379 protein-coding genes, 1 tRNA gene, 3 rRNA genes, 42 pseudogenes and 3 riboswitches (2 of these 428 cut by a window edge) are annotated in these 461,373 nt (G+C 71.8%); of the genes and pseudogenes, 169 read left to right on the top strand and 256 right to left on the bottom strand.

The features are described 5' to 3' along the window. Window positions 1–382 (top strand): annotated as a pseudogene (locus tag QIY60_RS22925) (PucR family transcriptional regulator); it begins 1,232 nt to the left of the window's first position. Between the two features lie 4 nt (window positions 383–386). Here the strand turns inward: QIY60_RS22925 and QIY60_RS22920 are convergent. From QIY60_RS22920 to QIY60_RS22900, 5 pseudogenes are all read right to left on the bottom strand, one after another. Continuing rightward, window positions 387–1,451: pseudogene (locus QIY60_RS22920) on the bottom strand (glycosyltransferase family 4 protein). Between the two features lie 176 nt (window positions 1,452–1,627). Then, window positions 1,628–3,333: pseudogene (gene recN, locus QIY60_RS22915) on the bottom strand (DNA repair protein RecN); the annotation flags it as partial. A 359-nt stretch (window positions 3,334–3,692) separates the two neighbouring features. Next, a pseudogene (locus tag QIY60_RS22910) lies at window positions 3,693–4,604 on the bottom strand (NAD kinase). 40 nt (window positions 4,605–4,644) lie between these two features. After that, window positions 4,645–5,454, bottom strand: a pseudogene (locus tag QIY60_RS22905) (TlyA family RNA methyltransferase). Between the two features lie 33 nt (window positions 5,455–5,487). Then, window positions 5,488–5,737: pseudogene (locus QIY60_RS22900) on the bottom strand (hypothetical protein); the annotation flags it as partial. Window positions 5,738–5,779: 42 nt separating this feature from the next. Between QIY60_RS22900 and QIY60_RS22895 the strand changes: the two are divergent. After that, window positions 5,780–6,124: pseudogene (locus QIY60_RS22895) on the top strand (SCP2 sterol-binding domain-containing protein); the annotation flags it as partial. A 65-nt stretch (window positions 6,125–6,189) separates the two neighbouring features. Here QIY60_RS22895 and QIY60_RS22890 read toward each other — a convergent pair. The 4 pseudogenes from QIY60_RS22890 to QIY60_RS22875 form a co-directional block, all read right to left on the bottom strand. Then, window positions 6,190–6,964: pseudogene (locus QIY60_RS22890) on the bottom strand (ABC transporter ATP-binding protein); the annotation flags it as partial. 53 nt (window positions 6,965–7,017) lie between these two features. Next, window positions 7,018–8,043: pseudogene (locus QIY60_RS22885) on the bottom strand (iron chelate uptake ABC transporter family permease subunit). Further along, window positions 8,040–8,986 (bottom strand): annotated as a pseudogene (locus QIY60_RS22880) (iron chelate uptake ABC transporter family permease subunit). The pseudogenes QIY60_RS22885 and QIY60_RS22880 overlap by 4 nt, the downstream one beginning before the upstream one ends. Window positions 8,987–9,117: 131 nt before the next feature. Then, window positions 9,118–10,217, bottom strand: a pseudogene (locus QIY60_RS22875) (HAD hydrolase-like protein). A 70-nt stretch (window positions 10,218–10,287) separates the two neighbouring features. Between QIY60_RS22875 and QIY60_RS22870 the strand changes: the two are divergent. Beyond that, window positions 10,288–11,597: pseudogene (locus QIY60_RS22870) on the top strand (DUF1015 domain-containing protein). A gap of 66 nt (window positions 11,598–11,663) precedes the next feature. On the opposite strand, the pseudogene QIY60_RS22865 reads toward QIY60_RS22870, so the two are convergent. The 7 genes and pseudogenes from QIY60_RS22865 to QIY60_RS22835 form a co-directional block, all read right to left on the bottom strand. Next, window positions 11,664–12,497 (bottom strand): annotated as a pseudogene (locus QIY60_RS22865) (hypothetical protein). Between the two features lie 572 nt (window positions 12,498–13,069). After that, window positions 13,070–13,543: a hypothetical protein gene (locus tag QIY60_RS22860; RefSeq protein ID WP_349253941.1), complete on the bottom strand. Its 474-nt coding sequence runs from the start codon at window positions 13,541–13,543 to the stop codon at window positions 13,070–13,072. 127 nt (window positions 13,544–13,670) lie between these two features. Continuing rightward, the gene (locus QIY60_RS22855; protein ID WP_283144107.1) at window positions 13,671–13,844 is read right to left on the bottom strand and encodes a hypothetical protein; all 174 of its coding nucleotides are present in this window, start codon (window positions 13,842–13,844) and stop codon (window positions 13,671–13,673) included. Window positions 13,845–14,030: 186 nt separating this feature from the next. Then, window positions 14,031–14,144, bottom strand: a 5S ribosomal RNA gene (rrf, locus tag QIY60_RS22850). Window positions 14,145–14,248: 104 nt separating this feature from the next. Beyond that, a 23S ribosomal RNA gene (locus tag QIY60_RS22845) occupies window positions 14,249–17,355 on the bottom strand. Window positions 17,356–17,632: 277 nt separating this feature from the next. Beyond that, window positions 17,633–19,155: ribosomal RNA gene (locus QIY60_RS22840) — 16S ribosomal RNA — on the bottom strand. The 16S, 23S and 5S rRNA genes sit together here, the layout of an rRNA operon. A 534-nt stretch (window positions 19,156–19,689) precedes the next feature. Next, a pseudogene (locus tag QIY60_RS22835) lies at window positions 19,690–20,326 on the bottom strand (DNA-3-methyladenine glycosylase). Between the two features lie 87 nt (window positions 20,327–20,413). Here QIY60_RS22835 and QIY60_RS22830 point away from each other — a divergent pair. The 3 pseudogenes from QIY60_RS22830 to QIY60_RS22820 all read left to right on the top strand — a co-directional run. After that, window positions 20,414–21,190 (top strand): annotated as a pseudogene (locus tag QIY60_RS22830) (sporulation protein); the annotation flags it as partial. Between the two features lie 43 nt (window positions 21,191–21,233). Next, window positions 21,234–21,760 (top strand): annotated as a pseudogene (locus QIY60_RS22825) (YbhB/YbcL family Raf kinase inhibitor-like protein). Window positions 21,761–21,915: 155 nt separating this feature from the next. Then, window positions 21,916–22,418 (top strand): annotated as a pseudogene (locus QIY60_RS22820) (HNH endonuclease). A gap of 114 nt (window positions 22,419–22,532) precedes the next feature. Here the strand turns inward: QIY60_RS22820 and QIY60_RS22815 are convergent. The 4 genes and pseudogenes from QIY60_RS22815 to QIY60_RS22800 all read right to left on the bottom strand — a co-directional run bounded on the left by QIY60_RS22815 (window position 22,533) and on the right by QIY60_RS22800 (window position 25,675). Next, window positions 22,533–23,302 (bottom strand): annotated as a pseudogene (locus QIY60_RS22815) (sulfite exporter TauE/SafE family protein). A 57-nt stretch (window positions 23,303–23,359) separates the two neighbouring features. Next, complete coding sequence (locus tag QIY60_RS22810; protein ID WP_283144106.1) at window positions 23,360–24,325, bottom strand: SPFH domain-containing protein; 966 nt, start codon at window positions 24,323–24,325, stop codon at window positions 23,360–23,362. 79 nt (window positions 24,326–24,404) lie between these two features. After that, a pseudogene (locus tag QIY60_RS22805) lies at window positions 24,405–24,825 on the bottom strand (NfeD family protein). 59 nt (window positions 24,826–24,884) lie between these two features. Then, window positions 24,885–25,675 (bottom strand): annotated as a pseudogene (locus QIY60_RS22800) (ABC transporter ATP-binding protein). A 136-nt stretch (window positions 25,676–25,811) separates the two neighbouring features. Between QIY60_RS22800 and QIY60_RS22795 the strand changes: the two are divergent. Continuing rightward, a pseudogene (locus tag QIY60_RS22795) lies at window positions 25,812–26,608 on the top strand (hypothetical protein). A 396-nt stretch (window positions 26,609–27,004) separates the two neighbouring features. On the opposite strand, the pseudogene QIY60_RS22790 reads toward QIY60_RS22795, so the two are convergent. From QIY60_RS22790 to QIY60_RS22780, 3 pseudogenes are all read right to left on the bottom strand, one after another. After that, window positions 27,005–27,249, bottom strand: a pseudogene (locus tag QIY60_RS22790) (chaplin). A gap of 154 nt (window positions 27,250–27,403) precedes the next feature. After that, a pseudogene (locus QIY60_RS22785) lies at window positions 27,404–28,044 on the bottom strand (response regulator transcription factor). Further along, window positions 28,037–29,179: pseudogene (locus QIY60_RS22780) on the bottom strand (GAF domain-containing sensor histidine kinase). Before QIY60_RS22780 ends, QIY60_RS22785 begins: the two co-directional pseudogenes overlap by 8 nt. A 229-nt stretch (window positions 29,180–29,408) precedes the next feature. Here QIY60_RS22780 and QIY60_RS22775 point away from each other — a divergent pair. From QIY60_RS22775 to QIY60_RS22765, 3 genes and pseudogenes are all read left to right on the top strand, one after another. Next, a pseudogene (locus QIY60_RS22775) lies at window positions 29,409–30,103 on the top strand (SDR family NAD(P)-dependent oxidoreductase). A gap of 28 nt (window positions 30,104–30,131) precedes the next feature. Then, window positions 30,132–31,192 (top strand): annotated as a pseudogene (locus QIY60_RS22770) (S-adenosylmethionine:tRNA ribosyltransferase-isomerase). Between the two features lie 274 nt (window positions 31,193–31,466). Continuing rightward, window positions 31,467–32,132 (top strand): transglycosylase SLT domain-containing protein, encoded by a 666-nt coding sequence (locus tag QIY60_RS22765; RefSeq protein WP_283144105.1) that lies wholly within the window; start codon window positions 31,467–31,469, stop codon window positions 32,130–32,132. A gap of 66 nt (window positions 32,133–32,198) precedes the next feature. On the opposite strand, the pseudogene QIY60_RS22760 reads toward QIY60_RS22765, so the two are convergent. Then, window positions 32,199–34,802: pseudogene (locus QIY60_RS22760) on the bottom strand (FHA domain-containing protein). Between the two features lie 398 nt (window positions 34,803–35,200). Here QIY60_RS22760 and QIY60_RS22755 point away from each other — a divergent pair. The 3 genes and pseudogenes from QIY60_RS22755 (at window position 35,201) to serB (ending at window position 38,290) form a co-directional block, all read left to right on the top strand. Further along, a pseudogene (locus tag QIY60_RS22755) lies at window positions 35,201–36,826 on the top strand (streptophobe family protein). 238 nt (window positions 36,827–37,064) lie between these two features. After that, window positions 37,065–37,529 (top strand): annotated as a pseudogene (locus tag QIY60_RS32795) (ACT domain-containing protein); the annotation flags it as partial. A 164-nt stretch (window positions 37,530–37,693) separates the two neighbouring features. Then, entirely contained in the window at window positions 37,694–38,290 is a 597-nt protein-coding gene (gene serB, locus QIY60_RS32790) for a phosphoserine phosphatase SerB (RefSeq protein WP_349253940.1), read from the top strand. Window positions 38,291–38,371: 81 nt separating this feature from the next. Here serB and QIY60_RS22735 read toward each other — a convergent pair. From QIY60_RS22735 to QIY60_RS22720, 4 genes and pseudogenes are all read right to left on the bottom strand, one after another. Further along, window positions 38,372–38,888, bottom strand: a pseudogene (locus QIY60_RS22735) (histidine phosphatase family protein). 77 nt (window positions 38,889–38,965) lie between these two features. After that, window positions 38,966–39,172 carry a hypothetical protein gene (locus QIY60_RS22730; RefSeq protein WP_283144104.1) on the bottom strand — a complete coding sequence of 69 codons (207 nt, stop codon included), beginning with the start codon at window positions 39,170–39,172 and terminating at the stop codon, window positions 38,966–38,968. Window positions 39,173–39,340: 168 nt separating this feature from the next. Then, a pseudogene (locus tag QIY60_RS22725) lies at window positions 39,341–39,454 on the bottom strand (SGM_5486 family transporter-associated protein); the annotation flags it as partial. 4 nt (window positions 39,455–39,458) lie between these two features. Then, a pseudogene (locus tag QIY60_RS22720) lies at window positions 39,459–40,754 on the bottom strand (MFS transporter). A 91-nt stretch (window positions 40,755–40,845) separates the two neighbouring features. Here QIY60_RS22720 and QIY60_RS22715 point away from each other — a divergent pair. Then, window positions 40,846–41,503: pseudogene (locus QIY60_RS22715) on the top strand (FadR/GntR family transcriptional regulator). 95 nt (window positions 41,504–41,598) lie between these two features. On the opposite strand, the pseudogene QIY60_RS22710 reads toward QIY60_RS22715, so the two are convergent. From QIY60_RS22710 to QIY60_RS22700, 3 genes and pseudogenes are all read right to left on the bottom strand, one after another. Next, window positions 41,599–41,984: pseudogene (locus QIY60_RS22710) on the bottom strand (hypothetical protein). A gap of 363 nt (window positions 41,985–42,347) precedes the next feature. Beyond that, a pseudogene (gene fabI, locus QIY60_RS22705) lies at window positions 42,348–43,114 on the bottom strand (enoyl-ACP reductase FabI). Window positions 43,115–43,118: 4 nt separating this feature from the next. Beyond that, complete coding sequence (locus QIY60_RS22700; protein ID WP_283144103.1) at window positions 43,119–43,832, bottom strand: beta-ketoacyl-ACP reductase; 714 nt, start codon at window positions 43,830–43,832, stop codon at window positions 43,119–43,121. 272 nt (window positions 43,833–44,104) lie between these two features. On the opposite strand from QIY60_RS22700, the gene QIY60_RS22695 reads away from it, so the two are divergent. Then, window positions 44,105–44,410: a hypothetical protein gene (locus QIY60_RS22695; protein WP_283144102.1), complete on the top strand. Its 306-nt coding sequence runs from the start codon at window positions 44,105–44,107 to the stop codon at window positions 44,408–44,410. Beyond that, complete coding sequence (locus QIY60_RS22690) at window positions 44,407–44,844, top strand: hypothetical protein (RefSeq protein ID WP_283144101.1); 438 nt, start codon at window positions 44,407–44,409, stop codon at window positions 44,842–44,844. Before QIY60_RS22695 ends, QIY60_RS22690 begins: the two co-directional genes overlap by 4 nt. A gap of 1,226 nt (window positions 44,845–46,070) precedes the next feature. Here QIY60_RS22690 and QIY60_RS22685 read toward each other — a convergent pair. From QIY60_RS22685 to QIY60_RS22675, 3 genes are all read right to left on the bottom strand, one after another. Further along, entirely contained in the window at window positions 46,071–46,247 is a 177-nt protein-coding gene (locus QIY60_RS22685) for a hypothetical protein (protein WP_283144100.1), read from the bottom strand. 206 nt (window positions 46,248–46,453) lie between these two features. Continuing rightward, window positions 46,454–47,710, bottom strand: a complete 1,257-nt coding sequence (locus QIY60_RS22680; protein WP_283144099.1) for a restriction endonuclease — start codon at window positions 47,708–47,710, stop codon at window positions 46,454–46,456. Beyond that, the gene (locus QIY60_RS22675; protein WP_283144098.1) at window positions 47,707–47,853 is read right to left on the bottom strand and encodes a hypothetical protein; all 147 of its coding nucleotides are present in this window, start codon (window positions 47,851–47,853) and stop codon (window positions 47,707–47,709) included. Before QIY60_RS22675 ends, QIY60_RS22680 begins: the two co-directional genes overlap by 4 nt. A 105-nt stretch (window positions 47,854–47,958) precedes the next feature. Between QIY60_RS22675 and QIY60_RS22670 the strand changes: the two genes are divergently transcribed. Next, window positions 47,959–48,168, top strand: a complete 210-nt coding sequence (locus QIY60_RS22670; RefSeq protein WP_283144097.1) for a hypothetical protein — start codon at window positions 47,959–47,961, stop codon at window positions 48,166–48,168. Between the two features lie 553 nt (window positions 48,169–48,721). Here QIY60_RS22670 and QIY60_RS22665 read toward each other — a convergent pair. The 3 genes and pseudogenes from QIY60_RS22665 to QIY60_RS22655 form a co-directional block, all read right to left on the bottom strand. Further along, window positions 48,722–49,255 (bottom strand): hypothetical protein, encoded by a 534-nt coding sequence (locus tag QIY60_RS22665; protein ID WP_283144096.1) that lies wholly within the window; start codon window positions 49,253–49,255, stop codon window positions 48,722–48,724. Window positions 49,256–49,640: 385 nt separating this feature from the next. Then, on the bottom strand, window positions 49,641–49,916 hold the full coding sequence (locus QIY60_RS22660; RefSeq protein ID WP_283144095.1) for a hypothetical protein: 276 nt from the start codon (window positions 49,914–49,916) through the stop codon (window positions 49,641–49,643). Window positions 49,917–50,105: 189 nt separating this feature from the next. Continuing rightward, window positions 50,106–50,604: pseudogene (locus QIY60_RS22655) on the bottom strand (ATP-binding protein). A gap of 174 nt (window positions 50,605–50,778) precedes the next feature. Between QIY60_RS22655 and QIY60_RS22650 the strand changes: the two are divergent. Together QIY60_RS22650 and QIY60_RS22645 are read left to right on the top strand one after the other, a co-directional pair. Continuing rightward, window positions 50,779–51,620: pseudogene (locus tag QIY60_RS22650) on the top strand (helix-turn-helix transcriptional regulator). After that, window positions 51,617–51,820, top strand: coding sequence for a DUF397 domain-containing protein (locus tag QIY60_RS22645; RefSeq protein ID WP_283144094.1), 204 nt, complete (start codon window positions 51,617–51,619; stop codon window positions 51,818–51,820). The pseudogene QIY60_RS22650 and the gene QIY60_RS22645 overlap by 4 nt, the downstream one beginning before the upstream one ends. A gap of 178 nt (window positions 51,821–51,998) precedes the next feature. Here the strand turns inward: QIY60_RS22645 and QIY60_RS22640 are convergent, their stop codons facing one another. The 5 genes from QIY60_RS22640 to QIY60_RS22620 form a co-directional block, all read right to left on the bottom strand. Continuing rightward, window positions 51,999–52,391, bottom strand: a complete 393-nt coding sequence (locus QIY60_RS22640) for a hypothetical protein (protein WP_283144093.1) — start codon at window positions 52,389–52,391, stop codon at window positions 51,999–52,001. Window positions 52,392–53,145: 754 nt separating this feature from the next. Beyond that, window positions 53,146–54,639 carry a hypothetical protein gene (locus QIY60_RS22635; RefSeq protein ID WP_283144092.1) on the bottom strand — a complete coding sequence of 498 codons (1,494 nt, stop codon included), beginning with the start codon at window positions 54,637–54,639 and terminating at the stop codon, window positions 53,146–53,148. A gap of 41 nt (window positions 54,640–54,680) precedes the next feature. Further along, window positions 54,681–54,830, bottom strand: coding sequence for a hypothetical protein (locus QIY60_RS22630; protein WP_283144091.1), 150 nt, complete (start codon window positions 54,828–54,830; stop codon window positions 54,681–54,683). After that, window positions 54,758–55,375 carry a hypothetical protein gene (locus QIY60_RS22625; protein WP_283144090.1) on the bottom strand — a complete coding sequence of 206 codons (618 nt, stop codon included), beginning with the start codon at window positions 55,373–55,375 and terminating at the stop codon, window positions 54,758–54,760. The genes QIY60_RS22630 and QIY60_RS22625 overlap by 73 nt, the downstream gene beginning before the upstream one ends. After that, window positions 55,312–56,310 carry a hypothetical protein gene (locus tag QIY60_RS22620; protein ID WP_283144089.1) on the bottom strand — a complete coding sequence of 333 codons (999 nt, stop codon included), beginning with the start codon at window positions 56,308–56,310 and terminating at the stop codon, window positions 55,312–55,314. The genes QIY60_RS22625 and QIY60_RS22620 overlap by 64 nt, the downstream gene beginning before the upstream one ends. A 29-nt stretch (window positions 56,311–56,339) precedes the next feature. Between QIY60_RS22620 and QIY60_RS22615 the strand changes: the two genes are divergently transcribed. Beyond that, window positions 56,340–56,744 (top strand): hypothetical protein, encoded by a 405-nt coding sequence (locus QIY60_RS22615; RefSeq protein ID WP_283144088.1) that lies wholly within the window; start codon window positions 56,340–56,342, stop codon window positions 56,742–56,744. A gap of 60 nt (window positions 56,745–56,804) precedes the next feature. On the opposite strand, the gene QIY60_RS22610 is transcribed toward QIY60_RS22615, so the two are convergent. Continuing rightward, a complete protein-coding gene (locus tag QIY60_RS22610) occupies window positions 56,805–57,074 on the bottom strand; it encodes a hypothetical protein (protein ID WP_283144087.1) in 270 nt (89 codons plus the stop codon). Between the two features lie 164 nt (window positions 57,075–57,238). Here QIY60_RS22610 and QIY60_RS22605 point away from each other — a divergent pair, with 164 nt between their 5' ends. Continuing rightward, entirely contained in the window at window positions 57,239–57,796 is a 558-nt protein-coding gene (locus QIY60_RS22605; protein ID WP_283144086.1) for a hypothetical protein, read from the top strand. 25 nt (window positions 57,797–57,821) lie between these two features. Here the strand turns inward: QIY60_RS22605 and QIY60_RS22600 are convergent, their stop codons facing one another. From QIY60_RS22600 to QIY60_RS22565, 8 genes and pseudogenes are all read right to left on the bottom strand, one after another. After that, the gene (locus QIY60_RS22600; protein WP_283144085.1) at window positions 57,822–58,997 is read right to left on the bottom strand and encodes a DEAD/DEAH box helicase; all 1,176 of its coding nucleotides are present in this window, start codon (window positions 58,995–58,997) and stop codon (window positions 57,822–57,824) included. A 14-nt stretch (window positions 58,998–59,011) separates the two neighbouring features. Then, complete coding sequence (locus QIY60_RS22595) at window positions 59,012–59,335, bottom strand: hypothetical protein (protein WP_283144084.1); 324 nt, start codon at window positions 59,333–59,335, stop codon at window positions 59,012–59,014. Further along, window positions 59,332–59,724 carry a hypothetical protein gene (locus QIY60_RS22590; RefSeq protein ID WP_283144083.1) on the bottom strand — a complete coding sequence of 131 codons (393 nt, stop codon included), beginning with the start codon at window positions 59,722–59,724 and terminating at the stop codon, window positions 59,332–59,334. Before QIY60_RS22590 ends, QIY60_RS22595 begins: the two co-directional genes overlap by 4 nt. A 152-nt stretch (window positions 59,725–59,876) precedes the next feature. Then, on the bottom strand, window positions 59,877–60,212 hold the full coding sequence (locus QIY60_RS22585) for a DUF1998 domain-containing protein (RefSeq protein WP_283144082.1): 336 nt from the start codon (window positions 60,210–60,212) through the stop codon (window positions 59,877–59,879). Window positions 60,213–60,691: 479 nt separating this feature from the next. Continuing rightward, window positions 60,692–62,095 (bottom strand): helicase C-terminal domain-containing protein, encoded by a 1,404-nt coding sequence (locus QIY60_RS22580; protein ID WP_283144081.1) that lies wholly within the window; start codon window positions 62,093–62,095, stop codon window positions 60,692–60,694. Window positions 62,096–62,182: 87 nt separating this feature from the next. Beyond that, window positions 62,183–63,475, bottom strand: a complete 1,293-nt coding sequence (locus QIY60_RS22575) for a hypothetical protein (RefSeq protein WP_283146153.1) — start codon at window positions 63,473–63,475, stop codon at window positions 62,183–62,185. Window positions 63,476–63,801: 326 nt separating this feature from the next. Beyond that, a pseudogene (locus QIY60_RS22570) lies at window positions 63,802–64,314 on the bottom strand (DEAD/DEAH box helicase); the annotation flags it as partial. After that, window positions 64,238–64,558, bottom strand: a complete 321-nt coding sequence (locus QIY60_RS22565; protein WP_283146152.1) for a hypothetical protein — start codon at window positions 64,556–64,558, stop codon at window positions 64,238–64,240. The pseudogene QIY60_RS22570 and the gene QIY60_RS22565, both read right to left, overlap by 77 nt. A 255-nt stretch (window positions 64,559–64,813) precedes the next feature. Between QIY60_RS22565 and QIY60_RS22560 the strand changes: the two are divergent. The 3 pseudogenes from QIY60_RS22560 to tyrS all read left to right on the top strand — a co-directional run bounded on the left by QIY60_RS22560 (window position 64,814) and on the right by tyrS (window position 69,150). Continuing rightward, window positions 64,814–66,333: pseudogene (locus tag QIY60_RS22560) on the top strand (TldD/PmbA family protein). Between the two features lie 87 nt (window positions 66,334–66,420). Next, window positions 66,421–67,811: pseudogene (locus tag QIY60_RS22555) on the top strand (metallopeptidase TldD-related protein); the annotation flags it as partial. A gap of 73 nt (window positions 67,812–67,884) precedes the next feature. Beyond that, a pseudogene (tyrS, locus tag QIY60_RS22550) lies at window positions 67,885–69,150 on the top strand (tyrosine--tRNA ligase). A gap of 62 nt (window positions 69,151–69,212) precedes the next feature. On the opposite strand, the gene QIY60_RS22545 reads toward tyrS, so the two are convergent. After that, window positions 69,213–69,488, bottom strand: coding sequence for a GlsB/YeaQ/YmgE family stress response membrane protein (locus tag QIY60_RS22545; RefSeq protein ID WP_283144080.1), 276 nt, complete (start codon window positions 69,486–69,488; stop codon window positions 69,213–69,215). 255 nt (window positions 69,489–69,743) lie between these two features. On the opposite strand from QIY60_RS22545, the gene QIY60_RS22540 reads away from it, so the two are divergent. Beyond that, complete coding sequence (locus tag QIY60_RS22540; RefSeq protein WP_283144079.1) at window positions 69,744–70,118, top strand: DUF3099 domain-containing protein; 375 nt, start codon at window positions 69,744–69,746, stop codon at window positions 70,116–70,118. A 177-nt stretch (window positions 70,119–70,295) separates the two neighbouring features. Beyond that, window positions 70,296–70,544 carry a hypothetical protein gene (locus QIY60_RS22535; RefSeq protein ID WP_101387680.1) on the top strand — a complete coding sequence of 83 codons (249 nt, stop codon included), beginning with the start codon at window positions 70,296–70,298 and terminating at the stop codon, window positions 70,542–70,544. Here QIY60_RS22535 and moaA read toward each other — a convergent pair. The 3 genes from moaA to QIY60_RS22520 form a co-directional block, all read right to left on the bottom strand. Then, window positions 70,527–71,516, bottom strand: a complete 990-nt coding sequence (gene moaA / locus QIY60_RS22530; RefSeq protein ID WP_283144078.1) for a GTP 3',8-cyclase MoaA — start codon at window positions 71,514–71,516, stop codon at window positions 70,527–70,529. The two genes, QIY60_RS22535 and moaA, sit on opposite strands and share 18 nt — an antisense overlap. Window positions 71,517–71,667: 151 nt before the next feature. Then, entirely contained in the window at window positions 71,668–73,302 is a 1,635-nt protein-coding gene (locus tag QIY60_RS22525; RefSeq protein ID WP_283144077.1) for a cation acetate symporter, read from the bottom strand. Then, a complete protein-coding gene (locus QIY60_RS22520; RefSeq protein WP_283144076.1) occupies window positions 73,299–73,664 on the bottom strand; it encodes a DUF485 domain-containing protein in 366 nt (121 codons plus the stop codon). Before QIY60_RS22520 ends, QIY60_RS22525 begins: the two co-directional genes overlap by 4 nt. Before the next feature lie 299 nt (window positions 73,665–73,963). Between QIY60_RS22520 and QIY60_RS22515 the strand changes: the two genes are divergently transcribed. Both QIY60_RS22515 and QIY60_RS22510 read left to right on the top strand, forming a co-directional pair. Next, window positions 73,964–75,484, top strand: a complete 1,521-nt coding sequence (locus QIY60_RS22515; protein WP_283144075.1) for a S8 family serine peptidase — start codon at window positions 73,964–73,966, stop codon at window positions 75,482–75,484. Between the two features lie 119 nt (window positions 75,485–75,603). Further along, a complete protein-coding gene (locus tag QIY60_RS22510; RefSeq protein WP_283144074.1) occupies window positions 75,604–77,142 on the top strand; it encodes a S8 family serine peptidase in 1,539 nt (512 codons plus the stop codon). Between the two features lie 106 nt (window positions 77,143–77,248). Here QIY60_RS22510 and QIY60_RS22505 read toward each other — a convergent pair whose 3' ends face one another. From QIY60_RS22505 to QIY60_RS22480, 6 genes are all read right to left on the bottom strand, one after another. Next, entirely contained in the window at window positions 77,249–78,292 is a 1,044-nt protein-coding gene (locus QIY60_RS22505; RefSeq protein WP_283144073.1) for a zinc-dependent alcohol dehydrogenase family protein, read from the bottom strand. 78 nt (window positions 78,293–78,370) lie between these two features. Continuing rightward, complete coding sequence (locus QIY60_RS22500) at window positions 78,371–79,093, bottom strand: VIT family protein (protein WP_283144072.1); 723 nt, start codon at window positions 79,091–79,093, stop codon at window positions 78,371–78,373. A gap of 25 nt (window positions 79,094–79,118) precedes the next feature. Further along, window positions 79,119–80,348, bottom strand: coding sequence for an amidohydrolase family protein (locus QIY60_RS22495; protein ID WP_283144071.1), 1,230 nt, complete (start codon window positions 80,346–80,348; stop codon window positions 79,119–79,121). Next, on the bottom strand, window positions 80,345–81,649 hold the full coding sequence (locus QIY60_RS22490) for an amidohydrolase family protein (RefSeq protein WP_283144070.1): 1,305 nt from the start codon (window positions 81,647–81,649) through the stop codon (window positions 80,345–80,347). Before QIY60_RS22490 ends, QIY60_RS22495 begins: the two co-directional genes overlap by 4 nt. 99 nt (window positions 81,650–81,748) lie before the next feature. After that, a complete protein-coding gene (locus tag QIY60_RS22485) occupies window positions 81,749–82,633 on the bottom strand; it encodes an SDR family NAD(P)-dependent oxidoreductase (protein WP_283144069.1) in 885 nt (294 codons plus the stop codon). Continuing rightward, complete coding sequence (locus tag QIY60_RS22480; protein ID WP_283144068.1) at window positions 82,633–83,430, bottom strand: acetoacetate decarboxylase family protein; 798 nt, start codon at window positions 83,428–83,430, stop codon at window positions 82,633–82,635. The genes QIY60_RS22485 and QIY60_RS22480 overlap by 1 nt, the downstream gene beginning before the upstream one ends. Window positions 83,431–83,553: 123 nt before the next feature. Here QIY60_RS22480 and QIY60_RS22475 point away from each other — a divergent pair, with 123 nt between their 5' ends. The 6 genes from QIY60_RS22475 (at window position 83,554) to QIY60_RS22450 (ending at window position 88,977) form a co-directional block, all read left to right on the top strand. Further along, the gene (locus QIY60_RS22475; protein ID WP_283144067.1) at window positions 83,554–84,177 is read left to right on the top strand and encodes a TetR/AcrR family transcriptional regulator; all 624 of its coding nucleotides are present in this window, start codon (window positions 83,554–83,556) and stop codon (window positions 84,175–84,177) included. A 40-nt stretch (window positions 84,178–84,217) separates the two neighbouring features. Then, window positions 84,218–85,204: a DEDDh family exonuclease gene (locus tag QIY60_RS22470; protein WP_190093624.1), complete on the top strand. Its 987-nt coding sequence runs from the start codon at window positions 84,218–84,220 to the stop codon at window positions 85,202–85,204. A 53-nt stretch (window positions 85,205–85,257) separates the two neighbouring features. Then, the gene (locus QIY60_RS22465) at window positions 85,258–85,491 is read left to right on the top strand and encodes a hypothetical protein (protein WP_283144066.1); all 234 of its coding nucleotides are present in this window, start codon (window positions 85,258–85,260) and stop codon (window positions 85,489–85,491) included. A gap of 57 nt (window positions 85,492–85,548) precedes the next feature. Beyond that, on the top strand, window positions 85,549–86,334 hold the full coding sequence (locus tag QIY60_RS22460) for an SURF1 family protein (RefSeq protein ID WP_283144065.1): 786 nt from the start codon (window positions 85,549–85,551) through the stop codon (window positions 86,332–86,334). Window positions 86,335–86,435: 101 nt separating this feature from the next. Continuing rightward, window positions 86,436–88,217 (top strand): glycoside hydrolase family 15 protein, encoded by a 1,782-nt coding sequence (locus QIY60_RS22455; protein WP_283144064.1) that lies wholly within the window; start codon window positions 86,436–86,438, stop codon window positions 88,215–88,217. Window positions 88,218–88,221: 4 nt separating this feature from the next. Further along, window positions 88,222–88,977, top strand: coding sequence for an SDR family oxidoreductase (locus QIY60_RS22450; RefSeq protein ID WP_283144063.1), 756 nt, complete (start codon window positions 88,222–88,224; stop codon window positions 88,975–88,977). Window positions 88,978–89,029: 52 nt separating this feature from the next. Here QIY60_RS22450 and amaP read toward each other — a convergent pair whose 3' ends face one another. From amaP to QIY60_RS22425, 5 genes are read right to left on the bottom strand one after another with little or no spacing between them, the layout of a single operon-like run. Beyond that, window positions 89,030–89,608, bottom strand: a complete 579-nt coding sequence (gene amaP / locus QIY60_RS22445) for an alkaline shock response membrane anchor protein AmaP (RefSeq protein ID WP_283144062.1) — start codon at window positions 89,606–89,608, stop codon at window positions 89,030–89,032. A gap of 3 nt (window positions 89,609–89,611) precedes the next feature. Next, the gene (locus tag QIY60_RS22440) at window positions 89,612–90,322 is read right to left on the bottom strand and encodes a DUF6286 domain-containing protein (protein WP_283144061.1); all 711 of its coding nucleotides are present in this window, start codon (window positions 90,320–90,322) and stop codon (window positions 89,612–89,614) included. Next, window positions 90,319–90,717, bottom strand: a complete 399-nt coding sequence (locus QIY60_RS22435) for a hypothetical protein (RefSeq protein WP_283144060.1) — start codon at window positions 90,715–90,717, stop codon at window positions 90,319–90,321. The genes QIY60_RS22440 and QIY60_RS22435 overlap by 4 nt, the downstream gene beginning before the upstream one ends. Before the next feature lie 9 nt (window positions 90,718–90,726). After that, window positions 90,727–90,924 (bottom strand): hypothetical protein, encoded by a 198-nt coding sequence (locus tag QIY60_RS22430; protein ID WP_283144059.1) that lies wholly within the window; start codon window positions 90,922–90,924, stop codon window positions 90,727–90,729. A gap of 51 nt (window positions 90,925–90,975) precedes the next feature. Further along, complete coding sequence (locus QIY60_RS22425; protein ID WP_283144058.1) at window positions 90,976–91,476, bottom strand: Asp23/Gls24 family envelope stress response protein; 501 nt, start codon at window positions 91,474–91,476, stop codon at window positions 90,976–90,978. A gap of 93 nt (window positions 91,477–91,569) precedes the next feature. On the opposite strand from QIY60_RS22425, the gene QIY60_RS22420 reads away from it, so the two are divergent. Beyond that, entirely contained in the window at window positions 91,570–92,175 is a 606-nt protein-coding gene (locus QIY60_RS22420) for a nucleopolyhedrovirus P10 family protein (RefSeq protein ID WP_283144057.1), read from the top strand. Between the two features lie 256 nt (window positions 92,176–92,431). On the opposite strand, the gene QIY60_RS22415 is transcribed toward QIY60_RS22420, so the two are convergent. The 4 genes from QIY60_RS22415 to QIY60_RS22400 all read right to left on the bottom strand — a co-directional run bounded on the left by QIY60_RS22415 (window position 92,432) and on the right by QIY60_RS22400 (window position 96,370). Further along, window positions 92,432–93,223 (bottom strand): enoyl-CoA hydratase/isomerase family protein, encoded by a 792-nt coding sequence (locus QIY60_RS22415; RefSeq protein ID WP_283144056.1) that lies wholly within the window; start codon window positions 93,221–93,223, stop codon window positions 92,432–92,434. Between the two features lie 119 nt (window positions 93,224–93,342). Next, the gene (locus tag QIY60_RS22410; protein ID WP_067157635.1) at window positions 93,343–93,564 is read right to left on the bottom strand and encodes a helix-turn-helix domain-containing protein; all 222 of its coding nucleotides are present in this window, start codon (window positions 93,562–93,564) and stop codon (window positions 93,343–93,345) included. Window positions 93,565–93,910: 346 nt separating this feature from the next. Further along, the gene (locus tag QIY60_RS22405; protein WP_283144055.1) at window positions 93,911–95,509 is read right to left on the bottom strand and encodes an ABC-F family ATP-binding cassette domain-containing protein; all 1,599 of its coding nucleotides are present in this window, start codon (window positions 95,507–95,509) and stop codon (window positions 93,911–93,913) included. 162 nt (window positions 95,510–95,671) lie between these two features. Beyond that, complete coding sequence (locus QIY60_RS22400) at window positions 95,672–96,370, bottom strand: hypothetical protein (RefSeq protein WP_283144054.1); 699 nt, start codon at window positions 96,368–96,370, stop codon at window positions 95,672–95,674. Window positions 96,371–96,468: 98 nt separating this feature from the next. Here QIY60_RS22400 and QIY60_RS22395 point away from each other — a divergent pair, with 98 nt between their 5' ends. Together QIY60_RS22395 and QIY60_RS22390 are read left to right on the top strand one after the other, a co-directional pair. Continuing rightward, window positions 96,469–97,362, top strand: a complete 894-nt coding sequence (locus QIY60_RS22395) for a neutral zinc metallopeptidase (protein WP_283144053.1) — start codon at window positions 96,469–96,471, stop codon at window positions 97,360–97,362. A 117-nt stretch (window positions 97,363–97,479) separates the two neighbouring features. Then, a complete protein-coding gene (locus QIY60_RS22390) occupies window positions 97,480–97,866 on the top strand; it encodes a VOC family protein (RefSeq protein WP_283144052.1) in 387 nt (128 codons plus the stop codon). Window positions 97,867–97,872: 6 nt separating this feature from the next. On the opposite strand, the gene QIY60_RS22385 is transcribed toward QIY60_RS22390, so the two are convergent. The 3 genes from QIY60_RS22385 to QIY60_RS22375 all read right to left on the bottom strand — a co-directional run bounded on the left by QIY60_RS22385 (window position 97,873) and on the right by QIY60_RS22375 (window position 101,379). Then, window positions 97,873–99,195, bottom strand: a complete 1,323-nt coding sequence (locus QIY60_RS22385; protein WP_283144051.1) for a hypothetical protein — start codon at window positions 99,193–99,195, stop codon at window positions 97,873–97,875. 323 nt (window positions 99,196–99,518) lie between these two features. Continuing rightward, window positions 99,519–100,643: a hypothetical protein gene (locus QIY60_RS22380; protein ID WP_283144050.1), complete on the bottom strand. Its 1,125-nt coding sequence runs from the start codon at window positions 100,641–100,643 to the stop codon at window positions 99,519–99,521. Between the two features lie 76 nt (window positions 100,644–100,719). Next, entirely contained in the window at window positions 100,720–101,379 is a 660-nt protein-coding gene (locus QIY60_RS22375; protein WP_283144049.1) for a class II aldolase/adducin family protein, read from the bottom strand. Between the two features lie 210 nt (window positions 101,380–101,589). On the opposite strand from QIY60_RS22375, the gene QIY60_RS22370 reads away from it, so the two are divergent. The 9 genes from QIY60_RS22370 (at window position 101,590) to cobI (ending at window position 114,558) form a co-directional block, all read left to right on the top strand. Then, window positions 101,590–102,864, top strand: a complete 1,275-nt coding sequence (locus QIY60_RS22370; RefSeq protein WP_283144048.1) for an inorganic phosphate transporter — start codon at window positions 101,590–101,592, stop codon at window positions 102,862–102,864. A 28-nt stretch (window positions 102,865–102,892) separates the two neighbouring features. Beyond that, entirely contained in the window at window positions 102,893–103,117 is a 225-nt protein-coding gene (locus tag QIY60_RS22365; RefSeq protein WP_283144047.1) for a hypothetical protein, read from the top strand. A gap of 110 nt (window positions 103,118–103,227) precedes the next feature. Beyond that, window positions 103,228–103,369: riboswitch (cobalamin riboswitch) on the top strand. 107 nt (window positions 103,370–103,476) lie between these two features. After that, complete coding sequence (locus QIY60_RS22360) at window positions 103,477–104,406, top strand: cobalamin biosynthesis protein (protein ID WP_283144046.1); 930 nt, start codon at window positions 103,477–103,479, stop codon at window positions 104,404–104,406. Then, the gene (locus tag QIY60_RS22355; protein WP_283144045.1) at window positions 104,403–105,911 is read left to right on the top strand and encodes a cobyric acid synthase; all 1,509 of its coding nucleotides are present in this window, start codon (window positions 104,403–104,405) and stop codon (window positions 105,909–105,911) included. Before QIY60_RS22360 ends, QIY60_RS22355 begins: the two co-directional genes overlap by 4 nt. After that, entirely contained in the window at window positions 105,908–109,561 is a 3,654-nt protein-coding gene (gene cobN, locus QIY60_RS22350) for a cobaltochelatase subunit CobN (RefSeq protein ID WP_283144044.1), read from the top strand. The genes QIY60_RS22355 and cobN overlap by 4 nt, the downstream gene beginning before the upstream one ends. Then, entirely contained in the window at window positions 109,558–111,564 is a 2,007-nt protein-coding gene (locus QIY60_RS22345) for a putative cobaltochelatase (protein WP_283144043.1), read from the top strand. Before cobN ends, QIY60_RS22345 begins: the two co-directional genes overlap by 4 nt. Next, complete coding sequence (gene cobO, locus QIY60_RS22340; RefSeq protein WP_283144042.1) at window positions 111,564–112,163, top strand: cob(I)yrinic acid a,c-diamide adenosyltransferase; 600 nt, start codon at window positions 111,564–111,566, stop codon at window positions 112,161–112,163. Before QIY60_RS22345 ends, cobO begins: the two co-directional genes overlap by 1 nt. After that, window positions 112,157–113,815 carry a cobyrinate a,c-diamide synthase gene (locus QIY60_RS22335; RefSeq protein WP_283144041.1) on the top strand — a complete coding sequence of 553 codons (1,659 nt, stop codon included), beginning with the start codon at window positions 112,157–112,159 and terminating at the stop codon, window positions 113,813–113,815. Before cobO ends, QIY60_RS22335 begins: the two co-directional genes overlap by 7 nt. Further along, a complete protein-coding gene (gene cobI / locus QIY60_RS22330) occupies window positions 113,812–114,558 on the top strand; it encodes a precorrin-2 C(20)-methyltransferase (RefSeq protein ID WP_283144040.1) in 747 nt (248 codons plus the stop codon). Before QIY60_RS22335 ends, cobI begins: the two co-directional genes overlap by 4 nt. A 29-nt stretch (window positions 114,559–114,587) precedes the next feature. On the opposite strand, the gene QIY60_RS22325 is transcribed toward cobI, so the two are convergent. Then, window positions 114,588–115,307, bottom strand: coding sequence for a ZIP family metal transporter (locus QIY60_RS22325; RefSeq protein ID WP_283144039.1), 720 nt, complete (start codon window positions 115,305–115,307; stop codon window positions 114,588–114,590). Between the two features lie 77 nt (window positions 115,308–115,384). Between QIY60_RS22325 and cobM the strand changes: the two genes are divergently transcribed. From cobM to cobC, 6 genes are read left to right on the top strand one after another with little or no spacing between them, the layout of a single operon-like run. Next, window positions 115,385–116,212, top strand: a complete 828-nt coding sequence (cobM, locus tag QIY60_RS22320) for a precorrin-4 C(11)-methyltransferase (RefSeq protein ID WP_283144038.1) — start codon at window positions 115,385–115,387, stop codon at window positions 116,210–116,212. Then, window positions 116,209–117,474: a precorrin-6y C5,15-methyltransferase (decarboxylating) subunit CbiE gene (gene cbiE / locus QIY60_RS22315; RefSeq protein ID WP_283144037.1), complete on the top strand. Its 1,266-nt coding sequence runs from the start codon at window positions 116,209–116,211 to the stop codon at window positions 117,472–117,474. The genes cobM and cbiE overlap by 4 nt, the downstream gene beginning before the upstream one ends. Then, complete coding sequence (gene cobJ, locus QIY60_RS22310) at window positions 117,471–119,183, top strand: precorrin-3B C(17)-methyltransferase (protein ID WP_283144036.1); 1,713 nt, start codon at window positions 117,471–117,473, stop codon at window positions 119,181–119,183. The genes cbiE and cobJ overlap by 4 nt, the downstream gene beginning before the upstream one ends. Then, window positions 119,180–119,776: a precorrin-8X methylmutase gene (locus QIY60_RS22305; RefSeq protein ID WP_283144035.1), complete on the top strand. Its 597-nt coding sequence runs from the start codon at window positions 119,180–119,182 to the stop codon at window positions 119,774–119,776. The genes cobJ and QIY60_RS22305 overlap by 4 nt, the downstream gene beginning before the upstream one ends. Continuing rightward, entirely contained in the window at window positions 119,773–120,684 is a 912-nt protein-coding gene (locus tag QIY60_RS22300; RefSeq protein WP_283144034.1) for a sirohydrochlorin chelatase, read from the top strand. The genes QIY60_RS22305 and QIY60_RS22300 overlap by 4 nt, the downstream gene beginning before the upstream one ends. Beyond that, window positions 120,656–121,726 (top strand): Rv2231c family pyridoxal phosphate-dependent protein CobC, encoded by a 1,071-nt coding sequence (cobC, locus tag QIY60_RS22295; RefSeq protein ID WP_283144033.1) that lies wholly within the window; start codon window positions 120,656–120,658, stop codon window positions 121,724–121,726. The genes QIY60_RS22300 and cobC overlap by 29 nt, the downstream gene beginning before the upstream one ends. A 264-nt stretch (window positions 121,727–121,990) precedes the next feature. Here the strand turns inward: cobC and QIY60_RS22290 are convergent, their stop codons facing one another. Next, complete coding sequence (locus QIY60_RS22290; protein WP_283144032.1) at window positions 121,991–122,875, bottom strand: SCO1860 family LAETG-anchored protein; 885 nt, start codon at window positions 122,873–122,875, stop codon at window positions 121,991–121,993. A gap of 339 nt (window positions 122,876–123,214) precedes the next feature. Continuing rightward, entirely contained in the window at window positions 123,215–124,306 is a 1,092-nt protein-coding gene (locus QIY60_RS22285; protein ID WP_283144031.1) for an amidohydrolase family protein, read from the bottom strand. A gap of 128 nt (window positions 124,307–124,434) precedes the next feature. Here QIY60_RS22285 and QIY60_RS22280 point away from each other — a divergent pair, with 128 nt between their 5' ends. The 6 genes and pseudogenes from QIY60_RS22280 to QIY60_RS22255 all read left to right on the top strand — a co-directional run. Beyond that, window positions 124,435–125,532: an aminotransferase class V-fold PLP-dependent enzyme gene (locus QIY60_RS22280; protein ID WP_283144030.1), complete on the top strand. Its 1,098-nt coding sequence runs from the start codon at window positions 124,435–124,437 to the stop codon at window positions 125,530–125,532. A gap of 291 nt (window positions 125,533–125,823) precedes the next feature. After that, window positions 125,824–126,333 carry a diaminobutyrate acetyltransferase gene (gene ectA, locus QIY60_RS22275; protein ID WP_283144029.1) on the top strand — a complete coding sequence of 170 codons (510 nt, stop codon included), beginning with the start codon at window positions 125,824–125,826 and terminating at the stop codon, window positions 126,331–126,333. Further along, window positions 126,330–127,604: a diaminobutyrate--2-oxoglutarate transaminase gene (gene ectB / locus QIY60_RS22270; RefSeq protein WP_283144028.1), complete on the top strand. Its 1,275-nt coding sequence runs from the start codon at window positions 126,330–126,332 to the stop codon at window positions 127,602–127,604. The genes ectA and ectB overlap by 4 nt, the downstream gene beginning before the upstream one ends. A 45-nt stretch (window positions 127,605–127,649) precedes the next feature. After that, on the top strand, window positions 127,650–128,054 hold the full coding sequence (locus QIY60_RS22265; protein WP_283144027.1) for an ectoine synthase: 405 nt from the start codon (window positions 127,650–127,652) through the stop codon (window positions 128,052–128,054). A 5-nt stretch (window positions 128,055–128,059) separates the two neighbouring features. Further along, complete coding sequence (gene thpD / locus QIY60_RS22260; RefSeq protein WP_283144026.1) at window positions 128,060–128,914, top strand: ectoine hydroxylase; 855 nt, start codon at window positions 128,060–128,062, stop codon at window positions 128,912–128,914. A gap of 116 nt (window positions 128,915–129,030) precedes the next feature. After that, a pseudogene (locus tag QIY60_RS22255) lies at window positions 129,031–129,675 on the top strand (VOC family protein); the annotation flags it as partial. On the opposite strand, the gene QIY60_RS22250 reads toward QIY60_RS22255, so the two are convergent. Further along, window positions 129,653–130,348, bottom strand: a complete 696-nt coding sequence (locus QIY60_RS22250; protein WP_283146035.1) for a hypothetical protein — start codon at window positions 130,346–130,348, stop codon at window positions 129,653–129,655. The pseudogene QIY60_RS22255 and the gene QIY60_RS22250 sit on opposite strands and share 23 nt — an antisense overlap. 58 nt (window positions 130,349–130,406) lie before the next feature. Next, window positions 130,407–131,495, bottom strand: a complete 1,089-nt coding sequence (locus QIY60_RS22245) for an alkene reductase (protein WP_283144025.1) — start codon at window positions 131,493–131,495, stop codon at window positions 130,407–130,409. A 92-nt stretch (window positions 131,496–131,587) separates the two neighbouring features. On the opposite strand from QIY60_RS22245, the gene QIY60_RS22240 reads away from it, so the two are divergent. After that, the gene (locus QIY60_RS22240) at window positions 131,588–132,100 is read left to right on the top strand and encodes a MarR family winged helix-turn-helix transcriptional regulator (protein ID WP_283144024.1); all 513 of its coding nucleotides are present in this window, start codon (window positions 131,588–131,590) and stop codon (window positions 132,098–132,100) included. A 165-nt stretch (window positions 132,101–132,265) separates the two neighbouring features. Here QIY60_RS22240 and QIY60_RS22235 read toward each other — a convergent pair whose 3' ends face one another. From QIY60_RS22235 to QIY60_RS22225, 3 genes are all read right to left on the bottom strand, one after another. Continuing rightward, complete coding sequence (locus tag QIY60_RS22235) at window positions 132,266–133,324, bottom strand: aminotransferase class V-fold PLP-dependent enzyme (protein ID WP_283144023.1); 1,059 nt, start codon at window positions 133,322–133,324, stop codon at window positions 132,266–132,268. A gap of 113 nt (window positions 133,325–133,437) precedes the next feature. Next, window positions 133,438–134,157: a DsbA family oxidoreductase gene (locus QIY60_RS22230; RefSeq protein ID WP_283144022.1), complete on the bottom strand. Its 720-nt coding sequence runs from the start codon at window positions 134,155–134,157 to the stop codon at window positions 133,438–133,440. Window positions 134,158–134,242: 85 nt separating this feature from the next. After that, on the bottom strand, window positions 134,243–135,169 hold the full coding sequence (locus QIY60_RS22225) for a helix-turn-helix domain-containing protein (protein ID WP_283146034.1): 927 nt from the start codon (window positions 135,167–135,169) through the stop codon (window positions 134,243–134,245). Between the two features lie 148 nt (window positions 135,170–135,317). Here QIY60_RS22225 and QIY60_RS22220 point away from each other — a divergent pair, with 148 nt between their 5' ends. Then, the gene (locus tag QIY60_RS22220; protein WP_283144021.1) at window positions 135,318–136,703 is read left to right on the top strand and encodes an MFS transporter; all 1,386 of its coding nucleotides are present in this window, start codon (window positions 135,318–135,320) and stop codon (window positions 136,701–136,703) included. A gap of 197 nt (window positions 136,704–136,900) precedes the next feature. On the opposite strand, the gene QIY60_RS22215 is transcribed toward QIY60_RS22220, so the two are convergent. The 4 genes from QIY60_RS22215 to QIY60_RS22200 all read right to left on the bottom strand — a co-directional run bounded on the left by QIY60_RS22215 (window position 136,901) and on the right by QIY60_RS22200 (window position 141,043). After that, window positions 136,901–138,118, bottom strand: a complete 1,218-nt coding sequence (locus tag QIY60_RS22215) for an MFS transporter (RefSeq protein ID WP_283144020.1) — start codon at window positions 138,116–138,118, stop codon at window positions 136,901–136,903. A gap of 72 nt (window positions 138,119–138,190) precedes the next feature. Next, on the bottom strand, window positions 138,191–139,645 hold the full coding sequence (locus tag QIY60_RS22210) for a penicillin-binding protein 2 (RefSeq protein WP_283144019.1): 1,455 nt from the start codon (window positions 139,643–139,645) through the stop codon (window positions 138,191–138,193). A gap of 123 nt (window positions 139,646–139,768) precedes the next feature. Beyond that, window positions 139,769–140,269, bottom strand: coding sequence for a GNAT family N-acetyltransferase (locus QIY60_RS22205; protein ID WP_283144018.1), 501 nt, complete (start codon window positions 140,267–140,269; stop codon window positions 139,769–139,771). Between the two features lie 3 nt (window positions 140,270–140,272). Then, window positions 140,273–141,043, bottom strand: a complete 771-nt coding sequence (locus tag QIY60_RS22200) for an IclR family transcriptional regulator (protein ID WP_101387738.1) — start codon at window positions 141,041–141,043, stop codon at window positions 140,273–140,275. Between the two features lie 194 nt (window positions 141,044–141,237). On the opposite strand from QIY60_RS22200, the gene QIY60_RS22195 reads away from it, so the two are divergent. Then, window positions 141,238–142,791 carry an aldehyde dehydrogenase (NADP(+)) gene (locus QIY60_RS22195; RefSeq protein WP_283144017.1) on the top strand — a complete coding sequence of 518 codons (1,554 nt, stop codon included), beginning with the start codon at window positions 141,238–141,240 and terminating at the stop codon, window positions 142,789–142,791. 214 nt (window positions 142,792–143,005) lie between these two features. Here the strand turns inward: QIY60_RS22195 and QIY60_RS22190 are convergent, their stop codons facing one another. Continuing rightward, window positions 143,006–144,148: a hypothetical protein gene (locus QIY60_RS22190; RefSeq protein ID WP_283144016.1), complete on the bottom strand. Its 1,143-nt coding sequence runs from the start codon at window positions 144,146–144,148 to the stop codon at window positions 143,006–143,008. After that, window positions 144,145–145,116 carry a 5-dehydro-4-deoxyglucarate dehydratase gene (locus QIY60_RS22185; protein WP_283144015.1) on the bottom strand — a complete coding sequence of 324 codons (972 nt, stop codon included), beginning with the start codon at window positions 145,114–145,116 and terminating at the stop codon, window positions 144,145–144,147. Before QIY60_RS22185 ends, QIY60_RS22190 begins: the two co-directional genes overlap by 4 nt. Window positions 145,117–145,417: 301 nt before the next feature. Here QIY60_RS22185 and QIY60_RS22180 point away from each other — a divergent pair, with 301 nt between their 5' ends. The 5 genes from QIY60_RS22180 (at window position 145,418) to QIY60_RS22160 (ending at window position 153,675) form a co-directional block, all read left to right on the top strand. After that, the gene (locus QIY60_RS22180) at window positions 145,418–146,242 is read left to right on the top strand and encodes an NAD(P)-dependent oxidoreductase (RefSeq protein WP_283144014.1); all 825 of its coding nucleotides are present in this window, start codon (window positions 145,418–145,420) and stop codon (window positions 146,240–146,242) included. Window positions 146,243–146,332: 90 nt separating this feature from the next. Next, window positions 146,333–147,529 carry a TerD family protein gene (locus QIY60_RS22175; protein ID WP_283144013.1) on the top strand — a complete coding sequence of 399 codons (1,197 nt, stop codon included), beginning with the start codon at window positions 146,333–146,335 and terminating at the stop codon, window positions 147,527–147,529. Between the two features lie 189 nt (window positions 147,530–147,718). Further along, window positions 147,719–148,936, top strand: a complete 1,218-nt coding sequence (locus tag QIY60_RS22170) for a beta-ketoacyl-[acyl-carrier-protein] synthase family protein (protein ID WP_283144012.1) — start codon at window positions 147,719–147,721, stop codon at window positions 148,934–148,936. Window positions 148,937–149,224: 288 nt separating this feature from the next. Next, window positions 149,225–151,441 (top strand): PQQ-binding-like beta-propeller repeat protein, encoded by a 2,217-nt coding sequence (locus QIY60_RS22165; RefSeq protein ID WP_283144011.1) that lies wholly within the window; start codon window positions 149,225–149,227, stop codon window positions 151,439–151,441. After that, on the top strand, window positions 151,438–153,675 hold the full coding sequence (locus tag QIY60_RS22160; RefSeq protein ID WP_283144010.1) for a serine/threonine-protein kinase: 2,238 nt from the start codon (window positions 151,438–151,440) through the stop codon (window positions 153,673–153,675). The genes QIY60_RS22165 and QIY60_RS22160 overlap by 4 nt, the downstream gene beginning before the upstream one ends. Here QIY60_RS22160 and QIY60_RS22155 read toward each other — a convergent pair. Both QIY60_RS22155 and QIY60_RS22150 read right to left on the bottom strand, forming a co-directional pair. Continuing rightward, on the bottom strand, window positions 153,672–155,114 hold the full coding sequence (locus QIY60_RS22155; RefSeq protein WP_283144009.1) for an alkaline phosphatase PhoX: 1,443 nt from the start codon (window positions 155,112–155,114) through the stop codon (window positions 153,672–153,674). The two genes, QIY60_RS22160 and QIY60_RS22155, sit on opposite strands and share 4 nt — an antisense overlap. A 294-nt stretch (window positions 155,115–155,408) precedes the next feature. Beyond that, the gene (locus tag QIY60_RS22150; protein ID WP_283144008.1) at window positions 155,409–156,848 is read right to left on the bottom strand and encodes a hypothetical protein; all 1,440 of its coding nucleotides are present in this window, start codon (window positions 156,846–156,848) and stop codon (window positions 155,409–155,411) included. A gap of 340 nt (window positions 156,849–157,188) precedes the next feature. Here QIY60_RS22150 and QIY60_RS22145 point away from each other — a divergent pair, with 340 nt between their 5' ends. Further along, window positions 157,189–159,027 carry an endonuclease/exonuclease/phosphatase family protein gene (locus QIY60_RS22145; RefSeq protein ID WP_283144007.1) on the top strand — a complete coding sequence of 613 codons (1,839 nt, stop codon included), beginning with the start codon at window positions 157,189–157,191 and terminating at the stop codon, window positions 159,025–159,027. A 1-nt stretch (window position 159,028) separates the two neighbouring features. Here QIY60_RS22145 and QIY60_RS22140 read toward each other — a convergent pair whose 3' ends face one another. From QIY60_RS22140 to QIY60_RS22130, 3 genes are all read right to left on the bottom strand, one after another. Beyond that, complete coding sequence (locus QIY60_RS22140; RefSeq protein WP_283144006.1) at window positions 159,029–159,751, bottom strand: antibiotic biosynthesis monooxygenase; 723 nt, start codon at window positions 159,749–159,751, stop codon at window positions 159,029–159,031. Window positions 159,752–159,888: 137 nt separating this feature from the next. Then, window positions 159,889–160,557, bottom strand: coding sequence for a hypothetical protein (locus QIY60_RS22135; RefSeq protein WP_283144005.1), 669 nt, complete (start codon window positions 160,555–160,557; stop codon window positions 159,889–159,891). Next, window positions 160,554–160,727, bottom strand: coding sequence for a hypothetical protein (locus QIY60_RS22130; protein ID WP_283144004.1), 174 nt, complete (start codon window positions 160,725–160,727; stop codon window positions 160,554–160,556). The genes QIY60_RS22135 and QIY60_RS22130 overlap by 4 nt, the downstream gene beginning before the upstream one ends. Window positions 160,728–160,861: 134 nt before the next feature. Between QIY60_RS22130 and dapA the strand changes: the two genes are divergently transcribed. After that, the gene (gene dapA / locus QIY60_RS22125; protein ID WP_283144003.1) at window positions 160,862–161,731 is read left to right on the top strand and encodes a 4-hydroxy-tetrahydrodipicolinate synthase; all 870 of its coding nucleotides are present in this window, start codon (window positions 160,862–160,864) and stop codon (window positions 161,729–161,731) included. 74 nt (window positions 161,732–161,805) lie between these two features. Here dapA and dapD read toward each other — a convergent pair whose 3' ends face one another. Further along, the gene (gene dapD / locus QIY60_RS22120; protein ID WP_283144002.1) at window positions 161,806–162,801 is read right to left on the bottom strand and encodes a 2,3,4,5-tetrahydropyridine-2,6-dicarboxylate N-succinyltransferase; all 996 of its coding nucleotides are present in this window, start codon (window positions 162,799–162,801) and stop codon (window positions 161,806–161,808) included. Between the two features lie 10 nt (window positions 162,802–162,811). Next, window positions 162,812–164,044 (bottom strand): MFS transporter, encoded by a 1,233-nt coding sequence (locus QIY60_RS22115; protein WP_283144001.1) that lies wholly within the window; start codon window positions 164,042–164,044, stop codon window positions 162,812–162,814. Window positions 164,045–164,144: 100 nt separating this feature from the next. Between QIY60_RS22115 and QIY60_RS22110 the strand changes: the two genes are divergently transcribed. Continuing rightward, window positions 164,145–165,020 carry a winged helix-turn-helix transcriptional regulator gene (locus QIY60_RS22110; RefSeq protein ID WP_283144000.1) on the top strand — a complete coding sequence of 292 codons (876 nt, stop codon included), beginning with the start codon at window positions 164,145–164,147 and terminating at the stop codon, window positions 165,018–165,020. Window positions 165,021–165,023: 3 nt separating this feature from the next. Here the strand turns inward: QIY60_RS22110 and QIY60_RS22105 are convergent, their stop codons facing one another. From QIY60_RS22105 to QIY60_RS22055, 11 genes are all read right to left on the bottom strand, one after another. Next, window positions 165,024–165,347 (bottom strand): multidrug efflux SMR transporter, encoded by a 324-nt coding sequence (locus QIY60_RS22105; RefSeq protein WP_283143999.1) that lies wholly within the window; start codon window positions 165,345–165,347, stop codon window positions 165,024–165,026. 135 nt (window positions 165,348–165,482) lie between these two features. Further along, a complete protein-coding gene (locus QIY60_RS22100) occupies window positions 165,483–166,019 on the bottom strand; it encodes a TetR family transcriptional regulator (RefSeq protein ID WP_283146033.1) in 537 nt (178 codons plus the stop codon). A gap of 59 nt (window positions 166,020–166,078) precedes the next feature. Continuing rightward, window positions 166,079–167,401 carry a hypothetical protein gene (locus QIY60_RS22095; protein WP_283143998.1) on the bottom strand — a complete coding sequence of 441 codons (1,323 nt, stop codon included), beginning with the start codon at window positions 167,399–167,401 and terminating at the stop codon, window positions 166,079–166,081. Window positions 167,402–167,670: 269 nt separating this feature from the next. Then, window positions 167,671–168,009 carry a metal-sulfur cluster assembly factor gene (locus QIY60_RS22090; RefSeq protein WP_190088935.1) on the bottom strand — a complete coding sequence of 113 codons (339 nt, stop codon included), beginning with the start codon at window positions 168,007–168,009 and terminating at the stop codon, window positions 167,671–167,673. Continuing rightward, window positions 168,006–168,470 (bottom strand): Fe-S cluster assembly sulfur transfer protein SufU, encoded by a 465-nt coding sequence (gene sufU, locus QIY60_RS22085; RefSeq protein ID WP_190088934.1) that lies wholly within the window; start codon window positions 168,468–168,470, stop codon window positions 168,006–168,008. The genes QIY60_RS22090 and sufU overlap by 4 nt, the downstream gene beginning before the upstream one ends. 11 nt (window positions 168,471–168,481) lie before the next feature. Further along, window positions 168,482–169,738 carry a cysteine desulfurase gene (locus QIY60_RS22080; RefSeq protein WP_190088933.1) on the bottom strand — a complete coding sequence of 419 codons (1,257 nt, stop codon included), beginning with the start codon at window positions 169,736–169,738 and terminating at the stop codon, window positions 168,482–168,484. Continuing rightward, window positions 169,735–170,502, bottom strand: a complete 768-nt coding sequence (sufC, locus tag QIY60_RS22075) for a Fe-S cluster assembly ATPase SufC (protein ID WP_283143997.1) — start codon at window positions 170,500–170,502, stop codon at window positions 169,735–169,737. Before sufC ends, QIY60_RS22080 begins: the two co-directional genes overlap by 4 nt. A gap of 6 nt (window positions 170,503–170,508) precedes the next feature. Further along, complete coding sequence (locus QIY60_RS22070) at window positions 170,509–170,829, bottom strand: non-heme iron oxygenase ferredoxin subunit (protein ID WP_101387766.1); 321 nt, start codon at window positions 170,827–170,829, stop codon at window positions 170,509–170,511. Further along, window positions 170,829–172,010: a Fe-S cluster assembly protein SufD gene (sufD, locus tag QIY60_RS22065; protein WP_283143996.1), complete on the bottom strand. Its 1,182-nt coding sequence runs from the start codon at window positions 172,008–172,010 to the stop codon at window positions 170,829–170,831. The genes QIY60_RS22070 and sufD overlap by 1 nt, the downstream gene beginning before the upstream one ends. A 68-nt stretch (window positions 172,011–172,078) precedes the next feature. Next, window positions 172,079–173,500 carry a Fe-S cluster assembly protein SufB gene (sufB, locus tag QIY60_RS22060; protein ID WP_283143995.1) on the bottom strand — a complete coding sequence of 474 codons (1,422 nt, stop codon included), beginning with the start codon at window positions 173,498–173,500 and terminating at the stop codon, window positions 172,079–172,081. Beyond that, window positions 173,497–174,246: an ArsR family transcriptional regulator gene (locus QIY60_RS22055; RefSeq protein WP_283143994.1), complete on the bottom strand. Its 750-nt coding sequence runs from the start codon at window positions 174,244–174,246 to the stop codon at window positions 173,497–173,499. The genes sufB and QIY60_RS22055 overlap by 4 nt, the downstream gene beginning before the upstream one ends. Before the next feature lie 349 nt (window positions 174,247–174,595). Here QIY60_RS22055 and QIY60_RS22050 point away from each other — a divergent pair, with 349 nt between their 5' ends. From QIY60_RS22050 to QIY60_RS22040, 3 genes are all read left to right on the top strand, one after another. Further along, window positions 174,596–175,522 carry an ABC transporter ATP-binding protein gene (locus QIY60_RS22050; RefSeq protein ID WP_283143993.1) on the top strand — a complete coding sequence of 309 codons (927 nt, stop codon included), beginning with the start codon at window positions 174,596–174,598 and terminating at the stop codon, window positions 175,520–175,522. Then, window positions 175,519–176,286, top strand: coding sequence for an ABC transporter permease (locus QIY60_RS22045; RefSeq protein ID WP_283143992.1), 768 nt, complete (start codon window positions 175,519–175,521; stop codon window positions 176,284–176,286). The genes QIY60_RS22050 and QIY60_RS22045 overlap by 4 nt, the downstream gene beginning before the upstream one ends. Window positions 176,287–176,374: 88 nt before the next feature. Beyond that, a complete protein-coding gene (locus QIY60_RS22040) occupies window positions 176,375–177,379 on the top strand; it encodes a COX15/CtaA family protein (RefSeq protein ID WP_283146032.1) in 1,005 nt (334 codons plus the stop codon). Here the strand turns inward: QIY60_RS22040 and QIY60_RS22035 are convergent. The 3 genes from QIY60_RS22035 to QIY60_RS22025 form a co-directional block, all read right to left on the bottom strand. Continuing rightward, window positions 177,353–178,456, bottom strand: coding sequence for an amidohydrolase (locus QIY60_RS22035; protein WP_283143991.1), 1,104 nt, complete (start codon window positions 178,454–178,456; stop codon window positions 177,353–177,355). The genes QIY60_RS22040 and QIY60_RS22035 overlap by 27 nt on opposite strands. Window positions 178,457–178,527: 71 nt before the next feature. Then, a complete protein-coding gene (locus tag QIY60_RS22030) occupies window positions 178,528–178,863 on the bottom strand; it encodes a hypothetical protein (RefSeq protein ID WP_283143990.1) in 336 nt (111 codons plus the stop codon). A 118-nt stretch (window positions 178,864–178,981) separates the two neighbouring features. Further along, a complete protein-coding gene (locus QIY60_RS22025; RefSeq protein ID WP_283143989.1) occupies window positions 178,982–179,935 on the bottom strand; it encodes a heme o synthase in 954 nt (317 codons plus the stop codon). Between the two features lie 331 nt (window positions 179,936–180,266). On the opposite strand from QIY60_RS22025, the gene tkt reads away from it, so the two are divergent. From tkt to pgl, 5 genes are read left to right on the top strand one after another with little or no spacing between them, the layout of a single operon-like run. Then, window positions 180,267–182,369 (top strand): transketolase, encoded by a 2,103-nt coding sequence (tkt, locus tag QIY60_RS22020; RefSeq protein ID WP_283143988.1) that lies wholly within the window; start codon window positions 180,267–180,269, stop codon window positions 182,367–182,369. 35 nt (window positions 182,370–182,404) lie between these two features. Continuing rightward, complete coding sequence (tal, locus tag QIY60_RS22015; RefSeq protein ID WP_283143987.1) at window positions 182,405–183,523, top strand: transaldolase; 1,119 nt, start codon at window positions 182,405–182,407, stop codon at window positions 183,521–183,523. Between the two features lie 3 nt (window positions 183,524–183,526). After that, a complete protein-coding gene (zwf, locus tag QIY60_RS22010; RefSeq protein WP_283143986.1) occupies window positions 183,527–185,050 on the top strand; it encodes a glucose-6-phosphate dehydrogenase in 1,524 nt (507 codons plus the stop codon). After that, window positions 185,047–186,084 (top strand): glucose-6-phosphate dehydrogenase assembly protein OpcA, encoded by a 1,038-nt coding sequence (opcA, locus tag QIY60_RS22005; protein WP_283143985.1) that lies wholly within the window; start codon window positions 185,047–185,049, stop codon window positions 186,082–186,084. Before zwf ends, opcA begins: the two co-directional genes overlap by 4 nt. Next, window positions 186,081–186,863 carry a 6-phosphogluconolactonase gene (gene pgl / locus QIY60_RS22000; protein WP_283143984.1) on the top strand — a complete coding sequence of 261 codons (783 nt, stop codon included), beginning with the start codon at window positions 186,081–186,083 and terminating at the stop codon, window positions 186,861–186,863. Before opcA ends, pgl begins: the two co-directional genes overlap by 4 nt. Before the next feature lie 69 nt (window positions 186,864–186,932). Here the strand turns inward: pgl and QIY60_RS21995 are convergent, their stop codons facing one another. The 14 genes from QIY60_RS21995 to QIY60_RS21930 form a co-directional block, all read right to left on the bottom strand. Continuing rightward, window positions 186,933–187,778, bottom strand: a complete 846-nt coding sequence (locus QIY60_RS21995; protein ID WP_283143983.1) for a poly-gamma-glutamate hydrolase family protein — start codon at window positions 187,776–187,778, stop codon at window positions 186,933–186,935. A 284-nt stretch (window positions 187,779–188,062) separates the two neighbouring features. Beyond that, window positions 188,063–189,682 carry a glucose-6-phosphate isomerase gene (pgi, locus tag QIY60_RS21990; RefSeq protein WP_283143982.1) on the bottom strand — a complete coding sequence of 540 codons (1,620 nt, stop codon included), beginning with the start codon at window positions 189,680–189,682 and terminating at the stop codon, window positions 188,063–188,065. Window positions 189,683–189,978: 296 nt separating this feature from the next. Continuing rightward, complete coding sequence (locus QIY60_RS21985; RefSeq protein WP_003976875.1) at window positions 189,979–190,314, bottom strand: RNA polymerase-binding protein RbpA; 336 nt, start codon at window positions 190,312–190,314, stop codon at window positions 189,979–189,981. A gap of 109 nt (window positions 190,315–190,423) precedes the next feature. Next, the gene (gene secG, locus QIY60_RS21980; RefSeq protein ID WP_190088918.1) at window positions 190,424–190,660 is read right to left on the bottom strand and encodes a preprotein translocase subunit SecG; all 237 of its coding nucleotides are present in this window, start codon (window positions 190,658–190,660) and stop codon (window positions 190,424–190,426) included. 110 nt (window positions 190,661–190,770) lie between these two features. Continuing rightward, window positions 190,771–191,547: a triose-phosphate isomerase gene (gene tpiA, locus QIY60_RS21975; protein ID WP_283143981.1), complete on the bottom strand. Its 777-nt coding sequence runs from the start codon at window positions 191,545–191,547 to the stop codon at window positions 190,771–190,773. Window positions 191,548–191,552: 5 nt separating this feature from the next. Then, window positions 191,553–192,764 carry a phosphoglycerate kinase gene (locus QIY60_RS21970; RefSeq protein WP_283143980.1) on the bottom strand — a complete coding sequence of 404 codons (1,212 nt, stop codon included), beginning with the start codon at window positions 192,762–192,764 and terminating at the stop codon, window positions 191,553–191,555. Between the two features lie 117 nt (window positions 192,765–192,881). Next, the gene (gene gap, locus QIY60_RS21965; protein WP_283143979.1) at window positions 192,882–193,889 is read right to left on the bottom strand and encodes a type I glyceraldehyde-3-phosphate dehydrogenase; all 1,008 of its coding nucleotides are present in this window, start codon (window positions 193,887–193,889) and stop codon (window positions 192,882–192,884) included. A gap of 257 nt (window positions 193,890–194,146) precedes the next feature. Then, window positions 194,147–197,095: a M14 family metallopeptidase gene (locus QIY60_RS21960; protein ID WP_283143978.1), complete on the bottom strand. Its 2,949-nt coding sequence runs from the start codon at window positions 197,093–197,095 to the stop codon at window positions 194,147–194,149. A gap of 202 nt (window positions 197,096–197,297) precedes the next feature. Then, the gene (whiA, locus tag QIY60_RS21955; protein ID WP_283143977.1) at window positions 197,298–198,287 is read right to left on the bottom strand and encodes a DNA-binding protein WhiA; all 990 of its coding nucleotides are present in this window, start codon (window positions 198,285–198,287) and stop codon (window positions 197,298–197,300) included. Beyond that, a complete protein-coding gene (gene yvcK / locus QIY60_RS21950; RefSeq protein WP_283143976.1) occupies window positions 198,278–199,300 on the bottom strand; it encodes a uridine diphosphate-N-acetylglucosamine-binding protein YvcK in 1,023 nt (340 codons plus the stop codon). Before yvcK ends, whiA begins: the two co-directional genes overlap by 10 nt. Then, window positions 199,297–200,238 (bottom strand): RNase adapter RapZ, encoded by a 942-nt coding sequence (rapZ, locus tag QIY60_RS21945; RefSeq protein WP_283143975.1) that lies wholly within the window; start codon window positions 200,236–200,238, stop codon window positions 199,297–199,299. The genes yvcK and rapZ overlap by 4 nt, the downstream gene beginning before the upstream one ends. Further along, window positions 200,235–202,283: an excinuclease ABC subunit UvrC gene (uvrC, locus tag QIY60_RS21940; RefSeq protein WP_283143974.1), complete on the bottom strand. Its 2,049-nt coding sequence runs from the start codon at window positions 202,281–202,283 to the stop codon at window positions 200,235–200,237. Before uvrC ends, rapZ begins: the two co-directional genes overlap by 4 nt. Window positions 202,284–202,463: 180 nt before the next feature. Beyond that, window positions 202,464–203,282: a hypothetical protein gene (locus QIY60_RS21935; RefSeq protein ID WP_283146031.1), complete on the bottom strand. Its 819-nt coding sequence runs from the start codon at window positions 203,280–203,282 to the stop codon at window positions 202,464–202,466. 5 nt (window positions 203,283–203,287) lie between these two features. After that, window positions 203,288–203,938: a papain-like cysteine protease family protein gene (locus QIY60_RS21930; protein WP_283143973.1), complete on the bottom strand. Its 651-nt coding sequence runs from the start codon at window positions 203,936–203,938 to the stop codon at window positions 203,288–203,290. A 316-nt stretch (window positions 203,939–204,254) separates the two neighbouring features. Here QIY60_RS21930 and QIY60_RS21925 point away from each other — a divergent pair, with 316 nt between their 5' ends. Next, window positions 204,255–205,178, top strand: a complete 924-nt coding sequence (locus tag QIY60_RS21925) for a hypothetical protein (RefSeq protein WP_283143972.1) — start codon at window positions 204,255–204,257, stop codon at window positions 205,176–205,178. Between the two features lie 38 nt (window positions 205,179–205,216). Here QIY60_RS21925 and QIY60_RS21920 read toward each other — a convergent pair whose 3' ends face one another. Next, a complete protein-coding gene (locus tag QIY60_RS21920; RefSeq protein WP_283143971.1) occupies window positions 205,217–205,645 on the bottom strand; it encodes a Rieske (2Fe-2S) protein in 429 nt (142 codons plus the stop codon). A 133-nt stretch (window positions 205,646–205,778) separates the two neighbouring features. Between QIY60_RS21920 and QIY60_RS21915 the strand changes: the two genes are divergently transcribed. Further along, window positions 205,779–206,687, top strand: a complete 909-nt coding sequence (locus QIY60_RS21915; protein WP_283143970.1) for a carbohydrate kinase — start codon at window positions 205,779–205,781, stop codon at window positions 206,685–206,687. 243 nt (window positions 206,688–206,930) lie between these two features. On the opposite strand, the gene uvrA is transcribed toward QIY60_RS21915, so the two are convergent. Then, window positions 206,931–209,888 carry an excinuclease ABC subunit UvrA gene (uvrA, locus tag QIY60_RS21910; protein WP_283143969.1) on the bottom strand — a complete coding sequence of 986 codons (2,958 nt, stop codon included), beginning with the start codon at window positions 209,886–209,888 and terminating at the stop codon, window positions 206,931–206,933. Between the two features lie 196 nt (window positions 209,889–210,084). Here uvrA and QIY60_RS21905 point away from each other — a divergent pair, with 196 nt between their 5' ends. The 3 genes from QIY60_RS21905 (at window position 210,085) to QIY60_RS21895 (ending at window position 212,863) form a co-directional block, all read left to right on the top strand. Continuing rightward, complete coding sequence (locus QIY60_RS21905) at window positions 210,085–210,771, top strand: maleylpyruvate isomerase family mycothiol-dependent enzyme (protein WP_283143968.1); 687 nt, start codon at window positions 210,085–210,087, stop codon at window positions 210,769–210,771. Between the two features lie 21 nt (window positions 210,772–210,792). Beyond that, window positions 210,793–211,449, top strand: a complete 657-nt coding sequence (locus QIY60_RS21900) for an MBL fold metallo-hydrolase (protein ID WP_283143967.1) — start codon at window positions 210,793–210,795, stop codon at window positions 211,447–211,449. Between the two features lie 136 nt (window positions 211,450–211,585). After that, entirely contained in the window at window positions 211,586–212,863 is a 1,278-nt protein-coding gene (locus QIY60_RS21895) for an MFS transporter (RefSeq protein WP_283143966.1), read from the top strand. 45 nt (window positions 212,864–212,908) lie between these two features. Here the strand turns inward: QIY60_RS21895 and QIY60_RS21890 are convergent, their stop codons facing one another. The 6 genes from QIY60_RS21890 to QIY60_RS21865 form a co-directional block, all read right to left on the bottom strand. Beyond that, window positions 212,909–213,214 carry a hypothetical protein gene (locus QIY60_RS21890; protein ID WP_283143965.1) on the bottom strand — a complete coding sequence of 102 codons (306 nt, stop codon included), beginning with the start codon at window positions 213,212–213,214 and terminating at the stop codon, window positions 212,909–212,911. Window positions 213,215–213,354: 140 nt separating this feature from the next. After that, the gene (locus QIY60_RS21885; protein ID WP_283143964.1) at window positions 213,355–214,335 is read right to left on the bottom strand and encodes a TerC family protein; all 981 of its coding nucleotides are present in this window, start codon (window positions 214,333–214,335) and stop codon (window positions 213,355–213,357) included. A gap of 301 nt (window positions 214,336–214,636) precedes the next feature. Then, window positions 214,637–216,559, bottom strand: a complete 1,923-nt coding sequence (locus QIY60_RS21880; protein ID WP_283143963.1) for a TerD family protein — start codon at window positions 216,557–216,559, stop codon at window positions 214,637–214,639. Between the two features lie 122 nt (window positions 216,560–216,681). After that, window positions 216,682–217,260 (bottom strand): TerD family protein, encoded by a 579-nt coding sequence (locus QIY60_RS21875; RefSeq protein ID WP_283143962.1) that lies wholly within the window; start codon window positions 217,258–217,260, stop codon window positions 216,682–216,684. Window positions 217,261–217,378: 118 nt separating this feature from the next. After that, window positions 217,379–219,511: an excinuclease ABC subunit UvrB gene (gene uvrB / locus QIY60_RS21870; RefSeq protein ID WP_283143961.1), complete on the bottom strand. Its 2,133-nt coding sequence runs from the start codon at window positions 219,509–219,511 to the stop codon at window positions 217,379–217,381. Window positions 219,512–219,583: 72 nt separating this feature from the next. Continuing rightward, entirely contained in the window at window positions 219,584–220,444 is an 861-nt protein-coding gene (locus QIY60_RS21865; RefSeq protein ID WP_283143960.1) for an MHYT domain-containing protein, read from the bottom strand. 279 nt (window positions 220,445–220,723) lie between these two features. Between QIY60_RS21865 and QIY60_RS21860 the strand changes: the two genes are divergently transcribed. Further along, the gene (locus tag QIY60_RS21860; RefSeq protein WP_283143959.1) at window positions 220,724–221,305 is read left to right on the top strand and encodes a methylated-DNA--[protein]-cysteine S-methyltransferase; all 582 of its coding nucleotides are present in this window, start codon (window positions 220,724–220,726) and stop codon (window positions 221,303–221,305) included. 99 nt (window positions 221,306–221,404) lie between these two features. On the opposite strand, the gene QIY60_RS21855 is transcribed toward QIY60_RS21860, so the two are convergent. Beyond that, window positions 221,405–221,794: a cupin domain-containing protein gene (locus tag QIY60_RS21855; RefSeq protein WP_283143958.1), complete on the bottom strand. Its 390-nt coding sequence runs from the start codon at window positions 221,792–221,794 to the stop codon at window positions 221,405–221,407. Window positions 221,795–221,990: 196 nt separating this feature from the next. Here QIY60_RS21855 and QIY60_RS21850 point away from each other — a divergent pair, with 196 nt between their 5' ends. Both QIY60_RS21850 and QIY60_RS21845 read left to right on the top strand, forming a co-directional pair. Then, the gene (locus QIY60_RS21850; protein WP_283143957.1) at window positions 221,991–222,896 is read left to right on the top strand and encodes a pseudouridine-5'-phosphate glycosidase; all 906 of its coding nucleotides are present in this window, start codon (window positions 221,991–221,993) and stop codon (window positions 222,894–222,896) included. Further along, window positions 222,893–223,831, top strand: coding sequence for a PfkB family carbohydrate kinase (locus tag QIY60_RS21845; protein ID WP_283143956.1), 939 nt, complete (start codon window positions 222,893–222,895; stop codon window positions 223,829–223,831). Before QIY60_RS21850 ends, QIY60_RS21845 begins: the two co-directional genes overlap by 4 nt. Before the next feature lie 8 nt (window positions 223,832–223,839). Here QIY60_RS21845 and QIY60_RS21840 read toward each other — a convergent pair whose 3' ends face one another. Continuing rightward, complete coding sequence (locus QIY60_RS21840; protein WP_283143955.1) at window positions 223,840–224,481, bottom strand: uridine kinase; 642 nt, start codon at window positions 224,479–224,481, stop codon at window positions 223,840–223,842. Between the two features lie 144 nt (window positions 224,482–224,625). Further along, window positions 224,626–225,285 carry a helix-turn-helix domain-containing protein gene (locus QIY60_RS21835; RefSeq protein WP_283143954.1) on the bottom strand — a complete coding sequence of 220 codons (660 nt, stop codon included), beginning with the start codon at window positions 225,283–225,285 and terminating at the stop codon, window positions 224,626–224,628. Between the two features lie 115 nt (window positions 225,286–225,400). On the opposite strand from QIY60_RS21835, the gene QIY60_RS21830 reads away from it, so the two are divergent. Together QIY60_RS21830 and QIY60_RS21825 are read left to right on the top strand one after the other, a co-directional pair. Beyond that, window positions 225,401–226,612: a pyridoxal phosphate-dependent aminotransferase gene (locus QIY60_RS21830; protein WP_283143953.1), complete on the top strand. Its 1,212-nt coding sequence runs from the start codon at window positions 225,401–225,403 to the stop codon at window positions 226,610–226,612. A 115-nt stretch (window positions 226,613–226,727) separates the two neighbouring features. After that, window positions 226,728–227,381, top strand: a complete 654-nt coding sequence (locus QIY60_RS21825; RefSeq protein ID WP_283146030.1) for a DUF2293 domain-containing protein — start codon at window positions 226,728–226,730, stop codon at window positions 227,379–227,381. Between the two features lie 19 nt (window positions 227,382–227,400). On the opposite strand, the gene QIY60_RS21820 is transcribed toward QIY60_RS21825, so the two are convergent. The 5 genes from QIY60_RS21820 to QIY60_RS21800 form a co-directional block, all read right to left on the bottom strand. Further along, on the bottom strand, window positions 227,401–228,624 hold the full coding sequence (locus QIY60_RS21820) for an SWIM zinc finger family protein (RefSeq protein ID WP_283143952.1): 1,224 nt from the start codon (window positions 228,622–228,624) through the stop codon (window positions 227,401–227,403). A gap of 160 nt (window positions 228,625–228,784) precedes the next feature. After that, window positions 228,785–231,613: a DEAD/DEAH box helicase gene (locus QIY60_RS21815; RefSeq protein ID WP_283143951.1), complete on the bottom strand. Its 2,829-nt coding sequence runs from the start codon at window positions 231,611–231,613 to the stop codon at window positions 228,785–228,787. Between the two features lie 101 nt (window positions 231,614–231,714). Continuing rightward, entirely contained in the window at window positions 231,715–233,226 is a 1,512-nt protein-coding gene (locus QIY60_RS21810; RefSeq protein WP_283143950.1) for a carboxylesterase family protein, read from the bottom strand. 7 nt (window positions 233,227–233,233) lie between these two features. Next, window positions 233,234–234,283 carry an alpha/beta hydrolase gene (locus QIY60_RS21805; protein ID WP_283143949.1) on the bottom strand — a complete coding sequence of 350 codons (1,050 nt, stop codon included), beginning with the start codon at window positions 234,281–234,283 and terminating at the stop codon, window positions 233,234–233,236. 51 nt (window positions 234,284–234,334) lie between these two features. Further along, entirely contained in the window at window positions 234,335–235,618 is a 1,284-nt protein-coding gene (locus QIY60_RS21800) for a lipase (RefSeq protein WP_283143948.1), read from the bottom strand. A 318-nt stretch (window positions 235,619–235,936) separates the two neighbouring features. On the opposite strand from QIY60_RS21800, the gene QIY60_RS21795 reads away from it, so the two are divergent. Next, entirely contained in the window at window positions 235,937–236,356 is a 420-nt protein-coding gene (locus QIY60_RS21795; protein WP_283143947.1) for a hypothetical protein, read from the top strand. Window positions 236,357–236,387: 31 nt separating this feature from the next. On the opposite strand, the gene QIY60_RS21790 is transcribed toward QIY60_RS21795, so the two are convergent. Beyond that, the gene (locus tag QIY60_RS21790; RefSeq protein ID WP_283146029.1) at window positions 236,388–237,296 is read right to left on the bottom strand and encodes an acyltransferase domain-containing protein; all 909 of its coding nucleotides are present in this window, start codon (window positions 237,294–237,296) and stop codon (window positions 236,388–236,390) included. Between the two features lie 137 nt (window positions 237,297–237,433). Between QIY60_RS21790 and QIY60_RS21785 the strand changes: the two genes are divergently transcribed. Further along, entirely contained in the window at window positions 237,434–237,694 is a 261-nt protein-coding gene (locus QIY60_RS21785; protein WP_283143946.1) for a DUF6343 family protein, read from the top strand. On the opposite strand, the gene QIY60_RS21780 is transcribed toward QIY60_RS21785, so the two are convergent. The 4 genes from QIY60_RS21780 to QIY60_RS21765 form a co-directional block, all read right to left on the bottom strand. Beyond that, the gene (locus QIY60_RS21780) at window positions 237,691–238,062 is read right to left on the bottom strand and encodes a tetratricopeptide repeat protein (RefSeq protein WP_283143945.1); all 372 of its coding nucleotides are present in this window, start codon (window positions 238,060–238,062) and stop codon (window positions 237,691–237,693) included. The two genes, QIY60_RS21785 and QIY60_RS21780, sit on opposite strands and share 4 nt — an antisense overlap. 93 nt (window positions 238,063–238,155) lie before the next feature. Beyond that, window positions 238,156–238,542, bottom strand: coding sequence for a DUF3592 domain-containing protein (locus QIY60_RS21775; RefSeq protein WP_283143944.1), 387 nt, complete (start codon window positions 238,540–238,542; stop codon window positions 238,156–238,158). A 67-nt stretch (window positions 238,543–238,609) separates the two neighbouring features. Beyond that, on the bottom strand, window positions 238,610–239,212 hold the full coding sequence (coaE, locus tag QIY60_RS21770) for a dephospho-CoA kinase (protein WP_283143943.1): 603 nt from the start codon (window positions 239,210–239,212) through the stop codon (window positions 238,610–238,612). Between the two features lie 114 nt (window positions 239,213–239,326). After that, on the bottom strand, window positions 239,327–240,265 hold the full coding sequence (locus QIY60_RS21765) for a PAC2 family protein (protein ID WP_283143942.1): 939 nt from the start codon (window positions 240,263–240,265) through the stop codon (window positions 239,327–239,329). A 276-nt stretch (window positions 240,266–240,541) separates the two neighbouring features. Between QIY60_RS21765 and QIY60_RS21760 the strand changes: the two genes are divergently transcribed. After that, window positions 240,542–241,507 (top strand): right-handed parallel beta-helix repeat-containing protein, encoded by a 966-nt coding sequence (locus tag QIY60_RS21760; RefSeq protein WP_283143941.1) that lies wholly within the window; start codon window positions 240,542–240,544, stop codon window positions 241,505–241,507. A 91-nt stretch (window positions 241,508–241,598) separates the two neighbouring features. On the opposite strand, the gene rpsA is transcribed toward QIY60_RS21760, so the two are convergent. After that, window positions 241,599–243,107, bottom strand: a complete 1,509-nt coding sequence (rpsA, locus tag QIY60_RS21755; RefSeq protein WP_101387822.1) for a 30S ribosomal protein S1 — start codon at window positions 243,105–243,107, stop codon at window positions 241,599–241,601. A 372-nt stretch (window positions 243,108–243,479) separates the two neighbouring features. On the opposite strand from rpsA, the gene QIY60_RS21750 reads away from it, so the two are divergent. Then, window positions 243,480–244,298: a class I SAM-dependent methyltransferase gene (locus QIY60_RS21750; RefSeq protein ID WP_283143940.1), complete on the top strand. Its 819-nt coding sequence runs from the start codon at window positions 243,480–243,482 to the stop codon at window positions 244,296–244,298. A gap of 177 nt (window positions 244,299–244,475) precedes the next feature. Further along, window positions 244,476–247,085 (top strand): ATP-dependent helicase HrpB, encoded by a 2,610-nt coding sequence (gene hrpB, locus QIY60_RS21745; RefSeq protein ID WP_283143939.1) that lies wholly within the window; start codon window positions 244,476–244,478, stop codon window positions 247,083–247,085. A 93-nt stretch (window positions 247,086–247,178) separates the two neighbouring features. Here hrpB and QIY60_RS21740 read toward each other — a convergent pair whose 3' ends face one another. The 4 genes from QIY60_RS21740 to polA all read right to left on the bottom strand — a co-directional run bounded on the left by QIY60_RS21740 (window position 247,179) and on the right by polA (window position 253,151). After that, window positions 247,179–248,168, bottom strand: a complete 990-nt coding sequence (locus QIY60_RS21740; protein ID WP_283143938.1) for a DUF3068 domain-containing protein — start codon at window positions 248,166–248,168, stop codon at window positions 247,179–247,181. Between the two features lie 15 nt (window positions 248,169–248,183). Then, on the bottom strand, window positions 248,184–248,339 hold the full coding sequence (locus QIY60_RS21735) for an SPW_0924 family protein (RefSeq protein WP_283143937.1): 156 nt from the start codon (window positions 248,337–248,339) through the stop codon (window positions 248,184–248,186). Window positions 248,340–248,492: 153 nt separating this feature from the next. Then, the gene (locus QIY60_RS21730; protein ID WP_283143936.1) at window positions 248,493–250,196 is read right to left on the bottom strand and encodes a lytic murein transglycosylase; all 1,704 of its coding nucleotides are present in this window, start codon (window positions 250,194–250,196) and stop codon (window positions 248,493–248,495) included. 246 nt (window positions 250,197–250,442) lie between these two features. After that, window positions 250,443–253,151: a DNA polymerase I gene (gene polA, locus QIY60_RS21725; RefSeq protein ID WP_283143935.1), complete on the bottom strand. Its 2,709-nt coding sequence runs from the start codon at window positions 253,149–253,151 to the stop codon at window positions 250,443–250,445. Between the two features lie 132 nt (window positions 253,152–253,283). Between polA and QIY60_RS21720 the strand changes: the two genes are divergently transcribed. From QIY60_RS21720 to QIY60_RS21685, 8 genes are all read left to right on the top strand, one after another. Continuing rightward, the gene (locus tag QIY60_RS21720) at window positions 253,284–255,584 is read left to right on the top strand and encodes an FdhF/YdeP family oxidoreductase (protein ID WP_283143934.1); all 2,301 of its coding nucleotides are present in this window, start codon (window positions 253,284–253,286) and stop codon (window positions 255,582–255,584) included. Window positions 255,585–255,648: 64 nt separating this feature from the next. Next, a complete protein-coding gene (locus QIY60_RS21715) occupies window positions 255,649–256,116 on the top strand; it encodes a hotdog fold thioesterase (protein WP_283143933.1) in 468 nt (155 codons plus the stop codon). A gap of 418 nt (window positions 256,117–256,534) precedes the next feature. Beyond that, window positions 256,535–256,948 carry a hypothetical protein gene (locus QIY60_RS21710; protein WP_283143932.1) on the top strand — a complete coding sequence of 138 codons (414 nt, stop codon included), beginning with the start codon at window positions 256,535–256,537 and terminating at the stop codon, window positions 256,946–256,948. A gap of 477 nt (window positions 256,949–257,425) precedes the next feature. After that, the gene (locus QIY60_RS21705; RefSeq protein ID WP_283143931.1) at window positions 257,426–258,652 is read left to right on the top strand and encodes a branched-chain amino acid ABC transporter substrate-binding protein; all 1,227 of its coding nucleotides are present in this window, start codon (window positions 257,426–257,428) and stop codon (window positions 258,650–258,652) included. 132 nt (window positions 258,653–258,784) lie between these two features. Further along, window positions 258,785–259,717, top strand: a complete 933-nt coding sequence (locus QIY60_RS21700) for a branched-chain amino acid ABC transporter permease (RefSeq protein WP_283143930.1) — start codon at window positions 258,785–258,787, stop codon at window positions 259,715–259,717. Between the two features lie 5 nt (window positions 259,718–259,722). After that, the gene (locus QIY60_RS21695; RefSeq protein ID WP_283143929.1) at window positions 259,723–261,507 is read left to right on the top strand and encodes a branched-chain amino acid ABC transporter permease; all 1,785 of its coding nucleotides are present in this window, start codon (window positions 259,723–259,725) and stop codon (window positions 261,505–261,507) included. A gap of 5 nt (window positions 261,508–261,512) precedes the next feature. Next, window positions 261,513–262,496: an ABC transporter ATP-binding protein gene (locus QIY60_RS21690; protein ID WP_283143928.1), complete on the top strand. Its 984-nt coding sequence runs from the start codon at window positions 261,513–261,515 to the stop codon at window positions 262,494–262,496. Next, window positions 262,493–263,209, top strand: coding sequence for an ABC transporter ATP-binding protein (locus tag QIY60_RS21685; protein WP_283143927.1), 717 nt, complete (start codon window positions 262,493–262,495; stop codon window positions 263,207–263,209). Before QIY60_RS21690 ends, QIY60_RS21685 begins: the two co-directional genes overlap by 4 nt. Before the next feature lie 117 nt (window positions 263,210–263,326). Here the strand turns inward: QIY60_RS21685 and QIY60_RS21680 are convergent, their stop codons facing one another. Further along, window positions 263,327–263,977: a response regulator gene (locus QIY60_RS21680; protein ID WP_283143926.1), complete on the bottom strand. Its 651-nt coding sequence runs from the start codon at window positions 263,975–263,977 to the stop codon at window positions 263,327–263,329. Window positions 263,978–264,077: 100 nt separating this feature from the next. On the opposite strand from QIY60_RS21680, the gene QIY60_RS21675 reads away from it, so the two are divergent. Beyond that, window positions 264,078–264,152: transfer RNA gene (locus QIY60_RS21675), tRNA-Leu, on the top strand. 176 nt (window positions 264,153–264,328) lie between these two features. Next, on the top strand, window positions 264,329–265,045 hold the full coding sequence (locus tag QIY60_RS21670; protein ID WP_349253939.1) for a helix-turn-helix domain-containing protein: 717 nt from the start codon (window positions 264,329–264,331) through the stop codon (window positions 265,043–265,045). Window positions 265,046–265,118: 73 nt separating this feature from the next. Here QIY60_RS21670 and pyk read toward each other — a convergent pair whose 3' ends face one another. Next, on the bottom strand, window positions 265,119–266,555 hold the full coding sequence (pyk, locus tag QIY60_RS21665; RefSeq protein WP_283143925.1) for a pyruvate kinase: 1,437 nt from the start codon (window positions 266,553–266,555) through the stop codon (window positions 265,119–265,121). 238 nt (window positions 266,556–266,793) lie between these two features. Here pyk and QIY60_RS21660 point away from each other — a divergent pair, with 238 nt between their 5' ends. Together QIY60_RS21660 and QIY60_RS21650 are read left to right on the top strand one after the other, a co-directional pair. Then, the gene (locus QIY60_RS21660) at window positions 266,794–268,950 is read left to right on the top strand and encodes an NPCBM/NEW2 domain-containing protein (protein ID WP_349253938.1); all 2,157 of its coding nucleotides are present in this window, start codon (window positions 266,794–266,796) and stop codon (window positions 268,948–268,950) included. Between the two features lie 222 nt (window positions 268,951–269,172). Then, on the top strand, window positions 269,173–270,972 hold the full coding sequence (locus QIY60_RS21650; RefSeq protein ID WP_283143924.1) for a 5'-nucleotidase C-terminal domain-containing protein: 1,800 nt from the start codon (window positions 269,173–269,175) through the stop codon (window positions 270,970–270,972). Between the two features lie 69 nt (window positions 270,973–271,041). Here QIY60_RS21650 and QIY60_RS21645 read toward each other — a convergent pair whose 3' ends face one another. The 5 genes from QIY60_RS21645 to QIY60_RS21625 form a co-directional block, all read right to left on the bottom strand. Next, window positions 271,042–272,454: a SidA/IucD/PvdA family monooxygenase gene (locus QIY60_RS21645; protein WP_283143923.1), complete on the bottom strand. Its 1,413-nt coding sequence runs from the start codon at window positions 272,452–272,454 to the stop codon at window positions 271,042–271,044. Then, complete coding sequence (locus QIY60_RS21640; protein WP_283143922.1) at window positions 272,451–273,815, bottom strand: aminotransferase class V-fold PLP-dependent enzyme; 1,365 nt, start codon at window positions 273,813–273,815, stop codon at window positions 272,451–272,453. The genes QIY60_RS21645 and QIY60_RS21640 overlap by 4 nt, the downstream gene beginning before the upstream one ends. Before the next feature lie 199 nt (window positions 273,816–274,014). Further along, window positions 274,015–276,504 carry an aminopeptidase N gene (gene pepN, locus QIY60_RS21635; protein ID WP_283143921.1) on the bottom strand — a complete coding sequence of 830 codons (2,490 nt, stop codon included), beginning with the start codon at window positions 276,502–276,504 and terminating at the stop codon, window positions 274,015–274,017. A 183-nt stretch (window positions 276,505–276,687) separates the two neighbouring features. Continuing rightward, entirely contained in the window at window positions 276,688–276,996 is a 309-nt protein-coding gene (locus tag QIY60_RS21630) for a chorismate mutase (RefSeq protein WP_283143920.1), read from the bottom strand. Between the two features lie 5 nt (window positions 276,997–277,001). Next, the gene (locus QIY60_RS21625; protein WP_283143919.1) at window positions 277,002–277,889 is read right to left on the bottom strand and encodes an AraC family transcriptional regulator; all 888 of its coding nucleotides are present in this window, start codon (window positions 277,887–277,889) and stop codon (window positions 277,002–277,004) included. A 119-nt stretch (window positions 277,890–278,008) separates the two neighbouring features. Here QIY60_RS21625 and QIY60_RS21620 point away from each other — a divergent pair, with 119 nt between their 5' ends. Next, window positions 278,009–279,784, top strand: a complete 1,776-nt coding sequence (locus tag QIY60_RS21620) for a beta-galactosidase family protein (protein ID WP_283143918.1) — start codon at window positions 278,009–278,011, stop codon at window positions 279,782–279,784. Window positions 279,785–279,841: 57 nt separating this feature from the next. Further along, complete coding sequence (locus QIY60_RS21615; RefSeq protein ID WP_283143917.1) at window positions 279,842–280,258, top strand: enediyne antibiotic chromoprotein; 417 nt, start codon at window positions 279,842–279,844, stop codon at window positions 280,256–280,258. A gap of 62 nt (window positions 280,259–280,320) precedes the next feature. Here the strand turns inward: QIY60_RS21615 and QIY60_RS21610 are convergent, their stop codons facing one another. From QIY60_RS21610 to QIY60_RS21595, 4 genes are all read right to left on the bottom strand, one after another. Beyond that, window positions 280,321–283,389, bottom strand: coding sequence for an endo-alpha-N-acetylgalactosaminidase family protein (locus QIY60_RS21610; protein WP_283143916.1), 3,069 nt, complete (start codon window positions 283,387–283,389; stop codon window positions 280,321–280,323). 316 nt (window positions 283,390–283,705) lie between these two features. Further along, window positions 283,706–284,845: a histidine kinase gene (locus tag QIY60_RS21605; RefSeq protein ID WP_283143915.1), complete on the bottom strand. Its 1,140-nt coding sequence runs from the start codon at window positions 284,843–284,845 to the stop codon at window positions 283,706–283,708. Beyond that, window positions 284,842–285,495, bottom strand: coding sequence for a response regulator transcription factor (locus QIY60_RS21600; RefSeq protein WP_283143914.1), 654 nt, complete (start codon window positions 285,493–285,495; stop codon window positions 284,842–284,844). Before QIY60_RS21600 ends, QIY60_RS21605 begins: the two co-directional genes overlap by 4 nt. Before the next feature lie 210 nt (window positions 285,496–285,705). Continuing rightward, window positions 285,706–286,488: a serine protease gene (locus QIY60_RS21595; RefSeq protein WP_283143913.1), complete on the bottom strand. Its 783-nt coding sequence runs from the start codon at window positions 286,486–286,488 to the stop codon at window positions 285,706–285,708. Between the two features lie 205 nt (window positions 286,489–286,693). Here QIY60_RS21595 and QIY60_RS21590 point away from each other — a divergent pair, with 205 nt between their 5' ends. The 7 genes from QIY60_RS21590 to QIY60_RS21560 all read left to right on the top strand — a co-directional run bounded on the left by QIY60_RS21590 (window position 286,694) and on the right by QIY60_RS21560 (window position 293,570). After that, complete coding sequence (locus QIY60_RS21590) at window positions 286,694–287,608, top strand: hypothetical protein (RefSeq protein WP_283143912.1); 915 nt, start codon at window positions 286,694–286,696, stop codon at window positions 287,606–287,608. 430 nt (window positions 287,609–288,038) lie between these two features. Then, window positions 288,039–289,214 (top strand): extracellular solute-binding protein, encoded by a 1,176-nt coding sequence (locus QIY60_RS21585; protein ID WP_283143911.1) that lies wholly within the window; start codon window positions 288,039–288,041, stop codon window positions 289,212–289,214. A gap of 8 nt (window positions 289,215–289,222) precedes the next feature. Beyond that, the gene (locus QIY60_RS21580; RefSeq protein ID WP_283143910.1) at window positions 289,223–290,122 is read left to right on the top strand and encodes an ABC transporter permease subunit; all 900 of its coding nucleotides are present in this window, start codon (window positions 289,223–289,225) and stop codon (window positions 290,120–290,122) included. Then, window positions 290,110–290,979: an ABC transporter permease subunit gene (locus tag QIY60_RS21575; protein WP_283143909.1), complete on the top strand. Its 870-nt coding sequence runs from the start codon at window positions 290,110–290,112 to the stop codon at window positions 290,977–290,979. Before QIY60_RS21580 ends, QIY60_RS21575 begins: the two co-directional genes overlap by 13 nt. Further along, the gene (locus QIY60_RS21570) at window positions 290,976–292,034 is read left to right on the top strand and encodes an ABC transporter ATP-binding protein (RefSeq protein ID WP_283143908.1); all 1,059 of its coding nucleotides are present in this window, start codon (window positions 290,976–290,978) and stop codon (window positions 292,032–292,034) included. Before QIY60_RS21575 ends, QIY60_RS21570 begins: the two co-directional genes overlap by 4 nt. Then, window positions 292,031–292,681, top strand: a complete 651-nt coding sequence (locus QIY60_RS21565) for an HAD family phosphatase (protein WP_283143907.1) — start codon at window positions 292,031–292,033, stop codon at window positions 292,679–292,681. Before QIY60_RS21570 ends, QIY60_RS21565 begins: the two co-directional genes overlap by 4 nt. 130 nt (window positions 292,682–292,811) lie before the next feature. Then, a complete protein-coding gene (locus QIY60_RS21560) occupies window positions 292,812–293,570 on the top strand; it encodes a GntR family transcriptional regulator (RefSeq protein ID WP_283143906.1) in 759 nt (252 codons plus the stop codon). 27 nt (window positions 293,571–293,597) lie between these two features. Here QIY60_RS21560 and QIY60_RS21555 read toward each other — a convergent pair whose 3' ends face one another. Continuing rightward, entirely contained in the window at window positions 293,598–293,996 is a 399-nt protein-coding gene (locus tag QIY60_RS21555) for a ribonuclease domain-containing protein (RefSeq protein WP_283143905.1), read from the bottom strand. Window positions 293,997–294,172: 176 nt separating this feature from the next. Between QIY60_RS21555 and QIY60_RS21550 the strand changes: the two genes are divergently transcribed. Next, window positions 294,173–294,643 (top strand): MarR family transcriptional regulator, encoded by a 471-nt coding sequence (locus QIY60_RS21550; protein ID WP_283143904.1) that lies wholly within the window; start codon window positions 294,173–294,175, stop codon window positions 294,641–294,643. A gap of 75 nt (window positions 294,644–294,718) precedes the next feature. Here QIY60_RS21550 and QIY60_RS21545 read toward each other — a convergent pair whose 3' ends face one another. Together QIY60_RS21545 and QIY60_RS21540 are read right to left on the bottom strand one after the other, a co-directional pair. Beyond that, window positions 294,719–295,600, bottom strand: a complete 882-nt coding sequence (locus tag QIY60_RS21545; RefSeq protein WP_283143903.1) for an SDR family oxidoreductase — start codon at window positions 295,598–295,600, stop codon at window positions 294,719–294,721. 1 nt (window position 295,601) lies between these two features. Continuing rightward, complete coding sequence (locus QIY60_RS21540; protein WP_283146027.1) at window positions 295,602–296,381, bottom strand: SDR family oxidoreductase; 780 nt, start codon at window positions 296,379–296,381, stop codon at window positions 295,602–295,604. Between the two features lie 55 nt (window positions 296,382–296,436). Here QIY60_RS21540 and QIY60_RS21535 point away from each other — a divergent pair, with 55 nt between their 5' ends. The 4 genes from QIY60_RS21535 to QIY60_RS21520 are packed head-to-tail and all read left to right on the top strand — an operon-like array spanning window position 296,437 to window position 299,847. Further along, entirely contained in the window at window positions 296,437–297,201 is a 765-nt protein-coding gene (locus tag QIY60_RS21535) for an enoyl-CoA hydratase family protein (RefSeq protein ID WP_283143902.1), read from the top strand. After that, complete coding sequence (locus QIY60_RS21530; protein ID WP_283143901.1) at window positions 297,198–298,046, top strand: CoA-transferase; 849 nt, start codon at window positions 297,198–297,200, stop codon at window positions 298,044–298,046. The genes QIY60_RS21535 and QIY60_RS21530 overlap by 4 nt, the downstream gene beginning before the upstream one ends. Continuing rightward, complete coding sequence (locus QIY60_RS21525) at window positions 298,043–298,780, top strand: CoA-transferase (protein ID WP_283143900.1); 738 nt, start codon at window positions 298,043–298,045, stop codon at window positions 298,778–298,780. The genes QIY60_RS21530 and QIY60_RS21525 overlap by 4 nt, the downstream gene beginning before the upstream one ends. Then, the gene (locus tag QIY60_RS21520; protein ID WP_283143899.1) at window positions 298,780–299,847 is read left to right on the top strand and encodes a nitronate monooxygenase; all 1,068 of its coding nucleotides are present in this window, start codon (window positions 298,780–298,782) and stop codon (window positions 299,845–299,847) included. Before QIY60_RS21525 ends, QIY60_RS21520 begins: the two co-directional genes overlap by 1 nt. A gap of 261 nt (window positions 299,848–300,108) precedes the next feature. Here QIY60_RS21520 and QIY60_RS21515 read toward each other — a convergent pair whose 3' ends face one another. The 5 genes from QIY60_RS21515 to QIY60_RS21495 form a co-directional block, all read right to left on the bottom strand. Further along, entirely contained in the window at window positions 300,109–301,653 is a 1,545-nt protein-coding gene (locus QIY60_RS21515) for a DEAD/DEAH box helicase (RefSeq protein WP_283143898.1), read from the bottom strand. 94 nt (window positions 301,654–301,747) lie between these two features. Next, window positions 301,748–301,951, bottom strand: coding sequence for a cold-shock protein (locus tag QIY60_RS21510; RefSeq protein ID WP_053727847.1), 204 nt, complete (start codon window positions 301,949–301,951; stop codon window positions 301,748–301,750). A gap of 211 nt (window positions 301,952–302,162) precedes the next feature. After that, on the bottom strand, window positions 302,163–303,320 hold the full coding sequence (locus QIY60_RS21505; protein WP_283143897.1) for an acetyl-CoA C-acetyltransferase: 1,158 nt from the start codon (window positions 303,318–303,320) through the stop codon (window positions 302,163–302,165). 39 nt (window positions 303,321–303,359) lie between these two features. Next, the gene (locus QIY60_RS21500; RefSeq protein WP_266978572.1) at window positions 303,360–303,971 is read right to left on the bottom strand and encodes a TetR/AcrR family transcriptional regulator; all 612 of its coding nucleotides are present in this window, start codon (window positions 303,969–303,971) and stop codon (window positions 303,360–303,362) included. A gap of 37 nt (window positions 303,972–304,008) precedes the next feature. Beyond that, window positions 304,009–304,797, bottom strand: a complete 789-nt coding sequence (locus QIY60_RS21495) for an SDR family oxidoreductase (protein ID WP_283143896.1) — start codon at window positions 304,795–304,797, stop codon at window positions 304,009–304,011. 61 nt (window positions 304,798–304,858) lie between these two features. Here QIY60_RS21495 and QIY60_RS21490 point away from each other — a divergent pair, with 61 nt between their 5' ends. Both QIY60_RS21490 and QIY60_RS21485 read left to right on the top strand, forming a co-directional pair. After that, window positions 304,859–306,004 (top strand): acyl-CoA dehydrogenase family protein, encoded by a 1,146-nt coding sequence (locus tag QIY60_RS21490; protein WP_283143895.1) that lies wholly within the window; start codon window positions 304,859–304,861, stop codon window positions 306,002–306,004. Then, window positions 306,001–307,002, top strand: coding sequence for an acyl-CoA dehydrogenase family protein (locus QIY60_RS21485; RefSeq protein WP_283143894.1), 1,002 nt, complete (start codon window positions 306,001–306,003; stop codon window positions 307,000–307,002). Before QIY60_RS21490 ends, QIY60_RS21485 begins: the two co-directional genes overlap by 4 nt. Window positions 307,003–307,240: 238 nt before the next feature. Here QIY60_RS21485 and QIY60_RS21480 read toward each other — a convergent pair whose 3' ends face one another. Next, window positions 307,241–307,771, bottom strand: coding sequence for a pyridoxamine 5'-phosphate oxidase family protein (locus QIY60_RS21480; RefSeq protein WP_283143893.1), 531 nt, complete (start codon window positions 307,769–307,771; stop codon window positions 307,241–307,243). A gap of 58 nt (window positions 307,772–307,829) precedes the next feature. Beyond that, a complete protein-coding gene (locus QIY60_RS21475; protein ID WP_283146026.1) occupies window positions 307,830–308,174 on the bottom strand; it encodes a MerR family transcriptional regulator in 345 nt (114 codons plus the stop codon). A gap of 70 nt (window positions 308,175–308,244) precedes the next feature. On the opposite strand from QIY60_RS21475, the gene QIY60_RS21470 reads away from it, so the two are divergent. Continuing rightward, on the top strand, window positions 308,245–309,165 hold the full coding sequence (locus QIY60_RS21470; RefSeq protein WP_283143892.1) for an aldo/keto reductase: 921 nt from the start codon (window positions 308,245–308,247) through the stop codon (window positions 309,163–309,165). Here the strand turns inward: QIY60_RS21470 and QIY60_RS21465 are convergent. From QIY60_RS21465 to QIY60_RS21450, 4 genes are all read right to left on the bottom strand, one after another. Then, a complete protein-coding gene (locus tag QIY60_RS21465) occupies window positions 309,128–310,228 on the bottom strand; it encodes a hypothetical protein (protein ID WP_283146025.1) in 1,101 nt (366 codons plus the stop codon). The genes QIY60_RS21470 and QIY60_RS21465 overlap by 38 nt on opposite strands. A gap of 13 nt (window positions 310,229–310,241) precedes the next feature. After that, window positions 310,242–310,460, bottom strand: a complete 219-nt coding sequence (locus QIY60_RS21460) for a hypothetical protein (RefSeq protein ID WP_283143891.1) — start codon at window positions 310,458–310,460, stop codon at window positions 310,242–310,244. A 62-nt stretch (window positions 310,461–310,522) separates the two neighbouring features. Then, the gene (locus tag QIY60_RS21455; protein WP_283143890.1) at window positions 310,523–311,593 is read right to left on the bottom strand and encodes a hypothetical protein; all 1,071 of its coding nucleotides are present in this window, start codon (window positions 311,591–311,593) and stop codon (window positions 310,523–310,525) included. Beyond that, the gene (locus tag QIY60_RS21450) at window positions 311,590–313,350 is read right to left on the bottom strand and encodes a polysaccharide deacetylase family protein (protein ID WP_283143889.1); all 1,761 of its coding nucleotides are present in this window, start codon (window positions 313,348–313,350) and stop codon (window positions 311,590–311,592) included. The genes QIY60_RS21455 and QIY60_RS21450 overlap by 4 nt, the downstream gene beginning before the upstream one ends. A gap of 344 nt (window positions 313,351–313,694) precedes the next feature. On the opposite strand from QIY60_RS21450, the gene QIY60_RS21445 reads away from it, so the two are divergent. The 4 genes from QIY60_RS21445 (at window position 313,695) to QIY60_RS21430 (ending at window position 317,144) form a co-directional block, all read left to right on the top strand. Further along, a complete protein-coding gene (locus QIY60_RS21445; protein ID WP_283143888.1) occupies window positions 313,695–313,913 on the top strand; it encodes a hypothetical protein in 219 nt (72 codons plus the stop codon). Next, a complete protein-coding gene (locus QIY60_RS21440; RefSeq protein WP_283143887.1) occupies window positions 313,910–315,154 on the top strand; it encodes a glycosyltransferase family 2 protein in 1,245 nt (414 codons plus the stop codon). Before QIY60_RS21445 ends, QIY60_RS21440 begins: the two co-directional genes overlap by 4 nt. A 122-nt stretch (window positions 315,155–315,276) precedes the next feature. Next, the gene (gene wecB, locus QIY60_RS21435) at window positions 315,277–316,431 is read left to right on the top strand and encodes a UDP-N-acetylglucosamine 2-epimerase (non-hydrolyzing) (protein WP_283146024.1); all 1,155 of its coding nucleotides are present in this window, start codon (window positions 315,277–315,279) and stop codon (window positions 316,429–316,431) included. Further along, complete coding sequence (locus QIY60_RS21430) at window positions 316,428–317,144, top strand: family 16 glycoside hydrolase (RefSeq protein WP_283143886.1); 717 nt, start codon at window positions 316,428–316,430, stop codon at window positions 317,142–317,144. Before wecB ends, QIY60_RS21430 begins: the two co-directional genes overlap by 4 nt. A gap of 131 nt (window positions 317,145–317,275) precedes the next feature. Here QIY60_RS21430 and QIY60_RS21425 read toward each other — a convergent pair whose 3' ends face one another. From QIY60_RS21425 to QIY60_RS21415, 3 genes are all read right to left on the bottom strand, one after another. Further along, window positions 317,276–318,736 (bottom strand): glutamate synthase subunit beta, encoded by a 1,461-nt coding sequence (locus QIY60_RS21425; RefSeq protein ID WP_283143885.1) that lies wholly within the window; start codon window positions 318,734–318,736, stop codon window positions 317,276–317,278. Next, window positions 318,729–323,288, bottom strand: coding sequence for a glutamate synthase large subunit (gltB, locus tag QIY60_RS21420; protein ID WP_283143884.1), 4,560 nt, complete (start codon window positions 323,286–323,288; stop codon window positions 318,729–318,731). Before gltB ends, QIY60_RS21425 begins: the two co-directional genes overlap by 8 nt. 415 nt (window positions 323,289–323,703) lie before the next feature. Then, window positions 323,704–324,435, bottom strand: coding sequence for a VIT1/CCC1 transporter family protein (locus tag QIY60_RS21415; protein ID WP_283143883.1), 732 nt, complete (start codon window positions 324,433–324,435; stop codon window positions 323,704–323,706). Between the two features lie 241 nt (window positions 324,436–324,676). Between QIY60_RS21415 and QIY60_RS21410 the strand changes: the two genes are divergently transcribed. The 7 genes from QIY60_RS21410 to QIY60_RS21380 all read left to right on the top strand — a co-directional run bounded on the left by QIY60_RS21410 (window position 324,677) and on the right by QIY60_RS21380 (window position 332,641). Next, the gene (locus tag QIY60_RS21410) at window positions 324,677–325,678 is read left to right on the top strand and encodes an ADP-ribosylglycohydrolase family protein (protein ID WP_283143882.1); all 1,002 of its coding nucleotides are present in this window, start codon (window positions 324,677–324,679) and stop codon (window positions 325,676–325,678) included. Next, complete coding sequence (locus QIY60_RS21405; protein ID WP_283143881.1) at window positions 325,678–326,862, top strand: ADP-ribosylglycohydrolase family protein; 1,185 nt, start codon at window positions 325,678–325,680, stop codon at window positions 326,860–326,862. Before QIY60_RS21410 ends, QIY60_RS21405 begins: the two co-directional genes overlap by 1 nt. Window positions 326,863–326,933: 71 nt before the next feature. Further along, complete coding sequence (locus QIY60_RS21400; RefSeq protein WP_283143880.1) at window positions 326,934–328,097, top strand: ADP-ribosylglycohydrolase family protein; 1,164 nt, start codon at window positions 326,934–326,936, stop codon at window positions 328,095–328,097. Continuing rightward, entirely contained in the window at window positions 328,094–329,740 is a 1,647-nt protein-coding gene (locus QIY60_RS21395; protein ID WP_283143879.1) for an ADP-ribosylglycohydrolase family protein, read from the top strand. The genes QIY60_RS21400 and QIY60_RS21395 overlap by 4 nt, the downstream gene beginning before the upstream one ends. Continuing rightward, window positions 329,737–330,642 carry a ribokinase gene (gene rbsK / locus QIY60_RS21390; RefSeq protein WP_283143878.1) on the top strand — a complete coding sequence of 302 codons (906 nt, stop codon included), beginning with the start codon at window positions 329,737–329,739 and terminating at the stop codon, window positions 330,640–330,642. Before QIY60_RS21395 ends, rbsK begins: the two co-directional genes overlap by 4 nt. Continuing rightward, on the top strand, window positions 330,639–331,826 hold the full coding sequence (locus tag QIY60_RS21385) for a CoA transferase (protein ID WP_283143877.1): 1,188 nt from the start codon (window positions 330,639–330,641) through the stop codon (window positions 331,824–331,826). Before rbsK ends, QIY60_RS21385 begins: the two co-directional genes overlap by 4 nt. Next, on the top strand, window positions 331,823–332,641 hold the full coding sequence (locus QIY60_RS21380; RefSeq protein WP_283143876.1) for a CoA ester lyase: 819 nt from the start codon (window positions 331,823–331,825) through the stop codon (window positions 332,639–332,641). The genes QIY60_RS21385 and QIY60_RS21380 overlap by 4 nt, the downstream gene beginning before the upstream one ends. A 245-nt stretch (window positions 332,642–332,886) precedes the next feature. Here the strand turns inward: QIY60_RS21380 and lgt are convergent, their stop codons facing one another. The 11 genes from lgt to hisI all read right to left on the bottom strand — a co-directional run bounded on the left by lgt (window position 332,887) and on the right by hisI (window position 341,957). Beyond that, window positions 332,887–333,828: a prolipoprotein diacylglyceryl transferase gene (gene lgt / locus QIY60_RS21375; protein ID WP_283143875.1), complete on the bottom strand. Its 942-nt coding sequence runs from the start codon at window positions 333,826–333,828 to the stop codon at window positions 332,887–332,889. A gap of 82 nt (window positions 333,829–333,910) precedes the next feature. Further along, entirely contained in the window at window positions 333,911–334,885 is a 975-nt protein-coding gene (locus QIY60_RS21370) for a thioredoxin domain-containing protein (RefSeq protein ID WP_283143874.1), read from the bottom strand. Window positions 334,886–335,016: 131 nt separating this feature from the next. Continuing rightward, complete coding sequence (gene trpA / locus QIY60_RS21365) at window positions 335,017–335,832, bottom strand: tryptophan synthase subunit alpha (protein ID WP_283143873.1); 816 nt, start codon at window positions 335,830–335,832, stop codon at window positions 335,017–335,019. Further along, entirely contained in the window at window positions 335,829–337,076 is a 1,248-nt protein-coding gene (gene trpB / locus QIY60_RS21360; protein ID WP_283143872.1) for a tryptophan synthase subunit beta, read from the bottom strand. The genes trpA and trpB overlap by 4 nt, the downstream gene beginning before the upstream one ends. Before the next feature lie 148 nt (window positions 337,077–337,224). Continuing rightward, window positions 337,225–337,368, bottom strand: coding sequence for a hypothetical protein (locus tag QIY60_RS21355; RefSeq protein WP_283143871.1), 144 nt, complete (start codon window positions 337,366–337,368; stop codon window positions 337,225–337,227). A gap of 7 nt (window positions 337,369–337,375) precedes the next feature. Next, window positions 337,376–338,185 (bottom strand): indole-3-glycerol phosphate synthase TrpC, encoded by an 810-nt coding sequence (gene trpC / locus QIY60_RS21350; RefSeq protein ID WP_266978631.1) that lies wholly within the window; start codon window positions 338,183–338,185, stop codon window positions 337,376–337,378. Window positions 338,186–338,333: 148 nt separating this feature from the next. Further along, window positions 338,334–338,771 carry a DUF2752 domain-containing protein gene (locus QIY60_RS21345; RefSeq protein WP_283143870.1) on the bottom strand — a complete coding sequence of 146 codons (438 nt, stop codon included), beginning with the start codon at window positions 338,769–338,771 and terminating at the stop codon, window positions 338,334–338,336. A 77-nt stretch (window positions 338,772–338,848) separates the two neighbouring features. After that, the gene (locus QIY60_RS21340) at window positions 338,849–339,121 is read right to left on the bottom strand and encodes an HGxxPAAW family protein (RefSeq protein WP_283143869.1); all 273 of its coding nucleotides are present in this window, start codon (window positions 339,119–339,121) and stop codon (window positions 338,849–338,851) included. Between the two features lie 131 nt (window positions 339,122–339,252). Beyond that, window positions 339,253–339,903, bottom strand: a complete 651-nt coding sequence (locus QIY60_RS21335; RefSeq protein ID WP_283143868.1) for a TIGR02234 family membrane protein — start codon at window positions 339,901–339,903, stop codon at window positions 339,253–339,255. A 203-nt stretch (window positions 339,904–340,106) separates the two neighbouring features. Next, window positions 340,107–341,591, bottom strand: coding sequence for an anthranilate synthase component I (locus QIY60_RS21330; RefSeq protein ID WP_283143867.1), 1,485 nt, complete (start codon window positions 341,589–341,591; stop codon window positions 340,107–340,109). Window positions 341,592–341,600: 9 nt separating this feature from the next. Further along, entirely contained in the window at window positions 341,601–341,957 is a 357-nt protein-coding gene (hisI, locus tag QIY60_RS21325) for a phosphoribosyl-AMP cyclohydrolase (protein WP_283143866.1), read from the bottom strand. An 82-nt stretch (window positions 341,958–342,039) separates the two neighbouring features. On the opposite strand from hisI, the gene QIY60_RS21320 reads away from it, so the two are divergent. Continuing rightward, window positions 342,040–342,672 carry a TIGR03085 family metal-binding protein gene (locus QIY60_RS21320; RefSeq protein ID WP_283143865.1) on the top strand — a complete coding sequence of 211 codons (633 nt, stop codon included), beginning with the start codon at window positions 342,040–342,042 and terminating at the stop codon, window positions 342,670–342,672. 196 nt (window positions 342,673–342,868) lie between these two features. On the opposite strand, the gene hisF is transcribed toward QIY60_RS21320, so the two are convergent. From hisF to hisD, 8 genes are read right to left on the bottom strand one after another with little or no spacing between them, the layout of a single operon-like run. After that, window positions 342,869–343,624 carry an imidazole glycerol phosphate synthase subunit HisF gene (gene hisF / locus QIY60_RS21315; protein ID WP_283143864.1) on the bottom strand — a complete coding sequence of 252 codons (756 nt, stop codon included), beginning with the start codon at window positions 343,622–343,624 and terminating at the stop codon, window positions 342,869–342,871. After that, window positions 343,621–344,034 carry a RidA family protein gene (locus QIY60_RS21310; protein WP_283143863.1) on the bottom strand — a complete coding sequence of 138 codons (414 nt, stop codon included), beginning with the start codon at window positions 344,032–344,034 and terminating at the stop codon, window positions 343,621–343,623. Before QIY60_RS21310 ends, hisF begins: the two co-directional genes overlap by 4 nt. After that, the gene (gene priA / locus QIY60_RS21305) at window positions 344,031–344,759 is read right to left on the bottom strand and encodes a bifunctional 1-(5-phosphoribosyl)-5-((5-phosphoribosylamino)methylideneamino)imidazole-4-carboxamide isomerase/phosphoribosylanthranilate isomerase PriA (RefSeq protein WP_283143862.1); all 729 of its coding nucleotides are present in this window, start codon (window positions 344,757–344,759) and stop codon (window positions 344,031–344,033) included. Before priA ends, QIY60_RS21310 begins: the two co-directional genes overlap by 4 nt. Continuing rightward, the gene (gene hisH, locus QIY60_RS21300) at window positions 344,759–345,409 is read right to left on the bottom strand and encodes an imidazole glycerol phosphate synthase subunit HisH (protein ID WP_283143861.1); all 651 of its coding nucleotides are present in this window, start codon (window positions 345,407–345,409) and stop codon (window positions 344,759–344,761) included. The genes priA and hisH overlap by 1 nt, the downstream gene beginning before the upstream one ends. After that, window positions 345,406–345,570 carry a hypothetical protein gene (locus QIY60_RS21295; protein WP_190088799.1) on the bottom strand — a complete coding sequence of 55 codons (165 nt, stop codon included), beginning with the start codon at window positions 345,568–345,570 and terminating at the stop codon, window positions 345,406–345,408. The genes hisH and QIY60_RS21295 overlap by 4 nt, the downstream gene beginning before the upstream one ends. Next, window positions 345,567–346,160: an imidazoleglycerol-phosphate dehydratase HisB gene (hisB, locus tag QIY60_RS21290; protein ID WP_067158063.1), complete on the bottom strand. Its 594-nt coding sequence runs from the start codon at window positions 346,158–346,160 to the stop codon at window positions 345,567–345,569. The genes QIY60_RS21295 and hisB overlap by 4 nt, the downstream gene beginning before the upstream one ends. After that, entirely contained in the window at window positions 346,157–347,278 is a 1,122-nt protein-coding gene (locus QIY60_RS21285; protein WP_283143860.1) for a histidinol-phosphate transaminase, read from the bottom strand. The genes hisB and QIY60_RS21285 overlap by 4 nt, the downstream gene beginning before the upstream one ends. Then, window positions 347,275–348,597 (bottom strand): histidinol dehydrogenase, encoded by a 1,323-nt coding sequence (hisD, locus tag QIY60_RS21280; protein ID WP_283143859.1) that lies wholly within the window; start codon window positions 348,595–348,597, stop codon window positions 347,275–347,277. The genes QIY60_RS21285 and hisD overlap by 4 nt, the downstream gene beginning before the upstream one ends. 235 nt (window positions 348,598–348,832) lie before the next feature. Here hisD and QIY60_RS21275 point away from each other — a divergent pair, with 235 nt between their 5' ends. From QIY60_RS21275 to ybaK, 4 genes are all read left to right on the top strand, one after another. After that, a complete protein-coding gene (locus QIY60_RS21275; RefSeq protein WP_283146023.1) occupies window positions 348,833–350,374 on the top strand; it encodes an oxidoreductase in 1,542 nt (513 codons plus the stop codon). 96 nt (window positions 350,375–350,470) lie between these two features. After that, entirely contained in the window at window positions 350,471–351,634 is a 1,164-nt protein-coding gene (locus QIY60_RS21270; RefSeq protein ID WP_283143858.1) for a hypothetical protein, read from the top strand. A gap of 5 nt (window positions 351,635–351,639) precedes the next feature. Beyond that, entirely contained in the window at window positions 351,640–352,404 is a 765-nt protein-coding gene (locus QIY60_RS21265) for an LON peptidase substrate-binding domain-containing protein (RefSeq protein WP_283143857.1), read from the top strand. A gap of 17 nt (window positions 352,405–352,421) precedes the next feature. Continuing rightward, window positions 352,422–352,913, top strand: coding sequence for a Cys-tRNA(Pro) deacylase (gene ybaK / locus QIY60_RS21260; protein WP_283143856.1), 492 nt, complete (start codon window positions 352,422–352,424; stop codon window positions 352,911–352,913). 312 nt (window positions 352,914–353,225) lie between these two features. On the opposite strand, the gene QIY60_RS21255 is transcribed toward ybaK, so the two are convergent. From QIY60_RS21255 to QIY60_RS21240, 4 genes are all read right to left on the bottom strand, one after another. Beyond that, complete coding sequence (locus tag QIY60_RS21255; RefSeq protein ID WP_283143855.1) at window positions 353,226–353,849, bottom strand: DUF2567 domain-containing protein; 624 nt, start codon at window positions 353,847–353,849, stop codon at window positions 353,226–353,228. Window positions 353,850–353,883: 34 nt separating this feature from the next. Next, window positions 353,884–354,693 (bottom strand): ABC transporter permease, encoded by an 810-nt coding sequence (locus QIY60_RS21250; RefSeq protein ID WP_283146022.1) that lies wholly within the window; start codon window positions 354,691–354,693, stop codon window positions 353,884–353,886. 23 nt (window positions 354,694–354,716) lie between these two features. After that, a complete protein-coding gene (locus tag QIY60_RS21245) occupies window positions 354,717–355,748 on the bottom strand; it encodes an ABC transporter ATP-binding protein (protein ID WP_283143854.1) in 1,032 nt (343 codons plus the stop codon). Window positions 355,749–355,883: 135 nt separating this feature from the next. Then, the gene (locus QIY60_RS21240) at window positions 355,884–357,146 is read right to left on the bottom strand and encodes an NYN domain-containing protein (protein WP_283143853.1); all 1,263 of its coding nucleotides are present in this window, start codon (window positions 357,144–357,146) and stop codon (window positions 355,884–355,886) included. A gap of 282 nt (window positions 357,147–357,428) precedes the next feature. On the opposite strand from QIY60_RS21240, the gene QIY60_RS21235 reads away from it, so the two are divergent. Beyond that, window positions 357,429–357,602 carry a hypothetical protein gene (locus tag QIY60_RS21235; protein ID WP_283143852.1) on the top strand — a complete coding sequence of 58 codons (174 nt, stop codon included), beginning with the start codon at window positions 357,429–357,431 and terminating at the stop codon, window positions 357,600–357,602. 91 nt (window positions 357,603–357,693) lie between these two features. On the opposite strand, the gene dnaE is transcribed toward QIY60_RS21235, so the two are convergent. Continuing rightward, window positions 357,694–361,233, bottom strand: a complete 3,540-nt coding sequence (gene dnaE / locus QIY60_RS21230; RefSeq protein WP_283143851.1) for a DNA polymerase III subunit alpha — start codon at window positions 361,231–361,233, stop codon at window positions 357,694–357,696. 227 nt (window positions 361,234–361,460) lie between these two features. On the opposite strand from dnaE, the gene QIY60_RS21225 reads away from it, so the two are divergent. The 4 genes from QIY60_RS21225 to QIY60_RS21210 all read left to right on the top strand — a co-directional run bounded on the left by QIY60_RS21225 (window position 361,461) and on the right by QIY60_RS21210 (window position 366,238). Further along, window positions 361,461–362,813: a DUF2252 domain-containing protein gene (locus QIY60_RS21225; RefSeq protein ID WP_283143850.1), complete on the top strand. Its 1,353-nt coding sequence runs from the start codon at window positions 361,461–361,463 to the stop codon at window positions 362,811–362,813. A 53-nt stretch (window positions 362,814–362,866) separates the two neighbouring features. After that, window positions 362,867–363,556 carry a hypothetical protein gene (locus QIY60_RS21220; RefSeq protein WP_283143849.1) on the top strand — a complete coding sequence of 230 codons (690 nt, stop codon included), beginning with the start codon at window positions 362,867–362,869 and terminating at the stop codon, window positions 363,554–363,556. Window positions 363,557–363,647: 91 nt separating this feature from the next. Further along, entirely contained in the window at window positions 363,648–364,460 is an 813-nt protein-coding gene (locus tag QIY60_RS21215; protein ID WP_283143848.1) for a thioredoxin domain-containing protein, read from the top strand. Between the two features lie 128 nt (window positions 364,461–364,588). After that, window positions 364,589–366,238: an alkaline phosphatase D family protein gene (locus QIY60_RS21210; RefSeq protein ID WP_283143847.1), complete on the top strand. Its 1,650-nt coding sequence runs from the start codon at window positions 364,589–364,591 to the stop codon at window positions 366,236–366,238. An 8-nt stretch (window positions 366,239–366,246) separates the two neighbouring features. On the opposite strand, the gene QIY60_RS21205 is transcribed toward QIY60_RS21210, so the two are convergent. Continuing rightward, complete coding sequence (locus tag QIY60_RS21205) at window positions 366,247–366,816, bottom strand: dienelactone hydrolase family protein (protein WP_283143846.1); 570 nt, start codon at window positions 366,814–366,816, stop codon at window positions 366,247–366,249. Between the two features lie 30 nt (window positions 366,817–366,846). Here QIY60_RS21205 and QIY60_RS21200 point away from each other — a divergent pair, with 30 nt between their 5' ends. Further along, window positions 366,847–367,914, top strand: coding sequence for a mechanosensitive ion channel domain-containing protein (locus QIY60_RS21200; protein ID WP_283143845.1), 1,068 nt, complete (start codon window positions 366,847–366,849; stop codon window positions 367,912–367,914). A 94-nt stretch (window positions 367,915–368,008) separates the two neighbouring features. Here QIY60_RS21200 and QIY60_RS21195 read toward each other — a convergent pair whose 3' ends face one another. From QIY60_RS21195 to QIY60_RS21180, 4 genes are all read right to left on the bottom strand, one after another. Beyond that, complete coding sequence (locus QIY60_RS21195; protein ID WP_283143844.1) at window positions 368,009–369,595, bottom strand: Na+/H+ antiporter; 1,587 nt, start codon at window positions 369,593–369,595, stop codon at window positions 368,009–368,011. Window positions 369,596–369,780: 185 nt separating this feature from the next. Next, window positions 369,781–370,722 (bottom strand): RluA family pseudouridine synthase, encoded by a 942-nt coding sequence (locus QIY60_RS21190; protein ID WP_283143843.1) that lies wholly within the window; start codon window positions 370,720–370,722, stop codon window positions 369,781–369,783. A gap of 51 nt (window positions 370,723–370,773) precedes the next feature. Beyond that, the gene (gene lspA, locus QIY60_RS21185; RefSeq protein WP_283143842.1) at window positions 370,774–371,340 is read right to left on the bottom strand and encodes a signal peptidase II; all 567 of its coding nucleotides are present in this window, start codon (window positions 371,338–371,340) and stop codon (window positions 370,774–370,776) included. A 60-nt stretch (window positions 371,341–371,400) separates the two neighbouring features. Further along, on the bottom strand, window positions 371,401–372,318 hold the full coding sequence (locus QIY60_RS21180; protein ID WP_283143841.1) for a TraR/DksA C4-type zinc finger protein: 918 nt from the start codon (window positions 372,316–372,318) through the stop codon (window positions 371,401–371,403). Window positions 372,319–372,870: 552 nt separating this feature from the next. Here QIY60_RS21180 and ileS point away from each other — a divergent pair. Then, complete coding sequence (gene ileS, locus QIY60_RS21175) at window positions 372,871–376,011, top strand: isoleucine--tRNA ligase (RefSeq protein ID WP_283143840.1); 3,141 nt, start codon at window positions 372,871–372,873, stop codon at window positions 376,009–376,011. Window positions 376,012–376,345: 334 nt separating this feature from the next. Here the strand turns inward: ileS and QIY60_RS21170 are convergent, their stop codons facing one another. From QIY60_RS21170 to rsmH, 16 genes are all read right to left on the bottom strand, one after another. Beyond that, the gene (locus QIY60_RS21170) at window positions 376,346–377,533 is read right to left on the bottom strand and encodes a DivIVA domain-containing protein (RefSeq protein ID WP_283143839.1); all 1,188 of its coding nucleotides are present in this window, start codon (window positions 377,531–377,533) and stop codon (window positions 376,346–376,348) included. A gap of 55 nt (window positions 377,534–377,588) precedes the next feature. Further along, window positions 377,589–377,879 (bottom strand): YggT family protein, encoded by a 291-nt coding sequence (locus QIY60_RS21165; RefSeq protein ID WP_067158122.1) that lies wholly within the window; start codon window positions 377,877–377,879, stop codon window positions 377,589–377,591. A 69-nt stretch (window positions 377,880–377,948) separates the two neighbouring features. Then, on the bottom strand, window positions 377,949–378,566 hold the full coding sequence (gene sepF / locus QIY60_RS21160; protein ID WP_283143838.1) for a cell division protein SepF: 618 nt from the start codon (window positions 378,564–378,566) through the stop codon (window positions 377,949–377,951). Between the two features lie 142 nt (window positions 378,567–378,708). Next, window positions 378,709–379,431: a YggS family pyridoxal phosphate-dependent enzyme gene (locus QIY60_RS21155; RefSeq protein ID WP_283143837.1), complete on the bottom strand. Its 723-nt coding sequence runs from the start codon at window positions 379,429–379,431 to the stop codon at window positions 378,709–378,711. Continuing rightward, entirely contained in the window at window positions 379,418–380,170 is a 753-nt protein-coding gene (gene pgeF / locus QIY60_RS21150; protein WP_283143836.1) for a peptidoglycan editing factor PgeF, read from the bottom strand. Before pgeF ends, QIY60_RS21155 begins: the two co-directional genes overlap by 14 nt. 17 nt (window positions 380,171–380,187) lie before the next feature. Next, on the bottom strand, window positions 380,188–381,381 hold the full coding sequence (gene ftsZ / locus QIY60_RS21145; RefSeq protein ID WP_283143835.1) for a cell division protein FtsZ: 1,194 nt from the start codon (window positions 381,379–381,381) through the stop codon (window positions 380,188–380,190). Window positions 381,382–381,657: 276 nt separating this feature from the next. After that, window positions 381,658–382,461, bottom strand: coding sequence for an FtsQ-type POTRA domain-containing protein (locus QIY60_RS21140; protein WP_283143834.1), 804 nt, complete (start codon window positions 382,459–382,461; stop codon window positions 381,658–381,660). 24 nt (window positions 382,462–382,485) lie between these two features. Next, a complete protein-coding gene (gene murG, locus QIY60_RS21135) occupies window positions 382,486–383,571 on the bottom strand; it encodes an undecaprenyldiphospho-muramoylpentapeptide beta-N-acetylglucosaminyltransferase (protein WP_101387923.1) in 1,086 nt (361 codons plus the stop codon). A gap of 6 nt (window positions 383,572–383,577) precedes the next feature. Then, the gene (gene ftsW, locus QIY60_RS21130) at window positions 383,578–384,927 is read right to left on the bottom strand and encodes a putative lipid II flippase FtsW (protein WP_283143833.1); all 1,350 of its coding nucleotides are present in this window, start codon (window positions 384,925–384,927) and stop codon (window positions 383,578–383,580) included. Between the two features lie 60 nt (window positions 384,928–384,987). Continuing rightward, window positions 384,988–386,418, bottom strand: coding sequence for a UDP-N-acetylmuramoyl-L-alanine--D-glutamate ligase (gene murD / locus QIY60_RS21125; RefSeq protein ID WP_283143832.1), 1,431 nt, complete (start codon window positions 386,416–386,418; stop codon window positions 384,988–384,990). Continuing rightward, window positions 386,400–387,470, bottom strand: coding sequence for a phospho-N-acetylmuramoyl-pentapeptide-transferase (gene mraY, locus QIY60_RS21120; protein ID WP_283143831.1), 1,071 nt, complete (start codon window positions 387,468–387,470; stop codon window positions 386,400–386,402). Before mraY ends, murD begins: the two co-directional genes overlap by 19 nt. Then, a complete protein-coding gene (murF, locus tag QIY60_RS21115) occupies window positions 387,467–388,873 on the bottom strand; it encodes a UDP-N-acetylmuramoyl-tripeptide--D-alanyl-D-alanine ligase (protein WP_283143830.1) in 1,407 nt (468 codons plus the stop codon). Before murF ends, mraY begins: the two co-directional genes overlap by 4 nt. Further along, window positions 388,870–390,558 carry a UDP-N-acetylmuramoyl-L-alanyl-D-glutamate--2,6-diaminopimelate ligase gene (locus QIY60_RS21110; RefSeq protein ID WP_283143829.1) on the bottom strand — a complete coding sequence of 563 codons (1,689 nt, stop codon included), beginning with the start codon at window positions 390,556–390,558 and terminating at the stop codon, window positions 388,870–388,872. Before QIY60_RS21110 ends, murF begins: the two co-directional genes overlap by 4 nt. A 14-nt stretch (window positions 390,559–390,572) precedes the next feature. Then, window positions 390,573–392,504: a penicillin-binding protein 2 gene (locus QIY60_RS21105; protein ID WP_283143828.1), complete on the bottom strand. Its 1,932-nt coding sequence runs from the start codon at window positions 392,502–392,504 to the stop codon at window positions 390,573–390,575. A 4-nt stretch (window positions 392,505–392,508) separates the two neighbouring features. Then, complete coding sequence (locus QIY60_RS21100; protein ID WP_283143827.1) at window positions 392,509–393,090, bottom strand: septum formation initiator; 582 nt, start codon at window positions 393,088–393,090, stop codon at window positions 392,509–392,511. Further along, window positions 393,087–394,091, bottom strand: a complete 1,005-nt coding sequence (gene rsmH / locus QIY60_RS21095) for a 16S rRNA (cytosine(1402)-N(4))-methyltransferase RsmH (RefSeq protein ID WP_283143826.1) — start codon at window positions 394,089–394,091, stop codon at window positions 393,087–393,089. Before rsmH ends, QIY60_RS21100 begins: the two co-directional genes overlap by 4 nt. A 409-nt stretch (window positions 394,092–394,500) precedes the next feature. On the opposite strand from rsmH, the gene QIY60_RS21090 reads away from it, so the two are divergent. The 4 genes from QIY60_RS21090 (at window position 394,501) to QIY60_RS21075 (ending at window position 400,182) form a co-directional block, all read left to right on the top strand. Next, window positions 394,501–395,064 carry a carbonic anhydrase gene (locus QIY60_RS21090; protein WP_283143825.1) on the top strand — a complete coding sequence of 188 codons (564 nt, stop codon included), beginning with the start codon at window positions 394,501–394,503 and terminating at the stop codon, window positions 395,062–395,064. 293 nt (window positions 395,065–395,357) lie between these two features. Next, entirely contained in the window at window positions 395,358–396,368 is a 1,011-nt protein-coding gene (locus QIY60_RS21085) for a MoxR family ATPase (protein WP_190088763.1), read from the top strand. Further along, window positions 396,368–397,774 carry a DUF58 domain-containing protein gene (locus QIY60_RS21080; protein WP_283143824.1) on the top strand — a complete coding sequence of 469 codons (1,407 nt, stop codon included), beginning with the start codon at window positions 396,368–396,370 and terminating at the stop codon, window positions 397,772–397,774. Before QIY60_RS21085 ends, QIY60_RS21080 begins: the two co-directional genes overlap by 1 nt. Beyond that, complete coding sequence (locus tag QIY60_RS21075; RefSeq protein ID WP_283143823.1) at window positions 397,771–400,182, top strand: DUF3488 and transglutaminase-like domain-containing protein; 2,412 nt, start codon at window positions 397,771–397,773, stop codon at window positions 400,180–400,182. The genes QIY60_RS21080 and QIY60_RS21075 overlap by 4 nt, the downstream gene beginning before the upstream one ends. Window positions 400,183–400,670: 488 nt before the next feature. Here the strand turns inward: QIY60_RS21075 and QIY60_RS21070 are convergent, their stop codons facing one another. The 3 genes from QIY60_RS21070 to QIY60_RS21060 all read right to left on the bottom strand — a co-directional run bounded on the left by QIY60_RS21070 (window position 400,671) and on the right by QIY60_RS21060 (window position 402,839). Beyond that, complete coding sequence (locus QIY60_RS21070; RefSeq protein ID WP_283143822.1) at window positions 400,671–401,069, bottom strand: DUF3040 domain-containing protein; 399 nt, start codon at window positions 401,067–401,069, stop codon at window positions 400,671–400,673. A gap of 341 nt (window positions 401,070–401,410) precedes the next feature. Then, window positions 401,411–402,169 carry a methyltransferase gene (locus tag QIY60_RS21065; protein WP_283143821.1) on the bottom strand — a complete coding sequence of 253 codons (759 nt, stop codon included), beginning with the start codon at window positions 402,167–402,169 and terminating at the stop codon, window positions 401,411–401,413. Between the two features lie 142 nt (window positions 402,170–402,311). Beyond that, window positions 402,312–402,839, bottom strand: coding sequence for an SAV_6107 family HEPN domain-containing protein (locus QIY60_RS21060; RefSeq protein WP_190088759.1), 528 nt, complete (start codon window positions 402,837–402,839; stop codon window positions 402,312–402,314). Window positions 402,840–403,015: 176 nt separating this feature from the next. Here QIY60_RS21060 and QIY60_RS21055 point away from each other — a divergent pair, with 176 nt between their 5' ends. From QIY60_RS21055 to QIY60_RS21035, 5 genes are all read left to right on the top strand, one after another. After that, window positions 403,016–403,774, top strand: coding sequence for an ATP-binding cassette domain-containing protein (locus QIY60_RS21055; protein ID WP_283143820.1), 759 nt, complete (start codon window positions 403,016–403,018; stop codon window positions 403,772–403,774). After that, on the top strand, window positions 403,746–405,830 hold the full coding sequence (locus QIY60_RS21050) for a YhgE/Pip domain-containing protein (RefSeq protein WP_283143819.1): 2,085 nt from the start codon (window positions 403,746–403,748) through the stop codon (window positions 405,828–405,830). Before QIY60_RS21055 ends, QIY60_RS21050 begins: the two co-directional genes overlap by 29 nt. A 28-nt stretch (window positions 405,831–405,858) precedes the next feature. Beyond that, the gene (locus tag QIY60_RS21045; protein ID WP_283143818.1) at window positions 405,859–406,464 is read left to right on the top strand and encodes a TetR/AcrR family transcriptional regulator; all 606 of its coding nucleotides are present in this window, start codon (window positions 405,859–405,861) and stop codon (window positions 406,462–406,464) included. A 351-nt stretch (window positions 406,465–406,815) separates the two neighbouring features. Then, window positions 406,816–407,475, top strand: a complete 660-nt coding sequence (locus QIY60_RS21040) for a DUF4126 domain-containing protein (RefSeq protein ID WP_283143817.1) — start codon at window positions 406,816–406,818, stop codon at window positions 407,473–407,475. 54 nt (window positions 407,476–407,529) lie between these two features. After that, entirely contained in the window at window positions 407,530–409,044 is a 1,515-nt protein-coding gene (locus QIY60_RS21035) for an NAD(P)/FAD-dependent oxidoreductase (protein ID WP_283143816.1), read from the top strand. Window positions 409,045–409,086: 42 nt separating this feature from the next. On the opposite strand, the gene QIY60_RS21030 is transcribed toward QIY60_RS21035, so the two are convergent. From QIY60_RS21030 to QIY60_RS21010, 5 genes are all read right to left on the bottom strand, one after another. Next, window positions 409,087–409,959: a hypothetical protein gene (locus QIY60_RS21030; protein WP_283143815.1), complete on the bottom strand. Its 873-nt coding sequence runs from the start codon at window positions 409,957–409,959 to the stop codon at window positions 409,087–409,089. A 69-nt stretch (window positions 409,960–410,028) separates the two neighbouring features. Then, window positions 410,029–410,946 carry a methylenetetrahydrofolate reductase [NAD(P)H] gene (metF, locus tag QIY60_RS21025; protein WP_283143814.1) on the bottom strand — a complete coding sequence of 306 codons (918 nt, stop codon included), beginning with the start codon at window positions 410,944–410,946 and terminating at the stop codon, window positions 410,029–410,031. Between the two features lie 96 nt (window positions 410,947–411,042). Beyond that, window positions 411,043–411,699, bottom strand: a complete 657-nt coding sequence (gene thiE, locus QIY60_RS21020; protein WP_283143813.1) for a thiamine phosphate synthase — start codon at window positions 411,697–411,699, stop codon at window positions 411,043–411,045. 72 nt (window positions 411,700–411,771) lie between these two features. Further along, entirely contained in the window at window positions 411,772–412,137 is a 366-nt protein-coding gene (locus QIY60_RS21015; RefSeq protein ID WP_283143812.1) for an Rv2175c family DNA-binding protein, read from the bottom strand. Window positions 412,138–412,180: 43 nt separating this feature from the next. Beyond that, window positions 412,181–413,344: an FAD-dependent oxidoreductase gene (locus tag QIY60_RS21010; RefSeq protein WP_283146021.1), complete on the bottom strand. Its 1,164-nt coding sequence runs from the start codon at window positions 413,342–413,344 to the stop codon at window positions 412,181–412,183. A 120-nt stretch (window positions 413,345–413,464) separates the two neighbouring features. Beyond that, a riboswitch (TPP riboswitch) is annotated at window positions 413,465–413,578 on the top strand. On the opposite strand from QIY60_RS21010, the gene thiO reads away from it, so the two are divergent. From thiO to QIY60_RS20980, 6 genes are all read left to right on the top strand, one after another. After that, a complete protein-coding gene (gene thiO / locus QIY60_RS21005) occupies window positions 413,576–414,772 on the top strand; it encodes a glycine oxidase ThiO (protein WP_283143811.1) in 1,197 nt (398 codons plus the stop codon). Its footprint overlaps the riboswitch before it by 3 nt. Next, a complete protein-coding gene (thiS, locus tag QIY60_RS21000) occupies window positions 414,769–414,984 on the top strand; it encodes a sulfur carrier protein ThiS (RefSeq protein WP_283143810.1) in 216 nt (71 codons plus the stop codon). Before thiO ends, thiS begins: the two co-directional genes overlap by 4 nt. 3 nt (window positions 414,985–414,987) lie before the next feature. Continuing rightward, on the top strand, window positions 414,988–415,782 hold the full coding sequence (locus QIY60_RS20995; RefSeq protein ID WP_283143809.1) for a thiazole synthase: 795 nt from the start codon (window positions 414,988–414,990) through the stop codon (window positions 415,780–415,782). A 312-nt stretch (window positions 415,783–416,094) separates the two neighbouring features. Continuing rightward, window positions 416,095–418,068 (top strand): Stk1 family PASTA domain-containing Ser/Thr kinase, encoded by a 1,974-nt coding sequence (gene pknB, locus QIY60_RS20990; protein WP_283143808.1) that lies wholly within the window; start codon window positions 416,095–416,097, stop codon window positions 418,066–418,068. A gap of 8 nt (window positions 418,069–418,076) precedes the next feature. Then, a complete protein-coding gene (locus QIY60_RS20985) occupies window positions 418,077–418,928 on the top strand; it encodes a deoxyribonuclease IV (RefSeq protein ID WP_283143807.1) in 852 nt (283 codons plus the stop codon). Between the two features lie 83 nt (window positions 418,929–419,011). After that, entirely contained in the window at window positions 419,012–419,590 is a 579-nt protein-coding gene (locus QIY60_RS20980; RefSeq protein ID WP_283143806.1) for a DUF4396 domain-containing protein, read from the top strand. Between the two features lie 22 nt (window positions 419,591–419,612). Here the strand turns inward: QIY60_RS20980 and QIY60_RS20975 are convergent, their stop codons facing one another. After that, window positions 419,613–420,245, bottom strand: coding sequence for a sulfite oxidase-like oxidoreductase (locus QIY60_RS20975; protein ID WP_283143805.1), 633 nt, complete (start codon window positions 420,243–420,245; stop codon window positions 419,613–419,615). Between the two features lie 154 nt (window positions 420,246–420,399). Here QIY60_RS20975 and bfr point away from each other — a divergent pair, with 154 nt between their 5' ends. Continuing rightward, window positions 420,400–420,879 (top strand): bacterioferritin, encoded by a 480-nt coding sequence (gene bfr / locus QIY60_RS20970; protein WP_283143804.1) that lies wholly within the window; start codon window positions 420,400–420,402, stop codon window positions 420,877–420,879. 30 nt (window positions 420,880–420,909) lie between these two features. On the opposite strand, the gene QIY60_RS20965 is transcribed toward bfr, so the two are convergent. Both QIY60_RS20965 and QIY60_RS20960 read right to left on the bottom strand, forming a co-directional pair. Beyond that, window positions 420,910–421,158 carry a (2Fe-2S)-binding protein gene (locus QIY60_RS20965; RefSeq protein WP_067158222.1) on the bottom strand — a complete coding sequence of 83 codons (249 nt, stop codon included), beginning with the start codon at window positions 421,156–421,158 and terminating at the stop codon, window positions 420,910–420,912. A gap of 146 nt (window positions 421,159–421,304) precedes the next feature. Next, entirely contained in the window at window positions 421,305–422,636 is a 1,332-nt protein-coding gene (locus QIY60_RS20960; protein ID WP_283143803.1) for a 3-deoxy-7-phosphoheptulonate synthase class II, read from the bottom strand. A gap of 162 nt (window positions 422,637–422,798) precedes the next feature. On the opposite strand from QIY60_RS20960, the gene QIY60_RS20955 reads away from it, so the two are divergent. After that, window positions 422,799–425,618: an N-acetylmuramoyl-L-alanine amidase gene (locus QIY60_RS20955; protein ID WP_283143802.1), complete on the top strand. Its 2,820-nt coding sequence runs from the start codon at window positions 422,799–422,801 to the stop codon at window positions 425,616–425,618. 259 nt (window positions 425,619–425,877) lie between these two features. Next, entirely contained in the window at window positions 425,878–427,764 is a 1,887-nt protein-coding gene (locus QIY60_RS20950) for an anthranilate synthase family protein (RefSeq protein WP_283143801.1), read from the top strand. A 426-nt stretch (window positions 427,765–428,190) separates the two neighbouring features. Here the strand turns inward: QIY60_RS20950 and QIY60_RS20945 are convergent, their stop codons facing one another. The 5 genes from QIY60_RS20945 to QIY60_RS20925 all read right to left on the bottom strand — a co-directional run bounded on the left by QIY60_RS20945 (window position 428,191) and on the right by QIY60_RS20925 (window position 433,198). Then, window positions 428,191–429,219, bottom strand: coding sequence for a 2-hydroxyacid dehydrogenase (locus tag QIY60_RS20945; protein ID WP_283146020.1), 1,029 nt, complete (start codon window positions 429,217–429,219; stop codon window positions 428,191–428,193). A 90-nt stretch (window positions 429,220–429,309) separates the two neighbouring features. Continuing rightward, window positions 429,310–430,338, bottom strand: a complete 1,029-nt coding sequence (locus tag QIY60_RS20940; protein ID WP_283143800.1) for a 6-phosphofructokinase — start codon at window positions 430,336–430,338, stop codon at window positions 429,310–429,312. Window positions 430,339–430,516: 178 nt separating this feature from the next. Further along, complete coding sequence (locus tag QIY60_RS20935; protein WP_266978776.1) at window positions 430,517–431,188, bottom strand: response regulator transcription factor; 672 nt, start codon at window positions 431,186–431,188, stop codon at window positions 430,517–430,519. Beyond that, window positions 431,185–432,393 (bottom strand): DUF5931 domain-containing protein, encoded by a 1,209-nt coding sequence (locus QIY60_RS20930; protein ID WP_283143799.1) that lies wholly within the window; start codon window positions 432,391–432,393, stop codon window positions 431,185–431,187. The genes QIY60_RS20935 and QIY60_RS20930 overlap by 4 nt, the downstream gene beginning before the upstream one ends. A gap of 25 nt (window positions 432,394–432,418) precedes the next feature. After that, window positions 432,419–433,198 carry a 1-acyl-sn-glycerol-3-phosphate acyltransferase gene (locus QIY60_RS20925; RefSeq protein ID WP_283143798.1) on the bottom strand — a complete coding sequence of 260 codons (780 nt, stop codon included), beginning with the start codon at window positions 433,196–433,198 and terminating at the stop codon, window positions 432,419–432,421. Window positions 433,199–433,352: 154 nt separating this feature from the next. On the opposite strand from QIY60_RS20925, the gene QIY60_RS20920 reads away from it, so the two are divergent. Continuing rightward, complete coding sequence (locus QIY60_RS20920) at window positions 433,353–434,132, top strand: alpha/beta fold hydrolase (RefSeq protein ID WP_283143797.1); 780 nt, start codon at window positions 433,353–433,355, stop codon at window positions 434,130–434,132. Further along, window positions 434,125–434,694, top strand: a complete 570-nt coding sequence (locus QIY60_RS20915) for a hypothetical protein (protein ID WP_283143796.1) — start codon at window positions 434,125–434,127, stop codon at window positions 434,692–434,694. The genes QIY60_RS20920 and QIY60_RS20915 overlap by 8 nt, the downstream gene beginning before the upstream one ends. A gap of 362 nt (window positions 434,695–435,056) precedes the next feature. Here QIY60_RS20915 and QIY60_RS20910 read toward each other — a convergent pair whose 3' ends face one another. From QIY60_RS20910 to QIY60_RS20885, 6 genes are all read right to left on the bottom strand, one after another. Next, window positions 435,057–435,803 (bottom strand): endonuclease/exonuclease/phosphatase family protein, encoded by a 747-nt coding sequence (locus tag QIY60_RS20910; protein ID WP_283143795.1) that lies wholly within the window; start codon window positions 435,801–435,803, stop codon window positions 435,057–435,059. 79 nt (window positions 435,804–435,882) lie between these two features. Continuing rightward, complete coding sequence (locus tag QIY60_RS20905; RefSeq protein WP_190088730.1) at window positions 435,883–436,824, bottom strand: ROK family glucokinase; 942 nt, start codon at window positions 436,822–436,824, stop codon at window positions 435,883–435,885. 66 nt (window positions 436,825–436,890) lie between these two features. Next, window positions 436,891–437,376 carry a DUF5304 family protein gene (locus QIY60_RS20900; protein WP_283143794.1) on the bottom strand — a complete coding sequence of 162 codons (486 nt, stop codon included), beginning with the start codon at window positions 437,374–437,376 and terminating at the stop codon, window positions 436,891–436,893. A gap of 82 nt (window positions 437,377–437,458) precedes the next feature. Then, window positions 437,459–438,640 carry an ArsA-related P-loop ATPase gene (locus QIY60_RS20895; protein ID WP_283143793.1) on the bottom strand — a complete coding sequence of 394 codons (1,182 nt, stop codon included), beginning with the start codon at window positions 438,638–438,640 and terminating at the stop codon, window positions 437,459–437,461. A gap of 1 nt (window position 438,641) precedes the next feature. Beyond that, window positions 438,642–439,115 (bottom strand): SRPBCC family protein, encoded by a 474-nt coding sequence (locus QIY60_RS20890; protein WP_283143792.1) that lies wholly within the window; start codon window positions 439,113–439,115, stop codon window positions 438,642–438,644. An 89-nt stretch (window positions 439,116–439,204) separates the two neighbouring features. Continuing rightward, on the bottom strand, window positions 439,205–439,966 hold the full coding sequence (locus tag QIY60_RS20885; RefSeq protein ID WP_283143791.1) for a metallophosphoesterase: 762 nt from the start codon (window positions 439,964–439,966) through the stop codon (window positions 439,205–439,207). A 272-nt stretch (window positions 439,967–440,238) separates the two neighbouring features. Here QIY60_RS20885 and QIY60_RS20880 point away from each other — a divergent pair, with 272 nt between their 5' ends. Next, complete coding sequence (locus QIY60_RS20880) at window positions 440,239–442,035, top strand: AMP-dependent synthetase/ligase (RefSeq protein ID WP_283143790.1); 1,797 nt, start codon at window positions 440,239–440,241, stop codon at window positions 442,033–442,035. Between the two features lie 15 nt (window positions 442,036–442,050). Here QIY60_RS20880 and QIY60_RS20875 read toward each other — a convergent pair whose 3' ends face one another. After that, entirely contained in the window at window positions 442,051–443,670 is a 1,620-nt protein-coding gene (locus QIY60_RS20875; RefSeq protein WP_283143789.1) for a GMC oxidoreductase, read from the bottom strand. Window positions 443,671–444,162: 492 nt separating this feature from the next. Continuing rightward, the gene (locus tag QIY60_RS20870; protein WP_283143788.1) at window positions 444,163–445,305 is read right to left on the bottom strand and encodes a glycosyltransferase family 4 protein; all 1,143 of its coding nucleotides are present in this window, start codon (window positions 445,303–445,305) and stop codon (window positions 444,163–444,165) included. 107 nt (window positions 445,306–445,412) lie between these two features. On the opposite strand from QIY60_RS20870, the gene QIY60_RS20865 reads away from it, so the two are divergent. Next, window positions 445,413–446,648 (top strand): glycosyltransferase 87 family protein, encoded by a 1,236-nt coding sequence (locus tag QIY60_RS20865; RefSeq protein ID WP_283143787.1) that lies wholly within the window; start codon window positions 445,413–445,415, stop codon window positions 446,646–446,648. A gap of 36 nt (window positions 446,649–446,684) precedes the next feature. Here the strand turns inward: QIY60_RS20865 and QIY60_RS20860 are convergent, their stop codons facing one another. The 5 genes from QIY60_RS20860 to QIY60_RS20840 form a co-directional block, all read right to left on the bottom strand. Continuing rightward, entirely contained in the window at window positions 446,685–447,914 is a 1,230-nt protein-coding gene (locus tag QIY60_RS20860) for a hypothetical protein (protein WP_283143786.1), read from the bottom strand. A 16-nt stretch (window positions 447,915–447,930) separates the two neighbouring features. Continuing rightward, entirely contained in the window at window positions 447,931–448,947 is a 1,017-nt protein-coding gene (locus QIY60_RS20855) for an NlpC/P60 family protein (protein WP_283143785.1), read from the bottom strand. A 253-nt stretch (window positions 448,948–449,200) separates the two neighbouring features. Next, window positions 449,201–450,223, bottom strand: coding sequence for a C40 family peptidase (locus QIY60_RS20850; RefSeq protein WP_283143784.1), 1,023 nt, complete (start codon window positions 450,221–450,223; stop codon window positions 449,201–449,203). A 257-nt stretch (window positions 450,224–450,480) separates the two neighbouring features. Continuing rightward, complete coding sequence (locus tag QIY60_RS20845) at window positions 450,481–451,845, bottom strand: NYN domain-containing protein (RefSeq protein ID WP_283146019.1); 1,365 nt, start codon at window positions 451,843–451,845, stop codon at window positions 450,481–450,483. A 42-nt stretch (window positions 451,846–451,887) separates the two neighbouring features. Next, window positions 451,888–452,133, bottom strand: coding sequence for a hypothetical protein (locus tag QIY60_RS20840; protein WP_283143783.1), 246 nt, complete (start codon window positions 452,131–452,133; stop codon window positions 451,888–451,890). A gap of 191 nt (window positions 452,134–452,324) precedes the next feature. Here QIY60_RS20840 and QIY60_RS20835 point away from each other — a divergent pair, with 191 nt between their 5' ends. Both QIY60_RS20835 and QIY60_RS20830 read left to right on the top strand, forming a co-directional pair. Next, window positions 452,325–453,068: a rhomboid family intramembrane serine protease gene (locus tag QIY60_RS20835; RefSeq protein ID WP_283143782.1), complete on the top strand. Its 744-nt coding sequence runs from the start codon at window positions 452,325–452,327 to the stop codon at window positions 453,066–453,068. Then, on the top strand, window positions 453,065–453,346 hold the full coding sequence (locus QIY60_RS20830) for an Lrp/AsnC ligand binding domain-containing protein (RefSeq protein ID WP_067158275.1): 282 nt from the start codon (window positions 453,065–453,067) through the stop codon (window positions 453,344–453,346). The genes QIY60_RS20835 and QIY60_RS20830 overlap by 4 nt, the downstream gene beginning before the upstream one ends. 318 nt (window positions 453,347–453,664) lie before the next feature. Here the strand turns inward: QIY60_RS20830 and QIY60_RS20825 are convergent, their stop codons facing one another. The 6 genes from QIY60_RS20825 to QIY60_RS20800 all read right to left on the bottom strand — a co-directional run bounded on the left by QIY60_RS20825 (window position 453,665) and on the right by QIY60_RS20800 (window position 460,872). Then, window positions 453,665–455,056, bottom strand: coding sequence for an aminotransferase class V-fold PLP-dependent enzyme (locus tag QIY60_RS20825; RefSeq protein ID WP_283143781.1), 1,392 nt, complete (start codon window positions 455,054–455,056; stop codon window positions 453,665–453,667). Window positions 455,057–455,293: 237 nt separating this feature from the next. Beyond that, window positions 455,294–455,411, bottom strand: a riboswitch (SAM riboswitch). Between the two features lie 94 nt (window positions 455,412–455,505). Beyond that, a complete protein-coding gene (gene trpD / locus QIY60_RS20820) occupies window positions 455,506–456,570 on the bottom strand; it encodes an anthranilate phosphoribosyltransferase (RefSeq protein WP_283143780.1) in 1,065 nt (354 codons plus the stop codon). A 137-nt stretch (window positions 456,571–456,707) separates the two neighbouring features. After that, the gene (locus tag QIY60_RS20815; protein WP_283143779.1) at window positions 456,708–458,336 is read right to left on the bottom strand and encodes a cytochrome bc complex cytochrome b subunit; all 1,629 of its coding nucleotides are present in this window, start codon (window positions 458,334–458,336) and stop codon (window positions 456,708–456,710) included. Next, window positions 458,333–459,382 carry a Rieske 2Fe-2S domain-containing protein gene (locus QIY60_RS20810; RefSeq protein ID WP_283143778.1) on the bottom strand — a complete coding sequence of 350 codons (1,050 nt, stop codon included), beginning with the start codon at window positions 459,380–459,382 and terminating at the stop codon, window positions 458,333–458,335. The genes QIY60_RS20815 and QIY60_RS20810 overlap by 4 nt, the downstream gene beginning before the upstream one ends. Next, window positions 459,379–460,188, bottom strand: a complete 810-nt coding sequence (locus QIY60_RS20805; RefSeq protein ID WP_101387985.1) for a c-type cytochrome — start codon at window positions 460,186–460,188, stop codon at window positions 459,379–459,381. The genes QIY60_RS20810 and QIY60_RS20805 overlap by 4 nt, the downstream gene beginning before the upstream one ends. A 63-nt stretch (window positions 460,189–460,251) precedes the next feature. Then, window positions 460,252–460,872 carry a heme-copper oxidase subunit III gene (locus QIY60_RS20800; protein WP_067158287.1) on the bottom strand — a complete coding sequence of 207 codons (621 nt, stop codon included), beginning with the start codon at window positions 460,870–460,872 and terminating at the stop codon, window positions 460,252–460,254. Window positions 460,873–461,050: 178 nt separating this feature from the next. Here QIY60_RS20800 and QIY60_RS20795 point away from each other — a divergent pair, with 178 nt between their 5' ends. Then, window positions 461,051–461,373: the 5' portion of a hypothetical protein gene (locus QIY60_RS20795; protein WP_283143777.1), read on the top strand. It continues 94 nt past the right edge of the window; 323 of the gene's 417 nt are visible here — the first part of the coding sequence; its start codon is at window positions 461,051–461,053; its stop codon lies beyond the right edge, outside the window.

Below are 461,373 nucleotides of genomic sequence, written 5' to 3'. Positions count from 1 at the left end.
GGCGCTGCGCCACGCGGGCGAGACCGCCGCGGCCGCACAGGGCCTGTCCGAGCGCCCCTGGTACGACGCCCGGCGCCTGGACATCGACCTGCTGCTGTGGCGGCTGCGCGAACACCCTGACCTGGCGGCGTTCGTGGAGCGCGCCATCGGCCCGCTGCGCACCCACGACGCGGCCTCGCGCCCGCCGCTGCTGCCCACCCTGGAGACCTATCTGGCGCACGCCGGCCGCAAGCCGGAGACGGCCCGCGAGCTGCACCTCAACCGCCAGACGCTCTACAACCGCCTTGCCCGGATCGCGGAGCTGCTCGGCACGGACCTGGACGACCCGCAGACGGTACTGGCGCTGTCCCTGGCACTGCGGGCCCGCCGCCACGTCCCGTAGCGCCTCACATTCCGTGACGCTGCGTCAACTCGTCGTAGACGCTGAGCGCTAGAGCGACCGTCTCGTCCTCGGTCGGCCAGTCCGCCGCCTGTACGAGTCCGGCCTCGGCGAGCTCGCGGCGCCGTCCGGGGTCGGCGAGCAGCCGCGCCACGGCGGCCCCGAGCGCCGCCGCGTCCCCGTACGGCACCAGCTCGGCCGCGTCCCCGACGAGCTCCGGGACCCCGCCCACGGCGGTGGCGACCAGCGGCACCCCGAGCCGCAGCGCCTCCTGGGCAAGGAGCGCGCCCCCCAGCGGCTCGCGAGTACGGCCGCGTCGGCGGCGGCCAGCAGCTCGGTGACGTCGTCGCGCCGCCAGGCAGCTTCACGGGCAGCGCCTCGGCCTCGATGCGCCGCTGGAGCGCGGCCCGCTCCGCCCTCCCCGCGATCGCCAGCAGCGGTACGGGTCGAGCGCCTCCAGCGGTGGGCGGCGTCCAGGAGCACGTCGTACCCCCGGTGCTCGACCAGGCTGCCGACGGCCATCAGCAACGGCCGGTCCACGGCGCCGAGTTCGGCGCGCCTTGCCGTCCGGGACGGGCGTACGGGGCGCGGGCACCGCGACCGCGGCGAGCCGGGCGTCCCGGGCGCCGTGCCGCCGGGCGCGGTCGACCAGGTCGGAGGAGGTGCCGAGCACCACGGCGGCCGCCCGGGCCGCCCGCCGCTCCAGCATCCGCAGCACCCGCCCCGGTGCCCTCGGCGTGGACTCGGGTGTGCCAGGTGACTACGAGCAGGATCGCGCGCCGCCGCCCAGGGCGAGGGCGGTCCGTACGGCCGCGTGCAGCCCGTGCGCGTGCACCACGTCCGCGCCCGCGCAGGCCGCCCGCAGGGCGCCGACCGCCACCGGGTCGCCGCGCCGGGGCACGGGGACGAAGTGGGCGCCCGCGCCCGGAAGTCGAACTCCCGCTCAGTCGGCGGGAGCGCAGACCGTGACCCGGACGCCGCGCGCGGCCAGGCCCGCCGCCAGCGAGCGCACGTGCGCGCTGCTGCCCGCGCTGCCGCCGCCCAGCGCTTGGACCGTACGCAGCTGTGACACGTGAACAGGCTCCCGGGTCGGCGGTGGGCCGGTGTGGACCCCGGCCAAGGATGCCAGCCCGCACGGACGTTCCGCCCCCGTCCGGACGTTTCCCCGTGCCGACAGGCGGCGGACCGGGCCGGGAGACCACCCACACGGGTGAACCCCCGACAGGTCCTACGCCTACCCCTCCGCCCGGCCGTCGCCAGCAGCTCCTCCGCGTGGGCCCGGGCCGTCTCGGAGTCCTCCTGGCCCGCCAGCATCCGGGAGAGCTCGCGGACCCGGTCCTCGCCCTCAAGGACGGTGACGCCGGACCGGGTGACCGTCCCGTCGTTGGTCTTCTCCACCAGGAGCTGGCGGTCCGCGAAGGCCGCCACCTGGGGCAGATGGGTCACCACGACGACCTGCGCCGACTTGGCGAGCTTCGCCAGGCGCCGGCCGATCTCGACCGCCGCCCGGCCGCCGACGCCCGCGTCGACCTCGTCGAAGAGGTACGTGGGCACCGGGTCCGTGCCCGCGAAGACCACCTCGACCGCGAGCATCACCCGGGAGAGTTCACCGCCCGAGGCGCCCTTGGCGATCGGCCGCGCCGGGGCGCCCGGGTGCAGGGCGAGCAGCAGCTCCACCTCGTCCGCGCCGGTCGGCCCGTACGCCACGGTCCGCCCGTCCACCTCGACGCCCTCGGGGTCCTCCACCTGCCGTACCGCGAACGACACCCGCGCGTGCGGCATCGCCAGCGACGCCAGCTCGGCCGTCACCGCGTCGGCGAAGCGCGCCGCTGCCTCGGTGCTGGCGTCCGTCAACTCCTGGGCGAGGAGGGACAGTTCGCCGCGCAGCCCGTCCTGCTCGGCCGTCAGCTCGCCGATCCGGTCGTCGTCGCCGTCCAGCTCGGTCAGCCGCGCAGCGCTCTGCTGCGCCCAGCCGAGGACGGCCTCGATGTCCTCGCCGTACTCGGTCAGCCCGGTCAGTGCCGCGCGCCGCTCCTCCACGGCCGTGAGCCGCAGGGGTCGGCGTCGAGGTCGTCCGCGTACCCGGCGAGCTCGCCCGCCACGTCGCCGAGCAGGATCCCGACCTCGCCGATGCGCTCGGCGAGCGCGGCCAGGGCGGGGTCGTGCGACCGTACGGCGTCCAGGGCCAGGTGCGCGCCCGCGACCAGGGTGGTCGCGTCGACGCTCTCCGGGTCCTCGGGGTTGCCCGCGAGGGCGGCGTGGGCGAGGGCGGCCGCGGACGCCAGCGCCTCGGCGTGCCCGAGCCGTCCGGCCTCGGCGGCGAGTTCGGTGTCCTCGCCCGCCAGCGGCTCGACCGCGGCGATCTCGTCGAGCCCGAACCGCAGCAGATCGGCCTCCTGCGCCCGCTCGCGCGCCCGCGTGGTCAGCTCCTCCAGCTCCCCGGCGACGGCCGCAGCCGCCGGTACGCCTCCGCGTACTTGGCCAGCGGCCCGGCGACGGCGTCCCCGGCGTACCGGTCGAGGGCCTCGCGCTGCCGGGCAGGGCGCAGCAACCCCTGCTGATCGGTCTGCCCGTGTACGGCGACGAGCTCATCGGCCAGCTCCGCGAGCACGCCGACCGGCACGGAGCGTCCGCCGAGGAACGCCCGTGAGCGGCCCTCCGCCGAGACGGTACGGCTACCAGCAGCGCGCCCTCGTCGAGCTCGGCCCCGGCCTCCGCGCGGATCGCCGCGGTGCCGCCGCGCGCAGCGCGATCCGCCCCTCGACGACCGCCGACTTGGCGCCGATCCGCACCAGGGCGGGGTCGGCGCGCCCGCCGAGCAGCAGCCCCAGGCTGGTGACGACCATGGTCTTGCCCGCGCCGGTCTCGCCGGTCACCGCGGTGAACCCGGGCGACAGCTCGACGACAGCGTCGTCGATGACCCCGAGCGACCGTATCCGTATCTCCTCCAACACGCCCCCGACCTTACGAGGTCCGAGCCCCGGTTTGCGACGCCCCCACACGCTCACCCTCCCGGTTGACCCGTGCCGCTTTTGCCCCCACCCCACGGCCTGGGAGGGCCGGTGCTTTGTCTGCGGCGTCCCGCGCCCCTAAATGCGCCGCTTCGGGGCGCCCACCAGGGGCGCGGGGAACTGCGCGAGCAGCCCAGCCGGTCCGCAGACGAGCGGTGGCCCGTAGCGGGGTGCGGGGCCGAAGGCCCCGCCAAAGGGGTCCGGGGCGATCCCCGAAACCCACTTCCCCCACCCACCCCCGGAGGCCACGCGGCGGAGCCGCACATGTCACAACGGGAAGGGGCGGGGTGGGGGCTCAAACCTCAGTGCGGCGCGCCCCTCCACCCGCTCACCGGCAGCGCGAGCTTCGCCACCAGCCGGTCCGGAACGACGCGTGGTGCAGGCGCGCCAGCCGCACGGGAACGGCCCCCCGCCGCACCTCCACCCGAGCCCCGGGGGCAACTCGACCGTGCGACGCCCGTCACACCACAGCACCCCGTGCGGCGTATGCGGCTGCACCTCCACCGCGAGCACCGAACTCGGCGACGTCACCAGCGGCTTGGCGAACAGCGCGTGCGCGCTGATCAGCACCATCAGCAGCGCCTCGACCTCCGGCCACACCACCGGCCCGCCCGCCGAGAAGGCGTACGCCGTCGACCCGGTCGGCGTCGCGTACACGATCCCGTCGCAGCCGAACCCCGTCACCGGCCGCCCGTCGATCTCCAGGACGACCTCCAGCATCCGCTCGGGCGACACCTTCTGCACGGCGGCCTCGTTCAGCGCCCAGTCCGTGTGCACCACGTCGCCGTTGCTGTGCACCACGACGTCGAGGGTCATCCGCTCCTCGACCTCGTAGGAGCGCGTGACCACCCGGTCCACGACCTTGTCCAGGTCGTCGCGCTCCGCCTCGGCGAGGAACCCGACCCGCCCGAGGTTGACGCCGAGCATCGGCACCCCGGACGCCCGCGCGAACTCGGCGCCGCGCAGCGGCGTCCCGTCCCCGCCGAGCACGATCAGCAGCTCACACCCGTCGAGGCACTGCGGGGTGGCCTCCTTGACCGTCGCACGGAGGCGGAGTCCGGCAGCGGAATGTCGGCCGCCTCCGCCTCCAGGACCCGCACCCCGATGCCGCACCGCAGCAGCCCCAGTACCACCAGCTCCGCGCTGCGGATGGCGGCGGGCCGCCCGGTGTGCGCGAGCAGGAACACCGTGCGCTCCGTACCTCGCTCGCACACACCGTCCCCCCGCGCGTCTCCTCCGCGTTCCCCAACGAGCTCAACAGGGTCCCTCCGCCACTGCACGCTCGACATCAGCCGGATCCAGCGCGGGCGCCCCGGCCCGCAGCCACAGAAAGTATTCGACATTGCCGGAGGTTCGGGCAGCGGGCTGGCCGTGACCCCAGCACACCGAGCCGAGCGCGGCGGCCTGCCCGGCCACCGTGCGCACCGTCTCGGCCCGCAGCCCAGGCTGCGCACCACACCGCCGCTGCCGAGCCGGTCCTTGCCGATCTCGAACTGCGGCTTGACCATGAGCACCAGGTCCGCGTCCGGCGCGCAGCACCGCACCAGCGCGGGCAGCACGAGGCCGAGCGCGATGAAGGACAGGTCCCCCACCACCAGGTCGACCGGCTCGCCGTCGATGTCGTCGAGCGTCAACTCTCGTACGTTCGTACGGTCCTTGACGGTGACCCGGTCGTCACTCTGGAGGGACCAGGCGAGCTGTCCGTACCCGACGTCCACCGCCACCACGTGCCCGGCGCCCGAGCGCAGCAGCACGTCCGTGAAGCGCCGGTGGAGGCGCCCGCGTCCAGCGCCCGGCGCCCCTCGACCTTCAGCCCCTCCGGGACGAAGGCGGCCAGCGCTCCGGCCAGCTTGTGGCCGCCGCGCGGACGTAGTCCGGGTCGCTGTCGTCCTCGGCGACGACGATCGCGGCGGCCGTCTCGACCTGGGTGGCGGACTTGGTGGCGACGGTCTTGCCGACCGTCACCCGCCCGGCGGCGATCAGCTGCGCGGCGTGCTCACGGGACCGGGCGAGCTTCCGGCGGACCAGCTCGGCGTCGAGGCGGCGGCGTGCCACTCCTGCCACGTTCGGTTCAGCTCCTGTTGTCGTACGTATGTGACGCGGGGGACGGGCCGGCGGCCCCGGCCGGGCGTCGAGCGCGCTCAGCGTCTCGCGCAGCCCCCCGTGTACATCCTCGTACACCTCGACGTGTCCGTCCGTATCGAGGTGGTCGACGTCCGCCAGCCGCTCGACCAGGGCGTCCACCCGGGGGTCGCCGGTGGGGGCGCAGGGCACGTCCAGGGGCGCCGGGCCGCCGGGGTCGTCGTGTGCGCCGCTCCGCCTCGGGCTCCGGCATCAAGTCGCTCATGCCAAGACGCTACCGCGTGGGCCTGCGGTACGGTCGATCACGATGGCGACGATGGAGGAGCGCCGCGCGGCACTCGACGAACTTTCCGACAACCTGGCGGGCGCGAACGGCGACGTGCGCGCCGCCGCCGCGCTCGACCGCTCGCTGAGCTGCCACATCACGGACCTGGACCGTACGTTCACCGGGCGCCTGCAGGAGGGCCGCATCGAGGTCGAGCGGACGCTGGACGGCCCGCCGGGCGAGCGCGCCCAGATCCGCCTCGCCATGAAGGGCGACGACCTGGTGGCGATGGTCGCGGGCGAGCTGAACTTCGCGCGGGCGTGGACCTCGGGGCGGGTCCGCCTGGAGGCGGGCTTCCGCGACCTGCTCAGGCTGCGGACGCTGCTGCAACCAAGCCCACCACCCCTCTGGCGCCCGCGCGTCCGTCGGACACCGCCGCAGCGGTTCCGCGGCCGTGCCGCCAGCACCACCAGCGGCGTGCCCGTCTCCGGGTCGTCGATGACCTGGCAGCGGACCCCGAACACCTCCCGCACCAGCTCCGCCGTGACGATCCGCGACGGCGGCCCTCGGCCACGATCTCGCCGCCGCGCATCGCGATCAGGTGCGAGGCGTACCGGGCGACCTGGTTGAGGTCGTGCAGCACCGCGACCAGCGTGCGCCCCTGGGACTCGTGCAGCTCGGCGCACAGGTCCAGGACCTCTATCTGGTGCTGGATGTCCAGGAACGTCGTCGGCTCGTCGAGCAGCAGCAGCGGCGTCGCTGCGCCAGTGCCATCGCGATCCACACCCGCTGGCGCTGCCCGCCGGACAGCTCGTCGACGTACCGCTCCCCCAGCTCGCCCACGCCGGTGGCGTCCATCGACTCCTGGACGATCCGCTCGTCCTCGGGCGACCACTGCCGCAGCAGCCCCTGGTGCGGGTAGCGGCCGCGCGCGACCAGGTCCGCGACCGTGATCCTGTCCGGCGCGATCGACGACTGGGGCAGCAGCCCCAGCGTCCTGGCGACCTTCTTCGCGGGCATCGAGTGGATGGTCTGCCCGTCGAGCAGCACCCGCCCCTCGCTCGGCTTCAGCATCCGCGACAGGGCGCGCAGCAGCGTGGACTTGCCGCAGGCGTTGGGGCCGACGATGACCGTGAACGAGTGGTCCGGTATCTCCACCGAGAGGTCCTTGGCGATCACCCGCTGGTCGTAGCCGAGGGTCACCGAATCGGCGCCGAGGCGCTGCATGCTCGTACTCCTGGAACTGGGATCCGTACAGGGACGGGGGTCGTGCGGGCCGCTCATATCCGGCCCGCCTTGCGCTCGGTGACAAGCAGCCACAGCAGATAGAGGCCGCCGACCACCCCGGTCACCACGCCCACCGGCAGCTTGCTCTCGCCGAACAGCCGCTGGGAGGCCCAGTCGGCGGTCACCAGCAGGGTCGCGCCCATGCAGCCGGAGGCCAGGACGTTGGGCCCGGTGGCCTTGGTGAGACGGCGGGCGAGCTGCGGCGCGGTCAGCGCGACGAAGGAGATAGGACCTGCCGCCGCGGTCCCGGCGGCGTTGAGGAGCACGGCGGCGAGCATCAGCACGGTCCGGGTGCGCTGGACAGGCACGCCGAGCGCGTACGCCGCGTCGTCGCCCATCTCCAGCATCCGCAGCGGCCGTCCGTACGCGAGGATCACCGGCAGCAGCACCGCGAACAGCGCGAGCAGCGGCCGCACCTGGGCCCAGTCCCGCCCGTCGAGCGAACCGGTCAGCCACACCATGGCCCGGGTCGCGTCGACCAACTGGGCCTTGGTGAGCAGGTACTGGATGCAGGCGGTGAGCATCGCGGCGACGCCGATGCCGACGAGCACGAGGCGGTAGCCGTGCACGCCCTTCTGCCAGGCGAGCAGATAGACCGCGACCCCGGTCGCGAGCCGCCGAGCAGGGCGCCGACCGCGACCTCGGGGCGCTGCCCCCGAACCAGACGATGACGACGAGGGCGCCGACGGACGAGCCCTGGCCGAAGCCGATGACGTCCGGACTGCCCAGCGGATTGCGGGAGATGGACTGGAAGACCGCGCCCGAGATGCCGGGCGCGGCGCCCACGAGGAGACCCACGAGGACCCGGGGCAGCCGCAGCTCGTTGACGATGAAGTCCTGCTGGGCGGTGCCGGAGCCGAAGAGCGTCGGACGACGTCGAGCGGCGCGATGTCGAAGTCGCCGCTGCCGACGAGGACCACGCCCGCCGTGAGCGCCGCGGCCAGCAGCGCCACGACGACGACCAGCGAGCGGGTGTCGGCCCGGAACGAGTAACCCCCGGGCGTGCGTACGGCCTTCACAGCTGAGCCATCCTCTTGCGGCGGACGAGAAAGATGAACACGGGCCCGCCGATGAGCGCCGTGACGATGCCCACCTGGAGCTCGGGGGCGGGTGATCACCCGTCCGACCACGTCGCCGAGCAGCAGCACGGGCGAGAGGACGGCCGCGTACGGCGGGATCCAGCGCATGTCGGGGCCGGTGATGGCCCGGACGATGTGCGGGACCATCAGGCCGATGAAGACGATCGGCCCGCAGGCGGCGGTCGCGGCCCCGCACAGCAGCGTGACGGTGACCATCGACAGGACGCGTGTACGGGTGAGATGGGCGCCCAGCGCGCGGGCGGTGTCGTCGCCCAGGGCCATCGCGTTGAGCGGCCGGGCGATGAGCGCGGCGAGCACCAGACCGGCCACCACGAAGGGCGCGATCTCGGTGACGGTGTCCGCGTTGGCGGAGGCCAGCGAGCCGACCGACCAGAACCGCAGCCGGTCGAGGGCGGCCGAGTCCATCACTGCACGGCGTTGATGTAGCCGTAGAGCGCGACCGTGGCGGCCGTCCCCGCGAGCGCGACCGGACCGGGGTGGCGGCCCGGCTGCCGCCCAGGACGTAGACGAGCGCCGAGACGACCGCGGCGCCGACGAAGGCGAACCAGACGTAGCCGGTCAGGCTGGTGACGCCGAAGAAGCTGATCGCCGAGACCACGGCGGCCGAGGCGCCCGCGCTCACCCCGAGGATGCCGGGCTCGGCCAGCGGGTTGCGGGTGAGCGCCTGCATCACCGCGCCGGAGACGCCGAGGGCCGCCCCGACGAGCAGCCCGAGCAGGGTGCGGGGCACCCGGGTGTCGTGGACGATGACGTCGTCGGCGGTGCAGGAGTAGTGGAACAGCCCGTGCCAGACGTCCGCGAGCGGAATCTGTTTGGCGCCGATCGCGATGCTCGCGAGGGCCACGAGGACCAGGACCCCCATGGCCGCGAGCAGTCCGGCGGCGCGCAGGGCGTGCCGCCGGGCGGTCTGGGGCGGGGCGCGGGAGCGGTCTGCGCGCTCGGCTTGGAAGGGCTGTCTACCAACTCGCAAGTTAGGTTAGCCTACCCTGCTAATCACCCGACAGGGCCCTTGATCCACAACCGGACCCACAACCGGACCCTCAAGCTGCTGACGCGCGGCCCGGATCCCGGGGGCCCGGGGTCACAACCCAGCCGCTCCAGCACCTTCCCCGCATCCAGCTCGCACACCCTCACCCGCGTGCGTCCACGCCGCCGCGCACAGCGCCCGCAGGCCGTCCAGCGGCTCGCCGTCGCCGTCCAAGGCGAACTCCTCGTCGCGTACGGCCGCGGTCCATCCACCACACACGAACTCACCGCCATTTTCGGCCACTTCCGGCTGGCCGGTCAGCATCCCCCGCAGATCCGCGTCCACGAACGTCGGCCGGTGCTCGGCCGAGCGGCGAGCAGTCGGGCGCCGTCGGTCACCCCGGTGAGGACGAGCAGCGAGTCGACCCCGCCGTTGAACGCCCCCTCGATGTCCGTGTCCAGCCGGTCCCCACCACCAGCGGCTTGCGCGCCCGTGCGCAGGATCGTCTCCCGGTGCATCGCGCGGCTTCCGCCACCTGCGGCTCGGCGCCGGTCGCGATCCGCACCACCTCCACCGCCGCCCCGTTGCCCGGCGCGATGCCGCGCCCGCTCGGGATCGTCAGATCGGTGTTGGACGCGAACCACCGCGCCCCGGCCGCGATCGCGTAGCACGCCTCGGCGAACCTGCCCCACGCAAGATCGGGCCCGCCGTACCCCTGCACCACCGCCGCCGGGCGTCCTCGGCCGACTCCACCGGCACCAGCCCCGCTCGCGCAGCGCCACCCACAGCCCCTCGCCGCCGACCACCAGCACCCGCGAACCCGCCGGCACCTGCTCGGAGATCAGCCGCGCCACCGCCTGCGCCGAGGTGATCACATCGCCCGGCTCGGCCGGCACGCCGAGCTCGGTCAGGTGCGCCGCCACCGCGTCCGGCGTCCGCAGCGCGTTGTTGGTGACGTACGCGAGGTGCATCCGCCCTCGCGCGCCGTGCCCAGCGAGCCGACGGCGTGCTCGATCGCCTCGCCGCCCGCGTACACCACCCCGTCCAGATCCAGCAGGGCCGTGTCGTACGCCTCGCTCAGCGCCCGCGCGCTGCCGCTCGGCCGGGTCCTGCTCGGCTGGCTCATCCTCATCCACTCCTCGCTCGATGCTCTCCCCGATCATCGCGCATGCCCGCACCCCACTTACGATGCACTAATGACCACAACAGGGCGTACGGACGACGACGGGCTGCGCCTGATCCCCTTCCGAGGCCTGCGCTATGTGCCCGAGCGCGTCGGCAGCCTCGCGGCCGTGACCTCCCCGCCGTACGACGTGGTGGTGCGGCCCGACGGGCTCCTCCACCTGGAGTCGGCGGACCCGTACAACATCGTCCGGCTGATCCTCCCGCAGACCGCCACGCCCACGGCACGGCACCGGCAGGCCGCGCTCACCCTCCACGACTGGCTCTCGGAGGGCGTCCTCGCCCCCGACCCGGAGCCCGCGCTGTACGTGTACGAGCAGCACGAACAGCGCGGCGCCGGCCTGCTCCAACGCGGGCTGATCGGCGCGCTGGCCCTCTCGGAGCCCTCCGAGGGCGTGGTGCTGCCGCACGAGGACGTGATGCCGCACGTCGTCGAGGACCGCGCCGATCTGATGCGGACGACGGCCGCGCACTTCGAGCCGCTGCTCCTGACGTACCACGGCGACGCGGGCGTCAACGGCAGCGCGCCGGCCGGCGCGGGCGCGGTCATCGAGCGGACCGTACGGCGCGAGCCGCTGCTCGCGACGACCACCGAGGACGGCTACAGCCACCGCCTGTGGGCGGTCACGGACCCCGCGGACCTCGCGGAGATCCAGGGGGACCTCGCCCACCACCAGGCGGTGATCGCCGACGGCCACCACCGCTGGGCGACCTATCTGCGGCTGCGCTCGGAGCAGTCGGCGCCCGGCCCCTGGGACTTCGGCCTGGTCCTGCTCGTGGACACGGCCCGCTATCCGCTGCGGGTGCGCGCCATCCACCGGCTGCTGCACCGCCTTCCGGTCAGCGACGCCCTGGCCGCGGTGGCCGAAACCGGTGCCTTCCGCGTCCGTACGTTCGCGGTGCCGCTGCCCGACGCGCTCGACGTCCTCGCGGAGGCGAGCAGCACGAGCAACGCGTTCCTGCTGGCGGGCGACGGACGCTTCCACCTCCTCGACCGCCCGGACACGGACCTGCTCGCCCGCACCGTCCGCACGGACCGCCCGCAGGCCTGGCGCGACCTGGACGCGACCGTGCTCCACTCCACGCTCCTGGACCACGTCTGGCGCATCCCGGACGCACCCGAGGACATCATGTACATCCACGACACGGCGGCCGCCGTCGAACAGGCGGAACGGCGCGGCGGAACGGCGGTGCTCATGCATCCCGTACGCGAAAGGTCGTCCGGGACCTGGCCCGCCAGGGCGTCACGATGCCCTGCAAGTCGACGTCCTTCGGCCCGAAGCCGGCGACGGGCTTGGTGCTGCGGAGCCTGACGGTGAACTGAGGCACACGCGGATACGAGGTCCGAAAGGGCGGCACCCCGGCCGGGGTGCCGCCCTTTCTCGACTGCCTAACTGCCTACAGGAGTCCAGGCCTTGTCGGCCGGGCCCTTGTCGTCCTCGACGTCGACGACGACGACATCGGCGCCTTCGACGTCCACGTCCACGTCAACGTCCGCGCGGTCGTCGTCCTCGTCCGGCGCGCTGTCCGGCTCGTCGGCGGCGTCCTCCGCGTCCAGCTCGTCGGCGATGTCGGCGTCGTCGTCACCGTCCTCGTCGAGGGCGTCCACGAAGTCCACGCCGTCCATCTCGGCCAGCCGGTCGGAGGCGTCGGTGGCGCCGTCCTTGTCGGACTCCAGCGCCTTGGCGAACCACTCGCGGGCCTCGTCCTCACGCCGGCGGCGAGCAGCGCGTCGGCGTACGCGTACCGCAGACGCGGGTCCACGGCTGCACCGAGTTCGACGCCAGCTCCGGGCTCTGCAGGGTCACGATGGCGGCGTCCAGCTGCCCCATGTCCCGCCGCGCCCCGGCCGCGACCAGGCGCATCTCGACCTGGCCCGCCTTGTCGAGCTTCTGCACCTCCGGCGCACCGGCCATCTCCAGCGCACGCTCGGGCCGGCCCATGCCGCGCTCGCAGTCGGCCATGACCGGCCACAGCTCGACGTGCCCGGTCATCCGCCGCGCGGCGCGGAACTCGGCCAGCGCCTCGGAGTACTTCTGCGTCGCGTACGCCGCGAACCCGGCCGCCTCGCGGACCGCCGCCACACGGAGGCGAGCCGCAGGGCGATCCGCGAGTACGCGTACGCCTGCTCAGGCTCCTCGTCGATCAGCCGGGCCACCATGACCAGGTTCTGGGCGACGTCCTCGGCGATGGTCTTCGGCAGGCTCAGCAGCTCCTGGTGCACGTCCTCGTCGATCTCGTTGCCGGTGACGTCCTCGTCGATCGGCAGCCGCTTGATCGGCTCACGGTCGCGCTCGCGCTCACGGCGGTCGTCGCCGCCACGGAACCCGCCGCGGTCGTCGCGGCCGCGGTAGCCACCACGGTCGTCGTCGCGGCGCGGGCCACGGTCGTCGCGCCCGTCGTCGCGGCGGAAGCCACCGCCGGAGGGCGGCCGCCTCGGTCGTCGCGGTCGTCACGGCGGAAGGAGGGACGGTCGTCGTCGCGACGGGGGCCGCGGTCGTCGCGGCGGTCGTCGCGGAAGCTGGGACGGTCGTTGTCACGACGGAAACCACCGCCGCCGCCACGGTTGTCGTCACGGCGACCGTAGCCGCCACCGCCAGCAGGACGACCACCACGGTCATCGTCACGGCGCGGACCACGGTCATCACGACGGTCGTCACGGAAGCTGGGACGGTCGTTGTCACGACGGAAACCACCGCCGCCGCCACGGTTGTCGTCACGGCGACCGTAGCCACCGCCACCGGCGGACGACCACCACGGTCATCGCGGTCGTCACGGCGGAAGCCGCCGCGGTCGTCATCGCGACGGGGGCCGGACGGTCGTTGTCACGACGGAAGCCGCCGCCGCGGTTGTCGTCACGGCGACCGAAGCCGCCACCACCGGTGGGACGACCACCACGGTCATCGTCACGGCGCGGACCACGGTCATCACGACGGTCATCGCGGAAGCTCGGACGGTCATCGCGGCGGAAGCCGCCGCCGGTGCCGCCACGGTTGTCGTCACGGCGGCCGTAGCCACCGCCACCGGTGGGACGGCCGCCACGGTCGTCATCGCGACGCGGGGCACGGTCATCACGGCGGAAACCGCCACCCGTACCGCCACCACGGTTGTCATCACGACGGCCGTAGCCACCGCCACCGGTGGGACGACCACCACGGTCGTCGCGGTCGTCACGACGGAAGGAGGGACGGTCGTCGTCGCGGCGCGGGCCACGGTCATCGCGGCGGTCGTCACGACGGAAGCCGCCGCCGGTACCACCACGGTTGTCATCGCGGCGGAAGCCGCCGCCGTACCACCACGGTTGTCATCGCGGCGGAAGCCGCCGCCGGTGCCGCCACGGTTGTCGTCGCGACGGCCGTAGCCGCCACCGCCGGTGGGACGACCACCACGGTCATCATCACGGCGCGGGCACGGTCATCACGGCGGAAACCGCCACCCGTACCGCCACCACGGTTGTCATCACGGCGGCCGTAGCCACCGCCACCGGTGGGACGACCACCACGGTCATCGTCACGGCGCGGGCCGCGGTCGTCGCGACCGCCCCGGTAGCCGCCCCTGTCACCGCCGTCACGGCTGCGCCACTCGCGCTGCGGACGGTCCTCGGGAGAGTTGGTGGACATCGGTGCGACTCCTGTCTTCGGGTACTGCAGTCATTCTCGCGCAGTCGGCTGCCCGACGCGCTTCGGAAAATTGAAGCGAAAATAAAAAGGATCCTTGGTCCCAGCGTGAACGCTGGGACCAAGGGTCCTTGAAGATTGTTCGGCGGTGTCCTGCTCTCCACAGGGTCCCCCTGCAGTACCATCGGCGCTGAAAGGCTTACTTCCGGGTTCGGAATGTAACCGGGCGTTTCCCTAACGCTATGACCACCGAAACCCTATCGGTTTCGAGCGAACAAGCACACTTTTAATTAAGTGGGTTCTACTCAACCAGCAACTGTTCGTTGCTTCAGAACTAACACAGTGGACGCGAGCAACTGAGGACAAGCCCTCGGTCTATTGGTACCAGTCAGCTCCACCCCTTACGAGGCTTCCACATCTGGCCTATCAACCCAGTCGTCTCTGGGAGCCTTACCCACTCGAAGGTGGTGGGAGCCCTCATCTCGAAGCAGGCTTCCCGCTTAGATGCTTTCAGCGGTTATCCTTTCCGAACGTAGCCAACCAGCCATGCCCTTGGCAGGACAACTGGCACACCAGAGGTTCGTCCGTCCCGGTCCTCTCGTACTAGGGACAGCCCTTCTCAAGACTCCTACGCGCACAGCGGATAGGGACCGAACTGTCTCACGACGTTCTAAACCCAGCTCGCGTACCGCTTTAATGGGCGAACAGCCCAACCCTTGGGACCGACTCCAGCCCCAGGATGCGACGAGCCGACATCGAGGTGCCAAACCATCCCGTCGATATGGACTCTTGGGGAAGATCAGCCTGTTATCCCCGGGGTACCTTTTATCCGTTGAGCGACGGCGCTTCCACAAGCCACCGCCGGATCACTAGTCCCGACTTTCGTCCCTGCTCGACCCGTCGGTCTCACAGTCAAGCTCCCTTGTGCACTTACACTCAACACCTGATTGCCAACCAGGCTGAGGGAACCTTTGGGCGCCTCCGTTACTCTTTAGGAGGCAACCGCCCCAGTTAAACTACCCATCAGACACTGTCCCTGATCCGGATCACGGACCCAGGTTAGACATCCAGCACGACCAGAGTGGTATTTCAACGACGACTCCCCTGAACTGGCGTCCAGAGTTCACAGTCTCCCACCTATCCTACACAAGCCGAACCGAACACCAATATCAAACTGTAGTAAAGGTCCCGGGGTCTTTCCGTCCTGCTGCGCGAAACGAGCATCTTTACTCGTAGTGCAATTTCACCGGGCCTATGGTTGAGACAGTCGAGAAGTCGTTACGCCATTCGTGCAGGTCGGAACTTACCCGACAAGGAATTTCGCTACCTTAGGATGGTTATAGTTACCACCGCCGTTTACTGGCGCTTAAGTTCTCAGCTTCGCCCCACCGAATGGAGCTAACCGGTCCCCTTAACGTTCCAGCACCGGCAGGCGTCAGTCCGTATACATCGCCTTACGGCTTCGCACGGACCTGTGTTTTTAGTAAACAGTCGCTTCTCGTTGGTCTCTGCGGCCACCCCCAGCTCACGGAGTAAATCCGATCACCGGTGATGGCCCCCTTCTCCCGAAGTTACGGGGGCATTTTGCCGAGTTCCTTAACCATAGTTCACCCGAACGCCTCGGTATTCTCTACCTGACCACCTGAGTCGGTTTAGGGTACGGGCCGCCATGAAACTCGCTAGAGGCTTTTCTCGACAGCATAGGATCATCCACTTCACCACAATCGGCTCGGCGTCAGGTCTCAGGCTTCATGCTGTCCGGATTTGCCTGGACAGCGCCCTACACCTTACCCCGGGACAACCACCGCCCGGGCTGGACTACCTTCCTGCGTCACCCCATCGCTTACCTACTACCACCTCGGGTCGACGGCTCCACCACTTTCCTTTCCCGAAGGGTCCGGAACCGCTTCACGGCCTTAGCATTAATGGATTCGATATTGGGCGTTTCAAAGCGGGTACCGGAATATCAACCGGTTGTCCATCGACTACGCCTGTCGGCCTCGCCTTAGGTCCCGACTTACCCTGGGCAGATCAGCTTGACCCAGGAACCCTTAGTCAATCGGCGCACACGTTTCTCACGTGTGTATCGCTACTCATGCCCGCATTCTCACTCGTGAACCGTCCACCACTAGCTTCCGCTGCGGCTTCACCCGGCACACGACGCTCCCCTACCCATCACAGCGGGCGTTGGCCCTCATGCTGCAATGACACGACTTCGGCGGTACGCTTGAGCCCCGCTACATTGTCGGCGCGGAATCACTTGACCAGTGAGCTATTACGCACTCTTCCAAGGGTGGCTGCTTCTAAGCCAACCTCCTGGTTGTCTCTGCGACTCCACATCCTTTCCCACTTAGCGTACGCTTAGGGACCTTAGTCGATGCTCTGGGCTGTTTCCCTCTCGACCATGGAGCTTATCCCCCACAGTCTCACTGCCGCGCTCTCACTTACCGGCATTCGGAGTTTGGCTAAGGTCAGTAACCCGGTAGGGCCCATCGCCTATCCAGTGCTCTACCTCCGGCAAGAAACACACGACGCTGCACCTAAATGCATTTCGGGGAGAACCAGCTATCACGGAGTTTGATTGGCCTTTCACCCCTAACCACAGGTCATCCCCCAGGTTTTCAACCCTGGTGGGTTCGGTCCTCCACGAAGTCTTACCTCCGCTTCAACCTGCCCATGGCTAGATCACTCCGCTTCGGGTCTAGAGCGTGCAACTCAAACGCCCTGTTCGGACTCGCTTTCGCTACGGCTTCCCCACACGGGTTAACCTCGCTACACACCGCTAACTCGCAGGCTCATTCTTCAAAAGGCACGAAGTCACGACGTTGAGTACAAGTACTCAACGCGACGCTCCCACGGCTTGTAGGCACACGGTTTCAGGTACTATTTCACTCCGCTCCCGCGGTGCTTTTCACCATTCCCTCACGGTACTATCCGCTATCGGTCACCAGGGAATATTTAGGCTTAACGGGTGGTCCCGCCAGATTCACACGGATTTCTCGGGCCCCTGGGTGTCTCTTAAACGAGCCGCATGAATTTCAGCTACGGGGGTCTTACCCTCTACGCCGGACCTTTCGCATGTCCTTCGCCTATTCATACGGTTTCTGACTCGTCTCACAGCCGGCAGACTATGAAAAGAGATCCCACAACCCCCACGACGCAACCCCTGCCGGGTATCACACGTCGTAGGTTTGGCCTCATCCGGTTTCGCTCGCCACTACTCCCGGAATCACGGTTGTTTTCTCTTCCTGAGGGTACTGAGATGTTTCACTTCCCCTCGTTCCCTCCACATGCCCTATGTGTTCAGGCATGGGTGACAGCCCATGACGACTGCCGGGTTTCCCCATTCGGAAAACCCCGGATCAAAGCCTGGCTGACGGCTCCCCGGGGACTATCGTGGCCTCCCACGTCCTTCATCGGTTCCTGGTGCCAAGGCATCCACCGTGCGCCCTTAAAAACTTGGCCACAGATGCTCGCGTCCACTGTGCAGTTCTCAAACAACGACCAGCCACCCATCACACACCGCCAGACGATGCTTCACTGGGGCCGGCATACCGAAGACAAGGCGTAAAGCCCGTGCCTTCAGACACCCAACAGTGTGCCCGGCCCTTCCAGATGAGTTTTCACGTTCCACGCCGAAGCAGTACTAGGGAAAACCTTCTGAAAGTGCCGAATAGTCAACGTTCCACCCATGAGCTGACCGTGCAGGACATCTGCCTGCAATCGGTACTGTGCTCCTTAGAAAGGAGGTGATCCAGCCGCACCTTCCGGTACGGCTACCTTGTTACGACTTCGTCCCAATCGCCAGTCCCACCTTCGACAGCTCCCTCCCCGCAAGGGGGTTGGGCCACCGGCTTCGGGTGTTACCGACTTTCGTGACGTGACGGGCGGTGTGTACAAGGCCCGGGAACGTATTCACCGCAGCAATGCTGATCTGCGATTACTAGCAACTCGACTTCATGGGGTCGAGTTGCAGACCCAACCGAACTGAGACCGGCTTTTTGAGATTCGCTCCGCCTCACGGCATCGCAGCTCATTGTACCGGCCATTGTAGCACGTGTGCAGCCCAAGACATAAGGGGCATGATGACTTGACGTCGTCCCCACCTTCCTCCGAGTTGACCCCGGCAGTCTCCTGTGAGTCCCCATCACCCCGAAGGGCATGCTGGCAACACAGAACAAGGGTTGCGCTCGTTGCGGGACTTAACCCAACATCTCACGACACGAGCTGACGACAGCCATGCACCACCTGTATACCGACCACAAGGGGGCGACCATCTCTGGCCGTTTCCGGTATATGTCAAGCCTTGGTAAGGTTCATCGCGTTGCGTCGAATTAAGCCACATGCTCCGCTGCTTGTGCGGGCCCCCGTCAATTCCTTTGAGTTTTAGCCTTGCGGCCGTACTCCCCAGGCGGGGAACTTAATGCGTTAGCTGCGGCACCGACGACGTGGAATGTCGCCAACACCTAGTTCCCAACGTTTACGGCGTGGACTACCAGGGTATCTAATCCTGTTCGCTCCCCACGCTTTCGCTCCTCAGCGTCAGTAATGGCCCAGAGATCCGCCTTCGCCACCGGTGTTCCTCCTGATATCTGCGCATTTCACCGCTACACCAGGAATTCCGATCTCCCCTACCACACTCTAGCTAGCCCGTATCGAATGCAGACCCGGGGTTAAGCCCCGGGCTTTCACATCCGACGTGACAAGCCGCCTACGAGCTCTTTACGCCCAATAATTCCGGACAACGCTTGCGCCCTACGTATTACCGCGGCTGCTGGACGTAGTTAGCCGGCGCTTCTTCTGCAGGTACCGTCACTTGCGCTTCTTCCCTGCTGAAAGAGGTTTACAACCCGAAGGCCGTCATCCCTCACGCGGCGTCGCTGCATCAGGCTTTCGCCCATTGTGCAATATTCCCCACTGCTGCCTCCCGTAGGAGTCTGGGCCGTGTCTCAGTCCCAGTGTGGCCGGTCGCCCTCTCAGGTCGGCTACCCGTCGTCGCCTTGGTAGGCCATCACCCCACCAACAAGCTGATAGGCCGCGGGCTCATCCTTCACCGCCGGAGCTTTCCACCCACCGAGATGCCTCGGCGGGTCGTATCCGGATTAGACCCCGTTTCCAGGGCTTGTCCCAGAGTGAAGGGCAGATTGCCCACGTGTTACTCACCCGTTCGCCACTAATCCACCCCGAAAGGCTTCATCGTTCGACTTGCATGTGTTAAGCACGCCGCCAGCGTTCGTCCTGAGCCAGGATCAAACTCTCCATGAATGTGTACCGGTCATCCGGTGCGCACACACGAAAGAGCGGAACAACCAGGCCGGAATATGGCCAGTCGTCCTCAGCGTCCTCGCTGTGTAATTGCCTGCCCGTCACAAGGACCGGCAGGAGTTTTCAAAGGAACCTCCAACCCATCACAAGGGATGGGCCGGGGTTGTCAATCTGGCGTTGACTTTTGGCACGCTGTTGAGTTCTCAAGGTACGGACGCTTCCTTTGTTCCCGTTTCCGAGCCCTCCGGGCGCTTCCTTCGTTTCCGACTCTATCAGATCCTTTCGGCGCCTGATTCCCGGTCGGCGGGATTTGCTTTCGGGGTTTTCGCTTTCGCGGTTCCCTTTCGGCGTGTTCACTACTTTAGCCGATTTCCCGGGCGGCTCATAATCGAGCCATTGAATCCGAATTCCGGCATGCCGAAACAAGGACCCGTTCGGGTCAGTTGCTAGGTAGTGGGTGGCCGCTTCGGGTTGCTGAACAGCAGGGCCCGTCTCAAGCGGCTCGGGCTACGTTAGGCGTCCGGCCGGGTCGAGTCAAGTTGCGCGGCGGCGTGGCTGATGCGCCCGGTACGGGCTGACTGTCGGGTCGTCAGAGATCCAGAACCGCCAGGGATGCGGGGCTACGTCACCGCCCACGCCGGTGCGCGGTCCGCTGCGTACCAGGTCGGCGGGTGGCAGGGTCCCCGTAAGTACGGAGAAAGGGCATCCGTACCGGTGCAGACGTCCGTGCCGTCGAGGGCCCGGTCGACGTCCAGGGCCGTGGCCAGCCGGGCCGGTCCTTTGGCCAGTTCCTTGTCATTTCGGGCCGAGATTCGACGTTTGCGCGCGAGCTCCGCGCCCACCTGGATCTCACCCGCTCGGAGCAGGACCCCGCTCGCCGCGCCCTCCGGCCCGCACACCACGTTCAGGCAGTGCCACGTCCCGTACGTGAAGTAGACGTACGCGTGGCCGGCAGGCCGAACATCACGCCGTTGCGCCGTGCGGCCGCGGAAGGCGTGCGATCCGGAGTCGTTCGCGCCGTCGTACGCCTCCACCTCCGTGAGCCGCAGCTCGACCGGGCCGTCGGCGGTGCGGCGCACGAGGGTGCGACCCAGGAGGTCGGGGCGACCTCCAGGACGGGGCGGTCGAAGAATCCGCGTGGGAGTGGCGTACGTTCGGGGCCCGCAATCATGGCGTCCGAGCGTACTCGGTGGAGGAGGACGGAACCGGAGGCCGCGATCGTGCGTTTAGAGGGGGCAGGATCTATGGAGGGAACAGCATGGGGTTCAAGCGGCTGCTTGCGAGTCTGGGTGCCGGTGGCGCTTCGGTGGAGACGGAGCTGACCGAGGCGAACGTGGTGCCGGGCGGTGTCGTCCAGGGCGAGATGCGGATCCAGGGCGGATCCGTGGACCAGCTGATCGAGGGGCTCTCGGTCGGTCTCCAGGCGCGGGTCGAGGTCGAGGGCGGTGACCACGAGGCCAAGCAGGACATCGAGTTCACCAAACTGCGCCTCGGCGGCGCCTTCGAGGTGAAGGCGGGCGCGGTGCACGTGGTGCCGTTCGGCCTGGAGATTCCGTGGGAGACGCCGGTCACGACGATCGACGGTCAGCCGCTGCGCGGATGCACATCGGTGTGACGACGGAGCTGGAGATCGCGCGCGCCGTGGACTCGGGCGACCTGGACCCGATCAACGTGCACCCGCTGCCGGCGCAGCGGGCGATTCTCAACGCCTTCATCCAGCTGGGCTTCCGCTTCAAGAGCGCGGACATGGAGCGCGGGCACATCCGCGGACGCGCCAGCGGCTGCCGTTCTACCAGGAGATCGAGTTCTACGCGCCGTCGGAGTACCGGGGCCTCAACCAGGTGGAGCTGACCTTCGTCGCGGACGACCGCGCGATGGACGTCGTCCTGGAGATGGACAGAAGCCGGGGCTGTTCAGCGAGGGCAGCGACTCGTACCGCTCGTTCCAGGTGGGTCTGCACGACTACCAGGGGACGGACTGGGCGGCATATCTGCACCAGTGGCTGGCGGAGGTCGGCGGCCGGCGCAACTGGTTCTGGGCTCGCCTTCGTCACTGGTTACCGATCAGGAGGTGCCCGCGTGAGCGAGCTCAAGAGGCCGCCGCTCCCCCACGACTTCCACCCCGAGGTGCCCTCGTTCACCGTGGTGAGCGAGGACGTCCAGGAGGTGCGCCGCTGCAGGACGCCCAGGTGTACGCGGCCGGGAACACGTCCCCACCTTCGGTGGGAGGGTCCCGGCGGAGACCGAGAGCTTCGCGGTGACGTGCTTCGACCCGGACGCCCCGACGGGCAGCGGGTTTGGCACTGGGTGGTGTTCGACATCCCGGCGTCGGCGACCGAGCTGCCGGTCGGCGCGGGCAGCGGGAAGTTCGTGGGTCTGCCGGCCGGGGTCCAGGTCCGCAACGACTACGGGTCGAAGGACTTCGGCGGGCAGCTCCGCCGGCCGGGGAATCGCACCGCTATGTGTTCACCGTTTACGCGGTGGATTCCGCGAAGCTGGGACCGGACGCGGACGTGTCGCCTGCCGTCGTCGGATTCAATCTGCGGTTCCACACCCTGGCACGCGCCCAGCTGATCAGTACGTACACGGGTCCCTCGAACAGCTGACTCCGGGTAGCTGATCGTTCCTTCATTGTTTGCCCTGCTCTGGTCTTGGAGAGATCAGAGCAGGGCATTCTTAATGCGTTGTCCGTCGTGGCGAGCCCGGCCGGGGTTGATCCAAGCCCGCCAGGGGGGGCCGGCACTACGCGGAGGTGGGCAGGATGCGGGACACGCTGGTACTGAACGCGAGCTTCGAGCCGCTGTCGACGGTCACTCTCAACCGTGCGGTCGTGCTGGTCCTCCAGGACAAGGCCGTCGTCGAGCAGGAGCATCCCGAGCTCAGGATGCGTGCGGCCGCGGTGGAGATACCGGTGCCGCGGGTGATCAGGCTCTGCAGGTACGTACAGGTGCCGTTCCGAAGACAGGCACCGTGGTCGAGAAGGGGTGCTGGTCCGGGACCAGCACCGGTGCGCGTACTGCGGGCGGCGCGCGACGACCGTGGACCACGTGGTGCCGCGGGCCCAGGGCGCGGGACAGCTGGCTCAATACGGTGGCGTCCTGCGCCGGGGACAACCACCGCAAGGCCGACCGGACGCCGGAGGAGGCGAGGATGCCGTTGCTGCGCGAGCCGTTCGTGCCGTCTCCTGCGGATGCGATGCTGCTCGGCATGGCTGCGGGGGATCGCTCCGCGCTGCCGGAGTGGTTGGCGCGCGGGGCGGCGTAAGCGTGCCGCTGAGTGTGCGGTCGTTCGGCTGCGGGCCGGTGGGGGCTTGTCGCGCAGTTCCCCGCGCCCTAAAAAGAAGGGGCCGCCTCTTCCAGAGGCGGCCCCTTTCTTCTCTCAGCGCAGCACCAGCTGCACGATCGCCACCACTCCCACCGTGATCACCCCCGCAGCACCGCCGGCTTCGGGCGGCGGCCTACCTTCGCGCCGATCTGGCCTCCTATCGTCGAGCCGACCGCGATGAGCAGGACCGCCGTCCAGTCGAAGTCGGCGACGAAGAGGAAGAAGACCGCGGCGACACCGTTGACCAGGGCCGCGAGGATGTTCTTGACCGCGTTGACGCGCTGCAGGCTCTCGGGGAGCAGCAGGCCCATCAGGGAGAGGTAGAGCACGCCCTGGGCCGCGCCGAAGTAGCCCCCGTACACGCTGGCGAGGAAGAGGCCGGTGAGCAGGACAGGGCCGCCGTCGGGGTGGGCCTGGGTGCCGTTGGCCTCGCGGCGGCGCTTGACGGCGGCGGCGATGCGCGGCTGGAAGAGGACGAGCAGCAGCGCGAGCCCGACCAGTACGGGGACGATCGCGTCGAACGCGTCGGACGGCAGGGCGAGCAGCAGGATCGCCCCGACGAGCCCGCCGATCAGGCCGGTGGACGCGAGGCGCAGGATGCGGCAGGTCTGGCCGCGCAGTTCGCGGCGGTAGCCGACGGCTCCGCTGATGGAGCCGGAGACCAGGCCGAGGGTGTTGGACACGTTCGCCGTGATCGGCGGGAGACCGGTGGCCAGCAGCACGGGAAAGGTGATCAGGGTGCCTGAGCCGACGATCGTGTTGATGGTGCCGGCGCCGATGCCGACCGCGAAGACCGCGAGTGCTTCCCAGATGGACAACGCCATCTCCTTGCACAATCAGTGAGACGCCTCCCCGCCATGGAGGTCGAGGGGCCGCACCGATCATGCACGGATGTTGTACTGCGCGGTCAACTGGTCTCGGTCTACGGGCGGTTCCTCGCGGCGCTCGGATCCCGTGTTGAAGCCGGGCATCCCGCTGCCGAGGTTGCCGAACGCGCCGGAGAGGCCCTTGAGCGCGTCGCCGATCTCGCTGGGCACGATCCAGAGCTTGTTGGCGTCGCCCTCGGCGATCTTGGGGAGCATCTGGAGGTACTGGTACGAGAGGAGCTTCTGGTCGGGGTCGCCCGCGTGGATGGACTCGAAGACCGTACGGATCGCCTGGGCCTCGCCCTCGGCGCGCAGCGCGGCGGCCTTGGCCTCGCCTTCGGCGCGCAGGATCGCGGACTGCTTCTCGCCCTCGGCGCGCAGGATCTCGGACTGCCGGACACCTTCGGCCTGGAGGATCGCGGCGCGCTTGTCCCGGTCGGCGCGCATCTGCTTCTCCATCGAGTCCTGGATGGAGGTCGGCGGCTCGATGGCCTTGAGCTCGACGCGGTTGACGCGGATGCCCCACTTGCCGGTGGCCTCGTCGAGGACGCCCCGCAGGGCCGCGTTGATCTCCTCGCGGGAGGTGAGGGTCCGCTCCAGGTCCATGCCGCCGATGATGTTGCGCAGCGTGGTGACGGTGAGCTGTTCGATCGCCTGGATGTAGCTGGCGACCTCGTACGTGGCGGCGCGGGCGTCGGTCACCTGGTAGTAGATGACGGTGTCGATGTTGACGACCAGGTTGTCCTGGGTGATCACCGGCTGCGGCGGGAACGGCACGACCTGCTCGCGGAGGTCGATGCGGTTGCGGATCGAGTCGATGAACAGGACGACGATGTTCAGGCCCGCGTTCAGCGTCCTCGTATAGCGGCCGAAGCGCTCCACGATGGCCGCGCTGGCCTGCGGGATCACCTGGATGGTCTTGATCAGGGCGATGAAGACCAGCACCACCAGAATGATCAGGACGATGATGATCGCTGACATCGCGTTCCCCGTGCCTTTCTTGCCTCTAGGAAGTGCTCGGCAACTGTGCGGCTCCCGGTCCGGATGATCCTGGCATGGTTCACATCACGATGGCAGTCGCTCCGTCGATCTCGACCACATCGACCTGCTGGCCGGGGTCGAAGGACCGGTCGGCGTCGAGGCTGCAGGCCGACCAGATCTCGCCCGCCAGTTTGATCCGCCCGCCGCTGCCGTCGACCCGTTCGAGGACGACGGCCTGACGGCCCTTCAGCGCGTCGATGCCGGAGGCGAAGCGGGGGCGCTCGGCGCTGTGCCGGGCCGCGATGGGCCGGACGACGGCGATCAGGGCGACCGAGACCACGACGAACACGAGCACTTGCGCGACGGTGCCGAGGCCCAGGCCCGCGGCCCGGCGCGGCGACCGCGCCGACGGCCAGCATGCCGAATTCCGGCACGGCGGTCAGCACCAGGGGAATCCCGAGACCCGCCGCCGCGATCAGCCACCCAGCCCATGCGTCCACGAGGTCATGGTAGGTCCGGGCACCCCGTCACGGACAGTGCGCCCGGGGAGCGCCCGGGGTCAGCCGAGGGGCAGACCGGTCGCGGAGTAGCGGTCGCCACGGTGTTCGACGACGAGCAGGAGTCCGAAGCAGAGGAGAGGTTGCGGGAGGTGAGCTCGGTCTCCATGGGGCCGGCGGCGAGCACCTTGCCCTGGCGGATCATGAGGACGTGGGTGAAGCCGGGGGCGATCTCCTCGACGTGGTGCGTGACCATGACCATCGAGGGCGCGTACGGGTCGCGGGCGAGGCGGCCGAGGCGGCGGACCAGGTCCTCGCGGCCGCCGAGGTCGAGACCGGCGGCAGGCTCGTCGAGGAGCAGCAGCTCGGGGTCGGTCATCATCGCGCGGGCGATCAGGGTGCGCTTGCGCTCGCCCTCGGAGAGGGTGCCGAACTTGCGGTCTACGTAGTCGGTCATGCCGAGCCGGTCGAGGAAGGCGCGGGCGCGCTCCTCGTCGACCGCGTCGTACTGCTCCTGCCAGGTGGCGGTCATGCCGTACGCGGCGGTGAGGACCGTCTGGAGCACGGTCTGGCGCTTGGGGAGCTTGTCGGCCATGGCGACGCCGGCCATGCCGATGCGCGGGCGCAGCTCGAACACGTCGACCTTGCCGAGGCGGTCGCCGAGGATCTTCGCCGTACCGGTGGTCGGGAAGAGGTAGCTGGAGGCGATGTTGAGGAGGGTGGTCTTGCCGGCGCCGTTGGGCCCGAGGATCACCCAGCGCTCGCCCTCCTTGACCGACCAGGAGACGTCGTCCACCAGAGCGCGTCCGTCGCGGACCACGGATACGTCCACCAGCTCCAGTACATCGCTCATGAGCGCGTTGTCTCCCCATGCAATCGTCTTGAGGTCCGGGCTGTGCCTGTGGGCAGGGTCCCGGGGAAATCTCCCAGGAAACCTACGCCACTGAGGGAGTGGACCTGCCGTGAGGGCCAGTACCTAGGCTGGGTCCATGTTCTCGGAACCACGTTCAGGTCGGCTGGCCGCATGGGGAAATACCCTGTTGGCCGGGAAAGTTTCACCGGATGACGCCGCGTCGGCGATCGTCGAGGACGACACGGTGCACCGGGTGGCGGGGCTGCCGGGTGAGGCGGGGCCGGTGGGGCTCACGCTGGCGCTCGGGCGGCTGCGGGGGCTCGGGGTGACCGGCTTCCGGGTCGCGCTGCCCGCGCCGGGGCATCCGCTGGGGCTCAGCGGGCCGTCGGAGTTCAACGCGCGGGCGCTGGACGCGGCGGAGGCGGTCGTCGGGTTCGGGCGCCGCACGGTCTGGTGCCGGAGGTGAGCGAGGTGGGGCCCGCGGGTGATGTGCGGGTGGAGGTCGTCTGGCGGTGCATGGCGGTACGGGAGGCGCCGCCGGCTGATGTGCCCTCGCTCGGGGAGGCGGAGCGCGAGCTGGCGGAGGCGCTGCGGGAGGCGACGGTCGTCCTGACCCGGCTCGACGTCGCCGGGTCAGGGCCGGCGGCAGAGGCGGCGATCGACGCGTACCGGGCGCGGGCGGAGGGGCCGGACTCGCCGGTCCTGGCTCCCGGGTATCCGCCGCGGGCGGTACGGGTCCTTGAGCTGGCCCGGCAGGTGGGGCTGCTGGTGGAGGTGGCCCAGGCGGCGGAGGGTGTGGGCGGGGCGGTGAGCGCGTCGGAGCTGGCGGCTCGGGCGGAGGCGCTGCGGCCGGTGGAGCGGGTGGCTCGGCGGGCTCGGGTGGCGGCGTACAACGCGTACGTGGAGGGTGCCCCACCCCGCCCCTTCCCCTAAACCCTCCGGGGGTGGGTTGGGGGTGAAGGAGGCTCTCCCGGCGGCTGCGCCCCCGGACCCCCCGCGGGCCTGCGGCCCCTGCACCCGGCCCGGGGCTTCGCCCCGGACCCCGTGCAGGGGTGGGTGGGTTACCGGGGGCTTCGCCCCGGACCCCGTTCGTCTGCGGGCTGTCTGTGGCTGGTCGCGCAGTTCCCGCCCCTAGTGGGCGCCCCGAAGGGCGCATTTAAGGGCGCGGGGGAACTGCGCTAGCACCAGCACGGTCTGCGGCAGCACGGGCCCGGGGCGCGGCCGCACAGAGGTCTGGGGGCGCGGCCCCCGGCCCCGACCCCCACCCGGCCGCCCGCCCCGGGCACGGGGAAAGGGCGGGGTGGGGACACACGCCTGGTCGCTCGGTGGTCAGGAGTTGGTGGACTCGTTGCCGAACGCCGGGTTGAGGATGCCGACGACGTTCAGCGTGTTGCCCGTGGCGTTGACCGGGACGTGGACCGGGACCTGGACCAGGTTGCCGGAGGCGACGCCCGGGGAGTGCTCGGCCTTGCCGTCCGCGCACGCTCCACCGTGCGCGGCGGCCCACCCGCGCCGGCTGCGACGATTCCTCCGGCGACCATGGCGACGGCGGCGGCCTTCTTCAGGTTCTTCACTTCAGGTTCCTCCTGGTCTCGCTGCGACGGTCCGCCGCAGCACGCCCTGGAGAACGCCCACCGGTCGCCGGGGATGCGCCGGACAGGTGACATCCACCGACGGTATGAAGTTTTCACTGGAGCATGACGATCCGTATTTACGGCTATACGGCCGTCAGGTCGTCATGCCGTGGCGGACCGCCCACAGGGCCGCCTGGGTGCGGTCCGCCAGGTCCAGCTTCATCAGGATGTTGGAGACGTGTGTCTTCACCGTCTTCTCGGAGAGGACCAGGGCCCGGGCGATCTCCCTGTTCGAGCGGCCGTCCGCGATCAGGCCCAGGACCTCGCGCTCGCGCTCGGTGAGCGAGGTGCCCCGGCCCTGGCCGCCGCCCGCGTCGTCCTGGGAGAGCAGCGCGCCCGCGACCTCCGGCTGGAGCAGCACGTGCCCCGCGTGCACCGAGCGGATCGCGCCGGCCAGCGCCTCCGGGTCCACGTCCTTGTACACATAGCCCGCCGCGCCCGCCCGCAGCGCGGGCACCACCGTGCGCTGCTCGGTGAAGCTGGTGACGATCAGCACCTTCGCCGGGTTGGCGAGGGTCCGCAGCTTGCGCAGCGCCTCGATGCCGTCCATGCCGGGCATCTTCACGTCCATCAGGACGACGTCCGGCTTGAGCTCCTCGGCGCGGGCGACCCCTCCGCCCCGTCGGCGGCCTCGCCGACGACCTCTATGTCGTCCTGGACCTCCAGGAACGTCCGCAGGCCGCGGCGGACCACCTGGTGGTCGTCGACCAGGAGGACTTTGATGCTGTCAGCCACCTGGCACCTCCATCTCGATCGTGGCGCCCTCTCCGGGCGCCGATTTCCTGATGAGCCGGCCGCCGACGCCGCCGGCCCGGTGTCGCATGGACACCAGGCCGAGGTGACGGCCGGCGCAGCGGACCCACGGGGTTCGAATCCACGGCCGTCGTCGACGACCCGCAGGGCGGCGCCCTGGCCGCGCCGGATGAGGACGACCGAGACGTGCTCGGCGTCCGAGTGGCGCAGGGCGTTGTGCAGGGCCTCCTGGGCGACGCGCAGCAGCGCCTCCTCCTGTGCGGGCGGCAGTGCCCGTACTCCGCAGTTCTCGAAGGTGACCTCGGCGCTGTGGGCGCGGTCGAGGACCTGGATCTGGGTACGGAGGGTGTTGACCAGGCCGTCTTCTTCCAGGGCGGCCGGGCGCAGCTCGACCACGGCCGCGCGCAGTTCGTCGGCGGCCTCGGCGGCGAGCGTGGCGACCTGCTGGAGCTCGCCCTTGGCGCGCGCGGGGTCGCGGTCCACCAGGGCGGTGGCGGCCGGGCGGTCAGCCGGAGCGAGAAGAGCTTCTGGCTGACCGCGTCGTGCAGCTCGTGGGCGAGGCGGGTGCGCTCCTCGGTGATGGTGAGCTCGCGGCTGCGCTCGTACAGCCAGGCGTTGGTCAGGGCGATCGCCGCGTGCTGGGCGAGGATGCCGAGCAGTTCGGCGTCGTCCTCGGTGAAGCCGCAGCCGCCCTCCGGCTTGGGGCAGCGCTTGTTGGCGAGGAAGAGCGTGCCCAGCGTCTCGTCGCCGTCGCGGATCGGCACGCCCAGGAAGTCGGACATGTCGGGGTGCGCGGCGGGCCAGCCGCCGAAGCGGGGTCCTTGCGGACGTCGGCGATCCGCTCCGGCTTCCGGTCGTTGAGCATCGCCGCGAGGATGCCGTGCTGGCGCGGCAGCGAGCCGATCGCCTTCCACTGCTCGTCGCTGACGCCGTCGACGACGAACTGGGCGAAGCCGCCGTGGTCGTCGGGGACGCCGAGCGCCGCGTACTCCGCGTCGAGCAGGTCGCGGGCCGACGCGACGATCGTCTTGAGGACGTCGCGGACCTCCAGATGCCTGCTCATCGCGAGGAGCGCGGTGCTCACGGCGGCGAGGCCGGAGCTCGGTCGATGGCTCATGGGATCACCGTACCCGTGGGGTGTGACGGTCCGTATCCGCCTGTGGACGGCGGCCGGATGGGTCCCGGGAACTGGGTCGAAGTGCCTTGGGCGGCTGGTGCGCGCGGCTGAGGCGGCGGGGGCGGGCGGGGAGTGACGCTGGGGCTGTCGGCGGACCGGGGCCCGTGCGGCCGACGCGCACCGCCGACGGAGGACAGCGACGCAGCGGACTGCGAGGGGACGGAAGACCATGCCGGTAGCGATCATCACGGGGGCTTCGAAGGGACTGGGGCGGGCGCTCGCGCGGGCGCTGGCGGCCCGCGGCTGGGACCTCGTCCTGGACGCGAGGACCGCATCCGTACTGAAGGAGACAGCCGACGCGCTCGACGGCCACGGAACGAAGGTCGTGGCGCTCGCCGGGGACGTGACGGACGCCGCGCACCGCCGGGCGCTGGTGGCGGCGGCCGGGGAGTGGGCGGGCTCGATCTCCTCGTGCACAACGCAGGCGCGCTCGGCGCCGAGCTGCTGGTGCCGCTGGAGCGGCAGAGTCTGGAGGGGTTCGGGCGGCCCTTGAGACCAATGTGGTGGCGGCGCTCGGGCTCGTACAGGAGTCGCTCGGCCTGCTGCGGGGCTCGGAGGCGGGGGCGGTGCTGGCGGTCAGCTCCGACGCGGCGGCCGGGGCTATGCGACCTGGGGCGGGTACGGGGCGTCCAGGCGGCGCTCGACCAGCTGGCGGCCGTGCTCGCGGTGGAGGAGCCGGGGCTTCGGGTGTGGGCGGTGGACCCGGGCGACATGCGGACCGATCTGTACCGGGCGGCCGTGCCGGGCGACGAGGACGAGCGGCCGGAGCCCGAGACGGTGGTGCCCGGCTTCCTGAGCCTGATCGAGCGCCGGCCCGCGAGCGGGCGGTACGCGGCTCCCGCGCTGGTGGAGGTGGCCCGGTGAGGCGGAGCCCGGGCGGAGCAGGGGCGCGATGACGGCGGACATCGCGATCCGGGTGCCCGAGGAGCTGATGGCCTCGGTGCCCGCCGAGGTGCGCGGCTCGGGGCGGGACGACGTGCGGCTGATGGTGTCGCGCGGCACCGAGGTCTCCCATCACGCGTTCCGGGAGCTGGCCGCACTGCGGGCCGGGGACGTCCTGGTCGTCAACACGTCCGCGACCATGCCGTCGGCCGTGGACGCCACGGTCGACGGCGAGCAGGTGGTCGTGCACTTCTCGACGCTGGGCCCGGACGGGCGCTGGGCGTCGAGCTGCGCACCCGGGGCCGTCGGGCAGCACCCGGCGGCGTACCGGTACGCGCGCGTGGACGGCGGTGGCGCTGCCGGGCGGGCGGCGCCTGTGCCTGGAGGAGCCGCTCAGCGCGGACGGGGACCGGCTGTGGTGGGCCCGTGCGGACCCCTCGGACGTGCCGGGGCTGCTCGCGCGCTACGGGCGGCCGATCCGGTACGCGTACACCTCGGGCGACCAGCCGCTCTCCGCGTACCAGACGGTCTTCGCGCTGCCCGCGCCCGACGGGGTGGGCTCGGCGGAGATGCCGAGCGCGGCCCGGCCCTTCACGGTGGACCTGGTGCGGCGCGGGGTGCAGTTCGCGCCGATCACCCTGCATGCGGGGTGGCCTCGGCCCAGGCGCACGAGCCGCCCTATCCGGAGCGGTTCGAGGTGCGGTGTCCACTGCGCTGTTGGTCAATGCAGCGCGAGCCGGTAGCGGGCGGATCGTGGCGGTGGGGACGACCGCGGTGCGGGCACTGGAGTCCGCTGCCGGAGTGGACGGGGTGGTGCGGCCCGCGTCGGGGTGGACGGATCTGGTGGTGACGCCCGGGCGCGGGGTACGCGTGGTGGACGGGCTGCTGACCGGGCTGCACGAGCCGGAGGCCTCGCACCTGCTGATGCTGGAGGCGATCGCGGGGCGGGCGGCGATAGGCGCCGCGTACGCCGAGGCGCTGAGCGCGCTCTACCTCTGGCACGAGTTCGGCGACGTCCACCTCATCCTTCCGGACGAGAACCGTCACACAATGAATTGCTCATGCAACTGATGGTGAGACTGTTGCGTGGTCGATGTGAGCCCGCGCATAGGACGCACATCACTTACGAAGCAGCGTAGTGGGTAAATAAAGGCCTTGTGAGCGGGGCGAGCGGGGGCGGGAGGTGCTTTTTCCCCGCCCCTGATCCACTATCCCGCTTCGTAGGTCACACCTTTGCCACAGGATTTTGCGGCCGCTAAGAATGGCTCCCGTCGCACAGCGCTGCGGCTCACCGCCGCGGCGCTTTCGTGTGCCGTCCCCGCCATTCGGAAGAGGTCCCACAACCATGCCCGAGTCCAGCAACCCTGGTCACAGTCGTCTGAACAAGACGCACAAGATCTCGATTGCCGGTGTCGCCGCTGCCGGCGCCGCCGCCCTCGCCTTCTCGGTCCTGCCGGGCAGCGGCGAGTCGGGTACCGCCGTGGCCGCCGAGCCCGTCGCCTTCTCCGTGACCGCCGCCGGCACCAGCGCGAAGGCCGTCAGGGCGAGCATCGCCAAGCAGCACGTCACCGCCGCCAAGCAGGCCAAGGCGAAGGCCGAGGCCGACGCGAAGGCCAAGGCCGAGGCCGAGGCGAAGAAGCGCGCGGCCGACGCCGCCGCGAGCCGCTCCGCCGCCCGCAAGCCGGTGTACGCCAACAACCTGGACGGCTGGATCAAGCAGTCCCTGGACATCATGAAGTCCAAGGGCATCCCGGGTTCGTACAACGGTCTGTACCGCAACATCATGCGCGAGTCGACCGGCAACCCGAACGCGATCAACGGCTGGGACATCAACGCCGTCAACGGCGTCCCGTCGAAGGGGCTGCTCCAGGTCATCCAGCCGACCTTCAACGCGTACCACGTGCCCGGCACGTCGTGGAACATCTACGACCCGGTCGCCAACATCACCGCGACCGCCAACTACGCGGCCGACAAGTACGGCTCGATGGACAACGTCAACGGCGCCTACTGACCGACGTCGACACAGAAAGGGCGGCACCCCGCACGGGATGCCGCCCTTCGTCGTGTTCCAGGGCCGCTACTTGCGCATGACCTCGGGCTCGTGGCGGCGCAGCAGGCGCGCGACCGCGAAGCCGCAGATGACGCCGAGGGCGATCAGCACGGTGATGTTGATGCCCCACTGAGCCGCCGAGTGCTTCCACAGCGGGTCCAGGTCGGTGGGGTTGTTCTGGTCCCACGGCGGCATCAGGTGCGCGAGGTCCAGGGTCGTACCGGCGCCCGCGATGGCCCAGCGCGACGGCATCAGCCAGGCGAACTGCTCAAGGCCGATCGAGCCGAAGACCTTGAAGAGGATGCCGGTGAAGACGACCTGCACGATGGCGAACATGACAAGGAGCGGCATGGTCTTCTCGGCGGTCTTCACCAGCGAGGAGATGACCAGGCCGAACATCATCGAGGTGAAGCCGAGGGCGATGACCACCAGGCAGATCTCGACGGCCGGCGGCATGATCAGGCCCTCCTCGGGGAGGTCCCAGGTGGAGAAGCCGATGCCGCAGATGATGACGCCCTGGATCGCGGTGATCACGCCGAGCACGATGACCTTGGACATCAGATAGGCCGAGCAGGAGAGGCCGGTGGCCCGTTCCCGTTCGTAGATGACCCGTTCCTTGATCAGCTCTCGTACGGAGTTGGCCGCGCCCGAGAAGCACATGCCGACCGCGAGGATCAGCATGATCGTGCCCGCGTCGCCGTTGAACTTGCTGGCGCCGGTCGGCAGGGCGAGGCCGAACTTCGCCGGGATGACCACGCTGACCGCGCCGAGGACGGCGGGCGGCATCACCATCAGGCCCAGGAAGCCCTTGTCGGAGGCGATGACCGACGAGTACCGCCGCATCAGCGTCCACAGCTGCGCGCCCCAGCTCTGCGGCTTGGGCGGGCGCATCTGGTTGGGGGACGGCATCTGGACCGACTGGGCGGCCACCGCGTCGATGTCCGCGGCGTACATCTGGTAGTGCTGCGAGCCCTTCCAGCGGCCCGCCCAGTCGTAGTCGCGGTAGTTCTCGAAGGCGGAGAAGACATCGGCCCGGGTGCCGTAGCCGAAGAAGTTCAGCGCCTCCTCGGGCGGACCGAAGTACGCCACCGAGCCGCCCGGCGCCATCACCAGGAGCTTGTCGCAGATCGCCAGCTCGGCCACCGAGTGGGTGACGACGAGGACCGTGCGGCCGTCGTCGGCGAGCCGCGCAGCGACTGCATGACGTCGCGGTCCATGCCCGGGTCGAGGCCGGAGGTCGGCTCGTCCAGGAAGATCAGGGACGGCTTGGTCAGCAGCTCCAGGGCGACGGAGACGCGCTTGCGCTGGCCACCGGAGAGGGAGGTGACCTTCTTCTCCTTGTGGATGTCCAGCTTGAGCTCGCCGAGGACCTCGTCGATCCGCTGCTGGCGCTCGGCCTCGCTGGTGTCGGCGGGGAAGCGCAGCTTGGCCGCGTACTTCAGCGCCTTCTTGACGGTCAGCTCCTTGTGCAGGATGTCGTCCTGCGGGACCAGACCGATGCGCTGGCGCAGCTCGGCGAACTGCTTGTACAGGTTCCGGTTGTCGTAGAGGACGTCGCCCTGGTTGGCGGGCCGGTAGCCGGTGAGCGCCTTGAGCAGGGTGGACTTGCCGGAACCCGAGGGGCCGATGACGGCGATCAGCGACTTCTCCGGAACGCCGAAGGAGACGTCCTTGAGGATCTGCTTGCCGCCGTCGACCGTCACCGTGAGGTGGCAGGCCGAGAAGGAGACGTCACCGGTGTCGACGAACTCTTCGAGCCGGTCGCCGACGATGCGGAAGGTGGAGTGGCCGACGCCGACGATGTCGTTCGGGCCGAGCAGCGCGGAGCCGCCCTTGGCGATCGGCATGCCGTTGACGTACGTGCCGTTGTGCGAGCCGAGGTCGCGGATCTCCATGCGGCCGTCGGGCGTCGAGTGGAACTCGGCGTGGTGGCGCGAGACCTGCAGGTCGGAGACGACCAGCTCGTTCTCAAGCGCACGGCCGATGCGCATCACCCGGCCGAGGGCCACCTGGTGGAACGTGGTGGGGCTGCGGTCGCCGTAGGCCGCCGACGCGCCCGCGCCCTGGCCGGGGCCCTGCTGCGGCGGGACCTGCTGCGGGACGTGCGCCTGCGGGGGCTGCTGCTGCGGCGCCTGCTGCCGGGGGCCTGCTGCGGTGCCTGCTGGGGAACGTGCTGCTGCAGGGCCGGCTGCTGGGGCTGCTGCGGCTGTTGCGGGGCCCAGCCCTGGCCGCCGTGCTGGGGCTGCTGCGCCGGGGCCTGCTGCGGTGTCTGCTGGGCGGCGGCCGGTGCGCTGTACGCGGCGGCTCCCGCCGGGGCGGCAGCGGCGGCGCCGGCGGTGAGATTCAGCCGCGGGCCGTCCGTCGCGTTGCCCAGGTGCACCGAGGAGCCGGGGCCGATTTCCATCTGGTGGATCCGCTGACCCTGCACATAGGTGCCGTTGGTGCTGCCGTGGTCCTCGATGACCCAACTCCGGCCGCCCCAGCTGATCGTGGCGTGCCGCCACGAGACCCTGGCGTCGTCGATCACCATGTCGCCCTGCGGATCACGTCGAGGGTGTACGACCGGGACGCGTCGAGCGTCCAGGTCCTGCCATTCAATTCCAGTACGAGTTCCGGCACTCCATGCCCCACTTGTTGTCCCCCGAGCAATCCCCCGATACAGGGAGTCTAGGGATGGCGAACATCGTGGGGAACTATTTCAGGCCCAGGCTCGTATCCGAAACCCGGCCCTTGTGAATAACGTGCACAGACCTGTTGCAGTCGAGCAGCAGCCGTGTACGTGCGCCGTTGACTCAGGAGAAACGCGCCCGGAAAGTAGTAAGCACCCATGACTGCGCACGGATCGTGAGCGAATGGGACAAGTGGGACCAATCCCGGGGGCCTGATGAGCATGGGCGACAGGGGCGGAAAGAGGGTTCCGGGGCGCTCGGGACCCCGGGTGCGACGAGGCCCGAGGGGCGCCCGGCCCCATTCCCTGGGCCGATGTCCTGCTGGCTTCCATCGCCTCGGTCAGCTGGGCGCTGGTCGCGATGGCGGGCACGGCGGCCCTCGGGCTGCATCTGCTCGGCGCCGACGCGGCCGGGGCGCTGGGGCCGATGACGGCGACCGTGGTGGTGCTCGGGGCGGGCGGCTCGGTCACCCCGTCGGGCGACGTCTCGGCGTTCGGTCTGACGGGTGCGCAGGCGAAGCGGCCGTCGAGATCACGCCACTGGGGGTGTCGCTCGCCGGGGCGGTGCTGCTCGCCTTCTTCTTCCTGCGCTCACTGCGGGCGGCGGGCGCGGTGCCGCCCGGCGCGGAGCTCGCGGCGCGGGCGGGCGGGGTCGTGGTGCTGTTCGTCGGGGTGGTGGCGGGGCTCGCCTGGGCCGGCCACGACCTGGTCACCATCGACGGGGGTCGCTCGGCCTCGACACGGGGAAGTCGCCGGGCAGCGGCGGGGTGTCGATCCCAGGCTCGGCGACCTGGGTGACCTCGGGGACATCGGCGGGCTGCTGCCGGACCGGCTCGGCAAGCTCGCCGACGCCAAGGCGCAGGTCGGCTTCACCGTGAACACGGCGGACTCGCTGGCAGGCGCGGTGTTCTGGGTGCTCGGGGTGCTGCTGATCGCGCTGCTCGCCTCGCGGCGCTCGCCGCTGCCGCGCGGCTGGGAGTGGGTGCACCGGGTCGTGCGGCCGGCCGCGTCGGCGCTGGTCGCGGTGGCCCTGGTGGCGGTCGTGGCGGGGCTCGCGGCGGCGGCGTACGCGATGGTGGGCGACGGGCATCCCGGGCGCATCGCGGGCGCCGCGCTGCTCGGCGCGCCGAGCAGGGTGTGGCTGGCGCTTCCGCTCGGCCTGTTCGTCCCGTGGAGCGGCCATGCCGCGGGGCGCTGGTGCAGGTGCTGCCGGATCCGCTGGACAAGCTGCTCGGCTTCAAGAACGACCAGAGCGTGAGCCTGGGGCGGCTGGCCGAACTGGACGGGCGCGTCTGGCTGTTGGCGGTCGCCACGGGCGTGATGATGCTGTACGCGGGGGTGCTCGCGGCGGCGCGCACGCCGGTGCGGGGTTGTCGGCGGGCGCGTTCTCGGGGCGGTGCGCGGTGGGGCTGGGGGTGGCGACCGCGGTCGCGCTGCCGCTTCTGGTGTGGCTGACGGGGTGTCCGCGGACGCGTCGCTGTCCGTGCTGGGGTTCAACGCGTTCGGGGCGGGGGTGGAGCTGCACGGGAACGCGGGGCTTGCGCTGGTGCTGGGGGCGGGGTGGGGGCGTTGGCGGGGGGCCTGGGGGGGCTGTTGGCGTACGGGGTCGGGGCCGCGGGGCGTCGGGCGGCCCCGCTGGCCCGCCCCGCCCGGGCCGGGGCCGGGTGGGCCTTCTGCGGAGGAGGTGTACGGGCGGGCGGGTCCCTACCCGCCGTCGCCGGTATATCGGCCTTCGCGGGATGAGACGAATCCGTATCTGCGGGGGAAGGGGGCCGGGGTGGGCCCCTCCACCCCCCAGCCCTCCGGGGGTGGGTGGGGGTGGAGGCGGCTTTCCCGGGGGCTGCGGCCCCGGACCCCGTCGCGGGCCTGCGGCCCCTGCACCCCGCCTTTCGGGGCTACGCCCCGGATCCCGTTCGTCTGCGGACCGTGTGTGGCTGGTCGCGCGGTTCCCGCGCCCCTTGAATGCCACTGCGCGGCAATCCCCTGAGCGCCCCGCAGGGGCGCTTTCAGGGGCGCGGGGAACCGCGCGACCAGCCCAGCACGGTCCGCAGACGAATCCCGGCCGACTTCCACTTCACCCCTGAGTGACCAGCAGGTTTCGCTCCGCTGTCATCTTCGGTTCCTGCGGGGGCGCAGCTGTCCGGTGGGCGGGACAGGGCGTCGGGCGCCGCCGGTGGGCCTATACGGTGGAAGCACCATGAGCGCTTCTCAGCCCCCTCGCCCCGCTGGTCACAGCGGCGACGCGCCCCCCCGGCGCGGACACGCCGACCCTGCTCGTCAAGATCTTCGGGAAGGACCGGCCGGGCATCACCGCCGGGCTCTTCGACACCCTCGCCGCCTACTCCGTCGACGTCGTCGACATCGAGCAGGTCGTCACCCGTGGCCGTATCGTCCTGTGCGCGCTCGTCACCGAGCCGACCGTGAGCACGGAGGGCGAGCTGCGCGCCACCGTGCACAGCTGGGCGGAGTCGCTGCGGCTCCAGGCCGAGATCATCTCCGGCACCGGCGACAACCGGCCGCGCGGCAGCGGGCGTTCGCACGTCACCGTGCTCAGGCACCCGCTCACCGCCGAGTCCACGGCGGCCATAGCGGCCCGGATCACCGCGACCGGCGGCAACATCGACCGTATCTTCCGGCTCGCCAAGTACCCCGTGACGGCCGTCGAGTTCGCCGTCTCCGGCACCGAGACCGAACCCCTGCGCACCGCGCTCGCCACCGAGGCCGCGGCCCTCGGCGTGGACGTCGCCGTCGTCTCGGCGGGGCTGCACCGCCGCGCCCAGCGGCTGGTCGTCATGGACGTGGACTCCACGCTCATCCAGGACGAGGTCATCGAGCTCTTCGCCGCGCACGCCGGGTGCGAGGACAAGGTCGCCGAGGTCACCGCCCAGGCGATGCAGGGCGAGCTCGACTTCGAGCAGTCGCTGCACGCGCGCGTGGCGCTGCTCGCGGGGCTCGACGCGTCCGTCGTGGACAAGGTCCGCGCCGAGGTGCGGCTCACCCCGGCGCCCGCACCCTGATCCGTACGCTCAAGCGGCTCGGTTACCAAGTGGGCGTCGTCTCCGGTGGGTTCACCCAGGTCACCGATGATCTGCGGGAGCGGCTCGGGCTGGACTTCGCCTCCGCCAACACCCTGGAGATCGTCGACGGCAAGCTCACCGGGCGCGTCACCAGGGCCGTCGTGGACCGGGCCGGGAAGGCTCGGCTGCTGCGCGAGTTCGCGGCGGAGGCGGGCGTCCCGCTCGACCAGACCGTGGCGATCGGCGACGGGGCCAACGACCTCGACATGCTCAACGCGGCCGGTCTGGGCGTCGCGTTCAACGCCAAGCCGGTGGTCCGCCGGGCCGCCGACACCGCCGTGAACGTGCCGTTCCTGGACACCGTCCTCTACCTCCTCGGCATCACCCGCGAAGAGGTCGAGGCCGCCGACGGCTTCGTGGACCTGCCCCACTAGTCACGTACGTAAGCGCATAGTCACGAACGCAAGCGAAGGCCCGGAGGCGTTGCCCCTCCGGGGCCCCTTTCGCTGTACGACTCACTCGTGCGGCGCCCAGAAGTCCGTCAGCCTGCCCACGCCGTGCTCCACCGTCTTCCACGAGCCGGTGAACGCCACCACCGCGAACGCGGCCGTCGGGAAGCCGCTGCGGTTCATCCTCGGCAGCACGTCGCCCTCGACCTCGCCCGCCAGCGCGTCGGCGAGCGCGTGCATCCCGGGTTGTGGCCGACCAGGAGGACGTTGTCGACGTCGTCCGGCGTCTCGTTCAGGAGGGCGAGCAGCTCGCCGAGCGAGGCCTCGTACAGCCGCTCCTCGTACACGGTCCTGGGGCGGTGCGGCAGTTCCTGCACGGCCAGTTTCCAGGTCTCGCGGGTACGGGCCGCGGTCGAGCAGAAGTCAGGTCGAGGGCGATTCCGGTCTCGGCGAGCCTGCGCCCGGCCACCAGGGCGTCCGTGCGGCCGCGGTCGGCGAGCGGCCGGTCGTGGTCGGACACCTGGGGCCAGTCGGCTTTCGCATGCCGGAGGAGGACGATCCTGCGGGGTGTGTCGACGCTCATGCCCAACAGCTTCGCACGAATCACGCCATCGGGCGCAGGCTCCCGGTGAGCTCTCGCGCCAGGGTTGACAAGGGTGTTCACCGGGACAGCGAGTGCTGAATGCGGTCCATGAGGTGGCTGATAGCGGGGTCCCCGGACGCGGCCTCGGCGTCGTGCGAGCCCGTGATGAGCACGAGCAGCACGACGAAGGCGACGGTGGGGAGCGCGACGCCCCACCAGGGGAGCCGGAAGTCGGCGCGGCCGGTGGCCGGCTGGGTGGACCGGGTGTGCGTACGGGCCGACATGGCCGCCTCCGTAAATCCGCAAAGGTGAAGTACGTGGTCTCGCTGACGTACTTCGAACCTACGGAAGGAGGAGCCCTGAGCCCATCGGGTGACCCACCCACTTACCCCGGGGCTTTTCCCTAGGGGTCAGGGGGCCAGCACCACCATGGGGCGCGTCGGCGCAGGTCGGGGTGAGGCGATCGTCGCGATCACGGCGATGACCACGGTGATCGCCAGCATCGCGCCGAGCACGATGAGGAGCTTCTTCTGACCGTTCTGGGGGTTCGGGTCGAGCACGGGCATGCGCTCAGTCTCGCATCCCCGCTTCGTCCTCCACCGTCCGGTCCCGGCCCGCCAGCGAACCGACGGCGATCTGCAGCACCATCAGGCCCGCCATCAGCGCGATCGGCAGGCCCCAGCCGCCGCTGCTGTCGTAGAGGGCGCCGACCAGGGTGGGGCCGGGGATGGAGATGAGGTACCCGGTGGACTGGGCGAAGGCGGAGAGCCGCACCACGCCGGTGCCGGTGCGGGTGCGCATCCCGATCATGGTGAGGGCGAGCGGGAAGGCGCAGTTGGAGATGCCGAGGAGCAGCGCCCAGGCCCAGGCTCCGGCGGCCGGGGCGAAGTAGAGGCCCGCGTAGCCGGCGAGGCCGCAGGCGCCGAGGACGGCGACGATCGGGCCCTGGTTGCGCATCCAGGTGGCGACGCGCGGGATGACGAACGCGAGCGGCACGCCCATCACCATGGTCACCGCGAGCAGGACGCCCGCGGTCCCGGCGGACACCCCGGCGTCCCGGAAGATCTGCGGCATCCAGCCCATCGTGATGTACGCGGCGGTGGCCTGGAGGCCGAAGAAGCAGGCGAGCGCCCAGGCGGTACGGCTGCGGGTGATCTTGAAGGCGGGGGCCTCCGCGTCCTCCCGTACGGCCGAGGGCTGTCCGGCCGGCCGGCCGGTGCGGTCGCGGACGAGCAGCAGCCACGGCAGTACGGCGACGGCGGCGAGCAGCGCCCACATGCTCAGGCCGGTGCGCCAGCTGCCGCCGAGGACATCGGTGACCGGGACGGTGGCGGCGGCGGCCAGGGCGGTGCCGCCGCGAGGGCCATCGAGTACAGGCCGGTCATGGAGCCGACGCGGTCCGGGAAGTACCGCTTGACGATCACCGGCATCAGCACGTTGCTGACGGCTATGCCCATCAGGGCGAGCGCGCTGGCCGCGAGGAAGCCCGGGTGCCGCCGGCGAACGGCCGCAGCAGCAGGCCCGCGGCGATCGCGGCCATGCCCGCGCAGACGACGGCGGCGGGGCCGAAGCGGCGGGCGAGGCGGGGGCGAAGACGCCGAAGACGGCGAAGCAGAGCGGCGGTACGGAGGTGAGGACACCGGCGACGCTGCCGCTCATGTGCAGTCCGTCGCGCACCTCTTCGAAGAGCGCGCCGAGGCTGGTGATGGCGGGGCGCAGGTTGAGCGCGGCGAGGACGAGGCCGACGAGCACCAGGCGGGTGGTCCACGCCCGGTCGTCCGTGCGCGGGCCCGCGGGGGCTTCAATGGAGGTGTTGGGCGTGGTGCCCGGCGCGGGGCTCAGGGTGCGGGTCTCGTCGTCGGCCATGGCACCATCATAGAATCATGGGATGATTGGTTGTCCAATCGCTTGGGCGGCCAAGGCCGTGACCAGCACGGCCACGAACACAAGGGGCGGCATGGCGCTGAGCTCTCCCCGGCGGTCCGCCCTCGCCGACCAGGTGATCGCGCAGTTGCGCAACCAGATCACCTCGGGCGAGTGGCCGGTGGGATCGCGCATCCCCACCGAACCCGAGCTGGTCGAGCAGCTGGGGGTGGCGCGCAACACGGTCCGCGAGGCGGTCCGGGCGCTCGCGCACAACGGGCTGCTCGACATCCGCCAGGGCTCGGGCACGTACGTGGTCGCGACGAGCGAGCTGGCGGGCGTGATGCACCGGCGCTTCGCCGACGCCGATCCCCGCCATGTGGCGGAACTGCGCTCCACCCTGGAGTCGTCGGCGGCCCGCCTCGCGGCCGAACGGCGTACGGCACGTGACCTGGCCCAGCTGGATGCGCTGCTCGCGCGGCGCGAGGAGGCCGGGAGTCGGGCGACGCGGAGGCGTTCGTGGCCGCCGACGCCACGCTGCACCTGGCGATCGTCGCGGCCTCGCACAACGACGTCCTGACCGAGCTCTACGCCGACCTCGGCGATCTGCTGCGCGACTGGCTCCGCGACGACGTGGGCCGCGAGCTGCGGCCGGAGAACCCTTGGACCACGCCCGCCTCGTCGAGGCGATCCGGGCGGGCGACGCGGAATCCGCTGCCGCGGAGGCTGCGGGCCAGCGTTCGTCTGCCTGAGCGAACGCATCTGAGTGCTTCGCTGCGCGGGGGCTTTCGGCTGCGGGTTGTCTGTGGCTGGTCGCGCAGTTCCCCGCGCCCCGGGGGCGCCCGCCCTAGCGCCGGACCGGCGCTACCGGCTTCTCATGGGTGACCCACACCGCCCGCACCTCTTTCCAGCAGCGGTCGGTGAGCCGTACGGTCGGCGCCGGCCCGACCTCCACCGGGGCCGCGTCGGCATCGATGTCCCACCAGCGGGCGCACTCGGTGTGCAGCCGCACCCGGTCGGTTTCGGGGTACGGGTTGTGGCAGTACGCGATGACGTGCGAGCCCCGCACCGAGGTGTGCAGTCGGCCCCGAAGGGCTCGGGCGGCGCGGCCGGGGCGGGGTCGTCGGCGGTGGCGGCCCGGACGACCGAGGGAAGGGCGAGTCCGGCGAGGGCCGTGAGCAGCAGCGCCGCCAGGGCGACGGCTCGGCGCTGGGCCGTACGCAAGGGCCGCACAGGCCCACCTCCTCCCCGGCCGACTGCCCGACTTGTCCGCTTCGATCAGTCTGCGGGGAGTTGGCGCGACACGCACGACGGCCGCCCTCCGTCCGCGCGAGCGGAGGGAGGGCGGCCGTGGAAAGCGAGAGGCTCAGGCCCCGTAAAGCAGAAGGCTCAGGCCCCCATCATGTGCACGCCACCATCGACGTGGACGATCTCGCCCGTCGACCCCTTTTCAACGCCCTGCTTGCACTGCTCGGCCCCGAGGGGCCTCACAGGCTTCGTGGGCTGCACCGGACTCCGTCCGGTGGACCGGGGCGGCTCCCCGGTGCCCCCTGGAGAACCGGGCGTCGCACACCGTTCATGACGCCGTCGGGCGTCCTACGCGCCCATCATGTGCACGCCACCATCGACGTGGACGATCTCGCCCGTCGTCTTCGGGAACCAGTCCGAGAGCAGGGCCACGATGGCGCGGCCGGTCGGCTCGGGGTCGGCCATGTTCCACTCCAGCGGGGAGCGGGTGTTCCACACGTCCGCCAGGTCCGTGAAGCCCGGGATGGACTTCGCGGCCATCGAGCCGATCAGGCCCGCCGAGACCAGGTTGCAGCGGATGCCCTCCTTGCCCAGGTCGCGGGCGAGGTAGCGGGAGGTCGCCTCCAGGGCGGCCTTCGCCGGGCCCATCCAGTCGTACTGCGGCCAGGCGAACTGCGCGTCGAAGGTCAGACCGACGACCGCGCCGCCGGAGCTCATCAGCAGGCGGCAGGCCATGGTCAGCGACTTCAGCGAGAACGCCGAGACGTGCATCGCCGTCGCGACCGACTCGAAGGGGTGTTGAGGAAGTTGCCGCCGAGGGCGTCCTGCGGGGCGAAGCCGATGGAGTGGACGACGCCGTCGAGGCTGCCGAGCTCGTCCTTGACCAGGCCCGCGAGCCGGTCCAGGTGCTCCTGGTTGGTCACGTCGAGCTCGATGACCTTGGCGGGCTTCGGGAGCTTCTTGGCGATGCGCTCGGTGAGCGTGGGCCGCGGGAAGGCCGTGAGGATGACCTCGGCGCCCTGCTCCTGGGCCAGCTTCGCGGCGTGGAAGGCGATGGAGGACTCCATCAGCACACCCGTGATCAGGACGCGCTTACCGTCGAGAATTCCGCTCATGTGATCAGTGACCCATGCCCAATCCGCCGTCAACCGGGATGACGGCACCAGTGATGTACGAGGCGTCGTCCGAGGCGAGGAAGCGGACCGCGGCCGCGATCTCCTCGGGCTGCGCGTAGCGGCCCAGCGGCACCCCGGAAAGGATCGAGGTGCGCTGCTCGTCGGTGAGCACCTTGGTCATGTCGGTGTCGACAAAACCGGGTGCGACGACGTTGAAAGTGATGTTGCGGGAGCCCAGCTCGCGCGCAGGAGCGGGCGAACCCGACGAGACCGGCCTGGAGGCCGCGTAGTTGGCCTGGCCGGGCGAGCCCATCAGACCGACCACGGACGAGATCAGGACGACCCGGCCCTTCTTGGCGCGCAGCATGCCGCGGTTGGCGCGCTTCACGACCCGGAAGGTGCCGGTGAGGTTGGTGTCCAGGACCGAGGTGAAGTCCTCCTCGGACATCCGCATCAGCAGCTGGTCCTTGGTGACCCCGGCGTTGGCGACGAGCACCTCGACGGGCCCGTGGGCCTCCTCGATCTGCTTGTAGGCCTGCTCCACCTGCTCGGCGTCGGTGATGTCGCACTTGACGGCGAGGAACCCCTCCTCCTGGAGGGCGTCCGGCTCTCCGGAGCGGTAGGTGATCGCGACCTTGTCGCCCATGGAGGCGAAAGCGCGGGCGATGGCGAGGCCGATGCCCCGGTTTCCTCCGGTGACGAGAACCGAGCGGCTCAACGGATCACCCTTTCGATAGCGGTTTCGTACTTCCGCAAACTATCGGTACCGGCCGTTGTACGAGGAATCGACCTGTGACAGTGGCGTACGGGATGCGCTGTGGGGTCCCTACAGAAGTCCCCACTCCCAGCCCCTCCTCCACCAGCCGCACGGAACCCGGAACCCCTGTCACACCTCTCTGCGAGACTGGTGCTCCTCGGCCTCCTGGAAGGGTTCTGGGCATGACTGTGCAATACACGGAACACGATGGACCTCTGATCCCACAACCAGCGATGACCAGGGACAGCGTGCGTGAAGCCGTCAGAAGAATCAGCCTTTCGCACCTGGCCGAGTTCGACCGCGAGTGCGCCGATGCCTTCGACCGAGCGGTTCAGACCCAGTCGGTCAACCCGCTGCGCTTCTTCCTTATCAAGTGGGCGACGTTCGTGGCTGTTGAACGCTGGCCCGCACGGGCGGCGGCGCTGCACGACGCCGAGCGCCGCGCCGGAGACCCCGGGGCCACGGAGGAACAGTTTCGCGCGGCAATGGACACCACCAGCCGGATCCTGGCCGAAGCACAGCAAGAGATCGGCCTGTGACCAAGCGCGGCGAAGGCATGGAGGACGAGAGCGGCTGGGCCTTCGAGTACGACCCGAGTGCGGAGTGGGTACTCGGTGACATGCCCGACGATCTCAGGGATGAGGTGGAGAGAATCGCCGCCGGTCTGACCGATCTGGCCGCACTGGGGCTCGATCCCAAGGACGGGAGCCTGGCAGACGACCTCAACCCCATGCGTCTGAGGACCTACGAGGATGAACACCTGATGCTGTGGTATCAGACGATCCCCCACAGAAAGCGTGTTTACCTCAAGAGGGTCAATCTCTGGTCAGTCCACACCCGCCTCCTGATCCAACTACTGACTCGAAGTACGGGCGCGACAGAGAGTCGGCCGAGCAACGCGTCGCCGAGGTTCTTGAGGATGTCGAGCGGGTCGTCGAGGTTGCCCACTCGACCTTGCCCGATGTGCGGCTGATGCCCGGGCTCTTGGCGCAGTCGGTGCACACCACGATGTCGCCGTCCTGCGTATGGGCGACGAGGATATGCACCTCCTTGGCCAGTTCCTCCCTGCAGCCGACCGACAATCACCGGCGCTCCTACCGTCCCCGCCGTGGTCCGGCCGCCTCGACGGTCAGTTGCGGTTCACCGCGTCGGATTGGACGGCGTTCCGGGCGGGCGTGTTCGCTGGCGAACTCTGAGTAGGCGAGTGGCAGCCGCCCAGAGGTTCGGATGGCGTCCGCTCTTGTCCAGCGTGCGCAGGCCCGAACAGGCCGCCACCCAACTGGTCAGCCTGCGATGCCCTCTTGGCCTCCTTGATCGGGTCGCTTTCTTCGGCTGTGCCGGTCGGCCGACCATCGGGGCCAGCGGTGCCGGCGGGCCACTCGGGCCAGGGGCTGGTGCCGGGGTCGTGGCGGGGCCGCAGTCCAGCCTCCTGACCCGCGTCGAGCATCCGGACAGCCGGTATGAATGGTGCCTGTGCCTGACAACGGAATCCACATCGCCAAGGATTTTCCGCCCCTTCACGCCAGCGCGGGGTTCCCGCAGCACTTCTTGTACTCCCGTCCCGAACCGCACACCCGAACCACACAAGCGAGGGGCGTTGCGGGGCAGGGCCAATCGTGGGCCTGCCCCTGCGGGCGAGCTCGACCGCGTACGCGGACCAGGTGTCTGCCGCGTCGGGGGATCCACCACTGTCCTCCGCATGCACCTCCAGGCCGCTCACCGTCGCCCGGCCAACCATCAGGTGTGTGACGCCCTGCGCCGACAGCTCCCGCAGAGTGCGTTCGACCCGCCTCATGTGGTCGGAGCGGTCGCTGCCGTAAGCGGCCGCGGCCTTCGACCGGCGCTCCGGCAGCCTGGGGAATTTCTCCGGCGGCCAGTACAGGACGGACGTCTTGTACGGGTCGGCGCGCCCGGCTCGGCCCTCGCTCAGCCGTTCGTCCGCCAGCCCCTAGATCTCGGCTTCCAGGGCCGCGGGCGGGACCGTCCTCCTTCAGCCGCTTGAACCGGAGCCGAGTCATGCAGCTCGTCCAGCGGCCGCACGCGGCCGAGAGGCCCAGACCCACGCGGCTCGTGCACGGCGTCGGCGGCTTCGTCCCAGTCGTCGTGCGGCTCTCCGAGCAGGCGTCGCACCCAATGGCGCCCGATGATGAGCGTCTCGACGCCGTAAGGCTGCCGGGCCGCCCTCGATCACGTCCGGCGTCACCGGCGTACCAGCGCCGAGCGCGTGATATCCGCCGTGAACCACTCGGCCGCCGCCGTCGCGTTCCGTTCCAGCCGCTCGTACAGGGTGAGCGCGTGGCCGTGCTCACCCGCCGCGCTCCACTCGGCTGCGGCTTCCAGCAGGAACTCCTCGCGGTCCTCGGGAGACTGCTCCACGAGCTTCTCGAACTCCTCAGCCGCCCGTGCGACTGTGAGCGGGGATCCGCTTGTTCCTCTCCGTTTTCCTCTTGCTGTTCTTACTGCCAGTACGGTGCTTGCTGGACATGGATTCACCGTAGTGCGACGGGAGTTGGAGCCGCCGGGCACTCTGCGGGATGACCGGTCCAAGTGGCCCTCGTCAGCCCGGGCACCCGCACCGCCCGTCATGCGGCGCCTGCAGACCGCGCGGCGTCGACCGCCGCCGCGAGTTCCGCGATGTCCGCTGCCAGAGCCCGCCAGGGGCGTGCAAGATCAACGACATGCCGCCAGATCCTCAGCCGCCTCTCCCCCACCGGTACCTCCACGACTCCCGGCCTGCCCGAGGCATAGACGAGATGGCCCTCGGCAAGGCCGAGGCGTACGCAGTACGCCGTCATCTGGTAAAGGTCGTCCCGCTGCGGCTTGGTCTTGAACTTGGCGTCGAGGACGACGGCCTGTCGCAGTACTCCGTCGCGCGTGGACGGCAGGTAGTGCACAAGGTCCGGCTTGAGTACGTGTCTGCCTGCGGCGTCGAGAAAGAAGCTGCGGTCCTGTGCCTCGGGCCTGCCTCCGACGCGCAGGCGCAGCGCCTCACCGACGGCGCGGGCGAGGTAGGCCTCGAAGAGGCGCCACATGGTCACGAGCATCCCGTCGACGGCGATCTCGCGGCCGTCAAGTTCGTACGAGGCGCCGCGCAGGACGAGTTCGGCGAGCACGAGGGCGTGCGCGTAGCGGGCGTTACGTCGGTCGGGGGTCCAGCAGGGCGCGCCGGCTCCGGCGGGCAGGAGCCGGACCCCGTCCAGGCAGGCGGTGAGTCGCTGGAGCTCGGAGCGCGGCCCAGGTTCAAGGCCGGGGACGCGCAGGAGGCGGCGGGCGGCGGCGAGGAGAAGGCGGTTCTCCGGTATGTCGGGCGTGTGGTCGTCGTAGACGACTTCCAGCGGCACGGGGACGCCTGGCCTGCGGCGAAGCTGGTCGGCGTGGCGGATGCGGCCGCGGACGACGGGCAGCGTGTCGTACGTCTCCCGGTAGTCGTGGAGGACGCCGTGCAGCAGGGCGCGGTCGGCGGCGGAGACGAAGGCGCGCGCGAGTGCCGGGAGGAGGTCGGGGCGCAGGTCGGCGGTGACGGGGCGCGGGTCGAAGGTGACGCGTTCGGGAGCGTACGAGACGAGGTGGAGGAGTCGGTCGACGGGGACCTTGGGGGTGATGGTGAGCTGGAGGGTGCCCGCTCCCACACCAAGACGCACGGAGCCGACGCGGTCCTTGGCCTTCAGTCGCCAGCGGGTGGCGGTCTCCGGGTGCATCTGGAGCAGGTCGTCGTGGGCGGCGAGCGTCGCCACCTGGGCTGGGGTGAGCTCCCATGTGGTCCAGCCGCCGCCTTCCGGGAGCCGGATGGGCGCCGCCGTGTCCCGGCAGTCGCGGGGCTGGGTGCGTCGGCCGTTCACGAGTCCTCGGAGCCGGAGCCGTCGCGCGAGGGCGGCAGGATGTCGAGCCGTTCACGCAGGCCGGCGAGGCCGTAGACCTCTTCCACGTCGGTGCCGTCGCCCCAGTGGTGTTCGGTGAGGAGCGGATGATCTGCGTCTTCCACAGACGTTCGAGGGCGCCGTCGCCTGCGTGCGCGAGGTCCTGCATGAAGTACGAGGGGCCGACGCGGAAGGAGCGGTCGCCGGGGCTGCCGTCGGCAAGGAGGCGGTTGATCTCGTCGAGGAGGCGGACGTACGAGTCGTCGTACGCGGCCGGATCCTCGCCTCGTTCCTCCGCCTGCTTCCGCAGCCACGAGCCCAGCACTCCGTTTACCGGCGGTGTGTCGGGGTGGAGTTCCATGAAGGAGAAGCGGCGGCGCATGGCCGCGTCCATGTACGCCACCGAGCGGTCGACGGTGTTCATGGTGCCGAGGATGTAGAGGTTGGGTGGCAAGCGGAAGCCACGGCCGTCGTCGGATCCGTAGAGGAGGTGGACACGCTCGGTGCGATACTCCAGGAGGAAGTACAACTCGCCGAAGATCTTGGCGAGATGGCCACGGTTTATCTCGTCGATGACGAGCACGAACGCCTCGGCCGGACGCCGTTCCGCTTCGTCGGCGAGCTTGCGCAGTGGGCCCCGCACGAGGTCGTAGCCGAGCCCGCCATCGGTTCCGCCGCCCTGCTTGTTGCCCAGGCGGGGGCGGATGCCCTCGAAGAAGTCCTCGTAGGCGTAGGCGGGGTGGAACTGGACGAGGCGCACGTTGGTGGCGCTGGAGGCGCCTGCCAGATGCCGGGCGAGGGCAAGGGCGGTGTACGTCTTGCCGGTGCCAGGTGGGCCATGGAAGATCAACTGCGGTGTGGCTCGGAGGAGTTCGACGCAGTCCTGGAGCCAGGACGTGTCGGGCATGTGGAGCTTCGCGGCCAGCTCAGGTGTGGCGTCGGGAAGTTCCGCAGGGCCATCGGGTACGGGGGCAGTGCGTGGCATGTCCCCGATCAGGGCGAGTACGGTCTCGGCGTACTCGGTGGCCTCGAAGAGTTGGGAGTCCGCGTCCTGGACCACTCCGGAGAGTCGGAGGGCAGGTCCTTGAGGAAGTCCAGGGGCTTGTTCAGGTTGCGCCACTCGACGGGCCGTTCCAACTGCTCCGTCCCGTGGGCGGCAGGGCCGCTCACGACACCGACGTACGTCTCGAAGCCGTCGGTGGACAGCACGATGTCGCCCTCGCGCATCCGGTTGAGGAAGGCGTCCAGCTCGCGGGCGACGCTCTCCCGGCGGGCGGGCGAGGTGGTGGGGAGCGCGGTGTCGACGGCCCTGCGCACGCTCTCCGGGTCGTGGGCTCCCACGGTCAGGGGCTGGAATCCCGTGGCAAGAGTGACCACTGAACGGTCGCGCCAGGGCCCCCGAATGAGGGGGACGGCGGTCTTGGCGTCCGTGCCCCGGATGATCCACAACTGGCGGGGCGGTTCCCGATCGGCCTCCGCCTCATCGGCTGGCTGCTTGGCCGCCAGCAGCGCGTCCCACACCGGCATCCGCCGCTCCGGCAGGGCGCGGACGGTGTCCAGGCTGCTGCGCCCGCGTCGAGAGCCCTCCTCGTCGAGGAGACCACGCCATGTCTCTCGCTCGTGGGGCAGCAGGGGAAGTCCGCGCCGACCTGACCGTCCTCGCCGAGGGCCAGGTACCAGCCCAGTGGGCGCATACCTCGCAGCATCCGCCCCAGGACGTCGGGCTCGACGCTGAACGCTTCGGCCAGATCCTTCAGCGAGACCCACGATCCCCGTCGGGAAGCTTTTCCAGCGCGGTCAGCGCCCGGAGTAGAGGTTCTGCTCCCGACTCCACTGCCTGTAGAGCCGACGCCCTCAAGGTAGAAGTCCACGGGGTCCGGCAAGCGACGCAGGGCGTCGTGGCCGATTCCGGTCAACTGCCAGCGGCGCGTCCTCGGTACAGCCAACCCGCCCGGCCAAGGTTGGTCGCGGACCGGTTCACGTAGTCCTTGAAGGGCGTGTTGTTCTCCTGCGGCGCCTGGTAAACCGCCTGCGCCCAGTCCGCCTCCAGACGCGGTTCCTCGACGAGGACCCGCTCCCACAGCTCCCTGAACACCAGGCCGTCCTGGAGTGCGTCCCGTTCCAGGACGGTGGCGGCGCTGTGCAGGGCACGGGCTACGACGGTGGTGATGCTGGGCACGGCGTCCATTCCTCGCAGGGTACGGGCATGACGGCGCCGTCCGTACGAACATGGGACCGGGCGACTCCGGAACGGATGGCCGATCGGACGAGGCCAACCGATATCCCCCGTGATGACCGGGCGTTCGCTCCCGTCAACACGACGTGATTTCGCAAGCCTACCCCGTACCCCTGACATATGCCGTAGCTTCCAACCCGCCTATCTCAGTGGGTCGTCGAGCGGCCTTTGCGGCATCAGCTCCGCCTCCGGCACACGCGGCGCTTCCCGTTGCACCGTGTACTCCGCCCACACGGTCTTGCCCGGCCCCTGCCGCTCGTCCACGCCCCAGCGTGACGCCAGGGCCTCGACGAGGAGCAGGCCCCGGCCGCCTTCGCGGACCCCGCTCCGGGCATGGGTGGATTCGGTCGCTCGGGATGCGTGTCAGACACCTCGACGCGTACGACACCGGTGGCGCCGTCGTACTGGAGGCGGAACTCGAGTCCCGCCCGGGGACCCGCCCGTGCAGGGCGGCGTTCGAGGCGAGCTCGGCGACGAGGAGGGGCACGGTGTCAGAGGCCGGACCACCGTACGGCACGCCCCACAGGTCGAGCCGGAGCGTGGCCAGTCGGCGTGCGAGCCGCGCCCCGCGCCGGGTCGCGGAGAACCGCTGAACGAACACACTTACGGTAGCGGCCTCTTGGGCCTGTGATGCTGGCATACGCCCAGCGTTCCGACCCTGCGCACCTCACGAACAGGCACGACACCCATACAGATACCGCTGTACCAGTGCACACTCTGGACTGGGTGGGTAACCCACCGTGACCCTGGGCGGGTTGGGCGGATCGGGCCGGGATCGGCGTCGGCGGGAACATGAGCACGGGAGGCGCGCGCGATGGCAGTGGATCACGACGGAGGCGGCACGAGCAGTGAACCCGAACTCTCCGACAGCCTCAAGACCTTCGGCGCGGTCCTCAAGGCCCCGCGGGAGGACTCCGGCCTCACACAGGAGGAGTTCGCTGTGCGGGTGCGGTACTCGGCCGCGTACATCGCCAAGATCGAGCAGGGCAAACGGTTCCCGCCGGCCGATCTGCTCTCGCGGGCCGAGGACGTGCTCGGTGCGGTCGGGGTGAAGGTCCTCACGGCGGCGGCGAGGAGCCTGACGCGGCGGGCAGGGCTGGCTTGGTTCCGGCAGTGGGCCGGGATCGAGGAAGAGGCGATCTCCTTGTATGCGTATGAGTGCCGGGCGGTTCCGGGGTTGTTGCAGCCGGAGGGGTATGCGCGGGCGGTGTTCGAACGTCAACTTCCGCCGTACACCAAGGAGCAGATCGCCCAGAAGGTGGCGGCGCGTCTGGAGCGCCAGGCGCTACTGACCGAGCGGCCGAGCACCGCCTTTACGTTCATCATCGAGCAGGCCATTCTGGAACGTGGGGTCGGCGGCCCAACGGTCACCAGGGCTGTTATTGACCATCTGCTGAGTGGGCGAACGGACCAACGTCGAGATCCAGATCATGCCCCTACATCAGGAAGGCCACTGTGGAGCCGACGGCCGCTGTACATGGCTGAGACGCCAGGACATCAGTGGTTCGGTTACACCGAGGACATCGGTCGAGCAGTCTGATCGCTGATCCCGGCGAAGTGAGCGTCCTCCATCAGCGCTATGGCAAGCTGCGTTCACAGGCCCTGGACTGCCGGGCCACGGTGAACCTCTTGGAACGGATGCGAGGAGCGCCATGAGCACCACCACCCCTGAGCTGTACTGGTTCAAGAGCACTTACAGCGGCGGAGACGGGGACAACTGCATCGAGGTCGCCGTGCGCCCCGAGGCGGTCCATGTCCGCGACTCCAAGGACATAGGGATCCGTCCCCTCGTCGTCTCGCCCGGCGCCTGGTCGGCGTTCACGGAGCTCGCGGTGAAGTCGTCGCTGGACAGCTGAGTCCGAGCCGTACGAGTTGCACGCGGGCGGTGCGGGAGCAACTCCCGCACCCGCCTGATTGCTGCACCCCGCTCCCTACTCCTTCTCTTCCTCGTCCTCGTCGAACATGCCGAGCAGGTCCAGCTGTATGTCGATGCCCTCGACCTCGTCCAGGCCGAACAGGGCCCCGCCCAGCTGATCAGGGGTGGTCTTGCGGCGCCCCTTCTTCTTGGCCGGAGCCGCCGGGCGCTTCGGCGGCCTCCGGCAGGGTGACGCTGGTCAGCGGGCTCGTGCCCGGGGGATGACGATGGCCCTTCGCGGGCGGCAGGGTGAGGGACTCGTGCGTGAAGGGACGACCCTCGGCCATCGCCTCATACACGCGGACGATCTCCTTCTTCGTGTCCTCGAAGAGTTCCGGCTTCTTGTTCTTGAACGCCCGGAAGCTGTCCAGGACGAGGTCTACGTCCGTGCGCTCGATCCCGTAGAGGTGGAAGTACGCGGCGTCGAGTTCGGCACGGATCAGGAAGCGGCGCTCCTCGTCCCATACGAAGGGCGGGCCGTCGTCACCGAGGTACTTCGCCCAGGGCGCCATCTCGTGGGAGGTGTAGGTGAGTTCGAGGACTCGGGGCGAATCCAGTCGGCGAGGGGGGTGTCGTGGGTCCACGGAGTGGAGAGGTCGTACACCTCCGGTCGCAGCACGGGCAGCTGTTCCAGGACGAAGTACGACAGCGACACCCCGGCATGCTTGTTGCGTGCCGCAAAGTCGAGCACCCTGCTGCTCAGGTTGGCCAAGAGAAGCCAGGACGACTCGGCATACGGCAGCATCAATGGCAGCTTGTCGCCAGCCGCAGTCCGCGGCACAGGCGCAATGATCAAAGTTCTCTCATCCGCCGATCGACAGACATTGCGGCGACCAAGCATCCAATCGTGCGGCCAGGCTCCCCGGTTCTGGCCGGGGTCAGCAGCGAGACGGTCCTCCACCTGACTCTCTGCAACCCAGTGGCGAGGCACGGGCAGCCTTTGAGGATCTTCGTGTGCTGCAGTGTCAAACCGTGGCAACGTACCTTTGTTGACTTGGGCTTGTGTCGCACCTTCGTATGTTGCGAACCGGCTGTCGAAGTGATGGACAAACTTCCCTTCGTACAGCGGAAGATACCGATCACCACCTAGTTCATAAATCGTTCCCGTGCGGCTCGCACCAGCGGCTGCCAGGCTCTCGCTACCCTGGAAGAGCTTCGATGCGTTAGCCATGTCGAACATGCGCAAAGGACTGATACGCCATGCGTTCGAAACCGTGTTGCCCTGTCCATCGCGACTCCACAGGATTGGCTTTCGCATCAACTCCTTCAGCACCCGCAGATGGTCCCGACTCGCGCAAATCGGAGCCGTCCTTGTATTCGGATTGATCCGCTCGAACCCCCCGCGTCCAGCGTGAACTCCCGCGCGTCCAACTGATCCGGCCGCCGTGCACGAAACGCGAGACGTACGACCTTGTAGTGCTCGGCGAGGTCACGTGCCATCGTGAACAGGCAGAACGCCACGCGGTTGGTGACCGCCGGAAACAGCTTCTCCTCGTTCTCCATGTCCAGCACCGCCACCATCTGACGCCGCTCGACCAAGTCCGAGAAGAACCCCGCCGTCGTCTTGTCCGTAGCGATCCCCGTAGGCAGAACCAGCCCCGCCATCCCCTCCGGCCTGATCAGCTGCCGCGCCTTCTCCGCGAAGACCGCGTACGTGTTGACGTCACCGAATCCGGTCTTCGGGAACAGGCCCGACTTCCGGCACATGGTGACCTGGCCCTTGGACTCCCTCTGATCGAACTGGTACTCCGCGTACAGCTGGCGGTCGCCCTCGTTGGGCTCGCCGTTCTCGTCCACGCTGTGCGCGAGATCCTCGATCATGCGGTCTCGGATGCTGGCCGTGGCCGCCGCGGCGATGTGCTCGTCCCGCGCCGCGAACCACTCCTTCTTCTGGATCTTGACGCGCTCCCACGGCGGGTTGCCGAGGACCGCGTCGAAACCGCCCTGCCAGCCGGTGTCCGGGTTCGCGTTGTCGGCGTCCGGGTCCTCGACACGGAAGACGCGCGGGAACTCCAGGTGCCAGTGGAAGAACTGGTTGCGGCGGACGATGTCGGCGAGCATCAGCTCGGCCGCCTCGTCCTGCAGCGGCTCGTTCTCCTTGTTCTTCTCAACGTCACGCAGCACGTTCGTCGTGATCGCCGTGGGTGCGCCCTTGTGCTTGGGCCACAGGAACGACGCGCACCACACATCCGCGACCCGCTTCATGTGCTTCAGCTCGGGCCGCTCCTCGAACTGGCGGTGCAGGCGGGCGTGTTGACGCACCTCCGACTGACTGTGGTCCCGGATCCCGGCGACCCTCTCGGCCTCCACGCGCACGGTCGCCGTACTGGTGCGGACGCCCGGCACGGCGAACGGCAGATGCGATTCACCCCGCTGCTCCTTCTCGTTCTGCTGGCGCAGCTTGGCGACGACCGACTGCTCGTCACCCTCCAGCTTCTCGAAAGCCCCGTCCGGGATGCCCGCTTCCAGCCGGACCGGCGTCGCCCCCAGCAATGCGTTGCCGGTCTTGATGCGGTCGTCGAGGTAGGCGAGCGGCTCGCCTGGAGTCAGCGACTCCAACCACAGTGACACCTTGGCGAGTTCGGCGGCGAGGGGGTTGAGGTCGACACCGTGGACGCAACGGCGTACGACTTTGGCCATCGCCTCGCGCACTCGCTCAGGGGCGGGCTGAGACTCGCCGTGCACCATCTGCGCGTACCGCAGCGCGATGCGCCGCGCCGCTGCGACGAGGACGTGACCCGAGCCACAGGACAGGTCCACGAAGTTGATATCGAGCAGGTGGTCAGGGACGCCTGAGGCCTCTATCGCTTGGCGACCGGGTCGAGGGCGTTGTCGAGGAGCTTCTCAATCAGGACGGCCGGGGTGTAGTACGAGCCGGTCAGCTTGCGCTTGTTGCCCGCGTCGAGGTCCTTGAGTTCGAAGATCTCGTTGTCGGCCTCACGGGCCGGCACGAGCTCCAGGAGGACTCGTAGACGCTGCCCAGTTCCTCGGCGCCGAGGTGGCGGTAGTCGACGCGGGTCGTGCGGCCCTTCTCCTTGATCCGGGAGAGCAGGCGTACCGCCTCCAGGAGCCGCTCGTTGAGCAGCTTCGCCGCGCGCAGCGGCTCGGCGCCGCCGGGGAGACGGGTGGGCCGGGCGTCCTCGTCGATCTCGCTCGGCTCGGGGAGGTAGTAGAGGCCGCCGAGGCCGGGGAGCGCCAGCGCGGGTTCGCCGCCATCGCGGCCGAGGGCGTTCAGGACATGCTTGAGGCCCTCCCACAGGTCGGTGTTGTGGTCGCCCTTGCGGCAGGAGGCGATACGGCGCAGACGGGCGGTGGAGAAGTAGAGCGCGTAACGCTCGCGGGCCGCCTGGTTGGCCTTCACTTCGGCCTTCTTGGCCTTGGGACCAGGGCGTTCGAGGAGGGCATCGCGGTCCTCGGCGACGAACAGAAAGATCAACTGGTAGGCGAGGCGCAGCAGTTCGTGGTGGAAGTCGTCGAGCGCGCGGCGGCCACCCACGGTGATCGCATCGGTGAGGTCCGGGTTGTTCTGGAGAAAGCCCGTACCGAGGATGGACAGGGCCTTGGCGACCTGGTCGCGCAGCAGGTTGCAGGAGCGGATGCCGGTCTCGACGGCGAAGTCGCGCCACCACTCCAGACGGCAGTCCGCCGGGGTGAGCAGGGCCTCGTCGGCCGCCGTGGCCCCGGTGTCTTCCTCGCCCGCCTCCTCCTCGCCTTCGTCCGCGTCCTCGGCGGTAGCCGCCCCCGGCGCCTCTTCTCCGGTTTGGGCACCAGCTCCAGGCGGGAGGCGTGCAGCAGCGCGTACATCAGCAGGAAGTCGGAGAAGTCGCCGCCGCCGAAGATCGCTTCGAGGTCGAACTCGACGTACGCGGAACAGACGAGCGCGGTCGAGTCGTGCAGCAGGCGCAGGACCCGGCCGTTGGAGAGGACGCCCCACAGATGGTCAGGGGAGGCGTTGAGCAGTTCCTGCATCATCGGCTGAGGAGCCCGGGAGCTGTTCGCCGACAGCCGGTCGAGCGGCGTCGTCCAGCCGAGGAGGTGGATGGGGACGTGATCCTGCCAGTCGTGGCTGACCTGGTAAGGGTCTCGGCCCGGAAGCTTGATGCCACCACGACGGGCGGCGAGGCGGCCGTAGCCCAGCTCCTCCAGGAGCGTCAGGAGCCAGACGCGGGTGGTCTGAAGGGGATCGACCTTGCCGTCGAGCTCCTTCAGCTCCTCCTGGAGGGAGGTGTACGCGGCGCGCAGCGCGTTCCATTTGCGGCTGGCGGCGTCCTCGGTGCGTACGCCGCGTCCGAGTCCGTAGTCGGCGGGGGCGCTGCCGGGCAGTTCGGGGTCGCCGGAGCGGATCTTGCCCAGGAGGTCGGCGGAGAGCAGGCCGCCCTCGACCCGTACGGCGGGTGAGGCGGGGAGGCGGTCAGGTGCGAGGGCGGTCACCGGTCTCCTCCGGGGGCGGTCTGCTGTGCGTGCGGGGCGTTCAGGTACACGTACACACCGAGCTGGTCGGGCTCGCCGGACAGCTCGACATCGATGCGGCGTGCGGCGGCGGCGCCGCGCTCGCGGCCACGCTGGCCGGCAGCCTCGCGAACCCGCTGGTGGGCGTCCTGCAGCCGGTCAGCGAGGAGTCGGCCGCAGGCGGTCAGGTGGTCGCGTACCTCGTCGTCTTCGAGTTCCGCCGTGGCGCGGCGGCCTGCTGGTCGCGCAGGGCGGGAATGGTGTTGCTGTCCGGCATGGCGGTGAGCAGGGCGGCGGTCTCCTCGTCGGACAGCCAGACGCGGCGGCCGTCGTCGCCGGTGCGCCAGGCGACGATCTGGGCGTCGTCGGCGACCAGGACCCGCGGCTCGTCGCTGGCTCGCGCGGGGGCAGAGTGAGGCGGAAGCGGTAGCGGGTAAGCAGCAGGACGGTACGGCGGTCCACAGCCGCGGTGCGGATCACGCCAAGGCGTCGGGCGGGCGCTCCTCGGCCGGCAGGCTGGTGTCGACGGCCGCGTCGAGGAGGTAGCGGGCGAGGGCGCGTACGGCCGGATCGGTGCGGAAGAGGGCGTGTTCGCCGCGGGCGACCGGCAGATCCTCCCGGAAGACGAGGTCGCGGGGAACGGCCCGGGAGCGCCCCTTGGCCTTCGCCTTGGGAGGGCCGCCCGGCGCGGCGGTCTGATCGATGTCCTCATAGAAGCCGAGGGCGTGCTTGAGGCCGGTCGGCAACAGGTCGACCGGGGCTTTGAAGCCGCGATCACGGGGTCGCCGATCGGCTGGGCGCCCAGCTGGGCCAGCGCCTCGCGGGTGAATACGGCGATGTCGCCGGGGTCGCCCAACGCCTGCCGCAGCGCGTCGAGTTCGGCCTCGACCTCTTCTGGGCGCAGCCCGGTGTGGGCGAATTTGGTGAGCACCTTCGACTCGCGCTCGGCGGCCGACTCCCATTCCTTGTGCAGGGCTTCGCGGGCTCGGCCGAAGTCGGGGTCCTCCTCGAAGTCCAGGGTCAGCTGGCCCTCGGGCTGCCCGCCGCGCAGCAGCAGCGCACTGGCGAGGGCTTCGAGGACGCCCCGGCCCTGGTCGGGGACGAGGACGGCCACGCCGGTCTGGTCGGCGATGTCCCTGTGCTTCTGGATGAGGACCTTCAGGACGAGACCGTCGATGCCGGTGTCGGTGTCGTAGACGGTGATCTCGCGGACGCGGCGGCGCGGCTGGCCGAAGCGGTCGACGCGGCCCGCGCGCTGGAGGTGGCGGGTCGGGTTCCACGACAGGTCGTAGTGGATGACGGCGCCGAAGTGGTCCTGGAGGTTGACGCCCTCGGAGAGGCGGTCGGTGGCGACCAGCACGTGTCGGCCGCGCCGGGTGGTGAGTTCGTCCACCCGGGCCTGGCGGGCGTCGGGGTGAAGGGTGCCGGTAACCGCCTCGACGCCGCGCTGCGGCCCAGTTCCTCCTAAAGGTGCTCGGCGACGTACTCGGCGGTCAGGATGTAGTGGCAGAAGACGATCGGGTCGTAGCCGTCGACCAGCTGCCGCTTGACGCGGTCGACGAGTATGCGCAGCTTGGCGTCGGTCTCGGGTCCGGCGAGGGCGTCGGCCCGCTCGGCGAAGGCGGCGAGGGCCTCGGCTTCGGCCTTGCGGCGCCCGACCTCGTCCGTACGGCCGTCCTGGGGCTCCCGCGCCTCCTCCGGCTCGTCCGGGAGGGAGCCGGGGACCACGTCCATGCCCTCGGCTGTCTCGTCGTCGGAGAGCTCGAAGGCGGCGGCCCGGCCCAGTTTCTCGGCCTCGGCCTTGCTGCGGGTGGCGGCGACGAGCGAACGGGTGCGCGGGTCGCGGCGACCGCGGCGGGCGAGGACAGGACGCAGCGCAGCAGAGTGAGCGCCGTCCACCAGGACATGCGCTGCTGGTGGTCGCCACCGGGGCGACGTGCCTGCTGGCGCGTGTAGGCGATGATGTCGGCGACGAAGCGGGCGTAGTCGGCGTCGAGCCGGTAGAGCGCGTCCTGGGTGTCCCTGTCCTCGGGGAAGGGCGTGTCCTGACCGACGTACCGCTTGATGTCGTGGCGGCGGCGCTGCACGAAGTGGCGGGCCAGCCGGTCGCGGTCCGCGGACCGAGTGGTGTCCAGAGTGCGCAGTGAGGGGTCGAGAAGGCCGGTGAGCTTGGAGAAGGCCTGCGGGTCCCCGCTGTGCGGGGTCGCGGTGACCAGGATCAGGTGACGGTCGCGCTCATTGCGGTCGGCGAGTGCCGACAGCAGCTCGTAGCGTTTCTGCGGCTCGTCGCTGCTGCCGGCGCCCACGCAGGTGTGGGCCTCGTCGACGATGAGCAGTTCGGGGCAGTGGCGGCGGAACGCGTCACGGCGCTCGTCCTGCTTGATGAAGTCGGTGGACACGACCGTGACCGGATAGTGGTCGAAGATCGACCGGTTGGGGTCGTCGATCGCCTTCTGTAGACGCGCGGCCGTGGACGGCAGCACCAGCTCCGCTTCCATGCCGAACTTGTCGCGCAGCTCGCGCTGCCACTGCTCGGCGAGCGAGGGCGAGCACAGCACAGTCATGTTCCGTGCGGACCCCTGCTCCATGAGCTCCCGAGCGATCAGCGCGGACTCGATGGTCTTGCCGATGCCGACGTCGTCACCGATGAGGAGACGTACGGGGTCCATGCGCAGAGCCATCATCAGCGGCACCAGCTGGTACTGGCGGGGCTGTACCGCGACCGAGGCCAGGAGCGGAAGGGGCCCGCGCCCGCAGTGGAGGCGATCCGCAGGGCAGTGCGCAGCAGCGAGGCGGAGGCGAAGTCACCGGCCTCGCCGGACCGGGGCTGTGGGCGGCCAAAGCCGGGCTCGCCGACCTCTCCGGGGAAGAGCGCCGCGACGAATTCGCGGTCTCCGTCGAGAGGTTGGGCGAGGACCAGCTCTTCGGTGGTACCGGGCAGCACGACCCAGTCCCGGTCCCGGGCGCGGATGAGCGTGCCGGGGGCGCGGCCGGTGACAGTGCTCATCGGTCGCCTCCCCTGTGGTCGCGGCCGATGCCGAAGACGTCCGGGTATGCGCGCACGGTGTCCTTCCAGTCGGGTTCGGCTCCGGCCCTGATCACCAGCCAGCCGTCGTCCATCATGCGGTACTCGTCCTGTTCGGTGAGGCGGCGGGCTCCCTCGTGCTCCAGGAACACGGCGACTTCGGCACCTGCGAGGTGGTAGACCACGTCCGCGACAGGGGTGGCCGTCTCGTCGGGGAGGCGGTGGCCGTTGTCGGCAAGAAGGCGCAGGAACGCCTCGACTGGCGTGTCCGGCGCGGACCGCTCCTGCGATTCCGCAAGCGGTACAGACGCTCCTGAAGCCCGGGGGCGGGAGCCGTCGCCTGTACGGGACCGGGCGAGCGCGACCAGCAACGGCGCGGCACGGTGGCGGTCGATCTGCTTGTGGGATCCCGGTTGGAGTAGGACAGCAAGCAGTCGTAGCAGCCGAGTTCGCAGCGCTCGGCCGCGCCCTCAGCCCGGTCGAGGTCCTTGCCGTCCTCGTCGTAGTGGATGATCCGCAGTGCTTACCTCGCCACCCGTGCGAGAGCGCCCTCGTCGTCGTACAGGCGGCGCAGCACGCCCGCGCCGCCCTCGGCGCTCTCGACGAAGAGCGTCCGGCCGCGCCTCTCGGCGTCCGGGAGGTTCTCGCTCTCCAGCTCGGAGTCCTCCAGCTGGAAATGTGCCTCGATGCCGCGCTCCAGGGCGTAGCGCAGCGAGACGGCGGTGATGTCGTCCACCGGCTCGGCCATCCGCAGCACAGCGATGTTCTTGGTGTCCTGGGCGTAGGGGATGACCTGGAGAGTGCGCTGGGCCTGGTCGAAAGAGGCCAGGGACTCCTCCTCCGTCGACTCCTCGTCCATGCGCGCCGCCTTGCCCTCCGAAAGCCATCTGCCGCTGACCGGATCGAGCCAAAGCCCTGGCCCGAACGGTCTTTGCCGTCGCGCTTGCGGTAGCCGAGGTTGAGGACGCGCACACTCGCCGAGTCGCCGTAGGCCACCTCGGCGAGCGCCGCTCCGTCCGCGCTGCGCACCGGCCGTAACGCGCCGCCCGGGGCGTGCCGGTAGACGGTCCGCAGACGGAAGCCGCGCTTGAGGCGTTCCTCCTCGTCGGAGGAGATCCGGCGGCGCGGTTCGGCGTGCACCTGGGTGAGCTGCATCAGTTTCGGCAGGGTGCGGTGGAGCGGGACGTCGCAGTTCTCGCAACGATCGGCGCCTTCCGCCCGGTCGTGCCAGTAGCCGCACGCCTCACAGAGTCGTGTCGCTGGTCGCGACCTGCCCTGGACGGTCGCCCATCGGAACGGTCACACGGTCGATGGTGTAGCGGTTGCCCTCGTGGTAGATCAGAGCGCCCGGCCCGAACTCGCCGATCGCGATGAAGCGTGGGCGCTGGATGTACGCGCCGTTGCGCTGCCCGTACTTGCCCGACGAGCGCTCCCCGGGCACGTACGCGGCAAGCGGCAGCCGAGGGAAGGAGTAGCCAGGCAGGAACCCTCGGAGGCGAAGTAGCGGTAGGTGTAGAAGTCGCTGTACGACTCGCTGTCGGCCTCGTTGCGCAGCAACTTCAGTTGGTTCTCCGCCTCAGCGCGTCGGCCGGCCGCACGGTCGCGGTCCCTGCGGCTGAGCGAGAGGTCGTTGGCGCGGCGGTGCTGCTGCTCCACCTCGGTGCGGGCAGTGCGGTAGAGGCGGCGCCAGCGCTCGCACGCCGCGTCGATGCTTCCCAGCGCCTGGCGTACCGTGCGCTCCACCCACCCCTCGTACCACCAGGAGGCGACCGAGAGTTCGTCGTGGAGAGGGGCGAGAACTTCGGTGGCCCGGCTGATGGCGCGCAACCGGACGGGTTCGCTGTCGAGGGCACCCGCACCTGCGGCAGGAGGTCGAGTGGCCATCGCCCGGCCTCGCCCGCGGTCTCGGCGTCCAGCACATCGGTGAGACGACTGCCCAGGTGGATGCCCGTCTCGGCAAGCCAGATGGAGTGGACGTGGGAGCGGATCAGCTCCTCGTTGGCGAGGTCGAGGCGCGGTGGGTGACGCTGCCGGAGACCATGAGTCCCGGGCGGCGGAAGTAGTACTGGTCATGCGGGGAGCCCGTGGAGCAGTACGTGGTGACGAGTGCGGGCTGCCCGCGCGACCCGCGCGCCCGGAGCGCTGCGCGTAGTTGGCGGGAGTCGGCGGGACGTTGCGCATGCCGACCGCGTTCAGCTCGGCGATGTCGACGCCCAGCTCCATCGTGGGAGAGCAGTACAGGATGTCCAGGTCACCCTTGCGGAACGCCTTCTCGCGGATGAGGCGTGTCTGGGCGTCGACCTGCGCGGTGTGCTCGTGCGCCTTGATGCCGGTGAGCCCGGCGGCTCCGTCGCGGTAGAGGTCACGGAAGTACCGGTTGACCCGGACGTCGGCGTCCGCGTCGGTCACCTTGCGCACCAGGTCGGGCTCGGGTCTGGTGCCGTCGCCCCGCAGCCAGCGCAACGCGGACGCGCGCAGCTGATGGGCGAGGGAGCCGTCGCGCTCCTCCTGGACTGCGGCGAGCAAACCGCACTCCCGCAGCACGCGCATCAGGTCACGAATGACCGCGTCGGCGTCGGCGACCGGGATGCGCTTGCCGGCCTGGCCGGGCAGGGCGGCGAACTGGCCGATGCGGCGCAGGTAGCGGCCGTAGCCGCCGAGACCGCTGAAGGCACCGCGTCGGCTGCCGTGCCGGTCTTCCCCGGCCCGCGTAGGCCAGACGCGAGCGGACACGCGGCTCACGCGTGGACAGTGCCCACAGGTTGACGAGATGGGCGTCGCTGATGCTGCCGAGGCGGTCGAAGCCCTCCTGGGTGAGGCACTCCACCTCTACAGCGAGAGAGCGGCGCACTTCGTCGAGGAGGTCGCGAGCCAGCTGCTCGCGATGGGCGGCCGTGTCGCCGGTGAGCAGGGGATGGCAGCCCTCCCAGCACTCGGGAGCGGCGGCGATCTCGGCCAGGTCGGTGTACTCGAAGCGCAGAAGACCTGTCCGGGACAGATTGGGCATGGTGACACGCCAGCCGCGCTCCAGGTCGGCGTAGACACGGTAAGCGAGCAGTTCACGCAGTGCAGGTGGGCGAGATCACGCTGGTGGAAGTTGGCTCCCGGAACCCTGGCGTAGGCCTCCATCGGGAGGCAGAGGGCGTCGAACACGGCCTGGGGCAGACGGTCGAAGGTCAGCCCGCGCTCCCCCGCCGTGTCCAGCGCGCGGTACAGGGCGCCGCGGACCTGCGTGACGAGGGCGAAGTCGTTGAAGTGCCCGGCCTGGAGACTGGCGTCCTGCCGGTTGTCAACGAAGGTGAGGAGCTTGCGCGCCTTCTTCTTCAGCTCCGGCTGGGCGCGCAAAGATCGCACGATACGAGAGCTGATGAGCGAGACCGCGGAGCTGCGGCCCTCTGCTGAGAAGGTGCCCAGCTTGGCGAGATCCTTGAGCCGCAATTGCTCGTACGAGGTACGACAGTGCAAGCAGAAGCGGAACGGCGCGCCGACCCACCAGGCGCGCAGGCCGGTGCCGGATTCGGTGATCCGGCCGTCGGGGCCGATCCACACCTCCTCGGGCAGGTCTCCGGCTCGGGCCTTGAGTACCGAGGACTGACCGTCGTCGTCCGTCTCGACCCAGCTCGCGGGGAGGCGCCGAAGCACGGCGTCTTGATCGTGCTCGTCGGGCCAGGGCCGGTCGTCGCTGACGTACAGGAAGCCGTCGCCTTCGGAGGCAGGCGCGTCCGGGTCCTCACGAGCCTCGAAACGTTCGCCTTCGAGTTCGTCGGGACGGGTGACCACCAAGTACTCCTTGCCGCAGTCACGGCAGAAGTGCAGGGGAACGAGCGGCTTGTCCAGGTGGTCGGGGACACGTGTCTGGTACTGGCTGGTGAGGTGACGGCCGCCCGGCGGTTCGAAGCTGACGTAGACGGTGTCGCCTTTTGACAGGAACTGATGCAGCCGGAAGGCGAACAGCGGCCTGCCGAGTTCGGGGTGCCTGGCGTCCGCTCCGGCACGCAGTACCGCCTCGATGGCCCGGCGACAGACCTCGGCAGGTTCCCTGCTCGCCTCGGCCAGCAGGTCCCCGGCCTGGGGAATGGTGAGAGGGGGCGACGGATGAGCCGCCCCCGGCCTTCTCCACATCGAGCCCGACCGTGTCCTCGACCCAGACAGCCAGAGGATCGCGGCGCAGGGTGTCGTAGTCGGCGGGGAGCTCGGCGGAGTGGCGGCGGCACGCCGCACGGCGCCGGCGAGGGGCTCGCGAGGGTGGACTCCGGGCACGGCGTCGGGCCGGGGTCGGTCGAGCGCTCCAAGGTCTCGCCGATGACGCGGTCAGGACGGATCTCGGTACCGAAAAGACGGGTGGCGACCTCAGCGATGTCCTGTTGGGCATCGGCGAACGTGTCGGCCGTGGCCATGGTGGCCGAGGTGCCGATGCACTGAAGGTCCGGCGCCTCGCAGGCGTCCCGCAGCCGACGGACGAGGAGAGCGACGTCAGCTCCCTGACGACCTCGGTAGGTATGCAATTCGTCAAGAGCAAGGAAGCGGAGGCCACGGGCCGCGCCGATCAGCTCCCGCCGCTCGTCGGGACGGGTGAGAAGGTACTCCAGCATCACATAGTTGGTAAGCAGAATATCCGGCTTGTTCCGCAAGACCTGGAGGTTGCGTTCGCTGTTCTCCTGGCCGGTATAGCGGGCGAAGGTCACCTTGCGGTGATCGTCCCGAATGCCCCACTGAAGGTAGCGCTCCAGCTCGTCGAGCTGGCTGTTGGCCAGCGCGTTCATGGGGTAGACGACGATCGCCGAGATCCCGTCGGGGTTGGGATGGCGGAGCACATGATCAACGATCGGCACGATGTAGGTCAGGCTCTTGCCGGAACCAGTACCCGTGGTCAGCACGTACGAGTCACCGCCGTCGGCGGCCACGATGGCCTCGCGCTGATGCTGATGAAGAGAGAGTGCGACTGCCCGGGTCGTCCTCATGCTCCTTGTGCCGGAAATACTCCCGGCACAGCGGGTGAAGCAGGCCGTCGTCACACAACTCGGCCACAGTACCGCCACTGCGGAAAGTGGGGTTCAGGGCGAGCTTGGGGTCGGGCCAGCGGGTCTTGCGCCTTCTCTCGTCGGCGAGGTGCTTCTCGATCTCCGGATCCCGTACGGCGACGAGGGAGCTGGTGAACGCCTCGTACTCGGCGATGAGGTCATGATGGACACCAAATACGTCCACAGTCGGCCGGGCCCCTTTGAATCCACTGCTCGTGCATCACGTCCCGTTTGCCGCACACCTGGCGCCAGCGGCCGACGCATCTGCCCCACTTTACTGTTCGTGCAGGGCACGGCGGCTGATACATCCGCACGCTGCTCTGCCCATGATCCCAGGCCCTTTCATATCCCGAGGGACTTCAGCCGGTGAGGCGTGGTTCACTGCCAGCGATGGTCATCACGGCAGAGACCAGGAGACCAAACGGAGGGAAAGCCGCCAGTGCCCCATGACATCGATCAGACATTCCTCTCGCTGCCGCTGCGGGCGCTCGCCGACGCCGCGCTCGCGCACGCCCGCGCACTCGGCGCCGACCATGCCGACTTCCGCCTGGAGCGGGTGCGCAGCGCGGCCTGGCGGCTGCGCGACGCCCGGCCCGCGGGCTCGTCCGACACCACGGACCTCGGTTACGCGGTCCGGGTGGTGCACGGCGGCGCCTGGGGCTTCGCCTCCGGCGTCGACCTCACCATGGACGCCGCCGCCAAGGTCGCCTCGCAGGCCGTGGCGATGGCGAAGCTGTCGGCGCAGGTGATCGCGTCGCGGGCTCGAAGGAGCGCGTGGAGCTGGCGGACGAGCCGGTGCACGCCGACAGGACCTGGATCTCCTCGTACGAGATCGACCCGTTCGCCGTACCGGACGAGGAGAAGAGCGCGCTGCTCGCCGACTGGAGCGAGCGGCTGCTGCGGGCGGACGGGTCGCCCATGTGGACGCCTCGCTGCTCACCGTCCACGAGAACAAGTTCTACGCGGACACGGCGGGCACCGTCACCACCCAGCAGCAGGTGCGGCTGCACCGCAGCTCACCGCGGTCGCCGTGGACGGCAAGACCGGCGAGTTCGACTCGATGCGCACGATCGCGCCGCCGGTGGGGCGCGGCTGGGAGTATCTGACGGGCACCGGCTGGGACTGGGACTCCGAGCTGGAGCAGATCCCGGCGCTGCTCGCCGAGAAGATGCGGGCGCCGAGCGTCGAGGCCAGGTCGTGCGACCTGGTGGTGGACCCGTCGAACCTGTGGCTGACCATCCACGAGTCGATCGGCCACGCCACCGAGCTGGACCAGGCGCTGGGGTACGAGGCGGCGTACGCGGGCACCTCGTTCGCCACCTTCGACCAGCTGGGCAAGCTGGCGTACGGCTCCTCGATCATGAACGTGACGGGTGACCGCACCGCCGAGCACGGGCTCGCGACGATCAAGTACGACGACGAGGGCGTCGAGGGGCAGTCCTGGGACCTGGTGAAGGACGGCACGCTGGTCGGCTACCAACTGGACCGCCGCATCGCCAAGTTGACGGGCCTGGGCCGCTCGAACGGCTGCGCCTTCGCGGACTCCCCGGGCACGTCCCGGTCCAGCGCCTGGCCAACGTCTCGCTCCAGCCGGACCCCGGCGGGCTCTCCACGGAGGACCTGATCGGGGGCGTGGAGCGCGGCATCTACGTGGTCGGCGACCGCTCGTGGTCGATCGACATGCAGCGATACAATTTTCAATTTACCGGCCAGCGGTTCTTCCGTATCGAAAACGGCAAGCTGGCGGGCCAGCTCCGCGACGTCGCCTAACAGGCGACCACCACGAACTTCTGGGGCTCGATGGAGAAGGTCGGCGGCCCGCAGACGTATGTGCTCGGCGGCGCCTTCAGCTGCGGCAAGGCCCAGCCGGGCCAGGTGGCGGCGGTCTCCCACGGCTGCCCCTCGGCCCTGTTCCGGGGCGTGAACATTCTCAACACCACGCAGGAGGCGGGCCGATGACTCCCGGAACCGCCGCACCGCCCCGGGCGGGGCCGGGGATCACTCCCCGGGTAAGCACAGTCTGAACACGACGCAGGAGGCCGGGCGATGAGCTCCCGTACGACCGTCAAGCCGCACGAGATCGTCGAGCGGGCGCTCGCGCTGTCCACCGCCGACGGGTGCGTCGTCATCGCGGACGAGCAGTCCTCCGCCAATCTGCGCTGGGCCGGCAACGCGCTCACCACCAACGGCGTGACCCGCGGCCGCACCCTCACCGTGATCGCGACCGTCGACGGGGCGCAGGGCACGGCCTCGGGCGTGGTGTCGCGGTCCGCCGTGACCGCCGACGACCTGGAGCCGCTGGTCCGGGCGGCGGAGGCGGCGGCGCGCGGCGCCAGGCCCGCCGAGGACGCCCAGCCGCTGATCGAGGGCGTGCCGGTGGCGGCCGACTTCACCGACGCGCCCGCCGAGACCTCCTCGGCGGTCTTCGCGGAGTTCGCCCCCGCCCTCGGCGAGGCCTTCGCCCGGGCCCGCTCGGGCGGACGCGAGCTGCACGGCTTCGCCAACCACGAGATGACCTCCTCGTACCTGGGTACGTCGACGGGCCTGCGGCTGCGCCCGACCAGCCGACCGGCACGCTGGAGCTCAACGCCAAGTCGCCGGACCGGGCACGTTCGGCCTGGGCCAGGCGCTCCACGCAGGACTTCAAGGACGTCGATCCGGGCGCCTGGACGAGGAGCTCGCGGTCCGGCTCGGCTGGGCCGAGCGCCGCATCGACCTGCCCGCGGGCCGGTACGAGACGCTGCTGCCGCCCACCGCCGTGGCGGACCTGCTGATCTACCAGCTGTGGTCGTCGAACGCGCGGGACGCCACCGAGGGCCGGACCGTGTTCTCCAAGCCGGGCGGCGGCACCCGGCTCGGCGAGAGCTGGCCCGGCTGCCGCCGACGCTGCGCAGCGACCCGAACGAGCCGGGTCTGGAGTCCGCGCCGTTCCAGCTCGCGCACTCCTCCGGCGACGACGCCTCCGTCTTCGACAACGGTCTGCCGCTGGCCCCCACCGACTGGATGCGGGACAGGAAGCTGGAGCGGCTGATCACCACCCGGCACAGCGCCGGGCTCACTCATTTGCCCGTCACCCCGTCGATCGGCAACCTGGTCCTGGAGGGCGGTGGCGAGCGCTCGCTGGACGAGATGGTCGCGGCCACCGAGCGGGGCCTGCTGCTGACCTGCCTCTGGTACATCCGCGAGGTGGACCCGGCGACGCTGCTGCTCACGGGGCTGACCCGGGACGGCGTCTACCTCGTCGAGAACGGCGAGGTGGTCGGGGAGGTCAACAACTTCCGGTTCAACGAGTCGCCGGTGGACCTGCTGTCGCGGGCCACCGAGGCCGGGCGGACCGAGAAGACCCTGCCGAGGGAGTGGAGCGACTGGTTCACCCGGCCGCGATGCCGGCCCTGCGGGTGCCGGACTTCAACATGAGCTCGGTCAGCCAGGGCGTCCGACCCCCATACACTGGCTGTCGCACATCAATACACCAGACCATCAATGCACCAGACCAGGAGACGTACGACCGTGACGGACATCGTCGATGAGCTGCAGTGGCGCGGGCTGATCGCCCTCTCCACTGACGAGGACGCACTGCGCAAGGCGTTCGCGGACGGTCCCGTCACGTTCTATTGCGGCTTCGACCCGACCGCGCCCAGCCTGCACCTCGGCAACCTGGTCAGATCCTGACCATGCGCCGGATCCAGCAGGCGGGCAACCGCCCGCTGGGCCTGGTCGGCGGGGCCACCGGTCTGATCGGCGACCCCATGCCGAACTCGGAGCGCACGCTGAACGCGCCCGAGGTCGTCGCGGGCTGGTCGAGCGGCTGCGCGGCCAGATCGAGCGGTTCCTCGACTTCGAGGGCCCGCACGCCGCGACCATGGTCAACAACCTGGACTGGACGTCTGGCCTGTCGGCCATCGACTTCCTGCGGGACGTCGGCAAGTACTTCCGGGTCAACAAGATGATCGCGAAGGAAGCGGTCGCGCGGCGGCTGAACTCCGACGCGGGCATCAGCTACACCGAGTTCAGCTACCAGATCCTGCAGGGCATGGACTTCCTGGAGCTGTACCGGCGGTACGGCTGTGTGCTCCAGACCGGCGGCAGCGACCAGTGGGGCAACCTCACTGCGGGCACCGACCTGATCCACCGGGTCGCCCCGGAGGCCGAGGTGCACGCGCTGGCCACCCTGCTGATCACCAAGGCCGACGGCACCAAGTTCGGCAAGACGGAGTCCGGCACGGTCTGGCTGGACCTCGAGCGCACCACGCCGTACGCGTTCTACCAGTTCTGGCTGAACGCGGACGACCGCGATGTCTCCAAGTTCCTGCGGATCTTCAGCTTCAAGTCCCGCGAGGAGATCGAGGAGCTGGAGCGGGTCACCGAGGAGCGCCCGCAGGCGCGTGCCGCGCAGCGCGCGCTCGCCGAGGAGCGACGACGCTGGTGCACGGCGCCGACCAGTGCACGGCGGTCGTCGCCGCGTCGAAGGCGCTGTTCGGGCAGGGCGAGCTGGCGGAGCTGGACGAGCCGACGCTGGCCGCCGCGCTCTCCGAGCTGCCGCACGCCGAGGTCGCCGAGCTCGGCCTGGTGGTGGACCTGTTCGCCGAGGTGGAGCTGGTGGCGAGCAAGTCGGCGGCCCGGCGCACGGTGAAGGAGGGCGGGGCCTACGTGAACAACGCGAAGGTGACGTCCGAGGACGCGGTGGTCACGGCCGACGATCTGCTGCACGGCCGCTGGCTGGTGCTGCGCCGGGGCAAGAAGAACCTGGCCGCGATCGAGGTCAAGAGCGTCTGACCTGCGCGTACGTCATTCGGCGAGGGGCGGTTCCGTTACGGGGCCGCCCCCTCACCGTACCGTCAGGCCTGCTGTTTGTTGCCCCGCAGCGCCATGTAGAGCATGTCGCCGAGGAAGACGATGACGACCGCCGCCGCGACCTGGAGGCCGTGCCGGCCCCAGTCGATGCCCTTGGTCTCGGCGATGCCGATCGCCCGGGCGATCGAGTTGCCGACCACACCGCCGATGATGCCGAAAATGGTGGTCAGCCAGAGCGGACTGTGCTGCTTCCCGGGAAGGATCGCCTTCGCGATGAGACCCAGCACGAATCCCACGATGATCGCCCACAACCAGCCCATGGCTGCCTCCTCGTTCCGCTCGGCGGGAGCACTCCGCCGGGCACTCAGCCGAGCACTCAGCTCGACATGAGCAGTCGCAGCCAGTGTTGACCCATCCGCCATACGGCGCATGTCGGACTCGTCCGTACGCGGTACGCATCGGGTCGATCGCACAGACCGGACCTGCCCCGGTCTCGAACCCGGCGGATACCGGGCGTACCGTGTGAACAGTCCGGGCCGGGGAGAGTCCGGTGTGGAGTCGGGTGGTGGAGCTTGATGCGGAAGCGGAGCGGAGCCGAGGTCTTCCGGATCACCGGGGCCCGGCAGGGTCTCGCCGAGGACGTTCGGGGGCGGCAGCGCCGCTATGTGATCTCGATGTCGATCCGTACGGTGTCGGTCGTCCTGACGGCCGTCCTGTGGAACATCGAACGCCCTGTCGCAATCGTGACCCTGGTGTTGGGAGCCCTGCTCCCTTATGTGGCTGTGGTGATCGCCAACGCGGGGCGGGAGAACGTGCCTTCGCTGCCGTCGACGTACATCCCCGCGCCGTCGCGGCCGATGCTCGGAGCGGCTCCGGTGGGGGGTCCGGCGGAACCTTCGGAGGCCTCCGGGGGCCCTGACCACGAACCGTGGTCACGCGAGCAGACCTGATCCGTCACAGTCTGCAAAGCTCAAGAAAAGCTCAGATCAATCATGAAGTTACGGTGCACCACACCGGGTCCCCCGTGACATACTGCGTAGGCGCTCCGCATCCCCCGTCGGAGCGACGGACCGACGCCGGGCAGCTCCCCCCGTGGCTGCTCGGCGTCGCCATGTCACCCCCTGCTCATGGCGCAGAATGTATCCGTGAGTGACGAGATCGCCGACGAGGCGCCCACCTGTTCCGCCAAGGGCTGCCGTACCGCGGCCATATGGGTCCTGGCCTGGAACAACCCGAAGATCCACACGCCGGAGCGGCGCAAGACCTGGCTCGCGTGCGACGAACACCGCGAACACCTCTCCCAGTTCCTGGGGGTACGCGGGTTCCTCAAGGACGTGGTGCCGCTCGCCGAGTGGGAGTCAGCCGCCGATCGCTGACATCGGGCGGTCGGGCTGAAGGAAGGCCGGGTCGTCCAGACCGGATCCGGCCTTCTTTCCCCACATCGCCAGCCGCCACAGCCGGGCGATCTCCTCGTCCGGGGCGCCCGAGCGCAGGGCCGCGCGCAGGTCGGACTCCTCGCGCGCGAAGAGGCAGGTGCGCACCTGGCCGTCGGCGGTGAGCCGGGTCCGGTCGCAGGCCGCGCAGAACGGGCGGGTCACCGAGGCGATGACGCCGACCCGGTGCGGTCCGCCGTCCACCACCCAGCGCTCGGCGGGTGCGGAGCCCCGCTCGTCGTCGCCCTCGGGGGTGAGCGTGAACCTCGTACGCAGCGAGGCGAGGATGTCACCGGCGGTGATCATGCCGTCGCGCTTCCAGCCGTGCTGGGCGTCGAGCGGCATCTGCTCGATGAACCGCAGCTCGTAGTCGTGCGCCACCGCCCAGGCCAGCAGGTCGGGGGCCTCGTCGTCGTTGAGCCCCGGCATCAGGACCGCGTTGACCTTGACCGGGGTGAGCCCGGCGGCGCGGGCGGCCTCCATGCCCTCGATGACGTCCTTGTGGCGGTCGCGGCGGGTGAGGGTCTTGAAGACCTCGGGGCGCAGGGTGTCGAGGGAGACGTTGACCCGGTCCAGACCGGCCGATTTCAGCGCGGCCGCGGTGCGCTTGAGGCCGATGCCGTTGGTGGTGATCGACATCCGGGGGCGGGGCTCCAGGGCCGCGCAGCGCTCCACGATGCCGACCAGGCCGGGGCGCAGCAGCGGTTCGCCGCCGGTGAAGCGGACCTCGGTGATGCCGAGCTCGGTCACCGCGATGCGGATGAGGCGGACGATCTCGTCGTCGGTGAGCAGGTCCGGCTTGGCCAGCCACTGCAGGCCCTCTTCCGGCATGCAGTACGTACACCGCAGATTGCAGCGGTCCGTGAGCGATACGCGCAGGTCAGTGGCCACACGGCCGTATGTGTCGATGAGCACTGTGGGCCCCCTCCCCCGATTACCGGTTGGTCTGTACAGCCGAGCCTACGCGAGAGGGCTGACAACAGCGGGGGCCGTTTGACACGAGGTACGACGCGGCCGCGTCGTAGGACCCTACGACGCGGCCGCGGCTCGTACCCGTACGGAGTCCCTAATGGGCGCCGACTCCGGTGAGGGACTTGACCTCCAGTTCCGCGTACTTCCCGGCGTCGGGCTCCTCCTTGGACAGGAGCGATCCGATCAGGCCGAGCAGGAAGCCGACGGGGATCGAGATCAGGCCGGGGTTCTCCAGCGGGAACCAGTGGAAGTCGACGCCCTTGAACATCGACGTCTTCGGGTTGCCGGAGACCACCGGCGAGAACAGCACGAGCACGACCGCCGTGGTCAGACCGCCGTAGATCGACCACAGCGCGCCCTGGGTGGTGAAGCGCTTCCAGAAGAGGCTGTAGAGGATGGTCGGCAGGTTGGCGGAGGCGGCGACCGCGAAGGCGAGCGCCACCAGACCGGCGACGTTCAGATCGCGGGCGAAGGCGCCGAGCACGATGGCGACGGCCCCGATGAGGACGGTCGCCCAGCGCGCGGCCCGGACCTCCTCCTGCTCGGTCGCCTTCCCCTTGCGGATGACGTTGGCGTAGATGTCGTGCGCGAAGGAGGACGACGAGGCGAGGGTGAGGCCCGCGACGACCGCGAGGATCGTGGCGAAGGCGACCGCCGAGATCACCGCCAGCAGGATCGCGCCCCCGTTGGAGCCGCTGCCGCCGCCGATCTCCAGGGCCGCCAGTGGCGCCGCCGTGTTGCCCGCCGGGTTGGAGGCGATGATGTCGCCCGGTTTGAGCAGCGCCGCCGCGCCGAAGCCGAGCACGATCGTCATCAGGTAGAAGGCGCCGATGATGCCGATCGCCCAGTTCACCGACTTACGGGCGGCCTTGGCGGTGGGGACGGTGTAGAAGCGGATCAGGATGTGCGGCAGCCCGGCCGTGCCGAGCACCAGGGCGATGCCGAGCGAGATGAAGTCCAGCTTGGAGGTGCCGGTCTTGCCGTACTTGAGGCCGGGCTCCAGGAAGGCGCTGCCCTTGCCGCTGTTCTCGGCGGCCGTGCCGAGCAGGTCCGAGAGGTTGAAGTTGAACTTCAGCAGGATCAGGAAGGTGATCAGGACGGTGCCCGCGATGAGCAGGACCGCCTTGACCATCTGCACCCAGGTGGTGCCCTTCATCCCGCCGATCGTCACGTACACGATCATGAGCACGCCGACCAGGGCGACGATCAGGATCTTGCCCGCGTCGCTGGTGATGCCCAGCAGCAGCGAGACCAGGACACCTGCCCCGGCCATCTGCGCCAGCAGGTAGAAGATCGAGACGACGATGGTGGAGGTGCCGGCCGCCGTCCGTACGGGCCGCTGGCGCATCCGGTACGCGAGCACGTCGCCCATCGTGTAGCGGCCCGAGTTGCGCAGCGGCTCGGCGACCAGGAGCAGCGCCACCAGCCAGGCCACCAGGAAGCCGATCGAGTACAGGAAGCCGTCGTAGCCGAAGAGCGCGATGGCGCCGGCGATGCCGAGGAAGGACGCGGCGGACATGTAGTCGCCGGAGACCGCCAGGCCGTTCTGGAAGGCGGTGAACTGGCGGCCGCCCGCGTAGAAGTCTGCCGCGCTCTTGGTCTGGCGGCCCGCCCAGACGGTGATGACCAGGGTCGCGACGACGAACACCGAGAAGAGCGCGATGATCAGCGGCCGGTGCTCGCTGGTGGCGGTCGCCGCGAGCTGGAGGTGGGCGTACGGGGCGCTCATGCGTCGGCCTCCATGCGGGACTTGATCGCCTCGGAGCGCGGATCGAGCTTGGTGGCCGCGTACCGCGAGTAGAACCAGGCGATGAGGAAGGTGGTGAGGAACTGGGCGAGACCGAAGACGAGCGCCACGTTGATGTTGCCGAACAGCTTGTGGCCCATAAAGCCGTCCGCGTAGTTCGACAGCAGGACGTACAGCAGGTACCAGGCGATGAAGGCGACCGTCAACGGGAACGCGAACCGGCGGTGCGTGCGGCGCAGTTCGGCGAATTCCTCGCTCGCCTGCACCTCGACGAACTGCTCGGTGGGGGGCTGGGCGGGGCGCGTGTCGATACCGCCTTCGGGCGGTGGCACGTCGGTGGCCACGGAGTCTCCTCGCGATGCGGGTGCGGTGGGGAAGGACGTCAAGGGGGACCTCACTGTCGGGGACGGGTGATGGCGGTCCCCCTGACAACGGCACGGAGGGCGTCGCGTCTCGGTTCAGACCGGCCGTTTTTCTCGGGCCCTCCTCCCGGCGCCGTGTTCACCGCGTTCACACAACTTCTCGGACCAAGACGTCCGAACTCGTTGATGGGCCCGCATGATCAGCGATAGTTTCGCTGGTCATGTACCCGTCCAGCCGTGACCCGCGACTGGACGGCTCTCACTGATGATGTGGAGAACCCATGGCTCATCTGGGATCCGGACGGCGACGGGCCCTCGTGCTCCCCGCCGGCCTGGCGCTCACGGCCTCGCTCGGCTTCCTCCCGGCGGGCACGGCCTCGGCCGCACCGGCCCCCGCCACCGACGGACCGGACCTCTCGTACGTCGTCAACACCACGGGTGGACACGGCACTTCGGCCCGGGTGCACAACGCGATAACGAAGGCGGGCGGCACGGTCGTCGTCTCGTACGACCGGATAGGCGTGGTCGTCGTGCACTCCACGAACCCCGCGTTCGCCAAGGAGATACGCCGGGCCAAGGGCGTGTCCTCCGCCGGTGCCACCCGTACGACGCCCCTGAAGGCACAGGCGACCACCGAGGAGGGCACCACCCAGGCCCTCACCCCGGCCGAGGCCGCCAAGGCGAAGGCGGCGGCCGCGCCCGGCCAGGAGCCCCTTGAGGCCAACCAGTGGGACCTGCGGGCGATCGGCGCCGACAAGGCCGCCAAGATCTACCCGGGCAGCCGCCGGGTCACCGTCGGCGTGATCGACACCGGGGTCGACGACACCCACCCGGACCTCGCCCCGAACTTCTCCGCCGCCCAGTCGGCCAACTGCGTGGGCGGCGTCGCCGACACCTCGCCGGGCGCCTGGCGGCCGTACGCGGGCGGCAGCGACCACGGCACGCACGTCGCGGGCGAGATCGCCGCGGCCCGCAACGGGGTCGGCGTCGCCGGGGTCGCGCCCGGCGTCAAGGTCGCCGGGATCAAGGTCGCCGAGCAGGGCAGCGGGCTGTTCTTCACCGAGGCGGTGGTCTGCGGGTTCGTCTTCGCCGCCGAGCACCACATCGACGTCACCAACAACAGCTACTACGTGGACCCCTGGTACTTCAACTGCAAGGACGACCCGGACCAGAAGGCGCTGCTCGACGCGGTGACCCGGGCGAGCAAGTACGCCGAGCGCAAGGGCGTCCTCAACGTGGCGGCTGCGGGCAACGAGAACTACGACCTGTCCAAGCACGCCCTCACCGACACCTCCAGCCCGGACGACCAGCCCGCGCCGCACCCCACGGTGACCGTGGACCCGGCCAAGTGCCCGGACATCCCGGCCCAGTTGCCGGGGGTCGTCACGGTCGCGGCGACCGGCGTGCAGAACGTCAAGTCGTACTACTCCAGCTACGGCCTGGGCCAGATCGACGTGGCCGCGCCGGGCGGCGACAAGTACCAGATCCCGGACACTCCGGACAAGAACGGCCGGATCCTGTCGACGATCCTGGACGGCAAGTACGGCTACAAGCAGGGCACGTCCATGGCCACGCCGCACGTCGTCGGCGTCGCCGCGCTCCTGAAGTCCAAGAACCCGTGGGCATCACCGGCCGAGCTGCGGGAGATGCTCAAGGAGCAGGCCGACAACCCCGGCTGCCCCACCGGCCTGTACGACCCGGACGGCAACGGCGTCCAGGACTCCACCTGTGAGGGCGGCAAGCGCGTCAACGGCTTCTACGGCCGGGGCGTCGTCAACGCGCTGAGCGCGGTGACCGAGTAGCACGACCGACCGGGGGGCGCGGCCGAGCGGCGTCGCGCCCCCGCCCAGCACCTCTCCGTACGTCCCGCACGGCTCCTTTCCGTACGTAACGAGACATCCGTCAACCACATGGAGACCCCATGACGTTGCACCTCTCCCGTACGCACCGCGCCCTCGCCGTCTCCGTCGGCATGGCGACCATCACCGCGCTCGCGGTCCTGCCGGGCACGGCGTCGGCCGTGCCGACGGGCGGTGCGGCCACGAAGGCCGCCCCGGCCGCCGCCTCGCCCTCGCTCAGCTACGTCGTCAACCTCCGCAAGGGGTACGGGCACACGGACCGGGTCAGAAGGGCCGTCGAGGCGGCCGGGGGCACGGTCGTCCAGTCCTACGACCGGATCGGCGTGATCGTCGTCCACTCCGCCGACCCCGGCTTCGCCACGGCCATGCGGGCGGTACGGGGAGTGGAGTCGGCCGGGGCGACCCGGACCGCGCCGCTGCCCGCGCAGACGACGACCGACGTCGGCACGCCCAAGGCGCTCACCGCCGAGGAGGTACGGGCCGCCACCGCCGGGGCCGCGGCCGGCGAGGACCCGCTGGAGCCGCTCCAGTGGGACCTGAAGGCCATCAAGGCCGACAAGGCGCACGAGAAGACCCTGGGCAGCTCCGAGGTGACCGTCGGCGTCATCGACACGGGCGTGGACGACACCCACCCGGACATCGCGCCCAACTTCGACCGCGCCAAGTCGGTGAGCTGCATCGGCGGCACGCCGGACACCAGCGACGGCGCCTGGCGGCCGTTCACCACCGGCGGCTCCCCGCACGGCACGCACGTGGCGGGCGAGATAGCCGCGGCCAAGAACGGCGTCGGGGTGACCGGGGTGGCGCCCGGGGTGAAGGTCGCCGCCATCAAGGTGTCCACCCAGGGCGGCAGCTTCTTCTACACGGAGGCCGTCGTCTGCGGCTTCATGTGGGCCGCCGACCACGGCATCGACGTGACCAACAACAGCTATTACACCGACCCCTGGTACTTCAACTGCAAGACCGACCCGGACCAGAAGGCGCTGGTCGAGGCGATCACCCGGGCCAGCCGGTACGCCGAGTCCCAGGGCACGGTGAACGTGGCGGCGGCGGGCAACGAGAGCTACGACCTCGCGGCCGACTCGATCACCGACCCGGCCAGCCCCAACGACTCCACGCCGGGCGACCGGGTCGTCGACCCGAGCGAGTGCTTCGACATCCCGACCCAGCTGCCGGGGGTGGTCACGGTCGCCGCGACCGGGGCCAAGGGGCTGAAGTCCTCGTTCTCCAACTACGGCCTGGGCGTCGTCGACGTGGCGGCGCCGGGCGGCGACTCGACCGCCTACCAGCCGCCGCAGGCCCCGGCCACCAGCGGTCTGATCCTCGGCCCGGTGCCCGGCGGCAAGTGGGCCTACATGGCGGGTACGTCGATGGCGACCCCGCACGTGGTGGGCGTGGCCGCGCTGCTCAAGTCCGCGCACCCGCACGCGCCGGCCTGGAAGATCAAGGAGCTCCTGAAGGAGGGCGCGGACGCGACGGTCTGCCCGGACCCGTACGACATCGACGGGGACGGGAAGGTCGACGCGGTGTGTGAGGGCGGGCGGCATCACAGCGGGTTCTATGGGGCGGGGGTTGTGAACGCGCTGCGGGCGGTTCGGTAGCGCTCTGTTGGGGCGCGGGTTCGTCTGCGGGCCGTCTGTGGTTGGTCGCGCAGTTCCCCGCGCCCCTTAAGGGGACGGGCCCACCGCACCCCGTAGGCGAAGCCTCTTACGGCTTGATCAGGACCTTCAAGGCCGTGCGGTCGTCCATCGACTTGTAGCCGCCGGGGACTCCGTCGATGCCGACCGTCAGGTCGAAGACCGGGGACGGGTCGACCGCGCCGGACAGGACGTCCGGCAGCAGCTCGGGGATGTAGGCGCGGACCGGGGCGACGCCGCCGCGCAGGGCGATGTTGCGGTCGAACATGACGCTCAGGTCGAGGCCGGTGCCGCTGCCGTGCGGGACGCCCACGTAACCGATGGCGCCGCCGTCGCGGGTGATCTCGACGGCCGTGCGCATCGACTGCTCGGTGCCGACCGCCTCGATGACCGCGTGCGCGCCCTGGCCCCGGGTCAGCTCGCGCACCGCGTCCACGGCGGCCTCGCCGCGCTCGGCGACGACGTCCGTGGCGCCGAAGGTCCGCGCGATGTCCGTACGGACCTGGTGGCGTCCAAGGGCGATGATCCGCTCGGCGCCGAGCCGCTTGGCCGCCAGGACGCCGCAGAGCCCGACGGCCCCGTCGCCGACGACGGCGACCGTGGAGCCGCGCTTCACGCCCGCGCCGACGGCCGCGTGGTGGCCCGTGCCGAGCACGTCGGAGAGGGCCAGCAGGGCGGTGAGCAGATGGTCGTCGGAGGCCGCGGCGGCGGGCAGCTTGACCAGCGTGCCGTCGGCGAACGGCACCCGGACCGCCTCGCCCTGGCCGCCGTCGGAGCCCACCGAGCCCCAGAACCCGCCCTGCGGGCAGGACGTCTGGAGCCCCTCCGCGCAGTACTCGCAGGTGCCGTCGGACCAGACGAAGGGCGCGACCACGAGGTCCCCGGCCCGGAACCCGTTCACCTCGGCGCCCGCCTCCTCGACCACGCCGAGGAACTCGTGCCCGATCCGCTGCCCGGGCCGGCGCTCGGACTCGCCCCGGTAGGCCCACAGGTCGCTGCCGCAGATACAGGCCCGCAGCACCCGCACGACCGCGTCGGTGGGGAACCGGACCACGGGGTCGGGCACGTCCTCCACCCGGATGTCGTGGGGGGCGTGGATGACGGTGGCGCGCATGGGGCAGGTCCTTGCTGGTCAGTCGGGGTGCGTACGGAAACCGGCCGTACGGGGAGTCCGTCTCTCACCGTACGCCCCTCACACCCCCACCGCCCCCAGCACCGCCCCCGCCGCGTACGTCACCCCCATGGCCACCGCGCCCCCGGTCATGTTGCGCAGCACCGCCGCCCCCACCGGGGCCGAGCCCAGGCGGGCGCTGCCCCAGCCGGTGAGGGCCAGGGCGGCCAGGACCGAGGTGACCGTCACGTACAGGCGGACCGAGGACGGGGGCAGGACGATGGCCAGGAGGGGGAGCAGGGCGCCGGCCGTGAAGGCCAGGAAGCTGGCGCCCGCCGCGTGCCAGGGGTTGGCCAGCTCGTCGGGGTCGATGCCGAGCTCCACGCGCGCGTGGGCGCGCAGCGCGTCGCGCTCGGTGAGCTGCTGCGCCGCCTCCCGCGCCAGCTCGGCGCTGAGGCCGCGGTCCTCCAGCAGACCGCTCAGCTCCTCCAGTTCGGCCTCCGGCTCCTCGCGCAGCTCGCGCCGCTCCTGCGCCAGGGCGGCCTTCTCGGAGTCGCGCTGGGTCGACACGGAGACGTACTCGCCCGCCGCCATCGACATCGAGCCGGCAAGCAGCCCGGCGAGGCCCGCCGTCAGCAGGGCGGAGCGGTCGTCCGTCGCGCCCGCCACGCCGACGACGAGGCCCGCCGTGGACACGATGCCGTCGTTGGCGCCGAGGACCGCCGCCCGCAGCCAGTTCAGGCGGGGGCCGAGGGCGCCCTGGTGGGCCTCGTCGTGGCCCCCGGCCGTCTCCGCTTCCGTCATGCGGCGAAGGGTCTCACCCGCCGCCTCACCACACCCGTACCGACCCACCAAGCGCGAACACCGGGCTCGTCGCGTCCGCGGGGATGTCGCGCAGCGGCTGGGCGATCTCCTCGACCGTCGGGCCCACCGTCGCCGCGATGGTGTCCAGGTACGGCAGGTCGAAGCCGTACACCCGGGCCGCGTTGCCCCCGGTCATCCGCGCCACCTCCTCCCTGGGCAGCCCCGCGTAGGCGATCCGCAGGCCCTCGCGGGAGTACGGGGTGGTGCCCTCGTCGTGCGGGTAGTCGCTGCCCCACATGATCTTGTCGAGGCCGATCCGGTCGCGCAGCGGCACCTCGTGGGGGCGCATGAAGCTGGCGCCCACATAGCAGTTGTCGCGCCAGACCCGGCTCGGGCCCTTGCCCATCGACTCCGCCAGGCCCGCGCCGAACTTGGACTCCGCCGTCGCCGCCCGGCTCGCCGCCGACACCAGGCGCTCGTGGTAGTAGTCGAGCATCTCGATCACGCCGGGGATCCAGCCCGAGCCCTGCTCGGTGAGGATCAGCTTCAGCGACGGATGGCGGCGGAACGCGCCGCCGAAGATCAGGTGCCACAGGGCCCGGTGCGAGAACCACGTCGTCTCCACCATGAAGACGGCCCGCGCGGCCGGTTCCTCGCCCAGCGGCGGCGAGGCGGAGCCGCCGTGGTGGTTGACGGGGACGTCGAGGTCGGCGCAGGCCGCCCAGATCGGGTCGTGGACGGCCGAGTACAGCTCGGGGACGCCCGAGCCGGGCGGGGCGCCGGGGAGCATGATGCCGCCGGTCAGGCCCGCCTCCTTCGTCCGGTGGATCTCCGCCACCGCCGCGTCCACGTCGCCCAGCAGGATCTGCGCCACGCCCGCCCTGCGGCCCGGCACCAGCGCGCAGAAGTCCGCCAGCCACCGGTTGTGGGCCCGCAGGCCCGCCCAGCGCTGGTCGAACTCCTCGCGCGTCGGCGCGGGCGCCATCAGGGAGGCCGACGGGAAGAACGGCGGGATGGTGTTGGGGAACACCACCTCCGCGACGATCCCGTCCGCCTCCAGCTCGGCCACCCGCCGCTCGGAGTTCCAGTTGCGGTCGGCGGTGTCGGCGAGCAGGTCCTCGTGCGGATTGACGTAGGTGGCGGCCCAGGCGTCGAAGTCGTCGTGGTGGCGCTTCTCCAGGTACGGCTTGTAGTCGAGGAGGTCGGCGCCCGCGTGGCAGTCGGCCGAGATCACCGTGTACCGGTCGGCCGTCATGACGCCCCCAGGACCGGGAAGTCGTGGTCGGTCAGCCAGTGCCGGCCCACTTCGCGCGAGCGCGCCCAGGACGCCTCGACCGCCGACTGGTCCTCGCTCTGGCCGAGTTCGGCCGGGGTCGGGCCGATGCGCCGGGCCAGCGGGGCCAGTTTCGCGGTGTCGAAGCCGAAGACCTCGGCCGCCGCGAGGCCCAGCATCCGGCGCGTCTCCGCGACCGGGATGTCGTGGAAGGTCTTGCGCAGCCACTCGCGGGTGTGCGGCCAGGTGCCCTCCGGGTGCGGGAAGTCGGAGCCCCACAGGATGTTGTCGACGCCGATCTCGTAGCGCTGGGCCAGCTCGCGCCGCTTGGTGTTGGTGGCGCAGACGAAGACCTGGCGGTCCAGGTACTCGCTCGGCGGACGCTTCAGCTCGGCGAACGGCGACAGCTTCTTGCCGCCGTGCGCGCCCAGGTACAGCCGGTCCATGAACCACAGCAGGTTCGGCAGCCACCAGCAGCCCGACTCCGCGACCCCGAAGCGGAGTCCGGGGTGGCGCTCGAAGACGCCGGACCAGAGCAGGAACCACAGCGGCCGGGCGGGCCACCAGGTGACCTCGCTGACGTAGATGCCGAGGTGGTCGCCGTACTCGTGGCGGGGCGCCGCTCCCGAGTGGGTGACGACGGGCATCCCGGTCTCGGCGGCCGCCGCCCAGACGGGGTCGTAACGGCGGTCGTGGTACGGGGCCTTGTCCACCCACATCGAGGGGATCATCAGCGCGCCGAGCCCGGACTCCTTGGCCCGGTGGATCTCCGCGACCACGCGCGCGACGTCGCCCGTGACCGGCAGCAGGGCGACCCCGCAGTGCCGTTCGGGATTCCGGCCCACGAACTCGGCGAGCCAGCGGTTGTGCGCCTGCGCGCCCGCCATGCCGAGGTCGGGGTCCTGGTCGCCGGAGAGGCCGAGGCCCACCCCGAAGGGCGCGGCGGTCCGGCTGTCGACGGCGTCCGCGTCGGGGAAGACGACCTCGGCGGCCACCCCGTCCCCGTCGAGCTCCTTGAGCCTGCGGGCGGCGTCCCAACCGCCCTTCAGGCCCTCTTCGTTGTCGGCGAACCACTTGTCCGCGAAGGCCTCGTTGCGCACGCCAAGCCGGGTCATCTCCTCGCGGCGGCGGTCGCGCCCGTCGAGGAAGCCGTCGAAGTCCCGGTGGAAGCGGGAGTCGAGATAGGGCCGGTACTGCTCGGTGGGGAGCCCGGCGTGGCAGTCGGAGGAGATGATCAGGTACGGGTCGTCGTGTGCGGCTTTCTGTACGTCGTTCTGCGGCATGGCGGATCCCTCAGTCCAATATGCTGCATTTCCCGGGGGATAACCCCCGGACCCCCAGCCGGAAGCCCGAGTCGGCGCGTCGGCGAGAGTTGCAGCGGGTCAGTCGAGAATGAAGTTCTCCAGGTACGACGGATTGGCCCGGTCCAGCATCGACTGCGACCTCGCCCTGATCTGGTGGTCGCTGCGCTCGCTCGGCGGGAGCATCCAGAAGCGGTCGGCCCGGATGCCGTCGACGACCGTTTCGGCGACCTCCTCGACCGGGGTGAACTCGACCTCCCGCCCGGCCGCCTTCATCGCCGCCTCCCACTGGCCCAGGCTGCGGTAGGGCGCCTTGCGCGGGCGCTCCTTGGCGTACCGGGCCGGGCGGTTGCGGTGCGACTCCCACAGCCCGGTGCGCAGCATGTGCGGCCCGGGGAAGAGCACGGACGCGCCCACGCGCGCGTGCTCCGCCTTCAGGTGCGCGTACAGCGACTCGGTCATGGTGACGACGGCCGCCTTGGTGACCGCGTACACGGAGGCGGTGGGCAGCGGCGCGATCCCGCCGTCGCCCGACGAGGTGTTGACGACGTGGCCCGGCTCACCGGACGCGATCATGCGGGGCACGAAGGCCTGGATGCCGTGGAAGACGCCCCACACGTTGACGGCGAAGGCCCACTTCCAGTCGTTGACCTCGTGCTCCCACATCCGGCCCTCGGCGCCCGAGCCGACGCCCGCGTTGTTGCACAGGACGTGGACGGCCCCGAACGTGTCGTACGCCGTGTCCGCCAGCTCCTGTACGGACGCGCGCTCCGAGACGTCGACCACGCGCGCGTGGACCTGCGCCCCGTCCTCGCGCAGTTCCTGCGCCGCCTTCTCCAGGGCCGCCTCCTCGACGTCCGCGAGGACCACCTGGAGCCCCTCGGCCGCGAACCGGCGGGCCATGGCGAGCCCGATCCCGCTCGCCGCGCCGGTGACGACGGCGACCTGTCCCTCGGTGAGCCGCATCACACGCTCCCCGCCGGCGGGCCGTCGAGGATCTGCTGCGGGTCGTCGTAGCGCTGGTGGATGTACGGCAACAGGGCCTCGGCGCTGACCCGTTCGGCCACCCGGCCCCGCTGGTCGGTGGTCTTCTCGCCGATCGTGATCTCCACGACGCGCCGGACCGGGAGGTCCGCGACCGGGTCGTACATCGACTCGCGCAGCACCACGTCCCCGGTGATCCGCTCCAGCTTGCGGACCTTCTCGTTGCGTACGCAGTGCACGAGCACCGGGTCCGCGTCGAAGCCCCCGCCGTCCACGGCGGGCAGGAACTTGAAGTAGAAGTCGACCTTCTCCGCCGGCTCCGGCAGCGGCAGCACGCTGTCGACCGCGCCGCGCACCTCGACGAAGGCGATGCCGTGCCGGGCGAGCGCGGCCCGGACCACCAGGCCGTCCCGCTCGACGGTGACCTCGCCGAGCTTCTTCGGCTCGCCGAACACCTCGCGCCCGCCGATCAGCGCCCGCTCATGGGTCATCGGCATCACCAGCGGGTACCAGCCGGGCTGCCCGTCGTGCACGGCGGAGACCGCCACCGAGCCCGCGCCGAGCGGATGGCCGGGCAGGTCGACCCGGCTGATGCTGGCCCGTACGAGTGAATCCCCGGCGGGCTTGAGCGGCGGCGGCAGCACGGCCGCCACCGCGTCGGGATCGCTCTCCCAGACGGCCACCACACCGGTGGACCAGATGTCGGGGAGGCGGGAGCTCGCGGTGCGCGCTGCCCGGATCTCGTCCTCGGTCCGCGCGCCGTACCGTACGCGTGCCATGGCGTACCACCCTTCCTGGGTTGTGCCTCGCAGTGCCGTCCCCCGGGTTCTGTAACACAGTTACACCGAGGCCGATGAAGGGTAAAGAGCCGTGCGGCAACCGGAGTGGGGAGGGGGCGGGCCATGACGCGTACGTCTCTGAGCCGCGAGGAGGTCCTGGAGGCCGCCGGGGCCCTGGTCAGAGAGCACGGCCCGGCCGCCCTCACCATGCGGGGGCTCGCCGCCGAGCTCGGCACGGCGGTCACCTCGATCTACTGGCACGTCGGCAACCGCGAGTCGCTGCTCGACGCGCTCGTCGAGCGGACCGTGCGGGAGCTGGGCGAGATCAGACCGCGCGGGCGCACCCCGGCCGCCCGGATCGTCTCGGTCGCCACCGCGCTGCGCCGGGAGCTGCGCGAGCGCCCGCACCTGATCGCGATGGTCCACGAACGCGGCTTGACCGAACGGATGTTCCTGCCCGCCCAGCAGGCCCTGGTCCACGAGGTCCACGAGGCCGGGCTGCGCGGGACCGCCGCCGCGCGGGTGGTACGGGCGGTCCAGTTCCAGGTCGTCGGCCACGTCCTGGTCGAGCGCTACCGCGAGCGGGCTCCGGCGCAGCACCCCGGCGAGGACGAGCTCTGGCACACCGCGCCCGCCGAGCACGACCCGGCGCTCGCCCGTGCGCTGGCCCGGCCGCCGGACCCGGAGCGGCTGTTCGCGGCGTCGGTGCGGGCCCTGGTCGACGGGCTGCTCGCACAGCCGCGTTGACGGCCGCCGCCCACGTTGTCAGTGCGGCCCCGTATTCTCTGTGACCATGCTCGACGACCGTACGACAGCAGCAGCGACGTGGCCGACCGCCTACCCGCAGGGGTACGCGGTCGTCGACGTGGAGACCACCGGCCTCGCCCGCGACGACCGGATAGTGTCGGCTGCCGTCTACCGCCTGGACGCCCAGGGCAACGTCGAGGACCACTGGTACACGCTGGTCAACCCGGAGCGCGACCCCGGCCCGGTGTGGATCCACGGGCTGACCACCGACGTCCTGGCGGACGCGCCGCTCTTCCCGGACATCGCCGGGGAGTTCGCCGAGCGCCTGGACGGCCGGGTCCTGGTCGCGCACAACGCGATCTTCGACTGGCAGATGATCGCCAGGGAGTACGCACGGGCGAAGCGCACCGCGCCGGTGCGCCAGCGGCTGTGCACCATCGCGCTCTCCAAGGAGCTCGACCTGCCGCTGCCCAACCACAAGCTGGAGTCGCTGGCCGCGCACTTCGGAGTGGTGCAGCAGCGCGCGCACCACGCGCTCGACGACGCGCGCGTGCTGGCCGAGGCGTTCCGCCCGAGCCTGCACGAGGCGGCACGGGTCGGGGCACGGCTGCCGCTCCTTGAATGCCGCCCGCTCACCGAGTGGTCGGACGGCCCGGCGACCCCGCGCATCGGCTACCAGGCCACCGGGTCGTACGGCAGGAGTTCGAGCTGGCGGCCCGCGCGCAAGCGCCCGGCGTGCCCGTACCCCAACCCCGGTCGTTACGAAGCGGACAAACCACTCAAGCAGGGCATGCGGGTGGCGTTCTCCGGCGACACCTCCATCGACCGGGAGCTCCTGGAGGACCGCGCGACCGAGGCCGGGCTGCACGTGGCGACCAGCGTCTCCCGGCTGACCAGCCTGCTGGTGACCAACGACCCGGACTCGGCGACCTCCAAGACCGTGAAGGCGAAGTCGTTCGGCACGCCGGTCGTCGACGAGGCGGCCTTCACCCAGCTGCTGCGGGACGTGGCTGCGGCAGACGGGTGACCGCGTGGCGTGCCGCCCGCCGTTGCGGCGCGGTGCACCCCACCCTGTGGCGCATGGCACGTTGTGAGGTCTGCGGAAACGACTACGGGATGTCCTTCGAGGTGCACGCGCAGGGCGCGGTGCACGTCTTCGACTGCTTCTCGTGCGCCATCCACCGCATGGCGCCCATCTGCGAACACTGCCGGGTCCAGATCATCGGCCAGGGCGTCGAGGTCGAGGGGCACTGGTACTGCGGCGGGCACTGCGCCCGAGCGGAGGGCCGGGTGGGCATCATCGACAAGGTCTGATCCCCCGTATCCCGACCCCCTTCCGAACACCCCATGACGGAGTTGTACCGTCGTGGGGTGTATCGCTTCCTGTTGTCCCGGCAGTGGGTGCTCGTCACCCTCCTCGCCCTCGTTCTCATCCCCACGATGATCGAGCTGGGCTTCTGGCAGCTGCACCGCCACCAGCACCGCGTCGCGCAGAACACCGTCATCGCGGACAACCTGAAGGCGAAGCCGGTCCCGGTGACCGCGCTCACCTCCCCCGGCCACACCGTCCCGCACGCCCAGTACTGGCGCCGGGTCACCGCCACCGGCACGTACGACACCGCCCACGAGGTCGTGGTGCGCCGCCGCACCGCCGCCGACGGGCGGGTCGGGTACCACGTGCTCACCCCGTTCGTCCTCGACGGCGGGCCGACCGTGCTGATCAACCGGGGCTGGGTGCCGGACAACGGCAGCCAGACCGAGTTCCCGCAGATCCCGGCCCCGCCCAAGGGCGAGGTCACGGTCACCGGGCGGCTGATGGCCGACCAGACGACCGCGGCCAGCGGCATCAAGGACGTCAAGGGCCTGCCGCCCCGCCAGGTGATGCTGATCAGCAGCGCCCAGCAGCAGAAGGCGCTCGGCCGCCCGGTGCTCGGCGGCTACATCGAGCAGACCGCGCCCGAGGTCGACTCCCCCGAGCTGATCCCGGCCCCGGACCACTCCTCGATCGGCCCGCACATGGCGTACGCCGTGCAGTGGTGGCTGTTCACCGCCGGGGTCCCGGTCGGCTGGGTGGTCCTGGTCCGCCGCGAGAAGCGGGACCGGGCCGAGGCGGCGGCGAAGGCCGAGGCGGCGGAGCCCGCACCGGCGACGGCCTGAGCCGGTCCGCACGGGGGCGGCCGCGCCCCGACCCGTACCGTCCGGTCCTATGGACGCACTTGTCTGATTGACAATTCCGCCGGGCGGGAACACGCCAGAGCGTGACGCGACGTATCCAACGCATCGAGGACTACGCCCTCATCGGCGACCTCCAGACCGCCGCCCTCGTCGGCCGGGACGGCTCCATCGACTGGCTCTGCCTGCCCCGCTTCGACTCGGCGGCCTGTTTCGCGGCGCTGCTCGGCGACGACGACAACGGCCACTGGCGGATCGCCCCGGCGGGCGCCGGGGACTGTACGCGCCGCGCCTACCTCGACGACTCGCTCGTCCTGGAGTCCGTCTGGGAGACCCGCACCGGCACGGTCCGCGTCCTCGACTTCATGCCCCAGCGCGACACCGCCCCCGACGTCGTACGGATCGTCGAGGGCGTCAGCGGCAGCGTCGAGATGAGCTCCGTACTGCGGCTGCGCTTCGACTACGGCCGGGTGGTGCCCTGGGTGCGCCGCGCCGACGGCCACCGGGTCATGGTCGCGGGACCCGACTCGGTCTGGCTGCGCACCGAGCCCGCCGTCAAGACCTGGGGCCAGCAGATGAGCACCCGCTCGTCGTTCACCGTGGGGCCCGGCGAGAAGGTCGCGATGGTGCTGACCTGGCACCCCTCGCACGAGCCCCGGCCGTCGATAATCGATCCGTTCGAGGCGCTGGAGCAGAGCCTGGCGGACTGGCGCGAATGGGCCGGCAGGTGCCGCTGCACCGGCCCCCACCGGGACGCCGTCGTCCGCTCCCTCATCACCCTCAAGGCCCTCACCTACGCGCCGACCGGCGGCATCGTCGCCGCCCCCACCACCTCGCTCCCGGAGGAGATCGGGGGCGTACGGAACTGGGACTACCGCTACTGCTGGCTGCGCGACTCGACGCTGACGCTGGGCGCGCTGGTCTCGGCCGGCTACCTCGACGAGGCGGCGGCCTGGCGCGACTGGCTGCTGCGCGCGGTCGCGGGCGACCCGGCCGACCTCCAGATCATGTACGGCCTCGGCGGCGAGCGGCGCCTGCCGGAGACCGAACTGCCGTGGCTGCGCGGCCACTTGGACTCCGCCCCGGTCCGGATCGGCAACGCCGCCGTCAAACAGCTCCAGCTCGATGTGTACGGGGAGGTCATCGACTCCCTCCATCTGGCCCGTACCGCGGGCATGGCCGCCAAGCCGCACACCTGGAACGTGGAACTCAGCCTGCTCGGCTTCCTGGAGGCCCGCTGGCGCGAGCCGGACGAGGGGCTGTGGGAGGTGCGCGGGGAGCGCCGCCACTTCGTGCACTCCAAGGTGATGGCGTGGGTCGCCGCCGACCGCGCGGTGCGGGCCCTGGAATCCGATCCGTCCCGGCGCGGCGACGCGGAGCGCTGGCGGCGGATGCGGGACGAGGTGCACCGGGAGGTGTGCGAGAAGGGGTTCGACGCCGAGCGGAACACCTTCACCCAGGCGTACGGGTCCGCGGAGCTGGACGCGGCGACGCTGCTCATCCCCCGGGTCGGGTTCCTGCCGGGCGACGACCCGCGGGTGATCGGGACGGTGGACGCGGTGCGCGCCGAGCTCGGCCACGACGGCTTCGTGCGCCGCTACAGCACCGAGGGCGCCACCGTGGACGGTCTGCCCGGCGACGAGGGCACCTTCCTGGTCTGCTCGTTCTGGCTGGCCGACGCGCTGCGGCTGACCGGCCGCGAGAAGGAGGCGCGGGAGCTGTTCGACCGGCTCCTCGCACTCCGCAACGACGTCGGACTGCTTGCCGAGGAGTACGACCCGGTGGCCGGTCGGCAGCTCGGCAACTTCCCGCAGGCCTTCAGCCACATCGGACTGGTGGCGACGGCGATGGGGCTGGAGGCAGGATAGGCGTATGGATCTTGGACTGAAGGACCGCGTCTACGTCGTCACCGGTGCCTCCCGGGGCCTCGGCCTCGCCTCGGCGCGGGCACTCACGGCCGACGGCGCGAAGGCGGTGCTGAGCGGCCGCGACGAGAAGGCGGTGGCCGACGCGGCCGAGGAGCTGGGCCCGAACGCGCTGGGCGTGGCCGTCGACAACGCCGACCCCGGCTCCGCCGCCCGGCTGATCGCCACGGCCCGCGAGCGGTTCGGCCGCTTCGACGGCGTGCTGATCAGCGTGGGCGGCCCGCCGCCCGGCTTCGTCGCCGACAACACGGACGAGCAGTGGCGCTCGGCCTTCGAGTCGGTGTTCCTGGGTGCGGTACGGATGGCGCGCACGGCGGCGGAGGAGCTGGACGAGGGCGGCGTGATCGGCTTCGTCCTGTCGGGATCGGTCCACGAACCGATCCCCGGCCTGACCGTCTCCAACGGCCTGCGCCCCGGCCTCGCGGGCTTCGCCAAGTCCCTCGCGGACGAACTGGGCCCGCGCGGCATCCGCGTGGTCGGCCTGCTCCCGTCCCGCATCGACACCGACCGCGTCCGCCAGCTGGACGCCCTCTCCGGCGACGCGGAGGCCGCCCGCACGGCCAACGAGTCCCAGATCCCCCTGCGCCGCTACGGCACCCCGGAGGAGTTCGGCCGCACGGCCGCGTTCCTGCTCTCACCGGCGGCGTCGTACCTGACGGGCCTGATGCTGCCGGTGGACGGCGGGGCACGACACGGCTTCTGAGCGGACGTCAGGCGCCCGGGCGCCTCGGAGGCGGGGCCCCTGTGGCCCGGTGTCAGTTCACCCGCTGGGCCCGGTGCTTGACCCCGCGCAGGCGGGCCTCGGCGGGGAGTGCGGCGAGGCCCGCCGAGTCGCGGGCGTGGGCCAGGGCCTCCGACGTGAGGCGGGAGAGGGCTTCGGCGGGGGACGCGTGGGGCTCCAGGAGGAGGGCGACGCGGGCCTCCGGGGTGGTGCGGCGGCCGTGCAGGGCCACCTGGGCGCGGGCCACGCCCGGCAGCGCCTCCGCCTCGCCCGCCAGGACCGCCTCCAGGGCGCGGCCGCGCAGCAGCGCGCCCTGGCCGTCGCCCGAGTCCACCAGGACCTCGGCCAGCCGCGCCCGGCGCAGCTGGGCGAGCAGCCACCACAGGGTCAGCAGGACGAGTACGGCGAGCGCCGCGATGACGGTGGGCCACCACCAGCCGTGGTGGTGCCAGCGCTCCCGGCGGGCCCGGTCGAGCAGGGCGTCGTCGGCGCCCTCCCAGGGCCACCACGACGGCACCGACAGGCCCGCTCCGGCCGCGAGGACCGCGCCGCCCGCCGCCACCAGGACCAGCCCGACGAGGCCGATCAGCACCCGGTTCACCGTCCTGAGCATGGGTCACCTCTTCCTGGCGGCACGGCCCACGTGCACGGAGAGCCCGGGCTGTCCGGCGAGCCCGAGCTCCTTGATGCCCGCGCCCAGCGCGGCGTCCAGATCGGCCCGTACGTCGTCGAGCTCGCGGAAGTGCGAGACGGCCCGTACGGCGACCTTGGCGCGGCCCATCCTGACCCGCACCGACTGCACGCCCGGGACCTCCATCGCCCGGTCCCGCAGCACCAGCGCGGCGGCCGAGCGGTCGAGCCCGGCGCGCACCCCGGCCGAGGCGCGCCGCATCGGCAGCACGTCCCGCAGCCCCGGCGTCACCGCGAGCACGATCAGCCAGATCCCGACGGCCACCGCGACGCCCGCGCCGGTGAGCACCACCACGTCGTCCACGGCGTGCCGGGCCGCCCAGTCCGCGAGCCTGCGGCGCCAGCGCATCGCGGGGCGGTCCGCGCGTACCGCCGCGATGTCGTACAGCAGGGGCCCGGACACGGCCAGCACGACGAGGGCGACCAGCACGGCGGGCGCCCGCCGCACCGACCAGAAGCGGTGGGCCCGGCCGCCCTCGTCCTCGGCGAGGACGGGCACGGGGTCATAGGCGGCGGACGACTGCGACTGGTCGAGCCCGCCCTCGGGGTCCGTGGCGGCGCCCTTCTCCATGACGACGGGAAGGCGTCGGGTGCCGTTCCCGCCGTTGGACGCTTCCGGCTCGCTGGGCCCGCTCATGTGATCCTCCCCCGGTCCGCCGTACCGGTGTGCGCCGAGTGCAGACGCTCGATCTGCACCGCCACCTCGGGCACCTCCATGCCCGCCAACGCCCTTACCCGCTCGGTGACTCGCCGACGCACGGCACCGCACTGGGCCCCGAGATCGGAGGGGTACCCGAGCTCCAGGCTGACCCGCACCCGGGCCACGTCCTGGTGCACCGTGACCGCCGCGTGGGGCGCGGTGCCGCCCTCGGGGGGCGCGCCCACCACCTCGCGCGCCGCCTGTGCGGCGATCTTCGCGACGACCCGGTCGGCGATACGGGTCGCTCCACGCTCGGCGGGCGGGATGCGGCGGGATGCGGCGGAGCCGTGTGCGCTCTCACCGGACCCGGACGCCGCCGCAGACACCGTCATGACTCCGCGTCACCGCCGCCGGTCGCCGCGGTCGCGGTCCCGGGGACGGAAGAAGTCACCGGGTTCGATATCGCCCTCCAGGAACCTGCCCGCCACGAATCCGATCGCGCCGAGCGCCGCGACCAGCAGGAACGCCCCGAAGCCGCCGAAGTATCCGGCGAAGCCGAGCGCCATGCCGGCCACCATGCCGATCACCGCCATGCTCATCCTGAGCTCCTCAGTCGCTCCTCAGTCGGGGGCCGGGGCCGCACCGGGGCCTCACTGGAGCCGGGGTTCCGGCTCGTCCTCTTCCTCATCGGGAAGTTTCACGTCGCTCACCGCGATGTTGACCTCGACGACTTCGAGTCCCGTCATGCGCTCCACGGCCGCGATCACGTTCTCCCGTACGGCACGGGCCACGTCCGCGATCGACACGCCGTAGTCGACGACGATCTCCAGGTCGAGGGCCGTCTGGACCTCGCCGACCTCGGCCTTCACCCCGCGCGCCACGGCGGATTTGCTTCCGCCGGGCACCCGGTCGCGAACCGCGCCGAACGTACGGGACAGGCCGCTGCCCATCGCGTGGACGCCGACGACCTCGCGGGCCGCGAGCCCCGCGATCTTCTCCACCACGCCGTCGGCGATGGTGGTGCGGCCGCGCGTGCCGGGGTCGCCGCCGCCGCGCCTGGCGGGGGAGGTCTTTCTGGTCGCGCCCTCGGGGGTGTCCTTGCCGCCCGGGCCGGACGGTTCGGGGCGATTGCGTTCCGCGGTGTCGCTCATGGCGTTCATCCCTTTCGGCTTCCCCTTCCCCTCAGCTGCCCACACTAAGTGCGGTTGCCCCGTCCCGCGCCGGGGATGCGGCAGGCTGGGGCAATGACGCCTGACGTGTGGAGCACGGAGGTACGGCGCCGGCTGGCCCTGGGCAGGCTGCTGCCGCTCGGGGAGGCGGCGGACGGCGCCTGGGTGACGGAGCGGGCGGCGGGGGCGGTGCTGCGGGCCGCGTGCGCGTCGGTTCCCGGTCTGGCGGTGACGTCCCTGCGGCTCGCGCTCGCGGATCCGGCGGCGGCCGGGGTTCCCGTGGTTCCGCCGCCGCCGAGCGGGCTGCCGCCGGGGGAGGTGGGGGCGGTGGTGGAGGTGGCGGTGTGGGGGTCCGGGCGCCCCCGGACGGAGGGGGTGCGGGAGGCGATGCTGTCGGCGTCGTCCGCGCGCCTGGGCCTGCGGCTGTCCCGGGTCGACATCCGGGTGACGTCCCTGCTGGACGCCCCCGCGCCGCCGACTCCCCCGCCTCCCCCACCCGGGGCACGCCCCGGGCCCCCGCTCGCCGTCCCCGGTGTGGCGTTCCTGACGGCGGAGCTGGGGGTTCTGCCGGAGTGTGTGGAGGTGGGGGTCGCGGCGGGGTATCGGGCGGTGGAGGTGGTGCGGGGGGTTCGGGGGGTGGTGGGGGGTGGGGTGGCGGTGCTGGTGACGTGGGTGGGGTGATTTCTCCCCACCCCGCCCCTTCCCTAAAGCCCTCTGGCGGGCGGCCGGGTTCGTCGGCTGCGAGCCGGTGGGGGCTGGTCGCGCAGTTCCCCGCGCCCCTGAAAGCGCCCCTTCGGGGCGCCCCCCGGGGATGCCGCGCAGCGGCATTCAAGGGGCGCGGGGAACTGCGCGAGCAACCCAGCACGGCCCGCAGACGAAACGGGGGCCCGGGGCGTAGCCCCCAAGCAGGGGGCCGGGGCGAAGCCCCGGCAACGACCTACTCGGCCAGGCCCGCCAGGTCACGCAGGCGCCGCGCCTGCGCGCCCCGCTCCGCGACCCGCTGCTCCTCGTACGACCGCGACGACGCACCCCGCAGCAGCGCCTTCGTCTCGATCACCGCGTCCCGCGGCGCAGCCAGCAGCGCCGCCGCCAAGTCACGTACAGAAGCGTCCAGTTCGGAACCCGGCACCGCCAGGTTCGCGAGCCCGATCCGCTCCGACTCCTCCGCCCCGACGAAGCGGCCGGTCGCGCAGATCTCCAGGGCGCGGGCGTAGCCCACCAGGCTCACCAGGGGGTGGGTGCCCGTCAGGTCCGGCACCAGGCCCAGGCTGGTCTCGCGCATGGCGAACTGCACGTCGTCCGCGACGACGCGCAGGTCACAGGCGAGCGCGAGCTGGAAGCCCGCACCGATCGCGTGCCCCTGGACCGCCGCGATCGACACGATGTCGTTGCGACGCCACCAGGTGAACGCCGACTGATACTCGGCGATGACCCCGTCCAGCTCCGCGTCGGAGCCGCGGGCGAGGTCGAGGAACGACGGCTCGCCGTCGAAGCCCTCGGGAGTGAAGGCCTGACGGTCGAGCCCGGCGGAGAAGGACTTGCCCTCTCCCCGCAGCACAACGACCCGGACGGTGCCGGGCAGTTCCTGACCGGCGGACGCCAACGCCCGCCACAGAGCGGGAGACTGGGCGTTGCGCTTGTCCGGATTGGTCAGGGTCACCGTGGCGACTGCGTCGTCGACGGTGAGCCGGACGCCGTCCTTGTCGAGTACGGGGTCAGGCGAAGCCATGGGGCGCCTCCGGGTCGGGTGCGGTCAAATAAGTGACTGCACAGTAACCACCCGGCCGACGGTGCGGCCGACCGGGTGGCAACCCGACCCGGCGAGCCCATGGACCCGCCCGGCCCCGGTCAGGCCGAGGCGGTCTTCTTGCCGCGTGTCGCTCCGCCGCGTCCGCGCAGTACCACCCCGGACTCGCTGAGCATCCGGTGGACGAATCCGTAGGAGCGGCCGGTCTCTTCGGCCAACGCCCGGATGCTCGCACCGGAGTCGTACTTCTTCTTCAGGTCTGCCGCGAGCTTGTCGCGCGCGGCGCCGGTAACCCGGCTGCCCTTCTTCAGAGTCTCGGCCACCCGTGCCTCCTCATGGGAAGTGCGCTCTGGACTTCTCATGATCACCCCTCCCGGGCTTCCTGGCCACCCATTCGGCAAGGTCCGTGCAACCGGGTTTCCGCGCAGGACGGGGCGAGACAGGGCCGGAATCAAGAATTCCGCACGGCCGCGGAATCGCCCCGAACTCAGACGCGACAAGAACGCGCTGGTCAGGGGTGTGCTCGGAGTCACACTCCGGAATCAGCCCGTCCCGCACCCACCGGATCTTGATCCCGTGCATGACACGCCGGGGTACGAGACGCACTCACTCAGATTGAGGATCACACGTAAGCCGAATGATCCATATGGAGTGGATCAGTCGCACGGGTCAGGCGAGGGCGACCAGATCCGCGTAGTCGGGACCCCACAGGTCCTCGACCCCGTCGGGCAGAAGAATGATGCGCTCGGGCTGTAGAGCCTCGACCGCGCCCTCGTCGTGCGTCACTAGAACGACCGCGCCCTTGTACGTGCGCAGCGCGCCCAGGATCTCCTCGCGGCTGGCCGGGTCGAGGTTGTTGGTCGGCTCGTCGAGGAGCAGGACGTTGGCGGACGAGACCACCAGCGTGGCCAGGGCCAGCCGGGTCTTCTCGCCGCCGGAGAGCACGCCCGCCGGCTTGTCCACGTCGTCGCCGGAGAACAGGAACGAGCCCAGCGTCTTGCGGACCTCGACCAGGTCCAGGTCGGGCGCCGAGGAGCGCATGTTCTCCAGGACCGTGCGGTCCGGGTCGAGCGTCTCGTGCTCCTGGGCGTAGTAGCCGAGCTTGAGGCCGTGGCCCGGGGTGACCTCGCCGGTGTCCGCCTTCTCGGCGCCCGCGAGCAGCCGCAGCAGGGTCGTCTTGCCGGCACCGTTCAGACCGAGGATGACGACCCTCGACCCCTTGTCGATGGCCAGGTCGACGTCGGTGAAGATCTCCAGGGAGCCGTACGACTTGGACAGGCCCTCGGCGGTCAGCGGGGTCTTGCCGCAGGGCGCCGGGTCCGGGAAGCGCAGCTTGGCGACCTTGTCGGAGACCCGTACCGCGTCCAGGCCGGAGAGCAGCCGCTCGGCGCGCTTGGCCATGTTCTGCGCGGCCACCGTCTTGGTCGCCTTGGCGCGCATCTTGTCGGCCTGCGAGTTGAGGGCCGCGGCCTTCTTCTCGGCGTTCTGGCGCTCGCGCTTGCGGCGCTTCTCGTCGGCCTCACGCTGCTGCTGGTAGAGCTTCCAGCCCATGTTGTAGACGTCGATCTGGGAGCGGTTGGCGTCCAGGTAGAACACCTTGTTGACGACCGTCTCGACCAGGTCGACATCGTGGGAGATCACGATGAAGCCGCCCCGGTACGTCTTCAGGTAGTCGCGCAGCCAGACGATCGAGTCGGCGTCGAGGTGGTTGGTCGGCTCGTCGAGGAGCAGGGTGTCGGCGTCCGAGAAGAGGATGCGGGCGAGCTCGACGCGGCGGCGCTGACCACCGGAGAGGGTGTGCAGCGGCTGGCCGAGCACCCGGTCGGGCAGGCCGAGCGCGGCCGCGATGGTGGCGGCCTCCGCCTCGGCGGCGTACCCGCCCCTGGTGAGGAACTCGGTCTCCAGGCGCTCGTACTTCTTCATCGCCTTCTCGCGCGTGGCGCCCTTGCCGTTCGCCATGCGCTCCTCGTTCTCGCGCATCTTGCGCAGCACCTCGTCGAGGCCGCGCGCGGAGAGCACGCGGTCGCGCGCGAGGACGTCGAGGTCGCCGGTCCGGGGGTCCTGCGGCAGATAGCCGACCTCGCCGGAGCGCGTGATGGTGCCGGCGGCCGGGATGCCCTCGCCGGCCAGGCACTTGGTGAGGGTGGTCTTGCCGGCTCCGTTGCGGCCGACGAGACCGATGCGGTCGCCCTTGGCGACTCGGAAGGACGCGTTCTCGATGAGGATGCGGGCGCCGGCGCGCAGCTCGATGCCGGTGGCGGTGATCACGGAAATACTCCAGGGCGGTGTGGACGGCGGGATGGACGGGGGTCGCGGAGCGTCGGCGCCGTCTAATGCACAAGGAGAATTGCCATGGGCCAATTCTAGCGGGGGTGTGCAACTGCTTTTACGTGCGGTGATCCCTTACGGGCCCTGTTCTGTCGCGCGGGATCACGCGCCCAGGACGGCGCCCACGCGCGCGGGGAGGTCGTTGCCCAGCGGGGTGCGGCCGGGGGCGATGCGCCCGAGGGTGTCCAACGCCACCAGCTCCCGGGTCCACACGTCCCGGTCGCGGCAGGGCTGGGCGACGATCAGGACGCCCGCCACGCGCGCGATGCGGCCCGGGTCGAAGGCGCACTCCCGCCGGGCGGGCAGCGTCCAGCGCAGATCCCCGTCGGCGGTGCGGTACGCGGCGATGCGCTCGGGGGTGACGACGGCGAGCATCCCGCCGCCCCGGGCGGCCGGAGCCAGCTGCTGGAGCACGCCGGCGGCCCGGCCGGGGCGCCCGGCGAGCCAGCCCGCGAGGCCCGGCACGGCCCGGTGCCAGCGGACCGCGTCGACCGAGAGCACGCGCGCGGTGTCGGTGACCATGCCGTCGCTCCACAGGGCGAAGGCGTGCCCAGGCGCGGCGCGCACCGCGAGCGGACGGCGCCCGTCGCGGCGGTAGGTCCAGCTGCGCGCCCCGCTCCTCGGGTCGTACGCCTCGACGGCCGCGCCCCGCACCCGTACCGCCGGGCGGGCCGGGGCGGCGGCGGGCAGCACGGTGAGGCGGTCGCCGTAGGGGGCGGGCCGGGCGTGGTGTGCTGCGGTGACCAGGGGGAGAGCCAGTACGGCGGCGACGGCGGCCAGCGCGAGACGGTTCCGGTCCATGAGGCGCCGAGCGTATCGGCCACCGTGCCAAAAGGGGCGCAACGCAATGAACTGTTTGATACTCGGGGTGATATCGGGTGACGGAGGGTGCTGAGCCCATGCAGTTCGACGACGACGCCGATCTGGACACGTCCGAGGTCAAGGACGTGCGGGGCAGCCGTGTCCCCGGCGGCAGGGCCACCATCGGCGGCGGCATCGTCGGGCTGATCGCGCTGGTGCTCGGCCTGCTGTTCGGGGTCGGGCCCGAGCAGCTGGGGCTCTCCTCCGGCGACTCCACCCCGGCGACCTCGGTGTCGGCCCAGGGGCAGGTGCAGGCGAGCTGCCGCAAGGGGCGCGACGCCAACACCAAGGAGGACTGCCGGATCCTCGCGGTGGTCAACAGCGTGCAGGACTACTGGTCGCAGGAGTTCCCGCGCCGCGGCGGCCGCTACGCGCCCGCGCAGACCGTCTTCTTCACCGGCCGGGTGTCGACCGCGTGCGGCACGGCGACCTCGGCGGTCGGGCCGTTCTACTGCCCGGGCGACCGGCAGGTCTATCTGGACCTCGGGTTCTTCGACGAGCTGCGGACCAAGTTCGGCTCCACCGGCGGCCCGTTCGCCCAGGCGTACGTGGTGGCGCACGAGTACGGGCACCACATCCAGAATCTGATGGGCACCCTCGCCCGGTCGCAGGACGGGCAGCAGGGCGCGAACAGCAACGCCGTGAAGGTCGAGCTGCAGGCCGACTGCTACGCCGGGGTGTGGGCGCACCACGCCACGACGACCCCGGACCCGAAGACCGGCAGGCCGCTGCTGACCCGGCTGACCGACCAGGACATCAAGGACGGCCTGGACGCGGCGGCGGCCGTGGGCGACGACCGGATCCAGGAGAAGTTCCAGGGCCGGGTCACCCCGGAGTCCTGGACGCACGGCTCGGCGCAGCAGCGCCAGCAGTGGTTCTACACCGGCTTCAGCACGGGCGACATGGGCCGCTGCAACACGTTCGCGCGCTGAGTCCGCGAGTCCGCCCGCGCACCCGACCACCGGCCCGACGGGCGTTGTCAGTGCCGGGTGCAAGACTGAGATCCAGGTCACATCGGAGCGGGTCGGCGAGAGGGACGGGAGTTCGTGATGAGTGTGTATCCGACGATTCTGTACGCGGACGCGAAGGCGGCGATCAGCCTCCTGAAGGACGCGTTCGGCTTCACGGAGACGAGTGTGTACGAGGACGCGGACGGCCTGGTGCTCCACGCCGAACTCGCCAGCGGCACCGGCATGGTGATGCTCGGCTCGAAGGGCCGGGGCGGCGTCTTCGCGGACGCCATGCGCGACGCGGGCCCGGCCGGTGTCTACGTGGTGGTGGCCGACGTGGACGCGCACCACAAACGGGCGGTGGAGCACGGCGTGGAGATCCTGATGGCGCCCACCGACCAGGACTACGGCTCACGGGACTACATGGCGCGCGACGCCGAGGGCAACGTGTGGAGCTTCGGTACGTACGCCCCCGGCGCCGGCTGACCTCGACTACACGCCGCCGGTGTGGACCTGGAAGGCCGCGCGGCGCACGGCCTTGGCCAGGGCCGGGTCCGGGTGGGCGGCGGCGAGGGCGACCAGGACCTGGACGGTGCGGGGGTGGCCGACGGCCCTGACCTCGTCGAGCAGGGCGGGCACGGTGCCCTGCACGGCCGAGTCGAGGTGACGCACCATCAGCTCGACCTCGCCGTGGTCGGCGACGGCCGCGGCGGTGTCGACCCAGAGCCAGGTGGACTCCTCGCGGGTGAGGACGGCGGTGACGTCCTCGGGGTCGGTGCCCTCGTGCTCGGCGAGCCAGAGGAGGGCGTAGGGGCGCAGGAAGATCTCGTCGGTGGCGGCGCGCACCTCGGGCTCGGCGGGCGCGCCGACGACCCGGAGCGCCTCGAAGGCGAGCCCGCGCACCAGGGCGTCCTCGCCCCGGGCCGCGTCGAGCAGTTCGGTCACCGCGCTGCCCACGGGCCGGGCGGCGAGCCAGGCGCGGTACTCGGCGCGGGCCGGGCCGGGGGTGAGCCGGGCGCAGCCGCGCAGCATGTCCTCGGCGGACTGCTCGATGTTGCCGGCCGGGCTCTGCGCGGCGACGCAGATCTGCTCCAGCTTGACCCACACCGCCCAGCTGCCGAGCGGGGTGAGGGTGGCCGAGCCCTCGCCGAGGGTGAGCGCGCCGACGGCGGCGAGCCCGGCCAGCACCCAGTCGAGGAGGAGGGAGAGGAAGGCGAGGGAGGCGGGGTGGTCCCCGCCGGTGCCGTCCGCGTCGGTGCCGTACGGGACTTCGCAGCGCTCGTCGCGCAGTTCGGCGACGCGCTGGCCGAGCAGGTCGAGCAGGGCCGGTACGAGGACGGGGCCGGCCGAGAGCTGGAGGAGGGAGAGCACCTGGGGGACGGCTTCGACGACCTCGGCCACGGCGGCGGGCGCGATGGCGGCCGGGGCGGGGTGGACGATCGACCAGGCGTCGAAGAGGGCGACCCAGCCGCGCAGCACCGCGGCGTCGTCGCGGTCCCAGGCGCGCAGCCGCCAGCCGGGGCGCGCGGTGCCGCCGTGCAGTTCGACGAGTCCGGCGAGCCGGGCCCGGTCCCAGCCGGCCCGCACCTGGGCGGGCGTCAGCCGCAGGGTGGCGGCGGCCAGTTCGGCGGCGGCGCCCGACAGGGTGCCCGTCGGGGCGGGGCGGGGCGCGCTGCCCCGGGCGCGCTCGGCGTCGGCCCAGCGGGCGACGCGTACGGCGTCGGCGAGGACCGCTCTGGCCTGGCGGGCCAGTTCGGCGGCGGCCGGGGTGCCCTCGGGCGGTCGGGAGCCCGCCCGGGAGCGGCGGTCGCTCACGGCCCGGCGGGCGCTGGCGAGGGGTCGGGCATCCTTCGCGTGCGGTGCGCGGACAAGCCGCAGTCTGGAGTCTCGCGGCAACTTCTCTTCAGGCTTCCGGGACGTCACGGATGCAGTCTTCCCGCTGACGGGCAGAAAGCCCAAACGGAATGGGGGAAGACCGGCTCCCGCGCGGGCCGGGCGCGGCCGGGGTCCGGGGGCTGTCCCCCCGGGGCGGCGCGGTCCGTTGACGGGCCGATTGCAGAAACGGAATGGGCGCCCTGATCGTCGGGGCGGTGCGGCCCGTCCCCCGTGCGCCGCTTCGGGGGCTTTGCCCCCGCGCGTCACATCAGCGGCGTCAGGAAGCGCCGCAGCGCCTCCTCGTAGCGGGCGGGGTCCGCGTTCCACATGGAGGCGTGCGGGGCGTGCTGGACGGTGTGAAGGGTCACCAGATCGGGGCGGCGGGCCGCGAGTTCACGGGTGAGGTGCCAGGAGGCCAGGGTGTCGTCGGGGCCGTGGAAGACCAGCGCCGGGACGCTCAGGGCGGCCGGGTCGGCGGCCTCGCGCAGACGGTCGCCGTGCGGGCCGGTGCGGCCCTGCGCGGCCCGGACGGCGAGCGGCAGCAGCGCGCTCGGGGCGCCGTGGGCGACGGCGAGGGCGCGCAGGGTGCCCTCCCAGTCGAGTACCGGCGAGTCGAGGACGACGCCCCGGATGTGCTCGCGCATCCCGGAGCTCGCGGCGGCGTGCAGCGCCATGGTGGCGCCGGTGGACCAGCCGTGCAGGATGACGCGCTCGGCGCCGGAGCGCACGGCGTACCGGACGGCGGCGTCGAGGTCGCGCCACTCCGAGTCGCCGAGGTGGCCGAGGCCGTCCGGGGAGCGGGGGGCGCCCTCGTCGCCCCGGTAGGCGATGTCGAGCACCGGCAGCCGGTGGCGGTGCAGGAACCCGATGAGGTTGAGCGGGTGCTCGCGGGTGGTGCCCAGGCCGTGCACGGTGATCACCCAGGTGTTCCGCACGCCCGGCACCAACCAGGCGGGCAGCACACCGAGCTCGGCGGGGATCTCCACGTCCTCGTAGTCGAGGCCGAGCGCTTCCTTCGGGGTGCCGTGGTGGAGCTGCGGGGTGAGCCGGACCCGGTCCCCCGGCCGCGGGCTGCCCCGGGTGACCAGCTCCAGGCGGCGCACCACGGTGTCCGCCGGGTGCGGCACGTCGACGATCTCGCCGACCACCGCGCGGATGCCGGGTCCCTCGATCCCGTACAGGCCGGGCCGCAGCGAGGCCAGGCAGCGGGTCAGGGCGATCCGCCCGGGCCCGGTGGCGTGCACGGTGAGCTCGGGGTCGGTGGGCAGCGGGCGGCCGGGCGGCGCCTTGAGGGCCGCGTCGCTCGCGTACCGTCCGGCGGCCACCGCTGCCGCGCCGACGCCGATGAGTGTGGTGACGGCCGCTGCCGTCGCTGTAGCCGGGCGCACCGTTCCAGTGTCGGCAGAGCGCGGCGACACGGCCAGTGGGCGGGGGCCTACCGGGGCACGCCCGGGTGCGGGGGCGTCAGCGCTGGCCGTACCCCCGGAACTGTTCGGCGGCCCGGTCGAGGTCGGCGGCGGAGAGCAGGGAGGGGGTGCGGCCGGGGACGGAGGAGGCGGCGAGCCAGAGGCGGCACATCCACTCCAGCTGGGCGGTGCGGTCGTATGCCTGGGAAAGGGTGGTTCCGTAGGTGATCGTCCCGTGGTTCTGGAGGAGGCAGCCGGTGCGGCCTTCGAGGGCGCGCAGCATGTTCCGCGCCAGTTCCTCGGTCCCGTACAGCGCGTACGGCGCGACCTGGACCGGACCGCCGAGCGCGGCGGTCATGTAGTGGACCGGCGGGAGCTCGGTGACCAGGGTGGAGACGGCCGTGGCGTGCACGGCGTGGGTGTGGACGACGGCCCGGGCGTCGGTGTCCCGGTATACGGCCAGGTGCATGGGCAGCTCGCTGGTGGGGCGCAGCGTGCCGGTCACCTGGTGGCCGGTGAGGTCGACGGCGACGGTGTCGGCGGGGCCTAGGCGGTCGTAGGGGACCCCGGTGGGGGTGACGAGGACCAGGTCCCCGACGCGTACGGAGACGTTGCCCGAGGTGCCCACGACCAGGCCTTCCTCGGCGGTGCGGCGCGCGGTGGCGGTCAGCTCGGCCCAGGCCGCGGCGATCGCCGCTGAGTCGTTCGGCTCTCCCATGAAAGTGATCCTCGCAGGCTCCGCGCCGAGGGCGGCGGAGTGAGCAGAATCTCTTCAATGGGCTCTATGGCCGGTATATAGGGGTTCGTCAGGGCCTGACCGCACCAGAAACCGGTCAGATACACCGTGACGCCCGACCCAGTTCACCTTCCGTTCATCCAGGTTACTTACGTTCGTCCAGCCACTGACGTCGAACGATTGCCTGGGTAAATGGAACACATCACGCTGCTGCTCGCCATTGTGGTCGTGACAGCTCTAGTGTTCGATTTCACGAACGGTTTCCATGACACCGCCAACGCGATGGCCACGACCATCTCGACCGGCGCCCTGAAGCCCAAAGCCGCGGTCGCCATGTCCGCCGCGCTCAACCTGGTCGGCGCGTTCCTGTCGGTGGAGGTCGCCAAGACGATCTCCGGCGGGATCATCAACGAAAAGGGCATCAGAACAGAGGTCATCTTCGCGGCGCTCGTCGGCGCCATCCTCTGGAACCTGGTGACCTGGCTGCTCGGCCTGCCGTCCAGCTCGTCCCACGCGCTGTTCGGCGGTCTGATCGGCGCGGCCGTGATGTCGGCCGGCTGGTCCTCGGTGAACGGCTCGACCGTCGTCACCAAGGTGCTGCTCCCCGCCGTCGCCGCCCCGATCGTCGCGGGCGTCGCCTCGATGCTGGCCACGCGTCTGACGTACCGGATCAACCGAAACGTCGACCCGGCTGCCGAGAAGGCCACCGCCAAGGGCTACCGGGCCGGGCAGATCGCCTCCGCCGGTCTCGTCTCGCTCGCCCACGGCACCAACGACGCGCAGAAGACCATGGGCATCATCACGCTCGCCCTGGTCACCGGCGGTGTGCTGCACCCGGGCGCCAACCCTCCGATGTGGGTCATCGTCTCGGCCGGCATGGCCATCGCCATGGGCACCTACCTCGGCGGCTGGCGCATCATCCGCACCATGGGCAAGGGCCTGACCGAGCTGGCGCCGCCGCAGGGCTTCGCCGCCCAGTCCGGTGCCGCGACCGTCATCCTGGCCTCCTCGCACCTCGGCTTCTCGCTCTCCACCACCCAGGTCTGCTCCGGCTCCGTCATGGGCGCCGGCCTCGGCCGCAAGGGCGGTGTGGTCCGCTGGTCCACCGCGACCCGCATGTTCATCGCCTGGGGCCTGACCCTGCCCGCCGCGGGTCTGGTCGGCGCCGGCGCCGAGTTCCTGACCGGCCAGGGCACCTGGGGCGTCGTCCTCGTGGCGATCCTGCTGATCGCGGGCTCCGGCTTCATCTGGAAGCTGTCGCGCCGCGAGCCGGTCGACCACAACGACGTCACCGCCACCGCCGCCCCGGCCGAGTCCCCGGCCGAGCCCGCGGGCGTCGTGACCACCGCGATCGCCGCCGTCACCCCGCCGCCCACCGTCGCCGCCGTGGCCGCCGATCTGACGGCCACCATCCCGGCGCCGGCCCCGGTGGCCCCCGCCGACCCGGCCCGCCCGGCCACCGTCTGACCCGGCCGCGCACACCGAAGGAATCGTCATGCACATCGACTGGGCAGCTCTCGGCACCGTCTTCGGTGTCAGCCTCATCGTCACCGTCGGCCTGGTGGGCCTGTTCACCGTCGGGATCGTCGGCCTCAGCAAGCAGCAGTCGGCCGCGGCCGGCAAGGGCAACGTCGTCGTGGCCCGCACCACCGCCTACCTCTGCTTCGCGCTCTGCGCGGCGGCCGTCGCGTACGGCATCAATCTGATCGTCGGCAAGTAGCGCGCGAGCAGTACCGCACCCACCCCAGAACCGCCCTCCGGCCCCGCCGGAGGGCGGTTCTCTGTGTGCCTGGGCACACTCTCCCGTCGCAGGTCAGCAGCGAGTTGACGGGCGTTCCCGGGCGTGGTGGACTGCCCGAGCCATTACGGCGGCAGAAGAGGAAGCCGGTGCGAATCCGGCGCGGTCCCGCCACTGTCATCGGGGAATCATCCCCGTGAGCCAGGAACTCTCACCGCCGGTCGACGTCGTACCAGGGCGCGGACACCCTGAGTGAGGACATACCGCCATGCGCGCCTGCCTGTTGCCGGCACCCCCCGGAAGTACCAGAGCCCTTCACGGCGTTGCGGCGGGCTGATCCCATGCGTGCCGATCGCACTTTCGCGTACGGCGCCACCGCCGGTCTCCTCGGCGACCTCCTCCTCGGCGACCCCCGCCGCGGGCACCCGGTCGCCGCGTTCGGCCGTGCCGCGGCCGCCGTGGAGCGCGCGCTGTGGCGCGACCACCGGGGCTGGGGCGCGCTGCACACCGCCGTGTGCGCCGGAGGCGCCGCGGGCGCCGCACTGCTCGCCACGCGCGCGGTACGCGAGCGTCCCGCCGCGTCCGTCGCCCTGACCGCGGCCGCCACCTGGGCCGTCGTGGGCGGCACTTCGCTGGGCCGGGAGGCCCGGGCGATCGGCGCCGCCCTCGCTGCCGGGGACGTCGAGGCGGCCCGCGCGCGCCTGCCGCACCTGTGCGGGCGCGACCCGCAGTCCCTGGACGCGCCCGGCATCGCGCGCGCGGTCGTCGAGTCCGTCGCCGAGAACACCTCCGACGCCGTGGTCGGCGCGCTGGTGTGGGGGGCGCTCGCGGGAGTGCCGGGACTGGTCGCGTTCCGTGCGGTCAACACGCTGGACGCGATGGTCGGCCACCGCTCGCCGCGCCATCTGCGGTACGGGTGGGCCTCGGCGCGCCTGGACGACGTGGCGGGCTGGCCGGGCGCCCGGCTCACCGCCGCACTCGCGGTGGCCGCCGGAGGCGATCCGCGCGCCGCCACGCGCGCGTGGCGCGACGACGCCCGCAAGCACCCGAGCCCCAACGCGGGTCCGGTGGAGGCGTCGTTCGCGGGCGCGCTGGGCGTACGGCTCGGCGGCACCCTCTCGTACGGCGGCCGCGTCGAGCACCGGCCCGTCCTGAACGGGGGCGGCCGGGCGGTGGAGGTCCCGGACATCGAGCGGGCGGTGCGGCTGTCGCGCCGGGTGGGCTGGCTGGCGCTGGGCGCGGCGATCGCGGTGAGGAAGGTACGTACATGAGCGGCGGACTGCTGGTCGCGGGCACCACGTCGGATGCCGGGAAGAGCGTCGTCACCGCCGGGATCTGCCGGTGGCTGGTGCGCCAGGGCGTGAAGGTCGCGCCGTTCAAGGGGCAGAACATGTCCCTCAACTCGTTCGTCACGCGCGAGGGCGCCGAGATCGGGCGGGCGCAGGCGATGCAGGCGCAGGCGGCGCGCGTCGAGCCGTCCGCGCTGATGAACCCCGTGCTGCTCAAGCCGGGGAGCGACCGGTCGAGCCAGGTCGTACTGATGGGCAGGCCGGTGGGCGAACTGAGCGCCAGCGGCTACCACGGCGGGCGCCAGGAGGCCCTTCTCGGCACCGTCGTGGACTGTCTGGAGCGGCTGCGGGGCACATATGACGCCGTGATCTGCGAGGGGGCGGGCAGTCCGGCCGAGATCAACCTGCGGCGTACCGACATCGTCAACATGGGCATCGCGCGCGCCGCGAAGCTTCCGGTGGTGGTGGTCGGCGACATCGACCGGGGCGGGGTGTTCGCCTCGTTCTTCGGTACGACGGCGCTGCTGAGCCCCGAGGACCAGGCGCTGGTCGCCGGGTACATCGTCAACAAGTTCCGGGGCGACGTCTCGCTCCTCGAACCGGGCATCGACATGCTGCGCGGGCTCACCGGGCGCCACACGTACGGGATCCTGCCGTTCGCGCACGGCCTCGGCATCGACGAGGAGGACGGCCTGCGGGTCTCCCTGCGCGGCGCCGTGCGCGAGTCCGTGGTGGCGCCGCCGGTGGGCGAGGACGTGCTGCGGGTCGCGGTCTGCGCCGTCCCGCTGATGTCCAACTTCACGGACGTGGACGCCCTCGCCGCCGAACCGGGCGTGATCGTACGGTTCGTGGACCGGCCCGAGGAGCTGGCCGACGCGGATCTGGTCGTCGTGCCGGGAACCCGGGGCACGGTCCGGGCGTTGGAATGGCTGAGGGAACGGGGGCTGGCGCGGGAGCTGGCGCGCAGGGCGGCCGAGGGGCGTCCGGTGCTGGGGATCTGCGGCGGGTTCCAGGTGCTTTCAGAGCACATCGAGGACGAGGTCGAGTCACGGGCGGGCTCCGTGGCGGGGCTCGGACTGCTGCCCGTACGGGTGCGGTTCGCGCCCGAGAAGACACTTGCACGGCCGACCGGCGAGGCGCTGGGCGAGCCCGTGGAGGGATACGAGATCCACCACGGCGTCGCCGAAGTGCTGGGCGGGGAAGCCTTCTTGGACGGATGCCGGGTCGGTGCGGTCTGGGGCACGCACTGGCACGGGTCACTTGAGAGCGACGGATTCAGGCGACGGTTCCTGGAGACGGTCGCGAGCGCCGCCGGACGGCGTTTCGTGCCCGCCCCGGACACGTCGTTCGGCGCGCTGCGCGAAGAGCAGCTGGACCGCCTCGGCGACCTCATCGAAGAACACGCGGACACGGACGCGCTCATGCGGCTCATCGAGCAGGGCGCGCCCGCAGGACTTCCCTTCATCGCACCTGGAGCACCCGCATGAGCACTGTGCTGTTGTTGTCGACCGCCGACACGGATCTGCTGGCGGCCCGGGCCTCCGGGGCGCCCTTCCGGATCGGCAACCCGACCCGTATCGACGTGGCAGAGGAGCTGCCCGCGCTGATCGAGGGCGCGTCCGTGGCCGTCGTGCGCCTCCTCGGCGGCAAGCGCGCCTGGGAGGACGGGCTGGCCGCGCTGAAGGCGTCGGGCATCCCGACGGTGCTGCTCGGCGGCGAGTCCGTGCCGGACGCGGAGCTGATGGCCGAGTCGTCGGTCCCGGCCGGTGTGGTCGCCGAGGCCCTGCGCTATCTGGTCGAGGGCGGCCCCGGCAACCTCGTGGAGCTGTCCCGGTTCCTCTCCGACACCGTGCTCCTGACCGGCGTGGGCTTCGCCGAGCCGGAGAAGATGCCCGAGTGGGGCGTGCACGGCACGCGCGCGTACGTGGAGGGCCGCCCCACCGTCGGCGTGCTCTTCTACCGCGCCCACGAGCTCTCCGGCAACACCTCCTTCGTCGACGTCCTCTGCGACCGCATCGAGGCCCAGGGCGCCAACGCCCTTGCCGTGTACGTGGGTTCGCTGCGCGGCGCCGAGCCCGCGCTCTACGAGACGCTGGGCCGGGCGGACGCGCTCATCGCGACCGTCCTGGCGGCGGGCGGCACCACCGCGTCGCAGGCCAGCGCGGGCGGCGACGAGGAGGCGTGGGACATCGGCGCCCTGGCCGACCTCAACGTCCCCGTGCTCCAGGGGCTCTGCCTCACCTCGTCCAAGGCGGCCTGGGAGGCGTCGGACGCCGCGCTCTCCCCCATGGACGCGGCGATGCAGGTCGCCATCCCCGAGTTCGACGGCCGGCTGATCACCGTCCCGTTCTCCTTCAAGGAGCAGGGCCCGGACGACGTGCCGGTCTACGTCGCCGACCCCGAGCGGGCCTCCCGGGTCGCCGGGATCGCGGTGCGCCACGCCCGCCTCAAGCACAAGCCGAACGCGGAGAAGAAGCTGGCCCTGGTCTTCACCGCGTACCCGACCAAGCACTCCCGCGTCGGCAACGCGGTGGGCCTGGACACGCCCGCCTCCGCCGTGCGCGTCCTGGACGCGCTGCGCGACGCCGGCTACGTGGTGGAGGGCCACCCGGACAACGGCGACGAGCTGATCCACCGCCTGATCAACGCGGGCGGCCACGACGTGGAGTGGCTCACCGAGGAGCAGCTGGCGGCCGCCCCCGCGCGCGTGCCGCTCGCGGACTACCGCGCCTGGTTCGAGAAGCTGGAGCCGGAGCTGCGCGACGGCATGCTGGAGCACTGGGGCGAGCCCCCGGGCCAGTTGTACGTGGACGGGGACGAGATCGTGCTCGCCTCCCTCCAGTTCGGCAACGTCGTCGTGATGATCCAGCCGCCGCGCGGCTTCGGCGAGAACCCCATCGCGATCTACCACGACCCGGACATGCCGCCGTCGCACCACTACATGGCGGCGTACCGCTGGCTGGAGAACAGCTTCGGCGCCGACGCGATCGTCCACATGGGCAAGCACGGCACCATGGAGTGGCTGCCCGGCAAGGGCCTGGGCCTGTCCTCCGGCTGCGGCCCGGACGCGGTCCTGGGCGATCTGCCGCTGGTCTACCCGTTCATCGTCAACGACCCGGGCGAGGGCACCCAGGCCAAGCGGCGCGGCCACGCCACGGTCGTGGACCACCTGGTCCCGCCGATGGCCCGCGCCGACACCTACGGCGACCTGGCCAAACTGGAGCAGCTCCTCGACGAGTACGCGCTGGTGAGCGACCTCGACCCGACGAAGGCCCCGGCCGTGCGGGCGCAGATCTGGACGCTGGTGAAGGCCGCCGAGCTCCACCACGACCTGCACGTCGACGAGCAGCCGGACGACGGCGACTTCGACGAGTTCGTCATGCACATCGACGGCTACCTCTGCGAGATCAAGGACGTCCAGATCCGCGACGGCCTGCACATCCTCGGCGGCGGCCCCGAGGCCGAGCCCCGGGTCAACCTGGTGCTCGCGGTGCTGCGCGCCTCCCAGGTGTGGGGCGGCCAGGCGAACGCGCTGCCGGGCCTGCGCGCGTCGCTGGCCGAGCACTTCGGCCTGGTGGAGAAGGAGCTCCTGGCCGAGCCGGGCACGCCGGTGAAGGTGCCGGTGGAGCTCACGGACCTGGTCGAGGGCCCTGCCCGTACGGCGGCCGACGCGATCGACCTCCTGGAGCAGCTGTGCCGCCGCCTGGCGGAGGGCATGGAGGAGCGCGGCTGGGACGCGGCCGCGTGCGGCCCGCTGGTGGCGGAGGTCCTGGGCGCCGAACTCGCCCCGGCCGTCGCGGTCCTCGACTTCGCCTGCCGCGAAGTGGTGCCGCGCCTGGCGCGTACGACGGACGAGATCACCCATATCCTGCGGGCGCTGGACGGCGGTTACGTCCCGGCGGGCCCGTCCGGCTCCCCCACCCGGGGCCTGGTCAACGTCCTGCCGACCGGCCGCAACTTCTACTCGGTGGACCCCAAGGCCATCCCGTCCAGGCTGAGCTGGGAGGTCGGCCAGGCGCTGGCGGACTCGCTGGTGCAGCGCTACCTCGCAGACAACGGCGCGTACCCGAAGTCCGTGGGCCTCACGGTCTGGGGCACCTCCGCGATGCGCACCCAGGGCGACGACATCGCGGAGATCCTGGCGCTGCTCGGCTGCCGCCCGGTGTGGGACGAGGCGTCCCGGCGCGTCACCGGCTTCGAGGTGGTCCCGGTCGCGGAGCTGGGCCGTCCCCGCATCGATGTGACGGTCCGCATCTCCGGCTTCTTCCGGGACGCGTTCCCGCACGTGGTCGGCCTGATCGACGACGCGGTGCGGACGGTGGCGGAGCTGGACGAACCGGCCGAGTCCAACTACGTACGGGCGCACGCCGACGAGGACACCGCCGAACACGGCGACCGCCGCCGCGCCACGGCCCGTATCTTCGGCTCCAAGCCGGGGGCGTACGGGGCGGGCCTGCTCCCCCTGATCGACGCCCGCAACTGGCGCTCGGACGCGGACCTGGCCGAGGTGTACGCGGTGTGGGGCGGCTATGCGTACGGGCGCGGGCTCGACGGGCGCGCGGCGCGGGGCGACATGGAGACGGCGTTCCGGCGGATCGCGGTGGCGGCGAAGAACGTCGACACCCGCGAGCACGACCTGGTCGACGCCGACGACTACTTCCAGTACCACGGCGGCATGGTCGCCATGGTCCGCCATCTGACGGGCGAGTCGCCCGAGGCGTACGTGGGCGACTCGGCCACCCCGGACCAGATCAAGACCCGCACCCTGGGCGAGGAGACCCACCGCGTCTTCCGCGCGCGCGTGGTCAACCCGCGCTGGATGGCGGCGATGCGGCGCCACGGCTACAAGGGCGCGTTCGAGATGGCCGCGACCGTGGACTACCTGTTCGGGTACGACGCGACGGCGGGCGTGGTCGACGACTGGATGTACGAGAAGTTGTCGGCGGAGTACGTGTTCGACGAGACGAACCGGGACTTCATGAAGAAGTCCAACCCCTGGGCGCTGCGCGGCATCACGGAACGGCTGCTGGAAGCGGCCGACCGCGGCCTGTGGGCCGAACCGGACGCGGAGACGCTGGAGCAGCTCCGCGCGACCTATCTGCAGCTCGAGGGCGACCTGGAAGGTGACGACGCATGAGCACGCCTTATCCGTTCACCGCGATCGTCGGTCAGGACGACCTGCGTCTCGCGCTGCTGCTGAACGCGGTGTCACCGGCGGTCGGCGGCGTCCTCGTCCGGGGCGAGAAGGGCACCGCCAAGTCGACCGCCGTGCGGGCGCTCTCCGCGCTGCTGCCCGAGGTCGACGTCATAACGGGCTGCCGGTTCTCCTGCGACCCCGTGGCCCCGGATCCGGCGTGCCCCGACGGGCCGCACGAGGCCGGGACCGGGGCGGCTCGGGCCGCGCGGATGGTGGAGCTGCCGGTCGGCGCGTCCGAGGACCGCCTCGTCGGCGCGCTCGACATCGAGCGGGCGCTCGCCGAGGGCGTGAAGGCCTTCGAGCCCGGCCTGCTGGCCCACGCCCACCGCGGGATCCTGTACGTGGACGAGGTCAACCTCCTCCACGACCACCTGGTCGACCTGCTGCTCGACGCCGCCGCCATGGGCGCCTCGTACGTGGAGCGCGAAGGCGTTTCCGTACGGCACGCCGCGCGCTTCCTGCTGGTGGGGACCATGAACCCCGAAGAGGGCGAGCTGCGGCCGCAGTTGCTGGACCGGTTCGGGCTCACCGTGGAGGTCTCGGCCTCCCGGGAGCCGGACCAGCGGGTCGAGGTGGTCCGCCGCAGGCTCGCCTACGACGACCAGCCCGCCGCGTTCGCCGCGCGCTGGGACGACGAGGAGAGCTCCGTACGGGCCCGGATCGTCGCGGCGCGGGCACTGCTGCCCGAGGTGCGCCTCGGCGACGCCGCACTCCGGCAGATCGCCGCGACCTGCGCGGCCTTCGAGGTCGACGGCATGCGGGCCGACATCGTGATGGCGCGCACCGCCACGGCGCTGGCCGCCTGGGCGGGGCGTACGGACGTGCTCGCCGAGGACGTGCGGCAGGCGGCGCTCCTCGCGCTGCCGCACCGGCGCCGGCGCAACCCGTTCGACGCCCCGGGCCTGGACGAGGACAAGCTCGACGACACCCTCCAGGAGTTCGGGGACCAGGGCGAGGACGACGACCCGGATCCGGACGGGCCGGGCGGCGGGGGCGGGCAGCCCCCGCAGGACGGCGGCCCGACGCCGGACGCGGGCGCCGGGGACACCCCCGCGCGCCCCGAGGCGGGCGAGGGCGGCGAGCCGCAGCCGTCCGGCGCCGGCGAGCAGCAGGCCGTACGGGCGGGAGAGCCGTTCCGTACGAAGATGCTGAGCGTGCCCGGGCTCGGCGAGGGCGCGGCCGGGCGCCGCTCGCGGGCCCGCACGGCGCACGGGCGCACGACCGGGGCCCGCCGCCCCCAGGGCGCCCTCACCAAGCTGCACTTGGCGGCGACCATCCAGGCGGCGGCCCCGCACCAGCGGGCGCGCGGGCGTTCGGGGCGCGGCCTGGTCGTCCGGCGTGACGATCTGCGCCAGGCGACCAGGGAGGGCCGCGAGGGCAATCTGGTGCTCTTCGTCGTCGACGCCTCCGGCTCGATGGCGGCCCGGCAGCGGATGGGCGCGGTCAAAGGCGCGGTGCTCTCACTGCTGCTCGACGCCTATCAGCGGCGGGACAAGGTCGGGCTGATCACCTTCCGGGGCAAGGACGCGGAGGTGGCCCTGCCGCCGACGTCGTCGGTGGACGCGGCGGCGGCCCGTCTGGAGACGCTGCCGACGGGCGGGCGCACCCCGCTCGCGGCCGGGCTGCTCAAGGCGCACGACGTGCTGCGCGTGGAGAGGCTGCGGGATCCGTCGCGGCGGCCGCTGGTCGTGGTGGTGACGGACGGGCGGGCCACCGGCGGCGTGGACCCGGTGGCGCTCGCGGGCCGGTCGGCCCGGCTGCTCGCCGCCGAAGGGGTCGCGTCGGTGGTCGTGGACTGCGAGGCGGGCGCGGTGCGCCTCGGGCTCGCGGCCGAGCTGGCGCGGGAGCTGGGCGGTCCGGCGGTGACGCTCGACGAGCTGCGGGCGGACTCGATCGCCGGTCTGGTCAAGGACGTTCAAGGGACTTCGAGGAGGGCCGCCTGATGCCGCAGGGACAGCCGAGCGTGGTGCCCGAGGACGGGCTGACGACGCGTCAGAGGCGTAACCGGCCGCTGGTCGTGGTGCACACGGGCATCGGCAAGGGCAAGTCGACGGCCGCGTTCGGGCTCGCGCTGCGGGCCTGGAACCAGGGCTGGCCGATCGGGGTGTTCCAGTTCGTCAAGTCGGCGAAGTGGAAGGTCGGCGAGGAGAACGCGCTGAAGGTGCTGGGCTCCTCCGGCGAGGGCGGCAGCGTCGACTGGCACAAGATGGGCGAGGGGTGGTCCTGGGTCCAGCGGGACGAGCAGCTGGACAACGAGGACAAGGCCCGTGAGGGCTGGGAGCAGGTCAAGCGGGACCTGGCGGCCGAGACGTACAAGCTGTACGTGCTCGACGAGTTCGCGTACCCCATGCACTGGGGATGGGTGGACACGGACGAGGTCATCGCGGTGCTGCGGGACCGCCCGGGCACCCAGCACGTGGTGATCACGGGGCGCAACGCACCCGGGAAGCTGGTGGACTTCGCGGATCTGGTGACCGACATGTCCAAGGTCAAGCACCCGATGGACGCCGGTCAGAAGGGGCAGCGGGGCATCGAGTGGTAGCACGTCTCGTCATCGCGGCCCCCTCGTCGGGCAGCGGGAAGACCACGGTCGCGACGGGCCTGATGGCCGCGCTCGCCGCGACCGGGCTCACCGTGTCCCCGCACAAGGTCGGCCCCGACTACATCGACCCCGGCTACCACGCCCTGGCCACGGGGCGTCCCGGGCGCAACCTCGACGCGTATCTGTGCGGCGCGGAGCTGATCGCTCCGCTGTTCGCGCACGGTGCGCGGGGGTGCGACGTCGCGGTGGTCGAGGGCGTGATGGGGCTGTACGACGGGGCGGCGGGGCTCGGCGAGCTGGCCTCCACCGCGCAGGTGGCGAAGCTGCTGCGGGCGCCGGTGGTGCTGGTCGTCGACGCGTCCTCGCAGTCGCGGTCGGTGGCGGCGCTGGTGCACGGGTTCGCGTCCTGGGATCCCGGGGTGCGGATCGGCGGCGTGATCCTCAACAAGGTGGCGTCGGAGCGGCACGAGGTGCTGCTGCGGGACGCGCTGGACGAGTCGGGGGTGCCGGTGCTCGGCGTACTGCGGCGCGCCGCGCCCGTGTCGACGCCGTCGCGGCACCTCGGGCTCGTGCCGGTCGCGGAGCGGCGGGCCGACGCGGTGGCCGCTGTCGCGGCGATGGCGGAGCAGGTGCGGTTGGGGTGCGACCTGGCTGCGCTGGTGGCGCTGGCCCGGTCGGCGCCGACGCTTGGCGGCGAGCCGTGGGACCCGACGGGCCTGTTCCCCCACCCCACCCCTTCCCGCTGTGACATTTGCGGCTCCGCCGCGTGGCCTCCGGGGGTGGGTGGGGGTAAAGGTGATCTCCCGGGGGCTACGCCCCCGGTACCCCACGCGGGGCCTGCGGCCCCTGCACCCCGCCACGGGGGCTCCGCCCCCGGTACCCCCGCTTCGGGGCTCCGCCCCGGACCCCGCTCCTCAAACGCCGGAGGGGCTGAATCTGGTCCGCCCGGACTGTACGGTCCCGCGTCCGTTGTGGGCAGTCGTTCCGCTGGGGCGGAACGGGTGGGCACAACGGACCACCGGGCCGCAGACGAATGTGGCCCCGCGCCGGCGAAGCCCGTCGTCGCTATCGCCGGAGGCCCCGCCTTCACCTTCTCGTATGCCGAGCACGCCGAGCTGCTCGCCGCCGCCGGGGCGGACGTCGTGGTGTTCGACCCACTGAGGGACGAGCGGCTGCCCGACCGCACCGCCGGGTTGGTGATCGGCGGCGGGTTCCCCGAGGTGTACGCGGCGGAGCTCAGTGCCAATGAGCCGCTGCGGAAAGCCGTCAGCGCGCTGGCGCGCGGCGGCGCGCCCGTCGCCGCCGAGTGCGCCGGGCTGCTCTACCTCGCGCGGTCGCTCGACGGACAGCCGATGTGCGGCGTCCTGGACGCCGACGCCCGGATGTCGGAGCGGCTCACGCTCGGGTACCGGGAGGCCGTCGCCGTCGGGGACAGCTGCCTCGCGCCCGCCGGCACGAGGCTGCGCGGGCACGAGTTCCACCGGACCGTCCTCGACCCGGGGGCGGGGCCCGCGCCCGCGTGGGGTCTGGTGCACCCGGAGCGCCGGGTCGAAGGTTTCGTACAGCAGGGCGTGCACGCGAGCTATCTGCACACGCACTGGGCCGCCCGGCCCGCCATCGCCCGTCGGTTCGTCGAGAGGTGCACGCCATGAGCAAGCTGGTCGGAGTCGGAGTCGGCCCGGGTGACCCGGAGCTGGTGACCGTCAAGGGCGTACGGGCCCTCCAGGAGGCCGACGTCGTCGTCGTGCCCGTGATGGCCGCCGCCGACGGCAAGGACGGCGGCGAGCCCGGCCGCGCCGAGGCGACCGTGCTGCACTACGTGGACCGGGAGAAGGTCGTCCGGGTCGTCTTCGCGCTCAACGAGCGGTCCGACCGGGGGCGGCGCGAGGCCGCCTGGGACGCGGCGGGCGAGGCGGTCGCCGAGCTGCTGCGCGCGCACGGCTCGGTGGCCTTCGCGACCATCGGCGACCCCAATGTGTATTCGACGTTCACGTACCTCGCCCAGACCATCACCGAGCTGGTGCCGGGGACGGAGATCGTGACCGTGCCGGGGATCACCGCGATGCAGGACCTCGCCGCGCGTTCGGGCGCCGTGCTGACGGAGGGGACCGAGCCGCTCACCCTCGTCCCCGTCACCGCCGGGGCGACCGTGCTCAAGGACGCGCTGGAGGGCCCGGGCACGGTGGTGGCGTACAAGTTCGGGCGCCAGGCCGGTGAGGTGGCGGCGGCGCTGCGGGCGACCGGGCGGATCGACGACGCGGTGTGGGGCTCGGCGCTGGGCCTGGACGAGGAGTTCATCCGCCCGGCCGCCGAGCTCGACGGCGGCGCGCTGCCGTACCTCTCGACGCTCATCGCGCCCGCGCGGCGCGAGGGCGGGCGCGGCGGCAAGCTGTGACAGCGCCCCAGGCTCCGTACGCGGCGGGCTCACCCCGCCAGGCCCACCACCAGCCAGATGAAGGCCACCCCGCCGACCGTGAACAGCAGCGTGGACAGCGCCGGGTGGTCGTGGTGGGCCTCCGGCAGGATCTCGGCGGCGGCCAGATACAGCAGCACCCCGCCGAAGAAGCCCAGATAGCTTCCGAGCAGCTCGGCCGGAAGAGTGAACAGCAGCGTCGAGGCGGCGCCGACCATCGGGGCGAGCGCGTCCGCGATCAGCATGGCGACGGCCTTGCGCTTCTCGTTCCCGTACAGGCTGGTGATCGTGTAGGTGTTGAAGCCGTCGGCGAAGTCGTGCGTGATCACGGCGACCGCCACGGCCGCGCCCATGCCGCCGCCCACCTGGAAGGCGGCGCCGATCGCGATGCCGTCCATCAGGCTGTGGCCGACCATCGCCGCGGCCGCCGTCAGACCCACCTGCGGCACTCTCTTATCTCCCCCATGGGCCGCCCGACGCACGGCGAGCAGGCGTTCCACCAAGTGGGCGAGGAGGAAGCCGCCGACGAACAGCAGCAGCGCGGCCGGTACGCCGAAGACCTCGTCGCCCGCCGCCTCCACCGCCTCGGGCAGCAGGTCGAGCCCGACCACGCCGAGCATCAGCCCGCCCGCAAGCCCCAGCACGAGATGGCGCCGGTCGGTGACGCGCTGGGCCGTCCAGCCGCCGACCAGTGTCATCAGGAACGCGCCGAGCGCCACGATCACCGCCATGCGCCCTTGCTAACCGACTGACCCACCCCCGCGCATTTCGCTTTACCGACTGTGTGACGTACGAGAGGACCCCTCCCATGGCCGATGCCCCCACCGGCAGGCTGACCGTCGTCGGCGCCGGCCCCGGCGCCGCCGATCTGCTGACGTTCCGCGCCGCCCGGGCGATCGCCGAGGCCGACGTGGTCATCTGGGCCGCGAGCCTGGTGCAGGCCGAGGTCCTGGACCACGCGCGCGAAGGCGCCGAGATCCTGGACTCGGCGGCGATGTCCCTGGAGGACGTCGTGGGGGTGTACGAGCGGGCCGCCCGGGAGGGGCTGAAGGTCGCCCGTATCCACTCCGGCGACCCGGCGCTGTGGGGCGGCACCCAGGAGCAGCTCGACCGGGTGGCGGGGCTCGGCCTGGAGGTCGAGGTCATCCCGGGCGTCTCGTCGTTCTCGGCGGTCGCCGCGATCGCCCAGCGCGAGCTGACCATCCCGGAGATAGCCCAGTCCGTCATCCTCACCCGCCTCGGCGGCGGCAAGACGCCGATGCCGCCCGGCGAGGAGGTCCGCGAGTTCGCCCGGCACGGCACCACGATGGCGATCTTCCTGTCCGCCGCCCGCTCGGGTCAGCTGGTGGAGGAGCTCCTTGAGGGCGGCTACCCGACCTCGACGCCGGTCGTCATCGCGTACCAGGCGACCTGGCCCGAGGAGCTGGTGCTGCGCTGCACGATCGCGACGCTGGAGGAGACGGTGAAGGAGCACAAGCTCTGGAAGCACACGCTCTTCCTGGTCGGCCCGGCCCTGTCGGCCTCCGGCACCCGCTCGCACCTCTACCACCCGGGGCACTTCCACGGCTTCCGCCGGGCGGACCCGGCGGCCCGCCGCGCGCTGAAGGCCGAGAAGGCGGAGCGCACCCCGTCATGATCACCGTCATCGGTACGGGGACGGGGGCGCCGCTGGCACCGGACGCCCTGGCGGCGCTGGCCGAGGCCACGCTGGTCACCGGCGCCGCCCGCCACCTCGCGGCGGCCGAAGCGGCGGCCGAACTCCCGCCGCGGGCCAAGCAGCTGGTGCTCGGCCCGCTGGCGCCCGCCCTCGACGCCATCGCCGAGCACCACGAGCGCGGCGGCCGGGCCGTGGTGCTGGCCTCCGGGGACCCCGGGTTCTTCGGGATCGTGCGGGCGCTGGCCGAGCGGTTCGGGCCGCAGGAGCTGGACATACGGCCGGGGACCGCGTCGGTGGCGGTCGCCTTCGCCCGCCTCGGGCTGCCCTGGGACGACGCGCTGGTGGTCAGCGCGCACGGCCGTGACCTGCGGACGGCCGCCAACGTGTGCCGGGCGCACCCCAAGACCGCCGTGCTGACCGGACCCGGTGCCGGGCCCGCCGAGCTGGGCGCCGAGCTCGCCCGGCGGGCGCCCGAGCGGGTCCTGGTGGTGGCGTCGGCGCTGGGCGACCCGGAGCGGGAGCGGCTGGTGCGGGTGAGCCCGGCCGAGGCCGCGGCCCGGGAGTGGGACGCGGTCAGCGTGATCGTCTGCCTGGACGAGGAGAAGGCGCTCTCGCCGGTGCGCACGGTCGCGGGCGGCCGGGCCACGCCCGACCGCTGGGCCCTTGACGAGTCCGCGTTCGCCCACCGCGACTCGATGATCACCAAGGCCGAGGTGCGGGCGCTGGCGCTGGCCCGGATCGGGCCGCGCCTGGGCGATCTGGTCTGGGACATAGGGGCCGGGTCGGGCTCGGTGGCCGTGGAGTGCGCCCGGTTCGGGGCGGCGGCGGTCGCGGTCGAGAAGACCGCCGAGGGCTGCGAGCACGTCCGGGCCAACGCGGCGGCGCACGGCGTGGACGTGCGGGTGGTGCACGGCGCGGCGCCCACGGTCCTGTCGGACCTCGCCGATCCGGACGCGGTGTTCATCGGCGGGGGCGGCCGCGAGCTGCCCGCGATCGTGACCGCGTGCGCCCGGCGGGCCCGGCGCTCGGTCGTGGTGGCACTGGCGGCGCTGGACCGCGTTCCGGCGGTGCGGGCGGCGCTGGCCGGGGCCGGTCTGGAGACCGACGGCGTGCTGCTGCAGTCGTCGCGGCTCGCGCCGCTGCCCGGGGACGTGACCCGGCTCGCCGCCACCAACCCCGTCTTCCTGCTGTGGGGCGACCGCCCCGCACCTGTATCGGTTGTCGAAGGAGCTGTTCAGTGATCGGCCTGATCTCCGCCACGGCGGCGGGCGCCGTAGCCCGCGACCGGCTGGCCACGGCCTGGCCCGGCCGGGTCCGGGTGTACGAAGGACCCGTGCGGGAGGCCGTGGAGCGGGCCTTCGCGGAGTGCGACCAGCTGGTGTGCTTCCTGGCCACGGGCGCGACGGTCCGGCTGCTCGCCCCGCTGCTCGCGGACAAGGCGTCCGACCCGGGTGTGGTCTGCGTGGACGAGGGCGGGCGCTTCGCCGTCTCGCTGCTCGGCGGCCACGGGGGCGGCGCCAACGCGCTGGCCGCCGAGGTGGCCGAAGTCCTCGGCTGTACGCCGGTGGTGACCACGGCGACGGACGCGGTGGGCGTCCCGGGCCTGGACACGCTCGGCCTGCCGGTGGAGGGCGCGGTGGCGGCGGTGTCCCGGGCGGTCCTGGACGGCTCGCCGGTGGTGCTGCGGGCGGACGGGGTGTGGCCGCTGCCGGCGCTGCCGCCGAACGTGGACCCGGCCGCCGAGGGCCCAGCCGTCCTGCACCTCACCGACCGCCTGCTGGAACTCGGCCCCGATGAGGCCGTGTTGCGCCCCAAGTCGCTCGTCGTCGGGGTCGGCGCCTCCAAGGGCGCGCCCGTCGACGAGGTGCTCGGGCTCATAGCGGACACGCTCGCGGACGCGGGGCTCAGCGCGCTGAGCGTGGCCGAACTGGCCACCGTGGACGCGAAGTCCGACGAGCCGGGGATCGTCGGGGCCGCCTCCCGGCTCGGGGTGCCGCTCACCACGTACAGCGCGGAGGAGCTCTCCCGTATCGAGGTGCCGAACCCTTCCGACGCGCCTCTGGACGCCGTCGGGACGCCCTCCGTCGCGGAGGCCGCCGCGCTCGTGGGCGGTGGTGAACTCCTCGTGCCGAAGCGGAAGTCGAGCCCCGAGGGCAGGGCCGCGATGGCCACCTGTGCCGTGGTGCGGCGCGCCCCGCGCGGGCGGCTCGCGGTCGTCGGGCTCGGGCCCGGCGCCCGGGACCTGCTCACCCCGCGCGCCAAGGACGAGCTGCGCCGGGCCTCGGTGCTCGTCGGGCTCGACCAGTACGTGGACCAGATCCGCGATCTGCTGCGGCCCGGCACCACGGTCCTGGAGTCGGGGCTCGGCGCCGAGGAGGAGCGGGCCCGTACCGCCGTCGCCCGGGCGCGCGAGGGGCACGCGGTCGCGCTGATCGGCTCGGGCGACGCGGGGGTGTACGCGATGGCGTCGCCCGCGCTCGCCGAGGCCGCCGACGACATCGAGGTGGTCGGCGTCCCGGGCGTGACGGCCGCGCTGGCCGCCGCCGCGATCCTGGGCGCGCCGCTGGGGCACGACCACGTCTCCATCTCGCTCTCGGACCTGCACACGCCGTGGGAGGTGATCGAGCGCCGGGTGCGCGCGGCCGCCGAGGCGGACATCGTGGTCACCTTCTACAACCCGCGCAGCCGGGGCCGCGACTGGCAGCTGCCCAAGGCGCTCGGCATCCTCGCCGAGCACCGCGCCCCGCACACCCCGGTCGGCGTGGTGCGCAACGCCTCGCGCCCGGACGAGAGCAGCCGGCTGACCGCGCTCGGCGCGCTGGACCCGGCGACCGTGGACATGATGACGGTCGTGACCGTGGGCAACACGGCCACCCGGGAGATCGCCGGCCGCATGGTGACCCCGCGCGGCTACCGCTGGCAGACCGCGAGCGCCGGGGAGGCCGAGTGAGCAGGCCCTGGGAGCGTACGGTCCACCCGATCGAGGTGGAGTCGTACCGGCGGATGCGCGCCCGCCTCGACACCTCGCACTTCGCGCCGCTCACCAGGGCCGTGGTGGAGCGGGTCGTCCACTCCGCCGCCGACCTCGGCTACGCCACGGACCTCGTCTGCGACGAGGAGTCGCTGGTGAAGGCGCACGCGGCGCTGCACGCGGGGGCGCCGGTCGTCACCGATGTGGAGATGGTCGCGGCCGGGATCACCCGGCGCGAGACCGTCTGCCGCCTGCGGGACGCCGAGTCCGGCCCGGGCCTGACGCGTTCGGCGCACGCCATCCGGCTCGCGTACGAGGAGGTGGGGCCCGGCGCCCTGTGGGTGATCGGCAACGCGCCCACCGCGCTCGAAGAGCTCCTCACCCTCGACGCCGCGCCCGCGCTGGTGATCGGCCTTCCGGTCGGCTTCGTCGGAGCCGTCGAGTCCAAGCAGGCGCTGCGCGAGAGCGGCCTGCCCGCCGTCAGCAACGTTTCCGAGAAGGGCGGCTCGGCGGTGGCCTCCGCCGCGCTCAACGCCCTTCTGTACCACCCCCTCGCCAAGGAGAACCAGTGACCACCCCCCAGACCAAGCCCGCACTGCTGATCGCCGGGCACGGCACCCGGGACGACGCCGGGGCCGAGGCGTTCCGCGCGTTCGTGGAAGAGCTCGGCCGCCGCAACCCCGAACTGCCGGTCGCGGGCGGCTTCATCGAGCTGTCGCCGCCGCCGCTGGGCGAGGCCGTGACGTCGCTGGTGGAGCAGGGCGTCAAGCGGTTCGCCGCCGTGCCCCTGATGCTGGTGTCGGCCGGGCACGCCAAGGGAGACATCCCGGCCGCGCTGACCCGCGAGAAGGAGCGCCACCCCGGCATCTCCTACACGTACGGGCGTCCGCTCGGCCCGCACCCGTCGCTGCTCGCGGTCCTGGAGCGCCGGGTCGACGAGGTCATCGGCGACCTCGACCGCTCGCAGGTGACGGTCCTCCTGGTCGGCCGGGGCTCGACCGACCCGGACGCCAACTCCGAGGTGTACAAGGCGGCCCGGCTGTTCTGGGAGGGGCGCGGTTACGCGGGCGTGGAGACGGCGTTCGTCTCACTGGCGGCGCCGGACGTGCCGGCGGGCCTGGACCGCTGCGAGAAGCTGGGCGCCCGGCGGATCGTGGTCCTGCCGTACTTCCTGTTCACCGGCATCCTGCCGGACCGGGTGCGGCAGCAGACCGAGGAGTGGGCGGCGGCGCACCCCGGCCTCGACGTGCGTCCGGCCGAGGTCATCGGCGCGGCCGAGGAGCTGCACGCGCTGGTCATGGAGCGGTACGAGGAGGCGGTGAAGGGGGATCTGCGGATGAACTGCGACTCCTGCGTCTACCGGATCGCGCTGCCCGGATTCGAGGACAAGGTGGGACTGCCCCAGCAGCCGCACTTCCACCCGGACGACGACGGCGACCATCATCACCACCATGGCAGCCATGCGCACGCACATCACTGAGCACGATCTGCGCCACCACGGGGACGCCGAGGTCCGTGACGGCGGCGAAGGCCTGACCGATCTGGCGGTCAACGTACGGGCGGGCACTCCCCCGGAGTGGCTGCGGGAGCGGATCGCCGCGTCCCTGACCGGGCTCGCCGCCTACCCCGACGGGCGGGCGGCGCGGGCGGCGGTCGCGGGGCGGCACGGGCTGCCGGTGGAGCGGGTGCTGCTCACGGCGGGGGCGGCGGAGGCGTTCGTGCTGCTGGCGCGGGCGCTTTCGTTCCGGCACCCGGTGGTGGTGCATCCGCAGTTCACCGAGCCGGAGGCGGCGCTGCGGGACGCGGGGCGCTCGGTCCGGCGGGTGCTGCTGCGCCCGGAGGACGGGTTCCGGCTCGATCCGGCAGCGGTCCCCGAGGACGCGGACCTGGTGGTGGTGGGCAACCCCACGAACCCCACGTCGGTGCTGCACCCCCGTGGGGTGCTGGCCGCGCTGGCCCGGCCCGGGCGGACGCTGGTCGTGGACGAGGCGTTCATGGACGCGGTGCCGGGTGAGCGGGAGGGGCTCGCGGGGCGTACGGACGTGCCGGGCCTGGTGGTCCTGCGCAGCCTCACCAAGACGTGGGGGCTCGCGGGGCTGCGGATCGGCTACGTGCTGGCGGAGCCGTCCGTGGTGGCCGCCCTGTCGCGGGCCCAGCCGCTGTGGCCCGTCTCCACGCCCGCGCTGGTGGCGGCGGAGGCGTGCGTGTCGCCCCGGGCGCTCGCGGAGGCGGCGGAGGCGGCGCGCCGCCTCGTCGCCGACCGGGCGCATCTGGTGGCGGGGCTGGGGGAGTTCGAGGAGGTACGGGTGGTGTCCGCGGCGGAGGGGCCGTTCGTGCTGGTCCGTATGGCGGGGGCGGATTCGGTGCGGGCGCGGTTGCGGGGGCTGGGGTTCCTGGCTCGTCGGGGCGACACGTTTCCGGGGCTTGGCCCGGAGTGGTTGCGGCTTGCGGTGCGGGACCGTTCGACGACGAATCGGTTCCTCCAGGCGCTGGACCAGGCGCTGACGCTGACGTCGGGCTAACCGGGCTTGAGCCCCCCCACCCCGCCCCTTCCCTAAACCCTCCGGGGGTGGGGGGAGGCTGGGGTGAGTGGGCTTCCCGGGGGGCTGCGCCCCCGGACCCCCCGTTCGTCTGCGGACCGCCTGTGGCTGGTCGCGCAGTTCCCCGCGCCCCTAAAAGCGCCCCTTCGGGGCGCCCCCGAGATTGCCGCGCAGCGGCATTCAAGGGGCGCGGGGAACTGCGCGAGCAACCCCCACCGGCCCGCAGACAAACCCCGGGCCAAGAAATCAGCCCCGCCGTGCCCGTGTCACCGCCACCCCGCCCGCCGCCAGCAACGCCGCCGCCCCGCCGATCACGTACCGCGTCGGACCGCCCCCGCCCGTCTCCGCGAGCTCCGGGTCCGCGGCGAGCGTCTGGGGGCGTACGGACGTGCTCGATGTACGCGACAGCGGGCGCGGGGTCTCGCACGTGGCCTCCGCCAGCGTCACCTCGCCCTCCACCTCCGCCACGTTCAGCTTCAGCGGATTCACCGAGACCTTCAGGCGCAGGGCCGTCGCCGCCGCCGTGCGGGACGTCGTGCGGGACGACGACAGGTCGAGGGTCACCTCGCCCACCCCCGGCACCGCCACCCGCGTCGTCCCGCCCGTCGTCAGGGTCAGCTTCTTCCCCAGTACCGTCACCGCGCCCAGCAGGTTGGACGACGCCACCGGGCGCGCGCCCGCCGCGCAGACCGCCTTCGCGGTGACGTCCTGGACCTCCACCAGGGACAGCAGCGGCAGCCCGGGGACGTGCAGCCGGGCGTGGAGCAGGTGCGTGGCGCCCTCCGCCCGGTCCGCCGCCACCGTCGCCGTCGCGGTCGCCACGTCCGCCTTCAGGACGCTGACCGGCTGCCCCTTCTCCACACCGTCCAGCTTCACCTCCAGCGCCGTCTCCCTCGCCGTACGCGAACCGGCGGGCGCCCGGACCTCGTTGAGCGTGGTCTTCAGAGGGACCTCGATCGTCTTGTTGAGCAGGGAGACGTCGAGGCCGGTGCGCAGCACTACCGCGCTCGCCCTTCCCTCACCGCCCCCCGTCGCGTACGCCGGGACGGGCGTCGCCAGGGTCAGTGAGCCGAGCGTCAGCGCCAGCGCGGCCGAGGTGCGTACGGGCAGGCGGAAGTCGATGGTGTTCAAGGTGGTGGAACCCCCACGGGAGACATGAGCCGTCACCCCGCGCCCTCCCACGGGGACTCGTGGGACTCGGGTGAGCCAGGGGCGCGCCGATGACTTGGGACACCGGAATCTTTACGCACGGAGAGTGAACTCGCGTACACCTGGGGTTAGTTCACCCCACGGGGGGACCGACACGCCCTTCCGTTCGAGTTCAACCGCGTGTGCGTTCGTCCACGACGCCCCCGCCCCCGGTCCCGTGGCGTACGCCGGTGGTCCCCACCGGCGGTCGCGCCACCGCGCCGAAACGGCTACAACGAGCTCGTCCCCCGGACCGTCACCCTCCGCGTCAACTCCCCGCCCTCATCCCACGATCCGCCCGTTGAGGACGATCCGGCTCGGCGCCGCCAGTGCGCGTACGTCCGCCCGGGGGTCCTCCTCGTACACCACCAGGTCCGCCGGGGCGCCCTCCTCCAGGACCGGGCGGCCCAGCCAGGCGCGGGCGCCCCAGGCCGTGGCCGAGAGGGCCTCGACCGGGGGGATGCCCGCCTTGACCAGTTCCGCCACCTCCGCCGCGACCAGGCCGTGTGCCATCGAACCGCCCGCGTCGGTGCCGACGAAGACCGGGATTCCGGCGTCGTACGCGGCGCGGACCGTGTCGTAGCGGCGGGCGTGGAGGCGGCGCATATGGGCCGACCAGACCGGGAACTTGGCCTCCCCGCCGTCCGCGAGGTGCGGGAACGTGGCGATGTTGACCAGGGTCGGGACGATGGCGACGCCGCGCTCCGCGAACAGCGGGATCGTGTCCTCGGTCAGGCCCGTCGCGTGCTCGACGCAGTCGATGCCCGCCTCGACCAGGTCGCGCAGCGAGTCCTCGGCGAAGCAGTGGGCCGTCACCCGCGCGCCGAGCCGGTGTGCCTCGGCGATGGCCGCCTCGACCTCGCCGCGCGGCCAGCACGGCGACAGGTCGCCCACCTCGCGGTCGATCCAGTCGCCGACCAGCTTGACCCAGCCGTCGCCGCGCCGCGCCTCGCGGGCCACGTACGCGACGAGGTCGCCGGGCTCGATCTCATGGGCGTAGTTGCGGATGTAGCGGCGGGTGCGCGCGATGTGGCGGCCCGCGCGGATGATCTTCGGCAGGTCCTCGCGGTCGTCGATCCAGCGGGTGTCGGAGGGCGAGCCCGCGTCCCGTACCAGCAGGGTGCCCGCCTCCCGGTCCTGGAGGGCCTGCTTCTCGCTGGTCTCGTCGTCGACCGGGCCGTGCTGGTCGAGCCCGACGTGGCAGTGCGCGTCGACCAGGCCGGGCAGCGCCCAGCCGTTGACCGTGACCGCGTCCACCGCGCCCGGCGGGCGCTCGTAGGTGATCCGGCCGTCCACCGCCCACAGTTCGTCCCGCACCTCCTCGGGACCGACGAGCACCCGCCCCTTCACATGCAGCACCACGTGATCGCTCATGGTCAGCACTGTACGAGGCGCTGGGTAGGCTCGACCGGGTACACCCACCGAAGCACCGCGCACCCGCTGACGTACCGAACACCCGCTGACGTACCCGGCACACCCGATGACGTGAAGAAGGCACCGCTGTGACGCACCCGTTCCTCGACCTGGCCCCGCTGACCGCCGACCGCTTCGCGGCCATCGAGCGGCGGGTGGCCGCGCTGCTCGGCACCGGGCAGGACGTGGTGATCATGCAGGGCGAGGCGCTGCTGCCGCTGGAGGGCTGCATCCGGGGCGCCGCGCACCCGGGCTCCACCGCCCTGAACGTGGTGACCGGCCCGTACGGCCAGACCTTCGGCAACTGGCTGCGGGACTGCGGCGCCGAGGTCGTGGACCTGGAGGTGCCGTTCCACACGGCCGTCACCGCCGAGCAGATCGACCGGGCACTCACCGAGCACCCGGAGGTCGACTTCGTCTCCCTGGTGCACGCGGAGGCGGCGACCGGCAACACCAACCCGGTGGCGGAGATCGGCGAGGTGGTCCGCCGGCACGGCGCGCTGTTCATGCTGGACGCGGTCGCCTCGGTGGCCGCCGAGCCGCTGCTGCCGGACGCGTGGGGCGTGGACCTGTGCGTGATCGGCGCGCAGAAGGCGATGGGCGGCCCGGCGGGCGTCTCGGCGGTGTCGGTGAGCGAGCGCGCCTGGGCCCGGATCGCCGCCAACCCGCGCGCCCCGCGCCGCTCCTACCTGTCGCTGCTCGACTGGAAGGAGCGCTGGATCGACGGCGGCCGCAAGGCGCTGCTGCACGCCCCGGCGCAGCTGGAGATGCTGGCCCTGGAGGCGTGCGTGGAGCGGATCGAGGCGGAGGGGCTCGGCGCGGTGACGGCCCGGCACGCGTCGGCGGCGGCCGCGACCCGGGCGGGCGCCTCGGCGCTCGGCGGCGGTCTGGAGCCGTATGTGTACGAGGCGCGGGACGCGGCCCCGGTGGCCACGACCCTGCGCGCCCCCGAGGGCGTCGACGCCTCCGAGCTGGTCGCCAAGGCGCTGGCGTCCGACCCGGCGCTGCCGCTGATCGCGGGCGGCGGGGCGCTGGCGAAGGAGATGATCCGGGTCAACCACTACGGCGCCGATGCCACGCGGGGTGCGGTGCAGGGCTCGCTCGCGGCGCTGGGTGCGGCGCTGGGCGAGACGGGCCGGCGGGTCGATGCGGAAGCTGCCCGCAAGGCCGTTTCGGAAACCTGGTAACACCTTTACCGCAGATAAATAGCCGATTAATTCCAGTAAACGGGAAGCCGCTTTATCCAGAGCAGCTTCCCGTTTTCTTCTGCCCCGGCTTGTTGATCTCAAACACACGATCTCAACAAGGTTTCTCCGGCCCTCCGGCGGGTGTGATCGACTCCACAAGCGTGCCTTTTTGTCCGGGAATTACCGGACAAAAAGCCTTGCGCATGTGCCCGCGTGATAACACAGAACCGCGCGCCGCACACCCCCCACCGGGAATGCGATTTCGATTTCCGCTGGGTAAATTCCCTCCGCATGACCGCCGCACAGACCGTTGTCCATATCGACACCCCACGCGTCGAGGACGGCGCCGCGATCTGGCGTATCGCCCGCGACTCACAAGTCCTGGACCTCAACTCCTCGTACAGCTATCTGCTCTGGTGCCGCGACTTCGCCGCCACCTCCGTGGTGGCGCGCGACGCCACCGGTGAGCCGATCGCCTTCGTCACCGGGTACATCAGGCCCGCCCGGCCCGGGACGCTCGTCGTCTGGCAGGTCGCCGTCGACCGCGAGCACCGGGGGCGCGGCCTGGCCGGGACCCTGCTCGAAGCGCTGACCGGGAAGGTCGCCGACTCGCACGGGATCAGCTCCGTCGAGACCACCGTGACCCCCGACAACACCGCCTCCGACCGGCTGTTCACCGCCTTCGCCGAGCGGCGCGGCACCGCGCCCCGCCGCGAGGTCCTCTTCGACAGCGGCCTCTTCCCCGACGAGGGGCACAAGGCGGAAGTCCTCTACCGGATCGACCTGGGAGTACGACTGTGACCATCACCCCGCCCGCACTGAGCGTCTTCGAGGCAGTCGAGTCGGAGGTGCGCAGCTACTGCCGCGGCTGGCCGGCCGTCTTCGACCGCGCCCAGGGCGCCCGGCTCACCGACGAGGACGGCCACGAGTACCTCGACTTCTTCGCCGGAGCCGGATCGCTCAACTACGGCCACAACAACCCGGTGTTGAAACGCGCCCTGCTCGACTATCTGGAACGCGACGGCATCACCCACGGCCTGGACATGGCGACCACCGCGAAACGCACGTTCCTGGAGACCTTCCAAAACGTGGTGCTGCGCCCGCGCGACCTGCCGTACAAGGTGATGTTCCCCGGCCCGACCGGCACCAACGCGGTCGAGGCGGCGCTGAAGCTGGCCCGGAAGGTGAAGGGCCGCGAGTCGATCGTCTCCTTCACCAACGCCTTCCACGGCATGTCGCTCGGCTCGCTCGCGGTCACCGGCAACGCGTTCAAGCGGGCCGGGGCCGGCATCCCGCTGGTGCACGGCACACCGATGCCGTTCGACAACTACCTGGACGGGCAGGTGCCCGACTTCCTGTGGTTCGAGCGGCTCCTTCAGGACCAGGGCTCCGGGCTCAACAAGCCCGCCGCCGTGATCGTGGAGACCGTGCAGGGCGAGGGCGGCATCAACGTGGCCCGCCCCGAGTGGCTGCGCGCCCTCGCGGACCTGTGCCGGCGCCAGGACATGCTCCTGATCGTCGACGACATCCAGATGGGCTGCGGGCGCACCGGCGCGTTCTTCTCGTTCGAGGAGGCGGGCATCACCCCGGACATCGTCACCCTGTCCAAGTCGATCAGCGGCTACGGACTGCCCATGTCGCTGTGCCTGTTCCGGCCGGAGCTGGACGTGTGGGAGCCGGGCGAGCACAACGGCACCTTCCGCGGCAACAACCCGGCCTTCGTCACCGCGACCGCGGCCCTGGAGGCGTACTGGGCCGACGGCGGCGCCCTGGAGAAGCAGACCCGGGCCCGCGGCGAGCAGGTCGAGCAGGCCCTGATCTCGATCACCGAGGAGAACCTGGCCGACATCAAGGAGTACCGGGGCCACGGCCTGGTCTGGGGCATCGAGTTCCACGACAAGGCGCGGGCGGGCGCGGTGGCGCGGCGCGCCTTCGAGCTCGGGCTGCTGGTCGAGACGTCGGGCCCGCAGAGCGAGGTCGCCAAGCTGCTCCCGCCGCTGACGATCACGCGGGACGAGCTCGACGAGGGTCTGCGCACCCTCGCCCGCGCGGTCCGCGAAACGGCCGTCTGACCCGTACGCACACAAGTCACGCAAGAGGAAAGGGAGCAACTCACCGTGATCGTCCGCTCGTTGAAGGACATCGAGAACACCGAGCGCCATGTCCGCGCCGCCTCCGGCACCTGGGAGAGCAAGCGGATCGTGCTCGCCGAGGAGAAGGTCGGCTTCTCGCTGCACGAGACGGTGCTGTACGCGGGCACCGAGACCTCGATGTGGTACGCCAACCACATCGAGGCGGTGCTGTGCGTGGAGGGCGAGGCCGAGCTCACCGACCACGAGACCGGCCTGACCCACTGGATCGCACCCGGCACGATGTACCTGCTGAACGGCCATGAGCGCCACACTCTGCGCCCCAAGACCGACTTCCGCTGCGTCTGCGTCTTCAACCCGCCCGTCACCGGACGGGAGGACCACGACGAGAACGGCGTCTACCCCCTGCTGACCGAACCCGAGGAGGGCTGAGAAACATGCAGGACCTGTACCCCACCCGAGGCGCCACCGAAGTGGTGACCCCCCGTCAGGACCCCGTCGTCTGGGGGCCCTCCGCCGGGCTCGAATCGTACGAGAAGGACGGCTTCCTCACCGTCGACCAGCTGCTCGCGGCTGACGAAGTGGCCTTCTACCGCCGCGAGTTGGAGCGGATGATCGCCGATCCGGCGGTCCGCGCCGACGAGCGGTCGATCATCGAGCCGCAGTCGCAGTCGGTGCGCTCGGTCTTCGAGGTGCACCGCATCAGCGAGGTCTTCGCGGGCCTGGTGCGCGACGAGCGCGTGGTCGGCACCGCCCGGCGGATCCTGGGCTCGGACGTGTACGTCCACCAGTCGCGCATCAACGTGAAGCCGGGGTTCGGGGCGTCGGGCTTCTACTGGCACTCGGACTTCGAGACCTGGCACGCGGAGGACGGCCTGGCGAACATGCGGACCGTGTCCGTGTCGATCGCGCTCACCGAGAACCACGACACCAACGGCGGCCTGATGATCATGCCGGGTTCGCACCGGGACTTCCTGGGCTGCGCCGGGGCCACGCCGAAGGACAACTACAAGAAGTCGCTCCAGATGCAGGACGCCGGCACGCCGTCCGACGGGGCGCTGACGAGGATGGCGGACCGGCACGGGATCCGGCTGTTCACCGGCCGCGCGGGCTCGGCGACCTGGTTCGACTGCAACTGCATGCACGGCTCCGGGGACAACATCACCCCGTATCCGCGCAGCAACGTCTTCATCGTCTTCAACAGCGTGGAGAACGCGGCGGTCGAGCCGTTCGCGGCCCCGATCCGCCGGCCGGAGTTCATCGGCGCCAGAGACTTCACGCCGGTGGGGTGACCGGCCCCGGCCGGGGGGCCGGGGGTTGCCCCCGGGAGTCACAGCACGCCGGTGGGGTGACCTCCACACGGCCGTACGGTGATCGTTGGTACGGTCGGCGCATGGCTGATGACTCTTCACGAACTCCCGTCACCGCGGCCGATGTCGAGCACTCCGTACGGCTCTCCGTCACCGCGCTGCGGGCGGGGCTCGCCGCGGACTGGAGCGTGAAGGCGGGGTCACTGGAGTGGGACTGCTGGGAGACCGTCGAGCACCTTTCGGACGACCTCTTCGCGTACGCCGTGCAGCTCGGCCCGCAGCAACCCCCGCTCGACGGCGAGGTGCCGTACCTGTGGGAGGCGAAACGTCCCGGCGGGCCGCACAACGCGGTGCACGCGGACCGTACGGCCGGGCCCGCCGGGCTCCTGCAGACCCTGGAGGCCAGCGGCGCCCTGCTGACCGCGATGGTCCGCACGGCGTCCCCGGACGTCCGCGCCTACCACGGCTTCGGCATCTCGGACCCGGAGGGCTTCGCGGCGATGGGCGTCGTCGAGACGCTGCTGCACACCCATGACGTGGCGGCGGGCCTCGGGGTCACCTGGGCGCCGCCGGGCGGGCTGTGCGGCCGGGTCCTGGCGCGGCTGTTCCGGGAGGTTCCGGCGGATCCGGACCGGTGGCGCGTGCTGCTGTGGGCCACCGGCCGGGCGGAGCTGCCGGACCTGCCGCACCAGGACTCCTGGCGCTGGTACGGCGAACCGCTCAGTGACGCAGCCAGATCCTGAGCCCGCCGACCGGGGTGAACCCGGCGCGGACGGCGGCCGCGAGGTCGTCGCCGCTCTCGTAGCCGACCACGTCGAGGCCGGGCCGGTGCCGGGCGAGGGTTCCCAGGCAGCCGGCCCAGGCCGCGTCGAGGTCGCCGTCGGCCGCGAACAGGTTGGAGACGCCGACCACCGCATCGCTGCGGCTGGCGACGGCGCCCGCGACGATCCGGCCCGCCGCGTCCCGCGCCGCGAGGAAGGCGTGGGTGTCGTCGGCGAGCAGACCGGCCGGGAACAGACCGCCGCTGTCCCCGTCGGACCACGCCTGCTCCCACTCGGCCAACTCGGCTTCAGTACGCACCAGTTCCCACCCTCCCTCGCCCGCTTCGGGCGCGGGCCGGTGGATCCACTGGGCGTCGAAGAGGACCTCGAAGCCGTCGGCCGCGAGGTCCAGGGCGGCGAAGCTGTCCTTGACCGAGGCGCCCGGTGAGGCGTCGATCCGCTCCACGACCTCGCGCGGCCCGGCGCCCGGGTCGAGGGTCACCGCGTCGGGGTAGAGCGGCGGGGTGCGCCGGGCGCTGGCCCAGGCGCGCGGGTCCCATGCGCCGGTGATGCCGTGCGCGCGGCAGAGCGCCGCACACCACTCGGCGTTGTTGCGGGCGGCGGCGCGCACCCGTACGTCCTGCTCGGTGTCCATGGTCACGGCCCGATCCTCCCTCGCGGGACCGGGCCGTGACGAAGGGTTTTCGCCCGGGTCAGGCCACGACGGCCGCGGCGTCCAGCGCCGGGTAGTCGAGGTAGCCCTTGTCGTCGCCGCCGAAGAAGGTGGCCGGGTCGGGGGCGTTGAACGGGCCGCCCGTGCGCAGGCGCTGCGGCAGGTCGGGGTTGGCGAGGTAGAGCGCCCCGTAGGAGAGCAGGTCGGCGGTGCCGTCCTCGATGAGCGCGAGCGCGTCCGGGCCGGTGGGGCCGTCGGTGGCCGCGTTGAGCACGACCGTGCCGTTGAACAGCTTGCGCAGGGTCCCGGTGAGCTCGCGGTGCCCCGGCTCGCCCTCCAGGATGTGCAGATAGGCGAGCCCGACGGGCTCCAGGTCGCGCACCAGCGCGGTGTACGTGGCCTCCGGCGCGGGCTCGCTGATGTCGTTGTAGCCGTTTCCGGGCGAGATGCGCAGGGCGGTGCGGCCCGCGCCGATCTCGGCGGCGACGGCCTTGACGACCTCGACGGCGAACCGGGTGCGGGCCTCGTCGGAGCCGCCCCAGCGGTCGGTGCGCAGATTGGTGTTGGGCGCCAGGAACTGCTGGATGAGATAGCCGTTGGCGCCGTGCAGCTCGACCCCGTCGAACCCGGCCGCGACGGCGTTGCGCGCCGCCGACACGAACTGGCCGACGGTCTCGACGACCTCGGCGTCCGTCAGCTCGCGCGGGGTGACGAAGTCCTGCGGGCCCTCGTGCGTGTAGACCTTCCCGGCGGCGGCGACCGGGGACGGGGCGACGTTGACCAGGTCGCCGGGGAGCAGGTCGGGGTGGCCGATGCGGCCGGCGTGCATCAGCTGGGCGAAGATGCGGCCGCCCTCGGCGTGCACGGCGTCGGTGACCTCGCGCCAGGCGGCGACCTGCTCCTCGCTGTGCAGGCCGGGGGTGTCGGGGTAGCCCTGGCCGACGGCGGCCGGCTGGATGCCCTCGCTGATGATCAGTCCGGCGCCGGCGCGCTGGGCGTAGTACGCGGCCGTGGACGCGGTGGGCGAGTTGCCCGGGCCGTAGGCGCGGCTGCGGGTCATCGGCGCCATGGCGATGCGGTTGGGGAGGCGGAGGCCGGACAGGTCGATCGGGTCGAAGGCGGTGGTCATGACAGCTCCAGGGGACGTTATGTTGGTCGGCCAAGCAATCCGACGCGCTTCACTGTAACCCATTAATTGGCCGACCAAGGTAAAGTTGTGGCATGACCACGGACGCGCGCAGCCAAGACCCTCTCTGTACGGAGTTGTCCCGCACCCCGGGCGCGGCACGGGGAGGCCCGATCAGCCACGCCGTCTCCCGGGTGGCCCGGCTGCACCGCGTCGCCGCGGGCCGTCTGCTGCGCGCGACCGGGCTCTACGCGGGCCAGGAGATCTTGATGATGCACCTGTGGGACGCGGGTGCGGTGCGCCAGTCCGAGCTGATCAAGGCGCTGGAGCTGGACCCGTCGACGGTGACGAAGATGCTCCAGCGCCTGGAGCAGGCGGGCCAGGTCCGCCGCCGCCCCGACCCCACCGACCGCCGCGCCTCCCTGGTGGAGGCGACGGAGGCCAGCTGCGCCCTGCACGACACGGTCGAGGCGGCGTGGAACGACCTGGAGGAAAAGACCCTGGCAGGCCTGACCACCCCGGAACGAGCCGAACTGGCCCGCCTCCTGAACAAGGTGGAGGCGAACCTGTGCCCGATGGCGACGCCGGAGGACTGCCCGGGGCCCTGAGGGGTGCGTGATTCGTCTGCGGCCCGGTGGTGGGCTGGTCGCGCAGTTCCCCGCGCCCCTTAGATGCCGCTGCACGGCAATCCCCCGGGCGCCCCGCAGGGGCGCATTTAGGGGCGCGGGGAACTACGCGCTCAGCCCAGCACGGTCCGCACCCAAAATCCGGCCTTAAAGAGCCGCGCCCAGCACCTCCAACGCCCGGTCGACGTCGGCGGACGAGTTGTACAGATGGACGGCGAACCGCAGATTCCCGCCCCGGGCCCCCGCGTACACCCCGGCCCGCAGCAGTTCCGGCTGCACCCCACCAAGCTCTCGCACAGCGACGACAGCCGAATCCGGCGCGATCACCTGGTGCCCGAGCGCCGCGAGCCCCGCCCGCAAGCGCCCCGCAAGCGCCATGTCATGTGCGTACACAGCGCCGATCCCCACGGACTCCAGCATCGCAAGCGACTCCGCGGCGGCGTGGTACGACAGGAACGAGCCGGGCTCGTCGTACCTCCGCGCGCCACCCGCCAGGGCCCGCACCGGCCCGTAGTTGTCGGACAGATCCTCCGCCGCGAACCACCCCGAGTGCAGCGCCGCCAACCGCTCCTGCGCCTCCTCGGTCACCGTGAGGAACGACGTACCGCGCGGGCAGGCGAGGAACTTGAACCCGGCCGTGACCGTGTAGTCGTACGCGCCCGCGTCCAGCGGCAGCCACCCCGCCGACTGGCTGGCGTCGAGGAGCGTACGGGCCCCGTGCGCGGCCGCGGCGGCCCGTACGGCATCGAGGTCCGCGACCCGCCCGTCGACGGACTGGACTGACGAGAAGGCGACCAGCGCGGTGCCCGGCCGTACCGACTCGGCCAGCGACTCCAGCGGCACGTACCGCATCTTGAGGTCGCCGCGCGCCGCGAAGGGCTGCACCACCGAGCTGAACTCACCCTCGGGTGCGAGGACTTCGGCCCCGGCGGGCAGCGAGTGGGCGACGAGGGCGACGTGCACCGAGACCGACGAGCCGAGCGCGACCCGGTCGGCGCCGACCCCGGTGAGCCGGGCGAACGAGCCGCGGACGGCGGCGAGCGCGTCGAAGCTGCCCGCGCCCTCGCGGGTGCCCGCCGCGTTCTCCCCGGCGAGCCGCGCGATGGCGGCCACGGCACGCCGGGGCAGCAGGCCGCAGCTGGAAGTGTTCAGATACGTCGTCTCGGGCGCGAACGCGTCGCCCGACAAAGGTTCCAGGATCTCCATGATCCCACCCTGCGGTCCCCCCGCCCCGGGGTCAATCGACAAAAGGCGGAGGGAACCGTCAACGATTGCTTACGGGTTGGGCCGAAACGGGTGGCGCCACGCCCGTACGTGCGTCACGCGCGCGGGACCTCGCACCCGTCCGGGCCGCAGGACTCGGCGTCGGCCGCGGGGGCGCCGATCGTGGCGAGCACCGGGGCGTGCTCCTGCCAGGCCTGCTCAAGGGCCCGCGTGAACACCTCGGCGGGCTGCCCGCCGGAGATCCCGTACTTGCGGTCGACCACGAAGAACGGCACCGCACTGGCGCCGAGCGCGGCGGCCTCGGCCTCGTCCGCGCGCACCTCGTCGGCGTACGCGCTCCCGTCGGCGAGCACGGCCCGCGCCTCGTCGGCGTCCAGACCCGCCTCGACGGCCAGCTCCAGCAGGACCGCGTCGTCGAAGACCGAGCGCTCCTCGGCGAAGTTGGCGCGGTAGGCGAGGTCGAGCAGCGCCTCCTGGCGGCCCCGGGCCTTGGCCAGGTGGAGCAGCCGGTGGATGTCGAAGGTGTTGCCGTGGTCCCGGCCCTCGGTGAGGTAGCCCAGGCCCTCGGCGTGCGCGTTGGAGGCGACGTGCTCCTCCATGCCCCGGGCCTCGTCCAGGGTGCGGCCGTACTTCTCGGCCAGCATCGGGATCACCGGGCCGACCGCGTCCTTGGCGCGGTTCGGGTCGAGCTCGAAGGAGCGGTGCACGACCTCGATGTCGTCGCGGTGGGCGAACTCCGCCAGGCCCTTCTCGAACCGGGCCTTGCCGATGTAGCACCACGGGCAGGCGATGTCGCTCCAGATCTCGACGCGCATGTCACTTCTCTCCGAGTAGTTTGTGTCACTTTCAAGTATTCAAACGTACGGGACGGGGGAGGCATTCCCGACACGTTCCCCCAGATCAGCCCACAGCTGCCGCGGCCGGCTCCAGCCTGCTGAACGTGGCCCGGTACGAGCTCGGGGTCAGACCGGTGCGCCGGACCAGATGGGCGCGGAGCGAGTCGGCGCTGCCCAGGCCGCTGGCCTCGGCGATCTGGTCCATGCCGAGCGCGGTGGTCTCCAGGAGCTCCTTGGCCCGCTCGATGCGCTGGTGCAGCAGCCACTGGAGGGGGCTGACCCCGCTCTCGGCGTGGAAGCGGCGGGTCAGGGTGCGCACGCTGACGCCCGCGTGCCGGGCCAGGTCGGTGAGCGTGAGCGGCTTGTCCAGGTTGCGCATCGCCCAGCCCCGGGTGTCGGCGCAGGCCACGCCCCGCTCGGCGGGCAGCGGGGTCTGGGTGAACTGGGTCTGCCCGCCGGGCCGCACCGGGGCGACGAGGGCGGCCCTGGCCACCTGGTTGGCGACGGCGGCGCCGTAGTCGGTGCGGATGATGTGCAGGCACATGTCGATCCCGGCCGCGTATCCGGACGAGGTCATGACGTTCCCGTCCTCGACGTAGAGGACGTCGCCCTTGAGGTCGAGGGCCGGGTAGCGCCGGCGCAGCTCCTCGGCGAGCTCCCAGTACGTCGTGGCGCTGCGCCCGTCGAGCAGTCCGGCCTCGGCGAGGACGAAGGCGCCGCTGCAGATGGAGGTGATCCGGCGCCCGTCGGCGGCGGCCCGGCGGACGGCCTCCACAGTGCGCGGATCGGGTACGTAGCGCTGCCCCGTCCCCGCGATCAGGACCGTGTCGGCGTCCGCCACGGCGTCCAGGCCCCGGCCCACGTACAGGTCGAGCCCGCCGGTGGTGGCGACCGGGCCCGGCTCCGGGGTGCAGACGGTCAGCTCGTACCCGGGGGCGCCGTCGATCTCCACCTTGGCGAAGAGCAGCTCGGGGATGGCGAGGTTGAACATCGACACGGGGGAGGGCGCGATGACGACGACGCGGTGGGGGGCGGACGGCCGGTCGACGGCCTGCCGGTCGGACTTCATGGCCAGAACCTCCGGATGCATGGCATTCAGGCCACTACTGTAACCGGCGGCGGCTCGTCAGGCTGAGGGCATGTCACCCAACGCCGTACGCCGATCCGTCCCCGAAGCCGAGCAGTTGACCACCGACGGGTCCGCGGGGCACAGGCCGCCCCGCTCCCCCTCCCCCGGCCTCACCCTGGCCGCCGCGCTCCTCGGCTTCGCCCTGATCACGCTGGACGCGTCCGTGGTGAACGTGGCGCTGCCCGCGATCGGCTCCGACCTGGGCGGCGGGATGTCCGGGCTGCAGTGGGTGGTCGACGCGTACACGCTCGCCTTCGCGGCGCTGATGCTGTCGACCGGCGCCTTCGCGGACCGGATCGGCTCGGCCCGGGCGTACGCGCTCGGCACGGTCGTCTTCGTCCTCGCCTCGGCCGCCTGCGGTCTGGCCCCGGACCTCGGGGTGCTGATCGGGGCCCGGGTGGTGCAGGGCGCGGCCGCCGCCGTGGTGCTGCCCGCCTCGCTCGCCCTGGTGCGCCAGGCGTACGCGGATCCGGCGCGCCGGGCCCGCGCGGTGGCGCTGTGGGCGGCGGGCGGTTCGGTCGCGGTGGCGCTCGGCCCGGTCGCGGGCGGGGCGCTCACCACGGCGTGGGACTGGCGGGGGATCTTCTTCATCAACCTCCCGCTGGGCCTGGCGGCCCTGGCCCTGACGACCCGTGCCCCGCGCTCGGAGCGGCGGCCCGCGCCGCTGGACCTGCCGGGGCAGCTGACGGCGGTCGTGGCGCTGGCAGCGCTGGCCTTCGCGGTGATCGAGTCCGGCCCGGTCCGCCTGGCGGCGGCCGGGGTGGCACTGGTCTCCGGCGCCGCCTTCCTCCTGATCGAGTCGCGCGCGGCCCATCCGGTCGTCCCGCTCGGCCTGTTCCGTACGCCGACGGTCGCGGTGGCGGTCGCGGTCGGCGCGGCGGCGAGCGTGGCGTTCTACGGAGTGATCTTCGTCTTCTCTCTCTACTTCCAGCGGGTACGGGGGGAGTCGGCGCTGGTGGCGGGGCTGATGTTCCTGCCGATGACGGCGCTGATCCCGGCGACGAACGTCCTGTCGGGCAAACTCGCCACCCGCTACGGCCCGCGCCGCCCGATGCTGCTCGGCCAGTTGGTGGCCCTGGCGGGCCTGCTCCTGCTCCTCGTCCCCTCCGAGCACACCCCGCCCCTCCTGGTCGCCTTCCTCCTGATCCCCCTGGCCCTCGGCTGCGGCCTGGCGGTCCCGGCCCTGACGGCCGCGATGATGGAGTCCCTGCCGCAGGAGCGCGCGGGCCTGGCGGCAGGCGTACTCAACGCGGCCCGCCAGGTCGCGGGGGCACTGAGCGTGGCGATGTCCGGGGCGCTGGTGACGGGGGGTTTCATACCCGGGATGCGGGTGGGGCTGGTGGTGGCGGCGGTCCTGTTCGGGGGGACGGCGGTGGCGACGGGGCGGTTGAGGTAGTTCGCGCAGTTCCCCGCACCCCTGAATGCGCCGATGCCGCGCAGCGGCATTTCAGGGGCGCGGGGAACTGCGCGACCAGCCACAGACAACCCGCAGACGAACGCGGGCAGGGGTGCAGGGGCCGCAGGCCCCGCAACGGGGTCCGGGGGCACGGCCCCCGGGAAAACCACCTCCACCCCCATCCACCCCCGGAGGGTTTAGGGAAGGGGCGGGGTGGGGGCTCTCAGGCCCGCCAGCGCAACCGCGGTCGCCACCACCCCCACCAACACCACCAGCACCTCCGCCCCCACCACCCCCACCAACCCCGCCCCCACCCCCAACCCCACCGCGTTCGGGACGAACAGCAGCGTCGACGCCGTGGACGCCGTGCGCCCCAGCACCGCGTCCGGGACCGAGCGCTGCACCGCCGTCATCGCGGCCACCAGCACGCACGGCAGGCCGAGCCCGATCCCCGCACTGCACACCAGCGCCACCGCGTCGTACGGAAGGGCCCGCCCGGCCACCGACACGGCGAACACCGCGATGCCCAGGGCGGCGAAGCGGTGGCCCGGCAGGCGGCGCAGCAGCGGGCCCGACAGGAGCCCGGCCGCCACCGAGCCCACCCCCTGCACCGCGTACAGCACGCCCGCATACGCCGCCGAGTGGCCGAGCCGCTCGTCCACCACCGCGTAGATCGCCGCCCCGTTCAGGCCCGCGCACAGCATCGTCGCCCCGCCCGCGAGCACCAGCGGCCGCAGCACCGGCGAGCGCCACACCGTGCGCGCTCCCTCCGCCGTGTCGGCCGTCCAGTGGCCGCCCGGCACCGGCCGCGCCTCCCGCACCCGTATCAGCGCGAAGATCCCCGCCGCCAGCAGAAACGTCACCGCGTCCAGGGCCGCCACCGCCGCCCCGCCGAACCGCGCGTACAGCCCCGCTCCCGCCAGCGGAGCCACCAGTTTCATGCCCTCGTTGGCCGTCATCCGCAGGCCGTTGAAGTCGGCGAGGAGGTCCCGGTCCACGGCCTTGGCCACCAGCGCCGCCTCGGCCGCGTCCTGGACGACGCCGTTCACGCCGTACACCACGAGCACCGTGAACAGGATCCAGATCCGGCCCGCCGAGTCCAGCGCCAGCAGGGACGTCAGCAGGGCCGCCATGGCGATGTTGATCCCCACCAGGAGCGGGCGGCGGCGTACTCGGTCCGCCACCGTTCCCAGCAGGGGCCCCACCAGCGTCGGCGCCCACATGGCGAAGACGGTGAGCGCCGCCAACGTGTCCGATCCGGTCAGCGACTTGGCCCAGATCCCGGCCGTCAGCCACATCGCCGACGACCCGAACCCGGACACCACCACCCCGGTCAGATAAAGGCCCGCGTTGCGGTCCGTCAGTACCCGTACGAGTGGTCCGGCCCGGCCCGCCTTCTCAACTGTCCTGTTCACAGGCGTCAATCTCGCCCGTGAGGCCGTCCCGGCGGATCCGGCGAACTCCTTATTCCCGGACCCGCCGACGCCCTACGACGAGCCCAGCGCCGCCCGCATCATCTTCTGCGCCACCGGCGCCGCCAGGCCGTTGCCGCTCACTTCCGAGCGCGCCGCGCCCGAGTCCTCGATGAGCACGGCCACCGCCACCTCCTTGCCGGTGGAGGAGTCCTTCGCGTACGACGTGAACCAGGCGTACGGCGTCTTGGAGTTGCCCACGCCGTGCTGCGCCGTGCCCGTCTTGCCGCCGACCTCGGCGCCGCGCACCTTGGCGTTGGAGCCGGTGCCGTCCTCGACGACCGTCACCATCGCGGCGCGCAGCTGGCGCGCGGTCTCCGACGACATGATCCGCTTGCCGTCGCCGTCCTTGTAGGACTGGAGGGCCGTGCCGTCCGCGTCCGTCACCTGGGAGACCATATGGGGCGATGCCATGACTCCGTCGTTGGCTATGGCGGCGGACACCATGGCCATCTGGAGCGGCGTGGCCGTCACATCGAACTGGCCGATGCCGGTCAGCGCGGTCTGCGCCTTGTCCATGCCCTTCGGGTACACGCTCGCCGAGGCCCGCACCGGCACGTCCTGCTTGGCGTCGTTGAAGCCGAACTTCTCCGCCATGGCCCGGACCTCGTCCTGGCCCAGCTGGTCCGCCATCTTCGCGAAGACGTTGTTGCACGAGTACTGGAGCGCCGTGCGGATGGTGGCGTTCTCGCACGGGGCGGACGGGTTCTCATTGCTCAGCACGGTCCGGGTGCCGGGCAGGGTGTACGGGTTGGGGCTGTCGGTCTTCGTGTCCACCGACGGATAGAGGCCGTTCTCCAGCGCCGCTGCCGCCACCACCAGCTTGAACGTCGAACCCGGCGGCAGCGGCTGGCGCAGCGCCCGGTTGACCATCGGCTTGTCCGGGTCCTCGGAGAGCGCCTTCCAGGCGTCGCCGTCCGTCGAACCGGCGATCTTCGACGGGTCGTACGACGGCGTCGAGACCATGCCGAGGACGCGGCCGGTCTTCGGGTCGATGGCGACGGCCGCGCCCTTCTTGCTCCCGAGCGCCTCGTAGGCGGCCTTCTGCACCGCCGGGTCGATGGTGGTCAGGACGTTGCCGCCGCGGGCCCGCTCGCCGGTGAGCACCGAGAGCGGGTCCTTCATGCGGGTGTCGGTGCCGTCGAGCACCTTGCCGTAGATCCCCTCCAGCTGGGTCGCCCCGTACACCTGCGAGCTGAAGCCGGTCACCGCCGCGTACAGCTCGCCGTTCTTGTACGTGCGTTTGTACGCGAGGTCACCGCTCGCCGTCCTCTGTGATCCGGTGACCGGGGAGCCGGCCACGATGATGTCCCCGAGCGGGTTCGCGTACTGCGCGATGGTGTTCCGCCGGTTCAGCTTGTCGTCCGCGAGGGCCTGGCCTTTGTAGAACTGCACATAGGTGGCCCGCCCCAGGAGGGCGAGCACCATGAGCAGACAGAAGACCGCGGCGCGCCTGATCGTCTTGTTCATCCCGAGGAGAGGACGAGGCGACTGACGCGAATCGTTCCTTTTGGCCGGTTTTCTCAGGAAGCTCTCATCTGTCGCGCCGCATCCGCCCCGGGGGCTCCCCAGGACAGGACGGCGGACGGGAGTTCAGCGCGCCAGTGTGAGGACGACCTCGTCGATCTCCGCGCCCCGGGCGTTGGCGAAGCCGCGGTCGTGGCCGACGATCTCGAAGCCGCACTTCTGGAGCACCCGGATCGAGCCGGTGTTGTCGGCGGCGGCGCGGGCGTGCAGCGGGCGTTGCGGTACGAGCCCGACCAGCGCCGACAGGGCGGCGGTGGCGATGCCGCGGCCCCAGTGCGCGCGGTCCACCCAGTACGTCACCTCGCGGTGGTCCGGCGGGCCGTAGACCGCCGCGTGGCCCGCCACCTCGCCGTCGGCGAGCACCGTGCGTATCAGGTCGCCCGAGGCGCGGATCCGGGCCCAGTGGGCGTCGAAGCGGACCCGGTCGGTGGGGTCCTCGGCGGCGAAGGCCGCGACCCGCACCGACTCGGGGTCGCTCATGTGCGCGAAGAACACCGGAAGGTCGTCGTCCACCACCTCCCGCAGGACGACGACAGGTCGGGCGTGCGCGGAGGAGGAGACGGTCATGCGTCAGAGCCTACGGGTGGCCAGGGTCAGCCGGTCGCGGGCGTCGAACAGGGCGTCCTTGACCATCTGTTCGTGCGCCGGGGTCAGCCGCGCGACCGGCACCGAGCAGCTGATCGCGTCGCGCGCGGGGGTCCGGTAGGGGATGGCGACGCCGAAGCAGCGCAGCCCCAGCGTGTTCTCCTCGCGGTCCACCGCGTACCCCTGCTCGCGGATCTGGTGCAGCTCCTCGATGAGCTTCTCGCGGTCCGTGATGGTGTGCTCGGTCAGCTGCTGGAGGGTCTCCGGGAGCAGCTTGCGCACCTGCTCGTCGCTGTGGGTGGCGAGCAGCGCCTTGCCCAGCGAGGTCGAGTGCGCGGGCAGCCGGCGGCCGACGCGGGTGAAGGGGCGCAGATAGTGCTGGGACTGGCGGGTGGCGAGGTAGACCACGTTGGTGCCGTCGAGGCGGGCGAGGTGGATGGTCTCCGTGGTGTCGTCGGAGAGCCGGTCCAGGGTGGGCCGGGCGGCCGCGACGACCTCGTCGCCGTCGATGTACGAGGTGCCCACCAGCAGGGCTCGCACCCCGATCCCGTACCGCGTGCCGGTGGCGTCGGTCTCCACCCAGCCGAGCTCCACCAGGGTGCGCAGCAGCATGTAGAGGCTGGACTTCGGATAGCCGACCGCCTCCTGGACCGCCGCGAGGGAGTGCATTCCGGGGCGCCCCGCGAAGTACTCCAGCAATTCCACCGTGCGCACGGCGGACTTGACCTGGGCCCCACCTGTCTCGGCAGCCGACATTCGACCTCGCCCCTTCTTCGTCTGCGCGTCTTGCCAACGCAGAACGCCCGTCAATAGAGTCCAGCATATTCACCAACAGGAACGCTGTTCAGAATACCGAACGAATCCTGGTGGCGGAGCAGGACGGGCAAGGATGACCAGCATGGTCCCGTTCCCGGGCCACGGGCGGGACCGGAAGCCGGAAGGACATCGCGGTGAGCACAGCACCAGTCTGGAGTGTCGACCCCCGTACCGGGAAGCCGCGCGAGGAAGTCGCTTCGGAGGCGACGGAGCACGAGGTCGACGAGGCGGTACGGGCCGCCTGGGCGGCGCGCGGCGCGCTCGCCGACCGGGGCGCACGGGCCGCGCTGCTGCGGACCGCCGCCGAGCTGCTCGACGGGGCCGCGGAGCACGTGGTGGAGGCCGCCGACGCCGAGACGGCCCTCGGGCCGGTCCGGCTCACCGGTGAACTCGCCCGGACCACCGCCCAGTTGCGGGCGTTCGCGGACGTGGTGGACGAGGGCGCGTTCCTGGACGTGCGCATCGACCACGCGGACCCGGACCGCACCCCGCCGTGGCCGGACCTGCGGCGGATGAAGGTGCCGCTGGGGGTGGTCGCGGTGTACTCGGCGTCCAACTTCCCGCTCGCCTTCTCCGTCCCCGGCGGGGACACCGCGAGCGCGCTGGCGGCCGGGTGCCCGGTCGTGGTCAAGGCGCACCCGGCCCACCCGGCCACCTCCGAGCTGTGCGTCTCGCTGCTGCGGCGGGCGGCGGTACGGGTCGGGCTGCCGCCGGACGTGGTGGCGCTGGTCCACGGCTTCGACGCGGGCGTCGCGCTGGTCCGCCACCCGCTGGTCTCGGCGGCGGGCTTCACCGGTTCGGTACGGGGCGGGCGCGCCCTCTTCGACGCGGCGGCGGCCCGGCCGGTGCCGATCCCCTTCCACGGCGAGCTGGGGTCGCTGAACCCGGTCGTGGTCACGCAGGCGGCGGCGGAGGAGCGCGGCGAGGAGATCGGGGCGGGCCTCGGGGCGTCGATGACGCTGGGCGTCGGCCAGTTCTGCACCAAGCCGGGCTTCGTGCTGGTCCCGGCCGGTGCGGGCGGGGACGCGCTGGTGAAGGCGCTGACGGCGGTGGTGGGCGACTCGGAGGCGGGGGTGATGCTCGACCACCGGATGCGGGACGCGTTCGTGGCGGGGGTCGCCGAGCGGGCCGCGCTCGACGGGGTCGGGGCGCCGGTGACGCCCGGGTCCGGCGGGGAGCACACGGTGAGTGCGGGGTTCCTGACGGTGGGGGCGGCCGTGCTGGCCTCTTCGGGGCCGCACGATGTGTTGCTGGAGGAGTGCTTCGGGCCGGTGACGGTGGTGGCGCGGTATGAGCACCCGTCCGAGATCGGAGCGGTGCTCTCGCGGTTGCCGGGGAATCTGACGGCGACGCTTCAGTTGTCGGTGGGGGAGGTGACGGGGGCCGATGGTGGGGCGGCCGCGCTGTTGCTCGCCTCGCTTACGGGCTTGGCGGGGCGTGTCGTGGTGGACGGGTGGCCGACGGGGGTGGCGGTGGCGCCGGCCCAGCACCACGGGGGGCCGTACCCGGCGACGACATCTACGTCCACGTCTGTGGGGGCGACGGCGGTTGAGCGGTGGTTGCGGCCGGTGACGTATCAGAACACGCCGGAGGCGTTGCTTCCGGGGGAGTTGCGGGAGGGGGGTGGGGTGGGGGTGCCGCGCCGGGTGGACGGCCGGTGGGAATCCCCCGCCCCGCCCCTTCCCTAAACCCTCCGGGGGTGGGTGGGGTGGAGGTGGAGGTGGGTTTCCCGGGGGCTGGTCGCGCAGTTCCCCGCGCCCCTAGTGGGCGCCCCGAAGGGGCGCATTTAAGGGGCGCGGGGAACTGCGCGAGCAACCCAGCACGGCCCGCAGACGAACGGGGTCCGGGGGCGCAGCCCCCCGGCCGCCCGCCAGAGGGCTTTCGGGAAGGGGCGGGGTGGGGTCAATCCACCGCGCCAGAGCGGCGTACCGCCGCCCCGTCCTCCCCCGACGCCAACCCCGCGTGGTACAGCCGCAACTCCGTCGCCCCCGCAGCCCCGACCCGAGCCGCGTCCTCCCCCAGCGCCCCCGGCCGACCCCCCATCCCCGCCACCACCGTCAGGTTCGCCGCGAGCACCGCCCCGGACCCCGCGTGCGCCGCGAACGGCCGCAGCAGGTCCGGGCGCCCGGACGCGCAGGGAACCACCACCCCGTCCGCCAGGCCGAACACGACCGCCGGATCCACCCCCACGTTCGCCCCGCACCGATGCACCCGGGGATCCGCGTGCAGCAGCACCTGGAAGCCCGGGGCCGCCGCGGCCCGCACCGCGCCGACCACCTCCTCCTGAAGGGCCCGCGCCACCGCGGCCCGGTACCCGACCGTCGCCTCAAGGAGCGGTCCGGCCCCCGGGGACGGCGCCCCGCGCCACACCGGCTCCAGCGCCCCCCGCACCGCCCCCGCCAGCCGCTCCGCGTCCAGGCCCGACTCCCCGTACCCCCGTCGGCACACGCCGCAGAAGCACAGCGACATCAGGTACTGGGCCGTGTCGTCAAGCGCCACCCCCGCGATCTTGTCGTGGGCGTGCAGGTGCGCCAGGCCGTACCAGCCGCAGGACTCCAGTTCCGTCCCGCGCGCCCCGGGCCGTACCGCCGCCTCCGCCGCCAGGGCGACCAGGTACGCGCGGACCTCCGGCCGCGCTATGCAGGGCGCCCAGGGGTAGCGGTCGCCGTACGCGTTGACCACCGAGGTCTCCGGATGCTCCGCGCCCAGGCGGGAGTTGTGGGCGAGGACGACCCAGGAGTGGACGTCCAGGCCGACCGCCGCGAGCGCCTCGGCGGCCTCGCCGTACGCGTCCCCCGGCGCCCACCGCCCGGCGGCGTACGGCCGCAGCGCACGGCCGGACCAGCGCCGTTCGCCGACGGGGTACAGGACCGCCGCGTGCTCGGCCGTGACCACCCGGTGCCGCGGGTGGTGCGGGGTGAGGGCCCGGGTCGAGTGGTAGGCGGCGGCGAGCGTCACCTGCCGGACCCCGAGGGCGGCGATCCGCGCGGGCGCCTCCGGGTCGCCGATGACGTCCCAGGGGTAGAGGAACGCCGACGCCTTCACGCTCCCGCCCCGTCCGCCCCGTCCCCCTCGACGGGCTCCAGCAGCGAGCGCCCCCGCTCGATCAGCGCGGCCAGCTGCTTGACGTGGGCCGCGTCGGGCTCGCTCAGCGGCGGCCGCACCTCGCCGACCTCCAGGCCCGCCAGCCGTACACCCGCCTTGACCAGCGAGACGGCGTATCCGCGGCCCTGGTTGCGCAGCTCGACCAGCGGCACGTAGAAGCCGTCCAGGAGGCGGTTCACGGTGGCGTCGTCGCCGGTGTCGAGCGCCCGGTGGAAGGCGAGCGCGATGTCCGGGGCGAAGCAGAAGACCGCCGACGAGTAGAGCGTGACGCCGATGCCCCGGTAGGCGAGGCCGGTGAGCTCGGCCGTGGGCAGGCCGTTGAAGTAGAGGAACTCGTGGTCGGGCACCTCCCGGCGCACCGTGCTGACGATCCGCTGCATCAGGTCGAGGTCCCCGATGCCGTCCTTGAGGCCGATGACGCCGTCGGTCCGGGCGAGTTCGACGACCGTCGCGGGGGTGAGGACCGCGTTGTCTCGCTGGTAGACGATGACGTCGAGGGAGGTGGCGGCGGCGAGCGCGGTGTAGTGGCGCAGCAGCCCCTCCTGGTCGGCGACGACGAGGTACGGCGGCAGGGCGAGCAGCCCGTCGGCGCCCGCGTCCTCGGCGAGCCCGGCGTACTGGATCGCGAGGGCCGTCCCGTATCCCGCGCCGGCCACCACCGGGACGCGCCCCGCGGCCTCCTCGACGGCGGCGGCCACGCACGCGTGGAACTCCTCCGGGGTGAGCGCGTGGAACTCGCCCGTGCCGCAGCAGGCGAACACCGCGGCCGCGCCCGCGTCGATGCCGCTCCTCACATGCGCGCGGAAGGCGTCGAGGTCGAGGCCGCCGTCCGGCCCGAAGGGGGTGACCGGGAAGAAGAGGAGACCGTCCAGGCGGGCGGCGAGCGGGGAAGGGTTCTTGGGCGTCACAGGCGCTCCCAGGGCAAGGCCGTCGTGCACAATTCTGATCGGCGTCTATGTTTCTGAACGCCGCCACGCTAGGGCAGCGCCGTGACGACGGTCAAGACGCGCAACCCCGGCGCGCGGGTGTTTTCCGTACAGCTGACACCTCCGCCGCCATGGCGCCGTCAGGGGCTCCACGCCACACTTGACGGGGTCGGCGACCGCTCCCTAGCGTGTCCACGCATATGAATGGCATCCATGATGGTGTCCATCCGGCCCGCACGGCCGCCCATCCCACCCGTCCCGCCCGCGCACCGAGGAGACCCCCATGCCCGCTCCCCGCACCGTCCTGCTCACCGGCGCCGCCGGCGGACTCGGCACCCTGATGCGCGGGCTGCTCCCGGCGTACGGCTACGACCTGCGCCTTCTCGACACCCGGGCGATCCCCGGGGAGCCGGACGCGATCACCGCGGACCTGGGCGACCGGGGCGCGCTGCGGGAGGCGGTCCGGGGCGTCGACGCGGTCCTGCACCTGGCGGGCATCTCGCTGGAGTCCACCTTCGACAAGATCCTGCGGGCCAACATCGAGGGCACGTACAACCTCTACGAGGCCGCGCGCGAGGAGGGCGTCGCGCGCGTGGTCTTCGCCTCCTCCAACCACGCGGTCGGCTTCACCCCGCGCCCGCGCGGCGAGGCGCCGCTGATGCCGGACGCCCTGATCCCGGTCGACACGCCCCGCCGCCCCGACACCCTCTACGGCCTCTCCAAGTCGTTCGGCGAGGATCTGGCCCAGTTCTACTGGGACAAGTACGGCCTGGAGAGCGTCTCGGTGCGGATCGGCTCGTGCTTCATGGAGCCCGCCTCGGTGCGGATGCTCTCGATCTGGATGAGCCCCGGCGACGGCGCCCGGCTCTTCCACGCGGCCCTCACCGCCGAGGACGTCGGCCACACCGTGGTCTACGGCTCCTCCGCCAACACCCGGCTGTGGTGGGACCTCTCGTCGGCGCGGGCGCTCGGGTACGAGCCGCGGGACGACTCCGAGCAGTACGCCGAGAAGCTGATCGCCGAGCAGGGCGAGCTCGACCCCGACGACCCGGGCGACTCCTGCCTCGGCGGCCACTTCACCACCGACCCGCCGGTGTGGCCGTACTGAACCCGGGGGCGGGTGACGCGCGTCCCCGATCGTTCACGAATTGGCGGGACGTTCAAGGAACCGTAAAGCCGTGCCGCTCGTTCCCGGGACATGACCGCAATGACACCTGGCTCGAACCTTCCGCTCCCGGCCGCCCGCGTGGCGGTGGACGTCGCCGCTCCGGTGCGGCTCGACGTGTCGGGCCTGTTGCTCACCGCCGACGGCAAGGTGCGCTCGGACGACGACTTCATCTTCTACAACCAGCCCTCGGGCCCCGGTGTCACCTACCGGTCCGGCGGCGGCACCGCCCCGGACGCGATCGTGGTGGACACGTCGGCGGTGCCGCCCGGCATCGAGAAGATCGTGGTCACCGCCAGCCCCGACGCCGCGGGCCAGACCTTCCAGGGCATCGAGCCCACCGCCACGCTGCGCAACGCCGACGACGGCAGCGTGATCGCCACCTTCACCCCGCCGCAGCTCGGCGGCGAGACCGCGCTGGTCGTCATGGAGGTCTATCTGCGCGGCGGCGCCTGGAAGGCCCGCGCGGTGGGCCAGGGGTACGCGAACGGACTGGCGGGCATCGCCACCGACTTCGGCGTCACGGTCGAGGAGCCCCCGGCCGCCGCGCCCGCCCCCGTCGCACCGGCCCCGGTCGCCCCCGTGGCCGCACCTCCGATGCCCGCCGCTCCCCCGGCCCCTGCTCCGGCCGCGCCCGCCGCCGCGCCGAGCGGGAAGATCAACCTCGACAAGGGCCGCGTCAGCCTCCAGAAGAACCAGACGGTGTCGCTGGTCAAGGGCGGCCGCCCGCTGCTCTCCCAGGTCAAGATGGGCCTCGGCTGGGAGCCCGCGTTCCGCGGCAAGGACATCGACCTGGACGCCTCGGTGATCGCGTACGGGCCGCAGCGCAACCACCTGGACAGCTGCTACTTCGGCAAGCTCTCGATCCTGGGCGGCGCGGTCAAGCACTCGGGCGACAACCTCACGGGTGAGGGCGCGGGCGACGACGAGGTGATCGTCGTCGACCTGGGCCGCATCCCGGCGGAGGCGACGGGCCTGGTCTTCACGGTGAACTCGTTCTCCGGCCAGAAGTTCACCGAGGTCGCCAAGGCGTACTGCCGGCTGATCGACGGAGCGACCGGCGAGGAGCTGGTCCGCTTCGACCTGACGACCGCCGAGCCGCAGACGGGCGTGATGATGGCCAAGTTGATCAAGCAGTTCTCCGGCGAGTGGGAGATGACGGCGCTGGGGAACTTCGTGAAGTCCCGGACGGTGCGCGGGATGGTGAAGCCGTCGGCCGAGGCGCTCTGACCTCTACAGGAAACGGCCCGAGACGACCGGGGCCCGTCACCCGCCGCACACGCGGGTGACGGGCCCCGCGCGTTCCCGCGACGCAACCCGACACCGGCCACCTCTTGTTGGGATCCCACAACCTCCCCTGGACAAAACGATCCGTTCGGCCCCTCCCCGCGCCCGCCCGCGACTGGCAGGGTCGAGGGCATGAACGATCATGAAGACGTAGTGGTGACCGGACTCGGCGCGATCACCCCGCTCGGCGCGGATGCCGCGTCCACCTGGTCCGGTCTGCTCACCGGCAAGTCCGGGGTGTCCCTGCTCACCAAGGAGTGGGCGGCGGGCCTGCCGGTCCGGGTCGCGGCGGGCCTGTCCGTCCACCCGGTCTCGCTGCTCGACCGGGTGGAGGCGCGGCGCCTTGACCGATGTGAACAACTGGCGCTGATCAGCTCCCGCGAGGCCTGGCGGGACGCGGGCACCCCCGAGGTCGAGCCCGAGCGGCTGGCGGTGGTGATCGGCACCGGCACCGGTGGCGTACTGACCACGCTGGGCCAGGACGACACGTACGAGAAGAGCGGCGCGCGCAGGCTCTCGCCGTACGCCGTGCCGATGCTGATGCCCAACGGCCCGGCGGCCTGGGTCTCCATGGACCTGGGCGCGCGGGGCGGGGCGCGCACGCCCGTGAGCGCCTGCGCGTCCGGCGCCGAGGCCATCGCGATGGGGCTCGACCTGATCCGCGCGGGCCGGGCCGACGTGGTGGTCGCGGGCGGCACGGAGGCCTGTCTGCACCCGTTCACGCTCGCCGCGTTCGCGCAGATGAAGGCGCTGTCGCCGCAGGAGCACGACCCCGAGGCGGTGTCCCGGCCGTTCGACGCGGACCGCAGCGGCTTCGTGATGGGCGAGGGCGCGGGCGTACTCGTCCTGGAGCGGGCCTCCTTCGCGCGGGCGCGGCGGGCGCGGGTGTACGGGGCGGTGGCGGGGGCGGCCGTGACCTCCAGCGCCGACCACATCACCGCCTCCGACGTGGCGGGCCAGGTCCGGGCGATCGAAACGGCGCTGCGGGACGCCGACTTGGGCCCCGCCGACATCGGCGTGGTGCACGCGCACGCCACGTCGACGCCGTCGGGCGACCTGGCCGAGGCGGACGCGGTGGCGCGGGCGATCGGCACCCACCCGGTGGTCACCGCGACCAAGTCGATGACCGGCCACATGCTCGGCGCGTCCGGGGCGGTGGGGGCGATGGCGGCCCTGCTCGCCCTGCACGAGGGCACGGTCCCGGCCACGCGCAACCTGGACCGGCTGGACCCGGCGGTGGAGCTCGACGTGGCGGCGGGCACGAACCGCACCGGCGCGTGGGACGCGGCGCTCGCCAACTCCTTCGGCTTCGGGGGCCACAACGTGAGCCTGGTCCTGAAGCGGTCCTGACTGGCGGGGGCCAGGTACTTCGTCTGCGGCCCGGTGGGGGCTGGTCGCGCAGTTCCCCGCGCCCCTAAAAGCGCCCCTCCGGGCCGCCCCCCAGGATGCCGCGCAGCGGCATTCAAGGGGCGCGGGGAACTGCGCGAGCAACCCAGCACGATCCGCAGACGAACGGGGTCCGGGGGCGGAGCCCCCCGGCCGCCCGCCAGAGGGCTTCAGGGAAGGGGCGGGGTGGGGGCGCAACCAGGGGCGGCCCCCCGCGCGTCGCACATGCTGACGGTCGTCAGGGGAGGTGCGGTGCGGGAGATCGGCGGGTACCGCCTCGTCGCGCTGCTCGGCGACGGCGGCATGGGCCAAGTACACCTCGCCCGCGCCGCCTCCGGCAGGCTCGTCGCGCTGAAGACCGTGCACCCGCACCTCGCCGCCGACCCCCGCTTCCGCGAGCGCTTCCGCCGCGAGGTGGCGGCCGCCAGAGCGGTGGACGGCCCGTACACCGCCGGCGTGCTCGCGGCCGACCCGGACGCCGAACCCCCGTGGCTGGCCACGGCGTACGCCGCCGGCCCCGCCCTCTCCGAGGCCGTCTCCGCGCTCGGCCCCCTCGGCCCCCGCCAGCTCGCCGCGCTCGGCGCCCTGCTGGCGGAGGCGCTGGCCGCCGTACACGCCGCGCACCTCGTCCACCGCGACCTCAAGCCCGCGAATGTGATCGTGACCCGGGACGGCCCGAAGGTCATCGACTTCGGGATCGCCAAGGGGACCACGGAAGAGGAGGAGGGGGAGGCGCTCACCCGTTCCAGCGAGACCCTCGGCTCCCCCGGCTTCATCGCCCCCGAACAGCTCGCCCGCCAGGGCGAACCCGGACCCCCCGCCGACGTCTTCGCGCTCGGCGGGCTGCTCGCGCTCTGCGCCACCGGCCGCAACCCGTTCGGCGCGGGCAGCGCCCCGCAGGTCCTGTACCGCACGCTCCACGAGGAGCCGGACCTCGACGGCGTACCGGGGGACGACTGGCGGGAGTTCCTCGGCCGGTGTCTGGCGCGCGAGCCCGCCGACCGGCCCGCCGTCGCCGAGGTCCTGGCGTGGTGCGCCGGGCGCAGCGCCCCCGAGCCCTGGTGGGAGCAGGAGCCGGTCACCGGGCTGATACGCCAGCACGAGGAAGCCACGGCCGAGTTGATCGAGGCGGCGCCGGCCGTGGCCGACGTGGAGCCGCCCGCCCGCGCCTCCCGCCGCCGCTTCCTCCTCTGGTCCGCCTCCGGCGCCGTCGCCGCGGCCGGAATCTCGACCGCGGTCGCACTCGGCAAGGACGAGAGCGGAAGCGCCGAGCGCCCCGCACCCACCCCCTACCCCCGGGGCCGCGCCCTCTGGACCCGTGACCTCGGCCCCACCCAGTACGGCGGCGCCCTGATCCGCCACGGCGACGCCCTCTACGTCCACGACAACGCCTCCCTCACCCGCCTCGACCCCGCCACCGGCGCCGTCCGCTGGCAGCGGGACGCCAAGGGCGTCAGCCAGGTCGTGCCGCACGGCAAGGACGTCGTCCACGTCGTACGCACCGAGCTCGCCGGCGCACCGACCCTCGCCGCGCTCGACGCCGCCACCGGCGACACCCGCTGGGAGACCCGCGATCCCCGGCTCGAAGGGCTGCGGCCGCGCACCTCGCTCCTGCCCGACGACGTCGAACTGGAGGGCTCCCGGGGCATGTTCGCGCTCGGCGACGCGGTCGCGTGCTTCGTGACGTACGAGTCGTACGACACCGAATGGTCGCGGCGCGCCGGGCGGAAGCGGCCCTGGCGGGCGTACGGCTACGACCCGGCGACCGGCGAGGGGCTCTGGTACCACGAGGGCACGGCCGCCGGGGTGACGGCGGTGCGGTACGCGGGCGGGCGGTTCGCGGTCGCGGCGTCCGTCCACGCCCGGTCGGACGAGCCGGAGCAGCTCAAGGTCCTCGCACGGGAGCCGCTCCACGTGCTGCGGGCCTCCGACGGCCGTCCGGAGACGACCATCACGGGCGGCGCGCTGCGGCCGGACGCCCATCCGGGGGCCACCGGCACGGGCTACTTCGCGCTCGGCGAGGCGGTCAGCGCCGTCGATCTGGCGGCCCGGACCACACTGTGGTCCCGGGGCGTCACCGGCTCGGTGTCCGTGACGCCGACGGCCACCGGCGGCCTGGTGCACGCCGCTTCGCACTCGGAGGTGAGCGCGCTGGACGCGACCACCGGCCGCACCCGCTGGCTGCGCACGGACGTACGGCGGCTCACCGACGCACCCCACGCGTCGCCGCCACCGCTGCTCTCCGAGGGGCGGCTGTACGTCACCGGCCCGGAGCCGGGCAGCGACCAGCTCGCGCTGGGCGGGCCGAAGTGGGGGCTGCACGCGCTGGACCCGGCGACGGGGAAGCTGGTGTGGGCCGTGCCGTTCGAGGGCCGCGACGACCTGCTCGGGTGCGCCGGAGGCGGACTGGTGCACGTGTGCGTCGGCTCGGTCCTCACCACCTTCCGCGGCCCGGACGGCGCCGCGTGACGGACCCGCTGCTCGCCTCGGATCCGCGCCGGCTGGGCGGGATCCGCCTCCTCGGCCGGCTCGGCGCGGGCGGGATGGGGCAGGTGTACCTCGGGCGTACGCCGGGCGGGCGGCTCGTCGCCGTGAAGACCGTCCACGAGCACCTCGCGGACGACCCGCACTACCGGGAGCGGTTCCGGCGCGAGGCGGCCGCCGCGCGGGCCGTGACGGGCGCGCACACCGCCCCGGTCCTGGACGCCGATCCCGACTCGCCGGTGCCGTGGCTGGCCACGGCGTTCCTGCCGGGCGTGACGCTGGGCCGGGCCGTGGCGGCGGCCGGTGCGCTGCGGCCGGCCGCGGTGCGGGCGCTGGGCGCGGCCCTCGCCGAGGCGCTCACCGCGATCCACGCGGCGGGTCTGGTGCACCGCGATCTGAAGCCGTCGAACGTGCTGGTGACGGCGGACGGGCCGCGCGTCATCGACTTCGGCATCGCCCGGGCGGCGCACGGACAGGCGCTGACGGAGGCCGGGGCGATCATCGGGACGCCGGGCTATCTGGCCCCGGAGCTGATCGCCGGGGACGGCCCGCCCGCGACGGCCGCCGCCGACGTGTTCGCGCTGGGCGCGGTGCTGGCGTTCGCGGCGACCGGCCGGAGCCCGTTCGGCACCGGCACGGTCGCGATCCTGCTGTTCCGCACGGTCCACGAAGAGCCCGAACTGTCCGGCGTCCCGCGCGCGTCGGGGCTGCGGGAGCTGGTGGAGCGCTGTCTGGACAAGGATCCCTCGGCCCGTCCGACCGTACGGACCGTGCTGCGGGCGCTGCGCGATCCCCGGCCCCCGCTGTGGTGGCGCGAGGAGCCCGTGCGGTCGCTGGTCCTCACCGACGAGCCGGTGCCGGAGCCGCAGGACGCGCCGCCGCCGACCGTACGGGAACCGGTGGCCGGTCCCGTACGCGCGCGGCGCGGCCGGGCGGTGGCCCGGCGGGGCCTGCTGCTCGCGGGCGGCGGCGGGCTCGCCGGGCTCTTCGGGTACGCGCTGCTGCGGCCCGCCCCGCACGGCGGCGGATCCGGGACGTCGTGGGACCCGGTGGTGCGCACGGGCGCGGCGGCGGGCGGAGCGCGCTGGACTCTGGAGCCGAGGAGCGGCGAGGTGGACGCGCTCCTGGTGGCCGGGGCGTCCCTGCTGGTGCACGGCACCGACGCGGTGGGCTCGTCGTCCGGCGTGGTCGAGGCGCGCGCGGGCGCCGACGGGACACCGGTCTGGCGGCGGAAGGCGGACGGGAAGGCGAGCGGCTGGTGGGGCACGTCCGCCGGGCTGCTGCTCGCGCCGGACCTGGGACTCCCGGCCGTCGCCCTCGCGACGGGCACCGTCCGCGTGAGGAAACCCCAACTGGCGCCCACCCTTGGCTGGTTCACGTCGACGGACGGGCTCCTGCTCGACTCGTACGCGGAGACGAGCTCCGAGTGGCGTACCCGGGCCACCGACCCGGCAACCGGCGCCGTCCGCTGGACCACCCCGCCGGGCCCGGCGACCGTGGCGCCCGCCGTGCTCGGCGACGCGCTCCTGCTCGCCCCGGTGCCCGGCTCTTCGACGCGGCTGCGGTGCGTGGGCGTGAAGGACGGCGCGGAGCGGTGGACGTATCCGCTCGCGGCGGGCGACGGGGGCGCGCTGGCGGTGTGCGCGCTGCCGGAGGGGTTCGCGGTGCTCACGACGACGGGCAAGGTGCACCTCGTCGGCCCGGACGGCCGGGCGGCCCGCCCCGTACAAACGCTCGCGCACCCGGACCTCCCGGCCGGGTCCACCGCGCTGGCCCAGTCGGCCGGGAAGCTGCTGATCGCCGCCGGGAACAGGCTGTACGGCCCCGATGTACGCGCCCCCTGGTCGCGGCCCACCCTGGGGCTCGACGCGAGCTGGCCCAAACGGCTCGGCGGGGCCCGCACGCCGGTCACGGGCGGCGGCCTGCTGCTGCACTGGCGGGACGCGGGCACCCTGGAGGCGGTGGCCCCGGTGACCGGCGGGGTCCGCTGGACCGCACCGGTCGGCGGCGGGGTCGCCCAGATCCCGCCGGTGGTGGCGGGCCCGCTGGTCTACGCGGCGGCGGGCAGCACCTGCACCGCCCTGCGCCTCACCGACGGCCGGGCACTGCGGAGTTGGCCGCTGCCGGACCGGGTGAGCGAGCTCGCGGCGGACGAGGCGGGCTGGTACGCCCGTATCGGCAAGGCGTCGATACGGGCGTACGACAGGCCCTCGGTCTAACGGGGCTGACGACGCCAGGGGCCGGTGATCGCGAGCATGATGCCCGGATCCTGGATGTTGGCGAACAGGGTCCGGCCGTCGGGCGAGAACGTCACCCCGGTGAACTCGCTGTACTCCGGGGCCTGTTCGGTGCCCTGGTTGAGCTCGTTGCGGGCGATCGGATACGTACGCCCGGAGTCGGTCGCGCCGAACAGGTGCTGGATCCCCTCACCGTCCTCGGCGATGACCAGACCCCCGTACGGCGAGACCGTGATGTTGTCCGGGCCGTCGAAGGCGCCGTCCTGGCCGGGCGCGGGGTTGACGCCGAGCAGCACCTTCAGCGTGAGGGTGCGGCGGCGCGGGTCGTAGAACCACACCTGGCCGTCGTGCTGGACCGGGGACTCCTCGCGGGCGTACGAGGAGACGATGTACGCGCCGCCGTCGCCCCACCACATGCCCTCCAGCTTGCGGGCGCGGGTGACGTCCTGGCCGGTGAACTGCTTGCGCACGGAGGTGGTGCGGGCGTCTCGGTCGGGCACGTCGACCCAGTCGACCCCGTACACCGTGCCGATCTTCGTGGCGCGGGAGAGGTCGTCGACGAACCGGCCGCCCGCGTCGAAGCACCTGGTGGCCTGGAGGACCCCGGCGTCGTCGGCCAGCGCGCGCAGCCGGCCGCGGCCGTGCTTGAAGCCGTGCGGCGGGGTCCAGCGGTAGAGCAGTCCGTTGGGCCCGGCGGCGTCCTCGGTCAGGAAGAGGTGGCCGCGCCGGGGGTCGACGACGACGGCCTCGTGGGCGTACCGGCCGAGCGCCTTGAGGGGCTTGGGGGCGCGGTTGGCGCGCCGGTCGTAGGGGTCGACCTCGAAGACGTAGCCGTGGTCCTTGGTCATCCCGTTGGAGCCCGCCTTGTCCTCGGTCTCCTCGCAGGTCAGCCAGGTGCCCCAGGGGGTGGCGCCGCCCGCGCAGTTGGTGGAGGTGCCGGCGATGCCGACCCACTCCGCGACCGGGCCGCCGTGCGGGTGCACCTCGACGACGGTGCAGCCGCCGGACGCGGCCGGGTCGTACACCAGGCCCTCGGTGAGCGGCACCGGGCGCGGCCAGTTCTTGCGCGGGCCCCTCAGCTCGTGGTTGTTGACGAGCAGGGTGGCGCCGCGCGGCCCTTCGAAGGCGGCGGTGCCGTCGTGGTTGGACGGGGTGGTCTCGCCGGACTCCAGCTCGGTGACGCCGCTGTGGGTGACGATCCGGTACGAGAAGCCCTTCGGCAGGGCGAGTATGCCCTTGGGGTCGGGCAGCAGCGGGCCGTAGCCCGGCTCGTGGTGCCCGTGTCCGTGCCCGGCGCCGTACGCGTCCTCGGCGGCCAGCGCGCCCGGCGCCGTGGCCAGCGCCCCGACGGATCCGGTGAGGGCGACCCCGGCACCGGTGAGGGCGGAATTCCTGGCGAACTCCCTGCGGCTGAGCGACATCGCGGGTCTCCTGACGGGGGGTTGCGGAGAGGTGGGGGGCGGGGCCAGGGTCCCGGGGATGGGCAAACACCGCAATAACACGGGGTGTCGCCCACGCCAACTCCCTTGCCCCCGGGGCCGCCCTTCGCCTGCGGCCCGGTGGTGGGCTGAGCGCGCAGTTCCCCGCGCCCCTAAAAATGCCGCTGCGCGGCATCCCCTGGGCGCCCCGAAGGGGCGCATCTCAGGGGCGCGGGGAACTGCGCGAGCAACCCACCACGGTCCGCAGCCGAACCACCGCATCCCACATTGCGCGGGCTACGCCCGCGACCGCGCCTTGAAGGCCGCCTTGCGGGCCTCCTTCGCCACCTTCTTGTCCGGGTGCAGCCGCCCCATCGCCTCCAGGACGTCCGCCGTCGCGGGGTGGTCGACCCGCCAGGCCGCGTCGAAGAAGCCGCTGTGCTGGCCGACCAGGCCCTCCACCAGGCCCTGGAGCTCCTCCAGGTCCCCGTCCACCGCCAGCTGCGCGGCGATCGTGTCCACGGCGAGCCAGAACACCATCGCCTCCGGCGGCGCGGGGACGTCCGCCGCGCCCCGCTCGGCGAGCCACACCCGGGCGAGGCCGCCGAGCTCCGCGTCGTCCAGGACCTCGCGCAGCGCGGGCTCGGCCTCGGGGCCGGTGAGGGCGAGCGCCTGCTGGCAGTGCAGGCGGCGCAGCGGGCCGCGCTCGTCCGAGCCGCGGGCCGCCGCCAGCAACTCCCGCACCGCGGCCGGGAGTTCGTGCCCCGCCAGCCACTGCTCGGTCTCGGCGCGGGCGGCCGCCTCCGGGTAGTACGCGATGCCGTCGAGCAGCACGTCCGCGCCCTTGTCCGCGAGGTCGCCGACGGCCGGCGCCTCCACGCCCGCCTCCAGCATCCGGGCCCGTACGCCGTAGAGGCCGAGCGGGGTGAGGCGGACCATGCCGTACCGGGAGACGTCCTCGTCGTCGACGGGCGGCTCGGGCTCCTCGCCCTCCTCGGCCATCAGGGCCTCGTCCACCGGCCGGTACTCGACGAGCCCGATCGGCTCCAGGAGCCGGAACTGGTCGTCGAGGCGCATCATCGCGTCCGACACCTGCTCCAGGATGTCGTCGGTGGGCTCCCCCATGTCGTCGGGAACGATCATCGACGCGGCGAGCGCGGGCAGCGGCACCGGGCCCTCGCCCGCGCCACCCTCGGTGACGGTGAGCAGGTACAGGTTGCCGAGCACGCCCTCCAGGAAGTCCGCCTCCGCCTGCGGGTCCCACTCCAGCCGGTCGAAGTCGAGCTCGCCGTCGTCGCCGATGAGGTCGGCGAAGTCGTCGAGCACGGGCGCGGTCGCGTCCGCGAAGACCGCGTCGAAGGCGTCCAGCCAGGTGGTGAGGACGTCCTGCGGGGAGCCGGAGGTGAGCAGGGCGAGGCTCTCGCCCGTCGCGGCCGTGCCCTCGCCGTCCTCGTCCTCCGCGTCGGTGACGTCGACGAGCCCGGCGTCGACGGCGATCCGCCACGCCTCGCTCGCGTCCGCCGCGCCGTCGTCGTCGGCGGTGAGGCCCAGCGCCTCGGCGGCCGCGGGCAGTTGCTCCTCGACGAGCTCGCCCCCGGCGCCGACCCGGGTCCCGGGCCCGGCCCAGCGGGCGAGCCGGGCCGCGCGGGCCAGCAGCGGGGCGGCGAGCGCCGCCCGCGCGAGTTCGGCCTCGGAGTGCAGCCGCACCGGCGGCAGGGTGGGGCGGTCTCCGGACATCTGTGGCGTACTCCTCGGCGAAGCGGTGGTTCCAGCGGTGTGATTCGAGAGACACCCAGCGTAGACGTATTTCACCGGGTATCGCCGCGCCCGGTCACCGCCGCGGCCGGGCCGCACGGCGGGTTCCGGCCGGGGCCGCGACGGTTGCGTACGGGAATCGCCGGGCGGTGTCCGGCCTCCCACGGCGGGCGGTTCATCCAGCCGTCGGATTCCGGCCACCCGGCGACCCTTGACAACCGCCCCGCTCAGCCAAGAGATTGACGCGCGTAGAACTTGCTGCACACCTGAGCAGCACCGCACCCGCACGTGCACCGACCCCTCACTCATCCGGAGTTCCTTGATGCCCGTTCCGAGATCCGCCGCCGTCTCCGCCGTCGTCGCCGCAGCGCTGGGCGCCGGTCTGCTCGCCGCCGGCTCGTCGGCCGCCGCCGACCCGACCGCCGCCGCCCCGGCCCGCATCCACGACATCCAGGGCACGACCCGCACCTCGCCGCTGGCCGGCAAGCAGGTCGCGGAGGTGCCGGGCGTCGTCACGGGCGTACGGACGTACGGCTCCTCGAAGGGCTTCTGGTTCCAGGACACCGCACCGGACGACGACCCGGCCACCAGCGAGGGCGCCTTCGTCTTCACGGGCTCGGCCCCGACCGTGGCGGTCGGCGACTCGGTGAAGGTGTCCGGCACGGTCACCGAGTACGTCCCGGGCGGCCTCTCCTCCGGCAACCAGTCGCTGACCCAGATATCGAAGCCGACCGTGACGGTCGTCTCCTCGGGCAACCCGCTGCCCGCCCCGGTCGCGGTGACGGCCCGTACCGTTCCCGGCCGCTACGCCCCGGCGGGCGACCCGGCCGCCGGCAACAGCGTCAACGGGCTGACCCTCCAGCCGAAGAAGTACGCCCTGGACTACTACGAGTCCCTCGAGGGCATGAACGTCCGCATCGGCACCTCGCGGATCGTGGGCGCCACCGACTCGCACAGCGAGCTGTGGGTCACCGTGAAGCCGCGCGAGAACCGCACCGAGCGGGGCGGCACGCTCTACTCGTCGTACGACGACCAGAACACCGGCCGCCTCCAGATCCAGAGCCTGGTGCCGAGCGCGCAGCAGCCGTTCCCCAAGGCGAACGTCGGTGACACGCTCACCGGCGCCACCGAGGGGCCGCTGGACTTCAACCAGTTCGGCGGGTACACGATCACCGCCCGTACGCTCGGCACGGTCAAGGACAACGGCCTCAAGCGGGAGACCACCCGCAAGCAGCGCACCGGCGAGCTCGCGGTCGCCACGTACAACGTGGAGAACCTGGACCCGAGCGACCCGCAGGCGAAGTTCGACGCGCTGGCCGACGGCGTGGTCACCCACCTCGCCTCGCCCGACATCGTGGCCCTGGAGGAGATCCAGGACAACAACGGCGCCAAGAACGACGGCACGGTCGACGCGTCCGCCACCATCAAGAAGTTCACGGACGCGATCGCCGCCAAGGGCGGCCCCGCCTACCAGTGGCGTTCGATCGACCCGGAGAACCTCAAGGACGGCGGCGAGCCCGGCGGCAACATCCGCCAGGTGTTCCTCTTCAACCCGGCGCGGGTCTCGTTCACCGACCGCCCCGGCGGCGACGCCAACACCGCCGTCGGCGTCACCGGCACCAAGGGCCGTCCGGCCCTGACCCTCTCCCCCGGCCGCATCGACCCGGCGAACCCGGCGTGGGCGGACAGCCGCAAGCCGCTCGCGGGCGAGTTCGTCTTCAAGGGGCAGACGGTCTTCGTCATCGCCAACCACTTCGCCTCCAAGGGCGGCGACGAGGGCCTGGCCTCGCAGCACCAGCCGGTGCCGCGCTCCTCGGAGGCCAAGCGGCTGCTCCAGGCGCAGGCCGTGAACGGCTTCGTGAAGCAGCTCCTCGCGGTCGACAAGCACGCCCGGGTGCTCGCGCTCGGCGACATCAACGACTTCGACTTCTCGGGCACCACCAAGGCCCTGGAGGACGGCGGCGCGCTGCGCTCGGCCTTCCGCACGCTGCCGAAGAAGGAGCGTTACTCCTACGTGTACCAGGGCAACACCCAGGTGCTCGACCAGATCCTGACCAGCCCGGCCGTGCGCGGCTTCGACTACGACAGCGTGCACATCAACGCGGAGTTCGCCGACCAGAACAGCGACCACGACCCGCAGGTCATCCGCTTCCGCCCGTAGGTCAGGAGGCCGGGGTGACGGTCAGCGCCGGAAGGTAGCGCGTCACCCCGCCACCGGTCACGCCCGGGTGGTTCTGCACCCGCGCCCGCTGCGGGGTCTTCGAGCCGACCCCGTTGCTGCCGACGGCCAGCGCGTCGATGTGGGCCCGCTCGCTCTCCCACTCGGCGTAGTTGAGGACGCGGGTGCCGTCGAGGCTCGCGTGGAAGTGGGCGGAGATGCCGCCCGGGGGCAGGTCCGGGTCGGTGTCGAGCGCCTCGAAGACACCGTCCACCCAGGCGCGCTGGCGGTCCGGGTCCGGTCCTTCGAACTCGACGTCGACGATCACGATGCAGCCGGGCGTACGGGGGTCGCCCGGCCGCGGGCCGCTGCTGCGGTAGAGCTCGTACGAGTGCAGGCCCGCGCGCTCGATGCCGGGGACGGCCGCGTCGATCTCGGCGTTGCGGCCGTCCCGGAGGCGCCGGAAGAAGTCCTGGTAGGCGGCCTCGCTCTGCCACTGCGAGTAGTGCAGGAGCGCGTCGCCGTCGGTGCCGGTGTAGACGCTGTACGAGAGCAGGCCGACGTCCGGCCAGTCCCTGCTGCCCCACGCCTTGGCGATCGCCTCGACGGCGGCCCGCTGCCGCTCGGGGGTGCCCATGCGCCAGACGCTGGACTTGACGACTCCGACGCCGGGGCGGCGCAGGTCCGGCAGGGCGTCGAACTTCACGTCGGTGGGCGTGGCGGACATGGCGGTCTCCTGGTGATCGTCGCGGTGCTGTGCTGCGTGGACGATCACCATCCTGAAACGTCAAGGTCACTTGAGGTCAAGGACGGACAGGGGCCCTCCTCATCCCTCTACCGCGAGTCCCCCTACCGCAAGTCCCCCTACCGCGGGTCCCCTTTGTCGCCGAGCCGCGCCAACTCGCTCTGGAACCAGTCGAGCCGGGCCTGGAGCAGCGCCGCCTCCGCGACCAGTTCCGGGAAGGTCCGGCCGGGTTCGGGGGCGCCCGCGTCGACGGCGGTCGCGGCGAAAACCCTCAACCCCGCCCCACCGCGCCGGGCGAAGTCGTCGAACGCCACGGTCGCGCGCGACCCCGCACACGCCGTGCAGACCGGCTCCACGACCCGCCACCCGGGCCGCCCCCAGCCCGCGTCGGCTAGGCCGGTCGCCCGCCGCCGGCAGCGGCAGGGCCCGGCCGCGGCGGTGCGCACCCGCTGGCGGGCGTAGCGCATCCCGCGCTCGAACCGGATGTAGCGCCCGAGCACCGCCACTTCGAGCAGCAGCGCACCCCGGTGCTCGGCCGTGCAGGTCAGCGCCGCCGCTTCGGCGTGCTCGTGCAGACAGTGGAAGCCGCAGTCGCAGAGCCTGGACGGCGAGCGGTGGCGCCGCCCGTAGGCGCAGTGCGCGTCGTCCAGGACGCCGTAGGGCAGGGCGGCGCCCAGCGAGACGCCGAGGAACCCGGCCCGGGAGCCGTCCTGGGAGAGCGCCGCATGGGCGATCTTGTAGCCGGTGGGCGGCTCCGTCGGGCGTTCCTCGGGGAGCCGCAGCCTCATCGGCCGGCCGTCACCTCGACGGGAACCTCGACCGGGACCTCCTCGGGCACGGGCGGCGCTTCATCCCGTACGACGTCCTCGGGCTGTTCCTCCGCGACACCAGTGGCGAGAGCCTTGCCGAGCTTCATGACGACCTCCGACGGTACGACGGTACGGACATGAACGGACACACCGGTCTCTCATGGTGACGTACGCCCGAGCGACCGCCAAGAGCGCCTGCACACCGAACACTTCAGCGCTGCTACTGATTAACCCGAAGCAGATCTAAGTAGACCTTCACCCTCGCTCCGCCCAGACTGCGTGAATGAGCACTCCCCGCCCTTTCGGGCGCGCACTTTGCGCCATGATCACACCCTTCACCGCCGACGACGCCCTCGACCTCGACCACGCGCGGCGGCTGGCCGCGCACCTGGTCGCCGAGGGCTGCGACGGCCTGGTGCTCAGCGGCACCACGGGCGAGTCGCCCACCACGACCGACGCCGAGAAGGCGGCGCTGGTACGGGCGGTGCGCGAGGAGGTCGGGGACGGCGTCCACGTCGTGGCCGGGGTCGGCACGGCGTCCACCCGGCACACCGTGGAGCTGGCCCGGCAGGCCGAGGAGGCGGGCGCGAACGGCCTGTTGGTGGTCTCGCCGTACTACAGCCGCCCGCCGCAGGACGCGGTGGAGGCGCACTTCCGCACGGTGGCGGACGCCACGGGGCTGCCCGTGATGCTCTACGACATCCCCGGCCGGACGGGCGTCCGGATCGGCACGGACACGCTGCTGCGGCTCGCGGAACACGAGCGGATCGTGGCGGTCAAGGACTGCGCGTACGACCTGCTCGCCTCCACCAAGGTCATCGGCCGCACCTCGCTGGCGTACTACTCGGGCTGCGAGGAGACGAACCTGCCGCTGTACGCGGTAGGGGCAGCGGGCTATGTGAGCACGGTGGCGAACGTGGTCCCCGGCCTGATGCGGGCACCGCTGGACGCGTACGACAAGGGCGACGTAGCAGAGGCAACCCGCCTCAACCACCTCACGCTCCCCCTGGCGGAACTGATGATGGCGTCGGGCTTGCCGGGAACGGTGACGGTGAAGGCGCTGCTCAACAATCCAGTCCGCGAACCCTTGCAACCCGCGACCCCGGACCAGGTCGCCGTGCTGCAGAGGGCATACGACGACCTGGTCCACTGATGCCTAAGGGGCGCGGGGAACTGCGCGACCAGCCACGCACGGTCCGCAGTCGAAAACGCGCCCCTCAAAGACCCTCAGTTGTGACTGTGCAGAATCTCGTTGAGCCCGCCCCACACGGCGTTGTTGGGCCGAGCCTCAACCGCCCCGGTAACGGAGTTCCGCCGGAACAGAATGTTCGACGCACCGGAAAGCTCACGAGCCTTCACGATCTGCCCATCCGGCATGGTCACCCGCGTACCGGCGGTGACGTACAGCCCGGCCTCGACGACGCACTCGTCACCGAGCGCAATCCCCACACCCGCCTCCGCGCCGACCAGGCACCGCTCGCCGATGACGATACGAACGTTGCCGCCACCCGACAGCGTGCCCATCGTGGACGCCCCGCCCCCGATGTCGGAGCCGTTGCCGACGACGACACCGGCGGAGATCCGGCCCTCGACCATCGACGTGCCCAGCGTCCCCGCGTTGAAGTTCACGAAGCCCTCGTGCATCACGGTGGTGCCCTCGGCCAGGTGCGCGCCGAGGCGCACCCGGTCGGCGTCGGCGATGCGGACGCCCTTGGGGACCACGTAGTCCGTCATGCGCGGGAACTTGTCGATGGACGTCACCTGGAGGTGCAGCCCGGCGGCGCGGGCGTTCAGGCGCACCTGCTCGATGTCGTCGACGGCGACCGGGCCGAGCGAGGTCCAGGCGACGTTGGCGAGCAGGCCGAAGACGCCGTCCAGGTTCTGGCCGTGCGGCTTGACCAGGCGGTGCGAGAGCAGGTGCAGGCGCAGGTACGCGTCGTGGGCGTCCAGCGGCTTGTCGTCGAGCGAGGCGATGACCGTACGGACGGCGACGACCTCGACGCCCCGGCGCTCGTCGACGCCGAGCGCGTCGGCCGCGCCCTTGCCGACGAGGGCGAGGGCCTGGTCGGCGGTGAGCCGCTCGGTGCCGGCCGGGCCGGGCTCTTCGACGAGCTCGGGAGCGGGGAACCAGGTGTCGAGAACGGTGCCGTCGCCGGCGAGGGTGGCGAGGCCGGCGGCGACGGCGCCGGTGGAGCGAGAAGCAGTAGCAGTCGTGTCGGTCATGGCAGAAAACCTAACCGGCGGTGGCCCGCCGGGGCGAACCGGTCTCAGGTGACGGGCGCGCGTCACCCCCGGTCAGCCGCGCCGGAAGGCCGCGCGCCCACAGCACGGCGAGCCCGGCGAGCCCCGCGAGGGCGGCGCACAGCGGCCAGAGCAGACCGGGCGCGGCGGTGTAGAGGGCGCCGCCGAGCGGCGGGGCGAGTACCTGGCCGCTGATGGAGGCGCCCGCGTACAGGCTCTGGAAGCGGCCCTGGGCGTGGGCGGGCGCCTGGTCGGCCACGTACGCGGTGGCGGTGGTCTTGTAGAGGATCTCGCCGAGGGTGAGCGACACCATCAGGGCGAGGGCCCAGCCGAGGGCGGCGCCGGGGATGAGCAGCGCGTAGCCGAGGCCGACCAGGAGCAGCCCGCAGCCGACGACCGACAGCGGGGCGCGGCCGCGCAGGGCGTGGACGGCGGGGAGTTCGAGGCAGAGGATCACCCCGCTGTTGAGGGCGATGAGCCAGCCGTAGACGTGGTCGTCCATGCCGTGGTCGCCGAGGAAGACGGGCAGGGTGGAGTACTGCTGGCGGTAGACCAGGTCGACGCAGACGATCGCGGCGAGCAGGACGAGCACGGCGGGCCGGACCCGCAGCTCCCGCCACAGGCCGGGCGCGCCCGGGTCGTACGACGGCTTGGCGTGGGCGGCCGCGCGGGCGGGCAGCACGCGGGCGGCGTACGCGGCGAAGAGCAGGGTGCCGACGCCGTCGGCGGCGAAGAGCCAGTCGTACGACCAGTGGGCGGCGACCAGGGCGCCGAGCGGCGGCCCGACGGTGAAGCCCGCGTTGGCCGCGAACCGCATCACGGCGAAGCCCTGGCGGCGGCTTCCCTCGGGGACGCCGACGGCGACCAGCGCGGAGTTGGCGGACCGCACGACTCCGGAGGCGTACTGGGCGATGGGCAGGGCGACGGCCAGCAGGGCGGTCGGCAGCAGCCCGAGGGTGGCCAGGACGGTGCCGCTGACCACGGCGCCGGCGAGCAGGGCGCGCCGGTGGCCGTACCGGTCGCCGAACGAGCCGCCGGTGAAGTTCCCGGCGACCAGGCCGATGCCGCCGATCCCGCTGATCACTCCGGCCTGGCCGACGCTCAGGCCGCGCGGGCCGGTCAGGTACACGAAGAGGTAGATGAACGTGAAGCTGACGACGGCGTTGAAGAACATGCCGAAACACAGCAGCCGGACGGTTCTCGGCACCGCTCGCAAGGTCTTCACGCCGTCGCCCCCTGGGTCTCGCCCACTAGTGAGTTCCTTATGGGAACGGACTATGTCAGCATGGGGACCGCAGGTCAACGGCGTACGGAAGGATGGGACCATGCCTCAACGGACCCGCCTCCACGACGAGCACTGCGCGATCGCCCAGGCCCTGGACGTCGTCGGCGACTGGTGGACCCTGCTGATCGTGCGCGACGCCGCACGCGGGGTGCACCGCTTCGACGCGCTCCAGCGCGAGCTCGGCATGTCCCGCAAGGTGCTCGCCGAACGGCTGAAGCTGCTGGTCGAGTCGGGGGTGCTGACCCGGGAGCCGTACCAGGACCGCCCGGTGCGGTACGAGTACCGGCTCACTCCGCGCGGCCGTGCCCTGCTGCCCGTACTGATCGCACTCCAGGACTGGGGAGACACCTGGGTGCTGGGAGAAGGAGAGACGATGGCCACGGCGACGGAGAACTCCGGGGAGACCGAGCGGGTGCGGGAGCTGGTGGGCACGAAGGTGCCGGACCTGCTGCTCACCGACTTCGACGGAGAGCCGAGGGACCCGGTGGCGCAGGAGAGCGCGTACACCGTGCTCTACTGCTTCCCCGGCGCGTACGCCCGCAAGGAGTCCTATCCGCCCGGCTGGGCGGGGATCCCGGGGGCACCGGGCTGCACGCTCGAATCGTGCACGTACCGCGACCAGCTCGCCGAGTTCACCGCGGCGGGCGCGACCGTGCACGGCGTGTCCACCCAACGCCCGGACGAGCAGCGGGCGTTCGCGGACAAGGAGCGGCTGCGCTTCCCGCTCCTGTCGGACGCGGACCTGACGCTGACGGCCGCGCTGCGGCTGCCGACGTTCCGCACGGCGGGGGTGAGTCGGCTCAAGCGCTTGACGCTGGTGGTCGACCGGGACCGTACGGTGATCGAGGCGCTGTACCCGATCACCGACATCGAGGCGAGCGTACGGGCGGCGCTGGAGGCGGTGCGCCGGGGCTGAGCCTCAGTGCGCGGCGCCGCCGAGGTTGAGCAGCAGCACGCCGCCGATGATCAGCGCGATCCCGGCGAGCTTGGCGGCCGTCATCGTCTCGCCCAGGAAGAGCATCCCGATGGCGGCGATGACGGCCGTGCCCGCGCCGGACCAGATCGCGTACGCCGTGCCGACGGACATCGACTTCAGGGTGAGCGAGAGCAGATAGAACGCGAGCAGATACCCGCAGACGGTGACCAGCGAGGGCCAGAGCCGCGTGAAGCCCTCGCTGTACTTCATCGCGGAGGTGGCGGCGATCTCCGACGCGATGGCGCAGGAGAGCAGGACGTACGGCATGCGGACAAGCGTACACAGCGATGCGTACGGGTGTACATAACGGTTGGGGTAACCCGTGCCCCATAAGGGGCGCGGGGAACTGCGCGACCAGCCACGCACGGCCCGCAGACAAACGACCGCACCCCCCGCAGAGCGCTACCGCAACAGCCGCCCCAGCAACTCCCGTGCGTAACCCTGGTCATAGGCCCCGCCGGTCAGCAGTGCCTGGAGGCAGATCCCGTCCATCAGGGCGACCAGGCCCCGGGCCGTCACCGGGTCCGTGTGCCGGGCCAGGACCTCCGCCACGCCCTCGGTCCACTCGGCCGCGACGGGCCGCAGCGGGGGCCGCCGCAGCGCCGCCAGATAGAGCTCGTACTCCAGCTCCACCCGCCCCCGGTCCCCCGCGATCCACTCGCCCATCAGCCGCGCGAGCTCCGCCGCCACGTCCACGCCCGGCTCCGCCAGCGCCCCGCTGTCGCGGATCGCGGCGGCGAAGCCCTCGTTGGCCTGGCGCAGCGCGGCGACCATGAGCTCGTCGAGCGTCTTGAAGTGGTACGTGGTGGAGCCGAGCGGCACATCGGCCTCGGCGGCGACGCTGCGGTGGCTGAGCCCGGCGATACCGCGCTCGCCGACCACGCGGATCGCGGCGTCGATGATGCGGCGCCGCCGGTCGGGGTCGTACCGGCGGGCCATCAGTCGCACGCTCCCTGCTCGCAAGCCATGCCCCGACCGTACCGGGCCCGGCCCGGGGCTCAGCCGGTGACGGTGAACCAGGTGGCGCGGGACTTCTTCCACTCGGGGTGCGTGAGGTCCTTCGCGTCGGTCCCGTCCCCGTACAGGTCGGCCGACCCGTCGTCGGTGATCAGCTGGGCGCGGGCCCCGGGCACCGACAGGTCCGGCACGTCCACGACGGCCTCCCAGCCGCCCGGGTCGCTGGTGGGCAGGTCGCGCAGCTTGACCGGGGCGTGCGCGGCGACGCCGTCCCAGGAGTAGAGGGCGTACGGGTCGGAGTTGTCGTCGGCCGCCCACGACCCGGCGACGATCAGATACTGGTCGGCGGAGTTCTTGCGGATGTCCCGGATGCTCAGCCCGCCCAGGTCGAGCTCGATCGGCGCCCCGAAGACGGCCTTGACCCCGCTGTCGACGACCTTGTCGAAGTTGGTGACGGGCACGATGAGCGCCTTGCCGCCGTCGGCGGGCGGCACGAGCGGCGCCCGGAAGCCGACGTACGCGGTGGTGGCCGAGCCGGGCGCGAACTCCAGGCCCTCCACGTTGAACCCGTCGATCTGCTTGGGCGCCTGCCCCGCGGCGGTCCCGGCGGCGAAGCCGTACCGGTCGCCGTTGGCGCGGTCCCAGGCGACCAGGTCGTCACGCAGCTTCTTGTACGAACGGCCCAGCGCCAGCTGGGTGCTCGCCCCGGACCCGGTGACGGTGGTGGTGAAGACGGTGTTGCGGTCGGCCTTGTACTCGCCGTCCTTGTTGTTGCCGAGCGAGCCGGTCCAGTAGATCGTGTCGCCGACGCGGGCGGCGCCCTCGATGTCGATCTCCTTGCCGACCCCGAGCTGGGAGCTGAAGTCCCAGGTCCTCGCAGGCGCGCCGGAGGCCGAACGGTCGTACAGCCGCAGCGTGTTGGACTCGTCGTCGGCGACGACGATGTAGCCGCCGCCCACGTCGACGGCGGCGGAGGCGTCGCTGGAGCCGGTGAAGTACCGGGTGTCCGAGGCGTACTGGACGGCGGCCGAGGCGGCGTAGTGCAGCGTCTTGGTGACGCTCTTGCCGCCCAGCCCGGTGAGCTTGAGGGTGAGGTCGGTGTACCCGCGCCCGTGCGCGGCCACCGCGACCTGCCGGGTGGCCCCGGTCCCGGTGACCGCCACGTCACCGGTCCCGGCGACGGAGGGCCTGGTGCTGGCCGAGGCGACGACGGTGAGCGCGGAGGCGTCGGCCCCGCTCTGTCCGACGGTCACGGTCACCACGGGGTCCCCGGTCGCGCCCACGGCCCCCGAGAGATAACTGGCCGAAAGCGAGAGGGTCGGGGTGCCGTAACCGGCCGCGTGCGCGGGTGCGTTCAGGCCCATGCCGGCCAGCGTAAGAGCCCCGCCCGCCACCGCAAGGGCAACGCGCCTGCTCCGCGAAACGTCATACAGCACTGGGCGCCTCTCGTCGGCCTGATGTCGACGAGAAGGCTCCGGTGCGTGCGCCAATTTCGGCCGTACGAGATACGTACGGGAGGCGAACAGATCCGTACGCCGCCGGACGGCCCGGCTCGCCTCAGCCGATCAGCGGCGCCGCTGACGCGGAAAGGGCCCCGGCGTGACGCCGGGGCCCTTTCATGTGCACAGCTCGCTCAGACGTTGAACCCCAGCGCCCGCAGCTGCTCGCGCCCATCGTCCGTGATCTTGTCCGGGCCCCACGGCGGCATCCAGACCCAGTTGATCTTGAGTTCGTTGACGATGCCCTCCGTCGCGGACTTCGCCTGGTCCTCGATCACATCGGTCAGCGGGCAGGCCGCCGACGTCAGGGTCATGTCCAGCGTCGCGATGTTGGCGTCGTCGATGTGGATGCCGTAGATGAGGCCCAGGTTGACGACGTCGATGCCCAGCTCGGGGTCGACGACGTCGTACAGCGCCTCGCGGACTTCTTCCTCCGAGGCCGGCTTCAGCGTGGCCCCTGCGTTCTCGGTCATGCGCTCTTCCTCTCGGCTCCGGCGCCCAGCGCCTGGGCCGTCGCGTCCTTCCAGGCCATCCAGCTCAGCAGAGCACACTTCACGCGCGCGGGGTACTTGGAGACGCCGGCGAAAGCCACCGCGTCCTCCAGGACCTCCTCCATCGCGTCGTCCGGCTCCAGCTGGCCCTTGGACTGCATCAGTTCCAGGAACGTCTCCTGGATCCGCTGCGCCTCGTCCAGGTCCTTGCCGACCAGCAGGTCGTTGAGGACCGAGGCGCTGGCCTGGCTGATGGAGCAGCCCTGGCCCTCGTACGAGACGTCCTCGATCCGCGAGCCCGCGTACTTCACCCGGAGGGTGATCTCGTCGCCGCACGTCGGGTTCACGTGGTGCACCTCGGCGTCACCGTCCCGCAAGCCCCGCCCGTGCGGGTGCTTGTAGTGGTCCAGGATGACGTCCTGGTACATCGAATCCAGCTTCACCGTCGCTACCCCTAGCCGAAGAAGTTCCGTACGTGCTCCAGACCGTCCACCAGGGCGTCGACCTCGGCGGGCGTGGAGTACAGGTAGAAAGACGCTCGCGTGGTCGCGGGAATTCCGTAGCGCAGGCAGACCGGGCGCGCGCAGTGGTGGCCGACCCGGACCGCGATGCCCTGCTCGTCGAGGACCTGGCCCACGTCGTGCGGGTGGATGTCGCCGAGCGTGAAGGAGATCGCGGCGCCCCGGTCCTCGGCCGTGGTCGGGCCGATGATCCGCAGGTCGGGGACTTCGAGCAGGCGCTTGACCGCGTACTCGGTGATCGCGTGCTCGTGCGCGGCGATCTTGTCCATGCCGATCGCCGAGAGGTAGTCCACGGCCGCGCCGAGGCCGACGGCCTGGGCGATCGGGGGCGTACCGGCCTCGAACTTGTGCGGCGCCGGCGCGTACGTCGACGAGTGCATCGAGACCGTCTCGATCATCTCGCCGCCGCCGAGGAACGGCGGCAGGTCCTCAAGCAGCTCCTGGCGGCCCCACAGCACGCCGATGCCCGTCGGGCCGCACATCTTGTGGCCGGTGAAGGCCACGAAGTCGGCCTGGAGCGCCTGCACGTCCAGCGGCATGTGCGGCGCGGCCTGCGAGGCGTCGATGCACAGCAGCGCGCCGACCTCCTGGGCGCGGCGGACGATCGCCTCGACCGGGTTGACGGTGCCCAGCAGGTTCGAGACCAGCGTGAAGGAGACGATCTTCGTCTTCTCGGTGATGATCTCGTCGATGTTGGAGAGGTCGAGACGGCCGTCGTCGGTGAGGCCGAACCACTTCAGCTTCGCGCCGGTGCGCTGCGAGAGCAGCTGCCACGGCACGATGTTGGAGTGGTGCTCCATCTCCGTGATGACTATCTCGGTCTCGTGGTCCACGCGGTAGGGCTCGTCGGCCCAGCCCAGCATGTTGGCGACCAGGTTGAGCGACTCCGAGGCGTTCTTGGTGAAGATCACCTCGTCGCGGCTCGGCGCGTTGATGAACGCGGCGACCTTGTCGCGCGCACCCTCGTACAGCGCCGTGGCCTCCTCGGCCACCGTGTACACACCACGGTGGACGTTGGCGTTGTGCCGCTCGTAGTACTCGTTGAGAGCGTCGAGCACCTGGCGCGGCTTCTGCGAAGTCGCCGCGCTGTCGAGGTACACGATCTTCTTCCCGTCGTGGACCACACGGTCCAGCAAGGGGAAGTCCTTGCGGATCGCCTCGGTGTCGAGGAGGCCCGGCAGAATCGTCACTCGGAAGCGCCACCCTTCGTGCTGTAGGCCTCGTAGCCCTCGTTCTCCAGCTTGTCGGCGAGCTCGGCGCCGCCGGACTCGACGATGCGGCCCTCGGAGAAGACGTGGACGAAGTCGGGCTTGATGTAGCGCAGGATGCGCGTGTAGTGGGTGATCAGCAGGGTGCCGACCTCGCCGGTCTCGCGGACGCGGTTGACGCCCTCGGAGACCTGGCGCAGCGCGTCGACGTCCAGACCGGAGTCGGTCTCGTCGAGGATCGCGATCTTCGGCTTGAGGAGCTCCAGCTGGAGGATCTCGTGGCGCTTCTTCTCACCGCCGGAGAAGCCCTCGTTGACGTTGCGCTCGGCGAAGGCCGGGTCCATCTGGAGCTGCTCCATCGCGGACTTGACCTCCTTCACCCAGGTGCGCAGCTTGGGCGCCTCGCCGCGCATGGCGGTGGCGGAGGTGCGCAGGAAGTTGGAGACCGAGACGCCGGGGACCTCGACCGGGTACTGCATGGCCAGGAAGACGCCGGCGCGGGCGCGCTCGTCGACGGACATCTCCAGGACGTCCTCGCCGTCCAGGGTGACCGTGCCGCCGGTGATCGTGTACTTGGGGTGACCCGCGAGCGAGTACGCGAGGGTGGACTTGCCGGAGCCGTTGGGGCCCATGATGGCGTGGGTCTCGCCCTGCTTCACGGTCAGGTCGACGCCCTTGAGGATCTCCCGGGGGCCGTTCTCGGCTTCCACGGAGACGTGCAGGTCGCGGATTTCAAGCGTTGCCATGGGGACTTAGTTCTCCTGGGATACGGAGACGAGCACATCGTCCCCTTCGATCTTTACGGGGTAAACGGGCACGGGTCGCGTCGCGGGCAGGCCGGACGGCTTGCCGGTGCGCAGGTCGAACGTGGAGCCGTGCAGCCAGCACTCGATCTGGCAGTCCTCCACCTCGCCCTCCGACAGCGAGACGTTCGCGTGCGAGCAGATGTCGTGGATCGCGAACACCTCGCCCTCGGTGCGGACGAGCGACACCGGCGTGCCGTCGAGTTCCACCCGCTTCGGGGTGTCCTCCTCCAGCTCGCTCAGCGCGCAGACACGGACGAAGGCGGACATCAGACGGCCGCCTCCAGCTCCGCCTCGATCTTGGCGAGCAGTCGCTCCTCCACGTCCGCGACACCGACCTGCTGGACCAGCTCGGCGAAGAAGCCGCGGACCACCAGACGGCGGGCCTCGGCCGCGGGGATGCCGCGCGCCATCAGGTAGAACAGCTGCTCGTCGTCGAAGCGGCCGGTGGCGGAGGCGTGACCGGCGCCGGCGATCTCGCCGGTCTCGATCTCCAGGTTCGGCACGGAGTCGACGCGGGCGCCGTCCGTCAGGACCAGGTTGCGGTTCATCTCGTAGGTGTCGGTGCCCTCGGCCTTGGCCTGGATGAGCACGTCACCGATCCACACGGCGTGCGCGTCGTCGCCCTGCAGGGCGCCCTTGTACACGGCGTTGGACTTGCAGTGCGGCGTGTTGTGGTCGACGAAGAGCCGGTGCTCCTGGTGCTGGCCCTTGTCGGTGAAGTACAGGCCGAACAGCTCGGCCTCGCCGCCGGTGCCCGCGTAGGAGACCCGCGGGTGGAGGCGGACCAGGTCGCCGCCGAAGGTGACGACGACGGACTTGAAGGAGGCGTCGCGGCCGATCAGCGTGTTGTGCTGGGCGACGTGGACGGCCTTGTCGTCCCAGTCCTGCACGGAGACGACGGTCAGCTTGGCGCCGTCGCCGAGGACGAAGTCCACGTTGGCGGCGAGCACCGCGTCACCGGTGTGGTCGATGACCACGACGGCCTCGGCGAACGCGCCGAGCTCGACGACCTGGTGCGCGAAGACGGTGCCGCCCTCGCCGTGCACGGCGATGCGGATCGGCTCGGTGAGGACCGCCTCCTTGGGGACGGTCACGACCGAGGCCTTCTCGAACGACGAGTAGGCCTGGGCGGCGATCCGGTCCACCGGCGTGCCCGCCCGGCCGAGCCGCGCGTCGTCGCGGCCCACCGTCTCGACGACGACGCCCTCGGGGGCCGTCACCTCGACGCGCAGTCCGTCGCCGGTCGCGACGGCGGTGCCGTCGTGCAGCCCGCGCAGCCGCTCCAGCGGCGTGAACCGCCACTCCTCCTCGCGGCCGTGCGGAACCGGGAAGTCCGCCACGTCGAAGGACGGGGGCGCGCTCATGCGCGTGGCGACGGTCGACTCGGCGGCCACCGCGATCGAGCCGGCGGTGGTGGAGCCCGCCGGGATGTTCTGAGCCTCAGCCATGGCTGTCGTAGTGCTCTCTTCCTAGATCAGTCTGCGTTCGCTGCTGCGGGGACGGTCGTCAGGCTGTGCTAGCCGACCGAGCCCTCCATCTGCAGCTCGATCAGCCGGTTGAGCTCCAGGGCGTACTCCATGGGCAGCTCCTTGGCGATCGGCTCGACGAAGCCGCGCACGATCATCGCCATCGCCTCGAACTCGGTCAGACCGCGGCTCATCAGGTAGAAGAGCTGGTCCTCGGAGACCTTGGAGACGGTCGCCTCGTGGCCCATGGACACGTCGTCCTCGCGGACGTCCACGTACGGGTAGGTGTCGGAGCGGGAGATGGTGTCGACGAGCAGCGCGTCGCACAGCACGTTCGACTTGGAGCCGTGGGCGCCCTCGCCGATCTCGACCAGACCGCGGTACGAGGTGCGGCCGCCGCCCCGCGCCACCGACTTGGAGACGATGTTGGAGGACGTGTTCGGCGCCATGTGGACCATCTTGGAGCCGGCGTCCTGGTGCTGGCCCTCGCCCGCGAAGGCGATGGACAGGGTCTCGCCCTTGGCGTGCTCGCCCATCAGGTAGACGGCCGGGTACTTCATGGTGACCTTGGAACCGATGTTGCCGTCGATCCACTCCATGGTCGCGCCCTCGTACGCCACGGCGCGCTTGGTGACCAGGTTGTAGACGTTGTTCGACCAGTTCTGGATCGTCGTGTAGCGGCAGCGGCCGCCCTTCTTCACGATGATCTCGACGACGGCGCTGTGCAGCGAGTCCGAGGAGTAGATCGGGGCGGTGCAGCCCTCGACGTAGTGGACGTAGGCGTCCTCGTCGACGATGATCAGCGTCCGCTCGAACTGGCCCATGTTCTCCGTGTTGATACGGAAGTAGGCCTGGAGCGGGATGTCCACGTGGACGCCCTTGGGCACGTAGATGAACGAGCCGCCGGACCACACGGCCGTGTTCAGCGACGCGAACTTGTTGTCGCCGACCGGGATGACCGTGCCGAAGTACTCCTGGAAGAGCTCCGGGTGCTCCTTCAGCGCGGTGTCGGTGTCGAGGAAGATGACGCCCTGCTGCTCCAGGTCCTCGCGGATCTGGTGGTAGACGACCTCGGACTCGTACTGGGCCGCGACACCGGCGACGAGGCGCTGCTTCTCCGCCTCGGGGATGCCGAGCTTGTCGTACGTGTTCTTGATGTCCTCGGGCAGGTCCTCCCAGGACTCCGCCTGCTTCTCGGTGGACCGCACGAAGTACTTGATGTTGTCGAAGTCGATGCCCGAGAGGTCCGAGCCCCACTTCGGCATGGGCTTCTTGTCGAAGAGGCGAAGGCCCTTGAGGCGCAGCTTCAGCATCCACTCGGGCTCGTTCTTCTTCGAGGAGATGTCGCGGACGACGTCCTCGGAGAGCCCGCGCTTGGCAACGGCACCCGCCGCGTCGGAGTCGGCCCAGCCGTACTCGTAGTTGCCCAGGCCCTCGAGTTCGGGGTGGGCAGTCTCCGTGGGGAGAGTCATGCGGGGTTCCTCCCGGCCGTGCTTGTGGATGCTGATTCGGTGATGGTCTGTGGTGCGCTGTGCGGGATGAACGTCGTGCACACCCCGTCGCCGTGGGCGATGGTGGCCAGACGCTGCACATGGGTTCCGAGCAGGCGGGAGAAGAACTCCGTCTCCGCCTCGCACAGCTGCGGGAACTGCTCGGCCGCGTGGGCGACCGGGCAGTGGTGCTGGCAGAGCTGCTCGCCCCGTCCGGGGAGGGGCGCGCTGCGCGCCGTGGCAGCGTACCCGTCGGCGGTCAAGGCCTTGGCCAGAGCCTCGGTGCGCTGCTCGGGCGGCGCCGCCTCGACGGCCTCGCGGTAGCCCTCGGACTGGGCCTCGATCCGCGCCCGGGCGAAGGCGACGACGGCTTCCTCGCCGGCCGCGCCGCCGCCCGCGGACTTCTCGATCCAGCGGAGCGCGTCCACGGCCAGTTTGTCGTACGACTGGTCGAAGGCGTCCCGCCCGCAGTCCGTGAGGGCGAAGACCTTGGCGGGCCTGCCGCGGGTCCGCGCCCCGTACACCCGCTGCTCCCGGGCGGTGACGATGTCGTCCGCCGCCAGGGCATCGAGGTGGCGGCGGACGGCGGCCTGGGTGAGGCCCAGGCGCTTCGCGAGGTCCGCGACGGTCGAGGGCCCGTGGTCCAGGATGGAGCGCGCGACCCGGTTGCGGGTGGACCGCTCACCGGTCGCGAGTTCCTCCTGCGGAGCCTCGCCAACGTTTTTCACAACACCATTGTTGCGTAATTCCTCAGAGCCTGACAAGCCACCTCTTGATCATTGAACGGTGCGGTGCATCACTTAGGCATACCTAAGCTGACCTGCGGAAACGATCTTTGATCGATCAAATGGGACACGTCGGAAAAGGACACCGCCGACCTGCTTGACCTCGGGGTATGGCGTACGGGGACCCTTTTCGCACACCTCTCCGAACGCCCCTCCGGCCGGGTCCGCACAGGCCCCCGGCCGGGGGCTCCGGTGGCCGAAAAGAAAGGTCGCGCATGCGCGCATCCGTGCCCCCGTACGACCCCCGCCCCACGGTCCGGGGCGCCGTCCGCCCTGCCTAGACTTGCCGGTCATGAAGAGCGAGTCCGTCGTCCAGGTGGCCGGCCTGGTCAAACGGTACGGATCGAAGACCGCCGTGGACGGCCTCGACCTGCGGGTCGCCGCCGGGACCGTCACCGCCGTCCTCGGCCCCAACGGTGCCGGCAAGACCACCACGATCGAGACCTGCGAGGGCTACCGCAGACCGGACGCCGGCACGGTCCGCGTCCTCGGCCTCGACCCGGTCACCGAGGCCGAGCGGCTCCGCCCGCGCATCGGCGTGATGCTCCAGTCCGGCGGCGTCTACTCCGGCGCCCGCGCCGAGGAGATGCTCCGCCACATGGCCAAGCTGCACGCCCACCCGCTGGACGTGCCCGCGCTCATCGAGCGCCTCGGCCTGGAGAGCTGCGGACGCACCACCTACCGCCGGCTCTCCGGCGGCCAGCAGCAGCGCCTCGCGCTCGCCATGGCCGTGGTCGGCCGCCCCGAGCTGGTCTTCCTGGACGAGCCGACCGCGGGCCTGGACCCGCAGGCCCGCCGCGCCACCTGGGACCTCGTACGGGAACTGCGGGCCGACGGCGTCTCCACCGTCCTGACCACGCACTTCATGGACGAGGCCGAGGAGCTCGCGGACGACGTGGCGATCGTCGACGCGGGCAAGGTCGTCGCCCAGGGCTCCCCCGAGACGCTCTGCCGCGGCGGCGCCGAGAACACGCTCCGCTTCACCGGCCGCCCCGGGCTCGACCTCGCCTCCCTCCTCAAGGCGCTGCCCGACGGCACGGCCGCGGCCGAGCTCACCTCGGGCGCGTACCGCATCAGCGGCACCGTCGACCCGCAGCTGCTCGCCACCGTCACCTCCTGGTGCGCCCAGCACGGCGTGATGCCCGACGGCATCGCGGTCGAACGCCACACCCTCGAAGACGTCTTTCTCGAACTGACCGGTAGGGAGCTGCGGCGATGAGTGCCGGTACGTACACGCCGAACCCTGGGGCCGCGCCCGTCGGCCGGATGATCGGCGCGCAGGCCGCCCTGGAGACCCGGATGCTGCTGCGCAACGGCGAGCAGCTGCTGCTCACCGTGGTCATCCCGGCGCTGCTGCTCGTGCTGTTCAGCGGGGTCGACATCATCGACACCGGCGCGGGCAAGTCCGTCGACTTCCTCACCCCCGGCGTCCTCGCGCTCGCCGTGATGTCCACCGCCTTCACCGGCCAGGCCATCGCCACCGGCTTCGACCGCCGCTACGGAGTGCTGAAGCGGCTCGGCGCGTCCCCGCTGCCGCGCTGGGCGCTGATGACCGCGAAGACCCTGTCGGTGCTGGTCACCGAGGTGCTCCAGGTCGCCCTGCTGACCGTGATCGCCTTCGCCCTTGGCTGGTCGCCGCACGGCAACCCGTTCGCCGTGCTGCTGCTCCTGGTCCTGGGCACGGCCGCGTTCTCCGGGCTCGGGCTGCTGATGGCGGGCACGCTCAAGGCCGAGGCGACGCTCGCCGCCGCCAATCTGGTCTTCCTGCTGCTGCTCGTGGGCGGCGGGGTAATCGTGCCGATGGACAAGTTCCCGGACGGCGTGCAGACGGCGCTCGGGCTGCTGCCCATCTCGGCCCTCTCGGACGGGCTGCGGGACGTCCTCCAGCACGGGGCGTCGATGCCCTGGGGCGACCTGGGGATCCTGGCGGTCTGGACGGTCCTGGGCCTGGGCGCGGCGGCGAGGTTCTTCCGCTGGGAGTGATCCGCTGAGGCAGGTGGCCGATTCGCACCCCTCGTGCCGCGTCCTCCCGGACCCCCCTCGTGAAAACGTGCACAAACGGCCCCCTACGATAGGGCCCATGCCGAACGTGACCCGAGCCGATGTGGCTCAGGCGGTGCGCAACCCGCTCGCCTTCATCGCCGAGCGGTGGACACCGTCCCCGCGGACCGTCCAGCGCGCGGCCCTGATCGCCGTCGTCATGGCCGTCGTCATCGTGGTGACCGGCGGCGCGGTCCGGCTCACCGGGTCCGGGCTCGGCTGCCCGACCTGGCCCAAGTGCACCGACCAGAGCCTGACGCCGACCGGCGAGATGAACTTCCACAGCGCCGTCGAGTTCGGCAACCGCATGCTCACGTACGTGCTGTGCGCGGCCGTCGGCTGGGCGATCATCGCGGCCCGGGCCGCGAGCCCGTGGCGGCGCAGCGTCACCCGGCTCGGCTGGATCCAGTTCTGGATCGTCATGGGCAACGCGGTCCTGGGCGGCATCGTCGTCCTGGTCGGCCTCAACCCGTACACCGTCGCGGCGCACTTCCTGCTCTCCACCGCGCTCCTCACGGTCGCGATGACGACCTGGCAGCGCACCCGCGAGGGCGACGGCGAGCCGCGCCCGCTGGTGGGCAAGGCCGTGGTCCAGCTGACCTGGCTGCTGGTGGTCGCGGCGGGCGCGCTGGTCGCGGTCGGCACGGTCGTCACCGGCGCCGGGCGGCACGCGGGCGACTCCAGCGACGTGGAGCGCATCCCGCTGAACTGGACGATGATCAGCCAGCTCCACGCCGACCTCGCCTGGGTCGTGGTGGCCCTCACCGTCGCGCTCTGGTTCGTCCTGAAGGCCGTGGACGCCCCAGTGGGGCCGCGCAACCGGGCCCGGGACCTCTTCCTCGTGCTGATGAGCCAGGGGATCATCGGCTACATCCAGTACTTCACCAAGACGCCCGAAGCCCTCGTCGCCCTGCACATGCTCGGCTCGTGCCTGGTGTGGATCGCCGTGGTGCGCGTGCTGCTCTCGCTGCGCGAGCGGCCCGAGGTCGCCGCGTCCGTCCCGGCCCAGTCAGACCCGGCGCTCACCCGCGCCTGACAGCCCGTACACCCGCCGCGCGTTCCCCGCCCCGACCATCGCGGCGACCCGCTCGGCGTCCGTACGGGCCCATGCCCCGTCGGCCACCCAGGCGCCCAGGACCCGGCTCAGCGCGTGGGTGAACTGCCGGGCGCCCACCACGTGCAGCTCGGGCAGCCCGCGCGCGCCGCTGGAGTAGAGCAGCTTCCCGAACGGCGCCAGCTCCAGGAGCTCCGCCAGCACGTCGGCGGCCCTCGCCCCCGTACGCACCAGGGCGGGCCCCACGTCCGCGTACACATGCGGGAAGACGCTCGCCAGATGGGCGGCCTGGCGGTGGTACGGATAGCCGTGCAGCAGCACCAGGTCCGTGCCCAGGCCGTTGGTCGCGGCGGCGAATCCGGCGAGCCCGGTCGCGTCGTCCATGCCGAGCCGCAGCTGGAGCGGGCGCCCCGAGGCCACCGCGCTCCACAGCAGGTGCCGCAGCAGCACGGGGTCCTCCAGCGGTTCCTGGATGCGGCGCCGGGTCAGCCAGCGGCCCGCCGCGCCGCGCACCTCGCCGGGCCCGGGCGGGTCCGGGTCGAGGGCCTGGCGCACGGCCGTGACGGAGATGAAGGCGACGGCCGAGGCGGCCGCGGTGTGCACGGCCTCGGCGAGGTTGGCGAGGAACGCGTCGACGGTGCCCGAGGTGTCGGCGACCTGCTCGGCGAGGAGTTCAAGGCGGACGATCTCATGGGCGTCGGCGGCCCCGGCGGCGCCCAGCTCGCCCGGCCCGGTCAGATCGCCCGGCAGGCCCGTGTCCACCAGATAGGTGGAGACGCCCGAGCCGCGCAGGAGCCGTCTGACGGTCTCCAGGACGCCCAGCTCGCGCCGGCGGGCTAGATAGCGGGCCGGGGCGCAGTGCGCCTCCAGGCCGAGCAGCGGCGGGCACCAGCGGCGGACCGCGAAGCCGGTCTGGGTGTCGAAGAACGTGGTGCCGGGGGCGGGCGGGGCGCCGGTCCTGCCGAGTTGCGTCTCGAACGTGCCGAGCCCCAGCTCGGTGCGGAGCACTCCATGGCAGTACTGGTCCACCAGGTCCGGCTGCGGCACGGCGTCGATCATCCGGGGCTCCCTGGGTGGTGTGCTTCCACCTCACTAACGGGTGAGCCCCGGATGAGTGTTGCTGTTGCCGTTCAGCCGTTCTTAGGACCGCCGAGCTGGATCCCGGCCATCCGGGTCCACTCGTACCGGCCGGTCTTCACCTTGGCCGCGAACTCGCCGTCGAAGTCCTCGTGGACGGTGATCCCGGCCTTCTCGACCGCGGCGAGCGCGACCGCGTGGCTGGGGGCCACCAGGTCGCCCCAGCCGCCGTCCTCGCCGACGAGCACGATCCGCGCGCCGCGCTGGCCGATGTACGCCACCTGGCCCTCGGCGCCGCCGTGCTCCTTGGCGAAGTGGCCGATCTGCTTGGCGAGGCGCGCCGCGTGACGCTCCGCTTTTACGGCCTGCTTGTCCTGGGTCTCTGCCATAGCCGCGATGCTACTCGTCAGTAGATCAACGTGCGATGGGAGGGGCCAGTGGCTTGCGCCACTGGCCCCTCCCATCGAAGAAGCATTCATTCCGGGGGCTGACGCCCCCGGACCCCCGTTACCTGAGGAACGGGTCCACCGCGACCGCCACGAACAGCAGCGAGACGTAGGTGATGGACCAGTGGAACAGGCGCATCTCCTTGAGCTTGGCGCCCGTCACCTCCGCCTTCGCCCGGTTCTGCAGCCCGTGCGCCTCCCACAGCCAGAAGCCGCCGGCCAGCAGCGCCACCAGGGTGTAGAACCAGCCGGTGTAGCCCAGCGGGGTCAGCAGCAGGGAGACGGCGACCATCAGCCAGCTGTAGAGCACGATCTGCCTGGCGACCACCTTGTTGGAGGCGACGACCGGCAGCATCGGCACGCCCACGCGCGCGTAGTCCTCGCGGACCTTCATGGACAGCGGCCAGTAGTGCGGCGGCGTCCAGAAGAACATGACGAGGAAGAGGATGACCGGCGCCCACGACATCGAGTTGGTGACGGACGACCAGCCGATGAGCACCGGGAGGCAGCCGGCGATGCCGCCCCACACGATGTTCTGCGAGGTGCGGCGCTTCAGGATCATCGTGTAGACGACGACGTAGAAGAGGAGCGCTCCGAGTGACAGCCAGGCCGACAGCCAGTTGACGGCGAAGCCGAACAGGAGCGTGGAGACGATCGCGAGGGTGATGCCGAAGGCGAGGCACTCGCGCGGCGAGACCATCCCGGTGACCAGCGGCCGCTGCGAGGTGCGGTCCATCAGGGCGTCGATGTCGCGGTCGATGTACATGTTCAGCGCGTTGGCGCCGCCCGCCGAGAGGTAGCCGCCGACCGTGGTGATCAGCACCAGCCAGAGCGACGGCACGCCCTGCTCGGCCAGGAACATCACCGGAATGGTGGTGATCAGCAGCAGTTCGATGATCCGCGGCTTGGTCAGCGCCACGAACGCCTTGACGCGGGCCCCGAACGGCCGATGGGCCCCCGGGCTGGGAGTCAAGACGACCCCTGCGGGTCGGGACTCGACGGCCGTCACGCACACCCCTGACAGAGAATTCCCAGCAAGTCCCGGGGCAATCGGTCGAATGGGCCCGGACGTCCCGGGCAGTGAGAACCCGGTGAAGACTTGCGCGTACCACGCCACTGTAGACGTTGCCCATACGCCGCCCTTCGCGGGGGTGGGCTCGTGTTGGGGGCGGGTCGCGAAGACTACGCCGTGAGGCGGAAGTGCCCGGTCTTGGGCACTCTGGAGGTGTGTGTCCCAACCGGTGGGCGGTCGAAAAAATGAGCGTTCCGGCGGGGGTAGGCTCGACAGCGCCCGGTGCGCCCACAGTCACCGGGAACGAACATGTGGAGAGGAGCCCTGACTCAGGGTGAGCACCAAGCCGACCACCACAGACCTTGAGTGGACCGAACTGGACCAGCGGGCCGTAGACACCGGCCGCGTCCTGGCCGCGGATGCTGTACAGAAGGTCGGCAACGGCCATCCTGGTACGGCGATGAGCCTGTCCCCGGCCGCGTACACCCTCTTCCAGAAGGTGATGCGCCACGACCCGGCGGACGCGGACTGGACCGGGCGCGACCGCTTCGTGCTGTCCGCGGGCCACTCGTCCCTCACGCTCTACATCCAGCTCTACCTGGCCGGGTACGGCCTGGAGCTGGACGACCTGAAGGCCTTCCGCACCTGGGGCTCCAAGACCCCGGGCCACCCGGAGTACGGCCACACCACCGGCGTGGAGACCACCACCGGCCCGCTGGGCCAGGGTGTCGCCAACGCCGTGGGCATGGCCATGGCCGCCCGCTACGAGCGCGGTCTGTTCGACCCGGAGGCCGCCCCGGGCACCTCCCCGTTCGACCACTTCGTCTTCGCGATCGCGGGCGACGGCTGCCTCCAGGAGGGCATCTCCGCCGAGGCGTCCTCGATGGCCGGTCACCAGAAGCTGGGCAACCTGGTCCTGCTCTGGGACGACAACCACATCTCGATCGAGGGCGACACGGAGACCGCGGTCTCCGAGGACACCCTCAAGCGGTACGAGGCGTACGGCTGGCACGTCCAGCGCGTGGCGCCGAAGGAGAACGGCGACCTCGACCCGCGGGCGCTGTTCGAGGCGATCGAGGCCGCCAAGGCCGAGACCGAGCGCCCCTCCTTCATCGCGATGCGCTCGATCATCGCCTGGCCCGCCCCGCACGCGCAGAACACCGAGGCCGCGCACGGCTCGGCGCTCGGCGACGACGAGGTGGCGGCCACCAAGCGCGTCCTGGGCTTCGACCCGGAGCAGACCTTCGAGGTCGCCGACGAGGTCATCGCGCACACCCGCGCCGCCCTGGACCGCGGCCGTGAGGCCCGGGGCGAGTGGGAGAAGTCGTTCGCCGCCTGGCGCACCGCCAACCCGCAGCGCGCCGCCGAGTTCGACCGCGTCAACGCGGGCGAGCTGCCCGAGGGCTGGGAGGAGAAGCTCCCGGTCTTCGAGTCCGGCAAGGGCGTCGCCACCCGCGCCGCCTCCGGCAAGGTCCTGCAGGCCCTTGGCGCGGTCATCCCCGAGCTGTGGGGCGGCTCGGCCGACCTCGCGGGCTCGAACAACACGACGATCGACAAGAACTCGTCGTTCCTGCCCGAGGGCAACCCGCTGCCGGAGGCCGACCCGTACGGCCGCACGATCCACTACGGCATCCGCGAGCACTCGATGGCCGCCGAGATGAACGGCATCGCGCTGCACGGCAACACCCGTATCTACGGCGGCACCTTCCTGGTGTTCTCCGACTACATGCGCAACGCGGTGCGTCTGTCGGCCCTGATGCACCTGCCGGTGACGTACGTGTGGACGCACGACTCCATCGGTCTGGGCGAGGACGGCCCGACCCACCAGCCGGTCGAGCACCTGGCCTCGCTGCGCGCGATCCCGGGCCTCAACGTCGTCCGCCCGGCGGACGCCAACGAGACCGCGATCGCCTGGCGCGAGATCCTCAAGCGCTACACCAAGGTGTTCGGCAAGGGCGCCCCGCACGGTCTGGTGCTGACCCGTCAGGGCGTGCCGACGTACGAGGCCAACGAGGGCGCGGCCAAGGGCGGTTACGTGCTGTTCGAGGCCACGGGCCCCTCGGGCGAGACCGCTGACGCCCAGGTCGTCCTCATCGGCACCGGCTCCGAGGTCCAGCTCGCCGTCGAGGCGCGCGAGGCGCTCCAGGCGGAGGGCGTCCCGACCCGGGTCGTCTCGATGCCGTCCGTGGAGTGGTTCGAGGAGCAGGACCAGGCGTACAAGGACAGCGTCCTGCCGCCGTCGGTCAAGGCGCGGGTCGCGGTCGAGGCCGGTATCGGCCTGACCTGGCACCGGTACGTGGGCGACGCGGGCCGCATCGTGTCCCTGGAGCACTTCGGTGCCTCCGCCGACGGCAAGGTGCTCTTCCGCGAGTTCGGCTTCACCGCCGAGAACGTGGCCGCCGCCGCCCGGGAATCTCTGGCCGCCACCGCGCGCTGACGCCGGTATACGAACTAGTAGGAGATGCATTTCTCATGACAGACGCACTCAAGCGCCTCTCCGACGAAGGCGTCGCGATCTGGCTCGACGACCTGTCGCGCAAGCGGATCACCTCGGGCAACCTCGCCGAGCTGATCGACCAGCAGCACGTCGTGGGCGTCACGACCAACCCGTCGATCTTCCAGAAGGCGATCTCCTCGGGTGACGGCTACGAGCAGCAGCTCGCCGACCTCGCCGCCCGCAAGGTCACCGTCGACGAGGCCATTCGCATGATCACGACGGCGGACGTGAGGGACGCCGCCGACATCCTGCGCCCGGTCTTCGACGCGACCGAGGGCCAGGACGGCCGGGTCTCCATCGAGGTCGACCCGCGCCTGGCGCACAACACCACGGCCACCGTCGCCGAGGCCAAGCAGCTGGCCTGGCTGGTGGACCGGCCGAACACGCTCATCAAGATCCCGGCGACCAAGGCGGGCCTGCCCGCGATCACCGAGGTCATCGGCAAGGGCATCAGCGTCAACGTCACGCTGATCTTCTCCCTCGCGCGCTACCGCGAGGTCATGGACGCCTACCTGGCCGGTCTGGAGAAGGCCAAGGAGCGCGGCCTGGACCTGGCGAAGATCCACTCCGTGGCGTCCTTCTTCGTGTCCCGCGTGGACACCGAGATCGACAAGCGGATCGACGCGCTGGGCACCGACGAGGCCAAGGCCGCCCGCGGCAAGGCCGGACTCGCCAACGCGCGCCTGGCCTACCAGGCGTACGAGGAGGTCTTCTCCTCCGACCGCTGGGCCGCCCTCGACAAGGCGCACGCCAACAAGCAGCGCCCGCTGTGGGCCTCCACCGGCGTGAAGGACAAGGCGTACAAGGACACCCTGTACGTCGACGACCTGGTCGCCCCCAACACGGTGAACACCATGCCGGAGGCCACCCTGGAGGCGGCCGCCGACCACGGGCGGATCACCGGCGACACCGTCTCGGGCACCTACGAGCAGGCGCGCGCCGAGCTCGACGCCGTCGAGAAGCTGGGCATCTCGTACGACGAGGTCGTGCAGCTCCTGGAGGACGAGGGCGTCGAGAAGTTCGAGGCGTCCTGGAACGACCTGCTCAAGTCGACCGAGGCGGAGCTTGAGCGCCTCGCACCCTCGGAGGCGTAGATCTTGTCAAGCAGCAATCCGCTGCGTGACGCCGCAGACCGACGGCTCCCGCGTATCGCGGGGCCGTCGGGCCTGGTGATCTTTGGCGTCACGGGCGATTTGTCCCGTAAAAAGCTGATGCCCGCTGTCTATGACCTCGCCAACCGCGGTCTGCTTCCGCCGGGCTTCTCCCTGATCGGCTTCGCCCGCCGGGAGTGGCAGGACGAGGACTTCGCGCAGGAGGTCCACGACGCCGTCAAGGCGCACGCGCGGACCCCCTTCCGCGAGGAGGTCTGGCAGCAGCTCATCCAGGGCATGCGCTTCGTCCAGGGCGACTTCGACGACGACAACGCCTTCGAGCAGCTGAAGTCGACGATCGCCGAGCTCGACAAGGCGCAGGGCACCGGCGGCAACTTCGCCTTCTACCTCTCGGTGCCGCCGAAGTTCTTCCCCCAGGTCGTCCAGCAGCTCAAGAAGCACGGGCTCGCCGACCAGAAGGACGGCTCCTGGCGCCGCGCGGTCATCGAGAAGCCCTTCGGCCACGACCTGGTCTCCGCCCAGGAGCTCAACAAGGTCGTCCACGAGGTCTTCCCGCCGGACGAGGTCTTCCGGATCGACCACTACCTCGGCAAGGAGACCGTCCAGAACATCCTGGCGCTCCGCTTCGCCAACACCATGTTCGAGCCGCTCTGGAACCGGTCGTACGTCGACCACGTCCAGATCACCATGGCCGAGGACATCGGCATCGGCGGCCGGGCCGGGTACTACGACGGCATCGGCGCCGCCCGTGACGTGATCCAGAACCACCTCCTCCAGCTGCTCGCGCTGACCGCGATGGAGGAGCCCGCCTCCTTCGACGCGGACGCGCTGGCGGCGGAGAAGACCAAGGTCCTGGGCGCGGTGCGGCTGCCGAAGGACCTGGGCGCCAACGCGGTGCGCGGTCAGTACGCGGCCGGGTGGCAGGGCGGCGAGAAGGCCGTCGGCTACCTCCAGGAAGACGGCATCGACCCCAAGTCGAAGACCGACACCTACGCCGCGGTCAAGCTGGAGATCGACAACCGCCGCTGGGCGGGCGTCCCGTTCTACCTGCGCACCGGCAAGCGCCTGGGCCGCCGGGTCACCGAGATCGCGGTGGTCTTCCAGCGCGCCCCGCACTCCCCCTTCGACCACACGGCGACGGAGGAGCTGGGGCAGAACGCGCTGGTCATCCGGGTCCAGCCGGACGAGGGCGTCACCGTGCGGTTCGGCTCCAAGGTGCCGGGCACCTCGATGGAGGTCCGGGACGTGTCGATGGACTTCGCCTACGGCGAGTCCTTCACCGAGTCCAGCCCCGAGGCGTACGAGCGGCTCATCCTCGACGTCCTGCTCGGCGACTCCAACCTCTTCCCCCGCTTGGAGGAGGTCGAGCTGTCCTGGAAGATCCTCGACCCGATCGAGCAGTACTGGGACGCCCACGGCAAGCCCGCGCAGTACGCGTCGGGCACCTGGGGCCCGGTCGAGGCGGACGAAATGCTCGCACGAGACGGACGGAGCTGGCGCCGGCCATGAAGATCGACCTTACGGACACCACGGCCAGCAAGATCAACAAGGCACTCGTCCAGGGCCGCCGCGCCGTCGGCACACCCGCCGTCGGCATGGTCCTGACCCTGGTCATCGTCACCGACGAGGAGAACGCGTACGACGCGCTCCGCGCCGCGAGCGACGCCTCGCGCGAGCACCCCTCGCGCACCCTCGTGGTCATCAAGCGGGTCTCCCGCTCGCCGCGCGACCGCACCCAGTCGCGCCTGGACGCCGAGGTGCGGGTCGGCGCGGACGCGGGCACCGGTGAGACGGTGATCCTGCGGCTGTACGGCGAGGTGGTCGACCACGCCCAGTCGGTGGTGCTGCCGCTGCTGCTGCCGGACGCGCCGGTCGTCGTCTGGTGGCCGGTGAACTCGCCGATCGACCCGGCCAACGACCCGCTGGGCGCCCTCGCCCAGCGCCGGGTCACCGACACCTACGCCGCCGAGCAGCCCATAGAGGAGCTGACCGGCCGCGCCGCGACCTACACCCCGGGCGACACCGACCTGTCGTGGACCCGCATCACGCCCTGGCGCTCGATGCTGGCCGCGGCGCTCGACCAGGTGTCGTGCAAGGTGACCTCGGTCGAGGTGGAGGGCGAGGAGTTCAACCCGAGCTGCGAGCTGCTCGCCATGTGGCTCGCGGACCGGCTCGACGTGCCGGTGCGGCGCTCGCAGTCCTCGGGCCCGGGCCTGACCGCCGTACGGATGGAGACGGACTGCGGCCCGATCGTCCTGGACCGCGCCGACGGCTCGCTGGCCACGCTCTCCATCCAGGGCCAGCCGGACCGCGCGGTGGCGCTCAAGCGGCGCGAGACGGCCGAGCTGATCGCCGAGGAGCTGCGGCGCCTCGACCCGGACGACACCTACGCCTCCGCGCTGAGGTTCGGCGTGGACCGGCTCGGCGAGCCGTCGAACGGGAAGGCCGCGCCCGAGGCCTCCGCTGCGCTGGCGGCGGACGGCTCCGCGGACGCCAAGCCCGCCGCGAAGAAGGCTCCGGCCAAGAAGGCGGCGGCGAAGTGAGCACCCCTCAGCTCGTCGTCCACCGCGACAAGGAGCTGATGGCGCAGGCCGCGGCGGCCCGGCTGATCACGAAGGTCGTGGACGCCCAGGCCGCCCGCGGCTCGGCGTCCGTGGTCCTCACCGGCGGCCGCAACGGCAACGGGCTGCTCGCGGCCCTCGCCTCCTCCCCGGCCCGGGACGCGATCGACTGGTCGCGGCTCGACCTGTGGTGGGGCGACGAGCGGTTCCTGCCCGAGGGCGACCCGGAGCGCAATGTCACCCAGGCCCGGGCGGCGCTGCTCGACGCGGTGCCGGTCGACCCGAAGCGGGTGCACGCGATGCCCGCGTCGGACGGCCCGTACGGTACGGACGTGGACGCGGCGGCCGCCGCGTACGCCGAGGAGCTGGCCGCCGCGTCCGGCCCGGAGGACCACGGCGACGTGCCGACGTTCGACGTGCTGATGCTGGGGGTCGGCCCCGACACCCATGTGGCGTCGCTCTTCCCGGAGCTGCCCGCGGTGCGCGAGACCGAGCGGACGGTGGTCGGGGTGCACGGCGCGCCCAAGCCGCCGCCGGTCCGGGTCTCGATGACGCTGCCGGCGATCCGGGCGGCCCGCGAGGTGTGGCTGCTCGCGGCGGGCGAGGACAAGGCGCAGGCCGCGGCCATCGCCCTGTCGGGCGCGGGCGAGGTGCAGGCTCCGGCCGCGGGTGCGTACGGCCGTGGCCGCACCCTGTGGCTGCTCGACTCGGCGGCCGCGTCCCGGCTGCCGCGCGCGCTGTATCCGCCTGCCTCGCCGTGACCTCACCGTGAGGCGAACGGGCCCGGTCCACCTCCTGGTGGACCGGGCCCGCTGCTTTGTGGCGCGACGTCAGAGGATGATCTGCTCGCCGCCGGACGCCTCCAGACGGGCGATCGCGGTACGGACCGCCGCCACGAAGCCGTCGTACACGGCGGTGGTGCTGGTCGCGCGGCCCGCGATGGTGTTCACGGTGAACATGGACTTGCGCAGCTCGGTCGTGATCTCCAGCTGGGCGCCCTTGCCGAGCAGCGTCCGGTTGCAGATGTTGGTCGGGTCGACGCCCGCCAGGTCCGGCTCGGTGGAGCCGTCGATGGTCTGGAACCCGGCGGCGCGCAGCGCGTCGCGCAGATACGTCTTGAGCGTGGTGTTGAGACCGCCCACCACGACGGCCTCGGGGCGCGAGGTGGGCGCCCCGGCCTGGGTGGCAGTGCAGCCGTGCAGGCTCACCGCGTTGAGGTTCGCGGCGGCGATGGACAGGGCCACCTTGTCGTCGCAGTTCTTCGACGTGACGTGCAGCTCGCTGTTGTTGGTGCTGCGGATGGCCTCGAACATCCAGTAGTCGTACGCCGGGCCGCCCTTGGCCGCGAGCGTGGCCGGGTCGTATCCGGCGATGCCGAGGCAGAGCTCGGAGGTGCCGCCCTCGATGCCGCCGCCGTGCAGCGCGAGGATCGCGGTGCGGCCGTAGGGAACGGCCGTCTTCTGGTCGCTGTCGACCTGCTCGTGCCGCTTGTAGCGTCTGGCGAAGTCGGTGCCCTCCTTGCCCGCGAGCCGGGTGTAGAGGTCGGTGTTGGAGGAGTAGAGGTCATTGGCGCCCGTGGCGTGCGCGGCGCTCGCCCCGAGCCCGCTCATCAGCGGACCGGCGACGGTGGCGGTGGCCAGGGCGGTGAGAACCGTACGACGGCTGGTGGAAGTCATGTCCGTAATGATCCCTACGGTGTGCGGGGGCGCTGCGGCAGGGTCGGTTTTCGGCCTGGCCAGCACGGTTCGGCCACCCCGCCGGGGGCTGCGCCCCGGATCCCGTTCGTCTGCGGGCCGCCTGTGGCTGGTCGCGCAGTTCCCCGCGCCCCTGGATGCGCCCCTTCGGGGCGCCCAGGGGATGCCGCGCAGCGGCATTTTTAGGGGCGCGGGGAACTGCGCGAGCAACCCCCACCGGCCCGCAGACAAACCCCGGGCCAAAAGGGGCGGCCCCCGTCACGGCCTCAACGGCCCCGCAGCGCCCGGTACTTGGCGACCAGCGCCTTGCTGGACTCGTCCAGGCCCGGCACGTCGGCCCCCTCGGTCAGCGCGGGCTCGACCCGCTTCGCGAGGACCTTGCCCAGCTCCACGCCCCACTGGTCGAAGGAGTCGATGTTCCAGATCGCGCCCTGGACGAACACCTTGTGCTCGTACAGCGCGATGAGCTGGCCGAGGACGGACGGGGTGAGCCCCTTCGCCAGGACGGTGGTCGTGGGGTGGTTGCCGCGGAACGTCTTGTGCGGCACCAGCTCCTCGGCCACGCCCTCCGCCCGTACCTCCTCGGGCGTCTTGCCGAAGGCCAGCGCCTGCGTCTGGGCGAAGAAGTTGGCCATCAGCAGGTCGTGCTGGGCGACCAGGCCGGGCCGGAGGTCGGCGACCGGCTCGGCGAAGCCGATGAAGTCGGCCGGGATGACCTTGGTGCCCTGGTGGATCAACTGGTAGTAGGCGTGCTGCCCGTTGGTGCCCGGGGTGCCCCAGACGACCGGACCGGTCTGCCACTCGACCGGGTTGCCGTCGCGGTCCACGGACTTGCCGTTGGACTCCATGTCGAGCTGCTGGAGGTAGGCGGTGAACTTCGACAGGTAGTGCGAATACGGCAGCACCGCGTGCGACTGGGCGTCGAAGAACGCCCCGTACCAGACGCCGAGCAGACCGAGCAGGAGCGGCGCGTTGGCCTCGGCGGGGGCGGTGCGGAAGTGCTCGTCGACCAGGTGGAAGCCGTCGAGCAGCTCGCGGAAGCGGTCCGGGCCGATGGCGAGCATCAGCGAGAGGCCGATCGCCGAGTCGAACGAGTAGCGCCCGCCGACCCAGTCCCAGAACTCGAACATGTTGGCCGTGTCGATGCCGAAGTCCGCGACCTTCTCGGCGTTGGTGGAGAGCGCCACGAAGTGCCTGGCGACCGCGTCCTGACCCGCGCTCAGCTCGGCGAGGAGCCAGTCGCGCGCGGAGGTGGCGTTGGTGATGGTCTCGATGGTGGTGAAGGTCTTGGACGCGATGACGAACAGCGTCTCGGCCGCGTCCAGGTCGCGGACCGCCTCGTGGAGGTCGGCGCCGTCGACGTTGGAGACGAAGCGGACCGTCAGACCCCGGTCGGTGAAGGACCGCAGCGCCTCGTACGCCATCGCCGGACCGAGGTCGGATCCGCCGATGCCGATGTTGACGACGTTCCTGATCCGCCTGCCGGTGTGCCCGGTCCATTCGCCCGACCGGACGCGCTCGGAGAAGGCGGCCATCTTGTCGAGCACCGCGTGCACGCCCGGCACCACGTTCTCGCCGTCGACCTCGACGACCGCGGCGCGCGGGGCGCGCAGCGCGGTGTGCAGCACCGCGCGGTCCTCGGTCGTGTTGATCTTCTCGCCGCGGAACATGGCGTCCCGCAGCCCCGCCACGTCGGCGGCCGCGGCGAGCTCGCGCAGCAGCCCCAGGGTCTCGTCGGTGACGAGGTGCTTCGAGTAGTCGAGATGCAGGTCGCCGACCGTCAGGGTGTATCCGGCGCCGCGGCCGGGGTCGGCGGCGAACAGCTCGCGCAGATGGGTGTCCCCCAACTGCTCGCGGTGCTTGCCCAGTGCGGTCCACTCAGGCATCTGGTTGAGCCTGATACGTCCCGCCCGTCGCCCACCACCACCCTTCTTAGGAGCGCTTCGCGCGTACCCTCTTTTCGCGTTCATCTCTGACATCAGCCCACTTCCTCGTACTCGCGTACGTACCTGCCCCGCTGCCCCTCCAACCTAGTTGATCAGGACGTAAGGGCAGGAATCGGAGCGGCCACGGCGGCCGGGCACCATCCGGACGCCACGAGGGCGGGCGTGTCGGGCGTCCAGGGCGGTGATGCCGAAGGGCCCGGCAGACGAACCGAGTTCGTCTGCCGGGCCCTTCGCTGTCAGATCTCGCCGCGCAGCTTGGCGAGCGCCTCCGCGAGGATCGCCTCGCCGTCCGCGTCGCTGCGCCGCTCCCGCACGTACGCGAGGTGGGTCTTGTACGGCTCCGTGCGCGGCGGGTCCGGCGGGTTGTCCCGGTCCTGACCGGCCGGGAAACCGCAGCGCGGGCAGTCCCACGTCTCCGGAACCTGTGCGTCACTGGCGAAGCTCGGCTGCGTCTCGTGCCCGTTCGAGCACCAGAAGGAGATGCGGAGACGCGGCGCGGACTCGCCGCGCTCGGCCTCACCCATCGGCCCCGCTCCGACCCGGCTTCCCCGGATCGCGTTGCCACTTGCCACGGTCGTAACTCCCTGCGTGATGGTGCTCGAAGATGCCCCAGTCTACGTAAGGCCCAACGCGCGTCCAGTGATTGTAGTTACACCCACCTCTGAACGCGGAGACGACAGATCAGTTGTCCAGCTTCATCAGCAGACCAAGTACGACAATGCTCGCGAACCACAGCAGACCGACCACGACGGTGATCCGGTCCAGGTTGCGCTCGGCGACCGACGAACCGCCGACGGACGACTGCATTCCGCCACCGAACATGTCGGAGAGGCCGCCGCCCTTCCCCTTGTGCATCAGCACCAGCAGCATCAGCAGCAGGCTGAAGACGATCAGGGCAATCGAGAACCCGACAATCACGGCTGGACCAACTTCCTAGGACTGATATGGCGACGGGGGCCGGGGGGACGTGTTCCGTAATCCCGAGCCCGACCCCCGCAAGGGTACGACGGATCCGCGCTACCGCATACTCACTGGTCGCGGAAGCGGACGATCTTGACGAACTCGTCGGCGTCCAGCGCCGCGCCGCCCACCAGGGCGCCGTCGACATCCGGCTGCGCCATGATCGCGGCCACGTTCGAGGCCTTGACCGAGCCGCCGTACTGGATGCGGACCTTGTCGGCCAGCTCCTGCGAGTAGAGCTCCGCGAGGCGGCCGCGGATGGCTCCGCACACCTCCTGCGCGTCCTCGGGGGTGGCGACCTCGCCGGTGCCGATGGCCCACACCGGCTCGTACGCGATCACGATGGACTCGGCCTGCTCGGCCGGGACGTCCTTGAGGCCGCCGTCCAGCTGGTTCAGCGTGTAGGAGACCTGGTCGCCCGCCTTGCGGATGTCCAGGCCCTCGCCGACGCAGAGGATCGGGGTCAGGCCGTGCTTGAACGCGGCCTTCACCTTGGCGTTGCAGAGCTCGTCGCTCTCGGCGTGGTACTGACGGCGCTCGGAGTGGCCCACGGCCACGTACGTGCACTTCAGCTTGGAGAGCATCGGGCCCGAGATCTCACCGGTGTAGGCACCGGAGTCCTGCGCCGAGATGTCCTGGGCGCCGTACTTGATCTTCAGCTTGTCGCCGTCGACCAGGGTCTGCACCGACCGCAGGTCCACGAAGGGCGGCAGGACCGCGACCTCGACTGCGTCGTAGTCCTTGTCGGCCAGGGCGAAGGCGAGCTTCTGGACGTGCGCGATGGCCTCAAGGTGGTTGAGGTTCATCTTCCAGTTGCCGGCCATCAGCGGGATACGCGTGGTCACGGTGTTCAGTCCTCCAGTGCGGCAAGGCCGGGAAGCGTCTTGCCCTCAAGGTATTCGAGGCTCGCGCCGCCGCCGGTCGAGATGTGACCGAAGGCGTTCTCGTCGAAGCCGAGCGTGCGCACGGCGGCGGCGGAGTCGCCGCCGCCGACGACGGTGAAGCCGTCGCAGTTCAGGAGCGCCCGTGCGATCGCCCGGGTGCCGCCCGCGTAGTCCGGGTGCTCGAAGACGCCGACCGGGCCGTTCCAGAACACGGTCTCGGCGTCGGCGATCTTCGACTCGTACAGCTCGCGGGTCCTGGGGCCGATGTCCAGGCCCTCCTTGTCGGCGGGGATCTTGTCCGCGTCGACGGTGACGAAGTCGGCCGGGGCCTTGGTCTTCAGGTCCGGGAAGTCGGCCGAGGCCAGGATGTCGACCGGCAGGACCAGCTCGACACCGCTCTTCTCGGCGCGCTCCATGTACTCCGTGACGACCGGGATCTGGTCCTCCTGGAGCAGCGAGATGCCCACCTCGTAGCCCTTGGCCTTGAGGAAGGTGTACGCCATGCCGCCGCCGATGAGGATGCGGTCGGCCTTGCCGAGCAGCTGGTCGATGACGGCGAGCTTGTCGGAGACCTTGGCGCCGCCGAGCACCACCACGTACGGGCGCTTGACGTCGGCGGTGAGCTTCTTCAGGACGCCGACCTCGGTGGCGATGAGGAAGCCGGCCGCGTGCGGGAGGCGCGCGGGCAGGTCGAAGACCGAGGCGTGCTTGCGGTGCACCGCGCCGAAGCCGTCGCCCACGTAGACGTCGGCGAGCTCGGCGAGCGCGTCGGCGAAGGCGCCGCGCTCGGCGTCGTCCTTGCTCGTCTCACCGGCGTTGAAGCGCAGGTTCTCCAGGACGGCGACCTGGCCGTCGGCCAGCGCCGCGACGGTCTCCTTGGCGGAGGCGCCCACGGTGTCGGTGGCGAAGGCGACGTCCGCGCCCAGCAGTTCACCGAGCCGCGCGGCCGCCGGAGCGAGCGAGAAGGCCGGGTCCGGGGCGCCCTTGGGGCGGCCCAGGTGCGAGGCGACGACCACGCGCGCGCCGGCCTCGGCGAGCTTGGCGATCGTCGGCTGGACGGCGCGGATGCGGCCGTCGTCGGTGATGGCGGTGCCGTCGAGCGGCACGTTGAGGTCGGCGCGGACGAATACCCGCTTGCCGGAGACGCCCTCGGCGAGAAGTTCGTCGATCGTCTTCATGTGTTTCTGCGACTCCTTGGAGAAGGACGAGGCAAGCGACAGGGCTCGTGCGGCGCATCGTTGCGCTGCCCGAGCCCTGTGCTCACATCGAGATGCCTGCCCTGAGACTTATCAGACTTAGAGCTGGCCGCCGACGAAGACGGTGAGGTCGACGAGGCGGTTCGAGTAGCCCCACTCATTGTCGTACCAGCCGAGGATCTTCACCGACTTGCCCTCCTGGACCATGGTCAGGGAGGAGTCGAAGGTGCAGGAGGCCGGGTCGCTGACGATGTCGGAGGACACGATCGGGTCCTCGGTGTACGCCAGGATGCCCTGCAGCTCGCCCTCGGCGGCCTTCTTGAACGCGGCGTTGACCTCGTCCTTGGTCACCTCGCGCTCCAGCTCCACGACCAGGTCGGTGGCCGAGCCCGTGGGGACCGGGACGCGCATCGCGATGCCGTCGAGCTTGCCCTTGAGCTTCGGGAGCACCAGCGCGGTGGCCTTCGCGGCACCGGTGGTGGTGGGGATGATGTTCTCGGCGGCGGCGCGGGCGCGGCGCAGGTCCGAGTGCGGGAAGTCCAGGATCCGCTGGTCGTTCGTGTACGCGTGGACGGTCGTCATCAGGCCCTTGACGATGCCGAAGTTCTCGTCGAGGACCTTGGCCATCGGCGCCACGCAGTTGGTGGTGCAGGAGGCGTTGGAGATGACGTGGTGGTTGGCCGCGTCGTACTTGTCCTGGTTGACGCCCATCACGATGGTGATGTCCTCGTCCTTGGCCGGAGCCGAGATGAGGACCTTCTTGGCGCCACCGGCGATGTGCTTCTCGGCGTCGGCCTTCTTGGTGAAGATGCCGGTCGACTCGATGACGATGTCGACGCCCAGCTGACCCCAGGGGATGTCGGCCGGGTTGCGCTCGGAGAGCACCTTGATGGTGTGGCCGTCGACCGTGATGGTGTCGGCGGTGTGGGTCACCTCGGCCTTGAGACGGCCCAGGATGGTGTCGTACTTCAGCAGGTGCGCGGTGGTCGCCGTGTCACCGAGGTCGTTGACAGCCACGATCTGGATGTCAGCACCCTGCTCCAGCAGCGCGCGGAAGTAGTTGCGCCCGATGCGGCCGAAGCCGTTGATGCCTACGCGGATCGTCACGAACCGATCTCCTCGTTGGTACGCCGGGTTCGCACGCCGGCGAGTTTTAATTTGGGATGTCCCCGACCGCCTACGACCCTACCTCTCCCCGAGCCGGGGAGTGACATCGAGCGCATTCGGCGGAGCGGGGCGGTCACCCGTATATGACCGACGACCCGTACCTACCAACGGGTACGGGCCGTCGGGGGGACTTTCGTCCCCACTACCGAGCGTGACCGGCGGTGCCGGTCAGCCGGTGGGGCTTGACACGGGCGGGGTCAGTCCCGCAGCGCGCGGAGCGCCTTGCCGATCACGTTCTTGCGGTCGGCGGCCGACGGCACGTGCTCCAGGCCGAAGCCGAGCAGCACGGTGTCGTGGGTGGTGACGGCCGCCTGGGAGTGGAAGAGCGCCTGGGAGCGGGCCCAGTCGCCGGCGTTGCCGGGGCTGCCGGCCGGCGGTCCCGGCACGCTCCACGGGCCGAGCGCCGTCTCGAAGCCCTCGGCGCCCTGCGCGGTGCCGCCGATGACCAGCTTGGTGTCGTCGACGAAGGCGCCCACCCCGCCGGTGCCGGGGTCCGACACGTAGGAGAGGGAGAGCTCGACCTGCTTGCCCGCGTAGGCGGCGAGGTCGACCGAGACCGGCTGCCAGCCGTTGGAGGAGCCGGTGAAGCGGTTCCAGGCGCCCGAGGTGCCGGTCGCCGTGCAGGCGCCGGAGCCGACGGTCAGGTAGTGCGCGAGGAACGGGTGCCCCTGGACGTAGTAGCCCTGCTCGCACTGGACGGGCACCGCCTGGCTGGTGCCGCCGTTGGTGTCCGGCAGGGTCGTCCAGTCGTCCTGCCCGACCGTGTGCGCCTCGACGATCACGTTGTCGAAGCCCGGCTCGGTGTCATAGCTGAGCTGGAACTGCAGGCTCGGCTGCTGGGCCGCCGCCGTGCCGCTCAGGTCGACGGTCCTGGACAGCCGCATATAGGCGTTGTCCTGGTGCTCGGCCGCCGCGAACCAGTCGCCCACGGCGGGCTCGAACGGGGTGCGGATCCCCGGGTAGCTGCCCGCGGCCGCGCTCTTGAACTGCGGGAACTGGTCGGGCTTGAGCGTGTCCGAGGTGATCGTGTACGCCCCGGCCAGGTCCAGCGGGTTGTCGCTCGCGTTGCCGAGGGCCGCCTTGGCGCCCGCCAGGGTCCCGGTGCCCTCGAAGGCGGGCGGGGACTTCAGGCCGACGCGGTTGTAGGCGCCGAGGTAGTACTGGGCGAAGTCGTCGGAGTCGGCGCCGCCGAGGTCGACGGTGCCGCCCGCCTTCTCACCGGCGTTGACGAGCCGGCCGCCCTCGTTGAGGTAGTCGCGCACGGCCACGGTGACCGCCGCGGTGGGCCGCTCGGCGCCCGTGTACCAGACGACCGTCTCGAAGTGGCTGAGCACGCCGAGCGCGCTGGGCGTGCCCTGGGTGGCCACGTCCCAGACCGCGGACCTGCGGCCGTTGTCGGCGAGCGCCTTGGTGTACGCGGCGGCGTGCTGGGCGGGCGCGGTGCCGCCCTCCTCCGCGAGCACCAGGGTGTCGCCCTTGGGCCGGTCGGCCACGGTGTAGGTGAACGGCGTGCTGGAGGTGGGCTTGCCGGCCCGGGTGCGCCCGGTGAACCAGACCTCCACCTTGGAGCCGGTGTCCGCGCCCTCGACGGTGGCCCGGTACTGGTCGAAGTGGATGTTGTCCTCGCCGCCGTAGACGTCGCCGCCCTTCCAGGCGTCGAGGTCCTCGGTGTGCGTACGGCCGCCGTCGATGCGGTAGTTGAGCGTCTTGTCGCGCACCGACTTGCGTACGGTGACGGAGACTTCCTGGTCATCGCCGCGGGCGTACGAGGTGGTGAAGGCGTTCGGGGTGAAGTCGGGGGCCGCGATGCCGACCGGGGAGACCGGCTGGTCGGCGTTGCGCGCGGTGTCGGCGACGGCCAGCGCGAACGGGATGTTCTTGGTGAACTCCTGCTGGATCAGCTTCTCGTCGTCCGGGAAGTTGAAGACCGACTGGCAGTCGCCGGGCTTCCACTGGTCATTGGGGTCGATCCGGGAGGCGGTCTGGCAGGTCGACATCTCCGGGGTGAACATGTGGATCCCGTTGACGTTCCCCGCGTGGCCGTCGGCCTCGCCGTTGGTGGTGTACAGCTCGGAGGAGAGCTGCGAGCGGTAGCCCGGGATCGCGGGCTTGTCGGGCGTACCGGCCAGCGACTTGTAGAGGACGTCGTCCGGGGTCGGGGTGGCGACCTGCCAGCCCACTCCGTACAGCAGCAGCTGGGCCGCGGAGTGGTAGTTGATCGCGTAGGAGAAGCCGAGCCGCTTCTCGAAGGCGTCCAGCGCGCGGGTCTCCGGCTCGGAGGCCGGGGACGGGCCGCGGTAGGTCTCGTCGGCGGGGTCGGGCGACGAACCCTCGTTGTCGTAGCCCCATTTGTACGGGAAGTTGCGGTTGGGGTCGACGCCGTCGCCGGGGGCGGTCTTCCCGTCGCCGTTGTTGTCGCGCAGGTTCTTGCGCCACAGGCGCTGCTGGGTGCCGGTGAAGGTGTAGTCGTACCCGTCGGGGTTGGCGGAGAGCACGAACCACAGCTCGGTGGAGTCCACGATCTTGGTGACGCGCGGGTCCTTGCCGTAGTTGTCGAGGTAGTAGTGCATCAGCCGCCGGGTCATCTCCGGGGTGATCCACTCACGGGCGTGCTGGTTCGACAGGTACAGCACGGAGGGCTTGGAGCCGTCGCGGGTCTTCGCCGCGCCCTTGGTGAGCTTGAGGGCGAGGATGTCCTGGCCCTTGACCGTCTTGCCGATCGACTCGACCTTGGTGAGGTCCGGGTGCGCGAGCTGGGTGTCGACGATCTCCTTCTGCAGGCCGTTGGCCCCGCTGTAGGGGCGGAAGACGCCGTCTCCCTGGGCCTTGAGGCGCTTCTCGGTCGCCGTCGAGAGCGTGTGCTCGGTGAGGTCGACGCCCTGCTTCTTCAACGCGCCGGCCTGCTTCTTCGTGAGGTAGAGCTCGACCTTGGCGGTCCCCTTGGCGGGTACCTGCGCGGTCAGTTCCTGGCCGTCCGCACCCTGCTGGAGCAGCAGTGGCAGCTGCGCCTTGGTGACGTCGGCGTACCAGACGGAGAGTCCTTCGCCTCCGCCGCCGCCCGGGCTGGCATGGGCGGCTGGTACCGCCGCCAGACCGGCCGTGAGCAGTGAAGCCGCGGCGAGGATCGCTCTCGCTCTGCGTCTCATTGGCCCCCCTTGCTGTTGTGTGCCACGAAAGTGGACAGACGCCAGGCTCATGACACTTCATGATCATGTCAATACCGTAGAAGGGTGGTGAAACCGGAACCGGCGCCCACCAAGTGGGCGCCGGTCACGGCGAGTTGAACTCTAGGGCCTGACGGCGGTACGAGAGGGGCACCGGCGCGAAGCGGAGGGAGCGGTCCTCCGATCAGCCGACCAAGCCGTCCGCCATCTCCTCGGTCAGATTGGACTCGGTGCCGGGGATGCCCAGATCCTGCGCCCGTTTGTCCGCCATGGCGAGCAGCCGGCGGATCCGGCCCGCGACCGCGTCCTTGGTCAGCGGCGGTTCGGCGAGCGCGCCCAGCTCCTCCAGGGAGGCCTGCTTGTGCTCCATGCGCAGCCGCCCGGCGGCCGCCAGGTGCTCCGGCACCTCCTCGCCCAGGATCTCCAGGGCGCGCTGCACCCGGGCCCCGGCGGCGACGGCGGCCCGCGCCGAGCGGCGCAGATTGGCGTCGTCGAAGTTGGCCAGGCGGTTGGCGGTGGCCCGGACCTCGCGGCGCATCCGCCGCTCCTCCCAGGCGAGCACCGACTCGTGCGCGCCGAGCCGGGTCAGCAGGGCGCCGATCGCGTCGCCGTCGCGCACGACCACGCGGTCCACGCCGCGCACCTCGCGGGCCTTGGCGGCGATCTGGAGCCTGCGAGCCGCGCCGACCAGCGCGAGGGCCGCCTCCGGGCCCGGGCAGGTCACCTCCAGGGAGGAGGAGCGGCCCGGCTCGGTGAGCGAGCCGTGGGCCAGGAAGGCCCCGCGCCAGGCCGCCTCGGCGTCACAGGTGGCCCCCGAGACCACCTGGGGCGGGAGACCCCGGATGGGGCGGCCCCGGCCGTCCACGAGGCCGGTCTGGCGCGCCAGCTGGTCGCCGCCCGCCACCACCCGTACGACGAAGCGCGAGCCGCGGCGCAGCCCGCCCGGAGCCATCACGATCAGCTCGGAGCTGTGGCCGAAGATCTCCAGGATGTCCCGCTTGAGCCGGCGCGCCGCCATCGCGGTGTCCAGCTCCGCCTCGATCACGATGCGGCCGCTGACCAGGTGGAGGCCGCCCGCGAACCGCAGGATCGACGAGACCTCCGCCTTCCTGCAGCAGGTCCGGGTGACGGGGAGCCGGGAGATCTCATCCTTCACCGCTGCCGTCATCGCCATGGGCCGATCCTTCCATGCATCCGAAAAATACGGTCGTACGCGGCGGCCAACAGCTCCCGGTCGTGCTTCGGGGACCCGTCGAGGGCGGCGACCGCCGCCAGCTCGACCACGGCGCCGAGCTGCTTGGCGGCGTCGGCGAGGGACTCGCGGTCGGGCACGGCGGCCTCGTCGGCCAGCACCACGTCCAGGGCGAGTTTAGGGGCGTGTCGTCCCAAAACCTCCAAATGACGCTGCGGAGAGAAGCCATCGGTTTCGCCGGGCTGGGGCGCCAGGTTCAGCGAGAGCACCTTGCGGGCCTTGGTCACCGTGAGCGCGTCGAGCAGCTCGGGCACCAGCAGGTGCGGGATGACCGAGGAGAACCAGGAGCCCGGGCCGAGCACCACCCAGTCGGCGTCCAGGACGGCCTCCACCGCCTCCGGGACCGCCGGCGGATCGTGCGGGACCAGGTTGACCGACTGCACCTCACCGGGGGTGAGCGCCACCGTCGCCTGGCCGCGGACCGTGTCCACGTCCGTGGGGCGGGCCGGGTCGTGGCCCCGGACCAGCGCCTCCAGCTCCAGCGGGACGGCGGACATCGGCAGCACCCTGCCGTGCGCCCCGAGGAGCTTGCCGACCAGGTCGAGCGCCTGGACGTGGTCGCCCAGCTGCTCCCACAGGGCCACGATCAGCAGATTGCCGACCGCGTGCTCGTGCAGGTCGCCCTGGGACTGGAAGCGGTGCTGGATGACCCGGGCCCAGGTCTGGCCCCAGTCGTCGTCGCCGCAGAGCGCCGCCAGCGCCTTGCGCAGGTCGCCCGGCGGCAGCACGCCCAGCTCCTCGCGGAGCCGGCCGCTGGAACCGCCGTCGTCGGCCACGGTGACGACGGCGGTCAGGTCGCCGGTGATCCGGCGCAGCGCCGCGAGCGACGCGGAGAGGCCCATGCCGCCGCCCAGGGCGACGACCTTGGGCTGGGCGCCACGCTTGCGGCCGGTGCGCAGCACCGGTCCGCTCGTGCGCCGTCGGTACACCTTCACTCGCGCCCCATGTCCCGGTGTACGACGACGGTCTCGATCCCCTCGGAGGCGAGACGGGCGGCCAGCTTCTCGGACATCGCGACGGAGCGGTGCTTGCCGCCGGTGCAGCCGACGGCGATCGTCACGTACCGCTTGCCCTCGCGGCGGTAGCCCGTCGCGATCAGCTGGAGCAGCTCGCTGTACTGGTTGAGGAACTCCTTGGCGCCCGGCTGGTTGAAGACGTAGCCGGACACCTCCTCGTTCAGGCCCGTGAACGGGCGCAGCTCCGGCACCCAGTGCGGGTTCGGCAGGAAGCGGCAGTCCACCACCAGGTCGGCGTCGACCGGCAGGCCGTACTTGTAGCCGAACGACATCACCGTGGCGCGCAGCTCCGGCTCCTCGTCCCCGGCGAACTGGGCGTCCATCTTGGCGCGCAGCTCGTGGACGTTGAGGCTGGAGGTGTCGATCACCAGGTCGGCGTCGCCGCGCAGCTCGCGCAGCAGGTCGCGCTCGGCCGCGATGCCGTCGACGATCCGGCCGTCGCCCTGCAGCGGGTGCGGGCGGCGGACCGACTCGAAGCGGCGCACCAGCGCGTCGTCGGACGACTCCAGGAAGACGATCCGCCGGGTGACCTGCTTGGAGTCCAGGTCGGCCAGCGACTCGCGGAGGTTGTCGAAGAAACGGCGGCCGCGCACGTCGACGACGACGGCGATGCGGGCCACATTGCCCTGGGACCGGGCGCCGAGCTCCACCATGGTGGGGATCAGCGCGGGCGGCAGGTTGTCGACGACGAACCAGCCGAGGTCCTCCAGGCACTTGGCGGCGGTGCTGCGCCCGGCGCCGGACATCCCGGAGATGATCACCAGCTCGGGGATGGCCGGTTCTGCGGCGTCGTTCGTCGTGCCCGTACTCACGTGTGCGGCTCCAGCTTCTGCGTCTGTTCGGTCGTGCTCAGTCATTTCGCGGATCCCCCGTCGTCCTCTTCAATGATCTCTCCTGTCGCCGTGTTCACGGCGGGTGCGGCCGGAGCTGCCTGTGCCAGGGCCGCGGCCACGGTCTCGGCCGTCTTGCGGCCTATCCCGGGAACTTCACAGATCTGCTCGATTGTCGCCGACCGGAGCCGCTTCACCGAGCCGAAATGCTTGACGAGAGCCTGTTTGCGGGACTCGCCGAGGCCCGGCACCGCGTCCAGGGGGCTCGCCTTGAACCGCTTCGTCCGCTTGGCCCGCTGATAGGTGATGGCGAACCGGTGGGCCTCGTCACGCACGCGCTGGAGCAGATACAGCCCCTCGCTGGAGCGGGGCAGGACGACGGGGTCGTCGTCGTCCGGCAGCCAGACCTCCTCCAGGCGCTTGGCGAGCCCGCAGACCGCCACGTCGTCTATGCCCAGCTCGTCCAGGGCCCGCTTGGCGGCCGCCACCTGCGGCTGCCCGCCGTCGACCACCACGAGCTGCGGCGGGTAGGCGAACCGCTTGGGCCGCCCGTCCTCGGTGCGGGGACCGGCCTCCACGGGGGCCTCGCCGGGCGCCGGGACCTCGCCGGAGGGGGCCGGGCCCGCCTCGGCGCCCCCGTCCTCCTCGCCGTCCGCCCACTCCCCCAACCGGGCGCTCTCGGCCAGGTACCGCTTGAAGCGGCGGGTGATCACCTCGTGCATGGACCGGACGTCGTCCTGGCCCTCGAAGCCCTTGATCTGGAAGCGCCGGTACTCGCTCTTCCTGGCCAGGCCGTCCTCGAAGACGACCATGGAGGCCACCACGTCCTCGCCCTGGAGGTGCGAGATGTCGAAGCACTCGATCCGCAGCGGGGCGCTGTCGAGGTCCAGGGCCTGGGCGATCTCCTCCAGGGCCCGGGAGCGGGTGGTCAGGTCGGAGGCGCGCTTGGTCTTGTGCAGCGCGAGCGCCTGCTGCGCGTTGCGCGCGACCGTCGCCATCAGGTCCTTCTTGTCGCCGCGCTGCGGGATCCGCAGCGACACCTGCGACCCGCGCCGCCCGGCCAGCCAGGCGCCGACCGACTCGGCGTCCTCGGGGAGCGCCGGGACCAGTACCTCCTTCGGTACGGAGTCGCCGGTCTCCTCCCCGTACAGCTGCTGGAGGGCGTGCTCGACCAGGCCCGCCGTGTCGACGGCCTCGACCTTGTCGGTGACCCAGCCGCGCTGGCCCCGCACCCGTCCGCCGCGCACGTGGAAGATCTGGACGGCCGCCTCCAGCTCGTCCTCGGCGACCGCGATCAGGTCCGCGTCGGTGGCGTCGGTGAACACCACCGCGTTCTTCTCCAGGGCGCGCCGCAGCGCCCCGATGTCGTCGCGCAGCCGCGCCGCCCGCTCGTACTCCATCTCCTCGGCCGCCGCCGCCATCTGCTTCTCCAGACGGCGGATGTACGTGCCGGTGCGCCCGGCCATGAAGTCGCAGAAGTCCTCGGCCAGTTCGCGGTGCTCCTCGGGCGTCACGCGGCCGACGCAGGGGGCGGCGCACTTGCCGATGTAGCCGAGCAGACAGGGGCGGCCGATCTGGGCGGAGCGCTTGAACACCCCGGCGGAGCACGTCCGTACGGGAAAGACGCGGAGCATCAGGTCCACGGTCTCGCGGATCGCCCACGCGTGTCCGTACGGACCGAAGTAGCGCACGCCCTTCTTCTTGGCGCCGCGCATCACCTGGACCCTCGGGAACTCCTCGTTGAGGGTGACCGCCAGGTACGGATAGCTCTTGTCGTCGCGGTACTTGACGTTGAAGCGGGGGTCGAACTCCTTGATCCACGAATATTCGAGCTGGAGGGCCTCGACCTCGGTGGAGACGACCGTCCACTCCACGGACGCGGCCGTGGTGACCATCGTGGCCGTGCGCGGGTGCAGGCTCGTGAGCGGCTGGAAGTAGTTCGCGAGCCGCTGGCGCAGGGACTTGGCCTTGCCGACGTAGATCACCCGGCGGTGTTCGTCCCGGAACTTGTAGACCCCCGGCGAGTCGGGGATCTGTCCCGGCTTGGGGCGGTAGGTGGAGGGGTCTGCCATGGCCACCACCCTACTGGCGGGGACCGACAACGCGGTTTCACGGGGGGCGCGGGCCTGTTCCCCTGTTCGCGCGAAGTCGAGAACCCGCCGAGGGGGCCCGGAGGGCCTTCAGGGGGGCGCGGGGAACTGCGCGACCAGCCACGCACGATCCGCAGCTGATCGCACAGTCCCAAGAACGGCCTACGCCCGGTTGCCCCCGCGCCGACGGCGCAGCGCCACGGTGCCCAGTCCGAGCGCCGCGAGGGCCCCCGCACCGGCCGTCACCGACGTGGCCGTGAGTGCGCCGTGCCCGCCGGTGGCGGTCGCCGCCGCCTGGGCCCGCGCTTCCTCAGGGCTCTGCCCGTACCCCCCGGCCTTGCCCGACTTCGCGTACGCGGAGCCGGGCAGCTTGTCGCCGTAGGCCCGCTGGACGCGCTTCTGGTAGGCGCCCAGGGTGGTGCCCTTGGCGCCGACCGCCCGCACCGCGTCCTCGTCCAGGGGGAGCACGGTGGCGCCCTTCTGGACGTACCAGGCGTTGATCTGCGGCTCCTGGAAGACGGTGCCGCCCGGCAGCCTGCTCGCGCCCGCCGCGGCGTAGCGGGCCTCGTCGTCACCGGTGGCTATGTTCACCACCTTCCAGGTGGTGCCCTGCGGAACGGTCCACAGGGAGGCCTTCTGGCCGTCCGAGGAGACGGCCGTGGAGGCGAGGTACTCCAGCTTCGCCACGGAGGCGCCCGCCCGCCCGGCGACGAACTCCGGGGAGAGCGTGTAGACGGGCACCGCGTCGCCCTGGATGCGCGGGGCGGCGGCGGTCAGGGACACCTTGCCGTCCCGCGCGAAGAAGCGGGAGAGCGTGTCGAGGGTCGCCGGGGCCGCGGCCGCCCGGTGGGCGGCCGCCTTGGAGTCGGCCGTCGCCGTGGGGTGCTCGGCGGCCGCCGCGTACGGGGCGGCCAGGCCGGCGAGGCCGGTGAGCAGCGCCGCGACGGCGGCGGAGGAGGAGGACAGACGTCGCAGGGTCATCGTCGTCACGCCCCGATCCGGTAGAGCGAGTGGGTCCAGGAGAACGAGTCGTTGTCGACGTACCAGTCGTGCGAGGCCCAGTTGTAGCGGTTGCTGGAGGGCCAGGGGTCGCCCCAGTAGACCCAGCTGCTGGCGGTGTCGTACCCGTAGATCACATGCATGTGACCGCCGCCGCCGGCCCACTGGATGCGGGTCTCCATGGGCCGGTTGGCGTTGATCTCGGTCTGTACGGTCGAGTAGCGCAGCCACCCGCTGACGTACGAGCCGGAGTTGATCCCGGCCCAGCTCAGGGCGTTCTGCACATTGCCCAGGTCGGCCTGCCAGTTGGGGCAGTCGTAGCCCTGCTGGCGCCCGAAGGCGGCGTTGCAGAACTGGTTCTGGCTGTAGTTGCGCCCGAACCAGGTGGCGATGGTGTTTCCGCTGGCGGCCCAGCACCAGTTGTTCTTCTGCTGGGCCTGCATGGTGATGTTGAGCCGCTTCGACGTGGCTGCCGTGGCGGACGGCGTGTCGGCGGCGGTACGGGTGTCGGTGGCGGCGGTCGTGTGGGCGGCTGCGGTCGTGCCGTGCGGGGATGCGACGGCGCTCGCCGTGGGGGCGGCGAGCAGGGCCGTCACCACGAGGGCGAGGGCCGAAAGCCGTCTCTTGCGGTTGTGCATCGCGTTCCTCCCGAAGCGGGGGGTGTGGGGATCGGAGGAGCGCGTCCGGACGCTTTCGGTGAGCATCGAACGTTGTCGTGAGCTGGTCAACGCGCTTCAATGCGGGGTGAGACGCGGGTGTGAACGGAGTGGCCGCCATGTGAACGGGCCTCCCGGGCCCACCAGGCCACCCGGGTCCCGCGGCGACCCGTGACCACCCCCCGCCGTGAACGTTCACTGTGCGGCCCGAAGTCCCCTGGCCGGCGGCGCAGTTGAACCAGGCCGCCCGTGCGGCCACCCCCCACCGAGATCCGAAGCAGTCCCGAGGGAGTCCCCCATGCTCCACACCGATGCCGATCTGGCACAGGTGCTGCACACCGGTCCGTTCCATCTGGCGCTGCGCGCCGCGCTCGCCGTCCGCGGACTTCCGCTCCAACGCGTCCAGCACCATCTCGCCGGGCGCGGCGTCAAGGTCGGTGTGACCAGCCTCAGTTACTGGCAGCAGGGCGCGCGGCGGCCGCAGCGCGCCGAGTCGCTGCGGGCGGTGCGCGCCCTGGAGGAGGTCCTCGGGCTGCCGGACCGGTCGCTGCTGCGACTGCTCGACGACGGCGACGCGCGCGAGGCGGAACGCCCGGCGGGCCGCTCCTACCGCTCGCTCGTGGAGGCCTCCGGGGTCGTCGAGCGGCTGATCACGGGCCTGGAGTCACCGGTGGACGGCGGGCTGCACACCGTCGGCCACCAGGAGCGGGTCCGCGTCGGGGCGCACCGGGAGATGCTCGGCCGCGACTCCCAGCAGGTGGTACGGGCCCACCGGGACGGCGTCGACCGCTATCTCGCCATCCACCACGGAGACCCGGGCTGCGACCCGTCCCGGGTCCGGGTGCGCGCCGCCGAGAACTGCCGCACCGGGCGGGTGCGCTGGGACGCCGAGACCGGCGTCCTGGTGGCCGAGCTGCTCTTCGACGCCCGGCTGCGGGCAGGTGAGACGTACCTCTTCGGCTACGGCTTCGAGGACGGCACGGCCGGGACGAGCAGCGAGTACGTACGCGGCTTCAGCTTCGCGGGCGGGCAGTACGTGCTCCAGGTCCGCTTCGACGAGCAGGCCCTGCCGGTGCGATGCCGCCGCTTCTCCCGGACCTCGGCCGGCGCGGCCCGCTCGGCCCGGGGCGACCTGACGCTGAGCGGGCAGCACCGGACGGTGCACCTGGTCGAGCAGGGGGTGCGGCCGGGAATCCTGGGGATCGACTGGGACTGGGCGTGAGGGTGTCCGCCTACGTACGTAGTACGTAGGCAGTGCTCCTACGCATCTGGGCCGGCGACGAGCTTGCCGTTCTTGACCTTCACCGGGACGGAGGGCAGCGGGACCGTCGCCGGGCCCTGGACCGGCTTGCCGGTCATCACGTTGAAGCGGCTGCCGTGGCAGGGGCAGTTCCCGTGCCCGTCCTCGATCTTGTCGAGGACGCAGCCGGCGTGGGTGCACTGGGCGCTGAACGCCTTGTACTCGCCCTTGGCCGGGCAGGACACCATCAGCCGCTGCTCGCGGTAGAGCTTGGCCCCGCCGACCGGGATCTCCTCGGGCGCGCCCAGGGCGACCGGCTCGGTCGGGGTGGGCGTCCCGGCGTGGCCGAGCTTGGAGTCGGTGGAGCAGGCGGCTGCTCCCAGCCCGGCGGCCCCGGCGAGGGCCGCGCCTTTCAGCACGGTACGACGGGCGGCGGGCTGGCCGGGCATGGGGTCTCCACAGGTCATGGGGGGTTGGTGACGTATCCGACGATACCGGCGGGAGCTGTGGGGCTCAGGGGGTGGGTGGTGGCGGGGGCCGGGGCTGGACGGGACCGGTCCGGATGGGTGTACGTTCGGCCGCGTGATCGTCGTCGCCGGAGAAGCCCTCATCGACCTCGTCCCCGAGCGCCCCGGCGACCGGCTGGGCCCGCTGTCGCCCCGGCTCGGGGGCGGCCCGTACAACACGGCGGTGGCCCTCGGGCGGCTGGGCGCCGAGGCCGCGTTCTGCTCGCGCGTGTCGACGGACGGCTTCGGCGAGGCGCTGCTCGACGGTCTGCGCGCCGCCGGTGTCGACACCTCCCTGGTCCAGCGCGGCCCCGAGCCGACGACGCTGGCGGTGGCGACGGTGGGGGCGGACGGGGCGGCCGGATACGGCTTCTACGCCTCCGGCACGGCCGACCGCCTCTTCGAGCTCCCGCCCGAACTCCCCTCCGGCGTACGGGCGCTGGCGCTCGGCACGTGCTCGCTGGTCCTGGAGCCGGGGGCGTCGGCGTACGAGGCGCTGCTGCGGCGGGAGTCGGGGCGGGGCGTGTTCACCCTGCTCGACCCGAACATCCGCCCCGGCCTGGTCCCGGACGCGGACGCCTACCGGGCGCGCTTCCGCTCCTGGCTGCCGTACGTGTCCCTGCTGAAGCTGTCCGAGGAGGACGCGGCGTGGCTGGGCGGCGGGGTGGAGTCGTGGCTGGCGGCGGGGCCGGAAGCGGTGGTGCTGACGCGGGGCGCGGCGGGGATGACGGTGTGGACCCGGTCCGGTCCGCGTGAGGTCTCCGTCCCCGGCGAGCGGGTCGAGGTGGTCGACACGATCGGGGCGGGGGACACGGTGAACGCGGCGCTGCTGCATGTGGTGGCGGGGCGGGGGCCGCTGTCCGCGGCCGGGTGGCGCGCGGCGCTGTCCTACGCGGCGCACGCGGCGGCCCTGACGTGCGGGAAGCGGGGGGCGCAGCCGCCACACGCCACGTCGCTGAGAACCCCCACCCCGCCCCTTCCCTAAACCCTCCGGGGGTGGGTGGGGGTGGAGGTGGTCTCCCGGGGGCTACGCCCCCGGACCCCGTTCGTCTGCGGGTTGTGTGTGGCTGGTCCCGCAGTTCCCCGCGCCCCTGGAAGCGCCCCTCCGGGGCGCCCAGGGGATGCCGCGCAGCGGCATTTTCAGGGGCGCGGGGAACTGCGCGAGCAACCACCGACGGCCCGCAGACGGACGGGGTCCCAGGGGCCGAAGCCCCCGGGACCGGCGGCGTCAGGCCTTGCGGGGCCGGGATGCCGTCTTCTTGGCCGGGGCCTTCGCCGCCGCCTTCTTCGCCGGCGCCCGCTTCGTCGCCCTCCGTACAGGAACCGGCTCCGCGTCACTGATCCGGTCCGCGCCCAGGATGTCGCGCAGGAACTTCCCCGTGTGGCTCGCCGCCGCCGACGCGACCTGCTCCGGCGTGCCCTCGGCGATCACCAGGCCGCCGCCGCTGCCGCCCTCGGGGCCCATGTCCACGACCCAGTCCGCCGTCTTGATGACATCGAGGTTGTGCTCGATGACGATCACCGAGTTCCCCTTGTCGACAAGGCCCGACAAGACCTTGATCAGCTTCGAGATGTCCTCGAAGTGGAGCCCGGTCGTCGGCTCGTCCAGGACGTACACCGTCCGCCCCGTCGACCGCTTCTGCAGCTCGGACGCCAGCTTCACCCGCTGCGCCTCACCACCGGAGAGGGTCGGCGCGGACTGGCCGAGGCGGACGTAACCGAGCCCCACCTCGTTCAGCGTCCGCAGGTGACGGGCGATCGTCGGCACCGCCTCGAAGAACTCCAGCGCCTCCTCGATCGGCATGTCGAGGACCTCGGCGATGGACTTGCCCTTGTAGTGGACCTCCAGCGTCTCCCGGTTGTAGCGCGCCCCGTGGCAGACCTCGCACGGCACGTACACGTCCGGCAGGAAGTTCATCTCGATCTTGATCGTGCCGTCGCCCGAGCAGTTCTCGCAGCGGCCGCCCTTGACGTTGAAGGAGAACCGGCCCGGGAGGTAGCCCCGCACCTTCGCCTCCATCGTCTCGGCGAACAGCTTGCGCACGTTGTCGAAGACGCCCGTGTACGTCGCCGGGTTCGACCGCGGCGTACGGCCGATCGGCGACTGGTCGACGTGGACGACCTTGTCGACCAGGTCGTCGCCCTCCACGCGCGTGTGCCGCCCGGGCACCGCCCGCGCGCCGTTCAGCTCGCGCGCCAGGTGCGTGTAGAGGATGTCGTTGACCAGGGTCGACTTTCCGGATCCGGAGACACCGGTGACCGCGGTCAGCACGCCCAGCGGGAACGCGACGTCGATGTCCCGGAGGTTGTTCTCCTTGGCGCCGTGCACGGTGAGCTTGCGCGAGGGGTCCGCCGGGCGCCGTACGTCCGGCAGCGGGATGGACTTCTTGCCCGCCAGGTACTGACCCGTCATCGACTCCTTGTTGGCGAGGAGCTGCTTCAACGGGCCGCTGTGGACGACCTTTCCGCCGTGCTCACCGGCGCCCGGGCCGATGTCGACGACCCAGTCGGCCACCTTGATGGTGTCCTCGTCGTGCTCGACGACGATCAGCGTGTTGCCCATGTCGCGCAGGCGCACCAGCGTCTCGATCAGCCGGTGGTTGTCCCGCTGGTGCAGACCGATCGACGGCTCGTCCAGCACGTAGAGGACGCCGACCAGGCCCGAGCCGATCTGGGTGGCGAGGCGGATGCGCTGGGCCTCGCCGCCGGACAGCGTCCCGGCGGCGCGGTTGAGCGAGAGGTAGTCGAGGCCGACGTCGACGAGGAAGCGCAGCCGCTCGTTGACCTCCTTCAGGACCCGCTCGGCGATCTTCTTGTCGCGCGCGTTGAGCTTGAGCTCGCCCAGGAAGTCGGCGCAGTCGCTGATCGACATCGCGGAGACCTCGGCGATGGAGCGGTCCATCACGGTGACCGCGAGGACCAGCGGCTTCAGTCGCGTGCCCTCACAGGTGGGGCAGTGGACCTCGCGCATATAGCCCTCGAAGCGCTCGCGCGCCCCGTCGGACTCCGCCTCCGAGTGGCGCCGCTTGACGAACGGCACCGCGCCCTCGAAGGAGGTCGTGTACGCGCGCTCCCGTCCGTACCGGTTCCGGTAGCGCACCTCGATCTGCGTCTTGTGGCCGTACAGCAGCGCCTTCTTGGCGCGCTGCGGCAGCCCCGCCCAGGGGATGTCCGTACGGAAGCCGAGCTCGTCGGCGAGCGCGCCGACCAGGCGGGCGAAGTAGTCCTTGGTGTGGCCGAGCGACCACGGGGAGACCGCGCCCTCGTCGAGGGACTTCTCCTCGTCCGGGATGATCAGCTCGGGGTCGACCTCCATGCGCGTGCCGATGCCCGTGCAGTCGGGGCAGGCGCCGAAGGGCGAGTTGAAGGAGAAGGAGCGCGGCTCCAGCTCCTCGAAGGACAGGTCGTCGTACGGGCAGTACAGATGCTCCGAGTACATCTTCTCGCGCTCGGGGTCGTCGGCCGCCAGGTCGACGAAGTCGAGCACGACCATGCCGCCGGACAGGCCGAGCGCGGTCTCCACCGAGTCGGTGAGGCGGCGCTTGGCGGAGTCCTTCACGGTGAGGCGGTCGATGACCACCTCGATGGTGTGCTTCTCCTGCTTCTTCAGCTTGGGCGGCTCGGAGAGCTGGATCGTCTCGCCGTCCACGCGCGCGCGGCTGTAGCCCTTGGTCTGGAGGTCGGCGAAGAGGTCGACGAACTCGCCCTTGCGCTCGCGCACCAGCGGCGAGAGCACCTGGAAGCGGCTGCCCTCGGGCAGCTCCAGCACCTTGTCGACGATGGCCTGCGGCGACTGGCGGGTGATCGGCCGGCGGCACTCGGGGCAGTGCGGCTTGCCAATGCGCGCGAAGAGCAGACGCAGGTAGTCGTAGACCTCGGTGATGGTGCCGACCGTCGAGCGCGGGTTGCGCGAGGTCGACTTCTGGTCGATGGAGACCGCGGGCGACAGACCTTCGATGAAGTCGACGTCCGGCTTGTCCATCTGGCCGAGGAACTGGCGGGCGTACGAGGAGAGCGACTCGACGTAGCGGCGCTGCCCCTCGGCGAAGATCGTGTCGAACGCGAGGGACGACTTGCCCGACCCCGAGAGCCCGGTGAAGACGATGAGGGAGTCGCGCGGGAGGTCGAGCGAGACGTTCTTGAGATTGTGCTCGCGCGCGCCACGGACGATGAGACGGTCGGCCACGCCGGTCCGCACCTTTCTTGAAGAGAAGCAGGGGGGCGGAGCCCCCGTCTCAGACTATGGGGGGTCGCCAGGGCGATGGTTCGTTTTACAGCCAAGGATGCCTGATGCCACTGACGAGCCTATAGCACGCGCATTCGATTTACGGACTCGTCCAAGCGGCTTCACCCGAATGAGTGGCAGGACTATCGTCGGCCGCATGATTGATCATGCGCAGGACCTGGCGTCTGTACGGGAAGCCACCGACCGGCTGCTCACCGCAGCCGCCGAAATGGACAACGCGGCGGTCGCCGAGCCGTCACGGCTGCCGGGCTGGAGCCGCGGCCACGTGCTCGCCCATGTCGCCCGCAACGCGGACGCGCTCGTCAACGTGCTCGCCGGCCGCCCCATGTACGAGAGCGCCGAGGCCCGGGACGCCGACATCGCGCGCGACGCGGCGCGCCCGCTCGACACCCACCTCGCCGACGTGCGCGAGAGCGCCGCCCGCTTCCAGGAGGAGGGCGCCCGGCCCGCAGACTGGGCCCGTACGGTCGAGCTCCGCAACGGCGTCCTCGACCAGGCCGCCCGCATCCCCTTCCGGCGGCTGATCGAGGTCGAGCTGCACCACGTCGACCTGGGCGTCGGCTACGAGCTCGAGGACCTGCCGGACGAGTTCGTCCGGCGCGAGATCCAGTTCCTGGCCGACCGTTTCTCGGGGAACGCCTCGGTCCCGCCGGTCATCCTCACCGGCAACAACGGCCACACCCTGCGCACCGGTGGCACGGAAGGCACCCCGGTGACCGTGGGCGGCCCCGCGTGGGACCTGCTCGGCTGGCTCGCGGGCCGCAGGGACGGCGCCGCCCTGGAGGCCTCGGGCGGCCCGCTGCCCGCCCTGCCGCCGCTGTAGGCCCGGCGTTACGCTGAGCCCATGACGTACAGCGGAGCGGTGAAGGTCGGCGGTCCGGCGGATGTCCACGAGCTCGGGGATCTGATGATCTCCAAGGTCGCGGTCGGCCCGATGGACAACAACGCGTATCTGCTGCGCTGCCGGGCCACCGGCGAGCAGCTCCTGATCGACGCGGCGGCCGACCCCTCGACCCTCCTGACGCTGATCGGTGACGACGGCATCAAGTCCGTCGTCACCACCCACCGCCACGGCGACCACTGGCAGGCGCTCGCCGAGGTCGTCGCCGCCACCGGCGCGACGACCTACGCGGGCCGCTACGACGCCGAGGGCATCCCCGTCCCGACCGACGTCCCCGTCGAAGACGGGGACACGATCAGCGTCGGCCGGGTCGAGCTGACCGCCCGCCACCTGGTCGGCCACACCCCGGGCTCGATCGCGCTGGTCTACGACGACCCGCACGGCCACCCGCACCTGTTCACCGGCGACTGCCTGTTCCCGGGCGGGGTCGGCAACACCCGCAAGGACCCGCAGGCCTTCGCCAGCCTCATCAACGACGTGGAGACCAAGCTCTTCGCGGTGCTGCCGGACGAGACCTGGGTGTACCCGGGCCACGGCAACGACACCACGCTCGGCGAGGAGCGCCCCAAGCTGCCGGAGTGGCACGCGCGCGGCTGGTAGCCCGTATCGGGGCGAGGCGCTCGTTCGCGGCGCGGGCATGCTTCCGCCCGCCCCCCCGTAACCGCCCGTAAGCACGGGTAGTTGGCGCGGCATGCGCCTCTCCCCCACCTCTCCCCCCACACACGCACCACCGTCGATGGTCCGGCTCGCCGCCGCCTCGCTCGCCGGGACGGCGGTCGAGTTCTACGACTTCTTCGTGTACGGGACGGCCGCCGCGCTCGTCCTGGGCCCGCTCTTCTTCCCGACGTTCTCCCCGCTCGCCGGCAGCCTGGCCGCCTTCGGCACCTTCGGGATCGGATTCATCGCCCGTCCGCTCGGTTCTGTCGTCTTCGGTCATATCGGTGACCGGTACGGACGACGCCCGGTGCTGTTCCTCTCGCTGTTCCTGACCGGTCTCGCCACGGTCGCCGTCGGCTGTGTGCCCTCGTACGCGACGATCGGGGCCGCCGCCCCCGTCCTGCTGCTCGTGCTGCGCTTCCTGCAGGGGCTCGGCCTCGGCGGCGAGTGGGGCGGGGCCGTGCTGCTCACCGTGGAGCACGCGCCCGCGCGGCGCCGCGTCCTGTGGTCGTCCTTTCCGCAGATGGGCCCGTCCCTGGGGTTCCTGCTGGCCAACGGGGTGATGCTGGCGCTCTCGGCGGGGCTGACGGACGCCGAGTTCCGGTCGTGGGGGTGGCGGGTCCCGTTCTGGGGGGCGGGGCTGCTCGCGGCGGGCGGGCTGCTGCTGCGCTCCTCCCTCGCCGAGACGCCGCAGTTCCAGGAGATCGGCGAACGCGCCAAGCTGCCGCTGGCGGAGGTGGTACGCGACCACTGGCGGCTGGTGCTGCTGACGGCGGGCGCGCTGTCGGTCGGGTACGCCGTCTTCTACGCGGTGACCACCTGGGCGCTGGCGTACGCCACCGAGCGCCTCGGTGTGAGCCGTACGGTCATGCTCGTCTGCATCATGGCCGCCGTCGCCGTCAAGGGCGCGCTGACCCCGGTCTCGGCCCTGCTCGCCGACCGGTACGGGCGGCGGCCGCTCTGTCTGGCGGGGTGCACGGCCTGTGCGCTGTGGATGTTCCCGCTGGTCGCGCTGCTCCAGACCGGCGAACCGCTGCTGATGTTCGCCGGGTTCCTGGGCGCGCTGCTCGCGTTCATCACCATGTTCGCGGTGATCGCGGCCTATCTGCCGGAGCTCTACGAGCCCCGGGTGCGCTGCACGGGCGCCGCCGTCGGCTACAACCTGGGCGGGGTGCTGGGCGGCGCGCTGACGCCGATCGTGGCGACCGCGCTCGCCCGGGGCGAGGGGCCGCCGTGGGGCGTGGCGGCCTATCTGACCGGGATCGCGCTGCTGAGCCTCGGCTGCTTCGCGCTGCTGCCGGAGACCCGGCCGGTGCCCGACACGGCGGAGGCGGGGGTCGAGGCGGCGCCCGCCTGACCGCCCCTGGGGGGCCGCGCGGGGCTCCCAGGGGCCGCCGAGGGCTTACAGGTCCTCCGACTCCTCTACGTCGCAGTCCGTGAAGGCGGGCGGGCGCGTCGACAGCGCCGCGAGCTGCTTGGCGAGCTCGGTCGTCTCCGGCGCGTCGCTGTTGGCCATCGCCTCCTCGTACGAGTCGAACTCGACCACGGCCAGGTAGCGGTTCGGGTTGGCCCGGTCGCGCAGCAGGGTGCGGTGCGAGGGGCCGAGCTTGCGGCCCTCGGCCCGGGCCCTCTCCTCGTACTGGCGGATGAGCTCGCGCATCTCGTCCGCACGCTCGGTCTCGAAGTCGATGATCTGCGCGAACTTCATGGGGGCCTCCTGGTCCGCGGTGCCCCCGCCGACCGGGAGCTCTCCCCGTCCAAGCAAGCACCGGCCGACGGGCACGGCAACTCCGCGCCCGGCCGGCCGGTGCGCGCGCCGGTGCGGATGCACCGCGCGCCCCCCGGGGGTCAGACCCCGACGCTCTTCTTCTCGGCCTCCTCGGCCGCCGTCTGCTTCTTGGCGGCCATCAGGCTGGTGATCGTGGTGACGACCAGCACGCCGCAGATGACGGCGAGCGAGACGGGGATGGAGATCTCGGGGACGTTCACCCCGTTCTCGTGCAGGGCGTGCAGCACCAGCTTCACGCCGATGAAGCCGAGGATCACCGAGAGGCCGTAGCTGAGGTGGACCAGCTTCTTGAGCAGTCCGCCGATGAGGAAGTACAGCTGGCGCAGGCCCATCAGCGCGAAGGCGTTGGCGGTGAAGACGATGTACGGGTCCTGGGTCAGGCCGAAGATCGCGGGGATCGAGTCCATCGCGAACAGCACGTCGGTCATGCCGATGGCGAGCATCACGACGAGCAGCGGCGTCATGATCTTCTTGCCGTGCTCCTGGATGAAGAGCTTGGTGCCGTGGTACCGGTCGGCGACGCCGAACCGCTTCTCGATGGACTTGAGGAGGCGGTTCTCCTCGAACTCCTCGTCCTCCTCGTCGGAGCGCGCCTCCTGGATGAGCTTCCAGGCGGTGTAGATCAGGAAGGCGCCGAAGATGTAGAAGACCCAGGCGAAGTTGGCGATGACCGCGGCGCCGGCCGCGATGAAGATCGCCCGCAGCACCAGCGCTATCAGCACGCCGAAGAGCAGCACGCGCTGCTGGAGGTGGGTCGGCACCGAGAACTTCGCCATGATCAGGATGAAGACGAAGAGGTTGTCGACAGAGAGCGACTTCTCGGTGATGAAGCCCGCGAAGAACTCGCCGGACGCCTGGCTGTCGCCGAAGACCAGCAGGCCGACTCCGAAGAGCGCGGCGAGCACGATCCAGACGACCGTCCAGATTCCGGCTTCCTTGACCGACACGTCATGGGGCTTGCGCCCGATGAAGAAGTCGACCGCGATCAGGGCGCACAGACCGAGAATGGTCAGCACCCACAGGGTCAGGGAAACGTCCACAGTGCCTCCGGCTTCGTACCGCTACAGATCAGCGTCGTCGCTGCCGGAGGTCTCCTCCACCCGGGCGCGTGACCGTGCCGTGGGCCGGCGCCCCGGAACCGTCTCTTCGGGTCCGTATTGACGGGAACGCCGCAGTCGGGAGTACTCCCCTCCGCACCAAGAACCCTACCCCAATCACCAAGAGAAGGTAAAGGGAAGGGTAAAGAAGAACCAAGCCGGTGGGTGGGGAAGGGAGTGCGGGACCGGGCACGCGAGGGAGTACGAGGTGGGCGCGTGCCGGATCGCGCGCCCCCGCACGCGGTCAGCGCGGCCAGGCGCGCCGCGCGTCCGCGACCTGGCCCAGCACCTGCCCCAGGATCGCGCTGCCGGAGGGCACGAGCGGCGGCTCGTACGTCCAGGCGTGCCCCACCCACGGATCGGCCAGGTGGTCGTCCGGGACCGGCGTGAGCCGCAGCAGCGAGCGCCACAGCGGCTGCAGCACCGGCCCGTACGCACTGGCGTCCTCGCGGTCCGCGACCATCAGCAGATGGACCCCGACCGACGGGCCCTCGTCCGCGAGATAGCGCAGCTGGTTGACCGCGCGGTCGTCGAACCCGTGCGGGAAGTCGTTGACGATCAGGAGCTGCTCGGCGGTGTCCGTGCCGGGCGGCAGCGCGTCCGCCCCGGCGCCGCCCCGCGCGGCCATCTGGAGCAGGTCGACGCGCTGGGTGAGCCGGGCGAGCACGGCCGCCACGCCCTGGGCACCGGCCGCGGGCGGCTCGCCGAGCACCCCCGCGCGCGTGAGGGGCGCGAACGCCCCGGCCGCCGCGCCCGCCGGGTCCACGACGTGCACGGCGAACTCGTGCGCCGGGTACACCGCGAGCAGCCGGGCCGCCAGCGCCACCGCGGTCTCCACGGCGAGCCGCTTGACCTGCTCGGCGTCCATGAAGGCGGCGGCCTCGGAGCCCGAGCGCCCGGAGTCGATCCACAGGCCGCGCTCCAGCGGCAGCCGCACCAGCATCGGAATCCGCAGCTCCGGCCGCTCCGGCAGCCGCAGGTCCCCGACGCGCAGGGCCATCGGGATCTCCATCGGCACCCGGTAGGCGTGCCAGACGGGGTTGTCCCAGCGGGCGTAGGCGGGCGGCAGGGCGGGCTCGACGACCTCGGACTCGGCGGTCAGCTGCGTGAGGTCCCGGTCGAAGGCCTCGCGCGCGCGGTCGACCAGCTGCTCGCGGCGGGCCGAGGCCTCCTCGCGGGCCCGGTCGCCGGTGGAGCCGATGCGGCTGCGCGGATCCGCGAGGGCCCGGTCGAGCTCCTGCTCCATCCGCGAGTCCGCGAAGTCGACGGCGCTGCGGTACGAGGCGGTGGTGCGGGCCAGGTCCTCGAACATGCCCCACACCTGGTTGTAGAGCCGCTCGTCCATGGACCAGCCGGTGGCGTCGCCCGCCACGGGGACCGGGGGCTCGCCGGGGGCGGCGGGCGGCGCGGTGGGAGGCGGCGGCGGGGGCGCGGTGGTCTTGCGGCGCGGGTGCGCGTAGTCGATGGGTCCGCCGTCGGTCAGGGGCTGCTGGGCGGCCTCGGGCGGGGGCGCGGCGCCCGCCGGACCGCCTTCACTCCCGCCGGTGCCGGGCGCGCCCGCCCGTACCCGCGCCTCGTCGGACGTACGGGGCGGGGGCGCCGCGACCGAGCGGGAGGCGCCCAGGGCGACCGCGTCCAGGATGACGGCGGCGAGCTCACGGGCCTGCGGCAGGCCCTGGTCGACCAGCATGTCGGCGAGGCCGCCCGCGTAGCCCTGGCCGATCGCGCGGACCTTCCAGGCGCCGTTACGCAGATAGAGCTCCAGGGCGACGACCGCCGACTCCGCGTCCAGGCCGGTGATCGTGTAGCTGGCGACCTCGGTGCCGTCGAGGCCGGTGACCGCCACGAAGGGCGCGGCGACGGCGGCGAACCGGCCCGGGCCCGCCGCGCCGGGCGGCAGCGCGAGCAGCACGCTCACCCGGTGCACGTCCTGCGGCAGCGCCTCCAGGTCCACGGCGAGGCGGTGGTCGGCGGCGGCCTGCCGGGAGACTTCCAGGCCCGGCAGCGTGGGCGTGCCGGGGTGGGCCACCCACTCCGTCCCGCGCACCGTGCCGCTCTCGTCGCCCAGGGTGGCGCCGGCGACGATCGGTGTCCCGGCCGACACCCGGATCTCCAGTCGGGTCTGGGGCAGGGGGTGGTTCTGTCCCCGTACCAGCTCGGCCGTCATCGCTCTGTCCCCTCGTCGAGTTGCCGGTGGTGCACGGTGGTGCGGGGCAGCTCCCGGCGGCCTTGCCTCCGGGAGCTGCGGTTACGGCCGTGGTGGCCGGTGGTGCCTGCGTACGGCCGCGGTCACAGGTGCGGCAGGATCGCCGGCATCAGGTCCTGGAAGGTGCGGCCGTTGGACGGGTTGCCGATGGCGGTCATCTGCCAGCCCGTGCCCGCGCGGTGCACCTTGGCCATGATCTGCGCCGTGTACTGACCGCCGCCGTCCAGCGTGTAGCGCGCCAGCTCCTGGCCGTTGGTCTCGTCGACGATGCGGCAGAACGCGTTCTGCACTTCCTGGAACGTCTGGCCGGTGAACGAGTTCACCGTGAAGACGATCTGGTCGATGTGGACCGGGACGCGCTGGAGGTCGACGAGGATCGACTCGTCGTCGCCGCCCTGGCCCGCGCCGCCCACCAGGTTGTCGCCGGTGTGCCGCACCGAGCCGTCGTCGCTGACGAGGTGGCGGAAGAACACCACGTCCACCGGCTGCTTGTCGGCGAAGAGCACCGCCGAGGCGTCCAGGTCGATCTCCCGGGTGCGCGAGCCGAACAGGCCGCGGCGCGGCGCCGCCTGCCAGCCGAGCCCCATCCGCACCGCGGTCAGGGTGCCGCCACCCTGCTTCTCCAGGCTGATGGCCTGGCCCTTGGTCAGATTGACCGTCACGCGCTGTCCCCTCTCCGCATTTCTTACGTTCTCGGCCCGACCCTACGCAGTGGCGCGATGTGCGCCACCGCGCGGGGCGGATTTGTGTCGGTCTTGCAACACAGCGGGTGGCGGACCGTCAGGCCTGTCCCGCCTCCCGCATCTGCCGCAACTCCTTCTTCAGCTCGCCGACTTCGTCGCGCAACCTGGCGGCGATCTCGAACTGCAGCTCGGCGGCGGCGGCCCGCATCCGGTCCGTCATCTCCTCGATCTGCTCGGCGAGTTCGGCCGCCGGGCGGTCCGTGAGGACCTCGCCGCCCTTGCCCGCCTTCGCCTTCGACTTCGCCGCCTTGGCGCCGAGTGCGGGGACCGGCGCCTTGGCGCCCTTGCCGTCCTTCCCCTTGCGGTAGCCGGAGCCGAGCAGCTGCTCGGTGTCGACCTCCTCGCGCGCGATGGTCGCGACGATGTCGTTGATCTTCTTCCGCAGCGGCTGCGGGTCGATCCCGTGCTCCTTGTTGTACGCGACCTGCTTCTCCCGGCGGCGGTTGGTCTCCTCGATGGCCTTCTCCATCGCCGGGGTGATCTTGTCGGCGTACATGTGCACCTGGCCGGAGACGTTGCGCGCCGCGCGGCCGATGGTCTGGATCAGCGAGGTGCCCGAGCGCAGGAAGCCCTCCTTGTCGGCGTCGAGGATCGCGACCAGCGACACCTCGGGCAGGTCCAGGCCCTCGCGGAGCAGGTTGATGCCGACCAGCACGTCGAACTCGCCCGCCCGCAGCTCCCGCAGCAGCTCGACCCGGCGCAGCGTGTCGACGTCGCTGTGCAGATAGCGCACCTGGATGCCCATCTCCAGGAAGTAGTCGGTGAGGTCCTCGGCCATCTTCTTGGTGAGGGTGGTGACCAGGACGCGCTCGTCCTTCTCGGTGCGCTTGCGGATCTCGTGCACCAGGTCGTCGATCTGCCCCTCGGTGGGCTTGACCACGACCTCCGGGTCGACCAGGCCGGTGGGGCGGATGATCTGCTCCACGAACCCGTCGCCGCGCGACAGCTCGTACTTGCCGGGCGTCGCCGAGAGGTAGACGGTCTGGCCGATGCGGCCCAGGAACTCCTCCCACTTCAGCGGCCGGTTGTCCATCGCGGAGGGCAGCCGGAAGCCGTGGTCGACCAAAGTGCGCTTGCGGGAGGCGTCGCCCTCGTACATCGCGCCGATCTGGGGGACGGTCACGTGCGACTCGTCGAGGACGAGCAGGAAGTCGTCCGGGAAGTAGTCGAGCAGCGTGTTGGGGGCGGTGCCGGGGTCGCGGCCGTCGAAGTGCATCGAGTAGTTCTCGACGCCCGAGCAGCTGCCGATCTGGCGCAGCATCTCGATGTCGTACGTGGTGCGCATCCGCAGCCGCTGGGCCTCAAGCAGCTTGCCCTGCTTGTCCAGCTCGGCCAGGCGCTGCTCCAGCTCCTGCTCGATGCCGGTGATCGCCTTCTCCATGCGCTCCGGTCCGGCCACGTAGTGGCTGGCGGGGAAGACGTAGAGCTCCTGGTCCTCGCTGATGACCTCGCCGGTGAGCGGGTGGAGCGTGGACAGCGCCTCGATCTCGTCCCCGAACATCTCGATCCGGACGGCCAGCTCCTCGTAGACCGGGAAGATCTCGATGGTGTCGCCGCGCACCCGGAACGTGCCGCGCGCGAAGGCCACGTCGTTGCGCGTGTACTGGATGTCGACGAAGCGGCGAAGCAGCTGGTCGCGGTCGATCTCCTCGCCGACCTTCAGCGGCACCATCCGGTCGACGTACTCCTGCGGCGTGCCCAGGCCGTAGATGCACGAGACGGAGGCCACCACGATCACGTCGCGGCGGGTCAGCAGCGAGTTCGTCGCCGAGTGGCGCAGCCGCTCGACCTCCTCGTTGATCGAGGAGTCCTTCTCGATGTACGTGTCCGACTGCGGGACGTACGCCTCGGGCTGGTAGTAGTCGTAGTACGAGACGAAGTACTCGACGGCGTTGTTGGGCAGGAGCTCGCGGAACTCGTTCGCCAGCTGGGCCGCCAGCGTCTTGTTCGGCGCCATGACGAGCGTGGGGCGCTGGAGCTTCTCGATCATCCAGGCAGTCGTCGCCGACTTTCCGGTGCCGGTCGCGCCCAGCAGGACGACATCCTTCTCACCTGCACGGATGCGCCGCTCCAGCTCGGCGATGGCCGCCGGCTGGTCGCCGCTGGGCTGGTAGGGGCTGACGACCTCGAAAGGCGCCACCGTACGTTCGATCTTGGAAACGGGCCGCATGGAACCACCGTACGGCCCCCCACTGACAGCCGGGCGCGATCGGCCCGGGGGCGGGGCTCGTCCGGCCCCGGGTCACCAGTCGTGCGGCGACGAGGAGCCCTCGCCCGGCCGGTGCGGGGCGACCCACTCGGTCCGGTCCGGGAACGACGGCAGATGGCGGGGGACGGGCGCCGGGCGGGGCGGCCGCTTCTCCCACTCGGGCTTGCCCATCACCACGAGCGGGTCGAACATCACGACGACGCCCGCGAGCACCAGGAAGGCGACCGGACCGATGAGCATCGGCGCGAGGATGGTGGCCGAGGAGTCCCCGGCGGCGGTGCCCGCGCCGTCGTGCAGATGGACGCTGAGCGCGGCCATCCCCGTGTAGTGCATGCCGCTCACGGCGAGGCCCATGACGACGCTGGCGCCGAGGCTGGCCAGGAAGCCGTCGACCGAGACGGCCGCCCAGAGGGCGGCGGTGGCGGCGACGACCGCGATCACCACGGAGAGGCTGACGGTGAGGGTGTTGTACGCGAACTCTCCGTGCAGTCGAATTCCGGCCATGCCGAGGTAGTGCATCGACGCCACACCGAGCCCGGTGATGGTCCCGCCGGTGACCAGGGCCAGGGGTGTGGCCCCCCGGTAGCCGACGATGAAGATGCCGATGCCGACCATCACGATGGCCAGTCCCAGGCTGGCGAACGTGATCGACCGGTCGTAGCTCAGCACCTCCTGGCGGACCGTGAAGCCCATCATCGCGATGAAGTGCATGGTCCATATGCCAGAGCCTATGGAGGTGGCGCCGAGCGCCAGCCAGAGCGCTCTGAAGGGCCGGTCGGCCCGCAATGACCTGGCGGTGCAGCGCAGCCCGAGCGCGCCGCCCAGACAGGCCATGAGGAACGCCACGACTGGCGTGACGAGGCCGTAGGTGAAGCCGTCGACCGTCCCGTGCATATGCGTGTGCCCTTCACCCCGTACCGACTACCGACTGAAGAGGCCGACTGCTGTCGCGGAGGCCCTGGTTCGGGGCGACATTAAGGCTCGCCGAGCGACAGGCAAACATTTTCACGCCAATTTGTCGACACCCCGGACCCGGGGGCTCCGTTCCCGGCGGTCGCGAGAGCGCGTCCGGGCCCGTCCGATGGGCGGCGAACGGACCTCCGGTGACCGGACGGACCGGCGCCCGGAACCGGCCCGGCGGGCGTTGTCAGTGGCGGGTCGTACGGTGGCGACATGAACAGCGACGAGCAGTTCGAGCGGGCCCCGCGGGGGCCGGAGCGGGTGGTGTGGGCGGTCGTCGGCAGCGACATCGGCCCCCTGCTCCTCGCCGCGACCGACCAGGGGCTGGTGAACGTGGTCTTCCACGCCCGGGAGGCGGTCCGGGACAAGGCGCTGCGCGGCCTGGCGGCCCGGCTGGGGGCCGAGCCGGTCCCGGCCCGCCCGGAGGACGGCACGGGCCCGCTGGCCGAGCCCATACGCCAGCTGGCGGCGTACTTCGCGGGTGACCTGCGGGCGTTCGAGCTGCCGCTGGACTGGTCGCTCTCCTCCGGGTTCAACCGCCAGGTGCTCCGCGAGCTGGAGGCGACCGTTCCGTACGGGACGGTGGTGGGGTACGGCGACCTCGCCGACCGGGTCGGCCAGCCCCGGGCGGCGCAGGCGGTGGGCGCCGCGATGGGGTCCAACCCGCTGCCGGTGGTGGTGCCCTGCCACCGGGTGGTGGAGAGCGACGGCGGGCTCGGCGGGTTCGGCGGCGGCCTGGAGACCAAGCGACGGCTGCTCGCCCTGGAAGGGGTGCTGCCGCAGCCGCTGTTCTGAGTGCTCCGGTGCGCTGGGGGCTCCAGTGCGCTGAGGTGCTCCAGGCCGGGCCGGGCGCCGCGAGGCGCTGTGAGGCTGGGTGAGGTGCTGGGCGAGCCGCTAGAGGCTGATGTGGTACGCCTTGCGCAGCGTCTCGTGCACGGTCCACGTCGTCCGGTCGCCCTCGCGCAGCACGCACGCGTCGCCGGGGCCGAGCTCCAGGGTGTCGCCGCCCGCCACCTCGACGGTCGCGCGCCCGCTGACCACCACGAAGAGCTCATTGGCCTCGGTGTCGGTCACCACGCCGGGAGTGATCTGCCAGATGCCGCGCACCTGCTTGCCGTCGGGCGACTCCCAGAGCACCTTGCCGGTGACCTCGGGGGTGCCCGAGACGATCTGGCCGGGGTCCAGGGGCTCGGGCTCCAGCTCGGCGTCCGGGATGTGGACAACGAACGAGGCCGGTGCGGCCGCGACAACGGAAGGGGTCTCGATGTGATCATTGGTCGTCATGGCGCGCCAATCTAGCCATGTCCTCAGCCGCCCTCGACGCCGCCTCTGGCCGGAACCGCCCGTCGGGAGCAGACTCCCCGTGAGTGGGTCGCGGGGGCGGGCCCCGTAGGCCTCGCGGCCGCCGCCTCCGCGCGCCTCGCACAGGTGATCGCAGGAGTGACGTTTACGCGGTGCGCGGGCGCGCCAGGGATGGGGCATGTCCTACGACGACGTACTCAAGGTGTCCGAAGAGGTCCGTGAGGCCCTGGCCGAGGGGCGTCCGGTGGTCGCTCTGGAGTCCACGATCATCGCGCACGGACTGCCGCGCCCGCGCAATCTGCGGGTGGCGACGGAGCTGGAGGAGCTGGTACGGGCCGGGGGCGCCGTCCCCGCCACGGTCGCGGTCCTGGACGGGCGGCCCCATGTCGGCCTGGACAAGGACCAGTTGGAGCGGATCGCGGGCGGCGGGCTGCGCAAGCTCGGCCACCGCGACCTGCCGATGGCACTGGCGGCGGGCGCGAGCGGGGCCACCACCGTCTCCGCGACCGCGCACCTGGCCCACTGGGCGGACATCCGCGTCTTCGCCACCGGCGGGCTCGGCGGCGTCCACCGCGGCTGGACCGAGACCCAGGACGAATCGGCGGACCTGGCACTCCTGGCCCGGACGCCGGTCGCGGTGGTGTGCGCGGGAGTGAAGTCGATCCTCGACGTACCGGCGACGCTCCAGCGGCTGGAAACACTGGGCATCGGGGTGGTCGGCTACGGGACGGACCGCTTCCCCGGGTTCTATCTGGCCGACTCCGGCGAGCCGGTCGACTGGACGGTACGCACTCCCGAGGAGGCCGCCGACGTGCTGCGGTCCCATGACGCGATCGGCCCCGACTCGGCGCTGATCGTGGCCAATCCGGTGCCGGAGGCCGAGCAGCTCGATCCCGAGCTGCACGACCGGGTGCTGGCCGAGGCCCTGGCCGCCTGCCGGGAGCAGGGGATCACGGGGCAGGCCGTCACCCCGTTCCTGCTCGACCATCTGGTGCGGCACACCGGCGGGGCGTCCCTGGAGGCGAACGTGGCGGCGGTGCGCGGCAACGTACGCCTGGCGGCGGCGATCGCGGCGGCGCTGTGACGGATGCGCCCGCCGGGACGGGGCTCGGCGCGCCCCGCGGGCTCCTGGTCGTCGGGGACGTGGTGACCGACGTCGTCGCCCGGCACCGGGGCCCGCTGGCGCCCGCCACGGACACGGCGGCCGAGATCCGTACGGTCCCGGGCGGGGCAGGGGCCAACGCGGCATGCTGGGCGGCCCGTTCGGGCTGCGCGGACGTGCGCGTGCTGGGCCGGGTCGGGAGCGACGCGCTGGCCTGGCACGAGCGCCGGCTGCGGCGCGCGGGCGTACGGCCGCTGCTGATCCCGGACCCGGCGGCGCCCACCGCCACCGTCGTCTCGCTGGTCGACACCGCGACCGCCGAGCGCACCTTCCTCACCGACAGCGGCGCCGTGCTGCGGATATCCCCCGCCGACTGGAACCCCGCGTTCCTGAACGGCGTCGGCCGACTGCACCTCTCCGGCTATCTGTTCTTCGCCGACGCGAGCCGTGAACTGGCCCTCACGGCCTGCCGTTCGGCGCTGGACGTCGGGGTTCCGGTGAGCCTGGACCCCGCGTCGGCGGGGTTCCTGGCGGAGCTGGGCGTCGAGCGGTTCCTGGCGGCGGCCAAGGGGGTGGAGGTGCTGCTGCCCAACGCCGACGAGGCGCGGCTGCTCACCGGACTCGCCGAACCCGCGCGGGCGGCGGCGGAGTTGAGCCGAAGGTTCCCGCTGGTCGCGGTCACGCTCGGGGCGGCCGGGGCGCTGGTGGCGGTGGCCGGTGAGGTCGTCGCCCAGGTGGCGGCCCCGCCGCCGGATGCGGCCGCCGTCGACTCGACGGGTGCGGGCGACGCCTTCACCGGCGGCTTCCTGGCCGCCCTCCTCGCGGGCGCGGACCCGGCCGGAGCGGCGGCGGCCGGCTGCCGGGCGGGCGCGGAGGCGGTGACGGTGGTGGGCGGACGGCCGCCCGTACGCGACTGATCCTTTGGTCAGCCGGCCTTGCCGTTCCACGCCGGACGCCCGGGGTCGTCGGCGCGCACGACCACGTCGGCGGCCTCGGCGGGCCGCACCTCCTCCTCGTACCGCTCGAACGCGGCGAGCGTCCAGCGGGCGCCGTCCTCCGTGCGCCGCCGCAGCGCGCCCGGCGAGAGGCGGACGTGGACGGTGAGGTCGAAGGGGAACCAGCGCCCCAGGAGCAACGGCCCGTGCACCAACAGCACTCCTCCCTTCGGGAGGAGTCGGTACCCGCTCCGGGTCGCCCGGTCCGTCACCGGGTCCCAGAGGTCGGGCAGGACCCGGCCACTACCCCCGGCCTCCAGCGGGTCGAACACCTCCCGCCACAGCGCGGCGGTGTCGAACCAGCCGTCGAAGTACGTGTCCGGGTCCTCGCGGCCGTACTCGTAGCGCAGCGAGGCGGGCCGCAGGAAGCCCTCCGTGGACAGGACGAGCACCGACCGCCCCCGTATGCGCAGCGCCTCGGCGAGCGACTGCGCCAGCTCACCGGGACGGGCCGCGGGCGCCCCGTCGACGCCGACGCGCAGCCAGGGGGCGCCATCCTCGGCCTGCGCGTCCACGGCCCGGTCCGCCAGGGCCTCGGTCAGCCGTTCCCACGTGATCGCTTCGAGTCGCACGCCTCCATGATGCGGGCTGCTCCGGCGGGTGCGGCGGCGGCCCCCGGAGGGCGCTCAGAGGTTCCGTACAGCCCTCCCGTACAGCCCTCCCGTACTGCCCTTCCTTACCAGGCCTTCCTTACAGGCCTTCCTTACGGAGGACGGTCACTCGCCCCGCAGGGCCGCCGCGACGGGCCCCTCGCCCGTCACCTCGATCCGCCCGCCCTTGACGCCCTCCTCGACCGTCAGCGCGCCTTCAGCGAGGGCGCGGCAGGTGTCGGCGTCCAGGACGAGCCGGGCGTCGGCATCGGGCGCGGGCCCGTCCCCGTACACCGCACCGCCGTCGCCCGCGGATCCGTCCGCGCCGGTCCGGACGTGGAACTCGCCCTCGTCCAGGCGTACGTCGAGGACCGCCGGGGCGTACGGAAGGCGGCGCAGCAGCGGGATCAGCGGGATCGCGAACCAGTGCGCGCGCACGGCGTCGGTGGGCCGCCGCTCGGCGAGCTCCGGCGCGCCCCATGCGGCGAGGGCGGTCAGCACAGGCAGCAACTCGCGTCCGCGCGCGGTCAGTTCGTACACCATCGCGGCCGCGGGCGGGGGCAGCTTGCGGCGGGTCGCGAGCTCCTCGCGCTCCATGTCCTTGAGCCGGGAGGCGAGCACGTCCGTGGAGACGCCCGGCAGATCTGCGTGCAGATCTGTATAACGACGCGGTCCGGCGAGGAGTTCCCGGACGATCAGCAGCGTCCACCGGTCCCCGACGGCATCGAGGGCGCGGGCAGCGGCGCAGTACTGGTCGTAGCTTCGACGGCGTGGCTGACGTGGCATACGACGCAGTCTAGACAACATGTTGGACTTTCCAAGCTCCAACTTGGTAAAACCAAGTGACGCAGTACAGGCGAGTCACGCCAGAGGGATCTGGGCACCGCGGGAGGGCCACGGCATGGAGTTCCGGCAGTCGAGCAAGTTGAGCGAGGTCTGTTACGAGATCCGCGGCCCGGTGATCGAGCACGCCAACGCGCTGGAGGAGGCGGGCCACAGCGTGCTGCGCCTCAACACCGGCAACCCGGCGCTCTTCGGCTTCGAGGCGCCGGAGGAGATCCTCCAGGACATGATCCGGATGCTTCCGCAGGCCCACGGCTACACGGACTCGCGCGGCATCCTCTCGGCCCGCCGCGCCGTCGCCCAGCGCTACCAGGCGATGGGCCTGCCGGACGTCTCCGTCGACGACGTCTTCCTCGGCAACGGCGTCTCCGAGCTGGTCTCCATGGCCGTGCAGGCGCTGCTCGAAGACGGCGACGAAGTCCTCATCCCCGCACCGGACTTCCCCCTGTGGACGGCCGTCACCACGCTCGCCGGCGGCAGGGCCGTCCACTACATCTGCGACGAGGCGGCCGAGTGGTACCCCGACCTCGACGACATGGCGTCGAAGATCACCGACCGCACCAAGGCCGTCGTCATCATCAACCCCAACAACCCCACGGGCGCGGTGTATCCGAAGGAGGTCATCGAGGGCATCCTCGACCTGGCCCGCCGCCACCAGCTGATGGTGTTCGCGGACGAGATCTACGACCAGATCGTCTACGACGACGCCGTCGCCCACACCGCCGCCGCGCTCGCCCCCGACCTGGTCGTCCTCACCTTCAGCGGGCTGTCGAAGACGTACCGCGTGGCGGGGTTCCGCTCCGGCTGGCTGGTCGTCAGCGGCCCCCAGCAGCACGCGAAGAACTACCTGGAGGGGCTGACCATGCTCGCCTCCATGCGGCTGTGCCCCAACGCGCCCGCCCAGTACGCCATCCAGGCCGCGCTCGGCGGCCGCCAGTCCATCAAGGAGCTGACCGCGCCGGGCGGACGGCTGCACGAGCAGCGCAACCGGGCCTGGGAGAAGCTGAACGAGATCCCGGGCGTGTCCTGCGTGAAGCCGAAGGGCGCGCTGTACGCGTTCCCCCGGATCGACCCCAAGGTTCACCCGATCGAAGACGACGAGAAGTTCGTCCTTGACCTGCTGCTGCGGGAGAAGATCCAGGTCGTCCAGGGCACGGGCTTCAACTGGCCCCGCCCGGACCACTTCCGCATCCTGACGCTCCCGCACGCGGACGACCTGGACGCGGCGATCAGCCGGATCGGGCGGTTCTTGAGCGGGTACCGGCAGTAGTCCGGAGCCGGGCTCACAGCCCGGGCGCCCTGGGTCCGCAGCCCGTGCACACGGTTTACCCGAGCGCGCGTCGAGGGATCGGGAGGGTGGGGGAAACGGGAGAGGGAGGCGCCCCATTCTCGTCATCGAACCCAGCCGACATCACCGCTGCGCCGACTGCGACCGGGGCCCCCTCCCCCGGATCGTCCTGGACTCCGGCGCCCCGCGCTGTCTGGACTGCGCGGACCTCGGCCATCTCGTGTTCCTGCCGCGCGGCGACACCGCCCTGACGCGCCGCGCCCGCGAGGAGAGCACGCTCTCGGCCGTCGTGATCCGCTTCCACCGCCGCCGGCGCCGTTACGAACGCCAGGGCGTGCTCGTCGAGGAGGCGGCGCTCGCCGTCGCCGAGGAGCGCTGTCTGGCCGACGCGGAGGCACGCGCGCGCCGCCGCGCCCGCGACGCGCTCCGGCGGGCCGCCGAGGACGTCCGCTTCACCGCGGCCCTGGAGGCCGAGATCCTGCGCCTGTTCCCGGGCTGTCCGCCCGAACGGGCCCACGACGTCGCGGTCCACGCCTCGGTGCGCGGCAGCGGGCGCGTGGGCCGCAGCGCGGCGGGCCGCGCCCTGGACGAGGACGCGGTGACGGCCGCGGTCCGCGCGTCCGTACGCCATCTGGACACGCCCTACGACGAGCTCCTGATGTCCCGGGTGCCGCGCAACCGGGCCCGGGCGCGGGTGGCGGCGCGGATCGAGGCGGTTTTGGCGGCGTGGGCCGCGGGGCGGGAACAGTGACACCGACGCATTGGCGCCGTCACCGTGTGACCGCCTCCACCGGGTCCTGCGCCGGTATCCCCCGAGGCCACCAGTCCTCCCGCCCCGGGTCGGACTCGTACGCGTACCAGAGGCCGTCGCGGCCGTAGCGGAGTTGGGTGGTGGGGGTGGAGAGGTGGTTGCGCCAGGGGCGGAAGCCGGGGTGGCCGGCGGCTGTCAGGGCGGGGCGGGCTCGGTCGAACGGGCCCGCCGGGGGGTCCCAGGGGGTCTCCAGGACGGAGAGCGCCGCCGGGCCGCCCTGCCGCCAGGCGGCCACCGCGCGGGCCAGATCGGTGGGGGTGCGGCCGGTGGCCCGGGACAGGGCGGCGTACAGCGCCCTGGTCGTGGAGGTCACGCCGGAGCCCGGGTGCGCAGCCGCCAGGCGGACCGCGTCCTGCCACGTCGACAGCGACGCGACGGGGTCCTCCCCGGTGGTCAGCAGGGTGTGCGCCCGGGCCGCCGCCTCGGTGGCCAGCAGATCGAGCGCGAGCGCGTCGGGGGCGCCTTGGAAGGTGGGGAAGGCCGGCGGATGGCCCGCGCGCGGCGGGGGCGGGAACGGGGGCGGCAGCTCGGGCCGCGAGGAGGCGCGCACGGCCTCGCGGGCGGCGACCGTGGGGAGTTCGGGCGCGGGTGCCTCCCGCTCCACCGCCATCCGGGCGGTGTTGCGACGGGTGAGCGCGGCGAGCGTCTCCTGCTCGCCGCGGCCGCGCATCAGCAGGAGGACGAACGGGTCCTCGTCGAGGAGCCGGGCCGTCTGGTAGCAGAGCGCCGCCGCGTGCTTGCACGGATAGCCGTCGTCGGGGCAGGAGCAGTCGGGGACCAGGTCGCCGGAGGCGGGGAGCAGGTCGACCTGGTCGGCGAGGGTGTGCGGCAGGTCCTTGTCGAGCAGCGCCGCTATGTGGGCGGGGTCCTGGGCCGCCGTGTCCAGGAAGTCCTCCCACGCCTGGTCGGGCAGGGTGCGCAGGCGCAGTTCCGTGCGGTACGGGCGCGGGCGGGAGCCGTGTACGTACGCGGTGATCCGGCCGGGCGTGACGGTGATCGCGTCGACGTGGCCCGCCTGCGCGTATGTCCGGCCACGGGCCAGTCGGGCCGGGTCCAGGGCCAGGTCCTCCAGCGCCTCCACCCAGGCCTCGCCCCACCACGTGCCGGTCCGCTCCGAACGGGCGCCCAGGGCCGGGAAGGTGCGGCGGCGGTCGTCGTACCGGGTGGTCGGGAGCGGACTCATACGGGCCTCCTCTCGGGGGCGGGACGGGGAGCGGGGTGTCCTGTCGGGAGCGCGGCGTGCCCTGTCGGGGACGCGAGGCGCCGTATCAGGGACGCGGGGTGCCCTATCAGGGACGCGGGGTGCCCTATCAGGAGCGCGTGCGGCGGGAAGCGGTGGGCGTTCATGCTCCCCTCCTCAGCGAGATGAGGTCCGCCAGCTCGCGGTCGGTGAGTTCGGTCAAGGCGCTCTCGCCGGAGCCCAGGACCGCGTCGGCCAGGGCGCGCTTCGCCGCGAGCATCTCCGCGATGCGGTCCTCCACGGTGCCTTCGGCGATCAGGCGGTGGACCTGCACCGGCTGGGTCTGGCCGATGCGGTAGGCACGGTCGGTGGCCTGCTCCTCCACGGCCGGGTTCCACCAGCGGTCGTAGTGGACGACGTGGCCCGCCCGGGTGAGGTTGAGGCCGGTGCCGGCCGCCTTCAGGGAGAGGATGAAGACGGGGACCTCGCCGGACTGGAACGCGTCCACCAGACGGTCCCGCTCCGCCACCGGCGTTCCGCCGTGCAGGAGTTGGGAGGGGACTCCGCGCGCGGTGAGGTGCGCGGAGAGCAGCCGGGCCATCGCCACGTACTGGGTGAAGACGAGGACCGAACCGTCCTCCGCGAGGATCGTGTCCAGCAGTTCGTCGAGGAGGGTGAGCTTGCCGGAGCGGGCGTGCAGCCGGGGTGCGGTCTCCTTCAGATACTGCGCCGGGTGGTTGCAGATCTGCTTCAGGGCCGTCAGGAGCTTCATGATCAGGGCGCGGCGGGTGATGCCCTCGGCCGCCTCGACCCCGGCCATGGCCTCCCGGACGACCGCCTCGTAGAGCGAGGCCTGTTCGCGGGTGAGCGGGACCGGGTGGTCAGTCTCCGTCTTGGGCGGCAGTTCGGGCACGATGCCCGGGTCGGACTTCTTCCTCCGAAGGAGGAAGGGGCGGACCAGCCGGGCCAGGCGCTCGGCCGCCTGCGCGTCCTCGCCGTTCTCCACGGCCCGGGCGTGCCGGGCGCGGAACGACTTGAGCGGGCCGAGCAGCCCGGGCGTCGTCCAGTCGAGCAATGCCCACAGCTCGGAGAGGTTGTTCTCGACCGGGGTTCCGGTGAGAGCGACGCGTGCGGGCGCGGGGACGGTGCGCAGGGCCTTCGCCGTCGCCGAGAGCGGGTTCTTGACGTGCTGCGCCTCGTCCGCGACGACCATCCCCCAGGTGTGCGCGGCCAGTTGGGGGGCGCTGCCGCGCATCGTGCCGTACGTGGTGAGGACGAAGCCGCCCGCCACGTCTGCCAGGCTGCGGTCGCTGCCGTGGAAGCGCCGCACGGGAACGCCGGGCGCGAACCGGGCGATCTCGCGCTGCCAGTTGCCGAGCAGCGAGGCCGGGCAGACCACCAGCGTCGGCTCGGGGCGCGCACGGCGCAGATGGAGGGCGATCACGGTGATCGTCTTGCCCAGGCCCATGTCGTCGGCGAGGCAACCGCCGAGGCCGAGCGAGGTCATCAGGTCCAGCCAGGCAAGGCCGCGCAGCTGGTAGTCGCGCAGGGTGGCGTCCAGGCCCGGGGGCTGGACGGTGGCCCGCGGGCCCTCGGTGAGGCGGTCGCGCAGGACGGCGAGCGCGCCGGCCGGGACCGCCTCGACCGTCTCGCCGTCGACCTCCGCGGTGCCGGTGAGCGCGACGGAGAGCGCGTCCACGGGGTCGAGCAGCCCCAGGTCCCGCTTCCTCGCTTTCCGTACGAGCTCGGGGTCGGCCACCACCCACTGGTCGCGCAGCCGCACGATCGGGCGGTGGGCCTCGGCCAGGGTGTCCATCTCCGACTGGCCGAGCGGCTCGCCGCCGAGCGCCAGCTCCCAGTTGAAGGCGAGCAGCTCCCCGGCGTCGAAGAACGCCGTGCCGTCGGTCGCCGAGCCCGGCGCGGGCCGTACGACGGCGGTGGCGCTCAGGGTGCGGGCCAGCTCGCGCGGCCAGTGCACGGCGACCCCCGCCGCGTCCAGGCGGGTCGCGGCCGAACCGAGCAGGTCGTAGAGCTCGCTCTCGGTGAGCGGCAGCACGTCCGGCACCGGCTGTTCGAGCAGCAGGCCCAGGGGTGGCCAGACCCGGGCGGCCCGGCGCAGCGCGAGCAGGGCGTCGATCCGCGCGCGCGGGCCGAACGCGTCGGACCTCTCGCCCTCCCACAGGCCCGCCGCGTCGATGACCAGGGTGGGGTCGGCGAGGCTGTGGACCTGGACGATCGCGGAGCCCGCGCGCCGCGCGTCCTCGTCGTGGTCGCTGTCGAACATCCCGTACCCGGACAGGTCCAGGCGCAGGGACACCCGTACGCCCGCGTCCATGCCCGCCGCCGCCTCCGCCGCCCACACGCGCGCGCCGGGCAGGTGCTGGGGCTCGGCCGCCGCGAACGCCGGGCCGACGGCGTGGGCGGCGGCCGGGGTGCGCGGCAGGCTGTCCGCGACCGCGTCCAGGAAGGCGCGCACCAGTGCCTCGGGGTCGGGCAGCCGCAGCGGGCCGCGGCCCGGCACCGGGACTCCGTACGCCTCGTACGGCATGGCGGCGGCGATGGCCCGGAGCTGGGCGATGTCGTCGGCGTCCAGCGGGCCCGCCCGCCAGGCGTCGTGATCGGTCCCGGTCAGGCCGGGCAGCAGCCTGCCGCGCGCGACCAGGTGCAGGGCGTGCAGCGCGGCGGCGCCCCAGCAGGCGGCCGCGGGGTGCGCGGCGGGGTGGTGCCGGGCCCGGACGAGCAGGGGCAGGGCCTCGGTGACGGGCAGCAGGCGGGCCGCGACGGTGCGCCGCCCGGCACCACCGCCGTGGCGCCGCACCACGGTCAGCTCGGTGACCTCGCCCGCGTCGGCATCGCCTTGGGGCAGCGGGCCGCCCGCCGGGTCCCAGAAGGCGACCTTGCCCTCGCGCGGCAGCCCCGCGGGCAGGAACACCGCGGCCGCGGACACGCCGGGCAGCGGCGCGAGCGCCGTCGTCCGCTCGGCCTGCGTCATGTCAGGTCACCTCCCCTCGTGCGTAGGGCCGTGGATCGGCACGCGATCCGCGACTGCCCTACGACCTTACGGGCGGGGTCTGACAATCGGGGCCCGCGGCCTCAGCGCACCCCCTCCCACAAGGCACGTTCCGCCGCCCGCGGGTCCCGGACCAGCTGGGTCGGGGCGTCCGGGGAGGCGCCGAAGACCATCGTCGTACGGGTCTGCGGGTCGTAGGCGTCCCAGCCCGGGTCGCCGGCCGCCGCGAAGGCCGCCCACGCGCCGTGCATCGCGTCCGCGAGGTCCTGCGGCGGGTGGTCGCCGAGCATCGGGGCGTACACGGGGTCGCGGAGGTTGTCGAAGACGAAGCCGAGCTCCGCACTGTGGCAGGCGCCGAGGAGACCGCCGTACTGCGGCGAGCGCCAGGCGAACTCGTACACGCGCGTGCCGGGCACGGACTCGGCGACGCGGAGGGCCGGGATCCGGTAGAACCAGTCGGTCGCGACGGCGTCGAAGAGCTCGCCGGGGCCCGCGCCGGGGCGGCTCTCGGCATAGACGGGCAGCGCCTTGTCGGGGTCGAGCCCGTACGCCTCGGTCGTCCCGCGCAGCTTCCGTTCGCTCAGGAGGTGCAGCCGTTCGGTGGGGACCAGGAAGAGGCGGTACTCCTCGCGGTTGCTACCGGCGAGCAGGTCCACGCCGCAGTCGGCGGAGGGCAGCGGCAGCGCGTCCAGGACCGGCTCGAACGGCATCATGTTGAGCATCGCCTCGCCCCACAGGGCCGGGTCCGGGCGGGCGCCCATCTCGGCCCGCAGCCGGGCCTGGGCCGGCAGCAGGTCCCCGAAGGGGACACGGGCGAACGCGTCGGTCAGCGCCGTCCCCGTAGCCTCGATGCCCAGCGCGGCCGCGAGGTGCGCCGTGATCAGGTCGGCCGTGGCGGGGCGCAGGAAGTGGTGGGCAGCGCCGCTCTGCAGGACCGCCCGGCGGAACAGCCCACGCGCGCGTGGCTGCGCGAGCAGGACGCCGATGCTCATCCCGCCCGCCGACTCGCCGAACACGGTCACCCGGTCCGGGTCGCCGCCGAAGCCCTCGATGTTGTCGCGGACCCACTCCAGGGCGGCGATCTGGTCGAGCAGCCCGCGGTTGTCCGGCCTGCCCGGCAGCCGCAGGAAACCGTCCGTACCGAGGCGGTAGTTGACGTTCACGCAGACGACGCCGTCGCGCGCGAAGGCGGTGCCGTCGTACGCCGGACCCACCCCCGAGCCGTTGGAGAACGCCCCGCCGTGCAGCCAGACCATCACCGGCAGGCCGCCGCCCGGCCCGGGGTGCGGGGTCCACACGCTGAGGTTGAGGCAGTCCTCGCCCTGCCCGCCGTCGGCGTCCGGGATGAGGGCGTCCATGGGCGGGGCGTACGGGGCCCGGGGCGCCGACGGGCCGTGCGCGAAGGCGTCCCGTACGCCTTCCCAGGAGGCCGCCGGGGCCGGTTCGCAAAACCGCAGCGGCCCGAACGGCGGTGCCGCGTACGGGATGCCGAGGAAGGACGTCACCGCGTAGCTCCCGGTCCGGCCGCGCACCGCGCCCTGCCGGGTCGTGCACACATGTGTCGCGGGCGGTTCCACCGGCTTGATCGGTTCCATCTGTACCTCAGACTCCTTCGGCCAGCGTCTCCAGCAGGGCCGCGCCGAACTCCTTCGGGCGTTCGACGTGCACCGCGTGCCCTGCTCCGGGCACCGTCACCTCTCGTACCCTGCCGCCCACGCGCGCGTAAAGGGCGAGAACGTGCCGCGTCTGGGCGACCATCGGCTGTGCCGGGGTGCCGTCCCAGCCGGGCACCGCGCCGATCGCGCCCAGGTGGGCGAGGTCGAAGAGCGAGGTGTCGGAGACGATCACGTCGTCCTCGCCACGCACCCAGGTCACCGGCGGCTTCGCGGGGAGTCCGGCGAGGGCGGTGTGCAGGTCGTCGAGGCGGAAGTGGGTCGGGGCGAGGCAGTTGAGCACCCCGCGCGTGCCCGGAGCGGTGCCGGGCCAGGCCTCGCAGGGCCTGCTGTCACCGGGGTAGTGATCGTCGCCGAGCCGGGTGCCGAGCATCGACTCGACGTACTCGTCCTCCCGTTCGAGACGCAGCGGGGGCTTGACGTAGCAGAGCGCGAGCACGTTGCGGGGCGAGAGCGGGGACTCCTCGCCGCGGTCGCCCTGGGCCAGCAGCCGTACGAAGTCGGGGTTGGCCGTGCCGCCGCCCGAGCCCGCGCCGTCCGGCGAGTTGAGCCGCCCGTCCACGCCCTTGGTGCCGCCGAAGCCGTACGGGGACACCGGGTTGACCAGCGTCACCGAGCGCACCATGGCGGGCCGGTCCCGCATGTGTTGCAGCACCACACCGCCTCCCATGGACCAGCCGACGAAGTGTGCGCGCTCCATATGCAGCGCTTCGAGGAGCGCCATCAAGTCGTCGGCGTAGTCGCGCAGTCCACGGGTCGCGTCGACCGGCAGCGGGTCGGTGCCGCCGAAGCCGCGCAGGTCGACGGCGATCGGCCGGTAGCGCTCGGGCAGAGCGAGCATGGCGTCCTGCCAGAAGGCGGAGGAGGAGACGTTGCCGTGCACGAAGACGACCGGTTCGCCCGCGCCCCTGGAGGCGTCCTCCAGGATGTGCTGGGTGAGCCGGGCGGTCGGTACCCGGCGTGCGGTGAGCGTGGGCATACGGGCCGTCCTTCGGCTTCGGGAGCTCGGGCTTCTCCAGGGGCGGCGGGGTCAGACCAGCCAGGAGGCGACCTGGGCCTGCGAGGCGCTGTTCCAGCCGAGTTCGAGGTGGTTGGCGCCGGTCACGGTGGCCTTGCCGCCGACGTTGGCGACGCCGGTCGTGTCGAGCGCGCTGGAGACGAAGACGACCCCGTCGCTCGGGCCGCGGTTCTCGTTGTAGATGCCGACGACGGTCGGCGAGCCGCCCGCCAGCAGGTACGTGGTGACGGAGGCGGGGATGCCGGCCCGCTGGAGCGGGGCGACCAGCGAGCCCGCCTCGATGGCCGGCTGGATGCCGTCACCGGCCGTGTAGAAACCCTGGCCTCCGTAGTACGTCGTGTACCAGTCCTGGGCCGTCTGGTCGACGCCGTACACGCCGTCCCAGCGGGCCAGCATCTGCCGCTGGCCGGGGTAGTCGTCGTAGCCGCCGGACGGCGTCATGGAGAACTCGGGGTGCGCCGTGTACGTCCCGTAGCAGGTCATCCGGGAGTGCGGGGAGGGCGCGTTGATCTTGCCGCCGCACTCCGGCCAGATCGAGAAGTCGTGGGCCCAGCCGTGGGCGTACGGGTAGTCGAAGCCGCCGTTGGGACCGCCGAGCGTGATCAGCTTCCGTACGTCACCGGCGTACGCGCGGCCCCAGGAGGGCTTGAGGGACGAGACGTACGCGCGCGTGGAGAGCTCCCCCTTGCTCCAGCCGACCAGGTCCACCTGGCCGACGCCCAGCTTCGCCTTGATGAGGGCGACGGCGTCGCCGACGGCCTGCGCCTGCATCAGGTTGTCGCCCTGCTTGTGGGCGAAGCCGATGGCGAAGACGCGGTGGCCGCGGGCCGCCAGGTACTGCATCAGGCCGGTCGAGGGGCACGACAGCGCGCCGCAGCCGTAGCCGCCGGACTCGCCGGGGTTGGCCCAGGCCCGGTCGGCGGTGTCGTTGGCGCCGTGCACCAGGAGGACGGGGGTGGTCTTGGCGCCCGCGTTCCAGCCGGGGGCCGAGTAGAGCAGGAAGCGGTCGGAGGCGGGGCGGGCGACGCCACCGAAATAGGTGACGCGGACGCCGTCCTGGTTGCCGCGGCCGTCCGGCGGATAGCCCTCGGCGGCGGCCGCCTGGAAGCCCGGGGTGGTGTCGCGGTAGCGCTCGACCTTCTCCCAGCCATTGGTGACGGTACCGGAGCCGTAGGCGGCTTCCTGGGTGAGGTACGGGGGTGGGGCGGCGGCGGTCGTCGCGCTGCCCTCTGTCGCGCTGCTTCCGGCTGTGGCGGTGCCTCCCGCCGTCAGGAGCGCGCCGAGTGCCGCTGTCACGGCCAGCGCCGCTCTCCATCCCCCACGGTGTCTGCTACGCACGTCCGGGCCCCCTTGCCTTGGCTGATCTGGCTGCGACCAAGACGCTAGGCAGCCGGTGCACGGGTCGGGGATGTGCGCGCGCCACATAACCAGGGCAGCGGATGTGGGGACGACCGAGTGAGGGCCACCAGCTGGGGACTCGTGGGAGCGGCGTCGCCCGGCCGGCCGCGCACGGGATGCCCGGGTGGCGTGCACCGGGCAGGGTGGCGGTACTGACCGCCGTACCACCGCCGCACACCGTACACACCGTACAGACCGTACAGACGAGGACCGCTCATGTCCGTGCCTGTGTCCCAGCTCGCACCGCGCCCGTCCGAGCCGTCCCCGTCCGCGTCGGGGCGCTCCACGTGGGGGCGGTCGGCGTCCGCCAGGAGGCGGCTCGGCTTCGCCGCCGGGGCGGCGCTGCTCACGCTCGCCACCGCGGCCTGCTCCGGCCTCGGCCGTACGGCGGTCGGCACCTTCTCGTACTCGACCGCGGCGGAGCGGATCGTCAAGATCAGCAGCCCGCCGATCAAGGGCTGCCACCGGATGGCACCCACGGGCGCCACGGCCGTCCTCAACAACACGCTGGCGGACGTCCGCGTATACCGGACGCCGAACTGCCGCGGCGAGGAGATGGTGTACATCCCGAGCCGTCTCGGGGACAACATCGCGCCGAACACCCTGCCCTGGCGCAGCTACGCGTTCGTGCACTGACGCCGGGCGGAGCGAGTACGGGGCGTACGGGTCACAGCTCGAACCACCCGTGTCCGTGGTACCAGTGCTCGCCCGCGAGCAGATGGCCCGCGACGGCGCGCTCCACGGCGGTCCGCTGGAGCAGCGCCTCCACGGGCAGGTCCGGATCCCCGAAGACGAAGAAGACGGGAAGCCGATCGTCCGCTTCGGTGTCCCGATAGGGGGTGCGGAACCGGCGCTGGAAGCGGACGATGTTGGACTCCTCGGGCAGGTACTTCTGCAACTGCGCGTCGAGCAGCCATGAGTGGCAGACGGCGACCCGATAGGTCTCCTCGGGGTAGTGGAGCGCGAAGAAGTCCCTGGCCAGCGCGAGTGAGGCGTCGCACGCCCGCGGGGTCAACGGCCCGCGGAAGTCCGGGATGTGGATGCTGAGGCAGGCGTCGCCGGGCCCGAGCGGCAGCCCGGCGGCCCGCACCGCCTCACCGGTGCGCTCCCCGAGCCGGGCCCGCTGGAACTGCAACCGTCCCAACTGGTAGAGCTCCCCGCGAAAGTGCGGCCACAGCCAGCGCGGCACGTCCAGACCGGCGTTCCCGTGGCGCCTGCGGTGAACGGCCATGTGGCGTCCGAGGTCGGCGAGGGTACGGCGGGAGATGTCGGCGGGCACGGCGCGTTCGTCGTGGTACGCGCGCGTATGCGGCAGTGCGGCGAGCAGGACGAGGACGGGAAAGAGCCGCCGGATGGCCGCTGCTCCCCCCAACCCCTCGGGAACCTCGGGCATTTCAGGCTGAAACCCGACACCACCGATGTCCCGCACGAGCACCCGAACGGACTCTTCCAGAAGCCCGCCCAGTTCCGGATCGCCCCCCAACCTCCGCGCGATCCCCACCAGTTCATTGATGTCCTCGTGCGGTACGGCGAGGTCGAGCAGCACCTCGGGCAACTCGTCCCCCACCGGCAACAGCGCGTCCTCGTCCACCATGCGCGTCACCCTATGCGGCACCCGGGCACGGGACGCGGGACTGCCGCACAACGAGGCCTCACCGACCATCCCTTTCGAGCCACCCAGTGGGTAAAATTCCCCTGGAAGAGGCGATGGCCATGCGCACTGGGAGTGAGCCCACGACTGCGCGCAGTCCCCTGCGGATGCGGTTCTGGCTGAGCGTATGGGGCCTGATCTGGGCCCTCGCCGGCACGGCGGGCTTCGCCCTGGAAAACCGCCCCGGCTGGACGGCCGCGTGCGCGACCCTCGCCCTGGTGATCACGATCGACCTCGCCATGATCATCCACCACATCCATCAAGGGCCCCACTATCAGCCGGGCCCGAACATTCCTCCTTATGAGCCGCCTCGGCGGCGTTAGGCGTCGTCCACGTCGAACCGCGCCGCCTCCACATACTCGGGCTTCGGGTCCAGGGCCGCCGCCAGGCGGAAGTGGCGGACCGCCTGGTCGGGGCGGGCCGTGCGTTCGTAGGTGCGGGCCAGGGCGAAGTGGGCGAAGGCGTTGTCCGGTTCGCGTTCCAGGACCAGCTGGAACTCCAGTTCCGCCGCGCGGAGTTGCGCCGCGGCGAAGAAGGCGCGGGCGCGCAGGAGGCGGGCCGCGGTGTTCTCGGGGTGGGCCGCGACGACCGAGTCGAGGAGCTTCACCGCGCCGAGAGGGTCACGGGCAGCCAGCAGCTGCTCCGCCGCGCGGAAGTCGATCACGTGCGTTTCCGGGGTGCTCTCGGCCACGGTCGAGTCCTTTCCCTCGCTGCGCGTTGACAACGCACTGCCCAGTTCCCGTATTCCGTATTCATTCCGCCCGTCACGGAGTGCGAGGCGCGCTCACAGCGCGGCCATCGCCAGGACCAGACCCGCAGCCAGTACGGCGGCTCCCGCCGCTACAAACGTACGGTCCAGGCCCGTTCGTTCCCGGCCGAGCAGAATGACCTCGCGCGGGTCGGCCGGATCGTAGGAGAGGTGCACGCGCGCGCCGGGCGTAAGCGGCTCACGGCGTGTGGGCGGTACGGGGGACGGCAGCTCCAGGACCCGGCCGTCGGCCGTCTCGTACTGGAGGAGCGGGCGTCCGGACCCGGGCGGGGCGGGCTTGACCAGCGCCCAGGTGGCGGCGCCCGCCGCCGCGATGCGCCGGGTCTCGCGCAGCCCGTACGCACCGGCCAGCAGCGCCACCAGCCCGCCGAAGACCGTGAAACCCGCCAGTACGAAGAGCACATCGGGATCGTAATCCCGGGAGGCGAGGCGGGGCGAGGATTTGAGACTTCCCGCCGTACCGCCCGGTCTAGCGCGCGGCCGCTCGCTCCAGGAGCTCGCCCCACACCTTCCTGACCTGGGGTTCCAGCGCTTCCAGCGGACCGTCGTTGTCGATGACCAGGTCCGCCACGGCCAGCCGCTGCTCGCGGGTCGCCTGGGCCGCCATCCGGGCCTCGGCCTCGGGCTTCGCCATACCGCGCAGCCGCGTCAGCCGGTCCAGCTGCGTGGCGGGGGCGGCGTCGACGACCACCACCAGGTCGTACAGGGAGGCCAGGCCGTTCTCGGTCAGCAGCGGGACGTCGTGGATCACCACCGAGTCCGGGCCCGCGGCCGCCTCCAGCTCCGCCGAGCGCGCGCCGACCAGCGGGTGGACGATGCCGTTCAGGACGGCGAGCTTCGCGGGGTCGGCGAAGACGATCGCGCCCAGGGCCGGGCGGTCCAGGGTGCCGTCCGCCGCGAGGATCCCGGCGCCGAACGCCTCGACCACCGCCGCCAGCCCCTCGGTTCCGGGCTGGACCACCTCGCGGGCGATCTTGTCGGCGTCGATCAGCACCGCCCCGTACGAGACGAGCATGCGCGACACTTCGCTCTTGCCGGCGCCGATTCCGCCGGTCAGGCCCACCTTCAGCATGAGCGGCAGCCTAGGGGATGCCACTCATGCCGTCGGTCCCAGGGTCTTCGGGCCATCACTCGGGCCCCTTACAGGGGCAGCTGCCCGACCATCACAGGTCACGCCGACCCACCGTCACAGGTCTCCCTCGCGCTCCGCGAGGAACCGCTCGAACTCGCGGCCCAGTTCGTCCGCCGACGGCAGGTCCGCCGGTTCGGCGACCAGGTTGCCCCGGGTCTCGGCGCCCGCGATCGCGTCGTACTGATGCTCAAGTCCCTGTACAAGCGTGACGAGTTCCTCGTCGCCCTCGCCGATCTGGCGCTCGATCTCCGTCTGGGTGCGCTGCGCCTCGGTCCGCAGGCCGTGCGCGATGCTCGGCAGCACCAGGCCCGTGGCCGCCGTGATCGCCTCCAGGGCGGTCAGCGCGGCGTCCGGGTAGGCCGACCGCGCCACGTAGTGCGGGACGTGCGTGGCCACGCCGAGGACGTCGTGCCCTGCTTCCATCAGCCGGTACTCGATCAACGACTCGGCGCTGCCGGGCACTTGCGCCTCGTCGAAGGGCGAGCGGTGACCCGGCATCAGGTCCGTGCGGTTGCCGTGGGGCGTGATGCCGACGGGGCGGGTGTGCGGAACGCCCATCGGGATGCCGTGGAAATTGACCGAAAGGCGTACGCCGAGGCGCTCGACGATCTGCCGTACGGCAATGGCGAAACGCTCCCACTCCACGTCCGGCTCGGGGCCGGACATCAGCAGGAACGGCGCGCCCGTGGCGTCCTGCACCAGGCGCACCTCGATCGCGGGGGTCTCGAAGTCCGTCCAGCGGTCCCGCTTGAAGGTCAGCAGCGGACGGCGGGCGCGGTAGTCGACGAGTCTGTCGTGGTCGAAGCGGGCCACCACCTGGTGGGGCAGGGTGTCCAGCAGCTTTCCGACGATCTGCTCGCCGGTCTCACCCGCGTCGATGTATCCGTCGAAGTGGTACAGCATGACCAGGCCGGCCGACTCCTGCGCGAGCGCCATGTCGACGACTGCGAGGCCCTTCGGCTCCCATTCGTACAAACCCTGCGGATCAAGCACGATTACCGCTCCTCCTCGTGTTCGTAGGGAAGAACGCCCCATCGGGCAGCGGCATTCCCGCGCGCGTGCGTTTCACATGCTGTTCTCACAACGGCCGGTACGGGGCTCGGTCCGGCCCGGTCCGCCATTTCCGGCCACTGGTCCGGACCTTGACATGTCCACACACTCTCCCTACCGTCACCTGACGGCATGAAGGTCAGAAACGCGTCCAGTGTTCAGGTAAGAGAACTTCTCGCGTACGAGAACGGTTATCCCACCTCGCCCCGGAGGCCCCCCATGCGTAACCGCCCGCTGCTCGCCTCCCTGCTCACCGGCGCCCTCGCCACCGGTGGACTCGGTCTCGCCGCCGCATCCGCCGACGCGTCCGCCGCCGTCATCGACGTATCCACGGTCGCCCAGCTGAAATCCGCGCTCACCGCCGCCCAACCCGGCGACACCATCCGGCTCGCGGACGGCACGTACACCGGCAACTTCAAGACGGCGGCCGCGGGCAGCTCGTCCGCACGGATCACCCTCACGGGCTCGCCGAAGGCCGTGCTCAAGGCGAGCGGCGGTTACGGCCTTTACCTCAACGGGGCCTCGTACTGGACGGTCCAGGGCCTCACCGTCACCGGCGGGCAGAAGGGGATCATGATGGACGCGGCGAGCGGCGTCGTCATCGACTCCGTGACCGTGCACGGCCTCGCCATGGAGGGCGTCCACTTCCGCAAGTCCAGCAAGAACGGCGTCATCAAGAACTCGCGCATCTACGACACCGGCCGGGACGGCTCCGGTATGGGCGAGGGCGTGTACGTCGGCACGGCCGGCGACCTCTCCGACAAGAGCGACCAGGTGCAGATACTCGACAACACCATCGGCCCCGGGGTGGGCGGCGAGAACGTCGACATAAAAGAGGGCACCACCGGGACCCGGATCGTCGGCAACCACTTCGACGGCAGCGGGCTGACCAACGCCAACTACGACGACTCATGGGTCGACGTGAAGGGCAACAAGGTCGTGGTCGAGGGCAACACCGGCGTCCACACCCTCAACAACGGCTACGAGACGCACACCCAGCAGTCCGGCTGGGGCTGCGGCACCGTCTTCCGCTCCAACAAGTCGGATCTGAGCGACTCCCCCGGCTCGCTGCGGCTCGCCGTCAACGTGACCAACTACAGCGCGAGCGGCTGCCCGACCACCGTCTACAGCAGCAACACCGTCACCGGCGGGAAGGGGCTGACCAACATCCCGGTCACCCCGTGACGGCCGTCCGCCCCGGAGAACGATGTAAGGCCCGCTCCCCAATGGGGAGCGGGCCTTACATTTCGGCTATCTACCGACCGGGGTCAGAGCGTCAGCTCTGGCCGCCCGCCAGCTTCTCGCGCAGGGCAGCCAGGGCCTCGTCCGACGCCAGGGCGCCGGAGTTGTCGTCCGACTCCGAGGAGTACGAACCACCCGAGATACCGGCACCGGCGTTGCCACCGGCGGCCGGGGCGGCAGCGCCCTCGGCAGCGGCGGCCTCGTCGGCCTCGCGGGACTTGATGACCTGGGCCTGGTGCTGCTCGAAGCGCTGCTGCGCCTCGGCGTACTGGCCCTCCCACGCCTCGCGCTGGGTCTCGTAGCCCTCGAGCCAGTCGTTGGTCTCGGGGTCGAAGCCCTCGGGGTAGATGTAGTTGCCCTGGTCGTCGTAGGACGCGGCCATGCCGTACAGGGTCGGGTCGAACTCGACCGACGCCGGGTCGGCACCGAAGGACTCGTTGGCCTGCTTCAGGGACAGCGAGATCCGGCGACGCTCGAGGTCGATGTCGATGACCTTGACGAAGATCTCGTCGTTGACCTGGACGACCTGCTCCGGGATCTCCACGTGGCGCTCGGCCAGCTCGGAGATGTGGACCAGGCCCTCGATGCCCTCGTCGACGCGCACGAACGCACCGAACGGAACGAGCTTGGTGACCTTACCCGGGACGACCTGACCGATCTGGTGCGTACGGGCGAACTGCTGCCACGGGTCCTCCTGCGTCGCCTTCAGCGACAGGGAGACACGCTCGCGGTCCATGTCGACGTCGAGAACCTCGACGGTGACTTCCTGGCCGACCTCGACAACCTCGGACGGGTGGTCGATGTGCTTCCAGGACAGCTCGGAGACGTGGACGAGACCGTCGACGCCACCCAGGTCCACGAAGGCACCGAAGTTGACGATCGAGGAAACGACGCCGGAGCGGACCTGACCCTTCTGGAGGGTGGTGAGGAACGTCTGACGGACCTCGGACTGGGTCTGCTCCAGCCAGGCACGGCGGGACAGGACCACGTTGTTGCGGTTCTTGTCCAGCTCGATGATCTTCGCCTCGAGCTCCTTGCCCACGTAGGGCTGGAGGTCGCGGACGCGGCGCATCTCGACGAGGGAAGCCGGCAGGAAGCCACGGAGGCCGATGTCGAGGATGAGACCACCCTTGACGACCTCGATGACGGTACCGGTGACGATGCCGTCCTCTTCCTTGATCTTCTCGATGGTGCCCCAGGCACGCTCGTACTGAGCGCGCTTCTTCGAGAGGATCAGGCGGCCTTCCTTGTCCTCCTTCTGGAGAACCAGGGCCTCGATCTCGTCGCCGACCTTGACGACCTCGTTCGGGTCGACGTCGTGCTTGATCGAGAGCTCGCGGCTCGGGATGACACCTTCGGTCTTGTAACCGATGTCGAGCAGGACCTCGTCCCGGTCGACCTTCACGATGACGCCGTCGACGATGTCGCCGTCGTTGAAGTACTTGATCGTCTCGTCGATCGCGGCGAGGAAGGCTTCCTCGTTACCGATGTCGTTGACCGCAACCTGCGGGGTGGTGGCGGTGGTCTCGGTGCTGCTCGTCATGTGGGAAAGGGCTCCGGTACGGACATGAAGTCGTAGGTACTGCTACGCCGAAAGCCCGTATCGCCTCTGCAGAAGCCGGACAGCCTAGGAAGCGCCTGTCCCGGTGGAACCGGGGGCGCCTCGAATACCGAGGGGACATACAACAGTGGGAGCGCGCCTGCTAGGTCTGAGGTGCGCAGGCTCGCAGCGCAACTTGTAGCATACGGGGGCAGCCGGACACGGTCAATGCGCGAAGGCGCACACCCGGGGCGGATCCCCGCATTCCCGGCACAACTCAGGTTCTCCGAGGCCACGCAGGCCCATGTCGACCCAAGCAGAACGAGGCGGCAGAGCCGCGCTCGCGCTTCTGCGCAAACTACAACGACGGACACGATGATCCAAGAGTACGAGGCCGAATACGAGCCCGATGCGACGCGGCGTGACGCCGACGACGCGGAGAGCAGCCGGGCCAGTCGCGGCTGGTGGGACCGGAACGCCGACGAGTACCAGACCGACCACGGAGCGTTCCTGGGGGACGACCGTTTCGTCTGGGGCCCCGAGGGGCTGGACGAGGCGGAGGCGGCGCTGCTCGGCCCCGTGGAGTCCCTGAAGGGACTGGACGTCCTGGAGATCGGGGCCGGGGCGGCCCAGTGCTCGCGCTGGCTGGCCGCCCAGGGCGCCCGGCCGGTCGCCCTGGACCTCTCGCACCGCCAGCTCCAGCACGCGCTGCGCATCGACGGCGGGGCGGTTCCGCTGGTGGAGGCGGACGCGGGGGCGCTCCCGTTCGCGGACGGCTCCTTCGACCTCGCGTGTTCCGCGTACGGAGCGGTCCCCTTCGTGTCCGACCCGGTGCGGGTCTTCCGCGAGGTGCGGCGGGTGCTGCGGCCCGGCGGCCGCTGGGTCTTCAGCGTCACCCACCCCATCCGCTGGGCCTTCCCCGACGAGCCGGGGCCGGAGGGGCTGAGCGTGGCCGCGTCGTACTTCGACCGCACGCCGTACGTGGAGCAGGACGAGGCCGGGCGCGCGGTGTACGTCGAGCACCACCGGACGCTGGGCGACCGGGTGCGCGACGTGGTGGCCGGGGGCTTCCGGCTGGTGGACCTGGTCGAGCCGGAGTGGCCGGCCTGGAACACACAGGAGTGGGGCGGCTGGTCCCCGCTGCGGGGCAATCTGATTCCGGGCACGGCGATTTTCGTGTGCGAGCGCGATTAGGCCGTACGTGGGCGGGCTCGTGTGCGCGGGGGTTGGACGGCGGGCTTGAGACCTCCGCCGGGGCCGGCCGCCCCGGCAGAGGTCCCGCCTCACCCCATTAGTAATACGAACCGACAAACCAGCTGGTCTGTGGACAGCCGGAAACGAGGCCGGGTCGGGACGTACGAAACTGTGGTCGTGATCCGAACCGACGCGATCGAGCGTCTTCCCGTACGCCATGCCGTGCCCGAGCTGCTGAGCGCACTCGACGGGCGCGGCACGGCGGTCCTGTCCGCGCCCCCGGGCACCGGCAAGACCACGCTGGTGCCGCTGGCGCTGGCCGGGCTGACCGGGGCCGGGCCACGGCGGCGGGTGCTGGTGGCCGAGCCGCGGCGGATGGCGGTCCGGGCCGCCGCCCGCCGGATGGCCTGGCTGCTGGGCCAGGAGGTCGGGGACGCCGTCGGTTTCTCCGTGCGCGGGGAGCGCCGCACCGGTCCCGGCACGGTCGTCGAAGTGGTGACGACCGGCGTCCTGCTGCAACGGCTGCAACGCGACCCCGAGCTCGCGGGGGTGGACGTGGTGCTGCTCGACGAGTGCCACGAGCGCCATCTCGACGCGGACACCGCGATCGCCTTCCTCGTGGACGTACGGGCCGCCCTGCGCCCGGAGCTCCAGCTGATCGCGGCGTCCGCCACCAGCGACGCGGAGGCCTGGTCGCAGCTTCTGACGGTGGCCGACGGCACGGACCCGGCCCCGGTGGTGCGGAGTACGGGACAGGGCCACGGGGCGGCGATCCACTACGCCCCGCCGCCCGCCGGAATCCGCCCGGCACACGGCACCTGGGTGGACCCGCAGCTGCTGCGCCACGTCGCGGCGACGGTCCGGCTGGCCCTGGAGGCGCACGAAGGGGATCTGCTCTGCTTCCTGCCGGGCACCGGCGAGATCGCCCGGACGGCCGGGATGCTGGACGGGGTGGACGCCGAGGTCCTCCAGTTGCACGGGCGGGCTCCGGCGGCCGTCCAGGACGCGGTGCTGCGGGGCGGCGAGGGGCGTCGGCGGGTGGTCCTCGCGACCTCCGTGGCCGAGTCCAGCCTGACCGTGCCGGGCGTGCGGATCGTGGTCGACTCGGGGCTGGCCCGCGAGCCGCGCGTCGACCACGCACGGGGGCTCGGCTCGCTGGCGACCGTGACGGTCTCGGACGCCGGGGCGACCCAGCGGCTGGGCCGCGCGGGCCGGGAGGCGTTCGGCACGGTGTACCGGTGCTGGGCGCCGGCCGACGACGCGCGGCGCCCGCGCTTCCCGTCCCCCGAAATCAAGATCGCGGACCTGGCGTCCTTCGCCCTGCGGGCCGCGTGCTGGGGCGATCCGACCGCACGGGGACTGGCGCTGCTCGACGCCCCGCCCGCCGGGGCCATGGCGGCGGCCCGCTCCGTCCTGACCGCGATCGGTGCGGTGGACGAGAGCGGCCGGGCCACCGAGCGGGGCGCGAAGATGGCCCGGCTCGGGGTGCACCCCCGGCTGGCCAGGGCGCTCCTGGACGGCGCGGCCGAGGTGGGCGCGCGCCGGGCGGCCGAGGTGGTGGCGCTGCTGAGCGAGGAGCCCCCGAGGGAGTACGGGGACGACCTGGCGGCGGCGTGGCGCACGGCCCGCCGGGGCGGCGACGGATACGCGGCGCGCTGGCGTCAGGAGGTGCGGCGGCTGACGTCGGCGGTGACGGGGGCGGGGTCCGCGTCCACGGCTACAGGGGCGGGGTCCGTGTCCACGGTGCCGGGAGCAGGATCCGGATCCGCCTCTCCCTCGGGCTCCAGTCCGAAAGCGCCTCCGGGATCGGGGTCGGACGACGCCGTTGCAGGCCTGGTCACCGCGCTGGCGTTTCCGGAGCGGGTGGCGCGGGCTCGGGGTGAGGGCTCGTTCCTGATGGTGTCCGGTACCCGGGCCGAGCTGGGCCAGGGCTCCGGGCTGCGGAGCGCCGGGTGGCTCGCGGTGGCCGTGGCGGACCGACCGGTGCAGGCCGCTTCGGCGCGGGTGCGGCTGGCCGCCGTCGTGGACGAGGGCATCGCGCGCGTGGCGGCCGGGCCGCTGGGGGCCGAGGGCGAGGAGGTCCACTGGGAGGACGGTGATGTGGTCGCCCGGCAGGTGGAGCGACTGGGCGCGGTAGAGCTGTCCGTGCGGCCGTTGAAGCAGCCCGACCCGGTTCTGGTGCGGCGGGCGCTCCTGGACGGGCTGGCGAAGGAGGGCATAGGGCTGCTGCGGTGGTCGCGGGAGTCCGGGGGACTGCGGGAGCGGCTGGCGTTTCTGCACCGGACGCTGGGCGAGCCGTGGCCGGACGTGTCGGACGGGGCGCTGCTCGCGCGGGCCGAGGAGTGGCTGGAGCCGGAGCTGTCCCGGGCGCGGCGCCGGGCCGATCTGGGGAGGCTGGACGCGGGGCAGGCGCTGAACCGGCTGCTGCCGTGGGCGAGCGGCGAGGCGGCGCGCCTGGACGAGCTGGCGCCGGAGCGCATCGAGGTGCCGAGCGGGTCGCGGATCAGGGTGGAGTACGGGGGCGCGCAGCCGGTGCTCGCGGTGAAGCTCCAGGAGATGTTCGGCCTGGAGGGGACGCCGGAGGTCGCCGGGGTGCCCGTGCTCATACATCTGCTCTCCCCGGCCGGGCGACCCGCCGCCGTCACCGCCGACCTGGCGAACTTCTGGCGGGAGGGGTACCGGGCGGTCCGTGCCGAGCTGCGCGGGCGCTATCCCAAGCACCCCTGGCCGGAGGACCCTTCGCGGGCCGAGCCGACGCGCCACACCAACGCCCGGCTCAAACGCTGACCCGAGGAAGGGCGACCTGCGGAACGGGGACGTGCGGAACGGCGACCTTCGACACGGTGACCCGCGGAAACCCGAGCCGCTCTGGCGCCGGGGTCAGGCGTTGACCGGCTCCGGCTCCGTACGGGTCGTCGGGGCCGGGGTGCCGGGGCGGCGGCTGCGGGCCTCCAGCCACAGGGAGAGGGCGAGCAGTGCGGTGCCGAGACCGAGGAAGCCCCAGGGGAGATAGGAGGTGAGCAGCAGGACCAGAGTGCGGTTCTTCTTGATCAGCGCGACCGTGTGGTCGACGTAGTCCTCACGCATCTTCACATGACCGGAGAAGGCGGTGATCTTGTCTTGACCGAACAGAGCGGTGGCGTTGCGGAGCTCCTCCTGGTGGATCTCCTCGCCGTTGACCGGTCCGCCGGTCACGGGGTCGACCCAGAACATCCGCTTGGTGCTGTACCACCGGGTCAGGCCGGTCTGCTTGGCGACCTCGGGGGTGACGCCGAGGGGCATGGCCTTGGGGAAGGGGACCCGGGTCCAGGGGATGGTCTGCTCGAAGTAGTAGACCTTCAGGCCGTGGAAGGTGACCGTGCCCTTGTAGTGGATGGGGGCGCTGGTGCGGCTCTGGGCGTCGAAGTACTCGTAGTCCCGCTTCTCGGTGAGGAACGGCCACTTGAACTCGATGCCCTCGCGCTTGACCGGGTCGCCGTCGACCATCTCGCCGGTGGCGTGGACCGGGGCCTGGCTGTGGGCGTCGAAGATATAGCGCTCGGGGTTCTTGGAGACGAACTGGCCCTTGTCGTCGAGGACATACGTCAGGGAGTCCCAGACGACGACGTCCCTCCCGGCGGTCTTCTCGATCTTCCGGGACTCCTCGACGTTGCCCTTGAGGGTCTGCACGATGGTCACCTTGGGGACCGTCACGGACTTGAACGCCTTGTAGTCGAGGAGGGTGGCGTTCTTCGCCTCCAGGACCGTCTCCTGGTACTGGCTGGGCGGGATCTTGGCGAGCCGGGGGAAGGCGTACCAGCGCAGCAGCGGGGAGAGTGCCTCGAAGAAGACGGCGAGGGCGAGCAGGATCAGGCTGGCTTTGCGTCGCATGCGGCCGGCTCTCCTCTACTTCCCGGGCGGGATGGCCCCGGGGGCGGTGGGGACGGTGGTGAGCAGGGGCTTGGGCGAGGTGGTGCCCTCGGGTCCGCCGATCGCCGAGACGGTCAGCACGATGGCGAGGGCGGCGGCGAGCCCGATGGCCGCGGCGACGAGGGCGCGCATGCTCGGCCTCCCGGAGCTGATGGGTCGTCAGGGTTGGGGCACCGTAGCAACGCGGGGGTGAGATGAGAACACGTGGGACCGCCCCCGCTGCACTGGCGGCAGCGGGGGCGGTCCGGAGACGACGGCGGCAGGTTGCCGCGGGAGGTGAGGTGGTCAGGCGACCTTGAGCTGGACGTCGAGGGTGGCGCCGCCCGGGGTGGCGAGGCGGAGCACGAAGGTGCCGGTCTGGCCGTCCGCGTAGATCTTGGGAAGCCGCAGCACGCCGTTGGCGTCGGTCTTCAGATCCTTGAGGGACCGGATCGGGTTGCCCTTGTCGTCCTTGAAGTAGGGGCCCTTGTCGTTGACCTTGGGGTCGGCGACCGCGGTGCCGGTGGCGGGCGGCTCCGGGGTGACGATCATCGCGGCGGCGACGGCGATGCCGGGGACGACGGCTCCCTTGTACGTGGCCTTGACCTCCACGTAGTTGGCGAACTCGGCGCCGGGGGCGGCCGCCAGCTCCTTGGTGTCGGTGCGCGCCAGGGCGTCCGCCTGGCGGGCGTTGACGGTGGCGGTCCACTTGATCTCGGGCAGGCTGGTGCCGACGACGGTGGCCCGGACGGTGAAGTTGCCGGTCTGCTCGCCCGCAAGGAGGGCGGGGGCGGTGGCGCGGCCGTCGGCACCGGTGTCCACGGTGACCTGGGTGGCGCCGCCCGGGAAGCGGGCGTCGGTGGCGCCGATGACCTGGAAGCGGACGGTCGCCTTGGCCATCGGCCGGCCGAACTGGTCCTTGACGCGCGCCTTGGGCTGCCCGGCGAACGAGGAGCCGGCGGTGGCCGTCAGGGGCGCGGTGTCCGCGTCCTCGAAGGTGCTCGCCTTCTTCGACGGCAGCGGCTTCGGCGAGCCGGGGTCGCTCGGGGTGGGCTTGGACGGCTCGGGGCGCGTCGGCGTCGGGCCGGGCTTTGACGGGGTGGGCTTGGGCGGGGTGGGCTTCGGCGTCGGGCCGGGGGTCGACGGGTGCGGGGTCGGGACCGTGCCGGAGGGCCGGCGGACCGGGGTGTCGCTGCGGCTGCCGGGCAGCACGCCCGTACCGTTCGGGACCTCGTGCGAGCCGCGCTTGTAGTAGTCGAACCAGGACAGGACCGTGGTCAGGTACTCCTGCGAGTGGTTGTAGCTGAGCACCGCCTTGTCCAGGTCGGACTGGACGGCGAGGTCGCGGTTGCCGCAGAGGTAGTAGGCGGCGGCGAGCGAGGCGTCGTAGACGTTGTTGGGGTCCTTGCGACCGTCGCCGTTGCCGTCGCGGCCGGAGGTCGCCCAGGTGGAGGGGATGAACTGCATGGGGCCGACGGCGCGGTCGTGGACCTTGTCGCCGTCGTAGGAGCCGCCGTCGGTGTCGGTGATGTTCTCGAAGCCGACGCCGTTGAGGACCGGGCCCAGGATCGGGGTGACGGTGGTGCCGTTGGCGTCGACGCGGCCGCCGTTGGCCTGGCCGGACTCGACCTTGCCGATGGCCGCGAGTATCTGCCAGGGGAGGTGGCAGGAGGCCCGATCGCGGGCGAGCTCGGCCTCGGCCTTCTTGTAGGCGTCGAGGAGGGTCGCGGGTATGCCCTGCTGGTCGGCGCCGATGACGGGCGAGTTGGTGGTCGGGGCGCCCGGCGGGTTCGGGGAGACGAGGGGCGGGAGGTCCGTGTAGTACGGCGAGTTGCCGCTGGCGGGGGCTCCGGGGGGAGGCGTCGGGGTGCCGGACGCCGCTTGTTCACCCGCCGGGCCGTTGGCCAGGACGCCCGGTCCCTGGGAGGCGGAGAGCGCCGCTACCGCCGCCGCGGCCACGGCGGTCGTGGTCGCTCCCCTGCGCAGCCGTCGCCCGATCTGCGGTGCCATACGTCCAGCCCCTCCCCGTGGTCAGCAGTTCGCGCTCCCCAGCGCAGGCCTCAGGAGACCCTAACGGACCCGCTGGGTGCGGCGACACCACCCCCTGACCCTTATTCACCTTTTCACCGTTTCGTCACCCGGGAGCTGCCCAGATATGGCGGAGAATCGGTTCCCCCCGCCGTACAGAGGCCCGCCCGCCCCGGTGCGGTACCGGGGCGGGCAGGTTCTCGTGGTCCGGTGGTCCGGGCCGGATGGTCAGTGCGCGGCGGACTCCCAGTCCGCGCCCGCGCCCACCGACACGTCCAGCGGGGCGCGCAGGGACACCGCCGAGGCCATCTCCCGGCGGACCAGGGCCTCGACCTTCTTGCGCTCCCCCGGCGCGATCTCCAGGACGATTTCGTCGTGGACCTGGAGCAGCAGACGGGAGGTGAGGCCCGCCTCGGTCAGGGCGCGGTCCACCTTGAGCATGGCGACCTTGACGATGTCCGCAGCCGTGCCCTGGATCGGGGCGTTGAGCGCCATCCGCTCGGCCATCTCGCGGCGCTGGCGGTTGTCGCTGTTGAGGTCCGGCAGATAGCGGCGGCGGCCGAGCATCGTCTCCGTGTAACCGGTCGCCCTGGCCTCCTCCACCACGCGCTGGAGGTAGTCCCGTACGCCGCCGAAGCGCTCGAAGAACGTGTCCATCAGGCCGCGCGCCTCGGCGGCCTCGATGTTCAGCTGCTGGGAGAGGCCGAACGCCGAGAGGCCGTAGGCCAGGCCGTACGACATCGCCTTGATCTTGCGGCGCATCTCCGGGTCGACCTGGGTCTTGTCGACGGCGAAGACCTGGGACGCCACCGTCGTGTGCAGGTCCTCGCCGGAGGCGAAGGCCTCGATGAGGCCCTCGTCCTCCGAGAGGTGGGCCATCACCCGGAGCTCGATCTGGCTGTAGTCGGCGGTGAGCAGCGACTCGAAGCCCTCGCCGACCACGAAGCCGCGGCGGATGGCGCGGCCCTCGTCCGTACGCACCGGGATGTTCTGGAGGTTGGGGTCGGTCGACGAGAGGCGGCCGGTCGCCGCGACCGTCTGGTTGAAGGTGGTGTGGATGCGGCCGTCCGCCGCGACGGTCTTGATCAGACCCTCGACGGTGACCCGCAGCTTCGCCTGCTCGCGGTGGCGCAGCATGATGACCGGCAGCTCGTGCTCGGTCTGGGCGGCCAGCCACGCCAGCGCGTCCGCGTCCGTCGTGTAGCCCGTCTTGGTCTTCTTGGTCTTGGGCAGGGCGAGCTCGCCGAAGAGGACCTCCTGGAGCTGCTTGGGCGAGCCGAGGTTGAACTCGCGGCCCACCGAGGCGTGCGCCTCCTTCACCGCCTGCTGCACCGCGCCCGCGAACTGCTGCTCCATCGCCTCCAGATGGGGGCGGTCGGCCGCGATGCCGTACCGCTCCATCTTGGCGAGGAGGGTCGAGGTGGGCAGCTCCACGTCGTGGAGCAGGTCGGCCGCGCCGACCTCCTTGAGGCGCTCGGTGAAGGCGTCGCCCAGGTCGAGGACCGCGCGGGCCTGGGTCATCAGGGCCTCGGCCTCGGCCTGGTCGTCGGCGCCGAAGGCGAGCTGGCCGTCGGCGGCCGCCGGGGCGAGCTCGCGGCCCAGGTACTCCACGGACAGCGCGTCCAGGGCGAAGGAGCGGCGGCCGGGCTTGACCAGGTACGCGGCGAGCGCCGTGTCCATGGTGACGCCGTCGACGCTCCAGCCGTGCTCGGGGAAGACCCGCATCGCGGCCTTCGCGTTGTGCAGGACCTTCGGCTTGGCGGCGTCCGCGATCCAGGCCGCGAAGGCGCGCTCGTCGGCCTCGTCGAGTTCGGACGGGTCGAACCAGGCCGCGGGGCCGTCGGCGGCGGCCAGCGCGATCTCGCTGACGCTGCCCGTGCCGAGCGCCCAGGCGTCGACGGTGGCCAGGCCCAGCGGCCCGGAGCCGTGCTCGGCGAGCCACGGGGCGAGCTCGCCCGCGCCCAGGACCGCACCGTCCAGCTCCACGCCGGCGGCGGGGGCCGCGGCCTCCTCCTCGCCCGCGCCCGGGTCGACCGCGAGCAGCCGCTCGCGCAGCGACGCGTTGCGGATCTCCAGCACGTCCAGGACGCCGATCAAGGCCGTCCGGTCGTACGGCGCGCGCTCCAGGTCGGCCGGGGTCTTGGCCAGCTCCACGTCGCGCACCATCTCGGTGAGGCGGCGGTTGAGGCTGACGGACTCCAGGTGGTCCCTGAAGTTCTGCCCGGCCTTGCCCTTGACCTCGTCGGCGCGCGCGACCAGCTGCTCGAAGGAGCCGAACTGGTTGATCCACTTCGCGGCGGTCTTCTCGCCGACGCCGGGAATGCCGGGCAGGTTGTCGGACGGGTCGCCGCGCAGCGCCGCGAAGTCCGGGTACTGCTGCGGGGTCAGCCCGTACTTCTCCTCGACCTTCTCCGGGGTGAAGCGGGTCAGCTCGGAGACGCCCTTGGTGGGGTAGAGCACCGTCACGTTCTCGGAGACGAGCTGGAAGGAGTCGCGGTCGCCGGTGACGATGAGGACCTCGAAGCCCTCGGCCTCGGCCTGGGTCGCCAGCGTCGCGATGATGTCGTCGGCCTCGAAGCCCTCGGTCGCGAAGCGCGGTGCGTTCATCGCGTCCAGGAGCTCGCCGATCAGCTCGACCTGGCCCTTGAACTCGTCGGGGGTCTTGGAGCGGTTCGCCTTGTACTCCGGGAACTCCTCGGAGCGCCAGGTCTTGCGCGACACGTCGAACGCCACCGCGAAGTGCGTGGGCGCCTCGTCACGCAGCGTGTTCGCCAGCATCGACGCGAAGCCGTACACGGCGTTGGTCGGCTGACCCGCACCGGTGGTGAAGTTCTCCGCGGGCAGAGCGAAGAACGCCCGGTACGCCAGGGAGTGCCCGTCCATGAGGAGCAGGCGCGGTCGGTTGTCTGGGGTCTTCTTCGATGCTGTCTCAGCCACGTCCCCGATCCTGCCACGCCCCACTGACAATCCCGGCCAGTGTGCGGCGGGGACCGCGCCGGGACGGCTGTCAGTGGTCCGTGACAGGATCGGAACCGTACGTATCGCACACGTCGCTCGAAGGGGAGCGCCATGGCCACCAAGCCGCCCGCAGGGGACCCGGTTCAGGACGCGCCGCAGGTCGCGCCGCCCAAGCACGCCGCCGCCGGGCTCCCCGCCATCGGGTACACGGCGCTGGTGGCCCAGCAGCAGATGGGCGTGGCACGGGCGACGCGGACGCTGCTGAAGGTCAACCAGAAGGACGGGTTCGACTGTCCGGGGTGCGCCTGGCCGGAGGGCGACAAGCGGCACGTCGCGGAGTTCTGCGAGAACGGGGCGAAGGCGGTCGCCGAGGAGGCGACGCTGCGCCGCGTCACCCCCGACTTCTTCGCCGCGCACCCCCTCTCCGACCTCGCGGGCCGCAGTGGGTACTGGCTGGGCCAGCAGGGCCGGATCACCCAGCCGATGTACCTGCCGGAGGGCGCCGAGCGGTACGAGGCGGTGACCTGGGAGCGGGCGTTCGAGATCATCGCGGCGGAACTGAAGGCGCTGGACTCGCCGGACGAGGCGCTCTTCTACACCTCGGGGCGCACCAGCAACGAGGCCGCGTTCCTGCTCCAGCTCTTCGCGCGCGAGTTCGGCACCAACAATCTGCCGGACTGCTCCAACATGTGCCACGAGTCGTCCGGCTCGGCGCTCACCGAGACCATCGGCATCGGCAAGGGCAGCGTCTCCCTGGAGGACCTGCACCAGGCCGACCTGATCATCGTCGCCGGGCAGAACCCGGGCACCAACCACCCCCGGATGCTCTCGGCCCTGGAGCAGGCCAAGACCGCGGGCGCGAAGATCATCTCGGTGAACCCGCTGCCCGAGGCGGGCATGGAGCGCTTCAAGAACCCGCAGACCGCCAAGGGCCTCGCGCTCGGCGGCCAGGCGCTCAACGACCTCTTCCTGCAGATCCGCATCGGCGGCGACCAGGCCCTGTTCCGCCTGCTCAACAAGCTGATCGTGGAGACCGAGGGGGCCGTGGACGAGCTGTTCGTCCGCGAACACACCCATGGGTACGAGGAGTTCGCCGCGGCGGCCCGGGCGGCCGACTGGGACGAGACGCTGGCCGCGACCGGGCTCACGCGCGCGGAGATCGAGCAGGCGCTGTCCATGGCGCTCGCCTCCAGGCGCACCATCGTCTGCTGGGCGATGGGCCTGACCCAGCACAAGCACGCGGTGGCGACGATCCGGGAAGTGGTCAACTTCCTTCTGCTGCGCGGCAACATCGGCCGCACCGGCGCGGGAGTCTGCCCGGTGCGCGGGCATTCGAACGTGCAGGGCGACCGCACCATGGGCATCTTCGAGCGGCCCGCGCCCGCGTTCCTCGACGCCCTGGAGAAGGAGTTCGGCTTCGCGCCGCCGCGCCACCACGGCTATGACGTGGTCCGCTCCATCGAGGCGCTGCGCGACGGCAAGGCGAAGGTGTTCTTCGCGATGGGCGGCAACTTCGTGGGGGCCACACCCGACACCGAGGTCACCGAGGCCGCGATGCGCCGCGCCTCGCTCACCGTCCATGTGTCGACCAAGCTCAACCGGTCGCATGCCGTCACCGGTCGCCGGGCGCTGATCCTGCCGACGCTCGGGCGCACCGACAAGGACGTGCAGAAGAGCACACTCGGTAAAAAGGACACAGTGCAGTTCGTGACCGTCGAGGACTCGATGGGTCTGGTGCACTCCTCGCGCGGCAACCTCAAGCCCGCGAGCCCGCATCTGCTCTCCGAGCCCGCCATCGTCGCCCGCCTCGCGCGCGCCACGCTCGGCGCCGGGTCGACGGTGGACTGGGAGGAGTTCGAGAAGGACTACGCGACGATCCGCGACCGCATCGCGCGCGTGGTCCCCGGCTTCGAGGACTTCAACGCGCGCGTGGCGAAGCCCGGCGGCTTCCGGCTGCCGCACGCGCCGCGCGACGAGCGCCGCTTCCCCACCGCGACCGGCAAGGCCAACTTCACGGCCGCGCCGGTGGAGTATCCGAGGGTGCCCGAGGGGCGGCTGCTGCTCCAGACCCTGCGCTCGCACGACCAGTACAACACCACGATCTACGGCCTGGACGACCGGTACCGGGGCATCAAGGGCGGCCGCCGGGTGGTTCTCGTGAACCCCGAGGACGCGCGCGAGCTGGGGCTGGCGGACGGTTCGTACACGGACCTGGTCAGCGAGTGGAAGGACGGCGTGGAGCGGCGGGCGCCGGGGTTCCGGGTCGTGTACTACCCGACGACGCGGGGGTGCGCGGCGGCGTACTACCCGGAGACCAACGTGCTGGTGCCGCTGGATTCCACGGCGGACACCAGCAACACCCCAGCCAGCAAGTCCGTGATCGTACGTCTGGAACAATCGGCGACCGTCTAAGCGTTCGCTCAGACACGTCGGCCGGCCAGGCCGGAGGAACCGGACCACGATCGGAGTCCCGCCCATGGGTGAGCAGAGCAAGGTGAAGTTCCCGCAGGAGGTCATCGACGAGTACGCGGCGCTGGGCATCGACCTGCCCGCGCTGTTCTCCGCGGGGCACCTCGGCACCCGGATGGGCGTGCAGATCCTGGAGGCCTCGGCGGAGCGGGTCATCGGGACGATGCCGGTCGAGGGGAACACGCAGCCGTACGGGCTGCTGCACGGCGGTGCTTCGGCGGTGCTCGCCGAGACGCTGGGGTCGGTGGGGTCGATGCTGCACGGGGGGATTTCGAAGATCGCGGTGGGGGTCGATCTGAACTGCACGCATCATCGGGGGGTGCGGAGTGGGCTGGTCACGGGGGTGGCCACGCCGGTGCATCGTGGTCGGTCGACGGCGACGTACGAGATCGTGATCACGGATGAGCAGGACAAGCGGGTTTGTACGGCTCGGCTTACGTGTTTGCTGCGGGATGCGGAGGCGCCCAAGGGGTGAGGCCCCTCCCCGCCCCTTCCCTAAACCCTCCGGGGGTGGGGGGAGGTGAGGTGGGTGGGTTTCCCTGGGGGCTCCGCCCCCCAGCCCCCCGAGCGGGGCCTGCGGCCCCTGCTCCCCGCCACCGGGCTCCGCCCCGGAACTCGGTGAGGGGTGGGTGGGGGCGGTCTCCCGAGCCCTTCGCCCCCGGACCCCCGTTGCGGAGGCTGCGCCCCCTGCGCCCCCTCGGGCTGCCCAAGCTGGCCGTCCCCCGCCACTTAAGGGGCGCGGGGAACTGCGCGACCAGCCCCCACCGGCCCGCAGACGAAGAACCAGGCCGCCCGCCAAAAGGCTTTCGGGAAGGGGCGGGGCGGCGAAAGCCCAACCCCCTTCCCCCGCACGCCAGTTGTGTCACCGATCGTGACCCCCTACCGTTCCCGTCATGGCCAGCCCATCGGGAACCGGACACCGCGCCGCGACGCGGTACCGCCCGCTCCGGATCGTTGTCTGCGTGCTGATCGTCGGCATGGCGGGCGCCGGGTGTGGCGGCGGCAAGCACACCGCATCCCACGCCACCCCCGTCCCCGCCCCCACGACCACCACTCCGGAGGAGGACTGTCGGCGGCTGGTCGACTACTGGGCCCGGGCGATGATCCAGGGCAATCGCTGGTCGGGCCTCGACTGGGAGCAGAAGGGGTTCTCGATCGACCAGCACGAAGTCCATGATCGGGTCGTCGCCGCCGCCCGGGCCGAGCAGCGGGCGAACGGAACCGCCGCCGCACTCAAGCTGATAGATCGTCAGTCCCGGCAGGAGTGCACCGCTCGGCACGGTGCGATGGGAGGTGGTCGGCACTAGGTCCGCGCCGGGTCCGTACCAACCTTCCGGCCACTCCCGATCGTAACGCTCCGTAACTCGGGCGAAATGGATAAACGGGATCCGCACCTCCGGTCCGCATTCACAAGATCATCACCGAAATCCGCTCCACGGACATCACCGCAGGTGGGGCCACTACCCCCGGCAGACCCCTCTGTCAGTAGCAAGATCAGCTCAAGCCCCTTAGCGGAACTGGGAATTCTCAGCATGTGGGCGCTCTTCGGGCTCACCAATGCCCCCATCTGTCCACAGAGCTCCCGTCGGCGTGTCCGCTCGTCATAACAAGAAAGTCACATCCTGACCTTCCCTGGTCCCCGACTCAGCAACCTGCGCCTAGAGTCACGGCCAGTCACCGCGCCGCCGGGCGCGTCTGCTGCACGGCACCTGTACCACCCCAGTACGGCCCGGCGAGTCACACGGCGCCTCAGCGGAGGCGTCGCGCCAGGGAGAGGACATATCGTGCGACACCGTTCCTTGCTCATTCTCACCACCGTGCTCACCACGGGGGCGCTCACCCTCACCGCGTGCGGTTCGCGCAACGACGACGGCGACAAAGACGGCGGCAAGAAGACGACCGTGGTCATCGGTGTGGACGCGCCCCTGACCGGCCAGAACTCCGCCACCGGCCTCGGCATCCAGTACGGCGTGCAGATCGCCGTCGACGACGCCAACGCCAAGAACCTGGTCCCGGGCGTCAAGTTCGAGGTCAAGGCGCTCGACGACAAGGCCCTGCCGCCGACCGGCCAGCAGAACGCCACCGCGCTCGTCGCCAACAAGGACGTCCTCGGCGTGGTCGGCCCGCTGAACTCCGGCGTCGCCCAGACGATGCAGCAGGTCTTCGCGACCGCCAACCTCGTCGAGATCTCCCCCTCGAACACCAACCCGACCCTGACCCAGGGCAAGGACTGGGCGGCCGGGAACAAGACCCGCCCGTTCAAGACCTACTTCCGCACCGCCACCACCGACGCCATCCAGGGCGGCTTCGCCGCGGACTACGCCTTCAACACCCTGAAGAAGAAGAACGTCTTCGTCGTCGACGACAAGCAGACCTACGGCGCCGGTCTCGCCGCGCTCTTCAAGCAGGGCTTCACCAAGGCGGGCGGCAAGGTCGCGGGCGAGGACCACGTCAACACCGGTGACAAGGACTTCGCCGCCCTCGTCACCAAGATCAAGACCTCGGGTGCGGACCTCGTCTACTACGGCGGTCAGTACGACGAGGCGCAGATCGTCACCAAGCAGCTCAAGGACTCCGGCGCCAAGATCCCGCTCTTCGGCGGCGACGGCATCTACAGCGACACCTTCATCACCACCGCCGGCAAGGCGGGCGAGGGCGACCTCGCCACCTCGGTCGGTCAGCCGGTCGACACCCTGGAAAAGGCCAAGGACTTCATCCAGAAGTACAAGGACAAGAAGTACCCGGGTGACTACGGCACCTACGGCGGTTACTCGTACGACGCCGCCACCGCCATCATCAAGGCCGTCGGCAACGTGGTGAAGGACGGCAAGGTCCCGGCCGACGCCCGCCAGCAGATCGTCGCCGAGGTCCAGAAGACGAACTTCGTGGGCATCGCCGGCCCGGTCTCGTTCGACGAGTTCGGTGACACCACCAACAAGCAGCTGACCGTCTACCAGGTCACCAACGGGAAGTGGAAGGCCGTCAAGAGCGGCACGTACAACGCCGGCTGATCCAGCCCCCGTACCGCCCGTTCCACCGCACCACCGCACGACAACAGGGCCGCGCGGCCACGACAACCGTCCACCGCGCGGCCCGACGTCTACTCCCCTCGCACTCACTCCCCATCCCATGGAGGCCTTGCGGTGCACACTCTGCCGCAGAACCTGGCCAACGGGCTGCTCCTAGGCTCGATGTACGGGCTGATCGCCATCGGCTACACGATGGTGTACGGCATCGTCCAGCTCATCAACTTCGCCCACGGCGAGATCTTCATGACCGGCGCCTTCGGCGGACTCACGGTCTACCTCTACGTGCTGCCCGCCGGCATATCCATGTGGATAGCCCTCCCCCTGATGCTGATCGGCGGCGCACTCGTCTCCGTGCTCATCGCACTGGGAGCGGAACGCTTCGCCTACCGACCACTGCGCGGCGCGCCACGCCTGGCGCCGCTGATCACCGCGATCGGCCTCTCGCTCGCGCTCCAGCAGGCGGTCTTCAACTGGTACCCGAAGGCCAAGAACGACAGGAACTTCCCGCAGATCCCGGGCGGGCCGTTCCACATCGGCTCCGTCTCCTTCGGCACCGGCGACATCTTCCTGATCACCGCCGCCCCGCTCTGCATGGCCGCGCTCGCCCTCTTCGTCCGCTCCTCACGCACCGGCCGCGCCATGCAGGCCACCGCGCAGGACCCGGACACCGCCCAGCTGATGGGCATCGACACCAACCGCATCATCATGATCGCCTTCGCCATCGGCGGCATCTTCGCCGCCGTCGCGGGCATCGCCTGGGGCCTCAAGTACGGCTCCATCAAGTACGAGATGGGCTTCCAGGCCGGTCTCAAGGCGTTCACCGCCGCCGTCCTCGGCGGCATCGGCAACATCTACGGCGCCATGATCGGCGGCGTGGTCCTCGGCCTCGCCGAGACCATGGCCAGCGCGTACATCGCCGAAGTCCCCGGGATGCAGCAGCTCGGCGGCTCCGGCTGGGCCAACGTCTGGGCCTTCGTCCTCCTCATCCTCGTCCTGCTCTTCAGGCCACAAGGCCTGGTGGGCGAACGCGTCGCGGACAGGGCGTGATCGACATGACCACCAGCACCACCAAGACCGCCGCCCCCGCGGCCGAGCCGCGCGGCATCGTCCCGCTGCCCGCGCCCGTCGCCCGGCTGCTCATCGCGGTCGGCGCCGTCGCCACCATCGCCTCCACCTTCCTCGCCTGGACCTGGACCTCCGAGTTCCCCGGCGACCTCACCGTCACCGGCTACCCGGCCGGGCTCCAGACCCTCACCCTGATCGCCGGAGCGCTCACCCTGCTCTACGCCCTCGCGGGCTACGGGGTCCGCGGCCTGGGCTGGCTCAACCCGGGCGGCAGCAACAACCCGGTGCTCCTCGCCGCGGTCTCCGCGTTCGCGGTCGTCTGGTTCACCGCGATCGCCATCGCGTACGACCTGGGCGGCCTCGCCAACCTGGAGCCGGGCGCGTTCGTCGCGGCCGTCTCCTCCCTGCTGCCGGTCGTCGGCGCGCTCGCGCTGCCCCACCCGGGCCGCTCGCTGCGCGACCACATCGCCAAGCCCGACGGCATCCCGGCGGCCGCGCCGCTGCCCAGCTGGGTCCAGCGTCTGATCATCTCGCTGGCCACCGCGCTCGGCCTGGTCGTCTTCACGTACGGCATCGGCGTCGACAACGAGGAGAGCGAGACCTTCATCGGTCTGCTGCTCCTGGTCCTGTTCGGCTCGATGGCGCTGTTCGCGGCCGGACTGTTCGAGCGGTTCACCGAACTCAACGTCCGGCACAAGGGGTTCGCGACCACCGCGGTCTTCCTCGCGGCCGTGATCTTCCCCTTCACCCAGAGCGAGGACCACAACGCCAACCTCGGCGCCAACATCCTCATCTTCGGCACCGTGGCCCTCGGCCTCAACATCGTCGTCGGCCTCACCGGTCTGCTCGACCTCGGTTACGTGGCCTTCCTCGGCGTCGGCGCCTACGCGGCCGCGCTGGTCTCGGGCTCCGAGTTCTCCCGCTTCTCCGGTGTGCAGGTCCCGTTCTGGGCCGCCGCGCTGATCGGCATGGGCGCCTCACTGGTCTTCGGCGTGATCATCGGCGCACCGACACTGCGGCTGCGCGGCGACTATCTGGCCATCGTCACCCTCGGCTTCGGAGAGATCTTCCGGATCACCGTCAACAACCTCGACGGCGCCTCCGGCCCCAACCTCACCAACGGCCCCAACGGCATCTCCCAGATCCCCGACCTGGAGATCTTCGGCTTCAACCTCGGTGCCGCGCACGACATCGCCGGCCGCACCATCGGCCGCTTCGGCAACTACCTGTTCCTGATGCTGCTGATCACGGCGCTCATCGTGCTCGTCTTCAACCGCGCCGCGAACTCCCGCATCGGCCGCTCCTGGATCGCCATCCGCGAGGACGAGACCGCCGCCACCGCCATGGGCATCAACGGCTTTAGGGTCAAGCTCATCGCCTTCGCCCTGGGCGCCTCCCTCGCCGGTCTCGCGGGCACGGTCTTCGCCCACGTCAACTACAGCGTGGTGCCGAGCCCCTTCCAGTTCGCCGGCGCCGCACCGCCCAACTCGGCCTTCCTGCTCGCGGCCGTCGTCCTCGGCGGCATGGGCACGGTGAGCGGTCCGCTCCTGGGCGCCTCGCTGCTCTACCTCATCCCCGAGAAGCTGAGCTTCCTCAAGGAGTACGAGCTCTTCGGCTTCGGCGTCGCCCTCATCCTGCTGATGCGGTTCCGCCCCGAGGGCATCGTCGCCAACCGGCGCCGCCAGCTCGAATTCCACGAGACCGGCCAACTGGACGTGCCCGACAAGGGGCTTCCGGACACCACCGTCGGCGTCACCAAGGCGGAGGCGTAACCATCATGACCACCACCATCGCCCCCAGCCCGGTGCTCGAAGCGTCCGGCGTCACCATGCGGTTCGGCGGTCTGACCGCCGTACGCAACGTCGACCTCACCGTCAACAGCGGCGAGATCGTCGGTCTCATCGGCCCCAACGGCGCCGGCAAGACCACCTTCTTCAACTGCCTCACGGGGCTCTACGTCCCCACCGAGGGCAAGGTCGCGTACAAGGGGACCGTGCTCCCGCCCAAGCCGCACCTGGTCACCCAGGCCGGCATCGCGCGCACCTTCCAGAACATCCGGCTCTTCGCCAACATGACCGTTCTGGAGAACGTGCTCGTCGGGCGGCACACCCGCACCAAGGAGGGCCTCTGGTCCGCCCTGCTGCGCGGCCCCGGCTTCAAGAAGGCCGAGGCCAAGTCCCGCGAACGGGCCATGGAACTCCTGGAGTTCATCGGCCTGCAGCACAAGGCGGACCACCTCGCCCGCAATCTGCCCTACGGCGAGCAGCGCAAGCTGGAGATCGCCCGGGCGCTGGCGAGCGAGCCGGGGCTGCTGCTCCTGGACGAGCCGACCGCCGGTATGAACCCGCAGGAGACCCGGGCCACCGAGGAACTGGTCTTCGCCATCCGGGACATGGGCATCGCCGTCCTCGTCATCGAGCACGACATGCGCTTCATCTTCAACCTGTGCGACCGGGTGACGGTGCTGCTCCAGGGCGAGAAGCTCGTCGAGGGCACGTCGGACGTGGTGCAGGGCGACGAGCGCGTGGTCGCGGCGTACCTCGGCACGCCGTTCGAGGGGGCGCCAGGGGGCGAGGAGGTCGCGGAGGTGGAGGCGGCGGCCGCGGCCGCGGCGGACGCGGCGGCCGACGAGGCGGCGGAGGTCGAGGCCGACGCCACTCCGGCGCCCCGGTCCGAGGCTTCTGCCGGGACCGACACCGCCTCCCCCTCCCCCGAGGCCGACGCTCCAGGAAAGACCCGTACCGAAGGAGACTCCCAGTGACCGCTCTTCTGGAAGTCGAAGACCTCCGCGTCGCCTACGGCAAGATCGAGGCCGTCAAGGGGATCTCCTTCAGCGTCGAAGCGGGCCAGGTCGTCACGCTCATCGGCACCAACGGCGCCGGCAAGACCACGACCCTGCGGACCCTGTCGGGACTCCTCAAGCCCTCCGGCGGCCGGATCACCTTTGACGGGAAGCCCCTGTCGAACATCCCCGCGCACAAGATCGTCTCGCTGGGGCTTGCCCACTCCCCCGAGGGCCGGCATATCTTCCCGCGCCTGACCATCGCCGAGAACCTCCAGCTCGGAGCGTTTCTGCGGAGCGACAAGGCGGGCATCGAGAAGGACGTCCAGCGCGCCTACGAGCTGTTCCCCATCCTGGGCGAACGGCGCAAGCAGGCGGCCGGCACGCTGTCGGGCGGTGAGCAGCAGATGCTCGCGATGGGCCGGGCGCTGATGTCCCAGCCCAAGCTGCTGATGCTGGACGAGCCGTCGATGGGGCTCTCCCCGATCATGATGCAGAAGATCATGGAGACCATCGTCGAGCTCAAGGCCCAGGGCACCACGATCCTGCTCGTCGAGCAGAACGCCCAGGCCGCGCTGTCCCTGGCGGACCACGCCCATGTGATGGAGGTCGGCGAGATCAAGCTCTCCGGCTCCGGCCAGGACCTCCTCCACGACGAGAACGTCCGCAAGACGTACCTCGGCGAGGACTAGCGCCGATCGGCTGTACGGGTACGGCCCGCACCACTTGTCAGTGGTGCGGGCCGTACTGCCTAGGGGCGCGGGGAACTGCGCGACCAGCCACAGACCACCCGCAGCCGAAGACCGGGCCTAACCCTTCGCCGCCTTCTTCTCCTCCGCGTCCTCGATGACCGCCTCCGCGACCTGCTGCATCGACAGGCGCCGGTCCATCGACGTCTTCTGGATCCAGCGGAACGCGGCGGGCTCGGTCAGCCCGTACTGCGTCTGCAGGATCGACTTGGCGCGGTCGACCAGCTTGCGCGTCTCCAGCCGCTGGGAGAGGTCCGCGACCTCCTTCTCCAGCGCCTTCAGCTCGGTGAAGCGCGACACCGCCATCTCGATCGCGGGCACGACGTCGCTCTTGGAGAACGGCTTCACCAGGTACGCCATCGCCCCGGCGTCCCGGGCCCGCTCCACCAGGTCGCGCTGCGAGAACGCGGTGAGCATCAGGACGGGCGCGATGGAGTCCTTGGCGATCTGCTCGGCGGCCGAGATGCCGTCCAGGACCGGCATCTTCACATCGAGGATGACCAGGTCGGGGCGGTGCTCCCGGGCGAGCTCGACGGCCTTCTGGCCGTCCCCGGCCTCGCCGACGACCGCGTAGCCCTCTTCTTCGAGCATCTCTTTGAGGTCGAGGCGGATGAGGGCCTCGTCCTCGGCGATGACGACGCGGGTCGTCAGCGGCGGGACGTGCGACTGGTCGTCGTCGGCGACGGGCTGGGGCGACTCGGGGGCGGTCACGGGGGCTCCTCGGTGCGGGGCAAGTACTGCTCTCCATGAGCCTACCTAGCTGCGGTATGGTGGACGCGCGCAGGGTCAAGGAAAACCTTTGATTCCTCGGGCCCCGGTAGCCCAATTGGCAGCAGGCAGTGGATTCAAAACCCACACAGTGTCGGTTCGAGTCCGACCCGGGGCACTTTTCCTTCGATTCCAAGGTCGCCCGGTGCCGATTGATCGTCACCCACACGCATGAACCCCGCCTATTCGCACCGTGCAACTGAGGCAAATCGGCCACGGTCGACAGCATGTACGACATTGGAACCCGCGAGCGGGCGATAACCCTTCTGCGAGACGGCGCGAGAAATTACGGACGTGGCCCGGAGGCTCAACGTCCCGCTCGGCACGATCGGCTACTGGAAGCACGAAGACCGCGCGAAGCGCGGGGAGTGCCCAGGCAGGCGTTCTCCCCTGTGTCCTCGCTGCGATGGACGCGAACTCGACGAAGCCGCGTACGCGTACCTGCTCGCTCTTTACCTCGGCGACGGCCACATCGTTCAGAACCGCACGATGCGGGTCCCGAGTCTGTCCGTCTCATGCACCGACACCTGGCCAGGGCTCATCGATGCGTGTGCCGAGGCCATGCAGTCCGTCCTGCCCAGCAATCGCGCGACAAAGGTGCAGCGGCAGGGGTGCGCGGAAGTCAAAATCACCTCCATGCGCCTTCGGTGTCTCTTCCCTCAGCATGGCCCCGGCAAGAAGCACGAGCGCCCCATCGTCCTCGAATCCTGGCAGCAGAAGATCGTCGGTACCCACCCCTGGCAGTTCATCCGCGGGCTCATCCACTCCGACGGTTGCCGGATCACCAACTGGACCACGCGCGTCATCGGGGGCGCGCGAAAGCGGTACGAGTACCCCCGCTACTTCTTCACCAACTCATCCGCCGACATCATCGGGTTCTTCACGGACGCCCTCGACCGCGTCGGCGTCGAATGGAAGGCTGCCAACCAGTCGCGCACTGCGCAGAACATTTCCGTCGCCCGCAAACTCTCCGTCGCCCTCATGGACGCCCACGTAGGCCCCAAGTACTGAAATGGCGGCGGAGCGAGGCCGGGCCGTCGGGTCATCCCTTCGGCCCGGACCCGTCGCCGGTACGGCGGCGCGCTCAGCTCTTGGGGCTGTCGTCCTCGCCGATGTGGTGGACGCGGACGAGGTTGGTCGAGCCGGGGACCCCGGGCGGGGAGCCCGCCGTGATGACCACGATGTCGCCCCGCCGGCAGCGGCCGATCTTCAAGAGTTGTTCGTCGACCTGGGCGACCATCGCGTCCGTCGACTCCACGTGCGGCCCGAGGAAGGTCTCCACGCCCCAGGTGAGGTTGAGCTGGGAGCGGGTGGCCGGGTCGGGTGTGAAGGCGAGCAGCGGGATCGGCGAGCGGTACCGGGACAGGCGCTTGACCGTGTCGCCGGACTGGGTGAAGGCGACCAGGTACTTGGCGTTCAGGAAGTCGCCCATCTCGGCCGCCGCGCGGGCCACCGCGCCGCCCTGGGTACGGGGCTTGCTGCGCTCGGTGAGCGGCGGCAGGCCCTTGGCCAGCACGTCCTCCTCGGCCGCCTCGACGATGCGGCTCATCGTACGGACGGTCTCGACGGGGTACTTGCCCACGCTCGTCTCGCCGGAGAGCATCACCGCGTCCGTGCCGTCGATGACGGCGTTGGCCACGTCGCTCGCCTCGGCCCTGGTGGGGCGGGAGTTGTCGATCATCGAGTCGAGCATCTGGGTGGCCACGATGACCGGCTTGGCGTTCCGCTTGGCGAGCTTGATCGCTCGCTTCTGCACGATCGGGACCAGTTCGAGGGGCATTTCGACGCCCAGGTCGCCGCGCGCCACCATGATTCCGTCGAAGGCCGCGACGATGTCGTCGATGCTGTCGACGGCCTGCGGTTTCTCGATCTTGGCGATCACCGGGACGCGGCGGCCCTCCTCGTCCATGACGCGGTGGACGTCCTCGATGTCGCGGCCGCTGCGGACGAAGGAGAGCGCGACGATGTCGGCGCCGGTGCGCAGGGCCCAGCGCAGGTCCTCGACGTCCTTCTCGGAGAGCGCGGGCACGGAGACGGCGACGCCGGGGAGGTTGAGCCCCTTGTGGTCGGAGACCATGCCGCCCTCGACGACGCGGGTGCGCACGCGCGGGCCGTCGACGCCGACGACCTCCAGGGCCACCTTGCCGTCGTCGACGAGGATGCGTTCGCCGGTGGTGACGTCGCCGGCGAGGCCCGAGTAGGTGGTGCCGCAGGTGTGGCGGTCGCCCTCGATGTTCTCGACGGTGATGGTGAACTCGTCGCCGCGTTCAAGCAGTACGGGACCTTCGCGAAAACGCCCCAGGCGGATCTTCGGGCCTTGAAGGTCGGCGAGCACTCCGACACTGCGGCCCGTTTCGTCGGACGCCTTGCGCACGCGCTGATAGCGCTCCTCGTGGTCGGCGTACGTGCCGTGGCTGAGGTTGAAGCGGGCGACGTCCATTCCGGCCTCGACCAGTGCTTTGATCTGGTCGTACGTGTCGGTGGCGGGCCCCAGAGTACAGACGATCTTTGCTCGACGCATGGTTCGAGCCTAGGCCTTACCGGCCGGTAGAGAATTGGTCCCGCGTGACTACTCAACAACCTTTGCATGAAGGGTTATTGACAACTGTTGAATTGGGCGCGGGGGTGCTCCGATGAGCGCGGAGCGCCGGGCCGCGCTCCCGCGCAAACCCTTGACATGTTCAGATCCCAGCGCTGAGATATGTTCGTTTTCGTTCGACCTCGTTGAATTGCGGGCTACTACCTCGACGGAGCCGCACATGTCATCGTTCAGAACGCCATCCAGAACGCCATTCAGAACGCCGTTCAGGAAACGGGCCGGGGCCGCGCTCGCCTCGCTCCCCCTCCTCGCCGGCGGGCTCGTCGCCCTCGCCACCACGGCCGCCGCCCCTGCCGCAGCCGTCGACAACGGCCTCGCCCGGACCCCGCAGATGGGGTTCAACAACTGGAACTCCACGCACTGCCGGGCCGAGTTCAACGAGGCGATGGTCAAGGGGATCGCCGACACCTTCGTCTCGCAGGGCCTCAAGGACGCCGGGTACACCTACGTCAACCTCGACGACTGCTGGGCGCAGCCCAACCGGGACGCGAGCGGCAACCTCGTGCCCGACCCGGTGCGCTTCCCCCACGGGATCAAGGCCGTCGCCGACTATGTGCACTCCAAGGGCCTCAAGTTCGGCCTCTACTCCAGCGCGGGCACCAAGACGTGCGACGTCCAGGGCTTCCCCGGCGGGCTCGGCCACGAGCGGCAGGACGCCGATCTGTGGGCCTCCTGGGGCGTCGACTACCTCAAGTACGACAACTGCAACAACAACGGCGTCGACGCCGAACAGCGCTACAAGGCGATGGGCGACGCGCTCGTGGCCGCCACCCGGTCGACCGGCCGCCCGATCCTCTACAGCATCTGCGAGTGGGGCTCCAACCAGCCCTGGACCTGGGCCCCGGCCGTCGGCAACTCCTGGCGGACCACCGGTGACATCAGCGACTCCTGGTCGAGCATGATCTCCATCGCGCACCAGAACCAGTCGCTCGCGCCGTACGCCGGGCCGGGCGCCTGGAACGACCCCGACATGCTGGAGGTCGGCAACGGCGGGATGACCGACACCGAGTACCGCACCCACTTCAGCCTCTGGTCGCAGATGGCCGCGCCGCTGCTGATCGGCAGCGATCTGCGCTCCGCGAGCGCCTCGACGCTGGCCATCCTCAAGAACACCGATGTGATCGCGGTGGACCAGGACCCGCTCGGCAAGCAGGGCACGGTCGTCTCCAACTCCGGCGGCCTGGTCGTGATGTCCAAGCCCCTCGCCGACGGGGGCCGTTCGGTGACGCTGACGAACGAGAACACCTCGACGAAGACGGTGTCCACGACCGTGAAGGACATCGGGATCGGCGGGGCGTCGTCGTACGCGCTGAAGGACCTGTGGTCCAAGGCGACGAGCACCACGACCAACGCCATCAGCGCGTCGGTGCCCGCGCACGGCACGGTCATGTTCCGGGTGACGCCGGGCAGTCCGGTGCCGCCGCCGACCGGCCTGAACCAGCTGAGCGATCTGCCGTGGACGTCGGCGGTGGGCGGCTGGGGTCCGGTGGAGCGCGACCGCAGCAACGGCGAGCGGGCGGCGGGCGACGGCCGCACCCTCACCATCGGTGGCACGGCCTACGCCAAGGGGCTCGGCACGCACGCGCCCAGTGACATCTCCTACTACCTGGGCGGCGCCTGCTCGTCGCTCGGGGTCGACGTGGGCGTCGACGACGAGTCAACGAACGGCGGGTCCGTGCGGTTCCAGGTCTGGCGGGACGAGACGCTGGTGGCCGACAGCGGGGTGCGGACGGCCGCCGATCCGCCTCGGCATCTGAGCGCGGATCTCAAGGGCGGGTCGAAGCTGCGGCTCGTCGTCACCGATGGGGGCGACGGCATCAATTACGACCATGCCGACTGGGCCGACGCGAAGCTGGCCTGCGGGGCCGGCCCCTCGGCCGGTACGCATGATCTCAGTGATCTGACGTGGTCGTCCGCCACGAACGGGTGGGGGCCGGTGGAGCGGGACCGGAGCAATGCGGAGCAGGCTGCGGGGGACGGGCGCGTCCTCACCATCGGTGGCACGGTGTACGCGAAGGGGCTCGGTACGCATGCGGCGAGCTCCGTCTCGTACTACCTGGGGGGTTCGTGCTCCTCGTTGACCACGGCGGTGGGGGTCGATGACGAGGTCGTCAGTAAGGGGTCTGTTGTCTTCCAGGTCTGGCGGGATGGGGCGCTTGTCGCCGACAGCGGGAGGATGACGTCTGCGGATGCGGCACGGGCGCTGTCCGTGGATCTGGCGGGGGCGCTCGAAGTGCGGCTTGTCGTCACCGACGCGGGTGATGGGGTCGACTATGACCATGCGGATTGGGCGGGGCCGCGGCTTGTTTGCGCCTAGCTTTTGTCTGCGGGCCGGGGGCTTGTCGCGCAGTTCCCCGCGCCCCTGAAAACAACGGTCCCGGGTGGCGCTCGCCACCCGGGACCGTTGTTTTCTCGTGGTCACCCGATCGAAACCTGCCAGGGGTGTTGCGTACGGGCTGTTCTGCGCCAAAATCCTCTGGACCTTCTACGCGCGTCGCGTTTGTCTACGCGCGTAACACACCGTCAGGGAGTGCATCACATGCCGCTGAACCGTAGGACGTTCCTGGGCACCACGGCCGCCGCCGGAGCCGGTGCGGCCATAGTCGGGGGTGTCGCGGCCCCCGCCGAGGCCCATGAGCACGGGCACGGGCGGGCACCGAAGCGGTACTCGTTCAGCGTCATGGGCACCACCGACCTGCACGGCAACGTCTTCAACTGGGACTACTTCACGGACAAGGAGTTCGACGACAAGGCCCACAACGACGTCGGCCTCGCCAAGATCTCCACGCTCGTCGAGCAGATCCGCAAGGAGAAGGGCCGCCACAACACCCTGATGATCGACGCGGGTGACACCATCCAGGGCACCCAGCTCTCGTACTACTACGCCAAGGTCGACCCGATCACGGCCAAGCACGGCCCGGTGCACCCGATGGCGCAGGCCATGAACGCGATCGGCTACCACGCCGCCGCCCTCGGCAACCACGAGTTCAACTACGGCATCCCGGTGCTGCGCAAGTTCGAGGAGCAGTGCCACTTCCCGCTGCTCGGCGCCAACGCGCTGGACGCCAAGACGCTGAAGCCGGCCTTCCAGCCGTACGTCATCAAGCGGATGTGCACCCCGCACGGGCGCGACGTCCGGGTCGCGATCCTCGGTCTCACCAACCCCGGCATCGCCATCTGGGACAAGGCCAACGTCAGCGGCAAGATGGTCTTCCCCGGCCTTGAGGAGCAGGCCGCGAAGTGGGTGCCCAAGCTGCGCTCGATGGGCGCGGACGTGGTGATCGTGGCCGCGCACTCGGGCTCCTCCGGCACCTCGTCGTACGGCGACCAGCTGCCGTACATCGAGAACGCGGCCGCGCTCGTGGCCGAGCAGGTGCCGGGGATCGACGCGATCCTGGTCGGGCACGCGCACGTGGAGATCCCCGAGTACCGGGTGAAGAACAAGCAGACCGGCAAGGACGTCGTGCTGTCCGAGCCGCTGAAGTGGGGGCAGCGGCTGACCGTCTTCGACTTCGACCTGGTGTGGGAGAAGGGCCGCTGGTCGGTCGAGAAGGCCGGGTCCAAGGTCCTCAACTCCAACACCGCCGTCGAGGACCCGAAGATCGTCCGGCTGCTCTCCGACGAGCACAAGAAGGTCGTGGCGTACGTCAACCAGGTCATCGGCACGTCGAAGGCGGCCATGACCACCGCCGAGGCGGCCTGGAAGGACGAGCCGATCATCGACCTGATCAACGCGGTCCAGGTCGACACGGTGAAGGCGGCGCTCGCGGGTGGCGCCTATGCCTCTCTGCCGGTCCTCTCTCAGGCGTCCTGCTTCTCGCGTACGGCCGCCATCCCGGCCGGTCAGGTCACCATCAAGGACGCGGCCGGGCTCTACCCGTTCGAGAACACGCTGGAGGCCCGGCTGCTGACGGGCGCCCAGCTCAAGGACTATCTGGAGTTCTCGGCGCGGTACTACGTGCAGACGGCGGCCGGGGCGCCCGTCGACACGTCGAAGCTGACGAATGCGGGCAATACGCCGGACTACAACTACGACGCGGTGTCGGGGCTGACGTACGACATCGACATCGCCAAGCCTGCGGGTTCGCGGATCTCGAACCTTGCGTTCCAGGGCAAGCCGCTGGATCCGGCCGCGCAGTTCGTGTTGGCCGTCAACAACTACCGTGCGAACGGTGGCGGCAACTTCCCGCATGTCGCGGGCGCGAAGCAGTTGTGGGCGAACTCCGAGGAGATTCGGAACACGATCATCGCGTGGGTGAAGGCGAAGGGGGTTGTCGACCCCGCCGCGTTTGCTTCCGTGGACTGGAAGCTGGTCCGCGACGGGGTCGCCGTGTTCTAGGCCTTCGTCTGCGGGCCGTGGATGGCTGGTCGCGCAGTTCCCCGCGCCCCTAAAAACAAGGGGTGCGGGTCAGCCCTCCAGTGGGATCAAGCCGCTCGGTGCCTTTGGTGCCGGGCGGGATTCCTGCTGGCTGGCCAGGCCGAACGTTGTGAACGCCGTGCGTGTCGGTAGCGGGTACGGCTCCTTGCCCGTCAGGGAGTTCAGGATCGCCGCGCTGCGCCAGGCCGCCAGGCCCAGGTCGGGGGCGCCGACCCCGTGCGTGTGCTTCTCGGCGTTCTGGACGTACACCGCGCCCGTGACCGAGCTGTCCAGGACCAGGCGGAAGTCCGCGTCCACGCGCGGGCGTTCGGAGGAGTCCAGGCGCATGTACGGGTCGAGGCCCGACAGCATGCGGGCCAGCGGGCGCTCCCGGTAGCCGGTGGCGAGGATCACCGCGTCGGTGGTCAGCCGGGAGCGCACGCCCTGCTGGGCGTGTTCCAGGTGCAGCTCCACCTTGGTGGTGGCGACGCGGCCCGCCGTGCGGACGTTGACCCCGGGCGTGAGGGTCGCGTCGGGCCAGCCGCCGTGCTGGGTGCGGCGGTAGAGCTCGTCGTGGATGGCGGCGATGGTGTCCGCGTCGATGCCCTTGTGGAGCTGCCACTGGCGGGGCACCAGCTCGTCGCGTACGGGCTCGGCCAGGGCGTGGAAGTAGCGCGTGTAGTCGGGCGTGAAGTGCTCCAGGCCCAGCTTCGAGTACTCCATCGGCGCGAAGGTCTCGGTGCGGGCGAGCCAGGTGATCCGTTCGCGGCCCGCCGGGCGGTTGCGCAGCAGGTCGAGGAAGACCTCGGCGCCGGACTGGCCGGAGCCGATGACCGTGATGTGGTCGGCGGCGAGGAAGCGTTCGCGGTGGTCGAGGTAGTCGGCCGAGTGGATCACCGGCACCGCGGGCGCGTCCGCGAGCGGCCTGAGCGGCTCGGGGACGTACGGCTCGGTGCCGACGCCGAGGACCAGGTTGCGGGCGAAGGCGCGGCCCAGCGCCTCGGCCTGGCCGTGCGCGTCGAGCTGGGTGAAGTCGACCTCGAACAGCTCCCGTTCGGGGTTCCAGCGCACCGCGTCCACCTGGTGGCCGAAGTGCATCCCGGGCAGGCTCTCGCTGACCCAGCGGCAGTACGCGTCGTACTCGGTGCGCTGGATGTGGAAGCGCTCGGCGAAGTAGAACGGGAAGAGCCGCTCGCGGTGGCGCAGGTAGTTGAGGAACGACCAGGGGCTGGCGGGGTCGGCGAGGGTCACCAGGTCGGCCAGGAACGGGACTTGGAGGGTGGTGCCCTCGATGAGCAGGCCCGGGTGCCAGTGGAAGGCGCGGCGCTGTTCGTAGAAGGCGGTCGAGAGTCCGCCGGGCACACCGTGGGCGAGGGCGGCGAGCGAGAGGTTGAACGGGCCCACTCCGATGCCCACCAGGTCGTGCGGGCGGTCGAGGTCTTGGACGGGTGCCGGTGCGGTCATCGCGGGATGCTGCCTTCCACGGTCTTGAGGAGCTGTGCCAGGTCGCCGGTGGTGGTGTGGGGGTTGAGCAGGGTGGCCTTGAGCCAGAGCCGCCCGTCGGCGCGGGCCCTGCCGAGGACGGCCCGGCCCTCGGTGAGCAGGGCGCGGCGGATCCCGGCGACCTCGTCGTCGGGGGCGCCGGTCGGGCGGAACAGGACGGTGGAGAGCGCGGGGCGCTCGTACAGGTCGAGCCGGGGGTGCTCCTCGACCAGGTCCGCGAGGGTCCGGGCGAGGGCGAGCGTGCGGTCGACGAGCTCGGCGAGGCCGGTGCGGCCGAGGGCGCGGAGCGTGACGGCGATCTTCAGTACGTCCGGTCTGCGGGTGGTCCGCAGGGAGCGGCCGAGGAGGTCGGGCAGGCCCGCTTCGGTGTCGTCGTCGGCGTTGAGGTAGTCGGCGGTGTGCGCGAGCGGGGCGAGGCGGGCCGGGTCGGGGACCGCGAGCAGCCCGGCGGCGACCGGCTGCCAGCCGAGTTTGTGCAGGTCGAGCGTGATGGACTGGGCGCGCTCGATGCCGCGCAGCCGCTCCCGGTGGGCTTCGCTGAAGATCAGCGGGCCGCCGTACGCCGCGTCGACGTGCAGTTCGGCGCCGTGCCGGGCGCACAGGGCGGCGATCTCGGGGAGCGGGTCGATCGCGCCGGTGTCGGTGGTACCCGCCGTGGCGATCACCAGAAGAGGGTGGTGCAGGTCGGTGAGGGCCTCGTCGAGGGCGGCGAGGTCGAGGGTGCCGGAGGGGGCGGGGACGGTGACCGGCTCGGGGAGGCCCAGGAGCCAGGCGGCGCGGGCGACCGAGTGGTGGGCGTTGGCGCCCTGGACGACCTGGACCGCGCCGTGCCGTTCGCGGGCGAGCAGGAGGGCGAGCTGGTTGGACTCGGTGCCGCCGCTGGTGACCAGGGCGTCGCCGCCGGGCCAGAACTCGGCGGCCAGCGCCCGGGTGACGAGGGCTTCGAGCTCGGCGGCGGCCGGGGCCTGGTCCCAGGAGTCGAGGGACGGGTTGAGCGCGGAGGCGGCGAGGTCGGCGGCCACGGCGAGGGCCAGGGGCGGGGTGTGCAGATGGGCGGCGCAGCGCGGGTCGGCGGGGTCGGCCGCGCCTTCCGCCAGGGCCCGCACCAGCGTGGTCAGCGCCTCCTCGGCGCCGGTGCCCCGTAACGGGAACGCGTCGCCGACCGCGGCCCCGACCCGCACGGCCACCGCCTCCGGCCCGCCGCCCGGCAGCGGCCCGCCCCGGGCCACCGCGCCCTCGCGCAGCGCGTCGAGGACGACGCCGAGGAGGGGGTGCAGGGCGGCGGGGCCGTGGGGGCCGCCGGCGAGGGGCGGGGTGTGCATGGGGGGAAGTCCTTCGGGTGCGCGAACGACGGCCTCACCAGCGTGGAGCGTTCCGGCGCGGTGGGGCTGCCCTGCACAACGATCTCAACCCGAAAGTGGTACTGGCCCCCGGAGGCGGGGTGTTGGGGGGTGGCGCGCTGGTATGAGCGCGCCACCCCCGGCGCCGCCGTGCGACGGCGGCCCGGGTCGGGCGTCCCGGTCAGGCGTCCCGTACCGCCAGTGCCCTGCGCAGGTCGTCGACCTGGTCGGTCAGCTTGCGCCGCAGGGCCGGGAGGAGGTCGTCGCGGGACAGGCACGCCTCGCCCAGGGCCACCGCCTCCGCGTCGACCGCGAAGTCCGGGAAGGCGTAGCGGCCCGCCGCCTCCGCGATCGCGGGGCCGCGCCGGGCGGCCAGCGGGACCGCGTCCACGTAGAAGCGCGCCACGTACTCCCGTACGAGATCGGCCTGTTCGGGCTGCCAGAAGCCCTGGGCGGTCGCCGTGAACAGGTAGTTGGAGAGCGCGTCCCCCTCGAACATCGCGGCCCACGCGGCCGCCTTCGCGGCGGCGTCCGGCAGCGCGGCGCGGCAGCGGGCCGCGCCTTCCTCGCCCGTCGCGCTGGGGTCGCGCGCCAGCTCGGCGGCGATCTCCGCCTCGGTGGTCGCGCCCAGCACCGCGAGGCGGTACAGGACGCGCCAGCGCAGCTCCGGGTCGAGCTCGGGGCCGCCGGGGACGCCCCCGTCGGCCAGCCACTCCTGGATGGTGTGGGGCTGGGCGGCGCAGTCGATGAAGTGGCGCACGGCGGTGAGGCGCAGGCCCGGGTTGTCGCCGTCCTCGGTGCGCCGGATCAGGTCCCGGGTCAGCTCGGTCAGGAGCGCGAGCGCGGCGGGGCGGGCCCCGGCCGCGAGATAGCGGCCGGCCACCTGTCCGACGGCGAAGGTGAGGACGCCCTGCACGATCGCCAGGTCCGACTCGTACGGCAGGTGGGCGCGGGCCGCCTCCAGATAGGCGGCGGGCGGGAGCTGGCCGTCGCGGACCATGTCGCGGGCGGCGTTCCAGACGACCGCGCGGGCGAGGGGGTCGGGCAGGCCCGAAAGGGCGCGCAGGGCCGTTTCCCACGACTCGGTGTCCAGGCGCACCTTGGCGTAGCTGAGGTCGCCGTCGTTGAGGAGCACGAGCGCGGGGCGCGCGCCGGTGCGGGTCACCGGCTCGGCGGCGGGCACGTCGGTCTCGAAGCGCTCGCGCAGCACCAGCTGTCCGGGGCGCGCCGGGTCGGTGTCGTACGCGCCGACGGCGATCCGGTGCGGCCGGTCGCCGTCCTGCTCGACGGCGAGCGTCCAGGAGCCGCCGTCCTCGCCGACCACCGGCGTCAGCGTGTCCACGCCGGTGGTGCGCAGCCACTTGTCGGCCCAGGCGTGCACGTCGCGGTCGGTGGCGGAGGCCAGGTTGTCGATGAAGTCGGCGAGCGTGGCGTTGCCGAACTTGTGCCGCTTGAAGTGGGTGTTGATGCCCGCGAGGAAGTCCTTCTCGCCCAGCCAGGTCACCAGCTGGCGCAGGGCGGAGGCGCCCTTGGCGTAGGAGATGCCGTCGAAGTTGAGCATCGCGGAGGCGGTGTCGGGCACGGCGTCCGGGTCGGGGGCGACGGGGTGGGTGGAGGGCCGCTGGTCGGCGTCGTAGCCCCAGGCCTTGCGGACGATCCCGAAGTCCACCCAGGTGTCGGTGAAGCGGGTGGCCTCGGTGAGGGTCTGGTAGCCCATGTACTCGGCGAACGACTCGTTCAGCCAGATGTCGTCCCACCAGCGCAGGGTGACCAGGTCGCCGAACCACATGTGGGCCATCTCGTGCGCGACGACCATGGCGCGGGTCTGGCGCTCGGTGTCGGTGACGGCGGAGCGGTAGATGAACTCGTCGCGGAAGGTGACCAGGCCCGGGTTCTCCATCGCGCCCGCGTTGAACTCGGGCACGAAGGCCTGGTCGTACGAGTCGAACGGGTACGGCTCGTCGAACTTCTCGTGGTAGCGGTCGTAGCACTGCCGGGTGATCTCGAAGAGCTCCTCGGCGTCGGCGTCCAGGTACGGCGCGAGCGAGCGGCGGCAGTGGAGGCCGAAGGGCAGGCCCGCGTGCTCGGTGGTGACCGAGTGCCAGGGGCCGGCGGCGAGCGCCACGAAGTAGGTGGAGAGCAGCGGGGTGGTGGCGGCCTTCCAGCGGCCGTCGCCCTGCTGCTCGGTGATGCCGTTGGCCAGCACGGTCCAGCCTTCGGGCGCGGTGACCGCGAGGTCGAAGGCGGCCTTCAGGTCGGGCTGGTCGAAGGCGGCGAAGACGCGCTGCACGTCCTCCATGAAGAGCTGGGTGTACGTGTAGGTCTCGCCGTCGACCGGGTCGGTGAAGCGGTGCAGTCCCTCGCCGGTGTGCGAGTACGTCATCTCCGCCTCGACGCGCAGCTCGTGCGGGCCCTCGGCGAGACCGGTGAGCGCGAGGCGGTTCTCGACGAGGGCGGCGGGGTCCAGCGGCTGCCCGTCCAGGCTGACCGAGCGCAGGGTGGCCGGCTTGACCTCGACGAACGTGTCCCCGGCCGCGCGTGCGGTGAAGTGGATGACGGTCTGGGAGTCGAAGGTCTCCTCGCCGGTGGTGAGATCGAGCTCGATCTCGTACCGCTGGACGTCGAGGAGCCGGGCACGGGTCTGCGCTTCGTCGCGCGTCAGTACGGACATGGAGGCCATGCTGCCCGATGCGCCCCGGTCAGCACACGGGGGTTGCGTTCCGCTCTCAGCGCAGGGCGCTCGGGCGGCGCGGCGGCGAGGCGGTGCTCGGGACGCGGTGCGGGCCCGTGGTGCGGGCGCCCGGTCAGCCGCGTCGCGGGCGCCGCTTCCCCGCTTCGGTGCCGCAGGCTCCCGTCACGACGACTTGGCGATCGTCTCGTGGTGCCTGATCACCTCCGCGATGATGAAGTTCAGGAGCTTCTCGGCGAAGGCCGGGTCCAGCTTGGCGTTCTCGGCGAGGCGGCGCAGCCGGTCGATCTGCTCGGCCTCGCGGGCCGGGTCGGCCGGCGGCAGCTTGTGCTCGGCCTTGAGGTGGCCGACCTGCTGGGTGCATTTGAAGCGCTCGGCGAGCATGTGGACGACGGCCGCGTCGATGTTGTCGATGCTGTCCCGGAGCCGGACGAGCTCCGCCTGCACGGAGGGGTCGATCGTGGTCATGGTCATCGAGCTTACGTGGCCGGGCCCGGGATCGTCGGAGGGTGTTCAGGATCCGGGATCCGGCTGCTCCAGCCGCCCGGGACGGCCCGGCCCTGCTGCTCGCGGAAGCGGACCGGGGCGGTGCCGACACGCCGGGTGAACAGGCGCGAGAAGTACGCGGGGTCGTCGTAGCCCACCCGGCGGGCCACGGCGGCGACCGGCAGCTCGGTGGCGGCGAGCAGCTCCTTGGCCCGGCCGAGCCGGATGCCCAGGAGGTAGTCCTTGGGGCTGCACCCCGCACCCCGGCGCACCGCCGTGCGCAGCTCGGCGGGGGTCATGCCGTGCCGGGCGGCGTGCTCGGCCACCGACAGCGGCCGGAAGGCGTCGCGCGCGAGCGCCTGGAGGACGGGGTCGCCGTCGGGCGCGAGGTCGGCGCGGGCGCGGCGCAGCGCGACGAGGAGTTCATGGACGGCGGCGCCCGTCTCGACCTCCAGGAGCGGGTTGCCCCGGCGGGCCGCCCTGGCTATCCGGCCGACGGCGGCCCGGGCGAGCGCCGTGTCGGCGAGCGGCACCACGGGCCGCTCGGGCTCGATGTAGCCGAGCTCGGTGTACGTGGCGGTCGCGGGCCCGGTGAAGTCGACGAACGACTCGTCCCAGCCGGTGGCCGGGTCGGGCCCGTAGTGGTGCGGCACGCCCGGGGTGAGCCAGATCAGCGCGGGCGCGGTCACGGTGACGCGCTCCCCGTCCGCACCCCGGAACCAGCCGCCGCCCGCGCCGATCACCACGGCGACGTGGTGGTCCAGGGTGCGCGGCCCGACGGTGGGCAGGGCGCCGTGCTGCATGCCGACGCCGAGGCAGACCAGGCCGAGCCGGTGGTGGACCGGGCTCGGCGTGAAGTAGCGCATCCAGGTGTGGTACATGCCGGTTCCGCCGCCTCCCGTCCCCCCCTTTGCGTCCAATCAGCGCCGATCTTTGTCCATGGACCGGCGCCCGCGCCAGGGGCGACGCTGATCCGGAAGATCGAGAGACGGGCGGGCCGGTGGCTGACTTCACCGTGGGTGACGAGGACTTTCTGCTGGACGGGCGGCCGGTGCGGCTGCTCTCGGGGGCGCTGCACTACTTCCGGGTGCACGAGTCCCAGTGGGGCCACCGGCTCGCGATGCTGCGAGCGATGGGCCTGAACTGCGTCGAGACGTACGTGCCGTGGAACCTGCACGAGCCGGCCCCGGGCCGCCACCGCGATCCGGAGGCGCTGGGCCGGTTCCTGGACGCGGCGCACGCGGCCGGGCTGTGGGCGATCGTGCGCCCCGGCCCGTACATCTGCGCCGAGTGGGAGAACGGCGGCCTTCCGCACTGGCTGACGGGCGCGCTGGGGCGGCGGGTGCGCACCCGGGACCCGGAGTACCTGCGGCACGTGGAGCGCTGGTTCCGGGTGCTGCTGCCGCAGGTCGTGGCCCGCCAGGCCGACCGGGGCGGCCCGGTCGTCATGGTGCAGGTGGAGAACGAGTACGGCAGCTACGGCTCGGACCAGGTGTATCTGCGGGCGCTCGCGGACTTGCTCACCGAACTGGGCGTGAGCGTCCCGCTGTTCACGTCCGACGGCCCCGAGGACCACATGCTGACCGGCGGCTCGCTTCCGGGTGCGCTCGCCACCGCGAACTTCGGCTCGGGCGCCCTCGAAGGCCTCGCGGTGCTGCGCCGCCACCGCCCCGAGGGGCCGCTGATGTGCATGGAGTTCTGGTGCGGCTGGTTCGAGCACTGGGGCGCGGAGCCGGTGGTGCGGGACGCGCGCGAGGCGGCCGGGGCGCTGCGCGAGATCCTGGAGTGCGGCGCCTCCGTCAACCTCTACATGGCGCACGGCGGCACCAGCTTCGCCGGGTGGGCGGGCGCCAACCGGGACGGCGAGGAGCATCTGGGCACGCTGCGGCCCGACGTGACGTCGTACGACTACGACGCGCCGATCGACGAGTACGGGCGCCCGACGCCGAAGTTCTGGGCGTTCCGTGAAGTGCTCGCCGAGTACGCGGAGGGCCCGCTTCCCGAACCACCGCCCGTGCCACCGGTGTTGGGCACCCCGGTCACCGTGCCGCTGACGGAGTGGGTGGCGGCCGAGGACGTACTGGAGGCGCTGGGGTCGGCGGAGGGCGTGTACGGGACGCCGCCGACGTTCGAGGAGCTGGACGTGGACCGGGGCGTGGTGCGCTACCGGTTCGAGGTGCCGGGGCCCCGGCAGCCGTATCCGCTGCGGGTACTGGGGCTGCGGGACCGGGCGGTCGTATACGTCGACGGGGTGCGGGCCGGGGTGCTCACCGAGGACGACGCGGTGCTGCCGGAGCCGGTGGCGGGGCCCGCCGCGGTCGAGCTGTGGGTGGAGTCGCTGGGGCGCGTCAACTACGGGCCGAGGCTCGCCGAGCCCAAGGGGATCACCGGCGGGGTGCTGCACGAACGGCAGTTCCTGCACGGCGTACGCGCACGTGGGCTGCGGCTCGATGCCTTCGAGGAGGCGTTCGGGGACGGCTCCGGAGACACGGAAGGGATGCGGCGGCTCCCGTTCCGTTCAACTGCGGAGGCGGGGCGGGGACTGTTTCGAGGCACCTTCGACGCCCCGGTTCCGGGTGACGCGCGGCTCGAACTCCACGGCCTGGTCCGGGGTTTCGTCTGGGTGAACGGCTTCAACCTCGGACGGTACTGGTCCGCCGGACCACAGCGGTCGCTGTACGTCCCAGGAGCGGTCCTACGGGATCGAGCCAACGAGGTGTGGGTGTGGGAATGTGAAGTTGAGGACGCAACGGGTCCGGAAGTGAAGTTCCACTAGCCTCGAAGAGCGCGAAGAAAGCGCGTTCCCTCTCCCGACGCACACTTTGAGGTTGACATGAAGGATCTCATCACCCGATCCCGCATCGCCAAGTTGGCCGCCTCTGGAGCCGCCGTGGCAGCGACCGTGCTGCTCGCCACTCCCGCGTCCGCCGCGACCGCGATCTCGGTGACCCCGAGCAGCGGGCTCTCCGACGGCCAGACGGTTTCGGTCACCGCTTCCGGCTACACGCCCGGCGCCGCCGTGAACGTGGGCGAGTGCGCCTCCGCCACCGTCTGTTCCAACGACACCAAGTACCTCACCGCCGACGCCAACGGCGCCGTATCGGTGACGCTCGACGTCAAGAAGGCCTTCACCGCCAAGGACTGGTCCACGGGCCAGGAGATCAACGTGGACTGCGCCGCCGTGCAGTGCAACATCACGGCCTGGGAGCAGACCACGGGCAACACGGTCCAGAACATCTCCTTCAACTGAGCCCGCTACCGAGCGAGTGAGCCAACGGCCGCCCCACCCCGCGAAGGTGGGGCGGCCGCTCCTTACGACTCCGTCACCTCGAACGCGTCCAGCGTGAACTCCGCCGTGCCGTCGTCACCGGTCTTGCGCAGCCCGACCCACGCCTCGCCGGTCGCGGGGGCCGTGAACTCGTAGACGAAGACCGTCGGGCCGGTCGCCGCGCCGAACACCTCGCGGCTCAGCTCGCGCGTGCCCGCGCCCTCGTCGACGGCCGTGATCCACGCGTACTGGCCGGGCTTCTCGCTCTCGTAACGGAAGCCGACGCGATAGCGCTTACCGGGGAGGAAACGGACGCTGAAGGGCACGGTCCGGTAGACCAGGCCGTCGTTCTCGCCGCGCGACTTCAGCGACTGGCCACCGTCGATCACGTCGTCGATCGCCTTCCCGTTCCAGCCGCGCTGGGTGTACGGGGCGTGCCGCTGCGCGATGTGGGTGCGCGGGTCGGTGGCGCCGCCCGCGTCGCCCTTGACGAAGACGCCCCAGCCCTGCGGCACGTTCTCGAAGTCCTCGTAGGCCAGTGCGCCCTCCTTGGCGGTGGGCGTGGCCGCCACGACCCGTACGTTGTCGAACCGCACCCGGGCCTCCCCCGCCTCCGCGCGCAGGGCCAGTTCCACCGGGCCGCCGCCCTCGGGGACCGTGAAGTGCGTGAACATGCGCTGGAAGCGGGTGCCGTGCTTGCGGTCGGCGGCGACGAAGTTGCCCGCCGTGGACGTCGCCGTCCAGGTGCGCGCGGTCACCCCGTCGGCGGTGCGCACCTCCAGGGCCGCGACGCGCCGCTCCCCCGCCCGCTCGCCCACCTCGACCTGCACGGACGCGGCGTACGTACCGGGTGCGAGGCGGGTCAGGCGCTGGCCGACGGAGGCCGCCGCGCCCGCGCCGATCACCAGCTCGTAGTCACCGAGTGCGCTGCGGCGTACGGAGGCGGGGCCGCTGACCGTCCAGCCCTTCAGGGAGCCGGAGTGGAAGCCGGGGTCGTACAGAGCGGTGCCCTGGCCCCAGCGCGGGTCCCGGTCGCGGGCGCGCTCGCGCAGGACGACATAGGGCTGTCCGGCCGCCGCGCCCTCGATGGTGACCGTGCCGGAGCGGACCGGCAGCTCGCGCTCGTACGCCCGGCCCTGGTCGGTGAGCCGGTACAGGACCACCGTCCGGGCCCCGGCCCAGCCGCGCGGCAGCCGCCAACTGGTCGTGCCACCGGCCGGGTTGTAGTGGTAGAGCTTGGCCGGGTCGGCCGCGCGGCGGGGCTCCCAGGGCAGCAGATAGGCGCCGCCGTCGTACACCACGCGCGCGTCCGTGGTGATCCGGCGGGTGCCGTCGGCGTCGGAGACCGAGGTGGCGCCGGGCCCGAAGAAGGTGATCTGGTGCTCGTCCCAGCGCCGGATCGGATACGCCTGGAGGTACTTGGCGGGCAGCGACTGCGTCCAGATCAGTTGGTGGAACGCCGTCCAGTCGGTCTTGCCGACCCACCCCTCGAAGTTGCCCATGCGGACGTGGCCGAGCAGCGTCGGCCACTTGTCGGCGAAGACGTCCTTCTGGTGGTTGCGGATGAAGCGGATCAGCCGGGAGTTGATGCCGCGCGAGGTGTCGCCGCCGTAGTCGGTCTCGTTGGCCCAGTGCGACCAGAGCGAGGAGCGCTCCAGGCCGTGCCCCCACTCGGAGGTGACCAGCCAGCCCTGGGCGCGCAGTTCGCGCTGGAGGCGGTCGGAGGTCCAGCCGGACTCGCGGAACACGTCGATGTACAGGGCGCCCAGCGCCGGGTCCGCGTCGCGGCGCAGCGCGGCGAACCGCCGCGCGATGTCACCGGAGACCAGGTCGCGGCGCTGGTCGATGCGGTACGACTGGTCGAGCCAGTCCCACTGCTCGTTCGCCTTGTCGACCAGCGTCTCGGAGAAGGCGTGGGCGACGGGGTAGGACTCGGTGGCGTTGACGTGGACGGCGAAGTCGCTGTTCCACTTCTTCCCCTCGCGGACCAGGTGGTTGAGGTCCTCGATGCCGCCCGCGCGCTCGTTGTAGTTGCCCGCGTAGTCGGGGTGGGCCGAGTCGTGGCCCTCGGACTGGTAGCCCTTGAGCAGCGTGTACTGGCGCAGGCCGTCGGTGGCCAGCGAGATCCGCTTGACGTTGTCGAGGGTGGCCAGGAACGGGTTGGTCGCCTGCGAGGCGAAGTTGAACGGGATGTGCGGGACGACCCGCAGATGCTGCTCGTCGGCGCCGAGCGGGCTGACCATGATGTCGCGGAACGCGATGGCCGCGTCCTGCCAGTCGACGGTGCCGTCGCCGCCCCGGTCACCGGTGACGATCACGGTGGCGTACGGGAGCGGCTCGGTGTCCCGCACGGCGGCGGTGGCGGCCCGGTGCGTCCACTGGCCGGGGACGAGCCGCGCCTCGACGTACCCGTCGCGCTTGACGGTCTGGCGCCAGAGCCGCCCGTTCTCCCAGGTGGTCCCGGCCGCACTGTCGGGCTTGTCGTAGACGGTGTTGGTCTCGACGGCCCCGCCGAGCCCGTCGTGCGCGACCACGGCGTACGCGCAGCCGACCGGCGCCGCGTCCGGGGCGGTGTCGGCGGTGACCCGGACGAGCGTGTCGCCGCTCTTCGCCTTGTCGAGCTGGATCCGGGCGGCCAGCAGCGCCGCGCCCGGCTGGTCGCCGCGCACGGAGAGCAGGGCGAGGCCGGGGATCTGGAGGGTGCCGATCCGGAGGGCGGGGGTGTCGTCGATCCTGGTCACCCGCCAGTCGACGCGGTGCCCCTCGACGCGGATCTCCACGCCGATCTCGGTGCCGCCGTCGAAGGCGAGCGTGTACGAGGCCCGGTCCCGGCCCGTCCGCGCGGTGACCCGGGGCGTGTGGGCGACCCCGTCGACCAGCACGCTCGTGACCGGCTCCGCCTGCCCGTACAGCTTCGCGCCGGTCGCGCGGTCGGTGTACGAGACGATGCGGGGGAAGGCGGTGTCGACCCGGACCTCCAGGTCGGGCGAGCGGATGGCGCTCTCCCCGGCGGCGAGCGCGACCCCGGGCGCCCCCAGCGCGACCCCGGCCCCGGCCAGCGCGGTGGCCGCCACCACCGTCCTCCGCTTCGGTCCGCGTACTTCGGCGTTCACGTCGGGTGCCTCCTCGTGACGGGCTCTTCGTCCGAGGTCACGATGGGCCGGGACGTGTGGGCGCGCCCATGGACAAAGGGGTGGGGGGTGTTGGACTAAGCGCTCGTCTGCGGACCGTGGATGGCTGGTCGCGCAGTTCCCCGCGCCCCTTCTTGGCCCGGAGTTCGTCTGCGGGTGGGTGGGGGTTGCTCGCGCAGTTCCCCGCGCCCCTTAAATGCCGCTGCGCGGCATCCCCTGGGGCGCCCCGAAGGGGCGCATCTCAGGGGCGCGGGGAACTGCGCGACCAGCCCACCACAACCCGCAGACGAACCCCGGGCTAAAACAGCGGCAGGACCGCCAGCACCTGCCAGCCGCCCTCCGGTGCCGGGCCCGCCGTCAGTTCGCCGCCCAGCGCCGTCACGCGCTCGGTCAGGCCCGCCAGACCGAACCCGCCGCCCCGGGCGCTGGGCGGCAGCCTCGCCGCGCGGGAGCCGTCGTCGGCGACGCGGACCTCCAGGCCGTCGCCGACCACGCGGAGCCCCACCCGCACCGCACTCGCGTCCGCCGCATGCTTGCGCACATTGGTCAGCGCCTCGCGGACCACGCGGTACGCGGCCGCCGCGACCTCGTCGGGGAGGCTGTCGTCCAGGCCCGGCTCGACGTACAGCACGGCCGGCGGGCCCGCCAGGGAGAAGCGGTCGGCCAGCTCGCGCAGCTGCGCCAGGCCCGCGACCGGCTCGGTCTCGGGCTCGCCCTCGCGCAGCACCCGCACCAGCCGGCGCATCGCGCTCAGCGCGTCCCCGCCCGCCTCCTCGATGCGCCCGAACGTATCGGCGGCCCGCTGCCCTTCGACCGCGGTGAAGCGGGCCGCGCGGGCCTGGACGACGATGCCGGTGACGTGGTGGGCGATCAGGTCGTGGAGCTCGCGGGCGAGTTCGATGCGCTCGGCCGCGCGGACGGCCTGGAGGTCGCGCACGCGCTGCCAGGACTGAGCGCGCAGCAGCAGCGAGTAGGCGCTGACGACGACCGTGAGCACCGCGAAGAGCAGGGTGAACCGGCCGGGCGAGGCGTCCCTGACCGGCACCGCCATGCAGCCGAGCCCGAGCACGGGGCCGAGGACGGCGGCGGTGCGGGACGGCGCCCGCAGCAGGACCGCCGCGAGCAGCACCAGGAGCGCCACCGCCTCGCCCATCCCCCAGACGATCTCCGGGCGGTCGAGGAACATCAGCCCGGTCGCGGCCCAGGTGGCGGCCGCGGCGACCCAGGCCCGTACGACCAGGTCGAGCCTGGGCCACGGGAGCGCGCACAGACAGACCACCAGGCCCGAGGTCCAGACGATGGCGTGCGGCGCGGTGGGCTGGCGGGCCAGCGCCAGGCCCTCGAAGACGACGAGCCCGACCAGGACGGCGGCGAGCGCCCCACGGGCGGCCTCGGCCCACCGGGGGTGGCGGCGCAGCCAGCGGCGGAGCGGGCTCACGGGGCGCCCGTGGCCAGTCCGCTCTCCCAGGCCCAGGCGGCGATCTCCACCCGGTTCCGGGCACCGAGCTTGCCCTGCACATTGGCCAGATGGGTCTTCACGGTGGAGAGGGAGACGTACAGCTCGGCGGCGATCTCGGCGTTGGTGGCGCCGCGCGCCAGACAGCGCACGACGTCGCGTTCGCGCTCGGTGAGGGGTTCGGCGGGCTGCCGCAGGGAGGTGGCGGGGCGGGCGGTGGCGAGCTCGCGCAGCAGCCGGACGGTGATCGCCGGGGAGACCAGGGAGTCCCCGGCCGCCGCCGCCCGCACCGCCTCGACCAGCATCTCGGGGCTGGCGTCCTTGAGGAGGAAGCCGGAGGCGCCGCCGTGCAGGGCGGCGTGGACGTACTCGTCCAGGTCGAAGGTGGTGACGATCACGATGCGCGGGCGTTCGCGGCCGGAGAGGCGCCGGGTGACTTCGAGGCCGTCGAGGCCGGGCATGCGGATGTCGAGGAGCAGGACGTCCGGGTCGTGCCGGTCCACCGCCTCCAGGGCGGACGGCCCGTCGAAGACGTCGTCGAGGACGTCGATGTCGGGCCTGCTCTCCAGGATCATGCGGAACCCGGTCCTGACCATCTCCTGGTCGTCCGCGATGACCACTGTGATCGGCATGTCCACATATGACCAGATTGGGCCGGACGCCCGCAAATTCGGGGCGCCCGGCCAGCCGTATGACGCGGAGCGCTAAGCGGTCTCGTGGAAGTCCGGTGCGGTGCCGCGCGCCCCAAAGGGGCGCGGGGCCGTGACATATGCGGCTCCGCCGCGTGGGCACGACCAGCCACAGACGGCCCGCAGTCGCATACCCGCACTCCCAGCGGAGCGCTAGAGCGTCGCCGCCGCCTTCGCGATGTCCGCGGCGAAGGTCGAGACCTCGCTGTACACGCCGGGGTAGCCGGGCTCGGCGCAGCCCTGGCCCCAGCTCACGATGCCGACCTGGATCCAGGCGTTGTCGTTGTCCTTGCGGAACATGGGGCCGCCGGAGTCGCCCTGGCAGGTGTCGACGCCGCCCTCCTGGACGTAGCCCGCGCAGATCTCGTCGCTCGGGACGAGCTCACTGCCGTACGCCTGCTGGCACTGGGCGTCGGAGACGAACGGGACGGTCGCCTTGCGCAGATACCGCTGCTGGCCGCCGCCCTCCCTGGTGGCGCCCCAGCCGGCGACGGTGAAGGTGCCGTTGTTGAACTGGGTGGTGGTGGCGATCTTGAGGGTGGGCTGGTCGACCGGCTTGGCGAGCTTGATCAGCGCCCAGTCCTTGCCCCTGCCGTTGTAGCCGGGCGCCTGGAGCACCTTGGTCGACTTCACCTTGATGGCGCTGCTGCTCTGGAGGTCGACGACGCCCGCGGTCGCGGTGATGGACGTGTTGGTGCCGGAGCCGTTCACGCAGTGGGCGGCGGTGAGGACGATCTGCTGGCTGTAGAGGGCGCCGCCGCAGCCCATGGAGAGGCGGACCATGAACGGGAACTCGCCCTGGGCGGCGCGGGTTCCGCCGACCACGGGCGCCTGGGACGCGGAGGCGCCCGTGGCGGGTTGGAGGGTGAACGCGGCGAGGGTGACCGCCGCGACGGCTATGCATCTCTTGAGCGCACGCACGAGGGTGTTCTTCAAGGGACTGCCTTTCGTGGGGGGTTGGAGATCACAGCGCCCTGACGCGGCCCTGGGATGACATGGGCGCGTCAATGCGTGTGTGGTGGATTATCGGAGCCCCCCGGGCGCCCTACAAGGATTGCTTTTCGGCCATGCGTACGAAGACGGGGTGCCGTCGGTGCCTCGTACAGTGGAGGCTGGTTCACCGTCGTACGGGGGTGACAGCGTGGCCCATACGAACGCGTCCGGGGCCGGGGCCGGTCCGGTCGTCCACGGGTTTCCGCACATCGAGACCGTGCGGGCGGCGATCACTGCCTTGTACCGGCGACTGTCGGCCGACGGAATCCAGGGGTACGCGACGAGCGTCCTGCCCGCCGACGTGGCCTTCGCCGACCACGACGACCTCCATCTGGGCGCGCAGCGGGTGGCCCGGGCGCTGGTCCAGCACCTGCACCTGCCGGACGCCCGGATGATCGTCGGGTTCCGCGAGATGCAGCACGCGGCGTCGGTCGAACTGGCCGCGGGCCCCGAGTACTTCATCGAGCTCAACGACCGCTTCCGGCGCCACCGGCGGGACATCGGGGCGGCGCTCGCGCACGAGATCACGCACGTGCTGCTGCACCGGCTCGGTCTTGAGTTCCCGGGGACGCGGGACAACGAGATCCTCACGGACACGGCGACCACGTACCTGGGGGCGGGGTGGCTGCTGCTCGACGCGTTCCGGGAGGACGGGGTGTCCAGCCAGAAGCTGGGGTATCTGACGCCGGAGGAGTTCGGATACGTCCTGGCGAAGCGGGCGGCGGTGTTCGGCGAGGACCCGTCGCCGTGGTTCACCAGCCCGCAGGCGTACCCGGCGTACCGGGCCGGGGTCGCCCGGGCCCTTCTCGACTCGCAGCAGCCGCCGTTGGTGGGGGCGGGGTGGGCCGGGCGGCGGCGGTACGCGCGGGATCGGCGGGGCGCGCGGTCGGGTGAGGGGGTGTGGGGGTCTTCGGCGGGGCCGTACTCCTTCGAGGGTGGGGGTGCGTCGCTGCGGGTGTGCTTCTCGTGCCCGACGTGTGGGCAGCGGAATCGGGTGGGGGTTCGGGGGAGGGTGCGGGTGCGGTGCGGGGTGTGCGGGGCGGTACTGACCTGCGATACGTAAGCCCCACCCCGCCCCTTCCCTAAACCCTCCGGGGGTGGGTGGGGGTGAAGGTGGCTCTCCCGGGGGCTACACCCCCGGACCCCGTTCGTCTGCGGGCCGTCTGTGGCTGGTCGCGCAGTTCCCCGCGCCCCTGAGGGGGTACGGGCGAAGGCGATGGCGAAGCCGAGCCTTTTAGGGGCGCGGGGAACTGCGCGAGCAACCCCCACCGGCCCGCAGACAAACACCGGGCCCAATAGGGGCGCGGGGAACTGCGCGAGCAACCCCCGCCCACCCGCAGGCGAACGCAACCGGCCACCACCCCGGCCGGAATTCGCCCCCGCCCGCCCTCCCCGACGCCCCCCGTTCACCACCACGACACACACCACCCCCGTAATGAAGGAGTTGTCTGTACAACAGTTGGCTGTACAACCTCGCCCCTCATGGAGCCCTCGTGACGACCGCCCCCCGTACCCGCACCGCCGGTATCGCCCTCGCGCTCACCGCATCCGCGTTCGCTCTTGCCGCCTGTGGCGCGAAGAGTGACGCCAAGAACGTCGACTCGGCCGGGAAGGGTGGTGGCGGCGGGGTCTCCGTCGCGGTCGCCGGGTCCGCGAAGGAGGCCGGCGGGATGGACGCCCTGGTCGCCGCCGCCAAGAAGGAAGGCACCCTCAACGCCATCGCCATCCCTCGCGACTGGGCCAACTACGGATCCCTTATCGACGGGTTCCAGAAGAAGTACGGTGTCAAGGTCGCCGTTGAGAACCCTGACGGGACCAGTCAGGACGAGATCAATGCTGTCAAGACCCGGAAGGGGCAAGATCGCGCTCCGGACGTCCTCGACCTCGGCGCCTCCTTCGCTCAGGCCGCGGCCCAGCAGGGGCTGACCGCCCCGTACAAGGTCGAGGCGTACGACAAGATCGCCGCGGGGCAGAAGGACCCGCAGGCCCGGTGGTTCAACGACTACGGCGGCTACGTCTCCATCGGCTGTGACGCCAAGCGCGTCAAGGAGTGCCCGCAGACCTTCGCCGATCTGCTGAAGCCCCAGTACAAGGGGCAGGTCGCACTCAACGGCAACCCGACCAAGTCGGGTTCGGCCTTCGCCGGTGTCTACGCCGCCGCCCTCGCCTCCGGCGGGTCCTTCGACGACATCCAGCCCGGCCTCGACTTCTTCGGCAAGCTGAAGAAGAACGGGAACTACAACCCCGTCGAGTCCACCCCGGCCACCGTCGAGAAGGGCGAGACCCCGATCAGCATCGACTGGGACTACCTCAACGCCGGGTACGGGGAAGAGTTCAAGAGCAAGGGACTGGACTGGAAGGTCGCCGTGCCCAGTGACGGCATCTATGCCCAGTACTACTCCCAGGCCATCAACAAGGACGCCCCCCACCCCGCCGCCGCCCGGCTGTGGCAGGAGTACCTGTACTCCGCCGAAGGGCAGAACCTGTGGCTCAAGGGCCACGCCCGGCCCGCCCTCATGACCGCCATGGAGCAGGACGGCTCGCTCGACAAGGCCGCCGCGGCCGCGCTGCCCAAGGTCGCGGGCACCCCGAAGTTCCCCTCCGAGGCACAGACCGCCAAGGCCAAGCAGGTCCTCGCCGCGGGCTGGGCCAAGGCGATCTCGGGCTGATCTGATCCATGACAACCCTGACCACTTCCTCTTCGCCGGGGGTCGGCGACGCGCTCGACGTGCGCCGTCCCCGGCGGCGGGGCCCCAGGGCCTCCGGGTCCTGGCTCGCCGCCCTGCCCCTGCTCGCCTTCGTGGGTCTCGCCTTCGGGCTCCCCGCCGTCGCCATGGTCAACGGGGCGTTCACCGTCAACGGCTCGTACGGGCTCGGCAACCTCGACCAGTCCGTGCACGGCGCCTACCGCACCGCCCTCCTCGGCAGCCTCAAGCTGGCCGCCGTCACCGCGGGCATCGGCTCGGTGCTCGGGCTGCTGCTCGCCCAGGCCGTCGTCACCTCGCGCGGCCGGGCGCTGCGCGAGGCCGTGCTCACCGCGTCCGGCGTCCTCGCCAACTTCGGCGGTGTGCCGCTGGCGTTCGCCTTCGTCGCGACCCTCGGCAACGCCGGTGTGCTCACCACCCGGCTCGGCCTCGACCGGCACGGGTGGAGTCTCTACAGTTTCTGGGGGCTCACCCTTACGTATTTGTACTTTCTGGTGCCTCTGATGGTGCTCACTGTGGCGCCCGCACTCGACGGGCTGCGGCCCCAGTGGCGTGAAGCCGCCCTCAACTCCGGTGCCAGTGCCTGGCAGTACTGGCGGCACGTGGGCATCCCGGTGCTGCTGCCGACCCTGCTCGGCGGGTTCGTGCTGCTCTTCGGCAGCGCCTTCGCCGCGTACGCCACGGCCGCCGCGATGGTCGGCAGCTCGATCCCGCTGGTGACGCTCCAGATCGCGGACGCGCTCTCCGGCAACGTCCTGATCGGCCAGGAGAACGTGGCGCTCGCCCTCAGCCTCGACATGGTCCTGGTCGCGGCGCTCGTCATGGCCGTCCATCTGCCGCTGCAGCGAAGGAGCGCCCGATGGCTCGCCTGATCCCGGCCGGAGTGCGCCCATGGCGCGGCGTCGTCCTCGGCGCCGCCGGGCTCTACTTCCTGGTGCCGCTCATCGCCGCCCTGGTCTTCACCGTGGACGTGCCGAATCAGGGGTTCACCCTCGACTCGTACACGCAGATCTTCTCCGCCGACGGGTTCACCACCGCCCTGCTGCGCTCCCTCGGCCTCGGGCTCACCACGGTCGCCCTCGCGCTGCTCCTGACGCTCCCGGCCGCGCTCGCGGTGCGGCTCTCGGGCTCGGGGCGGCTGCGGGCGGTGCTCGAAGTGGTCTGCACGCTGCCGCTGGTGGTGCCGCCGGTCGCGCTGGTCGCCGGGATCGGGACCGTGCTGAAGTGGGGGCCCGACCACCTCGCCACCACTCCGCTGTACGAGACGTTCGTCGCCGTGCAGGACCCGGACTTCCCGATCGTGCTCGTCCTGGCGTACGTGGTGATGGCGCTGCCGTTTGTCTACCGCTCGCTGGAGGCGGGGCTGCGGGCCGTCGACGTCCGTACGCTCGTCGAGGCCGCCCGTGACCTGGGCGCCTCCTGGCCCCGGGCGATCGTCTCGGTCGTGCTGCCCAATCTGCGCACCGCGCTGCTCAACGCCTCGTTCCTGGCGCTCGCGCTGGTGCTCGGCGAGTTCACCGTGGCGCAGCTGCTCGGGTTCCAGCCCTTCGCGGTGTGGATCGTGCAGGCGTCCGGCTCCAACGCCCAGCTGTCCGTGGCCGTCTCGCTGCTCAGCCTGGTGCTGACCTGGGTGCTGCTGCTCGTCCTGACCGCCGTCTTCCGTACGCGTGCCGCCCGTTCGGCGCGTGCCCCCCGCAGTGACAAGAACAAGAAGGAGGCGGGCGCGTGACGATCACCGACGCACCTGCGCGCACCGGAACCGCCCTGAGGATCCGGGGGCTGCGCCGCACCTTCGGCTCCGCCGTCGCGCTCGACGGGCTCGACCTCGATGTCGCACCCGGTGAACTCCTCGCCCTGCTCGGCCCGTCGGGCTGCGGCAAGACCACGGCGCTGCGGGTCCTCGCGGGCTTCGAGAAGCCGGACTCCGGTCAGGTGCTGCTCGACGGCGAGGACATCGTGCCGGTCCCGGCCAACCGGCGCGACACCGGGATGGTCTTCCAGTCGTACAGCCTCTTCCCGCATCTGACCGCGGCCGAGAACGTGGCCTTCGGGATGCGGATGCGCAAGGTCGCGGCGGCCGAACGGCGCTCGCGCGCGGCCGAACTCCTTGAGCTCGTGGGCCTGCCCGACCACGGCGGGCGCTTCCCGCACCAGCTCTCCGGCGGTCAGCAGCAGCGCGTGGCGCTGGCCCGGGCGCTCGCCCTGCGGCCCCGGCTGCTGCTGCTCGACGAGCCGCTCTCGGCGCTGGACGCCCAGGTGCGGGTGAACCTGCGCGAGGAGATCCGGCGGCTCCAGCTGGAGCTCGGCATCACCACCGTGTTCGTCACGCACGACCAGGAGGAGGCCCTGTCGATGGCCGACCGGGTCGCGGTGATGCGCGGCGGACGGCTCGAACAGTGCGCCACCCCGGCCGAGTTGTACGACCGTCCGGCGACCGCGTTCGTGGCGTCCTTCATCGGCACCATGAACCGGATCCCGGGGCGCCTCGCCCCGGACGGGCAGGCCGAGGTCCTCGGCGTCACGCTTCCCGTGGACGGCCCGGCGGCCGGTGCCACCGCGTTCCTGGTGCGCCCCGAGGCGCTCGACGTGACGGCGGACGGCCCCGACGTGGTGACCGGCAGCTCCTTCCACGGCGCCAGCACCCGGCTGCGCGTCCGCCTCGCGGACGGCACCGAGGTGAAGGCCGACCTGCCCTCGCACGCAGCGGGCGCGTTCGGCGCCGGCGCGACCGTGACCGTACGGCCGCAGCGGCGTCCGGTGCTCGCGGCGGGTGAGGAGGCGTGAGCGGGCTGCGGGCGGTGCTCTTCGACATGGACGGCACGCTGGTCGACACCGAGCGGGCCTGGGTCGAGGTCGTCGAACAGGTCGCGGCCCGGCACGGGTACGCGCTGGTGGGCGCCGGGCGCACGACAGTGTACGGGCGGTCCGTCGAGGACACCGCCAAGATGCTGTACGAATCAATGGACGTCCAACAGGACGTGCTGGCGGCCGAGTTGGGCGACGGCTTCGCCGCCCGGCTCGCCGACGGGGCCGAGCCCCGGCCGGGCGCGCTGCGCCTCCTCTCGGCGCTGCGCCGCGACCGGGTGCCGACCGCGCTGGTGTCGGCGTCCCCGCGCGCCGTCGTCGACCGGGTCGCGGCCTCCCTGGCCGGGCACCGCTTCGACGCGGTCTACGGGGCGGAGGACACCGTACGAACGAAGCCCGCGCCCGATCCGTATCTGGCGGCGGCAGCGGCCCTCGGCGCGGAGCCGTCGCGGTGCGTGGCCGTCGAGGACACGGTGACGGGCGTGACGTCGGCGGAGGCGGCGGGGTGCGCGGTGCTCGCGGTCCCGTCGATGGAACCCATCGCACCGGCGGCGGGCCGGACGGTACTGGCTAGTCTGGAGCAGGCGGATCTGACGTTGCTCCGCTCGCTGGTGAGTGCTGGCTGAGCGGACTGGTGCAGGTCTGGTGCGGCACCGGACGCCCCCTCAGGGGCGCGGGGCTGTGACATATGCGGCTCCGCCGCGTGGGCGCGACCGGCCCAGCACGGTCCGCAGACGAACGGGGACGGGGAACAACATGGCAGGCAAGGCGGCGCCGCTGTACCGGAAGGTGGCCGGCGATCTGCGGGCGGCCATCACCGCCGGGGAGTACGGGTCGGGGGCGCGACTGCCCGCCGAGGACGAACTCGCCCGTACCTACGGCGTGTCCAGGGGCACCATCCGCCAGGCGCTCGGCGCGCTGCGGACCGACGGGCTCGTCACCTCGCGGCGCGGGGCGCGGCGGGTGGTGCTCGGCGGGGGCGGGGCGCGGCTGCAGAGCTTCGAGGAGCTGCGGTCGTTCGCGCGCTGGGCGCGCTCGCAGGGCGAGGAGCCCGGCGGCCGGACGGTCGCGGTGGACCCGGGCGAGGCGAACGAGGAGGAGGCGTACCACCTGCGACTCCCGGTCGGGGAGCGGATCTTCCGCGTCCTTCGGGTCCGTACGCTCTCCGGATCCCCGGTGATGGTGGAGCGCACCACCTACCCGGAGCGGGTGGGCGAGCTGGTGGCGGCGATGGACCCGGGCCTCGCCTCGCACGCCGCCGAGCTGGAGGCGCACGGCGTGCTGTTCAGCGACGCCCTGCACACGATCGACGTGGTCCCGGCGGACGCCGCCGACGCGGAGCTGCTCGGCTGCCGGGCCGGTGACGGCCTGCTGCGCGAGCGCCGCCGCTCCACCGACCCGGCGGGCCTGCCGGTGGAGTGGTCCCAGGACCGCTATCTGCCGGGCACGGTGGCGTTCACCGTACGGAACTCGTCGGGGTCCAGGGCGATGGGCAGGAGCCTCAACGGCTCGTGAGGCTCCTGCGCGTCCGTCCGTTGCTGCTCAGCAGCCGTGGTCGACCAGGTCGAAGGTCGCGTAGTGGTCCGAGGTGTAGTAGTCCTCGTCGGTCTGCTGTCCGGTGACGATACGGCGGGCGCCGCGCGTCGGGGAGCCGGGCGTCTTCACGGTGTACTCGTGGTAGTAGCCGCTCGGCTCCGACGGCAGCACGTGCTCGCGGTTGGAGAAGACGACGCCGTCCTGGGAGTACGGGAACGGGCCGCCCTTGTCGATGAGCCGCAGCGTGTCGTACGCCTGCGAGGGCAGGTCGGAGTAGCAGATGCTGCCGACGCTCTGGACGGAGGCGGTGGAGGCGGTGGCCTCAAGCGCGGCCGGGCCGAGGAGCAGGGTGGCGGCGAGGGCCGCGATTCCGCCGAGCGTGCTGATGCGTGGGGGGATTCTCATGCGGTCATGATGACGCGCGTAGACCGGCGGCCGTCAACGTCAACTCCGTTGAATTTCCCACGAGTTAACCTGCGGCACCTGGCCGTAACGGGGGCTTCCGCCGCTCTTTGATCTCATGGGCAGAAATTGGCCATTCTTTCGTTTCGCCGAACTAAATACGTTGCTACTCTCCCGCCATGGACCACACCCTCGCTCCCGACCGCGCCAAGGCGGTCGAAGACCTTCTCACCGTGATGCGCGAACACAGCGGCGTCACCGTGATGTTCCACACCGCGGTCGCCGAAAGGCAAGGCCTGGGCGCCTCCGAAACCAAGACGCTCGATCTGCTGGAACGGTTCGGTCCGCTCACCGCGAAGGAACTGTCCCAGCACACCGGCCTCGCCCCCGCCTCGGTGACCGGCCTCGTCGACCGCCTGGAGGCCAAGGGTTTCGTACGGCGTGCCAAGCACCCCACGGACAAGCGGCGCGTGCTCATCGAGATCCGCTGGGAGAACATCGACGGGCTGAAGCGGTTCTTCGTGGACTGGTCCCATCAGGTGGCCGAATTCTGCGAGGAGTTCACGACGGAGGAGCTGGGGACCGTGGTCCGCTTCCTGGCCGGCAACAGCACGCTCCAGCACGAGGCGGCGGCCCGGCTCGGACCGTAGAGCGGGGCGCGCAGCCGCAGCCGCAGCCGCCGGGAAGTCTCGCGCGCCTCGACCACCCACCGTCCCCACGCCCTCTCACCCCGCCCCGTACACCGCCCCCGGCTCCTCCGCCTCCCCCAGCAGCCGTCGTGCCGTCTCCCCCGCCTCCGCCGGGGTCCAGCGGGCCCCCTTGTCCGCCGTCGGGCCCGGGCGCCAGCCCTCCATGACCGTGATGCGGCCCCCCTCCGCCTCGAAGACCCGGCCCGTCACGCCCTCGCTCGCCGCCGAGCCGAGCCACACCACCAGCGGCGACACGTCCTCGGGCGCGGCCGCGAGCCCGGTGAAGACCTGTTCGGTCATCCGGGTGCGCGCCGCCGGGGCGATCGCGTTGACCTGGACGCCGTACCGCGCGAGCTCCGCCGAGGCCACCAGCGTGAGGCCGACGATCCCGGCCTTGGCCGCCGCGTAGTTCCCCTGGCCCACACTGCCGAGCAGGCCCGCCCCGGAGGTCGTGTGGACGACCCGGGCCACCGGCCGGCGGCCCGCCTTGGACTCGGCGCGCCAGTGCGCCGCCGCTTCCCGCAGCGACAGGAAGTGGCCCTTGAGGTGGACCCGGACGACCGCGTCCCAGTCGTCCTCGTCGAGGTTGACCAGCATCCGGTCGCGCAGGAAGCCCGCGTTACCGACCAGCGTGTCCAGGCGGCCGAAGTGGTCGAGGGCCGCCTCGACGAGGGAGGCCGCGCCCTTCGCCGTCGCGATGTCCCCGCCGTGCGCGACCGCCTCGCCGCCCGCCGCGCGGATCTCGGCGGCGACCAGCTCGGCCGGGCTGCCGGGGGCCGGGGCGCCGTCGAGGCCGACGCCGAGGTCGTTGACGACGACCTTCGCCCCCTCGGCCGCGAACGCCAGGGCGTGCGCGCGGCCGAGCCCCCGCCCCGCCCCGGTCACCACGACGACCCGCCCCGCACTGATGCCCGTCATCTCAACTCCCTTGCTGCTCGGGTGACTTGTTGACCGTGGCCGCGTCCAGGAACGCCGGGCGCTCGCCGCCGCCGTGGACCAGGAGGGAGGCGCCGGTGATGTACGCGGCCCGGGCGGAGGCGAGGAAGACGGCCGCCTCCCCCACCTCGGCGGGCTCGGCGAGCCGCCCGAGCGGCACGGTCCGGGCGACGGCCGCGACGCCCTCCTCGTCGCCGTAGTGCAGCTGCGCCAGCTCGGTGCGGACCATGCCCAGGACCAGCGTGTTGACCCGCACGGCGGGCGCCCACTCCACCGCCATCGAGCGGGCCAGGTTCTCCAGGCCCGCCTTGGCCGCGCCGTACGCGGCGGTGCCCGGCGAGGCGCGCGTCCCGCTGACGCTGCCGATCATCACCACCGAGCCGCCGGACGCCCGCAGATGCGGATACGCGGCGAGCGAGGCGGTGAGCGGCGCGGTGAGGTTGAGCTCCACCACGCGCGCGTGGCGCTCGGCGGACGACTCGCCGAGCAGGCGGTAGGGCGTGCCGCCCGCGTTGTTGACGAGCGCGTCGAGGTGCCCGTACGCGGTCGCGACCGCGTCGAAGAACTCCCGTACGGCGGCGGGTTCGCGCAGGTCGAGCGGGCGGAACTCGGCCTCCCTGCCCGCCGCTTCGACCGGCCGCTCCGGCGGTCTGCGGGCGCAGACCACCACCTCGGCGCCCGCCGCCAGGAACGCCCGCGCGATGCCCGCGCCGACGCCCCGGGTGCCGCCCGTGACGACCGCCGCCTTCCCGGCCAGCTCCATCCGCGCTACCTTCCTCACCTAACAAATGTTTGGTGGAAAGGTAGCTGATCCGCTCATGGGTGTCTCCACCACCGGCCCCGAGAAGGGGATTTCCCTCGTCACGGTCGACTTCCCGCCCGTCAACGCGCTTCCCGTGCACGGCTGGTACGAGCTGGCCGACGCGGTGCGCACGGCCGGGCGCGACCCCGGCATCCGCTGTGTCGTCCTGGCCGCCGAGGGGCGCGGCTTCAACGCCGGGGTCGACATCAAGGAGATGCGGCGCGACCCCGGCCACAGCGCGCTCATCGGCGCCAACCGGGGCTGTTACGAGGCCTTCGCGGCGGTGTACGAGTGCGAGGTGCCGGTGGTCGCGGCGGTGCAGGGGCACTGCCTGGGCGGCGGGATCGGCCTGGTGGGCAACGCCGACGTGGTGGTGGCGAGCGAGGACGCCACCTTCGGGCTGCCCGAGCTGGACCGGGGCGCGCTCGGCGCCGCCACCCATCTGGCCCGGCTGGTCCCCCAGCACCTGATGCGCGCGCTCTACTACACCTCGCGGACGGCCACGGCCCGGGAGCTGCTGGCCCACGGATCGGTGTGGAAGGTGGTGCGACGGGCCGAACTCCTCGACGCCGCACTGGAGTTGGCGCGCGAGATCGCCCGCAAGGACGGCTCGCTGATCCGGCTGGCCAAGGCCGCCATCAACGGCATCGACCCCGTCGACGTCCGCCGCAGCTACCGCTTCGAACAGGGCTTCACCTTCGAGGCCAACCTCAGCGGGGTGGCCGACCGGATCCGCGACACCTTCGGCGAGGAGCCGGGGAAGGGGAAGGAGCGGGCATGACCGACAAGACCATGACGCCCGAGGAGGTCGTCGCGCGGCTGCACAGCGGCATGACCCTCGGCATCGGCGGCTGGGGCTCGCGCCGCAAGCCGATGGCGCTGGTCAGGGCGCTGCTCAGATCATCGGTGACGGATCTGACGCTGATCTCGTACGGCGGCCCGGACGTCGGCCTGCTCGCGGCCGCCGGAAGGATCCGCGAGCTCGTGGCCCCCTTCGCCACCCTCGACTCGATCCCGCTGGAGCCGCACTTCCGCGCGGCGCGCGAGGCGGGGGCGTTCGCGCTGACGGAGATCGACGAGGCGATGTTCATGTGGGGGCTGCACGCGGCCGCCAACCGGCTGCCCTTCCTTCCGGTACGGGCCGGACTCGGCTCGGACGTCATGCGGGTCAACCCGGGGCTGCGGACGGTGACTTCGCCGTACGAGGACGGGGAGACGTTCGTGGCCGTGCCCGCGCTGCGCATGGACGCGGCCCTGGTCCACCTCAACCGCGCCGACCGGCTCGGCAACGCCCAGTACCTGGGCCCCGACCCGTACTTCGACGACCTGTTCTGCGAGGCCGCCGACAGCGCGTACGTCTCCTGCGAGCGGCTCGTCGAGCCGGGCGGCTTCGCGGCCGCCGTCCCGCAGACCCTCCTGGTCGGGCGCCACTCGGTCACGGGAGTCGTCGAGGCGCCGCACGGGGCGCACTTCACGTCGTGCGTACCGGACTACGGACGGGACGAGCCGTTCCAGAAGCTGTACGCGACGACGCCGTGGGCCGATTTCGCCGCGCGGTTCCTGGCGGGGCCGGACGAGAAGAGCTACCAGTCGGCCGTCCAGGCCTGGCACGAGGAGGCCCGGTGACATCCGAGGCTTTGGTGATCAGCCGCGCCGAGTACTGCGTGATCGCCTGCGCCGAGGCGTGGCGCGGCGACGGGGAGGTGCTGGCCAGCCCGATGGGCCTGATCCCGTCGCTCGGCGCACGGCTCGCCCGGCGCACCTTCGCCCCCGACCTGCTGCTCACCGACGGCGAGGCGACGCTGGTCGGGGCGGACGGGGCGGCGGAGGGCTGGCTGCCGTACCGCCGCCATCTGACCATGGTCACCGGGGGCCGACGGCACGTGATGATGGGCGCGAGCCAGCTCGACCGGTTCGGCAACCAGAACATCTCCTGCATCGGCGACTGGGCGGCGCCCACGCGCCAGCTGCTCGGGGTGCGCGGCGCCCCGGTCAACACCCTGAACAACCCGGTGAGTTACTGGATCCCGCGCCACTCCCCCCGGGTGTTCGTGCCCGAGGTCGACATGGTGTGCGGCGTCGGCTACGACCGGGCGGCCGCCGCCGGGGCGCGCTACCACCGCCTCCCCCGGGTCGTCAGCGACCTCGGCGTCCTCGACTTCGCCACGCCGGACCGCACGATGCGGCTGGCGTCGCTGCACCCCGGGGTGACGGTGGAGCAGGTGCGCGCGGCGACGGGCTTCGAGCTGGCGGTGCCGGACGAGGTCCCGTACACCCGGGACCCCACTCCCGGGGAACTGCACCTGATCCGGGAGGTGCTGGACCCGGAGGGGCGACGAGAAGGGGAGGTCCGCAGCTGATGGAGACGGCACTGACCCGGCTGGTGGGGGTGCGGCACCCGATCGTGCAGACCGGGATGGGGTGGGTGGCCGGACCCCGGCTGGTGACGGCCACGGCCCAGGCCGGGGCGCTGGGCATCCTCGCCTCGGCGACGATGACCCTCGACGAGCTGCGCGCGGCGGTACGGGAGGTCACGTCGCGTACGGACGCGCCGTTCGGGGTGAATCTGCGGGCGGACGCGGGGGACGCGCGGGAGCGGGTGCGGATCATCGTGGAGGAGGGGGTACGGGTGGCGTCCTTCGCGCTCGCCCCCTCGCGGGAGCTGATCGCCACGCTCAAGGACGCGGGCGTGGTGGTCGTGCCGTCCGTCGGGGCGCGGCGGCACGCCGAGAAGGTGGCGGCGTGGGGCGCGGACGCGGTGATCGTGCAGGGCGGGGAGGGCGGCGGGCACACCGGCGAGGTGGCGACGACGGTCCTGCTGCCGCAGGTCGTGGACGCGGTGGACATCCCGGTGGTGGCGGCCGGGGGCTTCCACGACGGGCGCGGGCTCGTGGCGGCGCTGGCGTACGGGGCGGCGGGGGTCGCGATGGGCACGCGGTTCCTGCTCACGTCGGACTCTCCGGTGCCGGACGCGGTGAAGGCGCGGTATCTGGCGGCGGGGGTTTCCGATGTGACGGTGACGCGGGCGGTGGACGGCTTGCCGCACCGTCTGCTGCGGACGGAGCTGATCGCCTCGCTCGAACGGTCCGGTCGGATACGTTCCCTGACCTCGGCGGTACGCCACGCGGCGGCGTTCCGCGCGCTGTCGGGTTCGTCGTGGTCCCGCCTCGTGGCGGACGGCCGCGCGCTGCGCCACGGCAAGGACTTGAGCTGGAGTCAGGTCCTGCTGGCGGCCAATACGCCGATGCTGCTGCGGGCGTCGATGGTGGAGGGGCGGGTGGAGGCGGGGGTGATGGCGTCGGGGCAGGTGGCGGGGGTGATCTCGGATCTGCCGAGTGTGGGGGAGCTGGTGGGGAGGGTGATGTCGGAGGCGGAGGCAACGGTGTCGCGTCTCGGGGGTTTCGGCCCCACCCCGCCCCTTCCCTAAACCCTCCGGGGGAGAGGGGGCGAAAGGTGGTCTCCCGGGGGCTACGCCCCCGGACCCCGTTCGTCTGCGGACCGGCTGTGGCTGGTCGCGCAGTTCCCCGCGCCCCTGACCACCTAGGGGCGCGGGGAACTGCGCGAGCAACCCAGCACGGTCCGCAGACGAACGGGGTCTGGGGGCGAAGCCCCCAGCAGCCCACCCCGACCCCCACCCGGCCGCCCGCCAGAGGGCTTTCGGGAAGGGGCGGGGTGGGGATCAATCCGGCTACGCCGGGGCGTTGCGGCGGCCACCCGCCTGCGGGCGGCCGCGGCGCGCGCCGCCGCCCTGGGCGCGGGCGCCCTGCGGCTGGGCCGCACCCCGGGCAGAGCCCTGGGACTGGCCGCCGCGGCCACCCTGCGCGGAGCCCTGGCCCGTGCGGCCGGACCGGGCCGCTCCCGAGCGCGCGCCCCGGCTCCGGGTGCGCGCACCCGACGGCGGCGTCGGCGCGGGAACCTCGATCACGACCGGCACACCCGACGGCTCGCGCGCCCCCGTGACCCGTACCAGCTCCTCGTCGCTCGACTTCACCGCCGCCGTCCGGGGACGGATCCCCGCGAACGTCATCAGGCGGCTCATCTCCCGCTTCTGCTCGGGCAGGACCAGCGTCACGACGCTGCCCGACTCGCCCGCGCGGGCGGTGCGGCCGCCCCGGTGGAGGTAGTCCTTGTGGTCCGTCGGCGGGTCGACGTTGACGACCAGGTCGAGGTCGTCGACGTGGATGCCGCGCGCCGCCACGTTCGTCGCGATGAGCGCGGTGACCTGGCCGTTCTTGAACTGCTCAAGGGTGCGGTTGCGCTGCGGCTGGGAGCGGCCGCCGTGCAGGCCCGCCGCCCGTACACCGCTCGCGAGCAGCCGCTTGACCAGCCGGTCCACCGCACGCTTGGTGTCCAGGAACATGATCACCCGGCCGTCGCGCGCGGCGATCCGCGCGGTGACGGCCTTCTTGTCGGTCTCGTCCTGGATGTAGAGGACGTGGTGCTCCATCGTCGTCACGGCGCCCGCCGACGGGTCCACCGAGTGCACGACCGGGTCCGTGAGGAACATCCGCACCAGGCGGTCGATGTTCTTGTCCAGGGTGGCGGAGAACAGCATCCGCTGACCGCCCGGCTCGACCTGCTTCAGCAGCGCCGTGACCTGCGGCATGAACCCCATGTCGGCCATCTGGTCGGCCTCGTCGAGGACCGTGATCCGCACCTGGCCGAGCACGCAGTCCCCGCGCTCTATGAGGTCCTTGAGGCGGCCGGGCGTCGCCACGAGCACCTCGGCGCCGCGCCGCAGCGCGTTCGCCTGCTTGGTGAGCGAGAGCCCGCCGACGACCGTGGTCAGGCGCAGGTTGACGGCCGTGGCGTACGGCGTCAGCGCGTCGGTGACCTGCTGGGCCAGCTCACGCGTCGGTACGAGCACGAGGGCGAGCGGCGCCTTCGGCTCGGCGCGGTGGCCGGCCGTACGGGCCAGGAGCGCGAGGCCGAAGGCGAGGGTCTTGCCCGAGCCGGTGCGGCCGCGGCCGAGGATGTCGCGGCCCGCGAGGGAGTTCGGCAGGGTCGCGGCCTGGATCGGGAACGGCTCGGTCACGCCCTGCGCGGCCAGCGTCTTGAGGAGCGCCGCGGGCATGTCGAGGTCGGCGAAAGCCGCCACCGAGGGGAGCGCGGGCGTGACCGTTTCCGGCAGCGTGAATTCACCCTGCGGCTGCACGGTCCGGCCGCGCGCGGACTTCGCGGCGGGCTTGGCGGAGCTGGAGGTGGAGCGCTTGCGGGGGGTCATACGCGTCATACGGAAATTGCCTTCCTGGGCCCGGGGGACGGACAGCACGCAAGCCGGGACCCGCACCTGCGCGGTGCGGGCCCCGGCTCGGAATTCGCCGTGATCAGGCGGGGAGGATGTTCTCCGCCTGCAGGCCCTTCTGGCCCTGGGTGACCTCGAAGGAGACCTTCTGGCCCTCAAGGAGCTCACGGAAGCCGGAGGAGGCGATGTTCGAGTAGTGGGCGAAGACGTCCGGGCCGCCGCCGTCCTGCTCGATGAAGCCGAAGCCCTTTTCCGAGTTGAACCACTTCACGGTGCCAGTAGCCATGTCATTCTCCTGAATAGGTAGGGGCCCCATCCGGAGAAAGCCGGAAAAACAATAATGCGCCTGAGGAACATTCCCGTCAGGCGCACATAAAGTCTATGGGTACCAAAACTGCAACGCGGAAACTGTACCACGTCGCCGGGCCGGGGGCAGGTGCGGCCGTGTGGGCCGCACCACTCCCCCGCACCACTCCCCCGCACCGCTCCCGCCCTGCTCACAGCCGTTCGATCACCGTCACGTTCGCCTGGCCGCCGCCCTCGCACATCGTCTGGAGGCCGTAGCGCCCGCCCGTGCGCTCCAGCTCGTGCAGCAGCGTCGTCATCAGCCGTACGCCGGTGGCCCCCAAAGGGTGACCAAGGGCGATGGCTCCGCCGTTGACGTTGACCTTCGCCGGGTCCGCGCCGGTCTCCTTCAGCCAGGCGAGCACCACCGGCGCGAAGGCCTCGTTGATCTCCACCAGGTCGATCGCGTCGATCGTCAGGCCCGTCTTCTTCAGCGCGTACGCCGTCGCCGGGATCGGCGCCGAGAGCATCCGGATGGGGTCCTCGCCGCGTACCGAGAGGTGGTGGATCCGGGCGCGCGGGGTGAGCCCGTGCTCCCGTACGGCCCGCTCGCTCGCCAGGAGCATCGCGGCCGCGCCGTCCGAGACCTGGGAGGAGCACGCGGCGGTGATCGTGCCGCCCTCGACGACCGGCTTCAGGGCGGCCATCTTCTCCGGGCTCGTGTCGCGGCGCGGCCCCTCGTCGACGCGCACGTCCCCGTACGGCACGGTCTCGCGTACGAAACGGCCCTCGTCGGCCGCCCGGATCGCGCGCCGGTGCGAGCGGAGCGCGAACTCCTCCTGGTCCTCGCGGCCGATCCCCCACGTGCGCGCGATGAGCTCGGCGCCGTGGAACTGGTCGACCGGCTGGTCCCCGTACCGCGCGCGCCAGCCAGCCGAGCCGGCGAACGGGCCCTCGGTCAGGCCGAGCGGCTCGGCCGCCTGCCGGGAGGCGAAGGCGATCGGGATCATCGACATGTTCTGGGTGCCGCCCGCGACCACCAGGTCCTGGGTGCCGGAGAGCACGGCTTGGGCGGCGAAGTGCACGGCCTGCTGGGAGGAGCCGCACTGGCGGTCGACGGTGACGCCCGGCACCTCCTGCGGCAGCCCGGCCGCCAGCCACGCCGTCCGCGCGATGTCCCCGGCCTGCGGCCCGACCGCGTCGAGGCAGCCGAAGACGACGTCCTCGACGGCGGCCGGGTCGATCCCGGAGCGCTCGACGAGCGCGCCGAGCACATGCGCCCCCAGGTCCGCCGGATGCACGCCCGCGAGCCCGCCCCCGCGCCGCCCCACCGGAGTGCGCACCGCTTCGACTATGAATGCCTCGGCCATTCCCGACTCCCTTCCCGACTCCCTTGACGTACCGGCGAATTACTCGCGTACGGCGATTCCGTCCAGCACCATCGACAGGTACTGGCGGGCGATCTCCTCCGGGCTGTGCTGTCCGCCGGGCCGGTACCAGGACGCGGCCACCCACACCGTGTCGCGGACGAACCGGTAGGTGAGCCGGACGTCCAGGTCCGCCCGGAACGCCTTCGCCTCGACCCCGCGCTCCAGGGTCCCCAGCCAGGCCTGTTCGAACTTGCGCTGCGAGTCGGCGAGGTAGCCGAAGCGCGGCAGCTCGGTGAGGTGCCGGGACTCCTTCTGGTAGATCGCGACGGCGGCCCGGTGCCGGTCGATCTCCCGGAAGGACTCGGTGACCAGGGCCTCGATGGTCTCGCGCGGCCCGAGCCCGGCCGCGAGCACCGCGTCGTACCCCTCCCACAGCTCGGTCAGGAAGGTGGAGAGGATCTCGTCGAGCATCGATTCCTTGGAATCGAAGTGGTAGTAGAGGCTGCCCGCGAGCATGCCGGCCTCGTCGGCGATCCTGCGGACGGTGGTGGCGTTGTAGCCCTGGGCGGCGAACACCTCGGCCGCGGTGGCGAGGAGTTCTCCGCGCCGCTCGGGCACGGCGGTCACCTGCTGCTTCTTGTTCTTCGGCACGGGTCCATTGTGGTCCTGGTGGTGGTCCTGGGCGGCGCTAGGGATGTTGACTGCTGACGGCTACGACTTCGCCGGTCATGTACGAGGAGTAGTCGCTGGCCAGGAAGACGATCACGTTGGCGACCTCCCACGGCTCGGCGTACCGCCCGAAGGCCTCCCGCGCGGCGAGCTCGTCGAGGAGCTCGGCCGAGGTGACCTTGGCGAGGTGGGGGTGCATGGCGAGGGAGGGCGAGACCGCGTTGACCCGCACGCCGTGGGCGGCCGCCTCGATCGCCGCGCAGCGGGTGAGCGCCATGACGCCCGCCTTGGCGGCGGCGTAGTGGGCCTGCCCGGCCTGGGCGCGCCAGCCGACGACGGACGCGTTGTTGACGATCACGCCGCCGAGGCCCGCGGCCCGGTAGGCGCGCAGGGCCGCCCTGGTGCACCGGAAGGTGCCGTTGAGGGTGACGTCGAGGACCCGGTCCCACTGCTCGTCGCTCATGTCGGCCAGCTCGGCCGTGCCGCCGAGGCCCGCGTTGTTGACGACGACGTCGAGGCGGCCGTGCAGCCGCACCGCCTCGTCGAACAGCGCGCGCACCTGCGCGTCGTCGGTGACGTCACAGGGCAGCGCGGCCACCGCGTCGGCACCGAACTCGGCCGCGAGCGCCTCCTCGGTCTCCTTGAGCCTGCGTACGTGCGCGTCGCCGACCAGCACCCGCGCGCCCTCCTCCAGGAACCTGCGGGCGGTCGCGCCGCCGATCCCGGCCCCGGCGGCGGCGGTGACGACGGCGGTGCGGCCGTCGAGGAGGCCGTGCCCGGGCACGTACGGAACCTTGTTGTCGGTCACGTCCGCAGGCTAACCTACCAAACACTTGTTAGGGAACGGTCGCGAAGGGGCGGGCCCCGCAATGGACTTGGACCACACGGCCGAGGAGGACGCCTTCCGCGCCGAGGCGCGCGAGTGGCTCGCGGACCATGTGCCGGCCGCGCCGCTCCCCTCCCTGGAGACGGCGGAGGGCTTCGCCGCGCACCGGGAGTGGGAGGCCGAGCTGTACGCCGGGCGGTGGTCGGCCGTCTCCTGGCCCGAGCGGTTCGGGGGCCGGGGCGCCGACATCTTCGGGTGGCTGGCCTTCGAGGAGGAGTACTGGGCGGCGGGCGCGCCCGGCCGGGTCTCCCAGAACGGCGTCAGCCTGCTCGCGCCGACGCTCTTCGACCACGGTACGGAGGAGCAGCGCGCCCGGGTGCTGCCGGACATGGCGAGCGGGGCGGTGGTGTGGGCGCAGGCCTGGTCGGAGCCGGAGGCGGGGTCGGACCTGGCGTCGCTGCGGTCGCGGGCCGTGCGCACGGACGGGGGCTGGCTGCTCTCGGGGCAGAAGACGTGGTCGTCACGGGCCGCGTTCGCCGACCGCGCCTTCGGCATCTTCCGTACGGACCCGGCGGCGCCCCGGCCCCACCAGGGCCTGACGTATCTGATGTTCGACCTGCGGGCCCCCGGCGTGACCGTCCGCCCGATCGGCCGCCTCGACGGCAGACCGGCGTTCGCGGAGCTGTTCCTGGACGAGGTGTTCGTCCCCGACGAGGACGTCATCGGGGAGCCGGGGCAGGGCTGGCGCATCGCGATGTCGACGACCGGCAACGAGCGCGGGCTGACCCTGCGCTCCCCCGGCCGCTTCCTGGCCGCCGCCGACCGGCTCGTACGACTGTGGCGCGAGCGCGGCGCAGACCGGGGGGCGCGCGACCGGGTGGCGGACGCGGTGATCGGGGCGCGGGCCTACCAGCTGTTCACCTACGCGGGCGCGTCCCGCTTCGCGGCGGGCGGGGAGACGGGCGCGGAGTCGAGCCTGAACAAGCTGTTCTGGTCGCAGTACGACATCGCACTGCACGAGACGGCACTGGAACTGCTGGGCGCGGAGGGCGAGTTGGCGGAGCTGTCCGGCGGCTGGGCGGAGGGATACGTCTTCGCGCTCGCCGGGCCCGTGTACGCCGGTACGAACGAGATCCAGCGCGACATCGTCGCCGAGCGCCTGCTCGGCCTCCCGAAGGGCCGCCGATGAGGTTCCTGCCGACCGCCGAGCAGCGCGACTTCACCCGCTCCCTGGACGCTCTCCTGACCGCCTCGGACACCCCGACTGCCGTACGGTCCTGGTCGGCCGGGGACCACGGGCCGGGCCGGGCGCTGTGGGCGCGGCTCGCCGACGCGGGGGTGTTCGCGCTGGCGGCACCGGAGGCGCAGGACGGGATGGGCCGCCTGCCGGTGGAACTCGCCCTGGCCTACCGCGAGTTGGGACACCACGCGGTGCCGGGCCCGCTGGTGGAGACGGCGGCGGCGACGGCCCTGCTCTCCCACTTGGCGGACGCCGGCGACCCCGCCCCGGCCAAGCGCCTGCTGCCGGGCCTGCTGACGGGCGAGACCGTGGTCACGCTGGGGGTGCCGGAGGGCGGGGGGTACGTGCTGGATGCGGAGGGGGCGGATGTGCTGCTGGTGGTGACGGCCGCAGAGGGGGATGGGCCCGAGCTGCGGCTCGCCCCCGGCCACGGGCCCGTCCACCGCTCCCTCGACCCCGCGCGGCGGCTCGCCCGCCCCGATCCCGGTGGGGAACTCCTCGCCGCCGGGCCGCTGTTGGCCGAGGCGGTCGGGTGCGCCGTCCGCTGGGCGCGGCTCGCGGCGGCCGCGCAGGCGGTCGGGGTGGCGGAGGAGCTGCTGCGCCGGACGGTCGCGTACGTCAAGCAGCGCACCCAGTTCGGGGTGCCGATCGGCTCGTTCCAGGCGGTCAAGCACCGGCTCGCGGACACGCTGCTCGCGGTGGAGTTCGCGCGGCCGCTGGTGTACGGGGCGGCGCTCACCCTCGCCCCGGGCGACCTCGCGGCGGCGAAGGCGGCGGCGGGCGAGGCCGCGTACACGGCGGCCCGGGCCGCGCTCCAGCTCCACGGCGCGATCGGCTACACCGAGGAGCTGGACCTCTCCCTCTGGCTCCGCAAGGCCCGACCGCTACGGGACGCCTGGGGCACACCGGCGGAGTGCAGGGCGGAGGTGCTGGGGGCTTACTCCTAGCAGCCCCGTTCGCCTGCGGGTCGGTGGGGGCTGGTCGCGCAGTTCCCCGCGCCCCTTATAGGCCCGGTGTTCGTCTGCGGGCTGTGGTGGGTTGCTCGTGCAGTTCCCCGCGCCCCTGAGATGCGCCCCTGCGGGGCGCCCAGGGGATTGCCGCGCAGCGGCATTTTCAGGGGCGCGGGGAACTGCGCGACCAGCCCCCACCGGCCCGCAGACGAATAATCGCCCTCCAGCGGCGCGCCTACGCCTCTTCCCTCGGCGGCTCCGTCCCTCCGCCCCGCCGGATCGTGCGCAGGGCGGCGCCCGGGCGCCAGGCCCGCAGGACGATGTCCTCCGCCTCCTTGTCGATGCCCGTGTGGACCACCTCGGTCAGCTCGGCCCGGAAGAGGAGGAACGGCTCGGGCGGGTGCACGTCGTCCGCGTACCGGGCGAGCTCCCCGGGGTCGACGACCTCGACCGCCCGTCCGCTGATCCGGACGTCGCCGTCGGCCATCTCCGCGTCGGGCCCGGGGTTCGCCTGGACCGCGAAGCGCGGGTCGCGGCGCAGGTCGTACGCCTTGCGGGAGTTCGGCATCATGCCGAGCCACAGCTCGCCGCCGCGGATCTCGACCTCCAGGCCGGTGACCCGGGGGCTGCCGTCCGCGCGCAGGGTCGCGAGGACGTGGTGCTTGTACAGGAGGAAGCGCTCCCGCACGGTCGCGGCGAACCGCGGCTCGGCGGCCTCGAACTCTTTCCAGCGGAATGTCTGCGTCTGCGGTGTCTGCGGTGCCATGCGCCCAGCAAACCGCAGATACCCGACACCTTCTGTCTGGATTACTCCGACGTCCGGACTACTCCGCCGTCGCCGCGACGATGGCGGCCAGCGAGGTGCGGCTCCTCTCCAGCCCGTCGATGCGCTCCTCGATCGCGGCGAGCTGCTCGCGCAGGAGCGGCGTGAGGCACGGCTCGACCTCCGCCTCGCCGCCGCACACGCAGTCCAGCACCTCGCGGATCACCCGCGTCGGGAGCCCGGCGTCGAGGAGGCCACGGATACGGCGTACGGTGCGGGGCGCGTCGGCGGCGTACGAACGGTGGCCACCAGGCGTCCGCTCGGACTCCAGCAGCCCCTGCTCCTCGTAGTACCGAAGGAGCCGCACGCTCACTCCGGTCTCCCGCGACAGCTCGCCGATCTTCACCGTGATCCCCCTCACACACGCCCGTACGGGCTTGAACCTCACATCGGTGTGAGCTCCTAGCGTTCCCGCCATGACGCACACGAACACCGCAACCCGCACCTCGTCCGACATCTTCCACCTGGGCGGCGACCTGCCCGTACACCGCATCGGCTACGGCTCGATGCGCCTCGCGGACGCCCCGGACGCCCGCTCCGGCGGCACGGCGCAGATCTGGCGGGCGCCGACCGACCGCGCCGAGGCGGTCGCGCTGCTGCGGCGGGCGGCGGAGCTGGGCGTGGACCTCTTCGACACGGCCGACGCGTACGCGCTGGGCGCGGGCGAGGAGCTCATCGCGGAGGCCCTCCACCCCCACCGGAACCAAGGCATCACGGTCGCCACCAAGGTCGGCGTGGTCCGCCCCGGGCCCACCGAGTGGGTGCCCCTCGGCCACCCCGCCTATCTGCGCCAGCAGGCCGAGCTCTCCCTGCGCCGACTGCGCACGGAGCGCATCGACCTGCTGTACCTGCACCGCATCGACCCCGACTATCCGCTCGCGGACCAGGTCGGAGCGCTCCGGCAGCTCCAGGACGAGGGCAAGGTCCGCCACATCGGCCTCTCCGAGGTGACGGTGGCGCAGCTGCGCGAGGCGGCGGAGACCGCCCCGGTCGCGGCCGTCCAGAACCTCTACAACCTGGCCTCCCGCGAGTCGGAGGACGTCGTCGACTACACGGCCGCCCACGGCATCGCCTTCGTCCCGTACTTCCCGGTGGCGATGGGCGCCCACGCGGTCCCCGACAGCCCCCTGTCCCAGGCGGCCCGCGACCTCACCGCCACCCCGTCCCAGACGGCTCTCGCCTGGCTGCTCCACCGCTCCCCCACGATGCTCCCGATCCCGGGCACGTCGTCGGTCCCCCACCTGGAGGAGAACGTGGCGGCCCTGCGCCTGCCGCTCACGGGGGCGCAGTTCGAGGAGATCAGCCGGGCGTCTGCTCCTGGAACGACGGCAGGCTGAAGATCCGTTCCTTCGACGCGTCGTCCATCAACTCGACCAGCGGCAGCACCAGTTCCCACAGGTCGCGTTTGTCGACCTCGCGGGCGAGCGCGTCCAGGTCGTCGTCCGTGAGGGCGGCCGCGGAGGTCGCGATCGTCTCGCGGGAGGCGGCGGGGAGGAGTTCAACCAGGGGGAGGAACTCCGCCCACAGGCCCGTGGCCACCACCGCCGGGACGATTCCGGTGAGGATCCCGGGGTCGCGCAGGGACGGCAGGAGGGCGACCGCGCGGCGGTCGTCGTCGGAGAGGAGGGCCACCAGGGGGAGCAGGGACTCCCACAGGTCCTGGGCGGCCACGGTGCGTACGAGCGAGTCGAGGCGCTCCGGCGGCTGGCGGGCCGCGAGCGTGGCGATGCGGGTGCGCCGGTCGCCCGTCACCAGGCCCGCGACCGCCAGCGCCTCGGGCCACAGGCCGTCCGCCGCCGACGCCACGACCCGCGCCAGGCGCTCCTCGCCCATCAAGTCGACTATCCGGCCGAGGTGTTGGGGCAGGTCGATCACGCTGCCCGTCCTCAGCACCACCGCGTCCTCGACCTGCGGCAGGATCCGCTCCAGCGCGGAGTCGCGCAGATGGCCCACGAAGCGGCCCATGGTGAGGTGGTCGCCGCGTTCGGCGAGGGCGACGGAGACGCGTACGAGGAGGTTCTCGTCGAGGCGGTCCACGATGCCGGGGATGCGGCGCGGGTCGAGGTGCGCGCAGGACTCCGCGGTGAAGGCGACCGGCAGCTTCTCGATGATGTCGGCCGCCCGGGCGGGTTCGAGTCTGCCCGCCACGGCGGCCGCCAGGCGAGGACCCAGCGCCTTCTGGGAGATCGCGGCCGCGACCCCGGCGGGCACCAGCTTGGTGGCGCGGGCGATCCGGTCGAGCATCTCCGGCGTGCCGTCGAAGAGCGCGGCCACGGTCTGCTCGCGCAGCCGCCGCAGGTCGTCGGCGGGGAGAGCGGTCAGGAAGGCGAGTTCGTCGGGTTCGCGGCCGAGCAGGCGGGCGATCTTCTCCGTCTCGGCGCGGCCGAGGAGCTTGTCCATGTCGGTCACCGGCTCACTTGAAGAGGATGCGGCGGACGGGACCCCGGGCGAGCGCGGGGACGAGCTTCAGCGCCTCCTCGGCGGCCTCGCCGAGATCGGCGGCCCTGGACGCCCGTTCCTCGCGCAAGGCGGAGGCCAGGAGCGCCAGTTGGCCCTCCGTCAGGGCCGCCAGGCCCTCCGGTGGCGGTGACCCCAGCTCCGTACCCAGTCGTGACAGCGCTTCGGTGCTCACGGAAACCTCCCGGCGACAGCGGCGGCATCGGTCCGGTCCCGAGCGTGGTGGGGATTTGACTTTTAGTCAATAGAGTCGCCCGGGCGCGCCCAGCGTTCGCGCAGCACCTCCTCCGCGGGCTTCCCGTGCGGTGTGTACGCGAGCCTCGCCGGTGTCTCCCCGCTGTCCGGCCAGTCGTCCCACATCCACCAGCACACCCCGGCCCACCAGTCCCGGCCCGTGAAGACGTCCAGCAGCGCCCGGTATCCGGCGGCCTGTTCCCCGGCGTCCTCGCGCTTGCTGACCGTCCAGGAGTACGGCGCCGTGGTCGAGCCGTGCTGGCTCGTGTATCCGGCCTCGGTGAACAGGATCTTGCGGTGCTGCCGTCCGGAGAAAGCCGCCAGTTCGTCCGCGACCGGCCGCCAGGCCCGGCCCAGCTTCGCCGCGTCCGCCGTGGGGGACGACCCCAGCGGCCAGTAGGCGTCGATGCCGATGACGTCGAGCTCCGGCCAGAAGGGAACCTTCGCGTACTCGTCGTAGTTCGCCGCGTACGTCAGCGGCTCCCGGTAGCGCGCGCGGACCGCCGCGATCACCTTGCGCCAGGCCGCCAAGTCCCCGGACACGCCCGCGAGTTCGGTGCCTACCGCGAACCGCTCGGTGCCCGTGTCGTGCGCGAGCGCCGCGTAGTGCGCGATGAACTTCTCGTACGAGGCGAACCAGGCCGCCCGGTCGGCGGGGCGGATCTCGGCCCGGTCGGTGCCGTCCACCAGGTCCACGTGCGGCTTCAGCATGACCTTGAGCCCGGCCCGGTGCGCCAGGGCGGTGATCCGCCGCAGGCTCGCGTCGCTCGCGGTCTCCTCGGTGGGGTGCTGCTCCGCGTCCTTGGTGCCCTTCTGGTACCAGGTGGGCGTGAAGACGACCCAGCGCGCCCCGGTGTGCGCGATGTCCGCCAGATATGCCTCGGCGCGCGGGCTGTCGTAGTCGTCCGCCGCCCAGGACGGCAGGGTCATCCCCCGCACCGTCCCCTCGCCGGCGGCCCCGGACGGGCTGGGGCCGGGCCCCGAGTCGTCGCGCGGCTCCCCCGAGCAGCCCCCGAGCACGAGCGCGGCGGCCGCGGCGAGAGCCGCGACCGCCTTCTTTCGAGTGGTGCTCACAGCGCCGCGGGGCTGACGAAGGTGTAGCCGAGGGCCTTGATGCCGTCGATCGTGTCCTTCAGCGGCTGGACCGGATAGTAGGGGTGATAGAAGAAGCTCGCGAAGCCGTCCCGGACCGCCAGGTTGGCCTTGGCCGACGCGATCAGGTCCGCGGGCAGCCGCGGAGGATGGTTGTTGTACGCCACGGGCTCATAGTTCCCGATGTTCTCCGGCAGCACCTTCGTCCCGTACACATCGTTGACGACGTACGGGAAGAACTGGCCGATGAACCGGTTCGGGTCCGCCGTACCACCGCTCAGCGTCCCCGCGAAGTACAGCGAACGCTCCAGCCGGGACGGGTAGTTCTGCGCGAAGACGCGGTAGTCCGTGGCGGAGGCGGCGTAGTGCGGAGTCGTCCACAGCTGGGGGCGCGGAAGCCCGGCCGAGGCGAACGCCGCGAGGCCCGCGGTGATCCGGGACTGCGCCCAGGCCGTGGAGTCCTCGGCCACCGGCCCGTCGTAGACGACGTTGTCCGCCGCGTCCACGTGCGCCCGGTAGAACTCGAAGTCGTCGCCGGTCACCCCGGTGTACGGGTTGTTGACGCTGTCGTACTGGTGTGTGTAGCCGTGCTCCATCAGCACGGCGCCGCGCGCCAGCATGTACTTCAGCGCCGAGACGACCTGCGGCCGCTGCGCGAGCGTCACCGTCTGCGGCGTCCCGCCGCTGTAGACGCCCTTCGGGTCCTTGTAGACCGGGATGACGTTGATGCCGTACGGGATCCGCTGGGAGTACAGGTAGTCCGCCATCGCCCGCAGATCCGCCGGGTCGGCGTCGGGGCTGATGTCCTCCAGGCGGACCATCGCCCGGTGGCGGGCGGCGGTGCCGGGGGCCAGCGAGTCGTACAGCATGTCCTCGAAGGCGATCACGCGGTCGCTCTCGGAGACGTAGGCGAACGGGATCTCCCCCACGTAGGTGAGGTTGGCCGACCGCACCGCCCACGGGAAGGTCTTCCCGCTCGCGGAGTCCAGCGCCTCGGCCACCTTGGTGACCGCCGGATAGCCCGTCCCGGTCAGGATGTTGGGGCGCAGCACGCCGCCGTCCTGCCCGGCCGGGATCTTCCGGGTGAGCGTCTGGCCGCTGTAACCGACCTGCGTGACGTTGCCGACGGAGCCGCCGTCCTCGAAGTACGAGGTGGTCGGGTCCCAGCCGTACTTCTGGGTGAACTGGGCGACCCCCACCGCATTGCCCATGTTCCAGATGTTGTCGCCGACCCAGGTCACCGGGGTCGTGGAGGCCTGGACGTCCTGGTAGAACGCGGCGGGCACGGCGTCCGGGATGCCACCGCCGTAGTAGGTGGAGCCGAGGTAGACGGCCGCCGTGTACTGGCCGAGCATCCCGGCGGTGTACTGGGAGACCGGCTTGGCGGTGACGGTGCCGAAGTGGCCGCCGAGGTTGGCCGCGGCCATGGCGTACAGCTCACCGAGGTGCCCGTAGGGGCCCGCGGTGTCGTAGAGCACCAGGGTCGAGGTCGCGTCGGGCGCCGCGAGGAGCCGCTGCACGGTGGTGGTCACCGTCGACAGGGCGGCCGTGACGGGCGCGTGCGGCGCCACCCGGCGTTTGATGTCCGCGGCGAGGTGGGCCTTCGCCCAGTCGGCCAGGCTCACCCGGCTGACGTTCGCCGCCGGGCCGATCAATTCAGGCCGCGGCCGGTGGCGGTCGGACGGGGCGGCCGAGGCCGCGAAGGCGGTCCCGATCAGGGCCGCGATCAACAGGAACACGACGGAGGTCCGGCGCCGGCCCCGCCGCCTGCGCACGGACGCCCTCCGCAAGGATTTCATGATTGATTTCCCCCCTCTTTGCCATTCAATGGCAGACCAGGGACCCGTGCCGGTTTTCCCGGCCGGGATCTTGGCCGAATGAGGCACACGATTCTTCTGGCCGACCACAAAGCCTGTCAATAGGTTAGGAGTCCTCGGTTCCGCCCCCAGCTCCCGCGAAAATTTCGATCCATGAACTTTTAACTTCAGCGCTCGCGGCACTGTCCGAATCTGCTACGTTCGCCATCTCACGCGGAGACGTGTGGGTAAAAATGGGGGGGGAACCCATGTACGGAAAACCTGCCTTGGGCACCGTGCTGCCGCTGGCGGGGATGGCGGCGGCACCCGAGGCCGTGCCGGGCCTACCTTTGGCCAAGGCTCTGCAGGCCACGGCGGGTGCGGGCTTCGTTCTCTACTGCCTGATCGCCTGCGTCCTCATATCGATCAGAATTCGACTCCGCTGGCACACCGGTTCGAATATTCAGCCCGACGGGGCACACCCCGACGACCTGGGGCGGAAATGATCGTCGAACTGCTGCTGTGGTCGAGCATTTCCATCATTCTCATGGCGGGCTGCTACAACACCGGTCTCTTTATGCTCTCCAGGCGCAGGCCGCCCCGTCGAAAAGGACCGCGTAAAGAACGGCTCTATGTATTTCTCCTCGCCTGCCTCAATGAAGAACAGGTGTTGGCCGAGAGCCTGGCGCGCATCACCGCACTGCCCGCCGGGAATTTCCTGGCCCTGGTCATCGACGACGCCTCGGACGACCGTACGTCCGAGATCGCCCTGGCGGCGGGCCCCGACCGGGTCCTGCTCCACCGGCGCGAACTGCCGGACGCCCGGCGCGGCAAGGGCGCCGCGCTCAACGACGGCGTACGGTTCCTGACCGAATCCGGTGTGCTCGACGGGCACGATCCGGACGACGTCATCCTCTGTGTGGTCGACGCGGACGGGCGCCTCGACGGCCATGTGGTCCAGTCCGTCGACCCGTTCTTCGACGACCCCCGCACCGGAGCCACCCAGATCTGCGTGCGGATGTACAACCGGCGCACCGGACTGCTCGCCCGCCTCCAGGACATGGAGTTCGTGGTCTACGGCGACGTCTTCCAGAGCGCGCGCCGGTTCATCGGAAGCGTCGGCATGGGCGGCAACGGCCAGTTCATGCGGCTGTCGGCGCTGCACACCCTGGGGCCCGGCGGCCCCTGGAGCGACAGCCTCACCGAGGACCTGGACCTCGGCGTACGGCTGATCGCCAAGGGCTGGGCCACCCAGCACTGCACCACGGCCTCGGTGTCCCAGCAGGCCGTCCTCACCCTGCGGCGCCTGGTACGGCAGCGATCCCGCTGGTTCCAGGGCCACCTCCAGTCGGCCGGACTCGTCCCGCTCATCCTGCGGGAGGTCCCTACCCGACCCGCGCTCGACCTGCTCTACCACCTCTCCAGCCCGGTGCTGATCCTGCTCACCTCGCTGCTGCCGCTGTCCTTCCTGGTCGCCCTCGGCGGCACCGTCCTCGCCTCCGTCGAGGCGGGCCGGGCGCTGGTGTCACCGATGTGGCTGCTCGGCCCGTACGTGCTCTCCTTCACCGCCGCGTACGCGTACGGCTTCGTGTACGCCAAGCGCGAGCGGGACCTGGGGCTCGTGCGGTCGGTGCTGATCGCCCACGTCTTCGTGTTCTACGGCTACATCTGGTTCGCCGCCGGCTGGTGGGGGCTGTGGCGGATGGCGACCGGGAAACGCACCTGGCTGAAGACCGCCCGCACCTGAGCGGCGGTCCCGCGCCGGCCTCGTAGGCGCACCTCTCACTTCTCTCATCGTGCTCGTCCTTGTCATAGGGGGGACCTATGTCTGCCATGCCTTCGTTTCCTTCCGCTGCGCCCGTGCGCGCCATGCTGGTGCTCGGCACCCGGCCCGAGGCGATCAAACTGGCGCCGCTCGCCCGGGCGCTCGCCGGCGGTACGGAGTTCGAGCCGGTCGTCGTGACCACCGGCCAGCACCGCGAGATGCTCCAGCAGATGCTGGGGCTGCTGCGGGTCGACGTCCGCTACGCCCTCGACGTCATGCGCAACCGCCAGCAGCTCTCCGATCTGACGTCCCGGCTGGTGGAAGGGCTCGGCCAACTGCTGCGCAGGGAGCGGCCCGACCTGGTCGTGGTCCAGGGCGACACCACGACCGCGCTGGCCGGGGCGCTCGCCGCCTTCTACGAACGCGTTCCCGTCGCGCACGTCGAGGCGGGGCTGCGCACCGGGGTCCTGGACAACCCCTTCCCCGAGGAGCTCAACCGCTGCCTCATCGGGCGGATCGCGCGCTGGCACTTCGCCCCCACCGAGCGCGCCGCCCGGCACCTGCGGGCCGAGGGCATCCCCGACGGCCAGATCTTCACCACCGGCAACACCGTCATCGACAACCTCCACTGGGTGCTCGCCGAGGGGCTCGGGCAGAGCGCGTTCCGCACCGCGCGGCGGCGGATCCTGGTCACCCTGCACCGCCGGGAGAACCAGGGCGCCCGGATGCACGCGATGGGCCGGGCGCTCGGCCGGCTCGCCGAGCGGGGCGACGTGGAGATCGTGATCCCGCTGCACAAGAGCCCGGCGGTGCGCGAGGCGCTGCTGCCGCTGGCGGGCCGGCCCGGCATCACCCTGGTCGAGCCGCTGGACTACCCGGACTTCACGGCCACGCTCGCGGGCTGCGACCTCGTCCTGACCGACTCCGGCGGCATCCAGGAGGAGGCCCCCAGCCTCGGCAAGCCCGCACTGGTGCTGCGGACCACCACCGAGCGGCCGGAGGCGGTGGAGGCCGGGGCGGCCCGGCTCATCGGCACGGACCCGGAGGCCATCGTGGGCGCGACGGCCGCGCTCCTGGACGACCCCGGCGCGTACCGGCGGATGTCGACGGCGGGCAATCCGTACGGGGACGGCGGCGCGACCGCGCGGATCGTCACCCAGCTCAGCGAGGACTTCGCGGCGGAAGTCCCGTCCGCCCCCGTGCCCTTGCTCCCCGCGCCCCCCGTAGGCGGCGGACCGGGTCCATACTCGACGGCATGACGACAGCCCCGCGTCTGCGGCGCCCGGTCCCGCCGACCGGGCCCGGTGGCCGCAGACGCAGAGCCACCGCCCTGGTCCTGGCCGCCGCCCTGCTGGCGGCCGGGGCCTTCGGGCTGAGCAGGTGCGCGGACGACGGCGGCCCGGCGCCGCGCGAGCCCTGGGCCGACGGCACGGCGCACGGCCGCTGGCAGTCGGTGTTCAACGGCCACGGCGTCAACACGGGGGACGACGACTCCCTCGATCTGTCGCCGCGGCGGGCCACCGACCCCGGCACCACCCACGCGGGCCTCGTGGTGAGCCGGGACGTCTACGGCGACGTCCGGTACGAGGCCCGGATGCGCACGGTCGAGCAGTTGCGCACCCCGGCGCCGAACACCTGGGAGGTGGCCTGGCTGGTGTGGGCGTACACCGACCCGGAGCACTTCTACTACATCACCCTCAAGCCCAACGGCTGGGAGCTGGGCAAGCGCGATCCCGCCTACCCGGGCGGCCAGCGCTTCCTGGCGACGGGCGAGCGGGCCTTCCCGGTCGGCCAGTGGTACACGGTCCGGGTCCAGCAGCAGGGCGGCCACCTCCGGGTGGCCGTGGACACGGCGGGCCTCGCCGACTTCACCGACACCGAACGCCCTTATCTCCAGGGCGCGTTGGGGGCGTACACGGAGGACGCGCGGGTGGAGTTCCGCCGGCTGCGGGCCGAGGGCCGCAAGGGCTGACGCGCCGCGACGCCCGCCCGGTCGTCCGGTCGGGGACAGTGGGGCAGGCGCCGCGCTGCGGGGGCCCGGGGGTGTCCCCCGATCCGGCGCAGCCCGTACACCGTTGTACGGAACGATTTGGGTGGAGCCGACTAGACCGTCAGCGCCCGGTCCGTCGGACGGATCGGGGCGGGCAGTGCGCTCCTCCCCGTAAGGTACCGGTCCACACCCCGTGCTGCCGAACGGCCCTCCGCGATCGCCCAGACGATCAAGGACTGGCCGCGGCCCGCGTCACCGGCCACGTACACTCCGTCGACATTGGTCGCGAAGTCGGCGTCGCGGGCGACGTTGCCGCGCTCGTCGAGCTTCAGGCCGAACTGCGCCACCAGGCCGTTGGACTGGTCGGTGCCGGTGAAGCCCATGGCGAGGGTGACCAGCTGGGCGGGGATCTTCCGCTCGGTGCCCGGCTTCCGGTTCAGCTTGCCGTCGGTGAACTCGACCTCGACCAGGTGCAGGAACTGGACGTTGCCGTCCTCGTCGCCCTCGAAGTGGGTGGTGGAGACGGAGTAGACCCGCTCGCCGCCCTCCTCGTGGGCCGAGGTGACCTTGTAGAGCATCGGGAAGGTCGGCCAGGGCTGGCCGGTCGGGCGGTCCTCGCTCGGCCGCGGCATGATCTCCAGCTGGGTGACCGAGGCCGCGCCCTGGCGGTGGGCGGTGCCCACGCAGTCCGCGCCCGTGTCGCCGCCGCCGATCACGACGACGTGCTTGCCCTCGGCGGTGAGCGGGGGCGCCACGAAGTCGCCCTCCTGCACCTTGTTCGCCAGCGGCAGGTACTCCATGGCGAAGTGGATGCCGTTCAGCTCGCGGCCGGGGACCGGCAGGTCGCGAGAGACCGTGGCGCCGGCCGCGATGACCACCGCGTCGTACCGCTTGCGCAGCTTCGCCGCGTCGATGTCGCGGCCGATCTCGACCTCGGTGCGGAACTTGGTGCCCTCCGCGCGCATCTGCTCGATGCGGCGGTTGATGTGCACCTTCTCCATCTTGAACTCGGGGATGCCGTAGCGCAGCAGACCGCCGATGCGGTCGGCGCGCTCGTACACCGCCACCGTGTGACCGGCCCGGGTCAGCTGCTGGGCGGCGGCGAGGCCCGCCGGGCCCGAGCCGATGACCGCGACGGTCTTGCCGGAGAGCCGCTCCGGCGGCTGCGGGGTGACGTCGCCGCTGTCCCACGCCTTGTCGATGATGGAGACTTCGACGTTCTTGATGGTGACGGCGGGCTGGTTGATGCCGAGCACGCACGCCGACTCGCAGGGAGCCGGGCACAGCCGCCCGGTGAACTCCGGGAAGTTGTTGGTGGCGTGCAGCCGCTCGGACGCCGCCGACCAGTCCTCGCGGTAGGCGTAGTCGTTCCACTCGGGGATCAGGTTCCCCAGCGGACAGCCGTTGTGGCAGAACGGGATGCCGCAGTCCATGCAGCGCCCGGCCTGCTTGCTGATGATCGGCAGCAGCGAGCCGGGAACGTAGACCTCGTTCCAGTCCTTGACGCGCTCGGCCACGGGGCGGGTCTTCGCGACCTCGCGACCGGTGGTGAGAAAGCCCTTGGGGTCAGCCATTGGTCGCCGCCTCCATCATCTTCTCGGTGGTCTCCTGCTCGGAGAGACCGGCGAGCTCAGCGGCTTCCTTGGCGGCGAGCACTGCCTTGTACGTGGACGGGATGATCTTGCTGAAGCGGGCCGCCGCGGTGGGCCAGTCGGCGAGCAGCTTCTCGGCGACCGTGGAGCCGGTCTCCTCCTGGTGGCGGCGCACGACGTCGTGCAACCACCGCTCGTCGGCCTCGGTGAGGGCCTCGACCGTCGTCAGGTTGCCGGAGTTGACGTGGTTCGGATCGAGGTCGATCACGTACGCGATGCCGCCGGACATACCGGCCGCGAAGTTGCGTCCGGTCTCGCCCAGGACCACCGCGTGGCCGCCGGTCATGTACTCGCAGCCGTGGTCGCCCACGCCCTCCGAGACCACCAGGGCGCCGGAGTTGCGGACGCAGAACCGCTCGCCGGTGCGGCCGCGCAGGAACAGCTCGCCGCCGGTCGCGCCGTACGCGATGGTGTTGCCCGCGATGGTCGAGTACTCGGCGAGGTGGTCGGCGCCCCGGTCCGGGCGGACGATCACGCGGCCGCCGGAGAGGCCCTTGCCGACGTAGTCGTTGGCGTCGCCCTCCAGGCGCAGCGTCACACCGCGCGGCAGGAAGGCGCCGAAGGACTGGCCGGCCGAGCCGGTGAAGGTGACGTCGATGGTGTCGTCGGGCAGGCCCGCACCGCCGAACTTCTTGGTCACCTCGTGGCCGAGCATGGTGCCGACGGTCCGGTTGATGTTGCGGATCGCGACCTGCGCGCGGACCGGCTGGGCGTCCTCGGCGGTGGCGGCCTCCAGGGCGTCGGCGGCGAGCTTGATCAGCTCGTTGTCGAGCGCCTTCTCCAGGCCGTGGTCCTGCTCGACGACGGCGTGGCGCACCGCGCCCTCGGGCAGCTCGGGCACGTGGAAGAGGGCGTCCAGGTCGAGGCCCTGCGTCTTCCAGTGGCGCACCGCGCGGCTGGTGTCGAGGAGCTCGGCGTGGCCGACGGCCTCCTCGATCGACCGGAAGCCCAGCTCGGCGAGGAGCTCGCGGACCTCCTCGGCGATGAACTGGAAGAAGTTGACGACGTACTCGGCCTTGCCGGAGAACCGGTCGCGCAGCACCGGGTTCTGGGTGGCGATGCCGACCGGGCAGGTGTCCAGGTGGCAGACGCGCATCATGACGCAGCCGGAGACGACGAGCGGAGCGGTCGCGAAACCGAACTCCTCGGCGCCCAGCAGCGCGGCGATGACCACGTCGCGGCCGGTCTTGAGCTGGCCGTCCGTCTGGACGACGATGCGGTCGCGCAGCCCGTTGAGCAGCAGGGTCTGCTGGGTCTCGGCGAGACCGAGCTCCCAGGGGCCGCCCGCGTGCTTCAGGGACGTCAGAGGAGACGCGCCCGTGCCGCCGTCGTGGCCGGAGATGAGGACGACGTCCGCGTGCGCCTTGGAGACACCCGCGGCGACCGTGCCGACACCGACCTCGGAGACCAGCTTCACGTGGATGCGGGCCGCCGGGTTGGCGTTCTTGAGGTCGTGGATCAGCTGGGCCAGGTCCTCGATGGAGTAGATGTCGTGGTGCGGCGGCGGCGAGATGAGGCCGACGCCCGGCGTCGAGTGACGCGTCTTGGCGACCCACGGGTAGACCTTGTGGCCGGGCAGCTGGCCGCCCTCGCCGGGCTTGGCGCCCTGCGCCATCTTGATCTGGATGTCGTCCGCGTTGACGAGGTATTCGCTCGTCACGCCGAAGCGGCCGGAGGCGACCTGCTTGATGGAGGAGCGGCGCGCCGGGTCGTACAGGCGCTCCGGGTCCTCGCCTCCCTCGCCGGTGTTGGACTTGCCGCCCAGCTGGTTCATGGCGATGGCGAGCGTCTCGTGCGCCTCGCGCGAGATCGAGCCGTACGACATGGCGCCCGTGGAGAAGCGCTTGACGATCTCGGAGACCGGCTCGACCTCGTCGATGGAGATCGAGGGGCGGTCGGAGGAGAAGCCGAAGAGCCCGCGGAGCGTCATCAGCCGCTCGGACTGCTCGTTCACGCGCTCGGTGTACTTCTTGAAGATGTCGTACCGGCGGCCGCGGGTGGCGTGCTGGAGGCGGAAGACCGTCTCCGGGTCGAACAGGTGCGGCTCGCCCTCGCGGCGCCACTGGTACTCGCCGCCGATCTCAAGGGCGCGGTGGGTGGCCGCGATGCCGGAGGCGGGGTACGCCTTGGCGTGCCGGGCGGCGACCTCCTTGGCGACGACGTCGATGCCGGCGCCGCCGATCTTGGTGGCGGTGCCGCTGAAGTACGTGCCGACGAACCGCTCGTCGAGGCCGACGGCCTCGAAGACCTGGGCGCCCCGGTAGGAGGCGACGGTCGAGATGCCCATCTTGGACATGACCTTGAGGACGCCCTTGCCGAGCGCGTAGATCAGGTTGCGGATCGCCTGCTCGGGCTCCAGGCCCTCGATGAAGGTGCCCGCGCGGACCAGGTCCTCGACGGACTCCATCGCCAGGTACGGGTTGACGGCCGCGGCGCCGTAGCCGATCAGCAGCGCCACGTGGTGCACCTCGCGCACGTCACCGGCCTCGACGAGCAGCCCCACCTGGGTGCGCTGCTTCGTACGGATGAGGTGGTGGTGGACGGCGGCGGTGAGCAGCAGCGACGGGATCGGCGCGTGCTCGGCGTCGGAGTGCCGGTCGGAGAGGACGATGAGGCGGGCGCCGTCCTCGATGGCGGCGTCGGCCTCGGCGCGGATGGCCTCGATGCGCTCGGCGAGCGCGGCGCCGCCGCCGGATACCCGGTACAGGCCGGAGAGCGTGACGGCCTTCATCCCGGGCATGTCGCCGTCGGCGTTGATGTGTATCAGCTTCGCCAGCTCGTCGTTGTCGATCACCGGGAACGGCAGCGTGACGCTGCGGCAGGACGCGGCGGTCGGGTCGAGCAGATTGCCCTGCGGGCCGAGCGAGGAGCGCAGCGAGGTGACGAGCTCCTCGCGGATCGCGTCCAGCGGCGGGTTGGTGACCTGCGCGAACAGCTGGGTGAAGTAGTCGAAGAGCAGCCGGGGGCGCTCGGAGAGGGCCGCGATCGGCGAGTCCGTGCCCATCGAGCCGAGCGGCTCGCCGCCGGTGCGGGCCATCGGCGCGAGGATGACGCGCAGCTCTTCCTCGGTGTAGCCGAAGGTCTGCTGGCGGCGGGTGACCGAGGCGTGCGTGTGCACGATGTGCTCGCGCTCGGGCAGGTCCTCCAGCTCGATCTCGCCGGCTTCCAGCCACTCCTTGTACGGCTTCTCGGCGGCCAGCGCCGCCTTGATCTCGTCGTCCTCGATGATGCGGTGCTCGGCGGTGTCGACGAGGAACATCTTGCCGGGCTGGAGGCGGCCCTTGCGGACGACCTTCGCGGGGTCGATGTCGAGCACGCCGACCTCGGAGGAGAGCACGACCAGGCCGTCGTCGGTGACCCAGTAGCGGCCCGGGCGCAGGCCGTTGCGGTCGAGGACCGCGCCGACCTGGGTGCCGTCGGTGAAGGTGACGCAGGCCGGGCCGTCCCAGGGCTCCATCATCGTGGAGTGGTACTGGTAGAAGGCGCGCCGGTCCGGGTCCATCGAGTCGTGGTTCTCCCACGCCTCGGGAACCATCATCAGGACGGAGTGCGGCAGCGAGCGGCCGCCGAGGTGGAGGAGTTCGAGCACCTCGTCGAAGGAGGCGGAGTCGGAGGCGTCCGGCGTGCAGACCGGGAAGATCCGGTCCACATCGCGGTCCCCGAACAACTCGGTGACCAGCTGCGACTCGCGGGCCACCATCCAGTTGCGGTTGCCCTTGACCGTGTTGATCTCGCCGTTGTGCGCGACGAAGCGGTACGGGTGGGCGAGCGGCCAGCTCGGGAAGGTGTTCGTCGAGAAGCGCGAGTGGATCAGCGCGACGGCGGTGGCGAACCGGCGGTCGGAGAGGTCCGGGAAGAACGGCTCCAGCTGCCCGGTGGTGAGCATGCCCTTGTAGACGATGGTCCGGGCGGAGAGCGAGGGGAAGTACACCCCGGCCTCGCGCTCGGCGCGCTTGCGCAGGACGAAGCCCTTGCGGTCGAGCGCGATGCCGCTGCTGGTGCCGTCGGCGACGAAGATCTGCCGGAAGGCGGGCATGGTGGCGCGGGCGCCGTTGCCGAGCAGCTCGGGCGTGACGGGCACCTCGCGCCAGCCGAGGACGTCCAGGCCCTCCTCGGCGGCGATGGCCTCGATCCTCGCCACGGCCGAGGTGCTGTCCTCGACGGGCAGGAAGGCGATGCCGACGGCGTACGCACCGGCCTCGGGCAGCTCGAAGGAGGTGACCTCGCGCAGGAACGCGTCCGGCACCTGGAGCAGGATGCCGGCGCCGTCACCGGAGTCCGGCTCGGAGCCGGTGGCACCCCGGTGTTCGAGATTGCGCAGTACGGTCAGCGCCTGCTCGACCAGCTCATGGCTGGCCTCACCGGTCAGGGTGGCCACGAACCCGACACCGCAGGCGTCGTGTTCGTTACGGGGGTCGTACATCCCCTGCGGAGCAGGTCGACCGTCCATGGGCGACCAGGCGTCGGAACGCATCGGCTCTCCCGTCGTCGTCGTGGCATATACACAGCCGAGGGACGACGTTGGCCCTCTGCGAAATTTCGTGCAGGTTACATGATGGGACGGATCTCGGGAACCGGATAGTCCATTCCAGCATGCGGACACTCGGGCGGCGATCGCCGTGCTTTCCGGGGCAGGCTTCATTGCCTGCGGCAGCGGAGTGTGTACGGCCTATGCCCGGTGGTCGAAGATGCGAAACCGCTCAGTAACGATTAGTTATGTGGGTTCCTGCATACTCCCGCATCTTACGGGTGGCGGGGCGATCCCGTGCAGGACGTAGGTCACATGGTGACCCCGGACCCGCGTGCGCGCACGGCGAAGGCCCGCCCGGACGGGTGTACGTCGGGACGGGCCTTCGGGGCGAGAGGGGCGGAAGGGCCTGGGGCGCCGGTCAGCCCACCGCCGTGCCGAAGAGCGAGCCGAGGCCGAAGGTGAGGGCCGCGGCGGCGCCGCCGAGGGCCAGCTGGCGCACTCCGCTGAACCACCACGAGCGCGCGGTGACCTTGGCGACCACGGCGCCGCAGGCGAAGAGACCGATGAGCGCGAGCAGCACGGCGGGCCACAGGGCGGTCGCGCCGAGCAGATACGGCAGTACGGGCAGGATCGCGCCCAGCGCGAACGAGCCGAAGGACGAGATGGCGGCGACGGCGGGCGACGGCAGGTCGTCCGGGTCTATGCCGAGCTCCTCGCGGGCGTGGATCTCCAGCGCCTGCTCGGGGTCGCGGGAGAGCTGCATGGCGACCTCGCGGGCGAGCGCGGGCTCGACGCCGCGCGACACGTACAGCTCGGCCAGCTCCTCCATCTCGTCCACCGGGTGCTTGCGCAACTGCTGGCGCTCGACGTCGAGTTCGGCCTCGACGAGCTCGCGCTGCGAGGCGACGGAGGTGTACTCGCCGGCGGCCATGGAGAAGGCTCCGGCGGCGAGACCGGCGAGGCCGGTGACGATGATGGTGTGCTGCGAGACGGCGCCGCCGGCGACGCCGGTCATCAGGGCGAGGTTGGAGACGAGCCCGTCCATGGCGCCGAAGACCGCGGGGCGCAGCCAGCCGCCGTTGACGTCCCGGTGGGTGTGGTTGTCCCGGTGCGCCTCGTGCAGCGCGGCTTCGGTGTTGATGACGGACACAGCTCTCCCCTTGCGTTCAGCAGCGGGCGCTTGCGTCCCGCCCCCCTCTTCTCCGTCGAAATTACGCTCGATGTAAGCCCCGCGCTAGCAAGGCAGGCCGTACTTACCCAGGTCAGAGGGCTGTTGTGCTCATTCGTGGCCGCTCTTGCACAGATGTGGCGGGAGGGTGACAGATGGACTCCCGGCTCGTTCGGCGTGGCAGAGATCAAGCGAAGGATCAGGCGACGTCGAAAGGCCTCCCATGGAGTTGATCGCCGGCGGACCGGGAACGGCCGAGGCCATCCGCGAGCGAGCCAGGGGCGCGCTGTTGGGCCTCGCGGTGGGGGACGCGCTGGGCGCCCCCGCCGAGAACATGAAACCGTCGGAGATCCGGCGCCGCTGGGGCCGGATCGAGGGCTTCGTCTCGGACGACCCGGCGGGTACGGACGACACGGAGTACGCCATCTTCTCCGGCCTGCTGCTCGCCCGGCACGGCTCGGCGCTGACCGTCACCCACGTCGAACACGCCTGGCACCACTGGATCGCGGACCGCGACGAGGGCCCGTTCCGGGGCGCGGGCTTCAGCGAGCGCGGCACCCTGGAGAACCTCCGCCGGGGCCTGGCGGCGCCGATCTCGGCCCAGCACCGGCACGCGTGGAGCGACGGGCTGGCCATAAGAGCGGCGCCGTTCGGGGTGTTCGCGGCGGGCGCCCCGAAGGAGGCGGCGCGGCTGGTGGCGATCGACGGCTGCGTCAGCCACGAGGGCGAGGGCATCTACGGCGGCCAGGCGGTGGCGGCGGGCGTAGCGGCGGCGATGACGGGCGCGGGCCTCACGTCGGTCATCGCCGCAGCCCTCTCGGTGATCCCGATGGACTCCTGGACCGCGCGCTCGCTGCGCCGCGCGGTGGCGGTGGCCGACCAGGGCGAACGCGCGGTCCGCTCGGCGGTGGTGATCGGCGGCTACCCGTGGACGGACCTGGCCCCCGAAGCGGTGGCCCTGGCCTTCGGCGCCTTCGCCACGGCCCGGGGCGACTTCACGGCGTCGGTCCTGACGGCGGTCAACATGGGCCGCGACGCGGACACGACGGCGGCGGTGGCGGGCGCCCTGTCCGGCGCGTACGGCGGCGCCGCAGCAATCCCCCCCACCTGGTCGTCCGCGATCGGCCCGGTCCGCGGCAGCTGCCTCCCCGAGATGCGCGGCTACCACGTCCTGGACATCGCGGACTTGCTGACGCCGGATCCCGAGGAAGGGGAGAGCGCGTGATGGGTGACGAGGTTTCAGCGGAGCGTACGGAGCTCCGAAGCGGGGTGCGGAGGCCACCCCAAGCCGACCGCATCGAGGGCCTCCTCCTCGGCCTCGCCGCAGGCGACGCCGCCGGGTGGCCCGCCGCGCGGCACCGCGCCGCCCGTATGCCCGAGTGGACCCGGCGGCTCACCCGGGAACTCGACACCTTCGCCGAGCAGAACGCCACCACCACCCTCCCCGTCCCCATCGCCCTCAACCAGCCCCCCGAACCCCTGCGTCTGGGCCCGTCGGACGACGCCGAGTGGGCCGCGTTCGCCGCCGAGACCGTGCTGACCGCCGCCGAGCCCCTGCTCGCCCACCTCACCCCGGCCCGACGCGTCCGCGCCGCCGTCGACCGCGCCTGGAACCTCCTCGCCGCCGAGGTCGCCGCGGCGGCCGAGCGCGCCCCCGAGGTCGAGTCCGCGGTGCTCCCGCTGCGCGCCCGCATCTCCGTACGCGCGGGCCTCGGCAACCTCGCCACCGGCCTGCGCCCGCCCGCCACCGGCCACGACAACCCGCACTACTTCGACGACGCCGCCTGCGTACGCGCCGCCGTCCTCGCCGTGGTCCACCCCGGCGCGCCCCGGGAAGCCGCCGAACTGGCCGAGTTCGACGCCCGCTACACCCAGGACGGCGACGGCGTGCACGGCGCCCGCGCCGTCGCCGCGGCGGTCGCGGCCGCGCTCGGCGGGGCCGGCGTCGAGGACGCCGTCGCGGCCGCGCTCGACGAACTCCCGCCCGACACCGAGATCGGCCGCAACGCCCAGCACGCCGTCAAGCTCGCGCACGACTTCGCCGACGACACGGCGGGCGCGTTCGCCCTGGTCCCGCTCCTGGAGCACCAGATCGTGGACCACGTCTACAGCTACGGGATCGCCGCCGCCGAGACCGTCCCCGTCGCCCTCGCCCTCGCCACCGCCTCGCGCGGCACGGTCGCCGAGGCGGTCCCGGCCGCGGCCTGTCTGTCCCGGGTCGCGGACTCGGCGCCCGCCCTCGCCGGGGCGCTCACCGGCGCGCTCGGCGGCGGCGCGGCGATCCCCGCCCCCTGGCTCGACGCCTGCCGCACCCTGTCCGGCTGCGCCCTCCCGCGCCTGGCCGGCACCGACCTCGTGGAGCTCGCCGGGCTCCTCGCCGACACGCTGCGCCACCCGCCGGGCGGCTGAGCTTTTCACCGCTTTTCGCGAAAGTGCCGCGAACCACCGCGAACTGATCGCCCAGGGTGGACAATTCCGGCATGACGCTCACGACGTCGTACACGACGCTCACTCTTGAGGACCGCATCACCGGCGCCCTGGTCGGCGCGGCCGTAGGGGACGCCCTCGGCGGCCCGGTCGAGGGCTACACCCCGGAGCAGATCGTGGAGCGGCACGGCGGCCGCGTCCACGGCATCGTCGGCCCCTGGCACGGCGACGACTGGCGCACCGCCCGCCCCATCGCCCCGTACCACAAGGGCGACGGCCACGTCACCGACGACACCTTGATGACGCATGCGCTGATCCGGGTGTACGAGAAGGTCCGCGACCACCTGGACGCGTACGCGATCGCCGACCACCTGGTCCCCGACCTGATCGCGCACCCGCGCTGGATCCCGGAGCTCGAAGCCGAGACGCTCCCCCTCCACCGGATCTTCCTCGCCGAGAAGTGGCTCGTGGCCCGGCTGCACTACGGCCACGTCGACCCCCGCGAGGCGGGCACCGGCAACATCGTCAACTGCGGTGCGGCGATGTACATGGCCCCGGTCGGCCTGGTCAACGCGGCCAACCCGGCGGCGGCGTACGCGGAGGCCCTGGAGGTGGCGGCCCCGCACCAGTCCTCGTACGGGCGGGAGGCGGCGGGCGTGTTCGCGGCGGCGGTGGCGGCGGCGTGCGCACCGGACGCGACGGCGACGGCTGTCGTGGACACGTGCCTGTCCCTGGCAAAGGACGGAACGCACGCGGCGATCGAGGCGGTGGCCGAAACAGCATCCGCCCACACGGACTTCGAGTCGGCCCTGGCCCCCCTCCGGGCGGCGGTCACCCCCTTCGACACGGTCGGCCCGGACTACCGCGCCCCGTCCCTGGGCGCCCGCCGCCCGTCCCGCCTGCACGCCATCGAAGAACTCCCGATCGCCCTGGGCATGCTGCTCGTCGCCGACGGCGACTACCGCACGGCGGTACTCGGCGCGGTGAACTACGGCCGGGACTGCGACTCCATCGCGACCATGGCGGGCGCGCTGGCGGGCGCGCTCCGGGGCGAGGCCCCCATCCCCGCCGCCTGGCCCAAGCAGATCGCCGAGGCCAGCCGCCTGGACCTGCACGCCCCCGCACGGGCCCTGACGCAGGTGACCCGCGAGGTGTACGAGAAGGACCGCACCCGCCAAGCCGCCCACCACACGGCCTTCGAGGCGCTGACCCGATGACCCTCCTACGCCTGACCTGGGTCCAGCCGGAGGACCTGCTCCCCCACGAACTCCACCAGGCAAAGGAGGACGGCCGCGACGCGAAACGGATCGCGGCACGCTGGCGGGCTGCGGGCGGCCCGGAGACCCCACGTTCGACGGGCGCGTCCCCGACCCCGGCACCCCCGGCCCTACGGGCCTTGGCGATCCGACTCTTGGACGAACTGGCCGAGCTCCCCTGCCCGTTGGCGGACCGCGAGCCGACGGATCTGGCGGCGATCAGGTCAGCAACACCAACGTGGCCTGAGGGGGCGCGGGGGCACAGCCCCGCCCGGGAATCCGGGGGCAAAGCCCCCAGCCAGCCACCTACCCCTCCCGTCCAGGGTCCGGGGCGGAGCCCCGAGGGGGTGCAGGGGCGCAGCCCCGCACAAGGGCCCGGGCCCGAAGCCCCCAGCCAGCCACCCACCCCGGGGGTGCAGGGGGCGGAGCCCCCGCTCGGGGGTCTGGGGGCGAAGCCCCCAGGAACACCTCCCCCTACCTCCACCCACCCCCACCCCCGGAGGGTTTCGGGAAGGGGCGGGGAGGGGCGAACAAACGCCCTCCACGCCGCCTGGCTAGGCCGAGCCGCCGGCTGCCTGCTCGGCAAACCCGTCGAGAAGCTGCCCCTGACCGGCATCCGCGAAATCGGTCGCGCCACCGCCAACTGGCCCCTCCACACCTGGTTCACCGCAACCGGCCTCCCCGCCGAGCTGGCCACCACGTACCCCTGGAACCGCCGCTCCGCCCCCACCTCCCTCGCCGAGAACATCGACGGCATGCCCGAGGACGACGACCTCAACTACCCCCTCCTCGGCCTGCTCCTCCTCCAGCGCCACGGCCCCGCCTTCACCACCACCGATGTCGCCCGACTGTGGCTGGACGAGCTCCCGGCAGGCCGTACGTTTACCGCCGAACGGATCGCGTACCGCAACCTGCTGGACGGGATCGAGCCGCCGCACACCGCCACCCACCGCAACCCGTTCCGCGAGTGGATCGGCGCCGCCATCCGCGCCGACGTCCACGGCTGGACCAACCCCGGCGACCCCGCGGCCGCCGCCGAGCAGGCGCACCGCGACGCCGTCCTCACCCACACCGCCAACGGCGTGTACGGCGCGATGTTCACGGCCGCGGCGATCTCGCTGGCCGCCACCGGCGCGTACGACGTACACGGCTGCCTCGACGGCGGCCTCGCCGTGATCCCCCCGCGCTCCCGCCTCGCCGAGGCCGTCCGCCTCGGCATCCGCCTCGCCCGCGAGGAGGCCGACTTCGACACCGTCGTCGACCACCTCCACACCGCCCTCGGCGCCTACCACTGGGTGCACTCCATCCCCAACGCCGCCCTGCTCGCCGCCGCCCTCACCCACGCCGACGGCGACTTCTCCGGCTCCATCTGCCGCGCGGTGTCCGGCGGCTGGGACACCGACTCCAACGGAGCCACCGCCGGATCGCTCGCGGGACTCCTCGCCGGGCACCCGGACGCGCTGCCCGCCCGCTGGACCGCACCGCTCAAGAACCGCCTCGCCACCACCGTCGCCGACTTCGACGGCACCGGCTTCGACACCCTCGCGGAACTGACCGCACGACTCACCTCACCCTTCACCCCCCAGGAGGTACGGAGCGCATGACGCGCATCGCGGTGCTCGGCAGCACCAACATGGACCTGGTCGCCTACGTGAAGACCGCCCCGCGCCGCGGCGAGACCGTCACCGGTCACGACTTCCGTACGATCCCGGGCGGCAAGGGCGCCAACCAGGCCGTCGCCGCGGCCCGCGCGGGCGCCGACACCGCGCTCATCGGGGCCGTCGGCACGGACGAGTTCGGCGTACGGCTGCGGGCCGCGCTCGACGGCTCCGGCGTCGACACCGACCTCGTGCGCACCACCGAGGGGCCCTCCGGCACGGCCCACATCGTGGTCGACGCGGACGGCGGCAACGCGATCGTCGTCATCCCCGGCGCCAACGCCTCCGTCACCCACCTCGGCCCCGGCGACGAGGCGCTGATCGCCGGCGCCGAGTCGCTGCTGCTCCAGTTGGAGCTGCCGATGGACACGGTCGTCGAGGGCGCCGAGGCGGCCCGGCGCCACGGGGTGCGGACGGTCCTCACCCCCTCCCCCGTCCAGCCCCTGCCGCCCGAACTCCTCGCCGCCACCGACCTGTTGGTGGCCAACGAGCACGAGGCCGCCGCGCTCACCGGCATCGACGACCCGAAGGCGGCCGCCCGCGCGCTGCTCGAACTCGTCCCCGAGGTGGTGGTCACGCTCGGCGCCCGGGGCAGCCTGTACGCGGCACGCGGCCAGGACCCGGTCGCGGTCCCGGCCCCGGAGGTGACCGCGGTCGACACGACGGGCGCGGGCGACACGTTCGTCGGCGCGCTCGCCGTCGCCCTCGGCGAGGGCCGGGCGATGGCCGAAGCGCTCGCCTGGGCGTCGGACGCCGCCGCGCTCTCGGTCCAGCGGCCCGGCGCGGTGGCCGCCATGCCGTACCGCACGGAGATCGACGCGGCGGCGGCCGAGGGAACCGCCCGGTGACGACTCCCCTGCAACGACTGCGTGTTCTGGACCTCGCCACCCTCTTCGCCGGACCGCTCGCGGCGACGATGCTCGGCGACTTCGGCGCCGAGGTCATCAAGGTCGAGCACCCCCGCCGCCCCGACCCCTCGCGCGGCCACGGCCCCGCCAAGGACGGCGTCGGGCTCTGGTGGAAGCTGCTCGGCCGCAACAAACGGACGATCACCCTCGACCTGTCCACGCCGGGCGGCCGCGAGACCCTGCTCCGGCTCGCCGCCTCCACCGATGTGATCATCGAGAACTTCCGCCCGGGCACCCTGGAGCGCTGGGGCCTGGGCTGGCCCGAACTGGCCGCCGCCAACGACCAGTTGGTACTGGCCCGGGTCACCGGATTCGGCCAGTGCGGCCCGTACGCCCACCGCCCCGGCTTCGGCACGCTCGCCGAGGCCATGAGCGGCTTCGCCGCCGTCACCGGCGAGCCGGACGGCCCGCCGACGCTGCCGCCGTTCGGCCTCGCGGACTCGATCGCCGCGCTGGCCACCGCGTACGCCGTGCTGACCGCGCTCACCGCGCGCGCCGCCACCGGGCGCGGGCAGGTGATCGACATGGCGATCATCGAGCCGATCCTGACGGTCCTCGGCCCCCAGCCCATCTGGTACGACCAGCTCGGCTACGTCCAGCCGCGCACCGGCAACCGCTCCCGCAACAACGCCCCGCGCAACACCTACCGTACGGCGGACGGCAGTTGGCTCGCCGTCTCCACCTCGGCCCAGTCGGTGGCCGAGCGGGTGATGCGCCTGGTGGGGCGCCCGGACCTGATCGGCGAGCCGTGGTTCGCGACCGGGTCGGGGCGGGCCGAGCACGCCGACGAGCTGGACGAGGCGGTGGGCGGCTGGATCGCCCGGCGCACCCGTGAGGAGGCGATGACGGCGTTCGAGAAGGCGGAGGCGGCGATCGCGCCGATCTACGACATCCGGGAGGTGATGACGGACCCCCAGTACCGCGCGCTGGACACGCTCACCACGGTCGACGACCCGGAGCTGGGCCCGGTCAAGATGCAGAACGTCCTCTTCCGGCTCTCCGAGACCCCGGGCGCGATCCGCTGGGCGGGCCGCCCGCACGGCGCGGACACGGACGCGGTCCTGACCGAACTGGGCCTGTCCGCCCCGGAGATCACCGCGCTGCGCCGGGCGGGCGCGCTGTGACGCCGATCCCGCTGACCTGGCTGTACGCACCCGGCGACCGGCCGCAGGTGGTCGAGAAGGCGCTGTCGGCGGGCGCGGACGTGGTGATCGTGGATCTGGAGGACGCGGTGGCGCCGGACCGCAAGGAGTACGCCCGGGCGGCGACGGCGGAGCTGCTCGCCGACCCGCTGTCCACCCCGGTCCACGTCAGGGTGGCCACGGAGGAGGACGTACGGACCCTGGCCGGGCTCCCGGGCCTGGCGGGCCTGCGCCTGCCCAAGATCACCCACGCCTTCCAGGTCCAGCGCGTCGCGGGCCTGGCCCCCGGCGTCCCCCTGCACCCGCTCCTGGAGAGCGCGCTCGGCGTGGAGCACGCGTACACGATCGCCGCCGCCCACCCGGCGGTGCGTGGCATCGCGCTCGGCGAGGCGGACCTCTGCGCGGATCTGGGAGTACGCAACGAGTCGGGCCTGGACTGGCCGCGCAGCCGGGTGGTGGTGGCCGCGCGGGCGGCGGGCCTGGCCCCGCCCGCCCAGTCGGTGTACCGGCACATCAGCGATCTGACGGGGCTGGCCGCGTCCTGCGCCCACGGCCGCGCGCTCGGCTTCCTGGGCCGCGCGGCGATCCACCCGGCGCAGCTGCCGGTGATCGAACGCGCCTATCTGCCACCGCCGTCGGAGGTGGCGGCGGCAGAGGAGGTCCTGACGGTGTCCCCCACGGACACGGGAGCCCTGGCCCTGCCGGACGGCCGCTTCGTGGACGCGGCGGTGCTGGAAGCGGCGCGCCGCACGCTCGCACTGTCCCGTCGCCATCCCCCACCCCGCCCGTTCCCTTGACCCGCCGGAGGTGAGACTTCGTCTGCGGCTGGGTGTCGGGCTGGTCGCGCAGTTCCCCGCGCCCCTTAAGGGTTTCGTCGTTGTCTGCGGATCGTGCTTGGTTGCTCGCGCAGTTCCCACCGCCCCTGAGATCGCCCCTTCGGGGCGCCCAGGGGATTGCCGCGCAGCGGCATTCTTAGGGGCGCGGGGAACTGCGCGACCAGCCCCCACCGGCCCGCAGATGAAACCCGGCCCCCAACGCGGCCTCAGCCCTTACTCGTCGTCGTCCCGTTCTCGGACGACACCGACTTCTCGGCCTCGCCGGCAGGCGCGTCGTCAGAGGGCGCATCCCCCGACTCCGACTCCGGCTCCCCCTCCGCGTCAGCGGACTCCGCGGAGCCCGGCTCGACAACCTCTTCCCGCCCCGGCCGCACCCGCGAAGAGATCACGATGTACGTCACGGCGAGCACGAAGACCGTGATCGCGGTCCAGTCGTTGAGGCGCAGCCCCAGCACGTGGTGGGCCTCGTCGACCCGCATGTACTCGATCCAGCCGCGCCCCACGCAGTACGCCGCGACGTACAGCGCGAACGCCCGGCCGTGGCCCAGCTTGAAGCGGCGGTCCGCCCAGATGACGAGGAAGCCGACGCCGAGGCACCACAGCGACTCGTACAGGAAGGTCGGGTGGTAGGTGCCCGCGACCCGGTTCGTACCCTCGGTGATCTTCAGCGCCCACGGCACGTCGGTGGGCTTGCCGTACAGCTCCTGGTTGAACCAGTTGCCCCAGCGGCCCACGGCCTGGGCGAAGGCGATGCCGGGGGCCAGCGCGTCGGCCCAGGCCGGCAGCGGGATGCCCCGGCGGCGGCAACCGATCCACGCACCCACCGCGCCGAACGCGATCGCGCCCCAGATGCCGAGCCCGCCCTGCCAGATCTTGAAGGCGTCGACCCAGTCCTCACCGTCGCTGAAGTACAGCTGGTAGTCGGTGATGACGTGGTAGAGCCGACCGCCGACGAGGCCGAAGGGCACCGCCCAGACGGCGATGTCGGCCACGGTGCCGGCTTTGCCGCCCCGGGCGACCCAGCGCTTGTTGCCGTACCAGACGGCGACGAAGACACCGATGATGATGCAGAAGGCATAGCCGCGCAGCGGGATCGGTCCGAGATGGATCACGCCGGTCGACGGGCTGGGAATGAAGGCGAGGTTCATGGCAGGGTCGACGCTACCTTGCCGGGCGGGCGGTCGGACCACCCACCCGGCAACTTATGAGTAACGAGCGGTACGGCGGGGCCTAGGGGGCCTCGTGAACCGGAACCGCCTTGCTCGGATGGATCATCGGCTGGCCCGCGGCCGGGACCTTCGGAGCCGTGCCCGGGGCGTGCGCGTGCTTCGGCATCCCGGACGCGGCGGACGCGCCCGCCGGCGGCGAGCTCGGGGCGACAGGCGCCCCGGGCTGCGACGGCGAAGCCGTCCCCGGCTGCTTCCCCTTGTTCGCCTCCGCGACCCACTTCTTCAGCTTCGCCGGGCTGATCTCCTCGTCGCCCCTCTTCGGGAAGATCGACTCCCCGTTCAGCTGGACGGTCGGCGTGCCGGAGAAGGCGGCCTTCTCGAACGCCTTGTTGGACTTGGCGACCCAGCTGTCGTGCTTGCCGTCCTCCACACAGGAGCGGAAGGCGTCGGTGTCGAGACCGGGGACCTTCCCGGCCAGCTCGATCAGCCTGCTGTTCTTCGCGAACGCGTCATCGGTCTCCTTGGGCTGGTTGCCGTAGAGCACGTCGTGGTACGCCAGGAACTTGCCCGCGTCCTGGGCGCAGCCCGCCGCGTTCGCCGCGTGCAGCGAGCCGCTGCCGCCGAGGTTGCGGTCGATCAGGGTGGCGAGGTGGTACTCCACCCTGATCCGGCCGCTGTTCTCCAGCTCGTGGAGCGTGGTCCGGAAGTTGTTCTCGAACATGGCGCAGGCCGGGCAGCGGAAGTCCTCCCAGACCGTGAGCGTGGACGGCGCGTCGGCGGCGCCCACCGGGATGGCCAGGTTGTCCTTGCCCTGGGCGCCGGTCGGCGCGAGCAGCGGGCCCGCCGTGCCCTTCTTGCCGTCGCTCTTGGTGTTGGCCGCGATCACGCCGATCACCGCGGCCAGCCCGAGGACGCACACCACCGCCGCGGCGACGATCATCGTGCGTCTGCGGCGGTCCTGGGACTGCTGCCGCTCGCGCTCCTGGGCCAGCCGCTCGCGGGCCGTTCTCTTGCCTTCTTGGTTCTTCTCGCTCACACCCGCAAAACGAACCGGGGAGGCACCCACGTGCCTCCCCGGTCCCATATCCACCCGTACGAGCTAACGCGATCCGGATCCGCCCCTACCCGGGCAGGGTTACGGAGCGTTGCGGCGGACGGCCTGCACCCTTACGGCGTACGGCGTACGCCCTGCGCGAGTTCACCCGCGAGGGCGCGCACGGCGGCGAGCCCGCTCGCGTGGTCCGGCGCGTCAAGGAGGCGCTGGACGAAGGCCGAGCCGACGATCACACCGTCGGAGAAGGCCGCGACCTCCTGGGCCTGCTCCGCGTTGGAGACGCCGAGGCCGACGCAGACCGGCAGGCCGGTGGTGGCCCGGGTGCGCCGCACCAGGTCCTCCGCCTGTGCGCCGACCGACGCGCGCGTGCCGGTGACGCCCATCAGGGACGCCGCGTACACGAAGCCGGAGCCCACCGCGGTGATCTGCGCGAGCCGCTCGTCCTTGCTGCTGGGCGCGACCACGAAGACCGTGCCGAGGCCGTGCTTGTCGGCGTGCTCGCGCCACAGCGCGGACTCCTGGACCGGCAGGTCGGGCAGGATGCAGCCGGCGCCGCCCGCCTCGGCAAGCTCGGCGGTGAAGCGCTCCACGCCGTACCGGTCGATGGGGTTCCAGTACGTCATCACCAGCACCGGCTTGCCGGTGGCCGCGTGGGCCTCGCGGACCGTGCGCAGCACGTCGGCGATCTTCACCCCGCCCTTGAGCGCGATGTCGTCGGCGGTCTGGATGACCGGCCCGTCCAGGACCGGGTCGCTGTGCGGAAGGCCGACCTCGACCACGTCCGCGCCGCCGTCGAAGACGGCCTTGACCGCCTCGATGCCGCCGTCGACGGTCGGGAACCCGGCCGGCAGATAGGCGATGAGCGCGGCCCGGTCCTCGGCCTTCGCCTTGGCGAGGGTGTCGCTCAGCAGAGTCACGTTCCCGCTCACTTCGCGTCCCCCTCGGTCCCGTTGTCGTACAGCCCGAAGTAGCGGGCCGCCGTGTCCATGTCCTTGTCGCCGCGCCCGGAGAGGTTGACCAGGAGCAGCCCGTCCTTGCCGAGCTCGCGGCCGACTTCGAGGGCGCCCGCGAGCGCGTGCGCGGACTCGATCGCCGGGATGATGCCCTCGGTGCGCGAGAGCAGCCGCAGCGCCTGCATGGCCGCGTCGTCGGTGACCGCGCGGTACTCGCCGCGGCCGATGTCCTTGAGGTAGGAGTGCTCCGGGCCGATGCCCGGGTAGTCCAGACCGGCCGAGATCGAGTAGGGCTCGGTGATCTGGCCCTCGTCGTCCTGGAGTACGTACGAACGCGAGCCGTGCAGGATCCCCGGCTCGCCCGCGGTCAGGGTCGCCGCGTGCTCGCCGCTCTCGATGCCGTGCCCGGCGGGCTCGCAGCCGATCAGACGGACACCCGCGTCCGGGATGAACGCGTGGAAGAGCCCGATGGCGTTCGAACCACCGCCGACGCAGGCCACGGCCGCGTCCGGGAGCCGTCCGGCGCGCTCCAGGATCTGGCGGCGGGCCTCGACGCCGATGACCCGGTGGAAGTCGCGGACCATGGCCGGGAACGGGTGCGGGCCCGCGACCGTGCCGAACAGGTAGTGCGTGCGGTCCACGTTGGCGACCCAGTCGCGGAACGCCTCGTTGATGGCGTCCTTCAGGGTGCGGCTGCCGGACTTCACCGGGATGACCTCGGCGCCGAGCATCCGCATCCGGGCGACGTTCAGCGCCTGGCGCTGGGTGTCGACCTCGCCCATGTAGATGGTGCATTCGAGGCCGAAGAGGGCGCAGGCGGTCGCGGTGGCCACGCCGTGCTGGCCCGCGCCGGTCTCGGCGATGACGCGGGTCTTGCCCATGCGCTTGGTGAGCAGCGCCTGGCCGAGCACGTTGTTGATCTTGTGCGAGCCGGTGTGGTTCAGGTCCTCGCGCTTGAGGAAGACCCGGGCGCCGCCCGCGTGCTCGGCGAACCGGGGCACCTCGGTGAGGGCGCTCGGGCGGCCGGTGTAGTTGACCATGAGGTCGTTGAGCTCGGCGGCGAAGGCGGGGTCGGCCTTGGCCTTCTCGTACTCGACGGCGACCTCGTCCACGGCGGCGACCAGCGCCTCGGGGATGAACTTGCCGCCGAACTCGCCGAAGTACCCCTCGGCTGTGGGGACTTGACCCTCGGGGTCGGGAATGAAGAACTCGTGGGACATGGGGATACCTCCCCGGGGCGTCTCGCCCCGGTCCTGGGTTGGCGAGTGGTCGCGTACGCCGAGCGCCGTCCATGTGCGCGTGGAGCTGCGTCCGACCGCCGTCGTGGGCTGGTCGCGCAGTTCCCCGCGCCCCTTTGGGGCGCTCAGCTCAGCGGCGACGCCATCGCATCCCGTTGACCTGGCCCGGCTCGTCGCCGATCACGTAGCGCACCCGGCGCCCGTGCACCCGGCGCGCCGGAGCGCGGCAGCCGCGGGGGCGGCAGCCGGGGGCGAGACGGGCGGCGATGGGCATCGTGGGGTCAGTTCCGTCCGTGGCGCAGGGCCGGGTGGGCGCCGGCGGCGACCAGGTCCGCGACGGCTCCGCGGGGGTCCTTGCCGGTGACCAGGGACTCGCCGACCAGGACGGCGTCCGCGCCGGCGTTGGCGTACGCGATCAGGTCGTGCGGGCCGCGCACGCCCGACTCGGCGATCTTCACGATGTGCGAGGGGATCTCGGGGGCGACGCGCTCAAAGGTGGTGCGGTCGACCTTGAGGGTCTTCAGGTCGCGCGCGTTGACGCCGATGATCTTCGCGCCCGCGTCGACCGCCCGCTCGACCTCTTCCTCGTCGTGCACCTCGACCAGCGGGGTGAGCCCGATCGACTCGGCCCGCTCGATCAGCGAGACCAGCGCGGGCTGCTCCAGGGCGGAGACGATCAGGAGCGCCAGGTCGGCCCCGTACGCCCGGGCCTCCCACAGCTGGTACGCGGTGACGATGAAGTCCTTGCGCAGCACCGGGATGTCGACCTTGGCCCGGACGGCCTCCAGGTCGGCGAGCGAGCCGCCGAAGCGGCGCTCCTCGGTGAGCACGGAGATGACGGCGGCGCCGCCCGCCTCGTAGTCGGCGGCGAGGCCCGCCGGGTCCGCGATGGCCGCGAGCGCACCCTTGGACGGGCTGGAGCGCTTGACCTCGCAGATGACCTTGACACCCTCGCCGCGCAGAGCCGCGACGCCGTCCCGAGCCTGGGGCGCCTTGGCGGCGCGCTCCTTGAGCTCGTCGAGGCCGACCCGCGCCTGCCGCTCCGCCAGATCGGCGCGGACGCCCTCGATGATCTCGTCGAGCACACTCACGCGAGCGGCCCCCTTCCAGGACGGTGACGTTGACGATCGGCCAGGATCAGCCATGACGATGGTATCCGCACAGAGGCGAAGGGCTCGCATCCGGTTGACGTCCGTCCCACTCCTCGGACAGCCGGGACGTGGGGAGATATACGGAATGTCACGGCGCCAGCACAGACCCGAACGGCAGATTCCGGACAACTGAGAAGACCAGCAGCACCGCGCCGATGCCCCACCAGTGGGCGTCCTTGAGGTCGATACGGAAGGGCAGCCCGCGCGCGGCACGGACGGCCCAGACCACCCAGAGGACCGCGAACAGCACATAACCGGCCACCGCGAGGGCGTTGGCCCCGAGGGCCGCGCCGAAGTGGCCGGTGATGAAGTCATGGGCGCTGCGCAGACCGCCGCAGCCGGGGCAGTAGATCCCGGTGAGCCGCAGCAGCGGGCAGACGGGGTAGTGGCCGGGCTCGTTCGGGTCGACCGCGCCCACGTACGCGAAGGCGGCGGCGACCCCGGCGAGGGTGCCCAGCGGCACGAGCAGCCGACGCGCCGCGGCGGGGGCCGCCGGGGCGGGCGTCGGGGTCGGGGTGGCGTCCACGCGGTGATTGTCCCCGTTCACGCGGAGAGGCGCAGCCCCAGGGGGCCGCGCCTCATCCACGTAAAGCGTCCGTCGTCTCAGCGGGCCTCGGCCAGGCGGGCGCGGGCCTTGAGGCCGGCCTCCTCGCGGGCCTTCGCCATCTCGGGGGACTCCTTGGGGGTGCCCAGACCGGCCATCTTCATGATGCCGCCGACGACCGCGCCGAGCACGGTGAGCGCCGTACCGGCCCAGAAGCCGATCGGGTTGGCGGCGACGATGAAGACCGAGGCCGCGCAGAAGCCGATGAAGGAGATGATGGAACCGGTCCAGGCGGCCGGGGTGTGTCCGTGGCCGCCGCTGCTGCCCGCCATGAGTTGCTCCTCGTTGGTGAATCTCTGGGTCGCGGAGTCGGCCGCTCAGTCCGGGGACGCCGACCGCTCACCGACCATTGTCGCCCACCCGTACGGGTGCCCCGAGCCTGGGGTCGCCGCCGTGGGGGAGCTCACACTCCGGTCGGGTCCTCGCCCCGGTCCAGGGCCTTCCACAGCTCCTCGGGCCGCTCCGGGTCCTTGACCGGGCGGGGCTTGCGGGCCCGGGGGCTGCCGTCGCGCTCGTAGCGCCCGCCCATCGCGGGCCAGGCGGCGCCGAACCGCAGCGCGAGCAGCCCGGCGACAAGCAGCAGCAGGCCGCCCGCGAAGGTGACGTAGGGCCAGGCGGTGTGGGTGAGGCCGCCGATGGTCTCGGCGGCGTCGCCGCTGGTCCTGGCGGCCTTCTCGTCCAGCGCGGAGCTGTCGTCGGCGCCGAGGAAGGCGGCGAGCGCGGCCCCGGCGCCGCTCAGCGCTAGCAGCCCGGAGACAAGGAGGCGGCCGGCCCGGCGGACCGCGAAGACCGCCACGAGCGCGGCGAGCCCGACTATCGCGAGCGCGGCGGGCACGCCCGTGACGTTCTGCCCGGTGGCGCGCAGCGGCACGGAGCCGCCCCCGACCGCGGCGTGGCCCTCGGCCCAGGTCTGCCCGGAGGCGAGCAGGACGACGGCGGCTCCGGCCGCGCCGAAGAACAGGGCGGTGGCGAGGGTGCGGCGGCCTCCGGCGCGGGCGGGTGACGCGGAATCGGCACGCGACTGGGGTACGGGTACGGCACTCACGTACTCCACTATCGCCTGCGCGGTGGTGATCTTGTCACCCGGGGTGTGTTATGGCGCGAAATCTATCGGCGAGAAGTTTGACTGCGGACCGGTGGGGGCTGGTCGCGCAGTTCCCCGCGCCCCTAGGAGGGCCCTTCGGGCCCATTAAGGGGCGCGGGGAACTGCGCGAGCGACCCAGCACGGTCCGCAGGCGACGCACTTGCCGCGGAGCACTAGTCGTTGAGCCGGTTCGCCGTGTGCACGGCACGCAGCACCGCCGCCGCCTTGTTGCGGCACTCGTTGTCCTCCGACACCGGGTCGGAGTCGGCCACCACACCGGCTCCTGCCTGTACGTACGCCGTGCCGTCGCGCAGCAGCGCGGTGCGGATGGCGATGGCGGTGTCGGAGTCCCCGGCGAAGTCGAGGTAGCCGACGCAGCCGCCGTAGAGCCCGCGGCGGCTCGGCTCCAGCTCCTCGATGATCTGCATCGCGCGCGGCTTGGGCGCGCCTGAGAGGGTCCCGGCGGGGAAGCACGCGGTGAGCACGTCGAAGGCGGTACGGCCCGGGGCGACCCGGCCGGTCACGGTCGACACGATGTGCATGACGTGCGAGTACCGCTCGACCGACATGAAGTCGACGACCTCGACGCTGCCCGGCTCGCAGACCCGGCCCAGGTCGTTGCGGCCCAGGTCCACCAGCATCAGGTGCTCGGCCCGCTCCTTGGGGTCGGCGAGCAGCTCCTCGGCCAGGTCGTTGTCCTCCTGCGGGGTGGCGCCCCGGTGCCGGGTCCCGGCGATCGGGTGGACCATCGCCCGCCCGTCCTCGACCTTGACGAGGGCCTCGGGGCTCGATCCCACGACGTCGAAGCCGTCGAAGCGGAAGAGGTACATGTACGGGGACGGGTTGGTGGCCCGCAGCACCCGGTAGACGTCGAGCGCGCTCGCGCTGCACGGCGTCTCGAACCGCTGCGAGGGCACCACCTGGAAGGCCTCGCCCGCGCGGATGCGCTCCTTGATGTCCTCGACGGCGTCCTGGTACGCCTTGCCGCCCCACAGCGCGGTGTACTCGGGCAGCTCGGACGGCGGGAGGGCGGCGGGCGCGTACTCGACCGGCTTCGCCAGGTCCGCCTCCATGGCGTCGAGCCGGGCCACGGCGTCCGCGTACGCCTCGTCGACGCCGGTGTCCAGGTCGTTGTGGTTGATCGCGTTGGCGATCAGGAGCACCGACCCGGCCCAGTGGTCGAGCACGGCGAGGTCGGAGGTGAGCAGCATGGTCAGCTCGGGCAGCCGCAGGTCGTCGCGCCCGTGCTCGCCGATCTTCTCCAGCCTGCGCACGATGTCGTACCCGAGGTAGCCGACCATCCCGCCGGTGAACGGCGGCATCCCGGCCGCCAGGTCGCGCGGGGTGTGCAGCGCCTCGACGGTGGCCCGCAGCGCCTCCAGCGGGTCACCCGAGGTGGGGACGCCGACGGGCGGGGTGCCCAGCCAGTGGGCCTCGCCGTCGCGGGCGGTGAGCGTGGCGGCGGAGCGCACGCCCACGAACGAGTAGCGCGACCAGGACCGCCCGTTCTCGGCGGACTCCAAGAGGAAGGTGCCGGGCCGCTCGGCGGCGAGCTTCCGGTAGAGCCCGACGGGGGTGTCGCCGTCCGCGAGGAGGCGGCGGCTGACCGGGATGACGCGGCGGTCCACCGCGAGCTTGCGGAAGGTTTCGAGATCCATGGCGCGACCCTACTGACCGGGGGCGGGCAGCAGGACGTCGGCGTCGAAGCATGTCCGATCCCCGGTGTGGCAGGCGGCCCCGACCTGATCGACCTTGACGAGCAGGGTGTCCCCGTCACAGTCCAGCGCGACGGACTTCACGTGCTGGAAATGCCCGGAAGTGTCCCCCTTCACCCAGTACTCGTTCCGGCTGCGCGACCAGTAGGTGCAGCGGCCGGTGGTCAGGGTGCGGTGCAGGGCCTCGTCGTCCATCCAGCCGAGCATGAGCACCTCGCCGGTGTCGTACTGCTGGGCGATGGCCGGGACCAGTCCATCGGCGGTCCGCTTCAGGCGGGCGGCGACGGCGGGGTCGAGAGTGCTGGTCATGGCCCCATTGTGCCGTGGTGCGGGGGCGCTCCGGCGGTGCGTCCACTGGGCGGACGCGGGTACGGGCCGTACGCTGGCCCCCATGTCGACCCATGCCAAGCGTGAACGGCTGCTGCTCGCCGACCTGTTGGAGGCGGCGGGCCCTCAGGCCCCGACCCTCTGCGAGGGCTGGACCGCGCGCGACCTCGCCGCCCATCTGGTGGTCCGCGAGCGCCGCCTCGACGCGGCCGGCGGGATAATCCTGGGCGCGCTGAAGTCCCGCCTGGACCGGGTGCAGGCGGAGTTCGCCGCGAAGCCGTACGAGGAGCTGGTGCGGCTGTTCCGTACGGGGCCGCCGAAGTACTCGCCGTACAACATCAAGCAGGTCGACGAGGGGGCGAACGCGATCGAGTTCTACGTCCACGGCGAGGACGTCCGCCGGGCCCAGCCCGACTGGACGCCGCGGCCGGTCGACCCGGTCTTCGCGGACGTGCTCTGGTCCCGCCTGGAGAGGATGGCGCGGGTGATGGGGCGGCGGTCGCCGGTGGGCCTGGTCCTGCGGCGGCCCGACGGCCAGACGGCGGTGGCGCGGCGGGGGACGCCGGTGGTGACGGTCACGGGCGAGCCGGGCGAGCTGGCCCTGTTCGCCTCGGGCCGCCAGAGCGCGGCGGACATCCAGATCGAGGGCGACAAGGACGCGGCGGCGCGGGCGCTGGAGGCGAAGTTGGGGGTTTGATTCCCCCACCCCGCCCCTTCCCGAAACTCTCCGAGAGATCCCTTCGTCCGCAGACCGTGGGGGCTGGTCGCGCAGTTCCCCGCGCCCCCAGGAGGGCCCTCCTGGGGGCGCGGGGAACTGCGCGACCAGCCCCCACCGGCAGACGGCCGAACGACAACCGCCGGAGGCTTTCGGGAAGGGGCGGGGCGGGGAAGAATCAGCGGACCGGGTGGCCCGCCTCGCGTAGCGTGGACTTCACGTCCGCGATCCGCAGGTCGCCGAAGTGGAACACCGACGCCGCCAGGACCGCGTCCGCCCCCGCCGCCACCGCCGGGGCGAAGTCCGCGAGGCGGCCCGCGCCGCCCGAGGCGATCACCGGCACCGACACGTGGCGCCGGACCGCCGCGATCATCGAGACGTCGTACCCGTCCTTCGTCCCGTCCGCGTCCATCGAGTTGAGCAGGATCTCCCCCGCCCCCAGCTCCGCCGCCCGGTGCGCCCACTCCACCGCGTCGATGCCGGTCCCCCGGCGCCCGCCGTGGGTCGTCACCTCGAAGGAGCCGGACGGCGTACGGCGCGCGTCGACCGACAGGACGAGCACCTGGCGCCCGAACCGCTCCGCGATCTCGCGGATCAGCTCGGGGCGCTCGATCGCCGCCGTGTTGACGCCCACCTTGTCCGCCCCGGCCCGCAGCAGCTTGTCCACGTCCTCCGCCGAGCGGACCCCGCCGCCCACCGTGAGCGGGATGAAGACCTGCTCGGCGGTGCGCCGCACCACGTCGTACGTGGTCTCCCGGTTGCCCGAGGACGCCGTGATGTCCAGGAACGTCAGCTCGTCCGCGCCCTCGGCGTCGTACAGCTTGGCCATCTCTACCGGGTCGCCCGCGTCGCGCAGGTTCTGGAAGTTGACACCCTTCACCACCCGGCCGTTGTCGACGTCCAGGCAGGGGATGACTCGGACCGCGAGGGTCATGAAGAGGCTCCTTCGGGGGCGCCTCGGTAGGCGTCCACTTCTACTTCGACCAGCACGCGCGGGTCGACCAGACCGGTCACGATGACCAGCGTGGCCGCCGGACGGACGGCGCCGAAGAGCTCCTTGTGGGCCCTGCCCGCCTCGTCGATGTCCCGCGCGTGGGTCAGATACATACGGGTGCGGACCACGGACTCGACCCCGAGCCCGAACTCCGCCAGCGCGGCGAGGGCGTTCGAGAAGGCCACCATGGCCTGCTCGTACGGGTCGCCCTCGCCGTACAGCACCGTGCCCTTGAACGGCGTGGTGCCGGCGACGTGCACATGGTCGCCCGCGGCGACGGCGCGCGCGAAGCCGATCGAGTCCTCCCAGGGGGTGGGAACGTCACTCTGCACACGCCGTACGTCGCTCATCGGGACACAGCCTCCAGGGCCTCTTCGAGGGTGAACGCCTTCGCGTACAGGGCCTTGCCCACGATGGCGCCCTCCACACCCTGCCCCACGAGCTTCGCGATCGCCCGCAGGTCGTCGAGCGAGGAGACGCCGCCCGAGGCCACCACCGGCTTGTCGGTGGCCGCGCAGACGTTGCGCAGCAGCTCCAGGTTGGGGCCCTGGAGGGTGCCGTCCTTGGCGATGTCGGTCACCACGTACCGCGCGCAGCCCTCGGAGTCGAGGCGCGCCAGCGTCTCGTAGAGGTCGCCGCCGTCACGCGTCCAGCCGCGGCCGCGCAGGGTCGTGCCCCGTACATCCAGACCGACCGCGATCCTGTCCCCGTACTCCGCGATGACCTTGGCGACCCACTCGGGGGTCTCCAGGGCCGCGGTGCCCAGGTTGACGCGGCGGCAGCCGGTGGCGAGCGCGGCCTCCAGCGAGGCGTCGTCGCGGATGCCGCCGGACAGCTCCACCTTGATGTCCATCGCGCCCGCGACCTCGGCGATCAGCGCACGGTTGTCGCCGGTGCCGAAGGCCGCGTCCAGGTCCACCAGGTGCAGCCACTCGGCGCCGGAGGCCTGCCAGGCGAGCGCCGCCTGGAGCGGGGAGCCGTAGGAGGTCTCCGAGCCGGACTCGCCGTGGACGAGGCGGACGGCCTGGCCGTCGCGGACGTCGACGGCGGGCAGGAGTTCGAGCTTCGAAGCCATTACAGGGTTCCGATCCAGTTGGTCAGCAGCTGGGCGCCGGCGTCGCCGGACTTCTCGGGGTGGAACTGGGTCGCCCACAGCGCGCCGTTCTCCACCGCGGCCACGAACGGCTCGCCGTGGGTGGCCCAGGTGACCCTGGGCGCGCGGATCCTGGGGTTGGTGACCTCCAGGTTCCAGTCGTGCACGGCGTACGAGTGCACGAAGTAGAACCGGGCGTCGGCGTCCAGGCCCGCGAACAGCTCGCTGTCCTCGGGGGCCTTGACCGTGTTCCAGCCCATGTGCGGGACGATCGGCGCCTTCAGCGGCCCGACCGTGCCGGGCCACTCGTCCAGGCCCTCGGTCTCCACGCCGTGCTCGATGCCCCGCTCGAAGAGGATCTGCATGCCGACGCAGATGCCCATCACCGGGCGGCCGCCCGACAGGCGCCGGCCCACGACCCAGTCGCCGCGCGCCTCGCGCAGCCCCTGCATACAGGCGGAGAAGGCGCCGACGCCGGGGACGAGCAGCCCGTCGGCGTTCATGGCCGCGTCGAAGTCACGGGTGATCTCGACGTCCGCGCCGACGTGGGCGAGGGCGCGCTCGGCGGAGCGCACGTTGCCGAAGCCGTAGTCGAAGACCACGACCTTCTTACGAGGTGTGCTCGTGCTCAATTCCACACCTCCAGCCGCAGGACGCCCGCGACCAGGCAGAGCGCCGAGCTGATCGCGAGGAGCGTGATCAGGCTCTTGGACATCTCCTGCTTGATGAAGGAGTAGACGCCGCCCGCCAGGAAGAGCCCGAGGACGATGAGGATGGTGTTGAGGCCGTTCACAGCGCGCCCTTGGTCGAAGGAAGGATGCCCGCGGCACGCGGGTCGTGCTCGGATGCGTAGCGCAGCGCCCGGGCCAGCGCCTTGAACTGGCACTCCACGATGTGGTGCGCGTTGCGCCCGTACGGGACGTGGACGTGCAGGGCGATCTGCGCCTGCGCCACGAAGGACTCCAGGATGTGCCGGGTCATCGTGGTGTCGTACTCGCCGATCATCGGCGCCATGTTCTCGGGCTCGGTGTGCACGAGGTACGGGCGGCCGGAGAGGTCCACGGTCACCTGGGCGAGGGACTCGTCGAGCGGGACCGTGCAGTTGCCGAAGCGGTAGATGCCGACCTTGTCGCCGAGCGCCTGCTTGAAGGCGGCGCCGAGCGCGAGGGCGGTGTCCTCGATGGTGTGGTGCGAGTCGATGTGCAGGTCGCCGTCGGTCTTGACCGTGAGGTCGAAGAGGCCGTGGCGGCCGAGCTGGTCGAGCATGTGGTCGTAGAAGCCGACTCCCGTCGACACGTCGACCTTTCCGGTCCCGTCGAGGTCGATCTCGACGAGGACGGACGTCTCCTTGGTGGTGCGTTCGACACGGCCGACGCGGCTCATGCTCTCTGCTCCTTCTTCAGCTGACGGACCGCGTCCAGGAACGCGTCGTTCTCGGTCGGGGTGCCGGCGGTGACGCGCAGCCACCCGGGCACCCCGTTGTCACGGACCAGGACCCCCTGGTCGAGGATCCGCTGCCAGGCGGTGTGGGAGTCCTCGAAGCGGCCGAACTGGACGAAGTTGGCGTCCGACTCGGTCACCTCGTACCCGGCCGCCCGCAGCTCGGTGACCAGCCGGTCCCGCTCCCGCTTGAGCTGCTCGACGTAGCCGAGCAGCGTGTCGGTGTGCTCCAGGGCCGCGAGCGCGGTCGCCTGGGTGACGGCGGAGAGGTGGTAGGGCAGCCGGACGAGCTGGACCGCGTCGACCACCGCCGGGTGGGCGGCGAGGTAGCCCAGGCGCAGCCCGGCCGCGCCGAACGCCTTGGACATGGTCCGCGAGACGACCAGGTGGGGGCGGCCTTCGATGAGCGGCAGCAGCGAGTCGCGGTGGCTGAACTCGACGTACGCCTCGTCGACGACCACCAGGGACGGCTTGGCGGCCTGCGCGGCCTCGTAGAGCGCGAGAACCGTTTCGGCCTCGACCGCCGTGCCGGTGGGGTTGTTGGGCGAGGTGATGAAGACGACGTCCGGGGCGTTCTGGGCGATGGCCTGCTCGGCGGCCGCCACGTCGATCGTGAAGTCCTCGTGGCGCGGGCCGGAGATCCAGCCGGTGCCGGTGCCGCGCGCGATGAGGCCGTGCATCGAGTACGAGGGCTCGAAGCCGATGGCGGTGCGGCCGGGGCCGCCGAAGGTCTGCAGCAGCTGCTGGATGACCTCGTTGGAGCCGTTGGCCGCCCACACGTTCTCGACGCCGACGGTGTGCCCGCCGGTGCGGGTGAGGTAGCGGGCGAGCTCGGTGCGCAGCTCCACCGCGTCCCGGTCGGGGTAGCGGTTGAGCCCGCGCGCGGCCTCGGCGACCCGCTCGGCGATCCGCGCGACCAGCGGCTCGGGCAGCGGGTACGGGTTCTCGTTGGTGTTGAGCTGGACGGGCACGTCCAACTGGGGCGCGCCGTAAGGGGACTTGCCGCGCAGTTCGTCGCGTACGGGCAGGTCGTCCAGCGTCAAGGCCTTGCTCTCGGTCACTGGCCCGGCACCTTCCATCCGAACCGCGCCTTCAGCGCGGCCCCGTGCGCGGGCAGGTCCTCGGCCTCCGCGAGCGTGACCACGTGGTGGGCGACCTCGGCGAGGGCGTCCCGGCTGTAGTCGACGATGTGGATGCCCTTGAGGAAGGACTGGACCGACAGGCCCGAGGAATGGCAGGCGCAGCCGCCGGTGGGCAGCACGTGGTTGGAGCCCGCGCAGTAGTCGCCGAGCGAGACCGGGGCCCACGGCCCGACGAAGATCGCGCCCGCGTTGCGGACCCGGCCGGCCACGGCGGCGGCGTCGGCGGTCTGGATCTCCAGGTGCTCGGCGCCGTACGCGTCGACCACCTTGAGTCCCTGCTCCAGGCCGTCGACCAGGACGATCGCGGACTGCCTGCCGGCCAGCGCGGGCTTGATCCGGTCCTCGACGTGCTTGGTGGCCGCGACCTGCGGCTCCAGCTCGCGCTCGACCGCGTCGGCGAGCGCCGCGCAGTCGGTGACCAGGACGGCGGCCGCCATCGGGTCGTGCTCGGCCTGGCTGATCAGGTCGGCGGCGACGTGCGCCGGGTCGGCGGTCTCGTCGGCGAGCACGGCGATCTCGGTCGGTCCGGCCTCGGTGTCGATGCCGATGCGGCCGGTGAAGTAGCGCTTGGCGGCGGCGACCCAGATGTTGCCGGGGCCGGTCACCATGTTCGCGGGCGCACACTCCTCGGTGCCGTACGCGAACATCGCGACGGCCTGGGCGCCGCCCGCCGCGTACACCTCGTCGACGCCGAGCAGCGCGCACGCGGCGAGGATCGTCGGGTGCGGCAGTCCGCCGAACTCCTTCTGCGGCGGGGAGGCCAGCGCGATGGACTCGACGCCCGCCTCCTGGGCCGGGACCACGTTCATCACCACGGACGACGGGTACACCGACCGGCCGCCCGGCGCGTACAGGCCCACGCGCTCGACCGGCACCCACTTCTCGGTGACCGTGCCGCCGGGCACCACCTGGGTGGTGTGCTCGCTGCGGCGCTGGGCGCGGTGGACGGTCCTGGCCCGCCGGATGGACTCCTCAAGGGCGGCCTTGACCTGCGGGTCGAGCGTCTCCAGGGCCTCGGCGAGCGCCTCGGCGGGCACCCGGATCCGCTCCAGGGTCACTCCGTCGAACTTCTCCGCGTACTCGATCAGCGCCGCCGTGCCGCGATGATGCACGTCCTCGCAGATGGGCCGCACCTTCTCCAGGGCGGCTTCCACGTCGAACTCGGCACGGGGCAGCAGGTCGCGCAGGGCGCCACCCTCGGGGAGGGCGTTGCCGCGCAGATCGATTCGAGAGATCACGGAACCAATTCTCTCAGACCGCATCGCGCCACCGATCGCCCGTATCACTGGCTGATACGTATCCCGCCCGCCCCGCACCCGGGCCGTGACCACTAGCGTTCACTCCGTTACACACGCATGTACGTACATCCGCACGCGACCGCGCGGGGCGAGCAGGAGGACGAGGGGGACGGCAGTGACCGAGGCGCCGGATGCCGATGCGGCCCCGGACTGGTTCAGTCCGGTGGAGCTGGGGATGTGGGAGAACTTCCGCAACGGCAGCACCTACGACCTGCGCACCCGCAGCCGGGTGCGGGACGACCCGTTCTCGGGGCGCGTCTGGGGGCCCGAGCGCCAGGTGAAGGCCCGGGCGGTGGCCCTGCTGCTGCTCCACGGGCCGCCCGCGCTGCCCGGCCGGGTCGCGGCCCTGAAGCTGAACGGCGTGCAGATCGTCGGGACGCTCAATCTGTCGGGCGGCACGGTCACTCCGTACGTGGAGCTGAACAACTGCCGGTTCGAGGGCGAGGTGCTGCTGCCGGAGTGCCGGGTCACCACCGTGCGGATGGTGAACTGCGCGATCCCCCGGATCGAGGCGGCCCGGCTGCAGACCGAGGGCGATCTGCATCTGCCGCGCTGCCGGATCGCCCGCGGCATCCGGCTCACCGACGCGCACATCGGCACCGATCTGCTGCTCAACCAGGCCGTGATCCACGCAGACCGCAAGGGCCGCTCGATCGCGGCCGACGGCCTCTCGGTCGCGCAGGACCTCCAGGCCGAGCTGATCGAGTCGTACGGGGAGGTGAGCCTGCGCGCGGCGAAGGTCGGGGTGACGTTCAGCCTGCGCGGCAGCCGGCTGGTGAACCCGGAGGGGCGGCGGGCGCTGAACGCGCCGCAGCTGACCGTGGAGCGCACGCTCTACATGACGGCGGCGGCCGTCTCGCCCGGCGCCACCGAGACCACCACGCCGCCGTACGGGACGAACTACTCCGGCACTCCGGCCCGGGGCACCCGGGTCCAGCCGTTCGTCTGCGAGGGCGGGCTGCGCCTGGACGACGGCCGGTTCGGGGACGCCGTGGACCTCCAGAGCGCGCGCTTCGTGATGCGGGACTACCAGGAGCTGTCGCTGCGCCGGGTGCAGACGCCGGAGCTGCGCTTCCTCGGGGAGCGGCCGGAGCGGGGCCGGGTGGTGCTCTCGGGCGCCCGGGTCGTGAACCTGGTCGACATGTCGACGAGCTGGCCGGGGCCCGGCGGGCTCGCGATGGGCGGCTTCAGCTACGACAACCTGATCCCGCGCGGCCTCTTCCCGCTCTCCCGACGGCTTGAGTGGGTGGCGGCGGCGACTCCGGAGTACGCGCCGGAGCCGTACGAGCGCCTCGCCACCGTGCTGCGCAACAGCGGAGAGGACGCGGACGCGCGCGAGGTGCTGCTCGCCAAGCAGCGCCGGCGCCGCGAGACCCTGCCGCCGGCGGGGAAGCTGTGGGGCGTGCTCCAGGACCTGACGGTGGCGTACGGCTACCGGCCGGGCCGGGCGGCGCTGTGGATGGCGGTGCTGTGGGCGATGGGCGCGCTGGCGTTCTCGCACTACGACCCGCAGCCGATCAAGGCGGACGAGCACCCGGACTGGAACGCCTCCCTGTACGCCCTCGATCTGCTCGTACCGGTGATCAACCTGGGGCAGGACGGCTACTGGAAGCTGCACGGAAGCTGGCAGTGGGTCTCGGCGGTGCTCATCGTGCTCGGCTGGATCCTGGCCACGACCGTGGCGGCGGGCGCCTCGCGCCTGCTGCGGCGTGGCTGAAATTTGCCGGTCCTTGACCTGCGCCCGTACAACCGTCACGGCCGCCACAGACTCTTCACCGCACACCACTGGCGGAGCTCCGACCTGCGGTTTTGAATGGTTCGCACCATGTCATTCGTACGCGCCCTGCTCCGTGCCGTCCGCGCGGTCAGGCACACCCCGCACCTCGCCGCCGACCTCCCGGCCGACGAGGATCTGCTCCTCGACGCGCCCGACGGGCGGCTCGGCCCCGCGCTCGTGGCCGCCGCCCGGGGCGAGTACGCGGCGGCGGCCGAGCTCCTCGCCGTCACCCGCGAGTCGGCCGAGTGGGAGAACCGCGACCGCTACACCATGCGGCTCGCGGCCTTCGCGGTCAGCCGCCCCGACTGGCTGGCCGACTGGCTGGCCGCCGCGCCCCGGGACCCGGACGCGCTGCTCGTCAAGGCGGAGCTGGCGATCGTACGGGCGTGGGGCTCGCCCGCCCGCGCCGAGCTGCTGCGCGAGATCGCGCCGCTGATCGACGCGGCGGCCTCGGCCGAGCCCACCGACCCGGTGCCGTGGCGCATCGCGCTCGACCACGCGCGCGGCACCCATGCGCCGCACACGGTCTTCGAGTCGCTGTGGGCGGAGGCGGTCGGCCGCTCCTCGCACCACTACGGCTGCCATGTGGCCGCGCTGCAGTACCTCTCGGCGCAGTGGTACGGCTCGCACCGGGAGTGCTTCGGCTTCGCCGAGGAGGCCGCGGCGGACGCGCTGCCCGGCTCGCTCGTCCAGGCGCTGCCGGTACGGGCCGCGTTCGCCTGCCTGGCCGCCGGCACGGGCGGGGGCCCGACCGGCAGGCAGAGCCCGCAGGAGCTGTTCGGCGACCGGATCGACACGGCGGCGGACCTCGCCATCGCGCTGTCCGCCGCGTACGAGCCCGGCGACCCGTGGCCCGCCGAGGTGCGCAATCTGCTGGCGTACGTCCTGGTCGTACGGGAGCGGTGGGAGGAGGCCCTGGAGCAGTTCCGCCGCATCGGCCCCTATGCCACGGCCTTCCCGTGGGCGCGGCTCGACGACGACCCGCTGGGCCGGTTCACGGAGCTGCGCGACGGGGTGCGCAGGCAAGTGGCGGCGCGCACTCCGCCGGGGCGCGAACGCGGCCCGGCGGGCGTCCCGCCCGGGCCCGTCGAGGCCCCCGGGCAGCCCCCGGCGAAGGCCCCAGGCAGGACCGCCGGGCTCCCGGGCGCGGGCGCCCTCGGGAAGCCCGGACGCAGCCGGTCCGGCGACCATTACGCTTGAGCGTTGTGACCACCGCTCGCCTCCCCCTCTTTCCGCTCAACTCGGTCCTGTTCCCCGGCCTCGTCCTGCCGCTGAACGTGTTCGAGGAGCGCTATCGCGCCATGATGCGCGATCTGCTGAAGTCCGGCCCGGACTCCGGCCCCGCCTCCGACGACGACGAGCCGCGCCGGTTCGCCGTGGTCGCGATCCGCGACGGCCGGGAGGTCGCGCCGACCGGCCCCGGGCTGCCCGACCAGACGGCGATCCCCGAGAAGGGCCCGGCGGCCGGGTTCGGCCCCGACCCGATCCAGGCGTTCCACCAGGTGGGCTGCATCGCGGACGCGGCGACGATCCGGGAGCGGTCGGACGGCAGCTTCGAGGTCCTGGCCACGGGCACCACGCGCGTGAAGCTCCTCTCGGTGGACGCCAGCGGCCCCTACCTCACGGCCGAGCTGGAGGAGCTGCCCGAGGAGCCGGGCGAGGAGGCCGGGGCGCTGGCGGAGGGCGTGCTGCGGGCGTTCCGCGCGTACCAGAAGCGGCTGGCGGGCGCGCGCGAGCGGTCCGTGACCGGCTCGGCCGAGCTGCCCGACGAGCCGTCGGTGGTGTCGTACCTGGTGGCGGCGGCCGCGGTGCTGGACGTCCCGGCGAAGCAGCGCCTGCTCCAGGCGCCGGACACCGCGACGCGGCTGCGCGAGGAGCTGAAGCTGCTGCGCGCGGAGACGGCGGTGATCCGCCACCTCCCCTCGCTCCCGGCGGTGGACCTGACCCGCTCCCCCACGAGCCCCAACTGACGTAAGGAAGCGCTGAGTTGGCGAAGAAGAAGGCGGCCGGGGGCACTCCGGCGACGGTGGCGCTGACGGCGGCGGGCACGGAGTTCACGGTGCACGCGTACGAGCACGACCCCTCGTCCGCGTCGTACGGCGAGGAGGCCGCGGCGGCCCTCGGCGTCTCCCCCGACCGCGTCTTCAAGACGCTGGTGGCGGACGTCGACGGCGAGCTGACCGTGGCGGTGGTCCCGGTGGCGGGCTCCCTCGACCTCAAGGCGCTGGCGGCGGCGGTCGGGGGCAAGCGGGCGGCGATGGCGGATCCGGCGGCGGCGGAGCGGACCACGGGCTACGTCCGGGGTGGCATCTCGCCGCTGGGCCAGCGCCGCCGTCTGCGCACGGTGCTGGACGCGTCGGCCTCGGCCCATGCCACGATCTGCGTCTCGGCGGGGCGCCGGGGCCTGGAGGTCGAGCTGGCGCCGGGGGATCTGGCGGCGCTGACGGGTGCGGTGCTTGCACCGGTGGCGCGCGGCTGATTCGGCTGTTGTCCGGTAACCCCCCTGGACACATCGCCCATGGGCGAGCAGGTTGCCCCCATGTCGAAACGAACCCGCAAGCGGAAGTGGCGAATCAAAAAGGGCCGAGCGAACCACGGCCACCGCCCGGCGTAATTCACCTGGGGCTACGCCCCCGGGCCCCCCGGTTTGGCTGCGGACCGTGGTGGGTTGCTCGCGCAGTTCCCCGCGCCCCTGGGCAGTTAGGGGCGCGGGGAACTGCGCGACCAGCCACCTACGGTCCGCAGACGTACGAGCACCCTCGGAGAGCTTCGGGAAGGGGTGGGGTGGGGGCTACAGCTCCGTGGGAGGCCACGGCTCGGGGTCCCGCGGCCCGAACAGGGCCGTCAGGCCCAGGTGGGAGGCCATCGCCGCCACCGGCCACGCCAGCAGCGCCCCCTTCGCGTTCAACTTCAGCGGCGCATCGAACACGACCCCCTTGCCCGCCGCCCGCGCCGCCGCCACCACGTCCTGCGTCGGCCCCAGCCACACCCCGACCCGCCAGGCCAGCCAGGACCCGAGGAGGCCGCCCACGGCCAGCCCGGCCACCAGCGGGATGCCGCCGCGCCTGCGCAGCAGGAAGACTATGGCCGCGCACACCACGCCGAACCCCAGCGCGAGCAGGATGAACGTTCCGTCCGCCCCGATCGCCTCCTCGCCCTCCGTGTCCTTGAGGAAGACGGCCTTGTCGTCGGAGATCAGCGGCACCCGCGGCGCCAGCCACACCCACAGCAGCCCGAGCAGCACGCCCGTGACCGCCACCGCGACCGCCGCGATCACGGCGTCCCGCAGCTCCGCTTTCATCGCGGGGCCCTCCTCCCGTACGGGGACACCCGGCCCGGAACCGGGGTGTGCGGAGTCCTGCCAGGCGTCGTCGTCCGGTGGCTGCTGGTGAGGCGGCGTCAGAGGTGCGGTCACCCCGCCATCGTGCCAGGCGCTCCTGTGCGGCGCCTCACCGGGAGACCGCCGCCCGGCGGTACGCCCAGGTCGCCACGAGCAGCGAGACGACCCCGACGGCCGCGCAGACCGCGAGGTCGAGCCCGATGACGGCCCAGTCGGGGTGCCCGCCGAAGCTGTGCGCGAAGGCCTCCACCCCGTACGTGGAGGGCAGCAGATCACGTGCGTACGCGATCGGTCCGGGCAGCCGGTCGGCCGGCAGGACGCCGAGCAGCAGCGCCGCCGACATGCCCAACTGGCCGAGCAGGGTCGCCAGTTCCTGGCGCGGGGCCAGGAGTCCGAGGGCCGCGCCGAGCCCGGCGAGCGCGGCGCCCGCCAGCGGGATGACCGCGGCGAGCACCCAGAGGTGCGCCAGGGGAAGTCCGAAGAGCACGCAGCCGGTGATCGCCGTCACCAGCGTCCCCGGCACCGTGAAGGAGGCGTACGCGGCGGCCGCGCCGAGCACCACGGACGCGGGCGGCACCGGCAGCGTCGCGTAGTGGTCGAGCCCGCCGCCCGCCCGCAGTTGCCCGAAGTACTGCGCGAGCAGGTTGAGCGCGACGAAGGCGACCACCAGGACGCTCGACCCGGCGACCACGGCCCGCGCCTCGCTGCCGCCGTCCACGACCCCCCGCATCAGGACCATGATCCCGATCGACTGGAAGGTCGCCACGAACAGCAGCGGGATGCGGGCCACCTTGGCCCGGGAGAGCTGGGCCCGGTAGACGGCCGAGAGGGCGGGCAGCAGCCGCGCCCGGGGCGCGAGCGGCGCGACCGCCCCGGCCCGTTCCGCCGGGGCGGCGAGCGCCTCCGGGGGAGCCTCCACGGAAACCTCCAGGGGAAACGCGCTCACGCCTTCACCAGACCTTCCGTACGGCCGCCGAGGGCGAGGTAGACGTCTTCCAGGCTCGGCGTGGCCAGGGTGAAGTCGTCGAGGGCGGCGAACGCGGGCCCGCCGGTGACCGCCGCGACGGCGGCGCGCGCGGCGTCGGGGCCGAGCCGCAGCACCCAGCGCCGCCCGGACTCCTGCGCCCGCTCGCGCAGCGCCGCGACCTCGGGCAGCTCGACGGGCGCCCGCTCGCGCCACACCAGCTCGACCCGGACCTCGGAGGCGACCCGTTCCTTCAGGCCCGCCGGGGTGTCGCAGGCGATGACCTTGCCGCGGTCGAGGACGGCGACCCGGTCGAGGACGGTCTCGGCCTCGATGACGTTGTGGGTGACGAGCAGCACGGTCGCGCCGCGCTCGGCCCGGCGCCGGTCGACGGCCGCCCAGACGGCCCGCCGGGCCAGCGGGTCCATGCCGGTGGTCGGCTCGTCGAGGACGAGCACGGGCCGGTCGCCGACGAGCGCGGCGGCGAAGCAGGCGAGCCGCCGCTGTCCGCCGGAGAGCTTCTTGAGCGGCCGCCCGGCGAGCGCGGTCAGCCCGAGCTCCTCCAGTACGGCGTCGCGCTCGGCCCGGGCGGCGCGGACGGGGAGTCCGCGCAGCCGGCCGGTGGTCTCGGCGGCGAGCGACACGGTCAGCTCGTCGAGGGCGGTGGACTCCTGCCCGAGGTAGCCGATCAGCCGGGCGGCCCGCTCGGGGTGGCGCACCAGGTCGTGGCCGAGGACGTCGACGCTGCCGGAGTCCGGCCGCATCAGCCCGGTGAGCTGGCGCACCAGGGTCGACTTGCCCGCGCCGTTGGGCCCGAGCAGGCCGAAGATCTCGCCGCGTCCCACGTCGAGGTCGATCCCGTCGGTGGCCCTGATCTCGGGCGTACCGGCCGAGCCGCGTCGTCCGCGCGCGGCGGGGTACGTCTTGGTGAGGCCCCGCACCGCGCAAACGGTGCCGGCCCGCGCCGCTGCTGTGCCGGTACTCACGGACAACGAGCCTACGGGGTCCATCGGGCCACTCCGCCCCCGGACCCCTGTTTGTTCCGTTCGCCGAACGATCGGCGCCGAGGAGTCGAACCGTCCGGTTCGCCCCTGGCGTCCGGGGTGCCGGGCGCGCGGTGGGCTCCCCGCGCGCCCCGCCGCGTACTACTCCCCCACCGGCGCCCGCTCGGCGGCCGCCCTGACGTCGATCTCCCGCCAGAAGCCCGCCCGGATCGCGTACCGGTCGTGCTCGTCGATCTGGTCGTCCTTGTGGGCGAGCAGCCCGAACCGGGCCGCGTACCGCAGGAGTTCGCCGTCGATGCGGTGCGGGATGCGCGGATACATGGTGGACAGCTTCTGTACGTGGGTCGTGTCCGGCAGGCGCTCCATCCAGCGGCGCGCGAAGACCTGCCCCACCTCGTACGGGTCGCCGCCGACGGTGGTGATGTCCTCCTCGCGGTCCGCCCAGCGCTGCTCGGCGCTGGTCAGCTGGGCGAGGGTGGGCAGCGAGGCGGTCTCCGGGGACTCGCCGAGCGTGGAGCCGGGGCGCTCGACCCAGCCTTTGTCGGAGGACCAGCGCAGGGTCGCGTGCGGGGCGTGCGGCGAGGTGGCCTGAGCGCCGGGCCCGCGCAGGCCCGCCAGGTCCTTGGGCGTGGGCACGCCCTTGACCGCGGTGCCGGGCGAGGAGGTGACCGCCGTGCCGTTGCCGACGGCCGCCGGGGGCTGGGCCGTCCCGTTGCGGGCGGCCGCGGCCTGGGCCTCGGCGGCCCGCTCGGCGGAGGCGGCGAGCGCCGACTCGGGCAGCGGGGCGGAGAGGATGGCGGCGATCTCCGGGCGGGGGGCCGCGGCCGGGGCGTACATGGTGCTCAGTTCCTTGACCCGGACCGCCTGGGTGATCCAGGCCCGGTCGAGGACCCGGCGTTCGTCGGCCTCGGCCACCAGGTCCTCGGACTGGTTGTAGTCGCCGTCGGCGGCCTGGACGGCCCACAGGTGCACGGCGACGCCGTGTTCCTTGGCCGACATCAGTCCGGGCAGCAGATCGCCGTCCCCGGTCACCAGGACCACGTCCGAGCAGGCGCGATTTCTGGCCAACTCGGTGAGCTCGGCGTGCATCGCCGCGTCGACGCCCTTCTGCGCCCACCGCCCGTCGCTGCGGGTCAGTGCGCCCAGCCGGACCGTCACCCGGGACATCACCCGCAACCTGCGGTGTTCCGGCTGGGGCACCCGGTCGGGGGCGCCGTCGAACCAGTAGATCCGCAGCAGCGGCTGCTCGGTGTCGGCCTCCGCCCGCTCGCGCAGCGCCTGGATCAGGGCGGCGTGGTCGACGGTGATCCGTGAACGGGCAGGCTCTCCGGCCAGAAGGCTCGCGGCCGCGCCCAACAGGTAACCCGCATCCACAAGGACGACGCAGCGGTCCACGCGTTCCACCCTCTTTCAGAACCTTGAAAATCAAAAGATCAGAGGCAAAGGAGATCAGGGAGATAAGAGTGCAGGAGATCGAGAGATCAGGGAACGTACTTCGGGTTTCCTTCGAGTCTGCCCGACCCTGCGAGGGTTAACGGCCGGAACTCGATCATCGGCGTGGCGAACTCTTCCACCACGCACCCTTTACGTTCGAATACGCACGGTAATCGTCCGAAATGCGCTCTTTGTCGGGACATGTGAGGCTGGCAGCGGCCCTGGACCCTAGTCCCCCCAGGAGGCATCACCATGGCCAAGAACAAGTCCGGCCGTAAGCAGCAGCAGGTCGCCTCGCAGGCCGAGCGCGGTCAGCAGGACGCGGTCAAGCAGGCGATGGAAGCGCAGTCCCAGCCCCAGGCGCAGGCCCAGGGCAGTCCGGCGGATGTTGCCCGTAAGCACCAGCGTCGCTTCGGCCACAACTGATAATTCCACATGCACCAGGCACACAAATACGGAAGGGGCGCGCCCTATTCGGACGCGCCCCTTCCGTATGAAATAAGAATTCCGCCGCCGGTCAGCCCGCCAGACAGGACGGGCCGAGCAGCACCTTCAGATCGCCGAAGAGGGCCGGGTCCGGCTGGACCCGGTGCCGGTCGAGCCGCAGCACCGTGGTCGTGCGCGGCCCCTGGAGCTTGATCCGCACTTCGGTGTTGCCCTTGTGGTGGCCGAGAATCTCGCCCAGCCGGCTGACCATCGGCGGGGTCACCTTCACCGTCGGGATGGTGAGCACCACCGGCGCGTTGGTCCCCGCCGACGACAGGTCCGGGACCATCAGCTCCATCGCGACCAGGCGCGGGATGTCCTCGCGCTTGTCGAGGCGGCCCTTGACGAACACCACCGCGTCCTCGACGAGCTGGGTGGAGACCAGCTGGTAGGTCGCCGGGAAGAACATGCACTCGATGGAGCCCGCCAGGTCCTCGACGGTGGCGATCGCCCAGGCGTTGCCCTGCTTGGTCATCTTGCGCTGGAGGCCCGAGATGATGCCGCCGATGGTCACGACCGCGCCGTCCGCGTGCTCGCCTCCGGTGAGCTGCTGGATGGAGGAGTCGGTCTTGTCGGAGAGCACGTGCTCCAGACCGAAGAGCGGGTGGTCCGACACGTACAGACCGAGCATCTCCCGCTCCTGGGCGAGCAGGTACGACTTCTCCCACTCGACGTCGGAGAACTCGACGTCCAGGCCGAAGCCCGGCTCGTCGGAGTCGTCCTCGCCCATCCCGCCGAAGAGGTCGAACTGCCCCTCGGCCTCCTTGCGCTTGACCTGCACCACGTTGTCGATCATCGGCTCGAAGTGCGCGGTGAGGCCCTTGCGGGTGTGCTTCATCTCGTCGAAGGCGCCGGCCTTGATCAGCGATTCGACGGTCCGCTTGTTGCAGACGACCGCCTCGACCTTGTCGAGGAAGTCGGGGAACGAGGTGTACTTCCCCTTCGCCTTGCGGGACTTGATGATCGAGTCCACCACGTTCTGACCGACGTTGCGCACGGCGGTCAGGCCGAACAGGATCACGTCGTCGCCCTGCGCCGAGAAGTTGGACTCGGACTCGTTGACGTTGGGCGGCAGCACCTTGATGCCCATGCGGCGGCACTCGTTGAGGTAGACCGCCGACTTGTCCTTGTCGTCCTTGACGGAGGTCAGCAGCCCCGCCATGTACTCGGCGGGGTAGTTCGCCTTGAGGTAGGCGGTCCAGTACGAGACGAGGCCGTACGCGGCGGAGTGCGCCTTGTTGAAGGCGTACCCGGCGAACGGGACCAGGACGTCCCAGAGCGCCTTGATGGCCTCGTCGCTGAAGCCCTTCTTCTTGGCACCGGCCTCGAAGATGACGAAGTTCTTCGCCAGCTCCTCGGGCTTCTTCTTGCCCATCACGCGACGGAGGATGTCGGCCTCGCCGAGCGAGTACCCGGCGATGATCTGGGCGGCCTTCTGGACCTGCTCCTGGTAGACGATCAGGCCGTAGGTGACGGCCAGGACCTCTTCGAGCGGCTCCTCCAGCTCGGGGTGGATCGGGGTGATCTCCTGCTGCTTGTTCTTGCGCAGCGCGTAGTTCGTGTGCGAGTTCATGCCCATCGGGCCCGGGCGGTAGAGCGCGGACACGGCGGAGATGTCTTCGAAGTTGTCGGGCTTCATCAGCCGCAGCAGGGACCGCATGGGCCCGCCGTCGAACTGGAAGACGCCGAGGGTGTCGCCGCGCTGGAGCAGCTCGAAGGTCGTCGGGTCGTCGAGCGGAAGGGCCAGGAGATCGATGTCGATCCCCTTGTTGGCCTTCACCATCTTGACGGCGTCGTCCATGATCGTCAGGTTGCGCAGACCCAGGAAGTCCATCTTCAGCAGGCCGAGCGACTCACAGCTCGGGTAGTCCCACTGCGTGATGGTCACGTTGTCGGTGTGACGCACCCACACCGGGACGTGCTCGGTAATGGTCTCGCTGGACATGATCACGCCGGCCGCGTGCACACCCATCTGCCGGACCAGGCCCTCGACGCCCTTGGCGGTGTCGATGACCTTCTTCACGTCCGGCTCGTTCTCGTACATCCCCCGGATCTCGCCCGCCTCGCTGTAGCGCGGGTGCTTGGGGTCGGTGATGCCGTTGAGGTCGATGCCCTTGCCCAGGACGTCGGCGGGCATCGCCTTGGTGAGGCGGTCGCCCATCGCGTACGGGTAGCCGAGGACGCGGGCCGAGTCCTTGATCGCGTTCTTGGCCTTGATCTTGCCGTAGGTGCCGATCATGGCGACCTTGTCGGCGCCGTACTTCTCGGTCACGTACCTGATCACTTCGACGCGCCGACGCTCGTCGAAGTCGATGTCGACATCGGGCATCGAGACGCGCTCGGGGTTGAGGAACCGCTCGAAGATCAGGCCGTGCGGGATCGGGTCGAGGTCGGTGATGCCCATCGCGTACGCCACGATCGAGCCGGCCGCGGAGCCTCGGCCGGGGCCGACCGCGATGCCCTGCTTCTTGGCCCACATGATGAAGTCGGCGACCACGAGGAAGTAGCCCGGGAAGCCCATCGAGATGATGGTGTCCATCTCGTACTCGACCTGCTTCATGCGGTCGTCCGGGATGCCTCCCGGGAAGCGGCGGTGCATGCCCCGCATGGTCTCCTCGCGGAACCAGGTGACCTCGGTGTAGCCGTCGGGGATGTCGAACTTCGGCATGAGGTTCTTCGCCTCGAACATGCCGCTGACGTCGATCTGCTCGGCCACCAGGGCCGTGTTGGCGCAGCCCTGCTGCCAGGCGTCCGAGGCGTCGATCGCGTACATCTCGTCGGTCGACTTCAGGTAGTAGCCGGTGCCGTCGAACTTGAAGCGGTCGGGGTCCGAGAGGTTCTTGCCGGTCTGGATGCACAGCAGCGCGTCGTGCGCGGTGGCCTCGTGCGCGTACGTGTAGTGCGAGTCGTTGGTGACCAGGGGCGGGATGCCCAGCTCCTTGCCGATCTTCAGGAGGTCGTCGCGGACCCGGCGCTCGATGTCGATGCCGTGGTCCATCAGCTCCAGGAAGTACCGGTCCTTGCCGAAGATGTCCTGGTAGTCGGAGGCGGCCTGGCGGGCCTCCTCGTACTGCCCCAGGCGCAGCCGGGTCTGGAGCTCGCCGGAGGGGCAGCCGGTGGAGGCGATCAGACCCTCCGACCACTGGGAGATGGTCTCCTTGTCCATCCGGGGCCACTTCTGCAGCCAGCCCTCCGCGTACGCGTCGGAGGAGAGGCGGAAGAGGTTGTGCAGGCCCGTCGCGTTGGCCGCCCAGATCGTCTTGTGGGTATAACCACCCGAACCGGACACGTCGTCGCGCTTCTGGTGCGGCTGGCCCCACTGGATCTTGCGCTTGTTGCGGCGCGACTCGGGGGCCACGTACGCCTCGATGCCGATGATCGGCGTCACACCCGCCTTCTTCGCCGTGTGGAAGAAGTCGTACGCCCCGTGCAGGTTGCCGTGGTCGGACATCGCGATGTGCGTCATGCCCATCTCGTTGCACGCGTCGAACATGTCCTTGAGCCGCGCGGCACCGTCCAGCAGCGAGTACTGGGTGTGTACGTGAAGGTGCGTGAACGGCGGCTTCGACACGGCGGGGGCCTCCATGGCGGGGAGAGGGGGGGACAGCCTGGAAGTCTACGTCGGCCCGCTGACAGCCGTTGTGAGAACTGCGGCGGCGCGCAGCGCCTCGATGAGGGGAGGTGGTCGGGTGACGGGCGGGCACTCCGGGGTACGGTCACGCGTTGGAAGGGGCGGAATCACCCGTCCCATTTGTTGCGCATCTCTACCCGCACGTACGCACCAGGAGGCACCCGGCGATGTCGGTCCCGCAGCACACCACCGAGGAGCGCGGCGAGCAGATCCTCGCCGTCTTCGGCACCGCCTTCGGCGAGCTCCTGGCCGCCGACCCGGCCGCCTTCCGGGTCAAGTTCCGCAAGATGGCGGCCTCCGCGTTCGCCTTCTACCGGGGCACGGCCTGCCTGTTCTATGCCGATCTGGACGCGGAGAACGCCGGGCGGGAGGGCGGGAACATACACAGCGGTCCTTACCTGGACGAACGTACCGGCCGGGTGTGGATCCACGGCGACCTGCACGCCGAGAACTTCGGCACGTACATGGACGCCAACGGCCGGCTGATCTTCAACGTCAACGACTTCGACGAGGCGTACGTGGGCCCCTTCACCTGGGACCTCAAGCGCTTCGCGGCCTCGCTGGCCCTGATCGGCCACGCCAAGGCGCTCAGCGACGGGCAGATCACCGAGCTGGTGCGGATCTACGCCGCCGCCTACCGCGAGCGGATCCACGCCCTGGCGGCCGGCGCCAAGGGCGACGAGGTGCCCTCGTTCACCCTGGACACGGCCGAGGGGCCGCTCCTCGGCGCGCTGCGCTCGGCACGCGCGCGTACGCGCTTCTCGCTGCTCGACTCGATGACCGAGATCCGCGAGTACGAGCGCCGCTTCTCCGAGGACGACGGCTCGATAGAGCTGGACGCGGCGACCCGCTACAAGGTGCTCGCCGCCTTCGACGGCTACCTGGAGACGCTGCCGGACTCCAGCCTCATGCGGCCCGATTCGTACCGGGTCAAGGACGTCGTCGGGCGGCGCGGCATCGGGATCGGCTCGGCCGGTCTGCCCTCGTACAACATCCTTCTGGAGGGCCACAGCGACGCCCTGGAGAACGACGTCGTGATCTACATGAAGCAGGCGCAGACCCCGGCGGTCTCCCGGCACGTCACCGACCCGGCGGTGCGCGGCTACTTCCAGCACGAGGGCCACCGCACGGTGATCTCGCAGCGCGCCCTCCAGGCCGCCGCCGACCCGTGGCTGGGCTGGACCGAGCTGGACGGGGCGGGCCAGCTGGTCGCCGAGGTCTCGCCGTACGCGGTGGACCTGGACTGGTCGGACATCGACGAGTCGGAGCAGATCGCGGCGGTCGTCGCGGACCTGGGCCGGGCCACCGCCACCATGCACGCGGCGGCGGACGACGAGAGCGGCCACTCGGAGCTCGTGCCGTTCTCCACCGAGCGGGCCATCGACGCGGCGATAGCGGCCGACGAGGAGGGCTTCGCGGACCTCCTGGTGGAGTTCGCGCACGCCTACGGGGCACGGGCGCGGGCCGACCACCAGATCTTCGTCGACCTGTTCCGTAACGGTCGGATTCCGGGTCTGTAGTCTCACGGATTTCTTAGGCGCCACTGACAGCGGCGCATGGCAAACTCAGCCCGATGGACATATCCGGTACGCGGCTCAGAGCGGCACGCGCGGCGCTTTTCACGGCGCTCGTCGTGGCGCTCTCCAGCGCGTCCCACGTCCTGCTCTCCCGCGTCCCGCTGCCGGTGCCCCTGGTGGCCGGCGCGGCCGGCACCGTGTTCCTGATCGCGTACGCGCTCGCGGGCCGCGAGCGCGGCTTCTGGTCGATCGCCGGGCTGCTCGTCCCGCTGGAGCTCGCGGCCGACACCGTCTTCTCGACCGGCCAGCACGTCTGTTACGGGCCCTCCGGCGGCCCGGTCGCGGGCGCGCTGCGGTCGGTGGGCGTGAACGTGCTGTGCGGCGGGAGCGTGGGCACCGAGCTGCCCGGCGTCGCCGGGTCCCGGGCGAGCGCGGCCGTGCTGCTCGGCGGTCCCGCCCCGGCCGTGCCGTGGCTGCTGCTCGCCGCGCACGTGACGGTCGGGCTGCTCGCCGCGGCCTGGCTGCGGCGCGGCGAGGCCGCCCTCGCGCGTCTTGTGCGCACGGTCGGGGTGCTGGCGTTCCGGCCGCTGCTGCTCGCGGTCGCCGTGGTGGGCGGCGCGGTCCGTCCCGTACGGGCGCGGGTGCGGCCCGTGCGGCGCGCGGGGCCGCCGTCGCGCGCCCGGCTGCTCGTGCACTCCGTGGGACGGCGGGGACCGCCCCGCCCCGCACTGCTCACCGCCGTCTGAGCGACGGCCCTCCCGAGCACATCGGCCCGGTCACCCGGGTCCCTCTCAGCACTTTCTCACCTGCCCTACCTGCCACACGGAGAAAACGATCATGAGCAAGCGCAACAGCCAGGCCAACAAGGCAGCCGCCCGTGAGCGGCTGAAACTGGAGCGCGAGCGCCAGGCCAAGAAGGACAAGGCACGCCGCCAGATAGTCGTCGCCGCCTCGATCGTCGGCGTCCTCGCGATAGCCGGCGGCATCGGCTACGCGGTCATGCAGGGCAACAAGCCCGGCGAGTGGGACGCGGCCAAGGACAAGACCCTGGTCAAGCCCGCCAACACCACGGGCACCGACGGCACCACCGTCGTCATCGGCAAGCCCACCGCCAAGAAGACCCTGGAGATGTACGAGGACGCGCGCTGCCCGGTCTGCTCGGTCTTCGAGCAGCAGGTCGGCGCCACGGTCAAGAAGGACGTCGACGCCGGCAAGTACAAGATCCAGTTCATCGGCGCCACCTTCATCGACAACGGCAGCCCGGGGGTCGGCTCCAAGAACGCGCTCAGCGCGCTCGGCGCCGCGCTCAACGTGAGCCCCGAGGCGTTCATGGAGTACAAGGCGCAGCTCTTCTCGGCGAAGTGGCACCCGGCCGAGACCACGGACAAGTTCAAGAACGACGACTACCTGATCCAGGTCGCCGACAGCGTTCCGGCCCTCAAGGGCAACGCCAAGTTCCAGCAGGACGTCAAGGACGGCACCTTCGACAAGTGGGCGCTCACCATGTCGAAGAAGTTCGACGACAGCGGTGTGACCGCCACGCCGACCCTCAAGATGGACGGCAAGAAGATCACCGGCGCGAACAGCGACAACGCCCCGCAGGACCCGGCCGCGTTCACCGCCGCCATCGACAAGGCCCTGAAGGGCTGACGCCGCCGAAAGGGCCTTCGGCGGGGCCCGGGCGCTGACGCGCGCTCAGATGGACGCCGGCGAACGGGCAGACAAACTTTTGCCGCGAGTCTGCCCGTTCGCGCTACCCATCAGTAAGGTGTGCGGCTGTGACCAGTCGATTCACCTCAACCCCCACGCGCCGCACGGTCGTCAAGGCCGCTGCCGCCACCGCTGTCGTCGCCGCGCCCCTGGTGGCCGGCGCGACCGCCGCCGTCGCGGACTCCGCTTCGGCCCCCGCCTTCCTGCACGGCGTCGCCTCCGGCGACCCGCTGCCCGACGGCATCCTGCTGTGGACCCGGGTCACCCCCGCTCCCGACGCGGTGCCCGGCTCCGGCAAGGGCCCGGACACCGAAGTCTCCTGGGAGATAGCCGAGGACAAGGGCTTCTCGCGGATCGTGGCCCAGGGCCGCACCACCGCGACGGCCGCCTCCGACCACACCGTCAAGGCCGATGTGCGCGGCCTGCGCCCGGCGACCGCGTACTGGTACCGGTTCGCCGCGGGCACCGCGCTCTCCCCCGTCGGCCGTACGCTCACCGCCCCCGCCACGGACGCGGCGGCCGCCAACGTCCGCTTCGGCGTGGTCTCCTGCTCCAACTGGGAGTCCGGCTACTTCTCCGCCTACCGCCATCTCGCCGCCCGCTCCGACCTGGACGCGGTGCTGCACCTGGGCGACTACATCTACGAGTACGCGTCGGGCGCCTACCCGGAGACGAAGTACGTCGTACGCCAGCACGAGCCGGCCCACGAGATCCTGAACCTGGCCGACTACCGCACCCGGCACGGCAAGTACAAGACGGACGCGGACCTCCAGGCGATGCACCACGCGCACCCGGTGATCGCGATCTGGGACGACCACGAGTTCGCCAACGACGCCTGGTCGGGCGGGGCCGAGAACCACACGCCCGGCACCGAGGGCGACTGGGCGGCGCGCGTATCGGCCGCCAAGCAGGCCTACTTCGAGTGGATGCCGGTCCGCCCGTCCATCGCGGGCACCACCTACCGGCGCATCCGCTACGGCAAGCTGGCCGATCTGCACCTGCTCGACCTGCGCTCCTTCCGCTCCCAGCAGGCGAGCGTGGGCAGCGGCAAGGTGGACGACCCGGAGCGCACCATCACCGGCCGCGCCCAGCTGGACTGGCTCAAGTCGGGGCTCTCCGCCTCGAACGCCGCCTGGCAGCTGGTCGGCACCTCCGTGATGATCTCGCCGGTCGCCTTCGGCGCGCTGCCGGCCGAACTGACCGCGCCGCTGGCGGAGTTGCTCGGCCTGCCCAAGGAGGGCATCGCCATCAACGTCGACCAGTGGGACGGCTACACGGACGACCGCCGCGAGCTCCTCGGCCATCTGGTGGACAACGGCATCAAGAACACCGTCTTCCTCACCGGTGACATCCACATGGCGTGGGCCAACGACGTACCGGTGAAGGCGGGCACCTACCCGCTGTCGAAGTCGGCGGGCACCGAGTTCGTGGTGACGTCGGTGACCTCCGACAACATCGACGAGATGCTGCACGTCGCCCCGCACACCGTGTCGCTGGTGGCGGCGGCCGCGATCAAGGCCGCCAACCGCCATGTGAAGTGGGTCGACATGGACTCGCACGGCTACGGCGTCCTCGACGTCGACGCCCAGCGCTCGCAGATGGACTACTACGTGGTCTCCGACAAGCGGAAGCAGGACGCCACGTCCTCGTGGACCCGCTCGTACCGGACGCTCAACGGCAGCCAGAAGGCCGAGCGGGTCTACTCGCCGGTGGTCTGAGCCGGGCGCTACAGCGAGTCGAGGAAGCCGAGAGCGGTGCTCCAGCTCTTCTCCGCGGCCTCTTCGTCGTAGTCCGGCAGTTCGGGATCGGTGTACAGGTGCCCGGCGCCCGGGTACCTGTACACCTCCGCGTCGGCGCCGATCCGGCCCATGCGCAGGTACCAGGTGTTCAGCCAGTCGTCCGTCTCGAACGGGTCCGGGTCCGCCACGTGCAGCTGTACGGGCAGCTCGTCCACCGACGCGCCCTCGGCGATGTCGGCGGTGCCGTGCAGGAGCAGCAGCCCGCGGGCCTTCTCGTCGCCGAGCGCGAGGGTCTGGGCGAGCGAGCCGCCGAGCGAGAACCCGGCGTAGACCAGGCCCTCGTCGGAGTGCGGCGCGGCGGCCAGGATCGCGCGCTTGAGCAGCTCGTCGTTGCCGATCCCGTCGCGGATCGTCATGCCCTCCTCCAGGGTGTCGGCGGTGCGGCCGTCGTAGAGGTCGGGCACGTGCACCACGTGTCCGGCGGCGCGCAGCCGCTCGGCCGCCTCGTGCACGGCGGGCCGCAGGCCGTACGCCGAATGGAAAAGCATGATGTTCATGAGGCCATGGTGCCAGCTACGGTCGGGGGCATGGAGAACGCACTGCGTCCGTTGATCGTCATCGGCGGCTCGGTCGTGCTCACGCTGGCCCTCGTGTGGCTGGCCGACCGGCTGCTCCGCCAGGCCGACGCCCGGCACAGCGAGACTCCGCTGTGGGGCCTGCTGCGCCGCTGCCGCGTCCCGTTGCAGGTCGTCGTCCTCACCGCGCTGCTGAGAGGCACCTACCTCCAGATCAAGTGGGCCCCGATCCAGGACCACGAGGCGGGCCTCGGCCAGACCCTCTCCCTCGTCCTCATCGGGGCGAGCGCCTGGCTGGTGGTGCGGATCGCGGCGGCGGTCGTCGAGGCGTCGTACGCGCGGTACGCGGCCTCCGCGCTGGATCCGGCGCGGGTGCGCAGGGTCCGTACGCAGGTGACGCTGATCCAGCGCGTGGTGACGGCGGTCGTGGGCGTGGTCGCGGTGGCGTCGATGCTCCTGACGTTCCCGGCGATGCGGACGGCGGGCACCTCGCTGCTGGCCTCGGCGGGCATCATCGGCATCGTGGCGGGCGTGGCCGCCCAGTCGACGCTCGGCAACCTCTTCGCGGGCCTCCAGATCGCCTTCGGCGACATGGTGCGGATCGGGGACACGGTGGTGGTGGACGGCGAGTGGGGCGTGGTCGAGGAGATCACGCTGACCTTCCTCGCGGTGCGCACCTGGGACGAGCGGCGGCTGACGATGCCGGTGTCGTACTTCACCGGCAAGCCGTTCGAGAACTGGTCGCGCGGCGGCGTCCAGATGACCGGCACGGTCTTCTTCCACCTGGACCACGCGGCCCCGGTGGCGCTGATGCGCGAGAAACTCGCCGACATCCTGCGGGAGTGCCCGGCCTGGGACGGCCGCGAGAGCGGCCTGGCGGTCACCGACACCACCCCGTCGACGATCGTGGTCCGCGCGACGGTCACGGCGAAGGACGCGGGCGACATCTGGACGGTCCGCTGCACGGTCCGCGAACAGATGGTGACGTGGCTCCACGACCACCATCCGTACGCCCTGCCCCGCATCAACACGGAACGGGGCGAGGGCGAGCCGCATCCGCAGAACGGGCGTGCAGGCTAAGGGGCGCGGGGCTGTGTCATTGTGCGGCTCCGCCGCGTGGGCGCGACCAGCCACAGACGGCCCGCAGACGAGTCACCGCACCTCCAGCGAAGCGCTATCGCAGGCTGCGTACATCCAGCTGACGCAGCACCCGGTCCACGATCTCCGGATCCGCGCCCGCCTCGCTCCGCGCCGACAACACCTCGTGCCGCGCCGCCGACATCATCTCCCGCTGGATCCGCTGGATCGTCCGCAGCCGCTCCACCCGCTTCGCGTACGCCTCCCGCCGCTCCTCGTCGACCATGTCCGGACTGATCCGCGCCCCCACGTCGTACGCCCGCCGCAGCAGCTGCTCCATGACCTCCTCGGGCAGCTCCTCCACGTCCTCGATCTCCCGCAGCCGCCGCTTCGCCGCCTTCGCCGCGCGGATCGCCAGCTCCCGCTCCAGCGCCCGCTCGGCGTCGGTGTCGGCCTGCACGCCGAGCCGCCGCACCAGGGACGGCAGGGTCAGCCCCTGGAGCACCAGCGTCGCCATGATCACGCAGAAGGCGACGAAGACGATCTCGTCGCGCGCGGGGAAGGGAGAACCGTCGTCGGTCCTGAGCGGGATCGCGAGGGCGAGCGCGACCGAGGCCACCCCGCGCATCCCCGCCCACCACATGACGATCGTCTCCCGCCAGGTCGTGGGGATCTCCTCGTCGTAGTCCCGCCGCGTGTGCAGCCGCTTGGCCAGCCAGGTCGCGGGCAGCAGCCACACCAGCCGTACGCCCACCACGACCCCGGCCACGATCGCGCCCCAGCCCGCCATCTCGCCGACGCGGCCGGTCGCGGTGCCGAACACGTTGTGCAGTTCGAGTCCGATGAGCCCGAACGCGATCCCCGTCACCAGGGTGTCGACGATCTGCCAGAACGTGGCCCCGGCGAGGCGCCCCTGGACGTCGTCCGCGTCCACCGCGTGCTCAGCCAGGAACAGCGCGAGGGTGAGCACGGCGAGCACCCCCGACCCGCCGAACTCCTCCGCCAGCACATAGCCGACGAACGGCACGAGCAGGGTGAGGCCGATCTGGAGCGTGGCGTCGTCGAGCAGCCCCATCAGCTTGTTGGCGGCCCAGCCGAGGACGAGCCCGACCACGACCGCCACCACGGCGGACAGCACCAGCTCGCCCACCGCGTCCGGCCACGAGAAGTCGCCGCTGACCGCCGCCGCGATCGCCACGTGGTAGAGCACGATCGCGGTGACGTCGTTGAACAGCCCCTCCCCCTCCAGGATCGACACCAGCCGGCGGGGCAGCCCGAGCGAGCCCGCGACGGCGGTGGCGGCGACCGGGTCGGGCGGCGCCACGAGGGCTCCGAGCGCGACGGCGGCGGCGATCGGCAGCCCGGGCACGATGGCGTGCGCGACGGCCGCGACGGCCGCCGTGGTGACGAACACCAGGGCCACCGCGAGCAGCAGGATCGGCCGGACGTTGGCGGCGAACTGCCGCCAGGAGGTGCGCTGGACGGACGCGTAGAGCAGCGGCGGCAGAACGAGCGGAAGGATGAAGTCCGGCGGCACGGCGACGTTCGGGACGAACGGCAGCAGGGCGAGGGCCCCGCCGACGAGCGTCATCAGGACCGGCGCGGGCAGCCCCAGCCGGTCCCCGACCGGAACGGTGACCACCGCTCCGAGCAGAAGCACGAACAGCAGGGCCAGCTGATCCACGGATGCCCTCCGGGCGGCGAGGCGATCAAGACGCCCAGCGTGCCACGTGCTTCACCGTACGAAGCCGCGGACCGTGCCGGGTTGCTCGCGCAGTTCCCCGCGCCCCTGACCACCCAGGGGCGAACTGCGCGATCAGCCACACACGGTCCGCAGGCGAAAGAAGCAAGGCCCCGACGCCTACGGCGTCACTCGCTCTCCGCGCGGATCACGTCCAGCGCGTGCTGGAGGTCGTCCGGGTAGCGGCTCTCGAACTCGACCCAGCCGCCGTCCGACGGGTGCTCGAAGCCGAGGCGCACCGCGTGCAGCCACTGCCGGGTCAGGCCGAGGCGCTTGGCGATGGTGGGGTCCGCGCCGTACGTCAGGTCGCCCACGCACGGGTGGCGGTGGGCGGACATGTGCACGCGGATCTGGTGGGTGCGGCCCGTCTCCAGCTTGATGTCGAGCAGCGAGGCCGCCCGGAACGCCTCGATCAGGTCGTAGTGCGTCACCGAGGGCTTGCCCTCGGCCGTGACCGCCCACTTGTAGTCGTGGTTGGGGTGGCGGCCGATGGGGGCGTCGATCGTGCCGCTCATCGGGTCCGGGTGGCCCTGCACCAGGGCGTGGTAGCGCTTGTCCACGACGCGGTCGCGGAACTGCTGCTTCAGATACGTGTACGCCCGCTCCGACTTGGCGACGACCATCAGACCCGACGTGCCGACGTCGAGGCGGTGGACGATGCCCTGGCGCTCGGCGGCGCCGGAGGTGGAGATCCGGTACCCGGCCGCCGCGAGGCCGCCGATGACCGTGGTCCCCGTCCAGCCCGGGCTCGGGTGGGCGGCGACGCCGACCGGCTTCACGATCACGACGATGTCGTCGTCGTCGTGGACGATCTCCATGCCCTCGACCGGCTCGGCCACGACCTGCACCGGCGCGGGCGCCTGGGGCATCTCGACCTCCAGCCACGCGCCCCCGCGGACCCGCTCGGACTTGCCCACCACCGAGCCGTCGACCTGGACCTTCCCCGCCGCGGCGAGCTCAGCGGCCTTCGTACGGGAGAACCCGAACATGCGGGAGATGGCGGCGTCGACGCGCTCGCCCTCCAGGCCGTCGGGAACGGGCAGGGTGCGGATCTCGGGAAACGTACTCACCCGTCGAGTATGCCTTGCCCCACCGACATCCCCGTCCCCACGAGGGCGGGATCAGTCCTTGTGGACCGTTCCGTCCGGGTCCAGGCCCCGGAACGAGAGGATCACGATCAGGAAGCCGCCGCAGACGATCGCGGAGTCGGCGAGGTTGAAGACCGCGAAGCCCTTGGGTGCGATGAAGTCGACGACCGCGCCCTCGAAGATCCCCGGCGAGCGGAAGATCCGGTCGGTGAGGTTGCCGAGCGCGCCGCCGAGCAGCAGGCCCAGCGCGATCGCCCAGGGCAGGCTGTAGAGCTTGCGGGCCAGCCGGAAGATCACCAAGATCACCGTCGCCGCGATCATCGTGAAGATCACGGTGAAGGCCTCGCCCATGCCGAACGCGGCGCCCGGGTTGCGGATCGCCTCCAGCTTCAGCAGATCGCCCACCAGCTCGATCGGCTCGTGGTGCTCCAGCTTGGCCACCACGAGCATCTTGCTGCCGAGGTCGAGCAGGTACGCGAAGAGCGCCACCGCGAACAGCACGGCGATCCTGCGCCTGCCCTTGGGCCGCTCGTCGGGAGCCGCGGCCTCGTCGGGCCCTTCTACGTCCGGCGTACCGATGATGCGCTCCGCCTCTGCCACGTGAGTCCCTCAACCCTAGGTACCTGACTGAGGACGAGGGTACGACACACGCGTACGGAGTCAGCCCCGGCGTTCCTGCTTCTGCTTGTCCTCGACGCAGAGGGTCGCGCGCGGGAAGGCCTGCATCCGCGCCTTGCCGATGGGATTGCCGCAGACCTCGCAGTAGCCGTACGTACCGGCGTCCAGCCGCTCCAGGGCGCGCTCCGTCTGCTCCAGCATCTCGCGCGCGTTGGCGGCGAGCGCCATCTCGTGTTCGCGGGTGATGTTCTTGGTCCCGGTGTCGGCGTCGTCGTCGCCGGCGCCGTCCCCGGAGTCCCGCATTAGTCCGCTCAGGGCGGTCTCCGAGGCCTCGATCTCGGCGCGCAGCCGCAGGACCTCGCTGGTCAGCTCGTTGCGCGCCTCGGCGACCTCGGCGGGCGTCCAGGGGTCCTCCCCGGGCCGTACCGGCAGCTCGCCGGGCACCCCGGCGACGACGGTGCGGGCCTTGGGCACGGCCGATGCCGCCGCCGTGGACTTCCTGGCCGCCGCCTCGCCGGCCGTGTTCTTGGCAACCACCTTCTTGGCTCCCCTCTGCTGCGCGGCCTCGGCCGCCCCCTTGGCCGCCGTGGCGGCCTCTTTCGCTGCCGATCCGGCAGCCTCGCCCGCCACCGCTTTCTCGGCAGCCGCCGTCTTCTTGGCACCGGCTTTCCTGGCCGGAGCCGCCTCTTCGACGGCAGCCTGCTCGGCCACGCCCTTCTTTGCAGCGGCCTTCTCAGCCACGGCCTTCTTTGCCGGAGCCTTCTTGGCAGCGGCTTTCTTGGTCACGGCCTTCTTTGCCGGTGCCGCCTCGGCAACCGCTTCCTTGGTCGCAGCCTTCTTGGCCGCGGCTTTCTTCGGGGCCGCCTCCTTCTTGGCCGCAGCCTTCTTCCCGGACGAGTCCTCCGTAGCGGCCCTCTTCACCGCGGCCTCGGACGCCAACGCGGTCTTCTTAGCCACCATGGCCGCGGCCCCTTCACATATTGTGATCTTGCTCGCGAATCGTGCTGGGACGATAAATCGACCCCAGGCCCGCGGCAACGGGGCACGCCGCCGGTCCGGCCCCGCCCGACGTGCCCGGAGACGAACCTGCATCCGTTGTGCCCAGCTCTCCGGCCCGTAATCCGCCACACGGGCGGAGCCGGACTCCGCCGGACCCCGTATGGCCATTCGGGTCATGGACGCAGCCCGGCCGGGGCTCGCCAAAACCGGTCGGCCGTTGTCGGTACGGCCCCGTACACTGGGCCCAGCGAGAGGCGTCGACGGGACGAGTAGCGCCGTACGCAGCCAAGAGCGATCCGGGGACGGTGGGAGCCCGGAGGCGAGCGCGACACGAAGATCACCCCTGAGCCGCCGGAAGAAAGCCCACCGGGCCAGTAGAACCGGCTTCGCACCCCAATGAGGGGGCGGTGCGCGCGAGCGCAGCGCCAAGGAGGGTGGTACCGCGGGAGCGCTTCACGAGAGGCTCTCGTCCCTCCGACGGAAACGTACGACGATCCGCCGGAGGATGAACGGATGTCGCAGTACCGCCAGGTGCCCGCCCAGGTCGACCTGCCCGCGCTGGAGCACGCCGTGCTCGACTTCTGGCGCGAGGCGAAGGTCTTCGCCAAGAGCCTCGAACAGTCCGAGGGCCGCCCCGAGTGGGTCTTCTACGAGGGCCCCCCGACCGCCAACGGCATGCCCGGTGCCCACCACATCGAGGCCCGCGTCTTCAAGGACGTCTTCCCGCGCTTCAGGACCATGCAGGGCTACCACGTGGCCCGCAAGGCCGGCTGGGACTGCCACGGCCTGCCGGTCGAGCTCGCCGTCGAGAAGGAGCTCGGCTTCAACGGCAAGAAGGACATCGAGGCGTACGGCATCGCCGAGTTCAACGCCAAGTGCCGCGAGTCCGTGACCCGCCACACCGACGCCTTCGCCGAGCTCACGACCCGGATGGGCTACTGGGTCGACCTGGACGACGCCTACCGGACGATGGACCCCGAGTACGTGGAGTCCGTCTGGTGGTCCCTGAAGGAGATCTTCAACAAGGGGTTGCTCACCCAGGACCACCGCGTCGCCCCCTGGTGCCCGCGCTGCGGCACCGGCCTGTCCGACCACGAGCTGGCGCAGGGGTACGAGACGGTCGTCGACCCCTCGGTCTTCGTCCGCTTCCCGCTGACCGGCGGCCCCCTCGCGGGCGAGGCGGCGCTCCTGGTGTGGACGACGACCCCGTGGACCCTGGTGTCCAACACGGCGGTCGCGGCCCACCCCGAGGTGACGTACGTCGTCGCGACGAACGGCGAGGAGAAGCTGGTCGTCGCCCAGCCGCTCCTGGAGAAGGCGCTCGGCGAGGGCTGGGAGGCCACCGGGCAGACCTTCACGGGCGCCGAGATGGAGCGCTGGACCTACCAGCGCCCCTTCGAGCTGGTCGAGTTCCCCGAGCCCGCGCACTACGTCGTCAACGCCGAGTACGTGACGACCGAGGACGGTACGGGTCTGGTCCACCAGTCCCCCGCCTTCGGCGCCGACGACCTCCTGGTCTGCAAGGCGTACGGCCTGCCGGTGGTGAACCCGGTCCGCCCCGACGGCACCTTCGAGGAGGACGTCCCGCTCGTCGGCGGCGTCTTCTTCAAGAAGGCCGACGAGAAGCTGACCGAGGACCTCAAGGAGCGCGGCCTCCTCTTCCGCCACGTCCCGTACGAGCACAGCTACCCGCACTGCTGGCGCTGCCACACCGCGCTGCTCTACTACGCGCAGCCGTCCTGGTACATCCGCACCACCGCCGTCAAGGACGCGATGCTGCGGGAGAACGAGAAGACCAACTGGTTCCCGGACTCGGTCAAGCAGGGCCGCTTCGGCGACTGGCTGAACAACAACATCGACTGGGCGCTCTCCCGCAACCGCTACTGGGGCACCCCGCTGCCGATCTGGCGCTGCGAGGACGACCACCTGACCTGCGTCGGCTCGCGCGCCGAGCTGAGCGAGCTGTCCGGCACCGACCAGACGGACCTCGACCCGCACCGCCCGTACATCGACGACGTCACCTTCACCTGCACGGCCGAGGGCTGCTCGCACACGGCGGTCCGCGTCCCCGAGGTGATCGACGCCTGGTACGACTCGGGCTCGATGCCGTTCGCGCAGTGGGGCTACCCGTACAAGAACAAGGAACTGTTCGAGAGCCGCTACCCGGCGCAGTTCATCAGCGAGGCCATCGACCAGACCCGTGGCTGGTTCTACACGCTGATGGCGGTCGGCACGCTTGTCTTCGACAAGTCGTCGTACGAGAACGTGGTGTGCCTGGGCCACATCCTCGCCGAGGACGGCCGCAAGATGTCCAAGCACCTGGGCAACATCCTGCAGCCGATCCCGCTCATGGACCAGCACGGCGCGGACGCGGTGCGCTGGTTCATGGCGGCCGGCGGCTCCCCGTGGGCCGCGCGCCGGGTGGGCCACGGCACCATCCAGGAGGTCGTCCGCAAGACGCTCCTCACGTACTGGAACACGGTGGCCTTCCAGGCCCTGTACGCGCGCACGTCCGACTGGGCGCCCAGCGCGGCCGACCCGGCCCCGGCCGACCGCACGGTCCTGGACCGCTGGCTGCTGAGCGAGCTGAACGCGCTGGTCGACCAGGTGACGCAGGCGCTGGAGGCGTACGACACGCAGCGTGCGGGCAAGCTCCTGTCGGCGTTCGTGGACGACCTGTCCAACTGGTACGTGCGCCGTTCGCGGCGCCGGTTCTGGCAGGGCGACAAGGCGGCGCTGCGCACGCTGCACGACGTGGTGGAGACGGTCACGCGGCTCCTCGCCCCGCTGACCCCGTTCATCACCGAGCGGGTGTGGCAGGACATGGTGGTGCCGGTGACGCCGGACGCGCCGGAGTCGGTGCACCTGTCGTCGTGGCCGAAGGCGGACGCGTCGGCGATCGACCCGACGCTGTCGCAGCAGATGCTGCTCGTACGGCGTCTGGTGGAGCTGGGCCGCGCCACGCGCGCGGAGTCGGGCGTCAAGACGCGCCAGCCGCTGTCGCGCGCGCTGGTGGCCGTGGCGGGCTTCGAGTCGCTGTCGCCGGAGCTGCACGCGCAGATCACGGAGGAGCTGAACGTCTCGTCGCTCGCCTCGCTGAGCGAGGTCGGCGGGTCCCTGGTCGACACCACGGCCAAGGCCAACTTCCGGGCACTGGGCAAGCGGTTCGGCAAGGGCGTCCAAGACGTGGCCAAGGCGGTCGCGGCGGCGGACGCGGCGGCGCTGTCGGCGTCCCTGCGCGACACCGGTGCGGCCGAGGTGTCGGTCAACGGCGAGCCGGTCTCGCTCGCGCCGGACGAGGTGATCATCACGGAGACGCCGCGTGAGGGGTGGTCGGTGGCGTCCGACTCCGGCGCGACGGTCGCGCTCGACCTGGAGATCACGCCGGAGCTGCGGCTCGCGGGCCTGGCCCGGGACGCGATCCGGCTGATCCAGGAGGCGCGCAAGAACAGCGGCCTCGATGTGGCGGACCGGATCGCGGTGCGGTGGGAGTCCGCTGACGCCTCGGTCGTCTCGGCGCTGTCGGCCCACGCGGAGCTCATCGCGGAGGAGGTCCTGGCGGTCGACTTCGCGTCGGGGGACGCGGACGGTACGTACGGCACCGCGTTCACGGACGAGCCCCTGTCGCTGACGTTCCGCCTGCGCAAGGCGTAACGCGCACGACGCGAGCGGCCCGTTCCCGGGGTACCGGGGGCGGGCCGCTTTGTTTTGCCCCCACCCCGCCCCTTCCCGAAAGCCCTGGGCCGGGCGGCTTGGTTCTTCGTCTGCGGGCCGTCTGTGGCTGGTCGCGCAGTTCCCCGCGCCCCTGACCACCTAGGGGCGCGGGGAACTGCGCGAGCAACCCAGCACGGTCCGCGGCCGAAGAGATCCCCCGGAGGGTTCAGGGAAGGGGCGGGGTGGGGGCAAAAAAGGGCCGGGCCCCCGGAATCCGGGGGCCCGGCCCTTCAGCCTGCCGACGGCTGTGCGCGGGGTGCGCGCGTACCGCCCGTCAGTTGTCGTCCTCGTCGATCAGGAAGCCCCGCATCGGAGAGGGAGCCTGCTGCATCGGCGACGGCCCCTGCGGCCGCACCGGCGCCATCGGCTGCGTCATCGCGGGCGACATCTGCTGCTGCCCGCCGTAGGAGGGACCGCCACCCATCGACGGCTGGCCGCCCATGGTGTGCCCGCCCATCGAACCGGCACCGGCCGACGCCATCGACCCGCTCATCTGCGGAGCCGGCGGCAGCGACGCGGTCGCCGGGGTGCGCGGCGGAGCCAGCGAGTCGTCCGCCTGGGTCTCCAGCTGGCGCAGCTGCGACTCCAGGTAGGACTTCAGCCGCGTACGGTACTCGCGCTCGAAGCCGCGCAGGTCCTCGACCTTGCGCTCAAGGGTGGCGCGGGCGGACTCAAGGGAGCCCATCGCGACGCGGTGCTTCTCCTGCGCGTCCCGCTCCAGCGCGTCGGCCTTGGCGCGGGCGTCCCGCTCCAGGCCCTCGGCGCGCGACCGGGCCTCGCCGACGATCTTGTTGGCCTCGGAGCGGGCCTCGGCGATCGCCTGGTCGGCGGTCTGCTGGGCCAGCGAGAGGACGCGCGCGGCGCTGTCGCCGCCGGGGCCCTGGCCGGGCTGCGACATCTGCGGACCGTGGCCGCCCATGGGGCCGCCCATCGGCTGGCCCATGGGGCCCTGGCCGAGCTGGTTCTGACCCATCTGGTTCTGGCCCATCGGACCCTGGCCCATGGGGCCCTGACCCATCGGACCCTGGCCGAGCTGGTTCTGGCCCATCGGACCCTGGCCCATGGGGCCCTGGCCCATCGGACCCTGGCCGTGCTGGCCCTGCGGGCCGTGGCCACCGGGACCGGCGGGCAGCTGCGGGGCGCCGCTCGGCAGCTGGGGCGGGCCCATCTGCGGCTGCTGCTGCACCTGCGGAGGTCCGGATATGGCGGCGGGCACGGGCGCGCCCGGACCGCGCTGGTCCTGCGGCTCCGGCTTGCGCATACCCTGCTGCTGCTGGTTCTGCGCGGCGGCACGCGTCGCGGCGGCCAGCTTGGCGCGCAGGTCCTCGTTCTCGCGAAGCAGGCGGGTCAGTTCGGCTTCGACCTCGTCCAGGAAGGCATCGACCTCGTCCTCGTCGTAGCCTTCTCGGAGCCGGACGGTCGTGAACTGCTTGTTCCGCACGTCCTCAGGGGTCAGCGGCATCTCTTCTTCACCTCTACGTAGTCGTCGGCAGTCGGCAGGACCGTGTCGCTCACATCTATCTCCCCACGCTGGTGACGATGGAGATCAGGATGTACACGATGATCATCAGAACGAAGAAGGACAGGTCGAGTGCCACGCCCCCGAGACGCAGCGGCGGAATGAACCGCCGCAGAAGCTTGAGCGGTGGATCGGTGACAGTGTAGGTGGCCTCAAGAACGACCACCATCGCCTTGCCGGGTTCCCATGAACGTGCGAACTGCAAGACGTAGTCCATGACGAGCCGGAAGATCAGCACGATGAGGAAGCACATCAGCGCGATGTAGACCACATCCAGTGCGACGCCCATCTCGCGCTTCCCTCTCCCCTTGCTCTATGCCCCCGGCCCCTTGGCCGGATCGTTCCCGGTGTCGTGTTCTCAGCTCTGGTTGAAGAAACCGCCCTCTGCGATACGGGCCTTGTCCTCCGCCGTGACATCGACGTTAGCAGGCGACAACAGGAACACCTTCTGCGTCACCCGTTCAATACTGCCGTGCAAACCAAACACAAGACCGGCGGCAAAGTCGACAAGTCGCTTCGCATCCGTGTCGTCCATCTCGGTGAGGTTCATGATCACCGGCGTGCCCTCGCGGAAGTGTTCCCCGATGGTACGGGCCTCGTTGTAGGTCCGCGGGTGCAGCGTGGTGATGCGGTAGGGCTCCCGCTCGGACACGACCTTGGGCATGATCACCGGTGCGTTCTTCTCCAGGCTCGGACGTTCAGGTGTGATGGATGCCACGGGGGCGATTCGCGCCGGACGCCCCGATTCCGCGGGCACCAGGGCTGCGTGCGCGACCGGTTCACGGGGAGCCGGCGGCTGTACGGCTCGTACCGGTTCGTCCCGTTCGACCTGATGCGGAGGCTGGTGCCGGCGGCGGTCCCGCTCGGGCTCCGGCTCGGGTTCGAACTCGTCATCGGGGTCGAACCCCGGGCCGTCGTACCCATCGTCCTCCACGAGACCGAGGTAGACCGCCATCTTGCGCATCGCGCCGGCCATGCTCCGATTCCTCCGCTCTGTGGTGGATCGCCCTTGTCGCCAAATGTCGCTGTGTCACCAAGTGCCCACGATCCACTAGGTCTGCCCACCGAAGAGTGGGAATGACCATATTTTCTGCTGTGGTCCGACTTGCTTCGCGACGTTACCCGAGCCGGGGTCGGACTCCGAGTACCGCCGTACCGACGCGTACATGTGTCGCTCCGGCCGCAACAGCCTCTTCGAGGTCCGCACTCATCCCTGCTGACACCATGTTCGCAGCCGGATGAGCGCGGCGCAGGTCAGTCGACAAATCCATCAGCCGCTCGAATGCGGCCCGTTGCCGGTCCGCGTACTCACCCGCCAGCGGCGCCACGGTCATCAGACCGTCCAGCCGCAGACCGGGCGCGTCCGCCACAAGTCCGGCCAACTGCTCGATTCCGTCAGGGGCGATGCCGCCCCGGTCGCCCCGCGCACCCGACTCGGCGTCGAGCGCGACCTGGATCAGACACCCCACCTCCCGCTCCGCCTTCACGGCGGCCGCGGAGAGCGCGGTGACCAGCCGGTCCCGGTCGACGGACTGCACCAGATCCGAGTAAGTCACCACGGAACGGACCTTGTTCGTCTGGAGCTGGCCCACGAAGTGCCAGCGCAGATCGGCGAGGTCGGCGCAGGCCGCCGCCTTGGGGGCGGCGTCCTGGTCGCGGTTCTCGGCGACCTGACGCACCCCCAGCTCGTACAGGAGTCGCACGTCGCTCGCGGGGTAGGTCTTGGTGACCACGATGAGCGTCACATCGTCCCGCTTGCGCCCGACGGCCGCACAGGCCGCGGAGATACGTTCCTCCACCTGTGCCAGGTTCGCGGCGAGTTCCGCCTTACGGTCCGTCATGCCCGCTTCCCTCTCCCTCGGCTCCCGTCGCGTCCAGCCAGACGTATCCGGCGAGCCGCCCGGTGGTGTGGTCGCGGCGGTACGAGAAGTGGTCGTGCGATTCGAGCGTGCACACCCCCGACGCCTGCCGGTCCGTGATCCCGAGCGCCGCGAGCTGCGCGTGCACGCCCGCGGTGACGTCGACGGCCGGGGTCCCCCAGCTCGTCTCGGACCTAGCGGCCGGCTCGGCCGCGGCGACCTCGTCCCGCATCGCCGCCGGGACCTCGTAGCACTTGCCGCAGACGGCGGGGCCGGTCCGCGCGGTGATCCGGGACGGCTCGGCGCCGAGCGAGACCATCGCCTCGACCGCCGCGGGCACCACGCCCGCGACCATCCCGGGCCGCCCCGCGTGCGCGGCGGCCACCACCCCGGCGACCGGGTCGGCGAGGAGAACGGGGGTGCAGTCGGCGGTCAGGACCGCGAGGGCGAGGCCCCGACGGGCCGTCACCACCGCGTCCACGGCCGGGACCTCGGTGCCCGGGCCCCACGGCCCGTCCACCACGGCCACGTCCGGCCCGTGCACCTGGTTCATCCAGACCACAAGGTCCGGGTCGAGCCCCAGCGCCTTCGCGGCGAGGCCTCGGTTGGTCCGGACCGCGGCGGGGTCGTCGCCGACCGCGCCGCCGAGGTTGAGCTCCTCGTACGGAGCGGCGCTCACTCCGCCCCACCGGTCGGTGAAGGCGAAGTGCGCGCCGCTCACGAGGACGTGCTGCCCTATCACTTCAAGAAGTCCGGGACATCCAGCTCTTCGGCCTGGCTGTCCTGGTACGGGCGGGCCGTCGGCACGTGCGGCGGGTTCGCCTCGGCGACCGGGGCAGGCTCGACCGGGGCCGGGGCCGGGGTCTCCTCGCGCGCGCTCACCGTGCCGAGCCCGCCCAGCGGGCGCTCGGCGGCGCGGACCGGCGCGGGCTCGTCGCGCTTGGCGGCGGTGGAGCCCAGCACGTTGTCGCGGCGGGCGGGCGGCTGGCCGCCGTCGAACCCGGCCGCGATGACCGTGACCCGCACCTCGTCGCCGAGGGCGTCGTCGATGACCGCACCGAAGATGATGTTGGCCTCGGGGTGGGCGGCCTCGCTGACCAGCTGCGCGGCCTCGTTGATCTCGAAGAGACCGAGGTCGGAGCCGCCGGAGATGGAGAGCAGCACACCGCGGGCGCCGTCGATGGACGCCTCCAGGAGCGGCGAGGAGATCGCCATCTCGGCGGCGGCTACCGCGCGGTCGTCGCCGCGCGCCGAGCCGATGCCCATGAGCGCCGAACCGGCCTCGGACATGACCGACTTGACGTCGGCGAAGTCGAGGTTGATCAGGCCCGGGGTGGTGATCAGGTCGGTGATGCCCTGGACACCGGAGAGCAGGACCTGGTCGGCCGACTTGAAGGCGTCGAGCACCGAGACCTGGCGGTCCGAGATGGAAAGCAGCCGGTCGTTGGGGATGACGATGAGGGTGTCGACCTCTTCGCGGAGCTCGGCGATGCCGTCCTCCGCCTGGTTGGCGCGACGGCGGCCCTCGAAGGTGAACGGCCGGGTGACCACACCGATCGTGAGGGCGCCGAGCGAGCGCGCGATGTTGGCGACGACGGGTGCGCCGCCGGTGCCGGTGCCGCCGCCCTCTCCCGCGGTGACGAAGACCATGTCGGCCCCCTTGAGGACCTCCTCGATCTCCTCGCGGTGGTCCTCTGCCGCCTTGCGCCCGACTGCCGGGTTGGCTCCGGCCCCGAGGCCGCGGGTGAGTTCACGGCCGACGTCGAGCTTGACGTCGGCGTCGCTCATCAACAGAGCTTGTGCGTCGGTGTTGATCGCGATGAACTCGACGCCCTTGAGACCGACCTCGATCATTCGGTTGATGGCATTGACACCACCGCCGCCGACACCGATGACCTTGATGACTGCGAGGTAGTTCTGCGGTGCTGCCACGTCGAAGGCCTCTCGCCTCGAGTTACGGGTCGTCACGTGCGAGGACCGCACGGCGACGACGAATGCCGATGTGGGACGGTCCGAACGCCGACCCGAACCCTAACGTTGAAGTTTAGGGTTACCAATGTGTCTGTTCCTTGGACTCTTCCGAACAGGACACTAAGTCGACAAGTGGCGCACGTTCAACGAACACGCCGAACCTCCCGTTTTTCTTTTCACCCTATGTGATCACCCGTAGCGATGACCAACCAGGGTGCTGGCCAGCGCATATGTGCGTCAACTCCCCGATGCCGCAGGGGCGGTGGGGGCGCTCACATCGAAGTACCGCGCCCTGGGCGCCGCTTTCATGAGGGCGACCAGCGTACGGGCCTTGAGCTCCCCCTCCTCGTCACTGCCCCACATGACGGTACGCCCGCGGCTCAACTCCAGGGAGACCGCGTCGTACGAGGTGACCCGGACGAGTCGGGTGTCCCTGGCGACGGCGGACGGGAGTTCGCCCGCCACCTTGACCGCCTCGCGCACCAGTGCGTCGGCCGGAAAGCGGCGCAGCGAGGGCGAGTTGTCCGGGTTCAGTTCGAGCAGCGGTACGTGCGCGGGCGCCTTGGCGACCGTGGCGAACCGCACACCCTTGGCGTCCACTTCGGTGAAGTTCGCGCCTTTTTTCATCAGGAGAACGGGCTTGCGCTCGGTCACGTCGAGCGCGATGCCGTGCGGCCAGGAGCGGCTGACGTCCACCGAGTCGAGCCGCGGCAGCTTGCGCAGCAGCCGGGCCTCGATCGCCCCCGTGTCGACCGAGACCAGCGGGGATCCGACCGGAACGGCCGCCACCGCCTCGACCTCGGCGGGGGTGAGCACCTCGGTGCCGGTGGTCTCCACCTGCTCGACCCGCAGCCAGCCGGAGCCGTACAGCACCCACACGACGGCCGCGCCGAGGACGACGGCCGTGGCCAGAACCAGCAGCAGCCGGCGCCGGACGGGCAGGCGCAGGCGCAGCCGTCCCGCGCCGGGGCGGCGGGGGCCGGACGGGCCGGACTTCTTCGCCTGTCCCGCTCCGCGTCGAGCGGTCGCCTGTCCGGCCACGGTCCCCTGCCTTCTGCCGCTCCGTCAGCGCGCGGCGATCGCCTCGTACACCATGCCGACGAGCAGGTCGTCGGCGTCCCGGCGGCCGAACTCGGAGGCGGCGCGGGACATCTCGTACAGCCGGTGCGGGTCGGCGAGCACGGGCAGGACCTGGTCCTGCACCCACCCGGGGGTGAGCTCGGCGTCGTCGACCAGCAGACCGCCGCCCGCCTTGACCACCGGCTGGGCGTTGAGCCGCTGTTCGCCGTTGCCGATCGGCAGCGGTACGTAGGCGGCGGGCAGCCCGACGGCGGAGAGTTCGGCGACGGTCATCGCGCCCGCGCGGCAGAGCATCATGTCGGCCGCGGCGTACGCGAGATCCATCCGGTCCACGTACGGTACCGGGATGTAAGGCGGCATTCCGGGCATGTTGTCGACGCGCGGCACTTCGTTCTTCGGGCCGACCGCGTGCAGGATCTGGATGCCGGAGCGCTGGAGCACCGGAGCGACCTGCTGGATCACCTCGTTGAGGCGGCGGGCGCCCTGCGAGCCGCCGGAGACGAGCAGCGTCGGCAGGTTGGGGTCCAGGCCGAACGCGGCGCGCGCCTCGGGGCGGACCCGGGCGCGGTCGAGGGTGGCGATGGAGTGCCGCAGCGGGATGCCGATGTAGCGGGCGCCGCGCAGCTTGCTGTCGGGCGTGGCGACGGCGACCCCGGCCGCGTACCGCGAGCCGATCTTGTTGGCGAGGCCGGGGCGGGCGTTGGCCTCGTGGACGACGATCGGCACCCCGAGGCGCTTGGCGGCCAGATAGCCGGGCAGCGCCACATAGCCGCCGAAGCCGACGACGCAGTCCGCCTTGGTGCGCTCCAGGATCTGCTCGGCGGCCTTGATGGTGCCGCGCAGCCGCCCCGGGACGGTGATCAGTTCGGGGGTGGGCCTGCGGGGCAGCGGGACGGCCGGGATGAGCGCGAGTTCATAGCCCCGCTCGGGGACCAGCCGCGTCTCCAGGCCCTTCTCCGTGCCCAGGGCCGTGATCCCCACGGTCGGGTCCTGCCTGCGCAGGGCGTCCGCGAGGGCGAGCGCGGGCTCGATGTGGCCGGCGGTCCCCCCACCGGCGAGTACGACATGCACCGAAATTCACCGCTCTCCGGACGGACGCTTCTTGACGCGCCGTCTCATCGACTTCCAACTCACCCGAGGCTGCCGCATGGCCAGCGCCGCCCGCGCCGCGGGGTCGTCCCGCGCGAACGCGATCAGCAGCCCCACGGCGAACATGGTCGGCAGCAGCGCGGACCCACCGTAGGAGAACAGCGGGAGCGGGACACCGGCGATCGGCAGCAGGCCGAGCACCGCACCGATGTTGATCACGGCCTGGGCCACGATCCAGGTGGTCACACCTCCCGCGGCGTACCTCACGAAGGGGTCCTCCGTGCGTCCGGCCACGCGGATACCCGCATAGCCTAGAGCCGCGAACAGGGCGAGCACCGACAGTGTCCCCGCCAGGCCCAGTTCCTCACCGGTGATGGCGAAGATGAAGTCGGTGTGCGGTTCGGGGAGTTGACCCCATTTTTCCACACTCGCACCCAGACCGGAACCGAACCATCCGCCCGATGCCAGGGCGTAGATTCCGTGGACGGCCTGCCAGCACTGGTCCTGCGGGCCGGGGTCGGTGGCCCCGATGCAGGCGAGTCGGCCCATCCGGTTGGGGCTGGTCTTGATGAGGAGCACGGCGATGGTTCCGGCCACCGCGAGGACGCCCCCGAAGAGCCGGGTGGGCGCCCCGGCGAGCCAGAGCAGGCCGAAGAGGATCGCGGAGAGGATGATCGCGGTGCCCATGTCGCCGCCGAGCATGATCAGCCCGAGCAGCAGGAACGCCACCGGGACCAGCGGCACCAGCATGTGCTTCCACTGGGTGAGCAACCGTTTGTGCTGCTTGCGGGCGAGCAGGTCGGCGCCCCACAGGATCAGCGCCAGCTTGCCGAACTCACTGGGCTGGAGCTGGAACGGGCCGCCCAGATAGATCCAGTTCTGGTTGCCGTTGACCGACATCCCTATCCCGGGGATCTGCACCAGGACCATCAGGAAGACGGTGACCATCAGCATCGGGTACGAGAGCGCCCGGTGCAGCTTGGCGGGCATCCGGGCGGCCGCGAACATCAGGGCGCCGCCGATCAGTGCGGCGAGGAACTGCTTGCGGAAGAAGTACGAGGCCGGCAGCGACAGCTCCAGGGCCTTGATCATCGAGGCCGAGTAGACCATCACCAGACCGAGCACGGTGATCAGCAGCGAGCTGCCGAGGATCAGGTAGTACGCGGTGAGCGGCCGGTCCCAGGCCCGCCGGGCCCGCTCGAACAGCCGCCGCGGGCCGCCGCCCCGGGGGCGCCGTGACGGGGTGCCGCCGCTGCCGCGCCCGACCGCGGGGCGGCGTACGGACCCGGCGGCACGGCTGCGCAGGACGAGCCCGGGCGGGGTCGCTTCGGCCGGCATGTGTGCTGTCCCCTCCAGTCGTGCCCGGCGCCGCCGGTCCGCGGGACGGGTCCCGGCCGGCTAGGCGCGCTCGGCGGCGAGTTCGCGGACCGCTTCCGCGAACGCCTCGCCGCGCTTGTTGTAGTTGGTGAACATGTCCATCGAGGCACAGGCCGGGGCCAGCAGGACCGTGTCCCCGGGCTTCGCCAGACCGGCCGCCTCGCGGACCGCCGCGGACATCGCCCCAGTGTCGGTCCGGTCGAGGTCGACCACCGGTACCTCGGGGGCGTGTCGCGCCAGCGCTTCGGCGATCAGACGGCGCTCGGCGCCGATCAGGACGACCCCGCGCAGCCGCTTCGCGGACCGCTGGACGAGCTCGTCGAAGGACGCGCCCTTGGCGAGGCCCCCGGCGATCCAGACGATCGGCTCGTAGGCGGCCAGGGAGGCCTCGGCGGCGTGCGTGTTGGTCGCCTTGGAGTCGTCCACGTACGCGACCGAGTCGACGTCCGCCACGTGCGCGATCCGGTGGGCGTCCGGGCGGAAGGCCCGCAGCCCGTCCCGTACGGCCTTGGGCTCGACGCCGAAGGCGCGGGCGAGGGCGGCCGCCGCGAGGGCGTTGGCGATGTTGTGGGGCGCGGGCGGATTGACGTCCGCGACCTCGGCCAGCTCCTGGGCGTTCTTCTGCCGGTTGGCGACGAAGGCGCGGTCGACCAGGATGCCGTCCACGACGCCGAGCTGGGAGGGGCCGGGGGTGCCGAGGGTGAAGCCGATCGCCCGGCAGCCCTCCTCGACGTCGGCCTCGCGGACCAGGTCCTCGGTGGCCGGATCCGCCGCGTTGTAGACGCAGGCGACCGTGTTGCCCTCGTAGATCCGGCCCTTGTCGGCCGCGTACGCCTCCATGGAGCCGTGCCAGTCGAGGTGGTCCGGGGCCAGGTTGAGCACGGCGGCCGAGTGGGCGCGCAGCGAGGGCGCCCAGTGCAGCTGGTAGCTGGAGAGCTCCACGGCGAGTACGTCGTACGTCTCCTCGCCGAGCACCACGTCGATGATCGGCGTGCCGATGTTGCCGACGGCGGCGGTGCGCAGGCCCGCCGCACGCAGGATCGACGCCAGCATCTGGGTGGTGGTGGTCTTGCCGTTGGTACCGGTGATCGCCAGCCAGGGGGCCGCGTTCTCGCCGCGCAGCTGCCAGGCGATCTCCACGTCCCCGACCACGTCCACGCCCGCCTCGGCGGCGGCCGCGAACAGCGGGGAGTCGGGCTTCCAGCCGGGCGAGGTGACGACCAGACCGGTCCCCTCGGGGAGCGTCTGCGCGTCCCCGAGGCGGACGGAGATACCTTCCTCCGCCAGTTCGGCGGCGCGCTCCCGGTGCGTACCGGAGTCCCCGCCGTCCACGACCGTCACCACGGCGCCGAGACCGGCCAGGGCGCGGGCGGCGCTGATGCCGCTCACCCCGAGACCGGCGACGGTGATCCGCATGCCCTGCCAGCTCTGACTCACTTGTCGGCTGCCCATCCCGCGTAGAAGAGACCCAGACCCACGATGACGCACATGCCCTGGATGATCCAGAATCTCACCACCACAAGGACTTCGGACCAGCCCTTGAGTTCGAAGTGGTGCTGGAGCGGGGCCATCCGGAAGACGCGCTTCCCGGTCATCTTGAACGAGCCGACCTGGATGACCACCGACATGGTGATCATCACGAAGAGGCCGCCGAGCAGCGCGATCAGGAACTCGGTGCGCGAGCAGATCGCCAGACCCGCGAGCGCGCCGCCGAGCGCGAGCGAACCGGTGTCGCCCATGAAGATCTTGGCGGGCGAGGTGTTCCACCACAGGAAGCCGAAGCAGGAGCCCATCAGGGCCGAGGCGACCACCGCGAGGTCCAGTGGGTCGCGTACCTCGAAGCAGGCGTTGGGGTTGGTCAGGGTCTGCGCGTTGGCGCAGGACTCCTGGAACTGCCACAGCCCGATGAAGGTGTACGCGCCGAAGACCATCACCGACGCGCCGGTGGCCAGACCGTCCAGACCGTCCGTCAGGTTCACGCCGTTGGACATGGCGAGAATCATGAACAGCGCCCAGATCACGAACAGGACGGGGCCGATGGACCAGCCGAAGTCCGTGATGAAGGAGAGCTTGGTGGAGGCGGGCGTCTGGTGCCGCTTGTCCTCGAACTGGAGGGACAGGACGGCGAAGGCGATGCCGACGATCAGCTGTCCGGCCATCTTCGCCTTGGCGCGCAAGCCCAGCGAACGCTGCTTGACGATCTTGATGTAGTCGTCCAGGAAGCCGACCAGGCCCATGCCGGCGGTCAGGAAGAGCACCAGCAGACCAGAGAAGGTCGGGTCCTCGCTGGTGATCACCTTCGTCGCGGCGTACGCGATGAGCGTGGCCAGGATGAAGGCGATGCCGCCCATGGTGGGCGTGCCCTTCTTGCCGGCGTGGCCGCGCGGCCCGTCGTCGCGGATGAACTGGCCGTAGCCCTTGCGGGCGAGCAGCTTGATGAGCAACGGGGTGCCGACCAGGGTCAGGAAGAGACCGATGGCTCCCGCGAAGAGGATCTGCCTCATCGGGCGGCGACCTCGCCCTCGACGCCACCGTCGAGCAGCGCGAGTGCCACCCGTTCCAGGCCGATCGACCGCGATGCCTTCACCAGCACGACGTCTCCCGGGCGCAGTTCACTGCGCAACAGGTCGACGGCCGCCTGTGCGTCGGACACGTGCACCGACTCCTCACCCCACGAACCCTCGTTATATGCGCCCAGTTGCAGCCAGGACGCTTCCCGGTCCCCGACTGCCACGAGCTTGCTGACGTTGAGCCGGACGGCGAGCCGTCCGACCGCGTCGTGCTCGGCGAGCGATTCGTCGCCGAGCTCGGCCATCGGACCGAGCACCGCCCACGTCCGGCGCCCCTTGCCCATGGCCGCGAGCGCGCGCAGGGCGGCTCGCATGGACTCGGGGTTCGCGTTGTAGGCGTCGTTGACGACTGTCACACCGTCCGGACGCTCGGTGACCTCCATACGCCAGCGGGAGAGGGTGCCCGCCTCGGAGAGCGCGAGGGCGATCTCGTCTGCGGACATGCCCAGCTCATGGGCGACGGCGGCCGCGGCGAGCGCGTTCGACACGTGGTGCTCACCGTACAGGCGCAAGGTCACGTCGCTGCACCCGGAGGGTGTGTGAAGCCTGAAGGAGGGCTGTCCGGCTGCTGTGAGCCGGACATTCTCGGCGCGTACGTCCGCGTCCTCGGCCTCGCCGAAGAGCACGACGCGCGCCTTGGTGCGCGGCGCCATGGCCCGTACGAGCGGGTCGTCCGCGTTCAGCACGGCGCAGCCGTCCTGCGGCAGCACCTCCACCAGTTCGCCCTTGGCCTCGGCGATCTGCTCGCGGCCGCCGAACTCGCCGATATGGGCGGTGCCGACGTTGAGGACGAGCCCGATCCGCGGCGGGGTCAGACCGGTGAGGTAGCGGATGTGGCCGATGCCGCGCGCGCCCATCTCCAGGACCAGGTGCCGGGTCTCGGAGGTGGCGGTGAGCGCGGTCAGCGGCAGGCCGATCTCGTTGTTGAGCGAGCCCGGTGTGTAGACCGTCGGCGCGTGCCGCTGGAGCACCTGCGCGATCAGGTCCTTGGTGGAGGTCTTGCCGGAGGAGCCGGTGAGCGCCACCACATCGGTGCCCAGACGGCGCACGACCTCGCGGGCCAGCGCCCCGAGGGCGCCCTGGACGTCGTCGACGACGATCGCGGGCACGCCGACGGGCCGGGCGGCCAGCACGGCCACCGCTCCCGCCTCGTACGCCACGCGCGCGTAGTCGTGGCCGTCGACGTGCTCGCCCGCGAAGGCGGCGAAGAGGGAACCGGGCGCCACCAGGCGGGAGTCGATGACGACGGATCCGGTGACCTGGACGGACGGATCCGGTATGTCGTACGACTGCCCGCCGACGATTTCGGCGATCTCGGCGAGGGAGAGGGCGATCACTGCTTCATCCCTGACTGTGCTTGGCGGTGTTCGATCGCGGCCCGCAGGACCAGACGGTCGTCGAAGGGGCGGACCACTCCGGCGGTGTCCTGGCCCTGTTCGTGGCCCTTGCCCGCGACCAGGACGGTGTCGCCCGGTTCGGCGCGGGCCACGGCCGCGGCGATGGCGGCGGCCCGGTCGGCGTCGACCAGGACGTCGCCGCGCTCGTGGACGGGCACCTCGGCGGCGCCCGCGAGCATCGCGGCGAGGATGGCGAGGGGGTCCTCGGAGCGGGGGTTGTCCGAGGTCAGTACGGCGGTGTCGGCGAGCCTGGCGGCAGCGGCGCCCATCGGCGCCCGCTTGGTCTGGTCGCGGTCCCCGCCGCAGCCCAGGACGATGTGCAGCTTGCCCCGGGTGACCTTGCGCAGCGAGCGCAAAACCGATTCGACGGCGTCCGTCTTGTGCGCGTAGTCCACCACCGCCAGGAACCGCTGGCCCGCGTCCACCCGCTCGAGGCGGCCGGGCACGCCCGGTACGGCGGCCACGCCGTCGGCAGCGGTCTGCGGGTCGATGCCCGCGACGGCCAGCGTGACGATCGCGGCGAGGGTGTTGGCCACGTTGAAGGGGCCGGGCAGCGGGGCGGTGGCGGAGATCCGCTCGCCCTTGGGGCCGACGGCCGTGAAGGTCGAGCTGTCCTGGCGTACGTCCACGTCCTCGGCGCGCCAGTCGGCGTCCGGGTGGCCCTCGGCCGAGAAGGTGGTGACCTCGATGCCGGACTCGCCGGCGGCCAGTCTGCGGCCGTACTCGTCGTCGAGGTTCACCACCCCGAGCCGCGCGCGCTCCGGCGTGAACAGCTGCGCCTTGGCCCGGAAGTAGTCCTCCATGTCGGAGTGGAACTCCATGTGCTCCGGGCTCAGGTTGTTGAAGACGGCGACGTCGAAGACGCAGCCGTCGACCCGGCCGAGCACCAGGGCGTGGCTGGAGACCTCCATGGCGACCGACTCGACCCCGCGCTCGCGCATCACCGCGAACAGGGCCTGCAGGTCGGTGGCTTCGGGGGTGGTGCGCTCGGACTTGATGCGCTCGTCGCCGATGCGCATCTCGACCGTGCCGATCAGGCCGGTGCGGTGGCCCGCCCCGCGCAGCCCGCCCTCGACGAGGTACGCGGTGGTGGTCTTCCCGGAGGTTCCGGTGATGCCCAGCTGGAGCAGGTCGCGGCCGGGGCGCCCGTAGATCTCGGCGGCCAGCTCGCCCATGGCGCCGCGCGGGTCCTCGGTGACCAGGACCGGCAGGCCGGTCGCGGCGGCGCGGTCGGCGCCCGCCGGGTCGGTGAGGACGGCGGCAGCTCCCAGGCCCGCGGCCTGGGCCGCGAAGTCGGCGCCGTGGAAGCGGGCGCCCGGCAGGGCCGCGTAGAGGTCGCCGGGGCGGACCGCGCGGGAGTCGTGGGTGATGCCGGTGACCTCTCCCGACCCCGGGGTCTCGGCGCCCAGCCGGTCGGCCAGTTCGCCCAGGGATGTCGGGCGGGCCCGGTCCGGCCGGGGCGCTCCCGGCTGGTGCGCGGGGGCGTCCTGCGGGGTGGTTCGGTACTGATCAGCGTGTGGCACGGCGGTGAGCGTACCGGGCGTACCCGCCGGGTCGCCAAAAGAGGGGGGCGGGGCGGGGTGGTTGCGGTCCTGGTTCCCGGGACCGGGGGTGATGGTTGTCACTGATGGTTCCGGATTCAGTCGTTGCCGCCGAAGGAGACGGGCAGATGGGGCTGCTTGGCGCCGGTCGGCGGGATCTGCAGGGTCTTGAGCGCGAACTCCATCACCTGCTTGTAGATCGGGCCGCAGATCTGGCCGCCGAAGTAGCTGCCCTTGGTCGGGTTCTGGATGGCGCAGTAGACGGTGATCGCGGGCTTGTCGGCGGGGGCGAAGCCGGCGAAGGACGCGGTGTAGCCGTGGTAGCGGCCGGTCTTCGGGTCGACTCGGTTGGCGGTTCCGGTCTTGCCCGCGACCCGGTAGCCGGGGATGCGGGCCTTGGTTCCGGTTCCCTCCTCGTCGCCGACCACCGACTCCAGCATCTCGGCCACGGTCTTGGCGGTCTTCTCGCTGACCACCCGGGACTGCTTGGGCGCGGGGGCCGGGGTGAAGCGGCCGTCGGGGCCCTTGGTGCCCCGTACCAGCGTCGGTTCGATCCGCACCCCGCCGTTGGCGATCGTCGAGTACACGGAGGCCGCCTGCATGGCGCTGAGCGAGAGGCCCTGGCCGAAGCGGACCGTGTACTGCTGGGAGGTCGACCACTTCTGCGGCGGCGCCAGGATGCCGGGGGTCTCGCCTGGGTAGCCGAGGCCGGTCGGCGAGCCGAGGCCGAACTTGCGCAGATACGAGTAGAGGACCTGGTCGGCCTCGGCGTCGGTCTTGCCGAGCTGCTCCACGGCGAGGATCGTGCCGATGTTGCTGGACTTGGCGAGGACGCCGTTGAGCGTCAGGTTCCAGGTCGGGTGGTCGATGTCGTCCTTGAAGAGCCGGTCGCCGCGGTGCAGCCGGTTGGGCACGGTGACGTGGGTCAGCGGGGTCGCCGCGTTCTCCTCCAGGACCGCGGCCATGGACATGACCTTGGCGGTGGAGCCCGGCTCGTACACGTCCTGGACGGCCGCGTTGCCCAGCGCCGCCCTGTTGGCGTGCGCGAGGTCGTTGGGGTCGAAGCCGGGCGCGTTGGCCATGGCCAGGACCTCGCCGGTGTCGGTGCGCTGGACCACCACATAGCCCCGGTCGGCCTGGGACTTGCGGACCTGGTCGGTGATGGCCTTCTGGGCCATCCACTGGATGTCCCGGTCGATGGTCAGCTCGACGCCCGAGCCGGGCACGGCCGGGGTCTCGCGGGTGCCCGCGGTGGGCACCCGGCGGCCGCCCGACTGGGCGTAGGTGATCTTGCCGTCCTGGCCGGCCAGGACCTTGTCGAGCTGGGACTCCAGGCCCCCGCCGCCGCGCCCCTCGGCGTTGACGTAGCCCAGTATCCCGGCGGCGAGGTCGCCGTTGGGGTAGACCCGCTTGCTGCTGGACTCGTTGAAGACGCCGCCGAGCACATTGGCGCCGGGGCCGCCCTTGGCCAGATCGGCCCGGGCCTTCTCGGCGAAGACCTTCTTCAGGTCCTTGATCTGGTTCCACACCTGCGGGGTCTGGCGGCGGGCGAGGACCACATAGCGGCTCTTGGGCGTCTTGAGCCTCTTGGCGATCTCCTCCTGGTCCTTGCCGATCAGCGGGGACAGCAGGGCCGCGGCCTGCTCGGGGGCGTCGTCGGCCTTGCTGGCCGCCGGCGTGAACATCGACGGATCGGCGGTGATGTCGTACGCGTCGACGCTGGTGGCCAGGGCGACGCCGGCGCGGTCGGTGATCTCGCCGCGCTCGGCGGGCAGCGCATAGCTGGCGTACCGGTTCTTCTCCGCCTTGGCGGAGTACGCGCTGGCGTCGACCGCCTGCACCTGGAGCAGCCGGACCACGAAGGCGATCATGACGAGGGTGAGCCCCAGGCTGACCAGCCGCAGCCGGGGCCGGGGGCTGCCGAGTCTCAGGCGCGCGGGGGCCTTGGGGCGGCGCTGCGCCGGGCGGGCCTGGGGGCGCGGCCGCGCGGGTCCTGGCACCCGGCGGCGCGGTGGTTCCTGGGGGCTCACTGCGTCACCTGCCGGGGGTCGGGGAGGTCTTCGCGGGGGCGGGCGCCGGGGGCGCGGCGGGAGCGGGGGCACGCGGCGGCGTGCCGGAGGGGGTGTGCGCGGGCGCGGGGGTCGGCTGGGCGTTGGGCGCCGGGGGCTCGGTGGCGGGCGCGGACGCGGGGGCCGTCACGGCCGCGCCCTGGACCATCTCCGGGCTGAGCGCCGGGGCCGGCTGGGCGGCGCCCGCGCCGGGCACGCCCTTGACCGTGCCGTTGGGGTTGAGGAAGAGGGGGCTGCCGCCGGGGACCATGCCGAGCTCGGTGGCCCGGCGGGAGAGCGCGTCGGGGGCGGAGAGGCCGTCCACGTCGTGCTGGAGGGCCTGCTGCTCGTCGGTGAGCTCGGTGGTCTGGCGGCGCAGCTCGCTCAGCTTGAACGAGCCCTCGTTCAGCGCGGAGTTCAGCAGCAGCAGGCTGATCAGACCGCCGCCGAGGAGCACGACGACCAGCAGCACGAAGGGGGTGCGCGCGGCGCTGCGCGCGCCCGCGGGGGGCAGCAGCCGGCCGAGCCGGGCCGCCCGCCCCCGCAGCTGCCTGGCCGGTCGGCTCACCGCAGGTCCTCCCGGATCCGCTGGGCCCCGCGGAACCTGGCGGGGGCCGCCCGCCGGTTCTCGGCGACCTCCTCCTCCGTGGGCAGTTCGGCGCCGCGGGTCAGCAGCTTGAGGCGCGGCTGGTACTGCTCGGGCACGACCGGCAGACCCGGCGGCGCGGTGTTGGCGGCGCCGGCCGCGAAGACCTGCTTGACCAGGCGGTCCTCCAGCGAGTGGTACGAGAGGACCGCGATCCGGCCGCCGACGTCCAGGGCCGCCACGGCCGCCGGGATCGCCCGCTCCAGGACCGAGAGCTCGCCGTTGACCTCGATGCGCAGGGCCTGGAAGGTGCGCTTGGCGGGGTTGCCGCCGGTGCGCTTGGCGGCCTGCGGCAGCGAGTCGCGGATCAGCTCGACCAGCCGCGCGCTGTTGCTGAACGGCTCCTTCTCGCGCTCGCGGACGATCGCCGAGACGATCCGCTTGGCCTGCTTCTCCTCGCCGTACTGCCGCAGGATCCGCACCAGCTCGCCCGGCGGGTAGGTGTTGAGCACCTCGGCCGCGCTGACGCCGGTGGTCTGGTCCATGCGCATGTCGAGCGGGGCGTCCTGCGCGTAGGCGAAGCCGCGGTCGGCCTCGTCGAGCTGCATCGAGGAGACGCCGAGGTCGAAGAGGATTCCCTGGACGCGCGGGACGCCGAGCCGGTCCAGGACCTCGGGGAGCTCGTCGTAGACGGCGTGGACCAGCGTCGCGCGCTCCCCGTAGGGCGCCAGGCGCTCGCCGGAGAGCCGCAGGGCCTCCTTGTCCCGGTCGAGGGCGATCAGGCGTACCTCGGGGAACCGGGTCAGCAGGGCCTCACTGTGGCCGCCGAGGCCCAGGGTGCAGTCGACGACGACCGCCCCCGGCTGCGTCAGGGCCGGAGCCAGCAGGTCCAGGCACCGCTGGAGCATCACCGGGACGTGCCGGCTCTGTCCCTCCCGTCGCCCGTCGCCGCCCTCGCTGGGAAGCGCTTCGCGCCCTGTCACTTTGGCCCTCTCAGGTCCGGCGGGCACCGGGCGCATACCGCCGGGTCCCCACCCGCTCGGAAGGTCTGCCGGCGCCGGGGAAGTGGCGTCAGCCGACCGGCGAGCGGGGGGAGGCCGAGCCGTACGCGCGCCGCGCACGCGGGGGGAAACTGTGCAACTGCTCTGTACTGCGGATACGGAATCTGTCCCCGCAAGCGGGCCGGAGCGTGTCACCCCTCCCACTTCGCGTCACTTTAGTCCACCGGTCCTTTCGGTCAATCAACGGCCCAGCGCGTCGCGGGGTGCGCTTTTCACCCGCACGGGCGACCGATTACCACGCTTGTGGGTTACCTCACAACCGACCGAGTTGACGGGATTTTTCCGTCCCCATGACGAGACTGAACGATCTACGGCGACTACCGTCATAGACATGTCGACTCCTGCGCACCGCCCCGCAGAGCACCCCGTCCGCCCCCACCTCGCGGTCCGTGACGGGGGAACCGTCACCGACCGGCTCGTCGAGGCGAACCGCACCTACGCCGACGCGTTCAGCGACCCGGGCATGGACGCCCGGCCGGTCCTCCGCGTCGCCGTCGTGGCCTGTATGGACGCCCGTCTCGACCTTCACGCGGCCCTCGGCCTGGAACTCGGTGACTGCCACACCATCCGCAACGCCGGCGGTGTGGTCACCGACGACGTCATACGGTCGCTGACCATAAGCCAGCGGGCGCTCGGCACCCGCAGCATCATGCTCGTCCACCACACCGGCTGCGGCCTGGAGGCGCTCACCGAGGACTTCCGCCACGAGCTGGAGGACGAGGTCGGCCAGCGCCCCGCCTGGGCCGTGGAGTCCTTCCGCGACGTCGACCAGGACGTGCGCCAGTCCATGCAGCGGGTCCGCACCTCGCCGTTCCTGCCGCACGTCGACGACGTGCGCGGATTCGTCTTCGACGTCACCACTGGCCTGCTGCGCGAAATAGACCCGGCGGCCTGAGCCCACCCGCTGGGGCCCGTTTCGGACTCGATTCCGCGTCGCTTCGGGATCTCTTCAGGTTCCCTTCGGTGACAAAAACACGGCAACCCCCGACATATCCCCTCCAGTTATCCACAGGCGAGTGACACGACGCGGCGACGGCAACAAGAATGCGGGTGTGGCATCCGTCCGAACGCCTCGGGCGCGGTGTCCGTATTTCGAGGTGGGCCGTGCCGTTTCCAGTGCGCCGGCCCACCAGGCAACTGGGGTAACCCCCCGCTCCCCGAGCGGGGGGAAGGGCCGAGGAGGGCCGGGTGACGACCTATGACGAGCGAGCGAGCCTCACAGATCTGACCGCCACTGCGGAGCGCGTCCGCAGGTCGGTGGAGGGTGTGATCGAGGGCAAGCCCGAGGTCGTACGGCTCTCGCTGACCGTACTGCTCGCGGAGGGGCACCTCCTGATCGAGGACGTCCCGGGCGTGGGCAAGACCATGCTGGCCAAGGCGCTGGCCAAGTCCATCGACTGCTCGGTCCGGCGCATCCAGTTCACGCCGGACCTGCTGCCGTCGGACATCACCGGTGTGTCGATCTACGACCAGCAGCGGCGGGACTTCGAGTTCAAGCCGGGCGCGATCTTCGCGCAGATCGTGATCGGCGACGAGATCAACCGCGCCTCGCCCAAGACGCAGTCCGCGCTCCTGGAGTCGATGGAGGAGCGCCAGGTCACCATCGACGGCCAGACCTACGAACTGCCCAGCCCCTTCATGGTGGTGGCCACCCAGAACCCGGTGGAGATGGAGGGCACCTACCCGCTCCCCGAGGCCCAGCGCGACCGCTTCATGGCCCGCGTCTCGATCGGCTACCCGTCCGCCGAGGCCGAGCTCCAGATGCTCGACGTGCACGGCGCGGTCTCGCCGCTCGACGACCTCCAGCCGGTGGCGCACGCGCACGACATCGTCAAGCTCGTCGACGCGGTCCGCAAGGTCCACGTCGCCGAAGCCGTCCGGCGGTACGCGGTGCAGCTGGTCGGGGCCACCCGCAACCACCCCGACCTCAGACTCGGCGCCTCGCCGCGCGCCACCCTGCACCTGCTGCGCGCGGCCAAGGCGACCGCGGCCCTCAGCGGCCGGGAGTACGCACTGCCGGACGACGTCCAGGCGCTCGCCGTCGCGGTGCTCGCGCACCGGCTGCTGCCCACCGCCCAGGCCCAGTTGAACCGCCGCACCGCCGAGCAGGTCGTCCTGGAGATCCTCCAGCACACCCCCGTGCCGCAGGCGGGCGGCCCGCTCTACGGCCAGCAGCAGCCCGGCACCCGGCGGCTGTGATGGCGGCCGGGGGACCCCCGGCCGAGGCCGGGCCGGAGAGCGCCGAGAAGGGCGGTGCCCGGGCCGCCCTGTCCGGGCTGACCACACGCGGCCGGTCCTTCCTGGCCGCCGGAATCGCCGCCGCGATCTGTGCGTACGTACTGGGCCAGGAGGATCTGCTGCGGGTCGGGCTGCTGCTCGCCGTGCTGCCCCTGGTCTGCACGACCGTGCTGTACCGCACGCGCTACCGGGTCGCGGGCAGCCGGCGCCTCTCCCCCGCGCGCGTGCCCGCGGGCTCCGAGGCCCGGGTGCACCTGCGGGTCGACAACGTCTCCCGGCTGCCCACCGGCCTGCTCATGCTCCAGGACCGGGTGCCGTACGTGCTGGGCCCCCGGCCCCGTTTCGTACTGGACCGGGTGGAGGCGGGCGGCAAGCGCGAGGTGTCCTACCGGGTCCGGTCGGACCTGCGCGGGCGCTATCCGCTCGGCCCGCTCCAGCTGCGCCTGACCGACCCGTTCGGGATGTGCGAGCTCACGCGCGCGTTCAGCGCCTTCGACACCCTCACGGTCATACCGCGCACCGAGCCGCTGCCTCCCGTACGGCTCTCGGGCGAGGCCGCCGGGTACGGCGACGGCCGCCAGCGCTCGCTGGCGCTCGCCGGTGAGGACGACGTCATCCCGCGCCTGTACCGGCACGGCGACGACCTGCGCCGGGTGCACTGGCGCTCCACCGCGCGCTACGGCGAGCTGATGGTGCGCCGCGAGGAGCAGCCGCAGCGGGCCCGGTGCACGGTGCTCCTCGACACCCGGGACATCGCGTACGCGGGCGCGGGCCCGGATTCGGCCTTCGAATGGGCCGTCTCGGGCACGGCCTCGACGCTGGTGCACATGCTGGAGCGCGGCTATTCGGTGCGGCTGCTGACCGACACCGGCAGCTCGGTGCCGGGCGAGGGGGCGGGCGGGTTCGCCGGATCCACCCAGGACTCCTCGGACTCGGCGGGGCTGATGATGGACACCCTCGCGGTCGTGGACCACTCCGACGGCGGCGGGCTCTCGCGCGCGTACGACGTGCTGCGCGGCGGGAACGAAGGACTGCTCGTCGGGTTCTTCGGGGACCTCGACGAGGAGCAGGCCGCGGTCGCGGCGAAGATGCGGCGGCGCAGCGGCGCGGCCGTCGCCTTCGTCCTGGACAGCGACCTGTGGACGCACGGCTCGCCACCGCCCGGGGGCCACGGCCAGGCCGAGCGGTCGCTGCGGCTGCTGCGCGAGGCCGGGTGGACGGCGCTGGCCGTGCCGCCGGGCGCACCTCTCGCGGACCTGTGGCGGCTGGCGGGTCAGGAACGGACGGGCACGGGGGCCGCTTCGGGCGGCGCCTCGTGGACGTCGGGAACATCGGGGATACCGGGAACGTCAGGGGCGTGGTCATGAGCGGGCGCGGACGGCTGGCGCTGTGCGCCTTCGCCGCCACGGTGATGGCGTCGTGCTCCCTGCTGCCGTTGGTCGACCGGGCGACCTGGATCGTGCAGGCCGCGTTCCTGCTCGCCCTCCAGGCGGGGGTGGGCGCGCTCGCCCGCCGGGTGCCGCTGGCGCGGCCGCTGACGGTGCTGGTCCAGGCCGTGGTGACGCTGGTCCTGCTGACCCTGGTGTTCGCGCGGGAACAGGCCGTCGCCGGGCTGCTGCCGGGCCCGGAGGCCTTCGAGCAGCTGTCCCAGCTGCTCCGGCAGGGGGCCGACGACGTCGGCCGGTACACGATCCCGGCGCCCAGCACCGACGGCATCCGGCTGATGGTCGTCGGCGGCACGCTGGTGATCGGGCTCGCGGTGGACGCGCTGGCCGTGACCTTCCGCAGCGCCGCCCCGGCCGGACTGCCGCTGCTCGCGCTGTACTCGGTGGCCGCGGGGCTCTCCAACGGCGGGGCGAGCTGGCTGTGGTTCCTCCTGGCGGCCGCCGGCTATCTGCTGCTCCTGCTCGCCGAGGGCCGCGACCGGCTCTCCCAGTGGGGGCGGGTGTTCGGCGGGGCGGCCCGGTCCGACCGGCCGCAGACGCCGTTCGAGTCGGACGGCGGCCCGCTCGCGCCGGTCCGCACCGGCCGCCGGATCGGGGCGCTCGCCCTGGGCATCGCCCTGGTGATCCCGGCCGCGCTGCCCGCCATGGGCACCGGGCTGCTCGGCGGCTCCGGCGGCGGCAGCGGTGAGGGCGGCGGTGGCGGCACGATCTCGGCGGTCAACCCGCTGGTCTCGCTCCAGAACAGCCTCAACCAGCCCGAGGACCGCGAGGTCCTGCGCTACCGCACCAACGCCCAGGACACCCAGGACATGTACCTGCGGATCGTGGCCCTCGACCAGTTCGACGGGGCGTCCTGGAAGTCGTCCGAGCGCAAGATCAAGGACGTGCCGGACGTGCTGCCGCAGCCCGACGGGCTGAGCCCGTCGATCGGCACCGCGGAGATCAGGACCAGCGTCTCGGCCGCCGGCTGGTACACCCAGAACTGGCTGCCGATGCCCTACCCGGCGACCAAGGTCGACATCGGCGGGCACTGGCGCTTCGAGCCGGTCGGCCGGACCCTCGTCGGCGACCGGGGACAGACCACGCAGGGCGTGCAGTACCAGGTCAGCAGCCTCCAGGTGCGGCCGACGGCGGACCAGTTGGCCGCCTCGCAGCCCGCTCCCCCGGCGCTCGTGCAGGAGTACACGAAGGTCCCGCAGACCCTGCCGCGGATCGTGAACCAGACGGCCCGCCGCATCACCAAGGGCGCGACCACCGACTACCAGCGGGCGGTCATGCTCCAGGACTGGTTCGCGGTGAAGGGCGGGTTCACGTACGACACCCAGGTGGAGTCCGGCAGCGGTACGGAGGCGATCGCCCGCTTCCTCAAGGACAAGCAGGGCTTCTGCGTCCACTTCTCCTTCACGATGGCCGCGATGGCCCGGACCCTGGGCATACCGGCCCGGGTGGCGGTGGGCTTCACGCCCGGCGAGCCGCGCCCGGACGGGACGATGTCGGTGGGGCTGCGGGACGCGCACGCGTGGCCCGAGCTGTACTTCGAGGGCGTGGGCTGGACCCGGTTCGAGCCGACCCCCTCGCGCGGTTCCGCCCCGGACTACACCCGGCCGGACACCCCGTCGGGCGCTCCCAGCAACCCGGTGAAGCCGTCCGACGGCCCCTCGACGAAGCCCTCGGCGGCGCCGTCCCCGTCGTCCTCCTGCCCGGCGCAGATGCGCAAGCAGAACGAGTGCGGCGCGGTGGCCCCGGCAGCCCCCACGGGCGGCGACGGCGGCGGGACCCCGCCGGCCACGGTGGCCGCGGTGGCCCTGGGCGTGCTCGCGGCGCTGGCGCTGCCGCTGCTGCCCTGGCTGTGGCGGGTCCGGGTACGGTCGCGGCGGCTCGCCCGGGCCGGGCACCCGGAGGCCGATCCGGTCACCGCCACGCTGGCGGTGTGGCGGGAGGTCACCGACACGGCCTGGGACCACGGCATCGTCCCCGACGACTCGCTGACCCCGCGCAAGGCGGCGGCCCGCATGGTGCGGCTCGGCAGTCTTGACGGCACGGCGGCGGAGGCGGTGCACCGCGCGGCGAGCGCGGTGGAGCAGGTGCTGTACGCCCCGAGCCCGCAGCGCCCCACGGGCCTCACGGAGACCGCCCAGGAGATCCGCACGGGCCTGCGCACGTCCCTCCCCACCTGGCCCCGCCTCCGCGCCGACCTGGCCCCCCGCTCGGCGGTCCGCCTGGCCTGGACGACGACGGCGAAGTGGGAGGCGCTGACGTCCCGTATGGCGAACCGGGTGAGGACGCTGGTACGGAAGCCGACGCGGAAGCCGACGCGGGGGTCGGCGTGAGGCACTGACGGGCCGGGGTCCGAAGAGTGGGCCCCGGCCAGGCCCGAGCGAAATCCAGCTCCGCTGGTCCGGCCAGGTGCCCGGCCGGGTTCCCTTCAGCCGGGCCGGTTTCCCTTCAAGCGCCGGGCGGGCGACTATCCAGCCCGTCCGGCGCTTGAGGACGAGCGATGGCCGCAGGCCGAGGCGACGGTCCGCAGGGCGGGACAACCGCAATCGGCGGCCAACGGGGGCGATCAATCAGCCTGTCCGGCGTTTGAGGACGAGCGAAGGCCGCAGGCCGAGGCGACGAGCCCGCACGAGGCAGCGGCCGCAATCGGGGCCGGGGCCGATCAATCAGCCCGTCCGGCGCCTGAGGACGAGCGAAGGCCGCAGGCCGAGGCGACGAGCCCGCACGACACAGCGGCCGCAGGCCGAGCGATACGACTGAGGGGTGACCACCGTCGATGGTCACCCCTCGGTAAACGTCCAAGCGTGCAGGCCCGCCGGGCCTAGCGACCGCCTTCGTCGCGGCGCCGCTGCCAGCGCTGCTCGATGCGGTCCATCATCGACCGCTTCGGTGCGCGTGCGCGCGCGGCAGGCCGCGCCGCCGCACTACCGCCCGCCGGCTGCTCACCGCGCCTTGGCGCCTTGCGCCAGCCGGTGACCGCGAGCACGGCACAGCCCAGCATGATGAGGAACCCGACCACGCTGATCCAGATCCCCTGCCCGATACCAATCATGAGGAGCGCGATACCCACCAGGAAGCCAGCGACCGCCTGGTAGACCCGTCGTCGGGTGTACGTACGCAGCCCGCTTCCCTCAAGCGCTGTCGCGAACTTGGGATCTTCGGCGTACAGCGCTCGCTCCATCTGCTCGAGCATGCGCTGCTCGTGCTCCGAGAGCGGCACGGAGTCCTCCTACTCGTCGGTCGCGGGGCGCGACCGGATGCGGCCCCTTCAGGATAGGCAGGGAATCGCCCCCGTGAAACCCGCCCTCTACGCCAATTCGCCAATCCGAGCCGCCACGGCGGCCCGCCCGGTGGGAAGTGGATTCCCCGTCGAGCGACCCGCCATGCCGGACCTTGTACCCCGATCATACGGGGCGAAGCCGCCGATCGGGGGGCCTGTGGCGTACTCCATGCCACTACGCCGTCCGGGACAGCGTCGCTGATCAGCGCGGGGACGCCCGGGCGTGTGACGGGGCCGGGCCGGCCGGGCGCACCGGAGCCGCCCGCGCGGCCGGACGGGGGTCAGGCGCGCTTCTCGCCCAGGACGTGCAACTGCGTCGCCACGGAGTGGAACGCGGGGAGCTCGGCCGCCGCCGCCTCCAGCTTGAGCAGGGCGTCCAGGGCGCCCGGCTCGGTGTCCACGAGGACCCCGGGAACCAGGTCCGCGAAGACCCGTACGCCGTGCACCGCGCCCACCTCAACGCCGGTCGCGGCGACCAGCGCGGTGAGCTGCTCGGCCGTGAACCGCCGGGGCACCGGGTCGCCGTCGCCCCAGCGTCCGGCCGGGTCGCCCAGGGCCCGGCGGGCCTCAGTGAAGTGCCCGGCGAGCGCGCGGGCGAGCACGGCGCCGCCGAGTCCGGCGGCGAGCAGGCTCAGCGCCCCCTCCGAACGCAGCGCGTCCACCGCGTTGCGCACGCCCTCGGCCGGGTCCTCGACGTACTCCAGGACGCCGTGGCAGAGGACCGCGTCGTAGCCGCCGCGCTCGACCACGTCGAACAGGCCGAGCACATCGCCCTGGACGCCGCGGACCCGGTCGGCCACCTCGGCCTCGGCGGCCCGGCGCTCCAGGGCGAACAGCGCGTTCGGACTGGGGTCGACCACGGTGACCCGGTGGCCGAGACGGGCGACGGGCACCGCGAAGTTGCCCGAGCCGCCGCCGGTGTCCAGGACGTCCAGCGCCTCGCGCCCGGTGGCCTTGACCCGGCGGTCGAGGGCGTCCTTGAGGACCTCCCAGACCACGGCGGTACGGAGAGAGGCGCGGGGGCGCATGGGGTCCGGCACGGCAGTTGACTCCTCGGCGCGGCGCCGCCGTGGGACGGCGGGGCGAAGAACGGTGAAGGCCCGTCCACCCTATTGCCTCGCGGGCCTCCCCCGGCTCATCCCCGCACCTCACCGCACCCCCGTCGCCGCGCCGGGCCCCGCCTCACCCCGCGTCCGGCTCCCGGGTCCTGGGCTGGGGCAGCACGGGCTGGAGGACGAGGAGGCGCTCGACCAGACGCAGGAACATCGCCGCGTCGCGGATCAGGTCGTCGGCGTCGCGGCCGGTGGCCGCGCCCTGGATGCCCGCCTCGGCGCGGGCCCGGCGGGTGGCTCCGGAGGCGAACAGCGCGCTCCACTCGGTCAGTTCGGGCGCTATCTCGGGCAGCACCTCCCACGCGCTGCGGATCCGCTGCCTCCGGCGCGGGGCGGTCTCGGGGCGGCCCCGGGCGGCGAGCACGGCGGCCGCGGTGCGCAGGGCGGCCAGGTGCGCCGTCGCGTACCGCTCGTTGGGGGTGTCGAGCACGGCGGCCTCGTCCAGACCGCTGCGGGCCTGGGCGAGCAGGTCGAGGGCGGCGGGTGGCGCGCCGTCCCGGCGCAGCACCGGGTGGATGTCGCTCGCGGCACCGTTCAGTGAGGGGGCAGGGCCGGTGGGGCGGCGCCGGTGAGCGGCTGCCGCGCGGTGGCTGGCCATGACGAACCTCCTGTCGTCGTGTGACGGCACTGTGGCCGTATGTGTCCATCGTGAGGGCCACCACTGACAATCGGCCGTCGCCCGCCCCGCCCCCACCCTTGACCTGCCCCTTTGTCCCGTACGCAGGTTCGGGCTATCTTTTGTACTGACCAGTCAGTTCAAAGAATGGGGGGACCGTGGACAGCCCGCACGGGGCAGGCGTCACCGCCGAGGACTTCGGGCTCAAGGGGCCGCGCGGCTGGGTCTTCCGGGGCGTGCGGCTGGAGGCGGCGCCCGGCTCGCTCGTCGCCGTCGAGGGCCCGTCCGGCTCCGGGCGCACCTGTCTGCTGCTGGCCCTCACCGGCCGGATGAAGCCCACCGAGGGCCGCGCCGAGGTCGGCGGCGAGCGGCTGCCGCGCCGGATGTCCGCCGTCCGCCGGTTCAGCGCGCTGGGCCCGGTCCCGGGGGTCAGCGACCTCGACCCCGCCCTGACCGTCGCCGAGCACCTGCGCGAACGGGCGCTGCTCCAGCGCCGCTTCGACGGGTCCGTACGCGCCCTGCTGCGCACGCCCGCCGAGCGCCGCACCACGGCCAGGGCGGCGATCGACGAGGCACTGAAGGCCGCGGGCCTGGACCTAGCCGCGCTGCCGAAGGGCGAGCGCACCTCCGTACGCGATCTGGAGCGGCTTGAGGCGCTGCGCCTGTCCGTGGCCCTTGGACTGATGGGCCGGCCCCGGCTGCTCGGCGTCGACGACACCGACCTGAAGCTCTCCGACGCCGAGCGCGCCGAGGCCTGGGCGCTGCTGCGGTCGGTCGCGGACGCCGGTACGACGGTGATCGCCGTCTGCAGCCAGGCGCCCGGGGACGCCGACATCACCGTACGGAGTACGGAAAGCAAGCACGACGAGCACGAGGAGGGGGCGGGGGATGCGTTCGCCACGACTGGCCGCGCTTGAGCTGAAGCGGTTCGGCAGGGGGAAGCTGCCGCGCGCCGCGCTGGTCGCGCTCCTGCTGCTGCCGCTGCTGTACGGCGCGCTCTACCTGTGGTCGTTCTGGGACCCGTACGGGCGGCTCGACCGGGTGCCGGTCGCGCTGGTCAACGAGGACAAGGGCGCGACCGCCGGCGGCCAGAGGATCGCCGCCGGTGACGGCATCGCCGAGCGGCTGCGCCAGAGCAAGACGTTCGACTGGCACGAGGTGAGCGACGAGGAGGCGCGCAAGGGCGTCGAGGACGGCACGTACTACCTCTCCCTGACGATGCCCGCGGACTTCAGCGAGCGGATCGCGTCGAGCTCCGGGGACTCCCCCGAGACGGGCGCCCTCCGGGTGCGCACCAACGACGCCAACAACTACATCGTGGGGTCCATCTCCCGCACGGTCTTCTCCGAGGTGCGCTCGGCGGCCTCCGCCAAGGCCTCCCGCTCCTTCCTGGACAAGATCTTCATCTCGTTCTCCGACCTGCACGACGCCACCGAGAAGGCCGCCAAGGGCGCCGCCGACCTCAAGGGCGGGCTCGGCAAGGCGAAGCAGGGCTCCAAGGACCTCGCCGACGGGCTGTCCGACGCCAAGACGGGCAGCGGCAAGCTGGCGGGCGGCATCAAGAAGCTCAACACCGGCTCCGCCGACCTGGAGGACGGCGCCCGCCAGGTCGCCGCGGGCACCCAGACCCTGGCGAACAAGGTCAACACGGCGGCGGACAAGGCGCGTCCGTTCCTCAAGGAGAACGCCAAGGCCATCGGGGACACGGCGCGGCTCGTCGAGGACTCCATCCAGCCGGTCCGCGACCACCTCGCCAAGATCATCGAGGACGCTCCCGGCGCGGCCTCCCGCGCCCACCGGGGCGCCCAGGACCTGAACCGGCTCTACACGTCGCTGTGCGAGTCCGACAAGCCGATGGAGCGCGGCTGCCCGCAGCTCAAGCAGGCCAAGAAGGACGCGGCCGCGGTCGCGGCCGTCGCCGATGACGTCAACGCCCTGGTCCAGGACCAGAACAGCGACTTCAAGAAGCTCGACAAGAACCTCGCCGAACTCCAGAAGCAGGCGCGCAGGCTCGCCAAGAACGCGCCGACGCTCGCCACGGACCTCGACAAGGCCGTCGGCGACGTCAACGCCCTCAACAAGGGCGCCAAGGAGGTCGCCAAGGGCGCGGGCACCCTGCACACCGGTCTGACCTCGGCCAAGACGGGCGCGGGCGACCTCGACACGGGCGTCGGCAAGCTCAAGAAGGGCGCGGGCACGCTCGACGGCGGGCTGCTCAAGCTCTCCGACGGCTCCGCGCAGCTCGCGGGCGGCCTGCACGACGGCGTCGGCAAGATCCCCGACTACGACAAGCAGGAGCGCGACAAGCGCACCGACGTGATGGCCGACCCGGTCAAGCTCGCCTCGCAGGCGCTGCACAAGGCGCCCAACTACGGCACCGGCTTCGCCCCGTACTTCATCCCGCTCTCCCTGTGGGTGGGTGCGATGGTCGCGTACATGCTGATCCAGCCGCTCAACCGGCGGGCGCTCGCGGCGGGCGCCTCCGCCTGGCGGATCGCGCTGGCGGGCTGGCTGCCGGTGGCGGCGGTCGGGGTGCTCCAGGTGGGCGCGCTGATGACGGTGCTGCACTTCGCGCTCGGCCTCCAGATGGAGCGCGCCGCCGGGACCATCGGCTTCCTGGTGCTCGTCTCGTGCTGCTTCGCGGCGATCGTGCAGTGGCTCAACGCCCGCTTCGGGGCGGCCGGGCGGATCCTGGTGCTCGCGTTCCTGATGCTCCAGCTGACCTCGGCGGGCGGCACCTATCCGGTGCAGACGAGCCCGGCGTTCTTCAACGCGATCCACCCGTACCTGCCGATGAGTTACGTGGTCGAGGGGCTGCGGCGGCTGATCACGGGCGGTGGGCTCGGGCCGGTGTGGCAGGGGTGCGCGGTGCTGGTGGCCTTCACGGCGGGCGCGCTGGCGCTGACCGCCCTGTCGGCCAGGAAGAAGCAGGTCTGGACGTTGGACCGGCTCCACCCCGAGCTGAGCCTCTAGGAGCGCCGGACCTGTGAGAATCGACCGCATGGACAGCAGCACCAGACGGCAGGCGACCCGGCAGAAGCTCTATGAGGCGGCGGTGACGCTCATCGCCGAACAGGGCTTCTCGGCGACCACCGTCGACGAGATCGCGGAGCGGGCCGGCGTCGCCAAAGGCACGGTCTACTACAACTTCAAGAGCAAGACCGAGCTGTTCGAGGAGCTGCTGCGGCACGGCGTGGGGCTGCTCACCGCCTCGCTTCAAGAGGCCGCCGACGCCACCCACGCGCGCGGTGGCAGCAGGGTCGAGGCGCTGGACGCGATGATCCGGGCGGGCCTGGAGTTCATCCACCGCTATCCGGCCTTCACCCAGCTGTACGTGGCGGAGCTGTGGCGGACCAACCGGGCCTGGCAGTCCACCTTGATGGTGGTGCGCCAGGAGGCGGTCGCCGTCGTCGAGACGGTGCTGCGCGAGGCCGTCGCGGAGGGCGAGCTGAGCGAGGAGATCGACATCCCTCTCACGGCGGCCGCGCTGGTCGGGATGGTCCTGGTGGCCGCGCTCGACTGGCAGGCCTTCCAGAGCGAGCGCTCCCTCGACGAGGTGCACGCGGCCCTCTCCCGGCTGCTGCACGGGCGGGTCAGCGGACGCTGACGCCGTCCACGCGCGCGTGGAAGCAGCGGAAACACCGGTGCGGCGAGGCCCGAATCCCCCATGGGCCCCGCCGCACCGGCGCATTTCCTCGGAACACGTCCCCCGTACGTCGCTCTGGGCACTCCAGTACCCCCGTACCCCCCGTGCCCCGTTCGTCAGGGGAGCCGCGCCGTTCCGCCGCCCCGTGTCGGCGGTACGGACGCGCCTGCCCCCTCCGTGTCCTCCACTCTCCCGTCCATGCAGGCGGGACCCCATCCGCGCAATTACTCATCTCATGCTCTAAGTACGGATACTCAGGCGTCCGTGCTCAACCCCAGCTCCAGAAAGCCGGAACTGGTTACGATCGCGTCCGTGTCCGTACTCCCCCTGGTGTTCACCAGCGGCTGGGCCAGCGGGGTCAACGCCTACGCCGTGGTCCTGCTGCTCGGCATCTTCGGCGCGACCGGGGTCACCGACGAGGTGCCCGACGCGCTCCAGCGCCCCGACGTCCTGATCGTCGCGGGGGTGCTCTTCCTCTGCGAGGCCGTGGCCGACAAGATCCCGTACGTCGACTCGGTCTGGGACACCGTGCACACGGTGATCCGGCCGGTCGCGGGCGCCGTGGTGGGCGCGCTGCTCGCCGGGCAGAGCGGGTCGCTGCCGGATCTGGCGGCGGGCGCGATCGGCGGCTCGACGGCGCTGACGAGCCATCTGGTGAAGGCCGGGACGCGGATGGCGGTGAACACCTCGCCCGAGCCGTTCAGCAACATCGCGCTGAGCACCGCCGAGGACCTGGGCGTCGCCGGGATCATAAGTTTCGCGATCTTCCACCCGGTCGCCGCGGCCGTGATCGCGGGCACGCTGCTGGTGCTCGGCGTGGTGATACTGGTCTTCCTCTGGAGCCGGATCCGCCGCTTCCGGCGCCGCCGCGCCCAGCGCCGCGAAGAACTGCATTTCCCGGGGGACAACCCCCGGACCCCCGGCCGGAAGAACAGGCCGCCCGAGGCACCCGGCAAGCTCCCACCGCGGTGAGCCCCCGCGGCCCGGGCACCGGCGTTGTCAGTGGCGGCCGATAAAGTCGCAGGCATGGCACGGATTGCGGTGATCGGCGCCGGGATGGGCGCCATGGCGGCTGCCGCCCGGCTGGCCGTGGCAGGCCACCGGGTGACGGTGTACGAGCGCGCGTCGACGTACGGCGGGGCGCTGGGACGGTTCGAGCGGGACGGGTTCGTGTTCGACACCGGCCCCGGTCTGCTGCGCCTGCCCGCGGTCTACCGGGACCTGTTCCTCAAGACCGGCAAGGAGCCCCTGGAGGACCGGGTCGAGCTCACGCCGACCGACCCCGCCGCCCGCCACCTCTTCGCCGACGGCACGGACGTCTCACTGCCCAACGCCTCGCGCGCGGGCGTCGTCTCGGCGCTCGACGGGGCGCTCGGCGCGGGCGCGGGCGAGAAGTGGGGCGACTTCCTGGGCCGCGCGCGGGACGCCTGGGACCGCTCGCGGCGCCCGCTCCTGGAGGAGCCGCTCTGGCCCGACTGGCAGGTGCTGGCCCGCGACCCGTATCCGGCGCCCAAGCAGCGCCGGCTGCTGCGCTCCCCCCGCCAGGCGTCCACGCTCGCGGAGGTCGGCGCCTGGGAGCTGGGCGACCCCCGGCTCGCCGCGCTCCTGACGAGCTACGCGCTGGCGGAGGGCCTGGACGCGCGCACGGCCCCGGCGAGCGCCGCCCTGCTGCCGTACCTGGAACAGAGCTTCGGCAGTTGGTACGTGCGCGGGGGCGTGCGGGAGCTGGCGCGCGCGGTGTACGAGCGGTGCCTGGCGCGCCGGGTCGCCTTCGTCTTCGACTCCGAGGTCACCGGGATCGTGGAGAAGGACGGCCGCGCGGCGGGCGTGGAGCTCGCCGGAGGCGAGGTGGCGGAGGCGGACCATGTGGTCCTGGCCGCCCAGCCGCGCCCCGGCTCCGGCCCGCTGCGCGGGCGCGAGCCGTGGCGGGACGGCGATGTGCGGCCGGTCGCGGCCCAGGCCCCCGGGCGGTTCACGGTGCTGCTCGCCCTGCGCGGCGGGCGCCCGGCCGACGCGGTGCACCGCACGGTGGTCCACTCCCCCGACCCGGCGGCGGAGGCGGAGGCGGTCTTCACCACCCGCCACCCGGCGATACGGCCGACGGTCACGGTGCTGCGCCCCGACGACCCGGCGACCCGGCCGGACGACGCCCACGAGGCCGTCACGCTGACCGCGACGGCTCCCCCGCAGGGCCCGTTCGACTGGACCGACGAGCAGGCGCGCGAGCGGTACGCGGACACGCTGGTGGAGGTCGCGGAGGCGGCGGTGCCGGGGCTGCGGGAGCGGATCCTGTGGCGCGTGGTGCGCACGCCCGCGGACACGGCGGCCGAGACCGGCGCGGAGGGCGGCTCGGTCCCGGCGCCCTCGCTGGCCGGGGCCGGTGCCACCCGGCTGCACCCGGGCAACCGGACGCGCCTGCCGGGCCTGTATCTGGCGGGCGGCTGGGCCCACCCCGGCGGCGGGCTGGCGCACGCCGGGATGTCCGGGGCGCTGGTCAGCGGTCTGATCGTGGAGGGCGACGACTTCCGCGGCTCGCAGTGAGCCGGTAGCCGGGGCGGGGTCGCCGGCCGGGCCGACGACCACTCAATAGCGGTACGGCTGCTGCTCGTTGACGTAGCCGGATCCGGTGCCGCCGCCCGTCCCGTTGCCGTACTCGCCGCTCTGCGGGTACGGCGCGGGCTGCTCCTCGCCGTACGGCTGGGGCTCGTTGTCGCGCTGCTGCGGCACCCAGACCCCGCCGGGCGGGGTGTCCGTGCCGTACTGCTGGGCGTAGGGGTCGGCGTAGGCCTGCTGGGGGGCGGCATAGCTGTCGTAGCTGCCGTAGCCCTGGGTGGTGCCGCTGCCGATGTACGGGTCGGAGTACGCGGCGTACTGCTGCTGCCCGGTGTCCGTGCCGTAGCCGTACTGGCCCGCGTACGGGTCGGCGTACTGCTGCTGTGCGGCGTCGTATCCGCCGTACTGCTGCTGGGCTCCGGCGTGGGCGTTCTCGCTGTAGACGCCGTACTGGCCGGTGTCGTCGGGCAGCGGCTGCGGCTCGTAGACGGACTCCTGCACGGCGGTGGCGGGGTCGGCGGCCTCGGCCTTCGCGTCCTGCGGGGCGTCGGCCTCGCCGTCGCCCTCGTACTGGAAGCCGGAGACCTGGAGCACCGGGTCCTGGAGCGGGGCCGCCCCGCCCGAGCGGCGACGGCGGCTGGCGCCCGGCCTGCCGCCGACCGCCCAGCCGGTGGAGAAGCCACGGCGGAAGGAGAGGGTGACGTAGGTCTGGCCGACCGCGAAGGCCAGCGCGCCCAGGATGATCACGAACACCGACGGCAGGAGGACGCCCAGGACCACGCCCATGAAGCCCGTGAAGGCGAGGAGGCGCCAGCGCAGCCGCGCCTTGTACTGCAGGAGCACTTCGCCGAGCAGCCAGAGCGCGACGATGCCGAACGCGATGTAGAGGACCGCCCAGCCCATGTACGCCCCTCTCCCAACGGCCGCCGCCCCCTTGGCGGGACGGCCGGCCAGTACGCCAGATGCGACTGATCAGGGCTGCTGGTGCAGCCCCAGATTCTCGTAGATCTCGAGTGTCGCCGTGGAGTTGTTGAGGGTAATGAAGTGCAACCCGGGTACGCCATCGGCGAGCAGCCGCGCGCAGAACTCCGTGGCGAACTCGATGCCAATGGAGCGTACAGCGGCCGGATCGTCCTTGACGGCGAGGATCCGCTCTTTCAGCTCGGGCGGGAACTCGGCATTGCTGAGCTGGGGCAGCCTTTCCAGCTGCTTCACGCTGGTCACCGGCATGACCTCGGGGATGATCGGGGTCTCGCAGCCGGCCTCGGCGACCTTGTCGCGCAGCCGCAGATAGCTCTCCGGGCGGAAGAACATCTGGGTGATCGCGTAATCCGCGCCGGCCCGGCACTTGTCGACGAAGTGCCGTACGTCGGTGTCCCATTCGGCGGAGCGCGGGTGCATCTCCGGGAAGGCGGCGACGCCGACGCAGAAGTCGCCGGACTCCTTGATGAGCCGGACCAGGTCGGCGGCGTAGGTGACGCCCTCGGGGTGCTTGACCCAGTCGCCCATCGGGTCGCCGGGCGGGTCGCCGCGCACGGCGAGGATGTTGCGGATGTCGGCGTCCGCGTACTGCCCGACCATGTTGCGCAGCTCCGCCACCGAGTGGCCGACCGCCGTGAGGTGGGCCACCGGGGTCAGGGTGGAGTCGGCCGCGATCTGCTCGGTGGCCTTGACGGTGCCCGAGCGGGTGGAGCCGCCCGCGCCGTAGGTCACGGAGACGAAGCTCGGGGCCACCGCCTCGACCCGGCGCAGCGCGTTCCAGAGGTTCCGCTCGCCCTTCTCGGTCTTGGGCGCCCAGAACTCGAACGAGTACGTCGTCTCACCGGTCGCCAGCATCTCGCGCACGGTGCGCGCGCGATGCGTCCTGGTGGAAGCAGTGCCAAGGGCCATACTCGCAGGTTAGCCAGGCCTTGGCGGTCCCCCAACAAGGCCGGGGGAATTTGTCCGCATTGTCGGACTATTGTCCACCCCTCGGACAGAAAACCTCTAGCGGGCCACCAGGCGTTCACGTACCCGCTTCGCCAGGTTCGCTGTCGCCTCGGCGGGATCGTCCGCCTCGGTGATCGCCCGGACCACCACGATCCGCTCGGCGCCCGCGTCCAGGACCTCGTCGAGGTTGGCCGCGTCGATGCCGCCGATGGCGAACCAGGGGCGCTCGGTGGCGAGCGAGGCCGTGTAACGCACCAGGTCCAGGCCCGGGGCGTGGCGGCCCGGCTTGGTCGGGGTGGGCCAGCAGGGGCCCGTGCAGAAGTAGTCCACGCCGGGCTCGACGGCGGCCGCGAAGGCCTCCGCGTCGGCGTGCGTGGAGCGGCCGATCAGGACCTCGTCGCCGAGGATCGCGCGGGCGGCCGGGACCGGCAGGTCGCCCTGGCCCAGGTGCAGCACGTCGGCGCCGATGGCATGGGCCACGTCGGCCCGGTCGTTGACCGCGAGCAGCTTGCCGTGCCGCCGGCAGGCGTCGGCGAGGACGGCCAGGTGCTCCAGCTCCTCGGCGGCCTCCATGCCCTTGTCCCGCAGCTGGACGATGTCCACGCCCGAGGCCAGCACGGCGTCCAGGAACGCGGGCAGGTCGCCCTGGCGCCTGCGCGCGTCCGTGCAGAGGTAGAGCCGGGCGTCGGCGAGCTGCTCACGGGCCGTGGGCATGAAGTCCCCCGTTGTGTGCGGTGCGGGCGCGGACCGGTCCCCCGGTCCGCGCCCCACCTGTAGGCGATCAGGTCAGACGGCGAGCGCCTGGGCGCGGCGCTTCACCTCCGTGCCGCGATTCTCGCTCAGGGCCTGCGCGGGGGTACCGGGCAGGGTCGCGTCGGGGGTGAAGAGCCACTCGAGCATCTCTTCGTCGGAGTAGCCGTCGTCCCGCAGGAGCGTGAGGGTGCCGGCGAGGCCCTTCACTACCTTGTCGCCGTCGATGAAGGCGGCGGGCACCTGCAGCGTCCGGTTCTCACCGCGGCGTACGGCGATGAGCTGGCCCTCCTTGACCAGCTGCCGCACACGCGTCACCTCGACATCGAGCATCTCTGCGATGTCGGGAAGGTGGAGCCAGGCGGGGACGAGTGCATCGGTTTTCGCGTCAATCTCGGTCACGGGACAAGCGTGCCATCCCGGACTGACACTCGGTAGCCGGAGCTCAGCCGACTGCGGCCTTGAGAGGGACGGACGGATCGGCGGCGCGGACCGGATCCAGCGTCGCACCTGCCTCGATGAGCTTGCGGCCCTGCGCCAGATCGCGCGGTCGGCCGACGGCCAGGAGGGCGACGAGCCTCCCCTCGCGCAGCCAGCAGACCGACCACGCGGCGCCCGTCGGTTCGCCCCGCCACAGCAGCCGGTCGGCGCCGCCGTGGTGGCCGACGTACTGGACGAACCTGCCGAACTGCTCGGACCAGAAGTACGGCACCGGGTCGTACGGCCGGACCGCCTCGCCGACGATGTCGGCCGCCACCGTGCGCGGCCCCTGGAGTGCGTTGTCCCAGTGGTGGATCAGCAGCCGCTCCCCGTACCTTCCCGAAGGGAAGGAGGCGCAGTCGCCGACCGCGTAGACGTCCGGGAGCGAGGTGCGCAGCCGGTCGTCGGCCGTGACCGCGCCCTCCGGCCCCCGCTCGATGCCGGTGGCCGCCAGCCAGTCGGTGGTGGGCCGGGCGCCGATGCCGACGACGACCGCGTCGGCCGGGAGCCGGCGGCCGTCCGCCAGGACGACGGCTCCGGGCTCGACCGTCGCCACGCGCGCGTGGGTGAGCAGTTCGGCGCCGCTCTCCGCGTACCAGCCGGCCATCGGCTCGGTGACCTCGGCGGGCAGCGCGCCCGCCAGCGGGCGGTCCGCGGCCTCCACGACGGTGACCGCGCAGCCCGCCTCGCGCGCGGCCGTGGCGAACTCGGCCCCGATCCAGCCGGCCCCGACGACCACGACGCGGAGCTGGGCGCTCAGGACCGCGCGCAGCCGCCCGGCGTCGTCCAGGGTGCGCAGCAGATGGACGTCGGGCAGTCCCTCGATGCCGGGCAGCGTGATCGGCTCCGCGCCCGAAGCGATGACCAGCGCGTCGTACGGGACGGGCCCGGACGCGGTGTCGATCTCGTGCTCACGCGCGCGTACGTCCGTGACGGTCTCGCCCAGGCGCAGGTCGACGCCGAGGCCCTCGAAGTCCACCTCGAAGGCGGAACCGTCGGCCTTGCCGAGCAGCACCGCCTTGGAGAGCGGGGGCCGGTCGTACGGCTGGTGGGGCTCGGCGCCGATGAGGGTGATCCGGCCCGGGAAGCCCTGTTCGCGCAGGGCCACCGCGGTCTGGACCCCGGCCATGCCCGCGCCGACGACCACCACGTGGCGCTGTTCCGAATGCGTCTGCTTTTCGCTCACCCGATCACCATAAACATCTGACAGTTCGTCAGGAAACCGGTCAGGCGTTAGCCTGACGCACGTACAAGCACTCGCGGGAGCCCGGACGCACCGGGCTGAGAGGGAGGCTGCAGCGGCCTCCGACCGTACGAACCTGATCCGGGTCATGCCGGCGAAGGGAGGGGCTGGACGCCCATGCATTCATCCCGAAACGGGGCAGTTCCCCACGGGTCGGACGTACTGGTGGTGGGGGGCGGCATCATCGGCCTCGTCACGGCCTGGCGGGCGGCGCAGCGCGGTCTGCGCACCGCGCTCGCCGACCCCGCGCCCGGCGGCGGCGCCGCGCAGGTCGCGGCGGGCATGCTCGCCGCCGTCACCGAGCTCCACTACGGCGAGGAGACCCTGCTCGGCCTCAACCTGGCCTCCGCCCGGCGCTACCCGGACTTCGTGGCCGAGCTGGAGCAGGCGAGCGGCCTCGGCACCGGCTACCGCGCCTGCGGCACCCTCGCGGTCGCCCTGGACGCCGACGACCGCGCCCATCTGCGCGACCTGCACGCCCTCCAGCAGCGCTCGGGACTCGACTCCCAGTGGCTGACCGGGCGCGAGTGCCGCCGCCTGGAACCGATGCTGGCGCCCGGGGTGCGCGGCGGACTGCGGGTCGACGGCGACCACCAGATCGACCCGCGCCGCCTCGCCAAGGCCCTGCTGACGGCCTGCGAGCGGGCCGGGGTGGTGTTCCACCACGGCTGGGCCGAACGGCTCTCGGTGGTACGGGAGAAGGCCGCGGGGGCCGTCCTGGCCGACGGCACCGAGCTCGCCGCCGACCAGGTCGTCCTCGCGGGCGGCAGCCTCAGCGGCCGGCTCGCCGGGGTCCCGGACGAGCTGCGGCCGCCGGTGCGCCCGGTCAAGGGCCAGGTGCTGCGGCTGACCGTGCCGCCCGCGTACGCGCCGTTCCTGTCCCGCACGGTCCGCGCGGTGGTCCGCGGCAGCCACGTCTACCTGGTGCCGCGCGCCGACGGCGAGCTCGTCGTCGGCGCCACCAGCGAGGAGCTGGGCTGGGACACCACGGTCACCGCGGGCGGCGTCTACGAGCTGCTGCGCGACGCGCACGAGCTGGTGCCCGGCATCACCGAACTGCCGCTGACCGAGACCCGCGCCGGGCTGCGCCCCGGCTCCCCAGACAACGCGCCGCTGCTCGGCCCGACCGCCCTGCCCGGCCTGCACCTGGCCACCGGCCACTACCGCAACGGGGTGCTGCTCACCCCCGTCACCGGCGACGCGCTGGCGCACGCGCTGGCCACCGGCGAACTGCCCGCCGAGGCGCGCCCCTTCACCCCCCGCCGCTTCACCTCCGCCCCGGTGGAGTCCGTACCGCAGGAGCTGACCGCATGACCGTCTCCTCGACGACCGTCTCCGTCAACGGCGAGGTGCGCGACCTCGCCACGGGCACCACCCTTGACGCCCTCGTCGCCACCCTGACCCCGGCGCCCGCGGGCGTCGCCGCCGCCGTCAACGAGGCGGTCGTCCCGCGCAGCGAGTGGCCGCGCACCACGCTCGGCGACGGCGACCGCGTCGAAGTCCTGACCGCCGTCCAGGGAGGCTGAGCCATGGCCGACGACCTGTTCACCCTCGGCGGTACGACCTTCACCTCGCGGCTGATCATGGGCACCGGCGGGGCGCCCAGCCTGGACGTCCTGGAGCGCTCGCTGGCCGCCTCCGGCACCCAGCTGACGACCGTCGCGATGCGCCGCCTGGACCCGACGGTGCAGGGCTCGGTCCTGTCCGTCCTGGAGAAGCTGAACATCAGCGTGCTGCCGAACACGGCGGGCTGCTTCACCGCCGGGGAGGCCGTGCTGACCGCCCGCCTCGCGCGCGAGGCGCTCGGCACGGACTGGGTCAAGCTGGAGGTGGTCGCCGACGAGCGCACCCTGCTGCCCGACCCGATCGAGCTCCTGGACGCGGCGGAGGTGCTGGTCGACGACGGTTTCACGGTGCTGCCGTACACCAACGACGACCCGGTGCTCGCCCGGAAGCTGGAGGACGTGGGGTGCGCGGCGATCATGCCGCTCGGCTCCCCCATCGGCTCCGGGCTCGGCATCCGCAACCCGCACAACTTCGAGCTGATCGTGGACCGGGCCACGGTCCCGGTCGTCCTCGACGCGGGCGCGGGCACGGCCTCCGACGCGGCGCTCGCGATGGAGCTGGGGTGCTCGGCGGTGATGCTCGCGTCGGCGGTCACGCGTGCGCAGGAGCCGGTGCTGATGGCTGAGGCGATGCGGTACGCGGTGGAGGCGGGCCGCTTGGCGTACCGGGCGGGGCGGATTCCCCGCCGCCACTTCGCCGAGGCGTCCTCCCCCGTGGAGGGGCGGGCCGTGCTGGACCCGGAACGCCCGGCGTTCTGAGCGCGCTCTTCATCTGCGGGCCGGTGGGGGGCTGGTCGCGCAGTTCCCCGCGCCCCTGAAACCCTCGTTCGCCTGCGGACCGTGGCCGGTTGCTCGCGCAGTTCCCCGCGCCCCTAAAGGCCTATGGCTGAGCTTGGTTCTCCGGCTGCGGCCGACCGCCTAAGGGGCGCGGGGAACTGCGCGACCAGCCACGCACGGTCCGCAGCCGACGACGTACCCGAGATCACCTCCGCGTTACAGCTGCGCTGCAGTCCCGCCCCGGAAACACCCAGAGCGCCGGCCCTGTCCGTGACCGCTCGTAGACTCTGCTCCGTGGATACGACCCTTCAGGACCCCCTCGTCGGGCAGGTGCTCGACGGCCGCTACCGCGTCGAGGCGCGCATCGCCGTCGGCGGTATGGCCACGGTCTACCGGGCCGTCGACACCCGGCTCGACCGGGTGCTCGCCCTCAAGGTGATGCACCCGGCGCTCGCCGCCGACGGCTCGTTCGTGGAGCGGTTCATCCGCGAGGCCAAGTCCGTCGCCCGCCTCGCCCACCCGAACGTGGTCGGCGTCTTCGACCAGGGCACCGACGGCGGGTACGTCTACCTGGCGATGGAGTACGTGGCGGGCTGCACCCTGCGCGACGTCCTGCGCGAGCGCGGCGCCCTCCAGCCCCGGGCCGCCCTGGACATCCTGGAGCCGGTGCTCGCCGCCCTCGGCGCCGCGCACCGCGCCGGTTTCGTCCACCGGGACATGAAGCCGGAGAACGTCCTGATAGGGGACGACGGCCGGGTCAAGGTCGCCGACTTCGGCCTGGTCCGGGCGGTGGACGCGGTCACCAGCACCACCGGCAGCGTCCTCGGCACCGTCTCGTACCTCGCCCCCGAGCAGATCGAGCAGGGCACCGCCGACACCCGCGCGGACGTCTACGCGTGCGGTGTCGTGCTCTACGAGATGCTGACCGGCGCCAAGCCGCACTCCGGGGAGAACGCCGCCCAGATCCTCTACGCCCACCTCCACGAGGGCGTGCCCGCGCCGTCCGCCGCCGTGCCCGGCCTCGCCGTCGAGCTGGACGAGCTGGTGGCGTCGGCCACCGCCCGCCACCCCGACGCACGGCCGTACGACGCGGTGGGCCTGCTCGCGCAGACCCGCGAGGCCCGTGCCGCGCTCGGCGACGAGCAGCTGGACGCGGTTCCCCCGCAGGCCGTGCCCGCGGCCGGGACCTCCGGCTCCGAGGACCGTACGAGCGTCATACCGCGCGCGGTGGCGACCCCGCCCCGGGGCAGCGCACCCACGGCCGCCGCCCCGCTCCCGGCCGAGCAGGACCCCGTCAACCGCACCAGCCGGCTGACCATGCCGCCGCCCGGGCCCGCCCCGGCACGCGCGCGTGGCGGGCGGCCCCGCTTCGTCCTGAACGGGCGGCGCGGCCTGATCGCGGTGGTCGCCGCCGTCCTGCTGGCCCTCGGCGTCGGCGCCGGGGTCTGGTACATCAACTCCGGCCAGTTCACCCACGTCCCCGCCGTCATCGGGCAGAGCGAGAGCGCCGCCAAGAAGCGCCTTGAGGACGCGGGTCTCTCGGTGAAGAAGGTCGACCGCCGCTACAGCGACACCGTCAAGCGCGGCACGGTGATCGAGACGGACCCGGAGACGGGCGCGCGCGTGCGCGGCAACGCCTCGGTGACCGTCGTGGTCTCGCGCGGCCCGGAGATGGTCAAGGTCCCGGATGTCAGCGGCAAGCCGCTGGACGACGCCAAGAAGGCGCTGGCCGACGCCGGTCTCACGCCGGGCGCGGTCACCGAGGAGTTCAACGAGGACACCGACCAGGGCTCGGTCGTCAGCACCGACCCGGCCGCCGGCGCCCCGCGCCGCGCGGACACCGCGGTCGCCCTCGTCGTCAGCAAGGGCGCCCCGGTCGAGGTCCCCGGGGTCGTCGGGGACTCGGTGGAGGACGCCACCTCCTCCCTGAAGGACGCGGGCCTGGAGGTGCAGATCGCGCCCGAGCAGGTCAACTCGCCGCAGGAGGCAGGCAGCATCGCCGCCCAGTCCGCGGCCGAGGGCTCCCGCCTCGCCAAGGGCGACACGGTCACGCTCACCGTCTCCAAGGGCCCGCGGATGGTCACCGTGCCCAAGGTGACCGGCAAGAAGGCCGACGACGCCAAGAAGGACCTGGAGAAGGCCGGTTTCAAGGTCGACGTCGACCGCGGCTTCCCGTTCCTGAGTGACGAGATCGCCGGCCAGTCCGTCAAGGCGGGCGACCAGGCGCCGGAAGGCTCCACCATCACCATCAAGACCAAGGGACTCTGATCCACCCCATGCGCAACCCCATCGGCGGTCACGTCCCCGTGGCCGGCGGCCTCGCCACGACCGGCCTCGCCTACGCGCGCGAACTCGGCGCCGAGACCGTCCAGGTCTTCGTCGCCAACCCGCGCGGCTGGGCCACCCCCACCGGCAACCCGGCCCAGGACGAGAAGTTCCGGGCCGAGTGCGCCGCCGAGGGCATCTCCGCGTACGTCCACGCCCCGTATCTGATCAACTTCGGCTCGCACACCGAGGCGACCGCCGAGAAGTCGGTGGAGTCGATGCGGCACTCGCTGCGCCGGGGCCGGGAGATCGGCGCGCTCGGCGTGGTCGTGCACACCGGCTCCGCGACCGGCGGCAGGCCGCGCGCCGAGGCGCTGGCGCAGGTACGGGAGCGGCTGCTGCCCCTGCTCGACGAGCTGACGCACGACGACGACCCGTTCCTGCTGCTTGAGTCGACGGCCGGGCAGGGGTCCTCGCTGTGCTCGCGGACCTGGGACTTCGGCCCGTACTTCGAGGCGCTGGACGCCCACCCCAAGCTCGGCGTCTGCCTGGACACCTGCCACATCCACGCGGCCGGGCACGACCTGGCCGGGCCCGGCGGGGCGGCGCAGACCCTGGACCTGCTGGTGGAGACCGTCGGCGAGGGGCGGCTGAAGCTGATCCACGCCAACGACTCCAAGGAGGGCGTGGACTCGCACCTGGACCGGCACGTGAACATCGGCGCGGGTCACATAGGCGCGGAGCCGTTCCGCGAGCTGCTCGCGCACCCGGCGACCGAGGGCGTACCGCTGATCATCGAGACGCCCGGCGGGAAGGAGGGGCAGGCGGCGGACGTCGCGCTGCTGAAGTCCCTGCGGCTCTGATCTTCACCCTTGAGGAATACCCCTGGGGGGTATACCGTTCTTGTCATCGACAGGAACGGTCATCCGGCGTTGGGGGCACAGCCATGCAGCACGAGGCGCACACGCACACCGAGCACGAGCACCACGAGCACGGCGGACACGAGGGGCACGGCGGACACGAGGGCCACGAAGGGCACACCGGCGGACACGCGCACCACGGCGACGCCCACGCGCACGGCGGCGGCAAGGTCAGCTGGTCCATGGCCGCCCAGGCCACCCTGCACTGCCTCACCGGGTGCGCCATCGGCGAGATCCTCGGGATGGTCGTGGGCACCGCGCTCGGCTGGGGCAACATGCCGACGATGGTGCTGGCCATCGTCCTGGCCTTCTTCTTCGGCTACTCGCTCACCCTGCGCGGCATCCTGCGGGCCGGGGTGGACTTCCGTACCGCCTTCAAGGTCGCGCTCGCCGCGGACACCCTCTCCATCGCCGTCATGGAGCTGATCGACAACGGGGTCATCGCGCTCTGGCCGGCCGCCATGGACGCGACGCTCGCGCAGGCGCTGTTCTGGGGCTCGCTGGCGGCCTCGCTCGCGCTCGCCTTCGTGATCACCACACCGGTCAACAAGTGGATGATCGGGCGCGGCAAGGGCCACGCGGTGGTCCACCAGTACCACCACTGACACCCGCGAAGGGCGCCAGGAATCAGAGCTCGGGGCCGTCCCCGGGCTCTTCCTGGTACGAGTAGCGCTGCTCGCGCCAGGGGTCACCGATGTTGTGGTAGCCCCGCTCCTCCCAGAAGCCCCGCCGGTCCGCCGTCATGTACTCGATGCCGCGGACCCACTTCGGGCCCTTCCAGGCGTACAGGTGCGGGACGACGAGCCGTACCGGGAAGCCGTGCTCGGCGGTGAGGAGCTCACCGCCCTTGTGGGTGGCGAAGACCGTGCGGTCGGAGAGGAAGTCCTCCAGGCGCAGGTTGGAGCTGAAGCCGTATTCGGCCCAGACCATCACGTGCGTGGCGTCCGGGGCGGGCGGCGCGAGTTCGGCGACCGTACGCGCGAGGACTCCGCCCCATTCGGCCCCCAGCATCGAGAACTTCGTGACACAGTGAAGATCCGCGACGACGGTGGCGAAGGGCAGGGCCGTGAACTCCTCGTGGTTCCAGCAGTGCTTGTCGCCGTCGGCGGTCGCGCCGAACACGCGGAACTCCCACCGCTCGGGCTTGAACCTGGGAACCGGGCCGTAGTGGGTGACCGGCCAGCCGCGCTGGAGCCGCTGCCCCGGGGGAAGCTCCGACTGCACTGCTTCCCGTTGCTCCGGGCGTTCCGGCTGACCCATGACTCCATGGTGACAGACGGCGAGGGGTGGTCATGACCAGCAGCGCCCTGATTCGGGCAACTCCTACTAAGCGTGCACTTACTGGACGCTCCCCGCACGCGGTGCGAGGATGCGCGCGAATCTGCCCCTCACCCGTGTGGAAGGAGCCTCTGCGATGCAGGGCGACCCCGAGGTCATCGAGTTCCTGAACGAGCAGCTGACCGCCGAGCTGACCGCGATCAACCAGTACTTCCTGCACGCGAAGATGCAGGAGAACTTCGGCTGGACGAAGCTCGCCAAGTACACGCGTCACGAGTCGTTCGACGAGATGAAGCACGCGGAGGTGCTGACCGACCGGATCCTGTTCCTGGACGGGCTGCCGAACTACCAGCGGCTCTTCCACGTCCGGATCGGGCAGACGGTCACCGAGATGTTCCAGGCGGACCGGCAGGTGGAGGTCGAGGCGATCGACCGCCTCAAGCGCGGCATCGAGGTCATGCGGGCCAAGGGCGACATCACCTCGGCGAACATCTTCGAGTCGATCCTGGCCGACGAGGAGCACCACATCGACTACCTCGACACCCAGCTGGAGCTGGTCGAGAAGCTCGGCGAGGCGCTCTACATCGCGCAGCTCATCGAGCAGCCGGAAGGTTAGGACCGGTCCGAGAGCCAGGGCCTTTCCGGCCTAGGCCGCTTCCGCCAGCTCCTGGTCGGTCGCGAGCACGGCGCTGACCTCGCCCTTTTCGAGCAGTTCCCGGCGGGGGCAGGCGCCGCGTCCGAGCAGGCCCTGGATGGTGCGCACGCACGAGCCGCAGTCGGTGCCCGCCTTGGTGGCGGAGGCGATCTGGCGGGGGGTGCAGGCGCCGGCGGCCGCGTGCTGCTCGACCTGCTTGTCGGTGATGCCGAAGCAAGAGCAGACGTACACGCGGTTCACCTCCCTGACAGGAACGGTCTGGCCAGCCATCCCCTATTCGGTGAGGCTTACCTAACCGTACCCAAAGTCGGGGTGGACGAAAAGCCCCGGATACGCCCGTGGGGCGCGGATCACAGATCCGCGCCCCACGTCTCGTAGGAAGCTACTCACTGGTCCCGGTACATCTCGGCGACCAGGAAGGCCAGGTCCAGGGACTGGCTGCGGTTGAGGCGGGGGTCGCAGGCCGTCTCGTAGCGCTGGTGCAGATCGTCGACGAAGATCTCGTCGCCGCCGCCCACGCACTCGGTGACGTCGTCACCGGTGAGCTCGACGTGGATGCCGCCCGGGTGGGTGCCCAGGCCCTTGTGGACCTCGAAGAAGCCCTTGACCTCGTCGAGCACGTCGTCGAAGCGGCGCGTCTTGTGGCCGGAGGCCGCCTCGAAGGTGTTGCCGTGCATCGGGTCGGTGACCCAGGCGACGACCGCGCCGGACGCGGTGACCTTCTCGACCAGCTCGGGCAGCTTGTCGCGGACCTTGTCGGCGCCCATGCGGACGATGAAGGTCAGCCGGCCCGGCTCGCGGTCCGGGTCGAGCCGGTCCACGTAGGTGAGCGCCTCGTCGACCGAGGTCGTGGGGCCGAGCTTGATCCCGATCGGGTTGCTGATCCGGGAGGCGAACTCGATGTGCGCGTGGTCGAGCTGGCGGGTGCGCTCGCCGACCCAGACCATGTGGCCGGAGGTGTCGTAGAGCTTGCCGGTGCGCGAGTCGACCCGGGTCAGCGCCGACTCGTAGTCGAGGAGCAGCGCCTCGTGCGAGGCGTAGAACTCGACGGCCTTGAACTCGGCCGGGTCGGTGCCGCACGCCTTCATGAAGTTCAGCGCGTTGTCGATCTCGCGGGCCAGCTGCTCGTAGCGCTGCCCGGACGGGGACGTCTTGACGAAGTCCTGGTTCCAGGCGTGCACCTGGCGCAGATCGGCGTAGCCGCCGGTGGTGAAGGCGCGGACCAGGTTGAGCGTGGAGGCGGACGCGTTGTACATCCGCTTCAGGCGCTCGGGGTCCGGGACGCGGGCGGCCTCGGTGAAGTCGAAGCCGTTGACCGAGTCGCCGCGGTAGGTCGGCAGGGTCACGCCGTCGCGGGTCTCGGTGCCCTTGGAGCGCGGCTTCGAGTACTGCCCGGCGATCCGGCCGACCTTGACGACCGGCACGGACGCGGCGTACGTCAGCACGGCGCTCATCTGGAGCAGGGTCTTGAGCTTGGCCCGGATGTGATCTGCCGACACGGCGTCGAACGCCTCGGCGCAGTCGCCGCCCTGGAGCAGGAACGCCTCGCCCTTGGCGACGGCCCCCATCCGGGCGCGCAGCTGGTCGCACTCGCCCGCGAAGACGAGCGGCGGATACGACTCGAGGTCCGCGATCACATCGCGCAGAGCCTCGGCATCGGGGTACTCGGGCTGCTGCGCCGCGGGAAGGTCACGCCAGGTGTTTACGTTCACGGTCACCTCCACAACCTTACGGGGTCCGCCAAGCGGTCCACGCGCGTGCCCACCTTATGAGACACGCGGATGACCGCCCGCTGACCGATCTTGAACGGTCGCCTGCTAGCCTCTGCCCGTTTCGGAAGTGCTACAGAAGTCAACAGAGCGATGCAGGGGTGGGCGTTGATGCGGAGACACCGCAGAGACCGCAAGAAGAAGCTGATCGCTTACGGGGTGGGCGCGGCGGTCGTCGCGACCGCGGCGGTCGGTACGCTCGCGGTGGCCTCACCGGGCCCCGCGACCGCGAACGGCAAGCCGACCGCACCGAGCACGGCGCTCCAGGCCCGGTTCGCCGAGGCCGCGCGCGAGTTCCACGTGCCGCAGAGCGTGCTGATGGCGGTCTCGTACCGCCAGACGCTGTGGGAGAGCCACGACGGGCAGCCGTCCACGACCGGCGCGTACAACGTCATGGGCCTGACCCGGGTGACGGCGGACGACGTCGAGCAGCCGACGGACGCGGAGCGCCTGTCGCACCTCAACATGAGCGGCGACCCCGCGGTCATGAAGCACTTCGACGCCAAGCGCGCCCTGAAGCGGGCGCCGAAGGCCGTCGACACGAGCGACCCCCGGCTGCACACGCTGGACGAGGCCGCCAAGCTGATCGACAAGCCGGTCGACGCGGTCCGCCAGGACGAGAACCAGTCGATCCGCGCGGGTGCGGCGCTGCTGGCGAAGTACCAGAAGGACGCGACGGGCTCGCTGCCCGAGGACGCGGGCAAGTGGTACGCGGCCGTCGCCCGCTACAGCCAGGCGCCGGACACCAAGGGCGCGTCGCTGTTCGCGAAGCGGGTGTACGAGTCGATCCGGACGGGCGAGAGCCGCGTCACGGCGGACGGCCAGCAGCTCGCCCTGCCGGCCGACCCGTCGGTGAAGCCGGTCAAGCCGGAGACGATGTCGCTGGCGGCCTTCAACGCGACGACGCAGACGCCGGAGTGCCCGACGGGGCTGAACTGCGACTTCCGTGCGGCGGCGTACAAGCAGAACAGCTCGACGCCGGACGACTTCGGCAACTACAACGAGTCGAACCGCCCCTCGAACGGCGAGGACATCCGCTACCTCGTCATCCACGACACCGAGGGCGGCTACGACGGGTCGCTGAAGACGTTCCAGGACTCCACGTCCTACGCCAGCGCGCACTACATGGTCCGCGCCTCCGACGGCCTGGTCACCCAGCTGGTGGCGACCAAGGACGAGGCCTGGCACGCGGCCAACAAGACGATGAACATGCACTCGATCGGCATCGAGCACGAGGGCTATGCCATCAAGGACAACGCCACGTGGTACACCGAGCCTCAGTACGAGTCCTCGGCCGCGCTGGTGAAGTACCTGGCGAACCGGTTCTCCATCCCCCTCGACCGTGAGCACATCATCGGCCACGACGAGGTGCCGGGCGTTCTCGACGGCAATGTGAGGACCCAGCACTGGGACCCGGGCCCGTACTGGGACTGGAACCACTACATGACCCTGATCGGCGCGCCCAGCGGCGACCAGGGCGCGGGCGGCCCGCTCAAGGCGGGTCAGCTGGTCCGGGTGGTCCCGCCGTTCACCACGGCCAACCAGCCCACCGTCACGTACGGCGGCAACACGTACAGCCGCCCCGCGAACTTCGGCTACCTGTACACCTCGCCGTCGACCGGCGGTACGCCGCTCGGCGACCCGTACCTCGGCACCCAGACCGCGTCCGAGGGCCCGAACTGGGGCAACAAGGTCGTCGCGGGCGGCGAGTACGTCGTCGCCGAGGCGCAGACCAACTGGACCGCCATCTGGTACGGCGGCCAGAAGGCCTGGTTCTACAACCCCGGCGGCACCTTCACCGCACCCGTCGGCAAGACCGGCCAGCCGGTCCTGAAGCCCAAGGCGGGCGCCGCGTCCATCCCGGTGTACGGGCGCGCCTACCCGGAGGACTCGGCGTACACGGGGACCAACGTCCCGGTGCAGGCCAACAACTCCGCCTCGCTGACCAAGTACGCGATCCCGGCCGGTCAGGCCTACACCCAGGCGGGCCCGGCGCAGCTGGGCGACTACTGGTTCGCCGGTACGTTCGCGGGCACCGGCACCGGTGACCGCACCCTGGTCCAGGGCAAGACGAACTCCTTCTACCCGATCCGGTACAACCACCGCATCGCGTGGGTGAAGGCGACCGACGTCGACCAGGCCACCAGCACCGCGCCCGACGCCGGCAGCACCCGCTACAACATGCTCGGCCGGGACTCCTCCGGCGTGCTGTGGCAGTACCAGGGCACCGGCAGCGCCTCGGCGCCGTTCTACGGGCGGTACAAGATCGGCGGCGGGTGGCAGGGCTACAACGCCGTCTCCGCGATGACCGCGCTGCGCGCGGACGGCACCGGCGACATGGTGGCCCGCGACGGCACCGGCACGCTCTGGTACTACCAGGGCAGCGGCAACCCGAACGCGCCGTTCAAGAGCCGCCTCAAGGTCGGCGGCGGCTGGCAGACGTACAACTTCATGACCGGCGCCCGTGACCTGAACGGTGACGGCAAGGCCGATCTGATCGCCCGCGACGGCTCCGGCGTGCTCTGGTACTACCAGGGCACCGGCACCCCGGCGGCGCCGTTCGCCGCGCGGGTGAAGATCGGCGGCGGCTGGCAGGGCTACAACGCCATGGTCTCCACCGGCGACCTCAACCGCGACGGCAAGGCCGACCTGGTCGCCCGGGACGGCTCCGGCGTGCTGTGGTTCTACAAGGGCACCGGCACGCCGACCGCCCCGTACGCCCCCCGGGTCCAGATCGGCGGCGGCTGGCAGGGCTACAACAGCCTGCTCGGCCCGAGCGACCTGAACGCCGACGGCATCCCGGACCTGGTGGCCCGGGACGGGTCGGGCGTGCTCTGGTACTACAAGGGCACGGGCAGCACGACCGGCGCGCCGTTCGCCGCGCGCGTCCAGGTGGGCGGCGGCTGGCAGATGTTCAACCTGCTGGTCTGAGGCCTTCCGATCTGAGCAGAATCGATACGACAAGGGCCCGCTCCATCCACCGGATGGGGCGGGCCCTTCGCGCATCCGGCGCTTCTTCGGCTAGGGTGCGGGGCATGTTCGCGCACTCGAACCAGAACTGGTGGTGGACCGCTCATCCGGCGGCCCACTGATCGCGCGTACTCCAGACCACGCGAAGGCCGCCCGAGGGGCGGCCTTTTCTGTTTCCCGCGGCCGTTCCTCTCCCCGTACCTCCCGGAAGGAACGCTCCATGCTGCTGGAAAGACTCCTCGACGACGACTGCCCGCCCTTCGCCCTGATCCGCCGCCGTACGCCCGGCCGCGACCACGACGTGGTCGAGCTGCTGATCGGCGGCGTACGGGAAGTGGAGCGGCTCGCCGACATCCCGTGCGGGGACCGGCCCTCGCTCGCCCTGGTCCCGTTCCGGCAGATCCGCGAGCGCGGCTTCGACGTACGGGACGACGGCACTCCGCTGGCGGTCCTGGAGGCCGACGAGACGTACGAACTGCCGCTGGACGAGGTCCTGGAGGCGCTGCCCCGGCACGAGGTGCGGGTCGAGGGCGGGGGCTTCGACGTCGGGGACGAGGAGTACGCGCGGATCGTCCGGCGGGTGATCGAGGACGAGATCGGGCAGGGCGAGGGCGCCAACTTCGTGATCCGGCGCACCTACACGGGTGAGATCCCGGGCTTCGGGCGAGCGGACGCACTTGCACTCTTCCGCCGGCTGCTGGCGGGCGAGCGGGGGGCGTACTGGACGTTCGTCGTCCACACCGGCGAGCGGACGCTGGTGGGGGCGAGCCCCGAGGTGCACGTGCGGATGTCGGGCGGGACGGTGGTGATGAACCCGATCAGCGGGACCTACCGCTATCCGGCGACCGGTCCGACGGCCGAGGACCTGCTCTCCTTCCTCTCCGACGAGAAGGAGATCGACGAGCTCTCCATGGTCGTCGACGAGGAGCTGAAGATGATGTGCACGGTGGGCGACCGGGGCGGGGTGGTGGTCGGCCCCCGGCTGAAGGAGATGGCCCATCTGGCGCACACCGAGTACGAGTTGCGCGGGCGGAGCTCGCTGGACGCGCGCGAGGTGCTGCGCGAGACGATGTTCGCGGCGACGGTGACGGGGTCGCCGGTGCAGAACGCGTGCCGGGTGATCGAGCGGTACGAGGTGGGCGGGCGCGGCTACTACGCGGGCGCGCTCGCCCTGCTGGGCCGCGACGCGAACGGCGTCCAGACGCTCGACTCGCCCATCCTGATCCGTACGGCCGACATCGCGCCGGACGGGCGGGTGCGGGTGCCGGTCGGGGCGACGCTGGTGCGCCACTCGGACCCGGCGGGCGAGGTGGCGGAGACGCACGCGAAGGCGGCGGGGGTCCTTGCGGCGCTGGGCGCGCGCCCGGGCCGCCCGGCCGCCCCGCGCCCCTCCCTCGTCCTGGGTGACGACCCCCGGGTGCGGGCGGCCCTGGACGCGCGGCGGGCGGACCTGGCGCCGTTCTGGCTGCGGATGCGGGAGCGGGCGGTGGCGCCGTCGGGCGAGGCGCTGGTGGTGGACGCCGAGGACACCTTCACGGCGATGCTGGCGCATCTGCTGCGGTCGTCGGGGCTGGGGGTGTCGGTGGTGCGGTTCGACGCGGCGGGGCTGCGGGAGCGCGCGCTCGGCCACCGCGGCCCGGTGATCCTGGGCCCCGGCCCCGGGGACCCCTCGGACGGGTCCGACGCGAAGATGCGTGTGCTGCGCCCCTTGGCGGCGGAACTGCTGCGCTCCCATCGGCACGGGCTGCTCGGTGTGTGCCTGGGGCACGAGCTGATCGCGACGGAGCTGGGTCTGCCGATCGTACGCAAGCGGGTGCCGCACCAGGGGGCGCAGCTCCGGATCGACCTGTTCGGCCGCTCGGAGCGGGTCGGGTTCTACAACAGCTTTACGGCGCGGTGCGGGGAGGAGGCGGCGGGGGTGTTGGCGGCGCGGGGCGTGGAGGTCAGTCGCGATCCGGCTACGGGGGAGGTGCACGCGGTGCGGGGTCCTGGGTTCGCGGGGGTCCAGTTCCACCCGGAGTCGGTGCTGACGTTGCGGGGGCCGGAGGTGGTGGGTGACCTGCTGTCGGGCTTGAGCGCGATGACCCCCACCCCGCCCCTTCCCTGAACCCTCCGGGGGTGCGGGTGGGCTGAGGTGGTTATCCCGGGGCTACGCCCCCGGACCCGCGGGCGGGGCCTGCGGCCCCTGCACCCCGCTTTGGGGGCTCCGCCCCGGACCCCGGCGTGGGGGTGGGTGGGTTACCGGAGGCTTCGCCCCGGATCCCGTTCGTCTACAGGCCGTCGGTGGCTGGTCGCGCAGTTCCCCGCGCCCCTTACGGGCGCTGGTCGCGCCCACGCGGCGGAGCCGCAAATGTCACAGCCCCGCGCCCCTAAAGGGGCACGGCACGTCCAGCCCCTCCGGTGTTTGATGAGCGGAGCTCTCCAAGGGGCGCGGGGAACTGCGCGACCAGCCAAGGACGGCCCGCAGACGAACGGGGGTCCGGGGGCGTAGCCCCCGGCAGACCGCCCTTCCCCCCACCCACCCCCGGAGGGTTCAGGGAAGGGGCGGGGTGGGGGAGCTCGCCCGGGCAACGCGTGGCACCAGCACGTTCTCCGTTCGCCGCCCCGCCGCATACGCCGCCACGTTCTCCACCGTCGCCGCCACGATCTGCCCCACCGCCTCCTCCGTGTAGTACGCCTGATGCGACGTCACCACCACGTTGGGGAACGTCACCAGCCGCGCCAGCGTGTCGTCCGAAACGACCTCGAGGGACTTGTCCAGGAAGAAGAGGCCGGCCTCCGCCTCGTAGACGTCGAGGCCCACCCCGGCCAGCCGCCCCGCCCGCAGCTCGCCCACGAGCGCCTCCGTGTCCACCAGCCCCCCACGGCTGGAGTTCACCAGGATCGCGTCGTCCTTCATCCGCCTCAGCGCCCCGCGGTCGATCACATGGTGCGTGGACGGCAGCAGCGGCACGTGCAGGCTCACCACGTCCGCGTCCGCGAGGAGCTCGTCCTTCTCGACGTACGTCATCCCGAGCTCCACGCACGCCGGATTCTCCGCCACGTCCCAGCCGAGCAGGTTCATGCCGAAGCCATGGGCGATCCGGGTGAACGCCTCGCCGATCTTGCCGGTGCCGAGCACCCCGACCGTACGCCCGCGCAGATCCCGCCCCATCAGCCCGTCGAGGCGGAAGTCGAAGTCGCGGGTGCGGTTGGAGGCCCGGACGATCCGGCGGTTGACCGCCATCGCCAGGGTCCAGGCGAACTCGGCCACCGAGTACGGCGAGTAGTACGACACCCTCGCCACCGTGAGGCCGAGCCGCTCCGCCACGTCCAGGTCGATGTTGTTGAAGCCCGTCGAGCGCTGGGCGATCAGCTGGGTCCCGCCCACCGCCAGCGTCTGCAGCACCGAACGGCTCAGGTCCGCGTTCACGCTGGTCGAGATGGCCTCGTACCCCGCCGCGATGGGCGCCGTGTCCTCGTTCAGGAACACGTCCAGGCACCGGACGTCGTGCTTGCCCTCGAAGGCCTTCTCGATCAGAGGTCGCTCATCGGCCTGCACACCGAACGCCAGGATGTCCACAGGGCTCACCTAATGGGTGGATATGTGATCAACAGGGGCTGAATACGGTGAATATACGGCCCCTCCCCGCAGCCCGCCCGGCGGCGCCCCTCAGCCGAAGAACACCCCCACCTCCGCATACAGCGCCGGATCCACCGTCTTCAGCCGCGCCGTCGCCTCCGCGATCGGCACCCGGACGATGTCCGTGCCCCGCAGCGCCACCATCTTGCCGAAGTCGCCGTCCCGTACCGCCTCGATCGCGTGCAGCCCGAAGCGCGTCGCCAGCCAGCGGTCGAAGGCGCTGGGGGTGCCGCCGCGCTGGACGTGGCCCAGGACCGTCGTCCTGGCCTCCTTGCCCGTGCGCTTCTCGATCTCCTTGGCCAGCCACTCCCCTACGCCCGAGAGCCGCACATGGCCGAAGGAGTCGAGCTTCTGGTCCTTCAGGACCATGTCGCCGTCCTTCGGCATCGCGCCCTCGGCGACCACCACGATCGGCGCGTACGACGCCTTGAAGCGGGAGGTGATCCAGCCGCAGACCTGGTCGACGTCGAAGCGCTGCTCGGGGATGAGGATGACGTTGGCGCCGCCCGCCAGGCCCGAGTGGAGCGCGATCCAGCCCGCGTGGCGGCCCATCACCTCGACCACCAGGACCCGCATGTGCGACTCGGCCGTGGTGTGGAGGCGGTCGATGGCCTCCGTCGCGATGCCGACCGCCGTGTCGAAGCCGAAGGTGTAGTCCGTGGCGGAGAGGTCGTTGTCGATGGTCTTCGGTACGCCGACGCACTTCACGCCGTACTCGTCGCTGAGCCGGGCCGCGACCCCCAGGGTGTCCTCGCCGCCGATCGCGATCATCGCGTCGATCTCGTGCTTGGCGAGGTTCTCCTTGATGCGGCGCACCCCGTCCTCGGCCTTGAGCGGGTTGGTGCGCGAGGAGCCGAGGATGGTGCCGCCGCGCGGCAGGATGCCGCGCACGGCGGGGATGTCCAGCTTGACGGTGTCGCCCTCCAGCGGGCCGCGCCAGCCGTCCTTGAACCCGGTGAAGTCAAAGCCGTACTCCTGCACGCCCTTGCGGACGACGCCCCGGATGACGGCGTTGAGCCCGGGGCAGTCACCGCCTCCGGTCAGTACTCCGACCCGCATGGAATTGTCCCTTCGCCGTGACGGACACATGGAAGCCCTCGAAGGCCTCCACGAGTCACGCTAAGGGTGACGCAGGTCACCCCGGGATGGGGCGAAAGGTCAATTCCTTGAATTCAAGGGGTTGTTGACGGGTGGTCATTCACTCGTACGAGCGCAGCACGTCCATGCGCGGGCGGGCTCACACGTCGTCGAGGCCCTGCTCTATCGCGTACCTCACCAGCTCCACGCGGTTGTGGAGCTGGAGCTTGCCCAGGGTGTTCTGGACGTGGTTCTGGACCGTGCGGTGGGAGATGACCAGGCGTTCGGCGATCTGCTTGTACGACAGGCCCTTCGCCACCAGGCGCAGCACCTCCGTCTCGCGGTCGGTGAGCTGCGGGGCCTTCGGCTCGTCGGCGGCGGCGGGCGCCGGGTCCGAGGCCAGGCGGCGGTACTCGCCGAGGACGAGACCGGCCAGGCCCGGGGTGAACACCGGGTCGCCGGCCGCCGTGCGGCGCACCGCGTCGGTGAGCTCCTCGGTGCTCGCCGACTTCAGCAGATAGCCGGTCGCGCCGGACTTCACCGCCTCCAGGACGTCCGCGTGCTCGCCGGAGGCGGACAGGACCAGGACCCTGAGCGCCGGGTTGGCGCCGACCAGCTCCTTGCAGACCTGGACGCCCGGCATGCCGGGCAGATTGAGGTCAAGGACCAGCACGTCGGGCGTGACCGCCTGGGCGCGGCGGACCGCCTGCGGGCCGTCCCCGGCCGTGGCCACCACGTCGAACCCGGCGGCCGCCAGGTCGCGCGCCACCGCGTCGCGCCACATCGGGTGGTCGTCGACCACCATGACCTTCACCGTCTGCTGCTCACTCATGCCTTCGCCTTCCCCCGTGGAACCTTCAGCTCTACTTCCGTCCCCTGGCCCGGCACCGAGATCAGCTCGGCGGTGCCGCCCAGGTCCCGCAGCCGGCCGCGGATCGAGAGGGCGACGCCCAGGCGCCCCTCCCCCTCGGCCTGCGCGAGCCGGCCCTCCGGGATGCCGGGACCGTCGTCCCGTACCGTCACGATCACTTCGTCCCCCCAGTCCTCGACCAGGATCCAGGCCTGGGCGCTCTCCCCCGCGTGTCTGCGGACATTGTCCAACGCGGCACTGACAGCGGCCGCGAGCTCGCGTGCCGCCGGGGGTGCGAGCAGCACCGGAGCGCCCGGTTCCGCGAGCGAGACCCGGGAGCCGGCGTGCGGGGCGAGCAGGGCGCGCAGATCCACCTCGGCCCCGTCGGTCTCGCCTTCCGTGTCCTCGACCGTACGGACCAGCGCGCCAAGCGCCGGGTCCTCGGACGCGCGCGTGGTGGGCACCAGGCCGCTGGAGACCAGGGTCCGCAGGGCGACCTCCTGCTCCCCGGCCATCCGGCCGAGCTCGGCCGCCTCGCCGCCGAGCGCGGTGCCGCGCCGCTGCACCATGGCGAGGACCTGGAGGACGCTGTCGTGGATGTCCCGGGCCAGCCGCTCCCGCTCGCGGGTCGCCGCCTCGATCTCCAGGGCGCGGGCGAGGGTCGCCTCGCTCGCGCGGGCGACCTCCACCACGTAACCGATGGCGATGGAGGCGACCCAGACGAGCAGCACGTTGTGGAGCGTGTCCCGGGTGGGGGTGCCGCGCTCGACCAGGTTGGCGGCGGCGACCAGCGAGGAGGCGAAGGCGGCCCAGCGCCAGCCGCCCTTGATCGCGAACGCGAGCACCGAGCCCGCCGTCCATATGGTCGGCAGGGTCGGGCTGTTCACCGACTGCGCGTCGGCGTCCGCGAGCGGGGTGAGCAGGATGCCGGTGAGCGCGATCGCCAGGTCGACGCCGAGGAACCGCTTGGTGCAGCTCGCCGCGTTCGCCACCCGGGGCAGCGTCGCCAGCGTCCACACCGCGAGCACCGAAAGGAAGACGACACCCACCCAGGGGCGCTCGAACTCGCGGTACTCCGACACGAAGACCAGCACCGCGTAGACCATCGTGAGTACGCGGTACGCGGTGAGCGCGCGCCACAGCGGCAGCTCGACGGACATCCTGATGACGCGCTCGCGCTTCGCCATGCTCCCCACCCCCGGCCGGACGCTGCTAGTCGCCGGGCCGTTCCGCGTGCTTGGCCTGCTCGGCCTCCCGGGCCTTCTCGGCCCTCTCGGCCGCCTTCTCCTCGTCGGCCTTGCGCTTGGCCTCGTCCGCGATCTGGCGCTTGGCCGCGGTCGCGTAGATGTCCACGTACTCCTGGCCTGAGAGCTTCATGATCTCGTACATGACCTCGTCGGTCACCGAGCGCAGGATGAAGCGGTCGCCCTCCATGCCGTGGTAGCGGCTGAAGTCGAGCGGCTTGCCGATGCGGATGCCGGGGCGCATCAGCTTGGGCATGACCTTCCCCGGCGGCTGGATCTTCTCGGTGTCGATCATCGCGACCGGGATCACCGGCGCGCCGGTGGCGAGCGCCACGCGCGCGAGGCCGCCGGGCTTGCCCCGGTAGAGGCGGCCGTCGGGCGAGCGGGTGCCCTCCGGGTAGATCCCGAACAGCTCGCCGCGCTCCAGGACCTCGATGCCGCTCTTGATGGCCGCCTCGCCCGCGCCGCGCGCGCCCGAGCGGTCCACCGGGAGCTGGCCGACGCCCTTGAAGAAGGCTGCGGTGAGCTTGCCCTTCACACCGGGCGAGGTGAAGTACTCCGCCTTGGCGATGAACGTCACCTTGCGGTCCAGGACCGCCGGCAGGAAGAACGAGTCCGAGAAGGAGAGGTGGTTGCTGGCGAGGATCGCCGGCCCCTCGGCGGGAATGTTTTCGAGGCCCTCCACCCAGGGCCTGAAGGCAAGCTTCAGCGACCCGCCGATGGAGAACTTCATAGCGCCGTAGATCAACTCGGATGCCTTCCCTATGTCTGTCGAACAGACCTTAACCCGTGTGGGACCCGCCCTCCCGCGCGCGGGCCGGTGACGGCTCTGGTCGGTGTCAGTCCGGTCGCGTACCGTGAAGTACGACTCCCCCGCCCCTGCTCATGAACAGGAGATCCCGGTGCCCGTCCTCCCTGGAGCCGAGCCGTTCCGCCACGAGGGCGGAGAGGTCGGCGTCCTCCTCTGCCACGGCTTCACCGGTTCCCCGCAGTCGCTGCGCCCGTGGGCCGACTTCCTGGCCGAGCGCGGCCTGACGGTCGAGCTGCCGCTGCTGCCCGGACACGGCACGCGCTGGCAGGACATGCAGCTCACCGGCTGGCAGGACTGGTACGCGGAAGTGGACCGGGCGCTGCGCGAGCTCCTTCAGCGCTGCACCCAGGTCTTCGTCTTCGGGCTCTCCATGGGCGGCGCGCTGGCGCTGCGGCTGGCGGCCGGGCACGGGGACGCGGTCAGCGGCGTCGTGGTCGTCAACCCGGGCAACAAGGTGCACGGCCTGGCGGCGCACGCGCTGCCGGTCGTGCGGCACTTCGTGCGCTCCACCAAGGGGATCGCCAGCGACATCGCCAAGGAGGGCGCGGCGGAGGTGGGGTACGACAGGGTGCCGCTGCACGCGGCGCACTCGCTGCGCCGCTTCTTCCAGCAGGTCGACCGCGAGCTGCCGCAGGTCACCCAGCCGATGCTGCTGCTGCACAGCCCGCAGGACCACGTGGTGCCGCCGGTCGACTCGGCGCGGATCCTGAGCCGGGTCTCGTCCACGGACGTCACCGAGATCCTCCTGGAACAGAGCTACCACGTGGCGACGTTGGACCACGATGCGGAGCGGATCTTCGAGGAGAGTTACGCGTTCATCGGCCGCCTCGCTCCGAGTGTCGGGAAGAAGGGGAGCACGACCGGTGGCTGAGCACGACGCGGACCGCGAGCCGCAGCCGATCGACGAGGACGCCGCGTGGGCGGCGATCGTGGCGGGGTACGGCGAGGAGCCGTCCGACCCGCCCGGGGCCAAGCCGTTCAAATCGGTGGAGGACCTGGCGCTCCTGGAGGGCGACCGCAACGACGCGCCGCCGGAGGCGCCTGCGGCCCCTGAGCCGCCCGAGCCCAAGCCGCTGGGCAGCTCGGTGGTCTTCGCGCCCGGCGTGGGCGGCGTGGGCGGCGTGGGCGGGCCGCGCGACTTCAGCGTGGCTGAGCCGTCGGACTCCGACCTGGACGACGTGGACGAGGGCCACTTCGTCCCGCCGGAGCCGCCGCCGCTGCCGGAGACCGACGTCACGGCGAAGTTCGCGTGGCTGGCGGTGATCGGCGGGCCGCTGCTGATGCTGCTGGCGGCGGTGCTCCAGTGGGAGTTCACGTGGTGGCTGACGACGCTGGGGGTCGGCGGGTTCATCGGTGGCTTCGCCACGTTGGTGGCCCGGATGAACCAGGACGACGAGGACGGGGACGACCCCGGCCGGGGCGCGGTGGTCTGACGCCCCCTTTTGGCCCGGGGTTCGTCTGCGGGCCGGTGGGGGTTGCTCGCGCAGTTCCCCGCGCCCCTTAAGTGACCGTGGACGTTCAGCTCGGGCAGCCCCGACGCGGACGGATGTTCGTCTGCGGGCCGTCTTGGGCTGGTCGCGCCCACGCGGCGGAGCCGCAAATGTCACAGCCCCGCGCCCCTAAAGGGGCACGGCCCCTCTGGCCCCTCCAGCCCCTTGAGGAGCGGAGCTCCCTAAGGGGCGCGGGGAACTGCGCGACCAGCCACATACGGCCCGCAGACGAACGGGGTCCGGGGGCGTAGCCCCGGGGGAACCGCCTCCACCCCCGGAGGGTTTAGGGAAGGGGCGGGGTGGGGCTATACCGGGACCCGCAACGCCGCCAGTACCGGCAAATGGTCCGTCGCCGCACGGAGGTCCGCCTCCGTCACCCCCGGCAACCCCGTCGGGACCCCGCACCCCAGCACCTCCACCCCCTCCGTCGCGAAAATCGCATCGATGCGCTGATGCGGGTCGGCCGGCGTCGACGTGTGCTCCGTGCCCCAGGGACGGACCGCCCAGCAGTCCTGGAGCCCCGCCGCCACGCGGCGGAACGCGCGGCCGTCCGGGCGGTCGTTGAGGTCGCCGCCCGCGACCGCGTGCGGCACCGACAGCGCCGCCAGGTGGTCGAGCAGCAGCCCCGCCTGCGCCTCGCGCTCGTCCGCCTGGAGGCTGAGATGGCAGCTCAGGACACCCAGGCGCGCACCCCCGACCCGTACCACCGCCGACGCGAAACCGCGCCGGTGCAGCCCGGGCGTGAGCGGCAGCAGGACGTCCTCCGTGCGCTCCACCGTCGCCCGCAGCGAGCACAGCAGCAGCGGCCCCGCCGCCGTCGCGCCGCCGCTCAGGACCACGAGGTCGCACGCCGCCGCGAGCCGCGCGGCGGCCTTGCGCCAGCGGAAGAAGCGCGGGGCCTCCTGGATCAGCACCAGGTCCGGGTCGCAGGCGCGGATCACCCGGGCCAGCGCCGCGTTGTCGTCGCGCATCGAGCGGATGTTGTAGCTGAGGACACGGATCACGGCCGAGCCGTCCTCCGTACGGGACGCGGGCAGATCGGTGAGCGCCATGGGGCACAACATAGAGCAGCGCCCGCCGCGTCCGTGAGGGGACGCGGCGGGCGCTCAACCACCGTACAGAGGACGGCGTTCAGCCCTGGCGCGCCAGGTCCGCCGCGCCCACCAGACCCGCCTTGTTCCCGAGCTGCGCCGCCAGCACCTGCGCGTGCGGCCGCCACTGGCCGCCGATCAGCCAGCGCCGGAACGACTTGCGGATCGGGTCCAGGACCAGCTCGCCCTCGTCCGAGACGCCGCCGCCGACGATGAACGCCGAGGGGTCGAAGAGCGAGGCCAGGTCGGCCAGGCCCGCGCCCGCCCAGCGGGCCAGCTCGCGGAAGGAGTCCACCGCGACCGGGTCGCCCTGGCGGGCGGCCGCGCTGATGTGCTTGCCCTCGATGCCCTCGATCGTGCCGTCGCCGAGGGCGAGCAGGATCTCGGCGTTCTCGGGGGTCGCGTTGGCGCGCTGGCGGGCGTACCGCACGAGCGCGCGCCCCGAGGCGTACTGCTCCCAGCAGCCCTGGCTGCCGCAGCCGCACAGCAGCCCGTCGGGCACCACGCGGATGTGGCCGAACTCGGCGGCCACGCCGAAGCGGCCGCGCCGAAGCTTGTTGCCGATGATGATGCCACCGCCCAGGCCCGTACCGAGCGTGATGCAGATGACGTCCTCGTGGCCCTGGCCCGCGCCGAACTTGTACTCGCCCCAGGCCGCCGCGTTGGCGTCGTTCTCGACGACGACCGGCAGCCCGACCCGCTGCTCGACCTTGTCCTTCAGCGGCTCGTGGCGCCAGTGGATGTTGGGTGCGAAGAGCACGGTGGCGCGCTTGTCGTCGACGTATCCGGCGGCGCCGATGCCGACGGCCTCGATCTCGTGCCCCTTGCCGGCCCCTTCGACCGCGGCGCAGATCGCGTCCACGATGGCGTCAGCGGTCGGCGGCGTGGGCACGGTGTGCGTCTCGAGGATGTGGCCCTCCTCGTCGACCACTCCCGCCGCGATCTTGGTGCCGCCGATGTCGACGCCGATGGTGAGTCCCATTAAGTCCCTCAGTTTTCGGTCGAGCCCCGCTAAGGCCAACCGTACCCGAGGGCGGGCACCCGTCAGTCAGTCCAGGTCGATGTGCTCGGTCGGCCCCGCGCCCGCCCCGCCGTCGCCCTTCTTCGGCCCGCCCGAAGGACCTCCCGAGGACCCGCCCGAGGACCCGCCCGGAGCCGTGTCGGAGGCACCGGACGCCCAGCGGCGCTCATGCCCCTCCACCGCCGAGCGGTAGGCCGCGAGCAGCTCTCCGCCCGCCGCCGCGAGGTGGTCGAAGACCTGCGGGTTGCGCTCGATGACCGGCTCGACCACGGCCTTCGCCTGGCCGATCAGCTGCTGTACGGCGCTCTGCGCGGCCATGCCGGGCAGCGAGGACTGGAGGGAGGCGACCTTGTCGGCGACGGCGTCGACCAGCTTGCGCAGCTCTTCGGCGGCCGAGCCGGGCGGCGGCCCGTAGGCGGCGCGGCGGCGCGCCTTCTCCGCGGCGAGGTCCTCGGCGCACGCGTCGGCCCAGGCATCCGCGTCGGGGGCGGGACGCTCGGTGGCTTCGCTCATGGCGGACTCCAGCTACTGAAGAGAGGGGCTACTGAAGAGAAGGGTCTGTTCTCTCGACGTTACCCGAATGGGGGTACGGCGTTCAGGGCGTCCGGGGCCACAGGTCCGGGTCCGGGGTGAACCGGATCCGCAGGACGCCGCCGGTGAGCCCGGCGCCGGAGACCGTGCAGCGGCGCAGCGCGGAGGGCAGCGTGGCGATCTTGCGGAACGGGCCGACGGTGAGCAGGAGTTCGTCGCCGCGCCGCACCAGCCCGAGCTGGTCGCGGGTGGCCCCGGGCAGCGGCAGATGCCACACCAGGACGCCGTCGTCGACCAGCCGGTCCTCGACGTGCCAGGGCTCCGGGCGTACGGAGGCGCCGTCCTCGGACCACAGTCCGACCTCGCCGGTCGGCCCGTCGATCAGCTCGTCCAGCTCCTCGGTGCCCCGCGGGTCGCGGCCCAGGTGCGGGACCTCGTGCAGCGGTACGGCGGCGAACTCCTCGGCCAGCTCCTTGAGCACGCACTGCTGCTGCCCGGAGAGGGCGGCGAGGAAGGGGTCCGCCGAGCCGGTGGGCAGCACGCGGTTGGCGATCACCGCGTCGGGCACCGCCCCGTGCAGGGCGAGGCCGAGGCGGGCGGTGCGCAGGGCGGCCGCGGCGGCCGGGGTGGGCTCGGCGACCAGCCGTACGGTCGTCGACGGGTCCTCCACCACGGCCTCGACGGCGGCCAGTTCCGCGTCCCAGCGGGCGGCCGTCTCGTACAGCCACTGCGCGGGCATCGGGACCCCGGCCAGCTGGGCGAGGACCGGGCGCAGCGAGCGGGCGGCCTGCCGCTCGGGCGGCAGCAGCCGGCGCAGATAGCGGCGCAGCTGCCCGGGCAGGGCGAGGGCGGCGACGCTCTGGTGGACCGGCGGCATGTCGACGACGACCAGGTCGTGGTCGCCGGCCGCCGCCTCGCGCAGGGCCTTGAGCAGGGCCAGCTGCTCGGCGCCGGGCAGCTCGGTCAGCTCCTCGCCGTCGAGGCGGCCGGCGCCCAGGAGCTCCAGGACGGTCCCGGCCCGGTCCTGGAGGGCGAGCAGTTCGGTGCGGAAGTGGGCGCCGGAGTCGACGCGTACGACGTCGAGGCGCGCCACCTCCTCGTCGCCGAGCAGCCGGGCGAGCGGCTCGTCACGGTCGGCGCTCAGCAGCAGGGCGCGCTCCCCGCGCCGGGCGGCCGCGAGCGCGGTCGCGGCGGCGACGGTGGTGCGGCCCGCGCCGCCGGGACCGGTGACGAGGACCGTACGCACGTCAGGCCTTCTCGGCCCCGTCGGCGGAGCCGGCCGCCGCGCCGCTCTCGACGCGCTTCTTCAGACCCGCGAGCGCGCGGTCGATGATGACCTTCTCGGCCTTGCGCTTGATCATGCCGAGCATGGGGATCTTGACGTCGACGGTCAGCTGGTAGGTGACCTCGGTGTGGCCGCCGGGGGCGGCGGCGAGGGCGTACGAGCCGTCGAGGGCGCGCAGCATCTGGGACTTGACCAGGCTCCAGCTCACCTTGTGGGGGCCGTCCCAGGTGTACTTGAGGGTGTGGTCGTCCTTGATGGCGCCCGCGTCGAGCACCAGGCGGACCTGCTCGGCCCGGCCCTCGGCGTCCTTGGACAGCACCTCGGCCTCCTTCACCTCGCCGGTCCACTCCGGGTACCGGGCGAAGTCGGCGATCACCCCCATCACCTCGGCCGGTGCCGCCTCGATGGTGATAGACGAGCTGGTGTGTTCCGCCATCGTCGTGGCTCCTCCAGTGCGCGGGCCGGTGTGGGGTGACAGAAGTGCAGGCTATCGCGTGCTGCCGGGGCCTCTGTCCGGAGCCCGGGTCACCACTCCAGGGCGAAGGGCCGGGAGGTGGCGGCGAAGTGGCCGACGTTCACGCACTCGGTGCGGCCGACCCGGACCCGGCGGGCGAGCGGCTGGTGGACGTGGCCGAACAGGGCGTACCGGGGCTTCGTCCTGCGGATCGCTTCGAGCAGGGCGCGCGAGCCGCGTTCGAAGCGGCGGGGCACCGTGTCGTAGCAGAGCTCGGGGACGTCCGGCGGGATGTGCGAGCAGAGCACGTCGACCTCGCCGAGCGCCTCGACCTTCGCCGCGTACTCCTCGTCGGAGATTTCATAGGGCGTGCGCATCGGGGTGCGCAGCCCGCCGCCCACGAAGCCGAAGACGCGCCCGCCGATCTCGATCCGCTCGCCGTCCAGGACGGTGGTGCCGGGGCCGGCGTACTGCGGCCACAGGGCCGGTATGTCGACATTGCCGTAAGTCGCGTACGTCGGGGTGGGGAAGGCGGCGAACATCTCGGCGTACTGACGGCGGACCGCCGACTCGATGGCGGCCTCCCGGTCGAGTCCGGCCCACAGGGAGCGGCCCAGCTCACGGGCCTCCTCGAAGCGGCGGGCGGTGCGCAGGGCGACGATCCGGTCGGCGTTCTCGACGCCGAAGAGGTCGGGGAAGATCCCCCGCGAGTGGTCCGCGTAGTCGAGGAAAAGGACGAGGTCACCCAGGCAGACGAGGGCGTCCGCGCCGTCGCCCGCCTTCGCCAGACCCTCGGTGTTCCCGTGCACATCGCTGACCACATGTACTCGCATGGAGCCACCCTAGGCCGCCGGACCTGCGGTTACTTCCGAGTCGCGAAAGGTGTGGACTACTGTGCGCGATGCGGCGCGAAAACCGTGTGACGCAGCGAACATCTGGCCAGGACCCCCTATCGGGAACCCACTACCGGTGGGTAACGTCCGGGCAGTCCAGTTGTGCTCGGAGCGGATCCCCAACAAGTTGCTCCGGGCACCTGCCCGATCTTGGACCAAGCCGGTGCGTCACACAGAGCCGTGGCACCGGCGCCCGATGAGGAGCAGCAGTCTTGCGCGAGTTCAGCCTTCCGGCCCTGTACGAGGTCCCCACGGACGGCAACCTGACGGATCTGATCCGCCGCAATGCCGCTCAGCATCCCGATGTCGCGGTCATGGGCCGCAAGGTCGCGGGACGCTGGACCGACGTTTCCGCCACCCAGTTCCTCGCCGAGGTCCGCGGCGTGGCCAAGGGCCTCATCGCCGCCGGCGTCGAGCCGGGCGACCGGGTGGCCCTGCTCTCCCGCACCCGCTACGAGTGGGTGCTCTTCGACTTCGCCATCTGGAGCGCGGGCGCGGTCACCGTCCCCGTGTACGAGACCAGCTCGCCCGAGCAGATCCAGTGGATCCTCGGCGACTCCGGCGCGACCCTGTGCGTCGTCGAGTCCGAGGCGCACCAGGCCTCCGTCACCTCCGTGCAGTCCGCGCTGCCCGCCCTCAAGGGCATCTGGCAGCTGGACGCCGACGCGGTGGCGCAGCTCACGGCGACCGGCGCGGACGTCTCCGACGAGCTGCTCGACCAGCGGATGTCCTCGGCGCACGCGGACGACCCGGCGACCATCGTCTACACCTCCGGCACCACCGGCCGCCCCAAGGGCTGTGTGCTCACCCACCGCGCCTTCTTCGCGGAGTGCGGCAACGTGGTGGAGCGCCTCAAACCGCTCTTCCGCACCGGCGAGTGCTCGGTCCTGCTCTTCCTGCCCGCCGCCCACGTCTTCGGGCGGCTCGTCGAGGTGGCGTCCGTGATGGCGCCGATCAAGCTCGGCTGCGTACCGGACATCAAGAACCTCACCGACGAGCTGGCCTCGTTCCGGCCGACGCTGATCCTCGGTGTGCCGCGCGTCTTCGAGAAGGTCTACAACGCGGCCCGGGCCAAGGCGCAGGCCGACGGCAAGGGCGCGATCTTCGACAAGGCCGCGCACACCGCGATCGCCTACAGCCGCGCGCTCGGCACGCCGCAGGGCCCCTCCCTCGGCCTCAGGATCAAGCACAAGATCTTCGACAAGCTCGTCTTCAGCAAGCTGCGCGCGGTGCTCGGCGGCAAGGGCGAGTACGCGATCTCCGGCGGCGCTCCGCTGGGCGAGCGGCTCGGCCACTTCTACCGGGGCATCGGCTTCACGGTCCTGGAGGGGTACGGCCTCACCGAGTCCTGCGCGGCGACCGCGTTCAACCCGTGGGACCGGCAGAAGATCGGTACGGTCGGGCAGCCGCTGCCGGGTTCCGTGGTGCGCATCGCGGACGACGGCGAGGTGCTGCTGCACGGCGAGCACCTGTTCACGGGGTACTGGAACAACGAGGCGGCGAGCGCCGAGGCGCTGGCCGACGGCTGGTTCCACACCGGTGACATCGGCACCCTCGACGAGGACGGCTACCTCGCGATCACCGGCCGCAAGAAGGAGATCATCGTCACGGCGGGCGGCAAGAACGTCGCCCCGGCGGTGATCGAGGACCGCATCCGCGCGCACGCGCTGGTCGCGGAGTGCATGGTGGTCGGCGACGGGCGGCCGTTCGTGGGCGCGCTGGTCACGCTCGACGAGGAGTTCCTGGCCCGCTGGGCCGCGGACCACGGCAAGCCGGCCGGTTCGACGGCGGCCTCGCTGCGCCAGGACGCGGAGCTGCTCGCGGAGGTGCAGCGGGCGGTGGACGACGGCAACGCCGCGGTCTCCAAGGCGGAATCGGTGCGGAAATTCCGCATTCTCACCTCCCAGTTGACGGAGGAGGCGGGGCACATCACCCCGTCGCTGAAGCTGAAGCGCAACGTCGTGGCGAAGGACTTCGCGGACGAGATCGAGGCGATCTACGCCCACTGATCCCGGAGCCCGTTCCTACGCGGCGAAGTCCTCCGCGAGGACGCGTTCGAGGTTGCGCTCGGCGAGCGCCGTGATCGTGACGAACGGGTTGACGCCGATGGAGCCGGGCACGAGGGCTCCATCGGTGACGTACAGGCCCGGATACCCCTTCACCCGCCCGTAGCCGTCGGTCGCCCGCCCCAACGGGCAGCCGCCGAGCGGGTGGTAGCAGAAGTCGTCCGCGAACGGCGTGTCGTTGCCGAACAGGTCGTACCGGTAGATCGTCGCGTTCTTGAGGTTGATCCGGTCGAAGAGCCTCTTGGTGGCGTCGACCGAGGGCTGGTTCTGCGCCTTCGTCCAGTTGAGCCTGGCCGAGTCGGTCGCCGGGTCGTACGTGAAGGTGCCGCGCTGCGGGTTCTTGGTGATCGCCAGGTACAGGCTCACCCAGTGCTCGAAGCCCATCGGCAGCGGGGCGATCTCGGCGAAGACCGGATTGGCGGCGTTGTCCCAGTCGTCGATGCCCAGGGCGGGCATGGTGGCCTCGTTGGCGCCGACCGTGTCCCACATGTGGTTGGCGCGGGCGGTCATGATGTTGCCGTTGGTGCCCCAGCCGGTACCGACGGCCGGGTCGAGCGCGGGCAGGGCGCCGGTCTCGCGGGCGCGCAGCAGCAGTTCGGTGGTACCGAGGCTGCCGGCGCCGAGGAAGAGCTTCCCGCAGCCGATCTCCCGGGTCTCCACGACCTTGCCGGTCGGATCGGTGCGGTCGGCGGTGACCACGTAGCCGCCGTCGGGCCGGCTGCGGATCGCGCGGACGTGGTGCAGGGTCTCGATGGTGACCTTGCCGGTGCCGAGGGCCGCGGCGAGGTAGGTCTTGTCGACGGACCGCTTGCCGTGGTTGTTGCCGTAGATGACCTCGCCCGCGAGCGCGGACTTGGTGGCGGTGCCGGCCGCCTCGCGCCGCATGTACCCGAAGTCGTAGACGTTGGGTACGAAGACGGTCTTCAGCCCGGCGTTCTGGGCGGCCTTGCGCGAGGTGCGGGCGAACTTGTACCACTCGGTGGACTCGAACCAGGCCGGGTCGACGGTGTTCACCCCGAGCATGGCATTGGCGCGCGGGAAGTACGTGGCGTACATCTCGGCGGCGTCGACCTGCGGCAGGACCTCCGCGAAGTAGGCGCGGCGCGGGGTGACGGCCATGCCGCCGTTGACGAGCGAGCCGCCGCCGACGCCGCGGCCCACGTACACGGACATGTCGCCGTAGTTCACCCGGTCGAGGACGCCGGGGTAGGGGCTGATGTCCTTGTTGACGACATCGAGCCAGAGGAACGTGGCGAGAGGTGCCTCGGTGCGGGTGCGGAACCACATGGAGCGCTGGTCCGGTGCGGAGGTCGGGCAGAAGACCTTGCCGTCCTGGGCGGGGGTGTCCCAGAGTCTGCCCATCTCCAGGACGAGGGTCCGGATTCCGGCCTGGCCGAGCCGGAGCGCGGCGACGGCCGCGCCGTAGCCGGAGCCGATGACCAGGGCGGGGGTGTCGGTGGCGGCTTGCCCCTGCGCGGCGCGGGCGGGGTCGAGGGTGAGTCGGGTGAGGCCCAGTAGTGCGGCCGTCTGGAGGGCGCCGATCCCCAGGAGGTGACGGCGCGTCAGATTTGGTGTCATGCGCGCAGCATGGGCGGAATTTGGCCTTCCGCCCAGGGTTCACGTTGTCTCAAATCTGAGTGACCGTCAGGGGTGGGAGTGTGGTGGGCCCGGGGGTCGTCTGCGGGTTGGATGTGGCTGGTCGCGCAGTTCCCCGCGCCCCTTTTTGGCCCGGGGTTCGTCTGCGGGCCGGTGGGGGCTGGTCGCGCAGTTCCCCGCGCCCCCAAGACTGCCGGTTGTCTCGCGCGGACCGTGCTGGGCTGAGCGCGCAGTTCCCCGCGCCCCTGGCAACCAAGGGGCGCGGGGCTGTGACATTTGCGGCTCCGCCGCGTGGGCGCGACAAGCGCACGTGGTGCCGCACCCCCAACCCCCTGGGGGCGCGGGGAACTGCGCGCTCAGCCCAGCACGGTCCGCAGACGAACCCCGGGCCGATTAAGGGGCGCGGGGACTGCGCGACAAGCCACACTCAACCCGCACCCGCCCGGCCCGGCCCGGCCCGGCCCGGCCCGGCCCTCACAGCAACCGCTTCAGCTTCTCCGCCAGCAAGTCCCAGCGCCACTTCTCCTCGACCCACGCCCGGCCCCGCTCCCCCATCCTGTGGCGCAGGGCCGGGTCCTGGAGGAGGGTCACGATGCGGTCCGCCGACTCCTCGGGGGAGCCGCCTCGGACCACCCAGCCCGTCTCGCCGTCCAGGACCGCGTCGGGGGCGCCGCCCGAGTCGCCCGCGACCACCGGCAGGCCGGTCGCCGACGCCTCCAGGTAGACGATGCCCAGGCCCTCGACGTCGAGCCCGCCCCGGCGCGTACGGCAGGGCATGGCGAAGACGTCGCCGGCGCCGTAGTGCGCGGGCAGTTCGGACCACGGCACCGGGCCGGTGAAGCGGACCGAGTCCGCGACCCCGGTGTCCTGGGCGAGCTTGTGGAGCTCCGCCTCGTACGGGCCGCCGCCCACGATCAGCAGCACCGCGTCCGGCACGCGCGCGAGGATCGCGGGCATCGCGAGGATGAGGGTGTCCTGGCCCTTGCGCGGCACAAGCCGCGAGACGCAGACGACCACCGGCCGGTCGGTCAGGCCCAGGCGCTCGCGCACCGCGGCGCCGCCCGAGCCCGGGTGGAAGGTCTTCTCGTCGACGCCCGGCGGCAGTTGGACCATCCGGTCGGCCGCCCGCTCGGTCAGCGCGGCAGCGATCCGGGAGCGGGTGTACTCGCCCAGATAGGTGATCGTGTCCGTGCCCTCGCCGATGCGCCGCAGCAGTTGCCGCGAGCCGGGCAGCTGGGCCCAGCCCGCCTCGTGGCCGTGCGTGGTGGCGACGAGGCGTTCCGCGCCCGCCCGGCGCAGCGCGGGCCCCATCAGGCCGAGCGGCGCCGCGGCCCCGAACCATACCGAGGAGCAGCCGTGCTCCTTGAGCAGCCCGACCGCGCGCCGGGTCACCCGGGGCGTCGGCAGCAGCATGGTGGTGCGGTCGCGCACCACGGTGAAGGGCTGTTCGGCGTCGAAGGCGGCGGTCGCCTCGACGCCCTCCCGGCTCCGCTTCCAGGTAGAGGCGTAGACGACCACCCGCTCCGGGTCCAGGCGCAGCGCCATGTTGTGCAGGAACGCCTGGATCCCGCCGGGGCGCGGCGGGAAGTCATTGGTCACGATCAAGGTCTTGTGCATCGCCGCCGACAGTACCGAACGGCCCCGCCTCGTCGCTCGTGCACGGCCCCGCCCGGCATCATGACTGCGCGAACTTCCAGAAAGCCGGTCTTACGGACGAGGTGGGCATGTCGGCGGGAAACGGCACAGGGACCGCGAAGAGCATCCGGGCCGCGGTGGCGGTGTTCGCCGTCACCCGGTGTCTGCTGCTGCTCTGCGTCTTCCGGGTCCTCCTCGTCCCGGGCCCCGACGTCACCAGCGACGTCTCGGTCATCTACCAGGGCTGGTACGAGGTCCTCAAGGCCGGCACGTATCCGCTGGACGACGTCACCTGGCAGTACCCGCCCGCCGCGGCCCTCGCGATCCTCTCCCCCGCCGCCGTCCCCTTCCTCGACTACGCCTCGGGCTTCTTCGTCCTCGCGCTCCTCGCCGACGCGCTCGTCTTCGGGCTGCTCCTGTACGCGGCCGGGCGCCCCGGCAAGTCCCGCGCGGGCGCCCGGATCTGGGTCTGGGGCGTACCGCTGCTCGGGCCCACCGCGTACGCGCGCTACGACCTGATGGTGACGGCGGTCGCGGTGGCCGCGCTGCTTGCCGGGGTCCGCCACCCCCGGGTGCTCGGCGCGCTCGCCGCGCTCGGCGCCCTGCTCAAGGTCTGGCCCGTGCTGCTGCTGGCCCGGGCGCCCCGCCGGGCGTGGGCCGCGGCGGCCGTCACCGCCGGGGCGTTCCTGCTCGGCTGCCACGCGGTCGCGCCCGGCGCGTTCGCCTTCCTCGCCTTCCAGCGCGACCGCGGCACCGAGGTCGAGTCGCTCGGCGCCCTCGTCTTCCACGTGGCCCGCCACCTCGGCTGGCGGGGCCGGGTGCAGCTCAACTACGGCTCGGTGGAGTTCCTCGGCCCGTACGTGCCGCTGGTCTCCACCCTGGCGATGGGGCTGACGGCGGCGGCGTGCGGCTGGCTGCTGCTGTGGCGGCTGCGGGCGTACCGCACCGGGCCGAGCACGCTCGCGGACGCCGCCTTCACGGCCGTACTGCTCTTCACCACCACCAGCCGGGTGATCAGCCCGCAGTATCTGATCTGGCTGGTCGGGCTCGCGGCGGTGTGCCTGGTCTTCCGCGGCACTCCGATGGCCCGGCCCGCGCACCTGGTGCTCGCCGCCGCGGGCGTGACCCTGCTGGAGTTCCCGATCTGGTTCTCGCACGTGGTGGCGAGCGACTGGCTCGGGATGCTGCTCCTGTTCGTCCGCAACGGGCTCCTCACCGTGGCCTCGGTCAGCGCGTGCCGGCGGCTGTGGCGCAGCACGGTCCCCCGCCCCACGCTGCCCGCTCAGCAGGTCCGCGCCAGGGTGTTCTCGGTCCTGGTCCGCTGACCGGCCGTGCGGCCGGGCTGATCACGGCGTAGCCGGTCAGCCCAGCTGGTCGCGCACATAGGCGCGCCACAGGGCCGTGAACTCCTTCGGCGTGGTGGCCAGTTCCTCGTTCAGCGCCTTCTCCAGCGCGCCCTCGCGGTGCTTCTGCCCGCCCACCTTCGTGTAGAGGGCGGCGAGCTTCGCCTCGCCCCAGCGCTGGGCGATCATGCGGCAGGCCAGCCAGCCGCCCTCGTACGCGCGCGCCAGCCGGTCCGCGCCGCCCTCGAAGCCGAAGTCGGCGTCGGCGGGCAGCTCGGCGGGCACCTCGCCGCGCCGCACCGCCTGCTGGAGCTCGGGCGCCGCCTCGGCGGCGGTGCGCCCGGTGCCCCGGTAGCCGACCCAGTCCGCGTACCCCTCCGAGAGCCACATCGGGGTCGCCGGGGAGGTGTGGGCGCGGGTGGCGACATGGGTGGTCTCGTGGGTGAGGACGACCCGCTGGCCGAGGTCGCCGAGCACGCCGTACGCCTCGGGGTTGACGATGACGCGGTCCGCGGGCGCGGTCCCGGCCCCGCCCGCCTCGCCGGTGGTCACCGCGGCGATCCCCCGGTACGAGGCCGGGGGCGCGCCGAGCAGCGCCGCCATCGCGTCGAGCGAGGCGGGCACCAGGACCACCACCTTGTCCGCCCAGCGGCCCGGCCAGGCGGCCGAGACGGCGGGCACCGCGCGGTCGGCGGTGCGCGCGATCTGCTGGAGCGTCTGGCGGTCCTGGCCGACGCCGAGGACCAGGCTGTGCGCGCCGCGCACCACGGACACCGGGCCCTGCTGCCACAGCGGCTCGGCGGCGCCCTCGCCCGGCCGGTCGCCCGTCACGTACCAGCGCCCGGCCCGCTCGTCGAGCTCGACGACCCTGGCCGAGGTCACCGGCGCGCTGTCGTACCCGTCGAGCCGGTAGCGCAGCTCGACCTGGGCGGTGGCCCGGTCGCCCGTGCGGCTGACCCCGGTCACCCGGTACGCCCAGGTGCTCAGCGGCACCTGGCGCAGATTGGCGAACTCGGCGCGCTGGGCGTCCCGCAGCGTCCCGGCGCCCGGGTCGAGCGCGGCCAGATAGCCGCGCTCGTCGTGCCCGAGGACGGCGGCCGCCCGCCCGTCCAGGGTGCGCTGCACCTGGCCGGTGACGGGGTCGGGGGCCGCGGCCGGGGCCGAGCAGGCGGAGAGGGACAGCAGCGCGGCGAGACCGTATCCCGCCGCCCGCCGTCGCCACCCGCCGCTCAGCCAGCCGTACGCCATCCTCCCGATCGTACGTTCACACGCGGGTGACGGAGGAGACGGGCATCATGCCCACCGGGTCGTAGCGCACCGGCGCGCCCGGGTAGGGGGCGTGGATCACCTGGCCGTTGCCCACGTACATCGCGATGTGGCTGGCGTCGGAGCGGTAGGCGACCAGGTCCCCGGGCTGCGCCTCGGCGAGCGAGACCCGTTGCCCGGCGTGCCGCTGGGCCTGCGAGGTGCGCGGCAGGCCGACGCCCGCGTGGGCGTAGGACCACTGCATCAGGCCCGAGCAGTCGAAGCCGGACGGCCCGTTGGCGCCCCAGACGTAGGGCCGGCCCACGGCCTGGCGGGCCGCCGCCACCGCGGCCGCCGCGCGCCCGGAGGCGGGCACCGCCCCGCTCAGGTCGGGCAGTTCGCCGCGCCCGGTGCGCGAGGCCCGGTCGAAGGCGGCGCGCTCGGACGTCGGCAGCGCGAGCAGCACCCGGCGGGCCTGGGCGAGCTTGGACTCGACGGTCCGCTTGTGCCGGGCGACCTCGGCACGGCTGCGCTCCAGCTCGGCGAGCTTGCGGGTGGCCTCGGTGCGCTGCTGGCCGATCCGCCGCTGCTCCTGCTGGAGTTCGCGCAGCTGGGCGCTCTGGCGCTCGCCGATCCGGTCGAGGGCGGCGGCCTTGTCGAGATAGGTGTCGGGGTCCTCGGAGAGCAGCAGCGCGAGCGAGGGGTCCAGGCCGCCCGCGCGGTACTGGGCACCCGCGATCGCGCCGAGCGCGCCCCGCATCCGGTTGATGCGCTCCTGGCCGCGGGCGACGATGTCCTGGGCCTGCTTGACCTGCTCGCGCAGCTGGTCGGCGTGCTCGTCCGCCTTGTTGTACTGCTCGGTGGCCTCCTCCGCCTGGGCGAAGAGCCGGTCGACCCGGTCCTTGCCGGTGTCGCCCGGGTCGGCGCTCGCGGGCGCCGCGAAGGCCGCGGCCGCGGTGGCCGCCGCGGCGGACAGGACGGTGACCCGGGTGCTCTGGGAGAGGCCGGACTGCGTGGGACGGCGATGGGACGCCAAGGAAGCCGCGCTCCTTCCGCTGGTGCGGGCCCCTGCCGCCCGGGCGGGCGGACGAGTTGGACGAGTCACGGGGGGAGCCGCACGCCGGACAGTAGCCGGGCGACCACACGGGGGCCAAAGACCCCGGCGTCCACGCAAAGTGACGCCCCGCCGGAGAACACAGGTCACCGGCGGGGCGTGGCGTCAGCGCGAGTCGCCGGAATTCGCCCGTTCGGACGGCGTCGGCAACCGAGTTGTTATCTGTCCGGAAGGATCAGATGCGTACACCGAACTGGAACGGCATGTTGTCCATCGCCTCGTAGCGGACGCTGGCGCCCGGCTTGGGGGCGTGCAGCACCTGGCCGTTGCCCGCGTAGAGGCCGACGTGGTGCAGGTCGCCGTAGAAGAGCACGAGGTCGCCCGGCTTGAGCTGGCTGCGGCCTATCTGGGTGCCGGCGCCGGCCTGGGCCTGCGAGGTGCGCGGGATGTTGACGCCCGCCTGGCGGTAGGCCCAGGAGGTGAGCCCGGAGCAGTCGTACGAGGCGGTGCCGGTGGCGCCGTACACGTACGGCTTGCCTATCTGGCTCTGGGCGGCCGAGAGGGCCGCGGCGCCGCGCTGCGAGGCGGGGACGTCGTGGCCGAGGTCGGCGCGCTCGTTGGCGCGGTTGGCGCGGGCGTCGTCGGAGGCGATCGAGGCCTTCTCGGCGGCGGTCAGCGAGTTGAGGAGCTTCTGCGCGGCGGCGAGCTTGGACTGGGTCTCGGCCTTCTTGGCGCCGAGCTCCTTGCGGGTGTCCGCGAGGTCCTTGAGCTTGTCCTGGGCTTCCTTGCGCTGCTGCGCCAGGCTGCGCTGCTTCTCCTGGATCTTCTGGAGCGCCTCGCTCTGCTTGGCGCTCAGCTGGTCCAGGGAGGACGCCTTGTCCAGGAAGTCGTCCGGGTTGGCGGAGAGGAAGAGCTGGACCGAGGGGTCGATGCCGCCCGAGCGGTACTGCGCCGAGGCCATCGAACCGAGGCCGTCGCGGAGCTTGTTGAGCTCGTCCTGGCCGCGGGCCACCTTGTCCTGGAGCGCGCCGACCTGCTTCTCCAGCTGGTCCTGCTTCTCCTTGGCGCCGTTGTACTTCTCGGTCGCCTGCTCGGCCTCGTCGTAGAGCTTGTCGACCTTGGACTTCACTTCGCTCTTCGACGGCTTCGGGTCCGCGTGCGCGGCCTGGGACGTGAGAGCGACGGCCGCGGCGGCGGTCGCGGTGAGCACGGTCACGCGGGTACGGCTCGCGGGCTTGGGTCGACGGTGGGACGCCACGAAGGCGAGCTCCTTCTTCCTCAGCCGCCGAACAGCGCAGACTCGGCGGGACCCCCACGGCCACCCCGGACGAGTGATCAACCGCGTGAAGGTTCGAGCCCCGACCCTAGTGACCCTCTTGTGATCAGTTCAAATCCTGATGGGAAAAAATACGGTCGCCGGGAGGATTCTTTACAGTCATCCCACGCGTAGTAATGAGCACTTGACAGAGCGCTGGGAACCGATCACCCGAATTCGGGCATTGAACGCAGGAGTTGCTAGACGCGCGAAAGCCGCTTCAGGAGCATGACGGACGCGACGGGCCGGGCACCGGCCTTGGCGACCCCGTCCGCCACCTCGCGGTCGGTCGAGACGACCACCACCGGGCGCCCGGACGGCTCTGCCCGCACCAGCTGGCGGATCAGCTCGTCGGCGGTCACGCCCGGCTTGGAGAAGAGCACCCGTACACCACGGGGCGGCGCGAGCAGCACCGGGGCGGCGAGCTCGGCCCCGTCGAAGACACAGGTGACCTCGGCGCCCGTCTGCGCGGCGAGCACGGAGAGGCCGCCGAGCAGCCGCAGCCGCTGCTTCTCCAACGGCATCGTCGGATAGCCGGTCTTGGTGACGTTGTAGCCGTCCACCACCAGATGCACCTGCGGCAGCGCGAGCAGCTGGTCCAGGAGCGCCGGATCGGTCTCGGAGAGGGCGCGGGCCGCGATGTCCTTCGGGGTCATCTGTCCTGGTTCGACCGCTTCCACGGTGTCGGCGGGCCGCACCGAGGCCGGGGGCAGGGCGAGTTCGCGCCGCAGCCCGGACGCCGCGTCCAGGACCGTGTCGAGCAGCAGCCGCAGCCGCATGTCCTCGATCGAGCGGCCCTCGCGCACCGCGCGCCGACTCGCCTCGACGGACGCCTCGGCCTCGGTGAGCCGGGTCCTGATCCGCCGCGACTCGCTCTCGGCGGCGGCCACCTGGGCCGCCGCCTCCGCTCTGATCCCGTCGATCTCACCGGCGACCTTGCGCAGGGCAGCCTCGCCGCGCTTGACGTCGCTGAGCGCGCTGCGCAGCTTGCGCTGGAGCGATTCGGCATCCTTGCGGGCCGCAGCCAGGTCGGCGCGCAGCTCCTCCTGCTCGGTGCGCAGCCGCTCGTGCGCCTCGGCCAGCTCCCGGCGCAGCCGCTCCAGCTCGCGCCGGCCCTCCTCGTCGGCGCGCTCGGCGTCGGCGCGCTGGGCCTCCTCGCCGGCGGCGGCGACCAACTTGACCCAGCCGGTGGGCCGCAGCACGTACGCGGCGGCCGCCACGTCGACGGGGTCGGCGGCCGCGGGCGGCGCGCCGGACTCCAGGGCGCCCGCCAGCTCCGGCTGCGCCTCCTTCAGACGCTCCCCGATCCGCTGCCGGAAGACCGGGTCGGACTCCAGGGCCGCGGCCATGGCGTTGCCCGCGAACTTGGCACGACGAGTCGGGGTGAAACGGGCGTACTGCCGCAACTGCGACGGCAGTTCGGCGACGGTCAGCCCGCCGAAGGCGTCCGAGACCAGGGCGACGACCCTGCGCCGCACCCCTTCGGGCAGCGGGCGGTCGAGCACCTCGGCGGGGCCGTCACCGGCCGCACCGGCCGGTTCGGCACCGCTTGCATGCTCCACGATCCGTCACCTCAACTGTCGTCCGTCGCCCGTGTCCGGGCCCGTTCACTGCGCGCCGGCGTCCGGCCTGTCCACCAGCTCGATCTGGTCCACCGCGTTGCACCAGCGGCAGCGCACCGACTCGATGGTCTCACTGACCACCTCGCGTTCCTCGACCTTCGGCTCTCCGGCGAGGTCCAGATGGACGTACTCGACGACCTTCGACGAACGGGTGACGTCGAAACGGGTCAGATTGCCGCAGAGGGTGCAGCGCCACCGGGTGGTGGCGGTGGGCAGGGGAACGCTGGTCATGTGGTGCTGACCTCTTTCCACGGTTCCGCGCCGGGGCCCGGGGCCTCGTGCGCGGTAGGTTCATGGTCCAGGATCTCGCGGTGCGCCGTCGAACTGCGGATGTACTGCCCGTAACCCTACGGCCTACCGGGCACCCCCCGGCACGGCGAGGCGGTCTGTACCGTTCGGTCCGGTTACGCCATGCTCTGTTCATGATCGAGTGGAGCGCCCTGCGCGCGGCGGCGGTGCGCGGCCCGACGGTCACCTACACCGTCCTGGCGCTCTGCTGCCTGGTCTTCCTCGTCAGCCCGGTGTCCGGCCTCAATCCCTCGTACGGGACGGGGGACGCGCTCCTCGCGGCGCAGGGCGCGTATTTCGCCCGGTGGGGTGTCATCCCGAACGAACTGACGGCCGGTGACCCCGGCACGCTCGTCACCCCCCTCACGGCGCTCTTCGTGCACGGCAACTGGCTGCACCTGCTGGGGAACATGCTCTTCCTCTACGTCTTCGGCGTGATGGCCGAGGAGCGCATGGGCAGGATCGGGTTCGCGCTGTTCTACCTCGGCGCGGGCTACCTCGCCCTGCTCGCGTACGCGGTGGCGCACGCGTCGTCCGACCAGACGCTGGTGGGCGCGTCGGGGGCGATCTCGGGTGTCCTGGGCGCCTTCCTCTACCTGTTCCCCCGGGCGAGGGTGACCAGCCTCTTCCCCTTCCTCTTCTTCCTGCCCCTGCGCTTCCCGGCGGCGCTGGTGCTGGTGTTCTGGTTCGTGCTGCAGTGGCTGGCGGTCAGGGCGGCTCCGGCGGGGCCGGGGGTGGCGTACCTGGCCCATCTCGTCGGCTTCGGCCTGGGGTTTCTCTACGCCTGGGGCCGGTTCCGCGGGGCGGCTAGAGTGAAACGACCGAAACGACCGGAGCCCCCCGCGTCGGCCGCCACCGAGGGAGAGAACCAGCCGTGATCACCGCGATCGTGCTCATCAAGACCAGCGTGGACCGGATCCCCGAGATCGCGGAGTCGATCGCGTCGCTGGAGAACGTCAGCGAGGTGTACTCGGTGACCGGCACCTACGACTTGATCGCCCTGGTCCGGGTGGCCCGCCACGACGACCTGGCGGACATCATCCCCGGCCGCATCAGCAAGATCCCCGGGGTGGAGGTCACGGACACGCACGTGGCGTTCCGCACGTATTCGCAACACGACCTGGAGGCGGCGTTCGCGATCGGCCTCGATGCCTAGCCCCACCCCGCCCCTTCCCTAAACCCTCCGGGGGTGGGTGGGGGTGAAGGCGGCTCTCCCGGGGGCTACGCCCCCGGACCCCTTTGGCGGGGCCTGCGGCCCCTGCACCCCGCCGTGTTCGTCTGCGGGCCGTCTGTGGCTGGTCGCGCAGTTCCCCGCGCCCCTGGGGGTTAGGGGCGCGGGGAACTGCGCGAGCAACCCAGCACGGTCCGCAGACGAACACAGGGGGGTCTGGGGGCGCAGTCCCCAGCAGCCCACCCCGACCCACCACCCGGCCGCCCGCCAGAGGGCTTTCGGGAAGGGGCGGGGAGGGGCAACTCACACCGCGGGCACGCAGCGGCCCTCCTCCGTGTGGTACGTCCACTTCGCACCGTCCCGCACCAGCTCCCGCACCGCCCCCACGAAGCGGTCCACGTGCTCGTCCGGCGTGCCCGCCCCGAAGCTGACCCGGATCGCGTTCAGGGAGCGCTCGCCCGGCTCCGCCTCGGGCGCGCCGCACTCGCCCGGCTCCTGCGGCTCGCTGCCGAGGAGCGTGCGTACCAGCGGGTGCGCGCAGAACAGACCGTCGCGGACCCCGATCCCGTACTCCGCCGACAGCGCCGCCGCGAAGTGCGAGCTGTTCCAGCCGTCGACGACGAACGAGATCACGCCGACCCGGGGCGCGTCGTCGCCGAACAGCGACAGGACGCGGACTTCCGGAACCGCCGCCAGTCCCTCCCGCACCTTCGCGATCAGGTGCTTCTCCCGCTCCACCAGGCCCTCGAAGCCCGCCTCCGTGAGCGCCTTGCAGGCGGACGCGATGGCGTACACGCCGATCACGTTCGGCGATCCGGCCTCGTGGCGGGCCGCCGTGGCGTGCCACTCGACGTCCACCCCGCCGTCCGCGCGCCGGGCGACCTTGCGGGAGGCGCCGCCGCCCGCGAGGTACGGCTCGGACGCCTGGAGCCAGTCCGCCCGGCCCGCCAGCACCCCGGAGCCGAACGGCGCGTACAGCTTGTGGCCCGAGAAGGCGATCCAGTCGACGTCCAACTCCCGTACGGAGACGGGGTGGTGGGGCGCCAGCTGCGCCGCGTCGAGCACGATCCGCGCCCCGTGCGCGTGCGCCGCCGCCGCCAGCTCCTTCACCGGCCACAGCTCACCGGTGACATTGGAGGCGCCCGTGACGCAGACCAGGGCCGGGCCGTACGGGTCGCGGTCCGCCAGCGCCCGCTCCAGCGTCTGCACCGCCTGCTGCGGCGTACGCGGCGCGTTGAGGTAGGTCACCCGCGCGTCCCGCCACGGCAGCAGCGACGCGTGGTGCTCGGTCTCGAAGACGAAGACCTGGCAGTCGGCCGGGACCACCTGGGCCAGCAGGTTCAGGGAGTCCGTCGTCGAGCGGGTGAACACCACCTGGTCGCCCGCGCGGCAGTCCAGGAACTCCGCCACCGCCGCCCGGCTGTTCTCGAACAGGTCCGTGGACAGCTGCGAGAGGTAGCCCGCGCCGCGGTGCACGCTGCCGTAGTAGGGGGCGTACGCGGCCACGTCGTCCCACACCCGCTGGAGGGCCGGGGCGCTCGCCGCGTAGTCGAGGGCCGCGTACGTCACCTCGCCCCCGGTGACCAGCGGCACGGTGACGTCCCGGCCGAGCACCGGCAGCGGCGCCGCACAGCAGGCTTCGTCGGAGGATTCGGCGGAGGAGGCGGAAACGGCGGTGGAAAGGCGTGCGGACATGGCGGTATCTCCCGGCAGGTCAAGGCGAAAGGAATGACTGTGGAGCCCCCGCGGCACGGCACAGCAGCCCAACGGGCGCCGGATGCACGGGGGTTGACCTCGAAACACGGGCAGAACGGGCCCGCGGAGGTGTACAGGAAAAGGGGCCGTAGGCCCTATCGCATTCGCTTGCTCACGAGACTGCTCCCTTGAGGACCAGGACCCCAGGGGCGCGCCACTCCGAACGGAGTGCGCAGGGGTCCGCGCTTGCCGCAGACCTCGCTGCCTGCGACCTGGTCTTCACCCGGGGCACCCCGCCACGGACGGAGGGTTGCCGGACAGCGGGCCGGGGCCGTAGTCGCTGTCACTCATGACCTTGGAAAGCATCCTGCCATACGTCCGCGTACGCGCAAGGCGCGGTCCGGATGCCGGACTGCGCCTTGCGTCACACTGCCCCAACCAGCACGCCCTCAAGCGTTGCTCGCGGCCACCCAGCGCTCCAGGGCCCGCCGCGCCGCGCCGGAGTCGATCGCCTCGGCCGCCTGGGCGATCCCGGCCCGGATCTGCTCCTCCAGGCTCCCCGAGCCCGGCTCCAGGGCGACCAGCGCCGCCGCCGAGTTGAGCAGCACCGCGTCCCGCACCGGCCCGGTCTCGCCGCCGAGCAGCCGCCGGGCCACGTCCGCGTTGTACGAGGCGTCCGCGCCGCGCAACGCCTCGACCGGCACCAGGTCGATGCCCACGTCCCTGGGGTCGAACGCCTCCTCGCGCACGGCCCCGTCCCGTACCACCCAGACCCGGGAGGTCGCGGTGGTCGTCAGCTCGTCCATGCCGTCGTCGCCGCGGAACACCAGCGCGGAGGAGCCGCGCTCGGCGAGCACCCCGGCCACGATCGGCGCCATGCGCGCGTCCGCGACGCCGGTGGCCTGGGCCTTGACCCGGGCCGGGTTGGTGAGCGGACCGAGGAAGTTGAAGGTCGTGCGGATGCCGAGCTCGCGGCGTGCGGCGGCGACGTACCGCAGAGCGGGGTGGAACTTCACCGCGAAGCAGAAGGTGACGCCCGCCTCCTCGGCGACCTGGACCACCTGCCGGGGCGTGAGGTCCAGGTTGACGCCGAGCTTCTCCAGGACGTCGGAGGCGCCACTGGCCGAGGACGCGGCCCGGTTGCCGTGCTTGACGACCTTGGCGCCGGTGCCCGCCACCACGATGGAGGACATGGTGGAGATGTTGACGGTCTTGGCGCCGTCGCCGCCGGTGCCGACGATGTCCACGGTCCGGCCGGGCACCTCGATGAGGTTGGCGTGCTCGTACATCGCGCGGACCATGCCGGTGATCTCGGCGACCGTCTCGCCCTTGGCGCGCAGGGCCACCGCGAACCCGGCGATCTGCGCGTCGGTCGCCTCGCCGCGCATGATCCGGTCCATCGCCCAGGCGGTCGCCTCGGCGCTCTGGTCGGTGCCGTTCAGCAGTGCGTCCAGTACGCCCGGCCAGGAGTAGGCCGCCACGCTGTCGCCGCCAACCGGGGTCACAACGTTCATGGTCCGCTCCTGGGTCCATCGACGGATATGGGAATGGGAACACCCTATCCAGCCCGGCGGGACGGCGAAGGGCCCCGTCCACGCGGTGGACGGGGCCCTGGTGCTGTGTGGCGTACAGCGGTCTCGCTATGAGGGGATCAGTGGTGGCCGTGGCCGCTGGTGATCTCCTCGAACTCCTCGGCGGTCGGCTTGGCGATCTGGCTCTGCTCGCCGAAGTAACCCTTGTGGAGCTTGACGCGCAGCTTCTCCATCGCGGAGACCTTGCGCTTGACACCGTTCTCGTCGACGGCCGCGGGCAGCTCCGCCGGGCGGGTCTGCTCGTGCGCGGTGAGCTTGTACAGCTGGCCCGCGTCGAGCGGCTCGTGGACCTCGACGAATTCACCGTGCGGCAGCCGCTTGATGATGCCGGTCTCGCGACCGTGCAGCACCTTCTCGGCGTCCCGGCGCTGGAGGCCCAGGCAGATCCGCTTGGTGACGATGAACGCGATGACCGGGCCGACGAAGAACGCGATCCGGACGAACCAGGTGATGGCGTTGAGCGACAGGTGGAAGTTGGTCGCCCACAGGTCGTTGCCACCGCCGACCAGCATCACCATGTACGCGGTCACCCACGCCACACCGATGCCGGTGCGGACGGGAGCGTTGCGCGGACGGTCGGCGATGTGGTGCTCGCGGGTGTCCTTGGTGATCCAGGCCTCGATGAACGGGTAGGCCGCGATCGCGAAGAGCACCAGCGGGAAGATCACCAGCGGGATGAACACACCGAGGACCAGCGTGTGGCCCCACAGGTTGATCTCCCAGCCCGGCATCACTCGGATGAGGCCTTCGGCGAAGCCCATGTACCAGTCGGGCTGGGCGCCGGTCGACACCTGGTCCGGGCGGTACGGGCCGATCTCCCAGATCGGGTTGATCGAGGCGATCGCCGCGATGACCGCGATGACACCGAACACCAGGAAGAAGAAGCCGCCGGCCTTGGCCGTGTAGACGGGCAGCAGCGGCGCGCCCACGACGTTCTTGTTGGTGCGGCCGGGGCCCGCGAACTGGGTGTGCTTGTGGTAGAAGACCAGGATCAGGTGAGTGATCATCAGGCCGAGCATGATGCCGGGCAGCAGCAGGATGTGGACCGAGTAGAACCGGGCCACGAAGTCGCCGCCGGGGAACTCGCCGCCGTAGATGAAGAACGACAGGTACGTGCCGACGACCGGCACGCCCAGGATGGCGCCCTCCATGAACCGGACGCCGGTGCCCGAGAGCAGGTCGTCCGGGAGCGAGTAGCCGGTGAAGCCGGTGAACATGCCGCAGAAGAACAGCAGGAAGCCGAAGAGCCAGTTGACCTCGCGCGGCTTGCGGAACGCGCCCGTGAAGAAGACGCGCATCATGTGCACGAACATGCCGGCGAGGAAGATCAGCGCCGCCCAGTGGTGGATCTGCCGGATCAGCAGACCACCGCGCACATCGAAGCTGATGTGCATGGTCGAGTTGAACGCCTCGGACATCTGCACGCCCTGGAGCGGAACGTAGGAGCCGTCGTAGACGACCTCGTTCATGCTCGGGTGGAAGAACAGCGTCAGATACACACCCGTGAGGATGATGATGATGAAGCTGTACATGCAGATCTCGCCCAGCATGAAGGACCAGTGGTCCGGGAAGATCTTGCGCATGTTGGTCTTGGCCAGGGTGTAGATCCCCAGCCGGCCGTCGGCCCAGTCGGCGAACTTCTCGCCGTTCCCGGCCTCGCGCCGTTCGTCAGTCGTGGTGGTGCTCATCCGCGCTCCCAGAAGGCAGGACCGACGGGCTCTTCGAAGTCGCCGAGCGCTTCGAGGTAACCCTCGCTGTTCACGCCGATGCGCAGCTGCGGCAGAGCGTGACCGGCCGGGCCGAAGATGACGCGGGCCCCGTCGGAGAGGTCGAAGGTGGACTGGTGGCACGGGCAGAGCACGTGGTGGGTCTGCTGCTCGTACAGGCTGATCGGGCAACCGACGTGGGTGCAGATCTTCGAGAACGCCACGATGCCCTGGTGCGACCACTCCAGCTCGCGCTTGTCCTTGATGTTCTCCGGCTGCAGCCGGACGATCATCAGGGCGGCCTTGGCGATCTGGGTCTGGAAGTCGTGCTGGTCCTCCTCCAGGCCCTCGGGCTTGGCGAAGGTGAGCGAGCCGACGGCCACGTCCTCGGGACGGAGCGGCTCGTTGGTGTTCATGTTGATGAGGGCCTTGCCCTTGGCCCACATCGTCTTGCGCAGCTTGTCCTCGGGCAGGGTGCCCAGGTCGCGCAGGAGCACCACGCCGGCGAGCGGCACCATGGCCAGCGCGCCGTACATGGTGTTGCGGATGAGCTTGCGGCGGCCGAAGCCGGACTCGCGGACGCCGTCCGCCCAGTCCTGCATGACCTTCTCGCGAACCTCCGGCGGCGCCGCGATCTCGTGGCGGTCGTCCGACATCTCCTCGTCGGACATCAGCGTGCGGGCCCAGTGGACCGCGCCGGCGCCGATGCAGAACAGCGCGACGCCCAGGGTCAGCCCCAGGGAGAAGTTCAGCGCGCTGACGTGCCCGAACGGGAAGATGTAGACGATCTTGTCGATCGGGAAGATCACGAAGGACGCGATGAAGGCGACCGTCGCGACCATCGAGAGCATGAAGAGACCGGCGACCACGCGCTCGGAGCGCCTGGCGGCCGCCTCGTCGATGTCCTGGACGCGCGGCTTGTGGGGCGGAAGCCCCGGGTCCGCGAACGGGTCGCGGGCGCGCTCGACCGAGCCGTGCTCGGGGTCCTGCTCGCTGGGCAGGTTCTCGGAATTGTCTTGGCTACTCATGACTTCTTGGCCTTAGCGGAGTGGGCCGCGATCCAGATGGCGACTGCGATGAGGGCACCGAGGCCGAAGATCCACGCGAACAGACCCTCGCTGACGGGGCCGAGGCCACCGAGCGAGAGACCGCCCGGGCTCGCCGTCTTCTCACTGTTCACGGCGTCCAGGTACGCGATGATGTCCTGCTTCTGCTTCTGCGGCATCGTCGTGTCGGGGAACGACGGCATGTTCTGCGGGCCGGTCTGCATGGCCTCGTAGATGTGCTTCGGTTCCACGCCCTCCAGGCTGGGGGCGTACTTGCCGTGCGTCAGCGCACCGCCCTTGCCGGAGAAGTTGTGGCACTGGGCGCAGTTGGTGCGGAACAGCTCGCCACCCTTGGCGATGTCCGCGCCTTCCGGGCTGTACTGCTTCTCGGTCGGCTTGATCGGGCCGGCGCCGAGGGAGGCGACGTACGCGGCGAGCTGGTCGATCTCGGCCTGCGAGTAGATGACCTTCTTCTTCGGCACCTGGGCGCCGGGCTGCTGCGCCGGCATACGGCCGGTGCCGACCTGGAAGTCCACGGCGGCGGAGCCGACGCCGACCAGGGACGGGCCGTCAGAGGTGCCCTGACCGCCGGTTCCGTGGCAGCTGGCGCAGCCGACGGAGTAGAGCTTCTTGCCCTCGTCGATGGCGAGGGACTGGGCGGTTTCGTCGGCCTTCGCCTTGTCCGCGGGCGCGAACGCGGCGTACAGCCCCCCGGTGGCCGCCAGCGCGAGGAGTAGGACGACGAGCGCCGCCAGCGGATGGCGTCGTCGTGCGGAGAGCTTTTTCACGGATTACCCCGGTGTCAGGATCTTCTGCGTCGATGCGGGATGGTGTCGGGTCTGCGGGCCCGATTACTTGATCAGGTAGATCGTGGCGAAGAGGCCGATCCAGACGACATCGACGAAGTGCCAGTAGTAGGACACGACGATGGCGGCGGTCGCCTGCTCGTGGGTGAACCTTCTGGCCGCGTAGGTCCTGCCGAGGACCAGCAGGAAGGCGATCAGACCGCCCGTCACATGCAGACCGTGGAAGCCGGTGGTCAGGTAGAACACCGAGCCGTACGGGTCGGAGGACAGCGAGAGGCCGTCCTTCTTCACCAGCTCGGTGTACTCGAAGACCTGGCCTCCGATGAAGATCGCACCCATCACGAACGTGATCGTGAACCAGGTGCGCAGCTTCTTCACGTCGCCCCGCTCGGCGGCGAAGACGCCGAGCTGGCAGGTGAGGGAGGAGAGCACCAGGATCGTGGTGTTCGTCGCCGAGAACGGAAGGTTCAGCGAGGACGCCATTTCCTTCCAGTGCTCGGCACCCGTCACCGATCGCAGGGTGAAGTACATCGCGAAGAGGGCCGCGAAGAACATCAGCTCGGAACTCAGCCAGATGATGGTTCCGACGCTGGTGAGGTTCGGCCGATTGACCGACGGGTGCGCGTGCCCGGTTTCTACTGTCGTTGCTGTCGCCACGACCGACATTATGTCGGTCGCTTATCTCGCGCTCACTCCGGGGGGTGCCGTTCGGTGTGTCCGGACCCCGTGTCCTGCCCGAACGGCCCATCCGGGCGCTCGCCGAACCGGTGTTGACACGGTGTCGGACGGAGTAGCATCCGCGCATCGGCTCCCGAGCCCGTACCGCCGTCGAATCGGAGGAACAATGCAGTCGAGCGCCACCGTACTTGTCTACAGCGACGACGCGAACACCCGTGAGCAGGTGCGGCTCGCCGCCGGACGCAGGCCCGCCTCCGACGTTCCCCCGGTGACCTTCCTGGAGTGCGCCACCCCGCACGCCGTCCTCAAGGAGCTGGACCGCGGCGGCATCGACGTGTGCGTCCTGGACGGGGAGGCCGTCCCGGCCGGAGGCATGGGGGTGTGCCGGCAGATCAAGGACGAGATCTTCGAGTGCCCGCCGGTGCTGCTGCTCATCGGGCGCCCGCAGGACGCCTGGCTGGCCACCTGGAGCCGTGCGGACGCCGCGGT

The organism is Streptomyces sp. BPTC-684 (genome assembly GCF_030028635.1).
GTDB classification, from domain to species: Bacteria; Actinomycetota; Actinomycetes; order Streptomycetales; family Streptomycetaceae; genus Streptomyces; species Streptomyces noboritoensis.
The sequence above is the reverse complement of the archived record's forward strand: the minus strand, read 5'-3'. Positions and strand labels throughout refer to the sequence as shown.

Bases quoted from the DNA above. Each gene is read 5' to 3' on its own strand.
- QIY60_RS22860 (WP_349253941.1), bottom strand. From the start codon at position 13,543: ATGACAACCGTGGTGGTACCGGCGGCGGCTTCCGTCGTGACGACCGCC.
- QIY60_RS22810 (WP_283144106.1), bottom strand. From the start codon at position 24,325: ATGTCAGCGATCATCATCGTCCTGATCATTCTGGTGGTGCTGGTCTTC.
- QIY60_RS22765 (WP_283144105.1), top strand. From the start codon at position 31,467: ATGCCCGAGTCCAGCAACCCTGGTCACAGTCGTCTGAACAAGACGCAC.
- QIY60_RS22730 (WP_283144104.1), bottom strand. From the start codon at position 39,172: ATGTCGGCCCGTACGCACACCCGGTCCACCCAGCCGGCCACCGGCCGC.
- QIY60_RS22695 (WP_283144102.1), top strand. From the start codon at position 44,105: ATGACCAGGGACAGCGTGCGTGAAGCCGTCAGAAGAATCAGCCTTTCG.
- QIY60_RS22665 (WP_283144096.1), bottom strand. From the start codon at position 49,255: ATGCCGGTGTGGGACGCGCTGCTGGCGGCCAAGCAGCCAGCCGATGAG.
- QIY60_RS22660 (WP_283144095.1), bottom strand. From the start codon at position 49,916: ATGGACGCCGTGCCCAGCATCACCACCGTCGTAGCCCGTGCCCTGCAC.
- QIY60_RS22645 (WP_283144094.1), top strand. From the start codon at position 51,617: ATGAGCACCACCACCCCTGAGCTGTACTGGTTCAAGAGCACTTACAGC.
- QIY60_RS22640 (WP_283144093.1), bottom strand. From the start codon at position 52,391: ATGGCGCCCTGGGCGAAGTACCTCGGTGACGACGGCCCGCCCTTCGTA.
- QIY60_RS22600 (WP_283144085.1), bottom strand. From the start codon at position 58,997: ATGGACCCCGTACGTCTCCTCATCGGTGACGACGTCGGCATCGGCAAG.
- QIY60_RS22595 (WP_283144084.1), bottom strand. From the start codon at position 59,335: ATGAGCACTGTCACCGGCCGCGCCCCCGGCACGCTCATCCGCGCCCGG.
- QIY60_RS22585 (WP_283144082.1), bottom strand. From the start codon at position 60,212: ATGGACGAGGAGTCGACGGAGGAGGAGTCCCTGGCCTCTTTCGACCAG.
- QIY60_RS22575 (WP_283146153.1), bottom strand. From the start codon at position 63,475: ATGTGGAGAAGGCCGGGGGCGGCTCATCCGTCGCCCCCTCTCACCATT.
- QIY60_RS22545 (WP_283144080.1), bottom strand. From the start codon at position 69,488: ATGGGCTGGTTGTGGGCGATCATCGTGGGATTCGTGCTGGGTCTCATC.
- QIY60_RS22540 (WP_283144079.1), top strand. From the start codon at position 69,744: ATGCGGAAGCGGAGCGGAGCCGAGGTCTTCCGGATCACCGGGGCCCGG.
- QIY60_RS22535 (WP_101387680.1), top strand. From the start codon at position 70,296: ATGGCGCAGAATGTATCCGTGAGTGACGAGATCGCCGACGAGGCGCCC.
- QIY60_RS22525 (WP_283144077.1), bottom strand. From the start codon at position 73,302: ATGAGCGCCCCGTACGCCCACCTCCAGCTCGCGGCGACCGCCACCAGC.
- QIY60_RS22515 (WP_283144075.1), top strand. From the start codon at position 73,964: ATGGCTCATCTGGGATCCGGACGGCGACGGGCCCTCGTGCTCCCCGCC.
- QIY60_RS22510 (WP_283144074.1), top strand. From the start codon at position 75,604: ATGACGTTGCACCTCTCCCGTACGCACCGCGCCCTCGCCGTCTCCGTC.
- QIY60_RS22505 (WP_283144073.1), bottom strand. From the start codon at position 78,292: ATGCGCGCCACCGTCATCCACGCCCCCCACGACATCCGGGTGGAGGAC.
- QIY60_RS22500 (WP_283144072.1), bottom strand. From the start codon at position 79,093: ATGACGGAAGCGGAGACGGCCGGGGGCCACGACGAGGCCCACCAGGGC.
- QIY60_RS22495 (WP_283144071.1), bottom strand. From the start codon at position 80,348: ATGACGGCCGACCGGTACACGGTGATCTCGGCCGACTGCCACGCGGGC.
- QIY60_RS22490 (WP_283144070.1), bottom strand. From the start codon at position 81,649: ATGCCGCAGAACGACGTACAGAAAGCCGCACACGACGACCCGTACCTG.
- QIY60_RS22485 (WP_283144069.1), bottom strand. From the start codon at position 82,633: ATGCGGCTCACCGAGGGACAGGTCGCCGTCGTCACCGGCGCGGCGAGC.
- QIY60_RS22480 (WP_283144068.1), bottom strand. From the start codon at position 83,430: ATGGCACGCGTACGGTACGGCGCGCGGACCGAGGACGAGATCCGGGCA.
- QIY60_RS22475 (WP_283144067.1), top strand. From the start codon at position 83,554: ATGACGCGTACGTCTCTGAGCCGCGAGGAGGTCCTGGAGGCCGCCGGG.
- QIY60_RS22465 (WP_283144066.1), top strand. From the start codon at position 85,258: ATGGCACGTTGTGAGGTCTGCGGAAACGACTACGGGATGTCCTTCGAG.
- QIY60_RS22450 (WP_283144063.1), top strand. From the start codon at position 88,222: ATGGATCTTGGACTGAAGGACCGCGTCTACGTCGTCACCGGTGCCTCC.
- amaP (WP_283144062.1), bottom strand. From the start codon at position 89,608: ATGCTCAGGACGGTGAACCGGGTGCTGATCGGCCTCGTCGGGCTGGTC.
- QIY60_RS22440 (WP_283144061.1), bottom strand. From the start codon at position 90,322: ATGAGCGGGCCCAGCGAGCCGGAAGCGTCCAACGGCGGGAACGGCACC.
- QIY60_RS22435 (WP_283144060.1), bottom strand. From the start codon at position 90,717: ATGACGGTGTCTGCGGCGGCGTCCGGGTCCGGTGAGAGCGCACACGGC.
- QIY60_RS22430 (WP_283144059.1), bottom strand. From the start codon at position 90,924: ATGAGCATGGCGGTGATCGGCATGGTGGCCGGCATGGCGCTCGGCTTC.
- QIY60_RS22425 (WP_283144058.1), bottom strand. From the start codon at position 91,476: ATGAGCGACACCGCGGAACGCAATCGCCCCGAACCGTCCGGCCCGGGC.
- QIY60_RS22420 (WP_283144057.1), top strand. From the start codon at position 91,570: ATGACGCCTGACGTGTGGAGCACGGAGGTACGGCGCCGGCTGGCCCTG.
- QIY60_RS22415 (WP_283144056.1), bottom strand. From the start codon at position 93,223: ATGGCTTCGCCTGACCCCGTACTCGACAAGGACGGCGTCCGGCTCACC.
- QIY60_RS22400 (WP_283144054.1), bottom strand. From the start codon at position 96,370: ATGGACCGGAACCGTCTCGCGCTGGCCGCCGTCGCCGCCGTACTGGCT.
- QIY60_RS22395 (WP_283144053.1), top strand. From the start codon at position 96,469: ATGCAGTTCGACGACGACGCCGATCTGGACACGTCCGAGGTCAAGGAC.
- QIY60_RS22390 (WP_283144052.1), top strand. From the start codon at position 97,480: ATGAGTGTGTATCCGACGATTCTGTACGCGGACGCGAAGGCGGCGATC.
- QIY60_RS22375 (WP_283144049.1), bottom strand. From the start codon at position 101,379: ATGGGAGAGCCGAACGACTCAGCGGCGATCGCCGCGGCCTGGGCCGAG.
- QIY60_RS22370 (WP_283144048.1), top strand. From the start codon at position 101,590: ATGGAACACATCACGCTGCTGCTCGCCATTGTGGTCGTGACAGCTCTA.
- QIY60_RS22365 (WP_283144047.1), top strand. From the start codon at position 102,893: ATGCACATCGACTGGGCAGCTCTCGGCACCGTCTTCGGTGTCAGCCTC.
- QIY60_RS22360 (WP_283144046.1), top strand. From the start codon at position 103,477: ATGCGTGCCGATCGCACTTTCGCGTACGGCGCCACCGCCGGTCTCCTC.
- QIY60_RS22355 (WP_283144045.1), top strand. From the start codon at position 104,403: ATGAGCGGCGGACTGCTGGTCGCGGGCACCACGTCGGATGCCGGGAAG.
- cobN (WP_283144044.1), top strand. From the start codon at position 105,908: ATGAGCACTGTGCTGTTGTTGTCGACCGCCGACACGGATCTGCTGGCG.
- QIY60_RS22345 (WP_283144043.1), top strand. From the start codon at position 109,558: ATGAGCACGCCTTATCCGTTCACCGCGATCGTCGGTCAGGACGACCTG.
- cobO (WP_283144042.1), top strand. From the start codon at position 111,564: ATGCCGCAGGGACAGCCGAGCGTGGTGCCCGAGGACGGGCTGACGACG.
- cobI (WP_283144040.1), top strand. From the start codon at position 113,812: ATGAGCAAGCTGGTCGGAGTCGGAGTCGGCCCGGGTGACCCGGAGCTG.
- QIY60_RS22325 (WP_283144039.1), bottom strand. From the start codon at position 115,307: ATGGCGGTGATCGTGGCGCTCGGCGCGTTCCTGATGACACTGGTCGGC.
- cobM (WP_283144038.1), top strand. From the start codon at position 115,385: ATGGCCGATGCCCCCACCGGCAGGCTGACCGTCGTCGGCGCCGGCCCC.
- cbiE (WP_283144037.1), top strand. From the start codon at position 116,209: ATGATCACCGTCATCGGTACGGGGACGGGGGCGCCGCTGGCACCGGAC.
- cobC (WP_283144033.1), top strand. From the start codon at position 120,656: ATGGCAGCCATGCGCACGCACATCACTGAGCACGATCTGCGCCACCAC.
- QIY60_RS22285 (WP_283144031.1), bottom strand. From the start codon at position 124,306: ATGAGCGATCACGTGGTGCTGCATGTGAAGGGGCGGGTGCTCGTCGGT.
- ectA (WP_283144029.1), top strand. From the start codon at position 125,824: ATGACCGCCGCACAGACCGTTGTCCATATCGACACCCCACGCGTCGAG.
- thpD (WP_283144026.1), top strand. From the start codon at position 128,060: ATGCAGGACCTGTACCCCACCCGAGGCGCCACCGAAGTGGTGACCCCC.
- QIY60_RS22250 (WP_283146035.1), bottom strand. From the start codon at position 130,348: ATGGACACCGAGCAGGACGTACGGGTGCGCGCCGCCGCCCGCAACAAC.
- QIY60_RS22245 (WP_283144025.1), bottom strand. From the start codon at position 131,495: ATGACCACCGCCTTCGACCCGATCGACCTGTCCGGCCTCCGCCTCCCC.
- QIY60_RS22240 (WP_283144024.1), top strand. From the start codon at position 131,588: ATGACCACGGACGCGCGCAGCCAAGACCCTCTCTGTACGGAGTTGTCC.
- QIY60_RS22235 (WP_283144023.1), bottom strand. From the start codon at position 133,324: ATGGAGATCCTGGAACCTTTGTCGGGCGACGCGTTCGCGCCCGAGACG.
- QIY60_RS22230 (WP_283144022.1), bottom strand. From the start codon at position 134,157: ATGCGCGTCGAGATCTGGAGCGACATCGCCTGCCCGTGGTGCTACATC.
- QIY60_RS22225 (WP_283146034.1), bottom strand. From the start codon at position 135,169: ATGTTCAACCTCGCCATCCCCGAGCTGCTCTTCGCCAAGGTGGAGATC.
- QIY60_RS22220 (WP_283144021.1), top strand. From the start codon at position 135,318: ATGTCACCCAACGCCGTACGCCGATCCGTCCCCGAAGCCGAGCAGTTG.
- QIY60_RS22210 (WP_283144019.1), bottom strand. From the start codon at position 139,645: ATGAACAAGACGATCAGGCGCGCCGCGGTCTTCTGTCTGCTCATGGTG.
- QIY60_RS22205 (WP_283144018.1), bottom strand. From the start codon at position 140,269: ATGACCGTCTCCTCCTCCGCGCACGCCCGACCTGTCGTCGTCCTGCGG.
- QIY60_RS22200 (WP_101387738.1), bottom strand. From the start codon at position 141,043: ATGTCGGCTGCCGAGACAGGTGGGGCCCAGGTCAAGTCCGCCGTGCGC.
- QIY60_RS22180 (WP_283144014.1), top strand. From the start codon at position 145,418: ATGCCCGCTCCCCGCACCGTCCTGCTCACCGGCGCCGCCGGCGGACTC.
- QIY60_RS22175 (WP_283144013.1), top strand. From the start codon at position 146,333: ATGACCGCAATGACACCTGGCTCGAACCTTCCGCTCCCGGCCGCCCGC.
- QIY60_RS22170 (WP_283144012.1), top strand. From the start codon at position 147,719: ATGAACGATCATGAAGACGTAGTGGTGACCGGACTCGGCGCGATCACC.
- QIY60_RS22155 (WP_283144009.1), bottom strand. From the start codon at position 155,114: ATGTCGCTCAGCCGCAGGGAGTTCGCCAGGAATTCCGCCCTCACCGGT.
- QIY60_RS22150 (WP_283144008.1), bottom strand. From the start codon at position 156,848: ATGTCCGGAGACCGCCCCACCCTGCCGCCGGTGCGGCTGCACTCCGAG.
- QIY60_RS22145 (WP_283144007.1), top strand. From the start codon at position 157,189: ATGCCCGTTCCGAGATCCGCCGCCGTCTCCGCCGTCGTCGCCGCAGCG.
- QIY60_RS22140 (WP_283144006.1), bottom strand. From the start codon at position 159,751: ATGTCCGCCACGCCCACCGACGTGAAGTTCGACGCCCTGCCGGACCTG.
- QIY60_RS22135 (WP_283144005.1), bottom strand. From the start codon at position 160,557: ATGAGGCTGCGGCTCCCCGAGGAACGCCCGACGGAGCCGCCCACCGGC.
- dapA (WP_283144003.1), top strand. From the start codon at position 160,862: ATGAGCACTCCCCGCCCTTTCGGGCGCGCACTTTGCGCCATGATCACA.
- dapD (WP_283144002.1), bottom strand. From the start codon at position 162,801: ATGACCGACACGACTGCTACTGCTTCTCGCTCCACCGGCGCCGTCGCC.
- QIY60_RS22110 (WP_283144000.1), top strand. From the start codon at position 164,145: ATGCCTCAACGGACCCGCCTCCACGACGAGCACTGCGCGATCGCCCAG.
- QIY60_RS22105 (WP_283143999.1), bottom strand. From the start codon at position 165,347: ATGCCGTACGTCCTGCTCTCCTGCGCCATCGCGTCGGAGATCGCCGCC.
- QIY60_RS22100 (WP_283146033.1), bottom strand. From the start codon at position 166,019: ATGGCCCGCCGGTACGACCCCGACCGGCGGCGCCGCATCATCGACGCC.
- QIY60_RS22095 (WP_283143998.1), bottom strand. From the start codon at position 167,401: ATGGGCCTGAACGCACCCGCGCACGCGGCCGGTTACGGCACCCCGACC.
- QIY60_RS22090 (WP_190088935.1), bottom strand. From the start codon at position 168,009: ATGACCGAGAACGCAGGGGCCACGCTGAAGCCGGCCTCGGAGGAAGAA.
- sufC (WP_283143997.1), bottom strand. From the start codon at position 170,502: ATGGCAACGCTTGAAATCCGCGACCTGCACGTCTCCGTGGAAGCCGAG.
- QIY60_RS22070 (WP_101387766.1), bottom strand. From the start codon at position 170,829: ATGTCCGCCTTCGTCCGTGTCTGCGCGCTGAGCGAGCTGGAGGAGGAC.
- sufD (WP_283143996.1), bottom strand. From the start codon at position 172,010: ATGGCTGAGGCTCAGAACATCCCGGCGGGCTCCACCACCGCCGGCTCG.
- sufB (WP_283143995.1), bottom strand. From the start codon at position 173,500: ATGACTCTCCCCACGGAGACTGCCCACCCCGAACTCGAGGGCCTGGGC.
- QIY60_RS22050 (WP_283143993.1), top strand. From the start codon at position 174,596: ATGAAGAGCGAGTCCGTCGTCCAGGTGGCCGGCCTGGTCAAACGGTAC.
- QIY60_RS22045 (WP_283143992.1), top strand. From the start codon at position 175,519: ATGAGTGCCGGTACGTACACGCCGAACCCTGGGGCCGCGCCCGTCGGC.
- QIY60_RS22035 (WP_283143991.1), bottom strand. From the start codon at position 178,456: ATGATCGACGCCGTGCCGCAGCCGGACCTGGTGGACCAGTACTGCCAT.
- QIY60_RS22030 (WP_283143990.1), bottom strand. From the start codon at position 178,863: ATGGCAGAGACCCAGGACAAGCAGGCCGTAAAAGCGGAGCGTCACGCG.
- tal (WP_283143987.1), top strand. From the start codon at position 182,405: ATGACAGACGCACTCAAGCGCCTCTCCGACGAAGGCGTCGCGATCTGG.
- opcA (WP_283143985.1), top strand. From the start codon at position 185,047: ATGAAGATCGACCTTACGGACACCACGGCCAGCAAGATCAACAAGGCA.
- QIY60_RS21995 (WP_283143983.1), bottom strand. From the start codon at position 187,778: ATGACTTCCACCAGCCGTCGTACGGTTCTCACCGCCCTGGCCACCGCC.
- pgi (WP_283143982.1), bottom strand. From the start codon at position 189,682: ATGCCTGAGTGGACCGCACTGGGCAAGCACCGCGAGCAGTTGGGGGAC.
- QIY60_RS21970 (WP_283143980.1), bottom strand. From the start codon at position 192,764: ATGAAGACGATCGACGAACTTCTCGCCGAGGGCGTCTCCGGCAAGCGG.
- QIY60_RS21960 (WP_283143978.1), bottom strand. From the start codon at position 197,095: ATGAGACGCAGAGCGAGAGCGATCCTCGCCGCGGCTTCACTGCTCACG.
- whiA (WP_283143977.1), bottom strand. From the start codon at position 198,287: ATGGCGATGACGGCAGCGGTGAAGGATGAGATCTCCCGGCTCCCCGTC.
- rapZ (WP_283143975.1), bottom strand. From the start codon at position 200,238: ATGACTGAGCACGACCGAACAGACGCAGAAGCTGGAGCCGCACACGTG.
- uvrC (WP_283143974.1), bottom strand. From the start codon at position 202,283: ATGGCAGACCCCTCCACCTACCGCCCCAAGCCGGGACAGATCCCCGAC.
- QIY60_RS21935 (WP_283146031.1), bottom strand. From the start codon at position 203,282: ATGACCCTGCGACGTCTGTCCTCCTCCTCCGCCGCCGTCGCGGCGCTG.
- QIY60_RS21930 (WP_283143973.1), bottom strand. From the start codon at position 203,938: ATGCACAACCGCAAGAGACGGCTTTCGGCCCTCGCCCTCGTGGTGACG.
- QIY60_RS21925 (WP_283143972.1), top strand. From the start codon at position 204,255: ATGCTCCACACCGATGCCGATCTGGCACAGGTGCTGCACACCGGTCCG.
- QIY60_RS21920 (WP_283143971.1), bottom strand. From the start codon at position 205,645: ATGCCCGGCCAGCCCGCCGCCCGTCGTACCGTGCTGAAAGGCGCGGCC.
- QIY60_RS21905 (WP_283143968.1), top strand. From the start codon at position 210,085: ATGATTGATCATGCGCAGGACCTGGCGTCTGTACGGGAAGCCACCGAC.
- QIY60_RS21900 (WP_283143967.1), top strand. From the start codon at position 210,793: ATGACGTACAGCGGAGCGGTGAAGGTCGGCGGTCCGGCGGATGTCCAC.
- QIY60_RS21895 (WP_283143966.1), top strand. From the start codon at position 211,586: ATGGTCCGGCTCGCCGCCGCCTCGCTCGCCGGGACGGCGGTCGAGTTC.
- QIY60_RS21890 (WP_283143965.1), bottom strand. From the start codon at position 213,214: ATGAAGTTCGCGCAGATCATCGACTTCGAGACCGAGCGTGCGGACGAG.
- QIY60_RS21880 (WP_283143963.1), bottom strand. From the start codon at position 216,559: ATGACGGCCGAGCTGGTACGGGGACAGAACCACCCCCTGCCCCAGACC.
- uvrB (WP_283143961.1), bottom strand. From the start codon at position 219,511: ATGCGGCCCGTTTCCAAGATCGAACGTACGGTGGCGCCTTTCGAGGTC.
- QIY60_RS21865 (WP_283143960.1), bottom strand. From the start codon at position 220,444: ATGCACGGGACGGTCGACGGCTTCACCTACGGCCTCGTCACGCCAGTC.
- QIY60_RS21860 (WP_283143959.1), top strand. From the start codon at position 220,724: ATGAACAGCGACGAGCAGTTCGAGCGGGCCCCGCGGGGGCCGGAGCGG.
- QIY60_RS21855 (WP_283143958.1), bottom strand. From the start codon at position 221,794: ATGACGACCAATGATCACATCGAGACCCCTTCCGTTGTCGCGGCCGCA.
- QIY60_RS21850 (WP_283143957.1), top strand. From the start codon at position 221,991: ATGTCCTACGACGACGTACTCAAGGTGTCCGAAGAGGTCCGTGAGGCC.
- QIY60_RS21835 (WP_283143954.1), bottom strand. From the start codon at position 225,285: ATGCCACGTCAGCCACGCCGTCGAAGCTACGACCAGTACTGCGCCGCT.
- QIY60_RS21830 (WP_283143953.1), top strand. From the start codon at position 225,401: ATGGAGTTCCGGCAGTCGAGCAAGTTGAGCGAGGTCTGTTACGAGATC.
- QIY60_RS21820 (WP_283143952.1), bottom strand. From the start codon at position 228,624: ATGAGTCCGCTCCCGACCACCCGGTACGACGACCGCCGCCGCACCTTC.
- QIY60_RS21815 (WP_283143951.1), bottom strand. From the start codon at position 231,613: ATGACGCAGGCCGAGCGGACGACGGCGCTCGCGCCGCTGCCCGGCGTG.
- QIY60_RS21810 (WP_283143950.1), bottom strand. From the start codon at position 233,226: ATGGAACCGATCAAGCCGGTGGAACCGCCCGCGACACATGTGTGCACG.
- QIY60_RS21805 (WP_283143949.1), bottom strand. From the start codon at position 234,283: ATGCCCACGCTCACCGCACGCCGGGTACCGACCGCCCGGCTCACCCAG.
- QIY60_RS21795 (WP_283143947.1), top strand. From the start codon at position 235,937: ATGTCCGTGCCTGTGTCCCAGCTCGCACCGCGCCCGTCCGAGCCGTCC.
- QIY60_RS21785 (WP_283143946.1), top strand. From the start codon at position 237,434: ATGCGCACTGGGAGTGAGCCCACGACTGCGCGCAGTCCCCTGCGGATG.
- coaE (WP_283143943.1), bottom strand. From the start codon at position 239,212: ATGCTGAAGGTGGGCCTGACCGGCGGAATCGGCGCCGGCAAGAGCGAA.
- QIY60_RS21760 (WP_283143941.1), top strand. From the start codon at position 240,542: ATGCGTAACCGCCCGCTGCTCGCCTCCCTGCTCACCGGCGCCCTCGCC.
- rpsA (WP_101387822.1), bottom strand. From the start codon at position 243,107: ATGACGAGCAGCACCGAGACCACCGCCACCACCCCGCAGGTTGCGGTC.
- QIY60_RS21750 (WP_283143940.1), top strand. From the start codon at position 243,480: ATGATCCAAGAGTACGAGGCCGAATACGAGCCCGATGCGACGCGGCGT.
- QIY60_RS21740 (WP_283143938.1), bottom strand. From the start codon at position 248,168: ATGCGACGCAAAGCCAGCCTGATCCTGCTCGCCCTCGCCGTCTTCTTC.
- QIY60_RS21735 (WP_283143937.1), bottom strand. From the start codon at position 248,339: ATGCGCGCCCTCGTCGCCGCGGCCATCGGGCTCGCCGCCGCCCTCGCC.
- QIY60_RS21730 (WP_283143936.1), bottom strand. From the start codon at position 250,196: ATGGCACCGCAGATCGGGCGACGGCTGCGCAGGGGAGCGACCACGACC.
- QIY60_RS21720 (WP_283143934.1), top strand. From the start codon at position 253,284: ATGGCCACCAAGCCGCCCGCAGGGGACCCGGTTCAGGACGCGCCGCAG.
- QIY60_RS21715 (WP_283143933.1), top strand. From the start codon at position 255,649: ATGGGTGAGCAGAGCAAGGTGAAGTTCCCGCAGGAGGTCATCGACGAG.
- QIY60_RS21710 (WP_283143932.1), top strand. From the start codon at position 256,535: ATGGCCAGCCCATCGGGAACCGGACACCGCGCCGCGACGCGGTACCGC.
- QIY60_RS21695 (WP_283143929.1), top strand. From the start codon at position 259,723: ATGACCACCAGCACCACCAAGACCGCCGCCCCCGCGGCCGAGCCGCGC.
- QIY60_RS21690 (WP_283143928.1), top strand. From the start codon at position 261,513: ATGACCACCACCATCGCCCCCAGCCCGGTGCTCGAAGCGTCCGGCGTC.
- pyk (WP_283143925.1), bottom strand. From the start codon at position 266,555: ATGCGTCGAGCAAAGATCGTCTGTACTCTGGGGCCCGCCACCGACACG.
- QIY60_RS21660 (WP_349253938.1), top strand. From the start codon at position 266,794: ATGTCATCGTTCAGAACGCCATCCAGAACGCCATTCAGAACGCCGTTC.
- QIY60_RS21650 (WP_283143924.1), top strand. From the start codon at position 269,173: ATGCCGCTGAACCGTAGGACGTTCCTGGGCACCACGGCCGCCGCCGGA.
- QIY60_RS21645 (WP_283143923.1), bottom strand. From the start codon at position 272,454: ATGACCGCACCGGCACCCGTCCAAGACCTCGACCGCCCGCACGACCTG.
- QIY60_RS21640 (WP_283143922.1), bottom strand. From the start codon at position 273,815: ATGCACACCCCGCCCCTCGCCGGCGGCCCCCACGGCCCCGCCGCCCTG.
- pepN (WP_283143921.1), bottom strand. From the start codon at position 276,504: ATGTCCGTACTGACGCGCGACGAAGCGCAGACCCGTGCCCGGCTCCTC.
- QIY60_RS21630 (WP_283143920.1), bottom strand. From the start codon at position 276,996: ATGACCATGACCACGATCGACCCCTCCGTGCAGGCGGAGCTCGTCCGG.
- QIY60_RS21625 (WP_283143919.1), bottom strand. From the start codon at position 277,889: ATGTACCACACCTGGATGCGCTACTTCACGCCGAGCCCGGTCCACCAC.
- QIY60_RS21615 (WP_283143917.1), top strand. From the start codon at position 279,842: ATGAAGGATCTCATCACCCGATCCCGCATCGCCAAGTTGGCCGCCTCT.
- QIY60_RS21600 (WP_283143914.1), bottom strand. From the start codon at position 285,495: ATGCCGATCACAGTGGTCATCGCGGACGACCAGGAGATGGTCAGGACC.
- QIY60_RS21580 (WP_283143910.1), top strand. From the start codon at position 289,223: ATGACAACCCTGACCACTTCCTCTTCGCCGGGGGTCGGCGACGCGCTC.
- QIY60_RS21575 (WP_283143909.1), top strand. From the start codon at position 290,110: ATGGCTCGCCTGATCCCGGCCGGAGTGCGCCCATGGCGCGGCGTCGTC.
- QIY60_RS21560 (WP_283143906.1), top strand. From the start codon at position 292,812: ATGGCAGGCAAGGCGGCGCCGCTGTACCGGAAGGTGGCCGGCGATCTG.
- QIY60_RS21555 (WP_283143905.1), bottom strand. From the start codon at position 293,996: ATGAGAATCCCCCCACGCATCAGCACGCTCGGCGGAATCGCGGCCCTC.
- QIY60_RS21550 (WP_283143904.1), top strand. From the start codon at position 294,173: ATGGACCACACCCTCGCTCCCGACCGCGCCAAGGCGGTCGAAGACCTT.
- QIY60_RS21545 (WP_283143903.1), bottom strand. From the start codon at position 295,600: ATGACGGGCATCAGTGCGGGGCGGGTCGTCGTGGTGACCGGGGCGGGG.
- QIY60_RS21540 (WP_283146027.1), bottom strand. From the start codon at position 296,381: ATGGAGCTGGCCGGGAAGGCGGCGGTCGTCACGGGCGGCACCCGGGGC.
- QIY60_RS21535 (WP_283143902.1), top strand. From the start codon at position 296,437: ATGGGTGTCTCCACCACCGGCCCCGAGAAGGGGATTTCCCTCGTCACG.
- QIY60_RS21530 (WP_283143901.1), top strand. From the start codon at position 297,198: ATGACCGACAAGACCATGACGCCCGAGGAGGTCGTCGCGCGGCTGCAC.
- QIY60_RS21520 (WP_283143899.1), top strand. From the start codon at position 298,780: ATGGAGACGGCACTGACCCGGCTGGTGGGGGTGCGGCACCCGATCGTG.
- QIY60_RS21515 (WP_283143898.1), bottom strand. From the start codon at position 301,653: ATGACGCGTATGACCCCCCGCAAGCGCTCCACCTCCAGCTCCGCCAAG.
- QIY60_RS21510 (WP_053727847.1), bottom strand. From the start codon at position 301,951: ATGGCTACTGGCACCGTGAAGTGGTTCAACTCGGAAAAGGGCTTCGGC.
- QIY60_RS21505 (WP_283143897.1), bottom strand. From the start codon at position 303,320: ATGGCCGAGGCATTCATAGTCGAAGCGGTGCGCACTCCGGTGGGGCGG.
- QIY60_RS21490 (WP_283143895.1), top strand. From the start codon at position 304,859: ATGGACTTGGACCACACGGCCGAGGAGGACGCCTTCCGCGCCGAGGCG.
- QIY60_RS21485 (WP_283143894.1), top strand. From the start codon at position 306,001: ATGAGGTTCCTGCCGACCGCCGAGCAGCGCGACTTCACCCGCTCCCTG.
- QIY60_RS21480 (WP_283143893.1), bottom strand. From the start codon at position 307,771: ATGGCACCGCAGACACCGCAGACGCAGACATTCCGCTGGAAAGAGTTC.
- QIY60_RS21470 (WP_283143892.1), top strand. From the start codon at position 308,245: ATGACGCACACGAACACCGCAACCCGCACCTCGTCCGACATCTTCCAC.
- QIY60_RS21465 (WP_283146025.1), bottom strand. From the start codon at position 310,228: ATGGACAAGCTCCTCGGCCGCGCCGAGACGGAGAAGATCGCCCGCCTG.
- QIY60_RS21440 (WP_283143887.1), top strand. From the start codon at position 313,910: ATGATCGTCGAACTGCTGCTGTGGTCGAGCATTTCCATCATTCTCATG.
- wecB (WP_283146024.1), top strand. From the start codon at position 315,277: ATGCTGGTGCTCGGCACCCGGCCCGAGGCGATCAAACTGGCGCCGCTC.
- QIY60_RS21430 (WP_283143886.1), top strand. From the start codon at position 316,428: ATGACGACAGCCCCGCGTCTGCGGCGCCCGGTCCCGCCGACCGGGCCC.
- QIY60_RS21425 (WP_283143885.1), bottom strand. From the start codon at position 318,736: ATGGCTGACCCCAAGGGCTTTCTCACCACCGGTCGCGAGGTCGCGAAG.
- gltB (WP_283143884.1), bottom strand. From the start codon at position 323,288: ATGCGTTCCGACGCCTGGTCGCCCATGGACGGTCGACCTGCTCCGCAG.
- QIY60_RS21410 (WP_283143882.1), top strand. From the start codon at position 324,677: ATGGAGTTGATCGCCGGCGGACCGGGAACGGCCGAGGCCATCCGCGAG.
- QIY60_RS21405 (WP_283143881.1), top strand. From the start codon at position 325,678: ATGGGTGACGAGGTTTCAGCGGAGCGTACGGAGCTCCGAAGCGGGGTG.
- QIY60_RS21400 (WP_283143880.1), top strand. From the start codon at position 326,934: ATGACGCTCACGACGTCGTACACGACGCTCACTCTTGAGGACCGCATC.
- QIY60_RS21395 (WP_283143879.1), top strand. From the start codon at position 328,094: ATGACCCTCCTACGCCTGACCTGGGTCCAGCCGGAGGACCTGCTCCCC.
- rbsK (WP_283143878.1), top strand. From the start codon at position 329,737: ATGACGCGCATCGCGGTGCTCGGCAGCACCAACATGGACCTGGTCGCC.
- lgt (WP_283143875.1), bottom strand. From the start codon at position 333,828: ATGAACCTCGCCTTCATTCCCAGCCCGTCGACCGGCGTGATCCATCTC.
- trpB (WP_283143872.1), bottom strand. From the start codon at position 337,076: ATGTCCCACGAGTTCTTCATTCCCGACCCCGAGGGTCAAGTCCCCACA.
- QIY60_RS21355 (WP_283143871.1), bottom strand. From the start codon at position 337,368: ATGCCCATCGCCGCCCGTCTCGCCCCCGGCTGCCGCCCCCGCGGCTGC.
- QIY60_RS21340 (WP_283143869.1), bottom strand. From the start codon at position 339,121: ATGGCGGGCAGCAGCGGCGGCCACGGACACACCCCGGCCGCCTGGACC.
- QIY60_RS21330 (WP_283143867.1), bottom strand. From the start codon at position 341,591: ATGGATCTCGAAACCTTCCGCAAGCTCGCGGTGGACCGCCGCGTCATC.
- hisI (WP_283143866.1), bottom strand. From the start codon at position 341,957: ATGACCAGCACTCTCGACCCCGCCGTCGCCGCCCGCCTGAAGCGGACC.
- QIY60_RS21320 (WP_283143865.1), top strand. From the start codon at position 342,040: ATGTCGACCCATGCCAAGCGTGAACGGCTGCTGCTCGCCGACCTGTTG.
- hisF (WP_283143864.1), bottom strand. From the start codon at position 343,624: ATGACCCTCGCGGTCCGAGTCATCCCCTGCCTGGACGTCGACAACGGC.
- QIY60_RS21310 (WP_283143863.1), bottom strand. From the start codon at position 344,034: ATGAGCGACGTACGGCGTGTGCAGAGTGACGTTCCCACCCCCTGGGAG.
- priA (WP_283143862.1), bottom strand. From the start codon at position 344,759: ATGGCTTCGAAGCTCGAACTCCTGCCCGCCGTCGACGTCCGCGACGGC.
- hisB (WP_067158063.1), bottom strand. From the start codon at position 346,160: ATGAGCCGCGTCGGCCGTGTCGAACGCACCACCAAGGAGACGTCCGTC.
- QIY60_RS21275 (WP_283146023.1), top strand. From the start codon at position 348,833: ATGTGGGAGAACTTCCGCAACGGCAGCACCTACGACCTGCGCACCCGC.
- QIY60_RS21270 (WP_283143858.1), top strand. From the start codon at position 350,471: ATGGTTCGCACCATGTCATTCGTACGCGCCCTGCTCCGTGCCGTCCGC.
- QIY60_RS21245 (WP_283143854.1), bottom strand. From the start codon at position 355,748: ATGGACCCCGTAGGCTCGTTGTCCGTGAGTACCGGCACAGCAGCGGCG.
- QIY60_RS21235 (WP_283143852.1), top strand. From the start codon at position 357,429: ATGGCCAAGAACAAGTCCGGCCGTAAGCAGCAGCAGGTCGCCTCGCAG.
- QIY60_RS21225 (WP_283143850.1), top strand. From the start codon at position 361,461: ATGTCGGTCCCGCAGCACACCACCGAGGAGCGCGGCGAGCAGATCCTC.
- QIY60_RS21220 (WP_283143849.1), top strand. From the start codon at position 362,867: ATGGACATATCCGGTACGCGGCTCAGAGCGGCACGCGCGGCGCTTTTC.
- QIY60_RS21215 (WP_283143848.1), top strand. From the start codon at position 363,648: ATGAGCAAGCGCAACAGCCAGGCCAACAAGGCAGCCGCCCGTGAGCGG.
- QIY60_RS21205 (WP_283143846.1), bottom strand. From the start codon at position 366,816: ATGAACATCATGCTTTTCCATTCGGCGTACGGCCTGCGGCCCGCCGTG.
- QIY60_RS21200 (WP_283143845.1), top strand. From the start codon at position 366,847: ATGGAGAACGCACTGCGTCCGTTGATCGTCATCGGCGGCTCGGTCGTG.
- QIY60_RS21180 (WP_283143841.1), bottom strand. From the start codon at position 372,318: ATGGTGGCTAAGAAGACCGCGTTGGCGTCCGAGGCCGCGGTGAAGAGG.
- ileS (WP_283143840.1), top strand. From the start codon at position 372,871: ATGTCGCAGTACCGCCAGGTGCCCGCCCAGGTCGACCTGCCCGCGCTG.
- QIY60_RS21170 (WP_283143839.1), bottom strand. From the start codon at position 377,533: ATGCCGCTGACCCCTGAGGACGTGCGGAACAAGCAGTTCACGACCGTC.
- QIY60_RS21165 (WP_067158122.1), bottom strand. From the start codon at position 377,879: ATGGGCGTCGCACTGGATGTGGTCTACATCGCGCTGATGTGCTTCCTC.
- sepF (WP_283143838.1), bottom strand. From the start codon at position 378,566: ATGGCCGGCGCGATGCGCAAGATGGCGGTCTACCTCGGTCTCGTGGAG.
- QIY60_RS21155 (WP_283143837.1), bottom strand. From the start codon at position 379,431: ATGACGGACCGTAAGGCGGAACTCGCCGCGAACCTGGCACAGGTGGAG.
- ftsW (WP_283143833.1), bottom strand. From the start codon at position 384,927: ATGCCGGCCGAAGCGACCCCGCCCGGGCTCGTCCTGCGCAGCCGTGCC.
- murD (WP_283143832.1), bottom strand. From the start codon at position 386,418: ATGGGCAGCCGACAAGTGAGTCAGAGCTGGCAGGGCATGCGGATCACC.
- mraY (WP_283143831.1), bottom strand. From the start codon at position 387,470: ATGAGGCAGATCCTCTTCGCGGGAGCCATCGGTCTCTTCCTGACCCTG.
- QIY60_RS21090 (WP_283143825.1), top strand. From the start codon at position 394,501: ATGTCGACTCCTGCGCACCGCCCCGCAGAGCACCCCGTCCGCCCCCAC.
- QIY60_RS21080 (WP_283143824.1), top strand. From the start codon at position 396,368: ATGGCGGCCGGGGGACCCCCGGCCGAGGCCGGGCCGGAGAGCGCCGAG.
- QIY60_RS21075 (WP_283143823.1), top strand. From the start codon at position 397,771: ATGAGCGGGCGCGGACGGCTGGCGCTGTGCGCCTTCGCCGCCACGGTG.
- QIY60_RS21060 (WP_190088759.1), bottom strand. From the start codon at position 402,839: ATGGCCAGCCACCGCGCGGCAGCCGCTCACCGGCGCCGCCCCACCGGC.
- QIY60_RS21050 (WP_283143819.1), top strand. From the start codon at position 403,746: ATGCGTTCGCCACGACTGGCCGCGCTTGAGCTGAAGCGGTTCGGCAGG.
- QIY60_RS21045 (WP_283143818.1), top strand. From the start codon at position 405,859: ATGGACAGCAGCACCAGACGGCAGGCGACCCGGCAGAAGCTCTATGAG.
- QIY60_RS21035 (WP_283143816.1), top strand. From the start codon at position 407,530: ATGGCACGGATTGCGGTGATCGGCGCCGGGATGGGCGCCATGGCGGCT.
- QIY60_RS21030 (WP_283143815.1), bottom strand. From the start codon at position 409,959: ATGGGCTGGGCGGTCCTCTACATCGCGTTCGGCATCGTCGCGCTCTGG.
- metF (WP_283143814.1), bottom strand. From the start codon at position 410,946: ATGGCCCTTGGCACTGCTTCCACCAGGACGCATCGCGCGCGCACCGTG.
- thiE (WP_283143813.1), bottom strand. From the start codon at position 411,699: ATGCCCACGGCCCGTGAGCAGCTCGCCGACGCCCGGCTCTACCTCTGC.
- QIY60_RS21010 (WP_283146021.1), bottom strand. From the start codon at position 413,344: ATGGCCGGGGTCCAGACCGCGGTGGCCCTGCGCGAACAGGGCTTCCCG.
- thiO (WP_283143811.1), top strand. From the start codon at position 413,576: ATGCATTCATCCCGAAACGGGGCAGTTCCCCACGGGTCGGACGTACTG.
- thiS (WP_283143810.1), top strand. From the start codon at position 414,769: ATGACCGTCTCCTCGACGACCGTCTCCGTCAACGGCGAGGTGCGCGAC.
- QIY60_RS20995 (WP_283143809.1), top strand. From the start codon at position 414,988: ATGGCCGACGACCTGTTCACCCTCGGCGGTACGACCTTCACCTCGCGG.
- QIY60_RS20985 (WP_283143807.1), top strand. From the start codon at position 418,077: ATGCGCAACCCCATCGGCGGTCACGTCCCCGTGGCCGGCGGCCTCGCC.
- QIY60_RS20980 (WP_283143806.1), top strand. From the start codon at position 419,012: ATGCAGCACGAGGCGCACACGCACACCGAGCACGAGCACCACGAGCAC.
- QIY60_RS20975 (WP_283143805.1), bottom strand. From the start codon at position 420,245: ATGGGTCAGCCGGAACGCCCGGAGCAACGGGAAGCAGTGCAGTCGGAG.
- bfr (WP_283143804.1), top strand. From the start codon at position 420,400: ATGCAGGGCGACCCCGAGGTCATCGAGTTCCTGAACGAGCAGCTGACC.
- QIY60_RS20955 (WP_283143802.1), top strand. From the start codon at position 422,799: ATGCGGAGACACCGCAGAGACCGCAAGAAGAAGCTGATCGCTTACGGG.
- QIY60_RS20950 (WP_283143801.1), top strand. From the start codon at position 425,878: ATGCTGCTGGAAAGACTCCTCGACGACGACTGCCCGCCCTTCGCCCTG.
- QIY60_RS20940 (WP_283143800.1), bottom strand. From the start codon at position 430,338: ATGCGGGTCGGAGTACTGACCGGAGGCGGTGACTGCCCCGGGCTCAAC.
- QIY60_RS20935 (WP_266978776.1), bottom strand. From the start codon at position 431,188: ATGAGTGAGCAGCAGACGGTGAAGGTCATGGTGGTCGACGACCACCCG.
- QIY60_RS20930 (WP_283143799.1), bottom strand. From the start codon at position 432,393: ATGGCGAAGCGCGAGCGCGTCATCAGGATGTCCGTCGAGCTGCCGCTG.
- QIY60_RS20910 (WP_283143795.1), bottom strand. From the start codon at position 435,803: ATGGCGCTCACCGATCTGCCCGCGTCCCGTACGGAGGACGGCTCGGCC.
- QIY60_RS20905 (WP_190088730.1), bottom strand. From the start codon at position 436,824: ATGGGACTCACCATCGGCGTCGACATCGGCGGCACCAAGATCGCGGCG.
- QIY60_RS20900 (WP_283143794.1), bottom strand. From the start codon at position 437,376: ATGAGCGAAGCCACCGAGCGTCCCGCCCCCGACGCGGATGCCTGGGCC.
- QIY60_RS20890 (WP_283143792.1), bottom strand. From the start codon at position 439,115: ATGGCGGAACACACCAGCTCGTCTATCACCATCGAGGCGGCACCGGCC.
- QIY60_RS20885 (WP_283143791.1), bottom strand. From the start codon at position 439,966: ATGCGAGTACATGTGGTCAGCGATGTGCACGGGAACACCGAGGGTCTG.
- QIY60_RS20875 (WP_283143789.1), bottom strand. From the start codon at position 443,670: ATGACACCAAATCTGACGCGCCGTCACCTCCTGGGGATCGGCGCCCTC.
- QIY60_RS20870 (WP_283143788.1), bottom strand. From the start codon at position 445,305: ATGCACAAGACCTTGATCGTGACCAATGACTTCCCGCCGCGCCCCGGC.
- QIY60_RS20865 (WP_283143787.1), top strand. From the start codon at position 445,413: ATGTCGGCGGGAAACGGCACAGGGACCGCGAAGAGCATCCGGGCCGCG.
- QIY60_RS20860 (WP_283143786.1), bottom strand. From the start codon at position 447,914: ATGGCGTACGGCTGGCTGAGCGGCGGGTGGCGACGGCGGGCGGCGGGA.
- QIY60_RS20840 (WP_283143783.1), bottom strand. From the start codon at position 452,133: ATGACCAGCGTTCCCCTGCCCACCGCCACCACCCGGTGGCGCTGCACC.
- QIY60_RS20835 (WP_283143782.1), top strand. From the start codon at position 452,325: ATGATCGAGTGGAGCGCCCTGCGCGCGGCGGCGGTGCGCGGCCCGACG.
- QIY60_RS20825 (WP_283143781.1), bottom strand. From the start codon at position 455,056: ATGTCCGCACGCCTTTCCACCGCCGTTTCCGCCTCCTCCGCCGAATCC.
- trpD (WP_283143780.1), bottom strand. From the start codon at position 456,570: ATGAACGTTGTGACCCCGGTTGGCGGCGACAGCGTGGCGGCCTACTCC.
- QIY60_RS20815 (WP_283143779.1), bottom strand. From the start codon at position 458,336: ATGAGCACCACCACGACTGACGAACGGCGCGAGGCCGGGAACGGCGAG.
- QIY60_RS20810 (WP_283143778.1), bottom strand. From the start codon at position 459,382: ATGAGTAGCCAAGACAATTCCGAGAACCTGCCCAGCGAGCAGGACCCC.
- QIY60_RS20800 (WP_067158287.1), bottom strand. From the start codon at position 460,872: ATGTCGGTCGTGGCGACAGCAACGACAGTAGAAACCGGGCACGCGCAC.